A 448,784-nucleotide genomic window follows, 5' to 3' on the forward strand; every position below is an offset into this window, starting at 1 on the left:
GTAGCCCAGAGCACCTCGCCGTCCGTGCTCCGGTCCGTCGGCCGCAGGCCGAGGGACCGGGCGATGCCCTTGGACGCCTCGTGTCCGGGATGGATGTGCGCGGTCAGCCGGTCCGCCCCGCGGGCGCGCAGCCACGCGGCCATGGCGAGCGCGCCCTCCTGTCCGTAGCCCTCGCCCTGGTGGCCGACGCCGATCACCCAGGCGAGTTCGGCCTCCGTGTGGTCCCCGTCCGATGCCTGGAGGGTGGCCTGCACGGTGCCGACGAGCCGCCCGTCCGCGCGCCTGCGCAGCATCCAGTTCAGCCAGCCCTGCGAGCCGTCCGGGGAGTGCCCGGCCGACTGGCGCCGGTACCTGGCCTCCAGTTCGGCCAGGGTGGCGGGTGCGCCACCGGTCCAGGTGTGCAGTCGTACGTCGTCGAAGACGCGCACCGCCTCCGCCGCGTGCGCGACGCGCAGGGGTTCGAGGCGCAGGCGGGGCGTGTCGAGGGGGGTGGCGGTCGGCCGGATCACGAGTCTCCCGTTCAGGCCAGGCTGTCCTGCCACGCCTGGTGCAGGTCGGCGAAGCTGCCGGTGCCCGCGATGAGTTCGGCGGGTGAGCCGTCCTCGATGACGCGGCCGTCGGCCATCACCAGGACGCGGTCGGCGATCTCCACGGTGGACAGGCGGTGGGCGATGACCACGGCGGTACGGCCGCGCAGGACGGTGGACATGGCGCGCTGGACGGCCCGTTCGCCGGGGATGTCCAGGGAGCTGGTGGCCTCGTCCAGGATGAGGACGGCCGGGTCGGCGAGCAACGCGCGCGCGAAGGCGACGAGTTGGCGCTGGCCCGCGGAGATACGGCCGCCGCGCTTGCGCACGTCGGTGTCGTAGCCGTCGGGCAGCGCGCTGATGAACTCGTGGGCGCCGATCACCTTCGCGGCCCGCTCGATCTCCGCCCTGGAGGCGTCCGGGCGGCCGATCGCGATGTTGTCCGCGACGGTCCCGGAGAACAGGAACGCCTCCTGGGTCACCATCACCACCCCGCGCCGCAGCTCGGCCGTGGGCAGGTCGCGCAGGTCCACCCCGTCGAGCAGCACCCGGCCCCGCGTGGGGTCGTAGAAGCGGGCGAGCAGCTTGGCGAGCGTGGACTTGCCGGCGCCGGTGGAGCCGACCACCGCCACCGTCTGCCCGGCCGGCAGGGTCAGGTCGAAGCGGGGCAGCACCTCGCCGCCGGTGCGATAGGCGAACGCGACCCCCTCGAACCGCACCTCGCGGCCGGGGAACCCGCCGCGGGCGGGCGGGAGTTCGGCCGGGGTGGCCGGCTCCGGCACGGACGGCGTCCGGGCGAGCAGGCCCGCGATCTTCTCCAGGGAGGCGGCGGCCGACTGGTAGGAGTTCAGGAACATCCCGAGCCGGTCGATCGGGTCGTACAGGCGGCGCAGGTAGAGCACCGCCGCCGCCAGCACGCCCAGCTCCAGCGAGCCGGACGCCACCCGGTAGGCGCCCCAGAGCACGATGCCCGCGACCGCCGTGTTGGCGACCAGCCGGGAGCCCACCACATACCGGGCCATCTCCAGCATCGAGTCCCCGTTGGTCCGCTCGTGGGCGTGGTTCAGCTCGGCGAACGCGGCGTCGTTGGCCGCCTCCCGGCGGAAGGCGCGCACCGGGCGGATGCCGTTCATGGTCTCCACGAACTTCACCATCACCGCCGCGATCGCCGTCGACCGGGACCGGAACACCCGTCCCGCGCGCCGCTGGTAGAGCCGGATGAGGAAGTACAGCGGGACGAAGGACGCCACCGCGACCGCGCCGAGCCCGAGGTCCAGCCACAGCAGCATGGCCGAGATGTAGACGAAGGACAGGACGACCGTCACCAGTTCCTGGAGCCCGTCCTCCATCAGCTCCCGCAGCGACTCGACGTCGGTGGTGGAGCGGGAGATCAGCCGCCCGGAGGTGTACCGCTCGTGGAAGTCGATGCTGAGCGCCTGCGCGTGCCGGAAGATCCGCCCGCGCAGGTCGAGCAGGACGTCCTGGCTGACCCGCGCGGACTGCCGTACGAACGCGACCTGGAGGCCGCCGGAGAGCAGCGCGCACAGCAGATAGCCGGCGCCCACCGCGATCAGCGGAGCGTACCGGTGGTCCCGGAACGCCGGTACGGCGCGGTCGATGGCGTACGCCACCAGCAGCGGGCCCACCTGCACGGCGGCCTGCTGGAGCAGCACCAGGGCGGCGGCCAGGGCGGCGCGGGCCTTCATCGGTGCGAGCAGCGAGCGCAGCAGGGCGGCGGTGGCGCCGGGCGGGGAGGGCAGTACGTCCCGGTCGAAGGGGTTCTCGGGGCTGGTGGCGGTCAACGGGAATCCTCCTCGCCGGACATGAGGTGCGCGTATTCGGCGTTGCCGCGCAGCAGCTCCTGGTGCGTGCCCACGGCCGCGATCCGGCCGCCGGAGAGCAGCGCCACCCGGTCGGCGAGCAGCACGGTGGAGGGGCGGTGCGCGACGATCAGCGCGGTGGTGTCCGCGAGCACCCGGCGCAGCGCGGCCTCCACGGCGGCCTCGGTGTGCACGTCCAGCGCGGACAGCGGGTCGTCGAGGACCAGGAACCGAGGGCGGCCGACGACGGCCCGTGCCAGCGCGAGCCGTTGCCGCTGACCGCCGGAGAGGCTGAGGCCCTGCTCGCCGACGCGGGTGCCGGTGCCCTGGGGCAGCGCGTGCGCGAACTCGGCCTGCGCGATGGCGAGGGCGCGGTCGAGCTCGTCCCCGCCGGTGCCGTCCGTGGCGCCCATGAGGACGTTCTCGCCGACGGTGGCGGAGAAGAGGGTGGGTTCCTCGAAGGCCACGGCGACCTTCGCGCGCAGCTCCTCGCGGGGCATGGCGGTGATGTCGACGCCGTCGAGGGTGATACGGCCCGAGGTGACCTCGTGGAGACGGGGGACGAGGGCGGTGAGCGTGGTCTTGCCGCTGCCGGTGGCGCCGACGAGGGCCATGGACTCGCCGGGGCGGATGTGCAGGTCGATGTGGTGGAGGAGGGGCGGGGAGCCGGGGGGCGCGTCGGGGTAGCGGAACCGGACGCCCTCGAACCGGAGCCCGGCAGTCGCTTTGGCCGCGGGCAGTCGTGCCGCTGGGGCGGCACGGGTGGGCGCGGCGGCACCCGGCGAGCGCCGGTGAGCGTCCCCGCCCCCGGCCGGTTCTTCCTCCGGTGCCTCGTCCATCGCCTCGAAGTACCGTTCCGTGGCGGTGGCCGCCTCCTGGCTCATCGCCAGCAGGAACCCGATCGACTCCACGGGCCAGCGCAGCGCGAGGGCCGTACTGAGGAAGGCCACCAGCGTGCCCGCCGACAGGTTCCCGTCCGCGACCTGGACCGCGCCCAGCACCAGCGCCACCCCGATCGCCATTTCGGGCAGGGCGACGATGACACCCCAGATCACCGCCAGCAGCCGCGCCTTGCGCAGCTCGGTCCCCCGCAGTTCCGCACAGAGGGTGGCGAACGCCCGCGCCTGGCTGCGGTGCCGACCGAACCCCTTGATGACGCGGATGCCGAGCACGCTCTCCTCGACCAGCGTGGTCAGGTCCCCCACCTGGTCCTGGGCCCGCCGCGCCGCCCGCGCGTACCGCCCCTCGAAGACCACGCACGTCCACAGCACCGGCACCGCGGGCACCAGCACGACCAGCCCGAGCAGCCAGTCCTGGGCCAGCATGATGGCCACGCCGACCAGGATCGTGACGCCGTTGACCAGCAGGAACGTCAGCGGGAAGGCGAGGAACATGCGCAGCAGCATCAGATCGGTGGTGCCCCGCGACAGCAGCTGACCGGATGCCCACCGGTCGTGGAAGGCGACGGGCAGCCGCTGGAGATGCCGGTACAGATCGGCCCGCATCCGCGCCTCGACGTGCGACAGCGGCCGGGCCACGAGCCAGCGCCGGATGCCGAACAGCACCGCCTCGGCGATCCCGAGCAGCAGCAGGTACAGCGCGCCGAGCCAGACCCCCGCCGGGTCCCGGCCAGCGACGGGGCCGTCCACCATCCACTTGAGGACGAGCGGGATCACCAGGCCCGTGCAGGAGGCGACGATCGCGACGAGGGCCGCGGTGAGCAGCCGCGCCCGCACCGGCCGCACATACGGCCACAGCCGCAGCAGGCTGCGCACGGCGGATCTGTCCTGGGCGGTTTCACGTGTCGTGGGCATCGCGAACGAGCGTACGGAGCGGCACCCGGATCGCCCACCGAGTTTTGACTGGCCCCCGCTCCGCCGCTGGTCCTACGCCCCCGGGCGCCCGTCGGGTCGTAGTCCGGCATCAACCGATCGGCTGATGCGACATCGGGCGGGCCGGCCGATGTGCCGGGCCGTCGCCGGACGGGATTCTCGGTGCATGCCATCCGTCATCGAAGTCACCGATCTGCGCAAGTCGTACGGCGGCCGGACCGTCGTGGACGGCGTCTCCTTCGCCGTCGAGGAGGGCGAGATCTTCGGGATCCTCGGCCCGAACGGCGCCGGCAAGACCACCACCGTCGAGTGCGTCGAGGGCCTGCGGGTCCCCGACGGCGGCCGGGTCCGGGTCGCCGGGCTCGATCCCGTCGCCGATCACGCGCAGGTCGCCGGACTCCTCGGCGCCCAGCTGCAACAGAGCGAGATCCAGGCCAAGTTGACCGTGCGGGAGGCGCTGGAGCTGTACGCCGCCCTCTACCCGCGGCCCGCCGACTGGCGGCCGCTGGCCGAGCGGCTGGGGCTCACCGACAAGCTCGGCACCCGGTTCGGGAAGCTGTCCGGGGGGCAGCAGCAGCGGCTGTTCATCGCGCTGGCGCTGATCGGCGGCCCCCGGATCGTGGTCCTGGACGAGCTGACCACCGGTCTGGACCCGCGGGCCCGCCGGGACACCTGGCAGCTGATCGAGGACGTCCGCGCGAGCGGGGTCACCGTGCTGCTCGTCACCCATTTCATGGAGGAGGCGCAGCGGCTGTGCGACCGGGTGGCGGTGATCGACAAGGGGCGGGTGGCCGCCCTGGACACCCCGGCCGGACTGATCCACCGCTCGGCGGGCGCGACCGTCATCAGCTTCACCCCGTCCGCGCCGCTGGACGAGCGTGAGCTGGCCGCGCTGCCCTCGCTCGCCTCCATCGCGCACCACAACGGCCGGCTCACCCTGTCCGGCACCGACGCGACCGTCGACGCGGTCCTCACCCTGCTCGCCCGGCACCGCGTCACCGCCCATCAGCTCCGCGTCGTGGACGCCACCCTGGACGACGCGTTCCTCGATCTGACCAAGGAGGCCACGGCATGAACACCGCCGTCCTGCGGACCGAGTTCCGGCTCTTCCGGCGCGAACCGGCCGCCGTCTTCTGGATGTTCCTGTTCCCGACGCTGCTGCTGGCGATCCTCGGCTCGATCCCCGCGTTCCGGAAGGCCGACGCCTCGATGGGCGGGCTGCGGCCCATCGACGCCTATGTGCCGGTGGCCGTGCTGATCGCGCTGCTGCTGTGCGGGGCGCAGTCGCTGCCGCAGGTGCTCACCGGCTACCGGGAGCGGGGCATCCTGCGCCGGATGTCGGCCACCCCGGTGCGGCCGGCGGCACTGCTGACCGCGCAGATGACGGTGCAGGGCGGGGTGGCGCTGGCCTCGGCGCTGCTCGCGCTGCTGACCGGCCGGCTGGTGTTCGGCGTACGACTGCCCGCGCAGCCGGGCGGCTACCTGCTGGCGCTGCTGCTCACGGCGGCGGCCTCGCTCGCCCTCGGCTCCCTGCTGTCGGCGCTGTCGCGGACCACGAAGATCGCGGGGGCGGTCGGATCGGCGGTGTTCTTCCCGATGATGTTCTGCGCGGGGGTGTGGCTGCCGGTGCAGAGCATGCCCCACACGCTGGCCCGGATCGTGGGGTACACCCCCTTCGGGGCGGCGGCCGAGGCCCTGAACCAGGCGGCCGCGGGCCACTGGCCCGGCTGGGCGCACCTGGGCGTGCTCGCGCTGTGGGCGGTGCTGCTCACGGCGGGCGCGGCGCGCTGGTTCCGCTGGGAGTGAGTACGGCCGTGCCGGACACTGGGCGCATGACGTACGCGACCGGCTGGCAGCGCAGGGCCTCCTTCGACCGCTGGGGGCCCTATGTGATGCTCGCCGTGGGGCTGGTGACGTCGGCCGCCTCGGCCCGGGTGATCGGCATGTCGGGCGGCGAGGTGACGGCGGCCGGTGCCCTGGCGTCCGCCGCCGTGCTGCTCCAGCTGGCGTGGCGGCGGGTGACTTCGGACATACCGGGGCCGGACCGTGTCACCGCGTGCCTGTACTTCGTGCGCTGGGGGCTGGCGTTCGCGCTGACCTGGCTCAACCCGTTCTTCGGGATCTACGCGGCGGTCGGCTACTACAGCTCGGGCCTGCATCTGCCGCGCCGGCTGGCGCCGCTCGGGCTGTTCCTGACCGCGGTGACCATGGCGGGCAGCGAGGTCGGCGGGATGCCGCCGCACGGGCCGATGATGTGGCTGATCTTCGCCGCGGTCTTCTGCACCAACCTCGGCCTGGTCGGCCTGCTGTTCCGGTTCGCCGACCAGGAGCAGCGGCGCATCGAGACGCAGGCGGACACCATCGACGAGCTGGAGCGCACCAACGCGGCGTTGCAGCAGGCGCTGGACGAGAACGCGGCCCTGCACGCCCAGTTGCTGGTGCAGGCGCGGGAGGCGGGCGTCGCCGATGAGCGGCGCAGGCTCGCCGCGGAGATCCACGACACGATCGCGCAGGGCCTGACCGGGATCATCGCCCAGCTCCAGGTGGTGGCGGGCGCGCGGGACCTGGCGACCGCCCGCACCCATCTGGAGCGTGCCTCCTCGCTCGCCCGGCACAGCCTCGGCGAGGCCCGCCGCTCGGTGCACAACCTCGCCCCCGTCGAACTGGCCGCCGCCGGGCTGCCGGAGGCGCTGAAGAAGACCGTCGCCGACTGGGGCGAACGCACCGGGATGCGGGCCGAGTTCGCCGTCACCGGCACCGCCGAGATGCTGCACGAGGAGGTCTCGGCGACGCTGCTGCGGATCGCCCAGGAGGCGCTGTCCAACGCGGCCCGGCACGCCCGCGCGGGCCGCCTCGGCGTCACGCTGACGTTCCTCGGGGACGAGGTGATCCTGGACATCCGTGACGACGGCACCGGCTTCGACCCGGCCGCCGTCCCCGCCCGCACCCGCGCCGGGGGCTTCGGGCTTGCCGGGATGCGGGCGCGCGCCGAGCGGATCGCGGGCTCCCTCGCGGTGGAGTCGGAACCGGGGCAGGGCACCGCGGTGTCGGCTCGCGTACCGTTGGTCCGCGATGACCACTGAGCCCCCCATCACGCTGCTGATCGTCGACGACCACCCGGTCGTCCGGGACGGTCTGCGCGGCATGTTCGAGTCCCAGTCCGGCTTCCGGGTGCTCGGCGAGGCCGCGAGCGGTCCGGAGGGGGTCGCGCGGGCGGCCGAGCTGGACCCCGACGTGATCCTGATGGACCTGCGCATGCCGGGCGGCTCGGGCGTCGCCGCGATCCGTGAGCTGACCCGGCGCGGCGCCCGCGCCAAGGTGCTGGTGCTCACCACGTACGACACCGACTCCGACACGCTTCCCGCGATCGAGGCCGGTGCCACCGGGTACCTCCTCAAGGACGCCCCGCGCGACGAGCTGTTCACCGCCGTGCGCGCCGCCGCCGAGGGCCGTACCGTCCTCTCCCCGGCCGTCGCCTCCCGCCTCGTACGGGCCGTGCGCTCCCCCGCCCCCGGCAACGAGCCCCTCTCCGCGCGCGAACGCGAGGTCCTCGCCCTGGTCGCCAAGGGCACCTCCAATCGCGAGATCGCCCGCGAACTCTTCATCAGTGAGGCCACGGTCAAGACCCATCTCACCCACCTCTACGCCAAGTTGGGCGCCAAGGACCGCGCGGCCGCGGTGGCGGCGGCCTACGACCGGGGCATCCTCGGCTGACCCCTGCCGTCCCGGCCGGATGAGTGAATCGGCCAATGGAGCGGTGGGTTCGGGTGGTGGGAATCAGGCCACGTACGGCGTGCCCGCACGGGGCGGACGGAATACGGCGTTCCCGTAAACCGCATCTCAACGGCCCGAGAAATCAAGGTGGTTGGGGCGCGCCGCCCCCTTGAGCGCCACTTGTTCACACCACTGCAACATTTCCCGGCCGATCGCTTTTCAGCCAACATCACTTCAGGGTCCTGACATGTACGCGCCCTTGATGTCACTCTCTCTCCACGCCGCAAGCAGCACAGCAGCTTCACAGCGAAATACCCGGCCAGTAACCCCACGCTGACCGGCCTCCCCCACGAAGGAGCTTGCGTGAGCCCCCTCTCCGCGCGTCACAAGCGCACCACCCTGGCCGTCGCCACCGCCGTCGCCGCCGGAGCACTCGTCTCCGCCTCCCTGGCCACCAGCGCCTCGGCCGCCCAGACCCCGGCCGCCGCCAAGCCGCTGGCCGCCGCGCCCGCCGCGCTCTCCACCGCCGCCCACACCTCGCTGATCAAGCAGGCGCAGGCCGACGCGCCCGAGACGGCCCAGCGGATAGGCCTCGGCGCCAAGGAGAAGCTGGTCGTCAAGGACGTCGTCAAGGACGTCGACGGCACGGTCCACACCCGCTACGAGCGCACCTACGCGGGCCTGCCGGTCCTCGGCGGCGACCTGGTCGTGCACACCGCCAAGTCCGGCAAGACCGAGGGCGTCACCAAGGCGACCAAGGCCACCATCAAGGTCGCCTCGCTCACGCCGAAGCTCACCCCGGCCAAGGCCGAGAAGCAGGCCGTGTCCGCCGCCAAGGCCCTCGGCTCGGCCAAGTCCACCGCGGACGGCGCCCGCAAGGTGATCTGGGCCGGCTCCGGCACCCCCGTCCTCGCCTACGAGACGATCGTCGGCGGCCTCCAGGACGACGGCACCCCGAACCAGCTGCACGTCATCACCGACGCCGCCACCGGCAAGAAGCTGTTCGAGTACCAGGGCATCGAGAACGCGACCGGCACCGGCAAGACCCTGTACTCGGGCACCGTGAGCCTGAGCACCACCCAGTCCGGCTCGTCGTACCAGCTCACCGACGCCACCCGCGGCGGCCACAGCACCTACAACCTGGCGCACAAGACGTCCGGCAAGGGCACGCTGTTCACCGACGCGGACAACGTCTGGGGCACCGGCACGGCCTCCAGCTCCACGACGGACCAGACGGCCGCCGCGGACGCCGCCTACGGCGCGCAGGAGACCTGGGACTTCTACAAGAGCACGTTCGGGCGCAGCGGCATCAAGAACAACGGCGTCGGCGCGTACTCCCGCGTGCACTACGGCAGCCAGTACGTGAACGCGTTCTGGGACGACAGCTGCTTCTGCATGACCTACGGCGACGGCGAGGGCAACAACCACCCGCTCACCGCGCTGGACGTGGCCGGCCACGAGATGAGCCACGGTGTCACCTCCAACACCGCGGGCCTGAACTACAGCGGCGAGTCCGGCGGTCTGAACGAGGCCACCTCGGACATCTTCGGCACCGGTGTGGAGTTCTTCGCGAACAACGCGTCCGACAAGGGCGACTACCTCATCGGCGAGAAGATCGACATCAACGGCGACGGCACCCCGCTGCGCTACATGGACAAGCCCAGCAAGGACGGCGGCTCGGCGGACTACTGGTCCTCCTCCGTCGGCAACCTGGACGTCCACTACTCGTCCGGCGTCGCCAACCACTTCTTCTACCTGCTGTCCGAGGGCAGCGGCGCGAAGACGATCAACGGGGTGTCGTACAACTCCCCGACGTACAACGGCTCCACGGTCACCGGCATCGGCCGGGACAAGGCGCTGCAGATCTGGTACAAGGCGCTGACGACGTACTTCACGTCGACCACCAACTACAAGTCGGCCCGCGCGGGCACGCTGTCCGCGGCGTCCGCCCTGTACGGCTCCTCCAGCACCGAGTACAAGGCGGTGGCGGCGGCCTGGTCGGCGGTCAACGTCAACTGACCCCCGTACGGCGGTGACGAGGGCAGGGTTGTGAAGAGGGCGGCACCCGGAGCGGATCTCCTCCGGGTGCCGCCCTACTCTTGGGCCCCATGTCCTCGGCACCCTTCACGTACGCACCGGTCGGAGCGACCCACGACGACCTGACCTTCTGCCCGCCCGGCTTCCGCCCGCTGCTGGTGCGCGCCCGCCTCGGCGAGGGCGAAGAGGTCTTCAGGCGGGCCGCCGAGGCGGTCCTCACCTGGGAGATGCACCGCGCGCTCGGCGTGGGCATAGACGCCACCGCCGACCGCGCCGCCCCCGGCGTGGACGTCACGGTCACGCTGGCGGGCCTGGTCAGGGCGCCCTGCCGGATCATATGGACCGCCGAGGAACCCCGCCGCGCGGGCTGGGCCTACGGCACCCTGGAGAGCCACCCCGAATGCGGCGAGGAAGCCTTCCTGGTGGACCGCACCGGCGACGGCACGGTCTGGCTCACCGTCGCCGCCTTCAGCAAACCGGCCAAGTGGTACGCCAAGGCCGCCGGCCCGGCCACCCGCGGCTTCCAGCACGCGTACGCCCGCCGCTGCGGAGCGGTCCTGAGGAAACTGTGCGCCGGGGTGGAACCCGACTGACCCTCTCCCGTCCGTCCGCCCTGACCCGACCGGCACCGATGACCGCGACCGCACCCGTTTTCGCCCCGGCCCGGCGCCGCCGCGCGCCGCTGGTCCCGCTGGCGGCCGCGGCCTGAGCGGTGTTGCCGGGGGCGCACCGCGCCTTCGGTTGCGACACCTACCGCGGCTGCCGCTGTCCGGGCCCGTCGACCCGGATGTACCTCACCTGCCGCGCTCCGAACGGCGTGAACTGCCCTGCTGTCCGCGGTGGCCGGGCTGCTGCAGGCGTTCGTGCCGGCCACGACCACCTGCTGGCGGTACGCCCCGGACCCCGCCGGTGGGGACGACCGCTCCGGACTCGCGCGGCTGGTCGCGCCGTAGGGCGGCCGTCCCCCGCCGGGTCTCAGCGCAGCAGCACCCCCGCCCCCTCCCCCGTGTCCTCCGTCGGCAGGGCGACCACACCCAGTTCGGCCGGTGAGGCGAGGAGGCGGTGGGTGGGGAGGATGCGGACCGTGCAGCCGTAGGGGCCGGTGCGGTCGAGGGAGAGGTGGCCCTCGTAGAGGCGGCGGCCCTCCAGGTCGGGGGTGCCGGCCGGCTTGAGGGGGACGACGGTGGCGTCGGTGATGCGGTCCTGGGCGTCGACCCGTCCGGAGACCGCCTGCACCTCGACGTCGTCGGGGGTGAGCGCGCCGAGCCCGACGCGCACCCGCAGCCCGATCGTCGTACCCAGTTCCGCCGTGGCCGTCGTCTCGGTCGTCTCCACGTGGTCGACGCTCACCCCGTGCCAGGCGTCCCGCACCCGCGCCTTCCACCCGGCCAGTTCCCGCGCGGTGTCCGGGGTCAGCGCGCGGTGGGAGCGGGCGGCCGGGGCGTAGAGCCGTTCGACGTACTCGCGGACCATGCGGCCCGCCAGCACCTTGGGCCCGAGCAGGGTGAGGGTCTGGCGGACCATCTGGATCCAGCGGTCGGGCAGCCCGCCCCGGCCGCGCTCGTAGAAGCGCGGCGCGATCCGCTGCTCCAGCAGCTCGTACAGCGCGGCCGCCTCGATGTCGTCGCGCCGCTCGGCGTCCGTGCCGGTGCCGTCGGCGGTCGGGATGGCCCAGCCGAAGTCCGGCCGGAACCACTCGTCCCACCAGCCGTCCCGCACCGAGAGGTTGAGGCAGCCGTTCAGCGCCGCCTTCATCCCGGAGGTGCCGCACGCCTCCAGCGGGCGCAGCGGGTTGTTCAGCCACACGTCGCAGCCGGGGTAGAGCTTCTGTGCCATCGCCATGCCGTAGTCGGGCAGGAAGACGATCCGGTGCCGCACCCGGAGGTCGTCCGCGAACCGGACCAGCTCCTGCACCAGCCGCTTGCCGCTGTCGTCGGCCGGATGCGCCTTGCCCGCCACCACGATCTGCACCGGCCGCTCGGGGTGCAGCAGCAGCTCCCGCAGCCGGTCCGGGTCGCGCAGCATCAGCGTCAGCCGCTTGTACGACGGCACGCGCCGCGCGAACCCGATGGTGAGGACGTCCGGGTCGAGCACCCCGTCGATCCAGCCCAACTCGGCGCCGGCGGCCCCTCGTTGACGCCAGGACGCGCCGAGCCGCTCGCGCACCTCCAGCACCAGCTGTTCGCGCAGGGTGCGGCGCAGCTCCCAGATGTCCTGGTCCGGGATGTCCGCCACCGAGTCCCAGCGCTCGGAGCCGCCGACGGCGAGCGCGTCCTCCGCGCGCTGGGCGCCGATCTTCCGGGCGCCGAGCCGCAGCACCTCCGGGGCCACCCAGGTGGGGGCGTGCACCCCGTTGGTCACGGAGGTGATCGGCACCTCCTCGGCGTCGAATCCCGGCCACAGCCCGGCGAACATCTCCTGGCTGACCTGTCCGTGCAGCAGCGAGACCCCGTTGGCGCGCTGGGCCAGCCTGAGCCCCATCACGGCCATGTTGAACAGGTTCGGCTCGCCGCCCGGATAGGTCTCCATGCCGAGCCCGAGGACGCGGGACGTCTCGATGCGGGGCAGCTCGGCGTCCGGGCCGAAGTGCCGGGCGATCAGGTCGCGTTCGAAGCGGTCGATGCCGGCCGGGACCGGGGTGTGGGTGGTGAACACCGTGCCCCCGCGCACCGATTCGAGCGCGGCGTCGAAGTCCAGCCCCCGCGCGCACAGTTCGGCGATGCGCTCCAGGCCGAGGAAGCCCGCGTGCCCCTCGTTGGTGTGGAACACCTCCGGCTCGGGGTGTCCGGTGAGCCGGCAGTACGCGCGCACCGCCCGGACACCTCCTATGCCGAGCAGCATCTCCTGGAGCAGCCGGTGCTCGCTGCCGCCGCCGTAGAGCCGGTCGGTGACGGAGCGGGCGGCGGGGTCGTTCTCCTCCACGTCCGAGTCGAGCAGCAGCAGCGGCACCCGGCCGACCTGCGCCAGCCAGATCCGCGCGTTCAGGACCCGGCCGCCGGGCAGCGCGAGGCAGACCCGGACGGGCGTTCCGTCGGATTCCGCCAACTGGGTGAGGGGCAGCTCGTTGGGGTCGAGCACCGGGTAGTGCTCCTGCTGCCAGCCGTCGCGGGACAGGGTCTGCCGGAAATAGCCGTGCCGGTAGAGCAGCCCGACCCCGACGAGGGGCACGCCGAGATCGCTGGCCGCCTTCAGATGGTCGCCCGCGAGGATGCCGAGCCCCCCGGAGTACTGCGGCAGGGCGGCCGTGATGCCGAACTCCGGGGAGAAGTAAGCCACCGCGGAGGGCAGTCCCTCGGGCTGTGCCTGGTACCAGCGGTCACCGGTCAGATAGTCGTCCAGGTCATCGGCGACCGCGTTCAGGCGCCGCCGGAGCCGCCGGTCCCCGGCGAGTTCGGCGAGCCTCGCGGGCCGCACCCGGCCCAGTAGCCGCACCGGGTCGCGCCCGGCGGCGGCCCATGCCTCCGGGTCGACGGACTGGAACAGATCGCGCGTCTCCGCATGCCACGACCAGCGCAGATTGTGCGCCAGCTCGCTCAGCGGCCGGAGGGGTTCGGGGAGAACGGGACGGACGGTGAACCGACGGATCGCCTTCACATGCCACCTCGGCGGGCGCGTTACGGGGTGAGACGCACGGCGCCGTACGTCTCGTCGTCCCTTCGACGGTAGTGGTTACCGGGGCGTCGGTGGGGACGTACCGGCGGGGGTGTCGGGGCGTGGGGAGGCGGGCCGGGGGCACCCGTACAAGTGGGCCGGTCTGGTGGGTGGACATACGCGCGAGTAGTTAACAAAGTTCCGGATTGCCCACCCGAAAAGGATGGGAAGGCTCCACCGGTACCCACCCCACAGGCACCCACCAGCACCGCCCGCAGGACCCACCTCCCCTAGTCATGTCACGTTGACGCGGACAGGAGCGGTCATGCCCGCCACGCACCACTCGTCAGCCGCAGCGCACACACCGTCAGGCGCCACGCACACATCGCCGGACGCTACGCACACCCCGCCGGCCGCCGCGCGCGGCTCCTCGGCCGCCGCGCGCACCTCGTCGTCGTCCCCGCCGGGCGCCGCGCCACCCTCCGGCGGCGTGCCCGCGGCGGCCGGGAAGCCGGCGGCGAAGAAGGCGGCGGCCCGCAAACGCGCCAAGTCCCCCGCCCGGACGCCATCGAGGCTGGCCACCGCCGTCGGCCGGATCCCGGTCCTCGACGTGCGCCCGGTGGTCCAGCACGGGCGCCGGCCCGCCAAGGCGGTGACCGGGGAGTCGTTCGAGGTCTCGGCCACCGTGTTCCGCGAGGGGCACGACGCGGTGGCGGCCAATGTGGTGCTGCGCGACCCGCGGGGCCGGCGGGGACCCTGGACGCCGATGCGGGAACTGGCGCCGGGCACCGACCGCTGGGGCGCGACCGTCACGGCGGGCGCGCCCGGCCGCTGGACGTATACGGTCGAGGCCTGGGCCGATCCGATCACCACCTGGCGGCACCACGCCGGGATCAAGATCCCCGCCGGCCAGGACACGGAACTGGTGCTGGAGGAGGGCGCCCGGCTGTACGAGCGTGCCGCCGCCGGGGTCCCGAAGACGCACCGGCGCAAGCTGCTGGACGCGGCGGCCGTCCTGCGGGACGAGGAACGCCCGGCCGCCTGGCGGCTCGCCCAGGCGCTACGGCCCCCCGTGCGGGAGGTCCTGGAGCGTTACCCGCTGCGGGAGTTGGTGACCGCGTCCGACCCGATGCCGCTGCTGGTGGAGCGGGAGCGGGCGCTGTACGGCTCCTGGTACGAGTTCTTCCCGCGCAGCGAGGGCACGGCCGAGCGGCCGCACGGTACGTTCCGTACGGCGGTGCGGCGGTTGAGGCCGATCGCGGAGATGGGCTTCGACGTGGTCTACCTGCCGCCGGTTCATCCGATCGGCGGCACCTTCCGCAAGGGCCCCAACAACAGCCTCACCGCCGGACCGGACGACGTGGGGGTGCCCTGGGCGATCGGCTCCCCGGAGGGCGGCCACGACGCGATCCACCCCGACCTCGGCAGCATCGAGGACTTCGACCACTTCGTCGGCGAGGCGCGGAAGCTGGGCCTGGAGGTCGCGCTCGATTTCGCGCTTCAATGCTCCCCGGACCACCCCTGGGTGCAGAAGCACCCGGAGTGGTTCCACCACCGCCCGGACGGGACGATCGCCTACGCCGAGAACCCGCCGAAGAAGTACCAGGACATCTACCCGATCGCCTTCGACGCCGACATGGACGGTCTGATCGCGGAGACGGTCCGGGTGCTGCGGCACTGGATGGACCACGGGGTGCGGATCTTCCGCGTGGACAACCCGCACACCAAGCCGGTGGTCTTCTGGGAGCGGGTCATCGCCGAGATCAACCGCAAGGACCCGGACGTGATCTTCCTGGCGGAGGCCTTCACCCGCCCGGCGATGATGCACACCCTCGCGCAGATCGGCTTCCAGCAGTCCTACACCTACTTCACCTGGCGCAACACGAAGCAGGAACTGACCGAATATCTGACCGAGTTGACCGGTGAGGCGGCCGCCTACATGCGGCCCAACTTCTTCCCCAACACCCCGGACATCCTGCACGCCTACCTCCAACACGGCGGTCGTCCCGCCTTCGAGGTCCGGGCCGTGCTCGCCGCCACCCTCTCCCCCTCCTGGGGCATCTACAGCGGCTACGAGCTGTGCGAGAACACCCCGCTGCGGGAGGGCAGCGAGGAGTACCGCGACTCCGAGAAGTACCAACTCCAGCCGCGGGACTGGGAGTCGGCCGCACGTGAGGGGCGTACGATCGCACCGCTCATCACCCGCCTCAACGCGGTCAGAAGGCGCAACCCCGCCCTGCGGCAGCTGCGTGACCTGCACTTCCACCACGCCGACCAGGACGCGGTGATCGTCTACTCCAAGCGTGCGGGATCGAACACGGTTCTGGTCGTCGCCAACCTCGACCCGCACCACACCCAGGAGGCCACGGTCTCGTTGGACATGCCGCAACTCGGCCTGGACTGGCACGAGTCGGTGCCGGTACGCGACGAGCTGACCGGCGAGACCTACCACTGGGGCAGGGCCAACTACGTGCGCCTCGAACCGGGCCGGCGCCCCGCGCACGTCCTCACCGTCCTGCGACCGTCCAACCCGCAGATCGGAGGGTCACCCACCATATGATCGTCAATGAGCCCGTCCCGGACACCTTCGCGGACACTCCCGCCCGGGACCGGGACCCGGACTGGTTCAAGCGTGCCGTCTTCTACGAGGTCCTGGTCCGCTCCTTCCAGGACAGCAACGGCGACGGCGTCGGCGACCTCAAGGGCCTGACCGCCAAGCTCGACTACCTCCAGTGGCTCGGCGTGGACTGCCTGTGGCTGCCGCCGTTCTTCAAGTCGCCGCTGAGAGACGGCGGTTACGACGTCTCGGACTACACCGCCGTACTGCCGGAGTTCGGCGACCTCGCCGACTTCGTGGAGTTCGTGGACGCCGCCCACCAGCGCGGTATGCGTGTGATCATCGACTTCGTCATGAACCACACCAGCGACCAGCACCCGTGGTTCCAGGAGTCCAGGCGGGACCCGGACGGTCCGTACGGCGACTACTACGTCTGGGCCGACGACGACAAGCAGTACCAGGACGCCCGCATCATCTTCGTCGACACCGAGGCGTCCAACTGGACGTACGACCCGGTACGCAAGCAGTACTACTGGCACCGCTTCTTCTCGCACCAGCCGGACCTCAACTACGAGAACCCGGCGGTGCAGGAGGAGATGATCTCCGCGCTGAAGTTCTGGTTGGACCTCGGCATCGACGGGTTCCGGCTGGACGCGGTGCCGTACCTGTACCAGAGCGAGGGCACCAACTGCGAGAACCTGCCCGCGACCCACCAGTTCCTGAAGCGGGTCCGCAAGGAGATCGACACCCAGTACCCGGACACGGTGCTGCTGGCCGAGGCCAACCAGTGGCCGGAGGACGTGGTCGACTACTTCGGGGACTTCCCGAGCGGCGGCGACGAATGCCACATGGCGTTCCACTTCCCGGTCATGCCGCGCATCTTCATGGCCGTACGCCGCGAGTCCCGCCACCCCGTCTCCGAGATCCTCGCCAAGACGCCCGCGATCCCGTCCGGTTGCCAGTGGGGCATCTTCCTGCGCAACCACGACGAGCTGACCCTGGAGATGGTCACCGACGAGGAACGCGACTACATGTGGGCCGAGTACGCGAAAGACCCCCGCATGCGCGCCAACATCGGCATCCGCCGCCGCCTCGCGCCGCTCCTCGACAACGACCGCAACCAGATCGAGCTGTTCACCGCCCTGCTGCTCTCCCTGCCCGGCTCGCCGATCCTCTACTACGGCGACGAGATCGGCATGGGCGACAACATCTGGCTCGGCGACCGCGACGCCGTCCGCACCCCCATGCAGTGGACCCCCGACCGCAACGCCGGTTTCTCCTCCAGCGATCCGGGGCGCCTCTTCCTGCCCACGATCATGGACCCGGTCTACGGCTACCAGGTCACCAATGTCGAGGCGTCGATGTCCTCGCCGTCCTCGCTGCTGCACTGGACCCGGCGCATGATCGAGATCCGCAAGCAGAACCCCGCCTTCGGTCTCGGCTCGTACGACGAACTCCAGTCCTCCAACCCGGCGGTGCTCGCCTTCCTGCGCGAGTACGAGGACGACCTGGTGCTGTGCGTGCACAACTTCTCCCGCTTCGCCCAGCCCACCGAACTGGACCTGAGCCGGTTCCGCGGACGGCACCCGGTGGAACTCTTCGGCGGGGTGCGCTTCCCGGCGGTGGGCGACCTGCCGTATCTGCTGACCCTGGCGGGACACGGCTTCTACTGGTTCCGGCTGAGGCGCGATCCGGCGTAATACCGCCCGTCGGGGCGGCGGTGTGTTTTCGCCGCCCCGGTCCGGGCACCCATCAGTGACACCCCGACCAGATCCGGGGAAAGGACGTGACGCCCGTGACGGAAGCGGTCACCCCTTCGGCGAGCACCACCCTCGATTCACTGGCCCCCCTGCTGCGCGCCTGGCTGCCCCGGCAGCGCTGGTTCGCGGGCAAGGGCCAACCGGTCACCGGTTTCACCCCCGTGGCCGTGACCCAACTCCTGCCCGAAACCGAACGGTTGGGTCTGTACCACGTGCTCCTGCGCGTCCATCAGCCGCCGGATACCGCGCGCCCCGGCGACTGCTACCAGCTCCTCATAGGCACGCGCGAGGCGCTGCCGCCCCGGCTGGCGCCCGCGCTGATCGGCCATGTGGACCAGGGCCCGCTCGCCGGACGCACGGTGTACGACGCCCTGTACGACCGCCGGCCCGCCGAAGTGCTCCTGGAAGCCCTGCGCTCCGGCGCCCGCGTCGGCGGGCTGCGCTTCGAGCGGGACCCGCGCCGGGAGATCCGGCCTCATCTGGTGGCCCGGCCGCTGGCCGCCGAGCAGTCCAACTCCTCGGTGATCTACGGAGATACGTTCATCCTCAAGCTGTTCCGCCGGGTCGTCCCCGGCGTCAACCCCGATCTGGAGCTGCCGCTCGCGCTGGCCCGCGAGGGCTGCCCGCGGGTGCCCGCGCCGACCGCGTGGCTCCGTGCCGAGCTGGACGAACAGCCTTATGTGCTCGCGGTGTTGCAGCCCTTCGTGAGCGGTGCCGCCGACGGCTGGGAGCTGGCGCTGCGCGAGCTGGCCAAGGGCGAGGACTTCACCGCCGAGGCGCGGGCACTGGGCCGGGCCACCGCCGAGGTGCACACCGCGCTGGCCCGTGCCCTGCCGACGGTCACCCTCGGCCCGGCTCAACTCGGGCCGCTGGTCGAGGGGATGACCGAACGCCTCGCGGCGGCGGTGCAGGCCGTACCGGCGCTGCTGCCGTACGAGCCGGGGCTGCGGTCGGCGTACACCGCGCTCGGCGAGCTGGCCGCCGACGGCCGCACCTGGACCGCGCAGCGCATCCACGGCGACCTCCACCTCGGGCAGTGCCTGCGCGCACCGTCCGGCGACTGGTCGCTGATCGACTTCGAGGGGGAACCGGCCAGGCCCCCCGCCGAGCGGCGGATGCCGCAGCCGACGGCGCGGGACATCGCGGGGATGCTCCGCTCCTTCGACTACGCGGCCTGCACGGCGAGTTCGGCCCCACCACGGTGGGCGCACGACTGCCGGGCGGCCTACTGCTCCGGGTACGCCGAGGTGTCCGGCCGCGATCCGCGCACCGATCCGGTGCTGCTGCGCGCCTTCGAGACCGACAAGGCCGTCTACGAGGTGGTGTACGAGGCCCGCCACCGCCCCGACTGGCTGTCCGTGCCGCTGTCGGCGGTCCGCCGCCTCGCCGTGTCCGACCCTCACTGACCCGACTCTCGCCCCAGGGGAGACTCGCTCGTGACGTCGAAGAAGCACCTGTCCGATCCCGCCGTGGGAGCCGAGGACCGCGCACGGCTGCTGGCCGGGACCCACCACGACCCGCACTCCGTGCTGGGCGCCCACCCGGTGCCGGGCGGGGTCGCCTACCGCGCCCTGCGCCCGGGCGCCCGCTCGGTCACCGTCGTCTGCGGCACACCGCACACCGAACTGCGCGACGACGGCGACGGTTTCTTCTCGGGACTGCTCCCCCTGGACGCCGTACCGGAGGAGAGCCGGCTGCGGGTGGCGTACGGCGACACGGTCCACGAGACGGCGGACGCCTACCGTTTCCTGCCCACCCTGGGCGAACTGGACCTGCATCTGATCGGCGAGGGCCGGCACGAGGAGCTGTGGCGGGCGCTCGGCGCGCACGTCCTGACGCACCAGGGGGTGCGCGGGACCCGGTTCGCGGTGTGGGCGCCGAACGCGCGCGGGGTGCGGGTCGCGGGGAGTTTCAACTTCTGGAACGGCACCGGGTTCCCGATGCGGTCGCTGGGCTCCTCGGGGGTCTGGGAGCTGTTCGTGCCGGGGATCGGCGAGGGCGAGCTGTACAAGTTCGAGATCACCCGCCCGGACGGCTCGCACACCCTGCGCGCCGACCCGCTGGCCCGCCGCACCGAGGCGCCGCCCGCCACCTCGTCGATCGTGCACGCCTCGCACTACGAGTGGGGCGACGCGAAGTGGATGGCGCACCGGGGCGACACCCCGGTGCACGAGGCGCCGTTCTCGGTGTACGAGGTCCACCTCCCCTCCTGGCGCCCCGGCTCGACGTACCGCGAGCTGGCCGACCAACTCACCGCTTACGTCTCGGAGATGGGCTTCACGCATGTGGAGCTGATGCCGGTCGCGGAGCACCCCTTCGGCGGCTCCTGGGGCTACCAGGTGACCGGTTTCTACGCGCCGACGGCCCGGCTGGGCGCCCCGGACGACTTCAAGTACCTGGTGGACCGGCTGCACCAGGCCGGTATCGGGGTGCTGATGGACTGGGTACCGGCCCATTTCCCGCGCGACGCGTGGGCGCTGGCCGAGTTCGACGGGCGGCCGCTGTACGAGCACCCCGATCCGCTGCGGGCCGCGCATCCCGACTGGGGCACGCTGGAGTTCGACCTCGGCCGCCGCGAGGTGCGCAACTTCCTCGTGGCCAACGCCCTGTACTGGTGCGAGGAGTTCCATGTGGACGGGCTGCGGGTGGACGCGGTGGCCTCCATGCTCTACCTCGACTACTCGCGCGAGCCGGGCGGCTGGCGGCCGAACGAGCGCGGCGGCCGGGAGAACCTGGACGCGGTGGCCTTCCTCCAGGAGATGAACGCCACGGTCTACCGGCGCTGTCCCGGCGTGGTAACCATCGCCGAGGAGTCCACCGCCTGGGACGGGGTGACTCGGCCGACCCATGTGCAGGGTCCGAGCGGGTTCGGCGGGCTGGGCTTCGGCCTGAAGTGGAACATGGGCTGGATGCACGACTCGCTCCAGTACATGGCGCACGACCCCGTGCACCGCGCGTACCACCACGACGAGATGACCTTCTCCATGGTGTACGCGTACAGCGAGAACTACGTCCTGCCGATATCCCACGACGAGGTGGTGCACGGCAAGGGGTCCCTGGTGTCCAAGATGCCGGGCGACTGGTGGCGGCAGCGCGCCGACCTGCGCGCCTACCTGGCCTTCATGTGGGCCCACCCCGGCAAGCAACTCCTCTTCATGGGGCAAGAGTTCGCCCAAGGCGCGGAGTGGTCCGAGGCCGCCGGGCCCGACTGGTGGCTGCTCGACCCTTCGTACCCCGCCGCCCCCGACCACCGGGGCGTGCGCGATCTGGTCCGCGATCTGAACGCCCGCTACCGGGGCACCCCGGCCCTGTGGCAGCGCGACACCGATCCCTCGGGCTTCGAGTGGGTCGCCGGTGACGCGGCGGCCGACGACGTCCTCGCCTTCCTGCGCCTGGACGCCACCGGCTCCCCGCTCCTCGCCGTCTGCCACTTCTCCCCCGTCGTCCGCCCCGACTACCTCATCGGCGTCCCGGACTCCGTGCCCGCCTGGACGGAGATCCTGAACACGGACTCCCCCGCCTACGGCGGCAGCGGCGTCACCCACCCGGACCCCCTGAAACCGGAGCCCCGCCGCGCCCACGGCCACCCGGCCGCCCTCCGTCTGACCCTGCCGCCGCTGGCCACGGTGTGGCTGCGACCGGCCTAGGGATCGGCGCCGAGCGGCCGGGATCACGGGGGGGGATGCGCGGGCCCCGGAGAAGGGGGGTTTCTCCGGGGCCCGCGCGGCGCGTGCGCACTACGCCTGTTGCCGGGCCAGGGCCTCGGGCAGGTTCCCGGTGTGCAGGACGCCCAGGCGCTGGGTGGCGCGGGTCAGGGCGACGTAGAGGTCGCTGGTGCCGTACTCGGCCGGTTCGACCACCAGCACCGAGTCGAACTCCAGGCCCTTGGACTGTCGGGGGTCGAGCAGGACGACCGGCCGGGTGAGGTCGGGTTCGGCGCCGGCGGTGACGCCGTCCAGGCGGGCGGCGATCGGGCGGTGCAGCCGGCGCGGCGCGATGATCGCCAACCGCCCCTCGACCGGTGCGAGTTCGGCGGCGGCCTTGGCGACCGCGCCGGGCAGGTCGTCGTCCTCCCGCCGCACCCAGGGCCGTACCCCGGTGGAACGTACCGAGCTGGGCGGCCGGAAGTCCGGGTGCTCGGCGCGGACCACGGCCGCGGCGAGGTCCATGATCTCCGAGGGGGTGCGGTAGTTGACGCCGAGGCGCGTGTGCTCGTACCGGTCCTCGACATACGGCGCGAGGATCTCGGCCCAGGAGCCGACCCCGGCCGCCTCCGCGGTCTGCGCGGGGTCGCCGACCAGGGTCATGGAGCGGGTCGGGCAGCGCCGCATCAGCAGTCGCCAGGCCATCGGCGACAACTCCTGCGCCTCGTCCACGATGATGTGCCCGAACGCCCAGGTCCGGTCGGCCGCCGCCCGCTCCGCCGCGCTGCGGTGGTCCGCCTCCTCCTGCCGCTCGGCGAACCGCTCGGCGTCGATGATGTCGTGCGCGGACAGCACCTCGGAGGCGTCCGGGTCGCCGTCCTCCTTGTCCTCGAACTCGTAGGTCCGCGACGCGTACGACACGTCCAGCACGCCCTGCGCGTACGCGATCTGCGTCTCGCGTTCGCGATCGGCGCGCAGCCGGGCCGACCGGTCGTCCTCGCCGAGGAGTTCGGCGGCCTCGTCCAGGAGCGGCACATCGGCGACGGTCCAGGCGCGGGTCACCGGGCGGCGGATCGCGGCGGCGTCCGCGTCGCTCAGGTACCCCTCGGGTTCGGCCAGGAAGTCGGCGACCAGCCGCTGCGGGGTGATCCGGGGCCACAACTGGTCGATGGCGGACCAGACTTCGGGGTTCTCGGCCAGCTCGTCGCGGATCTGGGTGATGTCGGAGGCGTCGAGCAGACTGCTCCCGTCATAGGGGTCGGTGCCGACCCGCTCCGCGTACAGCTCGGTGAGCGTGTTCAGGATGTGGCCCTCGAAGTACTCGCGGGCCGCGTTGTGCGGCAGCTTCGCGGCGCGGGCGCGTTCGCGGGCGACGCCCACCAGGCCGTCGTCCAGCATCAGCACCTCGCGGTCGTGCTCGATCACGAGGACCGGGTCGGGCAGCGCCTGCCGGTCGCGGACCACCTCGGCGAGCACGTCCGCCATGCCGGCACGCCCCTTGACCGCGGCCGCCTCGGGGGTGTCGGTGGCCGTCGCCTTCACGCCGGGAAAGAGCTCGCCGACGGTGGCCAGCAGGACACCGGTCTCGCCGAGGGAGGGCAGCACCTCGCCGATGTAGCCGAGGAAGGCCGGGTTGGGGCCGACGATCAGCACGGCGCGGCGGGCCAGCAGCTCCCGGTGCTCGTACAGGAGGTACGCCGCCCGGTGCAGGGCCACCGCGGTCTTGCCGGTGCCGGGGCCGCCCTCCACGACCAGCACGCCCTGGTGCGGCGCCCGGATGATCCGGTCCTGGTCGGCCTGGATGGTGCGCACGATGTCGCCCATCCGGCCGGTGCGCGCCGAGTTCAGCGCGGCCAGCAGCACGGCGTCGCCGTTGTGGTCCTCGTGCCCGGTCCGGGTGGCGTCGCCGAGGTCCAGGATCTCGTCGTGCAGCCGGGTGACGGTACGGCCCTCGGTGGCGATGTGCCGGCGCCGCCGCAGCCCCATCGGGGTGTGCCCGGTGGCCAGGTAGAACGGCCGGGCGACAGCGGCGCGCCAGTCGATCAGCACCGGCGTGCGCTCGGCGTCGTCCGCGCGCAGCCCGATCCGGCCGATGTGGTGGGTCGTACCGCTCGCGAGATCGATCCGGCCGAAGCAGAGCGAGCCGTCGACGGCGTTCAGCGCGGCGAGCAGCCCCGACCGCTCCGCGACCAGGATGTCCCGCTCCAGCCGGGCCTGCATGGGCTTGTCACCCTGCCCGAGCGCGTCCCCGACCGCGGCCTCGGCGTCGCCGCGCAGCACGTCGACGCGCGCGTACAGTCCGTCGATGAATTCCTGCTCGCGGCGCAATTCATCGTCTGGAAATTCGGCGTTTGACAATTCCACTCCCGCCCGGATATACTGTGCCCACAAAGCTTTTCGTGACCGCATTGATATGAAGTCGCGAACCATTGAATATACCCGCATAAATCCCCTGGACGCAATTGTCCGGGGGATTTTTCGTGCGCGTGGCGACCATGGGGGCACCCTGGCGAGTCCCGCCGCGAGTCCCACTGGACGGCGCCCGACGAGGACGAGAACCAGCCGTCTCGGACCGCCCGACGCCCCCGGACCCGACGCCAACTGACACAGAAATCACACAGTCGATGCACAGAACCTCCATGGTCAGGCTACGTATCGGCCGTCGCCTCGGACGCGTGACCAGCACGGACGCATTCCGGCCAACGGGCCGCGGCCACCGGATCACGCTCCGTACTGAGCGATCCGTGCATGCGTAAGGTGTCGCCGCGCCTTACCGGATCTTGACCAATCCGTGGTTGCACGCACATCGCTCGATGACCGGGGGAACACCGTCGCTCGCGGGGAGCGGGACTCTGCTCGTACGCGGACCGGCTGCTTGCTGTTGTGCGGCGGATCTCCCGGCCCGACCGTTCGACAGTGAAGAGGGGGGACGCTCCTTTGCGCTCCAGATCTTGGTTCCGCCTGCCCGGATTGCGAAGACCGGCAAAGCTGACCGCGGGCGTGTCGTCCGTGGCCGCGCTGGCCGTCGTGGCCGGCATCGCCGTACAGCCGGGTCTGTCCCGGCTGACCGCCGAGCCGGCGGCCGATTCCTACCCCTGGTACCAGGACACCGCCGCCGAGCAGTTGCGGCAGGACCAGTGCCTGATGACCGACGTGCTGCGGCTCGGCGGCCCGTCGATGGCCGCGACCGCGCAGGACGGCCTCAATCAGAGCCCCGACAAGCTGCACGTTCTCGCCGACCGGAAGAACTGGGAGAAGACGCCGCTGGCCGTCGCGTACCAGAACGACCGGGAAGCGGCGGGCAAGCAGCTTGACGATCTCGGCGCGCTGCGGGCCGGCTGGCAGAAGCCCCTCGAGGGCCTGACCACCCCGGCCGGGTTCACCGACGCGGATTTCCACTGGCCGCCGAGCGGTGACCAGAGCTTCTACAACCAGACCGGTCTGAGCCAGTGGGTCGCGGACCGGTTCTGGCAGAGCGACGACGACTTCTACGAGGACGAGACCCCCAAGGCCGACGGCGCGACCCTCAAGGCCGTCGACGGCCTTGGCAACGACCTCTACGGCAAGGCCCCGGACACGTCCGGGATGACCCCGCAGGAGCGTGACCGGGCGTGGGCCGAGCATGACGCGTTCCAGTGGATGCACGGCGTTCCGGGCGCCAACGCGGGTGCCGACGACGCTCGGGTCTTCCTGTCCTTCGGCGGTTTCCCGCATACGGCTCCGCAGCCGGGGACGCCGGAGTACCGCATCGCGGTGGAGGACGTGAAGTCCCGCTTCGCGGCCTGCGGCTGGCGGGATCCGCTCGACCCGGACGGCGTGCTGGGCGATGTCACCTCCACCGCCGCGGCCGAGTGGCAGCAGGAGGTCTCCTCGCAGGCCGCCCAGCGCAACCGGATCCTGGACGCGAACAAGTCCGCGGTCGACGCCCTGTCCAAGGGCGCGAAGGCGCTGAGCGAGATGCTGGGGCACTCCTGGGTCGCGGACCATCTCACGCGCTGGCAGGACTACTGGTCGCCGGGCGGCATCGGATGGATCGGCGACGGCTCCCTGGTCATGCAGGTGGAGGCGGCCGACGGCAAGTGCCTGGACGTCCAGGGCGGCGGGACGGCCAACGGCACCCCGGTGCAGATCTACACCTGCAACGGCAGTGCCGCCCAGCAGTGGAAGTTCTGGGGCTCCTACGACGGCGGCTATGCCCTGTACAACACCAAGGCGCAGAAGTGCCTCGACGTGAAAAGCGCCGCCGACGCCAACGGTACGAAGATCCAGGTGTGGACGTGCAACGGCACCGCGGCCCAGCAGTGGCAGTTCGACGTCCGCGCCGCCGGGGAGCTGCGCAATGCCGCCACCGACAAGTGCCTGGACCTGCACACGTTCACCAACGGAAACGACAGCCAGCTGTACACATGCAACGGCACCGACGCGCAGAAGATCCGTGTGGTGGCACAGTCGCACGACGGCGCCGACAAGCTGTCGTACCCGGACAAGGCACAGTTCGCCAAGGCGACGGCCGGTGTCACCGCGGCCCGCAACGGTGCCGGTGCGAAACTGGCCGTGCTCAAGGGGCAGTTGGTCGCCGCAAGGCACGCCGACGGCATCTCGGATGCCGCCCTTCAGACCGCGTACGGCATCGCCGACGACGAGGGTGCGCCGCGCGGCCGGGGTCTGCTGGTGGGGCAGCAGAAGGCGCAGGTGACCCGAGGCGTGGTGGCCGCGTTGCAGGCGATGGAGAAGGCCGGTGAGACGGCCCAGGCCGCCACCCGTGCGGCGGCCGGGGACAGCGCGACCATCGCACAGCGCGCGCTGGCGCAGGCCGCGCAGGTCAAGGCGGAGTTCCGCAAGGAGGCCGCGAAGGCGGCCGAGGAGCAGGCCAAGGCGGCCGCGGACGCGGCGAAGGTGCATCGTGACAACGCCAAGGCGGACAAGGAGACCGCCGAGGCCAGGCTCGGTGACGCGCTGAAGGCCGAGGGAGACGCGAAAGCGGCCGCCGCGGACGCTCACGCCAAGCGGCTGGCCGCGGAGGCCGAGGAGAAGACGGCCAAGGCGGAGAAGGAGACGGCCGCCGCCAAGCGGGCCGACGCCGCCCAGTACAGACAGGCTGCCGAGGCGCAGGCGACCAAGGCCGGGGCAGCCAAGGACAAGGCGGACGCGGCCGAGAAGACCGCTCAGGACAAGCGCGACGACGCGGTCAAGGCCAGTGACCATGCCAGGGCCATGCGCGACGACGCCTGGGACGCGGAACAGAAGGCCGACGCGGCCCGCGCCAAGGCCGACGCCAAGGACGCCTACGCCGACTCCCTCGACTCGGGGGACGCGGCCGACGCGGCTCGCTCCGCCGCCGACGACGCGGACAAGGCCGCGACCGAGGCGGAGACGGCGGCGACGAAGGCCCGCGCGGACGCGGACGCGGCCACTCAGGCGGCGGCCGACGCCGACGCCGCGGCGACCCGTGCGGAGGCGGCCGCCAAGCGGGCCCGCTCCGACGCGGACGCCGCCCAAGCGGACAAGCTGAAGGCGGACGCGGCGGTCCGCACCGCCACCAGCGCGGTGGCCGACGCCATCGCGGCCTCCCAGGACGCCGCCGCCGAGGCGAAGACCGCCGTCAAACTCGCCGACGAGGCCGAACAGCACGCCAAGGACGCCAAGAACCAGGCCGACCAGGCGAACGCCGAGGCGGGCAAGGCACTGGCGGCCTCGGCGAAAGCCGCCGGGTTCGCACATGTCACCGCGCAGGCCGCCGTCGATGCCGGCAAGGCCGCAGGGCAAGTCGCCGCCCCGGCCAACGACGCGATCCAACTCGGTTCACCGTATGTCGACACCGACTCGGCGGCCGGCCTGGTGGTCTTGACCGGGCAGGCGTCCAAGTCCATCGCCGACCAGCAGCGGGCCGTCGCCGACGCACACGCCAGGAACGCCGCCGCCGAGGCGGACGCGGCCAAGAACCTTGCCGAGCAGGCCAAGGGCGACGCCAAGGAGGCCTACCAGCACGCGGCCGGCGCCGCCCAGTACGCGGCCGACGCCCGCACCTACGCCAAGGAGGTGCTCGGCTACGCGGCCGACGCCGCCACGGCCGCATCGGCCGCGACCGCGTCCCTGACCCGCACCATCGCCTACGACAAACAGGCCGCCGACGACGCCGCGGCCGCCGACAAGGCAGCCGGCAGCGCCGAGGGCTACGCCAAGGACGCCCGCGCCTCCGCCGACGCCGCCGAACTCGACGCCGCGGCCGCCCGTTCCGCCGCCGACCAGGCCGAACAGGACGCCAAGGACGCCCGTGCGGCCGCCGACCGCGCCGACACCGCCGCAACCGAGGCCGAACAGGCCGCCAAGGACGCCGACAAGTACGCCAGGGACGCCCAGGAGGCGGCCGACCGCACCGAACGGGAGCAGGCCAACAAGCAGGCGTCCAAGGGATCCGGTACCGGCATTCCCGGCGTGTTCGCCGTTCCGGACGAGTCCACCGTCGAGATCGTCAGCTCCCAGCAGATCGGGGAGTGTCCCCCGATGCCGCAAGCCGCCATGACGGGCTGCGACGCCGCGTACAACCTGGTCGTCACCTACGAGGCCGACTTCTACCTGTGCACCGACGACGCGGCACAGGCCACGGCCGACGGCTGCCCGAAGCCGGCATGGCAGTTCCTCCAGCGGTCGACACTGAAGAACGTCAAGATCGAGAACTGGCAGCACCACTTCTCCGGCAAGGACATCGTCCGCGCCGGATGGCAGAGCCTTTTCGGCGACGTGGCCGGGGCGGTCCTGTTCTCTTTCTTCGCCGACGACATGATGGACTGCCTCCACGGCAGCGCCGGCGGCTGCGCCTGGACCTACGCCACCTACTTCCCTCTGGGAGGCGCGCTCAGCGACATCACCAAGGCGGTCAAGGCACTCGACGCCGCCGCCAGGACCGGCATCGACTTCGACGACGCCTACAAGGCACTGCGCGGCCTGGATGGTCTGTCGCCGCTGGCAAAAGAAGGAATCGGCGCCAAGGTCCTCAGGCAACTGTACGAGACGTGCACGAAGCGGAGCAGAGCCGCGTTGGCGCTCTCCGCGAACAATGCGTGCGAAGGCATGATTCCGTACGCCAGTTCGGAACTGGCCGTGGTCGCGTACAAGTTTCGGGTGGCCAGCGGACTCAGGTACAAGTTCGGCCGGAACATCGCGGTTGCAAGGGTTCCGGGGTGGGCCGCGGCTACCGGCGCGAAGGACGACTTCGTCGTCTTCGCGAATATCCCCAAAGGACTCCACTCGGAGGAATTGATCATACAGAAGCTGGAGGAAAAGGGATTCAATAGGAACCAGATCTCCGAACTCTACAGCGAACGCAGCCCCTGCGAGAACAAGTGCTCTCCGCTCCTGCAAGGCATTCCGGTGACCTATTCGACCCCGGATGGACCCGGCGCGTACTATATGTTGGAGCACTTGCTCGACACGTTCGAGCGTGGAAAGTTCGCCCGCTCCAGTCAGCGGACCGAGTCTGAGTGACGCGGAAAGAGGGGGCGCTGGAAAGACTTTCCGGCGCTCCTCTTGCGCCTATGGACATACAACGCGATGACTGCCGGCGAGGAAGCCAGGAGATGCCCCGTTGAAGCACAGAGGTCCCGAGAACCGATCCGAGGCCGAGGCGTACGGCCATCCGTCCACCTCGGAGGAGGACATCGCCGCCGGGAATGAGCTCGCAGACCGAGTCTGCCGGGAACTGCACCGCGCCGGTATTCCCGCGTACGTCATGCGCCCGGAAGTGACAAGACAGCCCGGCGCACGGGTGGAAGTCGACGACAGCCAGGATGATCACGCTGGCGGCCTCTACATTCGCTGGAGTGCACCGAATCTGGCAGAGGCCGGGATAAAGGCGGTGACAGAACAACAGGACCCGGCGGCGCCAGAATGGAAACATCATGCCGAGGTCGTTCTCCTCATGCAGAGGGCATTGATCGGCATCCTGCGGTTGGCCGGCTTCTCCGCCGTTCCGGCCGAGGATGTCGACGACATCGCCAGGGGCGATGTCTACGTCCACGGCTGAGACGGCCGCAACGGAACCCGCACACGGCGTCGCCCTCCCTCCCACGAGCGGTGGGAGGGAGGGCGACACCGCACGGTGGCCTCAGACCAGCACCCCCGCCGACTCCTCCACCTCCAGCAGGGACGCGCTGCGGCGTTCCTCGTCGAATCTGCGGCGGCCGCCGCGCAGACCGAAGAGGCGTTTGGCGAAGGCGATGTAGAGGACGGCGAGGATGTTGAGGGCCAGGGTGGCGATCTTGAGGTAGCTGACCTTCTCGGTCAGCTCGTAGATCTCCAGCGGGAGGAACGCGGCCGTGGCGACGACCGTGAGGTACTCCGCCCAGCGCTTGGCGCGCCACAGGCCGACCGCCTCCACCAGCTCGATCAGCGCGTAGGCGAGGAGCAGTCCGGCGACGAGGAGCAGCGTGGAGTGCTTGTAGCCGAACGCCTTCTGGATGGAGCCGACCACGGGTGAGTGGTCGAGGTCGTAGTGGAAGTGCCGGAAGACCGGGCGCAGCACGGCCAGGTACTCGTTGAACAGCCGCCGCACCGCGTCCTGGCTGTTGCTGAACTTCCACACGGCCACCGCGACCAGCACTATGAACACCCCGCGCACGGCCCGCTCGACGGCGAGGAACCGCAGGATGAACAGGTCCCGCAGCACCTTGCCCCGCGGCACCAGCGGCGCGTTCCGCGCCGGTCCCGACCCGTGCGGCTCGCCGAGCACGAAGTCCCCGCAGCGCAGGCAGCGCCACGCGTCCCCGAGCCCGGTCCGCGCGTGCAGCCGTACCCGCAGCCGCGGATCGTCGGGCGCGTAGGTCACATGCCCCTTGCGCGCGCAGGTCCGCCGGTCCCAGTCGATCTTCATGTCCCCCGTGCCTCCATGACGGTACAGACGCCACGCACGAGCGTGCCGTTCCGGTGATCCGGAACGGCACGCTAATGGATGTCGGCCGGAAACCGTCAGCCGGCGGTGGTCCGCGCCAGTTCCTTCTCCGTTTCCTTCACCTCTTCGGTCGTCGCGCGGCGCGGCAGCAGGAACGCGACCAGGACCGTGCCGATGCCGAGGATGACCGCGCCGACCAGGCTGGTGTGGGCCACGGCGGAGGAGAAGGAGGAGCCCACCGCGTCGGCCATCTGGCGGGCGCCCGCGGCCAGTTCGGCGGCCTGCTGCTTGAGCGCGGCGGCCTGCTGGGGGCTGCCCGCGTGGGCGGCCTGGGCGGCGGCCTGGTGGGCCTTGTCGGCGATGCCCTGTGCGACGGCGTAGCCGGCGCCGACCGAGTCCTTGGCGGTGTCCAGGGCGCTCGGCGGGAGCTTGCTGCCGGCGGTCGCGTCGGTGAGGTGGTTGCCGTACGACGTGGCGAGCAGCGAGCCGAGGATGGCGATGCCGAGGGAGCCGCCGAGTTCCAGCGAGGTGTCGTTGACCGCGCCGCCGACGCCGAGTTCGGACTCGGGGAACGCGCCCATGATCGCGTCGGTGCAGGGCGAGAGGGCGAGGCCGATGGCGAGGCCGAGGATGATCAGCGGGGCCAGGAAGTCGCCGTACGTCGAGCCCGCGTCCACCTGGGTGAGCAGGGCCAGCGCCACCGTGCCGAGGACCATGCCCGCGCTGACGGTCCACTTCATGCCGAGGCGCGGTGTGAGCCAGCCGGTGAGGGCCGAGCCGACGAACACGGCGCCGGCCAGCGGCAGCATCCGTACGCCGGTCTCCAGGGCGTCGTAGCCGAGGACGAACTGGAGGTGCTGGGTGAGGAAGTAGAACGCGCCGAAGACGGCCAGGAAGAACAGGGCGACGGCCAGGTTGGAGCCGGCGAAGCGGCGGTGCGCGAAGCGGCGGACGTCCAGGATCGGGCGCGGGTGGCGCAGCTCCCACAGGACGAAGGCGATCAGGCCGACGCCCGCGATCACGGCGGCGGCGACGGCCTTGCCGCTCCAGCCGAAGTGCGGGCCCTGGATGATCATGTAGACCAGGGAGCCGGTCCAGATCACGGACAGCAGGCCGCCGACGTAGTCGATGCGGTCGTGGTGGCCGGCCTTGGACGGCGGGACCAGGACGAAGGCGGCGACGAGCGCGACGAGCGCGATCGGCACGTTGATCAGGAAGGTGGAGGACCAGCCGTGGTCGCGCAGCAGCGCGCCGGCGACCACCGGTCCGGCGGCGATGGCGAGGCCCGCCGTCGCCGTCCACAGCACGATCGCCTTGGCCCGCTCGGCCCGCGGGAAGGTCGCCGCGAGCAGCGACAGCGTGGCCGGCATGATCAGCGCCGCGCCGACGCCCATCACCGCGCGCGCCGCGATCACGGTCGCCGCGCTGTCCGCGAGATAGCCGAAGACCGCGCCGCCGCCGAAGACCAGCAGGCCGAGCACGAGCGCCCCGCGCCGGCTGTACTTGTCGCCGATCGCGCCGAGCAGCAGCATCAGGGCCGCGTAGGGCACGGTGTAGCCGTCGATCACCCACTGGAGGTCGGCGCTGGAGAGCCCGAGGTCCTTCGTCATGTCGGGCGCCGCGACCGTGAGGGCGGTGTTGGCCATCACGATGATCAGCAGGCTCAGGCAGAGCACCAGCAGTGCCCACCAGCGCCGGGCGTACGGGCGCTCCATCTTCTCGACCGGTTCGGTCATGACGAGTCGCATGGCAGGGGTTTGCCTTCCTCAGGTTCGCGAGGGTATTTGCACAGCACCGTGCAATTGCACAACAATGTGCAATGTACGCCGCTGCACAGCACTGTGCAAGTCGGGTGAGGAAGTGCAGAATGGCCTCCATGACCACGGGTAACCCCAGCCGCGCCGACGCCAACCGCCGCCGCATCCTCGACGTCGCCCTCGCCGAGCTGCTGCGTGACCCGGACGCCTCGATGGACCAGATCGCGCGCGCCGCCGGGGTCGTACGACGGACCGTGTACGGTCACTTCCCCAGCCGGGAGGCGCTGATCAGCACCCTCACCGACGAGGCGGTGCAGGCGCTCGCGGACGCGGACGCGACGGTGCGTACGGGGATCACGGACCCGGCGGAGGCTCTCGCCCGCTCGGTGCTCGGACTCTGGGCGACCGCCGACCGCTACCGGCTGCTGATCGCCCTCGCGCAGCGCACGGTCACCGTGCAGGGCATCCGCGAACGCCTCGCCCCGGTGCGCGCGGCCAAGATCCGGGTGCTCCAACAGGGCTTGGACGAGGGTGTGTTCAGCTCACCGCTGCCAGCGCCCGCGCTCGCCTATGTGCACGAGCAGTCCCTCTTCGCGGTCATGGAAGCGGTCAACGACGGGCTGCTGGCGGCACAAGAGGCGGGCCGCGCCGCCGCGGTCACCGTGCTGACCTCGGCGGGCGTACCCGCCTCGCTGGCCACCGCCCTGGTGGCCAAGGTGAGTTCGGACCTGTAGGGCGTGCGGGGCGATCGCGCGGCCCGGAAGCGGCACGGACACACGGCCCGGAAGCGGCGCGGACACGCGGTCCCGGACGGCCGGATGCCCGGACCCGGTTCAGGCGGGGCCGGGCATCCGGAGCAGGCGGCCGGGGGCTAGGCCCTGGCCAGCTTCTCCTCGCGGGGCTCGGGGGCCCCGGTCACGGTACCCGCTGTCGCGTCCATCACCGTCTCGTCGAACGGCAGCTCTCCCGAGAGCACCCGCGCCACCCGCGCCCGGTCGATCTCCTTGGTCCAGGTGCCCACCAGCACCGTGGCGATCGCGTTGCCCGCGAAGTTCGTCAGCGCGCGCGCCTCGCTCATGAACCGGTCGATGCCGACGATCAGGCCGACGCCGTCCACCAGCGCGGGCTTGTGCGACTGGAGGCCGCCGGCCAGGGTGGCGAGGCCCGCGCCGCTGACGCCGGCCGCGCCCTTCGACGCCAGCAGCAGGAACAGCAGCAGCGGGATCTGCTCGCCGACCGACATCGGCGTGCCCAGCGCGTCCGCGATGTAGAGCGACGCCATGGTCATGTAGATCATCGTGCCGTCGAGGTTGAAGGAGTAGCCGGTCGGCACGGTGATGCCGACGACCGGCTTGCTGACGCCGAGGTGCTCCATCTTCGCGATCAGGCGCGGCAGCGCGGACTCGGAGGAGGAGGTGGACAGGATCAGCAGGAACTCGCGGGCGAGGTAGCGGCACAGGGAGAAGACGTTCACCCCGGCGGCGATCCGCAGCATCGCGCCGAGCACCACGAAGACGAACAGCGCGCAGGTGACGTAGAAGCCGAGCATCAGCACGGCGAGACTCTTCAGCGCGTCCAGCCCGGCCGAGCCGGTGACGGCGGCGATCGCGCCGAACGCGCCGACCGGCGCGGCCCACATGACCATGGACAGGATGCGGAAGACGAGCCGCTGGAGGTGCTCGACGCCGCGCAGCACCGGCTGCCCGGCCGCCCCCATGGCCTGGAGGGCGAACCCGGTGAGCAGCGCGACCAGCAGCGTCTGGAGGACCTGGCCCTCGGTGAAGGCGGACACGAAGGTCCCCGGGATGATCGACAGGACGAAGTCCACGGGCGGCAGCGCGTCACTGCTGACCTGGGCGTGTCCGGTCTGCCTGAGGGCGTGGGTCAGATGGAGCCCGGCGCCGGGGTGCAGCACATTGCCGACCACGAGCCCGATGGCGAGGGCGACCAGCGACATCACGAGGAAGTAGCCGAGGGCGATGCCGCCGACGGCGCCCACCTTGGCCGCCTTGCGCACCGAGCCGATGCCGAGCACGATCGTGCAGAAGATGATCGGCGAGATCATCATCTTGATCAGGTTGACGAACCCGGTGCCCAGCGGCTGGAGCCGGACGGCGGCATCCGGCCACAGGAGTCCGACGGCGATGCCGAGCGCGACGGCCACGATGACGGCGATGTACAGGTAATGGGTCCGGTCCCGCCGGTCTCGGGGTGCGGCGGGTGCCGTCTCGGGAGTGGTGGCGGCCACGACTGCCCTCCTTGACGTCTTCGTCGACGTCGTCGTCGGTCCACGACCGGCGTGCGGCTCACGTCCGGGCGGTGCTGGGGAACGCGGCGACTATCTCCCGTCCTGTGAGGGCGGTCACGCTTGCGTTCATTTAGTTCACGCCAGAACCGGGGGCACACTGGCTGGCATGCGCCTTCCGTCCCTGACCCGGCCGCGCAGCCTGGCGGGCCAGCTGTTCGCCATGCAGGCGGTGCTGATAGCGGTGGTCGTGGCCGGATACGCGCTGTTCGCCTACGTCAGCGACCGGAGGCAGGCGCGGGACGCAGCCGCCCGGCAGACCACCGCGGTGGCCCGCTCGGTCGCCGACTCCCCCGCGGTCCGCGACGCGATCCGCTCCCCGGACCCGACCGCGCGCCTCGAGCCGTACGCCCTGGAGGTCACCCGGCACACCAACGTCGACTTCGTCACGATCATGAGCCCGGACGGCATCCGCTGGACCCACCCCGATCCCCGGCAGATCGGCAGACGCTTCCTCGGCACCACCGCCCCCGCCCGCCACGGCCGCACCTTCACCGAGACCTGCACCGGCACCCTCGGCCCCTCCGTGCGGGCGGTGACCCCGGTGACGGACGGCGGCCGGATCATCGGCCTGGTCAGCGCCGGCATCACCGTGGACCGGATCAGCGAGCGGCTCCAGGACCAGGTCACGGCGCTGCTCGGGGTGGCCGGCGGGGCGCTGCTGCTGGGCGCGGTGGGCACGTACGTCATCAACGCCCGGCTGCGCCGGCACACCCACAACATGAACGCCGCCGAGCTAAGCCGGATGCACGACTACCACCAGGCGGCGCTGCACGCGGTCCGCGAGGGCCTGCTGATGCTGGACGGGCAGTACCGGGTGGCGCTGATCAACGACGGCGGCCGGGAACTGCTCGGGATCGGCCCGTGCGACGAGGTGGTGGGCCGGTCGGTGGCCGGACTGGGCCTGCCGGCACCGCTGACGGGCGCGCTGCTCTCCTCGCGGCCCCGCGTGGACGAGGTGCACCCGACCGTCTCCCGCGTCCTGGTGGTCAACACCTCCCCGGTCTCCGGCGGGGAGCGCAGGGGTACCGTCGTCACCCTGCGCGACATCACGGAACTCCAGTCGCTGATGGGCGAGTTGGACACCGAGCGCGGCTTCAGCCAGGCGCTGCGCTCGCAGGCGCACGAGGCGGCGAACCGGCTGCACACCGTGGTCTCGCTGATCGAACTGGGCCGCTCCGAGGAGGCGGTGGAGTTCGCCACGGCCGAACTGGAGCTGGCGCAGGCGCTGACCGACCAGGTGGTGGCGGCGGTGGCCGAACCCGTCCTCGCCGCGCTGCTGCTGGGCAAGACCGCGCAGGCCAACGAGCGGGGCGTGGAGCTGGTGGTGTCGCCGGACAGCCGCCTGGACGACGGCCTGCTGGCCGGCGGTCCGCCCGCGCGGGACCTGGTGACCGTGCTCGGCAACCTGATCGACAACGCGGTGGACGCGGCGCAGGGCAGCACCCCGGCGCGGGTGACCGTGACGGCGTACGCCTCGGCGGCCGCACTGGTGCTGCGCGTCGCGGACACCGGCCCCGGCGTCCACCCCGGCCACGCCGGCCTGCTGTTCCAGCGCGGCTTCACCACCAAGCCGGCCGGGCCCGGCGGACGGGGGCTCGGGCTCGCGCTCGTACGGCAGGCGGTGACCCGGCACGAGGGCACGCTGACGGTCACGGACGCGGCGCCCGGCGGCGGCGCGGTGTTCGAGGTACGGCTGCCGCTGCGCCCGGCGCCGGTGCCGGCCGAGGGCGGTGCCGCGTGACGGAGGCCATCAGGGTGCTCGTGGTGGAGGACGACCCGGTCGCCGCCGACGCGCACGAGCTGTACGTGGGCCGGGTACCGGGCTTCGTCCCGGTCGCCAAGGCCCGCACCGGCGCCGAGGCGCGGCGCGTCCTGGACCGCACCGGGGTGGATCTGCTCCTGCTCGATCTGCATCTGCCCGATGTGCACGGGCTCCAGTTCGCCCGCTCGCTGCGCGCCTCGGGTCATCACGCGGATGTGATCGCGGTGACCTCGGCGCGGGATCTCGCGGTGGTGCGCGAGGGGGTCTCGCTGGGGGTGGTGCAGTACGTGCTCAAGCCGTTCACCTTCGCCACGCTGCGCGACCGGCTGGTGCGCTACGCCGAGTTCCGCGCCGCGGCGGGCGAGGCGAGCGGGCAGGACGAGGTGGACCGGGCGCTCGCGGCGCTCCGGGCGCCCGCGCCCGAGGCGCTGCCCAAGGGGCTCAGCGGGCCGACGCTCCAGCGGGTGACCGGCGCCCTGCGCGAGGCACCCGACGGACTCACCGCGGCCGGCGCCGCCGAGGCACTGGGCATCTCGCGGATCACCGGGCGCCGCTACCTGGAACACCTGGTGGCCACCGGCCGGGCCGCGCGCAGCCCGCTGTACGGCCAGGTGGGGCGGCCGGAACTGGTGTACCGCTGGGTGCCGGGGCCGCGGTGAGCCCGGCATGATCACCGACTCCCTTTCACCGCACGCGGCATTGACCTGAGGGGACCGGCGCTCTTACCTTCACGGACACCACCGAGGCCACCCCCACGTGTGCCCGCAGGAGGTCATGCCCGTGCGCCCCACCGCCGCCTACACCGCCCTCCTCACCACCGTCCTCGCCGCCACCGCCCTCACCGCGTGCGGTGCCGGGTCCGGCGAGGGCCCCAACACCCTGAAGGTGTCGTACAAGCAGTCGACCGACAACTCCGTCAAGGTGATGGACACCTACCTCGCCGGGATCAAGAAGCAGTTCGAGCGCGAACACCCCGGAAAGAAGGTCGAGTTCGTGCCGATCAAGGCGCCGGACTCGGAGTACTACACCAAGCTCCAGCAGATGCTGCGCTCCCCGCGCACCGCCCCCGACCTGGTCTACGAGGACACCTTCCTCATCAACTCCGACATCACCAGCGGGTACTTGAAGCCCCTCGACGGGTATCTGGACAAGTGGCCGGACTGGAAGCGGTTCCTCGGCACCGCGAAGGCCGCGGCCCGCGGGCAGGACGGCAAGACGTACGGCGTCCCGGACGGCACCGACACCCGCGGACTCTGGTTCGACAAGCGGGTGTTCCGCAAGGCCGGGCTGCCCACCGACTGGCAGCCGCGGACCTGGGACGACATCCTCGCCGCCGCCCGCGCCATCAAACGGAAGGTGCCCGGCGTCACCCCGCTCAACGTCTACACCGGCAAGGCCGCGGGCGAAGAGGCCACGATGCAGGGCTTCGAGGAGCTGCTGTACGGCACGAACGACGGCCGGAGCGACCCGCTGTACGACGCCGCCCGCAAGAAGTGGATCACGGGCAGCCAGGGCTTCAAGGACGCGCTCGCGTTCGTGCACACCGTGTTCCAGGAGAAGCTGGGCCCGGACGTGTCCGACGCGCTCGACCCCAACTACGCGACCACCGTGCGCGGTGAGCTGCTCCCCCAGGGCAGGCTCGGCATCGATCTCGACGGCTCCTGGCTGCCGCAGGACTGGCTGCCGGGCAGCGGGCACGCGTGGCCGGACTGGTCGAAGGAGCTCGGGCTCGCCGCCATGCCGACGCAGCACGGGCAGGCGCCGGGCAAGGTGAGCATGTCGGGCGGCTGGACGTGGTCGATCCCGGCGCGGGCGGCCCATCCGGACCTCGCCTTCGACTTCGTCAAGACGCTCCAGACCAAGGACAACGCGCGCAGGTGGTACATCGCCGACTCCGGTATCGCGGTGCGCGAGGACGTGGCGGCGGACCCCGCGTACGTGGGCGCGCAGCCCGGCATCAAGTTCTTCACCGACCTCGTGGCCACGACGCACTACCGGCCCGCGTTCCCCGTCTACCCGAAGGTGTCGACCGCGATCCAGGAGGCCATGGAGAGCGTGACCACCGGGGACCGGTCGGTGGCACAGGCGGCGGGTGACTACGACGCCGCGCTCAAGGACGTCACCGGCGGCCGGGTGGTGGGCGGGTGAGGCGACGGGGCGCGGCGCTCGCGCTCACCCGTGCCCTGCCCCTCACCCCCGCCGTCGTCCTGCTGCTGCTCTTTCTCGCCGGCCCCATCGCCTACTGCGTCCTCATCGCCTTCACCGACCTCCAGCTGACCGGCCAGGCGCACTCCTCCTTCGTGGGCCTCGCCAACTTCCGCCGCGCGTTCGGGGACCCAGAGTTCCTCAACGCGGTATGGCTGACGCTGGTGTTCACCGTGCTGTCCTCGATCGTCGGGCAGAACACCCTGGGCCTCGCGCTGGCCGCGCTGATGAAGCGGGCGTCGCGCCCGGTGCGAGCGGTGGCCGGCGCGGTGGTGGTCACGGCGTGGGTGCTGCCCGAGGTGGTCGCCGGATTCCTGCTGTACGCGTTCTTCCGGCGGGAGGGGACGCTGGACGCGATCCTCGGCTGGCTGCAACTGCCGCGCCAGAACTGGCTGTACACCCTGCCGGTCCTCGCGGTGTCGTTCGCCAACGTGTGGCGCGGCACGGCCTTCTCGATGCTGGTGTACTCGGCCGCGCTGGACGAGATCCCGGCCGAGATCAGCGAGGCGGCCGAGGTGGACGGGGCGGGCGGATGGCGCCGGCTGTGGCACATCACGCTGCCGATGATCCGCCGCTCCATCGGCACCAACCTGATGCTCAACACCCTCCAGACGCTCTCGGTGTTCGGGCTGATCTGGGTGATGACGCGGGGCGGGCCGGGCGACCGGAGCCAGACGCTGCCCCTGTTCATGTACGAACAGGCCTTCCAGAACAGCATGATCGGGTACGGCACCGCCGTGGCGCTGCTTCTGCTGCTGGTGGGGGCGCTGTTCTCGGCCGTGTACCTGCGGCTGCTGCGGACGGAGGTCTGATGTCCCGCGCCCGCCTCCGCACCGGCCCCCGCCCTCGCCTCCACCCGCGCTCCCGCCCCCGCGTCCACGCCCGTGCCGCGCGCCGCCTGCTCGCGGACGCCTGTCTGCTGCTGGTGGCCGCGGCGTTCGCGCTGCCGCTGGCATGGGTGGTGCTGGCCGCCGTGGACCCGGCCGCCGGTCTGCGCGTCCGGGTCCCGGGCGCGCTCACCCTCGGCAACTTCCGGGCGGTCCTCACCCCGGACATCACCTACACCCCACTGCTCAACAGCCTGATCCTGTGCGGCGGTGGCACCGCGCTCACCGTCGTCTGCGCCGCGCTCGCCGCGTACCCGCTCTCCCGGTTCCGCTCCCGGCTCAACCGGCCGTTCCTGCTGACGGTCCTCTTCGCCACCAGCCTGCCCATCACCGCGATCATGGTGCCGGTGTACGCGCTGTTCGTCCGGGTGAACCTGATCGACACCCTCCAGGGCACGATCCTGTTCTTCGCCGCGACCCAACTCCCGTTCGCCATCTGGCTGATGAAGAACTTCATGGACGGCGTGCCGAAGGAGCTGGAGGAGGCGGCCTGGACCGACGGAGCCTCGCCCCTCCAGTCGCTGCTGCGCATCGTGCTGCCGCTGATGGGGCCGGGCCTCGCCGTCGTGACGGTCTTCTCGTTCGTCATGATGTGGGGCAACTTCTTCGTCCCCTTCATGCTCCTGCTCACCCCCGACCAGATGCCGGCCTCGGTCAGCGTCAACGACTTCTTCGGCAACCGCGGCATGGTCGCCTACGGCCAGCTCGCCGCGTTCTCCGTCATCTACTCGACCCCGGTGATCCTGCTCTACGTCCTGGTCTCCCGCCGCCTGGGCAGCGGCTTCGCGCTGGGCGGCGCGGTCAAGGGCTGAGCGGGGTCCGGGGCCCTGTGCGTTCGGACAATCCGTGATCCTGTCGGAACGGACCGTATCCCCCGCGCCCCGCCGGGCCTACCTTGTGCGGGGTGCGCCCACCCTCCTCGCCCCCGCCCCCGTTCGACGCCCTCGCCGCCCGCCGGCTGCGCGGCGCGCTCGGCATGGGTCCCGAGCATGTCGCCCACACCCTGCGCTCCTCGTACGGGCTGCCCTACGTCACCCCCGGTCATGTGCTCGCCTGGGAGCGCGGCACCGCCGCCCCGGACCACACCGAGCTCGCCGCTCTGGCCGGGGCGTTGTGGTGCGACCCCGGCGAACTCCTCGGCCGCCCCGGCACCCTGCGCGAGCACCGCATCGCCCGCGGGGTCGCGCCGCAGGACGTGGCCCGCGCCGTCGGCATGGACCTTCCGGCGTATCTGCGGATGGAGGAGGACGGCAGCTGGCGCGGCACCGAGCGCCAGCTGGCGGAGCTGGTCCGGGTGCTGCGCCTCCAGCCGCCGGACGTGGTGGCCGTCACGGGTCGTACGGAGCGGCTCGCCGAGTTGCTGCGCGGGGCCGTGACCACCCGCTGGCAGGCCTATGTACGGCAGGTCGAGGAGCTGGTGGCCGTGGAGCGCCCCGACCTGGAGGAGGCGCTGCGCCGGCTGCACCGGGACTACCAGGGCCGGATGACCGCCACCCTCGGCTGGGGCGGCGGGGGTGCGGCCGGGGCCGCCGGGGAGGAGTTCCTGGAGCGGATCGTGGAGAACTTCTGGGCGGCCGCCCGGCGGGAACCGTAGGAATCCCGCCGGGCGGCGGCCCTCGGAGTCCGGCGGGCTAGAAGACCGACTCCGCCTCGTCCATCCGGTCCTTCGGGACCGTCTTCAGCTCGGTCACCGCCTCCGCGAGCGGCACCATCCGGATGTCGGTGCCGCGCAGGGCGGTCATCCGGCCGAACTCGCCGCGGTGGGCGGCCTCCACGGCGTGCCAGCCGAAGCGGGTGGCGAGCACGCGGTCGTAGGCGGTGGGCACGCCGCCGCGCTGGACGTGGCCGAGGATGACCGGCTTGGCCTCCTTGCCGAGGCGGCGCTCCAGCTCGTAGGCGAGGGCGGTGCCGATGCCCTGGAAGCGCTCGTGGCCGTACTGGTCGATCGCGCCCTTGCCGTAGTCCATGGTGCCCTCGGCGGGGTGCGCGCCCTCGGCGACGCAGATCACGGCGAACTTCTTGCCGCGCGCGAAGCGCTCCTCGACCATCTTGACCAGGTCAGCGGGGTCGAAGGGCCGCTCGGGCAGGCAGATGCCGTGGGCGCCGGCGGCCATGCCGGACTCCAGCGCGATCCAGCCCGCGTGCCGGCCCATGACCTCGACCACCATCACCCGCTGGTGGGACTCGGCGGTGGTCTTGAGGCGGTCCATCGCCTCGGTGGCGACGCCCACCGCGGTGTCGAAGCCGAAGGTGCGGTCCGTCGAGGAGATGTCGTTGTCGATCGTCTTGGGCACGCCGACGACCGGGAGGCCCGCGTCGGAGAGCATCCGGGCGGCCGTCAGGGTGCCCTCGCCGCCGATCGGGATCAGCGCGTCGATGCCGAACTCGCCGACCATGTCGGTGGCCCGCTCGCACGCCTCCCGCAGCCGGTCCCGCTCCAGCCGGGAGGAGCCGAGGATGGTGCCGCCGAGGGCGAGGATGCCGCCGACCGCGTCCAGGTCGAGGGCGCGGTAGTGGCGGTCGAGCAGGCCCCGGTAGCCGTCCTCGAATCCGATGACCTCGTCGTCGTACTGCGTCACCGCGCGGTGCACGACCGAACGGATCACGGCGTTCAGGCCGGGGCAGTCGCCGCCTGCGGTGAGAACTCCGATGCGCATCGTGCTGTGTCTCCTGCTCGCTGTCTCGTCCGTGCGTGAGCCTGCACCGATTCTTTCACGTCCGCCGGGGAGCCCTGGGATCCTGACGGGCGCCTTATCCCGAGTGAGGGGTACTGTCAAGAGGGTTCCGCTCACCCTGGTGGGCGATTTTTATGCCGACCCTTTGACGACGACCTTTCGACGGCGAGCGACATCAGAAACGGAGTGGATACGTGACGCGCAGCGTGTACCTGACCGGCATCGACCGCGGCGACGGCCGCCAGGTCGTGGAGCTGGGGGTCATGGAGCTCCTGACCCGGCAGGTCGACCGGGTGGGCGTCTTCCGCCCGCTCGTGCACGACGGCCCCGACCGGCTGTTCGAGCTGCTGCGGGCGCGCTACCGCCTCTCCCAGGACCCGGCGACCGTGATCGGCATGGACTACCGGGAGGCGTCCGCGATCCAGGCCGAGCGGGGCACCGACGAGCTGGTCTCCGCCCTCGTGGACCGCTTCCATCTGCTGGCCCGCGACTACGACGTCGTCCTCGTCCTCGGCACGGACTTCGCCGCCACCCAGCTCCCCGACGAGCTGGCCCTCAACGCCCGGCTGGCCAACGAGTTCGGCGCCGCCGTGCTGCCGGTCGTCGGCGGCCGCGGCCAGCACGCCGAGTCGGTGCGCGCGGAGGTCCGCAACGCCTACCGCGCCTACCACGGCCTGGGCTGCGACGTCCTCGCCATGATCGCCAACCGGGTCGCCCGCGAGGGCCGCGCCGAGATCGCCGAGCGCCTGGCCTCCCGGCTGCCGGTGCCCTGCTACGTGCTGCCCGACGAGCCCGCCCTGTCCGCGCCGACCATCGCGCAGATCGCCCAGGCCCTGGACGCGCGGGTGCTGCTCGGCGACGACTCCGGGCTCGCCCGCGACGCCCTCGGCTTCGTCTTCGGCGGCGCCATGCTGCCGAACCTGCTGACCGCCCTGACGCCGGGCTGCGTGGTGATCACTCCGGGCGACCGCGCGGACCTGGTGGTCGGCGCGCTGGCCGCGCACAGCGCCGGTACCCCGCCGATCGCCGGCATGCTGCTCACCCTGGACGAGGTGCCGAGCCAGGAGATCCTCACGCTGGCCGCCCGGCTCGCACCGGGCACCCCCGTCCTCTCGGTGCGCGGCAACAGCTTCCCCACCGCCGAGCGGCTGTTCTCGCTGGAGGGCCGGATGACGGCGGCCACCCCGCGCAAGGCGGAGACCGCGCTCGGCCTGTTCGAACGCCATGTGGACACCGCCGAGCTGGCGCGCCGCATCTCCGCGCCGAGCGGCGACCGCGTCACCCCGATGATGTTCGAGCACACGCTGCTGGAGCGGGCCCGCGCCGACCGGCGCCGGGTGGTGCTCCCGGAGGGCACCGAGGAGCGGGTGCTGCACGCGGCCGAGGTGCTGCTGCGCCGGGGCGTGTGCGACCTGACCCTGCTCGGGCCCGCCGACCAGATCCGCAAGAAGGCCGCCGACCTGGGCATCGACCTCGGCGGCACCCAGCTGATCGACCCAGCCACCTCCGAACTGCGCGACGGCTTCGCCGAGAAGTACGCGGCCCTGCGCGCCCACAAGGGCGTCACGGTGGAGCTGGCGTACGACGTGGTCACGGACGTGAACTACTTCGGCACCCTGATGGTCGAGGAGGGCCTCGCCGACGGCATGGTCTCCGGCTCGGTGCACTCCACGGCGGCCACCATCCGCCCGGCCTTCGAGATCATCAAGACCGAGGCTGCCGCGCGCAGCGCGTCGAATAGGGCGGTGGTGGGAGACGGGCGGGGCCGCCCGGAGGCGGCGATCGTCTCCTCGGTGTTCTTCATGTGCCTGGCCGACAAGGTGCTGGTCTACGGCGACTGCGCGGTCAACCCCGACCCGGACGCCGAGCAGCTCGCGGACATCGCCATCCAGTCGGCCGGTACGGCGGCCCGGTTCGGGGTGGAGCCGCGGATCGCGATGCTGTCGTACTCCACCGGCACCTCCGGCACCGGCGCCGACGTCGACAAGGTGCGCGCCGCCACCGAGCTGGTGCGCGCCCGCCGGCCGGACCTGAAGATCGAGGGGCCGATCCAGTACGACGCCGCCGTGGAGCCCACCGTCGCCGCGACCAAGCTGCCGGGCTCCGAGGTCGCCGGGCAGGCCACCGTGCTGATCTTCCCGGACCTCAACACCGGCAACAACACCTACAAGGCCGTGCAGCGCTCGGCCGGCGCGATCGCCGTCGGCCCGGTCCTCCAGGGGCTGAACAAGCCGGTCAACGACCTGTCCCGCGGCGCCCTGGTGCCGGACATCGTGACCACCGTCGCCATCACCGCCATCCAGGCCCAGACCTCCGCAGACCGAGCAGAAAGCGTGCCCGCACCGTGACCGCGACCCGTGTCCTCGTCCTCAACTCCGGTTCCTCCTCGCTGAAGTACCAGCTGCTCGACATGCGGGACGCGAGCCGGCTCGCCCTCGGTCTGGTGGAGCGGATCGGCGAGCAGACCTCCCGGCTCAAGCACACCTGCGCGAGCAGCGGCGAGACCCGCGAGCAGAACGGCCCGATCGCCGACCACGACGCCGCGCTCAAGGCGGTCGCCGGGGAGCTGGCCCGCGACGGCATCGGCCTCGACTCGCCGGACCTGCTGGCGATCGGGCACCGGGTGGTGCACGGCGGGATGTTCTTCACCGAGCCCACCGTCGTGGACGACGAAGTGATCACCGAGATCGAGCGGCTGATCCCGGTCGCCCCGCTGCACAACCCGGCCAACCTCACCGGCATCCGCACCGCCCACGCGCTGCGCCCCGACCTGCCGCAGGTCGCCGTGTTCGACACCGCCTTCCACACCACGATGCCGGAGTCGGCGGCGCGCTACGCCATCGACCCGAAGATCGCCGACCGCTACCGGGTGCGCCGCTACGGCTTCCACGGCACCTCGCACGCCTATGTGTCCCGCGAGACGGCCCGGCTGCTGGGCAAGGACCCGGCCGAGGCCAACGTGATCGTGCTGCACCTGGGCAACGGTGCCTCCGCCTCGGCGGTGGCCAGGGGCCGGTGCGTGGACACCTCCATGGGGCTCACGCCTTTGGAGGGGCTGGTGATGGGTACGCGATCCGGTGATCTGGATCCCGCCGTCATCTTCCATTTGGCGCGGGTTGGCGGAATGTCCATGGACGAGATCGACACTCTTCTCAACAAGAGGAGCGGCCTGTTCGGTCTGTGCGGGGACAACGACATGCGGGAGATCCGCCGCCGGATCGACGAGGGCGACGAGGAAGCCGCCCTCGCCTTCGACATTTACATTCACCGGCTCAAGAAGTACATCGGCGCCTATTTCGCCGTCCTCGGGAAGGTGGACGCGATCGCGTTCACCGCCGGGGTCGGGGAGAACGCGGCACCCGTGCGGGAGGCGGCGATCGCGGGCCTGGAGGGGCTGGGCGCGGCGGTCGACCCGGAGCTGAACCTCGTACGGAGCGGCGCGGCGCGGCTGATTTCGCCCGCGTCCGCACGGGTGGCCGTGGCCGTGGTGCCGACGGATGAAGAACTGGAGATCGCGACGCAGACCTACGCACTGGTCGGAAAGAGCAATTGAGAGCAGCTGAGCAGGCCGCCTCTCATTTGTATCTTCCGCCAGACGGAATATTCCGTAGCGAAACAAACCGATAGGATCGCCCCATGCGCCGTTCGAAAATCGTCTGTACTCTCGGCCCCGCGGTCGACTCCCACGAGATGCTCGTCGCCATGATCGAGGCGGGCATGAATGTGGCCCGCTTCAACTTCAGCCACGGCTCCCACGCCGAGCACCAGGCGCGGTACGACCGCGTCCGGGCCGCCGCCAAGGAGACCGGCCGGCCCATCGGCGTCCTCGCCGACCTCCAGGGCCCGAAGATCCGCCTGGAGACCTTCGCCGAGGGCCCGGTCGAGCTGGAGCGCGGTGACGAGTTCGTCATCACCACCGAGGACGTGGCCGGCGACCGGCACATCTGCGGGACGACGTACAAGGGGCTGCCGGGCGATGTCTCGCGCGGCGACCAGGTCCTGATCAACGACGGCAACGTCGAGCTGAAGGTCGTGGACGTGGACGGCCCGCGGGTCCGGACGATCGTGATCGAGGGCGGCGTCGTCTCCGACCACAAGGGCATCAACCTGCCCGGCGCGGCCGTCAACGTGCCCGCGCTGAGCGAGAAGGACGTCGAGGACCTGCGGTTCGCGCTGCGCATGGGCTGCGACATGGTCGCGCTGTCCTTCGTGCGCGACGCCAAGGACGTCCAGGACGTGCACCGCGTCATGGACGAGGAGGGCCGCCGGGTCCCGGTCATCGCCAAGGTGGAGAAGCCGCAGGCGGTGGAGAACATGCAGGACGTGGTCAACGCGTTCGACGCCGTGATGGTGGCGCGCGGCGACCTCGCGGTGGAGTACCCGCTCGAGAAGGTCCCGATGGTGCAGAAGCGCCTGATCGAGCTGTGCCGGCGCAACGCCAAGCCGGTGATCGTGGCGACCCAGATGATGGAGTCGATGATCACCAACTCCCGGCCGACCCGCGCCGAGGCCTCCGACGTGGCCAACGCGATCCTGGACGGCGCCGACGCGGTGATGCTGTCCGCCGAGTCCTCGGTGGGCGCCTACCCGGTCGAGACGGTCAAGACGATGTCGAAGATCGTCCAGGCCGCCGAGCAGGAGCTGCTCTCCAAGGGCCTCCAGCCGCTGGTGCCGGGCAAGAAGCCGCGCACGCAGGGCGGTTCGGTGGCCCGCGCGGCCTGCGAGATCGCCGACTTCCTGGGCGCCCGTGGCCTGGTCGCGTTCACCCAGTCCGGTGACACCGCGCGCCGCCTGTCGCGCTACCGCGCCGCCCAGCCGATCCTCGCCTTCACCACCGAGGAGGCCACCCGCAACCAGCTCACGCTGAGCTGGGGCGTGGAGCCGTACGTGGTGCCGTTCGTGGACACCACCGACGACATGGTCGAGCAGGTGGACCAGGAGCTGGCCAAGCTGGCCCGGTTCGAGAAGGGCGCCACCGTGGTCATCACCGCCGGCTCGCCCCCCGGCGTCCCCGGCACCACCAACATGATCCGGGTGCACCACCTGGGCACCGACAACTGACGCGTCCCGTACGGGACTTGAATGGCACTGAGGGCGCCCCCTGCGAACAGGGGGCGCCCTCAGCGGTGTTGCGGCTCCCGGACGGGTCGGGGGGGACCGGTCAGCCGGTCGTGTACACATGCATTCCGGGCACGTGCAGGCTGCCGCCGAACTGGGCGGCCTGGGTCACCTTCACGTTGGTGAAGTAGATCAGCGGAAGGTTCAGCGGGGGCGGGCTGTCGGGGCTGAACGTCATCGGGATCAGACCGAACAGGTTGCCCGAGATCGACTCGGTGTACATCACGGTCTTGCCGTCGCTGATGGTCGACGTCGAGCCCTTGGCCGCCTGGACGTGGTACGTCTTGCCGGACAGCGAGTCGTGCACGGTCTGGTGCAGGTCGCCGATGTCCGTGCCGTCGGAGATGACGTACTTCAGCACCCTCTTGGTGGTGCCGCTCGCCGTCCTCACCTCCACGATGCCCTGGTAGTCGGCGCCCTTGAGCAGCAGCGAGCTGGCCTGGAGGTACCAGGGGTCGTCCGCGACCGGCACCGCGTTGTCGACGCCGCCCTCGTCGGTGGTGGCCGCCGGGCAGTCCGTGGCGGAGGGGCCCGGGCTGGTGCTCGCGGAGGGGCTCGGGGACGGGGACGGGCCCCTGGTGGCCGAGTCCGCCGTGTCCTTGACCGTCTTGCCCGCGCTGTCGACCGCCTTGCTCGCGCCGTCGGCCGCCTTGGAGACCGTGCCGGTGGTGTTCTTCACCGTGTCCCCGACCGTCTTGGCGGCCTTGGAGGTCGTGTCCTTGACGGTGTCGGACACCTTCGTGCCGGACGACGACGCCGTGGAGCCGGACGCGGAGGGCGAGGGGCTCGCCGAGGGCGTGCTGCTCGCGGAGGGCGCGGGAGAGTCGTGCTTGCCGCCGGTGAGGATGTTCCCGATGGTGTCGCCGATGGTGCCGAGCAGCCCGCCGCCGCTGCTCTGGCTCGGGGACGTGCCCGTCGTCGTACCGGAACCGGAACCCGAACCCGACCCCGAGCCGGAGCCCGAGTCGGAGGAGCCGGAGGTCCCGGTCGGCTTGGGCGCGGTCTTGTCCGCGGAACCCGAGCCGGAACCCGAACCCGAGCCGGAACCCGAACCCGCGTCCCCGGACGACGAGGAGCCCGACGTGTCCTTGGATGTGTCCTTGCCCGTGTCCTTCGTCGCGTCGCCGCTCGGCGAGGACGACGGCGCCGGCGCGTCGGTGGACTTGTCGGCCGAGGGCGAGGGCGAGGTCGAGGGGTCCTTGCCGTCGCCCAGTGCCTTGACGCAGTCCTTGTACTCCTCCGCCGACATGCTCTTGGCCGCGGGCGAGGTGGCCGGGCCGCCGCCGTTGCCCGCCGCGAGGGCGAGCGTGGAGGTGAAGCCCATGCCCATGAGCACGGCCGTCGGCATCGCCACGGTGGCTATCGCCTTGCCGGCCGGCATGTGGAACCTGGTGAACAGCGGCTTCCTGGGAGCCGCGTGGCGGGGTCCGGTTCTCCCGCGGGACTCGTCCGCGACGCTCCCGCGGCTCACCTCGTCAGCCGGCACTGTGCCTCCCGTTCGCCCCGTTGGCCGGGCTCGTTCCTGACAGGTCGTTCGGCTCGTACGCCCCGCCGGTGCCCTGACCGGGCAGCGGCACGGTTCCGGGTGCGCCGCCCGCGTCCGGGGCGGCCGCACCGGCCTGCGCCTCCGGCCCCGCGGGCTCGCCCGGCGCCCACGCCACGGCCATCGCCCCGCCGATGAGGGAGAACAGGAAGCCGAGGACGAATCCACCGAAGTTGGACACAGGGAGAGACACCAGCGCCAGCAGGATGGCGGCGACTCCCGCGAAGGTCCGCACATGCTTCTGGAACCAGAGGCTGACCCCCAGCACGACGAGCAGCACACCGATGATCAGGGACCCCGCTCCCGCGGTGGTCGCCATCGCCAGCGTCAGGTGCCCCAGCTGGAGATGGGCGTACGGGAAGTACATGATCGGAAAGCCGCCGAGCAAGACGAACAGACCTGCCCAGAACGGCCGCGCGCCCCGCCAGGCGCGGAACTGCTGCCTCCGGATGGTGAACTGGCCGGGGTCGGCGGCAGGGGTCTCGGCGCTCATGGAAAACAGCTCCCTGGTGCGGCATTGCTGTGGTGATGACGTGTGCCGCGCGTGAAGACGCGGCGGATGTGGCGCGGGCGGGGGCGCCGTCGGCTCCCCCGCCCGTCAACGAGTGCCTAGTAGCACTCGTGCGTGCCCGCCTGCACGGACATGTGCAGACCACTGAGCTTGAAGGTGCCGGCCGTGGTCGCCCACGCCGTCTGCTTCACACCCGTCAGCGTGGCCGAGTCGGCCTGCTGCGCGAAGCCGAACGGGTTGGCCTGCTCCTTGCCGCCCTTCATGCCCGGACCCTTGGCGGCGTCCTTGGCCGCAACACCGATGTCGATGTTGTTGAAGGTGGCGTCGGCGTTCAGGTCGTCGACGTCGATGTACAGCTGGTCGGCCTCGACCGGCTTGTTCGCCCCCGCCTTCAGCACGAGGCTGACCGAGCCGAGCACCGGGATGTTCGGCGTGACGACCGACTGGCACATGTTCGTGATCTGGGCCGACTTGAAGGCCGAGACCGCGACCGGGTGGGTCGTCTGGTCACCACTGAGGGTGTAGCCGTTGTCGAGCGCGCCGTACTGCTCGAAGCCCTGGCCGACCAGTTTGTCCGCGGTCACCTTGAAGGACTGACCCGACACGCTGAACGAGGCGGCCAGCGCACCCTGAGCGAGGGCCACGCCTATACACGCCGTGGCGGCGACGCTGGGCACCATGACCACAGCGAACCGCTTCCATCTGGTCCCGCCACGCACCTGGGACTCCATATTTCCTCCTTCTCGGACGTACATCTCCTGGCCCGGACTCGCCCACGTACGGCGGCTCAGCCGGGGCAGGGATGGGAGAAGTGCTACGTCCTCGGGAAGGAGCGCCCGTACTCGCGGGCGCATAGCGCGCCCGAATCACCGGCGATCACCCCCGAGCGACAACCACTGGTCGCGCCTGACACACATCACGCACAACCTTGCTGGACAGGCTTCGCCGGCCGGCGAAGACCCCCCTGCCCGAGAGCCGGCGCCACTGCCGCCGGCTCTGCTCGGTGGGGACCCAGAGTCTCCCTCGCCCCGACCGGGTTGCCGGGGTGCGGGAATGGACCGAGCGTCGCCGATCGTGGTGCAAATTGGCCGCCCGCACAAGGGGGTTCGTTACTGGCTAGTAACGGGGGGATAACCGGGACACGACCAGGTGATCTCGGAGCGCGACACTCCGTCGCAACGGAGGGCAGAGCAAAGCCGTTGATCTCTGTACGAAACCAGACAGATCAACGGCCTTGATTTACTCGGAGTAACAGCCGCCCCGATTGCCAAGATTTGGCAAAGCGGAGCGGCCTCAACGCCTTGTCGGCGAACCTTTCACCTCGGCATCACAGGCCGTGGTGTTTAGCGACTGGTCAGAAAAGCGCCCGCGCGAGCGCCCTGCGCGCCCCGACCACCCGCGGGTCCTCGGAGCCCACGACCTCGAACAGCTCCAGGAGCCGGCGGCGTACCGCGTCCCGCTCGTCACCCGCCGTGCGCTGCACGGTCTCGATCAACCGCCCGAAGGCGTCCTCGACATGACCGCCCACCAGATCCAGGTCCGCGGCGGCGATCTGCGCGTCCGCGTCCTTGGGCTTCTCGGCCGCCTCCCGGCGCACCTTCTGCGGGTCCATGCCCTGCACCCGGCGCAGCAACTCGGCCTGCGCGAGACCGAGTTTGGCCTCCGGGTGGGCCGGGTCGTCGGCCAGTACATTCTGGTAGGCGCGGACCGCGCCGTCCAGATCGCCGGCGTCCAGGGCCGCGGCGGCCGCGTTCAGAAGCGACTCGTACGGGCCCGCCGGGGCCTCGGCGCCCGCGCCGGACGCACCGCCCGGCTGCGCGTCCGGGTCGACGGTCAGACCGGTCAGGCCGAACCGCTCCTCGGCGACCTGCACCAACTGGTCGAGGGTGCCGCGGATCTGCGCCTCGGCGGCCGCCCCCTGGAACAGGGGCAGGGCCTGCCCCGCGACGACGGCGAACACCGCCGGGATGCCCTGCACCCCGAACTGCTGCATCAACATCTGGTTGGCGTCGACGTCGATCTTGGCGAGGAGGAAGCGCCCGTTGTACTCGACGGCCAGCCGCTCAAGGACCGGGCTCAGCTGCTTGCAGGGCTGACACCACTCGGCCCAGAAGTCGATGACGACGGGCACCTCGGCGGAGCGCTGGAGCACCTCGCGCTCGAAGCCCGCCTCATCGACGTCGATGACGAGATCGGCCGGGGAGACGGCACCCGTGCCGCCCTGCCGGGCCGCTTCGGCGCGCGCCTGCTCGGCCTTGGCCTTGGCCTCCTGGGCCGCCTTCACCGCGGCGAGGTCGACCACGCCGCTCATGGACATGTTCCGTGGCTGCATGGGTCTATCCTCCCCCGATCCCGCGTCTGAAGAAAAAAGCGCCGATGTCCGGCGCCGGGTCCCCACCCGCGCCGTGCCGTACCGCCCGCGTACGTCCGTCGCGAGCTTTCGCTACGACCCGTAGCGTAATGGCAATGAGGGGTCACGCTCCACCATGATCCGGTGATCTGCCTCACGGCGCCACGGAATGGACCGGTACCGGCCGGTTATGGTCGGGGCATGCAGAGCCGCACCCCCGCCAGCCGCACCGGGCGCCCGCGGAGCGCCGCCGCGGACGCCGCGATCCTGGCCGCGACCCGGGAAGCGCTGGTGGAGCTGGGCTGGTCCAAGCTCACCCTCCAGGACGTGGCGATGCGCGCCGGGGTCGCGAAGACCACTCTCTACCGCCGCTGGGCCGGCAAGAACGAGCTGGTCGTGGACGCGGTCGCGGAACTCTTCGACGAGCTGCGGCTGCCCGACGCGGGCAGTCTGGCCGCCGACATCGAGGGCGTGGTCCTCCAGTTCGCGGCACTCCTGGACCGCCCCGAGTGCCGCAGCGGTCTGATGGCGGTGGTCGCCGAGTCGACCCGCGACGAACCGCTGCGCGAACGCATCCGCGCCTCGGTCGTGGAACGCCAGAAACGGCTGGTCGTCGAGGGCCGCTCGCGCGCCCAGGCCCGCGGCGAACTCCCCCCCGAATCCGACCCGGAGGAAACCGCCCGCACCATCGACCTCACCTTCGACATGGTCGCCGGCGCCGTCGTCCACCGCACCCTGATCAGCGGCAAACCAGCGGACGGCCCGTGGGTACGGAGCTTCATCAGAGCGCTGCTGCTGGGTTTGTCGGCGCCGGCGTGAGGACGGGGGCTCCGCCGTCCGCCCCGCCGCAGAGTCCGGCGGCGCCCGTGTGAACGTGCCGAAGGCCCGGCCGTCCTTCAGAAGCCCGCCGGTTCCGTGTACGCGCCCCATTCGTCTCGCAGGGCGCCGCAGATCTCGCCGAGGGTCGCCTCCGCGCGGACCGCGGCCAGCATCGGCTCGATCATGTTGGAGCCGTCGCGGGCGGCGGTGAGGAGCGCCGCGAGGGAGGTGCGTACGGCGCCCTCGTCGCGCGCGGCCCTGCGGTCCCCGAGCATCCGCACCTGGGCCCGTTCCACCTCGTGGCCGACACGCAGGATCTCCAGTTCGCCGGTGACGGAACCGGTGTGCGCGTTGACGCCCACGACCTTCTTCTCCCCTTTCTCCACGCCCTGTTGATAGCGGAAGGCGGACTCCGCGATCTCACCGGTGAACCAGCCGTCCTCGATCCCGCGCAGGATCCCGGAGGTCATCGGCCCGATGGGATGCCGCCCGTCCGGATGGGCCGCGAGCCCCCGCTCCCTGATCCGCTCGAAGATCTCCTCCGCGGCCGCCTCGATCCGGTCGGTCAGCTGCTCGACGTACCACGAGCCCCCCAGCGGATCCGCCACCGCCGCGACCCCGGTCTCCTCCATCAGCACCTGCTGCGTGCGCAGCGCGATCTCCGCGGCCCGCTCACTGGGCAGCGCCAGCGTCTCGTCCAGGGCGTTGGTGTGCAGCGAGTTGGTCCCGCCGAGCACCGCGGCCAGCGCCTCCACCGCGGTGCGCACCACGTTGTTGTACGGCTGCTGCGCGGTCAGCGAGACCCCGGCGGTCTGCGTGTGGAACCGCAGCCACTGCGCCTTCTCGCTCCGTGCGCCGTACACGTCCCGCAGCCACCGGGCCCAGATGCGCCGCGCGGCACGGAACTTGGCGATCTCCTCGAAGAAATCGACATGGGCGTCGAAGAAGAACGACAGTCCGGGCGCGAACACGTCGACGTCCAGGCCCCGGCTCAGCCCCAGCTCCACGTACCCGAAGCCGTCCGCGAGCGTGTACGCCAGCTCCTGCGCGGCCGTCGCCCCCGCCTCCCGGATGTGGTACCCGGAGACCGACAGCGGCTTGTAGGCGGGGATGCCGGCCGCGCAGTACTCCATGAGGTCGCCGATCAGACGCAGATGCGGCTCCGGCTGGAACAGCCACTCCTTCTGGGCGATGTACTCCTTGAAGATGTCCGTCTGGAGCGTGCCGTTGAGCACCGAGGGAGCCACACCCTGCCGTTCCGCGGCGACCAGGTACATGCAGAAGACGGGCACGGCGGGCCCGCTGATCGTCATGGACGTGGTGACCTCGCCGAGCGGGATATCCTTGAACAGGATCTCCATGTCGGCGGCCGAGTCGATCGCGACCCCGCAGTGCCCGACCTCGCCGAGCGAGCGGGGGTCGTCGGAGTCCCGCCCCATCAGCGTGGGCATGTCGAACGCCACGGACAGCCCGCCGCCGCCCGCCGCGAGGATCATCTTGTAGCGCTCGTTGGTCTGCTCGGCGTTGCCGAATCCGGCGAACTGCCGGATCGTCCAGGTGCGCCCGCGGTACCCGGTCGAGTAGAGCCCCCGCGTGAACGGGTACTCCCCCGGCCAGCCGATCCGCTCGAAGCCCTCGTACGTGTCTGTGGGCCGCGGCCCGTACACCGGCTCCACGGGGTCGCCGGAGAGCGTGGTGAAGTCGGCGTCACGCTTGTGCGCGGCGTCGTATCGGGCCTGCCAGCGCCGGCGGCCCTCCTCGATCGCGTGAGCGTCCATACCAGCGAATTTACTTGGACGCCCTAGTAACTGTCGATGGCAAAGCCGCCGTACGGGTGCCGTACGGCGGCTGCGGCCCGAGTTCCGCCGCGGGCCCTACGCCTCGGCGACGGCCGGCGTGCGCCCGGCGATCTTGCCGTCCAGCTCGCGGCTGATCTTCCGCTCCACGACGAATGCCGCGGTCGGGATGGTGCCGGCGAGCAGGACCCACAGCTGCTTCCCGACCGGCCACTTCGCCTTGGAGCCCAGGTCGAAGGCGAAGACCAGGTAGACGACGTACAGCCAGCCGTGGGCGATGGCGACGACACGGGTCACGTCGGCCGCGCCGCTGATGTCCAGCCCGTACTTCGCGATCATGCTCAGGCACAGCAGCACCAGCAGGACACCCGTGGTGTAGGCCATGACGCGGTAGCGGGTCAGCACGCTTTTCTTCATGGAGTCGAGCGTAACCACCCGTTCCGGGAGATCTTGGCGGGGGTCACCCCTCGTCGAAGTCCAGCGCCGCGATCCGCAGCGGGCGGAACATCGCGAAGATCTCCCGGCACTCCTCCGCGTCGTACACCCCGAGTCCGAAGTCCATGGCCATGAGGTCGCGGGAGGCCGCGTCGACCACCTCGCGGCCCTTGTCGGTGATCACGGCGAGGGTGCCGCGGCCGTCGTTGGGGTTGGGCCGCTTGGCGACGAGGCCGGACTTCACCAGCCGGTCCACGGTGTTCGTCACGGACGTGGGATGCACCATGAGCCGCTCGCCGATCTTGGACATCGGCAGCTCGCCGGCCTTGGAGAAGGTGAGCAGCACCAGCGCCTCGTAGCGGGCGAACGTCAGCCCGTACGGCTTGACCACCGCGTCCACCTCGGCGAGCAGGATCTGCTGGGCCCGCATGATCGAGGTGATCGCGGCCATGGACGGCACGTTTCCCCAGCGCTGCTGCCACAGCTCGTCGGCGCGGGCGATGGGGTCGAACGGGAGGCTGAGAGGCTTCGGCACGTCATCAGACCCTACCGGCCGGTCATATGCCGGTCAGCTCCGTCTCACCTTTCGGCCGCCCGCGTCCAAGGGCCCGCTCTTCCAGGCACCACCCCGTTCGGCCCCCTCCTCACCGCCCGGTCCGCCGCAGGCGGTGCCGTACGGCCCGCTGTGCCACCGGGCCCAGCTCCTCTAACGCCGCCACCAGTGCGGCCAGCTGGTCCAGCGCCCCCAGCGCGGCCTCCGCCCCCTCCGCGTCGACCCCCTCGTACAGCTCGATCCCCACGAACGACGCGGCCACCGCCCGGGCGAACCCCGCGGGGTCGACGAACTCGGCGACCGGGGTCCCGGCCAGCAACCGGGCGAGCACCTGTTCGATCTCGGCGATCCACAGCCGCAGCCCCGCAGCCGTCGCGGGCCCGAGCGCCGCGTGCGTGGGGGCGCCGGCGAGCAGCTGGCCGAGGAGGGCGACATGGCCGCCGTCCCGCTCGCGCTCATGGATCTCCCGGCCGAGGGCGAGCAGTTCAGACAGCGAGGTGACCGCGGCGAGCCGCGTCCGGTAGCGGCCGACCGCCTGCTCCGCGCCGTACCGGCAGGCCGCCGCGAGCAGCTCGTCCACCGTGCCGAAGTGGTAGAAGACCAGCGCCTGGTTGACGCCGGCCGCGGCGGCCACCGTACGGGCGGAGGTCTTGGCGATGCCCTGCTCGGTGAGGGTGCGCAGGGCGCCCTCCAGCAGCTTGGCCTTGGTCTCCCGTGCCTTCGCCGTCTCGGGGCTCACGCGGGCGCCTCCACGCGCTTCTGGAGGGCCCGCAGCAGCCGCGGTGCCCGGATCCGGGTGGCGGGCGCGCGCAGACAGCGGCGGGCGGCCGGGGTGCACGCGAGCGGCGCCTTGAACAGGGCGAGGCAGACCGCGCCGAGCAGCAGCACCGGGCACAGGTAGGCCATGGCGGCGGCGAACGGCCCGAACACGCGCAGCAGCCGCTCCATGCGCAGGCCGCCGAGGCACGCGGCGAGCAGCAGGGTGCGTACGGCGATCTCGGCGAGCCAGTTGCCCAGGGCGCGCTCGGGGGTGATGCCGCGTTCCAGCCAGAGCCGGAGCCGGTCGAAAGACCAGGCGGTGGCCCAGTCGAGCAGCGGGCGGACGAGCAGTCGGTCGGCGGCGGCGCCGAGGGCTTTGCCGCGGGGGCGGTAGTCGTAGCCGGTGAGGAAGCGCACGCCCTGCGCGTCGGGGACGTAGCGCCAGTAGCCGCTGCCCTCGGCGATCAGGCCGAGGGGGTGGGTGGAGGAGAAGCAGAGGGCGGAGGTGCGGGTGCCGTCGGGGCGTTCCTTCTCGCCGGCCGAGACGCCGGTGCCGGAGAGGGTGAGGAAGGGGGGCAGGCGCGCGGTGAAGCGGAAGGGGCGCGGCTCGCCGGGGGCGCTCGGGAGGTGGTGGAGCTCGGTGACGAGCAGGTACCAGCGCCGGTGCAGGACGGGGTCCTGGGTGTGCGCCCACAGTCGGTCGAGGTCGGCGCGTATGTGTGTCTCCGTATAGAGACCCATGGTGTTCCCCCACGTCAGGCCGCTGTTTGAGCGACCGCTCAAAGGATCTTCGAGGAGAAGGTACTTCCCTTTGAGCGGTCGCTCAAAACCGCGGCCCGCACGGCGGCGTCCGGCCGGCCCGATCAGGCGGTGTCCGGCCCGTCCGCCGGTGGTGGTGGCCGGCTAGTCGGCCAGGGTGGTGTCCATCTGGTCCGCCAGGTGGCGTTCGACCGTCTCCACCTTGGAGGTGAGGCCGTCGGTGACGCCGGGCCGGATGTCGGCCTTGAGGACGAGGGAGACGCGCGGGGCGCGCTCCTCCACGGCGGCGACGGCGCGCCGGACGACGTCCATGACCTCCTCCCAGCTCTCGCCCTCGACGGAGGTGAACATGGCGTCGGTGCGGTTCGGCAGGCCGGACTCGCGGACCACGCGGACGGCGTCGGCGACGTACTCCCCGACGTCCTCGCCGACCCCGAGGGGCGTCACGGAGAAGGCGACGATCATGCGTTCACGACCCCTTCCTTGCGGGCGCGGGCGGCGATCACGGCGTCCTCGGCCTCGCGGCGCAGCGCACGCTCGATGATGAAGCCGCCGAAGGGGATGACCGAGTAGGCGATGTAGAGACCGGCCTTGCCCTTGTTCCACTTGGCGCGGTTCCAGGCGTCCGCCCAGAAGAGGACGTAGAGGATGAACAGCACGCCGTGGACCGGGCCCATCACGGGGGCGACGTTCACGCCGGAGTCGACCGTGTACTTGATGATCGTGCAGGCCGCCAGCACGATCCAGGAGATGCCCTCCGGCACGGAGATCAGGCGCAGGCGGCGGATGGCGGAGGCTGTCTTGAGGTCCACGGGTCACCTTCGGTGGGAGTGTCGCTGAGGGGCGCTGGGGCGCGTCCGCTGTCGTGATCGGCTTTGTGAAGGCACGCACAAGCGTGCCGCCATTGTGGCAAACCGTGCCCCTAGGGGTCCGCTCAGGGTGTGGCTCCACCCGCGGGTGCTGTTCGGTCCACCCGCGGCGGCGCTACGTTCGCAGCGTGGCGATGTTCCGATTGCAAGGCAGCAAGGTGCTCGCCGTCGAGATGACCGGCGACGCCGTGAAGGCGAAGAACGGCTCGATGGTCGCGTACGACGGGCAGATGTCCTTCAAGAGACTCAGTGGGGGCGGGGACGGGCTGCGCGGGATGGTGACCCGCCGGCTCACCGGTGAGCAGATGGCGGTGATGGAGGTGAAGGGGCACGGCACCTGCTGGTTCGCCGACCGGGCGACCGAGATCAACCTGGTGCGGCTGCGGGGCGAGAAGCTGTACGTCGAGTCGGGCAACCTGCTGGTGACCGAGGCGGCGCTGCGTACGGGCACCACGTTCACCGGGCTGCGCGGCGCCTCCCAGGGCAACGGCCTGTTCACCACGACGGTGGAGGGACACGGCCAGGCGGCGATCATGTCCGACGGCCCGGCGGTGGTGCTCCGGGTCAGCCCCCAGTACCCGCTGACCGTCGATCCGGGGGCCTATGTCGCCCATCAGGGCAATGTGCGGCAGTCCTTCCAGTCCGGTGTGACGTTCCGCACCTTCCTCGGGGAGGGCGGCGGCGAGGCCTTCCAGATCCGCTTCGAGGGGGACGGCCTGGTGTACGTACAGCCGAGCGAGCGGAACACGATCGCGGGGGACCTGTGAGATGACCTTCCGTGAGATCAACTCGAAGATGGTCGAGGCGACGGTGCTCCCCGGCGGGCGGCTGTTCAGCCAGCGCGGGGCGATGCTCGCCTACAAGGGCGAGGTGTCCTTCACGCCCAACATCCAGGGCGGCCAGGGCGGGGTGATGTCCATGCTGGGGCGCCGGGTGACCGGGGAGGCGACCCCGCTGATGACGGTGGAGGGCAGCGGCACGGTGTTCTTCGGGCACGGCGGCCATCACGTCCACGTCATCCACCTCACCGGCGACACCCTGTACGTGGAGGCCGACCGCCTGCTCGCCTTCGAGGGCACCCTGCGCCAGGGCACCATGTTCATGGGCTCGCAGGGCGGGGTGATGGGCCTGGTGCGCGGCCAGGTCACCGGCCAGGGGCTGTTCACCACCACTCTCCAGGGCCAGGGCGCGGTCGCCGTGATGGCACACGGCGGCGTCTTCGAGCTGCCGATCACCCCCGACCGCCCGGTCCATGTGGACCCGCAGGCGTACGTCGCCCATCACGGCGACGTCCGCAACAGACTCTCCACCGCCCTCGGCTGGCGGGAGATGGTGGGCCGCGGCTCCGGCGAGGCGTTCCAGCTGGAGCTGAGCGGCAGCGGCTCGGTGTACGTCCAGGCCTCGGAGGAAAAGCTGTGAGCGCGTACTCGGGCACCTACGGCACCGCCGGTCCCGGCGGCCCGGTGGTGTACGACCCGATGACCCTGCCCGCCGACGACAACGTGAACAGCTACACGTTCTGCGTCGAGCTCAAGGACGGGGAGTGGTTCCTCCAGAAGGGGAAGATGATCGCCTACTACGGGACGATCGAGTTCAACGGCATCGGACACGGCCGGCTCGACCGTCTCGTGCGCACCTCGTTCCATTCGCCACTGCACGCGAGCGACTGGGTCGTGGCGCACGGCTCGGGCAAGATGCTCCTCGCCGACCGGGCCTTCGACGTCAACTCGTACGACCTGGACGACGGGAACTTGACCATTCGCGCGGGCAATCTGCTCGCTTTTCAGCCAACTCTCGCGCTCAAACAATCGATCGTGCCGGGTTTTCTGACCCTCATCGGAACCGGACGATTCGTGGCCGCGTCCAACGGACCGGTGGTGTTCATGGAGCCTCCCCTGCGGGTGGACCCCCAGGCGCTCGTCGGCTGGGCCGACTGCCCCTCCCCGTGCCATCACTACGACCATGGGTACCTGACCGGTGTACTGGGCGGACTCCGTGCGATGACGGGCCTGGGCGGGGTTTCCGGCGAGGAGCACCAGTTCGAGTTCGTCGGCGCGGGGACGGTGCTGCTCCAGTCGTCGGAGGCGCTGATGGCCGAGGTCGACACGGGGGTCGTCCCGTCCGATCCGGGGACGCCCGGCGACGGCGCACCGGGGCGGGCCGGACACGGTCCGCAACCACCCGGTGCACCGCGCCTTCCCGGACAGCTGGGAGACCTCCAGCGTCGCTTCGGGCTGTGAGCGGTAGTCTGCGGAGTGTGACGTCGAACGCGTGCGCACAGTCACACCACCCGAAGTAGTTCGTCATTCAACTTCTTAGGTAGACTTCATTCATGGAGACCGAGACGGCCACGCGCTGGCTGACCGATGCGGAGCAGTGCGCTTGGCGCACCCACCTGGAGGTCAACAGGCTGTTGACGTACCAGCTGGAAAAGGATCTTCAGCCGTTCGGCCTGACGATGAACGATTACGAGATCCTCGTGAACCTGTCCGAGTCGGAGGACGTACGGATGCGGATGAGCGACCTCGCCTCCGCGACGCTCCAGTCCAAGAGCCGGCTCTCGCACCAGATCACCCGGATGGAGAACGCGGACCTCGTGCGCCGCGAGAACTGCGAGTCGGACCGCCGGGGGCTGTACGCGGTGCTCACGGAGCACGGCATGGAGACGATGAAGAAGGTGGCGCCGCACCATGTGTCCTCGGTGCGGCGGCACTTCATCGACCTGCTCTCGCCGGAGGCCCTGGTGGAACTGGACAAGGCCCTGAAGCCGATCGCGGAACACCTGCGGGGACAGCGGGGACACCCCTAGGCAGGCGCCGGTTCCCCGCGCCTCAAGGGGCGCGGGGAACCGCGCGGTCAGCCGCGACGCGACCGCGCGAGGCCACCGGCCCCTGCCGCGGCGGCGGACGCCAGAGCCGTGCCGCCGGCCACCAGGAAGCAGACGGCCAGCGACATCCGGCCGATCAGCAGCCCCGTCGCCAGCGCTCCGGCCGAACTTCCCGCGTTCACCCCCATGTTGACCCACGCCCCGGCCTGAGTACGGGACTCGGCGGCCACCGACTCGTCGGCCGCGAGGTACGCCGTCGTCAGGGTCGGTGCGATGAGGGCCCCGGCGAGGGCCAGCGCGGCGGTGAGCACCCACAGGGCGGGGGCCAGACCGGCCACCGCGACGATCAGGCCCAGCCCCGCCGAGAAGCGGAGCAGCCGCGTGCGGGCCGGGATCAGCCACCGTACCGCCCCGTTCGCGAGGCCCCCCAGCACGCTGCCCGCCGACATCGCGCCCAGCACCCACGGCACGAGAGCGGTGTCGTACGCGTGCGCGGAGGCGTACGCCATGGTCAGCAGGTCCACCCCGCTGAGGGTCAGCCCGGCGCCGAGGGTGACGACGACGGGGGCGAGCAGACCGGGGGCGCCCCGGAGCCGGGCGGGACGGGCGGCGGGCCGGGGGTCCGGCAGCACCGGAGACGTGACGAAGAATCCGGTGCCGCCCACGATCAGCGCCGCGCTGAGCAGGATCCCGGCGGCCGGCGGGGCGAACCCGGTCAGGGGCCGACCAGGACGGGCCCGGAGACGTAGAGCAGTTCCTCGGCGACACCGTCGAGGCTGTAGGCGCGCTGCAACAGGAGCCGGTCGGGCGCGAGTTCGGCCCACAGCGAGCGCATCGTCGGCCCGAGCGGCGGCGTACACGCGCCGGCGAGCGCCGCGACCGTCGCGAGCAGGGCCACCGGCGCACCGGGACGCCAGGTCAGGGCGGCGAGCAGGGTCAGCAGGGCGCCGTACACGAGCGCCATGGCTGCGAGGGCCCGGCGAGGGCCGTGCCGGTCGATCAGGGCGCCGCGTACCGGCATCAGGAAGACCGACGCGGCGCCGAACAGGGACATCAGCGTCCCGGAGACGGCGTAGGAGCCGGTGGCGCGGGTGACGGACAGCATCACCGCGAGGGACACGGTGCCGTAGGAGAGGCGGGCGGTCAGGGCGGCCGTGAAGGCGCGGCGGGCGCCCGGCAGGCGCAGTACGGCAGCGTACGAAGGCCGCGCGGGAGCATGCGTGGACATGCGGAAGTTCCTCTGGTGGAGGCGGAAAAGGGCACGCGAGGGCATGCGGCGCCGGAATCGTCACGGCGTCGCGCGCGGGGCGTGCTCTATGCCAGCAGCAGGAACATGAAGCCCAACTTAGCCGCAGGATACGGACCTTGACCAGCTCCAGCCTTCCGGACCCGGCTTCGGCACCCCTCGCGGCGGTCCGGCAAGAGCGTTGACCGGCTCGGGCCTGCGCGACCAGGCTTCGGCACCAGTTCCGGTCTTCGGGGCTCGGCTTCGGCACCGACTCCGGCCGGTACCAGCCCCGGCCCCGAGTCCAGCACCAGCCCCCACACCATCCCCGGCACCGGCACCCGCACCCGCACCGGTCCCGTCCCGGGGGCTCAGCCCTCCGTGACTCCCGCCACCAGTTCGTCCGCCGCACGGTACGGGTCGAGTTCGCCCGCGACGATCCGCTCCGCGAGGGCGCCCAGGCGCCGGTCGCCGTGCAGGTCCCCGATGCGCTCGCGCAGCGCCGTGACCGCGATGGACTCCACCTCGCGGGCCGCGCGGGCGCGCCGGCGTTCGGTGAGCACCCCGTGCTCCTCCATCCAGGCGCGGTGCTTCTCCAGCGCCTCGACCACTTCGTCCACTCCCTCGGCGCGGGAGGCGACCGTCTTCACGATGGGCGGCCGCCAGTCGCCGGGTTTGCGGGCCTCGCCGAGGCCCAACATGTGGTTCAGCTCGCGGGCGGTGGCGTCGGCGCCGTCCCGGTCCGCCTTGTTGACGACGTAGACGTCGCCGATCTCCAGGATGCCCGCCTTGGCGGCCTGGATGCCGTCACCCATGCCCGGCGCCAGCAGCACCACGCTGGTGTCCGCCTGGGCGGCGATCTCCACCTCGGACTGGCCCACGCCCACCGTCTCGACCAGGACCACGTCGCAGCCGGCCGCGTCCAGGACGCGGATCGCCTGCGGGGCGGACCAGGCGAGGCCGCCGAGGTGGCCGCGGGTGGCCATGGAGCGGATGTAGACGCCGGGGTCGGAGGCGTGCTCCGACATGCGCACGCGGTCGCCCAGCAGGGCGCCGCCGGAGAAGGGCGAGGACGGGTCGACGGCCAGCACGCCGACCCGCCTGCCCTGCTTGCGGTAGGCCGCGACGAGCGCGGAGGTGGAGGTCGACTTGCCGACGCCCGGCGAGCCGGTCAGGCCCACCACATAGGCGTTGCCGGTCAGCGGGGCCAGCGCCGCCATGACCTCCCTGAGCTGCGGGGACGCCCCCTCCACCAGGGAGATCAGCCGGGCCACGGCCCGCGGCCTGCCGTCCCTGGCCTGGGCCACCAGAGAGGAGACGTCCTGCATCGCACAGCTCCGTTCACTTCACCGACCGACGGAAGGGCTCAGGCCTTCGGTACCCGCACGATCAGCGCGTCACCCTGGCCGCCGCCACCGCACAGCGCGGCCGCGCCGAGGCCACCGCCCCGGCGCTTGAGCTCCAGCGCCAAGTGGAGCACGAGGCGGGCGCCGGACATGCCGATCGGGTGGCCGAGCGCGATCGCGCCGCCGTTGACGTTCACCTTTTCCGTGGACACACCGAGGTCCTTCATTGACTGCACGGCGACGGCGGCGAAGGCCTCGTTGATCTCGATCAGGTCGAGGTCGGCGATCTCCTTGCCCTCCTTGCCGAGGGCGTGGCGGATGGCGTTGGACGGCTGGGAGTGCAGCGAGTTGTCCGGGCCCGCCACATTGCCGTGCGCGCCGATCTCGGCGAGCCACTGAAGGCCCAGCTCCTCCGCCTTGGCCTTGCTCATCACGACCACGGCGGCGGCGCCGTCGGAGATCTGCGAGGAGGTGCCGGCGGTGATGGTGCCGTCCTTGGCGAAGGACGGGCGCAGCTTGCCCAGGCTCTCCACGGTGGTGTCGGCGCGGATGCCCTCGTCCTTGCTGAACAGGATCGGGTCGCCCTTGCGCTGCGGGATCTCCACGGGGGTGATCTCCGCCTCGAACACGCCGTTCTTCTGCGCGGCGGCGGCCCGCTGGTGGGACAGGGCGCCGATCTCGTCCTGCTCGGCGCGGCCGATGCCGAGCCGGCCGTTGTGGTGCTCGGTGGACTCGCCCATGGCGATGTTCTCGAAGGAGTCGGTCAGGCCGTCGTACGCCATCGAGTCGAGCATCTCGACGGCGCCGTACTTGTAACCCTCGCGGGACTTGGGCAGCAGGTGCGGGGCGTTGGTCATGGACTCCATGCCACCCGCCACGACGATGTCGAACTCGCCGGCGCGGATCAGCTGGTCGGCCAGGGCGATCGCGTCGAGCCCGGACAGGCACACCTTGTTGACGGTGAGGGCCGGGACGCTCATCGGGATGCCGCCCTTGACGGCGGCCTGGCGGGCCGGGATCTGGCCGGCGCCGGCCTGGAGCACCTGGCCCATGATCACGTACTGCACCTGGTCGCCGCCGATGCCCGCGCGGTCCAGGGCGGCCTTGATCGCGAAGCCGCCCAGGTCGGCAGCGGAGAAGGACTTCAGGGAGCCCAGCAGCCGTCCCATGGGCGTACGGGCGCCCGCGACGATCACCGAGCTGTTCGTTCCAGAAGACATGAGGTGCGATCCCCTTCCAGCTCCGCAGAGCCGAGGAGTGAACGAGGGTTTACTCGAATGTACTGAGCGTCACTCAGTGCCGTCATCGTCCTGTCGGTGTGATCGCGCGCACGTTGCGTAACCACCGCCGTGGCGCTGCACTGAGACCATGCTGACGCGAATCGACCACATCGGGATCGCCTGCCACGACCTCGACGCCACCGTCGAGTTCTACCGTGCCACCTACGGCTTCGAGGTGTTCCACACCGAGGTCAACGAGGAACAGGGCGTGCGCGAGGCCATGCTCAAGATCAACGAGACCTCGGACGGCGGCGCCTCCTACCTCCAGCTCCTGGAGCCGACCCGCGAGGACTCCGCGGTCGGCAAGTGGCTGGCGAAGAACGGCGAGGGCGTGCATCACATCGCCTTCGGCACGGCGGACGTCGACGCCGACTCCGCGGACATCCGCGGCAAGGGCGTACGGGTGCTCTACGACGAGCCGCGACGCGGTTCCATGGGGTCCCGGATCACCTTCCTGCACCCCAAGGACTGCCATGGCGTCCTCACAGAACTGGTGACTTCGGCGCCTGTTGAGTCTCCCGAGCACTGACCGCCGTACATAAGGGCCGGTAGGGTTGGGAGCGGTCGTCCCGTTGAACCGGGGCGGCCGCATGCCGGGGTCCGGGTTTCGGGGGACGTGCGTCGGGGCAGCAGGCCGTGCTCCGCCGTTGATCTGACACCATTTCCCCGGGGGCCCCGTTCGGCGGTTGGACGTGGCTCGTTGGAGAAGCTGACCAGGGGACGGATGGGACCGCGCAGTGCGGGGCTACGAGAGCCAGGAGCGAGAGCCGGCGGCTGACGTCGACCACCTCTCTCGGTTCGAGGCCGATATGAAGCGGCTGAGGACCGAGCGGGAGAAGGCGATCCAGCACGCCGAGGACCTCGGCTACCAGGTCGAGGTGCTGCGCGCCAAGCTGCACGAGGCGCGCCGCACCCTGATGACCCGTCCCGCCTTCGACGGCGGCGACATCGGCTACCAGGCCGAACAGTTGCTCCGCAATGCCCAGATGCAGGCGGAGCAGCTGCGGCAGGACGCCGAGCGCGAGCTGAGCCAGGTGCGCGCGCAGACCCAGCGGATCCTCCAGGAGCACGCCGAGCAGGCCGCGCGGCTCCAGGCCGAGCTGCACCAGGAGGCGGTGACCCGGCGCCAGCAGCTCGACCAGGAGCTGGCCGAGCGCAGGGCGACCGTCGAGTCGCACGTCAACGAGAACGTGGCGTGGGCGGAGCAGCTGCGCGCCCGCACCGAGCAGCAGGCCCGCCGGCTGCTCGACGAGTCCCGCGCGGAGGCCGAGCAGGCGATGGCCGCGGCCCGCGCGGAGGCCGAACGGCTGACCCGCGAGGCCCGCGAGCGGCTGCGCGGCGAGGCCGAGGAGGCCCGCGCGGAGGCCGAGCAGATCCTGCGCCGGGCCCGCACCGACGCCGAGCGGCTGCTGAACGCGGCGTCCACGCAGGCGCAGGAGGCCACCGAGCACGCCGAGCGGCTGCGCACCACCACGGCCACCGAGTCGGACGCCGCCCGCCGGCAGGCGACCGAGCTGAGCCGGGCCGCCGAGAAGCAGATGGCCGAGGCGGAGGAGGCGCTGCGCAAGGCGCAGTCCGAGGCCGAGAAGCTGGTCGCGGCGGCCGAGGAGGCCGCCGCCAAGAAGCTGGCGGGCGCCGAGGCCGCCAACGAGACGCGCACCCGCACCGCCAAGGAGCAGGTCGCGCGGCTGGTCGAGGAGGCCACCAAGGAGGCCGAGGCCACCCGCTCGGAGGCCGAGCAGCTGGTGGCGGACGCCCGTGCCGAGGCGGAGAAGATCGTCGCCGAGGCCGCGGAGAAGGCCCGCGCGGCCACCGCGGAGGAGACCGCGACCCAGCTGTCCAAGGCGGCCAGGACCGCCGAGGAGGTCCTCAACAAGGCGTCGGAGGACGCTCAGAAGACCACGAAGGCCGCCGCCGAGAAGGCCGAGCGGATCCGCAAGGAGGCCGAGGCCGAGGCGGACCGGCTGCGCGCCGAGGCGCACGACATCGCCGAGCAGCTCAAGGGCGCGGCGAAGGACGACACCGAGGAGTACCGCGCCAAGACGGTCGAGCTCCAGGAGGAGGCCCGCCGGCTGCGCGGCGAGGCCGAGCAGCTGCGCGCCGACGCGGTGGCCGAGGGCGAGTCGATCCGCGCGGAGGCCCGCCGGGAGTCGGTCACCAAGATCGAGGAGGCGGCCAAGTCCGCCGAGGAGCTGCTGGCCAAGGCCAAGGCGGACGCCGACGAGCTGCGGCAGAAGGCGACCGCCGACAGCGAGAAGGTCCGCACCGAGGCCATCGAGCGGGCCACGGCGCTGCGCCGGCAGGCCGAGGAGACCCTGGAGCGCGCCCGCGAGGAGGCCGAGCGGCTGCGCACCGAGGCCGCCGAGCGGGCCGAGTCGGTCGAGGCGGAGGCCGAGCGGGCGGCCCGGGAGCTGCGCGAGGAGACCGACAAGGCGGTCGAGGCGCGGCGCGCGGAGGCCGCCGAGGAGCTGACCCGGCTCGGGACCGAGGCGCAGGAGCGGCTCACCGCGGCCGAGCAGGCACTCACGGACGCCCGCGAGGAGGCCGGGCGGATCCGCAAGGAGGCCGCCGAGGAGACCGAGCGGCTGCGCACCGAGGCCGCCGAACGGATCCGGACGCTCCAGGAGCAGGCCGAGACCGAGGCGGACCGGCTGCGCACCGAGGCGGCGGCCGACGCGTCCGCCTCCCGCGCCGAGGGCGAGTCCGTCGCCATACGGCTGCGCAGCGAGGCCGCGACCGAGGCGGAGCGGCTGAAGACGGAGGCGCAGGAGAGCGCCGACCGGGTGCGCGCGGAGGCGCAGTCCGCCGCCGAGCGGCTGGCGGCCGAGGCGTCCGAGACGCTGGCCGCCGCGCAGGAGGAGGCCGCCCGGCGCCGCCGCGAGGCCGAGGAACTGCTCGGCGCGGCCCGCGAGGAGGCCGACGAGGAGCGCCGGCGCGCCCGCGAGCAGAGCGAGGAGCTGCTGGCCTCGGCGCGCAGGCGGGTCGAGGACGCGCAGGCCGAGGCGGTCCGGCTGGTCGAGGAGGCCGAGCGGCGGGCCGGCGAGATGGTGTCCGCCGCCGAGCAGCACGCGCAGCAGGTGCGGGACTCCGTGGCCGGGCTGCACGAGCAGGCGCAGGAGGAGATCGCCGGGCTGCGCTCGGCCGCCGAGCACGCGGCGGAGCGTACGCGGGCGGAGGCCGAGGAGGAGGCCGCGCGACTGCGGGCCGACGCGCACGCCGAGCGGGAGCGGGCGGGCGAGGACGCCGGGCGGCTGCGGCAGGCGGCGCGCGAGGAGTCCGAGGCGGCCAGGGAGGTGGCCGAGCGCACCCTCGCGGAGGCGACGGCGGAGGCCGAGCGGCTGCGGGCGGACGCGGGCGAGTACGCGCAGCGGGTGCGGACCGAGGCGTCCGACGCGCTGGCGGAGGCGGACCAGGCGGCGGCGCGGACCCGTGCGGACGCCCGCGAGGACGCCAACCGCATCCGTTCGGACGCGGCGGCGCAGGCCGACAGGCTCATCACGGAGGCCCGCAAGGAGGCGGAGCTCCTCCAGACCGAGACGGTCGCGGAGGCGGAGCGGCTCCAGGCGGAGACCGCCGCCGAGGCCGAGCGGGTGCGCACGGAGTCGGAGGCCCGGGCCGAGCGGCTGCGCACGGAATCCCAGGCTCAGGCCGAGCGGGTGCGTTCGGAGTCCGTGGCCGAGGCCGAGCGGGTGCGGGCCGAGGCGCGGGCCGCCGCGGACCAGCTGGTCGGCGAGGCCACCACGGAGGCGGAGCGGCTGCGGGCCGAGGCCGCCGAGACGGTGGGTTCCGCGCAGGCGCACGCCGAGCAGACGCGGGCGGAGGCCGAGCGGCTCAAGGCGGACGCGGCGGCGGAGGCCGAACGGCTCCTCGGTTCGGCGCGCGAGGAGGCCGAGCGGACGCTGGACGAGGCCCGCAAGGAGGCCAACAAGCGGCGTTCGGAGGCGGCCGAGCAGGTCGACAAGCTCATCGGGGAGACCACGGCCGAGGCCGACAAGCTGCTCACCGAGGCGCAGCAGCAGGCGCTGAAGACCACGGCGGACGCCGAGGCGCAGGCCGACACCATGGTGGGCGCGGCCCGCAGCGAGGCCGAGCGGATCGTCGCCGAGTCGACCATCGAGGGCAACTCCCTGGTGGAGAAGGCCCGTACGGACGCGGACGAGCTGCTGGTGGGCGCGCGCCGGGACGCGACCGCGATCCGGGAGCGGGCGGAGGAGCTGCGCGAGCGGGTCACCGCCGAGATCGAGGAGCTGCACACGCGGGCCCGCCGGGAGGCCGCCGAGACGATGAAGTCCGCCGGCGACCGCTGCGACGCGCTCATCAAGGCCGCCGAGGAGCAGTTGGAGAAGGCCCAGGCGAAGGCGAAGGAGATCCTCTCGGACGCCGACTCCGAGGCGGGCAAGGTGCGCATCGCGGCCGTCAAGAAGGCGGAGGGCCTGCTGAAGGAGGCCGAGCAGAAGAAGGCGCGGCTGGTCAAGGAGGCCGAGGAGCTGAAGGCGGAGGCCATCCAGGAGGCGCGGCGTTCGGTCGAGGAGGGCAAGCGCGAGCTGGAGGTCCTGGTGCGCAGGCGCGAGGACATCAACGCCGAGATCTCCCGCGTCCAGGACGTGCTGGACGCGCTGGAGTCCTTCGAGGCGCCGGGTGCGGGCAAGGACGGTTCGGTCAAGGCCGATGCGACGATCGGCGCCCCCCGTTCGGGTGGCAAGTCGTCAGACGGCTAGCATCCAAGGGGTGTTTCGGTGTCGACTGAGGGCTTTGCCCTGCTCGTTGGCAAGCCCTCTGGCGGTCAGCCACTCAAAAGAGGTGTCATTCTCCAGATCAAACACGTATCCGCTCGATGACACACCGCTTCGGCGCCTAGGATTCCCCCTATCACCTCACCGGTCTCATTTGACAGGAACCCCATGAGCGACACTTCCCCCTACGGCTTCGAGCTTGTGCGGCGTGGGTACGACCGCGCTCAGGTGGACGAACGTATCTCCAACCTCGTCTCCCAACGTGACCAGGCCAACGCCCGTATCACCGCCCTGGAGAAGCGGATCGAGGAGCTGCACCTCGAGACGCAGAACGCCCAGACCCAGGTGAGCGACGCCGAGCCGTCGTACGCCGGTCTCGGCGCGCGGGTCGAGAAGATCCTGCGCCTGGCCGAGGAAGAGGCAAAGGAGCTGCGTGAGGAGGCCCGCCGCGCGGCCGAACAGCACCGCGAGCTGGCCGAGTCGGCCGCCCAGCAGGTGCGCAACGACGCCGAGTCCTACGCCACCGAGCGCAAGGCGAAGGCGGAGGACGAGGGCGCGCGGATCGTCGAGAAGGCCAAGGGCGAGGCCTCTCAGCTGCGGGCCGACGCGCAGAAGGACGCGCAGTCCAAGCGCGAGGAGGCGGACGCCCTCTTCGAGGAGACCCGCGCCAAGGCCGCGCAGGCCGCCGCCGACTTCGAGACGAACCTGGCCAAGCGCCGCGAGCAGTCCGAGCGCGACCTGGCCTCGCGTCAGCAGAAGGCGGAGAAGCGGCTGGCGGAGATCGAGCACCGCGCCGAGCAGCTGCGCCTGGAGGCGGAGAAGCTGCGCACCGACGCCGAGCGCCGCGCCCGCCAGACGGTGGAGACCGCGCAGCGCCAGGCCGAGGACATCGTGGCCGACGCCAACGCCAAGGCGGACCGCATCCGTTCGGAATCCGAGCGGGAGCTAGCGGCCCTCACCAACCGCCGCGACAGCATCAACGCCCAGCTGACGAACGTCCGCGAGATGCTGGCGACGCTGACCGGCGCGGCGGTGGCCGCCGCCGGCACGACCGGTGAGGACGAGCCTGTTTCCCGTGGAGTTCCGGCGCAGCAGACCCGGTAGTCGCCGGTCGCGGGGTGGCCGCGGGTCCGTTGTGGCCGGCCGCGCCCACGCGGCGGAGCCGCATACCGGAGAAGCCCCGCGCCCCTTACGCGGCACGCGTGTGAGCCCCCTGCCTCAAGTGGCAGGGGGCTTTGTCCCGTTCTAGCGTGGCTCCATGATCGAGCTGGACGGGCTGACCAAGCGGTACGGCGAGAAGGTGGCCGTCGACGGTCTGACCTGTGCCGTGCGGCCCGGCGTCGTCACCGGGTTCCTCGGACCCAATGGCGCCGGGAAGTCCACGACCATGCGGATGATCCTGGGGCTCGACCATCCCACCGCCGGTGATGTGCGGATCGACGGCAGGCGGTACGACCAGCTGACGGACCCGCTGACGTACATCGGCGCGCTGCTGGACGCCAAGGCGGTGCACGGCGGCCGCAGCGCCTACCACCATCTGCTGTGCCTCGCGCAGAGCAACGGCATCCCGCGCGCCCGGGTGGGCGAGGTGCTGGAGACGGTGGGCCTGGTGGCCGTCGCCCGGCAGAAGGCCAAGGGGTTCTCGTACGGCATGTCGCAGCGGCTGGGGATCGCCGCCGCGCTGCTCGGGGACCCGCGGATCCTGATGTTCGACGAGCCGGTGAACGGGCTCGACCCCGAGGGCATCCACTGGATCCGCAATCTGATGACATCGCTGGCCGCGCAGGGCCGGACGGTCTTCGTCTCCTCCCATCTGATGAGCGAGATGGCGCAGACCGCCGACCACCTCATCGTGATCGGGCAGGGCCGGCTGCTCGCGGACACCTCCATGGCGGAGTTCATCCGGCGGCACGCGCGCAGCTATGTGCGCATCCGCTCGCCCCAGCGCGAACGGCTCCTGGACGCGCTGCACGAGGCCGGGATCACCGTGGCCGGGGCGGCGGACGGAGCGCTGGAGGCGGAGGGCGACAAGGCCGAGCGGATCGGGGAGCTGGCCGCGGGCCACGGGATCGTGCTGCACGAGCTGAGCCCCCGGCAGGCGTCCCTGGAGGAGGCGTTCATGCGGCTGACGGCCGGGTCGGTGGAGTACCACGCGCAGTCGGAGACCGCCCCGCGGGGCTGGGGCGCCGGCCGGCAAGGGGGTACGGCATGACGAGCGCCGGCCCGGTGAGCGCCCGTGCCGCGCGGATCCTCCGGTCCGAGTGGACGAAGATCCGGTCGGTGTCGTCCACGGGCTGGACCCTCTCCGTCGCCGTCGTGGTCACCATCGGCATCGGCATGCTCATCTCCGCGCTGACCCGCAACGAGTACGACTCGATGCCGATCAGGGAGCGGCTGACCTTCGACGCGACCTTCACCAGCTTCGCCGGCATGACCCTCGGCCAGCTCGCCATGATCGTGTTCGGGGTGCTGGTGGTCACCAGCGAGTACAGCACCGGCATGATCCGGGTCTCGCTGGCCGCCGTACCGCGCCGCGGCGCCTTCCTGTCCGGCAAGATCGCGGTGGCGGGCGCGCTCGCCCTGCTCGTCGGGATGGTCACCAGCTTCGCCGCGTTCTTCCTCGGGCAGGCCATGCTCGGCCCCTACCGGGCGGAGCTCGGCGACCCCGGAGTGCTGCGCGCGGTGGTGGGCGGCGGCCTGTACCTCACCCTGATCGCCGTGTTCTCCATGGGCGTGGCCACCATGCTGCGCTCGCCACTGCTGTCGCTCGGCATCCTGATGCCGTTCTTCTTCCTGATCTCCAACATCCTGGCCGCCGTCGACACCACCAAGAAGGTCGCCCGGTACCTGCCCGACCAGGCCGGCAGCCGGATCATGCAGGCGGTGCCGGGCGCCGACGGCACCCCCTACGGGCCCTGGGGCGGGCTCGGGATCATGGCGCTGTGGGTGATCGCCGCCCTCGCGGGCGGGTACGCGCTGCTCAGGCGCCGGGACGCGCAGTAGAGGCCCCGTTCACGCAGCGTATTACTTCAGCTTTACTCTTCTTTGGGCGGAACCGTCAGCGCCCCGTTATCCTCCTAACCCTTACGGGGGCGGTTCCCCGCTGTCCTGAACCTTCCGATGGGTGCGGAGCATGATCGAGGCTGTAGGCCTGACGAAGCGGTACGGCGACAAGACCGCCGTGTACAACCTTTCCTTCCAGGTGCGACCGGGAGCCGTGACCGGCTTCCTCGGGCCCAACGGCTCGGGCAAGTCCACCACGATGCGGATGATCCTCGGCCTGGACAACCCCACGTCCGGCCAGGTGACCATCGGCGGTCACCCGTACCGCAGGCTGCCCAACGCGCCCCGCCAGGTCGGCGCGCTGCTCGACGCCAAGGCCGTGCACGGCGGCCGCTCCGCCCGCAACCACCTGCTGAGCCTCGCCCAGCTGTCGGGCATCCCGGCCCGCCGCGTGGACGAGGTGCTCGGCGTGGTCGGCCTCCAGGACGTCGCCAAGAAGCGCTCCAAGGGCTTCTCCCTCGGCATGGGCCAGCGCCTCGGCATCGCCGCCGCGCTGCTCGGCGACCCCCAGGTGCTGCTTTTCGACGAGCCGGTCAACGGCCTCGACCCCGAGGGCATCCTCTGGGTGCGCAACCTGATGAAGGCGCTGGCCGCGGAGGGCCGGACGGTCTTCGTCTCCTCCCATCTGATGAGCGAGATGGCGCTGACCGCCGACCACCTCATCGTGATCGGGCGCGGCCAGCTCCTCGCCGACATGAGCGTCAAGGACTTCATCTCCGCCAACTCCGCCGACTTCGCGCGGGTGCGCACCCCCGACACCGAGCCGCAGCTGCGCGAGAAGCTCGGCGCCGCGCTCACCGGCGCGGGTGGCCATGTGCTGCCGGAGCAGGACGGCGCGCTGCGCGTGATGGGGCTGCCGCTGCCCCGCATCAGCGACCTCGCGCACGAAGCGGGCGTACGGCTGTGGGAGCTGTCCCCGCACCAGGCCTCGCTCGAAGAGGCGTACATGCGGATGACGCAGGGCGCGGTGGACTACCGCTCCACCACCGACCAGAAGGCGGGGCTCCAGCAGCCGCTGCCGCCCGGCGCCGAGCCGCCCATGCCGGTGCCCGGCCAGGGCCAGCCCGGCTGGTACGCCCCGCCGCCGCCCCAGCAGGGCGGTCAGCCCTTCGGGATGCCGGCGGGCGGCCCCGGCGCGCCCGCGGGCCCGTACGGCGGCGCCCCGGCGGGTGCGTACGGCGCTCCGGCGGCCCCCGCGGGCCCGGCGCCCGCGGCCGCCAACCCGTACGCCCAGCCGGCCCCGCAGGCCCCGGCCGCGCAGAGCCCGGCCGCACAGGCGCAGGCACCCGCCGCGCCCCCGGCCGCCCCCACCGCCACTCCTGACGCCTCCTCCCCCGCCGCCGACCCGAACCAGCCCGAGGACGCCCGATGAGCACCCACCAGCCCCCGATGCCGCAGGCCCCCGCCGCGCCCGACCGGCAGGCGGCGCCCGGCGGGCCGTACCCCGGCTACACCTCGCCGATCCCCGTGGTGCCCACCCACCTCGGGCACGCGGTGGCCTCGGAGTGGACGAAGATCAAGTCGGTCCGCTCCACGATCTGGACGCTCAGCGTCTTCGTGTTCCTCGTGGTGGGCATCGGCCTGCTCGTCGGAGCGCTGGTGTCGGCCCACGCGAGCGAGTCCTCGCTGAGCGGCACCAACCCGCTCTCCTTCGGCTTCTTCGGACTGCTCGTCGGCAACATGTGCATCATCACGCTCGGCGTGCTGACCACGGCCTCGGAGTACGGCACCGGCATGATCCGTACGACGATGACGGCGTGCCCGAGCCGCGGCCGGGTGCTGGCCGCCAAGGCGATCGTGTTCTTCGCGGTGGCCTTCGTGGTGTCCCTGGTGTCGGTCACCTTCGTGGCGATGGTGCAGTCGTCCATGCTGACCGGCTCCGGCGCGAAGTCGCCCTCCGGCGCGGACTGGTTCAAGGCCACCGTCGGCGTGAGCCTGTACATCGCGCTGCTCGGCCTGCTCGCGCTGCTCGTCGGCTCGATGATCCGGCACTCGGCGGGCGGCATCACCATCATGATCGGCCTGGTGCTCGCCCCGCTGGTGCTGGCGCTGTTCATGGCCACCGAGTCGCTGCACTCGGTACGCGACTTCCTGTTCGAGTACAGCTTCCCGAGTCAGCTCAGCGTCTTCTACGACAACACGCTCAGCGGCTCCGGCCCCCGCGGCTGGGACCCGCTGTGGATCATGATGGGGCTGACCGCGGCGGCCGGCGCGGGCGCGTACGCGCTGCTGCGCAACCGGGACGTGTGAGCGCGGGCCCTCAGAACTTCGGCGCGTTACGAGACCGCCGCACCCGGCTGGTGCGGCGGTCTCGCGCGTTCCAGCAGGACTTGTGCCAGTGGCGGCGGTCGTCCACGCCCGCGTACTCCGGCCAGGCCACCACGTGCGGCACCGCGGAGGGGATCATCTGGTCGCAGCCGGGGCAGCGGTACGTCTTGCCCTCGGCGCTCGCGCCCGCGACATGGCGCACGCTCCACTCCTCGCCCTGCCAGTCCTCGGTGGACTGGAAGCCGCCGTACCGCCGGCTGGGGTCGTCCTCGGCGCTGCGGCCGGACGAGCCGGCGGCCTTCGGTCGGTTGCGGCGCGGGGACACGGGACACCTCTCGGGGCTCGGCGGCAGGAAAGGGCTGCGCCAAGCGTACGCGGCGCCGGGCGGGGTACGCGAAGGCCGCCAAGCGGCGCAAGTCCCTCTCCACAACAGCCGATTCTGAAGACAATCCGTCAATTACCTCGCCAGGCCGTGTCCTTGGCACGTGTCGGACGGTTATGCCGGTGGGGGAGCTCGGGTCGGAGCCGAGAAGGCGGGAAACGCGATGTACGTAGGAAGCTTTGTGCTGGGCGCCCAGTTCCCGGGCCAGGGCCAGGGGGAGGCCCTGTACCGGGCGGTCCGCTCGGCGGAGGTCGCCGAGGAGGCCGGGCTGGACTCGGTGTGGCTGGCGGAACACCACTTCGTGCCGTACGGCACGTGTCCGTCCGCCGTCACCCTGGCCGCGCTGCTGCTCGGCCGCACCCGCCGGATCCGGGTGGGCACCGCGGTCAGCGTACTGCCCACGGTCCACCCGGTCGCACTCGGCGAGCAGGCCGCGCTGCTGCACCTGACGAGCGGCGGGCGGTTCACCCTCGGGGTGGGCCGCGGCGGCCCCTGGGTTGACCTGGAGGTGTTCGGCAGCGGCCTGGACGCGTACGAAAACGGGTTCCCCGAGTCACTCGATCTGCTGCTGCGCTGGCTGCGCGAGCCCGCGGTGGGCGCCTCCGGGGAGCGGTTCGCGTTCCGCGAGGTGCCCGTCGTACCCCGCCCCTCGGAGGCCCTGACGGACACTCCGGGCCCGGAGGTCGTCGTCGCCTGCACCTCGCCCACGAGCGTGCGGCTGGCCGCGGAGCGCGGGCTGCCGATGCTGCTCGGGATGCACGCGGGCGACGAGGAGAAGGCCGAGATGGTCGCCCTGTGGCGGCGCACCGCCCGTGCGGCGGGCCGGGATCCCGAGGAGATCGCGGCGGCGGCGCATGTGGCGGCCGGGGTCTGCCAGCTCGCCGACCGCCGTCAGGACGCGGCCGAGACCCTGCTGAAGGCGATGCCGGGTTGGCTGAAACAGGGGCTCGACGCGCATGTGACGGTCGATGGGCGCAAGCGCGCCATGCGCGACCCGGTCGCCTACACCGAGCTGCTCTGCGGACTGCACCCGGTGGGCACCCCCCGGCTCGCCGGCGACCGGCTCGCGGCCACCGCCGAGCGCACGGGCATCTCCCGCTTCGCTCTGCTGGTCGAGGGCTCGGGCGATCTGGCGGCGACGGAGGACACCCTGCGGCGCCTGGGCGCCGAGGTGCTGCCGCAACTGCGCTGACACAAGCCGGCGCTTGCGCTGACACAGGTCGGCAAAGGCTGATGAAACGGTACGAATGGCAAGCCACCTGGGGGGCTTGCCGCCCAGCACCGAATACACCTCCCACGGGCGGAGCGGCAAGCAGGCGACGCACCGCCCCGGACGCACCGGGGCAGCGGGTCAGCAGTCCCGAAGCTCCGGCGACTGGTTCAGCAGCTGGGCCCGCACCGAGGTGAAGCGGGACAGCGTCTCGTCCACCGAGGCGTCCAGCGGGAACACCGCGACCCGGTGGCAGTTCTGGAAGGCCAGCCGCACGCCGAAGTGCCGTTGCAGCGCGCCGCGGATGGCGTCACTCGCGAGGGCACGCAGCAGCTGGCCACGCGCCTGCTCGTTGGGCGGGGGCGTCTGGTTGTCGGCGAAGGGTCCACCGTCCACCTTCAGCTGGGCCACCAGGGAGCTGATCATCTCCCACGCGTAGGGCAGGGAGGTCCGGACGCAGTCGACGAAGTCTGCTTCGTCGACCTCGCCTCGCTCGGCCGCGTCGAGTAGGGCCGGTGAGACGTCGAGCGACATGGGTTCTCCTCTCGCACCCCCGACGAGCAGGGGTTGCCGGACGGATAAAGGGAGTTCGGCGCCGAAAAACACGCTGAGTACATGGATCGCGACCTCCCGTCCCTACGGTAGGCAACGGTCGGTGACCACACCACCAGAATGCGTATATGGAACGGTCGGGTTGCACCCACAATCGGCCATGGATGAACAAGAGTTTCCAGGGACAAAGCAGTGACAACTGGGACGATCCACAGGGAGCGGCTCGGGCGAATCGCGTGTGGCGGCGGGTGTCGAGTAGCGTTGCCGACCATGCGTCTCGTCATTGCCCGGTGCTCGGTCGACTACGCCGGCCGGCTCACCGCCCACCTGCCCTCGGCGCCCCGCCTGATCCTGGTCAAGGCGGACGGCAGCGTCTCCATCCACGCCGATGACCGGGCCTACAAGCCCCTCAACTGGATGTCGCCGCCCTGCACGCTGAAGGAGGGCACGGGCGAGGACGAGGGTGTGTGGACCGTCGTCAACAAGGCGGGCGAGAAACTGATCATCACGATGGAGGAGATCCTCCACGACTCCTCGCACGAACTGGGTGTGGATCCGGGCCTCATCAAGGACGGCGTGGAAGCGCACCTCCAGGAGCTGCTCGCCGACCGCATCGAGACGCTCGGCGAGGGGTACACGCTCATCCGCCGCGAGTACATGACGGCGATCGGCCCGGTGGACATCCTGTGCCGGGACGGCGAGGGCCGGACGGTCGCGATCGAGATCAAGCGCCGCGGTGAGATCGACGGCGTGGAGCAGCTGACCCGCTACCTCGAACTCCTCAACCGCGATCCCCACCTCGCGCCGGTCCGCGGCATCTTCGCCGCCCAGGAGATCAAGCCCCAGGCCCGCGTGCTCGCCACCGACCGGGGCATCGACTGCCACATCATGGACTACGACGCCCTGCGCGGCATCGAGGACGACAAGCTGCGGCTGTTCTGAGAAACCGGGAGCCTCTCAGGGAGGCGCCGGTCCCGAGGGCGGCGACTCTCCCCCGCCGCGACGGCTCTCGTACGGCGGTGAACGGCGGTGCCGGGTCGGCACCGCCGTTTGTCACTGCTGCGCCCCCACCGCCGGGTCCGAGTCCGTCGGTGCGGGCGGCTCGGACGCCGACCTGGTGAACGGCGCCAGGTCGCTCGCGGAGCCCGAGGGCGGGCCCGTCGGGGTCGGCGGGGTGGTCGAGCCGGACGGGGAGGTCGAGGGCGCGCTCGGCGTCGGCTTGGTCGGGGTCGGGGACGGCGACTTGGTCCCGGTCCTGGTCGGCGCCGGGGACGTGCCCCCGCTGCCTCCGCTGCTCCCGGTGCCGCCGCCACCGGTGGCCGTGCCCGCGCCCGTCGGGCCCGGGTCCGTCGGGTCCGCCGTGGGGCTCGTCGACGGCCGCACGGGGGCGTTCGTCCGGGCGTACGTGCCCGCCGGCACCGGGGTCGAACGCTGCCCCGCGGCCGGGCCCGAGTCCGTGCCCGTAGCCTGCGCCGGGGCCGGGCCGGTGACCGGGTCGCCCGCGTCCTGGCTGGTGGAGGGGTTGTCGTCGGCCCGTCCCGCGGGGTTCTTGTCGTCGCCGTCATGAGAGGTCATCCCGAGCGTCACCACCGTGCCCAGGACCGCCGCGAGCAGCGCGCCGGAACCGGCCGCCACCAGGTTGCGGCGCGCCAGCCGACGGATGCCGATCCCCTTCGCCGGGGGTGCGGCGACGACCTGCGGTGTGACCAGGGTGTCCGGCACGGCCGGCACCGACAGCACGGACGGCAGCGCCGGCAGCGGCTCCGTCACGGGCTCCCCCACGACCCCCGGCAACGGTGCCGGTACTGCCACCGGCACTCCGGGCAGCTCCCCCGCCCGGTCCGCGACCAGCGCCAGCGCCCGGCGCCCCGCGACCGCGCCCCGCTTGTCGGCGAGCGCGCCGCGAAGCCCGATCGACGCCTCCAGCTCCGCGCGGGCCCGGTCCAGTCGTCCCCCGCACAGCGCGAGGACTCCCAACTCGTGGTGGAAATAGGCTTGTTCGGGCACCTCACCGGAGTGCAGCGCGGCCTGTGCCCCGAGCCGCAGGGCCCGTTCCCAGGCGCTCCACCGCAGCGCGGCGGCGAACGCGGGCGCGGCGGTGCGCGCGAGCCGTACCCCCCGCCCTTCGTCGTCCTCGGCCGGCGGCACCACGGCCGCCAGCGCCGCGAGGACCGCGTCGGCCTCCGCGCCGACCCGCTCGGGGGTGACCGAGGGGTGCCCGGCCCACCAGGCGTAGTGCTCGGCGGCGGTACGCGCCCGCTCCGGCGCGTCGTCGCCGTACCCCGCGGCCTCCAGCTTGGCGCGCACGCCCGCCGCGAGCCGGTAGCGCGAGCCCGCCGGGGAGACCAGTCCGCAGCTCGCCAACTCGCCGAGCGCCGCGTCGGCGTGGGTGTCGCCGACCAGCGCGGGCAGGTGCGCCTGGTGCGGGACCTCGCCCCCGAGGGCGACCGCGAAGCGCAGCGTGGCGCGGGCGGAGGCGCTGAGCCGGGAGGCGAGCAGCGGCGCGGGGGCGGCCGCCTCGCCGAGCGAGGGCAGCGGTCCGCCGTCCTCGCCGGAGAACTCCCGCACCGTGTGCACCACGGGCCGTACGTCCTCGAAGACGCCGTACTCGTCCACCGCCCCGGTCTCGGCCCGCAGTTGGTCCCGCTGCCGCAGCAACGCGCCCGCCTGGACGAAGCGCAGCGGCAGCCCCTCGGACTCGAACCACAGGTCGCCCGCCCAGTTGGCCTCCTCCTCGGTGAGCACCCGCCCGACCGTGCGCTCCAGGATGTCCACCCCGCCGGCCCGGTCGAGCCCGCCGAGGAAGACCTCCTCGACATCGGCGTCGGCGGACGGCGCGGGCACGTCCGGGGTGGCGGAGACCAGGAAGGCGCACTCGGGCGTCGCGTCCAGCAGCTCGTCCAGCTCGGCGCCGCCGAACCCGATGTCGTCCACCACCACGACCGCGCCGATCTCCGCGAGCGGTGCCCGCAGTTCGCGGCGCTCGGGGCGGTGTCCGGGGGCGTCGTAGACGGTGTGGAAGAGGTCGTACAGCAGGTCCTCGGCGGTGCGGTGGACGCCGCACAGGCGCACCACGCCGTCGGGCGCGAGGTCGGCGCAGTCGTCGGCGACCAGGTCGAGCAGGGCGGTGCGGCCGGACCCGCCGGAGCCCGTGAGCCGTACGGTACGGCCGCGCGCGAGCAGCCGCACCAGCCGCTCCCGCACCTCCTGACGCTCCAGCAGGGGCAGCGGATGCGGGGCGGCTCCCGGCGGCACCGGGGGCCGGGCCGCGCGCTCGGCACCGGCCCGCTCTGCGGCGCTCCGCTTGCGGGGGCTGCCCGGCCGGTCGGCCGGCGGGCAGGGCTCGATCTCGCTGCCGTCCACGGGGTTGACGGTCAGCAGCAGATCGCCGGAGACGAGGTGCGCGGTGCGGGCGGGCGCGGGTGTGCTCGGGCCGAAGTCGGCGGTGAGGGGATCGCGGTGCGGGCGCCGGGCGCCCGTGTGTCCGTACTCCTCAGGCCCAGGGCTGATCGGGTCCATGGGTTCAAGCCCCCCATAAGCGTCGTGTGCTCGTGTTACGGCCCTCCCGGCCTGCCGCACGCCGCTCACTCGCTCCGGTCCGGGCCCGCTCGGTCGAGGGATGCGAGTCAGGCGGGCGACCGAACACTAAACCTTTGCCCAGTATCCACGACAGGGCGGGGTGCCCGGCGGTCCGGGACGTCACGGTCCGGCGCGGATTGCCCGCCGGCCCGTGCCCGCGCCCGCGCCCTTCGGGGACTCAGACCCGCGGCAGCGAGTCCACCCCGATGCCGCCCTCGATCGCGAGGATGCGGTGCAGCCGGGTGGCCACCAACAGGCGCTGCATCTGCGGCGGTACGGCGCGCAGCACCAGGCGGCGGCCGCAGCGGCCGGCCCGCCGGTGGGCACCCATGATCACGCCGAGTCCGGTGGCGTCCCAGGAGTCCAGTTCGGACAGGTCGAGCACCAGATCGCCGGCGCCGTCGTCGACGGCCGAGTGCAGGGCCGTACGGGCGTCCGCCGCGCTGCGGACGTCGAGGCGCCCCCCGACGACCAGCTCGGCGTGGTCGCCCCTGATGTACATATGCGCTCCCCGTTGAGTGCGGTTGTGGCCAACTCCGTATCGATGGTGTGCACCGTCTGACTCGATGGTGTGCACCGTCTGACTGAATGCGTGGCGGTGCGGTTGCTGCTTGTAAGCGAACCGATACCGAATTCACCCCTGAGAGTGATGCTGCGGGGGTGAATTCGGTGCCGGGACGCGTCCGGGCGCCGCTCAGTACGTGTAGAAGCCCTGCCCGCTCTTGCGGCCGATGTCACCGGCGTCCACCATCCGGCGCATCAGCTCCGGCGGGGCGAACTTCTCGTCCTGGGACTCGGTGTAGATGTTCCCGGTGGCGTGCAGCAGGATGTCGACGCCGGTCAGGTCGGTGGTGGCGAGCGGGCCCATGGCGTGCCCGAAGCCCAGCTTGCAGGCGAGGTCGATGTCCTCGGCGGTCGCCACGCCCGACTCGTAGAGCTTGACGGCCTCCACGACGAGCGCGGAGATCAGGCGGGTGGTGACGAACCCGGCGACGTCGCGGTTGACCACGATGCAGGTCTTGCCGACGGACTCGGCGAACTCCCGCGCGGTGGCGAGCGCTTCGTCGCTCGTCTTGTAGCCGCGCACCAGCTCGACCAGCTTCATCATCGGCACCGGCGAGAAGAAGTGGACGCCCACGACCCGCTCGGGGCGCTCGGTGGCCGCCGCGATCTTGGTGATCGGGATGGCGGAGGTGTTGGACGCGAGCACGGTCTCCGGGCGCACGATCTTGTCGAGCGCGCGGAAGATCTCGTGCTTGACCTCCAGCTTCTCGAACACGGCCTCCACGACGATGTCCGCGTCCGCGGCGGCGTCCAGGTCGGTGGTGGGGGCGATACGGCCCAGCGCCGCCTCGGCGTCCGCCGCGTCCAGCTTGCCCTTGCTCACGAACTTGTCGTACGACGCCTTGATGCCGTCGGTACCGCGCGCCAGCGCCTCGTCGGTGACATCGCGCAGGACGACCTCCCAGCCCGCCTGCGCGGCGACCTGAGCGATACCGGACCCCATGAGACCGGCCCCGATGACGGCGAGCTTCCCTGCCACGTCCGACTCCCTCTTCCCGCTGTTATCCGCTATGGACATGTGCGTCTTCGGCGGACGATAGCGCTCCGAAGCGGCCGTGTGACCAGTAAGTAACGCGCGTCACGTCTCATTTGACGGACGTCACATCGGGACGCGTTTCCGTTCGAATCCGGCGGCGTCCCGGCCCCGTTCACCCCTTCGGGGACGGCCCTTCGCCCTGCCCGCGCACCGCGTAGGCGAGCACCCGCTCGCTCAGCAGGGCCTCGACGTCGTCCAGCAGCGCGAGGACCTCCCGTGAGACCTCCGCCGGCGCGCGGCGCTTGAGCATCTCGCGGCCGATGACCCTGACGACCGTGCCGTATACCCAGCTGATCTGACCGGCCATCAGCCGCGGCAGTTCGTCGTCCCCGGCCGCCCCGGTCTCCTCGCGCAGCGCCTGCTCCAGGTTGGCCTCCACCTCCTGGGCGAGCGCCCAGAGCCGGGAGCGCAGGGTCGGCGCCTCCTCGATCACGCGCATGAAGTCGGCGTAGCCCGCGAGCAGTCCGACGCGCGGGGACACCGCCTCGATCTCCTCGCGCAGTTCGCGCAGCACCGCCACCGCGGCCGACTCCCCCTCCCGGCGGCCGCGGACCCAGCGGGCGAGCCGGTCGACCATGCCCGCGGAACGGTCGAAGAAGAGGTCCTCCTTGGCCGGGAAGTAGTTGTAGACGGTGTTGACGGAGACGTTCGCCGCGTCGGCGATCTCCGCGACCGTCACCGCGTCGAAGCCGCGCTCGACGAACAGGCCCGTGGCGACATCGGAGATGTACTGCCGGGTCTGCCGCTTCTTCCGCTCCCTGAGTCCCTCAGCCATGCCCGCATCCTAACTTCGCTGGCCTTCCTGAAACTTTGGGGTCATTGCAAACTTTCAGAGACTCTGTTTTTCTAGGGGCATGACAGCAGTCATCAGCGCGGCGGACCTCGCCCGCACCTTCCAGACCAAAGCCGGCCCCGTCGAGGCCGTACGCGGCGTCGATCTCACCGTCCACGAGGGCGAGATCCTCGGCTTCCTCGGCCCCAACGGCGCCGGCAAGACGACCACCCTGCGCATGCTCACCACGCTTCTGAAGCCGACCGGCGGCACGGCCACCGTCGCCGGGCACGACCTGGCCACCGACCCGGCGGGGGTGCGCCGGGTCTCCGGATACGTGGCCCAGTCCGGCGGCGTCGACCCGCGGATCACGGTGCGGGAGGAGCTGGTCACCCAGGGGCGGTTCTACCGGCTGTCCAGGCCCGACGCCGTCGCCCGCGCCCGGGAACTCGCCCGCGAACTCGACCTCACCGACCTCCTCGACCGCAAAACGTCCGCCCTCTCCGGCGGTCAGCGGCGCCGCCTCGACATCGCGATGGCACTGACCCACCGCCCCAAGGTGCTGTTCCTGGACGAGCCCACCACCGGCCTCGACCCCGGCAGCCGCGCCGACCTGTGGGACCTGGTCCGCCGGCTGCGCGACGAGCACGGCACGACCGTCTTCCTCACCACCCACTACCTGGACGAGGCCGACGCCCTCGCCGACCGCCTGGTGATCGTGGACGGCGGCACGGTCGCCGCCGAGGGCACGCCGAGCGCGCTCAAGCTGCGGTACGGCGGCTCCCTGGACGCCACGCTCCAGGACACCTTCCTGGCCGTCACCGGCCGCGCCCCCGCCCCCGCCGACGACACCCCCGTCGCCGTCTAGCCCCCGTCCAGCCCCCAGAAAGCCACCGGCATGCTGCTGCACGACACGGCCCTCGTCTACGGCCGCTACCTCCGCCAGTCCCTGCGCTCGCGCTTCGCCCTCCTCTTCGGCGTCCTCACCCCGCTGCTCTACCTGCTGTTCTTCGGTCCCCTGCTCACCAAGCTCCCGCTCGGCCAGGCGGGCAGCTCCTGGCAGGTCCTGGTGCCGGGGCTGCTGCTCCAACTCGGCCTGTTCGGCGCGCTGTTCTCGGGGTTCACGATCATCATGGAGAGCGCGCAGGGGGTGGTGGACCGGATGCGGGTCACCCCCGTCAGCCGGCTCGCCCTGCTGCTCGGCCGGGTGCTGCGCGACGCCACGGTCTTCGTGTTCCAGGCGGTCCTGCTGGTGCTGGCCGCCGTGGCGATGGGCCTGCGCGCTCCCCTGGCGGGGGTCCTCATCGGCTTCGGGTTCGTCGCCCTGCTCACCCTCTCCCTGGCCTCGCTGTCGTACGCCATGGGCATGAAGGTCCGCACTCCGCAGGAGTTCGGCCCGCTGATCAACGCGGTGTCGATGCCCTCGATGCTGCTGTCCGGCCTGATGCTCCCGATGACCCTGGCACCGGGCTGGCTGGACGTGCTGTCCCACTTCGTGCCGTTCCGCTACCTGGTGGACGCGGTGCGCGACGCCTACGTCGGCCACTACGCCACCGCGCACATGCTCTACGGCGTCCTCGTAACCGTCGGCTTCGCCGCGCTGGCCGTGACGGCGGGCACACGGGTGTTCCGGACGGCCGGGGCGTAATTACGCTGGGCCCATGGTCAATCTGACGCGTATCTACACCCGCACCGGGGACAAGGGCACCACGCACCTCGGTGACATGAGCCGGGTGCCCAAGACGGACCTCCGGATCTCCGCGTACGCGGACTCCAACGAGGCCAACGCGGTCATCGGCACCGCGATCGCCCTGGGCGGCCTGGACGAGGAGGTCGTGCAGGTCCTCACCCGCGTACAGAACGACCTGTTCGACGTGGGCGCGGACCTGTCCACCCCGGTGGCGGAGAACCCGCAGTACCCGCCGCTGCGGGTCGAGCAGTTCTACATCGACCGCCTGGAGGCGGACTGCGACCGCTTCAACGAGCAGCTGGAGAAGCTGCGCTCCTTCATCCTCCCCGGCGGCACCCCGGGCGCGGCCCTGCTCCACCAGGCCTGCACGGTCGTCCGCCGCGCCGAACGCTCCACCTGGGCGGCCCTGGAGGTGCACGGCGACCTCATGAACCCCCTCACCGCCACCTACCTCAACCGCCTCTCCGACCTCCTCTTCATCCTGGCCCGCATCGCCAACAAGGCCACGGGCGACGTGCTGTGGGTACCGGGCGGCGAGCGCTAGCGCGCCTGCTCCCGCGCCGACCTCACCGTCAAGTCGCCGTTCGTCGTCGACAGGTCCAGGACGTAGCGGCCCGAAGGGTCGTCCTGGAAGGCCAGGTTCCGGTCGCCGTTGGTGTTGTGCGCCGATATCCGGTACCTGGCGGGCGGTGCCGTGACCGTGAGGTCGCCGCTGGAGGTGTGGGCCTTGATGTTCTGGGGGGTGGCGGTCTGGATCGTCACTCCGCCGTTCGAGGTCTGCGCGTCGATGCCGCCCTTGGCATTCTTCACCCTGACCTCGCCGTTCGAGGTGCGCAGCTTCACCGGGCCCGCTGTGTCGCGCACCGTGATCCCGCCGTTGCTGGTGTGCACGTCGACGGCGCCGACGCCGACCAGCGCGAGGCCGCCGTTGGAGGTGCTGCCCGTGACCGGGAGGGCGGCGGGGACCTTGACGTCGTAGTCGACGCCGCAGTGGTGGCCGCAGCCGGCGAGGGTGAGGACGCCGTCCGCGACGCGGAAGGACACACCGGTCGGCTTGTCGCCGCTGTAGGTGACCTTGCGGTGCACGGAGATCCCGGAGGTGTCCCGTGACGCCTCCACCTTCACCCCGCCGTCGCCGCTGTCGATCCGGATCGACGTGACCTTCTGGGACACCTCGGCGTCGTCCTGGAAGGTCTTCTGGTCGAGGACCGAGCACGCGGACAGTCCGCCGACGGACAGTGCGGCCAGGGCCACGGCAGCAAGGAAACGCGCGCGACGCATGAAGGGTCCCCCGTATACAGAGCATCGGATCGCTGATCGGTCACTGCGATCGTACGCACCCCGCCGCCTGCGCTTCGCTGGGGAAAACCCCCCAATCCACCGGGGGCACACCCCAGTTGGATTGGTCCAGACCTATTGACCCATGGTCCAGACCTTCCTACCCTCGGGGCACCGTGGACATGAAGGCTCAGTCATGTCCGCCCTCTGTCACCCCACTACCGAGGGAGGCGCTCGATGCGCTTCAGAGACAAAGTCGCGGCAGGACTCGCGACCCTGGCACTCCCCCTGGCCGGACTGGTCGGACTCGCGAGTCCCGCGCCGGCCGCGGACGGCGCCCAGGCGGCCGGCGTCACCGCGAGCTTCACCAAGTCCAGCGACTGGGGCACCGGCTTCGGCGGCCAGTGGACCATCAAGAACTCCGGCTCCGCGAGCATCAGTTCCTGGACCGTCGAATGGGACTTCCCCTCCGGCACGTCCGTCAGCTCCGCCTGGGACGCCGACGTCATCAACTCCGGCAACCACTGGACGGCGAAGAACAAGTCCTACAACGGCACCCTCGCCCCCGGCGCCTCCGTCAGCTTCGGCTTCAACGGCGCCGGCTCCGGCAACCCGAGCAACTGCACGCTCAACGGCGGCAGTTGCGACGGTACGACGGCCCCCGGCGACGCCGCCCCGAGCGCCCCCGGCACCCCGACCGCCTCCGCCGTCACCGACACCTCGGTGAAGCTCACCTGGAGCGCGGCCACCGACGACAAGGGCATCAAGAACTACGACGTGCTGCGCGACGGCAAGGTCGTCGCCACCGTGACCAGCACGTCGTACACCGACACCGGACTCACCGCCGGCAGCGACTACTCCTACTCCGTACAGGCCCGCGACACCGCCGGCCAGACCGGCCCCGCCAGTGCCGCGGTCGCCGTGCACACCACCGGCGGCGGCTCCACCACTCCCCCGCCCGCCGGCGGCAAGGTCAAGCTCGGCTACTTCACCGACTGGGGCATCTACGCCCGCAACTACAACGTGAAGAACCTGGTGACCTCCGGCTCCGCCGCCAAGATCACCCACATCAACTACGCCTTCGGCAACATCACCGGCGGCAAGTGCGCCATCGGCGACTCCTACGCCGACTACGACAAGGCGTTCACCGCCGACCAGTCCGTCAACGGCACGGCCGACACCTGGGACCAGCCGCTGCGCGGCAACTTCAACCAGCTGCGCGAGCTGAAGGCCAAGTACCCCAACCTCAAGATCATCTGGTCCTTCGGCGGCTGGACCTGGTCCGGTGGCTTCGCCGACGCGGCCAAGGACCCGGCCGGCTTCGCCCAGTCCTGCTACGACCTCGTCAACGACCCGCGCTGGGCCGATGTGTTCGACGGCATCGACATCGACTGGGAGTACCCCAACAACTGCGGTCTGACCTGTGACACCAGCGGGCCCGAGGCGTTCAAGAACGTACTGGCCGCGCTGCGCGCCAAGTTCGGCTCCAGCAAGCTGGTCACCGCCGCGGTCACCGCCGACGGCTCGGACGGCGGCAAGATCGACTCCGCCGACTACTCCGGCGCCGCCCAGTACGTCGACTGGTACAACGTGATGACGTACGACTTCTTCGGTGCCTGGGACGCGAAGGGCCCCACCGCCCCGCACTCCCCGCTCACCTCGTACAGCGGCATCCCGAAGGCCGGCTTCACCACCGCCGACGCGATCGCCAAGTACAAGGCGGCCGGCGTCCCCGCGTCCAAGCTGCTCATCGGCATCGGCTTCTACGGCCGCGGCTGGACCGGCGTCACCCAGGACGCGCCCGGCGGCACCGCCACGGGTCCGGCGGCCGGCACCTACGAGCAGGGCATCGAGGACTACAAGGTCCTCAAGTCGTCCTGCCCCGTCACCGGCACCATAGCGGGCACCGCGTACGCCCACTGCGGCAGCAACTGGTGGTCGTACGACACCCCGTCGACCATCGCCGGGAAGATGAGCTGGGCCAAGTCCCAGGGCCTGGGCGGCGCGTTCTTCTGGGAGTTCAGCGGCGACACCAGCGACGGCGAGCTGGTGAACGCGATCAGCAGCAACCTGTAGGACTCATCAACTGCACGAAGCCTCAAGCGACAGCGAGTGAACGCGGCTACGCCACGTTCACTCGCTGTCCGGGCGGGGCTGCCTCCAGCCACGCGAGGAAACCGGTCAGCGCGTCTTCGCTCATCGCCAGTTCGAGGCGCGTGCCCCGGTGGATACAGGCGAGGATCACCGCGTCGGACAGCAGCGCCAGTTCCTCCTCGCCCTCGGGCAGCCGGCGCCCGGCCACCTCGATCTGGGCGCGTTCCAGGACGCGGCGGGGGCGGACGGCGTAGGAGAAGACCCGGTACCACTCGATGCGGTCGCCGTTGTAGCGGGCGACGCCGTAGCTCCAGCCCTTGCCGCCGGTGTCCGGCTTCTCGGCCACGTCCCAGCGCAGGGAACAGTCGAAGGTCCCGCCCGAGCGCTGGATCAGCCGGCGGCGCAGCCCGAACAGAAACAGTCCCACCACCACGAGCGCGACCACGATCCCGCACACAGTCAGAGCGAGGACCATCGGCACCGACCTCCTCGTCTCCTAGGTAGGGGAACTGCTTCTGCTTCTACTACTGAGTAATGAAACGGAAAAAACACCTACATCTGCCTCAGCCGCGACCGGCACCGGATTGCTCCGGGCCGGCCGCGGCTGAGTGATGTCAACGTACCGCGCGGCTGGATCAGCGCGCGGTCGCCGCACGAAGTCGGACGTCCGCGCGGCGCTCGGCGGCGGCGTCGCCCTCCGCCTTCGCCCGCTCGAGTTCCCGCTCCGTGCGCTGGACATCGATCTCGTCCGACAACTCGGCGATCTCGGCCAGCAGGGACAGCTTGTTGTCCGCGAACGAGACGAAACCGCCGTGCACCGCGGCGACGACGGTTCCGCCATCACTCGTACGGATGGTCACCGGGCCCGACTCCAGCACACCGAGCAGCGGCTGGTGACCGGGCATGACGCCGATGTCGCCGGAGGTGGTGCGCGCGACGACCAGGGTGGCCTCGCCGGACCAGACCTGGCGGTCCGCGGCGACCAGCTCGACGTGCAGCTCAGCAGCCAAGAGTGGCTCCTCGGGTCACCACCCGGCAGGGGCGCCGGGTGTTGGGGTCAATTCTAGTGGGCGTTACTGAGGGGGCGGGACGCGCCCGCCCCCTCGTACGAGCGCGAGGCTCAGGAGACGCCCAGCTCCTTGGCGTTGGCCTTGAGGTCGTCGAGGCCACCGCACATGAAGAACGCCTGCTCCGGGAAGTGGTCGTACTCGCCGTCGCAGATCGCGTTGAACGCGGCGATCGACTCGTCCAGCGGCACGTCCGAACCGTCCACGCCGGTGAACTGCTTGGCGACGTGGGTGTTCTGGGACAGGAAGCGCTCCACGCGACGGGCACGGTGGACGACGAGCTTGTCCTCCTCGCCGAGCTCGTCGATACCGAGGATCGCGATGATGTCCTGAAGGTCCTTGTACTTCTGAAGGATGTTCTTCACGCGCATGGCCGCGTTGTAGTGGTCCGCGGCGATGTACCGCGGGTCCAGGATCCGGGACGTCGAGTCCAGCGGGTCCACGGCCGGGTAGATGCCCTTCTCCGAGATCGGACGGGAGAGAACCGTCGTCGCGTCGAGGTGGGCGAAGGTGGTGGCCGGGGCCGGGTCGGTCAGGTCGTCCGCGGGGACGTAGATCGCCTGCATCGAGGTGATCGAGTGACCGCGGGTCGACGTGATGCGCTCCTGGAGGAGACCCATCTCGTCGGCCAGGTTCGGCTGGTAACCCACCGCGGACGGCATACGGCCGAGCAGCGTGGAGACCTCGGAACCGGCCTGCGTGAAGCGGAAGATGTTGTCGATGAAGAACAGCACGTCCTGCTTCTGGACGTCACGGAAGTACTCGGCCATGGTGAGGCCGGCCAGCGCGACGCGCAGACGGGTGCCCGGCGGCTCGTCCATCTGACCGAAGACCAGGGCGGTCTTGTCGATGACGCCCGAGTCGGTCATCTCCTCGATGAGGTCGTTGCCCTCACGGGTGCGCTCGCCGACACCGGCGAACACGGAGACACCGTCGTGGTTGTTGGCGACACGGTAGATCATCTCCTGGATGAGCACCGTCTTGCCGACGCCGGCGCCGCCGAACAGACCGATCTTGCCGCCCTTGACGTACGGGGTCAGCAGGTCGATGACCTTGACGCCGGTCTCGAACATCTCGGTCTTCGACTCGAGCTCGTCGAAGTTGGGCGCCTTGCGGTGGATCGGCCAGCGCTCGCCCTCGTACTGCTCGTCGACGTTCAGCACCTCGCCGAGGGTGTTGAACACCTTGCCCTTGGTGAAGTCGCCGACGGGCACCGAGATCGGGGCACCGGTGTCGATGACCGGGGCCTGGCGGACCAGGCCGTCGGTCGGCTGCATGGAGATGGTGCGGACCAGACCGTCACCCAGGTGCTGGGCGACCTCCAGGGTCAGCGTCTTCTTCTCGCCGGCGTTGGCCGGGTCGGCCACCTCGACGTGCAGCGCCTGGTAGATGTCCGGCATCGCGTCGACGGGGAACTCCACGTCGACGACCGGGCCGATGACCCGGGCGACGCGGCCCGTAGCCGTCGCGGTCTCAACAGTGGTGGTCATTTATCGGTCACTCCCCGCGGTCGCGTCGGCCAGGGCGCTCGCGCCACCGACGATCTCGCTGATTTCCTGGGTGATTTCGGCCTGGCGGGCCGCGTTGGCAAGGCGGGACAGCGTGTTGATCAGCTCGCCCGCGTTGTCGGTGGCCGACTTCATCGCACGCCGCGTGGCGGCGTGCTTGGAAGCGGCCGACTGAAGCAGCGCGTTGTAGATACGGCTCTCCACGTAGCGCGGCAGCAGGGCGTCGAGGACGTCCTCCGCCGAGGGCTCGAAGTCGTAGAGCGGAAGGATCTCGCCCTCGGTCCTCGTCTCCTCGGCGACCTCTTCGAGGCGCAGCGGAAGCAGCCGTGCGTCGAGCGCGGTCTGCGTCATCATCGAGACGAACTCGGTGTAGACGATGTGGAGTTCATCCACGCCGCCCTCGGCCGTGTCCTTCTCGATGGCCTCGATCAGGGGTGCCGCGACCTTCTTGGCGTCCGCGTACGTCGGCTCGTCGGTGAAGCCCGTCCACGACTCCGCGACCTTGCGCTCGCGGAAGTTGTAGTGGGCGACACCGCGCCGGCCGACGATGTACGTGTCGACCTGCTTGCCCTCGCGCTCCAGGCGCTCGGTCAGCTGCTCCGCCGCCTTGATGGCGTTGGAGTTGAAGGCGCCGGCCAGACCGCGGTCGCTCGTGAGGAGCAGGACCGCGGCACGGGTCGGGTTCTCCGCCTCCGTGGTGAGCGGGTGTTTGGTGTTCGACCCCGTACCGACCGCCGTGACCGCGCGCGTCAGCTCGGTCGCGTACGGCGTGGACGCCGCCACCTTGCGCTGCGCCTTGACGACGCGCGAGGCGGCGATCATCTCCATCGCCTTGGTGATCTTCTTGGTCGCGCTGACGGATCGGATGCGACGCTTGTAGACCCGGAGCTGGGCTCCCATGAGTCAGGTCCCTTCCTTACGTCACTTGGCGGCAGCGGCAGGAGTGTCCTCGCCGAGCAGCTTGCCGTCCGAGGTCTCGAACTGCTTCTTGAACTCGGCGACGGCGTCGTCGATCGCCTGGATGGTGTCGTTCGACATCTTGGCGCCCTCCTTGATGGAGGTCATCAGGCCCTGGTGCTTGCGGTGCAGGAAGTCCAGCAGCTCCCGCTCGAAGCGGCGGACGTCCGCGACCGGGACGTCGTCCATACGGCCGTTGGTGCCGGCCCACACGGAGACGACCTGGTCCTCGGTGGCCATCGGCTGGTACTGGTCCTGCTTCAGCAGCTCGACCATGCGCTGGCCGCGCTCCAGCTGGGCCTTGGAGGCCGCGTCCAGGTCGGAACCGAAGGCGGCGAACGCCTCCAGCTCGCGGAACTGGGCGAGGTCCACACGCAGGCGGCCGGAGACCTGGCGCATCGCCTTGTGCTGGGCGGAGCCACCGACTCGGGAGACCGAGATACCGACGTTCAGCGCGGGACGCTGACCGGCGTTGAACAGGTCCGACTCCAGGAAGCACTGGCCGTCGGTGATGGAGATGACGTTGGTCGGGATGAACGCCGAGACGTCGTTGGCCTTGGTCTCGACGATCGGCAGACCGGTCATCGAACCGGCACCCATCTCGTCGGAGAGCTTGGCGCAGCGCTCCAGCAGACGCGAGTGCAGGTAGAAGACGTCACCGGGGTAGGCCTCACGGCCCGGCGGGCGGCGCAGCAGCAGGGACACGGCGCGGTAGGCGTCGGCCTGCTTCGAGAGGTCGTCGAAGATGATGAGGACGTGCTTGCCCTCGTACATCCACTGCTGACCGATGGCCGAACCGGTGTACGGCGCGAGGTACTTGAAGCCGGCCGGGTCGGACGCCGGGGCGGCGACGATGGTCGTGTACTCCAGGGCGCCGTTCTCCTCCAGCGAGCGGCGCACGCCCGCGATGGTGGAGCCCTTCTGGCCGATGGCGACGTAGATGCAGCGGACCTGCTTCTTCGGGTCGCCGGTGCGCCAGTTGTCGCGCTGGTTGATGATGGTGTCGACGGCCAGGGCGGTCTTGCCGGTCTGGCGGTCACCGATGATCAGCTGACGCTGACCACGGCCGATCGGGGTCATCGCGTCGACGGCCTTGTAGCCGGTCTCCATCGGCTCGTGCACCGACTTGCGCTGCATGACCGTGGGGGCCTGCAGCTCAAGCGCGCGGCGGCCGGACGTCTCGATCTCGCCGAGGCCGTCGATCGGGTTGCCGAGCGGGTCGACAACACGGCCGAGGTAGCCCTCGCCGACCGCGACGGAGAGCACCTCGCCGGTACGCGTGACCGGCTGGCCCTCCTCGACGCCGCTGAACTCGCCGAGGACGATGGCACCGATCTCGCGCTCCTCGAGGTTGAGGGCGAGGCCGAGGGTGCCGTCCTCGAACTTCAGCAGTTCGTTGGCCATGGCCGAGGGAAGACCCTCGATCTTCGCGATGCCGTCGCCGGCAAGGGTGACCGTACCGACCTCCTCGCGCGAGGCCGCGTCCGGCTTGTACGACTGGACGAAGTTCTCCAGCGCGTCCCGGATCTCCTCCGGCCGGATCGTGAGCTCCGCCATCTGGGTTCCCTGCTCTCCTTGTTGGGCCCGAAGTTTCACTTTGGGGGGATGGGGACTCCCCCCAACAGGAGGTGAATCCTCTGCACGGCCCAACCAGGGCCGTATGTACGTACTGCTATATCGGTATGTCGAGGTGCCGCGTCGCCGACGCGTCGCCGTCAGCCCGCCATGCGGCGGGCGGCCTCGTCCAGCCGGTCCGCGAGCGAACCGTTGATGACCTCGTCGCCGACCTGGACCCGCATTCCGCCGACGACGTCGGGGTCCACGTCCAAGTTGAGGTGGATCCGGCGGCCGTAGAGCTTGCCGAGGGCGGCGCCGAGGCGCTGCTTCTGGACGTCGCTCAGCGGTACCGCCGAGGTGACGACGGCGACCAGCCGGTCCCGGCGCTCCGCGGCCAGCTTGGACAGGGACTCCAGTCCCGCTTCCAGGCTACGACCACGCGGCGCGGCCACGAGGCGCACGACCAGGCGCTCGGTGACGGGCTTGGCCCGTCCGCCCAGCAGCCGGTTCAGCAGCTCGGTCTTGGCCCCGGCGGCCGCGGCGCGGTCGGTCAGGGCGGCACGCAGCTCGGTGCTGGAGGAGACGATCCGGCCGAACCGGAACAGCTCGTCCTCGACCTCGTCGAGGTTGCCACGCTTCTCCGCAGCGGTGAGGTCGGCGATGTCCGCCAGCTGCTCCAGTGCGTCCACCAGGTCGCGGGGCTGCGACCAGCGGGCGCGGGCCATCCCGGCCACCAGGTCGGCGGTCACGCCGCTGACCTGGGTGCCGAGCAGGCGCTGCACCAGCCCGGCCTTGGCCTCCGAGGACTGCGCCGGGTCGGTGAGAACCCGGCGCAGGCCGGCCTCGCGGTCGAGCAGCGCGGTGACGGCCGCCAGCTCGTCGGCGAGCGTGCTCGCGTCCACGGACGTGGAGTCCGTCAGCGCGTCGAGACGCTCCCGTGCGGCTGCCAGGGCCTCGCGGCTCGCTCCGTTCATCGCGCGGCCTCGGCCTTCTCCTCGAGCTCGTCGAGGAAGCGGTCGATCACGCGGCTCTGCCGGGCGTGGTCCTCGAGGGACTCGCCGACGAGCTTGCCGGCCAGGTCGGTGGCGAGCTTGCCGACGTCCTGGCGCAGCGCGGACGCGGCGGCCTTGCGGTCCGCCTCGATCTGGGCGTGACCGGCGGCGACGATCTCCTCGCGCTGCCGCTGGCCCTCGGCCCGCATCTCGGCGATGAGCGTGGCACCCTGCTCCTGCGCCTCCTGGCGCAGTCGCGCGGCCTCGTGCCGTGCCTCGGCCAGCTGGGCCTTGTACTGCTCAAGGACGCTCTGGGCCTCGGTCTGCGCGGCCTCGGCCTTTTCGATACCGCCCTCGATGGCCTCGCGACGCTCTTCCAGAACCTTGTTGATGTTCGGGAGGAGCTTCTTGGCGAGGAAGCCGAAGACGATGACGAAGGCGATCAGGCCGATGACGAGCTCCGGCCACGGCGGAACGAGAGGGTTCTCCTTCTCCGCCGCAAACTGAACCCATGAGTGGGTCATCTCAGTGCCTTTCGTCGAATGGGCTGTCGCTGTCGTTCGACTCAGGAGTAGACGAACGGCATGACGAGGCCGATGAGGGCCAGCGCCTCACAGAACGCGAAGCCGAGGATCTGGTTGGCGCGGATCAGGCCCGCAGCCTCGGGCTGACGCGCAAGGGCCTGCGTGCCGTTACCGAAGATGATGCCGACGCCGACGCCGGGGCCGATGGCCGCAAGGCCGTAACCGACGGAGCTGAGCGAACCAGTGACAGCGGCAAGGGTCTGGGACATGCCAGTTCTTCCTTTTCTTTACGGACCGGTGGGGGTTGGCCACCGGACGACCAGGGGTTTCGGGGCGGTGTGGCTCAGTGGTGCTCGGCGAGCGCGCCCTGGATGTAGGAGCAGGTCAGCAGGACGAACACGTACGCCTGGACAGCCTGGATGAACAGCTCGAAGGCGGTCATGACGATCGTCATCGCGAACGAGACACCGGAGTAGGCGATGCCGATGCCGTTCAGCATGTACCAGCTGGCGATCGTGAAGAGCACGAGCAGAGTGTGACCGGCGAACATGTTCGCGAACAGTCGGACGGCGTGCGTGAAGGGGCGGACCAGCAGGTTCGAGAAGAACTCGATCGTCATGGCCAGCGGCAGCACCGCGCCGAGCGACTTGTCGTAGCCCGTGAAGTTCTTGAAAGCGCCGACGAAACCGTGCCGCTTGAAAGTCAGAGAGACCCAGAGGATGTAGACGATCGCGGCCAGCACCATCGGGTACGCGATGATCGACGTGACCGGGAACTGGGCGACCGGGATGACCGACCAGAGGTTCATCATCCAGACGAAGAAGAAGAGAGAGACGACGAGCGGTACGTACTTCTCTCCTTCCTTCTTGCCGATGGTCTCGTAGACGACACCGCGGCGCACGAAGTCGTAGCCGGCCTCGGCGACCATCTGGAGCTTGCCCGGGACGACCTTGGCCTTGCCGAAGGCGGCCCAGAAAAAGCCCACGATGATGATCGAGCCGAGCAGGGCCAGCAGCATCGGCTTGTTGAAGTAGAGGCCGTTCGTGTTCCCCCAGAGAGGCTCGAAGAGGAACGAGTGCAGGCCCGGAGCGACGGTGTCGAAGCCGCACCCGCTGAACAGGTGGCAGCTCGAGTCGAAAGCGAGCGTCTGCGTCGGATCAGCACTCACCGCGGGCTCCTTCATCGTGGCGCATAGGTACGGCAACCTCGTTGTGTCGGCGCGGCGTGCGGCCGCGGGTCGGCACGGGACTGGTGTGACGGATGTGGGGGCGGCTGGGGGGCATCTCGCCTCGCGATCGAACAGGCGTCAGCTCGGATGCCCGCGCCCGCGATGCCGCAGTTGGCACCGGACGATAGCAGCAAGCGTGCTGCGCCTTTATCCCGGCCCTACCTCTCACGACGTACGCCCTGTCTTTTCGGGCTTGTCACCCGAGGACGAGGCGTCCGGTTCGACGTAGAGGGTCTTGGCCTTCATGTGCGCACGTGTCTGCGCGCCGATCCACGCGAGGGTGGCGACCACGAGCGTGATGGCGAAGGCACGCGGGTTGAAAAGCGTGGTGTTCTTGAACAGTGCGACGAAGATGACCAGCAGAAGCAGCTGAGCCGCGTAGAGCATCAGGCCCATCATCTGGAACAGCTGCGGGAAAGACTTGGCGGTGCGCTGGAGCACGTACAGACCGAGCCCCATGAACAGGATCACGACCAGCGTCGCGACGACGGCCCCGATCGCTCCCTTGCCGCCCGCGACCACACCACTGACGACGGCGGCGAGCGCGCCGACGACAGCCGTGGGTACGGCGGCCTGGGCCAGGATCCGGGCGTCAGAAGACGGCATGGCGGCAACTCCGCTTTCACAGGGGGCAGGTGTCGTCATGGACGAGCGTAGTCCCGGGCTGAGCGATCGAGATCTCACACCAATGGACCGTCGCACTACGGTCCTTCGGCTCTATCCGGGGTTCTCGTGAACAGTATCACAAACTATTTGATGAGGTCTTTACCTGGTCGGTGTGCTTGCTGTCACACATGAGAGTGACTCTGCACGTCTGATCAGAAACCCCGCCGCTTTGTCTGGTATTGGGGATCTTTGCTCCCCCACGAGTTGGCAATGCTCTAGTCAGATTCTTACCTTGACCGTCTCAGGAACGGTCAGGAATTCGCCCACGAGTGCCGATTGCGGTCGCCCCGTTGACGCCGGACACACCGGCGGGGACGGGGGCGCGGTCTTCGCCCTCCGGAACCTCCGAAGTGCCTTGTCCGGCAGCCTCGCTGGCGAGTTCCGCTTCCGCCGCCGCGGCCGCGCGCCGGCGCCGGTAGCGGGGCGGCACGAAGCGCTGGGCCCACACGGGCACCCGCGGCGTGAAGCGCGGCAGGAGCAGCAGGACGAGGCCGACGGCGCTCAGGAAGACGACGCCGAGCACGATCCACATGGACGCCGAGTTCACCGAGTAGGCGAGCGCGCCGAAGGCGATCAGCGCGGACCAGAAGTACATGATCAGCACCGCGCGGCTGTGCGAGTGGCCGATCTCCAGCAGCCGGTGGTGCAGATGCCCGCGGTCCGCGGCGAACGGCGACTGGCCGCGCCAGGTGCGGCGCACGATCGCCAGCACCAGGTCGGCGGCGGGGATCGCGATGATCGTCAGCGGCATCAGCAGCGGGATGTAGACCGGCACCATCTGGTGGACGGTGGCGCGCTCCGAACCGGAGAACAGGTTCATCACGTCCGGGTCCACCTGACCCGTGATCGAGATGGCGCCCGCGGCCAGCACCAGGCCGATCAGCATGGAGCCGGAGTCGCCCATGAAGATCCGCGCCGGGTGCATGTTGTGCGGCAGGAAGCCCAGGCACATGCCCATGAGGATCGACGCGAACAGGGTGGCGGGGGCCGCGGCCTCGATGCCGTACGACACCCAGACGCGGTACGCGTACAGGAAGAACGCCACCGTCGCGATGCACACCATGCCGGCCGCGAGACCGTCCAGGCCGTCCACGAAGTTGACCGCGTTGATGGTGATGACCACGAGCGCCACGGTCAGCAGCGTGCCCTGCCACTGGGTGAGCGCCACATTGCCGACGCCGGGGATGGGCAGCCACAGGATCGTCAGGCCCTGCATCACCATGACGCCGGCGGCGATCATCTGGCCGCCGAGCTTGATGAGGGCGTCGATCTCGAACTTGTCGTCCAGGACGCCGATCAGCCAGATCAGGGCGGCGCCGGAGAGCAGGGCCCGCGGCTCGTTGGACTTCTCGAACACCCAGTTGAGGCTGGACAGGTGGTCGGCGACCAGCAGGCCGGCGCACAGCCCGAAGAACATCGCGATCCCGCCGAGGCGCGGAGTGGGCTCCCGGTGCACGTCACGGGCCCGGATCTCCGGCATCGCCCCCGCCACGATCGCGAACTTCCGCACCGGCCCCGTCAGCAGGTACGTCACCGCGGCCGTGATGCAGAGCGTCAGCAGGTATTCACGCACGGGCTTCCCCACAGGTCTCGCTGGCCATCACAGCCTCACAGCCTAGCGGCGGGCGTATACGGATGAGGACTTACGGGTAGCCAGGATGGTTGCAGACCTTGCTGTGACCGTCGCTGTGGCGGGGCTGTGCCCTGGAAGGCGGCTACCCCCTTCATCCCGGATACGGCGGGAACGCCGCGGTCAGCTCGCGCACCTCCGCCCGCGCCCCGGCTGGTTCCGGGTGCCCGCGCACCACCGCGGCGAGCAGCTTCGCGATCCGCTCCATCTCCGGCTCGCCCATGCCCTGGGTGGTCACCGCGGCCGTCCCCAGGCGCAGGCCCCGCCCGTCGCCGCCGGGCAGCGCGCAGCAGTCCAGGACGATCCCGGCGGCGGCGAGCCGGCCGCGGGCGGTGCGGCCGTCCACGCCGAACGGCGCCACGTCGGCGGTGATCAGATGGGTGTCCGTGCCGCCGGTGGTGACGGCGAGCCCCTCCTCGGCGAGGTGGCCCGCCAGGGTGCGGGCGTTGGCGACCACCTGGTGCGCGTACGTGGCGAACGCCGCCGTCGCGGCCTCGCCGAACGCGACGGCCTTCGCGGCGACGGTGTGCATCTGCGCCCCGCCCTGGGTGAACGGGAACACCGCCCGGTCCACCCGCTCGGCGAGTTCCTCGCCGCACAGCACCATGCCGCCGCGGGGGCCGCGCAGCACCTTGTGCGTGGTCGCGCACACGATGTCGGCGTACGGCACCGGGTTCGGGGCGGCGCCGCCCGCGACGAGGCCGATGGGGTGGGCGGCGTCCGCGATCAGATAGGCGCCGACCTCGTCGGCGACCTCCCGGAAGAAGGCGTAGTCGATGTGCCGCGGGTAGGAGATCGAGCCGCACACGATCGCCTTGGGGCGGTGGTTGCGGGCCAGGTGGCGCACCTGGTCGTGGTCGATCAGCCCGGTCTCCGCATCGACGCCGTAGCCGACGAAGTCGAACCAGCGGCCGGAGAAGTTGGCCGGGGAGCCATGGGTGAGGTGACCGCCGTAGGGCAGCCCCAGGGCGAGGACGGTGTCGCCGGGGCGCAGCAGGGCGGCGTACGCCGCGAGGACGGCGGAGGAGCCGGAGTGCGCCTGCACGTTCGCGTGCCGGGCCCCGAACAGCGCGCACGCCCGCTCCACGGCCAGCCGCTCGGCCATGTCCACCAGCTCGCAGCCGCCGTGGTGGCGGGCGCCGGGGTAGCCCTCGGCGTACTTGTTCGCCAGCGGCGACCCGAGGGCGGCGAGCACGGCACGGGAGGTGAAGTTCTCCGCCGCGATCAGCTGGAGCGACGTCGACTGCCGCCGCAGCTCCCCCAGCAGGATCTCGGCCACCTCGGGGTCCTGCTCCCGCAGGACATCGGCCTCGTGCAGGGTGATGACCGACATGACGGACTCCGGGCGGTCGACGGTGACGTATCCCCAATGTAGGCCGGGGTCCGTCCGGGGGCGCGGTGTCGGCGAACTCGCCTGGTCCGCTACATCCGCGCCGGGACACCCGTCAGCGCCGTCACCACCGGGTCCAGCGCGTCCCGTATCTCGTCGCCGATGGAGCGGAAGAAGGGCAGGGGGGCGCCGTAGGGGTCGTAGACCTCGTCGGCCTCGGCCGTGGGGGCCAGGAGCCAGCCGCGCAGGGCGGCGGCGGCGCGGACCAGGGCGCGGGCGCGCATGACGAGGCCGTCCTCCAGGGGCGGCAGCGTCGCCGGGTCGATCGCGCGGACCAGGCGCGTGAACTCCTTGAGGGTGAAGGTGCGCAGGCCCGCCGAATGGCCCATGGAGATGACCTGGGCGCGGTGGTCGCGGGTCGCGGTCAGGACCAGGTCGGCCCGGATGACGTGCTCGTCCAGCAGCTCCCGGCCCATGAAGCCGGAGGCGTCCGCGCCGAAGTCGGCCAGCACGGTCTCCGCGTTGGCCTCCATCGGCGCGCCCTCGTGGCCCCAGGTGCCCGCGCTCTCCACGATCAGGCCGCCGCCGAGCACGCCGAGGCGCTCGGCGACGAAATGCCGGGTCAGCCGCTCGGTGATCGGCGAGCGGCACACGTTGCCGGTACTGACGTGGAGGATGCGGAAGGTGTCGCGCGGAAACCCGAAGGTCGTCGTCTCCTCCGCGAGGCGCTCCCCGATGCCTATGCCACGCCCCGCTTCAGGGGCCGTCAATTCGCCACCTCAAGGTCGGGTACGACCTTGCGCAGCTCGTCCGGCGAGATGGCGCCCTCGCGCAGCAGCACCGGCACGTCGCGGGAGACGTCCACGATGGACGAGGGCACGTTGCCCGGCGTCGGGCCGCCGTCGAGGTAGACGGAGACGGAGTCGCCGAGCATGTCCTGCGCGGCGTCGCAGGTCTCCGGCGACGGGTGTCCGGTGAGGTTGGCGGAGGAGACCGCCATCGGACCGACCTCGGTGAGCAGCTCGATGGCGACCGGGTGCAGCGGCATGCGCACGGCGACCGTGCCCCGCGTGTCGCCGAGGTCCCACTGGAGGGACGGCTGGTGCTTGGCGACCAGCGTCAGGGCACCCGGCCAGAACGCGTCGACCAGGTCCCAGGCCAGCTCGGAGAAGTTCGTGACCAGGCCGTGCAGGGTGTTCGGGGAGCCGATGAGCACGGGGGTGGGCATGTTGCGGCCCCGGCCCTTGGCGGCGAGCAGATCGGCGACGGCCTCGGCGGAGAACGCGTCGGCACCGATGCCGTAGACCGTGTCGGTCGGCAGCACCACCAGCTCGCCCCGGCGGACGGCGGACGCGGCTTCGCGCAGACCCGTCGCGCGGTCGGTCGCGTCGTTGGTGTCGTATCGCCGTGCCATTTAACGGGCCTCCTCGTACACGAACTGCGGGGTTGACGTCTCGCTGCTCACGGCAGCGCCTTGCGGGCGGTGGCGAACCGCGGCCGGTTGTTGAGGTCGGGGTGATCGGCCGCGTCGGCCCAGCCCCGCTCCTCGGTGAAGATCCACGGCACCTGTCCGCCCTGGGTGTCGGCGTGTTCGATGACGACGACCCCGCCGGGCCGCAGCAGCCGGTGCGCGGTGCGCTCGATGCCGCGGATCAGGTCGAGCCCGTCCTCCCCCGAGAACAACGCCAGCTCGGGGTCGTAGTCGCGGGCCTCGGGGGCGACGTACTCCCATTCGGTGAGCGGGATGTACGGCGGGTTGGAGATGACCAGGTCGACCTGGCCGTCCAGGTCCGGGAACGCGGCCAGGGCGTCACCCTGACGCAGGTCGACCCTGGACCCCTCCACGTTCTTGCGGGTCCAGCGCAGCGCGTCCTCCGACAGCTCCACGGCGTGCACCCGCGAGCGCGGCACCTCCTGGGCGAGGGCCAGCGCGATGGCGCCGGAGCCGGTGCACAGGTCGACGATGCAGGGCTCGACCACGTCCATGGCGCGCACCGCGTCTATGGCCCAGCCGACCACCGACTCGGTCTCCGGCCGGGGCACGAACACGCCCGGTCCGACCTGGAGTTCCAGGTAGCGGAAGTAGGCCCGCCCGGTGATGTGCTGGAGCGGCTCGCGCTGCTCGCGCCGGGCGATGACCTCCCAGTACCGGGCGTCGAAGTCCGCGTCCTTCACGGAGTGCAGTTCGCCGCGCTTGACGCCGTGCACGAACGCGGCGAGCTCCTCCGCGTCGGTGCGCGGCGAGGGCACGCCGGCGTCGGCCAGCCGCTGGGTGGCCTGGGCCACCTCCGATAGCAGCAGGTTCACGCAAGTCCTCCGGAAGTCAGCAAGTCCTCGTGGTTCCTTACGCGGCCGCGAGCTTCGCCGCCGAGTCGGCGTCGACGCAGGCCTGGATGACCGCGTCGAGTTCGCCGTCCAGGACCTGGTCCAGGTTGTACGCCTTGAAGCCGACGCGGTGGTCGGAGATGCGGTTCTCCGGGAAGTTGTACGTGCGGATCTTCTCGGAGCGGTCGACGGTGCGGACCTGGCTGCGGCGGGCGTCCGCAGCCTCCCGCTCGGCCTCCTCCTGGGCCGCGGCGAGCAGCCGGGAGCGCAGGATGCGCAGGGCCTGCTCCTTGTTCTGGAGCTGGCTCTTCTCGTTCTGGCAGGAGGCGACCACACCGGTGGGCAGGTGGGTGATGCGGACCGCGGAGTCCGTGGTGTTGACGGACTGGCCGCCGGGGCCCGAGGACCGGTAGACGTCGATCCGGAGGTCGTTCGGGTTGATCTCCACGTCCACCTCCTCGGCCTCGGGGGTGACGAGGACACCGGCGGCGGAGGTGTGGATACGGCCCTGGGACTCGGTGGCCGGCACGCGCTGCACGCGGTGCACGCCGCCCTCGTACTTCAGCCGCGCCCACACGCCCTGGCCGGGCTCGGCCTGGCCGCGGGTCTTCACCGCGACCTGGACGTCCTTGTAGCCGCCCAGCTCGGACTCGGTGGCGTCGATGATCTCGGTCTTCCAGCCGACGCGCTCCGCGTAGCGCAGGTACATGCGCAGCAGGTCGCCGGCGAACAGCGCCGACTCGTCGCCGCCCGCGCCCGCCTTGATCTCCAGGATGACGTCCTTGTCGTCGCTGGGGTCGCGCGGGACCAGCAGGAGGCGCAGCTTCTCGGTCAGCTCCTCGCGCTGCTGCTCCAGCTCCTTGACCTCGGCGGCGAAGTCGGGGTCGTCGGCGGCCAGCTCGCGCGCGGTCTCGATGTCGTCGCCGGCCTGCTTCCAGGAGCGGTACGTGCCGACGATCGGGGTCAGCTCGGCATAGCGCTTGTTCAGCTTGCGCGCGTTCGCCTGGTCGGCGTGGACCGACGGGTCGGCGAGCTTCTTCTCGAGGTCGGCGTGCTCGGCGACGAGCTCCTCGACTGCCTCGAACATCTTTCGGCTCCTGTACTGCGGTGAAGGGAAGGGGCGGGCGACCAAAAACGCCGGTCCCGGACGCACGCCCTCGCGGACGTACGGCCGTGGACCGGCGAATGGGGGCTCGCTACTTCTTGGAGCCGGCGGCAGCCTTGCCGAAGCGGGCCTCGAAGCGGGCCACACGGCCACCGGTGTCGAGGATCTTCTGCTTGCCCGTGTAGAACGGGTGGCACTCGGAGCAGACCTCGGCACGGATGGTGCCGGACTCGATGGTGCTCCGGGTGGTGAACGAGGCGCCACAGGTGCAGCTGACCTGCGTCTCGACGTACTCGGGGTGGATGTCGCGCTTCAAGGTTTCTCCTAGGTTCCGGGAGGGCTCCGGGTCGCCGCCGCGGGCTGCGGGGACGTGAACCGGGGCCGACGTACCAGTCTGCCAGGACTGGGGCCATCCCCCAAAACCGGGGGTGCGGCTGTTCTATTCCCGGGGCGGAAACGGGGGCGGCTCCGGGGCTCAGCGGGCGGGACCGGGGGCGACCGCAGGGGCTCCGCGGGCGGGACCGGGGGCGACCGCGGGGGGGCTCCGCGGGGGCCCGGGAGGCGGTTGCGGGGGCTCCGCAGGGCGGTTCCGGGGACGGCTGCGGGGGCCGCAGGCGGGACGGGGGGGGCGATCACGCGGGCTCCGCAGGGCGGTCCCGGAAGACGGCTGCGGGGACTCCCGGGAGGCGGTTTCGAGGGGTCCGCAGGCGGGACCGGGGGCGATCGCGGGCATCGCAAGGCGGTCCCGGGAAGACGGCTGCGGGGACTCCGCGGGACGGCCCCGGAAGACGGCTCCGGGGCTCCGCGAGCGGGACCGGGGGCGATCGCGGGGGCGGACCGGGAGCGACCGCGGGGGCTCCGCGGGACGGTTCCGGGAGACGACTGCGGGGGCCGCAGGCGGGATCGGGGGCGATCGCGCGGGTTCCGTAAGGCCGGTCCCGGAAGACGGCTGCGGGAGTCCCGGGAGGCGGGACCGGGGGCGATCGCGCGGGCTCCGCAGGGCGGTCCCGGAAGATGGCTGCGGGGCTCCCGGGAGGCTTGCGGGGGGGGGCTCCGCGGAGGGTCCCGGGAGGCGGTTGCCGGGGCTCCCGGGTGGCGGTTGCGGGGGCTCCGCAGCGGTCCTGGGAGGACCCCGCGGGCGGTTCCGAGAGACGGCTACGGGGGCTCCGCAGTCGTCTCCCGGAAGGCGGTTGCGGAGACTCCCGGGAGGCGGTTGCGAAGGCTCCGGGGGCGGTTGCGGGGGCTCCGCAGCGGTTCTGGGAGGACCCCGCGGGCGGTTCCGAGAGACGGCTACGGGGGCTCCGCAGTCGTCTCCCGGAAGGCGGCTGCGGGGGCTCCGCAGCGGTCCTGGGCGACCCCGCGGGCCGTCCAGGAAGGCGGTTGCGGGGACTCCCGGGAGGCGGGACCGGGGGCGATCGCGCGGGCTCCGCAGGGCGGTCCCGGAAGGCGGTTGCGGAGACTCCCGGGAGGCGGTTGCGAAGGCTCCGGGGGCGGTTGCGGGGGCTCCGCAGCGGTTCTGGGAGACCCCGCGGGCGGTTCCGGGAGACGGCTGCGGGGGCTCCACAGGCCGGTCCCGGAAGACGGCTGCGGGGGCTCCCGGGAGGCTTGCGGGGGGCTCCGCGGAGGGTCCCGGGAGGCGGTTGCCGGGGCTCCGCAGCGGGTCTGGGAGACACCGCGGGCGGTCCGGGAGGTCACGTGGGCGACCCCGGCCGGCCGTCAGCCGCTGATCACGCCGCCGGCCTCGCCCGTGGCCGTGCCCTGCGTGGCCGGCTTCGGGATCGGGCGGTCGTTCTTCAGCGCGTCCCACACCAGCTGGGCCTTGGACTTGACCAGCAGCACCCGGTTGGGGTTCGCCGGGTCGTACTCGACGGGCATGGTGACCATCGTCATGTGCCGGGAGTCGATGCCCTTGAGGCCGTCGGCGAAGTCGATGAGGGAGTTGACCGAGCCGAGGTCGGAGTCGGTGGTGACGGCCTTGGTGGCGGTGTCGGCGAGGTCGTACAGCTTCTTCGGGTCGCTGAACACGCCGACGCTCTTGACCTGGCCGAGCAGCGCCTTGACGAAGGCCTGCTGGAGCTGGATGCGGCCGAGGTCGGAGCCGTCACCGACGCCGTGCCGGGTGCGGACCAGGCCGAGGGCCTGCTGTCCGTCGAGGGTGTGCGTGCCGGCCTTCAGGTCGAGGTGGCTCTGCGGGTCGGCGATGGCCTTGGTGGTGGTGACCGGGACGCCGCCGAGGTCGTCGATGAGCTTCTGGAAGCCCGCGAAGTCGACCTCCAGGTAGTGGTCCATGCGGATGCCGGTGAGGGATTCCACGGTCTTCACGGCGCAGGCGGCACCGCCGGTGGAGTACGCCTCGTTGAACATCACGGCGCTCGCCGCCGGGTGCGTGGCGCCCTTGGTGTCGGTGCACGCGGGGCGGTCCACCAGAGTGTCGCGGGGGATGGAGACCACGCTGGCCTTCTTGTGGCCCTCGTAGACGTGCACGATCATCGCGGTGTCGGAGCGGGCGCTGCCGTCGTCCGTGCCGCCGCCGAGCTTCTTGTTGGAGCCGGAGCGGGTGTCCGAGCCGAGGACCAGGATGTTCTCGGAGCCGTTGTCGATCTTCGTGGGCCGGTCCTTGCCGAGGACCTGGTTGATGTCGACGCTGTGCAGGTTGCCGTTGAGCTTGAAGTACAGGTAACCGGCCCCGGCGCCGCCGAGCACCAGCACGCCCGCAGCCGTCCAGGCCGTCGCGAGCAGGGCCTTGCGGCCGGTGCTGCGGGGCTTGCGGCGCCGTCCCCGGCCGCTTCGGCCGGGCTCCTGGGCGCCGGGCTGGGGTATCGGTTCCGGCATGCTCTCGGCGGACACGGCACTCCTAGGTCTCGTCGATCGGTTACCCCCTGCGGTCAGGGTCAGGCGCGGTCATCACCGCTCCATCGTCCCTCCGTACGGGAGGACGGAGAAACTCGGGACAGCGTTGCACAACGCAGAGTGCCCACCGCGTGCGGCGATGGGCACTGTGTGTAGTCGCCAGGGTCCGGGGTACGGCGCTCACCTGGGGTTTTGGCACCGGTTGTCGTATGTTTCCGGCCGGGTACGGATCGTAACCCTTGTGGCAAAGGTCTCGCGCCGACGCCCTCCGGCATCCATACGGCGAAGAGGCCGCCCCCTGGAAGGGGACGGCCTCTTGTTCGGCGCCGGGGACGTCAGTCGCCGTTGCCGGGGGTCGGCGTCGTCTTCTGGATCTGCATCAGGAACTCGACGTTCGACTTGGTCTGCTTCATCTTGTCCAGCAGCAGCTCGATCGCCTGCTGCTGGTCCAGGGCGTGCAGCACCCGGCGCAGCTTCCAGACGATGCCCAGCTCCTCGGCGCCCAGCAGGATCTCCTCCTTGCGGGTGCCGGACGCGTCCACGTCCACCGCCGGGAAGATGCGCTTGTCGGCGAGCTTCCGGTCGAGCTTGAGCTCCATGTTGCCGGTGCCCTTGAACTCCTCGAAGATCACCTCGTCCATGCGGGAGCCGGTGTCCACGAGGGCCGTCGCCAGGATGGTGAGCGAGCCGCCGTCCTCGATGTTGCGCGCGGCACCGAAGAAGCGCTTCGGCGGGTACAGCGCGGTCGAGTCGACACCACCGGACAGGATGCGGCCGGAGGCAGGCGCCGCCAGGTTGTAGGCGCGGCCCAGGCGCGTGATGGAGTCCAGCAGCACGACCACGTCGTGACCCAGCTCCACGAGGCGCTTGGCGCGTTCGATGGCCAGCTCCGCGACCGTGGTGTGGTCCTCGGCCGGGCGGTCGAAGGTCGAGGAGATGACCTCGCCCTTGACCGACCGCTGCATGTCGGTGACCTCTTCCGGACGCTCGTCGACCAGGACGACCATCAGGTGGCACTCGGGGTTGTTGTGCGTGATCGCGTTGGCGATCGCCTGCATGATCATGGTCTTGCCGGTCTTCGGCGGGGCCACGATCAGACCGCGCTGGCCCTTGCCGATCGGCGACACGAGGTCGATGATCCGGGTCGTCAGCACACCGGGGTCCGTCTCCAGGCGGAGGCGGTCCTGCGGGTACAGCGGCGTCAGCTTGTTGAACTCCGGGCGGCCGCGGCCGTGTTCGGGCGCCATGCCGTTGACGGAGTCGAGGCGGACCAGCGCGTTGAACTTCTCGCGGCGCTCGCCCTCCTTCGGCTGGCGGACCGCACCGGTGAGGTGGTCGCCCTTGCGCAGGCCGTTCTTGCGGACCTGGGCGAGGGAGACGTACACGTCGTTCGGGCCCGGCAGGTAGCCGGAGGTCCGGATGAAGGCGTAGTTGTCGAGGATGTCCAGGATGCCCGCGACGGGGATCAGGACGTCGTCCTCGGCGACCTGCGGCTCGGCGATCTCGTCGCGGCCACGACGGCCCCGGCGGTCCCGGTAACGGCCGCGCCGGCCGCGCCGACCGCCGTCGAAGTCGTCGTCGTCCTGCTGCTGCCGGTCCTGGCGACCGCCCTGCTGGCCCTGCTGCTGACGCTGGCCGCCCTGCTGGTCGTCGCCCTTGTTGCGGCGGTCACCGCGCTCACCACGGTCACCACGCTCACCGCGGTCGCGGTCACGGCCGCGCTCACGGCGGTCGCGGCGGCCACGGCCCTCGCCGTCACCGGCGTCGTTCTTCGCGGACTCGCCCTGCTGCTGCGGCTGCTGGCCGTCGGTCTTGGCCTCGCCCTTCGCCTCGGCGGCGGCCGTCTCGGCGCCCGCGGCAGGGCTGCCGGCCTCGGCGGTGGCGCGACGGCGACGGCGCTCGGCCGGTGCCTCGTCCGCCCGCTCGGCCTCGCTGGCGCGGGCGGTGCCCCCGGCGACGGGCTGCCCCGGAATCTCGATCTGCTGCTGCGCCTTCTCGGCGGACGCCTCGGACTTGGCGGCCTTCTGCGCGCCGTCCGCGCTCTCGCCGGTGCGGGCCTTGGAGGTGGCCCGGCGCTTCGGCTTGGTCTCGGCGGCGGCCTCGGCCTTGGGGGCGCCGCCCTGGGCCTGCGCCTCCTTGATGACCTCGATCAGCTGGCTCTTGCGCATCCGCGCGGTGCCCCTGATCCCGAGGCCCGAGGCGACCTGCTGCAACTCGGCCAGCACCATGCCCTCAAGGCCGGTACCCCGGCGCCGCCGGGAGCCGGCACCGGTGGCAGGCGCGGAGGCGTCCGTGGCGGGCGCGGCAGCGGTCTCCTCGACACGTGCGCCCATCAGATCGGTGGTGTCGCTCACGAAGGGTCCTTCCCTGGAGCGGACGTCGGCCTTCTGGCTCGGCGACCGGTTGTGCTGTCCGGCTACGGTCCTGTCTTCGGTGAACCGTGCCGGGGCGGTGGTCCGCCAACGAACGCGGCGGAAGAGAAATGTGCGGTGATGGCGCTTCCGCGAGCCGTGGCACCCAGTGTCACGTGGCGTGGTCGCACCTGTTCCGGAGCATGCCCTGCGACCGGCTCAGTGCTCGCGTCCGTCGTACTGCCCAGGTACGGCGCACGGAACACGGAGTGGCGTGGGGGGCTCCCGGAAGAATGTCTGTCCCGGACGGGGACACGTGGCACCTCGCCATGGTGAGGTCGGGTGCAGACTTGAGATTAACACTACCGGATCCAACAAACATTCCCCCTCTCCAAATCCGGCAACCGTGTGTCAGGGCGCAAGCGGCAGCACGCTCGCTCCCCGGGTGTCGAGGTCCAGCCGGTTGGCGGCCCAGCCCTCACCCGCGAGGTGGGAGACCTTGTCGGCGGTGCCGGCGTCGGTCAGGGCCATGACGGTGGGTCCGGCGCCGGAGATGACCGCCGGGATGCCGTCCGCCCGCAGCCGCTCCACCAGCGCGGCGCTCTCCGGCATGGCCGGGGTGCGGTACTCCTGGTGGAGGCGGTCCTCGGTGGCGGGCAGCAGCAGTTCGGGGCGCCGGGTGAGTGCCTCCACCAGCAGGGCGGCACGGCCCGCGTTGGCGGCGGCGTCGACATGCGGCACGGTGCGCGGCAGCAGTCCGCGGGCGGTCTCGGTCAGGACCGGCTTTCCGGGCACGAAAACCACCGGAACGATGGAATCGTCGGGGTCCATCCTGATCGCGCGGGCCACGCCGGTCTCCATCCAGGACAGGGTGAATCCGCCGAGCAGACAGGCGGCCACATTGTCGGGATGGCCCTCGATCTCGGTGGCCAGCGCCAGCAGGGCCGCGTCGTCCAGCCGGGCCTCGCCGCCTATGGTCACGGCGCGGGCGGCCACGATGCCTGCGCAGATGGCGGCGGAGGAGGAGCCGAGCCCCCGGCCGTGCGGGATGCGGTTGGCGCAGACGATCTCCAGGCCGCGGGGCTGGCCGCCCAGCAGGTCGAAGGCGGTGCGCAGGGAGCGGACGAGGAGGTGGCGCTCGTCGCGCGGCAGGGTCTCGCTGCCCTCGCCCGCGATGTCGATGTGCAGCCCGGAGTCGGCCACCCGGACGACGACGTCGTCGTAGAGCCCCAGCGCGAGGCCCAGGGCGTCGAAGCCCGGACCGAGATTGGCGCTGGTGGCGGGGGTGCGCACCCGGACGGCGGCGGCACGGAAGGCTGGACCGGCCATCGCTCGAAGACTCTCCTTGAGCTGCGTGACTGTCTGAGACATTCGATACGTACGTGGAGACCCTCGCGCAGTCGGCGCGGCGTTGCCCCTATGCGCAGTGCATATGCAACGAGCGGGTTCGGTACAGCCTATCGAAGGAAGGTTCAGTAGCGACATAGGGCGCACAGGAGGCGCACGATGCGTGTCGTGGGCCCCCTGTGCCCCTGTCGGGGAAGACTCAGGCGAGGCCGAGGCGCTCGGCCGCGGTGGCGGCGTCGACCGGGACGGTGACCGGCTGCGGCGCGCCGGCGACGGCCCAGTCGGGGTCCTTCAGACCGTTGCCGGTGACGGTGCAGACGATGCGCTGGCCCGGATCGACCTTGCCCTGCTCGGCGGCCTTCAGCAGACCGGCGACCGAGGCGGCGGAGGCGGGCTCCACGAAGACGCCCTCCTGTGCGGCCAACAGCCGGTAGGCGCGCAGGATTTCACGGTCCGTCACCTCGTCGATGGCGCCGCCGGATTCGTCCCGTGCCGCGAGCGCGTACTGCCAGGAGGCCGGGTTGCCGATCCGGATGGCGGTGGCGATGGTCGACGGGTCCTTGACCACCTCGCCGCGCACGATGGGCGCGCTGCCGGCGGCCTGGAACCCCCACATGCGGGGCGTACGGGTGGCGGCCTTGTCGGCGGCGTACTCGCGGTAGCCCTTCCAGTACGCGGTGATGTTGCCCGCGTTGCCGACCGGCAGGACGTGGATGTCGGGCGCGTCGCCGAGCATGTCCACGATCTCGAAGGCGGCCGTCTTCTGGCCCTCGATCCGCACCGGGTTGACCGAATTGACCAGCGCCACCGGGTAGTTCTCGCTCAGCGCGCGGGCGAGGGTGAGGCAGTCGTCGAAGTTGCCGTCGACCTGGAGGATCTTCGCGCCGTGCACCAGGGCCTGGCCCATCTTGCCGAGCGCGATCTTGCCCTGCGGCACCAGCACGGCCGAGACCATGCCGGCGCGTACGGCGTACGCCGCGGCGGAGGCGGAGGTGTTGCCGGTGGACGCGCAGATGACGGCCTTGGCCCCCTCCTCCTTCGCCTTGGAGATGGCCATCGTCATGCCGCGGTCCTTGAAGGACCCGGTCGGGTTCGCACCCTCCACCTTGAGGTGGACCTCGCAGCCGGTGCGCTCGGAGAGCACCTGCGCGGGCACGAGGGGCGTGCCGCCCTCACGGAGCGTCACGACCGGCGTGGTGTCGGAAACCGGCAGCCGGTCCCGGTACTCCTCGATGATTCCGCGCCACTGGTGGGTCATTGCTGGTTACTCTCCTTCAACCCGCATGATGCTGGCGACACCCCGCACGGTGTCGAGCTTGCGCAGCGCCTCGACGGTACCGGTGAGGGCGGCGTCGAGGGCCCGGTGGGTGACGACGACGAGGGACGCCTCGCCGCCCTCCCGTCGCCCGCCACCACCCTGTTCGATGGCGGCTTCGCCGCCGCTGCTTACATTTCTGCCCGACTGCCGAACGGTGTCGATGGACACCCCGTGCTCGGCGAAGACCGTGGCGACCTGGGCGAGGACGCCCGGTTTGTCGGCCACGTCCAGGCTGATGTGATACCGCGTGACGACATCGCCCATCGGGGAGACCGGCAGCGCGGCGTACGCCGACTCGCCGGGCCCCGTGGTGCCGTTGAGCTTGTTGCGGCAGACGGCGACGAGGTCGCCGAGCACGGCGGAAGCGGTCGGGGACCCGCCGGCGCCGGGGCCGTAGAACATCAGCCGGCCGGCCGCCTCGCTCTCCACGAAGACGGCGTTGTACGCGCCGCGCACGGAGGCGAGGGGGTGGCTCAGCGGGATCATGGCGGGGTGCACACGCGCCGTGACAGACGCCCCGTCCGCCGCCCGCTCGCAGATGGCGAGCAGCTTGATGGTGCAGCCCATCTCCTTGGCCGAGCGGAAGTCGGCGGCGGTGACCTCGGTCATCCCCTCGCGGTGGACGTCGTCCAGGCGCACCCGCGTGTGGAAGGCGATGCCGGCGAGGATGGCGGCCTTGGCGGCGGCGTCGAAGCCCTCGACGTCGGCGGTCGGGTCGGCCTCGGCGTACCCGAGCGCGGTGGCCTCGTCCAGGGCCTCCTGGTAGCCGGCGCCGGTGGTGTCCATCTTGTCGAGGATGAAGTTGGTGGTGCCGTTGACGATGCCGAGCACCCGGTTGACCTTGTCGCCGGCCAGGGACTCGCGCAGCGGGCGGATCAGCGGGATGGCGCCGGCGACGGCGGCCTCGTAGTAGAGGTCCCGGCCGTGCTCCCCGGCGGCGGCGTGCAGGGCGGCGCCGTCCTGGGCGAGCAGCGCCTTGTTGGCCGAGACGACGGACGCGCCGTGCTCGAAGGCGGTGGTGATGAGCGACCGGGCGGGCTCGATCCCGCCGATCACCTCGACCACGACGTCGATGTCACCGCGTTTGACGAGCGCGGTGGCGTCCGTGGTGACCAGGGCCGGGTCGATGCCCTCGCGCACCTTGGCCGGACGGCGTACGGCGACCCCGGCGAGCTCCACCGGGGCGCCGATCCTCTGGGCGAGGTCGTCGGCGTGCGTCGTCATGATGCGCGCCACCTCTGAGCCGACAACCCCACAGCCCAGCAGCGCCACCTTCAGCGGACGCGTACGCATCATCCGACCTCGTTTCCTCTTACCGTCTACGGTTGGACCAGTCTCACTCACCGGACGGGAGTTTCTACCCTTCGTCCGGATCCTGAGACGTTTATTTCATTTTCGCGGGGCCGGCAGACCGCAGATCTTCCACCCCCCGCGGAGGGGATTCACCCGACGTCGAGACGCAGGAGATCCTCCTCCGTCTCCCGCCGGACGATCAGCCGGGCCTCGCCGTCCTTCACCGCGACGACGGGCGGCCTCGGCACATGGTTGTAGTTGCTGGCCATCGACCGGCAGTACGCCCCCGTGGCCGGTACGGCGATGAGGTCGCCCGGCGCCAGATCGGCGGGCAGGAACGCGTCCTTGACCACGATGTCCCCGCTCTCGCAGTGCTTGCCGACGACCCGGACGAGCATCGGTTCGGCATCGCTGGCCCGCGAGACGAGGGCGACGCTGTACGCGGCGTCGTACAGCGCGGTCCGGATGTTGTCGGACATGCCGCCGTCGACGGAGACGTAGGTGCGCAGCGCCTCCAGCGGCTTCACGGTGCCGACCTCGTAGAGAGTGAACGCGGTCGGGCCGACGATGGCGCGCCCCGGCTCGACCGAGATGCGGGGGGTGCGCAGCCGCGCCGCCTCGCACTCGCGGCTGACGATCTCGCCGAGCGCCTTGGCGATCTCGTGCGGCTCGCGCGGGTCGTCGTCGCTGGTGTAGGCGATGCCGAGGCCGCCGCCGAGGTCGATCTCGGGCAGCTCGACGCCGTGCTCGTCGCGGATGTCCTTGAGCAGTCCGACGACGCGGTGGGCGGCGACCTCGAACCCGGACATGTCGAAGATCTGCGAGCCGATGTGGGAGTGGATGCCGATCAGTTCGAGCCCGTCCAGGTGCAGCGCCCGCCGCACCGCCTCGGCGGCCTGCCCACCGGCGAGCGGGATGCCGAACTTCTGGTCCTCGTGGGCGGTGGCGATGAACTCGTGGGTGTGGGCCTCGACGCCGACGGTGATCCGGATCTGCGCCTTCTGCCGCTTGCCCAGGGACTGGGCGATGTGGGCGACCCGCACGATCTCCTGGAAGGAGTCGAGCACGATCCGCCCGACACCGGCCTCCACGGCGCGGGTGATCTCCCCGACGGACTTGTTGTTCCCGTGGAAGGCGATGCGCGCGGGGTCCATCCCCGCGGACAGCGCCGTGGCCAGCTCGCCGCCGGAGCAGACGTCGAGATTCAGCCCTTCTTCCGCAAGCCAGCGCACGACGGCCCGCGAGAGGAACGCCTTCCCGGCGTAGAACACGTCGGCGTCGGCCCCGAAGGCGGTGCGCCAGGCGCGCGCCCGCGCCCGGAAGTCGGCCTCGTCCATGACGTAGGCGGGCGTGCCGAACTCCTCGGCGAGTCGGGTCACGGGGACCCCGCCGACGGTGACGACCCCGTCCTCACCGCGGCCGACGGTCTGCGCCCAGACCTTGTGGTCGAGCAGGTTGAGGTCGGTGGGCGGCGCGGAGTAGTGCCCCTCGGGCAGGACATCGGCGTGACGGGGCCCGGCGGGATGGGCGGAACGGCTCATGACGGTGGCTCTCAGACTCTCTGTCTCTCTCCGGGGGACATCTGTGCCTCGGTCCCCTCAGAGATGTTCGGGTGCGTCGATGCCGAGCAGGGACAGGCCGCCGGCCAGCACCGTCCCGGCCGCTTCGGCAAGCGCGAGCCGGGCCCGGTGGGCGGCCGAGGGTTTCTCCTCGCCGATCGGCAGCACACAGCTCAGAAAGGGCAGCACGGCATCCGCGACGGTGACGAGATGCCGGGCCAACCGGTCCGGGGCGCGGTGGGTGGCGGCTGCGGTGAGGATGCGGGGGTAGTCGGACAGGGGGGCGTGGAGGGGGGCGGCGAGGGCCGGGGCGCCGACGTGGACATCCGCACCGGGAGTGACGGGGGACGGGGGGTGACCGGGGGCGGGCCGGGGGGTAGGGGCTGCCGAGGTGTGGGGGGTGCCGGCGTGGGGGGTGGTGAGGGGGTGCTGGGTTGCCGGGGGGGTCGGCTCGGGTAGGGGGCGCGGCTCGGCCGGGGAGCCCTGCTTGGGCTGCGGTGCCGGCTCGGTCAGGAGGCTCGGCTCGGTCTGCGGAGCCGGCCCGGTCAGTGAGCCGCGCTCGGTCTGCGCAGTCGGCCCGGTCAGGGGGCCGGGCTCGGCGGCGAAGCCCAGGTCGGCGGCGTTCCGGCCGAGGGCCCGGATGCGGGCGTGGGCGTAGCGCACCCGGAACAGCGGATTGCCCTCGCGCTGGACGAGATGGTCGGCGGTGATGCGGGGCCGGTCGTGCGGCGCGGGGTGGAGCAGTGCCCAGCGGGCGGCGTCGGGCCCGAGCGGCGCGGGGTCCTCGGGCGCGGGCACGGGCCGCAGATTGACGGGCTCACCATGCGCCGCGGTGGCCCGCCCGCCCTGCGTGGCGACGATCCGTACGACGGCGTCGGCGACGACCTCGGCCCGCACCTCGTACGGCACCCGCAACGCGAGGACCTGCCCGGCGAGGGCATCCCCATGCCCGTACCGTTCCCCCCGCGCGCGGATCTCGCGCACCAGCGCCTGGAGCGGATCGACCCGCCGGTCGAGCCGGAAGTTGAGGAAACCGGGCCCTGTGACGACGACGTCCTCGATGCCCTCTGCCGCGAGGAGCCGGGGCCGCAGGATCTCGGCGACCTTGAGCGGCGGCTTCCCCGCCGCGCGCGCGAGCTGGAGCGCGACGTTGGTCGCGTACTGGCCGCATCCGCCGGCCCCCGGCTCGGTCACGACCACCCGCTCGGGAACGGTGCCGCTCAGCTCCCCCTCGTCCACGGCACGACGCACCGCGTGCAGGACGGTGCGGGAGAGCTCGACGGGGGTCACGGGACAAGGGTAGGGGAGGAGGGGGGTGGGAGGGCGAGCCGGTTTCCCTGGTGAGACGGGGAGGGGTCGTAGGCAGGCGATGGTGGCGAGGGCTTGACGAGGGCTTGGTAGTGGCGCGCGCGTTTGTCGTGGCAGGTGGCCGAGGCCTTGTCGTGCTTGAGCCGGTTGAAGCAGCGCTCGATCACGTTGCGGCGTCGGCAGGCCACCCGGTCCGGCAGGCAGCGGCCCTCACCCCGCCGGATCCGCCCGCATCACCCGATGGAAACCCCGCCGGCCACCCCATCCGCGAGCCCGTCATCGTCATCGTCCTCATCCCCGTCTCCACCACCGCCCCCTCCCCCACGCCCGGCGCGGCCCTGGATCAGCTGCTTGACGAGGCGCACGAGTTCGGCGGGTTCGAAGGGCTTGGAGAGGAAGGCGTCAACCCCGACGTCGAGGCCGGTCTCGACCTCGTACTGGGTGCACGCGCTGATGATGGCGAGGGGCAAATGGTTCGTACGGGGATCGGCACGGAGCCGGGCGGCGGTGCGCAGCCCGTCCAGCCGCGGCATGACGACGTCGAGCGTCACGAGATCGGGCCGCACGTGGTGCACCACGTCCAGACACTCGGCACCATCGGCCGCGGTCACGACCTCAAGCCCTTCCAGCTCGAGATTGACCCTGATCAGCTGCCGGATGACCTTGTTGTCGTCGACAACAAGCACCCGGCCCGACGCGCCCGGCACAACTCGAGAGTAGGACCGCCCGGGCCACCGCGTCCGGGTTTTCCCCACTTCCACCCCCTACAGGGGACCGCTCCCCGCAAACGGGTTCCTGATCACCCCACCGGACCTGCTAGTGTTCTACCCGTCGCCGCGAGCACAACGCTCCGCAACCGACACGCCCCCGTAGCTCAGGGGATAGAGCAACGGCCTCCGGAGCCGTGTGCGCAGGTTCGAATCCTGCCGGGGGCACCTCGAAGAAGGTGCCGAAAGACCCCGCCACCAGCGAAAACGTTGGGTGCGGGGTCTTTGCTTTTATGCAGCCGTACACCGCCCGGAGCGGCCGTATGCCGGCGTCTGTGGACGAGGCGTGGACGGGATCTTGGAGCATCGTCGCAGGTAATGACCCTGTTCCGAGTCGAGCAGGCCTGCTCCTCGCTATCGTCGTTCTGGCCCTGAGGTCCACCGTGGCGAGACATCAAGCCGGCCGTCGCGAGCTGTCGCAGGTGCCCTCAGTCGCCGGCTCCAGACAGACGAACAGACGAGTTGGGGGGACTCATGGATCTATCCGCTGTGGCCGTTGGGCTGATCACCGCTGGAGGAACTCTGGGCGGGGCGACGTTCAACGAGTTCGCCAGCCAGAAGCGCGAAAAGCGTGCTGATCAACAACGCATGCAGGAACGCGACGACAGAGCACAGCAAGCAAGACGTGACCTCTATGCCCGTCTGAACGCCACCGCTCGCGCATATCGGGTCGCTGCCCGAGATGCAGTCCGAGCAACCGAGCGGGGTGAAGAGGTCGAGTCAGCGGTACTCGATGCTGCCAAAGAGGCTTGGGCGGAGGAATATTCTCAGGCGCAGATGGCACTGTCGAAGGACGTTCTGGAAGTGACTTCGGCCCTGAACAGGGCTCTCGGTGTCGGATACGCCGTTGTAAAGCAGTTGCCGGGCAGTCTCAGCCCAGATGCCGCTTACAGCCGGGCGAATGCTTGGTTCAGCGGTCCACTGTCCGACGGGGTGTACCTACTGCGGGTCACTTTGCGACATGACCTCGGCGTCGAGGTGCAGCCTGACTTCGAACGCTCTCGCATGCGAGCTCTCGCTGCCCTCGACAGTGGACGAAGAACCCTTGAGGGCCAACTCGATTCAGAGCAGACCCAGACCAGCCGGTCCGCATAACGCACAATGCCGAGGCCCCTGGGCATGACGCTCAGGGGCCTGGCAGATGATCAAGTCTTGTCACTCGTATTCGCGCAGCAGGTCTTCGATGCGGCGGTTGGCGTCGTCCTGCCATCCGTCGAGGCACTTCGCGTAACGCGCCAGCATGGGCAAGGCCAGCCCTTCGCGGCCAGCACAGTGATTCTCGCTGAAACGCTGCTGGTGGGACGAATGCGGCCCATGCCTCCGCGTCGTCACCGGGCATAAGTCACGCGACAACGAGTTCGGAGGTCCGGGTTCCAGTCCACTCCCTGGCCGAGGGGCCGGGAGGGCTCCTGGCTCTCGAAGCGGGCGAGACCCGCGGCAAGCATGCCCTCGATCCATGGCGCTAGGAACCGGTTGTCGCTCACCGCGGGAGCCTCGATCCGCGGGCGGCCGATGTCAGGCCGTCGTTGGTTCCAGGCTGGGGAGTGGGCGGCGGGAGGTTGGGCCGTCGAGGTGGATGGCCACCGTGGTGTAGAAGCGGTGGATCGCGTTGTCGACGCTGCGGATGAAGCCGGATTCGGCGTTGCCGCGGGTGCTGCCCATATTCTTGAAGAGGGAGAGGCGGAAGCCCTGGATCCGGGTGGGGTTGGTCTTGGGGAGCAGGTCGGCCGGCTCGGGGCGGAGGCGTTCGAGGGTGCCGCGGGGGCCGCCGGTCCCGCCTTCGACGAGAGTTTCGATGTGGAGGTCGGCCGGTGCCTCGGCCAGGCGCCGGATGAGCCGCTTGGCCCAGGCCAGCGGGTAGCCCTGCTCGGGTGCGGGGATCTCGATGGAGGTGCGGAGCTTGCCGGTGCGCAGGTCCGCGCTGATCGCCAGGACGCCGGGCGTTCCCTCGATGCGCAGCTCCGCCTGGAGCCTGCCGTCGAGACAGAGCCGGTCGGCGAGGCGGTCCCGGCGTGCCTTCGGGTCATTGCCGCGTCTGGCGCGCTGGACGGGCAGGACCTTCTGCCCCAGTTCGCCGCCGAGTCGCAGGCAGACCTGGCGGATGAGCCGCTCCCAGCTCTCCACCACCTCCAGTGCGCGCGGGTCTCCCTGGCAGAGGGTCTCGTCGTCGATGCCGTTGCGTACCGGCACCCACGCCGGGCCCATGTTCTGGAAGCCGTGGCAGCCGGAGTTCTCGTGCCGCAGGTAGTGCAGCAGTTCCTGGAGGAGCCAGGCGTGCGCGGCGTTGCCGACACCCTCGTGCCGGATCAACACCTGGGCCTGGTGGGCGACTTCCGCCCAGGACAGGTGCCAGAGGGCCACCTTGTGCTTGCGCCGTCCGTCGGTCTTCACCGCGACGAGGGGGCTGCCCTCCAGGGCGACATCATTGGACAGCGTGATCACGGCCTCGTAGCCGCGGCGCGCGGCGATGTCCATGTATGCCTGTACCTGTTCGGCCCTGAGCGCGTTGCCGTTGGTCTTTGTCTCGACCAGCGCCGTCCACAGCTTGCCTGCCCGCTCGACACGGATCACCCCGTCGGGGCGGCGGGGGCTGTCACCGTGCGGGAGGGTGACCTCGGCGAAGGTCTCCATGCGGCCGGCCGGCGCTCCGAACGCGGCGGTGAGTCTCCTGCCGAGCTCCGGTACCTGCGCCATCACCGACAGCAGCACCGAGGTGGCACGTGTCTCGCGGTCCCGGTCGCTCTTGAGCGCCGATACCGGGAAGAGTCTGGCCTCGTTCCACGACTCGTTCTCCGCCAGCGTCTTCCTGGGGGCCTTGGGCAGGGTGACCCTCTTCTTGGCGGTACGAGGCCGCCTGGCCGGCTTCTTGGGGCCGGTCTCCTCGTCGGGCTCGCGGGGAGCGGGGACGGCGTCCAGCATCGCCCGGCGTATCGGGGCGCCGTCCGGCGCCGGCGGTGGCGTGTCCGGCCGGTCGTCGGCACCGGCGGCCGTCCCCCGCACTTCCCGTGCCTCCTGCACGTCCCGCGCGCCCTGTGCGTCCAGTGTCTCCTGTGCGTCCTCGGCCGTCGCGTCGTCGTCTATGTCCACGCCGAAGTCCGTGGCGAGGCCGGCGAGTCCGGTGTCGTAGCCTTGCCCGACGGCGCGGAACTTCCACTCCTCCCCGCGCCGGTACAGCTCGCCGAAGATGATCGCGCTCACCGAGTCGGCGTCCTCGACGGTGAAGCGGAGGAGTTGCTCACCGCTCCCGTCCGCCAACGACAGCCGTACGTCCTCTAGTTCACCGAAGCGGGCGCCCTCGTAGCGGCTGGCGGCCACGACGATGCGGGTGATCTCGCGCGGGACCGCGGTCAGGTCGAAGCTGATCCGGTCCTCGTTCCCGTCCGCCGCAGGTGCCTTGCCCAGGAGTTGCACACTCCCGTCGGCGGCGACCGGGTTGTTGTAGAAGTAGAAGTCCGCGTCGCTGCGGACCTTGCCCTTCGCGTTCAGCAGCAGGACCGACACATCGGCGTCGCCTTCGCCGGTCGGGCTCGCCCAGCCAAGGCTGACGATCACCGAGTTGGCGTTCTCGCTCAGGGCGGGCAGCGACACGTTCGAGCCCATGACCATTTCGCGCACAAAGCCCCCAAACGATGCGGACCGGGCGCGGGAAAGCGCCTGCCCCGGCCGCCTGATGCGATGCGTGGCGCTCTGTGACCGGCCGCGCGCGGATGACTGTAGTACCCACAGAGTGCGAACGCAGGAGACGTGCGGAAATTGTGTCGTATCTGTGGAGGCGATCGCGTTCCCTCCCGGCTCGCTCACCAGCCTCCCTTCTCGTCTTCTTCTGAACCGCTTTCCACGGGCGCGGCATGCCTACGGGGTCGGTGGAAGGCCGTTCGAAAGGGGGTGGAGGTGGAATGGGACGCGGCTCGGGGGAGGCCCCGGCGGAGGGAACCCGTGGATGAGGAGAGAGCGATGACGAAGACCAGGGTCGTGGCCCGCGCGGTGCTCGGTCTGGTGGTCGGGGTGGCGGCGGTGCTGACGGTGACCGGAGCGGACCGGGCCGCCGCGTCCGCTCCCGGCGACACCCACTGGGGCACGACCCACGCCGCCCTCGCCTCCACGTCCGCACCCGGCGACACCCACTGGGGCACGACCCACACCACCCCCGCCGACACCCACTGGGGCACCACCCACACCACCCCCGCCGACGCGGCGCCCGGAGACACCCACTGGGGTGGCACCCCGGCCGCGCTCGCCGCTGGTCCCGGGGACACCCACTGGGGGGCCGCCGTCGCCTAGGGCGACTGGTGCGATCCGTCCCCGCTCGTACTTCCCAGGAGCAGCCGCCCATGCCCTCACTCGGTGAACTCAGCAGTCCGTACAGCGAGTTCGATGATCGCGTCGACGCGTTGCTGCGCGGCTCCGGGTACGCGGAGCCGGTGCGGTTACACCGGGGCAGGACCGTCTTCGAGCCCTGTGCGCGGCCTCGGGGGTGGGAGGAAGCGGAGTTCGGGGTCGGGGCGCACGAGGAGGCGCCCGTGGCGGGCGTGCCCGCGTTGCGGGCGGCGTTCGCCGAGCGGGTGAGCGGCCGGCGTGGCGGGGCCGTGCCGCCCGAGCAGGTGCTGGTCACCGGTGGGGCCACGCACGCCCTCTCACTCGCGTTACGCGCCGTACTGCAGGCGGGCGACGAGGTGTTGGTGCTGTCGCCGCAGTGGCCGCATGCCACCGGGCTGGTGCGGGCGGCGGGCGGGGTGGCTCGGGAGGTGCCGGTCTTCCTGGAGCTCGGGGGCGGGTTCGGGTTCGACTTCGCCGGGGCCGTCGAGGCGGCGGTGACCAGCCGGACGCGGGCCGTCTACTTCAATAGCCCCAACAATCCGACCGGTTACCGGATGGACCGGCGACGGCTCGCCGCGCTCGTGGAGCTGGCCGAGCGGCACGATCTGTGGTTGATCGCCGACAACACGTACGACGAGTACGACTTCACCAGGGAGGGGTTCGCCGACATCGCGGCGGTCGGCGCGGCGGCGGAGCGTACGTTCTCGGCGCACGGCTGCGGGACGACGTACGCGATGCCCGGCAACCGGGTGGGGTACCTGGTCTGCCCGCCGGGGCTCGCCGCGCCGGTGGCCGCCTGGGCGCCGTACACCGGCGGGCCCGTCCCCACCGCGGCGCAGTTCGCCGCGTACGAGGCGCTGCGCACGCCGCGCGAGGAGCTGAACCGACGCCGGGACCGTGCCGCGGCGGCCTGGTGGCTGGCCGATTCGACGCTGGAGGTGCCGCACACGGACGCGTCCGGCGGCCTGTACACGTTCCTCGACCTGCGGGCCTGGGGGGACGGGGAGCGGTTCGTACGGCGGTGTGCCGAGCTCGGCGTGGGCCTTGCGCCGGGGCGGAACTTCGGGGCGCGCTACGGCGGTTGGGCGCGCCTGTGCTTCACGGCCGCGCCGCCGCGGCGCGTGGCCGAGGCGATCGAACGCATCAACAAAATCTACGGGGAAGGCGCCGATGAGGACTGAGACGGTCACGCTCGAACGCCCGAGAGCGGCTTTGACGGGGGACGGTGGGGGGACGAGAACGGCGATCTGCGGTGTGCGGCCGCTCGTGCTCATGGGTCTCACACACCTGCTGACCACGCAGTCGCCCTGCGAGGTCGTCTTCACCTCGGCCGACGCCTTTCCCGAGCCCGGCGCCGCCATCGATGTGCTGCTGGTCGAGGACACCCTGGAGCGGGACGTGCCGGAGCGTGCCGTGTGGGGCGCGAGCGCGCCGGACGTCGTCGTGGTGCGGGCCGACGCGACCCCGGACCAGGTGCTGCGCCAGGTGTACGCGGCACTGGCGCGGCGCGCGCCCCTCGCCGCGGGCGACAGGGCGCCGGCCGGGCTGTCGCCGCGCGAGGAGCAGGTGCTCCGGTTCATCGCGTCGGGCATGACCCATGGCCAGGTGGCCCGGCGCATCGGCATCAGCCAGCACACCGTGGACACGTACGTGAAGCGGGTGCGATCCAAGTTCGGCATCGGCAACAAGGCGGAACTCACCCGCGTCGCGCTCGGTCTTCAGCCCCAGTGAGCGGCCGTCGTACCGTCAGCAGCCGTACCGTCAGTAGTAGTCGCGCATGATGGTGGTGGCCCACTCGGGCTGGGTGGTCTCGCCCTGGGGGCCGAACTCGCTCATGTAGGGCTTGATGTCGAGGACGGGGGTGCCGTCGACGGCGTCCAGGCCCTGGACGTGCAGGTCGAGGCCGTCGGCCTTGATCAGGCGGCAGCGGGAGACGCCGAGCCGGTTGGGGCGGTTCTTGCCGCGCTGGGCGAAGATGCCGACGCGGGGCCAGTCGGTGTTGCCGCGCGGGTGCCGGGAGCCGGTCTCGATCTTCTCGACGGGCACGCGGTCGAAGTGGTAGACGACCTCGAGGTGGGAGAAGGAGTCCAGGCCGGCCATCGCCTCGGGGCCGTACTGGCCGGCGTCCAGACGGATGATCGCGGTCTCCCGGCCCCAGTCGTCGTCGCGGACCTCAGCCCGGCCGCCGACCACCCGGCCCACCGGGACCGAAACCACCTCGGCGGGAGTGTTGTTCTCGGGCATGAGCAGCGCCTTTCGTTCAGAGCGTGCGACACGTCGGAGGGCCGACGCGTCAGGGGGTCGGTACATCCCTGCGTCGGTACGTCAGCGGTTCGGTACGTCAACAGGTCGGTACATCAATGGAGTTGCCTACCGTATCGACCGGCCGCGGCGCGCCGGCACCCGGTGTGTCCGCAGCGCGCCAGAACCGGTCCATCCGCTCGCCGATCCGGCCGAGCAGCGCCCGCAGTTCGGTGTGGTCGGCGGCGGAGCCGTAGAGCGTGCCGATCGCGCCGAGCGTGCCCCGGCGCCAGTCGGTGTGCCACTCGGCGGGCGGGCGGAGGTCGGCGAGGTCGACGCCGGGCAGGTCCCCGAGGCCGTCGAGGAGGGAGGGCGGGCCGGGCCGGAGCGGGCCGGTGGGCGGGAACAGCAGGTACTGGAAGGTCACCCGGTCCCCGTGCAGCCGGGCGGGGGCCGGTTCGGTGACGGGCAGGCCCAGGGCCAGGCGCAGGGCGGCGGCCACCATGTCGTAGCCGGTGCGCCGTTGCACGATCTCGGCGATGAGTCCGCCGAGCCGTCCGTTGACCTCGATGATCCTCGGCCCGTGCGGGGTCAGTTTGACCTCGGTGTGGGTGATGCCGTGGCGGATGCCGAGGGCCCGTACCGCCGCCTGTGCCAGTCCTTCGGCCTCGGCGGCGAGACCGGGCGCGAGGGGGGCGGGCAGGACGTGGCCGGTCTCCCGGAACGGCGGGACCATCGGCGGTTTTCCGCTGATCGCGGCGGTGCGCGGTTCACCGTCGACGACCAGGGACTCCACGGAGACGAAGTCGGCCCAGCCGGGGCCGGTCCGGGTGGGGTCGCCGGGCAGGAACTCCTCCAGGACGAACTCGCGTTGGCCGTCGGTGGCGAACTCGCCCAGTAGGGTGCGCAGTTGGTCCGCCGAGGTGATCAGGCAGGTGTCCACGCTGCCGGCGCCGTGCCGGGGTTTGAGGACCGCGGGTGTCCCCACGCGGGCGAGCGCGGCGGCGGCCTCGTCCGGATCGCGGACGAGGCCGCACGCGGTGTGCTGGACGCCGGCGTCCGAAAGCATCTGCCGCTGGCGGTACTTGTCGGTGAGGGCCGCCGCGGTGGCGCGGGAGTGGTGGCGCAGCCCGCAGTGTTCGGCGACCGCCGCGGTGGTGCGCAGCCGGTACTCGCTGAAGGTGACGACGCCCGCGGGGCGCAGGCCCTCGGCGAGCCGGCACACCTCCTCCTCGCCGAGCCCGGTGGTGTCGGCGATCTCGGCGTGCCCGTCGATCTGCGCAAGCTCGGCCTGGTACGCCGGGTTTCCGGGCTCGCACAGGAAGACCACCCGGCACAGTCCGCGGGCCGCCGACAGGACGCGCCACGCGGTGGCGGAGCCCTGGCCGTGGACGACCAGGACGGTGGGGAGCGCGGAGTGTGCCATGGGTGCCTCCGTCAGGCCCGGCGGGCGGTGATGTTGAGCCGTACGTAGTCGACGACGGGTTCGGGCAGGCGGGCGGCGACCGCGCGCACGAAGTCCTCGTGGTCGGACTCGGGGAGCTTGTCGAGGTGGGAGCCGAGGACCACGGTGGCCAGGTAGCTGCACAGCTGGTCGCCGGGCTCCAGTCGAGCCGGGTCGGGCAGCAGGTTGACGTCGATGTCGGTGAACCCGGCCGCCGCCAGCCGCTCGGTGGTCTCCTCGACGCCGCCGAAGTACCAGACCTGGTCCTTGCCCTCGGGCTCGTCCTCCGCGCTCTTGCCGAGCACCTCCCCCACGGCCGCGTTGATCAGGGCGACATTGCCCTGGCCTCCGCACTCGGCGACGAACTGGCCGCCCGGCCGCAGATGTCCGGCCAGGTTGGCGAACAGGGCGGCGTGGTCGGTGATCCAGTGGAAGGTGGCGACGCTGGTGATCGCGTCGACCTGGCCGGAGATCGGCAGCGGCTTGGTCAGGTCGGCCTGGACGATCTCCAGCCGGTCGAGCCGGCCGGCCAGCTTGGTGCGCAGCTGGTCGAGCATCCGGGCGGAGCCGTCGACGCCGATCACCCGGCCGTCGGGGACCAGGTCGAGCAGCGCGGCGGTGTCCCGGCCGGTGCCGCAGCCGGCGTCCAGGACGGTCTCGCCGCCCTTGAGGTCCAGCCTGCCGAGGGTGCGCTTGCCCCACTGCTGGTGCGGCAGGGGCAGCGAGTCGTACGTCTTGGCGTCCCATTCACGGGGCACGGTGGGGTTCCTTCGTGTCGGTGGTGCGGTCGTTCTCGGGGTGCGGTACGGGGACGGGGGTGCCGTCGAGGACCAGGCGGGCCCCGATCGGGTGCGGGTCCCGGACCAGCCGCAGGGCGTCGCCCCCGGCGAACCAGCGGCGTATCGCGTCCGGCGCGGACTCGTCGTCGCGGGTCGGGTCGGCGGGCAGCAGCTGGACGAGGATGTCGCGCAGGCCGACGGGGGCGTCCTGCGTGGAGTAGGGGCCGCGCAGGTCGATCCGGCCGGAGGCGTGCACGGAGGCGGCCGGCGCGCCGGGCGCGGCGGCGCGCGGGTCGGCGAAGCCGAGGGCCTCGGCGGCCAGCGCGGCCAGGAAGTACTCCTGGGCGCTGGGCGCGAGGTCGGCGCCGAACAGCTGCTTGGGCTGGTCGGATTCGGCGTGCACCCCGTCGACCTCGGCGAGGACGTGGGTGCCGATCTCCCACAGGACGCGGGCGGTGCGCCGCCGGACGGTGGTGCGGTCCGGGCCGTCGGCCGCGGCGGGCGGGCTGGCGAGGTGCACGTCCCGCGCGGTCTGCACCACCGCCTTGATGCCGTTGGGCTCCTCCAGGGTGCGGTGGGCGGTGCACCGGGCGCGGGCCGCGGCCACCGCCCGCCGGGCGTGGTCGGCCGGGACCTCGCCGTCGAGCCGTATCTCGTACGAGAGCCGGCCGGTGCCGTCCGCCGCGAACTCGGCGCAGGGCAGCACCTCCAGCAGCGCCGGGCCGCAGCCCCGGCCGGACAGCTCGGTGACGACGCTGTCCGCGACGGACGCGCCGAGCGCCACCAGCACCGAGCCGACCGGGTCGAGGCAGTCCGCGGCGCCGGGCCCGAACCGCTGGTCGATGCCGAAGGCGCGGGCCACCCGCGTGGAGCCGAGCCGCATCGGTTCGGTGCGCACCCGGCAGCGGCCGGCCGCCGCGGCCTGGGCCGCCACGCCGATGCTCAGCTGCGCCTCCCAGGAGTCCTCCGCTATCTGCTCGGCGAGGGACCGCCGGGCGCGCAGGTCGACGCCGTTCAGCATCGTTCGTCACCTCCGGTGCGCTGGGCGAGTGCGGTGTCCAGGGCCCGCCGCAGCCGGCCGGACAGGGCGTCGGCGTCGGTGACGCCCACCGAGAGGCGGACCAGTCGCCGGGTGATGCCCTGTTCCCGGCGGACCCGTTCGCTGAGGTGGGCGTGGCTGGTGCGGGCGGGCAGCCGGGCGGTGCTGCCGAGGGGGCTGTGGTCGCCCGTGCAGGCGGCCAGGATGCCGGTGAGGTCGTGGATGTCCGGGGCGACCTCGAAGGACAGCAGCCCGCCGAAGCCCCGGTGGGTCTCCAGCGCCCAGGGTGCCGCGTCGAACGACGGGCGGTGTACGGCCCGTACGGCCCGGTGGGCGCGCAGCATCCCGGCGACCCGCTCGGCGCCGTCGCGCTGGGCGGTCAGCCGCAGCGGGAGGGTGGCCAGGGAGCGTTCGAGGAGGTGGGCGGACCAGTCGGGTACCGCGCCGCCGAGCCGCGCGCACTGCTCCGCGATCCTCGGCAGGTACCGGTCCAGGCCGGTGACGAGGGCCGCGCCGACGTCGCCCCAGCCGTCGAGGAAGGGCACCGTGTCCTCGATGACGATCACGGCGCCGGTCTCCAGGGGCCGCAGTTCGGCGGGGGACAGCGCGGTGTTGTCCACGACCAGCAGCAGATCGTTCATCTGGGCGTGGATGGCGATCTCGTTGAGCGGGGCGGGCCGCATCAGCGGGTCGCTGAGGGACTGCGTGTAGACGACCTGGGTCTCGGGCCGTACGGCGGTCAGGACGGCGTCCGCGTCGGTGGGGTCGACGAAGGTCACCGTGCGGCCCAGGCCCGCGAGTTCGCGGGTGAGGACGCCGCGCAGCGGGTCGCAGGTCTGGTCGGAGGCGATGAGGTGCCCGCCGGGGTTGGTGAGCGCGAGCAGCGTGGCCGTGGTGGCCGCGACGACGCCGGGCACGAGCAGCGCGCTGTCGGCGCCGTGCAGGGCGGCGAAGGCGTCCTCGACCCGCCGGGCGGGGCTCGCGAAGGCCGGTTCGGCGGTGGCCGCGGGGGCGGTGGAGTGCATGGTCACCGCCGGCACACGGGCGCGTCGGACAGGCCGATGCGCTGGTGGAAGTAGTGGAAGATGATCTCCTCGTGCAGCGCCTCGCCGTCCAGGGTCGGCTTGAGGGCGGTGCCGTCGTTGACCTTCTCGACCAGTCCGCGCTCGATCAGCTCGGCGAAGGCGGAGGCGAACGGTTCCGTCTCCAGCAGGTCGGCGCCGAAGCGCTCCTGGTAGCGGGCGAGGTCGATCGGCTGGTTGGCCTTGAAGTTGAAGCCGAGCGCGGTGCCGATGGCCTTGTGGCCGCTGAGCCGGCGGCCGAAGTTGAGCGGCAGTCCCTCGTCGTTCTGCATGAACGACACGTACTTGCTGATGTCGGTGATGTTGTGCGTCTGGAGGAACTCCTCCTGGTCTCCGGTGAGCCAGCCGTAGGCACCGGGACCGTACGCGATCATGGTGTTGTAGTGCTCCCACTTGTTCTTCGAGGTCTGCGGGATGTTGCCGCCCTCGTAGGTGCCGGGCCGGCTCCACCAGCCGCAGGGGCTCGGGTAGTAGCCCTGCTCCAGCAGGACCTCGACGGCCTCCTGGCGCATCGCGTACGTCGAGTCCAGCTCCGGGAACCGGCCCTCGCGGATGAGCCGTTCACGCACCGCGGGGTTGTTCCAGACCGCGCGGTTGCCGATGCCCATCTCCTCGCGGTCGGCGTTGCGCAGCCGGTAGATGGTGATGGTGGGGACGCCGAGGCCGGTGAGGATCTCCATGTCCCGGCGCACCGACTCCGGGGTCTGGTACGGCAGGCCGAACATCATGTCGACGTTGAAGGGGCAGCCGGTCGCGAGCAGGTTCTCGATGGCCTCCAGCGACTGGGCCGTGGAGTGGCGGCGCTTGGTGAAGTCGTTCACCTCGTCCTGGAGCGACTGCACGCCGAGGATGAACCGGTTGAAGCCCAGCTCCCGCGCGGTCTCCAGGTGGTGCTGCTGGAAGTTCTCCGGGTTGCCCTCGATGTTGAACTCGATCCCGTCCGCGAGGTCGTAGTTCTCCCGGACGTGCTCGACCAGCGGCCGGATGTACTCGGGGCTGTTGAGCAGCAGGGCCGCGGTGCCGCCGCCGATGTAGAACGACTCGATGCGGGCGCGGGGTATCCAGTCGAAGCGGTCCAGGTAGCGGCGGGACTCCTCGATGAGGAGGTCGGACCACAGGCGCAGGGCGCCGTCCTCCTTGCCGCGGGGCACCAGGCGTTTGACGTAGTTGCAGAAGTGACAGATGTAGTTGCACAGCGGGAGGTGGAAGTACAGGTGGGCCGGGTGTCCCGCGCCCGCGAACCGGCCGTACTCGGTGGCGAGTTCGTCGGCGGAGAGGCGGTCGCCCTCGTTCGAGGTGACGTTGATGTTGTACTCGTCGCGGGGGATCTGGAGCTGCGGGTTGCGGTCCAGGAGGCGGCCGAGGTTGAGCTCCAGATCGACCGTGGTGCCGTCGGTGGTGGGGACGGACATGGGAACTCCTTGGCTGTGGACGGGCCCGGATGGCTTGTGGCGGCACCGGGGCGGTACGGGATGGCGCGAGGAGCGTGGGTTTCGTCGGGAGGCGTCGGACTCGTGGGGGCGTGGTTCAGCGGGCGTAGTACCGGGACATCGCCTCGTGCAGCCAGGCCGGTTCGCGGACCGTGTCCGCCGGCGGCGCGAAGATCCGCTGGTAGGGCTTGACGTCGAGGACCGGGGTGCCGTCCAGCGCGTCGAGCGCCCGGACGTGCAGGGTCAGCCCGTCGACCCGGACCAGCTCGCAGCGCGAGACGCCGAGCCGGTTGGGGCGTTCCTTGAGGCGCTGGGCGAGGATGCCGAGGCGGGGCAGATCGGTGCGGCCTCGGGGGTGGCAGTCGCCGGTGACGGCCGCCGACTCGGGGATCAGGTGGAAGTGGAAGACGATTTCGAGGTGCGAGAACTGCTCCAGGCCGGTCACGGCCTCGGGCCTCAGCCGCTCCGGGTCCAGTTCGATGACCGAGGTGACGCCGCCCCAGTGGTCGTGCTCGGGCACGCTGCGCGGCGAGCGGACGACGCCGATGGGCTGGAGGGCGTACGGGGGCGGGGTCCCGTCCGGGTCCTGCACGGGTGCTCCTTCGCGGGGCTGGGGGGTCAGGAGGCGACGGCGGACGCGGCGGCCAGGTCGAGCTGTTCGCGCAGCCGCCGGCCCAGGACCTCGACCTGGCCGGGCTCGACCATCGTGAAGTGGTCGCCCGGGACGTCGACGACGACGGCGCGCCCGGCGACCTCGCTCCAGCCCAGGTCCTCGGGGAGCGTCCCGCCCTCCATGGAGCGGTCGGTGACCCGGAAGACGGTGACGGTGCCGTCGTACGGCTTGATCTCGTAGGCCGCGAGGGCGTCCAGGTTGTACTGGTACATGTCGATCATGCGGCGCAGCCGGTCGGCGTCGAAGTCGGCGGGCATGGTGCCGGCCTCGACGGCCAGCTCGACCAGGGTCCGCGCCCGGCTGTCCGGGTCCAGACCGCGCAGCCAGTCGATGTCCAGCTCCAGCTTGAGCCCGCGCCACAGCAGGGCGCGCAGCGCGAAGTCCGGGTCGGCGCTGGGCTCGACGGTGATGCGGGTGTCGAGCAGGCCGACGAGCCCGACGCGTTCGCCCCGTTCCCTCAGACGCCGGGCGGTCTCGTAGGCGAGCAGTCCGCCCATCGAGTAGCCCATCAGGTTCCACTCGACGCCCTCGGGGTGGACGGTGCGCAGCTGCTCGATGAAGTGCTCGGAGATCGCCTCGATCGAGGTCAGGGGCTCCTCGCCGGGCAGCAGGCCGAGCGACTGCACGGCCCAGAAGGGCTGGTCGAGGCCCATGGCGCGGGCGATGGGCGGGTAGAGCAGGACGGTGCCGGACACCGGCGGCAGGGCGTACACCGGGCTGCCGCTCGCGCCCTGCTGGATGCGGACCAGCTGGCCCGGCCGGTCGGCGGTGCCCCGGCGGACGATCTCCGCGAGTTCGGCGACGGTGGCCGCGGCGAGCAGATCGGCGGCGGTCAGGTCGACCTGGAACAGCCGGCGCACCTCCACGGTCAGCTTGATGGCGAGCAGGGAGTGGCCGCCGAGCGAGAAGAAGTCGTCGTGGATGCCGACGTCGTCGCGGCCCAGCAACCGGCGCCATACGTCCGCCAGTTGGAGTTCCACTCCGTCGCGACCGGGGTCCGTGGTCGGGTTGGGGTGAGTCATCGTCTCCCTCGTCCGGTGTGTCGTGGGGATGTGCTGCGGGGGCCGCGGCGCCGGTCAGGTCGCGGGCACCGTCGCGGGGGCGGCTTCCGCCGCCGCGGCCCTGCGGCGCTCGGCCCAGCGCACCGCCGGTGCCATCGCGAGTCCGCCGAGCAGGAACACCGCGCCCAGGGTCAGCCAGCCGGGGGTGCCCCAGTCGATGAGCAGCAGGGTCAGCGAGACCGGGCCGAACATCTGCACCGCCGCGATGCCGGTGTTGAACAGCCCCTGGTACTGGCCCTGTTTGTCGGGCGGGGCGAGTTCGTAGCCGATCACCCAGGAGCCGGCCGACTGGACCATCTCGCCGTACACGTGGAGGGCGGCGGCCACCACCAGCGTCACGGTCGCGGCCCAGGGGCCGCGGCCCGAGGAGAGCGCGAACGCGGCGCAGCAGCCGAGCAGGGCCACTCCGGCGACGCGGAAGGCGCGGACGGCGGAGCGCAGTTCACCGATCTTCTTGGTCACGGGGACCTGGAGGCCGACGCAGGCGAGGGTGTTCAGGAGGAGGAGTACGGCGGTGAGCGCGTGCGGGGCGCCGGTGTGCAGGGCGATCCACAGCGGCAGGATCACCTCGAGGATCGGGATGTGCAGCTGCATCACCATGTTGAGCACGGCGAGCAGCGCGTACGGGGTGTCGCGCAGCACCGCGAGCCGCGGTTCGCCCGGCGGGCGCCGCGGGGCGGGCGGTACGGCGGGCAGCCGCAGGAACACCAGCCCGCAGACCACGAAGCTGAGCGCGTTGAGCAGGAAGGTGAGCCGGTACGCCGTCCCGGTGTCCCACAGCAGGGCCAGGCCGCCGAGCGCGGCGCCGGCCGAGACGCCCACATTGGTGACCACACGGATCTTGGCGCGGACCCGGACCAGGTTCTCGCCGTCCAGCACGGCCGGGATCAGGGCCTGGCGGGCCGCGTAGGCGCCGCGGTCGAACAGCGCGTACAGAAAGGCGAAGACGATGAACAGCGGGTACGCGTCGGTGAGCAGGTAGGCGGCGGTGGCGAGGCCCGCGAGGACGAGGAGCGCGGCCGCGGTGCCGCGCGGGCCCCTGCGGTCGGCGAGGTGTCCGAAGGGGACGCCCGCGAAGAGTCCGGCGATGCCCGCGATGCTCAGGCCCAGGCCGAGCTGGGCCGGGGTGAAGCCCGCGATCCGGGTGAAATAGAGGGCGGAACAGGTGACGAAGACGCCGTTTCCGAGGGAATTGGCGAGCGTGCCGAGCACCAGGGTGCGGGCAGGCCCTTCCTCGACGAACCGGGATTTCATGCGGCTTCGCCCTTCTCGGCGTTTTCCTTGCCGGGAATTCCCGGAAATGCGGTGCGGTAGAAGTCGCGCATCACGGAGGTGATCTCCGTCGTATTGCGATAGCAGTCGGCGTGCGACCCCCGCACGGTCTCGACCCGGAGCATGCCGCCGGCGCGGGCTGCGAGACGCTCGCGTTCGCCGGGCAGGATGTTGCGGCTGTCCGCGCCGGCCAGCACCAGCACCGGGACACCGAGCCGCTCCAGCAGGTCCGGCAGATGCCCGAAGTCGTAGGTCCAGCGCAGCAGGCTGCCCTCGGCCCACTCGTCGGCCTCGTGCAGCGCGGGGTGCGCGTCGAAGGACTGGTCGATCACCACCAGGCTGCGGACGCGGGAGGCTCCCCAGGTGACCGCGGAGACGGCCGCCACGAGACCGCCGTAGGAGTATCCGACCAGGTGCACCTCGTCGGGGAGGATGTCGGCGATGCGGTGCAGGTCGGCGGAGAAGTCCAGCACCGAGTAGCCCCAGACCGGCCGGTGGCTGTCGCCGTGGGCGCGCAGCGAGGGGTGGACGGCGACCGCGCCGGCCGGGCACAGGGCGTCGCCGAGGGGCCGCAACTGGCTCTTGTCGCCGCCGAATCCGTGCAGCAGGAGCATGCTGCCCGGAGCGCCGCCGGCGCCGGAGCGTCCGGGTACGGCGTCGTAGTCCAGCAGTCGGACACCGCTGCCGTGTCCCGCCAGGGCCGGTGTGGGAAGCACGCGGTCTTCCGGTCCGGCAACGCTCATCGAGATCAACCCCCTTGAGGAATGCCGAGGTCGCTGCCCGGCCCGCTCAGATTCCGGTTCCGCGGCGGGGGAAGTCAACTCCCTTCGCTGTCCCCGGATTCGGGTACGTGACACCGCATGTGAAGGGGGCGGAGTATCGGTGGCGGGTTGCCGGAATTCCGGCCGGCCCGGTCCTCGTACCGTTCGCGGAACCGGAGGGAATTCCATGGGAGTCGGCCTCATCCACCAGGCGGTCGCACACCGGGCCCGGACGCGGCCGGACGCCCTGGCCGTGGTGGACGGCTCCATCCGGCTCGACTACGCCACCCTCGACGCGACGGCGAACGCCTGGGCGGCGGCTCTCGCGGCGGCCGGCGCGGGACCGGGCACGCTGGTCCCCGTCCTGCTGCCGCGCTCGGCCCGGCTGTACGTCGCGCTGCTCGCGGTGCTCAAGTGCGGTGCCGGGTACGCCGCATTGGATCCGAGGTGGCCGCGGGAGCGGGTCGAGTCGGTGCTCGGGCAGCTCGGCGGGCCGGTACTGGTGACGGACGCCGGGGCGGCGTACGGCGAGTGGTCTGTGTGGCAGCCTCCCGCTCCGTCCGGCGAGTTCGATGCCGTCGCCGCGCGCGCTTTCCGTGCCTACGACGGGCCGTCCGACGCCCCGGCCACCGTCTTCTTCACCTCCGGCACCAGCGGCACGCCGAAGGGCGTGGTGTCCCCGCACGCGGCCACCACCCGGCTGTTCCCGGCGGACGGGCCCCTCGCCTTCGGCCCCGGCACCGTCATGATGCAGGCGGCCCCGTCGTCCTGGGACGCCTTCTCCCTGGAGCTGTGGGGGGCGCTCACCACCGGCGGCACCTGTGTCACCGCCGCGGAGGACTACCTCCTGCCGGACACCCTGCGCCGCCTGATCGACACCAGCGGGGTCGGCACCGCCTGGCTCACGTCCTCCCTGTTCAACCTGTTCACCGAGATCGACCCGGACTGCTTCCGGGGCCTGCGCGCCCTGTACATCGGCGGAGAGCGGCTGTCGGCCGCGCACGTGGGCCGGTTCCTCGCCGCGCACCCCGGCACCCGGCTGTTCAACGGCTACGGCCCTGTGGAGAGCTGCGTGTTCGCCACCGTGCACCCCATCACCGCGGCGGACTGCGCGGCAGAGCACGGCATCCCCATCGGCCGCCCGGTGCCCGGCACCCGGATGCATGTGCTGGACGAGACCGGGCGGGAGTGCCCGCCCGGCGTCGGCGGCGAGCTGTGCGTCGGCGGTGCGGGGCTGGCGCGGGGCTATCTCGGCGACCCGGAGCTGACCGCCGCGCGCTTCACCGAGCACCCGCCGACCGGCACCCGGCTGTACCGGACCGGCGACCACGGCCTGCGGGACGCCGACGGCGTCTTCCACTTCACCGGGCGCACCGACCGCCAGGTCAAGATCCGCGGCTACCGCATCGAGCCGGAGGAGATCGAGGCCCACGCGGCGGAGCTGCCCGGCATCACGCACTGCGTGGCCGTGCCCGTCCCCGGCCAACTCGGCAACTACGACCGGCTCGCGCTGTTCTACACCTCCGCCGCCGGGACCGACGAGGACCCGGTGCTGCTGCGCCGCTCCCTGTCCCAGCGGCTGCCCGCGCACGCCGTGCCGGACGTCGTACGGCGCGTGCGGCGGCTGCCGATGACGGCCAACGGCAAGATCGACCGGGCGGAGCTGCTCGCCACGCTGACCGACTGAGCGCCCGAGGGGGCCGGGGCCCCGCGCGACGGCCGTACTCCCGTGGACGCGCGGGCACCCCGCGCGTCCGCCGGTCCCCCGCGCCCCGAGAAGACTCCACGCCGAGAAAGGCACTGTCATGCCCGTCATCACCCTGATGTCGCCCGACGCGAGCCCCGGCCGTCCCGCCCTGGCGAGGATCGCCGAGGCGGTCACCGGGCTGCTGGGCATCGCCCCGCAGCACTGCTGGGTGATCTGGCAGCGGCTCGACGCCGACGCGGCGCACCGGCCCGAATGGGACCGCCCCGCCCCGCCCGCGCCGATGCCCGGTCAGCAGCCCCCGGCGGCCGCCCGCCCGTGTGCCCCGATCGGCTTCGTCACCTGCAAGGCGAGCTATCCGCGGGAGACCGTGGGCCGGCTGCTGCGGCTGCTGCGCGACGAGTTGAGCACCCTGCTCGGGGTGCCGGCGGACGAGGTCTACCTCGCGGTGCGCCGGGCCGTGCCGGGCGAGCTGCTGGTGCGGGGCGATGTCTGGGCCGGGGCGGAACCGGCGGCGACGCGGGCTCCGGCGCGGGCCGGGGCGGCTCCGGCGGCAAGCTCGCGCGACCATCACTGACCGGCCCGTCCTGAGGAGTCACCGTGTCCCGTCGTCTGTTCACCTCGGAGTCCGTGACCGAGGGCCATCCCGACAAGATCGCCGATCAGATCAGCGACTGCGTCCTGGACGCGCTGCTCAAGGAGGACCCGGCCGCACGGGTCGCCGTGGAAACGCTGGTCACCACCGGTCTGGTGCATATCGCGGGCGAGGTCACGACCACCGCGTACGCCCCGATCGCGGCCCTGGTGCGGGACCGCATCCTCCAGATCGGCTACGACAGCTCGCTCAAGGGCTTCGACGGCGCCTCCTGCGGGATCTCCGTGTCCATCGGCGCCCAGTCCCCGGACATCGCGCGGGGGGTGGACACGGCGTACGAGTCCCGTGCCGGGGGTGCCGCCGCCGGTGGAGAGGGCGACGAGCTGGACCGGCAGGGCGCGGGCGACCAGGGCCTGATGTTCGGTTACGCCTGCGACGAGACGCCGGAGCTGATGCCGCTGCCGATCACCCTGGCGCACCGGCTGTCCCGGCGGCTGTCCGAGGTCCGCAGGAACGGCACCCTGCCGTATCTGCGCCCGGACGGGAAGACGCAGGTCACCATCGAGTACGACGGCGACAGGCCGGTCCGCCTCGACACGGTCGTCGTCTCCGCGCAGCACGCCGCCGACACCGACCTGGACGCGACCCTCGTCCCGGACGTCCGCGCGCATGTGGTGGAGCCCGAGCTGGCCGGCCTCGGCATCGGCACCGAGGACTACCGTCTCCTGGTCAACCCCACCGGCCGGTTCGAGACCGGCGGCCCGATGGGGGACGCGGGCCTGACCGGGCGGAAGATCATCATCGACACGTACGGCGGCATGGCCCGGCACGGCGGCGGCGCGTTCTCGGGCAAGGACCCGTCCAAGGTGGACCGCAGTGCCGCGTACGCGATGCGCTGGGTCGCCAAGAACATCGTGGCGGCGGGGCTGGCCCGGCGCGCCGAGGTCCAGGTGGCGTACGCGATCGGCAAGGCGGAGCCGGTCGGACTCTTCGTGGAGACCTTCGGCACCGAGACGGTGCCGGTGGCGCGCATCCAGGACGCGGTGACCGAGGTCTTCGACCTGCGTCCGGCCGCGATCATCCGCGACCTCGACCTGCTGCGCCCGATCTACGCCCAGACGGCCGCGTACGGTCACTTCGGCCGCGAACTGCCGGACTTCACCTGGGAACGGGTGGACCGCGCGGAGCGGCTGCGGGCAGTGGCGGGGGCGGCCGGCGGGGAGCCGGGCGCGGCGGCGGGCTGAGCCGAAGAGGCGGGGGCGCCGGAAGGTGGCCTAGGGGATCGTGGCGCCGGGGGCGGCGGTGCTCGGGCCGCCGGCCTCGATCATCAGGTCCTCGGTCCGTTCCAGCCAGGTACGCGAGCCGAGCCGGGCGAACAGGTCGCGCGCCGCCTCCAGTTGGGCCGCGGCCAGCTGGTGGTCGCCACGGGCCAGGGCGATCTCGGCGAGCGCGTAGCACGATCTGGCCTCGACGACCCGCTCCCCCACCTGCCGCGACAGGGCGAGCGCGCGGGTCAGGGTGTCGGTGGCGCTGTCGTACCGCTTCTCCCGGCGGCGCAGCGCCCCGAGGCCGTACAGCGCGTACGCCTCGCCGATCCGGTCCCCGCTGTCCCGGACGATCCGCAGGACCTCCTGAAGCGCCTCCCGGGCCTGGCGCGGCTGGTCGAGCGCGAGGTGCAGCTCGGCGAACCGCTGGAGCACCTGTGCCTGGACGCGCAGGCAGTTCTCCGCACGGGAGATGGTGAGGGCCTGCTCCAGCAGGGTGCGGGCGCGCTCGGTGTTCCCCGAGGCCAGCCACCATCCGGCCAGACTGCGCAGGATGTGGGCCTCGCCGATCCGGTCGCCCACCAGCCTGGTGATCGCCAGCGCCTCGTCGTACTTCTCCCGCATGGCGGCGTCGTCCCCGCGCACGCTGTCCAGGTAGGCGGCGTTGCGCAGCACCAGGGCGCGCCCGTGGTCGTGCCCCGCCGCCTCGAACAGCTCCCGCGCCCTGCCGAAGCTCTCGTCGGCCTGCTCCATGCGGGTCTGGAACATGTGCAGGGTGCCCAGGGAGTACGCCATCGCCGCCTGGCCGATGCGGTTGCCGGCGCGGGCGGACGCCTCGTACGCCAGGCGCGTGGTCTCCCGCCAGTCGTCGAAGTACCCCTTGGCCTCGAACAGGGTGACGGAGGTGAGGGCGAGGTCCCAGCACAGCTCGTCCATTCCGGCGGCGGCGGCCTGCCGTACGGCCGTCACCAGCGCCCGGCGTTCCCCGCTGAGCCGTTCCACGGGCCGCCCGGCGGGCTCCGCGTCCGTGCCCTCGGGCAGCCTCCAGCGCGGGGCGCGGCCGTGGATGATCGTGTAGTCCCCGCCGTACTCCTCCCGGTGGGCCTCCTCGACCAGGGAGAGCCAGCCGCCCAGCACGCGCGCCAGGGCGGCGTCCTGTTCCGCCGGTGGTCCGCTCGCGAGGAGTTCCTCGCGGGCGTAGGCGCGGATGAGGTCGTGGAAGCGGTAGCGCGGCCGGAGCGAGTCCGGGTAGCGCACGGTGTCCATGACCTGTGCCTCGACCAGGGCGTCGAGGGTGTCCTCCGCGGCGCCGAGGCCGGTGTCCAGCAGGGCGGCGGCGACCCAGGCCGGCGAGTCGGGCGCCTCGACGAGGGAGAACAGCCGGAACAGGCGCTGGGCGGCGGGGGTCAGCGCCCGGTACGTCAGGCTGATGGTGGAGCGCAGCTCCAGGCCGCGGTGGCTCAGCTCGTCCAGGCGGCGGCGCTCGTCCCGCAGCCGCTGGACCAGCCATTCGATCCGCCAGTGCGGGTGGGAGGCGAGCCGGGCGCCGGCGATGCGCAGCGCCAGCGGCAGCGCGTCGCACAGGTTGACCAGTTCGACGGCCGTGTCGAGTTCCGCCTGGACGCGTTCGCGACCGACGATGCCGGCCAGCAGTTCCAGGGCGTTGGCCATGTCGAAGGCGGCGAGGTCGATGCCGCGGACGCCGTCCGTGCCGGCCAGCCGGGCCCGGCTCGTGGTGATCACCGCGCAGGTGGGGCTGCCGGGCAGCAGCGGTGTCACCTGCTGCGCGCCGGTCACTCCGTCCAGGACCACGAGCACCCGGCTGTCCGCCAGCCGGCTGCGGTACATCTCGGCGCGTTCCTGGGCGTCGTCGGGGATGGCCTTGGCCGGTACACCGAGGGCCCGCAGGAAGCGGGCCAGCAGCGCGGTGACCGGTGCGTCGCCGGAGACGGTGTGCAGGTCGGCGTACAGGTGGCCGTCGGGGAAGTGCTTGCTCACCTCGTGCGCGGCGCGTACGGCGAGGGCCGACTTGCCCACGCCGCCGGGGCCGGAGATGTCCACGATCGGCACGGCGTAGCCCGCGGTCTCGCTCCGGGAGGGGGCCAGGAGCAGTTCCCTGATCTCGTCGAGTTGGGCGCGGCGTCCGGTGAAGTCACCTATGGTGGCCGGGAGTTGGCGCGGTATGAGGCGGAAGCCGCTCTCCGGTCCGCCCGGCGCGTCCGGGACGTCCGGTCCATCCGGGACGTCCGGTCCATCCGGGGCGTCCGGTCCATCCGGGGCGTCCGGGGCGTCCGGCGCGGCGAAGGGGCGTGCGGGGGCGGTCCGGCCCGGCGGTGGTGCGGGAAGGTCGAGCGCCGGGGACTGTCTCAGGATCGCCTGTTCCAGGTCGCGCAGTTCCTGCCCAGGCTCGATGCCCATCTCCTCGACGAGGGCCTTGCGCGCCCGCTGGAACGTCTCCAGCGCCTCCGCCTGCCTCCCCGAGCGGTACAGCGCCAGCATGAGGAGCTCGTAGAGACGCTCGCGCAGCGGGAACCGGCCGATCAGCACCGTCAGTTCCGCACAGACCTCACCGTGCCTGGCGAGCAGGAGTTCGAGGCGCAGACACTCCTCGATCGCGGCCAGCCGCCGGTCGTCGTAATGCCGGGCGACATGCCGTACGGAGTCGCTGGGGATGCCGTCCAGGGCGGGGCCCCGCCATAGGCCCAGGGCCGTGCGCAGGGCGGCGGCCGCCTCCGGGATCCGGTCGGCACGGGCGTGCTCGCGCGCGGTGGTGACCAGCCGGTCGAACTCCAGGCTGTCCACCCGGTCCGGGTCCAGTTCGAGCGCGTAGCCGGGGGCTCGGGTCTTGATCGCGTCGGGCCGGCCGGCCAGGGCGAACTGCTTGCGGAGCGTCGAGATGGCCACCTGGATCTGGCCGCGCGCGGTGACGGGGGGTGCGTCGCCCCATACGGCGTCGATGAGCTGTTCCGTGGACATGGTGCGGTTGACGTGCAGGCCCAGCATCGCCAGGACCACCCGCTGGCGCGGCCCGCCGACGTCGAGCGGACGACCTTCGTGGACCAGCTCGACCGGCCCCAGCAGCCGAAGGATCATGTCGTCCACCCTTGCCTTCCCCCCACACGTAGCATCGCGGTCAACGATCAGCACCGTAGCCCTGGTCGCAGCTGACATCCGGTGATTGCCATGAGTTTCCTGATGCATGGCACAGGAATGGCGGACACCCCATGGGCACGGCCCGGCGGCCGCGTTCTCGGCGCCGGGTGGCGGCGTGACCAGGGGTGGGGCCAACTCGGCGCGGCCCGGAGCCGGTTCGCCGCTCAGGCGTTGCCGGGCAGCGGTCCGGGCCGCACGGGGCGGGCCCGCGGCGTCAGGCGGGATGGCGCCGGGCGACGGCGCCCGGCGGGAACGACGGGTCCGGGGGCGACGGCTTCGGAAGCGACGGTCTCCGGGGTGCCGGGTCCGGACAGTGCGCCCGGTCGTCTTCCGCACTGCTACGTTTCATGTCCGCCCCCGCTCAGCCCGCACGGCCGATGCCGCGCACCTGCGCATCTCTCCGGCGCGCGCCGCCGACACGTACGGTCGGGCAGCGCGGACCGGCCGAAATCTAATCCATCTTGCCCGCAGGGCACTCCATATGCAAAGGGCGATGAGCAAGGTCACGCGCGTGCGCGCGCGGCCCGGCCGGGACGGGTGCGGCAGGCCCCGCCGTGGCCGGTTCTCGGTGCTGCCGGCGGCGAGCGGCAGGGCTCGCACGTGCCCGACCGGCGTCCGGCCGCTCCTCGGACGGGGGCGGCGGCGCGCTCAGCCAGGGCCGGTGGCGTGAGTGTTCGGCACAGGGCGTTCGCCGGACGGGACGGGTGGGGCGGGTGTGGACCGGGGAGGCGGGGTGCGGCCCGGCAGGCGCGTTCGGGAACCCGTGGCCGGTGAGTCACGGCCGGGAACCGCCCCGGAGGGCCGGCGGCAGCGTCGTACGGCGTGGCCCGCCGGCCCCCCGTTCAGTGCCTCCTGCGTCCCCGGCCGCCCGCTCCTGTGCCGCACGAGGCGCGGATGGCCAGGGAGGGTTGCAGGGTCAGGTGGTGGACGGGCAGGGGGCGGTCGGAGCGGAGGCGGGAGGCGAGGAGTTCGATGCCCTTGCGGCCCAGGGCGCGTTTCGGTGGGGCGACGGCGGTCAGGGGGACGCTGGCCAGGGCGGCGACCTCGTCGTCGTAGGAGATGATCGCGAGGTCCTGGGGCACGCGGATGCCGCGCTGGGCGGCCAGTTGGAGCAGGACGATGGCCTCGGCGTCGCCGTGGGCGAGGACGGCGGTGGCGCCGTGGGCGCACAGGTCGTCGAGGACCTCGTCGACGCGCTGCTCGGTGTGCGGGGAGGTCTCGCGCTGCGGGACCAGGTGGACGGGGGTGTCCTGGTCGAGGCCCAGGGCGCGCAGGGCGTGGGTGTAGCCGAGGCGGACGGCGGGGGCCGTGGGGCCCAGGTCCTTGACCATGAGGGCGATCCGGCGGTGCCCGAGGCGGGCCAGGTGCTCCACCGCGAGGCGGGCGCCGGCCTGGTGGTCGGTGACCACGTGGTCCAGGCGGTCGACCAGTGTGGTGGAGCGCAGTTCGCGTTCCACCAGGACCACCGGGAGCTTCAGCTCGCGCAGGCGCTCCTCGAAGCGGGTGTGGCGGGAGTTCTCCAGGGTCGGCGGGGCCAGCAGGAGGCCGTCGACGCCGTCGTCCAGGTGGCGGCGGACGGCCACCAGGTCCTGCTCGGGCTGGTAGTCGGAGAAGGCGAGGGTGAGTTCGGCGTTCAGCTCCGACGCCGCCTCGCGGGCTCCCTCCAGAACCTCCCGGAAGTAGGGGCCGTTGGGCAGCAGCAGGCCCAACCGCAGCGCACTGGAGGTGGGTTCGGGCCCATGGCCGAGGGTCGTGGCTCTGCGGTCCAGGGCGACGCCACCGTGGAACCGCCGTACCAGGCCCTCGCGTTCCAGGGCCTCGACATCGCGTCGCACCGTGACGTCGGAGACCCCCAGCAGGCCCACGAGGTCGATGATCCGTGCCGAGCCGTGTTCCCGCAGATGGGCGAGGAGCAGGTCGTGCCGGTCCGGAGAGAGCATCACGCGTCACATTTCCCTTGGCGCTGGCATGGAAGAGGTTCCGAACTGTTGGGAACGGAAGAAACCTAGCGCGCCTGGCGGACGTTGGGCAGCCCCCGGCGGCCCGTGGAGGGTGCGCAGGCGGCCGGGCGGCGGGTGATCGAAAGGAGGGATAAGGGGCGGACGGGGAGGGAGCGGGGTATCGGAATGCTCCGGACGGTTCCGGATAGTTCCAGGTACGTACGACCTCATTGACGGGTTACGGACCCGACCGGATGCTGAAGCCGCACCGGACGGCCGGGGTCTTAGCGGCGTCCCGTCGTGTCCGGCGGCGTCCTCGATGTCCCACCTCTCCCCCGGAAGGAGGCCCCTGTGTCCCTGGTCGGCCAGCGGCCCGGCAGTACACCGGCCGAGCGACAGCACGTACCTCCCGAAACGCCCACCGCACCGGTCGCCCGGCACGCGGTGCCGTGGTGGCGGCGGGTGCGGCGGGACCGGGTGCCGCTGCTCATGATGGTGCCGGGCGTGCTGTACTTCCTGGTCTTCCAGTACGGCGCCCTCGCCATGAACGTGATCGCCTTCCAGCACTACATCCCGTTCCTCGGGATGAGCCACAGCCCGTGGGCCGGGTTCTCCAACTTCCGGGCGCTGTTCGGCGATCCGGGGTTCTGGCGGGCCGTGGGACACACGGTGAGCCTCGCCCTGCTCCAGCTGGTGTTCTTCATCCCGGTGCCGCTCGCGGTGGCGCTGCTGCTGCACAGCGTGCTCAACGGGCCGGTACGCAAGTTCGTGCAGTCGGTGGTGTTCCTGCCGCACTTCGTCTCCTGGGTCGTGGCCATCGCCCTGATCCAGCAGATGGTGGGCCCCACCGGCATGCTGACCAACCTGCTGTCCGGCGGCGGCAGCCATCTGGTGAACCTGTTCACCGAGCCGGCGCTGTTCCAGCCGATGATGATCGCCGAGCTGGTCTGGAAGGACTGCGGCTGGGGCACGGTGATCTTCACCGCCGCCCTCTTCCAGGTGGACGAGCAGCTCTACGAGTCGGCGGCCATGGACGGCGCCGGTCCCTGGCGCCGCTTCTGGCACGTCACCCTGCCCGGAATCCGGCCGGTCGTGGTGCTCGTGCTGATCATGCGGCTCGGTTCCGTCTTCAGCGTCGGCTTCGACCAGGTGCTGCTCCAGCGCGACGCGTTCGGGCAGCGGGTCTCCGAAGTGATCGACACGTACGTCTACTACCACGCCACCGTCAACGGCGACTGGTCCGTCGCCGCGGCCGCGGGACTGTTCAAGGGCGTCGTCGCCCTGGTCCTGGTGGTCGCCGCGAACAAGGTCGCCCACCGGCTCGGCGAGCAAGGGGTCTACCGATGAGCGCGGTCACCGGGGCGGGGGCGGCCAGCCGCACGAAGGACAGCCGCACGAAGGCCGGCCGCCCGGTCTGGCAGGAGCGGCCGACGGCCCTCACCACGGCCGGCAAGGTGCTGGCACTGGTGCTGATCACGGCGGCCGTGGTGGTGCCCTTCTGGGTGGTGCTGGCCACCAGCCTCAGCTCCAGCCGCCAGGTCACCGCGGACGGCGGCTACACGCTGTGGCCGCGGGAGTTCTCGCTGCACGCCTTCCACCAGATCCTCACCGGCTCCACCGCGGGCCGCGCCCTGGTGGTGTCGCTGCTGCTGGTCGTGGTCGGTACGGCGGTGTCGCTGGCCGCGACCGTCCTGCTGGCCTACGCCCTGGCCCGGCCCGGCGTGATCGGGGGCGGCTGGGTGCTGAGGATGACGCTGATCGCCTTCCTCTTCCCGCCCGGCATCATCCCCGCCTACCTGGTCGTCTCCAACCTCGGTCTGATCGACGACTACTCCTCGCTGGTGCTGCCCGTCGTCATCGACGTCTTCAATCTGGTGGTGCTGCGCGGCTTCTTCCAGGGGCTGCCCGGCGAACTCTTCGAGGCGGCCCGCCTGGACGGCGCCGGCGAGTTCACCATCCTGTGTCGGATCGTGCTGCCGCTGTCCAAGTCGGTGATCGCGGTGGTCGGGTTCTTCTACGGCGTCACCTACTGGAACGACTTCTTCCGGGCCCTGTTCTACCTCAACGACCCCGGCCGCTGGCCGCTCAGCACCCTGCTGCGGCTCCTGGTCACCCAGGGGGTCACCGCGGACGCGAACGGCACCACCGCGAGCGCCCTCCAGGACACCTCCCAGACCACGCTGATGGCCACCATCGTCCTCGCGGTCGTTCCCGTCCTGCTGGTCTACCCCTTCGTCCAGCGGTTCTTCACCAAGGGCGTGCTCACCGGCGCGGTCAAGTCCTGACCCCCGCTCCTGTTCCGCTCCTTTATCCGCATGCACACACGCGTCCGCTTGGAGCCCTCATGTCCCTGAACATGTCCCGCCGCTCGGTGCTCAGAGCCGCCGGTGCCGGTGCCGCCGTCCTCGCCGCCGGTCCCGCGCTCGCCGCCTGCGACGGCGGTGGCGGCCCGGTGTCCGTCTCCAACGAGGGCACCAAGCAGGCCGCCTGGCCCGCGTACGTGCCGGCCGAGGTCCACTACGACCTGCCCGCACTGCCCGCCGACGGAGCCCCGGCGGTCCTCACCTACCCGTCGCTACCGCTGCCTTCGTCGGTGAAGGGCAAGCCGGGCGACGGTTCGACGGTCTCCTGCATGGCGCTGAGCTACGGCGCCGCCGTCAAGCTCGACTCCTCCAACCGGATGGTCAAGGCCATCGGCGACGCGATGGGCGTCACCCTCAGGCCGCGGTTCGTGGTCGACACCGGCACCAGCTACACCACCGCGCTGGCCACCATGATGGCGGGCGGCGATCAGCCGGACATCCTGATGATCCCGGCCACCGGCGCGCCGCACATCAGCGAGTTCATCCGCTCGAAGTGCGCCGACCTCAGCGCGTACCTGTCCGGCGACGCGATCAAGGAGTACCCGAACCTGGCCGCCCTGCCCACCCGCGGCTGGCAGCTGATGGGCCGCATCGGCGGCGGGATATACGGCGTCCCGACCTACCGCTACAACGCCCCGCAGGTCGCCCTCTTCGCCGACCGCGACACGCTGGAGAAGGCGGGGATCTGGGGCAAGGGCGTCGGTGTCCAGGAGTTCACCGACGGCATGGCCAAGCTGAGCGTCAACGGCCGTTACGGCATCGGCAGTTCGAGCGCGGCCGCGTTCGGCTGGACCTTCCACGCCGGTGCGGCCGGCGCCCCCAACTGGTGGGGCGAGTCCGGTGGGACCTTCCGCTTCACCGCCGACACCGAGGAGTTCGAGCAGGCGGTGGAGAACATGCACCGCTTCTACTCCCGCCGTATCTACAACCCCGACGCGCTGACGCTGGGCGCCGGTGACGCCCAGCCCAAGTTCCTCAACGGCACCTGGCTCACCTGGCCCAACGGCACCGGCGCCGCCGCCCAGATCTTCTCCCAGGCGCGGGGCTTCACTCCGGACTTCGCGTATCCCTACGGCGACAAGCCCAACATCCCCGGCGGTGACTCGGTGTTCGGGTTCACGGTCGTCAAGAAGTCCTCCCCGGACCGGATCAGGATGCTGCTGCGCGTCCTGGACTTCTTCGCCGCGCCGTTCGGCACCAGGGAGTTCGAGCTGACCCGGTACGGCGTCGAGGGCGTGCACTTCACCCGCGACAAGGCCGGCGCCCCGGCCGTCGCGACCAAGCTCGGCCAGACGGAGAACAGCACCAACCTGCCGTTCCAGTACTTCAACATGGCGCCGCAGCCACTGTTCTTCCCCGGCCTCGCCGACCTCACCAAGCGGCTCTACACCTCGCAGAAGACGCTGCTGCCGATCTGCGCGCCGGACGCGTCGGCCGCCTACCGGTTCTCCTCGGCCACCTTCAGCGCCAAGTGGGCCGGAGTCTCGCCCGCGCTTAACTCCGCGGTGGAGGACGCCGTTTCCGGCAAGACGACGGTGTCCGACTGGAAGGGCACCGTCGCCCGGATCAAGCAGCAGAACGGCATCGACCAGATGGCCGAGGAATTCGCCAAGGCCAAGGCGGCGGCGGGGTGAGCCCCGCCGCTCTCCGGTGAGTCCGGCCGCCCCGCCGGGCCCGGCCGCCGCCCGCCGACGTACCGCATCTCCCGCGTGGGGCGCCGTCTGCCACCGGTGCCCCACGCCCATGACCCGAGGAGTCCTGTGTCCGACCTGCCCCCCGCGGCCCGCCGCCCGCGGGTCCTGCCGCCCACGACCCGCCGGCCACGGGTCCTGCTCGCCATGCAGCGCGATCTGCTGCCCCTGCTGCTCGACCCGGCGCGGATGGCCCGGCTCACCGGACTCGCCGACCTGGACCCGGCGCTGGTCGCCGACGACTTCACCGCCGACGGCATCGCCGCCGAACTCGCCCGCGCGGACGTGCTGTTCACCTTCTGGGGCTGCCCTCCGCTCGGGCCCGAGGTGCTCGCCGGGGCGCCCCGGCTGCGGGCGGTGGTGCATGCCGCGGGCTCGGTGAAGGACTTCGTCACCGACGCCTGCTGGGAGCGGGGCATCGCCCTGTCCTCCGCCGCCGACGCCAACGCGCTGCCGGTGGCGGAGTACGCGCTGGCGATGATCCTGCTCGCCAACAAGCGGGCGCTGCGGACCCGCGACCACTACCGGGCCGTGCGCGCCCGGTTGTCCTGGCAGCACGAGTACCGCGACGCCGGCAACTACCGGCGGGCCGTCGGCATCGTCGGCGCCTCGCGCACCGGGCGCCGCCTCATCGCGCTGCTCGCCCCCTACGACATGGAACTCCTGGTGTACGACCCGTACTTGAGCGCGGCGGAAGCGCGGGCGCTCGGCGTGCGGCCGGCCGGCCTTGACGAGCTGTGCGCCCGCTGCGACGTGGTCTCGCTGCACGCGCCCGCGCTGCCCGAGACCCGGCACCTGATCGACGAGCGACGGCTGAAGCTGATGCCGGACGGCGCCACGCTGGTCAACACCGCCCGTGGGGCGCTGGTGGACACGGACGCGCTGGTCCGCGAGCTGACCAGCGGCCGGCTGAACGCCGTACTGGATGTGACCGAGCCGGAGGTCCTGCCGCCCGACTCCCCGCTGTACGACCTGGACAACGTGGTGCTCACCCCGCACATCGCCGGTTCGCTCGGCGGTGAGCTGCACCGGATGGCGGACTCGGCGCTGGACGAGCTGGAACGCCTCGCGCACGGACGGCCGTTCGCCCATCCGGTCGTCCGCGAACAGTTCGAGCGCTCGGCCTGAGCCCCCGGCGGGGAGGGAAGAACTGACCCGGCCACCACCACGGCCACCTGACCGACCGCGAACACGGCAGTCGGCCCGCGGCCACCGAACCGACCGCGGCCGCACGGCCCGACCGTGCCCACCGGCCCGACCGCAGCCACCGGACCTTCCCGGACGAGGAGCCATGACCCGCAACCGCCCGCACCCGTTCTCCGGCAATCCCTCCTCCAGCCGCGCCGACTGGCAGCGCGCGCTGCTCGCCCTGTGCGCCCCGCTCGCCGATGCCTACCCCGACGACGCGGCGCTGGCCGCCCCCGGCACCGCGTACGCACCCCGCGTCGCCCGGCTGGAGGCGACGGTACGACCGCTGTGGGGGCTGGCCCCGTTCGCGGCGGGCGGCGGGCGGTACGACGGCTGGGAGCGCGTCCGGCGGGCCGTCGCCGCCGGAACCGATCCGGCGCACCCGGAGTACTGGGGCGAACCCGCTGCGATGGACCAGCGCCTGGTCGAGGCGGCCGGGCTCGGGTGCGCGCTGGCCCTGGCACCCGGCGAACTGTGGGAGCCGTTCTCCGGGGCGGAACGGACGCGGCTCGCCGCCTGGCTGCGCGCGGCGGCGGGGGCCGAGCGCGTCCCCGACAACAACTGGCATCTGTTCCCGGTGATGGCGGAGCTGGGCCTGACGGCGGTCGGGGAGGCATCTGAACCGGGTCTGGTCGAGCGGGCGTTGGCGCGGGTGGAGAGCTTCCACCGGGGCGGCGGCTGGTATTCGGACGGACCGGACGCAAAACCTTGTGACTACTACGGTCCTTGGGCCCTGCACCTGTACACGCTGCTGTACACGGCCCTCGCCCCGGACGCCGACCCGGCGGTCGTGGCGCGGGTACGGGAGCGGGCCGCGCTGTTCGCCGGGGAGTTCCGGCACTGGTTCGCGGCCGACGGCGCGGCGCTGCCCTTCGGCCGCAGTCTGACGTACCGGTTCGCGCAGTGCGCGTTCTGGGGCGCGCTCGCCCACGCGGGCGTGCAGGCGCTGCCCTGGGGGGTGCTGCGCGGGCTGTGGGCGCGGAATCTGCGCTGGTGGGCCCGGCAGCCGGTGTTCGCCGCCGACGGCACGCTGTCGGTCGGCTACGCCTACCCGAACCTGTTCATGAGCGAGCAGTACAACGCGGCGGGCTCCCCCTACTGGGCGTTCAAGGCGTTCCTGCCGCTCGCCCTGCCCGCCGGGCACCCGTTCTGGACCGCCGAGGAGGAGCCGCTGCCCGCCGCGGACGCGGTGCACGCCCAGCCGGGGGCGGGTCTGCTGCTCCAGCACGGCGGCGGGCACAGCACGGCGCTGGCCGCCTGCGACGCCGACACCTGGGTGCGCAACGCGCCCGCCAAATACGGCAAGTTCGCCTATTCCACGGCCTTCGGCTGTGCCGTCGCCACCGGCCCGCTCGGCGCGGAGGCCGCCGCCCCGGACAGCGCCCTGCTGCTCAGCGAGGACGGCCTGTACTGGCGCTCCCGGATCGCCTGCGCGTCCCGCTCCGTGACCGCCGACGGGGTGCGCGCCCGCTGGCACCCCTGGCCCGATGTCACCGTCGACACCTGGCTGCTGCCCGCCGGACCCGGCCGGCACGTCCGCGTCCACCGCCTGGTCACCCCCCGTCCGCTGCACACGGTCGAGGGCGGCTTCGCGCTCCCCCGCGAGGGGGCCGTCACCGGGGCCGGGGGCCGGGAGGCGCGGGCGGTGTGCGGCGACCTCGCGAGCGCCGTACGGGACCTCACCGGGGCACGCGCCGGTGAGGTCATGTTCCCCGACCCCAGCAGCCATCTCCTGTGGCCCCGGACGACACTGCCCGTGCTGAGGTGCCAACTCCCGCCGGGTGAGCACTGGTTGGCCGCCGATGTCCACGCCACCGCCGACGGCGGCACTCCCCTGACGGAGCCGCTCGACTGGCGCGCCCTGCCCGGTCTCCCCCGCGCCCTGCCCGCGCTGGAGGAGCAGCCGCCCGGCGACGAGGGAGGCGCGGACGCCCCGCCCCGCGCCCGCTGAACCGGGCCGCTCAGGCCGAGCGTTTGCGCGCGGACGTCTTCTTCGCCGCCGTCTTCTTCGCGGCCGTCTTCTTCGCCGTCGCCTTCTTGGCGGGTTCCGCCGGCTTCGACGCCGTCTTCGACGTGGACTTCCTCGACGGGGTCTTCTTCGCGGTGGTCTTCTTCGCCGTGGAGGTGGACTTCTTGCCGTCCGTCTCCTTCGGGGTGGAGCGGCGGTCCGGCAGGGATCTGACCTCGGCCTCGCCCGCGGGTTCACGGGACTCGCGGGCGGCGCGGACGCTGTTCTCCAGGGCGGCCATGAGGTCGAGGACCTTGCCGCCGGGCGCCGGCTCCGGGGCCTGCGGGGGTGCCTCGCCCGCGGCCTTCGCGGCGATGACCTCCTCCAGCGCCTCCCGGTACTCGTCGTGCAGGTCCGCCATCTCGACCTCGCCGAGGGTGTCCATCAGGGCGTCAGCGAGATCGAGTTCCTTGTCGCGGATGGTGACGTCCACGTCCGGGGCGACGCCCTCGGGGGCCCGTACCTCGTCCGGCCAGAGCAGGGCGTGCATGGCGATCGCGTCGTCGACGACCCGGAGCATCCCGAGCCGTTCCCGCCCGCGCAGCGCGAACTTGGCGATGGCGACCTTGTTGCTGCGCTTCAGGGCCTCGCGCAAGAGGGTGTACGGCTTGGCGGCCGGGGCCCCGCTCGCGGCGAGGTAGTACGCCGCGCCCATCTGGAGCGGGTCGATCCGGTCGGCCGGCACGAAGGCGACGATCTCGATGGTGCGGGCCGTCGGGATCGGCAGGTGGGACAGGTCCTCGTCGGTGATCGGGACGATGGTGCCGTCCGCGTCCTCGTACGCCTTGCCGATCTCGGACTGGCTGACCTCGCGGTCCTCCACCTCGCACACCTTGCGGTAGCGGATGCGGCCGTTGTCCTCGGTGTGGATCTGGCGGAAGGAGATCGCGTGGCTCTCGGTCGCGTTGACCAGCTTGATCGGGATGCTGACCAGCCCGAAGGAGATGGCGCCGTTCCAAATCGATCGCACGTGCCGCACCCGCCCTTTCCCGTTTCTCCCGTTTCATCTGGGATTGTCATCTTATGACGCCTATCACAGAGGTGGAGGGGCGGCGGGTCCCGCTGACCAACCTGGAGAAGGTGCTGTATCCGGCGACCGGCTTCACCAAGGCGGAGCTGGTGCACTACTACGCGACCACCGCCGACGCCCTGCTCCCGCATCTGCGCGACCGCGCGGTGTCCTTCCTGCGCTACCCGGACGGCCCCGAGGGTCAGGTGTTCTTCACCAAGAACGTGCCGCCGGGTACCCCCGAGTGGGTCACGACCGCCGAGGTGCCCAGGTCCTCGGCGGAGGGCCCGGCCCGGATGGTCGTCGTACAGGACCTGCCGAGCCTGGTGTGGGCGGCGAACCTGGTCACCGAGTTCCACACCCACCAGTGGAAGGTGCCCTCGCCGGGGGAGGCCGACCGGCTGGTGTTCGACCTCGACCCCGGTGCCCCGGCGACGGTCGTGCAGTGCTGCGAGGTCGCCCTGTGGCTGCGCGAGCGGCTCGCGGCGGACGGGATCGAGGCGTACCCGAAGACCGCCGGGTCCAAGGGGCTGCACCTGCTGGCCGCGGTGTCCGGCGCCTCCTCGGAGCGGACCAGCGAGTACGCCAAGGCGCTCGCGGTCGAGGCGGAGCGGGCGCTGCCCCGGCTCGTGGTGCACCGGATGACCAAGAGCCTGCGGCCCGGCAAGGTGTTCGTGGACTGGAGCCAGAACGCGGCCCGCAAGACCACCGCCACCCCCTACACCCTGCGCGCCCGCCGTGCCCCCCTGGTCTCCGCGCCCGTGACCTGGGACGAGGTCGCCGGGTGCCGCTCACCGGAGCGGCTGGAGTTCCGCGCCGAGGACATCGCACCGCGTCTGCGCGACCACGGCGACCTGCTGGCACCCCTGCTGGACGGACGGCGGGCCGCACCCCTGCCCGAGCGGAGCTAGACCTGCTCCCAGGTGCGCCGGTCCCGTGCCATCGCGTGCAGTGCCTCCACGTCCGCCGGTTTCAGCACGCCGCCCAGCCGGGCCAGTCCCGGCAGGTCCGCGGCGGACAGGATCCGCACCTCCCGCGGCACGGCGGTCAGGGTCACCCCGGAAGGGTCGGTCAGGGCGAGGACCGGGCGGACCTCGGCGGTCAGGGCGAAGGCGGCCCGGTCGGCCCGGTCCCGCAGCCGGCGCAGCAGGGGCTCGGCGGCGCGCCGCCCCACGGCGACCATCGGGTCGGCGATCCGCACCCGCGCCCTGCGGGCGTACAGGGCGTGGACGGCGAACAGCCCGCCGGGGCCGATCAGCAGATGGTGGACCCGGTCGCCGCCGGGCAGCGGCAGCGAGTGCAGCGCGTGCCAGCCGCCGCCCTCCAGGCCGTCGAGGGCCGCGCCCACGGTCTGCTCGGCCAGCAGGGCGCGCCGGCGCGGGTCGGGGCGCAGCCAGTGCCCGGTGCCCGGATCGCGGTCGAGGGCGATCAGCAGCGCCTCGCCGGGCCGGTTGGGCGCGAGGTCGTCGTCCGGGTGCAGGGTCAGCCGGGCCAGTTCGGCGGGCGTGGGGACCGGGGGCGGGCCCACGGCGACCGGGCCGGTGAGGAAGGGTCCCAGGGCTTCGAGCACCCGTTCCCGTTCGTCCTCGGCGAGCAGGTCGACCCGGCCGGCGTCGCGGTCGTACCAGGCGATCCGGCTGCCGTCCGGGCGGCAGACGTACAACCGGTCCCGGCCGTGCCGGCGGGCCGGGACCACGCGCAGTGCGCTCATGCGCATCACCCCTCGACCATGGGAACAGGCCGGGTGCTTACCGGGCAAGAGCGGCTACCGTGGAGGGCGGTCCTGCGCAGGGGAGTTGGGGAGGCGCCGGTGCGAACCCGCGGGATGCAGCCCGACGTGCCCGCTCCACGGAGCCCGTGGAGCGAGATCGTGCCCGGCCTGTGGATGGGCGGGCACCAGTACCGGGGGCGTACGGGGCGGCTGGAGACGGTCGTCGTACGGGACGAGTTCGACGTGGTGCAGTCGCTGCTGCGGCTGCCGGGCCACGGCCCGGACGCGGGCGTCGAGCACCATGTGTGGCCGATCCCGGACGGGCCGCTGGACGGGACGCAGCTCGCCGGGGTGATCCGGCTGGCGCGGGCGGCGAACGAGGCGCTGGACGCCGGCCGCCGGGTGCTGGTGCGCTGCTACCACGGCTACAACCGCTCGGGTCTGGTGGTGGCGCACGCGCTGATCCAGCGGGGCGAGGCGGCGGACGAGGCCGTCCGGCTGATCCGGGCCCGCCGCTCGGCGTGGGCGCTGCACAACGAGCTGTTCGTGGCGTATCTGCGCGCGGGGCTGCCTACCGTACGACTCCTCGAAGAACTGGCCGAGTAGCCTCTCTCCCAGCTTCCGGCAGCCGGGGGCGCAGAACGGACGAAAAGGGGCTTCCTTGGAATCTATGTGCATACTGGCCTACTGACCTGCAAAACCATCGTCTCTGGAGCACCGTGCCCCTCCGTCGCCCCCTGCGCACCGCCTTCGCCGCGGTCGCCGTCGCCCTGCTGTCGGTGACGGCGGCGGCCTGCGGGGACGCCGGACAGCTGCGCAGCGCCGGGCCGACCCAGACCGCGGACAGCCCCGCCAAGCTCTGGCCCGACCTGCGCCCGGCGTCCAGCCCGGCCTACCCGTACGACGTGGCCACCCGCGAGGTCGTCAAGGGCCTGACCGTGCCCGGCGGCGACATACGCCGGGTCGATCCGGTGGACATCGTGGAGGCGGAGCTGAAGGCGCACCCGGCCGACTACGGGTCCAAGGGGGCGTTCCACGGGACCGTGGACCGGGTGAAGGAGTGCCGCGCGGGCGGCGACCGGGCGCTGTGCCCGCTGCTCAAGCCGTACTACCGGGACCTCACCGGGGACGGCCGGCCCGATCTCACGCTCGGCTTCCGGCTCTACCCGACCAACCAGACGGCGGTCCGGGTCTACACCGTCGAGGGCCGCCATCTGGTGCAGGTGCTGGCCGACAACGACGCGATCCTCGGGGTGGAGCTGGCCGGGCGGGCGCTGATCGAGCGCAACCCGGCCGACATCTCCGGCTACGAGTACCGCACCACCTGGGAGTGGGACCCCGGCCAGCGGGCGATGGTGTTCTCCCGCGACGAGTACCTGCACACCGGCACGGGCCGCCGCGCCCACAAGGCCACCCCGTCCGCCGCCCCGTCCCCCTCGGGCACGCCATGAGGCTGCTGCTGGCCCGCTGGGCCGGGCCCCTCGCCGTGAAGGCGGCCGTGTTCATCACCGTGATGTGCTGCGCGCTGGCCGCGCTGCTCGGCGTGCTGGTGCACGTCTCGGTGACCGACCAGACCGTCGGCCAGGCCCGCGACCTCGCCCTGTCCCGGCTCGCGGACGCCACCCGCGCCTACGAGGCCGGGGACACGCTGCTGCCGAACGCCGGGGTGGACCCCGAGGGGCTGCCCGGCTCGCTGCGGGCGCTGGCGGTCTCCGGGCGGCGCGGCACCATCGTGTCCACGCACCGGGGGCGGCCGACGATGTGGGCGGCGGGCCCCGTCCAGGGGCACCGGGCGCTCGCCGTGGAGATCGACTACTCGCAGCAGTCCCGCACCATCGCCGGGCTGGACAGCTCGATCCTGTGGTCCTCGGTGCTCGCCATCGGCGCGACCGTGCTGGTCGGCGTGTTCGCCGTGTCGCGGGTGACCCGGCGGCTGCACGGCACCGCGCGGGTGGCCCGCCGGATCAGCGCGGGCGACCTGGACGCGCGGGTCGACGACCCCCGTACGAAGGACCCCACCCGGCCCCAGGACGAGGTGGCCGCGGTGGCCGCCGCGCTGGACACGATGGCCGCCACGCTCCAGAGCAAGCTGCTCAGCGAGCAGCGGTTCACCGCGGACGTGGCGCACGAGCTGCGCACCCCGCTCACCGGGCTGCACGCGGCGGCGGAACTGCTGCCGCCGGGGCGGCCGACGGAGCTGGTGCGGGACCGGGTGGCGGCGCTGCGCACGCTCACCGAGGACCTGCTGGAGATCTCCCGCCTGGACACCGGGCGGGAGCGGCTGGAGGCCGACGCGGAGGAGCTGGGGGCGCTCGCCGAGCGGGTGGTGCGGGCCTCGGGGACGGACACCGAGGTGCGGGTGGTGCGGGACGCGCTGGTGGAGACCGACCGGCGGCGCCTGGAGCGGGTGCTGGGGAACCTGGTGGCCAACGCGCACAAGCACGGGGCGCCGCCGGTGGTCCTCACGGTCAACGGGCCCGTGGTGACGGTGCGGGACCACGGGGGCGGCTACCCCGACTACCTGGTCGCGCACGGGCCGCAGCGGTTCCGCACCGAGGGCGGGGCGAAGGGGCACGGACTCGGGCTGACGATCGCGGCGGGGCAGGCGGAGGTGCTGGGCGCACGGCTGTCGTTCCGGAACGCGGCGGAGGGGGGAGCGGTGGCGACGCTCGTCCTGCCGGTGGCTTCGCAGGCGCGGTAGAGCGCGTTGCAGTGAGGCGGAATTGCCTGTTTTAGGTAAGTTCGCGGCATGACCGACGCCGGAACTGCCGCGGCGACGGCTCCGGCCGCCGTGAGCGGCGCCCGGCTGCCCCCGCGACGCGGCATCGAGTTCGCGCTGATCGTGCTGGCCGTCACGCTGTCGGTGTACGGGTACTGCGCGGTGGGCCTGGCGCGGTCCGGGCGGGTGCCGCCGGGGGCGCTGGCGTACGGGGCCGGGCTCGGGGTGCTCGCGCTGCTCGCGCATCTCGCCGTACGGCTGCGGGCGCCGTACGCCGATCCGCTGCCGCTGCCCATCGGGGTGCTGCTCAACGGGCTCGGCCTGGTGCTGATCTACCGGCTCGACCTGGAGACGCCGGGCGACGGCGCCGCCCCGGCCCAGCTGGTGTGGTCCGCGCTCGGAGTGGCCCTGTTCATCGTCGTCGTCCTGCTGCTGCGCGACCACCGGCTGCTCCAGCGCTACTCCTATGTGTGCGTGGTCGCGGCCCTCGTCCTGCTGCTGGCGCCGATCCTCTTCCCCGCGGTCAACGGCGCCCGGATCTGGATCCGGGTCGCCGGATTCTCCATCCAGCCCGGCGAGTTCGCGAAGGTGCTGCTGGCGGTGTTCTTCGCCGCGTACCTCGCCGCCAACCGCAACGCGCTGGCGTACACCGGCCGCCGGCTGTGGCGGATGCAGTTCCCGACTGGGCGGGTGCTCGGGCCGATCGTGACGATCTGGCTGCTCAGCGTCGGGGTGCTGGTCCTGGAGCGGGACCTCGGCACCTCGCTGCTGTTCTTCGGGCTGTTCGTGGTCCTGCTGTACGTCGCCACCGGGCGCACCGGCTGGATCGCGGTGGGGCTGGTGCTCGCCGTGCTGGGCGCGGTGGCCGTCGGCCGGGTGGAGCCGCACGTGGGCGGCCGGATCGCGGACTGGCTGCACCCGTTCGCCACCATCGAGGCCGGGCGGGGCCCCAACCAGCTCTCCCAGTCGCTGTTCGCGTTCGCCGCGGGCGGGCTGCTGGGCACCGGGCTGGGGCTCGGGCACTCGGTGCTCATCGGTTTCGCCGCCAAGTCGGACTTCATCCTGGCCACGGCCGGCGAGGAGCTGGGCCTCGCCGGTCTCGCGGCGATCATCCTGCTGTACGCGCTGCTGGTGGAGCGCGGCTACCGGGCGGGGCTCGCGCTGCGCGAGCCGTTCGGGCGGCTGCTCGCGGTGGGGCTCGCCTCGATCCTGGCGCTCCAGGTGTTCGTGATCGCGGGCGGAGTGACCGGGCTGATCCCGCTGACCGGCATGGCGATGCCGTTCCTCGCCCAGGGCGGCTCCTCGGTGGTGACCAACTGGACGATCGTGGCCCTGCTGATCCGGGTCAGCGACTCGGCGCGCAGCCAGTACGACGGCAGGGAGGCGCCGTGAGCGAGTTCTCCGGGGTGGGCGAGGGCGGCCGGCCGATGGCCCGGTACATCCGGCACGCCTGCGCGTTCTGCACGCTGCTGCTCGCCGCCCTGCTGGTGAACGCGGCCCGCGTGCAGCTGGTCCAGGCGGGCGTCTACACCGGCAACCCGGCCAACCGCCGTGCGGCCATCGCCCGTTACCAGCAGCCGCGCGGCGACATCCTGGTCGGCGGCAAGCCGGTCACCGGCTCCGTGGACACCCATGAGCAGCTGCGCTACGAACGCACCTACCAGGACGGCCCGTTGTACGCCCCGGTGACCGGGTTCGCCTCCCAGTCGTACGGCACCACCTTCCTGGAGAACGCCGAGGACGGGGTGCTCTCCGGCACCGATCCGCTGCTCGCGCCGCTGCCGCTGTGGAACGACCTGACGCGGGGCCGCGATCCGGGCGGGAACGTCGTGACGACCCTCAACCGGGCGGCCCAGGAGGCGGCGTACCGGGGGCTCGGCGGGCGCAAGGGCGCGGTGGCCGCGATCGAGCCCTCCACCGGCCGCGTCCTGGCGCTGGTGACGAGCCCGTCGTACGACCCGGCCCAGCTCTCCGGCAACGCCGAGTCGGTGGCCTCCGCGTGGGCGCGGCTCAACGGCGACCCGGACAAGCCGATGCTCAACCGGGCGGTCTCACAGACCTATCCGCCGGGTTCCACGTTCAAGGTGGTCACCGCGGCGGCGGCGCTGGACGCGGGGGTGGTCACCGACCCGGACGCGCGCACCCACTCCCCCGACCCCTACCGGCTGCCCGGCACCCGCACCCAGCTGACCAACGAGGCCGACGGCTGCGCGGACACCTCGCTGCGGGACGCCTTCGAATGGTCCTGCAACACGGTCTTCGCCAAGCTGGGCGTGGACGTCGGGGTACGGAACATGACGGCCACGGCGCGGGCGTTCGGGTTCGACGACGACGGGCTGCGCATCCCCTTCCGGGTCGCGCGCAGCACCTTCGACTCCCTCGTGGACAAGGCCCAGTTGGCACTCTCCTCGATCGGCCAGTACAACACCCGCGCCACCCCGCTGCAGATGGCGATGGTCGCCGCGGCCGTCGCCGACGACGGGCGGCTGCACACGCCGTACCTGGTGGAGCGCACCACGCGGCAGGACGGCGAGACGGTCACGGGCAGCGGGACGCATCCGGTGCGGCAGGTCATGCGCCCGTACACGGCCGAGCAGTTGAAGGAGCTGATGACCGGGGTGGTGCGGGAGGGCACCGGCACCCGCGCGGCCATTCCCGGTGCCGTCGTCGGCGGCAAGACCGGCACCGCGCAGCACGGGGTGGGCAACACCGGCCTGCCGTACGCCTGGTTCGTCTCCTGGGCGCGGGACCAGGACGCGGTGGAGCCGGCGGTGGCGGTCGCGGTGGTGGTGGAGGACGCCTCGGCGGACCGGGGCGAGATCAGCGGCGGAGGCGACGCGGCGCCGATCGCGCGGGACGTGATGCGGGCGGTGCTCGGCCGGTGAGACGGGGCTGCCGCGAGCGGCCCGGATCTCCTTAGGGTGGCGCCCATGACGGATATCGCACCCGCGTACGAACTGGCCCAGGTCAACATCGCCCGCCTCAGACACCCGCTGGAATCCGCCGAGTTGAAGGACTTCGTGGACGGGCTCGACCCGGTGAACGCGGTCGCCGACGCATCGGACGGCTTCGTGTGGCGGCTCCAGAGCGACTCCGGCAACGCGACCGACGTCCCGGTGCTGGGGGACGCGTGGATGATCGTCAACCTGTCGGTGTGGCGGGACCCGGAGGCGCTCACCGCCTTCATGTACCGGGGGCTGCACCGGGAGTTGCTGGCCCGGCGCAGGGAGTTCTTCGAGCGGCTGGACGAGGCGGTGACCGCGCTGTGGTGGGTGCCGGCCGGCCACCGCCCGGCGGTCGCCGAGGCGGAGGACCGGCTGCTGCACCTGAGGGCGCACGGCCCGACGCCGTACGCCTTCACACTGCGGGCGCCGTTCGCGCCCGGTCCCAAGGCGGCGGTCAGCCGATCGGCTTGACCGCCTCGGAGCGGACCTGGAGCGTCTGCCTGGCGAGTGCCGCCAGATCGACCTGGGAGGGGTCCTTCGCCATGTCGGTCATGTCCACGATGGCGATCGTGGCCGCCGTGTTGCCATCGGCCCAGGCGCAGGAGGGCATGGTGATCTTCGTGCCGGCGTGGTCCTGGACCACCACCTCGCAGCTGATGGTGATGCCCAGGTCGAAGTCCTTGGCGGGCACGGCGAGCGTGGAGCCGGCGGTCTGGGTGACGCCCTTCATCATGTTCCGGCGGATCTGGTCCGTCTCCTTGAGCCGGCCGTACATGCCCGACACCACCAGGTTGCCCTTGACCGGGTCACCGCCCAGGGCGTACGTGCCCACCACGGCGTGCACGTCCTTGGCGCTCCAGGAGGAGTTCGCCTCGCTCTCGATCCCCTGGCCGTCCTCCGCGGAGAGGTCCTTGGAGAACTCGTACTTCCCGTCCAGCAGCGTCCGCGGCAGCGTGAGCCTGTTCTTGGCGTCGGGGAAGGTGGTGGCCGCCTTGTAGCCGATCGCGCCGAGGGCGACCACACCGCCCACGATCAGCACGACGGCACCGCCGACGATCCCGAGGATCAGACCGAGCCTGCTCTTCTTCGGGGGCGGCGGCACGACGGGCGGCATACCGCCCCAGCCCTGGTACGGCGGCTGCTGCGGGACCCCCGGCTGGGGCCCGTGCTGGGGGTACGGCGAGCCGCCGTACGGGCCGGGGTTCTGCGGCTGGGGCTGCCCGTACGGGGACTGCTGCCCGTACGGGGGCTGCTGGCCGTACGGGGAACCGGACTGGTTCGGGTACGGCGGCTGCTGCGGCGGAGGCATGGACACGCCAGCACGCTACTGCACCGGAGTGAACGGCCGGGCACCGAGCCGACGCGGGACGTACAGGCCATGGACGGACCTGTCCCGCGGACCCACACGTAAGACACGTAGTCAACAAGTCGCGCGCAGGGGATTGACGGCCTTGCTGACAGGCAGTCTCATAAGTTACGGACCACATACCACCGGGTAACGAGGTGAGGGAGCCATGACGACCCTGACGGATGCGGACGCGCTGGACGGCCTGCGCGACGCGCTCGGCCTGCTCAAGGACCGGGAGCAGGTGGCCGAACGGCTGCTGGTCTCCTCCGCCAAACACTCCTTCGACCCCGACAAGGAGCTGGACTGGGACGCGCCCTTCGAGGAGGGCAAGTGGTTCTGGCCGCCCGAGCTGGTCTCGCTGTACGGCACGCCGATGTGGCAGCGGATGAGCGAGGAGCAGCGCATCCTGCTCTCCCAGCACGAGGCGGCGGCGCTGGCCTCGCTCGGCATCTGGTTCGAACTGATCCTGATGCAGCTGCTGGTGCGGCACATCTACGACAAGGCCGCCACGAGCGCGCATGTGCGCTACGCCCTCACCGAGATCGAGGACGAGTGCCGCCACTCGAAGATGTTCGCCCGCCTGATCGAGCGCGGCGACACGCCCTGGTACCCGGTCAGCAGGACCCACCTGAACCTGGGCCGCCTCTTCAAGACCATCTCCACCACTCCGGGTTCCTTCACGGCGACCCTGCTGGGCGAGGAGGTCCTGGACTGGATGCAGCGCCTGACCTTCCCGGACGAGCGGGTGCAGCCGCTCGTCCGGGGCGTGACGCGGATCCATGTGGTGGAGGAGGCGCGCCATGTGCGGTACGCCCGTGAGGAGTTGCGCCGTCAGATGGTGACCGCGCCGCGCTGGTCCCAGGAGTTCACCCGGCTCACCTCCGGGGAGTTCGCCCGCGTCTTCTCCATCGCCTTCGTCAACCCCGAGGTGTACACCAATGTCGGGCTCGACAAGCGCGAGGCGATGGCCCAGGTCAAGGCCAGCGGCCACCGCCGCGAGGTCATGCAGACCGGCGCGAAGCGGCTGACCGACTTCCTGGACGACATCGGCGTGCTCCGGGGCGCCGGGCGGCGGCTGTGGCGGTCGTCCGGACTGCTGGCGTAGCCGGGCGCGCGAAGTCCCCGCCGGCGGAACTCGGTCCGCCCGGCGGGGACTTCGGCCTACCGGTGCCCCCTACGCGTGGGCGCTGATCACCCCGCCATTGCTGAGCACGATGTACACGCCGTTGGCGTCGAGGCCGGCGTCGTGCCGGTCCTTCGTCTCGATGGTGGCGGCCACACCGTCGTGGCCGATGATCTGCGCGCGGTAGCGCAGCTCGCCGAGCCGGGTGACCTTGGCGGTCCAGCCGCCCGCGAGCCTGAAGGTTCCCGGACCCTGGTGGCCGCCGCCCATCCAGGCGTGCACCTCACCGCCCAGCGTGAGCACGATGAACATGTCGTTGGCGTCGAGCCCCGCGTCGTGCCCGTTCGTCTCCAGGGTGGCGAGGACCGAGCCGCCGTTGACGATCTCGGCGCGGTAGCGCTGCTCACCGAGCCGGTAGATCCTGGCCGTGCTGCCGTCCGGCAGTTTCTGGGTGCGCTCGGGGGACGGCTTCTTCGCCGTCGCGGCCGCCACGGTGGTGCGGTGCGCGCCATGGAAGGTGGCGGCGTGGGCGGAAACGGCGGTCAGTGAGAGCACCGCGGCCGCGGCGACGGCCACCAGGCCGGTGGTGCGAGCGGTACGGCGAACACTGCGAGCGGTCATGATCGGACTCCCCCTTGGTCGTCTGCTGTTCCCTACGCACCATCAGATGACCATCTCCCAGGCGGAGTTCACCCGGTTCTGTCCGCACTTGGTAACAACGCGCACGCACGCCCTACGGCTCCCCGCCCGCCCCGGTGAGGGTGACGAGCGCGGCGACACCGGCGACATCGAGGGCCCCGCCGAACGGGACTCCGTCGGACAGTGCTCCGTCGAGCAGCGCCGCGTCGAAGCGCCCGAGGGCCGTGCCCTCCCCGTCGAGGACGGCGGAGCCCGCCAGGACGACGGCGAGCAGCACGGCCCCGGCCGGCGGGGCGGGCAGCGCCACCCGCCCCCGGACGATCTCCACCCGCGCGCCGGCCCGCCCGCGCCGGGTCATCACGTTGAAGTCGACGAGCGGCCCGCCGAGCAGCCGGCAGCCGGTGTCCGCGTCGCCGGGGAAGGCGAAGGGGACGTACGGCTCGGCCACGGTGTGCGGGGTCCCGTCGACGGTCAGCACCATGCCGGGGCCGTCGACCAGGGTGATGACCCGGTCGACCCCCTCGAAGCGGGAGAACGGGCCGCCCTGGGCCACCTCGGCGAGGCTGACCCGCCACGCGAAGTCAGCCATCCCCGCCCCGGCGGGGGCCGCGGCGATCTCACGGGTCAGGCCGCCCCCGTTCTTCCACGCCACCGCCGCCCGCTCCCCGGCCCACAGCACGCGCACCGTCATCCCGCACTCCCTCTCGTCCGATCTCCCCCGTGTGTATCCGCGGACCGCCCCCGCTGTCGAGCGCGGTAGGCCGGCCGGCACCCCCCGCTCCGCCGGGCGCGCAAGTTACGCTGCGTGGCATGACCCCCCAGACCGCCACCACCCCCGCCTACCGCCGGCTCAGCGTCGAGGAGCGGCGGCGGCAGCTGCTCGACGCCGCGCTGTCGCTGTTCGCGCACCGGGCGCCCGAGGACGTGTCGCTGGACGACGTGGCGGAGGCGGCCGGGGTGTCACGGCCGTTGGTGTACCGGTACTTCCCGGGCGGCAAGCAGCAGCTGTACGAGGCCGCGCTGGGGTCGGCCGCGGACGAGCTGCGGCAGTGCTTCGACGAGCCCCGCACCGGCTCCCCGCTGGCCCGGCTGACCCGCGCCCTCACCCGCTACCTGGCCTTCGTGGACGAGCACGACACCGGCTTCGCCGCCCTGCTGCGCGGCGGCAGCGTGGCGGAGACCTCGCGCACCACGGCCATCGTGGACGGGGTGCGGCGGGCCGCCGCCGAGCACATTCTCAGCCACCTCGGCGCCACCGACCCCGGCCCCAGGCTGCGCATGACCATCCGCATGTGGATCACGGCCGTCGAGGCGGCCTCACTGATCTGGCTGGACGAGGACAAGCAGCCGCCCACCGAGGAACTGCGCGACTGGCTGGTGGACCAGTTCGTCGCCGCCCTCTCGGTCACCGCGGCCCGCGACGAGCAGACCGCCGCCCTCGTGGGCACCCTCGCGGGGGATGGCCGAGACTGAGACCGTGAAGACCCAGGACATCCCGTTCGAGGACGGCCCCATGGACGGACGCGTGCTGCCCGTCCTGCTCGGGCCGACCGGACACCCCCCGAAGACGTACCGCATCCCCGTCCCCGCCCCGGACGACGGCCCGCCCACGGTGTACGTCTACCGGCGCGCGCCCCGCGGCCACAGCAAGCGGCTGGGCCTGGTCCAGGGATGGAAGTACGTGTACGACCCCGACGACACCTCCGGCGGCCGCCTGCGCTGGCCCTGGTCCAGGCCGCACGCGAAGCCGCACACCGAACCGCACGCCGGGGCGGACGACAAGCCGGGTGACACGCGCGGGTGACACGGTTGCGCCGAACCGCGCACACGCGGCGCGCGCCAAGCGGGGATACGTCTGATTATCGCGTTCGGATAGGGCACGGCAATGCGCCCACCCCTTCCGCACCCGAGGTGATGACGTGTCAGGAAAGCTTGTGCGCCTGGCCTGTACGGCCACGGTGGCGGCCCAGGCCGTCCTCGCGCCCGTGCCCGCCACCGCCGCGCCCGACTCGCCGCAGCGCTCCGTCTCGCAGCTGCTGACGGACCTCCAGACGCTGTACCGGCAGACCGAGCAGGCCACCGAGACCTACGACGCCACCGCCGACCGGCTGGGCCGGCAGAAGTCCGAAGTGGCCCGCCTCGACAAGGACCTCCAGCGCGCCCGGCAGGCCCTGGAGGCCGGCCGCGCCGACGCCGGGCGGCTGGCCCGCCAGCAGTACCAGGGCGCCTCCGGCGGGCTCGGCCCCTACGTGAGTCTGCTGTTCGCCCCGGACCCGCAGCGCATGCTGGACGAGAGCCATGTGCTCGGCGAGCTCGCCCGCCAACGCGCCCACGCGGTCGACCGGTTGACCGGCGCCGAGCGGCACTCGGACGCCGTCGCCCGCACCGCCCGCAAGGCCCTCGACACCCAACGGGCTCTCGCCGGGCAGCAGAAGAAGGAGCGCGACGCCGTCCAGGCGAAACTCGCCGACGTGGAGCGCCTTCTGGCCACCCTCGACCCCGATCAGCTGGCCGCCGTCGACCGCCTCGAACAGCAGGGCGTCACCGCGGCCCAGCGGGCCCTCGCCGGCTCCCTCTCCGACGACCGCTCGCCCTCCCGCGCCGGCGAACGCGCCCTCCACTTCGCCCTGAAGCAGGTCGGCAAGCCCTACGTCTGGGGCGCCCAGGGCCCCTCCTCGTACGACTGCTCCGGCCTGACCTCCCAGGCGTGGCGCCACGCGGGCACCCCGATCCCGCGCACCAGCCAGGAACAGTGGCGGCACCTGCGCCACATCCCCCTGCGTCAACTGCGCCCCGGCGACCTGGTGATCTACTTCCCGGAGGCCACCCACGTGGCGATCTACGCGGGCGACGGCAAGGTCGTCCAGGCCCCGAGACCGGGCACACGGATCAAGATCTCCCCGGTGGCGTCGAACCCGGTCCTCGGAGCCGTACGCCCGGATTAGCGGCCGTGGGGGCGCGGGGCGGTATCCGGCGTGCGGCTCCGCCGCGCGGACGCGACCAGCCACCACGAACCGGCAGCCTGCCCACGCACCCGCGCCCCCACGACGACCAGGCGACTACGCCCCGGCCACCGAGCCGAGGTACGCCTCCGCCTTCTCCGGCTCGAAGAAGAACTCCTCGAAGTCGGCAGGGTTGTCGAACCCGTTGGCGAACCGGTCCGCCACCGGCTGAAGCTGCCCCGCCGCGCCGATGAGGTTCAGGACATGCTCCGGCGGCGGCGCCAGCATCGCGTTCGTCCACTTGGTGACGTGGCGCGCCGTCTGCCAGTACCGCTCGAACGTGCCCCGCATCCACTCCTCGTCGAACGGCTGCTCCCCGCGCTCCAGGATCGACGCGAGGTACGAAGCCGCGCACTTGGACGCCGAGTTGGAGCCCTGCCCGGTGATCGGGTCGTTGGCGACGACCACGTCCGCGACGCCCAGCACCAGGCCGCCCGAGGGCAGCCGGCCGATCGGGTTGCGCACGGTCGGCGCGTACCGCCCGGCCAACGTGCCACCGGCGTCCGTGAGTTCGACCTTCGTCGCCCGCGCGTACTCCCAGGGCGTGAACCTCTCCATGAGTTCCAGGGTCAGGGAGAGGTGCTCGGCCGGGTCCTTGACGCCGTTGAAGACGTCGAGCGGGCCGCCCGGTATGCCCTCCCAGAACAGGATGTCGGCGCGCCCGGAGACGGTGTACGTCGGCATGACGAACAGCTCGCCGACGCCCGGCACCAGGTTGCAGCGCACCGCGTCGAACTCCGGGTGCTCGGGGCGCGGGCCGAGCCCGTGGACGTACGCCACCGCGAGCGCGCGCTGCGGCTCGCTGTACGGGGAGCGCGCGGCGTCACGGGCGAACATGGACACCAGCTCACCCTTGCCGGCCGCGACCAGCACCAGGTCGTAGGTGCGGGAGAAGTAGTCGAGGTCGCCGACCGCCGCGCCGTGGATGACCAGCTGGCCGCCGCGCTGGGCGAAGGTCTCCATCCAGCCGGCCATCTTCACGCGCTGGTCGACGGACTGGGCGTAGCCGTCGAGCCTGCCCACCCAGTCGATGGCGCGCTGGGTGGGGCCGGGGTCGTGCGAGCCGGGGGCCGCGACCGAGACGCCGAGGCCCTGGATCTTCGGGGCCTGGGACTCCCAGAAGTTCAGCTGGAGGTCGCGCTCGTGCTGGAGCGCGGTGTGGAACATGCACTGCGTCGACATCACACGGCCGGACCGGATCTCGTCCGCGGTCCGGTTCGACATCAGGGTGACCTCGTAGCCGTGCGACTGAAGGCCGAGGGCGATCTGGAGGCCGGACTGGCCGGCTCCGACGACGAGTATCTTCCGCATGCGGGTGGTGGCTCCTTACAGGACTACTCGGGGGTTTCGTCCAGCGCGTGGCCGACCAGGGCCAGGAGGGTCTCGATGGCCGAAATCCGCCGGCGCGCATCCATGATCATGACAGGGATGTGCGCGGGTATCGTCAGCGCCTCCCGTACGTCCTCGGCGTCGAACCGCTCGCTGCCGTCGAAGTGGTTGACCGCGACGACGTACGGCAGTCCGCAGCTCTCGAAGTAGTCCAGGGCGGGGAAGCAGTCCTTGAGCCGGCGGGTGTCGGCCAGCACCACGGCGCCGATCGCGCCGCGCACCAGGTCGTCCCACATGAACCAGAACCGCTGCTGGCCCGGCGTGCCGAACAGGTAGAGCACCAGGTCGTCGTCGAGCGTGATGCGGCCGAAGTCCATGGCCACGGTGGTGGTGACCTTGTCCGGAGTGTCGGACAGGTCGTCGGTGCCCTCGCTCGCCTGGGTCATCAGCGCCTCGGTCTGCAGGGGCGTGATCTCCGAGACGGCCGTGACCAGCGTGGTCTTGCCGACGCCGAAGCCGCCCGCCACCACGATCTTCGTCGCGACGGGGGCCCGCGTCCGGTCCGTCTGCCAGGCCTTCAGGTCCTCGTCGGGCTCGGCGAACCCGGCCACGAGGGGGGCGGCGCCTCCCATGGAGGCGGTGGCGTCAGAGACGGCGAAGTCCACTCAGCACCCTTTCCAGCAGAGCGCGGTCCGGGCGGCCGGTGCCGTGACCGGTTCCGGTGCCGTACACACGGATCTTTCCCTGGTCCGCGAGGTCGCTCAGGAGGACGCGGACCACGCCGAGCGGCATCTTCAGCAGCGCGGCGATCTCGGCCACCGTGCGCATACGGCGGCACAGTTCGACGATGGCCCGCATCTCCGGCATGACACCGGCGAGCGATCCCTTGGTCAGTTCCCTGCGCTCCTCGGGCGCCTCGATGGCCGCGGTGCTGGCCACGAACGTCTCCACGAGGAGGACATGCCCGAAGCGGGTGCGGCCGCCGGTGAGCGAGTAGGGGCGCACGCGGGCGGGTTTGCGCTCGCCGCCGCGCACGGGGAGCTTCTTGGGCGCTGCGCTCATCGGGCGCTCCCGGCCGACTCCAGGGACTTGCGCAGCTCGCTGCGGAGTTCCGGGGTGAGGACGTGGCCGGCGCGGCCGACGAACAGCGCCATGTGATAGGCGACCACGCTCATGTCGCATTCGGCGGAGCCGTGCACGCCGAGCAGTGAGCCGTCGCTGATGGACATCACGAACAGGCTGCCCTCCTCCATGGCGACCATGGTGTGCTTGACCCCGCCGAACGCCATCAGCTTGGCGGCGCCGACGGTGAGGCTGCCGATGCCGGAGACGATGGTGGCGAGGTCGGCGGACGAACCGCGGGGGCCCTTGCCGGGACGGGCCTGGCGGGACTGCTCCGTGTGGCCCGGATCGGACGACAGCAGCAGCAGACCGTCCGAGGAGACCACGGCGACGGACTGGATGCCGGGGACCTCCTCGACCAGGTTGGTCAGCAGCCAGTGCAGATTGCGGGCCTCAGTGCTCAGCCCGAAGGTACTGGGAGCGGTCAACTGCTTGCCTCCTCGACAGGGCCCCCCGTGGCTTCTTCGGAATGGTCTGCGATCTCTGCCTCTACGTCGCGGTAGCCGGCCTGTGCTCCTCGGCGGAAGCCACCGAGCCTGCGGCGCAGGGCCTCGGCATCGACGCTGGTACTGCGCTGGCGGGGCGGGGGTGCGGGTGCGGTGATCCTGGGCGTGCGCTTGGGCAGCCCCTTGCTGGTCACCCGCTCCTCGGCCCCGTCGTCCTCGGCGGCGCCCCCGTCTGCGGGCCGCGCGTGGCTGGTGTGGTCGTTGTGGCCGGTGTGGTCGGCACCGGCGGGAGCCGCGGCTTGGGCGGCGGAAGCCGCGGGCTCGGTGACGGCGGGAGCCGCGGGCGCGTCCGCCGTCTGGTCCGCCGTCCGGTCCGGTGCCTCGTCCGTGACCGGGAGCAGCAGCTCCATCGTCGTCTCGGCGAAGCTCTCCAGCGGGGCCTTGGGACGGGCCTCCGCCTCCTGCGGGCCTGCCCCCGCCTGCTCGTGCGTCGGCTCCTCGGCCGCGTCCGGCCCCGCGTCGTCGGCTTCCGGCTCCGCGTCACCGGACGGGTCCAGGGCCGCCTCCCGCTCGGGCGCCCGCTCCGGCTCCGGCTTCTGGTCCTGGTGCTGGGCCGGCTGCGCCCCGGCGTCCCTGACCGCCTTCTCGGCCAGCGCCACCAGCGGGTCCTGCTGCCCGGTGCCGTCCTTCGGGCGGGCCGGCAGGAGGTTGGAGTTGGCCTCGGCGGCGGCGCCCGGCAGGGTGAAGGTGCCGGTGGTGGAGGTGGCCGGCTGCGGGGGTACGGCGGTGGCGGGGGCCTCGGACAGCAGCGTGGCCGGGAGCACCACGACCGCGGCGACCCCGCCCTGCTTCTGCTCGCGCAGCTGCACCCGCACCCCGTGCCGGTGGGCGAGGCGGGCCACGACGTACAGGCCGAGCCCGAGGCCGTCGTCGCTCTCCTGGTCGTACGCCGCCTCGGGGTCGAAGTCGGCGAGGCGCGCGTTGAGGCGGGTGAGGCGGTCCTCCGCCATGCCGATGCCCTCGTCGTGCACGGAGAGCATGACCTCGCCGGACTCCAGGAGCCAGCCGGAGACCTCGACCGGCACGTCCGGCGGGGAGAACGTGGTGGCGTTCTCCATCAGTTCGGCCAGCAGGTGCGAGAGGTCGTCCGCGGCGAAGCCCGCGAGGTGCGCGTGCGGCGGCAGCGAGGCGATGCGCACCCGCTCGTACCGCTCGATCTCGCTGACCGCGGCGCGCACCACGTCGACCAGCGGCACCGGCCCGTGGTGCTGCTGCACATGCTCGGTGCCGGCGAGGACCAGCAGGTTCTCGCTGTGCCGGCGCATCACCGTGGCGAAGTGGTCCAGCTTGAAGAGGGTGGCGAGGCGCTCCGGGTCCTGCTCGCGGTCCTCCAGCCCCTCGATGACGGCGAGCTGCCGCTCGACCAGTCCGAGGGTGCGCAGCGCCAGGTTGACGAAGGTGCCGCCGATGCTGGCGCGTACCCGGCCCAGTTCGGCCGTCGCCCCGGCGAGTTCGGCGCGCAGCTCCTCGCGGGCGTCGGCCATCTTCTGCCGCTGCCCGACCAGGTGCTTGCGGTCGGTCTCCAGGGTGGTGACCCGCTCCTGGAGGGCGACGGCGTGTGCGTGCAGGGCGTTGACCGAGCGGACGACCTGGGCGAACTCGTCGTTGCGGCCGGTGAAGGCGATGGGCTCGCGGGCGCAGACGTCGCCGGGCTCGGCGAGCCGGGCGGTGCCGCGGCGCAGCACCGACAGCGGCCGGGTGAGGGTGCGGGCCATGGCGGTGGCGACGCCGACCGCGACCAGCAGCAGCACGCCGAGGACGGCGACGCGGATCTCCAGCGCGGTGACGTCGTCGTCGCGCAGCTTCTCCAGGTCCTGGGTGCGGTGCTCGTACAGGGCCGACTCCGCGCCGCGCATCAGGTCGATGCGCCCGGACAGGGCCGCGTCCAGCTTGGCGGCGCTGGGGACCGATGCGCCCTCGGGGAAGGTGGGCTGGGCGGTGAGGGTGTCCAGGTACTTCTCGGCCGAGTTGACCTCGCCGCCGGTGACCGTGGAGTCATACGCGTCGACGGCCGCCTTGGGCGCGGTGTCGCGGAAGTCGGCGAGGGCCGCGTCGGAGCGCAGCCGGGCCTGCTGGGCGGCGGCGACGAGCGCGTCGCGCTGCTTGCGGCCGGCCGCGGTGGGCACGGAGGTGGTGGTGGACAGGCCGGTGACCGGGTTGTACACCGTCTGCGTGGTCGCCGGGACGTTGAGGGCGGCGAGCAGCAGGCCTCGCGCGGCGGCGGACTGCTGGACGGCGGTGTCCAGTTCGGCGAGCGCGTGGGCGCCGGAGCCGGCCCGCGGGGGCATCCGGTCGGCGAGCTGCTCGGCGAGCCGGTGCAGCTCGGTGATCGTCGCCGTGTACGCCTGGTGGGCCTCCAGGGCCGTGCTCTTGCCGGTGAGGGCGGCGCGCCGGACGGTCGCGATGTGGTCGAGGTCGCCGCGCAGACCGGCCGGGATGCCGCTGTCGGCGCGCAGGTCCTGCACTTGGCGGTCGACGCGGGTACTGCGGTCCTCTGAGGGCGCCTTGGACTCGGGGCGGCCGGCCGCGACGTAGGCGGTGACCTCGTCGCGCTCGTCGGCCAGGGAGCCCTCGAGGGCGAGGGCGTCCTGCGTGCGGGTGGCCAGCGTCACCAGGTCCTGGGAGTCGCTCACGTCCGAGGACGCGGTGAGCAGCGAGGGCGCTCCGGCGCCGGCCACCGCGGCGGCCACGACCGCGACGGCGACGATCAGCCGGGTGCGCACATGCGTGGGCCGACCGGTGCCCACGGGGGTCTCGGGGGCGGCCTTCTCGGGGGCCGTCTGCCTGCCTGTGCGCCGAGGCCGCTTCATCTGCACCGGTGCTCGCATTCCTGAACTCGTCTACCCAAGGGCCCGGGTGGCGCCCCGTCAGCTCGGTGCCAAGTGGTGCGTGCACCCGGTTCGTACGGTTCCCGACCCTCCCAGCGCCGGTGGGCAGTGGCCGCGCATCACCTGACCCGCCACCCGAAGGAGTGAACATCGGAGGGGAGTTGGCGGGCAAGTTCCTCTGGCGTGTGCGGGGCTGCCCTGCGGCGGGCCGGTTGGACGCACGCGACAGGGTTTGGCAATATTCGCCACCGCGCTTTTTCGGAGTAGACCATTTCCGCCCAAACCAGGCGGCTGGCCTGCGCGAGCATGTCAATCCGACGGCGATTGCCAGCCTTTGGGGGACGTGGTGAAGGGGTCGTGCAGACTGGCCGGATGCGAACTGATCTCGTTTCGGAACCCGGCGACGCGAACCGACCCAACGAGGACTTCGCCGATGTCGGACTGGCCGCCTCCGGACAGGGTGGTTGCGCGATCTTGCTGGACGGGGTGACACCGCCGGCCGGGGAGAGCGGCTGTCTGCATTCCGTCCCCTGGTTCACCGCCCGGCTCGGCGGCGCGCTGACCGAACTGACCCTTTCCGGCCGAGATCTGACGCCGGCCTGCATCCTTTCCCGGGCGATCGAGCGCACCGCGCAGACACATGCGGACACCTGTGACCTTTCTCACCCGCGCACGCCGCAGGCAACCGTGGTTATGGTGCGGTGGTCCGCCGAGACGGTCGAGTACCTGGTGCTCTCGGACTCGGCGCTGCTGCTGCGCTCCCCCTCGGGCGGCGTCACCCCGGTCCTGGACGACCGGCTCGCCCGGCTGCCCCGCTCGGCGCTGGCCACCGAAGCGCTGGTGGACGCGCGCCTGCGCAACAAGGAGGGCGGCTTCTTCACGGCCGCCGCGGACCCGGCCGTCGCCGCCCGCGCGGTGACCGGCACCGTGCCCCGGTCCGAGGTCGCCGCGCTGGCCGCCCTCTCCGACGGCGCGACCCGCTGGACGGAGACGTTCCGCCAGGGCGACTGGACGGATCTGTTCGGCCTCCTCGCCCGCGAGGGCGCCCGCTCGCTGGTCGACCGGGTACGGCGGCTGGAGACGGCGGACCGGGAGGAGCGGGCGTTCCTGGGGCGTGGCAAGACGCACGACGACGCGACGGTGGTGTACGTCGAGCTGTGACCCCCTCGGCCGCGGCTACTTCTCCATGACCCCGTTCAGCTGGTGCAGCAGCCGGGCCAGCTCGGCCACCTCCCGGCGGTCCCAGTGGGCGAGCTGGCTGACGTACCGGGCGCGGCGGGCCTCGCGGACCGTGTCGACCCGGCGGCGGCCCTCCTCGGTGAGGGTGACGAGCCAGGCGCGGCCGTCGGCGGGGTCGGGCTCGCGGGTGATCAGGCCCAGCTCCTCCAGGGCACGGAGCTGGCGGGACATGGTGGCCTTGCCGACGCCGAAGTAGCCGGCGAGTTCGGTGGCGCGCCGGCCGCCGTGCTCGTTCAGCCGGATCAGCAGTCCGTAGGCGGAGGACTCCAGGTCGGGGTGGACCTCCCGTGCCATCTCGCCCTGGTTGGCCCGGGCGCGTCGCAGCAGTACGGTCAACTCGCGTTCGAGCGCCAGGAATTCCTGGTCTGCACCACTGGGCGTCACCTGCTCGGCGACGCGTGCTTCTGCGCCGTTTGCGTCCTCGTGCACGTCACACCCCTGATCGGTTTCGCGGTCCTGAAAGTTTCTGCCAAACGCCGTCATAGCCGCAGCTCCGTAAGTATTTCGCAGGCGTAGACCAACGGCGGCGGCCGGACCCCCTTCCCACGCCGCTTTCTACGTGCGTAGCTTTTTTCGTCAGAGGCATTGAATGACATGCCCACGACAGTGCGCCACTTCCGCGTCACTGCCCTGTTCCCCCCACACTCACCCCACGCTCCCCACCCTCCCCGGAGGCACGTCATGCCCGCGCCCAGACCCCGCCCGCTCCGCCCCCGCCCGCTCGCCGTCCTGGTCACGGCCCTGCTCGCGGCGGCGGCCTGCGCCCTGCCCCTCGGCTCCGCACAGGCCGCCTCCACGCCCACCCGCGGCACCGCCTACATGGGCGAGACCGTCGCCGCCCACGACGGCACGCACTCCACACCCACCAGTGGTGACGCCACCCAGACCGAGGGCGTGGACGTCTCCAACTACCAGGGCAACGTGGCCTGGTCGACCCTCTACGGCAGCGGTGTCCGCTGGGCGTACACGAAGGCGACGGAGGGCACGTACTACACGAACCCCTCCTTCACCCAGCAGTACAACGGCTCGTACAACGTGGGCATGATCCGCGGCTCGTACCACTTCGCGACCCCGGACACCACCAGCGGCGCCACCCAGGCGAGCTACTTCGTGGCGCACGGCGGCGGCTGGTCCAAGGACGGCAAGACCCTGCCGGGCGTGCTCGATATCGAGTGGAACCCGTACGGCGCCGACTGCTACGGCAAGACGGCCGGCCAGATGGTCAGCTGGATCGCGGACTTCCTCGGCACCTACAAGTCCCTCACCGGCCGGGACGCCGTGATCTACACCGCCACCAGCTGGTGGACCGAGTGCACCGGCAACTACGCCGGCTTCGCGGGCAGCAACCCGCTGTGGATCGCCCGCTACGCCTCCACCGTGGGCACGCTCCCGGCCGGCTGGTCGTACTACACCATGTGGCAGTACACCTCCTCCGGCGCGACCGTCGGCGACCACGACTACTTCAACGGCGCGCTCGACCGCGTCCAGGCGCTCGCCAACGGCTGACGGCCCGGCACGCGCCGGCGGAGGCCGGCGGCCGGTGCCCCGCCACGCCCGGCCCGGCGGGCCGGGCGTGCGCACGGCGAGGGCCCGAGCCTCCCTCACGGGACCCGGGCCCTGCCTCTCCCCCGGCGTCCGTCACGCCGCCAGGGGAACCTCCGGCGCCGGCGCCTCGGCCGCGGGCGCCAGCGCCAGCTCCAGGACCTGGCGCACATCGGTCACGGTGTGGACGTCGAGCTTGTCCAGCACCTCGGCCGGGACGTCGTCCAGGTCGGGCTCGTTGCGCTTGGGGATGATCACGGTGGTCACCCCGGCGCGCTGCGCGGCGAGCAGCTTCTGCTTCACGCCGCCGATGGGCAGCACCCGGCCGGTCAGCGAGACCTCGCCGGTCATCGCCACCTCCGGGCGCACCTGGCGGCCGGAGAGCAGCGAGGCCAGCGCGGTGGTCAGCGTGATGCCCGCGCTCGGGCCGTCCTTGGGGACCGCGCCCGCCGGGAAGTGGATGTGCACCCCCCGGTCCTTCAAGTCGGTCACCGGAAGCTCCAGTTCGGCACCGTGGCTGCGCAGGAAGCTCAGCGCGATCCGCGCCGACTCCTTCATCACGTCGCCCAGCTGTCCGGTGAGGGTCAGCCCCGCGGCGCCGGTCTCCGGGTCGGCGAGGGACGCCTCCACGAAGAGGACGTCGCCGCCCGCGCCGGTGACCGCGAGCCCGGTCGCCACACCGGGCACGGCGGTACGGCGCTCGGCCGGGTCCTGCGCCGACTCGGGCACGTGGTGCGGCCGTCCGATCAAATCGCGCAGATCGCCGTCCGCGACGGTGCACGGCAGCTCCCGCTCGCCCAGTTCGTGCTGGGCCGCGACCTTGCGCAGCAGCCGGGCGATCGAGCGCTCAAGATTGCGCACGCCCGCCTCGCGCGTGTACTCGCCCGCGAGCTTGCGCAGCGCGCTCTCCGCCAGCGTGACCTCGTCCCCGTCGAGCCCGGCCCGCTCCAGCTGACGCGGGAGCAGGTGGTCCCGTGCGATGACGACCTTCTCGTCCTCGGTGTAGCCGTCCAGGCGGACGATCTCCATCCGGTCGGCGAGCGCCTCCGGGATCGCCTCCAGGACGTTGGCGGTGGCCAGGAAGACCACGTCGGACAGGTCGAGTTCGACCTCCAGGTAGTGGTCGCGGAAGGTGTGGTTCTGCGCCGGGTCGAGCACCTCCAGGAGGGCGGCGGCCGGGTCGCCCCGGAAGTCCGAGCCCACCTTGTCGATCTCGTCCAGGAGCACGACCGGGTTCATGGACCCGGCCTCCTTGATGGCCCGCACGATCCGGCCGGGCAGCGCGCCGACGTACGTACGGCGGTGACCGCGGATCTCGGCCTCGTCGCGGACGCCGCCGAGCGCGACGCGGACGAACGTGCGGCCCATGGCGTGCGCGACGGACTCGCCCAGGCTGGTCTTGCCGACGCCGGGCGGGCCGACGAGCGCGAGCACCGCGCCCCCGCGCCGCCCGCCGATCACGCCGAGGCCGCGCTCGACGCGCCGCTTGCGCACGGCCAGGTACTCGGTGATGCGCTCCTTGACGTCCTCCAGGCCCGCGTGTTCCGCGTCCAGGACCGCCCTGGCGCCCCGGATGTCGTAGGCGTCGTCCGTCCGCTCGTGCCACGGCATCTCCAGGACGGTGTCCAGCCAGGTGCGGATCCAGCTGCCCTCGGGGGACTGGTCGGAGGACCGCTCCAGCTTGTCGACCTCCTTGAGCGCGGCCTCGCGGACCTTCTCGGGCAGGTCGGCGGCCTCCACGCGGGAGCGGTAGTCGTCGGACTCCTCGCCCTCCGTGTCGCCGTTCAGCTCGCGCAGCTCCTTGCGGACGGCCTCCAGCTGACGGCGCAGCAGGAACTCGCGCTGCTGCTTGTCGACGCCCTCCTGGACGTCCTTGGCGATGGACTCGGCCACGTCCTGCTCGGCGAGGTGGTCGCGCAACTGCTGGGTGGCGAGCCTGAGCCGGGCCACCGGGTCAGCGGTCTCCAGGAGTTCGACCTTCTGCTCGGTGGTCAGGAAGGGCGAGTAGCCGGAGTTGTCGGCGAGCGCGGAGACGCCGTCGATGGCCTGGACGCGGTCCACGACCTGCCAGGCGCCGCGCTTGCGCAGCCAGCTGGTGGCCAGCGCCTTGTATTCCTTGACGAGTTCGGCGACCTGGCCGGGCAGCGGCTCGGGCACGGTCTCGTCCACCTCGGCGCCCTCGACCCACAGGGCGGCGCCGGGCCCGGTGGTGCCGGCGCCGATGCGGACGCGGCTGCGGCCGCGGATCAGCGCGCCGGGGTCGCCGTCGGCCAGCCGGCCCACCTGCTCGACCGTGCCCAGCACACCGGTCCTGGCGTACGTGCCGTCGACCCGCGGCACCAGCAGCACCCTGGGCTTGCCGGGTTCGGAGCGCGCGGCGGCCTGTGCGGCCTCCACCGCGGCGCGGACCTCGGCGTCGCTCAGGTCCAGCGGGACCACCATGCCGGGCAGCACGACCTCGTCGTCGAGCGGAAGCACGGGCAGGACGAGCGTGAACGCCGGTGACTCAGCAGCCATGATCTCCCCTTCGGCAGTCAACTTGAGCTATGCCGACTCAATGTTTGCTGCGCGGGGAATGTTCCCGGTCCGGCGTTCGCTGTCAGCGATCAGCTCGTCCGTGCAGGCGGGAGGGGCTTTCGGCGGCCCACCGGCGCAGCAGCGGCCAGGTGGAGACGCCGATCGCCAGCGCGATCAGGTGGCCCCAGTTCGTCATGGGGTCCGCGTAGGCCATCAGGTCGTTCAGCAGGAGTGCCGCGGTGCCGGCGAGCAGGGGCCAGCGCAGCCAGGGTCGCAGCAGCCCGGCCAGGGCGCCCGTGCTCGCGGCCACCCCGAAGCTGATGCCGTAGTCCAGGCGGTGCAGGGAGGTCCCCGGGAGATGCCCGGCCAGCACCGCGAGGCCCACCGGGACCTCCGTCGCCAGGGTGGCGAGGACATGACCGGCGAGGAAGACACAGGCGGTGCGCGCACCCCCTATCCGGCGCTCCAGCGCGGTGAGCACCAGGACGAACGCGACCGCGTACGGCGACAGGAGCCCGCCCGCGATCCACAGCGCGCTGGTCAGCAGCACCACCGCCGGAGAGCACACCAGGTGGGCCACGTCCGTGCTGGAGCCCTGGTAGAGGGCGTACACCAGGGAGGGGGGCGCCATGGTCGCGATCAGGGAGGTGACGAGCAGCAGGGCCGCGTAGCCGAGGGTGAACGGCGTCCCGGCGGGCGTCGGCAGCGGCAGCGGCAGCCAGGGGCGCCCGCGTGGCACCGCGAGGCGGCGGGCGGGCGGGGGCGCGGGCAGCACGGACCGCTGGCGGGGCACGCCGTCCAGCAGGTCGGCGCCCACGGTCTTCGGCGCGATCCGTTCCACGGTGGCGCTCCTTCCGTCCCGCCCCACCCTCCGTGCTGCGGGAAGCCGCTGTCCATCACCGCAGCCGCAGGAGAGCGATTTCACGGCAACCTCATACGTTCCGGACGCGTTCCAGGGGCGCCCGCGTCCGCGCCCGGCCTCACCCGCCCGCCCCCGCGTCCGATCCCCGCGCCCCCGGCCGGCATCCGTAATTGCCGTGAAAGCAAAGCCCTGTTCAAGCAGGATGGACCCATGGTTGCCCCAGACGACTCCCCCGTGGTGCTGGACCGGCGCGAGGGGCCGCACGGCGAGGTGGTGCTGCGCAGGCACGGCGCGCTGCTCCAGATCATCGCCAACGGCTGCTTCCTCATGGACACTTCGGACGGCCGCTCGGAGCGGCTGCTGGTCGACGCGGCGCGCGACGCCCTCGACGGCCGCCCGGCACCGGCCGTGCTGATCGGCGGGCTGGGCGTCGGATTCTCACTCGCACACGCGTCCGAGGACCCCCGCTGGGGACGGATCACGGTCGTGGAGCGGGAGGCCGCCGTCATCGACTGGCACCGCACCGGCCCCCTGTCCGCGCTGACCGCCGCGGCGCTCGCCGACCCGCGCACCGAGGTCGTCCGGGACGACCTCGTCCATTACGTCAATGAGACATCGGACACGTTCGACGCCCTGTGCCTCGACATCGACAACGGCCCCGGCTGGACGGTCACCGAGGACAACGCGGGTCTGTACTCACCGGACGGACTCGCCGCCTGCGCAAGGGCGTTGAGACCCGGCGGGGTGCTTGCCGTCTGGTCGGCGAAACCGTCTCCGGAATTTGAAGGAACCTTGCGGAATGCCGGGTTCCGACGGGTGCGTACCGAAGAGGTGCCCGTTGCCCGCGGAGTTCCGGACGCCGTGCACCTCGGCGTCCGCCCTGGATAGCGACGGCACGGCCGATCCCCGTAGGGTGCTGCCCTGACGCGGATCTTTCGCGTCGATCGCAGACATGGGATCACCCCACGGGTTCCGGAAAGCAACAAGCAGGGGCGGGCGATGGAGCAGACACACACCTCCCAGAGCGGCGCGGCGGCGACCACCACCACTCCGGGCGCCCAGCGCCGGGTACTGGTCGTGGAGGACGACCAGACGATCGTCGACGCCATCGCGGCCCGGCTCCGCGCCGAGGGTTTCCTCGTGCAGACCGCGGCCGACGGGCCGGCGGCCGTGGACACCGCCGAGGCATGGCAGCCCGACCTGCTGATCCTCGACATCATGCTGCCCGGCTTCGACGGCCTGGAGGTCTGCCGGCGCGTACAGGCCCAGCGCCCGGTGCCGGTGCTGATGCTCACCGCGCGGGACGACGAGACGGACATGCTGGTCGGCCTCGGCGTCGGCGCCGACGACTACATGACCAAGCCGTTCTCCATGCGCGAACTGGCGGCGCGGGTGCATGTGCTGCTGCGCCGGGTGGAGCGGGCGGCCATCGCCGCCTCCACCCCCCGCTCCGGCATCCTGCGCCTCGGCGAGCTGGAGATCGACCACGCGCAGCGCCGGGTGCGGGTGAAGTCGGAGGACGTCCACCTGACGCCGACCGAGTTCGACCTGCTGGTCTGCCTGGCCAACACCCCGCGCGCGGTGCTCTCCCGCGAGCAGCTGCTGGCCGAGGTGTGGGACTGGGCGGACGCCTCCGGCACCCGCACCGTGGACAGCCACATCAAGGCGCTGCGCCGCAAGATCGGCGCCGAGCGCATCCGCACCGTGCACGGTGTGGGCTACGCGCTGGAGACGCCGACCCCGTGAGCGCGAGCGGGCGCCAGGCCGCACGGAGAAGGGCCCGCACCGAGGACCCCTGGGGCGGCGTACGCCCGTTCTCCATCAAGACCAAGCTGACCGCGCTGGTGATCATCGCGGTGCTGATCACCACCGGGCTGTCGATCGTCGCGGTGCACACCAAGACGGAGCTGCGCTTCATCACGGTGTTCTCGATGATCGCCACCCTGCTGATCACCCAGTTCGTGGCGCACTCGCTCACCATGCCGCTGGACGAGATGAACACGGTCGCCCGTGCCATCTCGCAGGGCGACTACACCCGCCGGGTGCGCGAGGCCCGGCGGGACGAACTGGGCGACCTGGCGCAGACGATCAATGTCATGGCCGACGAGCTGGAGGCCCAGGACCGCCAGCGCAAGGAGCTGGTCGCGAACGTCTCCCATGAGCTGCGCACCCCGATCGCGGGGCTGCGCGCCGTGCTGGAGAACATCGTCGACGGGGTCACCGAGGCCGATCCGGAGACCATGCGGACGGCCCTGAAGCAGACCGAGCGGCTCGGCCGCCTGGTGGAGACGCTGCTGGACCTGTCCCGGCTGGACAACGGCGTCGTACCGCTGAAGATGCGGCGCTTCGAGGTGTGGCCGTACCTGTCGGGCGTGCTGAAGGAGGCCAACATGGTCGCCTCGGCGCGCGCCGGCATGGCCACCGGGTCCGGCAGTCACACCCGGACCGACGTCCATCTGCACCTGGACGTCTCCCCGCCGGAGCTGACCGCGCACGCGGACCCCGAGCGCATCCACCAGGTCGTCGCCAACCTGATCGACAACGCGGTCAAGCACAGCCCGCCGCACGGCCGGGTGACGGTGAAGGCGCGGCGCGGTCCCCAGCCGCACTCGCTGGAGCTGGAGGTCCTGGACGAGGGCCCCGGCATCCCGCGCTCGGAGTGGCACCGCGTCTTCGAGCGGTTCAACCGGGGTGTCGTGACCCGGCCGCACGGCCCCGGCAGCGACGGCGGCACGGGCCTCGGGCTCGCGATCGCCCGCTGGGCGGTGGATCTGCACGGCGGCCGGATCGGTGTGGCCGAATCCGAGCGGGGCTGCCGGATCATCGTCACTCTTCCGGGAGAGAGCTCCCCTTCAAGTTGACGTAAAGTGCGGGCGGAGGCACAAGATCCACGGTCGTCCGCGCCGTCTTCGCGCAGCTGGACACGTGTGCGTCGCCACAGGCCCGCGCCGCCCGCAGAAGCCGGGGGCGCAGGGCCGGACCAGTGCACCCTCGTTCTCCGGAACCACGCTTGTTTCCCGCCATTTCAAGCCCTGAAACAAGATTTTCGATGTGACTTACACGACGATGAACCGGCCCGACCTGACCTTCCCCGTCTCCAAGGCGTAGCCTTTATTCCCGCTGTCCATCACCTTGTGAAGCGGAAGAGGGCGGTTGCCGCCGTGTCGCCACAGTCCCCCAGTAACTCGAGCATCTCCACCGACGACCAAGCCGCCGGGAAGAACCCCGCGGCCGCGTTCGGCGCGAACGAGTGGCTCGTCGACGAGATCTATCAGCAGTACCTCCAGGACCCGAATTCGGTAGACCGTGCCTGGTGGGACTTCTTCGCCGATTACAAGCCGGGCGCGCCTGCCACGCCCGCGCCGGCGGGTACTGCGGCCGCGGGGGTCGCAGCGACCCCCGCCCCGGCGCCCGAGGCCGCTCCGGCGCCCGCGGCCCCGGCGGCCCCGAAGCCCGCCGCCGCCCCGGCGCCCGCGCCCGCGGCTCCCGCGGCGAAGACGGCCCCCTCCCCGGCCAAGCCGGCGCAACCCGCACAGGCGCCCGCTCAGCCGAAGCCGAAGGCCGCTCCCGCCGCCGAGGCCCCCGCGGGGCCCGAGCAGATCACCCTGCGCGGTCCGGCCGCCGCGGTCGCCAAGAACATGGACGCCTCGCTGGAGGTGCCGACCGCCACCTCGGTCCGCGCCGTCCCGGTGAAGCTGCTGTTCGACAACCGCATCGTCATCAACAACCACCTCAAGCGCGCCCGCGGCGGGAAGATCTCCTTCACGCACCTCATCGGGTACGCGATGGTGCAGGCCATCAAGGCCATGCCGGCGATGAACCACTCGTTCGTCGTCAAGGACGGCAAGCCGACCCTGGTCAAGCCGGAGCACGTCAACCTCGGTCTCGCCATCGACCTGGTCAAGCCCAACGGCGACCGCCAGCTCGTCGTCGCGGCGATCAAGAAGGCCGAGACGCTGAACTTCTTCGAGTTCTGGCAGGCCTACGAGGACATCGTCCGGCGCGCCCGCGAGGGCAAGCTGACCATGGACGACTTCACCGGGGTCACGGTCTCCCTGACCAACCCCGGCGGCCTGGGCACCGTGCACTCCGTGCCGCGGCTGATGCCCGGCCAGTCCGTGATCATGGGCGTCGGCTCCATGGACTACCCGGCCGAGTTCCAGGGCACCAGCCAGGACACCCTGAACAAGCTCGGTATCTCCAAGGTCATGACCCTCACGTCGACCTACGACCACCGGGTCATCCAGGGCGCCGCCTCCGGCGAGTTCCTGCGCCAGGTCGCCAACCTGCTGCTCGGCGAGAACAACTTCTACGACGACATCTTCGAGGCGCTGCGCATCCCCTACGAGCCGGTCCGCTGGCTCAAGGACATCGACGCGTCCCACGACGACGACGTCACCAAGGCCGCGCGCGTCTTCGAGCTGATCCACTCCTACCGGGTCCGCGGCCACGTCATGGCCGACACCGACCCGCTGGAGTACCGCCAGCGCAAGCACCCCGACCTGGACATCGTCGAGCACGGCCTCACCCTGTGGGACCTGGAGCGCGAGTTCGCCGTCGGTGGTTTCGCCGGCAAGTCGATGATGAAGCTGCGCGACATCCTCGGGGTGCTCCGCGACTCGTACTGCCGCACCACCGGCATCGAGTTCATGCACATCCAGGACCCGAAGCAGCGCAAGTGGATCCAGGACCGCGTCGAGCGCGGCCACGCCAAGCCGGAGCGTGAGGAGCAGCTGCGCATCCTGCGCCGCCTGAACGCGGCCGAAGCGTTCGAGACCTTCCTCCAGACCAAGTACGTCGGCCAGAAGCGCTTCTCCCTGGAGGGCGGCGAGTCCGTCATCCCGCTGCTGGACGCGGTCATCGACTCCGCCGCCGAGTCCCGCCTGGACGAGGTCGTCATCGGCATGGCCCACCGCGGCCGCCTGAACGTGCTCGCCAACATCGTCGGCAAGTCGTACGCGCAGATCTTCCGCGAGTTCGAGGGCAACCTGGACCCGAAGTCGATGCACGGCTCCGGCGACGTGAAGTACCACCTGGGCGCCAACGGCACCTTCACCGGCCTGGACGGCGAGCAGATCAAGGTCTCGCTGGTCGCCAACCCCTCCCACCTGGAGGCGGTCGACCCGGTCCTGGAGGGCGTCGCCCGCGCCAAGCAGGACATCATCAACAAGGGCGGCACGGACTTCACCGTCCTGCCGGTGGCGATCCACGGCGACGCGGCCTTCGCGGGCCAGGGCGTGGTGGCCGAGACCCTGAACATGTCGCAGCTGCGCGGCTACCGCACCGGCGGCACCGTGCACATCGTCATCAACAACCAGGTCGGCTTCACCGCGGCCCCCGAGTCCTCGCGTTCCTCCATGTACGCGACGGACGTGGCCCGCATGATCGAGGCCCCGATCTTCCACGTGAACGGCGACGACCCCGAGGCCGTCGTCCGTGTCGCGCGCCTTGCGTTCGAGTTCCGCCAGGCGTTCAACAAGGACGTGGTGATCGACCTCATCTGCTACCGCCGCCGCGGTCACAACGAGTCGGACAACCCGGCCTTCACCCAGCCGCTGATGTACGACCTGATCGACAAGAAGCGCTCGGTGCGCAAGCTCTACACCGAGTCCCTGATCGGTCGCGGCGACATCACCCTGGAAGAGGCCGAGCAGGCGCTCCAGGACTACCAGGGCCAGCTGGAGAAGGTCTTCACCGAGGTCCGCGAGGCCACCGCGCAGCCGACCGCCGGTTCCCCCCAGGAGGCCCAGGACGGCTTCCCGGCCACGGTCCCGACCGCGATCTCCGCCGAGGTCGTCAAGCGGATCGCCGAGTCCCAGGTCAACATCCCCGAGCACATCACCGTGCACCCGCGGCTGCTGCCGCAGCTCCAGCGCCGTGCGGCGATGGTCGAGGACGGCACCATCGACTGGGGCATGGGCGAGACCCTGGCCATCGGCTCCCTGCTGCTCGACGGCACCCCGGTCCGCCTCGCGGGCCAGGACTCCCAGCGCGGCACCTTCGGCCAGCGGCACGCGGTGCTGATCGACCGGGAGACCGGCGAGGAGTACACCCCGCTCCAGTACCTCGCCGAGGACCAGGCGCGGCTGAACGTCTACAACTCGCTGCTGTCCGAGTACGCGGCCATGGGCTTCGAGTACGGCTACTCGCTGGCGCGTCCCGACGCGCTGGTGATGTGGGAGGCCCAGTTCGGCGACTTCGTCAACGGCGCCCAGACGGTCGTGGACGAGTTCGTCTCCTCGGCCGAGCAGAAGTGGGGCCAGACCTCCGGCGTCGTCCTGCTGCTGCCGCACGGCTACGAGGGCCAGGGCCCGGACCACTCGTCCGCGCGCCCGGAGCGGTTCCTCCAGCTGTGCGCCCAGAACAACATGACGGTGGCCATGCCCACCTCGCCGTCGAACTACTTCCACCTCCTGCGCTGGCAGGTGCACAACCCGGCCCACAAGCCGCTGGTCGTCTTCACCCCGAAGTCGATGCTGCGCCTGAAGGCCGCCGCCTCCAAGGCGGAGGAGTTCACGACCGGCGGCTTCCGCCCGGTCATCGGCGACGCCACGGCCGACGCGGCCGCGGTCCGCAAGGTCGTCTTCTGCGCGGGCAAGGTCTACTACGACCTGGAGGCCGAGCGGAAGAAGCGCGGCGCCACGGACACGGCGATCATCCGCATCGAGCGCCTGTACCCGCTGCCGGGTGCCGAGCTCCAGGCGGAGGTCAACAAGTACCCGAACGCCGAGAAGTACCTGTGGGTCCAGGAGGAGCCGGCGAACCAGGGTGCCTGGCCGTTCATCGCGCTCAACCTGATCGACCACCTCGACCTGGCGGTCGGCGCGGACATCCCGGCCGGCGAGCGGCTGCGGCGCATCTCGCGCCCGCACTCCTCGTCCCCGGCGGTGGGCTCCGCCAAGCGCCACCAGGCCGAGCAGGAGCAGCTCGTGCGTGAGGTGTTCGAGGCGTAAGCCTCCGGCACGGCAACGCCGAAGGGCCCGGTTCCATCACGGAACCGGGCCCTTCGGCGTTTTTCCCGCCTACTTCGGCGTCTTTCCCGCCTACTTCGGCGATTTCCCGTCTACTCGTCGTCCTCGTCGTCGAGGCGGGCGAGCCAGGTGGCCAGGCGTTCCACGGGCACCTCGAAGTCGGGGTTGAGGTCCACGAAGGTGCGCAGCTGCTCGGCGAGCCACTCGAAGGTGACCTCCTCCTCGCCGCGCCGCTTCTCCAGCTCCTCGATGCCGCGGTCGGTGAAGTACATGGGGTTGCGTCTCCTGGTGTGCGTATGCGCCGTGTGCGTGGGTGCCCCGGGCCGATGGGGCAGGCGGCGGCGTCCTCACCAGCCTAAGCAATGCGCGGGGCGGCGTTCCCGAAAGAGTGTCTTGAGCTTCGCGACGCCGCGATATATCGTGTTTCTCGACAGACGCGATATGACGCGTCGCGATACCGTACGGCCGAGGAGGTCCCCATGTCCGAGTGGTCCGTCGCCGAGCCACGGAAGCTGACGTTCGACGCACCGGTGAGCACCCTCCAGGTGCGCATCGCCGGCGGCACGGTGAACGTGGTGGCGGCCGAGGAAGGCCCGGCCCGCCTGGAGGTCTCCGACCTCGAGGGGCCACCGCTGACGGTGATACACGAGAACGGCACCCTGACGGTGGGCTACGAGGACCTGACCTGGCAGGGCTTCACCAAGCTCCTGGACCGCAAGAGCTGGCGCCGCAGCGCGGTCGTCTCGCTCGCGGTCCCGGCGGACGCCAGGGTGGAGGTGGGCACGGTCGGCGCCGGCGCGGTGGTCTCCGGCATCCGGGGCCCCGCGGTGATCCGGGGCGTCACCGGCGACACCACCCTGGTCGGCCTGTCCGGACCGGTCCAGGCGAACACCGTGTCGGGGAACCTGGAGGCGCAGGCGGTCACCGGCGAGCTGCGCTTCACCTCGGTCTCCGGCGACCTGACCGTGGTCGAGGGCTCGGGTCCCGCCGTGCGGGCCGACTCGGTCAGCGGCTCGATGATCGTGGACCTGGACCCGGAGGGGCCGACGGACGTCCACCTCACCAGCGTCTCGGGCGAGATCGCCATCCGGCTGCCGCACCCGGCGGACGCGGAGGTGGAGGCGAACACGGCGAGCGGCCGGATCTCCAACGCCTTCGACCAGTTGCGGGTGCACGGCCAGTGGGGCGCCCACAAGATCACCGGCCGGCTGGGCGCGGGCACGGGGCGGCTCCGGGCCACCACGGTCTCCGGCGCGATCGCCCTGCTCCGCCGCCCCGACCGGGCCCCCGGGGACCCGGCCGACGGCGCCGGCGCCGGCCCGGCCGACGGCCCGACCGACAAGAAGGTGCTCTGACATGCCCCCGGTCTTCGCTCACGGACGTCTGCGCCTGTACCTGCTCAAGCTGCTGGACGAAGCGCCGCGCCATGGCTACGAGGTGATCCGCCTCCTGGAGGAGCGCTTCCAGGGGCTGTACGCCCCCTCGGCGGGCACCGTCTACCCCCGCCTGGCCAAGCTGGAGGCCGAGGGCCTGGTCACCCACACCACCGAGGGCGGCCGCAAGGTGTACGCCATCACCGACGCGGGCCGCGCCGAACTGGCCGACCGCAGCGGTGAGTTGGCCGATCTGGAACTGGAGATCCGCGAGTCGGTGGCGGAACTGGCGGCCGAGATCAAGGCCGATGTGCGCGGCGCGGCCGGCGATCTGCGCCGCGAGATGCGCGCCGCCGCCTCCGAGGCCCGCGAGGGGGGCGACGCCGGGGACGCCGGGGACGGCCCGGAGTCCAAGGACGCCTGGCGCGCCGCCAAGGAGGAGATGCGCCGGGTCAGGCAGGAGTGGAAGGAGCAGGCCCGCCGCGCCAAGGACGAGAGCCGCCGGGCCCGTGAGGAGGCCCAGCGCGCCCGCCACCAGGCCCAGGAGGCCCAGGCCCGCGCCCGCGCCCAGGCGCAGGAGGAGATGCAGCGCATCGCCCGCCGCGTCCAGGACCACTTCGCGCGCGGCAATTGGCCGGCGGGCGTCCGCGAGGGCCTGACCGAACTGGCGCGGGAGCTGGGCGATCTGGGCAAGGACTGGACCACCCCCCGCCCGGCTCCGACCCCGACCTACACCACGGCGGACTTCCCCGCCGAGTACGTCCCCTCGTGGACGCACGAACCCCCCACCGACAACCCCGCCCGCGACCTCGACCGCCTCCTGGACCGGTTCCGTGACGACATCCGCGATCTGTCCCGCGACCACGGCGTGACCCCGGACCAGCTCCGGGCGGCCCGTGAGCATTTGTCACGCGCGGCGGCGGAGATCACCTCGGTGCTGCGCCCGCGGAAGGGAGAGGAGACGACGGGTTAGGAAAAGGCGGGCCCGGCACCGGTCCGGACCCGCCGCCACTTCGCCGGCGGACTCAGGACGTGGTCAGCACGATCTTCCCGAACTGCCCGCCGGACTCCATCCGTTCGAAGCCCTCGCGGGCGCGGTCCATGGGGAGCACCTCGTCGATGACGGGCCGTACCCCGGTCGTGGCGCAGAAGGAGAGCAGGTCCTCCAGCTCCTCCTTGGTGCCCATCGTGGAGCCGACCACCTTCAGTTCGAGGAAGAAGATCCGGGTCAGCTCGGCGTGCGAGGGCCGGTCGCCGCTGGTCGCGCCGGAGATCACGATCGTGCCGCCGGGGCGCAGCGACTTCACCGAGTGGGACCAGGTCGCGGCGCCCACGGTCTCGATGACCGCGTCCACCCGCTGCGGCAGCCGCGCCCCGCTCTCCACGGCCTCCACCGCGCCCAGCTCCAGGGCCCGCTTCCGCTTCGCCTCGTCCCGGCTGGTGGCGAACATCTTCAGCCCCGCGGCCTTGCCGAGCACGATCGCGGCCGTGGCGACCCCGCCGCCCGCGCCCTGCACCAGGACCGAGTCTCCGGGTCGTACCCCCGCGTTGGTGAACAGCATCCGGTACGCCGTCAACCACGCGGTGGGCAGACAGGCGGCCTCGGCGAAGGACAGCTCCTTCGGCTTGGGCAGCACATTGAAGGTCGGTACGGCGACCTGTTCGGCGAATGTGCCCTGGTAGCGCTCGGTCAGGATGGAGCGCGGCTCCCCGGGGCCGACGCCGTGGCCGGTCTGGCCGATGACGGAGTGCAGGACGACCTCGTTGCCCTCCGCGTCGACCCCGGCGGCATCGCAGCCGAGGATCATCGGCAGCCGGTCCTCCGGGAGGCCGACGCCCCGCAGGGACCAGAGGTCATGGTGGTTGAGGGAGGCGGCGCGCACATCGATGGTGCTCCAGCCGGGACGGGCCTCGGGAGCCGGACGCTCCCCCAACTCAAGGCCGGAGAGCGGCTGGTCGCGGTCGATTCGGGCGGCGTAGACGGCGAACATGGTGCCGACGATAGGTGCGCCGGGCGGCCGGCGGAACCGGGCCGCGCTGTGACACATGCCCTCTTGCACGACGGCACCCCGTCGGCGCAGCTTGCCGCGAGGCCGTTCCAGGGCCGCCTCGCGACACGGAATCCGGGGACGGGCGGGAAGGAGACGGCCCCGCCGACACAGGCGGGGCCGTCTTCAGCCGGTGTCAGCGGCGGGCGACGCCCTCCGCGCGGGCCGCCGCGGCCACCGCCGCCGTGACCGCCGGAGCGACCCGCTCGTCGAACGGCGACGGAATCACGTAGTCCGCCGCGAGATCGTCCCCGACCACCGCGGCCAGCGCCTCCGCCGCCGCGATCTTCATGCCCTCGGTGATCCGGGTGGCCCGCACCTGGAGCGCGCCGGCGAAGATGCCGGGGAAGGCCAGCACGTTGTTGATCTGGTTCGGGAAGTCCGAGCGCCCGGTGGCCACGACCGCCGCGTACTTGTGCGCGACCTCGGGGTGCACCTCGGGGTTCGGGTTGGCCATCGCGAACACGAAGGCACCCTCGGCCATCCGGGCCACGGCCGCCTCCGCGACCGTACCTCCGGAGACGCCGATGAAGACGTCCGCGCCCGTGAGCGCGTCCTCCAGCGTGCCGCTGAGCCCGGCCTTGTTGGTGAAGCCGGCCAGCTCGCGCTTGACCGGGGTGAGGTCCTCGCGGTCCGCCGAGACGACGCCCTTGCGGTCCGCCACCGCCACATCACCGATGCCGGCCTCGACCAGCATCTTGGCGATGGCCACACCGGCCGCGCCGGCGCCCGAGATCACGGCGCGCAGCTGCCCGATCTCCCGGCCGCTGAGCCGCGCCGCGTTGCGCAGCGCCGCGAGCGTGACCACGGCGGTGCCGTGCTGGTCGTCGTGGAAGACCGGGATGTCCAGGCGCTCCTGGAGGCGGCGCTCGATCTCGAAGCACCGGGGCGCCGAGATGTCCTCCAGGTTGACTCCGCCGAAGGAGGGAGCGAGCCGGACGACGGTCTCCACGATCTCGTCCACGTCGGTGCAGTCGAGCGCGATCGGCACCGCGTCGACACCGCCGAACTGCTTGAACAGGATCGCCTTGCCCTCCATCACCGGGAGGGAGGCCTGGGGACCGATGTCCCCGAGTCCGAGCACCGCCGTGCCGTCGGTGACGACGGCGACGACGGAGGACTTCCATGTGTAGTCGTTGACCAGCTCCGGCTGCTCCGCGATCGCGGTGCACACGCGCGCGACGCCGGGCGTGTACGCGAGGGAAAGGTCGTCCTTGTCGCGGACCGGCACGGTGGCTTGCACAGCCATCTTGCCGCCGCGGTGCAGAGCGAACACCGGATCGAAGGAATCGAGGGGCTCGGCCCCGCCGTCCTGGTCCGTACCGATGTCGCTGCGAGGATTGACGATCTCCGCTGCCACTTGTTCTACCCCTTAGGTATGCATGATTTGAGGGTCGACCACTCCTGGTGAGGGGTGGGCGGGCACCGCGCAGGGCCCGATTGCGGATACGCACGGGTCATGCGCGACGGGCGCGCCGCACACGCGCCCTGGGCCCCGGATGAGGGGTGTAAAGAACCTTCTTACCGGACGGACGGCGCCCACGACGAGTCCAATAGGTGCAAGGTCACATCTCGGAACCAGATAGCCACACGGAGATGACACACCGCTGACGGCCGCGCTGACGGCGGCACGGGGGGGGCGGGGGGGCGGGGGCGTCCGGCCGTCCGCATGCCGGGATGGGCCGGAGGTTTTCCGGCGGCGGGACGGGATTCGCGCAGGTGGTCCGGTGCGATATGGCTCCAAGGACCGGGGATGTACCGACCTGATGGGATTCGGGGGTCACCCGTTATCCGATTTTGACATATCGGCGCCCCTGGATGGCGTAGTCCGAATGGCAAGATGCCGTAAACCCGCGAGGTCGCGCCACCCAATGGTGTGTGTTCTCGTCTACCCAGCGGCTAACTCTTCGCATACGCCGGAGGAATCCACGATGACCGCACGTTCTCCCCGTCGTCCGATCGCCACCCGCCCCCGGCTGGCCGCGGTCGGTGCGCTCGCGGTCGCAGGCGCCCTGCTGGTCACCGGCTGCGGTGACCAGACGAAGGGCAAGGGCAACGACTCCGGCGCCGCCTCCTCCGCCCCGCTCGCGAGCAAGCTCCCGCAGTCCGTCCGCGGCAAGGGCAAGATCCTGGTCGGCTCGGACATCGCGTACGCCCCGGTGGAGTTCAAGGACTCCAGCGGCAAGGCCGTCGGTCTGGACCCCGACCTCGCGGCCGCGCTGGGCAAGCAGCTCGGCGTGAAGTTCGAGTTCCAGAACGGTACCTTCGACGCCCTGCTCACCGGTCTGCGCTCGGGCCGCTACGACATAGCGATGTCGGCCATGACCGACAACAAGGACCGCCAGCAGGGCGTCGACCCGGACACCGGCAAGAAGGTCGGCGAGGGCGTCGACTTCGTCGACTACCTGACCGCCGGCGTCTCGATCTACACGCGCAAGGGGGAGACCGAGGGCATCACCGGCTGGTCCGACCTGTGCGGCAAGAAGATCGCCGTCGAGCGCGGCACCGTCTCGGAGGACCTGGCCAAGACCGAGGCCAAGAAGTGTCCGGCCGGCAAGAAACTCTCCATCGAGCCCTTCGACGACGACCAGCAGTCCCAGACCCGGCTGCGCTCGGGCGGCGTGGACGCGGCCTCCTCCGACTTCCCGGTGGCGGCGTACGCGGTGAAGACCTCGGGCGGCGGCAAGGACTTCCAGCTCGTCGGCGACCAGGTCTCGGCGGCGCCGTACGGCATCGCCGTCTCCAAGGAGGCCACCCAGCTGCGGGACGCGCTCAAGGCCGCGATGGACGCGATCATCAAGAACGGCGAGTACCGGAAGATCCTCGAGAAGTGGGGCGCCCAGGACGGCGCCGTCAAGGAATCCGTGATCAACGGCGGCAAGTGACCCGCGGCGTACCCAGCGGCCACCGAGAGGCAGCACATCCGTGACTGACATAGAGAAGGCGGCCGGGGAGCAGGGCACTCCCCCGGCCGGCCCGGAAGCCATCAGAGCCATCCCGGTGCGGCACTACGGACGCTATGTGTCCGCCGTCGTCGCCATCGCGATCCTCGTCGCGATCGTCCACGCCTTCAGCCAGGGCAAGATCAACTGGCATGCGGTGCCGGAGTACTTCTTCGACCACCGGATCATGACCGGGGTCAGCAAGACGCTCCTGCTGACGGTCCTGTCGATGCTGATCGGCATCGTCGGCGGCATCGTCCTGGCCGTCATGCGGCTCTCGAAGAACCCGGTGACCTCGTCCATCGCGTGGTTCTACATCTGGTTCTTCCGCGGCACCCCGGTCCTGGTCCAGCTGTTCCTGTGGTTCAACCTGGGCCTGGTCTTCGAGTACATCAACCTGATGCCGCTCTACAAGGACTACTGGTCGAACTTCATGACGCCGCTGCTGACGGCGCTGCTCGGCCTGGGCCTGAACGAGGCGGCGTACATGGCCGAGATCTGCCGGGCGGGCCTGCTCGCGGTGGACGAGGGCCAGACCGAGGCGGCCCAGGCGCTGGGCATGAGCCACGGCAAGACCCTGCGCCGGGTGGTCATCCCGCAGGCGATGCGGGTGATCGTGCCGCCGACCGGCAACGAGGTCATCAACATGCTGAAGACGACCTCGCTGGTGGCGGCCGTCCAGTACCCCGAGCTGTTCCGCTACGCCCAGGACATCGGCCAGAACTCCGGCGCCCCGGTGGAGATGTACTTCCTGGCCGCGGCCTGGTATCTGATCATGACCTCGGTGCTCAGCGTGGGCCAGTACTACCTCGAGCGGTACTACGCGCGCGGCTCCAGCCGCAGCCTCCCGCCCACCCCGTGGCAGAAGGTCAGAGCGCATCTGACGACCTTCTCCAGCAGGAAGGTCATGGCATGAGCGACGACCGGCTGAGCGAGCGGCAGAGCCCCACCGCGATGGTCAGGGCGGAGGGCGTCCACAAGTCGTTCGGGCATGTGGAGGTGCTCAAGGGCATCGACCTGGAGGTGCGCCCCGGCGAGGTGTTCTGCCTCATCGGCCCCTCGGGCTCGGGGAAGTCCACCTTCCTGCGGTGCATCAACCACCTGGAGAAGATCAACGCCGGGCGGCTCTACGTCGACGGCGAGCTGGTCGGCTACCGCCAGAAGGGCGGCAAGCTGTACGAGCTGAAGGACAGCGAAGTCGCCAGGAAGCGCCGGGACATCGGCATGGTCTTCCAGCGCTTCAACCTGTTCCCGCACATGACGGCGCTGGAGAACGTCATGGAGGCGCCGGTCCAGGTCAAGGGCGCGCCCAAGAGCGAGGCGCGGGAGCGTGCCGCGGGGCTCCTGGAGCGGGTGGGCCTGGCCGACAAGGCGGGCAACTACCCCTCGCAGCTCTCCGGCGGCCAGCAGCAGCGGGTGGCGATCGCGCGGGCGCTGGCGATGGACCCCAAGCTGATGCTGTTCGACGAGCCGACCTCGGCCCTGGACCCGGAGCTGGTCGGCGACGTCCTGGACGTCATGCGCGACCTCGCCGAGTCCGGCATGACGATGGTCGTCGTCACCCATGAGATGGGTTTCGCCCGCGAGGTCGGCGACAGCCTGGTGTTCATGGACGGCGGTGTCGTGGTCGAATCCGGCCATCCGCGGGACGTGCTGACGAATCCGCGGCACGAGCGGACGCAGTCGTTCCTGTCGAAGGTGCTGTAGCCGGCCGGGGCGCGAACGGCCGCGGCGCGGCCGGAGCGGAAGGAACGGTTCACGGCCCGCGCGGAAGCGGCGGCAACGCGGACCGAACGGGAGGAGCGTTGCCCGCACCGCTCCTCCCCCGTCCGTCCGCCCGCCCCTTCGACGCCTACTTGAGGGCGAGAACCAGGCCGTCCGACGGCGAGCACCACACCGGCCGGGCCTCCGCGAAGCCCTTCTCCCGCAGGGTGCGCGCGTGCCAGGCGGCGGAGGGCGTGTCGCCGTCGGCGTGCTCGCCGTAGATCTCGAAGCGGCGGGCGGTCGGCTCGGCGAGCACCGGGTCCTCGGCCGCGAGCTGCCACCACTCGGCCCAGTCGAGGGCGCCGTCCCGCTTGGCCTGTTCCATTCGGGCGTGCCGCTGGGCGCGCTCGGCCGCGTTGATCCGGGGCGTGCTGTCGTCGATCATGTGGTCCGCGTTCATGAACACACCGCCGGCGCGCACGAGTTCCGCGATCCGGCCATAGAGGTCCGCGAGGGGTTCGCTGTGCAGCCAGTGCAGGGCCGTCGCGGTCAGTACGGCGTCGTACGACTCGTACGGCAGCCGCGTCGTCCAGTCGGGGTCCTTGAGGTCGGCGGTCACGAAGGAGACCCGGTCGTCGCCCTCGAAGGTGCCGCGCGCGATGGCGAGCAGGGCCGGGTCGAGGTCGACGCCGGTGCTGGTGGCCTCGGGGAACCGGGCCAGCAGCCGGGCGGTGATGCTGCCGGTGCCGCAGGCGAGGTCGAGCACGCGCGGTGCCGTGCCGACGAGGGCCTCGACCATGTCGAGCATGATCCGGAAGCGGTCCTCGCGGTCCGGCATGTACCACTCCTGCTGCCGGTCCCAGCTGCTCTGCCAGGCCGCCCAGTCGGTTCCGGTACCCGTGGTCATGGAACCCGCCTTTCCCCTCGGATGCGTAATACCCTGGATGCACGATCGACTGTTACCCGACCGCTGGTACGACGATAGAGCGCCTCCGTAAGGACTACAAGTGGAACTGGCCTATTACTCGGATTACGCCGTACGACTCGTCAACACCGAGGAACCGAGCCGGGGCAAGGACTGCCTGACCTCGGTCGAGGCCATCCGTGACCTCTTCGGCGTCAACGCGTCCGCTGCCCGCCGCGCCACCGACGCCGACGTCACCCGCTTCCGCTCGGTCCGGGCCCGGCTGCGCTCGGTCTTCGAGGCGGCCGACGGCGGCGACGAGACGCTGGCCGTGGACCTGCTGAACTCGCTGCTGCTGGAGTTCCCGGTCAGCCCCCAGATCTCCGGCCACGACCACCGGGACGAGGACGACCGCCCGCTGTGGCACATGCACCTGGCCGACCACCCCTCCAACGCCACCGCGGGCTACGCGGCGATCGCGGCGATGGGCCTGGCCTTCCACCTCACCGAGTACGGCGTGGACCGGCTCGGCCTGTGCCAGGCGGCGCCCTGCCGCAACGCGTACCTGGACACCTCGACCAACCGGTCCCGCCGCTACTGCTCCGACCGCTGCGCCACCCGCGCCAACGTGGCCGCCTACCGGGCCCGCAAGCGCCTGGAGGCCGACCGGTCGCCGAGCAGCGGCCGTACGGCCGAGACGGCCCAGCCCAGCACGGCCAGCGGCGAACGCTGACCGGCCCGGAACGGCCGCAGCCGCACCCAGGCCCGCCCCAGCACCAGCTCCTCGGGCACGACCCCGTAGTCGGTGCTGTCCCCACCCGCGTACGGGTTGTCCCCGAGCACCCACCAACCGCCCTCGCGCCGCTCCACGGCCCGCTTGACCACCAGCAGGTCCTGCTGGAACGGATGCCGCAGTACGACGATGTCACCGGGCCTGACGGTGCCCCCGTAGCGCACCAGCAGCTGATCGCCGTGCTGGAGCGTGGGCACCATGGACGGCCCTGTCACCTCGGCCAGCCCGAACGGCGCGGGCGACCTCCCCCGCTCGCTCTCCTGCGACAGCTCCGGCATTCCCGGCACCTCCCCGGTCCGTTCCTCCACCAGTCTCAGTCTGACCCTGGACTTTTGTCCTAAGCCCTAGGGGGCACTCAGGAAAACAGGTCGCCCAGGGAGTAATGTCGCACCTGAGAAGACGATCACGAGGAAGGAATGCTCCATGCTTTCCCGCCTGTTTGCCCCCAAGGTCAAGGTCAGCGCCCACTGCGACCTGCCCTGCGGCGTGTACGACCCGGCCCAGGCCCGCATCGAGGCGGAGTCGGTCAAGGCCGTCCAGGAGAAGATGGCCGGCAACGACGACCCCCACTTCCAGGCCCGCGCCACCGTCATCAAGGAACAGCGCGCGGAGCTCGCGAAGCACCACGTCTCCGTCCTCTGGAGCGACTACTTCAAGGCCCCGCACTTCGAGAAGTACCCCGAGCTGCACCAGCTGGTCAACGACACCCTGAAGGCCCTCTCGGCCGCCAAGGCGTCCACCGACCCGGCGACGGGCCAGAAGGCGCTCGACTACATCGCCCAGATCGACAAGATCTTCTGGGAGACCAAGAAGGCCTGACCCACCCGGTCACGCTGCTTGACCTGCGATTTCCCTTATCGCCCGGTCTACTTCCCCGCACCCGGCCCACAGGGCGCCGTAACTTGGCGCTCGTGGGGGCCGGGTGCGGTCTTTTCTGCGGGACGAGGGAAGGGCGTCCGCACGGTGGAGCCGGCGCCGCGTCCACCGGTCCACCGGCTCGCGAAATCGATTGGCCGTCCGAGTCGCTTCCGACATGATCGGCTCATGGACACCTATCTGGACACCGAGCGCCTGGTGCTGCGCCGATTCACCGACGGGGACGCCGATCTGCTGATAGAGCTGGACGGTGACCCGGCGGTGATGCGGTACCTGAGCGGTGGTGAGCCGACCGCGCCGGAGGTCGTCCGGGAGCGTCATCTGCCGAACATCCTCGCCGGCTACGACAAGTGGGGCGGCGACTTGGGGCTGTTCGCCGCGCACGAGAAGGACGGCGGCGCGTTCATCGGCTGGTTCATCCTGCGTCCCGAGGCGGAGGGCCCGCTCGACGAGGTCGAACTCGGCTACCGGCTGCGGCAGGCGGCCTGGGGCAAGGGGTACGCCACCGAGGGCTCACGGGCCCTGCTGCGCAAGGCGTTCACGGAACTAGGGGTGCGCATGGTCTGGGCCGACACGATGTCCGTGAACCGGGGTTCGCGCAATGTCATGGAGAAGGTCGGGATGACGCTCGCGGAGAGCATCCCAACCCCTCCTGACATGGCGAAAGTCGAGGGCGCCGAGTTCGGGGGCGTGCGGTACGAGATCACCAAGGAGCAGTGGGAGAGGCGGTAGCCCGCCCCCGCACCGCACGACACCGAGCCACCGCCTCCCCTGGTGACCGCGCGGACGCCCCGAGGAGAGCCCCGTCCAAGAATTCATCAAGCAACTTGGCAAAGTTGCTTGATGAATTCTACGGTGAGGGCGTGACCTCCGGCTCCGCCACCACTCCCCCACCGCCCCCCTCCGACACCGCCCAGCGCCTCAACCAGGCGATGAAGCGCCTGCGGGCACGGCTGCGCGCGGAGTCGGGGCAGCACGCGACCGGTCTGACCGCCACCCAGCTCGCCGTCCTGGCCGAGGTGGTGCGCGAGGGCCCGGTGACGGCGGCGCGGCTCGCCGCGCTGGAGCACGTCACGCCCCAGGCCATCGCCCAGAGCCTCGCGGTGCTGAAGGCCGCCGGACTGGTGCACGGCGCGTCCGATCCGCTCGACGGCCGCCGCAAGCTGATCAGCGCCGACCCCTCGGCCGGCGAACTGATCGAACGGCTGCTCGCGGGGCGCGCCTCCTTCCTGGCCCGCGCCATCGCACAGGTCGTACCCCCGGAGGAGCTGGACGACCTGGAGAAGGCCGTCGAGCTGCTGGAGCGTCTCGCCGGGGCCGAGATCCACCCGCACACCCCATGAGATCCGCGAGGAGAACCACCGTATGACCACCCCCGCCACCCTGACCTCGATCGCCCCCGAGCGCACCGCCCTGCTGGCGATGGACCTCCAGGGCGGGATCCTCTCCCACGCCCCCGACGCGGACGCGCTGATCGAGCTGATCAAGGGCGCCATCGCCGAGGTCCGCGCCGCCGGAGGCACCATCGGCTACGTCCGGGTCGCCTTCACCGAGGAGGACTGGGCCGCGATCCCGGAGCGGAACAAGCCCTTCGGCCCGCTCGCCGCGGCCAGGCTCAACCACCACGAGGACCCCGCGACGCAGGTCGACGAGCGGATCGCGCCCGAGGACGGCGACATCGTGGTGCGCAAGGTCCGCATCGGCGCGGCCTCCACGACCGACCTGTACGAGCAGCTGGACGCGCGCGGCATCGACACGCTGATCCTCTCCGGGATCAGCACCAGCGGAGTCGTCCTGTCCACGCTGACCGACGCCGCCGACCGCGACTACCGGGTCATCGTGCTGTCCGACGGGGTCGCCGACCGTGACCCGGAGGTCCACCGGGTGCTGCTGGAGAAGGTGTTCCCGATGCGGGCGCACGTCATCGACACCGCGCGGCTGCGCGAGTTGCTGGGTGCGGCCTGACGCGTTCCGGCAAGCGAGCGAGGGGGCCCCTTCCAGCCGGGCCGTGTCGGCACGACCATGCCTGCGGTGCGGGACCGGTGGGCCGCGCGCCAGGCGCGGTCAGTGGAACTGCGGCACGATCAGGTAGATCCCGTACCCCACCACCACCGCGCAGACCAGGAAGCACAGCCCCGCCTGGGCGCGGGCCGCGGTGGCGGCGCCCGCGCGGCGGTCGGCGGCGCGGGACAGGCCCAGCACGCCGAGGGTGAAGACGACGACCACGGTGACGGTGACGCCGAGGCTGACCGCGGCGACGCGGGCGAGGGCGGACCAGTCGATGTGCATGGCGGACTCCCGGAGTTCAGACGGCGGAGCCGATGTCGGTGGGCGTCTGGGCGCGGAGGGTGACCTCGTGGTGGTCGTTGACGTTGTCGGCGTGCACCGGGTTGCGGCGGGAGACGGCGACGCCGCCCACGGCGAGGGCCAGCACCACCAGGGCGACGACGACCGTGCCGACGTTGCCGCCGTGCTTGACCACGCTGGCCGCGAGGCCGCCGACCAGCGCGGCGAACGGCAGGGTGATCAGCCAGGCCAGCGCCATCCGCCCGGCCACGCCCCAGCGGACCTCCGCGAGCCGGCGGCCGAGTCCCGCGCCGAGGATGCTGCCGGAGGCGACCTGGGTGGTGGACAGGGCGAAGCCGAGGTGGGCGGAGGTGAGGATCACGGCGGTGGAGGCCGTCTCGGCGGCGAAGCCCTGCGGTGACTGGATGTCCGTCAGGCCCTTGCCCATGGTGCGGATGATCCGCCAGCCGCCCAGATAGGTGCCGAGGCCGATCGCGAGTCCCGCGGAGCCTATGACCCAGACCGGCGGCCCGGCGTCATGGCCGAGCGCGCCCGCGGAGATCAGGGTCAGCGTGATCACGCCCATGGTCTTCTGCGCGTCGTTGGTGCCGTGCGCGAGGGAGACCAGGGACGCGGAGGCGATCTGGCCGAGCCGGAAGCCCTTGGTCACCTGCTCTTGGCGGGCGCGGGCGGAGAGCAGATAGGCGAGGTAGGTGGCGGCGCAGGCGGCGACGCCGGCCACCAGAGGGGAGACGACGGCGGGCAGCAGCACCTTGTCGAGCACCTGCTCGAAGTGCACGCCCTTGGACCCCGCGCCGACCCAGACCGCGCCGATCAGCCCGCCGAACAGGGCGTGCGAGGAACTGGAGGGCAGCCCGGCGAGCCAGGTCGCCAGATTCCACAGGATCGCCCCGACCAGCCCGGCGAAGATCATCGCGGGGGTGACCAGGGCGTCGTCCACGATGCCCCCGGAGATCGTCCGGGCCACCTCGGTGGACAGGAACGCGCCCGCGATATTGAGAACACCGCTGATCAGGACCGCGATTCTGGGCCGGAGCGCGCCCGTGGCGATGGAGGTGGCCATCGCGTTCGCGGTGTCATGGAACCCGTTCGTGAAGTCGAACGCCAGCGCCGTCACGATGACGACCGCCACGAGGAACGTGAAGTGGTCCATGACTCCAGCCAACCAAGACCCGGCCAATCCCACGCGAACTGGGAGCGAATGCCCTCCGATACCGAGGCGGAGACGGGGTGGGGACGGCGGGGCCGACCGGTCCCGGCCCGGTGTCGGTGGGCTGTGCCAAGCTGGTGGGCGTGAGTCTGGAGGATCTGCGGCGGTTGCGGCGCGTGCGCGACCGGATGGACCGGGAGTACGCGGAGCCGCTCGACATGAGCGAGCTGGCGCGCGGCGCCCTGATGTCCCCCGGCCATTTCCAGCGCAGCTTCCGCAAGGCGTTCGGGGAGACGCCCTACAGCTATCTCATGACCCGCCGTATCGAGCGGGCCAAGGCGCTGCTGCGCCGGGGTGACCTCACCGTGACCGAGGTGTGCCTGGCCGTGGGGTGCACGTCGCTCGGGTCCTTCAGTTCCCGTTTCACCGAGCTGGTCGGCCAGACCCCGAGCACCTACCGGGCGGCCTCGCACGAACCGGCCGCGGTGATCCCCTCCTGCGTGGCCCGCGCCTTCACCCGGCCACGCCGCCGCCCGTACTGATCTCGCCCGTAGTTCCCCCGAGCCGCGCGCGCCGTCGTCCCGACCGGCTTAGCGTGAACGCATGAACGTACGACTCGCGCAGTGCTTCATCGCCGTGGACGACCACGACAAGGCCCTCGCCTTCTACCGCGACATCCTCGGCCTGGAGGTCCGCAACGACGTGGGCTTCGAGGGGATGCGATGGGTGACCGTCGGCTCGCCGCACCAGCCGGACGTGGAGATCGTGCTGGAGCCGCCGGGCGCCAACCCGGACGCCTCCCCGGCCGACCGGCAGGCGCTCGCCGAACTGCTCGCCAAGGGCATGCTGCGCGGGGTCATCCTGGCCACCGACGACTGCGACGCGCTGTGGGAGCGGCTGCGCGAGGCCGGCGCCGATGTGCTCCAGGAGCCGACCGACCAGCCGTGGGGCGTGCGCGACTGCGCCTTCCGCGACCCGGCGGGCAATCTGCTGCGCTGCTTCCAGCGCCCGGCCGCCTGAACGCGCCTGAGGCGGGCGGCACTTCAGCCCCAGGGCTCCACCTCCACCACGGCGCTCACCGGCAACGGGCCGTACAGGTGCGGGAAGTCCTCGCCGCCCGGCTCCCCCGGCTCGTACCTCAGCGGCGCGTCCAGGAGCGCCGGGTCCACCACCAGGAGCACCAGTTCGTCCGGGCCGTCGTAATCGCCGTACAAGAAGGCCGCTACGGGCGGGAGTTGCTCGCGCGAGGAGAAGTGGATGAAGCCCACCTCGTCGAGGGTGCGGCCACGGGTCGACACCTCGTAGGTGCCGCGCTCGCGGGCCGCCTCCCACAGGGAGCGCTCGGTGAGATGGACGATGCGGGACGGTTTCGGCATGCCCCCACGGTAGACGCCGGGGCCAGGCGACCGGTGGGGAGGCAGGCGGTCGTACGACCGGAGCCCCCGGAGCGCCGTGCGGGGTCAGGAGCCGCACGGGCCCGGAGGCTCCGGGTCCCCGGGGCCGCCGGACGGGCCGGCGGCACGGACCGCGACGCTCAGCTGCTGCGCCGGGTCACGAACTCGGCGAGGGCGAGCAGCCCGCCCGCCGCCTCCGGGTCCGGGATCGCGCGGGCCAGCTCCTGCATCGCGCGGGCCATCCGGTCGGCCGCCTCCGCCTGCGCCCAGTCCCGGCCGCCGGCCCGCTCCACGGCCAGCGCGGTCCGCGCTATGCCCTCGCTGTCCCCGGTGCTGTACGGCTTTCCGTACAGCGCGGCGAGTTCGGCCGCCGCCGGGGTACCGGAGACCAGCGCCGCCACCACCGGCAGGGACTTCTTGCGGGCCGCGAGATCGGCACCGGCCGGCTTGCCGGTCCGCAGCGGCTCACCCCATATGCCGATGACGTCGTCGATCAGCTGGAAGGCGAGCCCCGCCTGACGCCCGAAACCGTCCAGCGCGGCCACCGCCTCGGGCCCCGCGCCCGCGTACAGCGCGCCGAGGGCGCAGGCGCAGCCCAGCAGCGCCCCCGTCTTCGCCTCGGCCATGGCGAGCACCTCGTCCAGCGTCACCTCGGCCGGCGCGCGGTGCTCCAGGTCGGTGTCGGCGTGCTGGCCGGCGCACAGCTCCAGCACGCAGTCCGCGAGCCGGGCGGCGGCTTGAGCGGCGGCCGGGTGCGGGTCCTCGGCCAGCAGGCGCAGCGCGAGCGCCTGGAGCGCGTCCCCGGCGAGGATCGCGTCCGCGTCCCCGAACACGGTCCAGGCGGTGGGCCGGTGCCTGCGGGTGGGGTCCCGGTCCATCACGTCGTCGTGCAGCAGTGTGAAGTTGTGGACCAGCTCCACCGCCGCCGCGGCCGGTACGGCGGCCGCGCGGGCCGCCGGGCCGCCGAGCGCGTCGGCGGCGGCGAGCACCAGGGCCGGGCGGATCGCCTTGCCCGCGTGGCCCGCGGCCGGGCTGCCGTCCACGTGCTCCCAGCCGAAGTGGTAGCGCGCGATCCGGCGCATGGAACCGGGCAGCGACTCCACGGCGGCGCGCATCGCCGGGTCGACCAGCGCCCGGCTCCGCTCCAGCAGCGCCGGCGCCTCCTGCCCGTCGTGCGGACCGGGGCCCGTGTCCCCGGTCCCCCGCCGCCCCTGTGGTGCGCCGGGGTACGGCACACCACAGGAACGCTCATCGATCTCCGTCATGGACTCGGCCATGTCTCCCCCTCGCCAGGTCCGCGGGCACCGGCGGATCCTGCCCGGCCGGACGCGTACCCCGAGGGTGTACCCGCCCATACGGCCGGGGACACGGCCGCGACGTGCGGAAACGTCACCTCCACCGGCCGATTTCGACGTTCTCCAGCACACCGAGCGCGTCGGGCACCAGGACGGCGGCCGAATAGTAGGCCGTGACCAGGTACTTGATGATCGCCTGCTCGTTGATCCCCATGAAGCGGACGGACAGGCTCGGTTCGATCTCGTCCGGGATGCCGGACTGCCGCAGGCCGATGACGCCCTGCTCCTCCTCGCCGGTACGCATCGCGATGATCGAGGTGGTCCGCGCCTCGCTGATCGGGATCTTGCCGCACGGGAAGATGGGCACCCCGCGCCAGGTGGGGATGCGGTTGCCGCCCATGTCGATGGTCTCCGGCACCAGCCCCCGCTTGTTCAGCTCGCGGCCGAACGCGGCGATCGCGCGCGGGTGGGCGAGGAACAGCTTGGTCCCGCGGCGGCGGCTGAGCAGCTCGTCCATGTCGTCCGGGCTCGGCACGCCGTCGTGCGGCTGGATCCGCTGGTCGTACTCGCAGTTGCTGAGGAGACCGAACTCCGGGTTGTTGATCAGCTCGTGCTCCTGGCGCTCCTTCAGCGCCTCGACCGTGAGCCGCAGCTGCTGCTCGGTCTGGTTCATCGGCTGGTTGTACAGGTCGGCCACGCGGGAGTGGACGCGCAGTACGGTCTGGGCGATGCTCAGTTCGTACTCGCGGGGCCGGGGCTCGTAGTCGACGAAGGTGTGCGGGATGTCGGGCTCGCCGGAGTGGCCGGCCGCCAGGTCGACCGCCTTCTCGCCGTACTTGTTGGTGCGCTGCTCCGGGATCGAGCGGAGCTGGGCCAGGTGCGCGCGCAGGGATTCGGAGCGCTCGGCGATCTGCTCGAAGTCCTGGCGGCTGAGGATGAGCACGGTGCTGGCGGTGTCCGCGCGGACCGTGTACTCCCAGATGGCGTCCGGGTCGACCAGCGCCTGGTCGCCGAAGTAGGAGCCGTCGGCGAGGACGCCGAGGACCGAGTCGTCGCCGTAGGGGCCGGTGCCGATCTTCTCGACGCGGCCGTGGGCGAGCAGATGCACCCCGTCGTTGCGGTTGCCGAAGTCGGCGATCACCTCGCCGGGGGCGAAGTCGCGCTGGCGGCAGCGCCGGGCCAGCTCGGCCAGGACCTCTTCGTCCTCGTACGACCGCAGGGCCGGGAGCTCGCCGAGCTCGGCCGGGATGACCTCGACCTGACCCCCGGTCTTCACGAAGGTGATGCGGCCGTCGCCGACGGCGTACGTCAGGCGGCGGTTCACCCGGTACGTGCCGCCCTGGACGTCCACCCAGGGGAGCGTGCGCAGCAGCCAGCGGGAGCTGATCTCCTGCATCTGCGGAACGGACTTGGTGGTGGTGGCCAGGTTCCGCGCTGCCGCGGTCCCGAGGGACTGCTGCGGCTTGCCCTGATCCGTGCGGACCTCATCGCCTACCGACATGTGGAAATGCCCTCCCATGTAATGCACCGGCCGCAGCGGGCCGGTCTCGCATCGAGCGTCCCATCACGCACGGTCGCCCCGCCATTACCCGAAAGAGGGGGAATGGATCATCGGACTAGTGGGCAGAAAGGAGGACTTCGGAAATCGGGCCGTGCCCGGACGCGCGTGCCCGGCGTCGGCGACAATGGCACGGTGACCGGCAGCGATCCCCTCGTCCCCCGCCTTCCCTCGCCGCTCCAGGAGCTGCGGGACGAGCGGTTCGAGCGGCGCGGGGTCCGGCTGCTGCTCAAGCGGGACGACCTGATCCACCCGGAGCTGATCGGCAACAAGTGGCGCAAGCTGGTGCCGAACCTCGCCGCGGCGGGCGGGCGGCCGCTGGTCACTTTCGGCGGGGCCTACTCCAATCACCTGCGGGCCACCGCGGCGGCCGGACGGCTGCTCGGGGTGGCCACCACCGGGGTGGTGCGCGGTCAGGAGCTGGCCGGCCGGCCGCTCAACCCCTCCCTCGCCCGGTGCGCGGCCGAAGGGATGCGGCTGCACTTCGCCGAACGGTCGGTCTACCGGCGCAAGGCCGAGCCGGAGACGCTGGCGGCGATCCTGCGCGCGGCCGGCGCCGAGGGCGCGTACGTCGTGCCGGAGGGCGGCAGCAACGCGGCGGCGGTGCGCGGCTGCGCGGCGCTCGGCGCGGAACTGCGCGGGCACGCCGATGTCGTCGCGGTCGCCTGCGGCACCGGCGGGACGCTCGCGGGGCTCGCGGCCGGGCTGGCGGAGGGGCAGCGGGCGCTCGGTGTGCCGGTCCTCAGGGGCGGCTTCCTGGCCGCCGACACCGAGGTGTTGCAGGAACGTGCCTTCGGTGGCCGTACCGGCGACTGGTCCCTGGACGACCGCTTCCACTTCGGTGGATACGCGCGCACCACCCCCGAACTCGACGCCTTCGCCGAGGACTTCGAGCGGCGGCACGGTCTGCCCGTGGAACGCCTCTATGTCGCCAAGCTGCTCTACGGACTCGTCACCCTCGCCGGGGAGGGTGCCTTCCCGCGCGGCACGACGCTCGCCGCCGTCGTCACCGGCCGGCCGTTCCCCGAGCCCTAGATGTATTGACCCGTGAGGTTGGGGACGCGGCTGGCGGGTGGTTGGCCCTTCAGCGCGGTGTGTCCGCGGTGGTGATTGTAGGTGTGCAGCCAGGCGGGGAACGCGTCGCGTCGTTCGGTCTCCGTGCGGTAGGGACGGGCGTAGGCCCACTCGTCGAGCAGGGTGCGGTTGAAGCGTTCGACCTTGCCGTTGGTCTGGGGCCGGTAGGGCCGGGTGCGCTTGTGGGCGATCCCGGCCGCTGCCAGCGCATCTCGCCAGTTGCGTGAGCGGTAGCAGGAGCCGTTGTCGGTCAGCACCCGCTCGACCGTGATCCCGTACTCGGTGAAGAAGGCGTGGGCCCGTTGCCAGAAGCCGGTGGCGGTCTCCTTCTTCTCGTCGGTGAGGATCTCGCTGTAGGCCAGGCGGGAGTGGTCGTCGACGGCAGTGTGCAGGTAGCTGTAGCCGGCGCCGGATCGGGTCTTGCGGCCTGCGGCCCGGCCGAGGACCTTGTGCCCGCCGCCGTCAGGGATGTTGCCGAGCTTCTTGATGTCGACATGCACCAGCTCGCCGGGCCTGTCGCGTTCATAGCGGCGTATGACACGGCCGGTGGCCCGGTCCAGGTTGGCGAGGCGGGCCAGGCCGTAACGGGTCAGCACGCGGTGCACGGTCGAGGGCACCAGCCGCAGCAGGTGTGCGATGCGGGCCGGCCCCCAGCGGCGCAGAAGCCGGACCTTGATGATCCGGCGCTCGGTGCGGGCCGGGGTCCGGCGCGGGCTGGCGTGCGGGCGGGAAGACCGGTCGCACATCCCGGCCTCGCCGAACTGCCGGTAGCGGTCGGCCCAGCGCTGGGCCGTGGTCGGCGAGACCTGGAAGCGTTCGGCGGCTGCTCTGAGGGGCCAGTTGTCCTCGACCACGCAGCGGGCCAGACGAAGACGTCCGGTCTCGGTCAGGGGTGCATTACGGTGGGGCACGAGGGCCTTTCTGTTGCTGGTGCAGATGTCGCAATCCACACCAGGCCAGAAGGCCCTCACCCATTTCAAGATCGCTCAGCCGTGAGCCCCGTCACCGTCCACAACCTCCCGAGACAGAACACCTAGAGGCGCATCACGCCGTCTCCCGGTACGCCGCCGCCTCCTCCAGGTCCAGGTGCCGCAGCAGGGCGCGCAGCATCTCGTCGTCGATGTGGCGGCGGTCACGCAGCCGTACGAAGACCTCGCGTTCGGCGCTGATCATCGCGCGGGACAGCCTGCGGTAGGTGTCGTCCACGGACTCGCCCGTGACCGGGTTCACCTGGCCGAGGCGCTCCCAGACGGCGTTGCGGCGGCGCTCCAGGACGTCGCGGAGGCGGTCGGCGAGCGGCGGCGGCAGCGCGTTGCGCTCGTCGGCGAGGAGTTCATCCAGGCGGCGTTCGGCGGCCAGGGACGCCTGCGCCTGCGCGTTGGCCTCGGCCAGGGTCTCGGCTTGCCGGTCGCGGCCGGGGAACTTCATCAGGCGGATCAGCGGGGCGAGGGTGAGGCCCTGTACGACCAGGGTGCCGATGACCGTGGTGAAGGTCAGGAAGAGGATCAGGTTGCGCTGCGGGAAGGGCGCGCCGCCGCGCACCGTCTCCGGGATGGAGAAGGCGATGGCCAGGGAGACCACGCCCCGCATCGCCGCCCAGGAGACCACGACCGGCGCCCGCCAGGTGGGGTTCTCCTCGCGCTCCCGGACCCGCCCGGACAGCACGCGCGGCAGGAAGGTCGCCGGGAACGTCCAGACGGACCGGGCCGCCACGACGACCAGGAAGACGGCGAGGGCGTACCAGGCCGCGTCGGCCCCGTGGTAGGCGGCGAGTCCCTTGAGGATGGGCGGCAGCTGGAGGCCGATCAGTGCGAACACGGCCGACTCCAGCACGAAGGCGACCATCTTCCACACCGCCTCCTCCTGGAGCCTCGTCGCGAAGTCGACCTCCCAGGCGCGGTGTCCGAGGTAGACGGCGACCACGACGACCGCGAGCACTCCGGAGGCGTGCAGCTGCTCGGCGACCCCGTAGGCGACGAACGGGATCAGCAGCGAGAGGGTGTTCTGGAGCAGCGCCTCGGTCAGATGCGTGCGCAGCCAGTGGATCGGCACCATGAGCACCAGGCCGACGACCACGCCGCCGACCGCCGCGCGCAGGAACTCCTCGATGCCGCCCGCCCAGGTGGAGCCCGCGCCGACGGCGGCGGCGACGGCCACCTTGTAGGCGGTGATCGCGGTGGCGTCGTTCAGCAGCGACTCGCCCTGGAGGATCGTGGTGATCCGGGACGGCAGCCCGACCCTGCGGGCGATCGCGGCGGCCGCGACCGCGTCCGTCGGCGCCACGACCGCGCCGAGCACCAGCGCGGCGGGCAGCGGCAGTCCGGGCACGACGAGATAGGCGGCCCAGCCGACGACGAAGGTCGCGAACAGCACGTACCCGACGGACAGCAGCCCCACCGGGCGCTTCTGGGCCCGCAGGTCCAGGTAGGAGCTCTCGGTGCCCTCCTTGTAGAGCAGCGGCGGCAGCACCAGGGGCAGGACGACCTCGGGTTCGAGGGTGTAGTCGGGGACGCCGGGGACGTACGACACCGCCAGGCCCACCGCGACCAGCAGCAGCGGCGCGGGCACCGGGGTGCGCCGGGCGGTCCCGGCGACCGCGGCACTGCCCGCGACCAGCAACAGCAGGGGCATCACGTCCATGCTTCTCGCCCACCCTCGTTTTCCGCGCGGTCACCCGCACGCCCGTCGTAATCTGGCAATCATGAAACAGTGCACGCACGCCGACGCGCTGCCGCAGCCGGAACCCGAGCCGCGCTCCGCGACCTGCCCGGAGTGCCTGGCGAGCGGGACGCACCCGGTGCAGCTGCGGCTCTGCCTGACCTGTGGCCATGTCGGCTGCTGCGATTCCTCACCGGGCCGGCACGCCACCGGGCACCACGAGCAGACCGGGCACCCGGTGATGCGGACGTTCGAGCCGGGCGAGGACTGGCGGTGGTGCTTCGTGGACCACGTCCTGGTCTGAACGGCACTCGATCCGGTCTGAACGGCACTCGATCCGAGCGGCGCCCGTCCGAGCGCGGTTCCCGTGCGATTCCCGGCCGAATCGGGACGGAATCGGGGCCTGACCCCGTACGAGTGGCCTCCGATCGTTGATCATCTTCCCGATCGGGGGCTGTGTCGTGTGACACTGCATGCGGCGGCGCGCGCACGACGGTTCGGGCGTCTGACGTCTGGGTACGTCAACCCGGCGCGGGCTCTCCCGATTTGGGGCCGCACACCCCCTAGACACGGAGCGTATCCACAGCTTTACTGTGAGTGACGCCAGGGGGTCGGGGTCCCGGGGACGGAAACATTCGGCGCGCGATAGCGTCACCGCTTGAACCACTACGCGTTAGCCCCGGGGGGCGACCCTCGGCCCCTGTAAAGCTTGTACCACCATGGAGGTGAGGGTGTCCCAGATCGCAGGCGAACCCGCGGCGAACCAGGATTTCGTGGAGGTCCGGCTGCCGGCCGCGGGTGCCTACCTGTCGGTGCTGCGGACGGCCACGGCCGGTCTGGCGGCCCGCTTGGACTTCACCCTGGACGAGATCGAGGATCTGCGCATCGCCGTGGACGAGGCCTGCGCGATCCTGCTCCAGCAGGCCGTGCCGGGCTCGGTGCTCAGCTGTGTCTTCCGGCTCGTCGACGACTCGCTGGAGGTCACCGTGTCGGCTCCGACCACGGACGGCCATGCCCCCTCGCGGGACACCTTCGCCTGGACCGTGCTGTCGGCCCTCGCGGGGAAGGTCTCGTCCGCCGTCGACGAGGACAAGACGGTGTCCATCAGCCTCTACAAACAGCGCGGCGCGGGTCCCGGGCCGGCGTGAGGGAGAACGGGGACGGTCCGGTGCGGGACGAAGATCGCGGCACGCGTGAGCTGCCGACCGGGGACGGGGGTGCCCCCTGGTCGAGTGCGGCCGAGACGTCCGGGGAGGGCCCCCGCGACGGCCGGCGCATGGCGGACGGCATCGACGGCATCCCCGAGCAGGCCAGGCCACACCCGGAGGACCACTCCGCGGAGCCCGGCGGTGCGGGCGCGGACCCCGGCTCCTCGCCCGCGGCGCGCGGCGGGACCACTCCCGCCGGCCGCGCGGGGGCGAGGCCTCGGGGAAGGGCTACGGGCGGGACGATGAGCGAGCACGAGCGATATGCCGACGACGACGCGCTGAGCGCACAGGCCGCACCGCACGACCCGCACGACCGCAGCGGGGCCCGTGCGCTGTTCGTCGAGCTGCGCGGGCTCGACACGGGCAGCGCGCAGTACGCGGAGCTGCGCAATCAGCTGGTCCGCATGCATCTGCCGCTCGTGGAGCACCTGGCGCGCCGGTTCCGCAACCGCGGCGAGCCGCTGGACGACCTCACCCAGGTCGCCACCATCGGCCTGATCAAGTCCGTGGACCGGTTCGACCCCGAGCGGGGCGTGGAGTTCTCCACGTACGCCACGCCGACCGTGGTCGGCGAGATCAAGCGGCACTTCCGGGACAAGGGCTGGGCGGTCCGCGTGCCGCGCCGGCTCCAGGAGCTGCGGCTCTCGCTGACCACGGCGACGGCGGAGCTGTCCCAGCTGCACGGCCGCTCGCCGACGGTGCACGAACTGGCCGAGAAGCTCGCCATCTCCGAGGAGGAGGTCCTGGAGGGCCTGGAGTCGGCGAACGCGTACTCCACGCTGTCCCTGGACGTCCCCGACACCGACGACGAGTCCCCCGCGGTCGCCGACACGCTCGGCGCGGAGGACGAGGCGCTGGAGGGGGTGGAGTACCGGGAGTCGCTCAAGCCGCTGCTGGAGGATCTGCCGCCGCGGGAGAAGCGGATCCTGCTGCTGCGGTTCTTCGGGAACATGACGCAGTCGCAGATCGCGCAGGAGGTCGGGATCTCGCAGATGCACGTCTCCCGGCTGCTGGCCCGGACGCTGGCGCAGCTGCGGGAGAAGCTGCTGGTGGAGGAGTAGAGCGCCTGCCCTACTCGGCGCGGCCCGGACCCTTGATGCCGAGGGCCTGGGTCGTCTCCCGGTTGACCAGGAGCACGAGCGCCGCGACGGACACGACGGCGAGGACGATGCCGACGGGGACGGCGGCGCCGCCGGACTTCAGCATGGTGAGCCCCACCGGGAGGGCCATCAGCTGGGTGATCACGGCGGGACCCCGGCTCCAGCCGCGGCGCAGCAGGAGGCCGCGGGTGGCGAGGAGCGGGAGCAGGGCGAGTACGGCGAGGGTGATACCCAGCGTCACGGCCTGCTGCCGGTCGTCGGGGGCGCCGGTGATGCCGAGCACGAGGACCCACAGGCCGCCGGCGAACAGGGCGATGCCTTCGAGGGCGGCCAGGGTGGCGGCGTACGTCAGCCTCCGGGGCCGAGTTCCTTCGGTGCCGGTCGTTTCCTGCGCGGGCTTCTGCTCACTGCTCACCCCAGCAGGGTAGCCGCCGGCGGGGGCGGGCCGGGGGTGGGCTCGGTCACCGGCGCGTGCGGGTCGCTTGCCCACGCCGGCGGGGTGCCGCCGCGCCCCCGAAGGGGCGCGGGGAACCGCGCGATCAGCCCGCCACTCACCCGCACCACGAAGCGGACCGCCCCGCCCCTGACCAGCACAGCCGTGCCGAGCCTCGCCCTCTCCCCTCTTACCCGATCCCTACCTCGGTCTGGGGCCGGTACCGCCGGGTAGGTACGCTGACGTGCATGCGTGCTCTCCTCGTGGTCAATCCGGCGGCAACCACCACCAGCGCACGCAGGCGTGACGTGCTGATCCACGCGCTGGCCAGCGAGGTGAAGCTGGAGGCGGTCACCACCGAGTACCGCGGGCACGCGCGCGACCTCGGCCGGCAGGCGGCGGAGAGCGACGACATCGACATGGTCGTGGCGCTCGGCGGCGACGGCACCGTCAACGAGGTGGTCAACGGACTGCTGCACGCCGGCCCCGAACTGGCCCGGCTGCCCGGCCTCGCCGTCGTACCCGGCGGTTCCACCAACGTCTTCGCCCGCGCCCTGGGCCTGCCCAACGACCCCGTCGAGGCCACCGGCGCCCTGCTGGACGCGCTGCGCGAGGGCCGGGAGCGCGCGGTGGGCCTCGGCCTCGCCACCGGCACGCCGGGCAGCGAGGACGAAGGGGTCCCGGCCCGCTGGTTCACCTTCAACGCCGGTCTCGGTTTCGACGCGGGCGTCGTCGGCCGGGTCGAGCAGCAGCGCGACCGGGGCAAGAGGTCGACGCACGCCCTCTATGTACGGCAGGTGATCCGGCAGTTCCTCGCCGAGGCCAATCGCCGGCACGGCCTGATCACGCTGGAGCAGCCCGGCGAGGACCCGATCGAGGATCTCGTTGTCGCCATAGTCTCGAACACGTCCCCTTGGACGTATCTCGGCAATCGCCCCATGTACACATCACCTAAGGCCTCGTTCGATACGGGCATCGACGTGCTCGGGCTCAGCCGTCTGTCGACGGCCGCGGTTGCCCGGTATGGCACCCAGTTGCTCACTTCGTCCCCCGAGCGCGGACCCCATGGCAGGCATGCCTTCCCGCTCCATGATCTGGACCGCTTCACCTTGCATTCGAAGGCTCCCCTGCCGCTCCAGATGGACGGTGACCACCTGGGGCTGCGCACAAGCGTGACGTTCACAGGCGTACGCCGCGCACTGCGTGTGATTGTGTGAGTGGAAGAGGCCAAAGTCCTTTCACTCGAACGTTTAGGCCAGGATCCACCCCATGGAAGTACGGCTGTGACCCAGTCGACACCGAGGAATCAAAAAAAACTTTCCGGAAGGGGTTGTATCCGCCGCTGAGGTTTGCGAGTCTCTACGTGGCGATCGGGACGGCCCCCAACACCGGCCTCCACTGATCACCGGAACCCCTCTTCATACCAAGGACCCCGCCGGGGGAGACTCGGCGTTCGGCCCTTCACTTGTCGAGGGATTCGTGAAAGCGTTCACATTCACAAGCAACTTGCACGTAATACCAAGGAGAGGTAGCAGCCATGGACTGGCGTCACAACGCCGTTTGCCGCGAGGAAGACCCCGAGCTGTTCTTCCCCATCGGCAACACCGGTCCCGCGCTGCTGCAGATCGAGGAAGCCAAGGCCGTCTGCCGTCGCTGCCCGGTGATCGAGCAGTGTTTGCAGTGGGCGCTCGAGTCCGGTCAGGACTCCGGCGTCTGGGGTGGCCTCAGCGAGGACGAGCGTCGCGCGATGAAGCGCCGTGCCGCCCGCAACCGGGCTCGTCAGGCCTCCGCCTGATACACCCACCCCAGCTGACAGCCTGAGCTTGGCGGCGCGTGCATCGCGCACGCATCTCCCGCCCCCGAGCAGCAGCGCGCAGTATCCCCCGATGCCGCCAGCGAACAGCAGCGCAGCAACGAGCACGAGCCTCGGACCGAAGACGGTCCGAGGCTTTCTGCTGTCCGGGCCCCGGCACACTCCCCGGCGCCATTGGTCGATACCAACGGCGGCGCCGCAGGGGGCCGTTGACTACTTCTCCGCGCGCACCGGGATGTCCAGGATCACCCGCGTGCCCCGCTGTGGCGCCGGGACCATGTCGAACGTGCCGCCCAACTCGCCCTCCACCAGGGTCCGTACGATCTGGAGCCCCAGGTTGCCCGAGCGGTGCGGATCGAACCCCTCGGGCAGACCGACCCCGTCGTCCTGGACGGTGACCAGGAGGCGGGACTCCTTCGTCGTGCCGCCGCGCACCGCCGTGACCTCCACCGTGCCGGTCTCGCCCTCGCGGAAGCCGTGCTCCAGGGCGTTCTGGAGCACCTCGGTGAGGACCATCGACAGCGGCGTGGCCACCTCGGCGTCGAGTATCCCGAACCGCCCGCTGCGCCGGCCGGTCACCTTGCCCGGCGAGATCTCGGCGACCATCGACAGCACCCGGTCGGCGATGTCGTCGAACTCCACCCGCTCGTCCAGGTTCTGGGAGAGCGTCTCGTGCACGATGGCGATGGAGCCGACCCGGCGCACCGCCTCCTCCAGGGCCGCCCGCCCGCGTTCGGAGTCGATCCGCCGGGCCTGGAGGCGCAACAGGGCGGCCACGGTCTGGAGGTTGTTCTTCACCCGGTGGTGGATCTCCCGGATGGTGGCGTCCTTGGTGATCAACTCACGCTCGCGGCGCCGCAGCTCGGTGACGTCCCGGCACAGCACCAGCGCCCCGATCCGGGTGCCCTTGGGCTTGAGCGGGATGGACCGGAACTGGATCACCCCGTCGGGTGACTCGATCTCGAACTCGCGCGGCGCCCAGCCGCTGGCCACCTTCGCCAGCGCCTCGTCCACCGGGCCGCGGGTGGGGGCGAGTTCGGCGGTGGTCTGGCCGAGGTGGTGCCCGACCAGGTCGGCGGCGAGACCGAGGCGGTGGTAGGCGGACAGCGCGTTCGGGGAGGCGTACTGCACGATGCCGTCAACGTCCAGCCGGATCAGTCCGTCGCCGACGCGCGGCGAGGCGTCCATGTCAACCTGCTGGCCGGGGAAGGGGAAGGACCCGGCCGCGATCATCTGGGCGAGGTCGGAGGCGCTCTGAAGGTAGGTCAGCTCAAGGCGGCTCGGGGTGCGCACGGTGAGCAGGTTGGTGTTGCGGGCGATCACCCCGAGGACCCGGCCCTCGCGCCGTACGGGGATGGACTCGACCCGTACGGGGACCTCTTCGCGCCACTCCGGGTCGCCCTCGCGCACGATCCGGCCCTCGTCCAGCGCCACGTCCAGCATGGGCCGCCGACCGCGCGGGACGAGGTGGCCGACCATGTCGTCCTGGTAGGAGGTGGGGCCGGTGTTGGGGCGCATCTGGGCCACCGAGACGTACCGGGTGCCGTCCCGCGTGGGGACCCACAGGACCAGGTCTGCGAAGGAGAGGTCGGAGAGCAGCTGCCACTCCGAGACCAGCAGGTGGAGCCACTCGAGATCGGAGTCGTCGAGCGCGGTGTGCTGGCGGACCAGTTCGTTCATGGAGGGCACGGTTGCGAGCGTACCCGCGGGCCCGGCATGGCCGGAAAACACCCGCGGGCCGCGGCGCCTGGAAGGGACCCTCAACCCTCCCGGCACCGCAGCCCGGAGCATCATCGGCCGTGGGGTGTGCGGTCCCGGTCGGCCGAAGGCCGAGGAGCCGGGGCAGTCAGGGCAGAGAGCGCCGGTTCCTCGATCCGCCTTCCTGTGCGGGGAAGGCGGGGCTTGTTCGCTTCGTGCTGTCCGCTCGCGTACCGCGTCGTACGCCCCGCCCGGACAGTCGCTTCGATTGTGGACTAGACCACGGGGCATGTCCATGCCCTTGCGGGCGGGCGCGGCCCATGGCACTCGATGCCACGCAGCCTAGCCCGCCGGGGTCGACCATGGGGACAGAAGGCGTCGGAAATTCCGCGACCCCGCGCACCGGGCCATCGGCGCGGGGGCCCGCTCTGCTAGATTGGTCTAAACCACATAGACGCACGAGCCCTCTCCAGAACGGCAGGTCCAGCGTGGAAGTTGTCATCGTTCCGGACGCCGCGGCGGGTGGCGAGCTGATCGCCGAGGCCATGGCACAGCTGCTGCGCCGCAAGCCCGACGCCGTGCTCGGCGTCGCCACCGGCTCCACCCCGCTGCCCGTCTACCAGGCGCTCGCGGCCAAGGTGCGCTCCGGCGCCGTGGACACCGCGCGGGCCCGGATAGCCCAGCTCGACGAATACGTGGGGCTGCCCGCCGAGCACCCCGAGTCCTACCGCTCGGTGCTGCGCCGCGAGGTGCTGGAGCCGCTCGGCATCGCCATGGACTCCTTCCTCGGCCCCGACGGCACGGCCGAGGACGTCCAGGCGGCGTGCGAGGCGTACGACCGCGCGCTCGCCGCGGCCGGCGGGGTGGACCTCCAGCTGCTCGGGATCGGCACCGACGGGCACATCGGGTTCAACGAGCCCTGCTCCTCGCTCGCCTCCCGCACCCGGATCAAGACCCTGACCGAGCAGACCCGCGTGGACAACGCGCGCTTCTTCGACGGCGAGATCGAGCAGGTCCCGCACCACGTCATCACCCAGGGCATCGGCACCATCCTGGAGGCGCGGCACCTGGTGCTGCTCGCGACCGGCGAGGGCAAGGCGGACGCGGTGGCGGCGACCGTGGAGGGGCCGGTGGCGGCCGTGTGCCCGGCCTCGGCGCTCCAGCTGCACCCGCACGCCACCGTCGTCGTGGACGAGGCGGCCGCCGCCAAGCTGAAGCTGGCGGACTACTTCCGGCACACGTACGCGAACAAGCCGCGCTGGCAGGGGATCTAGGAGGCCGGGCCCTGTCCCCCGCCGGGCTCTCTGTTGGACTAGACCAGCTCGGGCCCCGGCGGTATACAGAGGGGATCACGGAGCGCGCGGGTGGAGTCCTGACGCGGCAAGCCGTGCCACGATGTGAGCCGTGGCCGATGGGGATGTCGGTCGCTTTCGGCATCCGGAGCCGGGAAGGCAGAGCATGAGCACCGACGTCAGCAGTGCGGAGAACGAGGCCGGCACGACCGTCCGTACCGCGCGCGTGCCGAAGTACTACCGCCTGAAGAAGCACCTGCTCGACATGACGCAGACGCAGGCTCCGGGCACCCCGGTCCCGCCGGAGCGCACGCTCGCCGCGGAGTTCGACACCTCCCGCACCACCGTCCGCCAGGCGCTCCAGGAGCTGGTGGTCGAGGGCCGCCTGGAGCGCATCCAGGGCAAGGGCACCTTCGTCGCCAAGCCCAAGGTCTCCCAGGCGCTCCAGCTCACCTCCTACACCGAGGACATGCGCGCCCAGGGCCTGGAGCCGACCTCGCAGTTGCTGGACGTCGGCTACATCACCGCCGACGACCGGCTCGCCGAACTGCTCGACATCTCCGCCGGCGGGCGCGTGCTGCGCATCGAGCGGCTGCGCATGGCCAACGGCGAGCCCATGGCCATAGAGACCACCCACCTGTCCGCCAAGCGCTTCCCCGCGCTGCGCCGTTCGCTGGTGAAGTACACGTCCCTCTACACCGCGCTCGCCGAGGTGTACGACGTCCACCTCGCCGAGGCCGAGGAGACCATCGAGACCTCGCTGGCCACCCCGCGCGAGGCCGGTCTGCTCGGCACCGACGTCGGGCTGCCGATGCTGATGCTCTCCCGGCACTCGCTGGACCGCGAGGGCCTTCCGGTGGAGTGGGTGCGCTCGGTGTACCGGGGCGACCGGTACAAGTTCGTCGCCCGGCTCAAGCGCCCGGTGGACTAGGACCCGGAGGGGCCTTCGCCGAATCGATATACCGACCTGCGGACAGGGTCTTCCTCTGCCGCGACACCGTCACCTAGATTGCCTGCTCATTACACAGGTGATCTACGAGGGGACGGAGCCGCAGCATGTCTGAAACGCCCGAAGTGAGACCACCGGTGGTGACACCGCTGCGCGTGGTCATCGGCATCTGTCTGGTCGCGCCGTTCGTGGCGATGCTGTGGGTCGGCTCGTACGCGAAGACGGACCCGGCGTTCATCGGGATCCCGTTCTTCTACTGGTACCAGATGGCCTGGGTGCTGATCTCCACCGCCCTCACCATGCTCGCGTACAAGCTCTGGCAGCACGACCAGCGCACCCGCCGTGCCGCGCAGGGGGGTGCCGCGAAGTGAAGACCGGAGTCAACGGCGTCGCGCTCGGCGTCTTCATCTTCTTCTTCCTGGCCGTCACGGTCCTGGGCTTCCTCGCCGCGCGCTGGCGCCGCGCCGAGAACGAGCACACGCTGGACGAATGGGGCCTGGGCGGACGGTCGTTCGGCACCTGGATCACCTGGTTCCTGCTCGGCGGCGACCTGTACACGGCGTACACCTTCGTGGCCGTACCGGCGGCGATCTACGCGGCGGGCGCGTCCGGCTTCTTCGCGGTGCCGTACACGATCCTGGTGTATCCGCTGATCTTCACCTTCCTGCCGCGGCTGTGGTCGGTCTCGCACCGCCACGGGTACGTCACCACCTCCGACTTCGTGCGCGGCCGGTTCGGCTCGAAGGGGCTGTCGCTCGCGGTGGCGGTGACCGGCATCCTGGCGACGATGCCGTACATCGCGCTCCAGCTCGTCGGCATCCAGGCGGTGCTGGACGTGATGGGCGTCGGCGGCGGCGACAACACCAACGCGTTCGTGAAGGACCTGCCGCTGCTGATCGCGTTCGCGGTGCTCGCGGCGTACACGTACTCCTCGGGGCTGCGGGCGCCCGCGCTGATCGCGTTCGTCAAGGACGCGCTGATCTACATCGTGATCGGTGTGGCGATCATCTACATCCCGATCAAACTGGGCGGGTTCGACGACGTGTTCGCCAAGGCGGCCCACGCGTTCAGCCAGGTCAACCCGGCCACCGGCAAGCCGCGCGGGGCGCTCGCGCCGCCGCCCGCCGGGCAGTGGACGTACGCCACGCTGGCGCTCGGTTCCGCGCTCGCGCTGTTCATGTACCCGCACTCGATCACCGCGACGCTCTCCTCCAAGAGCCGCAACGTGATCCGCCGCAACACCACGATCCTGCCGCTGTACTCCCTGATGCTCGGCCTGCTGGCGCTGCTGGGCTTCATGGCGATCGCGGCCGGGGTGAAGGTCAGCAACGGTCAGCTGGCGATCCCGCAGCTGTTCGAGGACATGTTCCCGGACTGGTTCGCCGGCGTGGCGTTCGCGGCGATCGGCATCGGCGCGCTGGTGCCGGCGGCGATCATGTCGATCGCGGCGGCGAACCTGTTCACCCGCAACATCTACAAGGACTTCATCAAGCCGGACGCCACGCCGAAGCAGGAGGCGCAGGTCTCCAAGTTCGTGTCGCTGCTGGTGAAGGTCGGCGCGCTGGTCTTCGTGCTCGGCATGGACAAGACGGTCGCCATCAACTTCCAGCTGCTCGGCGGCATCTGGATCCTCCAGACCTTCCCGGCCCTGGTCGGCGGCCTGTTCACGCGCTGGTTCCACCGCTGGGCGCTGCTCGCGGGGTGGGCGGTCGGCATGGTCTACGGCACCCTCGCCGCGTACGGTGTCGCCTCGCCGACCCAGAAGCACTTCGGCGGCTCCGCCGACGACATTCCGGGCATCGGCCAGATCGGCTACATCGGCATGACGGCGTTCGTGCTCAACGTCCTCGTCACGGTCGTGCTGACCGTCGTCCTGAAGGCCGTGAAGGCCCCCGAGGGCGTCGACGAGACCCGTCCCGAGGACTACACGGCGGACGCGGGCGATCCGGGCGTCCAGGTGGAGCTGCCGCCGGCCACGGCGGGAAGCGCCCACTAGAGCCCACGAGAGTCCGCGCCCGAAAAGCGCGCACCGTGGCGGGTCGCCGGAAAGCACGTGCTCCGGCGGCCCGTCGTCGTACACACTCCTCGCCATGACCCTTCGCATCCGACCCGTTCTCCCGTCCGAGTACGACGCGCTCGGCGAGATCACCGCGCAGGCCTATCTCCAGGACGGCCTCCTGGACTTCGGTGAGAGCGACCCGTACCTCGACCAGCTCAGGGACGTGGCCAAGAGGGCGTCGGCGGCCGAGGTGCTGGTGGCCACCGACGACGAGGTCCTTCTCGGCGGTGTCACCTTCGTCCCCGCCCCCGGCCCCATGGCCGACATCGCCCGCCCCGGCGAGGCCGAGATCCGCATGCTGGCGGTGGACAAGGCGGCCCGCGGCCGGGGGGCCGGCGAGGCGCTGGTGCGGGCCTGTGCCGAGCGGGCGCGCGCCGTGGCAGGCTGCCGCGCGATCGTGCTCTCCACGCAACGGGCCATGTGCGGCGCCCACCGCATCTACGAACGGCTGGGCTTCATACGCACGCCCGAGCGGGACTGGCAGCCCCTCCCGGAGCTGGCGGACCTCACTCTGCTCACCTACCAGTTGACGCTCTGAGATCGGCGACGACACAACATCTGGGGGTGGCACGACGACCCGGCACTAGATGTATGCTCATGGTCGCTGTCGTCGCAGGGGAATCCGGTGCGAATCCGGAACTGTCCCGCAACGGTGTACTTGTGCGCATCCGCGCACAGGAGTCAGTCCGAGGACCTGCCGGCAGCGCACCCGGCCCACCGGTCCGGGTGCTCTGAGACGTCCGGGCCTCGTGGAGTGGGCCGGTGGACGCGACGCCGTGTGCGCTCGTGGCTGCCCCCTGCCCTCCGCCAGGCCCCGTGCCGAGCGAGGGAGAGCCCCACGTGACCATCGCGCCAGCCGAACCGGCTTCAGCCCAGGGCCTGGAGAACGACGGTCCCGGTGCCGCACTGCTGCGGACCCTGACCGAGCTGACCGGGGACCTCCCCGACGCCGATCCCGGCCGGGTCGCGGCCGCCGCGCTGCGCGGCCGCTCGGCCCACGCCGACGAGGCGGAGCTGCGCGAACTCGCGACCGAGGCCGCGGCCGGCCTGATCTCCGAGGACCCCGCGTACTCGCGGCTCGCCGCCCGGCTGCTGACCCTCTCCATCCGCGCCGAGGCCGCCTCGCAGGGCGTGACGTCGTTCACCGAGTCGGTTGCCGTCGGGCACCGCGAGGGGCTCATCGCCGACCGGACCGCCGAGTTCGTGTGCCTGCACGCCGCCCGGCTGGACCAGCTCGTCGACCGGGCCGCCGACGACCGCTTCGGCTACTTCGGCCTGCGCACCCTGCACAGCCGCTACCTGCTGCGCCACCCGATCACCCGCCAGGTGATCGAGACCCCCCAGCACTTCATGCTCCGCGTCGCCGCCGGCCTCGCCGAGGACGACTCGGCGCGCTCCGTGGACGAAGTGGCCGCGCTCTACCGGCTGATGAGCCGGCTCGACTACCTGCCCTCCTCCCCCACGCTGTTCAACTCCGGCACCCGGCACCCCCAGATGTCGTCCTGCTACCTGCTCGACTCCCCGCTGGACGAGCTGGACTCCATCTACGACCGCTACCACCAGGTCGCCCGGCTCTCCAAGCACGCGGGCGGCATCGGTCTGTCGTACTCCCGCATCCGCGCCCGCGGTTCGCTGATCCGCGGCACCAACGGGCACTCCAACGGCATCGTGCCGTTCCTGAAGACCCTGGACGCCTCGGTGGCCGCGGTGAACCAGGGCGGCCGGCGCAAGGGCGCGGCGGCGGTGTACCTGGAGACCTGGCACTCCGACATCGAGGAGTTCCTGGAGCTGCGGGACAACACCGGTGAGGACGCCCGCCGTACGCACAACCTGAACCTGGCGCACTGGGTGCCGGACGAGTTCATGCGCCGGGTCAACGCCGACGAGCAGTGGTCGCTGTTCTCCCCGGCGGACGTGCCCGAGCTGGTGGACCTGTACGGCGCGGAGTTCGACGCCGCCTACCGCGCGGCGGAGCGCAAGGGCCTGGCGAGCAAGACCATGCCGGCCCGTGAGCTGTACGGCCGCATGATGCGCACCCTCGCGCAGACCGGCCAGGGCTGGATGACGTTCAAGGACGCCGCCAACCGCACCGCCAACCAGACCGCCGAGCCGGGCCAGGTCATCCACTCCTCCAACCTCTGCACGGAGATCCTGGAGGTCACCAACGACGGCGAGACGGCGGTCTGCAACCTGGGCTCCGTCAACCTCGGCGCGTTCGTGGCCGACGGGGACATCGACTGGGAGCGGCTCGACGAGACCGTCCGCACGGCCGTCACCTTCCTCGATCGCGTGGTGGACATCAACTTCTACCCGACCGAGCAGGCGGGCCGCTCCAACGCCAAATGGCGCCCGGTGGGCCTCGGCGCGATGGGCCTCCAGGACGTCTTCTTCAAGCTGCGGCTGCCCTTCGACTCACCCGAGGCGAAGGCGCTGTCCACCCGGATCGCCGAGCGGATCATGCTCGCCGCGTACGAGGCGTCCGCCGACCTCGCCGAGCGCAGCGGCCCGCTGCCGGCCTGGGAGCAGACCCGTACCGCGCGCGGTGTGCTGCACCCCGACCACTACGGCGTCCAGGAGACCTGGCCCGAGCGCTGGGCGGCGCTGCGGACCCGGATCGCGCGGGTGGGCCTGCGCAACTCGCTGCTGCTGGCGATCGCGCCGACGGCCACCATCGCCTCCATCGCGGGCGTCTACGAGTGCATCGAGCCGCAGGTGTCCAACCTGTTCAAGCGCGAGACGCTGTCCGGTGAGTTCCTCCAGGTCAACTCGTACCTGGTGCAGGACCTGAAGGAGCTGGGCGTCTGGGACGCGCGCACCCGCGAGGCGCTGCGCGAGTCCAACGGCTCGGTGCAGGGCTTCGCGTGGATCCCCGAGGAGGTGCGGGCGCTGTACCGCACGGCGTGGGAGATCCCGCAGCGCGGTCTGATCGACATGGCGGCGGCGCGCACCCCGTTCCTCGACCAGGCGCAGTCCCTGAACCTGTTCATGGAGACGCCGACGATCGGCAAGCTCTCCTCGATGTACGCGTACGCCTGGAAGTCCGGGCTGAAGACGACGTACTACCTGCGCTCGCGCCCGGCGACCCGGATCGCCCGCGCCGCCCGGGCGCAGCAGGCCATCCCCGTCCAGCAGGCCGCCGACCCCGACGCCGTGGCCTGCTCCCTGGAAAACCCCGAGTCCTGCGAGGCCTGCCAGTAATTCCCGCCCGCCACCCGACCACCACCCCTGGAGGACGGCGCTTCGCGCCGAAAGCAATGACCCGAAACCAAAATCTCCTCGACCCGGGCTTCGAGCTGACCCTGCGTCCCATGCGCTACCCGGACTTCTACGAGCGCTACCGGGACGCCATCAAGAACACCTGGACCGTGGAGGAGGTCGACCTCCACTCGGACGTCGCCGACCTCGCGAAGCTCAGCCCGGCCGAGCAGCACCTGATCGGCCGCCTGGTCGCGTTCTTCGCGACGGGTGACTCGATCGTCGCCAACAACCTGGTGCTGACGCTGTACAAGCACATCAACTCCCCCGAGGCGCGGCTGTACCTGAGCCGTCAGCTGTTCGAGGAGGCGGTGCACGTCCAGTTCTATCTGACGCTGCTGGACACCTATCTGCCCGATCCGGAGGACCGCGCGGCGGCGTTCGCGGCGGTCGAGAACATCCCCTCGATCCGCGAGAAGGCCGAGTTCTGCTTCAAGTGGATCGACTCGGTGGACACGATCGACCGGCTGGAGACGCAGTCGGACCGCCGGCGCTTCCTGCTGAACCTGATCTGCTTCGCCGCGTGCATCGAGGGCCTGTTCTTCTACGGCGCCTTCGCGTACGTCTACTGGTTCCGCAGCCGGGGTCTGCTGCACGGCCTGGCCACCGGCACCAACTGGGTGTTCCGCGACGAGACGATGCACATGTCCTTCGCCTTCGACGTGGTCGACACCGTGCGCAAGGAGGAGCCGGAGCTGTTCGACGAGCAGCTCCAGCAGGAGGTCACCGACATGCTGCGGGAGGCCGTCGAGGCCGAGCTGCAGTTCGCGCGCGACCTGTGCGGTGACGGCCTTCCGGGCATGAACACGGACTCCATGCGGCAGTACCTGGAGTGCGTGGCCGACCAGCGCCTGACCCGGCTGGGCTTCGCGCCGGTCTACGGCTCGGAGAACCCCTTCTCCTTCATGGAGCTCCAGGGGGTTCAGGAGCTGACCAACTTCTTCGAGCGCCGCCCGTCGGCGTACCAGGTGGCGGTGGAGGGCACCGTCGACCTGGACGAGGACTTCTGAGCCTCCTCGTCTCCGCGGGCCTCCTGGGCCTTCCTGATCTGCCGGTCGATGCGCCGCTCGCGCACGATGCCGAGCACCGAGGGAAGGACCAGGAGGACGAGGATCCCGAGGGTCGCGGTCATACCGATCAGGCCTTGGATCTGGTTTCCGGTCATGCCACTACTGTCCTGCCGGACACTGCTGACCGGGAGTGGCAGGACTGCCGAGCACCCTCGAATTACTGCCAGCTCTGCGGCACACTGGGGGCATGCTCAAGAACGTGGCCGCCGTGCTGCTGAACGGAGTGCACCCCTTCGAGCTGGGCGTCGTCTGCGAGGTGTTCGGTATCGACCGCAGCGACGAGGGACTGCCGGTGTACGACTTCGCCGTGGTCTCGGCCGAGGGGCCCGACCTCGGCACCCACTGCGGGTTCACCGTGTCCACACCGCACGGCCTGGAACGGCTGGAAGAGGCCGATCTGATCGCCGTACCGGCCGGTGAGAGCTATGTGGACCGGGAGTACCCGCCGGAGCTGCTGGCGGCGCTGCGGCGGGCCGTCGGGCGGGGCAGCCGGGTGCTCAGCGTCTGCTCCGGGGTGTTCGTGCTGGCCGCCGCGGGGCTGCTGGACGGGCGCCGGTGCGCGGTGCACTGGCACCATGCCGAGCAGCTGGCCCGGCGCTATCCCCGGCTCGCCGTCGAGCCGGACGTCCTCTATGTGGACGAGGACCCGGTGATCACCTCCGCCGGCACCGCGGCCGGCATCGACGCCTGTCTGCATCTGGTGCGCAAGGAGCAGGGGCCCGAGGTCGCCAACAAGATCGCCCGCCGGATGGTGGTGCCCCCGCACCGGGACGGCGGCCAGGCCCAGTTCATCGAGCGGCCGCTGCCCAAGGCACCCTGCGACACCGTCGGCGAGGTGCTGGTGTGGATGGAGGAGCACCTCGACCTGGAGGTGACCGTCGAACAGCTCGCCGCCCGCGCCCATATGGCACCGCGCACCTTCGCCCGCCGCTTCCAGCAGGAGACGGGGACCACGCCGTACCGCTGGATCCTGCGCCAACGGGTGCTGCGCGCCCAGGAGTTGCTGGAGGGCACGGACGAGACGGTGGACGCGATCGCCGCCCGCACCGGGTTCGGTACGGCGGCCGCGCTGCGCCACCAGTTCGTGCGGGCGCTCGGCACCACGCCGAACGCCTACCGGCGCGCGTTCCGGGGCCCGCAGGCCGCCTGAACACACGCCGGTAGCGGCAGCACTCCCGGCGTCTCACCAGGGCAGCGGGCGCAGCCGCAGGTTGTCCGGGCGCAGCGTGATGCCCACCCGGACCCTGTCGTCGTTGCCGTCGGCGGGTTCGAAGCGGTACTTCGCCGTGATCGCCGCGGTGATCAGGCTCAGCTGGGCCATGGAGAAGTGGTCGCTGGGGCACTTGCGGTTGCCGACGCTGAAGGGGCTCATGGCGTACTTCGGCACCTCCTTGGCCCGCTCCGGAAGCCAGCGATCCGGGTCGAAGTCGAGGTGGCGGTCGTAGGAGCGGGCGTCACGCTGAATGGCGTACGGGCTGTAGATGATGTCCGCCCCGGCCGGAATGCGATATTCCCCGAGCACGGTGTCGGCGGTCGCCCGGCGGGTCAGAATCCATACGGCGGGGCGCAGCCGGATGGCCTCCAGGATCACATTGTTGGTGTGCCTGAGGGAGCGGACGTGCTCGAATCCGACGGGCTGGCCGCCGGTCACGGATTCGACCTCGGCGCGCACCTTCTCGGCGTGCTCCGGGTGCTGTGCGAGCGCCTGGAGCAACCACATGATCGTGGACGCGATCGTTTCGGCGCCGGGGGTGATTATCGCGACGACCTGGTCGTGGATCTCCTGTTCCCCGATGGCCTCACCATTGTCGTCCTTCGCCTCCAGCAATGCCGTCAGCAAATCGTCCGGCTTTTGACCAGATGCCCTCCGCTCGGCGACGATCTCGTCCACGAGCAGATGCAAATCGGCCAGTGCGCGGTTGAATTCGCGGTTGGCCGGAAACGGCAGCTTGTACAGGGGGCCCAGCGGCACCACCATCCTGCGGTACATACCGCGGAAGACGGTGGCGAGGTCGGTGCTCAGCCGCTCGGCGCGCTCGTCCATGAAGTCGCCGCGCAGCAGGCAGCGGGCGGCCATCCGCACGGCGACCCGGAAGGACTCCGAGGTGCAGTCGATGGGCTCGCCGGGGCGCCAGCGCTCGGTCAGCGCGTGCGCCTCCTCCTCCATGACCGGGCCGTAGTTGGGTATGGCGTCCATCCGGAACGCGGGCTGGATGGTGCGGCGCTGACGGCGGTGGCGGGGGCCGTTGGCGGTGGCCACGCCCTCCTTGCCGAGCAGGCCCTCCAGCGACTCCCACACCGGGCCGTCGATCTTGAAGTCGGGGCTGAGGGCGAGCGCGCCCGTCAGTTCCGGGGTGGTGACGGCGTACACGGTCTTCGGGCCGAGCCTCAGGCGCACCATGTCGCCGTGGGAGCGCAGCGAGGACATGAAGTCCAGCGGGTCGCGCACCAGTTGGAGGCCGTGCCCGAAGACCGGGACGGCGCCGCCGGCCAGGGGTGGTTCCCGCAGCTCCGGTCGGACTGCGGAGGTCTCGGGCTGCACGGACTCTACGGTCATTTCTCACCTGCCGCTTCGTTGGTGACGTACGGGGGTGTGGAGCGGTCGGCCCAGCTGTCCACCATGTACCGGCCGGACTCGTGGTGGAACCAGTAGACCGCGCTGAACCAGTTGCGCATATTGCCGACGCAGGTGCGTACGGCGGCGCTCAGTTCCTTTCCGTGGACCGTGCCGTCGGCAAGTGCATCCGCGAACCGGAGTGCCCCGCGTTCGGCTTCCAGGAATTCACCGACGCATGTCTCGACGCGCCGCCTGAGGTCGTCCACCGCCTCTTCGAGAGTCAGTCCCTCATGGGTGATGAGACTGATTCCGAGATTGTGGACCTCGTCGCCCGCGATTTCCTTCGGGAGGGAGCACAGATCGTTGTACCAGGCGGCGAATTCCTGACTGAGAAATGCCGCCCGGCGATAGGAGGGGTGCTTTCTTATGACGTCGGGGAGTTCGCATCCGGCACTGGGTTCGAGGAGGTCCGTCCAGATCCAGTGCGCGAAGGTCAGCCGGCGCAGGGCGAGATACTCCTCGACGCCGGGCACATACCCCTGGGTGCGATTGCGGTATTCACGGTCGTACGCCTCGATGACCGTGTGGAAATGCCGGGCGAAGCGCTGGTTCCAGGTGCCCGGCAGGAAGCCGTAGAGCCGCAGCACGCTGTCGGCGAACCCCGCGACCAGCGGGTCCGGGTGGCGCAGATGGTGCCGGGGCGCGTCGAGTGCCGTGTGCAGCCGGTGGCGCAGCCGCCGCCAGTCGCCCGCGCGCCCGTGCACGATGTCGCGGTCGTGCCGGTCGTCCCAGACGAAGAACCAGGCGCTGTAGTCCGCTATGGCCTGGAGCACCTCGTCGGGGGCGTCCGTGTAGTAGCCCGCCATCAGGTCGGTGTAGCGCAGATCGTCCGCGAACTCGCGCACCTTGTCTTCGGGCATCAGCCGCTTTTCCAGCAGCCACAGCCGGGTCTTCTCCTGGAGCCGCGGCCAATACGAGTGCAGTCGCCGGGGAAAGCCGGACTCGATCACCGGGAGTGCCAGTGAGGGTGGTACCACGACCGCCGTCGTCGTCTCTGTGGTGCTGTGTGGGAAAGCTTGCACAGAACAAACCCCTCTCAGCCGCCGGATACGCACCCGCTCGGTGGGGCCGGTGCGCCTCGTTACCTGTCCCGCACTTCCCATTCAGCACTACAACTGACCGCCGTGGGAACGGATTTGCGCCACTCACTACCCCATGATGCCGAGATTCCCCCCTCCTGTGACTGATTAATGATCACCGGCATCGCAGAAGCGGCCGTTTGTACGACGCACTGGCGAGCGAAGAAGAAGCCGGAGAAGGGCAAGAAGAAGGGCGCCGGGCCGGGAGCGGTCCCGACCCGGCGCCCAACGGCCCACCTGAGCCTAGTCGTTGGCGACCACGGGGTAGCGCGGCTCGTTCTCGGCCATCTGCCGCAGCGCGTCCTTGCGGTCGCGCTTGGAGAGCCGGTCGATGTAGAGGTAGCCGTAGAGGTGGTCCGTCTCGTGCTGCAAACACCGTGCGAAGTATCCGGTGCCGCGGACCTTGATCGGGTTGCCCTGCTCGTCCTGACCGGTCACCTCGGCGACGTCGGGACGCGGCAGCTCGGCGTAGGCGCCGGGCACCGACAGGCAGCCCTCGTTGCTGTCGTCGAGCCGGCGCCGCTCGGCGGGCAGCTCGACCAGCTTCGGGTTGCACACCACGCCCACGTGCCGGACGCCCTCGTCGTCCTGGCAGTCGTAGACGAAGACCTTCAGGTCGACGCCGATCTGGTTGGCGGCCAGGCCCACGCCCTCTGCGGTGCGCTGGCTGGCGAACATGTCGGCGACCAGCTGCCGCAGCTCCTCGCCGAACTCGGTGACGTCCTTGCACTCCTTGTGCAGCACCGGGTTGCCGACGACGGTGATCGGCCGCGAGGTGCCGCTCTCCCGCCAGGCCTTCTCGCGCCCCTCGCAGTCCTCCGTGTCCACGACATAGCCCTCGTCGTCGACGGGGAGCACGCCCGCGTGCTGCTGATCGGTGTCCTGCTGCGCCATGACCGACGTACGCCTTCCTGCAAGCCTGGAAAATTCTGCGTGTACAGCCTAAAGGCGGCCGGTCACCCGCTGCTCAGCAAACCTCTTCCAAGTCCCGCCAGTCCCGCGAATCCGGGCTGTCGGCGACCCATCCGTCCAGCAGCCCCCGGACCAGCGAAGGCGGCGCGGCCACCCCGCACTCCCGCTCCGGCACCCACAGCTGGCCGTCCGTGCGGTGGCCCAGGGGGCCGGGGTGGCCGGGTTCGCTGTGGTCGTGGGGGTCCAGGTGCTCCCCGTCGCCCTCGTCGGACGGCATCCGGGACTCGCTGCACATCCGGCACAGCAGCCGCACCGACGACGACCAGTCCTCCGCGGCGAACCCGGCGTCCGCGGCCAGCTGCTCCAGCGCGTCCCGGTCCGCCTCGGTGGCCGCCTCCAGGAGGACCACCCAGGTCGGCACGGGCGAGGGCGCCCACAGCTCGATCTCGTCGAAGACGGGGTAGCTGTGCCCCGCGGAGGTGGTGCGCTCCCCGTGCGGGACGCCGTCGTGCAGGACGACCTCGCCCCAGCGCCGCCCCGAGGAGGGCAGCGGGATGGACAGCACCTCGATCCGCGCGGGGTCCAGCCTGCGGCCCCACACCACCTCGGCCTCGCCCTCCGGGGAGAGCCGTACGGCCGCGCTGCCCAGCTCCATGCCGAGCGGTTCCCCGGCGGCAGTCGCACCGCCGGGCACCTTCAGGCCGTACGCCTGCCAGGCGCGGCGGGCCAGCGGCCAGTCCTGGAGGGCGGTCGCGGCGATGCCCACGTTCCACCAGTCGGGGGCGCCGCTCTCGCGGTCGAGCAGGGCGACGGCGCGCAGCCCGGCGGCGCGGGCCTGCTCCCAGTCGTGCCGGAACTTGTGCAGCAGCGCGAGGTTGAACCAGGACTCGGACAGCCAGGGTTCCAGGTCGGCGGCGCGGGTCAGCAGTTCACCCGCGTCCTCGTACCGGCCGTCGCCGATGAGCGTGAACGCGCGGTCGGTGGCCTGCCGCCAGGAGGCGGAGGGCCGGTGCCGTCCCTTGCCGAAGATCCTCACGATTCCCGCCTGCCAGTTCCAGTTCCGCACAGTGGGCTGGCTTGTGCCCCCAGGCGCCCTCTCCCTCGCATCCAACCACGTGCGGTGGGAACGGCGCTCATTACCCATGGGTTACCCGGATGCGGGCGGGATCAGACAGTGCCGTACCTCTCGCCGGTACCGGGGGCTGATCCGGGGGCGCGACGGGAAGGCGCGGGGCGCGGGCGGCGCGCGGGCTCAGTTGTCCTGGGCCGTGGCGGTGATGTCGTGGTCGGGCGCGGGCTGTCCGGAGCGGATGAGTTCGAGCCGCCCCATGACCTTGGCGCGCAGGTCGGCGGGCACGTCGTCATGGCCGCAGCACCGCTTGACCAGCTTCTTCACGGCCTCTTCCAGGCCGTACTTCTCCAGGCACGGCGAGCACTCCTCGAAGTGGTGCCGGAACTTGTCGCGGTCGACGTCCGGCATCTCGCTGTCGAGGAACTCGTACAGATGGTCCAGGACCTCACCGCAGTCCGTCTCGTGCGGATCTCCGCAGCTCATGAGCCCGAGCCTTTCGCTTCGTCCGACTCTCCGGCGCCCGCCGGGACCAACCCGCGCTCACGGGCGTAGTCCTCCAGCATGCCGCGCAGTTGCCGGCGGCCCCGGTGCAGCCGGGACATCACCGTTCCGATGGGTGTCCCCATGATGTCCGCGATCTCCTTGTAGGCAAACCCCTCCACATCCGCGAGATACACGGCGATGCGGAACTCCTCGGGGATCGCCTGGAGCGCTTCCTTCACGTCCGAGTCGGGCAGATGGTCGAGCGCCTGCGACTCGGCGGAGCGCAGCCCCGTCGACATGTGCGACTCGGCACGGGCGAGCTGCCAGTCCTCGATCTCCTCCGCGGCGGAGCGCTGGGGCTCACGCTGCTTCTTGCGGTAGGAGTTGATGAAGGTGTTGGTGAGGATCCGGTACAGCCACGCCTTGAGGTTGGTGCCCTCGCGGAACTGGTGGAAGGAGGCGTATGCCTTGGCGTACGTCTCCTGCACGAGGTCCTCGGCGTCGGCCGGATTGCGCGTCATGCGCAGGGCGGCCGAGTACATCTGGTCGAGGAACTCGAGTGCGTCCCGCTCGAAGCGCGCACTGCGCTCCGCGGACGACTCGGCGGACGCCTCCGCGCTGGTGCCCCGGCCCTCGGGCTGCTCCGCCTGGCCGTTGTCGGTCCCCGCGTCGGTCCCTGTGACCGGACCCACCTCCTCAAGATTCCGGGCGGGACCGGGAGTGGTCCCACTCGATTCGGAGGATAGAACACGACCCGTGCCCGCCGCCCCTCGAATTGTGGCGGCCTTGGGCGCGTGGAACACCGTCCAGGCCAGCTCAGAGCTGTTCTGGCGGGCCGGGCAAACGGTCGGACCCATGCGGCGGACTTCCCTTCCCACGACGTCGGTGCCGAGGCCTCAGCACTTCTGTGCGACACAACAGCGCCCCACCGCGCGGCATTCCCGCGGGTCACGCCAGTGACGCGGTCCACTCCACGACAGCGTCGGTGATGATCTCCAGGGCCCGTTCCTGGCCGGTTGCCGCGCGCTTGGGCACGGCGAAGCCGTGATCGGCGTCCGGCACCTCGACCAGCCGGTAGCCGCCTTCGGGGAACTCGGCCGGCTTGCCGAAGGGGTCGTTGCCGCCCTGGACGACGAGGGTGGGCACGCCCGTGCCCAGCAGTTCCCCGGCGCGGGACTTCTCCGGCTTGCCCGGCGGGTGCAGCGGGAAGCTGAGGGCCAGGACGGCGCGGGCGCCCAGTTCGGCGGCGGTGCGGCAGGCGACGCGGGCGCCGGCGCTGCGGCCGCCGGCGATCACCGGCAGCTCCATGCCGGCCAGCGCGGGCCACAGCCCCCGCCAGCCGGTGTCCAGCGTCTTCGGGGCGGGCGCCACCTTGCGGCCGGCGACCCGCCAGGGCTGCTCGACGAGGGCCACGCTCACCCCGTGTCCGGGCAGGGCCCCGGCGAGCGCCGTCAGGTCGCGCGCCTCGATGCCGCCGCCCGCGCCGTGGCTCAGCGCGAGGACGGCCCGCGGGTCGGCGGCCCGGTGCCAGGTGATGCGGGCGGTTCCGGCGTCGGTCTCGACAATCTCGATCACGCTAGAAGAGTGTGCCCTCTTCGGGGGCTTCCAGCTCCTTCAGCAGCTCCGGTCCGTTGTTGCGGACGTTGCTGACGGCGGTGGCGACCGGGTAGGCGCGCATCAGTCCGGGCGGGGGCGGGGCGAGCAGGGCGCGCAGTTCGTCCGGGTCGGTGCGGGAGGGGTCGAGCCAGGCGTCCCAGCGGTCCGGGGTGAGCATCAGCGGCATCCGCGGGTGGATGTCGGCGAGCGAGCGCGGCCCCTCGGCGGGGGCGACGGCCAGCGGGGTCCGCTCGGCCTCCATGGTGATCACCGAGCAGGTGACCCACCAGGCCTGGGGGTGGTCGTCGGGCAGGGTGCGGTCGCGCCAGAACTCGTACAGGCCGGCCATCGCGAACACGGAGCCGTCGGCGGGCAGCACGAAGTACGGCTGCTTGCGGGGCCGCTTCTTCCTGCCCTCGACCTCCAGGTCGCGCTCCTGCCTGCCGGTCACCCACTCGTAGTAGCCGTCGGCGGGCAGGATGCAGCGGCGGGCGGCGAAGGCGCGGCGGTAGGACGGCTTCTCGTGCACGGTCTCCGCGCGTGCGTTGATCATCCGGGCGCCGCCCTCGGGGGTCTTCGACCAGGACGGCACCAGTCCCCACTTGAGCGTCCGCAGCTGGCGAACCGGACGCGGCGAGTCCGCGTCTTTCAAGGGACGGTCGAGCACGGCGTGGACCTCTTTGGTGGGGGCCACGTTGTAGTCCGGCTCCAGGGTCTCCTCGGGCTCCCACTTCTCGATCCCGAACGTCCGGGCGAGGTCCTCGGGCCTACGACTGGCTGCATACCGTCCGCACATACGTGCCACACTGCCAGACTCCGCCCGCCACCAGGGAGCCACTCGGACACATGAACAGCCTCGCCGCCCTCGCGCCGTCCGGCCTCTGGGACCGGCTCACCGGTATCCAGCCCGACCCTGACCTGTGGGTGGTGCTCGCCACTCTGGCCGCCGCGCTGGTGGTGGTCGTACCGCATCCGCTGTGGCGGGTGTCGCGCAACGCGGTCACCATCGCGCACGAGGGCGGCCACGGGCTGATCGCCCTGCTCACCGGTCGGCAGCTCACCGGCATCCGGCTGCACTCCGACACCAGCGGGCTGACGGTGAGCCGGGGCAAGCCGTACGGGCTCGGCATGATCCTCACCGCCGCCGCGGGCTACACCGCCCCCTCGCTGCTCGGCCTCGGCGGCGCCGCCCTGCTCGCCGCGGGCCGCATCACGCTGCTGCTGTGGGCGGCGACCGCCCTGCTGGCGGTGATGCTGGTGATGATCCGCAACGCGTACGGCGTGCTCACCGTGGTGCTCGCGGGTGGGGCGTTCCTGCTGGTGTCGTGGCTCACGGGACCGCAGGTGCAGGCGGCGTTCGCGTACGCGGTGGTGTGGTTCCTGCTGCTCGGGGGCGTACGACCGCCGTTCGAGCTGCAGAGCAAGCGGCGACGGGGCGAGGCCGGCGACTCGGACGCGGACCAGCTGTCCCGGCTGACGCATGTCCCGGCGGCCCTGTGGCTGTTCCTGTTCCACGCCGTGTCGCTGTGCTCGCTGATCGGCGGCGGGCGGTGGCTGCTGGAGGTCTGAGGGCCGTTCGTCCCGGACGGCGGGCCCGTTGCCGGAAGGTTCGGCTGCCGCCCTCCTTATAAAGTGGGCCCCATGGCCCCGAACACCGCCTCCTCCGCCCTCTGGCCCGCTCCGCACGCGAGCAAGGCCGTCGACGCCACCGTCCATGTGCCGGGGTCCAAGTCGGTCACCAACCGCGCCCTGGTGCTGGCCGCCCTCGCCTCCGAGCCCGGCTGGCTGCGCCGCCCGCTGCGCTCCCGCGACACGCTGCTGATGGCCGGTGCGCTGCGCGCGATGGGCGTGGAGATCGAGGAGGGGGTCGGCCCCGACGGCACCGGCGAGGCCTGGCGGGTGCTGCCGACCGGCCTGCGCGGCCCGGCCACGGTGGACGTCGGCAACGCGGGCACCGTGATGCGCTTCCTGCCGCCGGTGGCCGCGCTGGCCGACGGCCCGATCCGGTTCGACGGCGACCCGCGGTCGTACGAGCGTCCGCTGCACGGTGTGATCGACGCGCTGCGGCAGCTCGGCGCGCGGATCGACGACGACGGCCGGGGCGCGCTGCCGCTGACCGTGCACGGCGGCGGGGCGCTGGACGGCGGTCCGGTGTCGGTCGACGCGTCGTCCTCCTCGCAGTTCGTCTCCGCGCTGCTGCTCTCGGGCCCCCGCTTCAACCAGGGCGTCGAGGTCCGGCACACCGGTGCGAGCCTGCCCTCGCTGCCGCACATCCGGATGACGGTGGAGATGCTGCGCGCGGTCGGCGCCCAGGTGGACACCCCGGAGTCGGGCGGCGAGCCGAACGTGTGGCGGGTGACCCCGGGCGCGCTGCTCGGCCGGGACCTGACGATCGAGCCGGACCTGTCCAACGCGCAGCCGTTCCTGGCGGCGGCCCTGGTGACCGGCGGCAAGGTGCTGATCCCGGACTGGCCGGAGCGCACCACCCAGCCGGGTGACCGGCTGCGGGAGATCTTCACCGAGATGGGCGGCACCTGCGAACTCACCGAGTCCGGGCTGGTGTTCACCGGTTCCGGCGCCCTGCACGGCATCGACGTGGACCTGGGCGACGTCGGCGAGCTGACCCCCGGCATCGCGGCCGTCGCCGCGCTCGCCGACTCCCCCTCGACGCTGCGCGGTGTGGCTCATCTGCGGCTGCACGAGACGGACCGGCTGGCCGCGCTCACCAAGGAGATCAACGAGCTCGGCGGCGACGTCACGGAGACGGCCGACGGTCTGCACATCCGCCCGCGCACCCTGCACGGCGGCACCTTCCACACCTACGAGGACCACCGCATGGCCACCGCCGGCGCGATCATCGGCCTGGCGGTCGAGGGCGTACGCATCGAGAACATCGGGACGACGGCCAAGACCCTGCCGGACTTCCCCGAGCTGTGGACCGGGATGCTCGGGCAGTAGGGAAAGCCATGCGCCGCTACGGCAAGCACACCGACGAGGACGACATCCGCTCCCGCCCCAACCGCAAGGGCAACCGGCCGCGGACGAACATCCGGCCCAAGCACGAGGACGCGGCCGAGGGGCTGGTCCTGACCGTGGACCGGGGGCGGCTGACCTGCCTGGTCGAGGACCGGGTGGTGATGGCGATGAAGGCGCGGGAGCTGGGCCGCAAGGCGGCGGTGGTCGGGGACCGGGTGATGCTGGTCGGCGATCTGTCCGGAAAGAAGGACACGCTCGCGCGGATCGTCCGGATCCAGGAGCGGACGTCGGTGCTGCGGCGCACGGCGGACGACGACGATCCGTACGAGCGGGTGGTGGTCGCCAACGCCGATCAGCTGGCGATCGTCACCGCCCTCGCCGACCCCGAGCCGCGTCCCCGGCTGATCGACCGCTGCCTGGTCGCGGCGTTCGACGGCGGGCTCGAACCCCTGCTGGTGATGACCAAGTCGGACCTGGCCCCGCCGGACGAACTCCTGGAGCTGTACGGCCACCTGGACATCCCGTACGTGGTCACCAGCCGCGCGGAGCTGGAGAACGGAGACGCGGCGGAGCGGGTGCGCGAGCTGCTTAACGGGCGGATCACCGCGTTCGTGGGGCACTCCGGCGTCGGCAAGACGACGCTGGTGAACGCGCTGGTGCCGCGGGAGCGGCGGCGTACGACGGGACATGTCAACGCGGTGACCGGGCGCGGCCGGCACACCACCACCTCGGCGCTGGCGCTGCCGCTGGCGGGCGATGACGGCTGGGTGATCGACACTCCGGGCGTCCGGTCCTTCGGCCTGGCGCACGTGGATCCGTCCCGTGTCATCCACGCCTTCCCCGACCTGGAGCCCGGTACGGCGGACTGCCCGCGCGCGTGCAGCCACGACGAGCCGGACTGCGCGCTGGACGCGTGGGTGGAGGCGGGGCACGCGGATCCGGCGCGGCTGTACTCGCTGCGCCGGCTGCTGGCGACGCGGGAGCGGACGGAGGGCGACTGAGGAAGACGGCCTTCGCGTTGTTTGCCCGGACGGCGGTGCGGCAAGTGCATAATCGCACCGGACCGGAGATCCGGATCAACGAGAGGACAGCGCATGGCGTGGCTGCTGGTCATCGTGGCCGGAGTGCTGGAGACCGGCTTCGCCGTGTGCCTCAAGCTCTCCCACGGCTTCACCCGCCTGTGGCCGACCATCGCCTTCGCCTCCTTCGCCCTCGGCAGCTTCGGCCTGCTGACCCTCTCGCTGCGCAAGCTCGACGTGGGCCCCGCGTACGCCGTGTGGACGGGCATCGGCGCGACCGGCACGGCGATCTACGGCATGATCTTCCTGGGGGATGTGGTGTCCACCCTGAAGATCGTGTCGATCAGCTTCGTGATCGTGGGGATCGTCGGGTTGCAGCTGTCGGGTTCGGCGCGGTAGCGCTGCCGCTGGACTCGGCGGTGGGTTGCCGGGTGCGTCGTCCGTTCTCGGGTGCGGGTGCGGTGTGGTTGGTCGCGCAGTTCCCCGCGCCCCTTCGGGGGCGCGTTACAGCACCGCTCGTTCTTTCGGGAAGTGGCAGGCGGCGCCGTCGCCGGTGAATTCCGGTGCCTCGTGGGCGCAGCGCTTCTGCTCGTCCGGCGGCAGTTCGGCGTACAGCGGGCAGCGGGGGCGGAAGCGGCAGCCGTCGTACCGCCGGGTCGGGCTCGGGGGGTCGCCGAGGAGGAGGATGCGGGCCCGCCGGCGTTCGCGTTCGCGGACCGGGTCCGGGACGGGGACGGCCGACAGCAGGGCCTGGGTGTAGGGGTGGCGGGGGCGGGCGAAGACCTCGGAGATCGGTCCTGACTCGACCGTGCGGCCCAGGTACACCACGCTCACCCGGTCGGCGATGGCGCGGACGACCGCGAGGCGTGGGAGACGAAGAGGTAGGCGAGGCCCAGCTCCCGCTTGAGTTCCCGCAGCAGGTCGAGGATCTCCGCCTGGACGGAGACGTCGAGCGCGGAGGCGGGTTCGTCCAGGACCAGGAGTTCCGGCGAGACGGACAGCGCGCGGGCGATGGCGATCCGCTGGCGCTGACCGCCGGAGAACTCGTGCGGGAAGCGGTCGGCGTGGGCCGGTTCGAGACCGACCCGGCCCAGCAGTTCGGGCACCCGCCGGGAGATCACCGCCCGCTCCGCGCCCTGCGTGCGCAGCGGCTCGGCGATGATGTCGCCGACCGGCATCCGCGGGTCCAGGGAGGCCATCGGGTCCTGGAAGACGATCTGGACGCGCCGCCGCAGCGCCCTGGTCTCCGCCTTGGTGAGCGTGCCCAGCCGCTGCCCGAACAGCTCCACCGAACCGCCTTGCGGCGCCGCGAGTTCGAGCAGTTCGAACAGCGTGGTCGACTTGCCGGACCCGGACTCGCCGACCAGCGCCAGCGTCTCGCCGCGCCGGATGTCGAGGCCCACCCCGTCGACCGCGTACACCGTGCCGGTACGGCGCCGGAGGGCCGTGCCGGTGCGCACGGGGAAGGTGCGGGTCAGGCCGCGCACCTTCAACACCGGCTCTGTGTTGATCGGTTGAGGGTCGAGGGGGGCGTCGATGCGCGGGACCGCCGCGAGCAGTTGCCGGGTGTACGGCTCCCGCGAGGTCTCGAACACCTCCCGCACCCCGCCCTGTTCGACCACCCGGCCGGCCCGCATGACCGCCACCCGGTCCGCCATCCCGGCGATCACGCCGAGGTCGTGGCTGACGAGGAGCAGCGCCGCCCCGGTCGCCTCGCGCGCGGTGCGCAGCACATCGAGGATCTGCGCCTGGATGGTGACGTCGAGCGCGGTGGTGGGCTCGTCGGCGAGGATCACGTCCGGGTCGTTCGCCATCGCCATGGCGATCATGGCCCGCTGGCGCATGCCGCCGGAGAACTCGTGCGGGAACGCCCGTGCGCGCAGGGCGGGTTCGGGGATGCCGACGAGGCCGAGCAGCTCGACGGCCCGCTCCCGCGCCCGCTCGCGCGACACGTCCCGGTGGGCCCGTACCGCCTCCGCGATCTGGTCGCCGATCCGGTACACCGGCGTGAACGCGGACAGCGGGTCCTGGAAGACCATCGCGACACGGCCGCCCCGCACGCGGGCCAACTCCCGTTCGCTCGCGCCGAGCAGCTCGGTGCCGTCGAGCCGTACCGAACCCCGTGCCTTCGCGTTGCCGGGCAGCAGCCCCAGCACGGCGAGCGCGGTCGCGGACTTCCCGGAGCCCGACTCGCCGACCAGGCCGAGGACTTCGCCGCGCTCCAGGGTGAGGCTCACGTCCCGTACGGCCGGTACGCCGTCGAACGCGACCTTCAGGCCCCGCACTTCCAGCAGCGCACTCACCGCCGGCCTCCCTTCGACGTCGGGTCGAGGGCGTCCCGCAGCCCGTCGCCGACCAGATTGACCGCGAGCACGAACACGACGAGCAGCCCGGCGGCGAAGAAGAACATCCACGGATAGGTGATCGCCGCACCGGTGCCGTCGGCGATCAGCGTGCCCAGCGACACATCGGGCGGCTGCACCCCGAAGCCGAAGTAGGACAGCGCGGTCTCGCTCATCACCGCGCCGCCGACCTGGATGGTCGCGTCGATGATGAGGAAGGAGGCGACATTGGGCAGCACATGCCGCCAGATGACGCGGAAGGGGCCGACGCCCATGTACCGGGCGGCGCGCACGAAGGGCTGCTCCTTCAGGGAGCGGGTCATGGACCGTACGACCCGCGCGGTGATCATCCAGGCGAAGACCGCGAGCAGTCCGACGAACGCCACCCAGCCGCCGAACCGCAGCCGGGGCGAGACGATCGCGATGATCAGGAAGGACGGGAAGACCAGCAGCAGATCGACCAGGAACATCAGCACCCGGTCGGTCCAGCCGCCGAAGTAGCCCGCGCAGGCCCCCACGAGCGAGGCGAGACCGGTGGCGAGCACCGCCACCAGCAGGCCGATGATCAGGGACTTCTGGAGCCCGTGGACGGTCTGCGCGAAGACGTCCTGGCCGATGCGGTTGGTGCCCCACCAGTGCGCGGGACCGGGCGCGGCCCGCAGCGCGCCATAGTCGATGTGATCGTACGACCACGGGGTCAGGTAGGGCCCGGCGAAAGCGAGCACAAAGAGCAGCAGCAGGACGACGGCCCCGGCGAGCGCGGACCGGTCGCGCAGGAAGCGGCGCAGGACGAGCGCGGCCCGCCCGCTCGGCGCGGCGGCGACCGGCGCGGGGGCGCCGGGGACCTCGGGGGTCTCGGGGATCTCGGTGAGCGCCGTCATGACGCCTGCCGGACGCGCGGGTCGAGCGCCGCGTGCAGCAGATCGGCGAGGAAGCCGGAGAGCAGCACGATGACGGCGGCGAAGACGTTGACGGCGACGACCGAGTTCACGTCGTCCTTGCCGATGGAGTCGATGAACCACTCCCCCATGCCGTGCCAGCCGAAGATCGTCTCGGTGAAGGTGGCGCCGGTGAACAGGGCGAGGAAGCCGTAGGAGAAGTACGTGGACATGGGGATGAGCGCGGTGCGCAGCCCGTGCCGCAGCAGCACGGCTCGCCGGTTGAGCCCCTTGGCGCGGGCGGTGCGCAGATAGTCGGAGCCGAGCACGTCGAGCATGGTGCTGCGCTGGTAGCGGCTGTAGCCCGCGATGGCGAACAGGGCGACGGAAACGGTGGGCAGCAGCAGATGGACCGACCGGTCCTTCAGGACGGTCCAGAAGCCGCCGTCCAGCCCCGCGCTTTTCTCGCCGGTGAACTGGATGAGATCGGTGCCCGTGCTCCGGTTGAACCAGAGCGCGCCGGTCTTCAGCAGGACGGCGAGCAGGAACACCGGCGTGGACAGCAGCGCGAAGGAGACGACGGTGACCGCGCGGTCGCTGAGCCGGTACTGCCGCACGGCCGTCCACGCGCCGACGAGGACGCCGGTCACCGTGCCGACGACGGTGCCCGCGACCAGCAGCCGCAGGCTGACGCCGATCCGCCGCCCGAACTCGGCGTTGACCGGGGTGCCGTCGATGGTCTCGCCGAGGTCGCCGTGCAGGAAGGCGCGGTCGGCCCAGTGCAGGAAGCGCTGCCGCAGCGGCTGGTGGTCGTCGAGGCCGAGCGCGGCCAGGTGGTGGTCCACGGCGGCCGGGGACAGCGGTGGCTGCCGGCCCGCGTAGTAGGCGCGCGGATCGAGCGCCAGGGAGGCCAGCAGGTACGACAGGCACACGGCGGCCAGCAGCAGGACGGCGTGGTAACCGAGACGTTTGGCCAGGTAGAGGGGCACGCCTCCCATGGTCCAGTCCTCTTGTTGCCGCATCATGAAGAGAACATGTCAGTAACCTCGGAGGCCTCCCCTGCCCCACCCGCGGCGTTCTACGTTCGGCGCGTCCCCTGTCGACCTCACGAAGGAAACCGACATGCGCCCCACATCCGCCGCAGCCTGGATCGCCGCCACCGCGGCCACCGCGCTCCTGGTGACCGGCTGCGGCTCCACCGGCCAGGACGGCACGCCGAAGAAGGCGGCGCCCGGGGTCGACGGCCAGGACATCGGCGCGCGCCCGCTCGCCGACCTGCGCCAGGGCGGCACGCTGCGGTTGGCGATCGACCAGTGGATCACGCAGTACAACGTCAACGACGTCGACGGTCAGCAGGGCGACGCCCAGGAGATCATCAAGACCGTGATGCCCGACCTGTTCGACTCCGACGCCCAGGGCACCCCGCACGCCAACCCGGACTTCCTGGTCTCCGCGAAGGTGGTCTCCACCAGCCCGCAGGTGATCGAGTACGACCTCAACCCCAAGGCCAAGTGGTCCGACGGCAAGCCGCTGAGCTGGCACGACTTCCGCGCCCAGTGGCAGGCGCTGAACGGCTCCGACCCGGCCTACGAGGCCGCGGACCCCAGCGGCTACGACCAGATCGCGGACGTCGGGCAGGGCTCCGGGCCGCACGCGGTGAAGGTGACCTTCAAGGCGCCGTACGCCGACTGGCAGCGGCTGTTCGACCCGCTGTACCCGGCGCGGTACTACGACAGCCCCGCCAAGTTCCTCAAGAGCTGGGCGGAGAAGGTGCCGGTCTCCGGGAACGCCTTCAAGATCGGCGGCACCGACAAGACCGCGCAGACGATCACCCTCGTGCCGGATCCCAGGTGGTGGGGCCGCAAGCCCAAGCTGGACTCGATCGTCTACCGCGTCCTGGACACCTCTGCGCGCCCCGACGCCTATCTCGACAAGGAGATCGACTACACCAGCGCGCTGCTGCCCGAGGACTACCAGCGGCTGGCCAAGGCGCCGGACACGGACATCCGGCGGGGCGCGCGCTGGGACGAGGTGCACATCACGCTCAACGGCGGCCGGGGCGCGCTGAAGGACCTGCGGGTACGGCAGGCGGTGCAGCACGCCGTGGACCGCCAGGGCATCGACGAGGCGTTCGCCAAGGACCTCTCCTTCCAGCTCAAGCCGCTCGACAACCACTTCTTCATGCCCAACCAGAAGGGCTACAAGGACACTTCGGGCGGATACGCGGACTACGACGTGGCCGCGGCGAAGAAGCTGCTGGCCGCGGCGGGCTGGAAGGACGCCGGCGCGGGCAAGCCACGCACCAAGGGCGGCAGGCAGCTCACCCTCGACTACGTCCTCAGCGCCGGCAGCACCTCCGCCCAGACCGACCAGGCTCAGCTGGTGCAGCAGCAGCTGGCGCAGGTCGGGATCAAGGTCGAGCTGAAGAAGGTCCCGGCCAACGACTACTTCAACCAGTTCGTCAACCGCGGCAACTTCGACCTCACCAGCTTCCGGAACGTCGACGCCGTCTACCCGTCCATGCTCACCCCGGTGTTCGTCCAGCCCAGGGGGCGCAACCTCTTCCAGAACTTCGGCTCCGTGGGCTCACCGAAGATCGACGCTCTGCTGAAGAAGGCCGGCGAAACCACCGATCACGCGAAGGCCTCGGATCTGTACAACCAGGCCGACACCGAGATCTGGCGCCTCGCCCACTCCATCGAGCTGTACCAGCGCCCGGAGATCCTGGCCGTGCGCTCGGGGCTGGCGAACTTCGGGGCGGAGGGGCTCGCCGACGTCGACTACACGAAGGTGGGCTGGGTGAAGAAGTGACGGCGTAGCTCAGGGCGCCGGGCGGCCGGCGAGGGCCCGGACCAGTCCGGCGACCCCGCCCTCCCCCGGCGGCACCGCGACGCAGGACAGGGCGAGGCGGACCGCCAGTTCGCAGGCGCGGGCGAGTTCGGCGGTGGCGGCGGGGCCGGCGCCGGGTCCGGACAGCGCGGTGACGGCGCGCTCGCGGACCATCCGTACCAGGTCGGGGGGCGAGGGGAGCGGCTGCTCCGGGCGGCGCTGCGCCGGTACCGGTGAGGGGCCGCGCGGCGGCGCGGGGAGCCGTTCGCTCCAGCAGCCGGTGAGCAACGCCCGTACCAGCGCGTCCCGCTGGGCCGCGGCCGCCGTCCACTCGGCGGCGGCGGTGAGCCGCTCCCAGGTGCCGCCGCCGCCCGTGAGGGCGCGCTCGACACCGGCGAGGTAGCCGTCGGCGGCCCGCCGCACCAGCGCCCGCGCGAGGCCGTCCTTGCCGCCGAACTCGTTGTACAGGGTCTGCCGAGACACACCCGCCGCGGCGGCCACCTCCACCATGCGCACGGCCGGCCACGGCCGGCGCGCCAGGGCCGCGGCGGCGGCGTCCAGCAAGGATTCCCGGGCAGCAGCCATCGTGGCCTCCCTGGGGAAGACGGCGTTCCGCCCAGATTTGACGGACTTTCGGATGATGTCAAGGGGCCGCTCACCGGGGCACGGAGGGTCAGGGAGGGGGTGCGGGGGGTGCCTCTATGTCTTTCGTCAAGGCACCCTTGTCGGGTTTGGGGTGGTCCGGGGTTGCTGGGTTATGCGGCGAGCTCGATGTCCGTGCGCGTCCGGGATTCGTAGAAGGTGCCGTCGCGGAGCATGGCGAACAGGACGCTGATGCGTTGGCGGGCGAGTCGGAGGAGGGCCTGGGTGTGGGTTTTGCCGCGGGCTCGCTGGCGGTCGTAGTAGGTGCGGGAGGCCGGATCGGCGTTCATGCAGGCGAAGGCGGACAGAAACATCGCGCGTTTGAGCTGCCGGTTGCCGCCTCGGGGTGCGTGTTCGCCGTGGATCGAGGTGCCGGACGACTTCGTGGTCGGGGCGAGTCCGGCGTAGGAGGCGAGGTGGGCGGCGGTGGGGAAGCCGGTGCCGTCGCCGACGGTGACCAGCAGGACGGCGGCGGTCCTGACGCCGACGCCGGGCATCGACGTCAGGACCGGGGAAAGAGGGTGGGCCTCCAGCAGCGTGTTGATCTGCGCTTCCATCGCCCGGCGCTGGGTGTGGACGGCGGCCAGGGATGCGGCCAGGGAGGGGATGACGATGTCGAGGGTGCCGGTGCCGGGGACGGTGACGGTCTGCTCGTCGAGTGCGTCGAAGACATCGTCGATCAGCCGCTGGGCCATGCGGGGAGCTTTCGGGCGGATCAGCTCGACGAGTCTGCGGCGGCCGGCCTTGCGCAGGGCGGCCGGAGAACCGTAACGCTCCAGCAGCCAGGTGACGGCCTGGTGGTCCAGACGCGGTCCCAGGACACGTTCCAGGCTGGGGTGGAACTGGGTGAGCAGGCCGCGTATCCGGTTGGACGTGCGGGTGGACTCGGCGGCGAGGTCTTGGTCGAAGCCCACCAGGACCGTGAGTTCGGCGGTGATCTCGTCGGTCAGTTCCAGCGAGCGCAGGGTGTGCGGCATGGTGCGGGCCGCGTCCGCGATCACCGCGGCGTCCTTCGCATCGGTCTTGGCCTCGCCCGGGTAGAGATCGGCGATCCGGCGCATGGCCAGTCCGGGCAGGTAGGCCACTTGGCAGCCCGCGTCGCGGGCGACGGTCAGCGGAAGGGCGCCGATCGAGGCGGGCTGATCGACGACCACCAGGACGGTGCCGAACTTGTCGCGCAGCTTGTCGAAGACGGCCCGCAGCCTGGGTTCGCTGTTGGGCAGCGGTTTGTCGAAGACCTTCTTCCCGGCCGGGGTGCGTCCGTGGCCGTGATGGGCGCTCTTGCCGACGTCCAGGCCCAGGAACACGCCAACGTCTTCGATCTCGAACATCGTGCCCCTTCCCAAGGGGTGTTGACGGTGCCGGCCTCGGCTCGGGTGTCGTGCTCGCGCATCCACGTTATGCAGACCTGCCGCCCGCGAACTGCCCGGCGTTGCGCCGGACCGGACGGTGGCCGGACCTCTGATCAGCGTCTCCGACGGACACCTCCCGGGCCCGGTGACACCACCCCCCAGGTCATGCCTTCGACAGGGGGACACAGTCATACCGGGCCCGGAGGCCAGCGGCCCTCTTGCAGGACCGCGAAAAAGATAACGGGGACCGGGGGGCGGTTGGCCGCGTGCGGATGTGCGGTGGCCGCCGTGCGTGTGTGCGGTTGGCCGCCCTGCCGGTGCCCGGTCGCCCGCGTGCGGGCAGGCGGGGGTCACGTGCGGGTGCCCGGTCGCCCGCTCTGCGGGTGCCCGGTTGGCGGCGGGCGAGTGTGCGGCGGTCGCGCGCGTGTGCACCGTTGCCCGCGCGCTTGCGCGGTGGCCGGCCGCGCTCCCGCGTAGCACCGCGGTCGGCGGGCCCGACACACGCACGCCCCCGGTGGCTGCCGTACCCGGCCAGCCGATAGCGTGACGTCCATGCCGGACTACCTCGACGACCTCCGTCTCGCCCACGTCCTCGCCGACGCGGCCGACGCGGCCACCATGGACCGTTTCAAGGCCCTGGACCTGAAGGTGGAGACGAAGCCGGACATGACGCCGGTGAGCGAGGCGGACAAGGCGGCCGAGGAACTCATCCGCGGCCAGCTCCAGCGCGCCCGCCCCAGAGACTCGGTCCTCGGCGAGGAGTACGGCGTCGAGGGCACCGGCCCCCGCCGCTGGGTGATCGACCCGATCGACGGCACCAAGAACTACGTGCGCGGCGTCCCGGTGTGGGCCACGCTGATCGCGCTGATGGAGGCGGGCGAGGGGGGCCACCACCCCGTCGTGGGCCTGGTCTCCGCCCCCGCCCTCGGCCGCCGCTGGTGGGCCGCCAAGGGCCACGGCGCCTTCACCGGCCGCAATCTGACCTCCGCGAGCCGGCTCCACGTCTCCGGCGTCAGCACCCTCGCGGACGCCTCCTTCGCCTACTCGTCGCTGTCCGGCTGGGAGGAGCAGGACCGCCTCGACGGCTTCCTGGACCTCTCCCGCCAGGTGTGGCGCACCCGCGCGTACGGCGACTTCTGGCCGTACATGATGGTCGCCGAGGGCTCCGTGGACATCTGCGCGGAGCCGGAGCTGTCGCTGTGGGACATGGCCGCCCCCGCCATCGTCGTCACCGAGGCGGGCGGCACCTTCACCGGTCTCGACGGCCGCCCCGGACCGCACAGCGGCAACGCGGCGGCGTCCAACGGACTGCTGCACGACGAGTTGCTGGGGTATCTCAACCGGCGCCAGTGAGACGCACGGGGCGCTTGCGCACGCCCCCGGCGGGCCACGCGCGCCCTCTTGTTGCCCTGGTCTTGACCTGAGACGCTGAAGCCACCCCCACTTGTGAATTTGTGAATCCGGGAACAAGGCCCCCGGACCCCCAGGAGGTGGCCCCGCCCATGCTGGTCCGCGACGCCATGAGCACCGTGATCCTCACCCTCGGCCCCGCCCACACCCTCCGTGAGGCGGCCACCCTGATGTCCGCCCGGCGCATCGGCGCCGCCGTCGTCTTCGATCCGGACGCGGGCGGCATCGGCATCCTCACCGAGCGCGACATCCTCAACTCCGTCGGCCTCGGCCAGAACCCGGACGTCGAGCGCGCCCACGCCCACACCACCACCGACGTCGTCTTCGCGGCGCCGACGTGGACGCTGGAGGAGGCCGCCGGTGCCATGGCGCACGGCGGCTTCCGGCATCTGATCGTCCTCGACCGGGGCGAGGTCGCGGGGATCGTCTCGGTCCGGGACATCATCCGCTGCTGGTCCCCGGCCCGCGCGCCGGCCCCGCTGGCCAGAGCGGGGTCCTGACCGGTCCGGGCGCCACATGCGGGGACCCCGGACACGGCGAACGGGCCGGACCCCGAGCACCAGGGGATCCGGCCCGCCCGGCGGACGAATGCCGCCGTCTGGGTCGCGCTCAGTCGCGCAGCGCCCGCACCGCCGCCTCCAGCCGCTTGCCGAAATCGGCGTCCGCGGCCGCGAAGTTGCCGATCGCGCGCTCCGCGATGTCCTCGCGCGAGACCTGGGAGATCGACCCGGCGAGGTTGGCGATCAGCCGCTCCTTCTCCGGCTCCGTCATCAGCCGGTACAGGTTCCCGGCCTGCACGAAGTCATCGTCCTCGGCGTGCCGCGGGGTCGGGTGGTCGCCGGTGCCGGCGGTGAAGCCGTCGAACGGCTGCCACAGCGCCCGGCCGGTCTGCGCGGGCCCCCCGAAGCTGTTGGGCTCGTAGTTCTTGGCGCCGCCGTGCCGCCCGTCGTAGAGGTGGCCGTCGCGGGAGTTCGTGCGGGCCTCGGTGGCGTGCGGGCGGTTGACCGGCAGGTGGTCGGCGTTGATGCCGACGCGGTAGCGGTGCGCGTCGCCGTACGCGAACAGCCGGCCCTGGAGCATCTTGTCCGGCGAGGGGCCGATGCCCGGCACGAAGTGCGAGGGGCTGAAGATCGACTGCTCGACCTCGGCGAAGACGTTGCGCGGGTTGCGGTTGAGCTCCAGCTTGCCGATCTCGACGACCGGGTAGTCCGCGTGCGGCCACACCTTGGTCAGGTCGAACGGGTTGAAACGGTACGCCGCCGCGTCCGCCGCCGGCATGATCTGCACGCCCACGGTCCAGCTCGGGAACTCGCCCCGCTCGATCGCCTGGCGCAGATCGCGCTGGTGGGAGTCCGGGTCGGTGCCCGCGAGCACCGCGGCCTCACCGGCGGTGAGGTTCTTGATGCCCTGGTCGGTCTTGAAGTGGTACTTGACCCAGAAGACCTCGCCCGCCTCGTTGTTCCACTGGAAGGTGTGCGAGCCGAAGCCGTCCATGTGCCGGTACGACGCCGGGATGCCGCGGTCCCCGAACAGCCAGGTCACCTGGTGGGTCGCCTCCGGGGACAGCCCCCAGAAGTCCCACACGTTGTCGGCCTCCTGGCTGCCCGTGTACGGGTCGCGCTTCTGGGTGTGGATGAAGTCGGGGAACTTGATCGCGTCCCGGATGAAGAAGACCGGGGTGTTGTTGCCGACGAGGTCGTAGTTGCCCTCCTCGGTGTAGAACTTCACCGCGAAACCGCGCGGGTCGCGGACCGCGTCCGCCGCGCCCAGGTTCCCGGCCACCGTCGAGAAGCGCAGGAAGACCTCGGTCTCCTTGCCGACCTCGGAGAGGAAGGCGGCCCTGGTGTACGGCGTGACGTCCGCGGTCACCGTGAAGGTGCCGTAGGCGCCGGCGCCGCGGGCGTGCACGACCCGCTCCGGGATGCGCTCCCGGTTGAAGTGGGCCAGCTTCTCCAGCAGGAGCTGGTCCTGGACCAGCACCGGGCCGCCGACGCCCGCCGTCTCGCTGTTCTGGTTGTCCGCGACCGGAGCCCCGGCCTCGGTAGTGAGCGGTCCCTGCGTCACGTGCGCCTCCTGCGTCTACGCCGGCCAATCCTGTCCCTTGGCCAAAGCCGTTCCCGATCCTACATTGGACTAAGTCCAAGTCAAGCTGGGTTCCAAACTCACACCTATTCCCGTCCTGGTCCCCTCTGCTGTTAGGCTGGTAGCCATGAGCGACCTTCTGGAACGGCTGCGTGGACGCGGATGGCGGATGACCGCGCAGCGACGCGTGGTGGCCGAGGTCCTCGACGGCGAGCACGTGCACATGACGGCCGACGAGGTCCACGCGCGGGCTGTCGCGAAGCTGCCGGAGATCTCCCGCGCGACCGTCTACAACACCCTGGGCGAGCTGGTCACGCTCGGTGAGGTGCTGGAGGTCTCCACCGACAAGCGCGCCAAGCGGTACGACCCGAACGCACACCGGCCGCACCACCACCTGGTCTGCGCCCGCTGCGGCGCGATCCGCGACGTCCACCCCACGGGCAACCCGCTGGCCGACCTCCCCGACACCGAGCGCTTCGGCTTCACGGTGTCGGACGTCGAGGTGACGTACCGGGGGCTGTGCCCGGAGTGCGCGGGCGCGTGACGGCTCGGCGGTTCACGCGGTGACGGAGGGGGCGCGAGCCCCCTCCTTTTTTCGCCCCCTGTGGGCTCCTTTTTTCGTGTCTCGCGGAGGTCACGCGCATACGGCCGAGGGCCGGAACCCATTTCTGGATTCCGGCCCTCGGCCTTCAGTAGCGGGGACAGGATTTGAACCTGCGACCTCTGGGTTATGAGCCCAGCGAGCTACCGAGCTGCTCCACCCCGCGTCGGTGAACACGACACTACGCGAGGGAAGCCGACGGAAGCAAATCCATTCGAGGCCGAGTGACCAGGGCCACTCACGCGGACAGCTCCTCGCGCAGCGCGTCCCGCAGCCGGCCCGCCCGCTCGGTGACCTCCGCGGGCCCCAGCTCCGCCGCACGCGTCGCCCAGCGCTGCCCCTCGTCGAGATCCCCGCGGCGGGCGCAGACGAGGGCGAGGCGCAGGGCCGCACGGCCGTGGCCGTCGTCGGCCGCGCGCGTCCACCACACCACCGCCTCCGGCTCGCTTCCCTCTCGGGCCAGCAGCAGCCCCAGGTTGAACGCCCCGTTGCGCGAGCCCGCCTCCGCCGCCGCCCGGTACCAGCGCGCCGCCTCGACCACGTCCCCGCGCGCTGAGGCGAGCATGCCGACCCGCACCTGCGCCCGGCGGTGCCCCTGCTCGGCCGCCCGCTCGTACCACTCCTCGCACTCGGCCTTCTGCTGGACGCTCTCCCCCAGCTCGTGCGCGGGGCGCGGGGGGCGGCGGGCATCCAGCAGCGCGGCCAGCCGGTAGGCCGCCTCCGCGCTGCCGCCCCCCGCCGCGCACCGCAGATGCCGCTCGGCCGTCCGCTCGTCGCCCTCGCGCAGCCGCGCCATGCCGACCTGGAGCGCGGCCTCGGTGTGCCCCGCCGAGGCCGCCCGCTCGTACCAGCGCAGCGCCATGGCCTCCTCGCCGCGCCCGGCGTACAGGATGCCGAGGTTGAACGCCGCGTCCACGCTCCCCGCCTCGGCCGCCTTGGAGAACCACGGCTCCGCGCCGGAGGTGTCGCCGACCTGGAGCAGCAGGATGGCCAGCGCGTTCGCGGCCTCCCGGTGCCCGGCGTACGCGGCACGCCGGTACCACTGCTCGGCCTGGGCCGTGCGGCCCTGCTCGGCGCAGAGCAGCCCGAGGTTGTACGCGCCGTTGTCGTCCCCCGCGTCCAGCGCCGCCCGGTACCAGCGCTCGGCGGTCTGGGTCTCGCCCCGCTCGGCGTGCAGCGCGCCGAGCGCGTTGGCCGCGTTGCCGTCGCCCTCCTGTGCGGCGCGCAGCCACCACACGGCCGCGCTCTCGGTGTCCCCGGCGTCCCGCAGCAGGAAGCCGAGGGCGCAGGCGGCCCGCGGTTCGCCGTCCTTGGCGGAGGTCAGGTACCAGCGCCCGGCCTCCTTCAGCTCCCCGCGCTGCTCCAGGATCGCCCCGAGGTGCAGGGCGGCCCGCCGGTGCCCGCGCGCGGCGGCCTGCCGGTACCACTGCTCGGCCTCCGCGACAGCGTTGTCACCCCCGCCCTCGCCCCGGTCGCCGGCCTCCCGGTCGAGCGCACGCGCGATCCGGTACGCCGCCTCCCGGTGCCCGCGCTCGGCGGCGAGCCGCATCCAGTGCCCGGCCGCCGCGTCCCCGCGGTGCTCCAGCAGGTCGGCGAGCGCGTAGGCGCCGAGGACATGGCCCTGCTCGGCGGACTGGCGCAGCCAGTACTCGGCGGCCGGTTCGTCCCCGCGTTCGCGGTGGTAGCGGCCGAGTGCGTGCGCGGCGGCCGCGGAACCGGCGACGGCGGCGATCCGCCACCACCCGGCGGCCTCCTCGGCATACCCCCGCTGGTGCAGCAGGACGCCCAGGTTGTTGGCGGCGGCCCGGTCACCGGCCGCGGTGGCGGCCCGCAGATGGGTCTCGGCACCGTCGAGGTCGCCGCGGCGCAGCAGCATGGCGCCGAGGACGCTGGACGCCTCCGCGTCACCGCTGCGCGCGGCGAGCGCGAGGCGCACCTCGTCGGCGGCTTCGGTCATGTCGCCCACCTCGTCGCGGGCCGGCCCCTCACCGGAAGTCTGTACAAATCGCCCTGACTCGAACAGAGTTGCCTTGTCCCCCATAACGTCCATCGTCGCACCACCCGCAACCTGGGTACACCCGGTATACCCCACCCCGTGAGGTCACTTCAGCGTTTTGTCGACATGCCCACAGGGCGACAAGTCAAACACACAGCGCCCCGCTCCTCACGGCGGCGCGGCGCGAACTCCTTCCCCAACTTGTGTTCGCGCGCCGCGAGTTCACACACCACGAAGGCCCGGATCCGTAAAGGATCCGGGCCTTCGATATCAGTAGCGGGGACAGGATTTGAACCTGCGACCTCTGGGTTATGAGCCCAGCGAGCTACCGAGCTGCTCCACCCCGCGCCGTTGTGAGCCAACCGTATCACGGCGCGGGGCGGTCGTGATCAGCCCTTCTTCTTCGGCTGCTCCTGCTGCTTCTGCTGCTGCTTCTGTGCGTCCTGGGCCCGTTGCAGCGCCGCCTTGAGGTCCTTCTGCGCCTTCGCGTACGCGTCCCAGTCGGGGCCGCCGGACTGCTTCAGGGCCCGCTGCCCGGCGTCGAAGGCCTTCTGGGCATCGACCAGGTCCTGCCGGACGTCCGGATCGCTCGCCGTGGGCGGGGTGGCGGGCGGGGCCTTGGAGCCGTCGTCCGGTGAACCGGCCGCGGCGGAGCTGGTGCCGAACACCTTGTCCAGCGCCTCGCCGAGCGTGTTCTCGAACGCCGGCGGCCGGTCCCCGTAGGTGACCAGCACCTTGCGCTGCAACGGGAGTTTCAGTCCGCCGCCTCGTACATAGACCGGCTCCACGTAGAGCAGCCCGCCGTCCAGCGGCACGGTCAGCAGATTGCCGTACTCCACCTCGGAGTCGCCGCCCTTGAGGAGCTTGATCGCTGCGGCGACGTCCTGTTCGGAGTTGAACTGGCTCTGGACCTGTTTGGGCCCGTCGACCGTCGTACTGGTCGGCAGCTTCAAGATCCTGATCTTGCCGTAGTCCTTGCTGTCCGCCTCGGAATCGACCGACATGAAGGCGCTGAGGTTGTCCCGGCCGCTCGGGGTGAACGTGGTGGACAGCGAGAACGCCTGCTCGCTCTGGCCGGGCATCTTCATGCTCAGGTAGTACGGAGGCACCGCGTCGCCCGACTTGTTGGTCGGGTCGTTCGGCACCTGCCACACCTCGCTGCCGGTGAGGAAGGTCTGCGGGTCCGTCACGTGGTAGCGGGTGAGCAGCTCGCGCTGGACCTTGAACAGGTCCTGGGGGTAACGCAGATGGGACAGCAGCTGCGGGGAGATCGCGCTCTTGGGCAGCACCGTGCCGGGAAACGCCTTCATCCAGGTCTTCAGCACCGGGTCCGCGGTGTCCCACTGGTACAGCTTGACCTCGCCGGTGTAGGCGTCGACGGTCGCCTTCACCGAGTTGCGGATGTAGTTGACCTGGTTCTGCGGGGCCACCACGCTGCGGTTGTCGCTGCCGGCGGTCAGCGAGTCGGCCGTGGTGTCGCCGAGGGTCGTACGGGAGGAGTACGGGTAGCCGTTCGACGTCGTGTAGCCGTCGACGATCCACTGTATGCGGCCCTTGACGACGGCCGGGTAGGCGTCGCCGTCGATGGTCAGCCAGGGGGCGACCGCCTCGACGCGCTCCTTGGGCGTGCGGTTGTACAGGATCCGCGAGCCCTTGCCGATCGCACCCGAGTACAGGATCTGCGGCTCGTTGAACGCCATCGCGTACGCCGCCCGGTTGAGCGGGTTGTCGAGGTTCACACCGCTCTTGCCGGTGTAACTGGTCGTCACCTCACCGTTGTTGTCGGTGGGGCGGTCGATCTCCTTCTGGGGGCCGCCGACGATGGAGTACGTGGTGGTCTTCTCGCCGTAGTAGACCCGCTGCTCGTAGGTGCCCAGGTCGCCCTTGGACGGCAGGTCGGACTCGGTGAAGACGGGCTGGCCGTCGGCCGCCTCGGTGCCCTTGGCGGCGACCACGCCGTAGCCGTGCGTGTAACGGAAGTGGTCGTTGATCCAGTTGTGCTTGATGCCCCTGCCGTCGAGGTTCAGCTCGCGCACGCCTATGACGGTGTCCTGGAGCTTGCCGTCCTTGGTGAGGTACCGGTCGACGTCGAGGTTGGCCGGGAACCCGTAGTAGTCCTTCATCTGCTGCGCCTGCTGGAACGTCGGCGAGACGATGTTCGGGTCCATGATCCGGATGCTCGCCGCGTCGTCCACGTCCGCGCGCAGCTTGGCCTTGTCCGTGGTGGTGGACTTGCCGTCGTACGGGGTGACCTCGCTGTCGTCGATGCCGTACGCCGCGCGGGTCGCCGTGAGGTTCTTCTGGACGTACGGGGCTTCCTTGGCCTGCTCGTTGGGCTCGACCTGGAACTTCTGCACGATCGCCGGGTAGAGCCCGCCGATCAGGATCGCCGACAGGACCATCAGGCCGAAGCCGATGACGGGCAACTGCCAGGTGCGCCGCCACAGGGTGGCGAAGAACAGCAGGGCGCAGATGACGGCGATGCAGAACAGGATCGTCTTGGCCGGCAGATAGGCGTTGGCGTCGACATAGCGCAGACCGGTCCAGTCGCCGGTGTCCTTGAAGGCGCTGGACTTCACCGCCAGGCCGTACCGGTCGAGCCAGTAGGCGACCGCCTTGAGGGCGACGAACAGGCCGAGCAGCACCGAGAGGTGCCCGGTCGCGGCGGCGGTGGCGCGCGCGCCGGGGCTGGTCAGGCGCAGCCCGCCGTACAGGTAGTGCGTGAAGGCGGCGGCGATCAGGCACAGGATGACGGCGGCGAAGCCGAAGGCCAGCAGGAACCGGAACCAGGGCAGATCGAAGGCGTAGAAGGCGATGTCGAGGTGGAACTGGGGGTCCTTCTTGTGGAAGGGGACTCCGTTCACCCACATCAGCCAGGTGCGCCACTGGCCGGCCGCCGAGGCGCCCGCGATCAGCCCGACCAGGGCGCAGACACCGACCAGCAGCCAGGTCTTGTACGGCGCGAGGCCCATCCGGTAGCGGTCCAGGCTCTGCTGCTCCATGGACATGGCACTCAGCGGGGGCCGCAGCCGGTGGGCCAGCCAGATGTTGACGCCGACCACGGACGCGGCCAGCAGACCGAAGACGAAGAACAGCCCGATCTTGGTCCACAGGGTGGTGGTGAACACGGACGAGTAGTGCACCGACCGGTACCAGAGCCAGTTCGTCCAGAAGCCGGCGAACATGCTGAAAGTCATACCGAGGACGGCGAGCACGCCCAGCGTCAGGAGCAGGACCCTCACCCGCCGGGACGGTCGGCTCGCCCCCGTCCGTGGCCCCGCAGGGCCTTGGCCGCGGTCCGGCATCTGGAAAGCCAAGGTGCGCCCCTCGAAATTCGCTCTCGATCCCTCGGGCCCCCGTGCTCCGCGGGCCCCGGTGGCCCCCCGTGATCGCGGGCCGACACATATGCAACTTACTCAGGCCCTGCTCGGTTCCCGATTCCGGTGGGGAACGAGGCAGGATTGTGACCATGTCCAACACTCCCATGGCAGCGAGCCCGCTCACCCGGGCCGTACTCGAGATCGACGAGTACGCCTCCGGCCTCGGCTGGGACCAGCCCGCTCGCCTCTTCGCCCTCGTAGACACCGCTCGGCTGCGCAGCCAGGAGCCCGCGCTCGCGGCCCAGCTGGGTCTGGAGGGCGAGTCCGAGACCGCCGGTCTCACCCCGATCGAGCAGGACGAGATCCCGTCCGGCAAGCCGCTCGACGAGTTCCTCGCCACCATCGCCTGGCCCGACGCGGTGGCCGGCTGCGCGCTCACGGTGGAGCGGCTGATGCTGCCGCCGTCCGCCGAGGCGCAGGTCCCGAAGAACCTCAGCGAGGCCAAGCTGGCCAAGTGGGTGGCGGACCACCCCGAGCGCCAGGAGGTGCGGATGACGGTGGCGGTGCTGCGCGGCGGCGCCCGCGAGTCGGCGCTGCGGCTGCGCGAGAAGGACTCCCCGACCGAGGTCCTCACCGGCCCCGACCTGGTGCCGGGCCTCGCGGACGCCCTGACGGCGACGTTCGCCGACTGATCTCCCGCCGACCGATCTTCTTGTACGACAGCAGGGGTGCCGCCGGCTTTCGCCGCTGGGGGCGCCCCTGCTCCTTGTCACGGCACCGGGGGCCGCCCTCAGCCCGAGCGGCGGCCCCCGGTCATGTCACGTCGCTCCGGCCGGCCTCAGCCCTTGGCCGTACACTTCGGCAGGGCAGCGGTGTTCCCGTCGCGGATGTCCTTGAGCGCGGCCAGCGCGTCCTTGATCGTCTTCACCTTGACCAGGGTGAGGCCGCCCGGCTTGTCCGCGGCGGCCTCGGCGCAGTTGTCGGCGGGCGTCAGGAAGTACTGGGCGCCCTTGTTCCGCGCGCCGACGGTCTTCATGTCGACCCCGCCGATCGGCCCGACGGTGCCGTTGTCGTCGATGGTGCCGGTGCCGGCCACGAACTTGCCGCCGGTCAGGTCGCCCGGCGTGAGCTTGTCGTAGATGCCGAGCGCGAACATCAGACCGGCGCTGGGACCGCCGACATCGGCGAGCTTGATGTCGATCGTGAACGGAAACGTGTGATCGGTCCCGGCCGAGATGCCGACGATGGCCCGCTTGGGCCCGCTGTCGTCGGAGGCGGCGGTGGTGATCGCGACGTCCTGGGTCTTCACGGCCGTCTTGTGGGCCTTCTCGGCGGCGGCCTGCTCCTTGGCGGGGACGACGGTGAAGACCACCTTCTGGCCCGCCTTGTGCTTCGTGACGAAGCCGGCGACGTCGGAGGGCTGCCTGACCGCGTGGCCGTCGACCGCCTTGATCACGTCACCGGCGTGCAGCCTGCCCTCGGCCGGGGAGCCCTTGACCACGGTGGAGACGATCACCCAGGACTTCACCGGGACGTTCAGCTGCTTCAGGGCGGCGACCTTGGCGCTCTCCTGGGACTGGCTGAACTCCTCGGCGTTCTGCTGAGAGGACTGTTCCTCCGTCGTCCCCTTCGGGTAGAGCGTGTCGTGCGGCACGACCTTGCTGTCGCGCGACAGCCAGCCGTAGACGGCCTCCACCAGGTTCATCCGGAAGTCCACGCTGGTCACGCGCACGGTGGTCATGTTCAGGTGACCGTCCGTCGGGTACGTCTTGCGGCCGGAGATCTGGAGCACCGGCTCGCCCTGATGGTCCCCGAGCGTGTTCACGGTCGGGCCGGGGGACATCTCCGCGTACGGCACGGGGATGAGCACTCCGGCGCACAGGAGCGCGATCAGCATCAGGGTGGAGGCGAGCATCGTCGCGGTGCGGCGTGGCATGCCCCGACAGTACGTGACGCGTCTGTCGGCGCACTGTCAGGGCACCCCTGTCAGACGCCGCCCGCGCCCGTGGTGGACCGCTCCATCGCCTCGCGGAACCGGGCGTATCCGTCCAGCTCGGGCCCGTCGCTACGGGCCCTGCGCGTCCTGTTGGCCCAACTGCCCCACAGCCCGCCGCCGACCGCACCCATGAGCGGAATCAGCAGCCAGACAAGCGCGCCCATGCCGACCTCCCAACACTGTGAGCGTCCGCAACTGACTGATCAGCAGATTAACCATCCGCACCCACAACGCTCACGTGCGGGGGTCGGTTACGCAACCGGAGACAGTGATGGGCCGGGAGTGACCGGTTCGGCGCAGCGCTCCGCCCCGTTTCGACAGGGCTCGCCCGTTTTTCGGCGCGTCCGGTTCACTTCAGCGCGCCCCCGTCCGTGTCAGCAGGCGCCGACCCACTCCTCCGTGCCGTCCGAGAACTTCTGGTGCTTCCAGATGGGCACCTCGTGCTTGATGTCGTCGATCAGCTTCCGGCACGCCTCGAAGGCCTCCGCGCGGTGCGGGCACGCCACGGCGACGACCACCGCGATGTCCCCCACGCCCAGCTCCCCGACCCGGTGCACGGCGGCCAGGGCCCGCACCGGATGGTCCGCGACGACCTTCTCGGCGATCCGCCGCATCTCGGCCTCGGCACTGGGATGGCAGGAGTAGCCGAGCGCGTCCACGTCGGCGCCCCCGTCGTGGTTGCGCACCGTCCCGACGAACAGCGCGATCCCGCCAGCCGCGGCGTCACCGACCGCCCGGAACACCTCGTCCACCGAGAGCGCGCTCTCCCGGACGCCGATCAGCTTGACGGGATCCTGCGCGGCCCGCTCGCCGGGGTGCTCGCTCATCTCAGCCATGCCCCCATCGTGCCGCACGGCCGGGACGGCGAGGAATACGAGGTTCACCCGGCGCGAGCGCGGTCGTATTGGATGCTCGTACGGACGGGACCGGCCGCGAGGGCCGTACGGCCGCGGCCGGCCTGACGCCCGTACGGGCGCCGCCTACCGCCGGCGCGCCTTGCGGGCCCGCCGTACCACCGCGGCCGCGCCCAGCAGGGCGACCGTCGCGCCGGCCGCGCCCGCCGCCGTGGCGTCCTTGCGGCCGAGCCGCCGGCCGGCCACCGTATGCCGCCCGGAGACCTCCTCCAGCAGCTCCGCGAGGACCTCCTCGTTGGTCCACTTCGGCCGCCATCCCGCGTCGTGCAGCCGGCTCCCGCTGACCACCCACGGGTACATCGTGTAGGCCAGGTCGCCCGCCGGTGACGGGGTGAGCCCGATCCGGTGCAGCCGGGCCGCCGCGCCGAGCGCGACCGCCGAGGGCAGCTCCATGCGCCGGATGCCGCTGAGCTCCTCGACCTCCTCCTGCTCCAGCCACCCGTCGCAGCCGACCGCCAGCTCCCCCTCGACCTTCTCCAGGACGGCGTACTCCAGGGCCCCACACAGATCCTCGACATGGCAGAACTGCCACGCGGGCCGCGACCCGGCCACCACAAGGAGTCGCGGCGACTCGAAGTACCTGGTCAGCGCGGTGTCCGTGCCGCCGACGAGCACGGCGGGGCGTACGACGGTGACGTTCAGACCGGGGTGTGCGCGGGGCGCGCGCCGGGCGAGGCGCTCGATCTCCAGCAGGTCGCCGACACCGGTCGCCTCGGCCGTCGCCCGCAGCTCGGCGTCCTCCGACAGCGGCAGCTCGTTGTCCGGCAGCGCGCCGTAGACCATCGCGGAGGTGCACAGCACCACCCGGTGCACGCCGGCCGCCGCCGCGGCGGTCAGCACGGTCTGCGTCCCCCGGACGTTGTAAGCGGTCCGCGCGGCCGCGTCGCTGCCGAGATCCAGGTCGAGCGCGAGGTGGACGACCACGTCGGCGCCGCGCAGTTTGTCGGCGATGGCCGGATCGCGGACGTCCAGGATGTGCCACTGCGCCTCTTCGCACTCCCCGCGCCGCTCGTCGATCGCGACGACCCGCCGGATCTCCTCCGACGCGGCGAGCCGCGCCGTGAGCAGGGCTCCGACGCCGGTCGCGGCGCCGGTGACCGCCACGACGGGCCCGCGCACGGCGGGTCTGCGCCCGGCGGACGCCTCTGAGTGGTTTCGCGCTGCGCGAACCTGCGGATCTGGGGAACTCACCCGGCATCTCCAGCGGTTGTCTTCTGTACGGGCGCGGTGACGCGCGCGTACGAGGTGCATCCATCCTGCCGCAGGGCTCCCGCGGGCGGAGCATCGAGGCCCGATCGGGTCCGGGTGTCTACGCTGGGTGGTGTTGTCGGGCAGCCGCGCCGCCGGAGAAGACCGGTGGCCTTACCAGCCGAGGAATCCCGTGAGTGACACCCCATTCGGTTTCGGCCTTCCGCCGGAGGAGCCGGAGGACGGCGACGAGGGCAAGAAGAAGGACCAGCAGAGCGGTGGTGAGCAGGGACCGGCCAACCCGTTCGGTTTCGGCGGCATGCCCGGAGCCGGTGGCTTTGGCGGCCCCGGCGCCGACAATCCGCTCGCTGCCATGTTCGGTTCGCTGAACCCCACCGACCTCGGTGCCGCGTTCCAGCAGCTGGGCCAGATGCTCTCCTACGAGGGCGGCCCGGTGAACTGGGACATGGCCAAGCAGATCGCCCGCCAGACGGTCGCCCAGGGCACCGCGGACGGCACCAAGGACGCCAGCGTCGGCCCGTCCGAGCGCAAGGCCGTGGAGGAGGCCGTACGCCTGGCCGATCTGTGGCTGGACGACGCCACCTCCCTGCCGTCGGGCTCCGCCTCGGCCGTCGCCTGGTCGCGCGCGGAGTGGGTCGAGGCGACCTTGCCCGCCTGGCGCGAGCTGGTCGACCCGGTCGCCGAGCGGGTCGGCGCGGCCATGGGCGATGTGCTGCCCGAGGAGATGCAGGCCATGGCGGGCCCGCTGATCGGCATGATGCGCTCGATGGGCGGCGCCATGTTCGGCACGCAGATCGGGCAGGCCGTCGGTGTGCTCGCCGGCGAGGTCGTCGGCTCCACGGACATCGGCCTGCCGCTCGGCCCGGCCCGCAAGGCCGCGCTGCTGCCGGCCAACGTGGAGGCGTTCGGCAAGGACCTGGGCGTGCCGCTGGAGGAGGTCCGGCTCTACCTGGCCCTGCGCGAGGCGGCCCATCAGCGGCTGTTCGCGCATGTGCCGTGGCTGCGCTCGCACCTGTTCGGCGCGGTCGACGGCTATGCGCGCGGCATCAAGGTCGACACCGCCAAGCTGGAGGACGTGGTCGGCCAGTTCGACCCGCAGAACCCGGAGCAGCTTCAGGACGCGCTCCAGCAAGGCATGTTCCAGCCCGAGGACACGCCCGAGCAGAAGGCCGCCCTGGCGCGCCTGGAGACCGCTCTGGCGCTCGTGGAGGGCTGGGTGGACGCGGTGGTCCACGCCGCCGCCAAGCCCCGTCTGTCGTCCGCCGACGCGCTGCGCGAGACCCTGCGCCGCCGCCGCGCCACCGGTGGCCCGGCCGAGCAGACGTTCGCCACGCTGATCGGCCTGGAGCTGCGCCCCCGCCGGCTGCGCGACGCCTCCCGCCTGTGGGCCTCGCTCACCGACGCGCGCGGCGTCGACGGCCGGGACGCCCTGTGGCACCACCCGGACATGCTGCCGACCGCGACCGACCTGGACGACCCGGACGGCTTCGTGCACCGCGAGCAGCTGGACTTCTCCGAGCTGGACAAGATGCTCGGCGAGGCCGCCGGCAAGCCGGACCTGCGCAAGGACGCCGAGAACGACGACAAGGGCGACAAGGGCGACAAGGCCGGGGGCGACGACACCGAGTGAGCCTGTACGACGACGCGGTCCTCGTCCTCAAGGGGTACGAGGGCCAGGACGAGCTGCGCCAGTCCTACCTGGACCACCTGGCGGCCCACCCCGACGGCATGTGGAAGGCCTGTCACGCGGGCCATGTCACGGCGAGCGCCCTGGTGATCGATCCCGAGCGCGGCCGGGTGCTGCTCACCCTCCACCGCAAGCTGCGGATGTGGCTCCAGATGGGCGGCCACTGCGAGCCGGGCGACGCGACCGTGGCGGCGGCCGCGCTGCGCGAGGCGACCGAGGAGTCGGGCATGGCGGGGCTCACGCTGCTGCCCGGCGGCCCGGTGCGCCTGGACCGGCATCCGATCCCGTCGCCGTGCCACTGGCACTACGACGTCCAGTACGCGGCGCTGGCCCCCGCCGGCGCCGTCGCAGCCATCAGCGACGAGTCCCTGGACCTGCGCTGGTTCGGCTACGACGAGGTCGCGAGCGTGGCCGACGAGTCGGTCGTACGGCTCCTGGCCGCGACCCGCGCGAGGCTGTGAGCCGGTAAGGGGCGACCGCCATGGCGATCGCCCCTTACTTCCGCCCTACGGATCGGCGTTCTGCTGCTGCCTACGGGTGTGCGTCCCCCGGCGGTCAGCTCCAGACGTTGCCCTGGTTGGCGCCGCGCGCCCCGTGCTGGCCCATGCCGAACTGGGCGGCGAGGCCCTGGCCGATCACCGCGTGCTGCGGCGGCATCAGCTCGCTGGGCTGGACCAGCGCGAACCCGGAGCCCATGAAGCTCAGCTCCCAGCCCTCACCGGTGTCACCGCGCCTGCGCCACACCCCGGAGGAGTGCGTCTGGGCCTGCATCTGCACGCGCAGCCCGGTCGACCAGGCCACGATCGCGTCGGCGTCGCAGTTGACGTACCGGTCCGGGGTGACCTGCATCAGCAGCGGCGACCCCGAGGTCATCAGGGCGACCCGGCCGCGCCCGGTGATGTTGAGCTGGTACTTCCCGGAGCCGGAGATGCCGTAGAGGCTGTCGACGGCGATGACCTCGTGGTGCAGCGAGGAGTCCATGGCGAGGACGTAGGAGCTGTCGACGGTCAGCCCGTCCTGCTCCACGTCCATGATGTGCACGTGCTGGGCGAGGTTGGCCAGATAGACCGTGCCCTGGCCGTGGCAGCGCATCAGGTCCAGGCCCTCGCCGGTGTGGGCACGCGCGCGCCGCTGGTTGCCGCTGCGGTACTCGGCGTCGAACTCGACCAGTCCCTGGTAGGCGACCATGGTGCCCTTGCGGGCCAGGAGGTCGTCGTGGCCCTCCAGGACGACGCGCAGCAGCTGCGCGTTCTGGAGGCTCCAGCGCTCCTGCGTCTGATTGTCGTTGTACGCGAAAATCGGGCTCTGCATGGCGTGTTGACTCCCCCTCAGCCCCGGACCCGCAGGCGGTCGGTGCTGTCCTCGCTGGGCTGGACGACGACGATCCCCTGTCCGGAGAAGGCCATCTGGTAGGCCTCGCCGCTGCCCCGGCCGATCAGCGACTGCGCCTTGAAGCTGCGCTTGCCCTTGACCTTGAGGTTCGGCGACCAGGCGACGAGCGCGTCCGGGTCCACGTACGTCTCGTCCTCGCCGCCGCCGCAGTCCACGACGATCGGCGTGCCGCGGGAGGTCAGGGCGACCCAGCCCTGCCCGGAGATCCGCGTGTTCCACAGGCCCTGCCCGGCGAACTTCGCGAGCCCCTTGACCCGCTCCACGCCCCAGCTCAGGTGGGCGTCGAAGGCGAGCAGGTTGGTGGCGTTGACGGAGATGCCGTCGCCGTCGAGGTTGATCACGACGACGTTCGCGCCGTAGTCGGCGAGATAGAGCAGCCCGTCCCCGGAGCACTTCATCAGCGGGGCGCCCTCGCCGGTGATCCAGTCGCGGGCGATCTGGCGGACGGCCGGCGGGTTGGGCTCGTACTGCACGAAGCCCTCGTAGGCGACCATCGAGCCCACGCGCGCGAAGAGGTCGTTGCCGGTCTGCATGGCGACCTTGAGCATGTAGTCGCCGTGGTTCGCCATACGGGCGGTGACGGGTGCGGGAGCGAAGCCCGCGAGCGGCTGGTTCATGACGGGCTCCCTCAGACCTCGTACGGCTGGACGACGATGAAGTTGCCGGGCGCGCCCCGGAACTGGAGGTTGACGCTCTCGCCGGTGTCGCCGGGGTAGGCGTTGCGGCGCATGCGGACCTGGCTGGAGACGATCACCTGGGCGGCCGCCGACCAGGCCACCACCGCGTTGCAGTCGGCGAAGGTGGTCGGGGTGACCGGCAGCACCACGGGTGTGCCGTGCGTCTTGACGACGATGGTGCCGGTGCCCTGGAACTGCATCGTGAACAGCGCGCCGCCGGGAATGCCGTGGCCCTCGATGCGGCGGACCTCGTACTGGAGGGTCTCGTCGAAGGCGAGCACGTTCTCGGCGGACACGCAGATCGCGTCGCCCTGGAGCTCGATCGGGTGCAGGTTGGTGGCGTTCTCGGCGAGGAACACCTGGCCCTGGCCGGTGCAGCGCATCAGCTGCATCTCCTGGCCGGTGGTGTTGCCGACGATGCGTCCGGCGAAACCGGCGCCCTTGTAGCCGAAATCGACCTTGCCCTGGTAGAGCACCATGCTGCCCTGCTTGGCCAGCACCGGCTGTCCGCCGATGCCGAGGTCGACGCGCATGAGCTTCTTGTTCTGCTGCGTCCAGCGCTGCCCGGTGGGCGTCTCCTTGAACTTCTGGAGCGCGACGCCCACACCGGCACCGCCCTGCGGGGCGCCCTGGGGCACGCTGTAGGAGGCGGCCTGCTGGCCGGGGATCTGCCCGTAGCCCGGCGGCATCGGCGCGCCGGGCTGTCCGCCGTAGCCGGGCGCCATCGGGGCGGCGGGCTGGCCGCCGTAGGAGGGCTGCGGGGGCTGGCCGTACGACGGCTGCTGCGGCGGCTGCCCGTACGGCGCGGGGGCCGGGGCGGGCGGCGGGACGGGGGGTGGGACGGTGCCCGTCGGCCCGGCGGGCGGGGTCAGGGGTGCGATCACCGTCGGTGCGCCGTGCACGTCCGGCGCGGTCGGGGCCGGGGGCGGGGTCTGGCCGGGGGGTGTGAACCCTTGCGGGGGCGTGTTGCCGACCGGCGGGGCGTAGCCCTGGGCGGCGGGCTGGGGGGCCGCGGGGGCGGGGCCCGGCGGGGCGGCGAACGCGGGCGGGGTGGCGGCCTCGGTGGGCGGGGCGAACGCGGGCGGGGCGAAGCCGGGGGCACCGGACTGCGGCTCCGGCGCGGCGGGCGCCTCCTCCTCCAGCACCTCGCCGCCGAAGTTCTTCAGCAGCGCCTCCAGGCCGCCGTCGAAGCCCTGTCCGACCGCGGCGAACCGCCATCCGTCCTTGAAGTAGATGTCGCCGAGCATGACGGCCCGCTCGGTGGAGAACTCCGCACCGGTGAAGGAGTACCGGGCGACCTCCTCGCCGCCCGCGACGATCCGCAGGTAACCGGGGCCGACCTGCGACATCTGCCCGGCGCCGTCGAGCGTCGCCGTGAAGGACAGCTTGCGGACGCGCTCCGGGACGCGGTCGAGCGTGACCCGGAACGACTCCGTGTCGCCCGCCTGGGCCCCGAGCAGCTGGATGGACTCCTCCGGCGATTTCGGCTGGTTGAAGAAGACGAAGTAGCGGTCGTCCGAGAGCCGTTCCTCGGCGTCCAGGCCGAAGCAGCTGATGTCGAAGGTCAGTCCGGGGCCGGCGATCTGCACGCCTACGTACAGATCGGTGCCCGCCGTGAGGTCACTGATCCTGGCCTTGTGGCCGCGTTGGAATTCCCTGGCCATGCGCTACGACCGTCCCCCATCCCGAAATATGAGTGCGTCGCGCCAGGCTAACGGCTGTGTCCGGTCTTCACTCCGGCCGGTCCCCGTCGGTACAGACCCGGTACACAACCGATTCCGGCCACACATACGCGGGCCGGGGGGTCACTCGCCCTGCGCGTCGGGCACATGCGGCAGCCGTGCGGCGGCGACCACGCCCTCCAGATAGCCGCGGGCCCGCTCGGTGCGCGGATACGCCTCCAGCAGCCGCCAGAAGTCGGGACCGTGGCCGGGGACCAGGAGGTGCGCCAGTTCGTGGCAGAGCACGTAGTCGATGACGTACTCGGGCATGCCCTGGAGCCGGTGGGAGAGGCGGATGCTCCCCTCGGCCGGGGTGCACGAGCCCCAGCGGGTGTTCTGGTTGGTGACCCAGCGCACGGAGGCCGGGCGGGCGCTGCCGTCGAAGAACTGCGCCGAGAGCCGCTCGGCGCGCTCGGCCAGCTCGGCGTCACCGAGCACCCGCCGGCTCTCCTGGGCGGCGAGTTTGTCGAGCATGACGGTCACCCAGCGCTGCTCCTCCGCCTTCGACATCCGGGCGGGGATCAGTACGACCGTACGATCGCCCTCGCGGTACGCGGAGACCGTGCGGCGGCGTCGGGCACTCCTGCGGACCTCGATCGCGCTCGTCGCGCTGCGCTCTGTCTTTCCGGCGCGGTGCTGCAAGGGGTCGGCGGACACGCCCCGACGTTACCCGCTGAGCAGGGGCAAAGTCCCGGCTCCCGGATGGTTCGCCGTGCCTGCCGGCTCATATGAAGATCACCGTCGCCTGTGGATAACTTTCCACGCCTCGCGGGCCGAGCGGGCATGCTGGCAGGCGTCGGCGGAACACGACCGATCCGCTGCTGTCCTGACAGTCATGCCGATACAGGGAAATGGGGGCCTGTCATGCATCCGGTGGTGAAACCCGCGCTGCGCCGCGGCTGGCGCGATCTCGGCACAGTGCAGTTCGGGATGACGCCCGCGCACGCGCTGACACTGGGCCCGATGGACACCGCCACCAGCCGCTTCCTGGACCTGCTCAACGGCACCCGCGGGCTGCCGCTGCTGCGCGCCGAGGGCCGCCGGCTGAAGCTCCCCGAGGGCCGGGTCGACACGCTGGTGGACCGGCTGGCCCGCGCGGGCCTGGTGGACGACGCGCGCGGCGGTGGACCGGCCGCGGAAGCGCTGCGCGGGAAGACGGAGGTGCTGCGGCGGCTGCGCCCCGACCTCGCCTCGCTCTCCCTGACCTCGCCGGAGCCGGGCGGCGCGCTGGCCCGGCTGGCCGCCCGCCGCGCGCTGCGGGTCCGGGTGCTCGGCGCGGGTCGGGTGGGGGCCGTGGTGGCGGCGGTGCTGTCGGGAGCGGGCGTCGGCGAGGTGGAGGTGCGCGACGAGGGGCGGGTGCGGCCGTGGGACGTGGCGCCGGGCGGACTGCCGACCGAGTCGGTCGGTGACCTGCGGGCCGCGGCGGCAGCGGCGGCCGTCCGCCGGGCCGCCCCGGACCGCCCTCCCCGCCACGCCCACTCCCCCGGCTCCGGCGCCGGGGAACCCGGCCTCTCCCTGGTGATCCTCGCGCCACGGGACGAGGTGGCCGTGCACGCCCCGGACCCGCGCGCCGCGCAGCCGCTGCTCGCCTCGGGCACCCCCCATCTGTACGCGGGTGTGGTGGAGGGCACAGGAGTCGTCGGCCCGCTGGTGCTGCCCGGCGAGACGGCCTGTGCCGGCTGTCTACACGAGTCGCGCACGGACCGGGACCCGGCCTGGCCCCGGCTGCTTGCCCAGTGGCGCTCCGGCGCCGGAAACCGCCCGGTCGGGGCCTGTGACCTTGCCCTTTCCACGGCGGTCGCCGGACTGGCCGCGGCCCACGCCCTGGCCTTCCTGGACGGCGCGTCGCCCTCCGTCGCGGGCGCCCGCTGGGAGGCGTCCCTACCCGGTCTGAACTGGCATTCCCGCCCCCTCCCGCCGCACCCGGCCTGCCGCTGCGGCTCGGCGGAAAGGGAGGGTGACAAAGCAGACGGGGCACACTCCGCAATCCGCGGGCCCGCACGCGCGACAATGGCGGTGCAACGGCCGTCGACGGAGCGGGCACGCGAAGCGGGCGCGGCGCGGCCGACAGGGACTTGGAGGGCGCATGTCTGATCTTCCCCGCAAGGCGGTCACCCGGACCGCCAAGCTCGCCGCGCTCCCGCTGGGCTTCGCCGGCCGGGCGACCTGGGGGCTGGGCAAGCGGATCGTGGGCGAATCCGCGGAGATCGTCGGCCGGGAGCTGCAACAGCGCACGGCGGAGCAGCTTTTCAAGGTGCTGGGCGAGCTGAAAGGCGGGGCCATGAAGTTCGGGCAGGCCCTGTCCGTCTTCGAGTCCGCGCTGCCCGAGGAGGTCGCCGGACCCTATCGGGTGGCCCTGACCAAGCTCCAGGAGGCGGCCCCGCCGATGCCGACCCGTACGGTGCACGCGGTGCTCACCGAGCGGCTCGGACCGGACTGGCGGGAGCTGTTCGAGGAGTTCGAGGACAAGCCGGCGGCCGCGGCCTCGATCGGCCAGGTGCACCGGGCGGTGTGGCACGACGGCCGCGAGGTGGCGGTCAAGGTGCAGTATCCGGGCGCTGGCGAGGCCCTGCTGTCCGACCTCGTCCAACTGGGCCGCTTCGCCCGGCTGTTGGGGCCGCTCATTCCGGGCGTGGACATAAAGCCGCTGATCGCGGAGTTGCGGGACCGGGTCTCCGAGGAGCTGGACTACGCCCTGGAGGCCGCCGCGCAGACGGCGCACGCGCGGGAGTTCGCGGGCGATCCGGACGTGGTGGTCCCGGCGGTGGTGCACCAGTGCGAGCAGGTGCTGGTGACGGAGTGGATAGACGGCATCCCGCTGTCGGAGATCATCGCCGACGGCACGCCGGAGCAGCGGGACCGGGCCGGTCAGCTGCTCGCCCGCTTCCTGTTCTCGGGCCCGGCCCGCACCGGGCTGCTGCACGCCGATCCGCATCCGGGCAACTTCCGGCTGCTGCCGGGCGGCCCGGACGGCGAGGACGACTGGCGGCTCGGGGTCCTGGACTTCGGCACGGTCGACCGGCTTCCCGGAGGGCTGCCGACGCCGATCGGGATCTCTTTGCGGCTGACGCTGGACGGCGACGCGGAGACGGTCTACGAGCTGCTGTGCGAGGAGGGATTCGTCAAGGAATCCATAGAGCTCGATCCCGACGCGGTCCTCGACTATCTGCTGCCGATCATCGAACCGGCCCGCGTGGACGCGTTCACCTTCACCCGCTCCTGGATGCGCAGCCAGGCCGCCCGTATCGCCGATCCGCGTTCCCCCGCCTACCAGCTCGGCAAGCAGCTCAACCTGCCCCCCGCCTACCTCCTCATCCACCGCGTCACCCTCAGCACCATCGGCGTCCTGTGCCAGCTGGGCGCCACGGTCCGCCTCCGCGAGGAGCTGGAGTCCTGGCTGCCGGGCTTCTTCCTGACTGAGGATGCGGAAGATCTGGAGGAGACGGAGGAGGAACACCTGGAAGTCGACGTCGCCGAGGAGTCCGCGGCGGAGGCGTGACCCCGGTGGTGGATCACCACCAGTGGGAGTCCAGGCGGCCCTCGATGGCGCGGAGGTTGTCGCGGGAGCAGGCGGCGCAGAAATAGCGGGGGACGCCGTCTTCCACCGAGCAGGTCCAGGTGACGGGGTGGGGGGCGGGGGCGGGGGCACCGCAGCGGGCGCACACGAGGGGGGCCGGGCGCTCCGTGCGGTCGCCCTGATCGCTTCCTGGAGGAAGACTCGTCATCCGGTGACGATAACTCCGTCACCGTCGGGCGGCACGCAGAACGCACCGCGGGGGCCGGTCCGTTCGGCCGGACCGGCCCCCGTGTGATCTCACCGCATCGGTCGAGTCCTCCCCGGCACGGGGAGGCACCTTTGTTCTCGTATGCGGTCTCTGCGGTCGCTACTGCATGACGGCCATGGCGAGTGCGCGGCGGGCGCGCAGGGAGGCGCGTTCGGCACGGCGCTGCATGCGCTGGGCGACGGCCAAGCGGTTGGCCTGGCGTTGCCGCTGGGCCTCATGGAGGCGCTCGTGCATATGCGCACGGGCCAGGGCTTCTTGCATGAGTTGCATCTCTCGGGTCCTGTTCTGGCGGGCTTCGGTCGCGCCGGAGGCGGAGTCTGGGGTCACGGAGCCTGCGGGCTCGCTGGTGGACGGCTTCATCGGGGCCTGCTTCTTGGGGTCGTGCGTGAGGGGGCGGTCGATCGTTCCGGTGATGTTCATGCTGTGACCGGGTTCTTCCGCGGGCGGCCGCGCGGCCGCTTCCGGGCGACGACGACACCCTGGACGAACAGCTCGCCACCCCAGACGCCCCAGGGCTCACGCCGCTCCTTCGCCCCGGCGAGGCAGGCCTCCATCAGGGGGCAGGTGCGGCAGAGGGACTTGGCGTACTCCACGTCCGCGGGCGACTCGGCGAAGAAGACCTCCGGGTCGTAGGAGCGGCACGGGACGGGTACGCCGAGGTTCTCGATGGCGTCGTCGAGCGCGGTGAGCGCGGTGAGCGGGAACAAGGTGGAGTCCTCCGTGAGGCCGGGCGGGGGGATCGTTTGCGAAGGCGGTACGGACGGGGCGTGCGCTTCGAGTTGCACGGGTGGTCTTCCTCGTCTGGTCGTCCGGCCGGTTGACCGGGTGTCGGCTGGTACCGGGTTCTTTTCTTGTCCCGAGGCCCCTTCGCGCCGTCCTTCCCGTTCGGGAAAAACTGAAGGGCCGCGGATCCCGGATGGGGTTCCGCGGCCCTGAAGGCGCCGGCCTGATCGAGTCAGGCTGGATAACTCCAGGGTTTTGGCCCACGGAAGGCCCACATCTGGTGGTGCTGCGTCGTCTGCTTCCGGAATCCGGCACCAGTCGCCGTAAAGGCATAGGCAGTCGCCTGCGCCTCTACTGCTCCCAGTGCCTTGGTCGGTCGCTCATTGCGCTCGTCACGGACGGGAAGGCCCGCGACGAGCAGGGAGGACGCCGGGCGCGCGGCACGGATGCCGGACAGACCGGTGCCCCGGTCAAGGGCGCCGAGCAGGCACAGGGAGACGGCCGAGCGATCGGTCAGTTTGGCCGTGCGGATGTCGCTGACGTTGATGCTGATCACTGGACTCGCCTCCTCTCGGCGTCTCAGGGACCGGTGAACCGGTCCGTTTCGTATATGCAAGTACATCACGGAGAGCGGGCCTTGGAGAAGGCCGCTGCTTCCGTGCCTAGAACCTATGGGGATTCCCGGCGCATGCGCAAACTATTTTTGCGACGAGTTCGCATCAGTCCGCCTCGATCTCGCCATCGAGCTCCTGACCTGCGCAGATGGCCAGAACTTCGGCTCCGTAGCTGCGCAGCTTGCGGCTGAGGACGCCGGGGATGCGGGAGAGTTCGGCGGCGCTGTCCGGGCGGGACTCGGCGATGGCCATCAGGGTGCGGTCGGTGAAGACGCAGAAGTCCGGCTGCCCGCTGTTGGCGGCCTGGATCGCGCGCCATGCGCGCAACCGCTCGTACAGCCCCTCGTCCATGTCGGAGGGGCAGTCCTCGCAGCGCATCAGCTTCATCTCGCCGGCGTCGGTGAGGGTGCGGCCGCAGACCCGGCAGCGGGCCGGGCTGCGCTGGGCGCGCCGGGGCACCGCGGTGGTGTCCGCGCCCCGGATGCCGCGCTCGACGCCTCCGGTGGACCCGGCGCTGCGGCCGACGGTGGGGGTGGTGCCGGGGCGCAGTCCGTCGAGGAAACGGCTGGCCCTGCGGCTGTGGCGGCCGCCGGGTGAGCGGGTGAGGGACCAGGAGAGGTGCAGGCGCTCGCGGGCGCGGGTGACGCCGACGTACAGGAGGCGGCGCTCCTCCTCGATCTGTTCGTCGGTCCTGGCGTAGCTGATGGGCAGCATGCCCTCGGCGACGCCCACCAGGAAGACGACGTCCCATTCCAGGCCCTTGGCCGCGTGCAGGGAGGCGAGGGTGACGCCCTGGACGGTGGGGGCGTGCTGGGCGCCCGCCCGCTCGTCCAGTTCGGCGACGAAGTCGGCGAGGGTGGCGCCGGGGCGGGCGGCGGCGAGGTCCTGGGCGAGGCTGACCAGGGCGGCGAGGGATTCCCAGCGCTCTCGGACGGCGCCGGAGCCCGCCGGGGGCTCGGGGGTCCAGCCACCCTCGCCGGACAGCACGGCGCGCACCTGGGAGGGCAGGTCCACGACGTCGTCCAGGAGGGAGTCGTTGTCCCCGAAGCGGGCGGCGCCGCGCAGGGCGACGCCGGCCTTGCGCACCTCGGGCCGGTCGAAGAAGCGCTCGGCGCCGCGCAGCTGGTAGGGGACGCCCGCGTCGGCGAGTGCCTGCTCGTAGGTCTCGGACTGGGAGTTGGTGCGGAACAGGACGGCGATCTCGGCGGCGGGGACGCCGGCTTCGATCAGCTCGCGGATGCGGCGGGCGGCGCCCTCGGCCTCGGCGGGCTCGTCGGTGTACTCGGTGTAGACGGGTTCGGGGCCGGAGGGGCGCTGGGAGACGAGTTCCAGCCGGTGGTCGGCGGCGCGGCCGTGGGCCTGGGCGAGCAGGCCGTTGGCGAGGCGGACGACCTGGGGGGTGGAGCGGTAGTCGCGGACGAGCTTGACGACGGTGGCTCCGGGGTGGCGGGCACGGAAGTCGAGCAGATGGTCGGGCGTTGCTCCGGTGAACGAGTAGATGGTCTGGCTGGCGTCGCCGACCACGCACAGGTCGTCGCGGTCGCCGAGCCAGAGCTCCAGCAGGCGCTGCTGGAGGGGGCTGACGTCCTGGTACTCGTCGACCACGAAGTGCTGGTACTGGGCGCGCACCTGTTCGGCGATGTCCTGGCGGTCCTGGAGGACGGCGACGGTGAGCAGCAGGACGTCCTCGAAGTCGATCACCGCGCGCTCACGTTTGAGGTCCTCGTACGCCGCGTACAGGTGGGCGATCTCGGTGGGGTCGCGGGGGGCGTCGCGGCCGGCCTTCGCGGCCGCGTACGGATAGTCGGCGGGGATGGTCTGGGTGACCTTGCACCATTCGATCTCGGAGGTGACATCGCGCAGCTCGCCGCGGTCGAGCCGGGTGCCGAGGCGGGCGGCCGCGTCGCCGACGAGCTGCACCTTGCGGTCGACCAGCCGGGGCAAGCTGCCACCGACGGCTTTCGGCCAGAAGTACTGGAGCTGGCGCAGGGCCGCGGAGTGGAAGGTGCGGGCCTGGACGCCCTGGGCGCCGAGCTGGCGCAGCCGGCCGCGCATCTCGCCCGCGGCGCGGTTGGTGAAGGTGACGGCGAGCACGCTGGCGGGCTGGAGGATGCCGGAGCGCACCCCGTAGGCGATGCGGTGGGTGATCGCGCGGGTCTTGCCGGTGCCCGCGCCGGCCAGCACGCACACCGGGCCGCGCAGGGTGGTGGCCACTTCGCGCTGCTCGGGGTCGAGCCCTTCGAGCACCGCGTCGGCCGAGTCCGGGACGTCCGGTACCTGCGGGAGGAGGGTGGAGTGCGTTGCTGCTGTCACACAGCCATGCTGCCAGGTCGCGCGGGACGGCCGCGGCGGTTGTCCACAGGCGGGACCTCATAGTCGTACTAGTACGTCCGGCGTCACAGCCTCATGCCTCCGGTGTCGCAGCGGGCGGGTCCGGGCCGGGCGCCCGCCTCCGCCGGGAACGCCCAGGTAGAGGGCACGCTCCCCGGCATACCCCCGGCGGGAATGGTGGAGCGTTCCCCCGCGTTCCCCCTCCGGACGACCTTTACCGAGTTGCCTGAGGAGCGCGAGAGACATGCAGGGCACTGTGACGATGTACAGCACGACGTGGTGCGGGTACTGCCGTCGGCTCAAGAGCCAGATGGACCGCGAGGGCATCGCCTACACCGAGATCAACATCGAGCAGGACCCCGAGTCGGCGGCCTTCGTGGAGAAGGCGAATGGCGGAAACCAGACGGTCCCGACCGTGCTTTTCGCGGACGGCAGCACGCTGACGAACCCCTCGCTGGCCCAGGTGAAGCAGAAGCTCGCGGCGTAACGCGCCCGAGCGGGTGAACGGCGGTTCCCGGGCCCGGAGCGGCTCAGGAGCCGCCGTTTCCCGTGCCGGGAGCGGTGCCGGGGGCCGTCGCCGGCTTGTCCCACACCAGCACGTACCGCCACAGCAGCCGGCGCCGGAAGCGGCAGCCCGGCAGCAGGCGGCGGGCGAGCGCGCGGACCTCGCCCCAGTGCAGCTCGGTGTCCCGCACCGGCATGCCCGCCGGGCCGCGCCTGCCGCCGCGCAGCCGGGCGTACAGCCGACTCGCCGGGAGCCCGCAGCCGCTGATCACCCAGTCCAGGAGCGTGTGATTACGGGCCAGGCCGACGACGACCAGGCGGCCACCGGGCGCGAGCAGCCGGGTCAGACCGGTGATCGCCGCCGCGAACGGGGCGTGGTGGACGACGGCCACCGCGGTGACGAAGTCGTGGACACCGAGCGAGGGGCCGTCGAGATAGTCAGCCTGTATGAAGGTCACGTTCCGGGGCGGCCCGGCCTCGCGAGCCTGGCGGAGCATCTCCGGTGAGCGGTCCACGGCCGTGACCCGCTCGGCACGGGCCGCGAGCTTGCGGGCCAGGAGGCCATCGCCGCAGCCGACGTCCAGGGCCGTGCGGCAGCCGGGCGGTACGGCGGCCAGCACGGCCCGGTGGTAGTGGACGTTGTGGTTCCCGTACGGTCCCGGCCCACCCGGAGCCCCTCAGACGAAGCTGCGCGTCGGCAGCGGCTTGCCGTACCACATCTCGATCAGGCGGGCAGCGATGGAGATGCCGAAGGGCGGCAGGACCGTGCCGGACTCGAAGGCCTCGTGCAGTTCCTGGCGGGAGAACCAGCGGGCCTCGGAGATCTCGTCGCCGTCGACGTTGATCTCGGTGGTGGTGGCGCGCGCCATGAAGCCGAGCATCAGGCTGGACGGGAAGGGCCAGGGCTGGCTCGCCACGTACTCGACGCCGCCGACGGTGACGCCCACCTCCTCGGCGACCTCGCGGCGCACCGCGTGCTCGATGGACTCGCCGGGCTCCACGAAGCCGGCCAGCGTGGAGAAGCGGCCCTCCGGCCAGTGCACCTGGCGGCCGAGCAGGATCCGGTCCTCCGCGTCGGTCACGGCCATGATCACGGCGGGGTCGGTGCGCGGGTAGTGCTCGGCGCCGCAGGCCTGGCAGCGGCGGATGTGCCCGGCCGCGGCGATCACGGTCCGCTCGCCGCAGCGGGAGCAGAAGCGGTGGGTGCGCTGCCAGTTCTCCAGGCCGACCGCGTGCACCATGAGCGCGGTGTCGCGCGGGGACAGCAGCAGGCCCGCCTCGCGCAGGCCTGCCGGGCGCGCGGACTGGTCGATGCGGCCGGGCAGCGCGTCCTTCTGGAGCGCGAAGTAGGCGACGCCGTCCTCGTCGATGCCGAGGAAGTAGCGGTGCGCCTCGGTGAGCGGGGCCTCGAAGGAGGGGGTCATGACGAGTTCGGTGCGGCCGTCGGCCGTCTCGTCGACGAGCACCTGGCCGCCGGAGACCACGAAGCAGCGGGTCGAGGGGTGGCTCCACGCCGCCGCGAGCCAGGCCTCGTCCAGCCGGTGGTGAGCGGCGCGGTCGATGCCGCCGGTGGCGGTCAGCGAGATGGGTCGGTCGGCTGTGTCGTCGGTCCAGGTGGTCACGGGTGCTTCCAACTCCCCCAGTACGGCGGTTCTCGGTTCGGCGGGCGGTTCGGGCGGACGTGGCACGGCGTACGACGGGACTGTGTGGCGTACGACGGGACGCACCGGGTCGGGCGCGGGCGGGGCGGTGTCTCCAGTGTGCCTCCCGCCGGCGGCGCCCTTCCCCACGGCGGCGCTGGTCAGGGCGTGGGCCGCCAGTTCTCGGCCAGGTCGGCCCACAGGTAGGCGCTGGTCTCGACGCCCTTGAGGAGGAGGTCCAGCTCCACCTTCTCGTTGGGCGCGTGCCAGCCGTCGGAGGGGACGGAGATCCCCAGGAAGAGTACGGGGGCGCCGAGGACCTCCTGGAGGTCGGCGGCGGGTCCGGAGCCGCCCTCGCGGGTGAAGCGGACCGGGCCCTCGAAGGCGCGGCCCATGGCGCGGGCGACGGACTCCAGGGCCGGGTGGTCGAGCGGGGTGAGGCAGGGGCGGGTGGCCGACCCGAACTCGATCTCGCAGCGGATGCCGGCGGGCACCTGCTCGGCGGCCCAGGCGCGGACGGCCTTCTCGACGTGGTCGGGGTCCTGGCCCGCGACCAGCCGGAAGGACAGCTTCACCAGGGCGGCGGACGGGATGATCGTCTTGCTGCCGGGGCCCTGGTAACCGCCGCCGATGCCGTTGACCTCGGCGGTCGGGCGGGCCCAGATGCGCTCAAGGGTGGTGTGCCCGGCCTCGCCCGCGGTCGCGCGGGACTTGGCGGTACGCAGCCAGCGCTCCTCGTCGAAGGGCAGCTCGGCGAAGAGTTCGCGCTCCCGGTCGGTCAGCTCCACGACACCGTCGTAGAAGCCGGGGACGGCCACCCGCCCCCGCTCGTCGTGCAGGGCGGCGACCAGGCGAGCGACGGCGGTGGCCGGGTTGGGCACGGCGCCGCCGAAGGAACCGGAGTGGATGTCCTGGTCGGGGCCGTACAGCCGGATCTCGCACTCGGCGAGGCCGCGCATGCCGGTGCACACGGTCGGGGTGTCCTCGGCCCACATGCCGGTGTCGGAGACGATCACGGCATCCGCCGCCAGGCGCCCGGCCCGCTCCTCCACCAGGGCCCGGAAGTGCGGGGAGCCGGACTCCTCCTCGCCCTCGATCAGCAGCTTCAGGTTGACCGCGGGGGCGGTGCGGCCGGTGGCGGCGAGGTGGGCGCGGACGCCGAGGGTGTGGAAGAAGACCTGGCCCTTGTCGTCGGCGGCGCCGCGCGCGTAGAGGCGGTCGCCACGGACGACGGGCTCGAAGGGCTCGCTGTCCCAGCCGTCCTCGCGGGCGGCGGGCTGCACGTCATGGTGGCCGTAGACCAGCACGGTCGGCGCGGCCGGGTCGCCGGAGGGCCACTCGGCGAAGACGGCCGGGGCGCCCGCGGTGGGCCAGACCTCGACGGTCGGGAAGCCGGTCTCCGTGAGCTTCCCGGCCAGCCAGTCGGCGCTGCGCCGCACGTCGGGCGCGTGGTCGGGCTGGGCCGACACGGAGGGGATGCGCAGCCATGCGGCGAGGTCGTCGAGGAAGGCGGCGCGGTGCTGCTCGATGTACGTGCGGACGGCGCTGTCCGGGGTCTGGCTCATGCTCACGAGCCTATCGGCCCGCGCCCCGGTCTCCGGCGGGCGGTTCGTCACACTCGGGGGGCGCGCTGGATCACGTCGCCCTCGCCGCCGGCTGCCGTGGAGCCGCCGGTGAGCACCCGCTCCAGCGCGGCCCGGTCCGGCAGGTCCGGAGGGCGTACGGCCTCCCCGGTGCGCACGTACAGGAACGTGGCGGTGACCGCGTCGAGCGGGACGCCCTGCTGTTCGGCCCAGGCCAGCCGGTACACGGCGAGCTGGAGCGGGTCGGCGGTGTGCTCCCGGCCGGTCTTCCAGTCCACGATCTCGTACGTAGCCGCCGCGCCCTCGCCCTCCCGGTAGACGGCGTCGATCCGGCCGCGGACGACCCGCCCGGCGAGGACGAGCTGGACCGGCTCCTCGACCCGGTACGGCGTGCGCCGGGCGTACTCGGTGCGCTCGAAGGCCTCCTTGAGCGCTTCCAGGTCCTGTTCATCGGCGATCTCGGCGTCGGTGCCGGGCAGCTCGTCGGGTTCCAGCAGGGGCAGCGCCAGCTCCTCGTAGCGCGATTCCACCCAGGCGTGGAAGCGGGTGCCCCGGCGCGCGGCGGGCTGCGGGGGGCGCGGCATGGGGCGCGCGAGCTCCTGCGCGAGCCCGTCCGGGTCCTCGGCCAGCCGCAGCAACTGGGTGGCGGTCAGCGTCGCGGGCAGGGGCACGTCGGTGACGGCACGGCGGGCGAGCAGCAGCTCACCGGCGAGCGCGTCCAGGTCCCGGTCCCAGGAGGCGATCAGCCGGGACTCCTCCGGGGTGAGGGCCGGGCGGGGGTCCGGATCGGCGGGAGCGGCGGCCTGGTGCGGGATGGCGGGGGCGGGGGCGGCGTACGGGTCGCCGGCGGGGGGCGCGTGGTGCGGCTCGGCGTCGTACGGGTCTTCGTACGGCGGCACGTCGTAGGGCGGGACCTCGTCGTACGGCGGTTCTTCGTACGGCTCGTCGTACGGCGGCTCCTCCGGTGGGGGCGGCCAGTCCGGGTCCTCGGCGGCGGCCGGGTCGGCGGGGGCGGGGGTCTGGAGGGCGTCGAGGTGGGCGAGGACCGTCTCGGCGGCGGCGCGGCGACGGGCGAAGGCGCCGGCGTCCAGGGGCAGCGGCCAGGCCAGGTCGGCGCCGGCCTGGTGGAGGGCCGGGTTCTCCTCGTCGTCGGCGGGCTCCCCGGCCCAGACCTCGATCTCGCCGTACCCGGCGGCGCAGTGCGCGTACAGGGCCTGGAGGAAGTCGGAGGGACCGCGCTTCTTCTTCTGGCTGGGGCCCCACCAGTGGCCGGAGCCGAGCAGGAGGGAGCGGGGGCGGGTGAAGGTGACGTAGCCGAGGCGGAGTTCCTCGGTGTGCTGGTGCTCCTTCATGGCCTCGTGGAACGCCTTCATGCCGCGCGCGTCCCAGTCGTCCACGTCGGGCAGGGTGGCGGCGTCGCCGCGCAGGGCGTGCGGCAGCACCTTGGGCTGCGCGGTCCACTTGTCGCGGCCTCGGGCACTGGGGAAGGTGCCGGTGACCAGTCCCGGCACCGCCACGACGTCCCATTCCAGACCCTTGGACTTGTGCGCGGTGAGCACCTTGACGGTGTTCTCGCCGCCGGGCAGGGCGTTGTCCAGGCCCTTCTCGTACTGGGCGGCGGTGCGCAGGAAGCCCAGGAAGGCGAGCAGGGTGGCCTCGCCGTCGCCCGCGGCGAAGGCGGCGGCTACGTCGAGGAAGTTGGCGAGCGTCTCGCGGCGGCGGGCGGCCAGCGCGCCGGGGGACGCCGACAGCTCCACCTCCAGGCCGGTGACGGCGAGGACCCGGTGCAGGACGTCCATCAGCGGGTCGGACAACGCGCGGCGCAGATCGCGCAGTTCGCCGGCGAGGCGGGCGAAGCGCACGCGGGCGTCCGGGGAGAACGGCAGCCCGTCCTCGTCACCGCCGTGGGCGTCCAGGAAGGTGTCCAGGGCGTCGGCGAGCGATATCACCTCGGCCGGGTCGGTGCCCTCCACCGCGGCGGCGAGCCGGCGGTCCGGGTCGTCGGTGTCACCGGCGCCCGCGTGGGCGACGAGCAGGCGGGCGCGGCGGCCGAGCAGGGCGAGGTCGCGGGGGCCGATGCGCCAGCGGGGGCCGGTCAGCAGCCGCACCAGGCTCGCGTTGGCGCCGGGGTCCTGGAGGACCTCGCAGACGGCGACCAGGTCGGCGACCTCGGGCAGGTGCAGCAGCCCGGACAGGCCGACCACCTCGACGGGGACCTCGCGGGCGACGAGGGCGCCCTGGATCGCGGCGAAGTCGGCGGCCGTACGGCACAGTACGGCGATCTCACCGGGTGCGGTGCCGGTGCGCACGAGGTGGGCGACGGAGTCGGCGAGCCAGTCCAGTTCCTCGGCGTGGGTGGGCAGCAGGGCGCAGCGGACCAGGCCGTCGCGCTCGGCGCCGGGGGCCGGGCGCAGGGCCTCGACGCCCGTGTGCAGGGCGCGCAGCGGGGCGGCGAGTCCGTTGGCGAGGTCGAGGAGGCGGCCGCCGCTGCGGCGGTTCTCGCTGAGCGCCTGGCGGGTGGCGGGGCGGCCGTCGGCATGGCGGAAGTGGTCGGGGAAGTCGTCCAGGTTGGCGACGGAGGCGCCGCGCCAGCCGTAGATGGCCTGGCAGGGGTCGCCGACGGCGGTCACCGGGTGGCCGGTGCCGGCGCCGAACAGGCCCGCGAGCAGGACGCGTTGGGCGACGGAGGTGTCCTGGTACTCGTCCAGGAGGACCACCCGGAACTCCTCGCGCAGCTGGCGGCCCACCTCGGGCAGCGCCGCGAGGCGGGCGGACAGGGCGATTTGGTCGCCGAAGTCGAGCAGGTCGCGTTCGCGTTTGGCGGCGCGGTAGCGCTGGACCAGTTCGGCGAGTTCGCGGCGGGCGGTCGCGGTCTCGGGGACCTTGCGCAGGTCGGCGTTGCCGAGCTTGGCGCCGTCGAGAGTGCTCAGCAGCTCCGCGTCCCAGGAGCGCAGTGTCCCCGGCTCCACCAGGTGTTCGGAGAGTTCGGAGTCGAGGGCGAGCAGGTCGCTGACGAGGTCGGCGAAGGAGCGGGTGAGGGCCGGGTAGGGGCCGGGGGCCTCGCGCAGCACGCGGGCGGCGAGCTGGTAGCGGGTGGCGTCGGCGAGGAGGCGGGAGGCGGGCTCCAGGCCGATGCGCAGGCCGTGGTCGGTGAGGAGGCGGCCGGCGAAGGAGTGGTACGTGGAGATGACCGGCTCGCCCGGCGGGTTGTCCGGGTCGATCGCATCGGGGTCGGTGACGCCCGCCTTGACCAGGGCCTTGCGGACGCGTTCGGCCAGCTCGCCCGCGGCCTTGTTGGTGAAGGTCAGCCCGAGGACCTGCTCGGGGGCGACCTGTCCGGTGCCGACCAGCCAGACCACGCGGGCCGCCATCACGGTCGTCTTGCCCGACCCCGCACCGGCCACGATCACCTGCGGGGCGGGCGGCGCGGTGACGCAGGCCGTCTGCTCCGGGGTGAAGGGGATGCCGAGGAGCTCCTTGAGCTGCTCGGGATCGGTGAGGGGGGCGGGCATGTCCAAAAAGGTAGCGGGAGGCACTGACAATCCCGTGCGCGCCGATCCCCGGGGCAGGTGTCGGCGCAGGTCAGGGGCGTGGGGTGGGGTGCGCGGGGTGCCGTACGTCACTCCACCACGTGCCGCCCCTCGGGGCGCGCGCTGCACGAGGCACGGAAGGCGCAGTGGGCGCAGTGCTGGCCGGCGCTCGGGCCGAACCGCTCGTCCAGGACCTTTCCGGCGGCGGTGGCCAGCAGTTCGCCGACCCACTCCCCCGAGAGCGGCTCCTGGGTCTGCACCCTGGGCAGGATCTCGCCGCCGTCCCGCTTGGCGGCGCCCTGCCTCAGGTGCACCAGTTCGGCGCCGCCGGGCTCGGGGCGCGCGCCGTCGAAGGCGGCGTCCACGGCGCCCTCGCGGACGGCGAGCTGGTAGACGGCGAGCTGGGGGTGGCGCTCCACCTCGCGCGCGGTGGGCGCCTGCTTGCCGGTCTTGAAGTCGACCACGTAGGCGCGGCCCTCGGCGTCCGTCTCCACCCGGTCCATCTGGCCGCGGATGCGCACCTGGTAGTCGCCGGCCTCCAGGGTGACGTCGAAGTCCTGCTCGCTGGCGACGGAGGTACGGGTGGCGCGGTTCATCACGTGCCAGTTGAGAAAGCGTTCGAGTGCCGCGCGGGCGTTGTCCTTCTCCTGGTGTGACTTCCAGGGCGCGTCGAAGGCGAGCGCGTTCCACACCGAGTCCAGGCGCTCCATGAGGACGTCCAGGTCGGCCGGGGTACGCCCGGAGGCGACCTCGTCGGCGAGGACGTGCACGACATTGCCGAAGCCCTGGGCGGTGGTGGCGGGCGCGTCGGCCTTCACCTCGCGGCCCAGGAACCACTGGAGGGCGCAGGTGTTGGCGAGCTGGTCGAGGGCGCTGCCGGACAGCACGACGGGCTGGTCGCGGTGGCGCAGCGGCACCTTGCTCGCGGTCGGCTCGAACATCCCCCACCAGCGGGAGGGGTGCGCGGCCGGCACGAGGGGACGGTCGTCCTCGTCGGTGAGCGCAGCGAGCCGGGCCAGGCGGCGGGCGGCGGCCTCGCGCAGGGCGGGGGAGGCGTCCGGGTCGACGGTGGTGGCGCGCAACTCGGCGACCAGCGCGGCGACGGCGAGCGGGCGGCGGGGCCGGCCGGTGACGTCCCGCGGCTCGACGCCCAGCTCGGTCAGGAAACGGGAGGGCTGGTCGCCGTCCTCGGCGGGCGCCTTCACGGCGGTGACGACCAGGCGGTCGCGCGCGCGGGTGGCGGCGGCGTAGAACAGCCTGCGCTCCTCGGCGAGCAGCGCGCCCGGAGTCAGCGGTTCGGCGAGTCCGTCGCGGCCGATGCGGTCGGCCTCCAGGAGCGAGCCCCGGCGCCTGAGGTCCGGCCACAGGCCCTCCTGGACACCGGCGACGACGACCAGGCGCCACTCCAGGCCCTTGGCGCGGTGCGCGGTCATCAGGCGGACGGCGTCGGGCCGTACCGCGCGGCGGGTCAGCGTGTCGGCGGCGATGTCCTCGGCCTCGATCTCGGCCAGGAAGTTCAGGGCGCCGCGACCGCCGGTGCGCTCCTCGGCGCGCGCGGCGGTGGCGAACAGCGCGCATACGGCGTCCAGGTCCCGGTCGGCGTTGCGGCCGGCCGCGCCGCCACGGCGGGCGGCGCGCTCCAGGCGGCCGGGCCAGGGGGTGCCGTTCCACAGGTCCCACAGCGCCTCCTCGGCGGTGCCACCGTTCGCGAGGCGCTCGCGGGCCGTGCGCAGGAGTGCGCCGAGACGCTGGGCGCCGCGGGCGTACGCCGGGTCGTGCACCGCCAGCCGCTCCGGCTCGGCGAGCGCCCGTGTGAGCAGGTCGTCCGAGGACGGCGGCACCATGTTCCCGCCGGCCCGCTCCTCCTCCCGCAACGCCCGGCCCAGCCGGCGCAGGTCGGCGGCGTCCATCCCGGCGAGCGGCGAGGCGAGCAGGGTGAGCGCGGTCTCGGTGTCGAGCCAGGGGGGCTGCTGTTCCGCGGCGCCCGGGGAATCCGGCGCTCCCGGCACGGGCTCACCCGCGCCCCGGTCCCGGCCGTCGGCGCCCCGGTCCGCCGCCACCTGCCGACCGTCCGCGCCCCGCTCCCGTGCCTCCGCCGTCGCCACCGCGCGCAGGGCCGTCAGCAGGGGGGCGACCGCCGGTTCGTGGCGCAGGGGGAGGTCGTCGCCGTCGATGTCCAGGGGGACGCCCGCGGCGGTCAGCGCGCGGCGCAGGGTCGGCAGGGAGCGGGCGCCGGCGCGGACCAGGACGGCCATCTCGCGCCAGGGCAGGCCGTCCTCCAGGTGGGCGCGGCGGAGGATGTCCGCGATGTTGTCCAGCTCGGTGCCCGGCGTCGGGTACGTGTAGACCTCGACCCGGCCGCCGTCCCGAGCCGCGGCCGGCTCCCGGTGGGCGCGCACCTTGTCGGCGGGCAGCCGGGGCAGCGGCATGCGCTGGGTGATCAGCCGGGTCGCGGCCAGCAGGTTCGCGCCGGAGCGGCGGTTGGTGCGCAGCACGTGCACGGGCGCCGGTGTGCCGTCGGCGCGCGGGAAGGACCGCGGGAAGTCGAGGATGCCGTTCACGTCGGCGCCCCGGAAGGTGTAGATCGACTGGTCCGGGTCGCCGAGCGCGACCAGGGTGCGGCCGCCGCCGGCCAGGGCGTGCAGGAGTCGTACCTGGGCGGGGTCGGTGTCCTGGTACTCGTCCACGTACACGGCGTCGTACCGCCCGGCCAGGTCCGCGGCGACCTCCGGGTGGCGGGCGAGCAGGACCGCGCGGTGCACCAGCTCGGCGTAGTCGATCACGCCCTGGAGGTCGAGCACGTCCAGGTACTCGGCGAGGAACGCCGCGGCCGCGCGCCAGTCGGGGCGGCCGATGCGGCGGGCGAACGCGTCCAGGGCGCCCGGCGCGAGCCCCAGCTCGCGGCTGCGGGCGAGGACGGCGCGGACCTCGTCGGCGAAGCCGCGCGTGGTCAGGCAGGCGCGCAGCTCGTCCGGCCAGCGCACATGGGTCAGCCCCAGCCGCTCCAGCTCGGGCTGCCCGGCCAGCAGCTCGCGGACGGTGACGTCCTGCTCGGGCCCGGAGAGCAGCCGCAGCGGCTCCACGAACAGCCCGCTGTCCTGGTGGGCGCGGACCAGGGCGTAGCTGTACGAGTGGAACGTGGTCGCGCGGGGGGCGCGGGCCGCGCCGATGCGCAGGGCCATCCGGTCGCGCAGGTCGACGGCGGCCCGGCGGCTGAACGTGAGCACCAGGAGGCGATCCGGGTCGGCGCCGCGGGCGATCCGCGCGGCCACCGACTCGACCAGGGTCGTCGTCTTGCCGGTGCCCGGTCCCGCGAGCACGAGCAGGGGACCCGAGCGGTGGTCAACCACGGCGCGCTGGGCGGCGTCCAGAACAGGAGGAGCCGTGCGGGCCGCCGGGGTGCGGACCAGGCGGTAAGCGCCACGGCTCCCCCGCCGCGCCTCGGGGTGCGGCGGGTGTCCGGTGGAGGAAGAGGAGCTCACGTGGTTGGCCGGTCCTGGTGGTCGTACTGCTGGTGGTGCGGGCGGGCGGGCGGTCACGCGCGCGGGGCGGTGTGCTCCGGGTGAGGTGGGCACGGGCCGCCGGCGCGATACCGCCGACTCTCGAACGTACGGCATGCCACGGATGTCCCGGCCATCACCCGTACGGGCCACAGGTTGCCGCCGACCGCCCCCTATGGCGGAAGCTGTCAGGTGTGACCCGTGTCCGCACCGCCGTCCCACCGGGCCCGCCGCATGTCGAGCCGCGGCAGGTGGCCCCCGGCACTCCTGCCCGCCTCGCGCAGCGGTGTGCCCTCGGCGCGGTAGTGCGCGAGCGCGCGCAGTTCGTGACCCGGCAGCAGCACCCCGTCGGACCGTACGACGCGCCACCACGGCACCGCGCCGCCGTACAGGGACATCACCCGGCCGACCTGGCGCGGGCCGCCCTCCTCCAGCCACTCGGCGACATCGCCGTACGTCATGACCCGTCCCGGCGGGATCAGCTCGGCGGCCTCCAGGACCCGCTCGGCGTACTCGGGCAGGTCGTCCGGGGGCGTCTCGCGGGGTCCCGCGCCGGGGCTCTGCTCGCTCATTCGCCCCATCCTGCCGCACCCCGCCGACATCGCGGAGCGCGGTGCGGTGAACGCCCCTCTCGCCCCCGGACGGCACTTCCGGCAGACTGTGCGACCGCGCATCCGCACCCTGGCGCGCCCGTGTGCCGGTGGGGCATGCCACCATCGTGCGGGCGGTGACCGGTGATACGAGACCAAGAAGAGATCATGAATCAGCAGGGAGTGCACCCCGAGGGCGGGTCGGGCACCCCTGGCGCCGGCGCACGTCCGGACACCGGCCGTAAGGGCGAGGGCGGCCAGGACGCCCACCGGGATCCGCACCCCGCGGAGACGGAACGCACCGAGGCGGAACGCACCGAGGGGGCGCACATCCCGCAGAACCCGCCGACCGACCGGAGCGGCTCCACAGGCGACGCGGACGACGGCGATCCGCACGCGGAACCCCACGCCGACCACCAGGACCCCGTGGAGGGCGACGAGCCGCTGCTCCCCGCGCGGGTGCACCGGCCCTCGGATCTGATGCGGCTCCTGGTCGGGCTGCTCGCCATCGCGGTGCTGCTCGCCATCGCCGCGTTCGCGCACGGCACCACCTCGGGTCTCGAACAGGACATCAACAAGGGCACCGGACAGGCCCCCGATCTGCTGATCAGATTCGCGGGGCTGGCCTCCAGCCTCGCGATTCTGCTGGTGCCGGTCGCCTTCGCGATCGAACGGCTGGTCAAACGCGACGGGCTGCGCATCGCCGACGGCGTGCTGGCCGCCGTCCTGGCGCACGGGGTGACGCTCGCCACCGACCTGTGGGTCGCGCGGGCCGCGCCTGGCTCGATCCAGGACGCCCTGACCCAGCCCTCACCGGTCGACGTGCACGCCCTGACCGACCCGGTGCACGGCTATCTGGCGCCCGTCATCGCCTACATGACGGCCGTCGGCATGTCCCGCCGGCCCCGCTGGCGCTCGGTGCTGTGGATCGTGCTGCTGCTCGACGCCTTCTCCATGCTGGTCACCGGCTACACGACCGCCTTCTCCATCGTCCTGACGGTGCTGATCGGCTGGTCGGTGGCGTACGGCACGCTGTACGCGGTCGGCTCCCCCAACGTCCGCCCCACCGGCCAGACCCTGATGGCCGGGCTGCGCCACGTCGGCTTCCGTCCGGTCGGCGCGGCCCGCGAGGAGGTCGTGGAGAGCGAGAACGGCGACCGGGGCCGGCGCTACTTCGTCACCCTGGAGGACGGCCCGCCGCTGGACGTCACCGTCGTGGACCGGGAGCAGCAGGCCCAGGGCTTCTTCTACCGGGCCTGGCGCAATCTCACCCTGCGCGGCTTCGCCACCCGCTCCAGCCTCCAGTCGCTGCGCCAGGCGCTGGAGCAGGAGGCGCTGCTGGCCTACGCGGCGATCGCGGCGGGCGCCAACGCGCCGAAGCTGATCGCCACCTCGGAGCTGGGCCCGGACGCGGTGATGCTGGTCTACGAGCACACCGGCGGACGCACCCTGGACGCGCTGGCGGACGAGGAGATCACCGACGAGCTGCTGCGCGGCACCTGGTCGCAGGTGCGCGCGCTCCAGTCGCGGCGCATCGCGCACCGCAGGCTGGCCGGGGACGCGATCCTGGTGAGCGACTCCGGCGAGGTGATCCTCACCGAGCTGCGCGGCGGCGAGATCGCGGCCGGCGACCTGCTGCTGCGGATGGACGTGGCCCAGCTGCTGACCACGCTGGGCCTGCGGGTCGGCGCCGAACGCGCGGTGGCCTCGGCGGTCGAGGTGCTCGGGCCGGACACGGTGGCCGACTGTCTGCCGATGCTCCAGCCGATCGCGCTCACCCGCTCCACCCGCAACACCCTGCGCCGACTGGGCCGCGAGCGTGCCGAGCGGGAGCGGGAGGCGGTCCTGGAGGCGTCCCGGCAGGCCAAGCTGGCCCGGCTGCGGGAGGCCGCGGCGGCGAACGGGACGACGCTCACCGAGGACGCGGACACCGACGAGCAGCTCGACAGGCTCCACAGACTCGACAAGTCCGACAAGAAGGTCGTACGAGCGGAGCAGCGGGCCGAGCGGCGGGCGATCGACGAGGCCATAGAGGAGGCCCGCGAGGAGGACCTGCTCACCCAGATCCGGCACCAGGTGCTGCGCATCCGGCCGCAGGCCCCGGTGCAGCCGGCCCGCCTGGAACGGGTGCGCCCGCGCACGCTGATCAGCTTCATCGCCGGCGCGATCGGCGCGTACTTCCTGCTGACACAGCTCACCCACATCCAGTTCGGCACCCTGTTCGCGCAGGCCCAGTGGGGCTGGGTGATCGCGGCGGCGCTGTTCTCGGCGGTCAGCTATGTGGCGGCGGCGATGGCGCTGCTGGGGTTCGTGCCGGAGCGGGTGCCGTTCCCGCGGACGGTGGCGGCGCAGGTCGCCGGGTCCTTCGTGAAGATCGTGGCACCGGCCGCGGTCGGCGGGGTGGCGCTGAACACGCGCTTCCTCCAGCGCGCGGGCGTGCGTCCGGGGCTCGCGGTGGCGAGCGTCGGCGCCTCGCAGCTGTTCGGGCTCGGCTGCCACATCCTGATGCTGCTGTCCTTCGGTTATCTGACCGGCACCGAGAAGACGCCGACGCTGTCGCCGTCCCGGACCGTCATCGCGGGTCTGCTGACCGTCGCGGTGCTGGTGCTGGTGGTGACCTCGGTGCCGTTCCTGCGGAAGTTCGTGGTCACCCGCGTCAGGTCGCTGTTCGCCGGGGTCGTGCCGCGCATGCTCGATGTGCTCCAGCGGCCGCAGAAGCTGGTCACCGGCATCGGCGGCATGCTGCTGCTGACCGCCTGCTTCGTCATGTGCCTCGACGCTTCCGTGCGGGCCTTCGGCGACGGCACCACCTCGCTGAGCATCGCCAGCGTCGCGGTCGTCTTCCTCGCCGGCAACGCGCTCGGCTCGGCGGCGCCCACCCCCGGCGGTGTGGGCGCGGTCGAGGCCAGCCTCACCCTCGGCCTGATCGCCTTCGGGCTGCCCAAGGAGGTCGCGGCCCCCGCCGTCCTGCTGTTCCGGCTGATGACGCTGTGGCTGCCGGTGCTGCCGGGGTGGCTGGCCTTCAACCACCTGACCCGTAAGGGAGCCCTGTAGATCACCGGGTTCCCCGCAGGCGAGCCCCGTAGGCCGTCGCGGGGGCGTGCGCGGGAGCGTCGTACCTCGTACGGCCCGCGCCCCGCGCGGCCCGGCGTGCGCGCCCGCAGGATGGGGACATGGCCTCTCCCTCCCGGCTGCGAGCCGCCGCTCCCCCCTGGCCGCGTACCACCGCCCTGACGACGGCCGCCGTGCTGCTGGCCGCCCTGCTGGCGGGCTGTGGTGACGACGACGTCCGCACCGGCGCCGGCGCGTCCCTGACGTCCCTCACGACGCAGACGCTGGACTGGACGGCCTGCCCGGCTCCGAGCGAGGCGGAGGGCGGTGGGGGCGCGCCCTCGCCGCTGCAGAACGGCACCAGCTGGGAGTGCGCCACCATGCGGGCACCCCTGGACTGGAGCAGGCCGCAGGGGTCCACCATCGGCATCGCCCTGATCCGGGCCAGGGCCAGCGGACCCGCGAGCGAGCGGATCGGCTCGCTGATCTTCAACTTCGGCGGGCCCGGCGGCAGTGGCGTCACCGCGCTGCCCGCGTTCGCCCAGGACTACGCGACCCTGCGCACCCGCTACGACCTGGTCAGCTTCGATCCGCGCGGGGTGGGCCGCAGCGCGCCGGTGAAGTGCAAGACGGACGCCCAGCTCGACACGTTCTTCCAGCAGGACGCGACCCCGGACAACGCGACCGAGCGCAGCCAACTCGTCCAGCGCACCCGGAACTTCAACGCGGGCTGCGAGCGCGACTCCGGGCAGGTACTGCCGCATGTGCGCACCACCGACGCGGCCCGGGACATCGACCTGATGCGGCGGGTGCTCGGCGACCGAAAGCTGCACTACTTCGGCATCTCGTACGGCACCCAACTCGGCGGCGTCTACGCCCACTTGTTCCCCACGCACCTCGGGCGGGCGGTGTTCGACGGGGTGGTGGACCCCACCCAGGACCCCGAGCAGAGCGCGCTCGGCCAGGCGAAGGGCTTCCAGCTCGCGCTCGGCAACTTCGCCGAGGACTGCGTCTCCAAGCCGGACGGCTGTCCGATCGGCGACACCCGGCAGGACGTCGAGAACCGCATCGCGAAACTCCTGGCCGACCTGGACAAGAAGCCCATTCCGGGCATCGCCCCGCGTCTGCTCACCCAGACCGCGGCGACCAACGGCATCGCGCAGTCCCTGTACTCCAAGGACTTCTGGGAGTACCTCACCGAGGGCCTGGAGCAGGCCTACGACGGTGACGGCAAGGTGCTGATGGTGCTGTCCGACGCGATGAACGGCCGGGATGAGAACGGCCACTACAGCAACATCACTTCGGCCAACGTGGCGATCAACTGCGCGGACGAGAAGCCCCGTTACACCGTCGCCGACGTCCAGCGCGTGCTCCCCGGGTTCCGCGCCGCCTCGCCGCTGTTCGGGGACTTCCTGGCCTGGGGCATGATCGGCTGCACCGACTGGGCCGTGCCCGGCGCCGCCGACCACCCCGACGTCAGCGCCCCCGGCGCGGCGCCGATCCTGGTCGTCGGCAACACGGGCGACCCCGCCACCCCCTACGAGGGCGCGCGGCGGATGGCGGAGGCCCTCGGCAAGGGCGTCGGCGTCCAGCTGACGTTCAAGGGCCAGGGGCACGGGGCGTACGACAGCAAGGACCCGTGCGTGCAGAGCAAGGTGAACGCGTACCTGCTCGACGGGACGATCCCGAAGGCGGGCGCGGTCTGCGCCTGAACCGCGCGCGAGCCGGCCCCGGCGGGGAAACCCCTCCGGGGCCGGCCGCCGTATGCGTCCCCGCCGGGTCAGACCGTGCCGAGCGCGCCGCGCAGCACGGCGACGGCCTGGGCGATGGCGGCGTCGGCGGCGCGGGTCCCGCGCAGCGCGTCGAGCATCACGAAGTCGTGGATGACGCCCTGGTAGCGCACGGCGGTCACCGGCACCCCGGCGGCCCGCAGCCGGGCGGCGTACGCCTCCCGGCCCGCAGCCGGGCGGCGTACGCCTCGCCCTCGTCCCGCAGCACATCGGCCTCGCCGGTGATGACCAGCGCCGGGGGCAGCCCGGCGAGCTGCTCGGTGGTGGCGCGCAGCGGCGACGCGGTGATCTCGGCGCGCTGCTTCTCGTCGGTCGTGTACTGGTCCCAGAACCACTGCATGGCATCGCGGCGCAGGAAGTAGCCCTCGGCGAACTGGTGGTACGACGGGGTGTCGAAGGACGCGTCGGTGACCGGGTAGAACAGCACCCGCTGGACCAGCGGGACGTCGCCGCGCTCCTTGGCCATCAGGGTGAGCGCCGCCGACATGTCGCCGCCGACGGAGTCGCCCGCGACCGCGATCCGGGCGGCGTCCAGGCCGCGCGCGGCGCCCTCGCGGACGACCCATTGGGCGACGGCGTAGTTCTGCTCGATGGCGACCGGGTAGCGGGCCTCCGGCGAGAGGTCATACTCGGGGAAGACGACGGCCGCGCGGGCGCCGACGGCCAGTTCGCGGACCAGGCGGTCGTGGGTGTGGGCGTTGCCGAACACCCAGCCGGCGCCGTGGATGTAGACGATCACCGGGAGGGTGTCGGTGACCCCGGCCGGGCGGACGATGCGGGCGCGGACGGAGCCGGTGGGCCCGCCCTGCACGTTCACCCACTCCTCGTCGACGGGCGGCTTCCCCCTCCCACCGGACTGCACCTCGTCGACGGCCTTGCGGCCCTCGACTGGGCCGAGGTCGAAGAGGTACGGCGGGTTCGCGGTGGCCTCGGCGAAGGCGGTAGTCACGGACGTCTCGAAATCGGCCGGGCGGCGGTACGACAAGGAAGGTAGCGCTCTATTTAATTGAGCACAACTAAGTTGTTGTCAATTAAATAGCGGCAGGGTGGACCGGGGGCGGCAAAAAGCCCGCGGCCCTGAACTCGGTTCAGGGCCGCGGGCTTTGGAGCGGAGGCCGGTCAGTAGACCGGCTTGTGCGGTTCGATCTGGTTGACCCAGCCGATGACGCCGCCGCCGACATGGACGGCGTCGGAGAAGCCCGCGGACTTCAGGACCGCGAGGACTTCCGCACTGCGGACACCCGTCTTGCAGTGCAAGACGATCTTCTTGTCCTGGGGCAGCGACTCCAGGGCGGTGCCCATGAGGAACTCGTTCTTCGGGATCAGCCGGGCGCCCGGAATGGAGACGATCTCGTACTCGTTCGGCTCGCGGACGTCGATGATCTCGATGTTCTCGCCGTCGTCGATCCACTCCTTGAGCTGCTTGGGAGTGATCGTCGAACCGGCCGCCGCCTCCTGCGCCTCCTCGGAGACGACGCCGCAGAAGGCCTCGTAGTCGATGAGCTCGGTGACGGTCGGGTTCTCGCCGCAGACCGCGCAGTTCGGGTCCTTGCGGACCTTGACCTGGCGGTACTGCATCTCCAGGGCGTCGTAGATCATCAGCCGGCCGACCAGCGGCTCGCCGATGCCCGCGAGCAGCTTGATGGCCTCGTTGACCTGGATGGAGCCGATCGACGCGCACAGCACGCCGAGCACGCCGCCCTCGGCGCAGGAGGGGACCATGCCCGGCGGCGGGGGCTCCGGGTACAGGCAGCGGTAGCAGGGGCCGTGCTCGGACCAGAAGACCGAGGCCTGGCCGTCGAAGCGGTAGATCGAACCCCAGACGTACGGCTTGTTCAGCAGCACACAGGCGTCGTTGACCAGGTAGCGGGTGGCGAAGTTGTCCGTGCCGTCCACGATCAGGTCGTACTGACGGAAGATGTCCATCACGTTCTCGGCTTCGAGCCGCTCCTCGTGAAGGACCACGTTGACGTAAGGGTTGATGCCCTTGACGGTGTCACGTGCCGACTCCGCCTTGGAGCGGCCGATGTCGGACTGGCTGTGGATGATCTGGCGCTGGAGGTTCGACTCGTCGACCTCGTCGAACTCCACGATGCCGAGCGTGCCGACGCCCGCCGCGGCCAGGTACATCAGCGCGGGCGAGCCGAGGCCGCCGGCGCCCACGCACAGCACCTTGGCGTTCTTCAGCCGCTTCTGCCCGTCCATGCCCACATCGGGGATGATCAGGTGGCGGGAGTACCTGCGGACCTCGTCTACGGTGAGCTCGGCAGCCGGCTCGACCAGGGGTGGCAGCGACACGGGGACTCCGTTGGTCGGTCAATCACTACGTTTGTTCTCCCCGTAACACTGCCACGCCCTTCTTCATTCCGAGACACCTGTTCCGAGGCGCGAGACGATCTCGTCCCAGTAGCCGGGCATCGCCTCCCAGGGCTCTCCGGAGGTCCGGCCTCGGGTGCGGTCCGTGAAGTAGATGGTGGCCGCGCCCTGCCAGCGCGCGATGCGCAGCGCCTCCTCCAGGTGCCCGCGCGGCACGCCGTGCACGAAGTGGCAGAACCGCTCGGGCGGATGGTCGGCCGTCCACTCCGCGACCTGCGACCAGCGGTAGTCGGACCAGGAGCCCGAGAAGGTCACCAGCTGGTCGGCGTAGTCGGCGTAGCCCGGATGCGGGTGGCTGCCGTGGCCGAGGACGAGGTGGGCGGTGCCGGTGACCTCCCGCAGGTCCGCGAGCACTCCGCGCACCCCGTCGAGTTCGGCGCGGCCGAGGGGGCAGCGGTCGAGGAGGAAGCCGTCGACCCGGTACCAGTCGAGGTAGCGGTGAGCATCGCGGACCAGGTCGGCACGGGCGCGGACGCCCCGCGCGAGGTCGAGCCGGCCGAGGACGCGGACGCCTGCCTGGTGCAGCGGGTCCACCGCCTGGAGGCAGTTCGGGTCGGGCCGCGCGCCGGGGCCGCCGGCCACATCCAGCACCACCCAGTCCAGCGGGGTGCCGGGACGGGCGAGCGCGGTCCACTGGGCGGGGGCGACGAGGGGGTGGGCGAAACCGGGAACGCCGAGCGCGGTGCGTACGGCGGTGCCGGTGGCGCCGGCCGGGCCCCCGGCGGTACCGCTCGCGCCGGCGGCGCCCCCGGTCAGATGCGGCATGCCGCCTCCATCCAGATGTCGGCCAGGGACTCCTCCAGGTTGATGCGCGGACGCCAGCCGAGACGGTCGCGCGCGGTGCGCACATCGGCCTGCTGCCAGCCGCCGCAGCCGTCCGGGTAAGGGAAGGCCGCGGGGGCCGTGTGCTCCGCCTCGGCCCTGGGGTGGCCGAGGGCGCCGCGGGGCGCGCCGGGCGGGGCGTCGAGTTCGTGCAGCGCGCCGCCGTATCCGGCCACGCGGGCGAGCACTCCGGCGGCGTCCCGCAGGCGTACGGCACGGCCCGAGCCGATGTTGATCACGCCCTGCGCGGCGGAGAGCGAGGCGGCGTGCACGGCGCGGGCGACGTCGCGTACGTCCACGAAATCGCGCTGCACACCGAGTCCGGCGAGCTTCAGCTCCCCGTCGCCGGACTGCATCGCGCGGCGCATCGCCTCGGCGAGCCGGCCGAGCGGGGAGCCGGCCGGGGTGCCGGGGCCGCAGGGCGAGAAGACGCGCAGCACCACGGCGTCCAGGCCGGAGCCGAGGACGAGTTCGGTGGCGGCGAGCTTGCTGACGCCGTACGGGCCGCCGGGCCGCGGTACCGCGTCCTCGGCCGTGGACGAGCCGGGCTGGCTGGGCCCGTACTCCGCCCCGCACCCGATCTGCACGAGCCGGGCGCCGCAGCCGCTGCGCCGCAGCGCCTCGCACACGGTGGCCACGGCGACGGTGTTGTGCCGGGTCAGCTCGCGGGCGCCGCCACGGGTGGCGCCGGCGCAGTTGATGACGACGCCGGGGTGCACCGCCCCCAGGAACCGGGTGAGCGCGCCGGGGCTGCCGGTGGCGAGGTCGAACCGGACGTCCGCGTCGTCGCCCCGCCCGAGCGCGGTGAGCTGGACGGCGGGATCGGCGAGCAGCCGCTCGGCCACGAACCGGCCGAGGTAGCCATTGGCTCCGATCAGCAGGACCCTCATCGGGCGGCTCCCTGGGTGAGGGGTTCGGTGGACATCTGGAGGTCTCCTTCAAGGGGTGGTGCTGGTGGTTCGGTACGGCGCGGAAGGGCGCTTACTCGGGTGCTCCGGTGGGTGCGTGGGCCGAGGCGCGGGTGAGGGTGCGGCCGGCGTGCAGCAGCAGGGTCAGCGCCGCGATGCCGCAGGTGAGCGCCGGTACGGCGGGCTCGCCGAGGGTGTCCGTGAGGGTGCGGACCGGAGTCGCGAGGAAGCCCAGGTGGGGCAGTCGCCCGGCGAGGGGCAGCGCGAGGGCCGCCGCCTGTGTGACCGCGGCGGCGCCGAGGACGAGGGCGGGGGCGCGCCGGTGCCGGTGCGTGATGAGCAGGCGGGCGAGCAGGAGCAGGGCGCCGAGGGTGAGCGCCTGCGGGCAGGCCGCGGGTTCGCCGAGGACCTTGCCGCACGCCAGGAGCAGCGCGGCGAGCGCGCCGAGGTACAGGGCGAACGTGCCGAGCAACAGGGGGCGCACGGCGGCCGTGAAGTCTCCGAGCCCCCGGCTGCCGGCGAGCCTGCGCCGGGCGCCCGCGGTGAGGAGGTGCGCGCACCAGGCCGCCGGCGCGGGGGAGAGGGTGAGGGCGAGCGCGGGCGCGGTGGCGGTGGGCCAGGCGCCGCCGGGTGCGCCGTCGGGGAGCGCGTCGGGGCCGCCGGTGAGCACGTTGTGCAGCAGGCCGTCGCCGAACAGGGCGTAGCCGAGCAGCCAGAGGGTGCATGCGGCGAGGCGTGGGCCATGGGCTCCGCGGCGCGCGGCGAGGGGCCCGGTGCGCAGGGCGACGCGGGTCGCGAGGGCTACGGCGACGATGCCGGCGACGGCCACGAGCAGCCGCGGCTGCCCCTGCGTGAGCCGCGTCCCGGCCACGGTGCCCGCCGCGGCGAGCCCTGGCAGCAGGCTCGCCAGGGCCCACTTCGCGCCGGCTCGGGGCACGGGCAGCGACGGCTCCGGCTGGGGTCCCACGGCGCGCGGCACCCGCGCGTACAGCTCCTCCGCGAGCGAGAAGACATCCCGGTGCCGGAACCGCGCCGCCGTCCGGTCGGTGATCCCCTCCGCCTCCAGCCCGGCCGCGATCTCCAGCGCGTCGACGGCCCGCTCGCACAGGTCACGGTGCCGGTGCAGCAACGCCTTGACGGGGTCGCCGGAGGGGCGGCGGGGGGCGGGTGTGGGGGGCTTGGCCGCGGAGGTACGGGGCTCGCCGGCACGGTGCTTGGAAAGGGACACCCCGGAACCGGAGGGCACACGCACCGACCCCGAGCCCACCGAGACGTCCGGCCAGCCCGCGGAGACCTCACCCGAACGCGATCCCTCAGCAGAGGAGACCCCACCCGAACGGAGTGGTTCCGCAGGGGAATCGACGGGGGACGCCCCAGCGCCGGGCGCGGAGGACAGGTGCTCCGAGACATCCGAGGCATCCGGCCAGCCTCCGGAAGCCCCGCCCCCGTGCGGCAGCCTCTCGGGAATGTCGACGCGATCCGTCGCGGTCGTCGTCTCCGGCCACTCCCCCGCCCCAGAACCCGCCCCGGTCGAGGTCCACTTCCCCTGCCCCGAACCCGCACCGGTCAAGGCGCGCTCCCCCACCGCCGAAGCCACCCCTGCCGAGGTCTCCCCCCGCCCCGAATGCGTCCCGGCCGAAGTCCGCTCCCCGTCTCCCGGCCCCGTCCCAGCCGACCTCCGCCGGCCCGTCTCCGTCGAGGGTCCCACGCCCGCTCCCCACGGCGCCCCGCCGCTCGGCATTCTCGGTGTGTCGCTCATCGGGCGGGCTCCGTCGTGGGGAGGGCCCAGGTGGGGGTGGCGGGCCAGTGGGCGGGGACGTGGGATTCGGCGGGAGCGGCGAAGGGCAGCGGCGCGCCGGACGCGTCGAGGAGGTCGCGGCGGACCGGGCAGTGCGAGACGATCTCCAGGTAAATGCCGTGGAAGGCCGCGACGTTCTGCTCGACGGTGAACAGCTCCAGCGCTCGGGCCCGCGCCGCCGCACCGAGGCGCGCACGGCGCTCGGGGTCGCGCAGCAGCGCCACGCACGCATCGGCGAGCGCCCGCGGATTGCGCGGGGGCACGACCAGTCCCGTACCGCCGATGACCTCCACCACCGCGCCGACGTCCGTCGAAACGGTCGCCCGGCCGCAGAACATGGCCTCGATGAGCCCGGTCGGAAACCCCTCCACCACGCTGGAGAGCACGACGACGGCGCCGGCGGCGTACACCTCGGGCAGCGTGGGCGCGTCCGGGCCGCCGAGCTCCTCGAAGGACACCGGGTTGCAGCCGACCGCGTGCGCCCCCTCCGCCTCGTCCGGAAAGAGCTGGGCCGCGAGCGCCCGGCAGTGCCCGAGGTACGCCGGCCCCTCGGGTCCGTCCGGCGAACCGACGACGCGCAGCCGGGCGCCGGGCGCGCGCCTGCGCACCTCGGCGAAGGCGTGCAGCAGCGAGGCCAGGTCCTTGGCGGGTGCCACGCGCCCGACCCAGACCAGGGTGTCCGGGTCCGCGCGGTCCGGTGACTCGCCGGCCTCGGCGAAGCCGTCGGCCGCCATGCCGGGGTAGACGGTGCGGATCCTGGCCCGGTCCGCGCCGCACCGCTCCTGCCAGCGGCGGGCGTGCGCGTTGCCCGGGGTGAGGATCTCGGCGCGGCGGTAGACCTCGGTGGCGAGCCGCCCGTGGAAGGCGGCGAGCAGGGCGCGCACGGCGGGCGTGGCGCCGGGCCCGCGCTCCAGGTAGTGCGCCCGCAGCTGGACGCCGTACTCGGTGACCAGCAGCGGCACCCCGTGGAAGTGCCGGGCGAGCAGTCCGGGCAGGGCGGTGGGGCCGCCGGAGGTGGCGTGGCAGAGGTCGGCCGCGCCGAGCGCGTCGTCGCCGTACCAGTCGAGGGAGAGGGGGCGCAGGGCGCGTTCGAGGTGAGCGGTGACGGTGAGCAGGTCGGCCACGCGCGCCTCGCGCGCCGTGCGCGGCGCACCGGGCGCGCGGCAGGCGCGCTCCAGGGTGCGCACGCCGAGGTCGGAGCGGAGCGCCGCGCCGAGTCCGCCCTCCGCGCGGGCGAGTTCGGCGAGCCCGTACAGGGCGTTGGCGAAACGGTCCGCCACCGCACCGGCGGCGCTGTGGTCCACGGCCGTAACCCCTTGGCCGGCGTCCGCCGCCGTGCACACCGCGGCGGTCAGTTCGGCGTAGTGCTCGGTGAAGCGCCGGCGTGCGCGCCGCCCGTATCCGACCGGGCCACCGTCGCCGTCCGCCGTCCACAGCGGTGCCGTACGGACGCGGGTCACCTGGGGCGGGAGCGGGAGCAGGCCCTGTTCCTCCTGGCGCCTGCTGCGGCTGAGCGCGTAGAGGTCGAACTCGTGCTGCCCGAGCCCGCGCACCAGCCGGTCGCACCAGAGGCCGGCGTCGCCGCCCACGAAGGGATAGCCGCCCTCGGTCAGCAGTCCCGTGCGCACGCGCGCACCCCCGATCTTCCTCCTGGTCGGCCGCCGTTGGTCCCGGCGGCTCACAGCGGGACGAACGTAAGCGGACAAGAGGGCGGCGCGACGGACGGTTGTCCGTCGCGCCACCAAAAGGGGTGAACGCGCGTGACTTTCCCGTGCGAACCGCGTTTTGTCGCGCTAGGCGTTCACGCGGGTACGAAACGTCACGCTGGGCGCGTTGTCACACGGCCGCCGGTGCGTGGCGCGCCGCGCGGCGCTCGGCGGGGCCGTACTCGACCAGCCGGCCCCGGCGCATCACCGCGAGCCGGTCGCCGACCTGGCGGACGACGGCGAGGTCGTGCGCGATGAAGACCAGCGCGAGGCCGAGCCCCCGCTGCAACTCGCCGAGGAGGGCGACCACTTGGCTCTGGGTGGTGACGTCGAGCGCGGTGGTGGGCTCGTCGGCGATCAGCAGACGGGGTGCGCAGGCCCGCGCCATGGCGATGAGCGCGCGCTGGCGCATTCCGCCTCTGAACTCGTGCGGGCGCGAGCGGGCGCGCCGGGCGGCGTCCGGGATGCCCACGCGGTCCAGACCTCGACGGCACGCGCGCGGGCGGCGCGGCCCGAGGCGCGGGTGTGCGCCCGGTACACCTCGGCGATCTGGTCGCCGATGGCGTAGCAGGGGTCGAGCGAGGGCAGCGGGTCCTGGAAGACGATGGCGGCCCTGGCGCCGCGCAGCCGCCGCAGGCCCAGCAGGGCGCCCGCGACCGTGGACTTGCCGGAGCCGGACTCGCCGACCAGGGCCGGCGCGCCGCCCTCGGTCAGGCGTACAGCACGTCCGGCCCGGCGGCTCACGTCAATGTGACATAAGCGCGGGTCGTCAACTCTTGGGATACGGCCAGGCGTTGGGCAGGCAGTGGATCCCGTCGTGGTCGAGGAACTTGGTCTGCTGCTGCATGACCGGCGCGAGTTCCCCGTCCTTCTGGCAGGTGACGTGGTTGTGACCGAGCCGGTGGCCGACCTCATGGTTGATCAGCATTTGCCGGTACATATGGATCTTGTCGCCGTATGTCTTGCTTCCTTGAGCCCATCGGTACGCATTGATCATCACGCGCTGGGTGGCGGCCGAGTCGCAGGAGACGTTGTCCTCGGTGGTGTCCAGGCCGGACTTGGCGCACCAGGTGGCGGTGGTGCCGGGGCTGGCCAGGGTGATCACGAAGTCGGGTTTGCCGGAGGAGATCCGCTCGAAGGTACGGGTGCCGCCGTGTCCCCAGCTCCGGTCGTCGTTCAGCGTCTTCTGCACGGCCTCGGCGAACAGCGCGCCGTCCAGGCCGAGCCCCTGCTCGATGTCGACCCGGTAGCGGTACTTCCGGCCGGTGCCGGGCGCCTTGTCGAAGCCGGGGACGGTGTCGAACGACCCGGACGCCTTGAGGGTCGCGCTCAGCGGATACGTACGGTCCATCTTCTGCTCGTACGTCAACGGCGCCACGCTCGGCTTCGCGGAGGACCCGGCGTGCGCGCCGGCGCCCTGGTCCGGCGCGGAGTGCCCGGCCGCCGCGCCTCCGCCGCGCCCCTCGGTCACCTGCCCGGCGACGACCACCGCGAGCACGGTGGTGACGGCGGCCGCGGCGATCCCGGTGAAGGCCCGCCCCTTGTTCCCGCGCTGCGCGGGCGGGACCGCCTTGTCCGCACCGGTGCCGGAGGCGGCACCGGGTGTCTCAGCCGCCGGCTCCGGTTCCCCGGCCGGCCGCTCCTTCGTACGGACGCCACCCGGCCGGCCACCGCCGCCGTCGAAGGCGTCCAGGTAGTCCTGCCGCGGCCCGCGCCCGCCGGGGCCGACGGGACCGGCAGGGCCGACGGCACCGGGAGGGCTGGCAGGGCCGGCGGGTGACGCCTGCCGCTGCCGGGGCAGTACGGCCCCGTGCGCACCGGACCCGGCCCGCGCCGGGAACTCCCCCCAGCCGCCGCCGGGTTCCCGCTGCTCGGGATGCCCACCGCGCGCGGCACCCGCGCCGGGGCCACGCGGGGCGCCGTGCGCGGTAGCGCCGGCGGAGAGCCCCGGAACACCACGGGCGGGCGTGCCTTCGGGCAGGCGCGGGACACCACGGGCGGGGGTTCCGGCCGGTGTCCCCCCGGACGCGCGCGGCGCGCCCCGCCCCGCCGCCTGCTCCGCAGACCCCGGCCCACCGCGGCCCGGCACTCCCGGCGCGCCGCGGCCCGGCGCGTCCCGCTCGCTCCTCGCCGCTGTCTCCGCTGTCTCCGGACCCGTGTCCTGCGCGGCCGGTTTGACCGGCCCCCGGCGGCTGTGGCGTCCCACGGTGTCCTTCAGCTCCCCGCTTCCGTACCCTCGGCGGCCGTCCGGCCGCCCGTGTCCGTGCCCTCGTCGTCCGTACCGCCGTCGCCCGCGCCGCCCGCCTCCGTGCCGCCGTCCCCCTCGGCCTGCGCCAGCAGCTCACGGAAGGCCCGCGCCACCACGCCCGGATACTCCATCATCGCCACGTGCCCGGCGTCCGGCAGGGTCAGCAGCCGGGAGTCGCGGAAGGAGCGGGCGGCCTTGCGCGCCATGCGGTAGCCGACGAGCTGGTCCCGGCCGCCGTAGACGAGCAGGGTCGGCGCGAGCACGCGCTCGGCCTGCCGCCACAGCCCGTGCTGCCCGCCGAGCGTGTACGCGTTGACGATGCCGCGCGCCGAGCGGGCCATCGCGTCCCAGAAGTACGGCAGTTGCAACCGCCGCTCCAGCTCCTCGACGGCCTGCCGGAACGCCTCCGGCGTCACCTGGCCGGGGTCGCCGTAACAGAGCCCCATGACGCCGCGCACCCGCTGCTCGGCCGTCCAGTCCTTGCTCATCCGGGTGAAGAGGGCGGCGATGCCGGGCACGCCGAGCAGCCCGGTCGGCACCGCGGTGCGCTGGATCCGCAGCTCCGGCAGCGCGGGCGAGATCAGCGTGAGGGTGCGCACCAGGTCGGGGCGTACGGCGGCCACCCGTGTGGTCACCGCGCCGCCGAGCGAGTTGCCGAAGAGGTGGACGGGGCCGTGTCCGGCGGCGTCCAGGTAGCGGATGACGGCCCGCGCGTGCCCGGTGACGGAGTAGTCGCCGTCGTCCGGGGGCGGGGAGTCGCCGAAGCCCGGCAGGTCGAGCGCCTCGCCGGCCACGACGCCGTCCAGCTCGGCCATCAGGTCCGACCAGTTCTGCGAGGAGCCGCCGAGCCCGTGGACGTACAGGGCGCGCGGCAGGCCCGCGCGCGCGGACGGCCGGTAGCGCACCGTCAGGGTGACCCCCGGCAGGCCCACCGTCCGCAGCCGCTCCCCCTCGCCGACCCGGACGGGCGCCACCCGAGGGAGCACACTGGCGGCCGGCGCGGAGGGCGACTCGGTGGAAGACATGCGGGCAATGTTACGAGGTGATCACACCGGCTTTCGTGTGTTCGCCGTCACAGAATGAGCCGTTCCGTCGCGGACAACCGGGGGCGGACGGGCGCACACGGCATGGCGTCCGGATCGGCCGTCTCCTAGGCTCGTACACAGGGCACCCGCGTGTGGCCCCTGCCGTGCCCCCGGGGACGTTCGTAGGAAGGGAGCCCATCATGGCCCAGGACCCGACCGAGCCCGACACCATCGAGGAGCTGGACGAGGACACGGCCCCCGAGCTGGGTGTCGAGGAGCCGGAAGTGGACGCCGTCGAGCAGCAGGCCGATGTCCGGCCCGAGCGCGACGACCCGCTGCCGGCGGAGAAGCAGGACCGGGCGAACGAGGCCGACCTGGCGGAACAGGCGCGCGTGGTCGCGCTCGACGAGGACGACTACCGCTGATCGCCCGCGCGACTCGGCTTTCGCCGCCGTCCGGTACGTGAAATTCTGCGTTCGCACCGCGCACACCACGGTTACCGAAAAGTACGATGGCCACGCGGTCGACACCGCATGTGGACGACATTGGGAGGCGGCGTGACAGCCATCGAGCAAACAGAGGCAGCACGCCCACGCGGCACCCGGCTGCCGCGCCGAGCCCGACGGAACCAGTTGCTGGGCGCGGCCCAGGAGGTCTTCGTCGCACAGGGCTACCACGCCGCGGCGATGGACGACATCGCCGAGCGGGCCGGCGTGAGCAAGCCGGTGCTCTACCAGCACTTCCCGGGCAAGCTCGACCTCTACCTCGCGCTGCTGGACCAGCACTGCGAGGCGCTGATCCAGTCGGTGCGCGGCGCGCTGGCGTCGACGACCGACAACAAGCAGCGCGTGCGGGCGACCATGGACGCCTACTTCGCCTATGTGGAGGACGACGGCGGCGCCTTCCGGCTGGTCTTCGAGTCCGACCTGACGAACGAGCCGGCCGTGCGTGAGCGCGTCGACAAGGTGACCACCGAGTGCGCCGAGGCGATCTGCGACGTCATCGCGGAGGACACCGGCCTGTCCCGCGCGGAGTCCATGCTGCTCGCCTCGGGCCTCGGCGGGCTCGCCCAAGTGGTGGCCCGTTCCTGGCTGCACAGCGACCGCAGCGTGCCGCGCGACCACGCGGTGCAGCTGCTGGCCTCGCTCGCCTGGCGCGGCATCGCGGGCTTCCCGCTGCACGGCAACGAGCACCACTGAGCCGGGTCACGGCGTTCATTCCCGGACGGTGTTCGCTGTTGGCGTTCCCGGCCGGCGGCGTGCGCGTCCCCTCACCGGGCTAATGTGTGCTGGTACGGCGCGGAAGATCGCGCACATCACTGACCGTCGGAGGGACAAAGCCGTGGAGGTCAAGATCGGCGTGCAGCACGCGCCCCGCGAGATCGTTCTGGAGAGCGGTCAGAGCGTCGAGGAGATCGAGCGTCTGGTGTCCGACGCCCTGGCCGGGAAGACGCAGCTGCTGTCCCTCGAGGACGAGAAGGGCCGCAAGGTCATGGTGCCGACGGACCGGCTGGCGTACGTGGAGCTCGGCGCGCCGACCGTGCGCAAGGTGGGCTTCGGCGCGCTGTAGCCCGGTTGTGTCAAGGGCCCGGCGGCATTCGGCCGCCGGGCCCTTGTGCTGAGCGGATTCGCGCACAGAAACGACACAACTCCGCCATAGCGGAGGATTGCAGTCCGCAGGTCAGGGGTAAGACGGGCTACGACCGTTCAAGGCAGACCGGCCGTGGGAGGGACCCCCGTCATGATCCTGGAAGCACTCGGCACCGCCGTGCTCGGTCTCCTGCTCGCCTGGGCGGCGACCGCCCGCCTCGCCCACCGCCTCCCGAACCGCCCCCTGGTCTACTCGACCGGCACCGCGGGCGCCCTGCTGGGCGACTTCGTCACCCACAGCGCCCTGGGCCCGGGCTTCACCCTGATCCCCGTCCTGGGCGCGGCGATCATCTCGGCGGCCTCCCTGTCCCTGCTCCTGCGCCCGTCAAGGGCCCGCCGCTCCCTGACGGCGTAAGCGGATGCGCCCCGAGGGGGCGCGGGGCCCTGTTCGATATGTGCGGCTCCGCCGTGTGGGCGCGACGAGCCACGACGCACCGGCAGCCGCGCAACTGCCCCTGACCGCGCCCCACGGAGCGCCCCCTTCTCAGGCTGCGAGGCCCAGCGCAGCCATCCGCTTCGTGTGCGCCTCCGTGATCCGTGTGAACATCCGCCCCACCTCGGCCAGATCGAAGCCGTCGGCCACCCCGCCCACGAGCATCGTGGACAGCGCGTCCCGGTCCGCCACCACCCGCTGCGACTGCGACAGCGCCTCGCCCATCAGCCGCCGGGCCCACAGCGCGAGCCGCCCGCCGACCCGCGGGTCGGCGTCGATCGCGGCCCGCACCTTCTCCACCGCGAACTCCGCGTGCCCGGTGTCGTCGAGCACCGCGAGCACCAGCTCCCGCGTGTCGGTGTCGAGCCGCGCCGCCACCTCCCGGTAGAAGTCGCTCGCGATCGAGTCGCCGACGTACGCCTTGACCAGGCCCTCCAGCCAGTCCGAAGGCGCCGTCTGCCGGTGGAAGCCGTCCAGCGCGGCGACGAACGGGTCCATCGCAGCCGTCGGGTCCTCGCCGATCTCCGTCAGCCGGTCCCGCAGCCGCTCGAAGTGGTGGAACTCCGCCGAGGCCATCTTCGCCAGCTCGGACTTGTCACCGAGAGTGGGCGCCAGCTTCGCGTCCTCCGCGAGCCGCTCGAACGCCGCGAGCTCTCCATAGGCGAGCGCCCCGAGCAGATCCACGACGGCGGCGCGGTAGTGCGGCTCGGCGGCGGCCTGCGCCCAGTCCTGCGCGGCGACACCGGTCGGTACGGGGGCGGCGGACGCGTTCTCAGGCTTGTCAGAGCTAGTCATGAGGCGCACAATAGCCCGCTTGGCGCCCCCCTCAAGCCCCCGGCCGACCACTGTGACCGCGACTACGTGACCGAATCGGCCATCGCGTGTGCGCGAATCCGAGGTATGGTGGTAATGCGCCTGGGAGTGCGTCGACGGTGTTCGACGTGTTCCGACAGGGCGCACGCATGAGGATGCCCGGTCGGTGGCCCGATCGGCTCCGACCCGACAGACCTCCGTGGCCGTACGGCTCAGTACGTACGACGACCGGAGGGACACCCTCAGCGGTACGAGCGCTAGAGCGTCGGCAGAGGTCCCGTGTCTTACGGCTTGCCTTGACAGGTTCGCCCGTACGGCAGCCGACGTCCCCGGCACGGTCAGTCATGACCCCCGCGCTCGCCTCGCACCGCGCCACACAGAAGAGGCAGCACCCTGACTACGACGTTTCGAGACCTTGGGATTCTCCCCGAGACCGCCGAGGCCCTGGAGGCCGTCGGCATCGTCAATCCCTTCCCCATCCAGGAGATGACGCTCCCCGTCGCCCTTTCCGGCACGGACGTCATCGGCCAGGCCAAGACCGGCACCGGCAAGACGCTGGGCTTCGGCCTCCCCCTCCTCGAGCGCGTGACCGTCCCCGCCGATGTCGAGGCCGGACGCGCCACCCCCGACGACCTCACCGACGCCCCGCAGGCGCTGGTCGTCGTCCCCACCCGCGAGCTGTGCACGCAGGTCACCAACGACCTCCAGACGGCCGGCAAGGTCCGTAACGTGCGGGTGCTGGCGATCTACGGCGGCCGGGCCTACGAGCCCCAGGTCGAGGCCCTGCAGAGGGGCGTCGACGTCGTCGTCGGCACTCCGGGCCGGCTGCTCGACCTCGCGGGCCAGAAGAAGCTCGACCTGAAGCACGTCAAGAGCCTGGTCCTCGACGAGGCCGACGAGATGCTCGACCTGGGCTTCCTGCCCGACGTCGAGAAGATCATCGCCATGCTCCCGGTCAAGCGCCAGACCATGCTGTTCTCGGCGACCATGCCGGGCGCGGTCATCGGCCTCGCCCGCCGCTACATGTCCCGGCCCACGCACATCCGCGCCACCGCGCCGGACGACGAGGGCGCGACGGTCGCGAACATCAAGCAGTTCGTCTACCGCGGCCACTCCATGGACAAGCCGGAGATGATCGCGCGCATCCTTCAGGCCGAGGGTCGCGGGCTCGCGATGATCTTCTGCCGCACCAAGCGTACGGCCGCCGACATCGCCGAGCAGCTCCAGCGCCGCGGGTTCGCCTCCGGCGCGGTCCACGGCGACCTCGGCCAGGGCGCCCGCGAGCAGGCGCTGCGCGCGTTCCGCAACGGCAAGGTCGACGTCCTGGTCTGCACCGACGTGGCCGCGCGCGGCATCGACGTCGAGGGCGTCACGCACGTCATCAACTACCAGTCCCCCGAGGACGAGAAGACGTACCTGCACCGCGTCGGCCGCACCGGCCGCGCGGGCGCCAAGGGTACGGCGATCACGTTCGTGGACTGGGACGACATCCCGCGCTGGCAGCTGATCAACAAGGCGCTGGACCTGGGCTTCAACGACCCGGTGGAGACGTACTCCACCTCCCCGCACCTGTTCTCCGACCTCGGCATCCCCGAGGGCACCAAGGGCATCCTGCCGCGTTCGGAGCGGACCCGTGCCGGGCTGGACGCGGAGGAGGTCGAGGACCTGGGCGAGACCGGCGGACGCGGCGCCCGCGGCCGTGACCGTGACCGTGGCCGCGGTGGTCGAGGCGACCGCAATGACCGCCATGAGCGGGCCGAGGCCCCCGCCGCCGAGCGCGAGCGTCCGGCGCGCACCCCGCGCCGTCGCCGTCGTACCCGTGGCGGCGCCCCGCTGGACGCGGCCGCGCAGGCACCGGCGACGCAGGCACCGGCCGCCGAGTCCGCGTCCGTCTCCGTGGAGGAGTCGGCGACGCGCACCCCGCGCCGCCGTCGCCGCACCCGTGCCGGCGCCCAGGCTCCGGCCGCGGTGACGCCGGCCGCCGAGGCGCCGCAGGAGGCGCCCGTGGCCGCCCCGGCGGAGGTCGCGGAGGCCGTGGAGAAGCCGCGTCGCCGCCGTACCCGCAAGACCGCGGAGCCCGTGGCGACGGAGACCGCCGTTGTGGAGGCCGCCGTCGTGGAGGCCCCGGCGCCGGCCCCGGCCGTCGTCGCGGAGCCCGAGGCGGAGGCCAAGCCGCGCCGCCGCACCCGCAAGGCGGCCGAGCCGGTCGCCGAGGCCGCGACGGACACCGCCGAGGTCGCGGAGGCCAAGCCGCGCCGCACGCGGAAGACCGCCGCAGCCGTCGAGGCGACCGAGGACACCGAGGCCACCCCGCGCCGCCGCACCCGCAAGGCCACCGAGCCGGTCGCCGAGGCAGAGACCACCGAGTCCGAGCCCAAGGCGCGCCGTACGCGCAAGGCGGCCACCACGGAGACGGACGCGGCCGAGCCCGAGGCCAAGCCGCGCCGCACCCGCAAGACCGCCGCCGCCAAGCCGGAGACCGACGCCCCCGAGGCCGAGGCCAAACCCCGCCGCACCCGCAAGACCGCGGCCAAGGCCGAGACCGCAACGGACACCACCGAGGCCGCGGAGGCCAAGCCGCGCCGCACGCGGAAGACCGCCACCGCCGCCGAGGCAGCAGCCACCGAGTCCGAGCCCAAGGCGCGCCGCACCCGCAAGACGGTCGCCACGGAGACGGACGCGGCCGAGCCCGAGGCCAAGCCGCGCCGCACCCGCAAGACCGCCGCGGCCAAGCCGGAGACCGACGCCCCCGAGGCCGAGGCCAAACCCCGCCGCACCCGCAAGACCGCGGCGGAGCCGGAGGCCGCGACGGACACCGCCGAGGCCGCGGAGGCCAAGCCGCGCCGCACGCGGAAGACCGCCGCCGCCGTGGAAACGGCCGACGGGGCCGAGGCCGCCGCTCCGAAGGCGCGGCGGACCCGTAAGGCCGTCGCCGAGACGGCCACCGCGGAGATCCCGGCGCAGGCCACCGGCGAGCCGGAGGCCAAGCCGCGCCGCCGTACCCGCAAGGCGACGGCCGCCGCGGAGGCCCCGGAAGCCTGATCCGGCGCCGCCCGCGCGGCGGCACCGCAGCCCTGACGGCCCGGTTCACCTCGGTGGACCGGGCCGTCGGCGTTCTCCCGTCACTCTCCGGCTAACCTCTCCCCCATGAGCAGGCCCGATACCTTCGTCCCGCCCCCCGGCGCCCGCGCGTACCCGCTGCGTACCGCGCGCGGGGAGTTCGCCGTCGTCGACGCCCCGGTGGCCGAGGGGGTCGAGGCGAAGGGGGTCGCCCTGCTGCTGCCCGGGTTCACCGGCAGCAAGGAGGACTTCAACCCGCTGCACGTGCCGCTGGCCGAGCGCGGGTACCGGACCGTGGCCGTCGACGGGCGCGGGCAGTTCGAGTCGGACGGCCCCGAGGGCGACGAAACGGCTTATGCGCAGGGCGAGTTGGCGGCGGACGTGCTGGCGCAGGCCGCGGCGATCGGCGAGCCGGTGCATCTGCTGGGCCACTCCTTCGGCGGACAGGTCGCCCGCGTCGCCGTCCTGCTGGACCCGTCACCCTTCCGGTCGCTGACCCTGATGGCATCGGGGCCGGCGCGGATCTCGGCGTCCCAGCAGGAGCGGGTACGGCTGCTGCGGGACGCGCTCGCCGTGATGACCATGGCGCAGGTGTGGGACGCGATGCGGCAGATGGAGGCGCCCGAGCAGACCGGAACGCCCGAGCCGGGCGACACCCCGGACGTCCAGGAGGACATGCGCCGCCGCTGGATGGGCACCAAGCCCGCCCAACTCCGCGCCGCCGGGCGCCAGTTGTGCGCGGAGCCGGACCGGGTGGCGGAGCTGGCCGCCGTCGCCCTGCCGTTCCACGTCGTGTCGGGCGCCTACGACGACACCTGGCCGGTGCCCCTGCTGGACGACATGGCGAAACGGCTCGGCGCGCACCGCACGATCATCGGGGGCACCGAACACTCCCCCAACACCGAACGCCCACTGGAGACCGCCCGCGCCCTCGCCGACTTCTGGGACGGGACGGAGCGGATGGGGGAAGCCGGTTAGTACTGCGCCTGCAAGTGGTCCCAGAACCCGTCCCTGAGGGAGCGGCGCAGGTCGGCCTGGCCGCGTAGGGAGTACTGGAGCAGGCCCTCGGCCTCGACCAGCAGGTCCTGGTCGACGGAGCCGGGCAGATAGGGGTGGCCGGGCAGCAGTTCGACCAGGGCGTCGCGGCCTCGGGAGGCCAGCCACTTCGCCGCGATTTGGGCGCCGACGAAGCGGACGTCCTCACGGGTGGGCCGGGTCCCGGTGCCGGCCTCATAGGCGGCGGCCGTGCGCCGGGAGACGTACGGCTTGAAGAACTCCAGGTCCAGGGTGCGCTGGCTGTCGACCTCCCACAGCAGCGGCTCGGCCTGGTTGCGGCCCTCGGGCGCCTCGATGCCCCACAGATGCACGCGGGCGCCGTAGCCCTGGGCGGCCTCGACCGCGGAGACCAGGTCCTCGTCGCCGCCGAGCAGGGCCGCGTCGCTGATGGCGCGGTGCCGGGCCAGCGACTCCAGATCCGTGCGGATCAGTGAATCGACGCCCTTCTGCTGGTTGTTGGCGTTGAGGTTGCCGAGGCGGACCTTGACGTCGGGGAGTTCGGCGATGGTCTGCTGCTCGGCGGTGTGGATGCGGCGCCGGGCGCCGTCGTACCAGTAGACGCGCAGCAGCCGGCTGTCGGCGAAGACGGTGCGGGCACGGTCGATCAGCGCGTCGATCAGGCCCTCGGCGTCCACGTCGAAGGCCCGGCGGTCCTCCGTCCCGGCGATCAGGCGGCCGGCCGCCGCGTACAGGTACCCGGCGTCCACGAAGATCGCGTGGGTCGAGGGTGTCTTCGCCACCTCGGCGAGCATGCGTTCCAGCAGCTCGTTCGTACGGTCGATGCGGGTGGCGAGATGCGCCAGGTCGTCGTTCATCGCCGCCCATTCTCCTCGTCGTCACAGTGTGAACACAACCGGTCCCGCGCAGTCCCAGGCGTTCTCACACGGTCACCGACCGCTACTTACCGGTCGGTAGTTAGGCGTTCGAAAAATTTCTTTAGCGTAGGGAATGTTTGTAACACGCGGCGTGTTCACTCAGTACGACGCCGGATACACAACCGGCGCGCCAAGTAGTTCTCCGCAGGAGGATGACCAGACGAAGGGAGAAGCCTGTGCGCTTCGAAATCATGCGACTCGACGAGGTCGACGGGACCACCGTGGACAGCACCGTCGTGGACGCCGCCTCCGTCAACCGGATCGTTCAGCAGGCAGCGGCAGTGGGGCAGCGCCTGTGGATCCGCCCGGCCGAGACCCCGGCCTCGTAACGGGGTTCCCGCTCAAGCCTTCCGGGGGAACCGAGCCGTGTACGACGGCCCGGTCCCCCCGGATCACCTGAGCGTCAGCTTCCGTGGATCACCTGGGTGATCCCGTTGATGATCTGCTGTACCGCGATCGCGGAGAGCATCATGCCCGCGAGCCGCGTCACCAGGACCACGCCGCCGTCCTTGATGATCCGGATGATCAGCAGCGAGTAGCGCATCACCAGCCACAGCACCACATGGATCGCGAGGATCGCGGCCCACACCGATATCTGGGTGCTCACGCTGCCGGCCTTCTGCACGGCCAGGATGACGGACACGATCGCACCGGGCCCCGCGAGCAGCGGCATGCCGAGCGGCACGAGGGCCACGTTGACGTCCTTGGTGGCCTTCGGCTCGTCGTTCTTGCCGGTGAGCAGGTCGAGCGCGATCAGCAGGAGCAGCAGGCCGCCCGCGATCATCAGCGCGGGCACGGACACGTGCAGGTAGTCGAGGATCTGGTGCCCGAGGACGCCGAAGACGGCGATGACCCCGAACGCGACGCAGACGGCCTGGAACGCCATCCGCTTCTGCACCTTCGCCGGCCGGCCCGCGGTCAGGGCGAGGAAGATCGGGGTGATCCCAGGGGGATCCATGATGACAAAAAGGGTCAGGAACAGAGAGCCGAAGACGGCGATGTCGAACATGCGGAAGTACTGGCCTTGCTGAAAGAAGACGAACTGAGGGTGTGAGCGCGCGTCGGCCGCGAAGAGGCGGCCTCAGACTCCGCCGGCTCCGGGAACCGGGAACGCGCCGGTCGCCCGGCGGGTGATCTCCCCGTACACCTCGGGGTCGGTGGTGTAGTCGCCGAGCGCGACGGTCTTGCGGCTGCCGTGGTAGTCCGAGGAGCCCGTGACCAGCAGGCCGAGGTCCTTGGCCAGGCCGCGCAGCCGGTCCTTGGCCGCGTCGTCGTGGTCCATGTGGTCGACCTCGATGCCGTCCAGGCCGGCCGCGGCCATCTCGGCGATCGCGGACTCGGGGACCGTCCGGCCCCGCTTGGCGGCGGCCGGGTGCGCGAACACGCAGACCCCGCCGGCGGCCTTGACCAGCCGGATCGCCTCGAAGGGGTCGGTCTCGTGCTTCGGCATGTAGGCGCGGCCGCCGTCGGCGAGCCACTCCTCGGTGAACGCGTCGCTCACCGTCTCCACCACGCCCAGCTCGACCAGCGCGGAGGCGACATGCGGACGCCCCACGGAGCCGCCGACGGCGATCCGCTCGACCTGCTCCCAGGTGACCGGCACACCCAGCGCGTTCAGCTTGGCGACCATGCCCTTGGCCCGCGGCACCCGGTCGTCCCGGACCAGCTCGCGCTCGGCGAGCAGGGCGGGCTCCTCGGGATCGAAGAGGTAGGCCAGCAGGTGCATCGAGATGCCGTCGATACGGCAGGACAGCTCGGCGCCGGGGACCAGGGTGAGTCCGGCGGGCAGCGCGGCGATTGCCTCGGCGTGGCCGCGGGTGGTGTCGTGGTCGGTCAGCGCGACGACGTCCAGACCGGCCGCGGCGGCGTGGCGCACCAGCTCGGCGGGGGTGTCCGTGCCGTCGGACGCCGTGGAGTGACAGTGCAGATCGATGCGCACGGTGACTCCAGACGGGCCGCGGGACAGGAAGAGGACACCTCAGGATAACCGCCCCGGACACCCGTTCTGTCACGACCGCGGCGGGGGTACGCCCCCTACAGCGATGCGCGGCCGCCCACGTGGACGGGCACGTCCCGGCACGACGCCTCCTATGGCCCCTGGGGGCGCAGCAGCCGCGGTGACAGCGCCCCGCAGGGCGCCAGGTCCAGCTCGGCGCCCGCGTCGCGCAGATCGGTCAGGACCAGCTCGTCGTACAGGAGCAGGCCCGCCTGTTCGGGCCACACCACGGCCCACAGCCACATGCCGAGCGCCTCGCCGGCGAAGACGGCGCGGTCGTCGGGGGTGCGGTAGACGTGCCAGAGCGGGGTGGGGCGGCCGGCGGCGAGGACCTTGGTCTGGGGCGGCTTCTCGACGTTCATGTACGGCCCCGGATCCGGACCGTCGATGCCCGCGTACCGCGCGCCGAGGCCGACGCCCATCTCCTCGGCCACCAGGATCAGCTCGCCGGGGCCGCCGAGCGGGCCGGGTCCGGAGCAGGCGACGGCGCTCGCGCGGCCGCCGCTGCGGTCGTCGCCCGCGTACGCCACCCCGGTGAAGAGCCAGCCCACCGGCAGCGGCCACGGCATCCACAGCGGGACATGCGTGCGCCGCGTCACCGCAGCGAGGGCCTCGACGCTGGGCGGGATCACGGGCTGAAGCGGAAACACCGCACCGTGCACATCGCACTGCCACGTGTCGGCGAAGAGGCCGGGAGCCCTGACCCGGCCACCACACCGCGGGCAACTGGGTTCGCCCCTCATAGGGCTCCACGGTCCTACCCCGGCCCGTCCACGTCAAGGACGATCACCCGTCCGGGCGTCCCGACCAGGGCAAAGTAGATGCGCCTTGCATTAATTAGCACAGCTAACTTAGTATGTGTATAAGCCAACTATCTACGCGCTATCCAGCAGAACGGGAGAAGCACATGGATCCCCTGGACGCGGGAGCCGGCAGCATCCTGCGGCAGCCCAAGGCGGTCTGGGCCACGGCCGGCGCCTCCGTCGTCGCCTTCATGGGCATCGGCCTGGTCGACCCGATCCTGCCGTCGATCGCGCAGGGCCTCGACGCCACACCCAGTCAGGTGTCCCTGCTTTTCACCTCGTACTTCCTGATCACCGCGGTCGCGATGCTGCTGACCGGCTTCGTCTCCAGCCGTATCGGCGGCAAGAAGACGCTGCTGCTCGGCCTCGCCTTCGTGGTCGTCTTCGCCGGTCTCGCCGGCACCTCGGACACGGTCGGCCAGCTGGTCGGCTTCCGGGCGGGCTGGGGCCTCGGCAACGCGCTGTTCGTCTCCACCGCGCTCGCGGTCATCGTCGGCGCCGCGGCCGGCGGCAGCGCGGCCGCGATCCTGCTCTACGAGTCCGCGCTCGGCCTCGGCATGGCCTGCGGCCCGCTGCTCGGCGCGGTCCTCGGCAACATCAGCTGGCGCTACCCCTTCTTCGGCACCGCCACGCTGATGGCGATCGGCTTCCTGTGCATCACGGTGTTCCTGAAGGAGCAGCCGAAGCCGGCCCGCAAGACCTCGATCCTGGACCCGCTCAAGGCGCTCGGCCACGGCGGCCTGGCCTCGGCGGCGGTCTCGGCGTTCTTCTACAACTACACGTTCTTCACCGTGCTGGCCTTCACGCCGTTCGTGCTGGACATGACCCCGTACCGCTCCGGTGCGGTGTTCTTCGCCTGGGGCGTGCTGCTCGCGGTCTTCTCGGTGGTCGTCGCCCCGCGCATGCAGGAGCGGTTCGGCTCGCTGAAGGTGCTCGGCGGCTCGCTGGTGCTGCTCGCGGCCGACGTCCTGGTGCTCGGCTACGGCGGCCACACCGCCGCGATCGTCTGCACCATCCTGTCCGGCGCCTTCATCGGCGTGAACAACACCGTCTACACCGAGCTGGCGCTCGGCGTCTCGGACGCGCCGCGCCCGGTGGCGAGCGCGGGCTACAACTTCGTCCGCTGGTTCGCGGCGGCGGCCGCGCCCTACTTCGCGCCGAAGATCGAGGAGTGGACCGACATCCACATCCCGTTCGTGGTGGCGGCGGTCACCGCGCTGCTGGGCGCGGTGGTGGTCGTCGTACGGCGCCGCGCCCTCGCCCACGAGGCGGAGGAGCTGGCTCCCCGGCACGCCACCGAGGACGGCGTCACGGTCTTCGCCAACTGACGCGTGGCGCGGTGAGCTTGCTCACTCGAGCGGTACGGACCTGCGGACGGGATCCCGCAGGTCCGTACCGTGTGCCAGCCACCGTTCCTGGAGGGCCTGGGCGCCCTGCACGCGCTTGAAGGCGGCCTCGTTCGGAGTCATCGGGAGCAGCGGCAGGAACCGTACGGGCTCCAGCGGCTCGTCCAGCTCCAGGTCCTCGACCAGACCGCCGCCCTCGCCCACCAGGACCGAGGTGAAGGGGGCGCCGGGCCACAGCGGATCGCCCACGTCCAGGGCGGCGCCGGGCGTCACGATCAGCCCCTCGACCTGCGGGGAGGCGGCGAGCACGGCGAGCGGGCGGAGCACCTTGTCGGTGTCGGCGAGGCCCGCGCGCACGGACAGGACCAGTTCGGCGCGGGGCCCCCTGAGGGGGTCGGCGACCAGCGCGGTGGGATCGCTCATGGGGTGCGCGGACATGCCGAGGGTCGCGTAGCGGACGACGTCCCCCTCGGTGAAGCGGAGCACCTCGATGCGGTCCGTGCCGAGGAAGGTGACGGCCGCGCGCGCGTCCGGGGCGCCCAGCGCGGTGGTCAACCGTGCCTCGACCAGAGGAAGAACATCAACCATGCGGTGAGCATAGAACTCGTCACCGACGGGCAAAGCGGCACCTTGACAGCGAGGGCGGCTGGTACTCTGAGCCGGTGGTTCGGGGCGGTGCGCCAAGCGTGCTGTCAAGCCCCGGAACCCTGGGAACTCCCTTACGAGGGACCGGCCGGAGGAGGTGGGGCTGTCATGGATCGAAGTCGACCTGGTAGTACCACTCGCTCTTCCGCCCGTTGAATGTAGTCACTGGCTGTCGTAGCCACTGACCGGTTTCCGTTCTGGCCGGCTACCGCCTTCCCGTGCGCGTCACTGTTCGGAAGAGCACTTCGTCTCGCTTTGCCTGATCTGCATCAGTTCTGCATCAGCAGCGAAATCGCCACCGCGACGGTGCGGTGCTCCCCGCTTTGTGGACGAGCCAAACGTCCTTCCCCCGCCCCGGCCGGGGAAATTTCTGGAGGACGTCCTCATTCCGGGTAGTTCCACCCGTCTTCGGCGGTCTTTCGTTGCCTGTCGCGAAGGAGCCTGCCCATGTCGATGATCCGCGACCTGCGCGCCGTGGTCCGTCCGCCCCGCGTCTCGCTGCGCAAGGCCACGAGCACGCCGTCCGCGCCGTACGACACCACGCGCGACCCCGCCACCCCCTCCGCCGTGGTCGACTGCGCCGTCTACCGCGACGGGCGGCGCCTCATGAGCGCCAAGCCGCTGACCCCGCAGGAGGCGATGCGTCTGGTGCGGCGCGACGGCGGCTTCGTCTGGATCGGGCTGCACGAGCCGACGGAGGCCGAATTCGCCGGTATCGCGGGCGAGTTCGGGCTGCACCCGCTGGCCGTCGAGGACGCGGTGCAGGCACACCAGCGGCCGAAGCTGGAGCGGTACGACGACTCGCTGTTCACCGTCTTCAAGACCATCCACTACGTCGAGCACGACCAGCTGACCGCGAACAGCGAGGTGGTGGAGACCGGCGAGGTGATGTGCTTCACCGGCCGGGACTTCTTCATCACCGTGCGGCACGGCGGCCAGGGCTCGCTGCGGGCGCTGCGGCACCGGCTCCAGGACGACCCGGAGCTGCTGGCCAAGGGCCCCTCGGCGGTGCTGCACGCGATCGCGGACCATGTGGTGGACGGGTACATCGCGGTGACGGACGCGGTGCAGGACGACATCGACGAGGTGGAGACCGAGGTCTTCTCCCCCGGCCGGGGCGGGGTCTCGCGCGGTGTGGACTCCGCGCGGATCTACCAACTCAAGCGGGAGGTCATGGAGTTCAAGCGGGCGGTGGCGCCGCTGCTGCGGCCCATGCAGCTGCTCAGCGAGCGGCCGATGCGGCTGATCGACCCGGACATCCAGAAGTACTTCCGGGACGTCGCCGACCATGTCGCCCGCGTGCACGAGCAGGTCGTCGGCTTCGACGAGCTGCTCAACTCCATCCTCCAGGCCAACCTGGCACAGGCGTCCGTGGCGCAGAACGAGGACATGCGGAAGATCACCGCGTGGGCCGCGATCATCGCGGTGCCGACGATGGTGACCGGTGTGTACGGGATGAACTTCGAGTACATGCCGGAACTGCACTGGAAGTACGGCTACCCCATGGTGCTGTCCTTCACGGTCGCCGTGTGTGTCGGCATCCACCGGGTGCTGAAGCGCAACGGGTGGCTGTGAGCGGCGTGGATAGGGTGGACGCATGACTGGCGAGCTGCTCGAGAGGGCTCTCATCGAGGAGGCCGCGAAGAAGTCCGGCCTGCTGTGGGTGCGCGGCGCGGACGCGTCCGCCGCGCGTGCCGTGTGGCATGTGTGGCACGAGGGCGCGGTGTGCCTGGTCGGCGACGGGCCCGGCGAGCAGCCGCTCACCGGGCTGGCCGACGGGGGCACCGCCGAGGTGACCGTGCGCAGCAAGGACAAGGGGGGCCGGCTGGTCTCCTTCACGGCCGCGGTGAGCGAGCCGGCGGCCGGTACGCCGGAGTGGGAGGCGGCGGTCGCCGAGCTGAAGGGCAAGCGGCTGAACGCCCCCGACGCCGACCGGATGACGGAGCGCTGGGCGCGCGAGTGCCGGGTGCTGCGGCTGGCGCCGACGGGTGCGGTGGCCGCGTTGCCCGACGGGGACCTGGCGCAGAGACCGGTCCCGACCCCGGCGACCACCCGCCGCCCGGTCCCGGCCGCCCTCCCCAAGCTCCTCGCCAGACGCCGCAAGGGCCGGTGACACCCAGAGCGCCGGCATGAGCCGGTACCGGGGTGACCCGGTACCGGTACCAGCGTGCGTTCCGGTGCCCGTGGTCAGGTGTCCGCCCCGCTACGACGTCGGCAGTTGCCGGCCGTAGTCCACCGTCTCGGAGTCCGCGGGCTCGGTGACGGTGAAGTTCCCGCCCCAGTCGGAGAAGCGGAGCGTGCCCGCGTTGCCCGCACGGGTGAGGGCCAGCGGGTAGGGGGTGCCCTTGAGGGAGACGTCGAGGGTGCCGCCCGAACCGTGGTCGCCGGTGATCCGGACCGTCGGGGTACCCGCCTCGGTGTGCCGGCCGTCGGTCGCCAGTGAGCCGTGCAGTGTCAGCAGACCCGAGAGGAGGACGTCCTTGTCCGTGAAGCCGCTGAACTTCTTGTACGCGGGGTCCTGCTGCGGGACCTTCACGTACTTGCCGTCGAGCTTGGCCGCCGCCCCGCCGTCGCTCCCGTCGCCCTTGCCGTCCGCCTGCGACCAGAAGGCCGCGTCGGCCTTCAGGTACAGCTGGGTGCCGACCCGCAGCAGCTTGAACGTATCGGCGCCCGAGGTCACCGAGCCGGTGCCGCCGTCGTCCTTGAGCCGCATGTCGAGCCTGTATGTGACGCCGCTGGTCACCACGGTCCCGGAGAGCCGGACCGCCGAGGCCGCCCGCGCCGCCGACCGCGTCCGCGCCTGGATCCGGTCGGCGGACAGCTTGCCGACCCCGTTCGTGCCCGCGTCCGGATCGCCGCCGCATCCGGTCAACACCGCCGCGCCCGTCACGGCCAGCGCGCACAGCGCGGTCACCGGGCGGCTACGGCCGGGGGGAATCGCAGTCACGGGTGAGCTCGCCTTTCCGACGGTTCCTGTAGCGGCGTACCGCAGCGTACCGGTGCCACGGGCGCCCGGCGGAGCCAGTCCGTCCGGACCCCCCACCAGGGCGTATCCGGTCGGTACGGGCTAGCCTGAAGCGCAACCGTGCGGGCAAATCCGAGCAATTCACCGACAAAAGCTATCCCTGTCGTACACCACTTCGCCCAGTCCCCCGATGTAAACCTCGTCGCACACATCGTCCGCACGTTCCCTGACAAGGAAGCAGAACCATGGCAGCCGGAGCCCCCCGGATCTTCGTCTCGCACCTCGCCGGGGTCCCCGTCTTCGATCCCAACGGCGACCAGGTGGGCCGCGTACGCGACCTCGTCGTGATGCTGCGCGTGGGCAGGAGACCCCCGCGCGTGCTCGGCCTCGTCGTCGAACTGTCCACCCGGCGCCGCATCTTCCTGCCCATGACCCGGATCAGCGGCATCGAGTCCGGGCAGGTCATCAGCACCGGCGTCATGAACGTCCGCCGCTTCGAGCAGCGGCCCACCGAGCGCCTGGTCTTCGGCGAGCTGCTGGACCGGCGGGTCACCCTGGTGGAGACCGGCGAGGAGGCCACCGTCCTCGACATGTCCGTGCAGCAGCTGCCCGCGCGCCGGGACTGGGAGATCGACCGCGTCTTCGTGCGCAAGGGCAGGAAGGGCAGCGCGTTCCGCCGGGTCAAGGGCGAGACGCTGACCGTGGACTGGTCCGCCGTGTCCGGGTTCTCCCTGGAGGAGAACGGGCAGGGCGCCGAGAACCTGCTCGCCACCTTCGAGCAGCTGCGCCCCGCCGACCTCGCCAATGTGCTGCACCACCTCTCCCCCAAGCGGCGCGCCGAGGTCGCCGCCGCCCTGGACGACGACCGGCTCGCCGACGTCCTGGAGGAGCTGCCGGAGGACGACCAGATCGAGATCCTCGGCAAGCTCCAGGAGGAGCGCGCGGCCGACGTCCTGGAGGCCATGGACCCGGACGACGCGGCCGACCTGCTCTCCGAGCTGCCGGAGGAGGACAAGGAGCGGCTGCTGAGCCTGATGCAGCCCGGCGACGCGGCCGACATGCGGCGTCTGATGTCGTACGAGGAGCACACCGCCGGCGGTCTGATGACCACCGAGCCGATCGTGCTGCGCCCGGACGCCACCGTCGCCGACGCGCTCGCCCGCGTCCGCAACCCCGACCTCTCCCCCGCGCTCGCCGCCCAGGTCTACGTCTGCCGACCGCCGGACGAGACGCCGACCGGCAAGTACCTGGGCACCGCCCACTTCCAGCGGCTGCTGCGCGACCCCCCGTACACCCTGGTCAGTTCACTCCTGGACGACGATCTCCAGCCGCTGTCCCCGGACGCCTCGCTGCCGGTGATCGCCGGGTTCTTCGCCACCTACGACATGGTGGCCGCGCCCGTGGTGGACGAGGCCGGATCGCTGCTGGGCGCGGTGACCGTCGACGACGTACTGGACCACATGCTGCCCGAGGACTGGCGCGAGACCGAGTTCCACCTGGCGGAGAGCCCCGCGGACGGCAAGGAGGCCGGCGATGCCCGCTGAGCGCGAGGGCGTGCGCGAGCGCACGCCCGCCGGTGCCACGGCCGCCGGCCGCCCGCGCACGCCCCGGCTCGACCAGCCGAGGCCGCCCCGGCGCCGCTTCCTCCCCGAGTGGGACCCGGAGGCCTTCGGCCGGCTGTCGGAGCGGATCGCCCGGTTCCTCGGCACCGGACGCTTCATCGTCTGGATGACGATCGTCATCATCGTCTGGGTGGTGTGGAACGTGAGCGTGCCCCGCCATCTGCGGTTCGACGAGTACCCGTTCATCTTCCTGACCCTGGCCCTGTCCCTCCAGGCGTCCTACGCCGCCCCGCTGATCCTGCTCGCGCAGAACCGGCAGGACGACCGCGACCGGGTCAACCTGGAGCAGGACCGCAAGCAGAACGAGCGGTCCATCGCGGACACCGAGTACCTGACGCGGGAGATCGCCGCGCTGCGCATGGGCCTCGGTGAGGTCGCCACCCGCGACTGGATCCGGGCCGAGTTGCAGGACATGCTCAAGGAGATGGAGGAACGGATGGGTCACGGCGGCCCGGTCGTATTCCCGGCGGAACGGACGGAACGCCCGCCGGGACGTGACGCAGACGACCGCTGAGGGGCTACCCGGAGGGCCCTCGGCGCGCCGTACCATCGTCCTTATGGCTACGGAAGACGCGGTGCGCGAGGCACTGGCGACGGTGAACGACCCCGAGATCAACCGCCCCATCACCGAGCTGGGGATGGTCAAATCGGTGGAGATCGGGGAGGACGGCGCGGTCGCGGTCACCGTGTACCTGACGGTCTCCGGCTGTCCCATGCGCGACACCATCACCCAGCGGGTCACCGAGGCGGTCTCGCGTGTCGAGGGCGTCACCCGCGTGGACGTCACGCTCGACGTGATGAGCGACGAGCAGCGCAGGGAGCTGGCAGCGGCCCTGCGGGACGGTCAGGCCGAGCGCGAGGTGCCGTTCGCCAAGCCGGGCAACCTCACCCGTGTCTACGCGGTCGCCTCCGGCAAGGGCGGCGTCGGCAAGTCCTCGGTCACGGTGAACCTCGCGGCGGCGATGGCGGCCGACGGCCTCAAGGTGGGCGTGGTGGACGCCGACATCTACGGCCACTCGGTGCCGCGCATGCTGGGCGCGCAGGGCCGTCCCACTCAGGTCGAGAACATGATCATGCCGCCGTCGGCGAACGGCGTGAAGGTCATCTCGATCGGCATGTTCACGCCGGGCAACGCGCCGGTCGTCTGGCGCGGCCCGATGCTGCACCGCGCGCTCCAGCAGTTCCTGGCCGACGTGTACTGGGGCGACCTGGACGTCCTGCTGCTCGACCTGCCGCCCGGCACCGGCGACATCGCGATCTCCGTGGCCCAGCTGGTCCCGAACGCCGAGATCCTGGTCGTCACGACCCCGCAGCAGGCGGCCGCCGAGGTGGCCGAGCGCGCGGGTTCCATCGCGGTGCAGACCCACCAGAAGATCGTCGGCGTGGTCGAGAACATGTCCGGGCTGCCCTGCCCGCACTGCGGCGAGATGGTCGACGTCTTCGGCACGGGCGGCGGCCAGATGGTCGCCGACGGCCTCACCCGTACGACGGGTACGAGCGTCCCGGTCCTCGGCTCCATCCCCATCGACGTCCGGCTGCGCGAGGGCGGCGACGAGGGCAAGCCGGTCGTGCTGACCGACCCCGACTCCCCGGCGGGCGCCGCCCTGCGCTCCCTCGCGGGCAAACTGGGCGGCCGCCAGCGGGGCCTGTCGGGCATGTCGCTGGGCCTGACCCCGAAGAACAAGTTCTGAGCTTCGCGCACGGGAAAACGGCACGGGAATACGGCACAGGATTACGGAACAGGAAAGGGGCGCCGGAAATGACCGGCGCCCCTTCGTCATACGTACGCGGAACTCATACGTACGCGGAAATGTCCTGCACCACCGCGAATCCCAGCCCGTACGCGCTCATCCCCCGTCCGTACGCCCCGAGATGCACCCCCGCCTCCGTGGTCCCGGCGAGCACCCAGCCGAACTCCGACTCCCGGTAATGGAAGGACGCGGCCACCCCGTCCACCGGCAGCGAGAGCCTGGACCACTCCGGCCCGTCGAGATCGTCGGCCAGTTCCCACGCCGCCTCGGTCTGCTGCGCCAGCCAGTCGTCCCGCAGCGCGTGATCCATCTGCCCCGGCCAGGTGAAGGACAGCAGCCCGACGCCCGCGAGCCACGCCGCCGACGACACCGATGTCGCTTCCAGCATCCCCGAGCCGTCGGCCACCCGCCGGGACGGATGCGCCGCGACGGTCACCACGGCCGTGAACTTCTCCCTGGGCTCGGCGGAAACGCCGTCATGCAGCACGGACGGCGTGTCGCCGTGCCCGATCGATCCGTGCTCCACGGCCCCGTCGGAGGCCATGCCGACCTGCATCAGCCAGCGCGGCCCCGTGAACGCCTCGTCGAGCCCGTACCAGGGGAAGGGCGCCCGCAGGTAACCGTCGACCGTGCCGCGGTCGGCGGCGAGACCCTGTCCGCCCTCCGTGGCCGGCGCCGTCGCGCCCACCCGACTCGTCGTCTCCATCTGCCCGGACGCCTCCTCGCGCTCGTCGGACCGAAGCGACGGCCCGCCCCCCTTCGGGCGTACTCGTCCGGTCCGCACAACAACTCGGCAGCATATCCACACCGCTGAGAGCCGCCGGGCAGGCACCGGATCATCGGGTCCCTCGAACGGCCTGTTCACGCCGTTCGAGGCAGGCGCACGCTATGACGCGCGTCACGTACCCGTGTCGGAGCGACTTATGGGGCCGGTGTGGCTCAGGTGGCGTCGGAGTCGAACGGCGGCCGGTCGTCCTTCCCGGACTCCTCCTCCGGCTTCTTGGTCATGTCGATCTTCCCGCCGGTGGACGGCGTGGACGGCGAGGAGCCGGAGGAGGCGGCCGGGGAACCGGTGTCACGGCCGTTCACCGCGTCGGTGAGCTCGGCCATCTCCTTCTTCAGGTCGAAGCCGTTGCGGATCTCCTGCAGACCCAGATCGTCGCCGCTGAGCTGCTTGCGCAGGAACGTCTTCGGGTTCAGGTCCTCGAAGTCGAAGTCCTTGAACTCGGGCCCCAGCTCGCTACGGATGTCCTGCTTCGCGCTCTCCGAGAACTCGCGGATCTTCCGGATCGTCCGGGTGACATCCTGGATGACCTTGGGGAGCTTGTCCGGACCGAACACGAGCACCGCGATGACGATGATCGTCAGTAGCTCCATTGGCCCTATGTCATTGAACACCTGACGCTCCTTGCGATGTCCTCGGTCGCTCAACGGTACCCGGCGTTCTGGTCCGACCGGTACCGTCCCTAGGTGAGACTTGTGTCAGTTCTGCTCCGCGGCGCCCAGGACGAGTGAGACGTCCCGCCGGGCCCCGCCGCGCTCGACCGTCAGGCGCAGCCGGTCGCCGGGCTGGTGGGCGCGGATCCTGACGATCAGCTCCGCCGCGGTGTGCACCCGCTCGCCGTCCACCCCGGTGATCACATCGCCCGGCTTGAGCCCGGCCCGCGCGGCCGGACCGCCCCGGACGACGGCGGGACCGCCGTTCGGGGCCCGGCTGTCGACGCGGGCGCCGTCGCCGGTGTAGCCCATGTCGAGGTCGACGCCGATGACGGGGTGGGTGGCACGGCCGTCGTCGATCAGTTCCTCGGCGACGCGCTTGGCCTGGTTGACCGGTATGGCGAAGCCCAGGCCGATGGAGCCGGCCTGGCCGCTCCCGGTCTCGGAGCCGTTGTCGGCGGAGCGGATGGCGGAGTTGATGCCGATGACATGGGCTCGGGAGTCGAGCAGCGGCCCGCCGGAGTTGCCGGGATTGATCGGCGCGTCGGTCTGCAGGGCGTCCACGTACGACACATCGCTGCCGTCGCTCTCCTCGCCGCCCGCGGTGATGGGCCGCTCCTTGGCGCTGATGATGCCCGCGGTGACGGTGTTGGCCAGGTCGAAGGGGGCGCCGATGGCGACGACGGGGTCGCCGACCCGGACGTCGTCGGAGTTGCCGAGGGCCAGCGGGGTGAGCCCGTGCACGCCGCTGACCTGCACCACGGCGAGGTCGTAGCCGCTGTCCCGGCCGACGACGGTGGCCTTGACGGAGGTCCCGTCGCTGAAGGTCGCGGATATGTGGCCGCCGGACGCGGCGGGCGCGACGACGTGGTTGTTGGTGAGGATGTGCCCGCGGTCGTCCAGTACGAAGCCGGTACCGGTGTCCTCCTCGTCGGTGCCGGCGACATGCAGGGTGACGACGCTGGGCAGGGCGCGGGCGGCGATCCCGGCCACGCTGTCCGGCGCCCGCCCGGCGGGCACGCTCCCCGCCTGCGGCAGCCGTACGTCACCGCCGAGTCCCTCGCGCTCGACATAGCCGCCGGCGAGCCCGCCGACCGCGGCCGCGACCAGGGCGACGACGAGCGTCCATCCGGCCATGCCCCGCCGCCGACCGGTCCCTCCCCCACGCACTGACACGGCACCGGGCTGCTGGAGCGGTCCCGCGGCCCAGGAGTCGTAGCGCCGCCAGGGGTCTGCCGGGGGCTGATGCGCGGAAGGGGGCGCGGGTGCGGGCGCCGGGGGCGCGGGCGGGGGCACCGAGGGCGCGAGCACGGGGGGTACGACGGGTGCGGGGGCGGAGGTGGGCGCGGGGCCGGAGGTGGGCGCGGCTACGGACGCGGGTGCGGCGGGCGCGGGTATCGGCGCGGCTGCGGGCGCGGGTATCGGTGCAGGGGCCGCGGGGGTGGCGGGTGCGGGTATCGGCTCGGCTGCGGGCGCGGGTATCGGTGCGGGGGCCGCGGGGGTGGCGGGTGCGGGTATCGGCGCGGCTGCGGGCGCGGGTATCGGTGCGGGGGCCGCGGGGGTGGCGGGCGCGGGTATCGGCGGGCGGGCCGCGAGCGCGGTGGGCTCCGGGACGACGCCCACGGGCCCGGCACCCGGCTGTGCCGCGGCAGCCCCCTGTACCGGTGTCGCCAACGGGTGCTGGACCGGCGGGGCAGGGGCCCAGGGGCCCGGTTCGCCGTAGGGCGGGGTGCTGTAGGGATCCGGTTCGTGCAGGGGCGTGGGACGCTCCGGCCTGGCCAGTTCGAAGTCGCCGTCCGGCAGCGGCTCGGCCCCCGCCGCCGACTCCGGCTCCGCCCCCGGCGGAACGCGGTTCCCCTCGTTCATGCTCTCCCCAAGCTGACCGGGGCCCCGCGCTCGGGCGGCGGCCCCGGAACATCGACTACGTGCCCGGATTCAACCAGGTCGCGGGCCGTGGCGCAGAGCGGGCCGGCGCGCCCGGCTCAGGGCGTCGGGCCGGGCGTGACCGGAGCAGCCAGCGGTGACGCCAGCGGGGCCGCGGACGCGGCGGAACGCAGGGGGTCGCGCGGGGCCGGCTGCGGACCGGTGCCGGTCACCATGCCGGGAATCATGGGCGCCGTGGACCACTTGCTCAGCGGCAGGTCCATGGCCTTGTCCAGCGGGCGTATCAGCGGGGTGACGGCGTTGATGCCCGCCATTAGCGGGCCCACCGCCCGGCCGCCGGTGCCCTGGATCTGCCCGGCGGCGGTGTCCGGCGCGCCCGGCACCAGCGGCGCGGCCACGGCGGACGGCGGCGGTGTCGTACGCCCGAGCGGCGCCCCGCCGCCCTGAGCCGCCTGCGGGCCCTGACGGCGGCGCTGGGCGTCGGCGGACGTCGTCGCGCCCGCGCCGCCGGTGCCCGTGGTGCGGGCCGGAATCACATTGCTGCCGGTGCCGCGGGCGTCCGCGGCCGGGTAGCCGGGGATGGCGGTGGTCACCCCGCCGAGGGCGACCGCGGCCAGCGACACCGCTCCGGCGGCGGCGAAGGCGAAGCGCAGTCCGCGGGACGCGGAACGGCCGTCGTCCGCGCGGCCGACGGGATGGATGCGGAAGCCGTCCTCGCCGAGGGGGCCGCCCGGTGCGCCGAATCCGTTCTCCCCGCCGAGACGGGGCTCCCGGTGGAAGCCGCTCCGCTCGGGGCCGGGGGCCTGTGCGCGCGCCGGCACATAGCCGAAGGAGAAGCCCCGGCGCATGCCGAAGGCGTCCCCGTCGCCAGGTGTCCGGGGCTCGGGACCGGGCCCGAGCAGCCCGCCGGGCTCGCCGTCGCCGCCGGGCAGGCCCTGGAGGCGGGCCAGCAGGCTCGCGGAGGGCGGGGGCGGGGCCGCGGTCGCGAATACGCTTTTCAGCGCGCGCTGGGCGTCCGCCTCCGCCTTGCAGCGGGCACAGGTGGCCAGGTGGGCGAGGACGCGTTCGCGCGTGTCATGGCCGAGCTCTCCGTCCACCAGGGCGGAGAGCCGGTCTCCCAGATGCTGCTCGGCGAGGTGTGCCTCGGCCGGTTTCTGCCGTGATCCGCTCACGCCGTCGCGCCCCCTCCCCCCAGTGCGGGGACCCGTGCCATGAACGAGCGCCGCTCGGCCGCGCGGGCCTCCGGGGAGCGGTGCGCAAGGGCCTTGCGGAGCTGGGAGCGGCCGCGATGGATACGGGAGCGGACGGTGCCGAGCTTCACGCCGAGGGTCGCGGCGATCTCCTCGTACGACAGCCCCTCGATGTCGCACAGGACGACTGCGGCGCGGAACTCGGGCGCGAGGGTGTCCAGGGCCTGCTGGACGTCGGCGTCGAAGTGCGCGTCGTTGAACAGCTGTTGCGGGGTGGGTTCGCGGCTGGCCAGGCGCTCGGCCGCGTCCTCGCCGAGGGCGTCGAAGCGGATGCGCTGCTTGCGCCGGACCATGTCCAGGAACAGGTTCGTGGTGATGCGGTGCAGCCAGCCCTCGAAGGTGCCCGGCGAGTACGTCGACAGGGAGCGGAAGACGCGCACGAAGACTTCCTGGGTGAGGTCCTCGGCGTCGTGCTGGTTGCCGGTGAGGCGGTAGGCCAGGCGGTAGACGCGGGCGCTGTGGGTGCTGACGATCTCGTCCCAGGTGGGCGGGGTCCACGCCTGCCCGTCCGCGTCACTGGTGAAGGTCGCGGTCTGGGTGTCGCGCACGGCGGAGCCGGTGGCGTGGCTGTCAGCAGCGGTGTCGGTCACGGATTTCGGCCTGCCCGCCGATCCGAGGAAGCGCCGTAGCACTCCGCCCCGGTCCCCGGGCGTGGCCGCACCTCCCCTGTCGGCTCTGGTGGTGTCCAGTGGAGCCCCTACCATAGCCACCTCGCCCGTTAGCTCCGGATAAGCGTTTTTACGAGAATTTGGTACTCGCTGACGCGGCTCGTGCCACTGCGTCAGCACTTGTGCGGTGCCCTGCTCCACCTCTCGCCCCCCGAAGCGTCCCCACCCCTGTCTCTTCCCTTCAAACGCCCGGTCCCATCTGCGGGTTCCCGACGCCAACGGATACAGTCACGCCGAGGCATCCATGGGGACGACAGGAGAGGGTCATTACCGGCAACCGGCAGACGAGCTCGGCTTTCGCCGACGCCTTTGCCGCCGAGGACGAAGCACTGCTGTGGGCCCGCGACCGCGCCCTCGACGCAGGACTGCGCTCGGTGTCGCCCGGCACGGGTTCCGCGCTGCGCCTGCTCGCCGCCTCCGTGGACGCGAAGGCGGTCGCGGAGATCGGCACGGGCTGCGGGGTGTCCGGAATCCATCTGCTGCACGGCATGCGCCCGGATGGGGTGCTGACCACGGTCGATCCGGAGCCGGAGCACCAGCAGTTCGCCCGGCAGGCGTTCCGCGCCTGCGGCTTCGCCAGCAACCGGGCCCGCTTCATCCCCGGCCGCGCCCTGGAGGTGCTGCCCCGGCTCGCGGACGCGGGCTACGACCTCGTGTTCTGCGACGGGGACCGGCACGAGTACCCGGAGTACCTCGCCGAGTCGCTGCGACTGCTGCGCGCCGGCGGCCTGGTGGTCTTCGAGGGGGTCTTCGCGAGCGGCCGTACGGTCGGCTCGGGGCCGCAGCCCTCGGAGGTGCTGCGGCTGCGCGAGCTGCTGCGCACGGTGCGCGAGAGCCAGGAGCTGGTCTCCTCGCTGCTGCCGGTCGGCGACGGGTTGCTGTGCGCCGTCAAGCGGTGACGGCACGGCGGGGACCCCGGCGCGGCGGGCGCACCGGTCCCGGCGGGCGGGTGGGGCCCGGCGGGCGTGCCGGGCCGGGGAACGCGGCTGCCCCGGCACCGCGTACGATGCCGGGGCAGCCGTGAGGACTGACTCGTGCGCGCGTCAGACGACGACCTTCTTGAGCGCGTCGCCGAGCGCCTCGGCCTCGTCAGGGGTCAGCTCGACGACGAGTCGACCGCCGCCTTCGAGCGGAACGCGCATGACGATGCCCCGCCCCTCCTTGGTCACCTCGAGCGGACCATCGCCCGTCCGCGGCTTCATGGCCGCCATGCTCGTTCCCCTTCCTGAAACCAGCTCATCGTCTGCCGAAATGGCACCCGGCGGGCACCCGCGGGACCGAACCGGACACGCGACACCGGCATCGAACACATTGCTTCCAAGCCATTATCCCGCATCTCAGGACCCGATGACCAACATCGGTAGGCATCGCTTGGGCAACGCGCGCGAGCAAAACCACTCAATTCGGGGATGTGGCTGCGATACTGCGCCACCGCACGGACGCCCTCCGGCCATCCGGGGCCCGGTTTTCTTTGACGCAGCTCACACCCGCCGTCGGGCCCTTGGCCGGTGATCTCCGCCATGCTGTGATCGGACAGGGACGTACCGAGCGGTACGCCACCACCGCGAACCGGAGGGGATGCGCCATGGCCGACACCGTGCTCTACGAGGTGAGCGACGGGCTCGCGACGATCACGCTGAACCGCCCCGAGGCGATGAACGCGCTGAACGTGGCGGCCAAGGTCGCGCTGCGGGACGCGGCCGAGGAAGCGGCCGGGGACCCGGCCGTACGGGCGATCCTGCTGACCGCCGCCGGGGAGCGGGCGTTCTGTGTGGGCCAGGACCTCAAGGAGCACATCGGGCTGCTGGCGCAGGACCGGGAGACCGGGTCCGGGCAGACGATGAGCACGGTCGGCGAGCACTACAACCCGATCGTGCGGGCGCTGGCGGGGGCGGCGAAGCCGGTGGTCGCCGCGGTGAACGGGGTCGCGGCGGGGGCCGGGTTCGGGTTCGCGCTCGCGGCGGACTACCGGGTGGTCGCCGACACCGCGTCCTTCAACACGTCGTTCGTGGGCGTCGCCCTGACCGGGGACTCCGGGATCTCCTGGACCCTGCCGCGGGTGGTCGGGCCGAGCCGCGCGCAGGATCTGCTGCTGTTCCCGCGCAGCATCGGCGCGCAGGACGCGCTGGAGCTGGGGATCGCCAACCGGGTGGTGCCCGTGGCCGAGCTGCGGGCCGAGGCGGAGAAGGTGGCGCGGAAGCTGGCGTCGGGGCCGACGGTCGCCTATGCGGCGATCAAGGAGGCGGTGGCGTTCGGGCTGACGCACACGCTGGCGGAGACGCTGGAGAAGGAGGACGAGCTCCAGACCCGCGCCGGGCAGTCCGAGGATCACGCGATCGCGGTGCAGGCGTTCGTCAACAAGGAGAAGCCGAAGTATTCGGGGCGGTGACGCACCGTGGGCCGGCGCCCCGCGCCCCTTCGGGGCGTCAACGAGCGACGCACGTCTCCAAGTGATCGTTGACCAGACCGCATGCCTGCATCAGGGCGTACGCCGTCGTCGGGCCGACGAATTTCAGGCCCCGCTTCTTCAACTCCTTGGACAGAGCCGTGGATTGCGGGGTGACCGCCGGGACGTCGGCCAGGGTCTTCGGGGCCGGGCGCCCGCCTGGGTCGGGGGCGTGGGACCAGATCAGCTCGTCCAGCTCGCCGGGGGCCCAGCCGGCGAGGACGCGGGCGTTGGCGAGGGTCGCGTCGATCTTGGCGCGGTTGCGGATGATGCCCGGATCGGCCAGCAGGCGCTCGCGGTCCCCGTCGGTGAAGGCGGCGACCTTCTCGATGGAGAAGCCCGCGAAGGCGGCGCGGAAGCCCGGCCGGCGGCGCAGGATGGTGATCCAGGACAGGCCCGACTGGAACGCCTCCAGGCTGAGCCGCTCGAAGAGGGCGTCGTCGCCGTGGACCGGGCGGCCCCACTCCTCGTCGTGGTACGACACGTAGTCGTCGGTGGACAGGGCCCAGGGGCAGCGCGGCGCGCCGTCCGGGCCCGCGATGGCGGCGGTCACTGCTGGTCCTCCGGGTGCCGGGACGTGTCCGGGGTGGGGCGCTCGGCGGCGGCGCGCGCCCCGGCCAGCGCGGACTCCAGGCCCGCGATCCGGGCGTCGCGCTCGGCGAGTTCGGCGCCGAGGCGGCCGAGGGCGTCGTCCACGTCGGACATGCGGTAGCCGCGCACGGCGAGCGGGAAGCGCAGGCTCTCGACGTCCTCGCGGCCCACCGGCCGGTCGTCGGGCAGCGGGTCATGGAGCCGCTCGGGCGCGGCGTCGGGCAGCGGGCCGCTCTCGCCGCCGCCCACCACGGCGAGGGTCACCGCGGCGACCACGACGGCCAGTGCGATGACCAGGAAGAGGAACATCACCATCGTCTCGGGGCCCCCTGCTCGGGTGCCGGCGCTGTCGCCGGACGCGGAATCTGTCAGCTCCGATCGTGCCATGCGCCTCCGACAGTTAGGGTCACTGGCGGTCGCAGTGCCGGACGCGCGAGGAAGAGGTCACAGCGGATGCTCAGGCTGGGCAGGCGGGAATTCGGACCGCACGATCGGGTGATCATGGCGATCGTGAACCGGACCCCCGACTCCTTCTACGACCGGGGGGCGACGTTCCGCGACGAGCCGGCCCTGGCGCGGGTCGAGCAGGCGGTGGCCGAGGGCGCCGCGATCATCGACATCGGCGGGGTGAAGGCGGGCCCCGGCGAGGAGGTCTCCGCCGAGGAGGAGGCGCGGCGCACGGTCGGCTTCGTGGCGGAGGTACGGCGCCGGTTCCCGGACGTGGTGATCAGCGTGGACACCTGGCGGGCGGAGGTCGGCGAGGCGGTGTGCGCGGCGGGCGCCGATCTGCTGAACGACGCGTGGGGCGGCGCGGACCCCGCTCTCGCCGAGGTCGCGGCGCGCCACCGGGTGGGCCTGGTGTGCACGCACGCGGGCGGCGCCGAGCCGCGCACCCGCCCGCACCGGGTGGAGTACGACGACGTCATGGCGGACGTCCTGGAGGTGACCGTGGGCCTCGCACAGCGCGCGGTGGCGCTCGGGGTGCCGCGCGAGTCGGTGCTGATCGATCCCGGTCACGACTTCGGCAAGAACACCCGGCACAGTCTGGAGGCGACGCGGCGGCTGGACGAGATGGTCGCCGCGGGCTGGCCGGTGCTGGTGTCGCTGTCCAACAAGGACTTCGTCGGGGAGACGCTGGACCGGCCGGTCAAGGAGCGGCTGATCGGCACGCTGGCGACGACGGCGGTGTCCTCCTGGCTCGGGGCGATGGTGTACCGCGTCCACGAGGTCGCCGAGACCCGCCAGGTCCTCGACATGGTGTCGTCCATCGCGGGCCACCGCCCCCCTGCGGTGGCCCGGCGCGGTCTCGCCTGACGGGCAGCTAGCGCGCGGCCTCCTTGGAGACCAGGGCCACCGCCTCTTCCACGTCGTCGGTGACGTGGAAGAGGAGCAGGTCCTTCTCCAGGGCCTTGCCGCTGGCCACCAGGGTGTTCTTGAGCCAGTCGACCAGACCGCCCCAGTAGGCGCTGCCGAAGAGGACGATCGGGAAGCGGGTGACCTTCTGGGTCTGCACCAGGGTCAGCGCCTCGAACAGCTCGTCCAGGGTGCCGAGGCCGCCGGGCAGCACCACGAACCCCTGGGCGTACTTCACGAACATCATCTTGCGGACGAAGAAGTAGCGGAAGTTCAGCCCGATGTCGACGTAGGGGTTCAGCCCCTGCTCGAAGGGCAGCTCGATACCGAGCCCGACCGAGACGCCGCCCGCCTCGCACGCGCCCTTGTTCGCGGCCTCCATCGCGCCGGGGCCGCCACCGGTGATCACCGCCCAGCCGGCCTCGACCAGACCGCGGCCGAGCCGCACCCCCGCCTCGTACTCCGGCGAGTCCGCGGGCGTGCGGGCCGAGCCGAACACGCTGATCGCGGGCGGGAGTTCGGCCAGCGTGCCGAAGCCCTCGATGAACTCCGACTGGATGCGCAGCACCCGCCAGGGATCGGTGTGGACCCAGTCGGAGGGGCCGCCCGCGTCCAGCAGCCGCTGGTCGGTGGTGCTCGGCGTCACCTGGCCCCGCCGCCGCAGGACCGGCCCGAGCCGCTGCTCGTCCGGCGGCTGCTTCTTCCCCTCGGGGTTCCCGGTAGGCATGTGCGCGCTCCCTCCGCTTGCCGGTGGTTCGTTCTCAGCCTAGATCTACGCGGGTTACGCAGGGGGGACATACGCATGTCCGCCAGGCGTGCGCCGCGCGCGGGCTCAGGCGGTGAGCCAGCCGCGCAGCCGCTCCTCGGCCTTGAGGATCTTGGCCGTCTCCACCCGCTCGTCCCGCTTGTGCGCCAGGTGCGGGTTGCCGGGGCCGTAGTTGACCGCGGGGATGCCGAGCGCGGCGAAGCGGGAGACGTCCGTCCAGCCGTACTTGGGGCGCGGGGTGCCGCCGACCGCCTCCATGAAGGCGGCCGCGGCCGGGTGGGAGAGGCCGGGCAGCGCGCCGCCGCTGTGGTCCTCGACCACGAACTCGGCCACCCCGCAGTCCGCGAACACCTCGCGGACGTGCGCGATCGCCTCCTCCTCGGTGCGGTCGGGGGCGTAGCGGAAGTTGACGGCGACCACGCACGCGTCGGGGATGACGTTGCCCGCGACCCCGCCCTCGATGCGCACGGCGTTCAGGCCCTCGCGGTACTCCAGGCCGTCGATCACCGGGTAGCGGGGCTCGTAGGCCGCGAGGCGGGCCAGGATCGGCGCGGCCGCGTGGATGGCGTTGGCGCCCATCCAGGAGCGCGCCGAGTGCGCCCGCTCGCCCTCGGTGCGCAGCAGCATCCGCAGGGTGCCCTGGCAGCCGCCCTCGACCTCGCCGTCGGAGGGCTCCAGGAGCACCGCGAAGTCGCCGGCCAGCCACTCCGGGTGGGCCTCGGCGACATGGCGCAGGCCGTTGAGGTGGGCGGCGACCTCCTCGTTGTCGTAGAACACGAAGGTCAGGTCGCGGTTGGGGGCGGGCACGGTGGCGGCGATGCGCAGCTGGACCGCCACGCCCGACTTCATGTCGCAGGTGCCGCAGCCCCACAGCACGCCGTCCTCGTCCAGGCGCGAGGGCACGTTGTCCGCGATCGGCACGGTGTCGATGTGCCCGGCCAGCACGACCCGCTCGGCGCGGCCCAGGTTCGTGCGGGCGATCACGTTGTTGCCGTAGCGGTCCACCGTCAGGTGCGGCAGGGCGCGCAGCGCGGTCTCGATCGCGTCGGCGAGCGGCTTCTCGGTGCCGCTCTCGGAGGCGAAGTCCACGAGCCGCGCGGTGAGCGTGGCGGCGTCCAGCGTGAGGTCAAGCGAGGTGTCGGCCATGGCCTCGACCCTAGCGCGCCACCCCGGCCCGCCCCCGCCCCGCGCACGCCGGCGGACCGCTGGTGAGCGGTGGTGATCCCTCCGCTACCTTGTACGCGTGTCACAGCCGTCCCCCACCCGTCCCAAGCGCCGCGGCCGTCTTCTCCGGTTCGCCGCGGCCCTGTTGGTCCTGTGCGGTGTCGCCGCCTACCTCGTGGTGCAGTACGTCACCGGAGGCGGCGGGGCACACGGCTGCAAGGTGGTCTCGGCCACCGGCGCCAGAGCGTCGTACGAGTTCACACCCGAGCAGGCGGCGAACGCGGCGACGATCGCCGCCGTCGGCACCGGCCGGAACATGCCCGAGCGGGCCGTGACCATCGCGCTGGCCACCGCGCTCCAGGAGTCCGGGCTGCGCAACATCGAGCACGGCGACCGCGATTCGCTCGGCCTGTTCCAGCAGCGGCCCTCGCAGGGCTGGGGCACCGAGCGGCAGATCATGGACCCGACGTACGCGGCCGGGATCTTCTACGCCCATCTCGCCAAGGTGCCCGACTACACCGAGCTGCCGCTCACCGTGGCCGCGCAGAAGGTGCAGCGCAGCGGCTACCCCGAGGCGTACGCCAAGCACGAGCCGGACGCGGAGCTGCTGTCGGCGGCGCTGACCGGGCGGGCGGCGGCCACGCTGACCTGTGACGGGCGGTTCGACACGACGGCCACCGCGGTCGGTCCTGACGCGGTACGGGCCGCGCTGGTACGGGACTTCGGGCGGGACGCGCTCCAGGAGACCGGTGCGGAGGTGGGCGGGGCGCCGGTGCCCTCGCCGTCCCCCTCGCCGAGCGTGACGGCGACGGCGAGCGGGCGGACGGTGACCGTGCCGGTGCCGCTCGGCACGCGGACGGACGCGAGCGGGCGCGACGAGCGGGAGCGGGGGTGGCAGCTCGCGCACTGGGCGGTCGCCAACTCCTCGGCGCTGCACATCCAGCGGGTGACGTACGCGGGGCGGGTGTGGACCGCCGGGAGCGACGGCGGGGCGTGGCAGCAGGTGCGCTCGCCGGGGGCCGCGGGGGCGGAGAAGTCCGTGGGCGTTGTCCGGATCGTGACCGGACAGTAGTACGGGTCACCCTGCTTGCGGGTGGCTTCGGCGTTTCACACGCGGCCAAACGGGCGAGCTTTGGAATTCGGGCGAGATCCCTTGTGGCCCAAGGGGCGGAAGGATTCTGCTGGGCGTTCTCGCAGACGCCCTTTGCCCGTTTTTATCCCCACCTGATAATGCGATGCGTTATCGGTTCTTTACCGGGGACGTCCGCAACCTTCGGGGGCTTCGAGCGGTAGTCATGGCGTCCGAGCCCGGTGCCGGGTCCGGATGACACAGATCGTTCTTCTCCCGTCGAATGGAGCATCATGTCCCTCCCCCTGACCCGCCGGATCGCCCGTGCCGCGCTGCTCGTCGCAGCGGGAGCGGCCGCCGGGGTCGGTGCGGCCGGCTCCGCCGGTGCGGCCACGAACCTGCCGGCCGCGAACCTGAGCGGCCTGACCGCGCTGGACGCGGCGCACGTCGGCGACACCGTCGACGGTGCCGCGGAGCACGTCACCTCGCTGGCGGGCAACGCGGGCGGCAACGCCGTGAAGTCGGCCGTGCCGGCCGCGGGCAAGACGGCCGGCGGCGCCGTGAAGAAGGCCGCCCCGGCGGCCCAGCAGGCCGCGGGCGGCGTCGCCGGCGCCGCGGGCAACGCCCTGGGCGACGCGGCCGCCGGCGCCACGCAGGGCGGTCTGCCGACCGCCAACCTCCCGATGCAGGGTCTGCCCCTCACCTGAGCCGGCACCGCCCGGTGAACGGGGTCCAGGGGACGTCCCCTGGACCCCGTTCGGCGTTTCGCGTCCGCGGTGGCGGGTCCTACCGCAGGCGGGCGACCGCCGCCGCGATCCGTTCGTCCGTCGCCGTCAGGGCCACCCGCACGAAGTTCTCGCCGGCGGGGCCGTAGAAGTCGCCGGGGGCGACCAGGATGCCCAGGTCGGCGAGGTGGGCGACGGTGGTCCAGCAGGGTTCGTCGCGGGTGGCCCACAGGTAGAGGCTGGCCTCGCTGTGCTCGATGCGGAAGCCGTGGGACAGCAGGGCCGAGCGCAGCGCCTCGCGGCGGGCGGCGTAGCGGGCGCGCTGTTCCCGTACGTGCGCGTCGTCGCCCAGCGCGGCCACCACCGCGGCCTGGGTCGGCGCCGAGGTCATCATGCCGCCGTGCTTGCGGATCTCCAGGAGGGGGGCGAGGACGGCCGGGTCGCCCGCGATGAAGGCGGCGCGGTAGCCGGCCAGGTTGGAGCGCTTGGAGAGGGAGTGGACGGCCACGATGCCGTCGTACGAGCCGCCGTTGACGTCCGGGTGCAGCACCGAGACCGGGTCGGCCTCCCAGCCCAGCTCCAGGTAGCACTCGTCGGAGACGACCAGGACGCCGTGGGCGCGGGCCCAGGCGACGATCTCCGTCAACTCCCGCTTGCCCAGCACCTTGCCCGTCGGGTTGGACGGGGAGTTCAGCCAGAGCAGCTTCAGGCCGGCCGGGTCGAGGTCGCGCGGGTCGTCGTACGTCTCGTACTCCGCGCGGGCGAGCCGCGCGCCGACCTCGTACGTGGGGTAGGCGAGGCGCGGGTAGGCCACCTTGTCGCCGGGGCCGAGGCCCAGCTGGGTAGGCAGCCAGGCCACCAGTTCCTTGGAGCCGACGACCGGCAGCACGTGCCGGTGGGTCACCTCGCGTGCGCCCAGGCGCCGCTCCAGCCATCCGAGGATCGCGTCCCGCAGCTCGGGCGTGCCCCAGACGGTCGGATAGCCCGGCGAGTCGGCCGCGTCGATCAGGGCCTTCTGGACCAGCTCGGGGACCGGGTCGACCGGGGTGCCGACGGAGAGGTCGACGATGCCGTCCGGATGGGCCGCGGCCGTCTTCTTGTACGGCTCCAGCTTGTCCCAGGGGAACGTGGGAAGCCGGTCGGAGACTGCGGACACGATCAGTGGCTCACTTTCGTCTGGTGCGGCAAACGCCTCGGTCCCGTGCGGCGGTGATCTGGGCGATCGGGGCCGTACGGGACCGAGGCGGCGCGGTGCGGGCCGCTTGGGAGCTAAACGGTCACTCGCCCTGCGGCGGCAGCGCGGCGATGAAGGGGTGGTCGCGCTCGATCAGCCCCAGCTTGCTGGCACCGCCGGGCGAGCCCAGCTCGTCGAAGAACTCGACGTTCGCCTTGTAGTAGTCCTTCCACTCCTCGGGAGTGTCGTCCTCGTAGAAGATCGCCTCGACCGGGCAGACCGGCTCACAGGCACCACAGTCGACGCATTCGTCCGGGTGGATGTACAAGGACCGCTGGCCCTCGTAGATGCAGTCGACCGGGCACTCCTCGATGCACGCCTTGTCCTTGACGTCGACACAAGGCTGCGCGATGACGTAGGTCACGCTGTCGTTCCTCCTCGATAGGGCGCTGGCGGGCCTCCTCAGGCTCCGCCGCCTGGCGCGCGGGAGCGCGGCGTCGTCGATGCCCGCCCCTAGTATCTCCGTTCCGGAGCATGATCCGAACAGGAGGGGTGAACTGACCGGTGGAAATCTCGGCACAAGGGCGCCTGGAAGTCCGAATCACCCCAGCTGACGTGGGGAAACGCGTCTCCGTGCGGCGCTTGAGCGAAGCCGGAGCGGCGCGGGAGAAGTTCACCGACACGGTGGGCGTTCTCACATCCTGGGATCATGGCGTGCTCATGATCACACAGCGGAGCGGTACAAGCGTGCGGTTTCCGGAAACCACGCTCGTGGCGGGCAAGGTCGTCCCGGCCGCCCCGGCACGCCGCAGGGGCCCGGCGGCAAGCTACGCGGAGCTGGCGCGGGCCGTCTCGCGCGGCTGGCGCCCGGTGGAGAGCGAGCGGCTCGGTGAATGGGAGCTGCGGGCCGCGGTCGAGAGGGAGCCGCGCGAAGCGCGTCCGGCCGGGGTGGCGGTCGGGCGACGGGAGGGCTATACGCGGCGTGCCAACAGCGTGCTGCCGCTGGGCGATCCCGGACTTCCGCTCGACGCGGCCCTGGACGCCGTACGACGCTGGTACGACGAGCGCGGGCTGCCGGCCTACGTGCAGACCGCGACGGGCGCCGAGGGAACGCAGGAGCTGCTCTGCGCGGAGCTGGAGCGGCGCGGCTGGGAGCGGGAGGTGAGTGCCGAGGTGTGGATCGGCGCGCTGGCCCCGCTCGCGGACCGGCCCGAGGGCGCCGAGGTGGTCCTCGGCCGGGAGGCGGACGAGGCGTGGCTCGCGCGGTACCGGCGCAAGGGGGTGAGCGAGGTGGCGCTGCGGGTGCTCACCGGGGGCCCCTCGGTGTGGTTCGCCTCCGTGCCGGGCGAGCCGGGCGGGGTCCCGGCGGCGATCGGGCGGTGTGTCGTGGACGGCCGCTGGGCCGGGTTCGCCGCCGTCGAGGTGGACCCCGCCAGACGGCGGCAGGGCCTGGCCACCGAGGTGATGGCCGCGCTCGCCCGCCGGGCGCTGACCGAGGGCGCCTCGGCCGGCTGGCTCCAGGTGGAGAGCGACAACGAGCCCGCGAAGGCCCTGTACGCCGCGCTGGGCTTCTCCCGGCACCACGCCTACCACCACTACCGGCAGCCGCGGGAACAGCCCGCTCACGGCCCGTCGTAGACCCTCCTCGGAAGGGCGTAAACCGCCATGCATCACCCGTATCTGCCGCCCCCGTACCCGCCGCCGCCCGAGCGGTCCGCCGAGGTGCGGGCGCACTTCGCCGAGCAGGCGCGCTCCGAGCGGCCGGACCTGGCGGCGCTGTGCCTGCTGATCGCCGCGGAGACGGACGGCTCGCTGGACGAGGCCGGGATCGACACCGCGCAGGCGGAGCTGGACCGGCTCGCCGGCGAGCTGCCGTACCGGCCCGGCGGCCCGCGCGCCTGGGCCGAGGCTGTACGGCGGCTGCTCGGCGGGCGCTACGAGTTCCACGGCACGCCCGGCGACTACCAGCGCCTTGAGTCCTCGCTGCTGCACGAGGTGCTGCGGCGCCGGCGCGGGCTGCCGATCCTGCTGTCGGTGGTGTGGCTGGAGGTGGCCCGGCGGGCCGGGGCCCCGGTGTACGGGGTCGCGCTGCCGGGGCACTTCGTGGTCGGGTTCGGGGCGGCCGGGGAGCGGGTGCTGGCCGACCCGTTCGAGGGCGGCCGGGTGCTGACCGGGCCGGACGCCGAGCTGCTCGTGGTCGGGGCGACCGGCGCGCCGCCGGACCCCGCGATGATGGAGCCCGCGCCCCCGCTGGAGGTCGTCCAGCGCATCCTGAACAACATCCGCGCGTGGGCCGCGGCCCGCCCCGAGCACTCGGACGTGGCGCTGCGCGCGGTGGAGCTGTCGCTGCTGATCCCCGCCCACCCGGCTCGGCTGCGCTACGAGCGCGGGCAACTGCTGGTGCAGCGCGGGCAGTTCACGGCCGGGGCGGACGAACTGGACGCGTACGCCGAGCTGATCGAGGTCGTCGACGAACCGGCCGCCGAGCGGGTACGGCGGCAGGCCCGCACCGCCCGCGCCAAGCTCAACTGACCGGCCGTACCCGCGGCTTCTACAGCCAGCCCTTCTCCCGCGCGGTGCGCACCGCCTCCGCGCGGTTGCGGACGGCGAGCTTCTGGATGGCCGTGGAGAGGTAGTTGCGGACCGTGCCCTGGGACAGGTGCAGGGCCTTGGCCAGCTCGGCGTTGGTGGAGCCGTCGGCCGCGGCGCGCAGCACCTCGCGCTCGCGTTCGGTGAGCGGGTTCGCGCCCCCGGCGAGCGCGGCGGCGGCCAGCGTGGGGTCGATGACCCGCTCCCCGGCGAGCACCTTGCGGATGGCGGCGGCGAGTTGGGCCGCGGGCGCGTCCTTGACGAGGAAGGCGTCGGCGCCGGCCTCCATGGCGCTGCGCAGATAGCCGGGCCGCCCGAAGGTGGTCAGCACGACCAGCTTGACGGCCGGGAGGTCCCGGTGGACCCGCGCCGCGGCCTCGATGCCGGTGCAGCCCGGCATCTCGATGTCCAGCAGCGCCACGTCCACGTCGTGCGCCCGGACCGCGTCGAGCACCTCGTCCCCGCGCGCCACCTGGGCGACGACCTCGATGTCGTCCTCCAGGCCGAGCAGCGCGGCCAGCGCCTCGCGGACCATGGACTGGTCCTCGGCCAGCAGGACCCTGATGGTGCTCGTCATGCCCCGGATCCTACGTCCCCCGCGGGGGCCACGGGCACGCGGGCGACCAGCCGGAACCCGTGCTTGACCCGGGCCGCCTCCAGCGTCCCGCCGGCCTTTTGCAGGCGTTCGGTCAGCCCGGTCAGACCGTTGCCGAAGCCGCCGGTCCCGACGCCCGACCCGTTGTCCTCGACCGCGAGTTCGAGCATCGGCCCGGCCAGCGTCTGGTGGTGCGTGAGGCGTACGGCGCACCGGTCGGCGCCGCTGTGCCGCACCACGTTGGTGACCGCCTCGCGCAGCGCCCAGGCGAGCGCCGACTCGGCCTCCTCGGGCACCCCGGAGAGGTCGGGCTCGGGCGGCAGCTCGGCGGCGACGCCCGCGGCCGTGAGCGCCACCTGGGTACCGGCCAGCTCCACGGCGAGCCGGGGGCGCCGGTAGCCGGTGACGGCCTCCCGGACGTCCACCAGGGCCTGGCGGCTGACCTGTTCGATGTCGCCGATCTGCTGGGCCGCCTTGTCGGGGTGGTCGGGCAGCATCCGACCGGCCAGCTCGCTCTTGAGCGTGATCAGGGAGAGCGAGTGGCCCAGCAGGTCGTGCAGGTCGCGGGCGAGCCGCAGCCGCTCCTCGTTGGCGGCGAGCTGGGCGACGGTGGCCCGCGCCTTGCGCAACTCGACGGTGGTGCGCACCAGTTGGCCCACGCCGACCATGGCGAACCCGATGAGCACGACCATCAGCATGTCGTCGTCCACCGTGTAGACGCCCCAGTGCAGCCCGACCAGGTACATCAGCACGGCGGAGCCCGGAATCGCCCAGTTCGCCAGGCGCAGCGGCAGGGTCGCCCCACAGGCCACCGAGAGGTAGACGAACAGCGTGCTCCACTGGGTGCCGAGGCCGTAGGTCAGGGCGGGCGCGAGGACGAGGAGGGTGCCGAGCAGCAGGGCCACGGTCCGGGGCGCGAAGGGCGCCCCGAGCTGCCGGAAGACCAGGGTGAGGTACACGCCCACGAAGACGGTGAGGCCGGCCGCCCCCGCCACGGCGCCGGCCGTGGTGTGCCGGCCGCCGGTCAGGTCCCGGATCGGGGAGCCGAGGAAGACCAGCCACACGGCGATCCACAGCGCCTTCACCACCAGCTCGCGCCGGCCCTGCACGCCCTGTCCGATCCGGACCCGTGTCTCCGGCCGTGCCCCGGCCGCCTTGGGGTCTTCCGTCATGGTGCTCACGCCTTCAGCGTGTCCTTCCGGTACAGCCAGGCCGCGCCGCCCGCGAAGAGGACGAAGTACGCGACGAGGACGGCGATGTCCGTGGTGTGCGGGGCCTGGCTCTGCTCGATGGCCCGGCCCAGCGCGGCGTAGGCGTGGGTGGGCAGCCACTTGGCGATGTCCTGGAGGAACTGCGGGAAGGTGGTCGAGGGCATCCACAGGCCGCCGAGGATCGACAGACCGAAGTACACGATCATCGTGATGGGGCGGACCGCGTCCCCGGTGGCGAGGTAGCCGAGGGCCACGCCGAGCGCGGCGAAGACCAGGCTGCCGGCCCAGATGACCCCGGTGAGCGCGAGCCACTGCCAGGCGTCCAGCCGTACGTCCTTGATCACGGCGGCGGCCAGGAAGACCACCACGATGGACGGCAGGCTCACCACGGCGGCGCTGGCGGTCTTGGCGAGGACGTAGCCGCGTCCGGGCAGCGGGGTCAGCCGCAACTGCCGTACCCAGCCGCTCTCGCGCTCCTTGGCGATGCGCTCGCTGTTGCCCATCAGCACGGCGGTCAGGGCGCCGAAGGAGGCCATGGACACCATCATGTACGTGGCCAGGGTCAGCCCCGTGCCGTCGATCCTGGTGTTGTCGGCGTTGCCCGCGATGATCAGGAAGAGGACCGCCGGGTAGAGCACCGAGAAGAACAGGAACTTCTTGTTGCGCAGGGCGCGGGTCAGTTCCAGCTTGATGAGACTGTTCATGACTGCTTGGCCTCCTCGGCCTCCGTGATGGCGACGAACGCCTGCTCCAGGCCGAGGCCGGCGACCTCGAGGTTGCGGGGGTAGACGCCGAGGCCGTACAGGGCGTGCACGGTGGCGTCGGCGTCGGCGGACTGGATGCGCACGGTCTGGCCGGACACGTCGACGGCGGTCAGGAACGGCAGGGCGCGCAGGGCGGCCTCGTCGATGGCGCCCGCCAGGTCGAAGGAGATCCGCCGGGCGCCCGCGCGGGCCTTGATCTCGGCGGCGGTGCCGTCGGCGAGCAGGCGGCCGCGGTGCAGCACCAGGACCCGGTCGGCGATGGCGTCCGCCTCTTCGAGGTAGTGCGTGGCGAACAGGACCGTGCGGCCCTGGTCGGCCTGCTCGCGCATGGTGGACCAGAAGGCGTGGCGGGCGGAGACGTCCATGCCGGTGGTCGGCTCGTCCAGGATGATCAGATCGCTGTCGCCCGCGGTGGCGAGCGCGAAGCGGACCCGCTGGGCCTGGCCGCCGGAAAGCTTGTTGACCTTGCGGTCGGCGATCTGCGCGATGCCGGCGCGGGCCATCACATCGGCGGGCTTGTACGGCCGCGGGTGCAGGGAGCAGGACAGCTTGACCAGTTCGGCGACGGTGACGTCGTCCATCAGTCCGCCGCTCTGGAGCATGGCCCCGACCCGCCCGGCCACGATCGCCTCGCGGGGGCTGGTGCCGAACAGGGACACCGTGCCGGCGTCGGGTTGCTTGAGGCCGAGGAGCAGGTCGAGGGTGGTGGACTTGCCCGCGCCGTTCGGGCCGAGCAGGGCGACGGTCTCTCCGGGATGCAGCCGCAGCGTGAGCCCGTCGACGGCCCGTACCGTCCCGTACGTCTTGGTCACCTGGTCGAACCCGACCACCTCGGTGGCGGAGGCGGTCGGTACCGCTGTCGTTGTCATGTCGTCCATGGTGCCGGTGCGGGGCGGGCGTCCGGCAGTGTCAGGGGTCCCGGTTGCCGGATGACAGATGTCATGGGGTGGGAGTGACAACCCGCAAGGGGCGCCCGGCGGCACGCCGGACGCCCCTCACGAGCCGGGTCGCGCCCCTAGTCGGGGTTGGTGCTGATCACCGCGACCCGGTTGGTCTTGCTCATCAGTGCCTGGCGCAGCGCTCCGTAGACGTCCTGCGGTGTGACCGGCGTCTTCTGGCCGTTGCCGCGGGTGATGAGGACGCCGTCGAAGGCCCCCCCGTACAGCTGCTTCAGGGCGGCCAGATCGGGCTTGTCGACCAGTTTGCCGTTGACTGCGGTGACGCGGAGGAACTTCCACAGCGAGTTCTGCGGGCTCATCGGGACCGCGTGCGCGGCGTCCGTCATCACGGTCACCTTGGCCGACATCGCCGGCTGCGCGAACTCCTTCATCTCGCGGTCGACCTCGGCGTTGGAGACCGCGGGCTGCCGGTTGGTGGTGGGCACGGTGACCGTCGTGGGCTCACCTGTCTCCACCGCGGTGCGGTACGCCTGTTCGATCGCCTGCGTGGAGCGGGCCGCGTCGATGGCGGTGCCCGCCTTCCCGTAGACGGGCACCGCCTTGCCGGCCTCGAACTTGATGCCGCCCTCGACCACCGCGCCCGAGCCGGAGCCGCCGCCCACCTGCCGCAGCGCGGCCTGGAGCTTCTCCTCGTCCACCGGCATGACCGGCTCGACCACGCGCTGCTGCCCGAACAGCGTGCCGACCACGGAGACCGGGTTGTAGTCGCTCTTGGCGGCCGCGCTCGCGGTGGCCTGGAAGTCGAACTGGAGACCGGCGTTGGCCGGGGCGAGCATGACCGTGCGGCCGCCCACGGAGAGCTTCAGCGGCTTGGCGACGCGGGAGCCGAACACGTCGTCCAGTTTCTTGACGGCGTCGTCGCGGGTGCCGCCGCCGACGTCGACGCCGAGCACGGTGGTGCCCTTGGGCACGTCGGTGTGGTTCATGAGCAGCCCGGCGCCGTAGACCCCGCCCGCGATCACGACCACGGCGGCGGCGAGCAGCACCAGTTTGCTGCGGCCCTTCTTCTTCGGCTTGGCCGACGCCTTGGGTGCCGCCGCGGTCGCGGCCGGCTCGGGCTTGGGCGCCGCCGGGGCGGCCGGGCCGCCGGCGCCGAACGGGGCACCGTTGCCACCCGGAACGACCGGGATGCCGCTGGTGACGGTGTGTCCGGAGACGTTGTCCGGGGCCCGGTAGCCGGGCGTGCCCGGTTCGGGGGCCGGCTTCTGCGGGGTGAGGATAGCCGTGTCGTCGCTGAGCCCGCCGCCGGGGCCGAGCCCACCGCCCGGCACCCCGGCCGGTCCGTCGGCGTCGGCGAGGTCCGTGCGGGCGCCGCCCCCGGCACCCTGCTGCCCGTAGGGGCCCTCGGCCTGGTGCCCGTAGGGGCTCTCGGCGGCCGGCCGCAGCGGGCTGTCCCCGGTGACCGGGCCACCGGTCGGCCCGGCGGGCCCCTGCGGGCCGCCCCGGCCGCCCTGGCCCCCCCGTCCGCCCATGCCGTTCGCGCCGCCCGCGCCCGCACCGTTGCCGAAGGGGTCCTGGCCGCCGCCCGCGCCGCCGTTCTCCGAGAAGTACGGCAGATCGTCGCGGCGCGGTTCGCCGCCGCCCGCCTCCGGGGAGCGGGAGCCACCGGCCAGCGGGCCCGCGGCCAGCGCCTCGGTGACGTCGAAGGAGCCGGTGCCGCCGCCGTGTCCGGGGGCCACCGGGCCGCCGGTGGCGCCGGGCAGACCCGAGCCGTTCGTCTTGTTGGAGCCGCGGCCGGGCACGCTCATGGAGCCGACCACACCACCGGGGCGTGCACCGGTGCCACCGGCCGGGCTCCCGGTTCCCCGCGCACCCGGCGCGCCGGCGGAACCGCCGGGGTTCTTGGCCCCGTTGGCACCCGCGCCGCCCTTGGCGGGCGTGCCCGGCTTGCGGGGCGCGAACCAGTCGCTGGTCTTCTCCTCGGCCGGGGCCGACGGCTCGGCGGGGGCCTCGGGGGCGGGCGCCGACGCGGCCGGGGCGCTGCTCGCCTCGGCGGCGGGCCCGTCGTCCCGAGCGGCGTCGGCGGACTCGCCGTCGCCGACGGGCTTGCGCACGACGACCGGCGGGATGGGCCGGGAACCGGGGATGTTGATCCGGATCCGGGTCGTCAGCGTGGTCTCGGTCTTGCGTTCCTCGGACTGCGCGCCCGAACGGCCCGCGTCCGCACCGTCGCCGGAAGCCATGGGGGTTCCGTACGGCGGGGTGCCGGACGGGTACGCGGCTCCGCCGCGCCCGTTGGGCCCGGAGGACGGAGTGTCAGTTTCACGACTCAAGGCAGGTTCTCCCAGTTGGCTCCGCCGCCCGACACTGACCTCACTGCTTCGGCGGTCCCCCCGGCTCGAACGGGGTCGAGAGCACGGGGGAGGCTCGGCGGCGCGCACCACCATACTGGCCGCCTCTGGCGTATATCCCCTGACCGCTGAGGAAACCCACACCCGACTCGCACGCGGGCCGCACGCGGGGCGCACCGGAAAGCGGTACGTCACTTCCCAAGTCGGGCGGAGCCGGGGCGCGGTTGCCTCGTGGCGCCGAGGGTGGCGCAGATCACAGCGAGGGCCATGCCGCCGAAGAGGAAGAGATAGGAGCCGCCGCCCGCGCCGAAGAGGAAGTCGCCCTCGGGACGGGAGGAGGTGAGCAGGATGGCGGTGACGATCCAGCCCGCCGCCGGGGCCATCGCGCCGCCCCGGCTCCGGGTGGCGTACGCACCGCCGAGGAAGGCCCCGACGGCGCCCGCGAGGGCGAGCAGCAGCCCGCCGGGGAACCAGGCCGCCTGCACCAGGGTTCCGGCGAGCGCGACGACCGCGCCCAGCAGGAAGAGGCCGACGCAGGCCAGGGCCCGGCCCGGCGACGGCGGGCGCAGCGGCTGGGCGAGCATCGGGCTCGGAGTGCCGGTGCCGCGCTGGGTGCCGCTCACAGCGCCTCCCCGGCGGCGATCCCGGCGAACAGGTCGCTCTCGCCGGGAGCGGCGGTGCCGCGCACCAACTCGTAGTATTCGGTGGTGAACAGCGGCTGCGCCAGCTCGTTCGAGAGCGCGAACGAGGACCCGGCCACTTCGATCTGGGTGGCGTGGGCGCGCATCGCGGCGGCCTTCGCGGCGGCGTGGGCGGTGCCGTCCACCGCGGTGGTGACGCGCGCGTCGTCCACCACGCCGGGCACGTCCTCCAGGGCCGCGATCTTCTCGAAGGGCAGGGCCGGGAGTTCGTCCTGGAGCCGGGCGAAGGCGTCCTCGGCGACGGAGCGCGGGGTGCGGTTCCAGTAGACCTTGTCGATCGTGTGCCCGCGTCCGGCGGCGAGGTCGGCGGCGCGCATGGCGACGCGGTGGGCCTGGATGTGGTCCGGGTGGCCGTACCCGCCGTTGTCGTCGTAGGTGACGAGGACCTGGGGGCGGACCTCCAGGATCACCTGGACCAGGTGTTCCGCGGCCTCGTCCACGTCGGCCTGCCAGAAGCAGCCGGGGTCCTCGTTGTCGGCGGTGCCCATCATCCCGGAGTCGCCGTAGCGGCCCGCGCCGCCGAGCAGCCGGGCGTCGGTGACCCCCAGCTCGCGCAGGGCGGCGGCCAGCTCGCCGCGCCGGTGCGCGCCGAGCGCGGCACCGGTCAGATGCCGCAGGCCGGGCGGGATGCACTCCCCGCGCTCCCCCAGGGTGCAGGTGACCAGCGTCACCTGCACGCCCTCGGCCGCGTACCTGGCCATGGTGGCGCCGTTGTTGATCGACTCGTCGTCCGGGTGCGCGTGCACCAGGAGAAGACGCCGGGCTGGCAGTTCCGTCATGGGGACCAGCCTACGAGGCGGCCGGCCCTCCTTCGGTCACCTCCTGGTCTTTGCTGTCGAGAACGTGAGCGATGGCCAGTGCGATGCGCTCGATCCAGTCGATGGCGTCCGTCACGTCCGCCTCGTCCATGGGGCACCGCTGTTTCAGGTCGCCGTCGATCAGGTCGGCGTCATGCGCGATTTTGTTACGTCGCCGGGTGATCTCCAGATAGCGGCTGCGGAGCTTCTTCTCGTTGAATGTGGTGCGCCCCTGGAAGAATTCCTTGTTGACGCATCCCGCCGCCTCATACCAGACTTTCTTTTCCGTTACGAGTTTGAGTACTTCGGAAATCTTTCCGGGATGCTGGAGCGCCTGTCCCGACAGCTTTTCCCTCAGGTGCTCGACCACGGCTTCGGACAGGGCCACATCGCCACGCCGCACAGCCTCGACCGTGTGCAAAGGCAGCTCGTAGACCCGGAGCTGGTACGGCATCTCAGGACTGCCCTTGGCCGCCAGCTCGGCGACCCGGCGCAGGACCTCCTCGTGCAGCCAGTGATCGATGGCCGCGACCGCCTGAACCCAGGCCGCCCGGTAGAAGTCGTCGATGTCGATCGTCGGAGACCTGAAGGGCGTGAGCATGGCACCCGCTTTGACCATGCGCCGGGCGTAGGACAGGTTCGTCATGAACGCCTCGAACTGCCGTGTCTGCGGTCTGGAAATGGCCATGTGCTACCCCGGGAGAAATCTTCGCGACGATCTTGACGATCTTTACGAGAACGATTCCCCTGACGTAGGGGGGTCAGTCAAGCCAGGGCCTGCCACCTCGGATCAAGGTGGCCGAAACCGGCTCATCCGTATCCGGAAAGACGCTCTTCGGCTTCAGGACCGGGGCTCCGGCTCGGCGCCCTCGTCCTTGTAGCGCGGCAGGCCGTCCGTCGAGATGGTCCAGTCGGCGATGGTGACGTCCTCGCCGTAGACGAAGTCCTTGCGGGTGGCGTAACGGGGACCGCCGGGGGTCGGGTGGATGTCCGCGAAGACGGCACCGGTGCCGGTGCGCGGGTCGAAGATCGCGTAGGCTGGGATGCCGATCAGGGGATAGTCGCGCATCTTGGTGACCCAGTCGTTGTCCGGGTTGGACCGGGAGACGATCTCGATGGCGGCGATGAGCGTACGAGGGTCGAAGGACCCCTCTCCTTCCATGTCCGCCTCGGCGATCACCATGATGTCAGGGCGGCGCATGATGCCTTCCGGCTCCACCTCCACATCGGGTTCGCCCGTGTGGGCCACGATCTCCTCGGGCATGACCTTCTCCAGGCGTTTCCGGAGACGCAGCGCGGTGAGCTCGTGCGGCCGGACAGGCGACATCATGTCGAGGACGATCCCTTCCTTGGTGATCTCGAACTTGCCGGGGAGGGTGCCGTCCGTGGACTCCACGAAGTCACGCATGGCCCGGTAGAGGTGGGAGGCGCCCTGCTGCGCGTTGTCCGGGGCGATGGTCATGGCGCTCGCTCCTCGTCTGTGCCCGGGGGCAAGGATCGTCACGTTCATGTTAGGCGGCCTCCGGGAGATCGGTTCGGCAGTCGCGGCAGCGGCCGGGAGCGGGCGCGCGGAAGGGGCGGTCGCAACCGTCGCAGGTCTGGAAAGGGTGCCGTACGGGCTGTGGGGCGGCCGGTGACCGGAACGGCGGTGGGGGTGGCAGCTGGGCGGCGAGGCGGTGGGCCAGAAGGGCGGCGGGGCGTCGTAGCCCCTCAGGTGGCAGATCGGCGGTCAGTGCCCGGCGCACGGCCGCGGGGCTGACGTCGCGCTCCAGCCAGGCGGCGACGCCGGGGGCCAGATGTGCCGTGTCCTTCTCCGAGAGAAGCAGGCCCGGGTCGTGGCGGCGCAGATCGACGAGAAGGTCGGCGGCGGCCTGGAGGGCAGCGGGGGCGGTGCAGGCCGGCTGGGGCACGGCGGGGAGGGGCTTGGGGGCGGTGCGGGGAGGGCGCTGTGCCGGTGCCGCCGCCGGTCGTGCCGGCCGCCGGGTGGGGCAGCCGGGCCTGTCGGGGTGCTGGCGCTGGGCTGTCGGCTGGTTGCAGGAGATCGTCCGCGTGACGATACGGCCGCCGGGGACGCGGGCGCGTTCGCGGCGCAGGTAGCCGTGGGTCTCCAGCTCGCGCAGGGCGGCGGCGATCCGGGTGGCGCCCTCAGGGAAACGAGCGGTGAGGGTCTTGATGTCGACGCGGGCGCCCCTCGGCAGCGACTGGATGTGGCAGGCCAGACCGATCGCGAGGAGGGAGAGGTCGGGGTGCTGGACCAGGTGGTTGCCGATCACCGTGAAGCGGGTGGTGTGGCGGGTGTTGTCGTGGGTGAGCCCGCCGGAGCCGGAGCGTGCGGCAGCTTGAGGGCCCCGGTTCGGGTGCTTGTTGCCGCCAATGCCGGACTGGGCGCGCAGGGGCACGCTAGGGTTCTGGGTATCCATCGGGAAGTTGCCTCTTCCTCGGTGGTCAGGCCCTCGCACTGGGATTGCCGTCCCGGCGAGGGCCGTCGCATGTCTGCGGTGGTGTTGCGCTGAGCGTACGGGTAGCTGGGGCTGTGAAATCCAGCTGACGCAGGCATATTCACCCGGCCGAGTGAGCGAGTGGCTCGGGCGGGAGGGGTGGGGTTTGGTGGGTTCCTTTCCCCGTCCGTTCTTGGCTTTCAGCCGCCGGTGTCACCGGAACCCGTGGGGGCGGGTTCCGGTGTCTGAAGGCACAGTTCGGCCCAGATGGTCTTGCGCGGGAAAGGGCCCTCGGCGACATCCCAGCGGTCGGCGAGCGCGTCGACGATCAGCAGGCCGCGACCGGACTCGGCGTGCGCGTCCGGCACTTGGAGCTCGGGCAGACGGTCACCGCGCGTGTCGGCGACTTCGATGCGCAGAGTGTGGCCGACAACGTAGAGGGTGAGGCGGAAGCTGCGGCCGGGCAGGCGGCCATGGGTGGCGGCGTTGGCGGCCAGTTCCGCCACGATGTGCGTCGCGGACTCCGACGGAATTCCCCAGCTTCGGAGCTGGTCGGCCGCGAGTAGCCGGGCCAGGCGGGCTCCGCGTGGGGTGGAGGACAGCAGGACGGTCAAGTAGCGGATGGCGCTGTCGAGTTCGGTGTTCCGGGCGTTGGGGTCGGCGAATTTCTGATTCACGTCACTCAGAGTGGCCGACTACGCCTACCGTGATGAGTGATTGCGCCGTTGCGTACGGTGACTGTCCGGCGGTTGTCCGGAACGTCGGCACGTGTCAGGAGGGGTGATGACGGACGAACTCAAGGGCGAGTCGGACGAGCCGGGTTGGGGAGGTGGATCCGGATGACGAGTGGGGCGTCGCGGTCATCGCCATGGTGGGACGACAGTTGAAGCTGCGCCGGGAGGCGGCGGGGATGAGGGCCGGCGAGTTCGGCAAGGCCATCGGCTACGGCGAGGACCTGGTCTACAAGGTCGAGGGCGGAAAGCGGATTCCCCAGCCCGGGTACCTGGACAACGCCGACAGGGTGTTGAGGGCGGGTGGGCTGATCTCGGCGATGAAGGAGGATGTGGCCAAAGTCCGGTACCCCAAGAAGGTACCGGATCTGGCGGCGTCGGAGGCGAAGGCGGTCGAGCTGCTCTCGTATGGCAGCCACGCCCTGCATCGTCTGTTGCAGACCGAGGAGTTCGCGCGGGCGCTGCTGATGACACGGCGGCCCGTGCCTTCGCCGGACCAGCTGGAGCAAGCGGTAGCCGCTCATGGCCAGAAAGGCGATCTTCGAGCGTTCACCTGCCCCGGAACTCAGCTTCGTCCTGGAAGAGATGACGCTCCAGCGCCCAATCGGCGGCAAAATGGCGCACCGCAGCCAGCTTGAGCACCTGTTGGATGTGGCGCGGCTGCCGACTGTCGGGATTCAAGTGATGCCGGTGGACCGCTGGGACCATCCTGGCTCGGGAGGGCGAATCCAGGTACTGAAGTTCGAGGACGGCACGGCGGTCGGGCGCATGGACGACGAGTTCAACGGCCGTCCCGTCTCCGACCCGAAGCACCTACGGGTCCTTGAACTCAGCTATGGGATCATCCGAGGCGAGGCTCTGACTGCAAGCGAGTCGCTGGCCTTCATCGAGCGATTGCTGGGAGAGACATGATCCGCAAGGCCCCTGCCGGAGCAGCTTCCGAGCTCAGGTGGTTCAAGAGCAGCTACAGCGACACCAGCAACCCAAATGATTGCGTCGAGGTCGCCATAGCGCCCCGCACCATCCACGTCCGCGACTCCAAGAACGTCGAGGGCCCCCGGCTCACGCTGGCGCCGGGGGCCTGGGCTCGCTTCGTGTCGTACGCCTCCGAAGACTGACCCGACCGGCCGATCACTCGACCTCGACCTCCGGTACGTCCACCTCGCCGCCCAGGGAGCGGGCGATGGCCGTGAACTCGTTCAGGGCGGACTGGAGGTCGCGGACGATCTCCTCGGCGATCACCTCGGGCGGCAGACCGCTGTCGGCGTCGCCGAGGGCCGGGTCCTTCATCCACGTGATGTCGAGGTTGACCTTGTCGCGCGCGATCAGTTCCTCGTAGCTGAACTTCTTGAACGGCCCGTTCTCGTCCTCGGACTCGATGCGCGACGACCGCGGCTTGCCGGGCCGGTAGGCGGCTACGAAGTCGTCCAAGTGCGCGCGGGTGAGCGGGCGTTGCTTCAGCGTGAAGTGCTGGCCGGTACGGAAGTCGTAGACCCACGTCTCGGTGGTGTGCGGCTTGCCGTCGGCGCGCGGGGACTTCTTGTCGAAGAAGAGGACGTTGGCCTTGACGCCGCCCGTGTAGAAGATGCCGGTGGGCAGTCGCAGGATGGTGTGCAGGTCGAACTCGTCCAGGAGCTTGCGGCGGACCTTCTCACCGGCCCCGCCCTCGAAGAGGACGTTGTCGGGCAGGACGACGGCGGCACGTCCGCCAACTGCCGTGAGCGACATGATGTGTTGCAGGAAGTTGAGCTGCTTGTTGGTCGTGGTCGCGGTGAAGTCGTCACGGTCGTACTGGATGTCCTCCTTCTCCACCTCGCCGTCCTGACCGATCACGGTGATCGCGGACTTTCGGCCGAAGGGAGGGTTGGCGAGGACGAGGGTGGCGTGCTTGCCGCTGGGCTTGTCGGCGAGGGCGTCGCCGACGGTGATGAGGCTCGGGCCGTCGCTCTTGCCGATGCCGTGGAGGAGCATGTTCATGGCGGCGAGGCGGGCGGTGCCGGTGACGAGTTCGTTGCCCCAGATCTTGCGGCCGCTGTCGTAGGCCATGCGCTCGTCCAGCGACATGGTCTTCATGTGGTGCTCGCGGATGTAGGCGTGGGCGGCGATGAGGAAGCCGCCGGTACCGCAGGCCGGGTCGGTGATGGTGTCGTCGTGGTCGGGCTGCGTGAAGTCGACCATGGCGTCGATGAGCGCGCGGGGGGTGAAGTACTGGCCGGCGCCGGTCTTGGTGTCCGAGGCGCCCTTGGCGAGCATGGCCAGCGAGACGCCCCGCTGTTCGCCGGCCGGGATCAGTGGGCGGGCGTCCACCAGAGGCGAGTCGGTGACGCCCACCGCGTCCATGAGGACGAAACGGTCCTTCGTCAGGTCGGAAGCCGCCTCCGGAGTCACCTTCTTCAGGTCGTCCGGGTCGATGGAGCGGGCCCCCCGGCCCTTCATCTGCTCGAAGAGCACCGGACTCTTCACCGACCTCAGGAAGATCACGCACTCCAGCGGCTTCACGTCCGTGCCCGTGGCGATCATGTCGACGGTCACCGCGACCGCAGGCGAGGCGAGTTCCGCAGGTCGTTGATGAGGGAGTCGGGGTCGTCACCGTTGGCCCGCGACCGGTAGGTGATCTTCTTCGCGAACTCGTCGCCGCGTCCGAAGACCTCCTTGACCTGCTTGAGCACCTCCTCGGCGTGGTCGTCGCCCGCCGCGAAGACCAGGGTCTTGGGAAGGTCGGCCCGGCCCGGGAACCAGCGCTGCCAGTTGTTCTTGTACGTCGTCAGCACGGCGCGGATCTCGTCCTCGGTGATCACCGAGCGACCCAGCTGTGAGGTGGTGTAGGCGAAGTCCTCGTCCAGTTCCTCGTACCGCTGGGCACGCGTCTGCCGGTCCCGGATCCGGACGGTCGTACCCTTCTCGATCTTCGCGCCGCCGTTCTCACGCAGGTCCGTGTTGAGGCGCACGATGTCGAAGTCGACGTTGACGCCGTCGGCGACAGCCTGTTCGAAGGTGTACTTCGAGACCTCGTTGTGGTCGAAGAAGCCCCTGGTCTGCCGGGTGGGCGTGGCGGTGAGGCCCACCAGGTGGGCGTCGAAGTACTCCAGGACCCCGCGCCACAGACCGTAGATCGAGCGATGGCACTCGTCCACGATGATCACGTCGAACGACTCGATCGGGACGTCCGGGTTGTACTCGACAGTGATCGGCTCGTCCGCCACGTACGTCTCGTTCAACGGGGCGCCCGCTGATTCGTCCGTCTCCGGCTCGTCCGTCGTCTCCGGCTCGTCCGTCAGCGGCTCGCCCTTGAGAAGCGCGTACATCCGCTGGATGGTGGAGACCACGACCGAGGAGGTCTCCTGGAGCCCGCCGCGGCCCAGCATGTCGACGTTGTAGAGGTCGGTCAGCTTCCGGTTCTCGTCCGGCGTGCGGTACTTGTCGAACTCCGCGCGGGCCTGGCGGCCGAGGTTGTTGCGGTCGACGAGGAAGAGGACCCGGCGGGCGCCCGCGTGGCGGAGCAGCCGGTAGGTCTCCGTGACGGCCGTGAAGGTCTTGCCTGCGCCCGTGGCCATCTGGATCAGGGCGCGTGGCTTGTCGGCGGCCAGGGAGTCCTCCAGGCCGGTGATCGCCTCCACCTGGGCCATGCGCAGGCCGTGGGTCTCCAGCAGCGGCATACTCGTGCGCAGGGCCGCCCTGAAGGTGGGGGCGTCCGGATGCTCTTCGGCGTACCGCATCCACGCCGCGAGAGTCTCCGGGCGGTGGAAGCCGAAGACCTCCCGGGAGCGGGCCTCCGGGTCGATCCGGTTGAGGAAGTACGTCTCCGTGCCGGTCGTGGCGTAGCGGAACGCGAAGGACTCCTCGCGGCGCCACACGGCCATCGCGTGTTCCTTGAGCACGCCCGCCGCGTACCGCTCGTTCTGTCCCAGCGCTCCGGCCAGCGGCGTGCCTTCGCGCTTGGCCTCGATGACGCCGACGATCTTGCCGTCGACGTAGAGGACGTAGTCGGCGCGGCCGGTGGCAACGGTGAACTCCTCGATGGCGCCGCCCCTGCCCGCCAGCGGGTTGGCGTCCGCCTTCTTCTGCACCGCCCAGCCCGCCTCGGCGAGCATCGCGTCGATCTTCGCCCGCGCCTGGACCTCGTTGAGAGGCGCCGGGCGCTGGGCGCGCTCCACGATCGCGTCGCGCGCGGCGGAGGCGATCCTGCGGGGCTGGAGGCGCTCGCGGTCGTACTGCTGCCGGTGCGCCGCCCGCAGTTCCTCGACCTGAGCGGCGTGCATCACCTTGGCCTGCTCCGCGCTGGCCATGAGTTCCTCGGCCCTGGCACGGGCGCGGCGCTCGGCCTCCAGACGGTCACTGGTCTCCGAGAGCTTCACCTGCGACTCGGCGAGAGTACGACGATGCTCGTTCAGGGCCTCCCGCAACTCCGCGAGCTCTTCGGGAGAGACCGACGGGGTCTCGGCAGGCAGTGTGGGAGGCACGAAGGCCGTCACCGTGCGCGTGCCGCCCAGGGCCCGGTCGAACAGGTCGCCGAGCTGCCAGCACAGCTTCAGGGCCTCCAGGGCCTTCGTCGTGTCAAAGAGGTGGTTGTGCGCGGCGTCGTTCCGGCCTCGGCGCAGCTTGTCGAAAGCCGCACGGCTCCAGCCCACGAGCACGCCGGCGCGCGTGCGTTCAAGCGGTCGACCTGGCGGGTGCCTTCGACCCGGGTGCCCGTACGGGTGACGAACTCCTCGGCCAGGACCTCACCGAACTGACCGGCGCTGACGTAGGCCGCGTTCGGGTTGGTCAGAACGGTGAGTTCGGCCTGCGAGCCGCAGATCGCCAGGAGAGGCTGGTACCCATACAGCCGCCCGAAGTTGGTTGACGCCTTCGCCAGTTCCCTCAGTCTCCGGTCCACGCCCTGCTCGTCCACCCGCTGCCCCCAGCCTCACTCGTCCCAGGACGGTCAAGCTTACGAAGTCAGGCAGCGGGCCGAAGCAGAACAGGTCAGAACTTGATGCTGCCGATCATGCTCGCCACGTTGGTGGTCAGCTGGCTGATCGTGGGCGCGATGGTCGAGGAGGCGAGGTAGAAGCCGAGCAGCATGCAGACGACCGCGTGGCCGCCCTTCAGTCCCGACTTCTTCATCAGCAGGAAGACGATGATCGCCAGCAGCACCACCGCCGAAATCGAGAGTGCCACGGCGGCTCACCTCCAAAGATCCCAGGGACACGGCTGTTCGGAAAGATCGGTAGAGCAAGTCCATGCGGACACCGGCAGGTTCATACCCACACAGCGGTAGTGATCATAACTATCCGTACTCGCGCATCTCTCGGCGCACGGCCGCACAAGGGGGCGCATGGCCAATATGGTCGGGGTATGACGACCGAGTCCGACTCCTTCCCCCGCAGACACGCGAGGACCCAGCGGTTCACCCTCGGCGCGCCGCGCGGGTTCACCGTGGCGCCCGACGGCACGCGTGTCGCGTTCCTGCGTTCGAGCTCCGGCGCCGACCGGGCCAACTCCCTCTGGGTGCTGGACCTCCCGGACGGCACCGAGCGCCTCGCCGCCGATCCGGGCGCCCTGCTGGGCGGCGCCTTGGAGCAGCTCTCGCCCGAGGAACGGGCCCGCCGGGAGCGCAGCAGGGAGGGCGGGGCCGGCATCGTCGGCTACGCCACCGACGCCGCCGTGGAGCTGGCTTCTTTCGCCTTGTCAGGGCGGCTTTTCACGGCCGACCTGACGACCGGCGAGAGCCGTGAACTCCCCGTTCCGGGACCGGTGATCGACCCGCGTCCGGCGCCCGACGGCCGGCACATCGCCTACGTCGCGCGGGGTGCCCTGCGGGTGGTGGGCGCCGACGGCGAGGGCGACCGCGCGCTCGCCGAGCCGGAGACGGAACAGGTGACCTACGGGCTCGCGGAGTTCATCGCGGCCGAGGAGATGGGCCGCAACCGGGGCTTCTGGTGGGCGCCGGACGGCGACCGGCTGCTGGTGGCCCGTGCGGACGACACGCCGGTGGCCCGGTGGTGGATCTCCGATCCGGCCCACCCCGAGCGCGAGCCCAACAGCATCGCGTACCCCGCGGCGGGCACCCCTAACGCGGACGTACGGCTGTTCGTGCTGGGCCTCGGCGGGGAGCGCACGGAGGTGCTCTGGGACCGCGCCCGCTACCCCTACCTCGCCCGAGTGCACTGGTCACAGGCGGGTGCGCCGCTGGTCCTCGTGCAGTCGCGGGACCAGCGGAGCCTGCTGTACCTGGCGGTGGACCCGGACACCGGGACGACCCGGATGGTGCACGCCGACGAGGACCCAATTTGGCTGGAACTTTTCGCCGGGGTGCCGTGCTGGAGCCCCTCCGGACAGCTGGTCCGGATCGCCGACGAGGGCGGCGCCCGAGTGCTCGCCGTGGGCGAACGTCCGCTGACCAGCGGCCTGTTGCACATCCGTGCGGTTCTGGACGTGGGTGCGGACGACACGCTCGTCACCGCCTCCGCCGGAGCCGACGCGGAGGATCCCGAGACCGGCGAGATCCATGTGTACCGGGTGAACGAGCTGGGCGTGGAACGCGTGTCGCAGGAACCCGGCGTGCACTCGGCCGTGCGCGCCGGGGGCGTGACCGTGCTGGTGTCCGCGACGCTTGACAGGCCGGGCACGCGTGTCCAGGTGCTGGCTGACGGAAAGCCGACGGCGACTGTCCGCTCGTACGCCGAAGACCCCGGTTTGTCCCCCAGGGTCACCCTCACCGAGGGGGGCGCACGCCGAATTCCGTGCGCCGTGCTTATGCCACGGGACTACCACGGTGACACTCCCCTGCCGGTGCTGCTCGACCCCTACGGTGGCCCGCACGGTCAGCGGGTGGTCGCCGCGCACAACGCCTACCTCACCTCCCAGTGGTTCGCCGACCAGGGCTTCGCCGTGGTGGTCGCCGACGGCCGGGGCACTCCGGGGCGCTCGCCCGCCTGGGAGAAGGAGATCAAGGACGACATCGCCCAGATCGTGCTCCAGGACCAGGTGGACGCGCTGCGGTCGCTCGCCGAGCGGTTCCCGCTGGACCTGGGCCGGGTGGCCATCAGGGGCTGGTCCTTCGGCGGTTACCTGTCCGCGCTGGCGGTGCTGCGCCGCCCGGACGTCTTCCACGCGGCGGTGGTCGGCGCGCCCGTGACCGACCTGCGGCTCTACGACACCCACTACCAGGAGCGCTACCTGGGCGACCCGGCCGAGCAGCCGGAGGTCTACCGCCGCAACTCGCTGATCGACGACGCCGGTCTGGTGGACGCGGCAGGGCAGCACCGCCCGATGATGGTCATCCACGGCCTGGCGGACGACAACGTGGTGGTCGCGCACTCGCTGCGGCTGTCCTCCGCGCTGCTGGCCGCGGGCCGCCCGCACGAGGTGCTGCCGCTGTCCGGGGTGACCCACATGACCCCGCAGGAGACGGTCGCGGAGAACCTGCTCAACCTCCAGTTGGACTTCCTGCGGCGGGCCCTGGGCTGAGGCGGACCGCGGCCGTCAACGGCGTTAACATCCGGGCAACTTGACGGAAGCGGTTCCGATATACGGACACGCCAGGCTGTACGGCGTACGGCCGTGCGGGTGCCGTGAGCGGGCCGGGGTGCGCCATGTCACCCCGGCCCGTCGCCGTTCGCCTCCGTGGCCTCCGGCGGCACCACCCGCTTCTCCTCGGCGAAGTGGCACGCCGAGTCGTGGGCGGCCGGACCCTCCCGGAAGACGGCCGGCACCGCGAGGGCCGGCACCTCCAGGGCGCACCGCTCCCGCGCCTTCCAGCACCGGGTGCGGAAGCGGCACCCGGAGGGGATGTCCGCGGGCGAGGGGACGTCCCCGCCGAGGATGACGCGCTCGCGGCGCTCCCGCGCCTCGGGGTCCGGGACCGGCACCGCGGACAGCAGCGCCTGGGTGTAGGGGTGCGTCGGATGCTCGTAGATCTCCGTGTCCCGCCCCGTCTCCACGATCCGGCCGAGGTACATGACCCCGACCCGGTCCGAGATGTGCCGCACGATCGACAGGTCGTGCGCGATGAACACGTACGACAGCTCGAACTCCGCCTGGAGCCGGTCCAGCAGGTTGATCACCTGTGCCTGCACCGACACGTCGAGCGCGGACACCGGCTCGTCGGCCACGATGACCTCAGGGCGCAGCGCGAGCCCCCGCGCGATCCCGATGCGCTGGCGCTGGCCGCCGGAGAACTGGTGCGGGTAGCGGTTGACGAAGTCCGGGTCGAGCCCCACCACGTCCAGCAGTTCCCGGACCCGGCGGCGCCGGTCCCCCTTGGGGGCCGCCTCGGGGTGGATCTCGTACGGCTCCCCCACGATGTCCCCCACGGTCATCCGGGGGTTGAGGGAGGTGTAGGGGTCCTGGAAGACCATCTGGATGTTGCGGCGCACCGCCTTCAGGGCGCGCCCGGACAGCCGCGTGATGTCCTCGCCCTTGAACCGGATGGACCCGGCGGTGGGCCGCTCCAGGTTGCACAGCAGCTTGGCGACCGTCGACTTGCCGCAGCCCGACTCGCCGACGATGCCCAGGGTCTCGCCCCGGCCGAGGGTGAAGTCGACGCCGTCGACCGCCCGGACCGCGCCGATCCGCTTCTTGAACAGGACGCCGCGGGTCAGCGGGTAGTGCTTGACGAGCCCGCTGACCTCCAGGACCGGTTCACCGCTCGTCGCCATCCAGGCACTCCCTCCAGAAGTGGCAGGCGCTGCCGCGGGCTTCGGACACCTCGTACAGCGGGGGCACCTCGCTGCGGCAGACCTCCCGTGCCATCGGACAGCGCGGGTGGAAGGAGCAGCCCGGCGGCACGTGCGCCAGGTTCGGCGGCAGGCCCTTGATGGCGTACAGCTCCCGCCCCTTGAGGTCCAGGCGCGGGATGGAGTCGAGCAGGCCGCGGGTGTAGGGGTGGGCGGGCGCCTTGTAGATGTCGTGCACCGGCGCCGACTCCACGATCCGCCCGGCGTACATCACGGCGATCCGGTCGGCCACGTCCGCCACCACCCCGAGGTCGTGGGTGATGAGGACGAGCCCCATGCGGTACTCGCGCTGCAACTCGGCGAGCAGGTCCATCACCTGGGCCTGCACGGTGACGTCCAGGGCGGTGGTCGGCTCGTCCGCGATGACCAGGGCCGGTTCCAGGGCCAGCGCCATGGCGATCATGATCCGCTGGCGCATCCCGCCGGAGAACTGGTGCGGATAGTCCCGCACCCGCTGGGCGGCGGCCGGGATGCGCACCCGGTCCATCAGCTCGACGGCCTTCGCCCGCGCGGCCTTCCGCGACATCCCCCGGTGCACCGTGAACAGCTCGGCGAGCTGATCGCCCACGGAGAGCACCGGGTTGAGGGCCGACAGCGCGTCCTGGAAGATCATCGCCATCCGGGCGCCGCGCAGCTTTCGCCGTTCCTCCTCCTTCATCCGCAGCAGGTCCCGGCCCCGGAAGAGGATCTCGCCGCCGGTGATCCGCCCCGGCGGCATGTCGAGGATGCCCATCACGGCCTGCGCGGTCACCGACTTGCCCGATCCGGACTCGCCGAGCACGGCCAGCGTCTCGCCCTCGTCCACGGCGTACGACACCCCGTTGACGGCGTGGGCGACCCCGTCCCGTGTCCTGAACTCCACGTGCAGATCGCAGACTTCGAGCAGCATGGCGCCGTCACCTCAGCTTGGGGTCGAGGGCGTCGCGCACCGCGTCGCCGAGCATGATGAAGGCCAGGACGGTCACGGCGAGGGCGCCGGAGGGCCACAGCAGGGCGTGCGGCGCGTTGCGGATGTAGGGGGAGGCGGCGGAGATGTCGATGCCCCAGGAGACGCTGGGCGGCTTGAGGCCCACCCCCAGGTAGGACAGGGTCGCCTCCAGGGAGATGTAGGTGCCGAGCGCGATGGTCGCCACCACGATCACCGGGGCGACGGCGTTCGGCGCGATGTGCCGCAGCAGGATGCGCGAGTCGGAGGCGCCGAGGGCACGGGCCGCCTGCACGTAGTCGTGCTGGCGGGCGGTGATGACCGAGCCGCGCGCGATGCGGGAGATCTGCGGCCAGCCGAGCAGCACCATGAAGCCGATCACCGGCCAGACCGTGTTGCTGGTGACCACGGACAGCAGCACGAGGCCGCCGAGGACGACGGGGATGGCGAAGAAGATGTCGGTGGTGCGGGACAGCAGCGCGTCCCACCATCCGCCGAAATAGCCCGCCAGACCGCCCAGGACGGACCCGAGGACCGCGACCCCCAGGGTGGCCAGGACGCCGACCGTGACGGACGTACGGGCCCCGTAGACGGTGCGTGTGTAGACGTTGCAGCCCTGCCCGTCGTACCCGAAGGGCGCGCCGGGCCCCGGACCGTCCTGGGACTTGGCCAGGTCGCAGCTGAGCGGGCTGCCGGAGGCGATCGCCGAGGGCCACAGGGAGACGAACACCAGGAAGAGGATGACCAGGGCGGAGAGCAGGAAGACGGGGTTGCGGCGCAGATCCCGCCAGGCGTCCGACCACAGCGAGCGCGGCCGGCCCGCGGGTCCGCCGCCGTCCGGCGCGCCGGGGCCGGGGCCCGGCTCCAGGGTGGCGGCCTCGCTCGCGCCGAGGTCCATGGCACCGCCCATGCCGGTCCCGGCGATGGCCCCTTCGGGCTCGTACGGCTGTTCAGGCATAGCGGATCCTCGGGTCGAGTACGGCGTACAGGAGGTCGACGAGGAGGTTGGCGAGCAGGAAGACCAGCACGAGGACGGTCACGAAGCCGACGACCGTCTGGGTGTTCTGGCGCAGGATGCCCTGGTAGAGCTGGTAGCCGACGCCGTGGATGTTGAAGATCCGCTCGGTGACGATGGCGCCGCCCATCAGCGCCCCGATGTCGGTGCCGATGAAGGTGACCACGGGGATCAGCGAGTTGCGCAGCAGGTGCCGGGTGACGACGCGGCGCCGGGGCAGGCCCTTGGCGGTCGCGGTGCGCACGTAGTCGGCGCGCTTGTTCTCGGCGATGGTGGTGCGGGTGAGCCGGGTGACGTAGGCGAGGGAGACGGAGGCGAGGACGAGTCCCGGCACGATCAGCTCGCCGAACGCGGCGGCCGGCGAGACGGACGGTTTGATCCAGCCCCAGGCGACGCCGAGCAGCAGTTGCAGCAGCAGGCCGGTGACGAAGGTGGGGACGGAGATGACGACCAGGGTGGCCAGTAGGACGCCGGTGTCGACGGGGTGGCCGCGCCGCAGCCCGGTGACGACGCCGAGCGCGATGCCGATGACGATCTCGAAGGCGATGGCCACGATCGTGAGCCGGATGGTGACCGGGAACGCCGCCGCCATCAGCTCGGTGACGGGCTGCCCGTTGAACGCCGTACCGAAGTTTCCGGTGAAGACGTTCCCCATATAGGTGACGTACTGGCGCCACAGCGGCTGGTCGAGGCCGAACTCCCGCTTCAGCTGGGCGGCGGTCGCCGGGTCGCAGGCGCGCTCGCCGCACAGGCCGGCGATCGGATCGCCCATCACGTTCACCATGAGGAAGATCAGCAGGGTGGCCCCGATGAAGACGGGGATCATCTGGAGCAGTCGCCTCGCGACGTAGCGGCCCACGCGGCTCAGCCGACCTTGATCTCGTTGTAGACCGGGACGCTGAACGGATTGAGCGTCACATGGGAGAGCCGGGCGGTGTAGCCGGCGCTGCCGTTCTGGTACCAGAGCGGGATGGCCGCCATGTTGTCGCGGACGACCTTCTCGGCCTGCTGGAACAGCCGCACGGAGGCCGCCCGGTCGGTCTCCGCGTTGGCCCGGTCCACGAGCCGGTCGAACTGCTTGTTCGACCACTTGCCGTCGTTGGAGGAGGCGTCCGTGTAGTACAGCGGCTGGAGGAAGTTCTGGATCAAGGGGTAGTCCATCTGCCAGCCGGCCCGGAAGGGGCCGCTCATCCGGTGCTGCGCGATCTGGTTGCGGAAGTCGGCGAAGGTGCCGACCGGGTTGCCAACGCAGGCCTTGTCGTCGCCGAGGGCGTTGTTGATGGAGTTGCACACGGCGTCCACCCACTGCTTGTGCGAGCCGGTGTCCGCGTTGTAGGTGATCTTCAGCCGGCCGCCGGGGATGCCGCCGCCCTCCCGGACCAGCCTGCGGGCGCCCGCCGGGTCGTAGTCGCAGGCGTGTCCGCACAGCCCGGCCTGGAAGCCGCCCGCCGTGCCGAGCACCGGGGAGGTCCAGTCGGTGGCCGGGGTGCGGGTGCGGCGGAAGATGGTCTCGGTGATCTGCTCGCGGTCGATCGCCATGGACAGCCCGGTGCGGACCTTGCGCGCCCCCTCGGTGTTCCACTTCGGGTCGTAATAGGGGAACGCCAGGGTCTGGAGGATGCCGGCCGGGGTGTTGATGTAGCGGCCGGCCAGGTCGGTACGGACGTTCTTGAGCTGGGTGGCGGGCACGTCGTCGACGAGGTCGAGGTTCCCGGCCAGCACATCGGTGTACGCGGTGTTGCTGTCGGTGTAGACGAGCAGCGTCACGCCCTCGTTGCGCGCCGGGTCGGGGCCCGGATAGCCGTTCCACTTCTTCAGGGTCATCGCGGAGCCCTTGGTGTACGAGGCGATCTGGTACGGCCCGTTGCCGATCGGCTTGCGCAGCCAGCCGGCGTGGTCGGTGAAGAAGGCGCGCGGCAGGGGCGCGTAGGCGGCGTACCCGAGGGTGTCGGGGAAGCCGGCGAACTTCTGGTTCAGGCGGACGGTGAAGGTCCGCGGTCCGGTGACCCGGAGCCCGGAGAGGGCGCTGGCGCGCTGCCGGCCGCTGTCGGGGTGGACCTTGTCGTAGCCGTCGATGTAGCCGAAGAAGTAGGCGTTCTTCTGGTTGTTCCGCAGGCTCGCCCCGTAGTTCCAGGCGTCCACGAAGGACCGGGCGGTGACCGGTTCCCCGTTGCTGAAGCGCCAGCCGTCCTTGACGGTGACGGTGAAGGTGCGCGAGTCCGGGGTGCTGATGCGCTCGGCGAGCATGTTCACGGCCCGGCCGGTGCGGGGGTCGTACTTCTTCAGGCCCCGGAAGACCATGTCCAGCACCTTGCCGCCCTGGACCTCGTTGGTGTTGGCCGGCTCCAGCGGGTTCTGCGGGTCGCCCCAGGAGGAGGTGAGCACTCCGGCTCCGCCGTAGCCGCCACCACCACATCCAGCCATCGTCAGCGCGGCGGCAATAGCACAGGCGACCCGTCCGACACGCATCGGTCCCCGCATGGGCGCCTCCTCGTGGCGATCAACGAATTCACTACCCGGTCAATATCGGCTCATACGACACATACCGCATACGCATTACCGGATTGAGGGACCTTTAGAGGGACACGTCAGCCGAATGCAGGCACCCCGGCCCGGACACCTGTCGATCTTGTGCGGCGCACGCAACGGATCTCCGCGTAACGTTGCCGAAACGTTGGATTCGAACCGGCCGATGTACGTATTTCGACACTCGACCGTCCGCATAACGAACTTCTTGCCCGATTAGTCCAGTTGGTCCGATGTGAAGCACGGATTGATTACAGCGCGCTACCCGCGTAGCTACAGTTCGACCAAGTGGAAGTAAAGAAGGTAAAGACAAGCCCAAGTCGGTCGAGAATTTATTGACCTTGAATGAATTGCGTTGAAAAAGTCCGGCGTAGCCCGTAGGGGAGCGCCCTGCGGAGTCATCAGACCCTCCCTTGGGCCAGGAGCACCATGACCCCCCCTACTCCATCCGCGGCCGCCCCACTTGAGGTGACCGACGAGACCGCCGCGAAGTCGACCACTTCGACCGGTCCGAAGGGCAGTGAGAGCCGTTCCCCGGGCCGGCTCGCCTGGAAGCGCTTCAGGCGCGACAAGACGGGCGTCATATCCGCCTACATCGTGATCTTCTTCTTCGTGATCGGGATCGCGGCACCCCTCATCGCGAAGCTGTACGGGAAGAACCCGTACACCACGTACACCACTCAGCACCCCGAGCTGCTCAACGCGTTCTCGTACCCCGCCGGCCCCAACGGCGGCATGAGCTCCAACTTCTGGTTCGGCATCGAGCCGCAGCTCGGCCGGGACGTCTTCACGTTCCTGCTGTACGCCATCCGCAACTCGCTGGGGATCGCCACCGCCGCCACCCTGCTCACCACTCTCCTGGGCGTCGTGATCGGCGTCACGGCGGGCTACCTGGGCGGCAAGACGGACTACCTCGTCGGCCGGGTCATCGACATCCTGCTGTCGTTCCCGTCCACGCTCTTCTTCATCGCCTTCATGCCTGTCGTCTTCGGCTTCTTCGTCGCGCCCGACGACAACATCCCGACCTGGCTGCGCGCCACCGCGCTGATCCTGGTCCTGTCCGCCTTCGGCTGGGCGTCCATCGCCCGACTGCTGCGCGGCCAGGTTCTCGGGCTGCGCGAGCGTGAGTTCGTCGAGGCGGCGAAGGTCACGGGAGCGTCTCCGATGCGCATCGTCTTCAAGGAGCTGCTGCCCAACCTCTGGACGCCGATCATCATCCAGTCCACTCTGCTGCTCCCGGCGTACGTGACCGCCGAGGCAGGTCTCGCCTTCCTCGGTGTCGGCATGATCGACCCGACGCCCGACTGGGGTGTGATGATCGGCCGTGGCGCCCAGTTCTACACCGAAGACATCACCTTCATGCTCTTCCCCGGCATCTCCATGGTGATCTTCGTCCTCGCGTTCAACCTGCTGGGCGACTCCGTACGTGACGCGCTGGACCCCAAGTCCAAGCGGTAGCAAGCAAGTTCCACCCGGCCCGGTTCGATGACGTCCGGCTGGTTCCGACCGTCCGAATTGACCTTCCACAGGCAGGCTCAGCATGTCTTTTTCTCGTAGAAACTTCCTGATCGCCACGGGTGTGGCCGCCGCCTCCACGACTGTGCTGAGCGCGTGCAGCAGCAGTGACAACGGCTCGAACGACAACAGCGTCCCGTCGGTGAGCAAGGCCAAGGCCATCAACATCCCGGTCGGCACCAAGGCCGACTCGACGGGTCCGGCTCCCGAGGTTGCGGGCGCGGTCAAGGGCGGGACGATCTACTCGCTCGACCAGTTCGACATGGACCACATGGACCCGGCTCAGATCTACGTCCAGACCGAGCAGGCCATCACCCGCCCGATCCTGCGTGGTCTGACCGGCTACAAGGTGGACGACAAGGGCGGCGCCACGCTCGTCGGAGACGTCGCCACGGACGCCGGCACCATGAAGAACGGCGGCAAGACCTGGTCGTTCACCATCAAGGACGGGATCAAGTGGGAGGACGGCTCCGCCCTCTCCATGGACGACGTCCGCCACACCTTCGAGCGCCTCTTCGCGTCCTTCGTGACCGAGGGTCCGCGCTACGTCCAGCAGTGGCTGGTCGGCGGCGACAAGTACAAGGGCCCCTACGACGGCAAGCACCTCGACTCGCTCGAAATCTCCGGCAACACGGTCACCTTCAACCTGACCGAGCCGCGTACGGACTTCAACTACACGCTCGCCATGGCGGGCTACAGCCTGGTCAGCAAGAAGCAGGACACCAAGGAGAAGTACGACAAGCGGCCGTTCGCCCTTGGCCCGTACAAGATCAGCAACCGCCAGATCGGCAAGTCCCTCACCTACGTGCGTAACGACCACTGGGACCCGAAGACGGACCCGATCCGCAACGCCTACCCGGACAAGTTCGTCTTCCAGTTCGGCTTCCAGCCGGTCGCTTCCACCGACCGCTTCATAGCGGACCGCGGCAACGACCAGTACGCCATGTCGATCTTCAACGAGGTCGCCGCCGAGCGCATCGCGCAGGTTCTCACCAACGCCAAGCTGAAGCAGCGCGTCCTCACCCAGGTCGACACGGTCACCTACTACTGGCCGATCAACACGACCCGGATCAAGGACGTCAAGGTCCGCCAGGCCATCAACTACGCCTGGCCGCTGCAGCAGCTGCAGACCATCCGCGGTGGCGCTGCTTCCACCGAGATGGCGACCACCATCCTCAGCCCGGTCACGCCCGGCTACGAGAAGTTCGACCTGTACGGCAAGCTCCAGAAGCCGGGCGGGGACCCTGCCAAGGCCAAGGCGCTGCTGAAGGAAGCCGGCAAGGTGGGCCAGAAGCTGGTCATCGCCTACCAGCAGTCGGACAACGCGGTGAAGCAGGCCGTGGCGATCAAGAACGCCCTTGAGGCCGCGGGCTTCCAGGTCGTCAACCAGCAGCTGGACAAGACGACCTTCTACACGCAGATCGGCAAGATCGACAACGGCTACGACCTGTTCGCGGCCGGCTGGAGCCCGGACTGGCCGGGCGGTTACTCCGTGTTCTACCCCTGCTGGGACGGCAAGAACATCGGCGACGGCCGCAGCAACTACGCCCAGCTCAACGACTCGGGCGTCAACAAGGCGATCGACGCCGCGGCGAAGATGACAGACGTCAAGCAGGCCAACAAGGCCTGGGGTGCGATCGACCGCCAGATCATGGAGCTCGCGCCGGTCGTCCCGGACTACCACTCCATCCGTAACTGGATGCACGGTTCCAAGGTCGGCAACGTGATCTACGACGCCGGTAACACCTGCGTCGCGCTCTGCAAGCTGTACGCGAAGAAGTAGACGCGCTAGACCCCACAGGGGCGGCCAGGACCTGGCCGCCCCTCCGGCCAACCCCTCACCCCCGGCGACGGCGCCCCGTCCGGAAAGTCACGCCCCATGCTCCGCTTCCTTGTTCGCCGAATCTTCGGCGCGCTGGTCATCCTGCTGGTCATCAGCGCCGTCACCTTCTGGCTCTTCTACGCCATTCCGCGTGACCCCGCCATGATGTCGTGCGGCAAGAACTGCACGCCCGACATGCTCAAGCAGGTCCGGCACAACCTGGGCATCGACCATCCGGTCCCGGTCCAGTACTGGTACTGGCTGAAGGGCATCTTCGTCGGCCGCAGTTACGGCGACTTCGGTGACTGCTCCGCCCCGTGCCTCGGCTACTCGTTCGCCAACCGTGAGCCGGTCCTCGGCACGATCATGGACCGTCTGCCGACGACCCTCTCGCTCGCCTTCGGTTCCGCAGTGGTGTTCCTCGTCTTCGGTATCGGCGCCGGCATGATCGCCGCCGTCAAGCAGGGCAAGTGGCAGGACAAGGTCGCCAGCTCGGCATCCCTGGTCGCCTCTTCGATGCAGATCTACTTCGTGGGTTACATCGCGATGTACTTCCTCGTCGCCAAGCTCGGCATCCTCGACAACCCGTCGTACACCCCGCTCACCGACGACCCGGCCGCGTGGGCCTCCGGCCTGCTGCTGCCGTGGCTGGTGCTGGCGCTGATCTGGACCGCCAACTACACGCGTATGACCCGCTCCCAGATGGTCGAAACGCTCAGCGAGGACTACGTGCGCACGGCCCGTGCGAAGGGCCTGTCCCGCCGCAGCGTCTTCTTCCGGTTCGCCTGGCGAGGCGCCATGGGGCCGATCGTCACCATCTTCGGCATCGACCTCGCCACGCTCATCGGCGGCGCGATCATCACCGAGACGGTCTTCAGCCTCCAGGGTGTGGGCCAGCTCGCGCTGAAGTCGGTGGAACAGAGCGACCTGCCCATGGTGCTCGGTGTCACCCTGCTGTCCGCCGGCGCGATCGTCATCTTCAACATCATCGTGGACGCCGTCTACGCCTCCATCGACCCGCGGATCCGGCTCGCCTGACCTCCGCCCCATTCCCGACCCCCCGCATCACCCTCAGGAGCGTCCCCGTGACGAGCACCGATCAGCAGCCGTTCCTCTCGATCAAGGACCTAAAGGTCCACTTCTCGACCGAGGACGGCGTCGTCAAGGCCGTCGACGGTCTCAGCTTCGACCTGGCCAAGGGTCAGACGCTCGGCATCGTGGGCGAGTCGGGCTCCGGCAAGTCGGTCACCAACCTGACCATCCTCGGCCTGCACGACCCGGCCCGTACGTCGATCGAGGGCGAGATCCTCCTCGACGGCCAGGATCTGCTCACCGCCACCGAGCGGCAGATGGAGCAGTTGCGCGGCAACAAGATGTCCATGATCTTCCAGGACGCCCTGGCCTCGCTGTCGCCGTACCACAAGGTCGGCACGCAGATCGCCGAGACCTACCGCAAGCACACCGGCTGCGGCAAGGCCGAGGCCCGTAAGCGCGCCATCGAGATGCTGCGCAGGGTCGGGATCCCGCAGCCGGACATGCGGGTGGACGACTACCCGCACCAGTTCTCCGGTGGTATGCGCCAGCGCGCGATGATCGCCATGGCGTTGGTCTGCGACCCCGAGCTGCTGATCGCCGACGAGCCGACCACCGCCCTCGACGTGACCGTGCAGGCCCAGATCATGGACCTGCTCAAGGATCTCCAGCAGGAGTTCGGCACCGCGATCATCTTCATCACCCACGACCTGGGCGTGATCGCCGACATCGCCGACGACGTGCTGGTGATGTACGGCGGCCGGTGCGTGGAGCGCGGCACCAAGGAGGAGGTCCTGCGGGACCCGCAGCACCCCTACACGCTGGGCCTGCTGAACTCGATGCCGAGCCTGAACGGCCCGGTCGACGTGCCGCTGACGCCGATCCCGGGTGCGCCGCCGTCGCTGCTCAACCCGCCCTCCGGCTGCCGCTTCCACCCGCGCTGCACCTTCACGGACAAGGTCTCGGGCGGCAAGTGCTCGAGCGAGCGCCCGCTGCTGGAGATCGTGGACGGCCGCGGTTCGGCCTGCCACCTCACCGCCGAGCAGAAGCAGAAACTCTTCGCCGACTTCGCCGCGACCCGGCACAACTGACGGACGCAGACGGGACTTCACGATCATGAGCAACACGAACCCCCTCCTGGACGTCTCCGGGCTGACGAAGCACTTCCCCATCAAGGGCGGCTTCCCGATCCGGCGGACCGTCGGTGCGGTGCAGGCCGTGGACGGGCTGGACTTCCAGGTCTCCGCGGGCGAGAGCCTGGGCCTGGTCGGCGAGTCGGGCTGCGGCAAGTCCACCACGGGCCGGCTGATCACCCGGCTCATGGAGCCGACCGCCGGCACGATCAAGTACCAGGGCCAGGACATCACGCACGCGGGGCGCAAGACGCTGGCGCCGATCCGCTCCGAGATCCAGATGATCTTCCAGGACCCGTACGCCTCGCTGAACCCGCGGCAGACGGTCGGCAAGATCATCATGGGCCCGATGGAGATCAACGACATCAACCCGGCGGGCGGCCGGGAGAAGCGGGTGCGCGAGCTGCTGGAGATCGTCGGCCTCAACCCCGAGCACTACAACCGCTTCCCGCACGAGTTCTCCGGCGGTCAGCGCCAGCGCATCGGCGTGGCACGGGCACTGGCCCTGGAGCCCAAGCTGATCGTGGCCGACGAGCCGGTCTCCGCACTGGACGTCTCCATCCAGGCCCAAGTGGTCAACCTGCTCCAGAAGGTCCAGCAGGAGCTGGGCATCGCGTTCGTCTTCATCGCCCACGACCTCGCGATCGTGCGGCACTTCTCGCAGCGCGTCGCGGTGATGTACCTCGGCAAGATCGTGGAGATCGCCGACCGCGAGGACCTCTACGGCAACCCGCGTCACCCCTACACCCGCGCGCTGCTGTCCGCGGTGCCCGAGGCTACGGTGGACGAGGAGCCGCGCGAGCGCATCCGCCTGGTCGGTGACGTGCCCTCGCCCATCAATCCGCCGTCCGGCTGCCGCTTCCGCACCCGCTGCTGGAAGGCGACGGAGAAGTGCGCCTCGGAGGCCCCGCCGCTGGTCCAGGTCGAGGGCAACAAGCCGGGCCACCTGACGGCGTGCCACTACCCCGAGACGGCGGAGACGGTCCCGGCCCCCCGTCTCTCCAAGGACCCCGAGGCGGCGGCCTGACACACCCCTTTCGTCGACCGTCCCGCCACGGAACGGACTGTGCGGCCCATTGACCCGAGCCCATGTACGTCCGATTCCAGGGGAGCGAAGGCCCGTGCGCATCCGCACGGGCCTTCTGCGTGTCCGGGGGAGGGCGGGATTCCCGCCGCCGTCCGGCCCCGCCGCGCCGGCGGGGCCGGACGGCGGACGCGCCCTCGGGCGTTACGGCTGGTCCTCCCCCTCGGCCGGTCCCGTCTCCTCCAGTGCCGCCAGGGCCGGGTCCAGGACGATGTCCTCCTCGCGGCCCTCGATCGTCGGCTCCTCCGGGAAGTGGCAGGCCGTCAGGTGGCCCTCGTGGTTGCCGGAGATCCGGACCAGGGGCGGCTCCTGCGCGGCGCACTTGTCCTGGGCCTTCCAGCAGCGCGTGCGGAAGCGGCAGCCCGAGGGCGGGGAGATGGGCGAGGGCACGTCGCCGGCCAGGCGGATGCGCTCCCGGCCGCCCGTGTCCTCGTCCGCGAGGTTGACCTCGGGGACCGCGGACAGCAGGGCGTGCGTGTAGGGGTGACGGGGGCGGGTGTAGATGGAGTCCCGGTCGCCCACCTCGATGATCTTGCCGAGGTACATCACCGCGACCCGCTGCGAGAAGTGCCGTACCACCGCGAGGTCATGGGCGATGAAGAGGAACGCGATGCCCAGGTCGTTCTGCACCTGCTGGAGCAGGTTGACCACCTGGGCCTGGATGGAGACGTCCAGCGCGGAGACCGGCTCGTCGGCCACGATCAGCTTGGGCTCCAGGGCCAGTGCCCGTGCCACGCCGATGCGCTGGCGCTGACCGCCGGAGAACTCGTGCGGGAAGCGGTTGTAGTGCTCGGGGTTGAGGCCGACGATCTCCAGCAGCTCGCGCACCCGCTTCTCCCGGCCGCCCGCCGGGTTGATGTCGTTGATCTCCATCGGGCCCATGATGATCTTGCCGACCGTCTGCCGCGGGTTCAGCGACGAGTACGGGTCCTGGAAGATCATCTGTATCTCGGAGCGGATCGGCGCCAGTTGCTTGCGCGAGGCGTGGCTGATGTCCCGGCCGCGGTAGGTGACGGTGCCGGCGGTCGGCTCCATGAGCCGGGTGATCAGCCGGCCCGTGGTGGACTTGCCGCAGCCCGACTCGCCGACGAGCCCGAAGCTCTCACCGGTGCGCACGCTCAGGTCGATGCCGTCCACGGCCTGCACCTGCCCGACGGTACGGCGGATCGGGAAGCCGCCCTTGACCGGGAAGTGCTTGGTCAGGCCCCTGACTTCGAGCAGCGGTTCCCCGTCCGGGGCGGGGCCCTGCGGGCGCTGGGCCGGGAGGACCAGGTCCTCTGTCATGACAGTGTCCTCCTAGCCCAGGCGGGGCTTGATCTCCTCGATGAAGATGGTGCGCTTCTGGTCCGCGGTCAGATGGCAGGCGGACGCCCGGTCGGTGGCGAGCGGCGGGCGTTCGGTCGTACAGCGGTCCGCTCCCGCCACCCGGTCCCGGAAGGCGCAGCGCGGGTGGAAACGGCAGCCGGACGGCGGGTTCAGCAGGGAGGGCGGGGCGCCCGGTATCGGGGACAGCCGCGCGCCGGTGTCGGAGTCCAGGCGCGGCATGGAGTTCAGCAGCCCCCAGGTGTACGGGTGCTGGGGCGAGCGCAGCACCTGTCCGGTGGTGCCCCGCTCGACCGCGCTGCCCGCGTACATCACCATGATGTCGTCGGCCATGTCGGCGATCACCCCCAAGTCGTGGGTGATGAAGATGATGCCCGATCCGAACTCCTGTTGCAGGTCCTTCAACAGGTCGAGAATCTGGGCCTGTACGGTCACGTCGAGCGCGGTGGTCGGTTCGTCCGCGATGAGCAGGTCGGGATCGCAGACCAGGGCCATGGCGATCATGGCGCGCTGGCGCATGCCGCCGGAGAACTGGTGCGGGTAGTCCTTGGCCCGCTGCCGCGGGTGGGGGATGCCGACCTTGCCGAGCATCTCGACCGCGCGTTCCCACGCCTGCTTCCTGGAGGCGCCGTTGTGCTTCATGTACGGCTCGGCGATCTGCCGGCCGACGGTGTAGTACGGGGAGAGGGCGGTGAGCGGGTCCTGGAAGATCATGGCGACTTTGTTGCCGCGCAGCTTCTCCAGCTCCGGCTCGCGGGCGGTGGTCAGCTCCTGCCCGTCCAGCAGGATCTCGCCCTCGACGGTGGTGAACATCGGGTTGTGCAGGCCGAGGATGGTCAGGTTCGTCACCGACTTGCCCGAGCCGGACTCGCCCACGATGCCGAGCGTCCGGCCGCGTTCCAGGTCGAAGGAGAGCCGGTCCACGGCCCGTACGACGCCGTCCTCCGTCTTGAAGCTGACGTGCAGGTCCCGCACGGACAGGAGAGGGGTGCTCATGGATGTCTCTCCTCTAGGCCAGCCGCACGCGCGGGTCGATGAAGGCATAGGCGGCGTCGACGACGATGTTGAAGACCAGGATCATGGTGGCGGCGAACAGCATCACTCCGAGCAGCAGCGGCAGATCGCTGAAGAACACGGACTGCACGGCGAGTTGGCCGAGCCCCGGCAGTCCGAAGGTGTACTCGGTGATGATGGCGCCGCCGAGCAGGGAGCCGAGGTCGATGCCGAAGATGGTGACGATCGGGATCAGCGAGCCGCGCCAGGCGTAGCGGAAGAAGACGTATCTGCGGGACATGCCCTTGGCGCGGGCGGTGCGCACATGTTCCTCCTGGAGCTGCTCGATCATCGCGGAGCGCGCCATACGGGTGTACTGCGCGGCGAAGATCGTGGACAGCACCACCCAGGGGATGATCAGCCCGGTGAACCAGCTCAGCGGGTCGCCGGTGAAGTCGTTGTAGGCGGGTTTGTCGAACCAGTGGGTCTGGTAGACGAGGATCGCCAGGGCGAGCGGGCCGAGGAAGTAGATCTGGAGCGCGCTGATGACCATGGCGCCCGCGGTGGCCGTCTTGTCGATCAGGGTGCCGCGCCGCCAGGCGGCGAGCAGACCGGTGCCGAGGCCGACGACCAGGAAGCAGACGGCCGCGCCCAGGGTGAGCGAGACGGTGGTGGGCAGCCGGTCCATCAGGGTGGACCAGACCGGGTCGTTGGTGTGGTACGAGTATCCGAAACACGGTGCCGGGCAGGGCCCTTGGGCGAACTGGTTGCTGCCCATGACGAGGTTGTGCAGGAAGATCCAGTACTGCTCGGTGAGCGGCTTGTCGAGGCCGAGCACATGGTGGATGTTCGCGATGCTGTCCGGGTTGCAGGTCTTGCCGCACATCAGCAGCGCCGGGTCTCGGGGCACCCCGAAGAACAGCACGAACGTGACGATGCTCAGCAGAAACAGGATGACGACGGCACCGATGATCCGGCGGACGAGGAAGCGCAGCATGACAGGGCAGCTCTCAGACGTCGGCGGTCCGGGCGCTGCCCGGCGCGCCTGGCGGTGAGGCGCGCCGGGGAGCGGCGGGAGACGGTTACTTGATGAAGAGGCGACGCGGGTCGACGCCGCCGATCACGTCGTCGTAGACGAGGCCGCCGACCTTGGAGCCGGCGATCTGGGTCTGCTTGTAGTACGCGGTCGGAACCTCGTTGACCACCTTGGTGAGCAGGTACTTGTCGAGCTTCTCCCACTCGGCCGCGGACTTGACCGGATCGGTGATGGTGTTGATGCGGTCGATCTCGCTGTTCACGTGCGGGTCGTCGACCTGCGAGTAGTTCGCGGCGCCGTCGGCGATCTGCCGGCCGTCGTACAGCGGCGGGATGACCGTCGAGGCGGACGGCCAGTCGGCGCCCCAGGCCGTGTGGAAGATGTCGTAGGGGTTGTTCAGCTTGGAGACCTGGTCGTAGAAGGTCTCGGCCGGGATCTCCTGCCGCTGGACGTTGAAGCCGGCCTTCTTCAGGCCGGCCGCCATGGCGGTGGAGTACTGCTGGCCCTCGGGGGTGTTGATGTAGCCGAAGGTCAGCTTCATGTTGAGCTTGCCGGCCGCCTTGAGCAGGGCGCGGGCCTTGTCGGGGTCGCCCGCCGGCTTCTTCTTCTTGCCGTAGGGGTCGAAGGAGGGGTCGTAGCCGCTGACGGTCGGGCTGATGAGGCCGCCCGCGATCTCCATGGCGTCGGTGCCGCCGTAGGCGCGGACGAACGGGGTGACCGGCAGGGCGTAGGCGATCGCCTGGCGGACCCGGATGTCCTTCATCTCGGGCTTGCTCATGTTGATGTTCATCTGGCCCACGTACGGCTGGTAGCCGGAGACCACCCGCGACGTGAGCTTCGGGTTCCGCAGCACCTCGGACAGGTTGCCCGCGTCGACCTGGTTGTTCCAGCTGATGCCCGTCCGGTCGGGGCCGCTGTCGGCGAGCAGCGCCTTGGTGGACGCCTCGAACTGCTGGTTGAAGGTGATGTTGAACCGGTCCACGTACTGGTGGCGGATCGGGTCCGTCTTCGGGTCCCAGTTCGGGTTCTTGACCAGCACCATCGACTTGCCGGACAGGAACGACTGGATCTTGTACGGGCCGCTGGTGACGGGGTTCTTGTCGTACTTCTCCTTGGTGTCGCCCTTGGCGGAGACGACGGAGTAACCGGCCATGGCCAGCGCGTACGGCAGGTCCGGGTGCGGCTTCTGGAAGTGGAAGACGATGGTTTTGGCGTCGGGCGTGGACAGCACGCTGTCCGGCAGGTGCTTGCCCTTGTAGGGGCCGTCGGGCAGCAGCTTGCGGTAGGTGGTGCCGCTGGTGTTCGCGAGCCACTGCTGGATGTAGGTCGGGCCCTGGTTGATGAACGGCGCGAAGAGTCGCTCGAAGGTCTGGCGGACGTCCTTGGAGGTGATCGGTGTGCCGTCGGCGAACTTGATGCCGTCCTTGAGCGTGTACTTCCAGGTCCTGCCGCCGTCGGTGGTGGTGCCGGAGTCGGTGGCGAGGTCGCCGACCACCTCGTGCTTCTTGCCGTCGTTGCTGGTCGCCTTGTAGCCGGTGAGGCCGCGGTGGATCAGCTGCGCGACCGTCATCTCGTCGTTGACGTAGATCTGCGCGGGGTCCAGGTGCGCGTAGCTGTCGCGCTGGAGGACCTCCATGCTGCCGCCGTTCCTGGCGCCGGGCACCGGGGCCGCGGGCCCGGTGGAGTCGGCCGTGCCGCCGAACTTGATGGAGGCCTGCTGGCGCTGGGCGTTCTGTTCGTCCTGCTTCTTGTTGTCGCCGGCGTCGCTGCCGCCCTTGCTGCAACCGGTGAGCACGAGAGCTCCGGCCGCGAGCACGGAGAGCGCGCCGTATGCGTGGCGTCCGCCCCTACTCGTCACGAGAATTCCCACCCATCTGTATGTCACCGGTGCGTTTCATCCGTCACCGGCATGAAAAGGACTCTGGTGTGGTGCGAGGAGTGCTGAAGTGCCGTGCTGTGCCAAGGAGTCGCCGGACGGGCCCGTCTCCCGCCGGCCGCCGCGGTGCGCGGGTCAGCGCGCGGTCTTGGGGTCGAACGCGTCGCGGACCGAGTCGCCGAGCAGGTTGAACGCGACCACGAAGATGATCATCGAGATGCCCGGGAAGAACATGTAGGTGATGTCGTTCTGCATCACCAGTTCCGTGGACGCCTTGGCGAACATCTGCCCCCAGTCCGGCGTGGGTTCGACGATGCCCACGCCCAGGTAGGACAGACCCGCCTCGGCGGTCACGAAGTTGGGCAGCAGATACGTCGACTGCACCAGCAGCGGGGTGACGATGTTCGGCAGGATCTCCTTGCGGATGATCCGCCACGGCGAGGCCCCGCTGACCTTGGCCGCCTCGATGAACTCCCGCTCGCGCAGGGCGAGTGCGGTGCCGCGCAGGATGCGGCCGAGGCCCATCCAGCCCAGGAACCACTGGACGATGATCAGCGCGACCACCCGGACGTAGGTCGGCGTCTCGTCGCGGGGGCTGACGAACAGGGAGACCACGACCGGCATGCTCGCGATGAAGAACAGCTGCGCGGGGAAGGCGAGCAGGAAGTCGATGACCCGGCCGAGGAGGTAGTCGGTCTTGCCGCCGACGTAGCCGGCCACCACCCCGAGCAGGATGCCGGTGACGACGACCGCGAGGGTGACGGCGACCGAGATCATCAGCGAGGTGCGGATGCCGTAGATGAGCTTGGTGAAGACGTCGTAGCCGTTGCCGGGTTCGAGCCCGAACCAGAACTGGCCGCTGATGCCGCCGTTGGGATGCACCGGCACACCGGCGCTGTCGAAGAGATCCGGGCGATCGTCCGCGTAGACCGTGTACGGGTTCTTGCCGTACACCTTGGATATCAGCGGGGCGAGCAGGCCGATCAGGAAGAAGAAGCCCACCACGTAGGCCGAGATCACGCCGGTGCGGTCACGCTTGAAGCGCGTCCACATCAGCCGGCCGGGGGACCGGCCCGTCGGCACGGCGGGCTCGCCCGCCGTCTCCGGCCCTGGATCGCCGGAGACGACTGCGGTTCCGCCGCCGCCCATGTCGATAGGACTTGTCACGGTTCATCCGTTTCACGGGTATGAGTGTGCAGGGTGTCCGGGTACTCCGAGGACGCGCGAACCGGCAGACGGACGCGCGTAGTTCCAGGGCCTGATCACACGACGGGAAGCGAAGAACCGATCCGCCTGTTGCTTATGACACCGCGCATGGGTGTTCCTCCTCACGACTGCACGCGTACACCTACAGGAGAGGGTTCCGGCCTTGCCCCCGACACCCCTGACGGGGGCTCAGGCACCCCTTGGTGCTCGTGAGTCGACGCGACTGTCCCCACAGCGCGTGACCCATTGACCCGAGCGCTACGCGGCTAACTATCTGCCATGGGCGGAAGCACCGACCACTGCCCGTAGATCTCGATTCAGTCACAGCTGCCGCCCAGACCTTTCAATATCTGGACAAAGCGTCTGGCCGAAGAAGGCGCGAAACGGACGTGTTACATGGGTATCGGGCAGCGATCTCCGCATGTCGGACATACGCGACTGGAAAACGGGTTGCAAAAAACCCGGAGCCCCCCACGAAGGGGGGATCCGGGTTCAAGCCGCCCTGGATCAGCCGTGCTTGGCGCGGCTCGCGGCGCGCGCGCGCTCGCGCTGGTCGAGGTTCACCTTGCGGATGCGAACGGCCTCCGGGGTCACCTCGACGCACTCGTCGTCACGGCAGAACTCCAGCGACTGCTCCAGCGACAGCTTGCGCGGCGGCACGATGGACTCCGCCACGTCGGCCGTCGAGGACCGCATGTTGGTGAGCTTCTTCTCCTTGGTGATGTTGACGTCCATGTCGTCGGCGCGCGAGTTCTCGCCGACGATCATGCCCTCGTACACCTCGGTGCCCGGCTCCACGAACAGCACGCCGCGCTCCTGGAGGTTCGTCATCGCGAACGCGGTGACGGCACCGGCGCGGTCGGCGACCAGCGAGCCGTTGTTACGGGTCGTCAGGGTGCCGAACCAGGGCTCGTGGCCCTCGTGGATGGAGTGGCCGATGCCGGTGCCGCGGGTCTGGGTCAGGAACTCGGTACGGAAGCCGATCAGACCGCGCGAGGGCACCACGAACTCCATGCGCACCCAGCCGGAGCCGTGGTTCGACATGTTGTCCATGCGGCCCTTGCGGACGCCCATGAGCTGGGTGACGGCGCCCATGTGCTCCTCGGGCACGTCGATGGTCATGCGCTCGACCGGCTCGTAGACCTTGCCGTCGACCTCCTTGGTGACGACCTGGGGCTTGCCGACGGTCAGCTCGTAGCCCTCGCGGCGCATCTGCTCGACCAGGATGGCGAGCGCCAGCTCACCGCGGCCCTGCACCTCCCAGGCGTCGGGACGCTCGGTGTCCAGGACGCGCAGCGAGACGTTGCCGATCAGCTCGCGGTCCAGGCGGTCCTTGACCTGGCGGGCGGTGACCTTGCGGTCCTTGACAGCCGCCTTCGCGTCGGCGCCCTTGCCGGTGCCGCCGCGGCCGACCAGCGGGGAGGTGTTGGTGCCGATGACCATGGAGATGGCCGGCTCGTCCACCGTGATCAGCGGCAGCGCGACCGGGTTCTCCGGGTCGGCCAGGGTCTCGCCGATCATGATGTCCGGGATGCCGGCGACGGCGCAGATGTCACCGGGGCCGGCCACCTCGGCGGGCTTGCGGGTGAGCGCCTCGGTCATCATCAGCTCGGAGATGCGCACGTTGCTGATGGTGCCGTCGCGCTTGATCCAGGCCACGGTCTGGCCCTTGCGCAGCTCGCCCTGCTCGACGCGGAGCAGCGCGATACGGCCGAGGAAGTTGTCGGCGTCGAGGTTGGTGACGTGGGCCTGGAGCGGCGCGTCCTCCTCGTACGTCGGGGCCGGGATGTGCTCCAGGATCGTGGAGAAGAACGGCTCCAGGCTGTCGCTGTCGGCGGGGACGGTGCCGTCCTCCGGCTTGGTCAGCGAGGCGACGCCGTCACGGCCGCAGGCGTAGACGATCGGGAACTCGATCTGCTCCTCGTCTGCGTCCAGGTCGAGGAAGAGGTCGTACGTCTCGTTGACGACCTCGTCGATGCGGGCGTCCGGGCGGTCCGTCTTGTTGATGCACAGGATGACGGGCAGCCGCTGCTGGAGCGCCTTGCGCAGCACGAAGCGGGTCTGCGGGAGGGGGCCCTCGGAGGCGTCCACCAGCAGCACCACGCCGTCCACCATCGACAGACCGCGCTCGACCTCGCCGCCGAAGTCGGCGTGGCCGGGGGTGTCGATGATGTTGATGGTGATGACCTCCCCGCCGTCCTTGGGGTGGTACTTCACCGCCGTGTTCTTGGCGAGGATCGTGATGCCCTTCTCACGCTCCAGGTCGTTCGAGTCCATGACCCGGTCGTCGACCTGGTCGAGCTGGTGGGCGGCGAACGCGCCGGCCTGCTTCAGCATGCCGTCGACGATGGTGGTCTTGCCGTGGTCGACGTGGGCGACGATGGCGACGTTGCGGATGTCGTGGCGCGTGGCCATAGTGCGGCGTACTCCCGAAGTGGTGAGAAGGCCCTGCTGCGTACGTCCGTGACGCGGGCCTGCCGGGCTTGACACGCCACGGCCTCACCCCATGGTACGTGGCCCCGGCCGGGTCGGCCTCCGCAGGGGCTCCGGGACCCCTCAGCCGCGCGACGGGCTCGGTGAGATCCTGGCCCCCTTCTTGAGGAATCCCATGTCCTCGTACACCGGTGTCTGGAAGCCGAACGCCCCCGCGTTGACCAGGTCCTTGCGCGCCCCCACCAGCTGCGGGCGCTGGTAGAGCGGGATCGAGCCTGCGGTGGCCCAGATGCGGCTGTCGGCCTGCCTGATCAGGGACTTCGCCTCGTCCTCGTCCAGCGTCGTGGCCGCCTGCTCGAAAAGCTGGTCGACCTGGTCGGTGCCGACGCGGGTGTAGTTCTGCTCGACGTTCACCGAGCCGTCGGCGCCCGGCAGCGGCTTGGCGTAGATCGGCCGGGCGTCCGTCGCGGGGAAGGCGGAGGACGGCCAGGAATACAGCGCGAGATCGAAGTCGCCGGCGGCGATGTGGTCCTTGAAGTAGCTCTCGTCGGACACCTTGGTGATCGTGGTGACGATGCCGAGCCGGTCCAGCATCGCGGAGATCCGGTTGGCCACGGTGTTCAGCGTGTCCGAGCCGGGCCCGGAGGGCAGCACGAAGCGCAGCGTGAGCGCCTTGCCGTTCTTGGCCAGCGGCCCGGTCCGCGCCCCGGCGGCCGGCGCCGCCGTGCCCTTGGGGGCGTACGCGCCCGCCGCTCCCCCGTGCCGGCCCTCCTGAACGAGGTGCTTGCCGCCGGCGTCGCCCTTGTTGTCCTCGCCGACGATGTACTCGCCGTCGTGGCCGCCGTCCGACTTCTCCTCCTGGCCGCTCTCGGGCCCGGCCGCCTTCTGCCCCTTCTTCTCCTCCTTGACCGGGCCGCCGGGCACCCAGCCGGCGTCCGCGAGCAGCGCCTGCGCCGCCTTGGTGTCCTGCGCGCCGAGCGCCCCGCTGTCGTCGGCGTAGGCGGGCTGCCCGGACAGCGCGAGATGGCTGCCGACGGGTACGGCGGGCAGCCCCAGCGGGGTCAGCACCAGGCGGGCGATCTCCTTGCGGTCCAGGGCGCGCGCGATGGCCCGGCGGACCCGCTCGTCGGTGAGCGGTCCGGAGGCGCCGTTGAGGGCGAGCTGGGTGTAGGCGGGCTCCAGGGACTTGCGCACGCCGTAGGCCCTGAGGGCCTGCTGCTGGTCGAGGTACTCGGAGATGGCGCGGGCCAGCCCGGTGCGGCCCGCCCTGACGTCGGCGGAGTCCAGCCCGTGGGCGCGCGCCCAGGAGCGCAGCGTCGCGAGCGACGTCTTCCCGCCACCCCTGAGCGGGGAGGAGCCGCCCTTGCCGCTCGCGGCGAGCCCGATCCGCTGGGCGTCGGCCGGGTCGAGGTCGGCGAGGTCCGCGGTGCCGTCGGCGAGCGCGCCGACCCGCTTGTCGCGGGGCACGGTGTGCAGCACGATCCGGTTCAGCTTGGCGGGCCTGCCCCACCAGTGGGGGTTGCGGGTCAGCACGATGTCCTGGGCGATGGTGTCGACCTTGTCCACCTTGAAGGGGCCCGCGCTGATGGCCAGCTTGCGGCGGGCGCCGTCGTTGAAGGCGTCCGGGGTGCCCATGACGTCCTTCGGGTACAGCGGCGAGAACAGCGACTTCCAGTCGGCGTAGGGGCGGGAGAAGGTGACCCGGACCTGGAGGTCGTTGGCGCCGCGCTCGATCTTCTCGATGCGGTCGTACCCGGCGTTGCGCGCGGTCCAGTAGGCGCTGTCCTTCCCGGACAGGGCGCGCCACTGGGCGACGAAGTCGGCGGCGCCGATCTCCCGGCCGTCGCTCCACACGGCCTGCTGGTTCAGCTTGTACAGCACCACCTGGCGCGGCTCGGTCTCGATGACCTTGGCGGACTCCAGGTAGGCGGGGTTGGCGACCGGCCGGCCGGTGGCGTCCATCCGGAACATGGAGGGCAGCGTGGCCTGGGCGACGCGGGTGGTGCCGGTGTCGGCGTCGGCCTGGTAGGTGTTCAGCGTCTCCGGGAGGTCGTCCACGGCCCAGCGCAGGGTGCCGCCGTCGGCCACCTGGCTGCGGGCGACCAGATCGATGTCCTGCGCGGCGAGCGGCTTGGCCACGTCCTCGTCCGAGCCGCAGGCCGCGAGCAGCGGAACCGCGAGCGCACCCGCGGTGAGGAAGGCGGCCGAGCGCAGGGCCGCGCGCAGGCCGACGCCGTGGTGGGACATCTCTGCTACCTCCGGGAAGCCGCGAGCGTTATGATCACGTTTGGCGGTATTTGGAGCTGATCAGATCGATGCGGCTACTGAAGAGGAAACGCTCCGCCGACCACGAGCGACACGGCGGCGGCGGACGGCAAGCCCACCCGTGCGGCGCAAACACACCGGGACGAGCGCCGGGCGCCGGTCCGATCCGTGCAGACGCCTTCACAGCGCCCGGCGTGACGCGCGACACTCTCAGGCGCATGAGCAAGGCCGCCCGGTACCGCAGCACCGCGGAAGTGAGGGCCCATCATGTCCGTGCACGACGACCTGACCACGGTCCAGCGCAGCCTCGACGACCTGCGGCGGTCGCTGGACCGGCTGGAGCGGCAGCTCGGCGGGGGCCCGGAGATCCGCCGGGCCCGGCTGGACGCCGCTCATCTGCGCGAGAGCGTGGCGCTGCTGCGCGAGGCGGCCGCCGCCCAGGGGTCCGCCGCCCGGCCCGACCTCGTCACCATCTCCGACACGCCGTACGACATCAGCCTGTGGACGGACTCGGACGACGAGGGCCTGGGCGCCCGTGACCGGCACGCCCCCTGATCCGCCCCTGTTCCCCGAGCCGAGCGGAGTGCTGTCTTGGCCACTGGCACGGAACACCGACACGAGGACCGGCACGAGGGCGGGGTGCGCGCCCCCGGACGCGCCGCGATCGCCGCCGCCCACTTACGGACCGACCGCTGGTGGCTGGCGCCCGCCGGCACCGCGGCCGGCCTGCTGGCCTTCGTCGCCTACTCGACCTGGCGGGCCTTCGCCGACGCGGACTACTACGCGTCGCCGTACGTCTCGCCGTTCTACTCCCCCTGCCTGGCGCACGACTGCCGGTCCATGCCCGGCGGTCCGAACGCGGACCTCTTCGGCGGCTGGTGGGGCCTCTCGCCCGCCGTCATCATCCTGGTCTTCCCGCTGGGCTTCCGGCTGACCTGCTACTACTACCGCAAGGCCTACTACCGCGGCTTCTGGGCCGCCCCGCCCGCCTGCGCGGTGGCCGAGCCGCACCGGAGGTACACCGGCGAGACCCGCTTCCCGCTGGTCCTCCAGAACCTCCACCGCTACTTCTTCTACGCGGCCCTGCTCGTCGCCGGGGTGCTGACCTACGACACCGCCCTGGCCTTCCGCGACGCGCACCACCGGTGGGGCCACATGGGCCTCGGCACCCTGGTCTTCCTGGTCAACATCGCGCTGATCTGGTCGTACACCCTCTCCTGCCACTCCTGCCGGCACATCGTCGGCGGCCGGCTCAAGCACTTCTCCCGGCATCCGGTGCGCTACCGGGCCTGGGGGCTCGTGAGCCGGCTCAACGCCCGGCACGCGCAACTGGCGTGGGCCTCGCTGCTCGGGGTGGCGGTCGCCGACCTCTACGTGTACCTGCTCGCGTCCGGTGTCTTCGACGATCCGAGGTTCTTCTGATGCCCGCGGTGGACCGCCAGGAGTGGGACGTCGTCGTGGTCGGGGCCGGGGGCGCCGGGCTGCGGGCCGCGATCGAGGCGCGCGAGCGGGGCGCCCGTACGGCGGTGATCTGCAAGTCCCTGTTCGGCAAGGCGCACACGGTCATGGCCGAGGGCGGCATCGCGGCGGCGCTGGCCAACGCCAACGGGCACGACACCTGGCAGACGCACTTCCGCGACACCCTGCGCGGCGGCAAGTTCCTCAACCAGTGGCGGATGGCCGAGCTGCACGCGCGGGAGGCCCCGCAGCGGGTGTGGGAACTGGAGAGCTGGGGCGCGCTGTTCGACCGCACGGAGGACGGCCGGATCTCCCAGCGCAACTTCGGCGGCCACGAGTACCCGCGCCTCGCCCACGTCGGCGACCGCACCGGCCTGGAGCTGATCCGCACCCTCCAGCAGCGGATCGTCGCGCTGCAGCAGGAGGACCACGCGCGCACCGGGGACTACGAGTCGGGCCTGCGGGTCTACCAGGAGTGCACGGTCACGCGGGTGCTGAAGGACGGCTCGCGCGTCTCGGGGGTCTTCGCGTACGACCGTGACACCGGCCGCTTCTTCGTCCTCCGGGCGCCCGCGGTGGTCCTCGCGACCGGCGGCATCGGCAAGTCCTTCAAGGTGACGTCGAACTCCTGGGAGTACACCGGCGACGGGCACGCGCTGGCACTGCTCGCCGGGGCGCCGCTGGTGAACATGGAGTTCGTGCAGTTCCATCCGACGGGCATGGTCTGGCCGCCGTCGGTCAAGGGCATCCTCGTCACGGAGTCGGTGCGCGGCGACGGCGGGGTGCTGCGCAACGCGGCGGGCAGGCGGTTCATGTTCGACTACGTGCCGGACGTGTTCAGGGAGAAGTACGCCGAGTCGGAGCGGGAGGCCGACGGCTGGTACGACGACCCCGAGCACCACCGCCGCCCGCCCGAGCTGCTCCCCCGCGACGAGGTCGCCCGCGCCATCAACGCCGAGGTGAAGGCGGGCCGCGGCTCCCCGCACGGCGGTGTCTTCCTGGACGTCTCCACACGGATGCCGGCGGAGGTGATCCGGCGCCGGCTGCCCTCGATGTACCACCAGTTCAAGGAGCTGGCGGATGTCGACATCACGGCCGGGCCGATGGAGGTCGGGCCGACCTGCCACTACGTGATGGGCGGTGTCGCCGTGGACTCCGACTCGGCGGCGGCCTGCGGGGTGCCGGGGCTGTACGCGGCCGGGGAGGTGGCGGGCGGCATGCACGGCTCCAACCGGCTCGGCGGCAACTCGCTGTCCGACCTGCTGGTGTTCGGGCGGCGCGCGGGGTGGCACGCGGCCGAGTACGCGCGGTCGCTCGCGCGGGAGCGTCCCCGTGTAAACGACGAGCAGGTGGGCGCGGCCTCGGCGGAGGCGCTGCGCCCGTTCTCCCTCGGGACCGGGGGCGGGGCCGGTGGGGCGGATGGGGGCGGCGGAGCGGACGGGGGCGGCGGAGCAGCCGGGGCCGGCCCGGAGAACCCGTACACCCTGCACCAGGAACTCCAGCAGACCATGAACGACCTGGTCGGCATCATCCGCCGGGCGGACGAGATGGAGCAGGCCCTGAGCAGGCTCGCGGAGTTGCGCGAGCGCGCGGGCCGGGCCGGTGTCGAGGGCCACCGGCAGTTCAATCCCGGCTGGCACCTCGCCCTGGATCTGCGGAACATGCTGCTGGTCGGCGAGTGCGTGGCACGGGCGGCGCGGGAGCGTACCGAGTCGCGCGGCGGCCATACGCGGGAGGACTGCCCGGCGATGGAGCGCACGTGGCGCAACGTCAACCTGCTCTGCACGCTCACCGATTCGTCTGACGGCCGGATCCGGCTGATCCGCGAGACCACTCCTCCAATCCGCCCGGATCTGCTCGCGCTGTTCGAGAAGGAGGAGCTGGCCAAGTACCTCACCGACGAGGAGCTGGAAGGGGGGCTGTCCGCGTGAGCGGCTACGAGGCGCGCTTCAGGGTGTGGCGGGGCGACGAACGGGGCGGCGGGCTGCGGGACTTCACGGTCGAGGTGAACGAGGGCGAGGTGGTCCTCGACATCGTCCACCGGCTCCAGGCGACCCAGGCACCGGACCTGGCGGTGCGCTGGAACTGCAAGGCGGGCAAGTGCGGTTCGTGCTCGGCGGAGATCAACGGGCGCCCCCGGCTGCTGTGCATGACCCGGATGTCGGTCCTCGACCGCGCACGGCCGGTCACGATCACCCCGCTGCGCGCCTTCCCGGTGATCCGCGACCTGGTCACGGACGTGAGCTTCAACTACGAGAAGGCGCGGGAGATCCCGGCCTTCGTACCGCCCGCGGAATCGGCACCCGGCGAGTACCGGATGCTCCAGCAGGACGTGGACCGCTCGCAGGAGTTCCGCAAGTGCATCGAGTGCTTCCTGTGCCAGGACACCTGCCATGTGGTGCGCGACCACGAGGAGAACAAGCGGGCGTTCGCGGGCCCGCGCTTCCTGATGCGGATCGCGGAACTCGACATGCACCCGCTGGACGCGGCCGGGCCCGCCGGGCTGGACCGCCGGCGCACCGCCCGCGAACACGGCCTCGGCCACTGCAACATCACCAAGTGCTGCACCGAGGTCTGCCCGGAGGGCATCCGGATCACGGACAACGCGCTGATCCCGCTGAAGGAACGGGTGGCGGACCGCGCGTACGACCCGGTGGTGTGGCTGGGCTCGAAGATCAGGAGGTGGACGTCGGCGCCGTAGGAGCGGCGGCCTGGCCCGCCCGGCGGGCCGCCTGCCCGGAGAGTACGCCCGCGACCACCAGCCGGGATGGCCGGTGGTCGCGCCCCAGAAGGAGTGGAAGCGCGGGAAAGGGTCGATCTGGTGGGGGTCACCGGAGTGCAGGGGTTCCAGGTCGAAGCGGGCGCCCTGGAAGCCGGCGGCGAGGATCCGCCGCGTGGAGGCGAGGATCGCGGTCCGGGTCGCCGGGCGGTCCAGGCGCATGCCGTGGGCCTTTCGGTCGCGAGCACGTCCCCGAGCCGGGCCCGCACTTGGACAGATCCGGCGGGAGCGCCTTCTGCCCCGCCGCATCGGTATCGCCGGGTGTCAGCCGGTGCCTCGCTCCCCGCCCGGCCCCCTCCGGTGTCACGGGAGACGCTGGTACAGCGTGACCCGCCGGCCCCGGACCTGTATGTCCGCCACGACCGTGAAGCGGGCCGCCAGCACGGCGGCTTTGGTCCGGTCCCGCTCCGCGGAGACCGGCCGGGACACGCGGGACGCATCGGTGACGAGGAGTATGCGCCGGTGAGCCAGCATCGCGGCGCGTATCCGTCGCGGACCGGCCTCCTCGCCCTTGAGCGTCCCGGACTCCACGGGGCTCTCGGCGAGCGCGAGATCCCGCAGCCCGGCGAAGTCACGGGGGGAGACCAGCGCGGTGTCGCGCCGGGCCGCCGGGATGAAGAGGACCCCGTCGCCGGGTTTCTTCAACTGCCGTACCTCACCGGCCACCGACAGCACGTCGTCGACCCGGCTACCGGGGGACCGCTTGGCCAGGGACTGCGGCATCAGCGCCGCCACCGCCACCACGAGCGCCAGCGGGACGAGCCACCGTGACTTACGGGGGGACCGGACCGCGGCCGCACGCACAGCCCTGGCCAGCGCAGCACCGATCAGCAGGGCCAGGCCCAGCATCGTGAAGAGCACGTAGCGGTCCACGAACATCGGTTTGACGACGGAGATCGCGACGAGGGCGAGTTGGGGCACCGCCAGCAGCGGCAGCCCGACGGCCGTCACCGACAGCCGGCCCGCATCCGGTCCGTCCAGCAGTGCGCAGAGTCCGCCGATCGCCAGCAGGACCGCCGGGCCGATCAGCATGTGCCACGTGAGCGGGGGTATCCAGGAGACCTGGTCGGACTGGCTCCGGCTGAAGAGGATCAACGGCGAGGCGGCGGTGGCTGCCGCCGCCGCGGCCACCGCCCAGCGCCCGAGGGTCCTGCGTCCGGCCCCGGCCCACACGAGGGTCGCCAGGTGCGCGGGCAGGATCAGCAGGGACAGCCAGTTCAGCAGCGCGCACAGCAGGACCGTGCCCGAGTACGCCAGCCAGCGGCCCGTTGCGCGGCGCTCGCCGAACGCGGTCACCAGCAGCAGCGTCGAGACGCCGGCTGCGGCCGCCACCAGAGCGTACGGACGCCCCTCCTGGAGGTAGAACTGCACGGCCGGCAGCAGCCCGAGGGCCAGCCCTCCCCCGAGGCCGGCCCACGCCCCCGCCAGGCGTTGCCCGATGGCCGCCACGCACATGGCGGCCACCGCCATGGCCAGGACCGAGGGGAGCCGCAGGGTGGTGGTGCTTGCTCCGAAGCAGGTGAACAGCCCGTGCATCAGCAGGTAGTACAGCCCGTGCACGGCGTCGACCCGTCCCAGCATGTGCCAGATGTCGGGGACGGACCGCAGGGCCACCTGCCAGGTGGCGGCCTCGTCCCGCCAGACGCTGTGCTGCCGGGACAGGCCCCACAGCCCCAGTGCGACGGTCCACGGCAACGGGACCAGCCAGAGGGGTATGCGGAGGCGGGCGACGGTGACATGACTGTTCATCTAGGCGGCCAGGGCCTCGTCATGGAGGGTGAGCACGGAGTCGCACCGGTCGCGGACGCGGTCGTCGTGGGTGGCTATGACCACCGCGCAGCCGGCCTCGCTCATCTCCCGGAGGATGTCGACGACCACCGTGGCGTTGGCGTGGTCGAGGGCACCGGTCGGCTCGTCGGCGAGGATGAGGCCCGGCTGTTTGACGAGGAGCCGGGCGAGCGCCACCCGCTGCTGTTCGCCGCCGCTGAGGCGGTGGACCTTCTCGGTCTCCCGCCCGGCCAGGCCGACGCGGCCGAGGGCCTCGGCGACAGCGGCGTCGCTCCGGTCGCGCAGGGACCGCCGTGGTGCGGCCGCGACCTTCAGGTTCGCCGCCACATCGGCGTTCTCGATCAGTGCGTAGTTCTGGAAGAGGTATCCCAGGACGTCACGGCGGAACAGCCGGCTCTCCCGCGGACCGAACCCGGTGATGTCCTTCCCCTCGTACAGGATCCGCCCCGAACTCGGCCTGTCGAGCAAGCCGATGCAGTTGAGGAGGGTGGACTTCCCCGAACCGCTGGGGCCTGCAAGGGCGACCATCTCGCCACGGCCGACGGAGCGGGTGACGTCGGACCACAGGGTCCGGGTGCCGAAGGTCTTCGACAGCTTGACGATCTCGATCACGGGAGTGCTCCTGCTGGGCGGAGGGAAGGGGCTCGGTGCGGTACTCACGCGCCGGCCACCCCCTCCTTGACGATGCGCCGGTGAAACGCCCGGAGAGCGAGGAGAACGGCGCAGAATTCGACGGCGACCAGTGCGGCGATGGTGGCGAGGTCCAGTGCTGTGACATGGACAGGGGGGTAGGGGGCGGGCATGCCCTGGGAGGTGATGTCCTTCAGCTCCTGGTTCTGCTGCCAGGCCCGGATGGGCACCCACCAGGCCAGGAAGACCGCGAGGAGGCCCTCGACGGCCAGAATGCCGCGGTGGACGGAGGTGAAGCGCCAGCCGTTGATGTGCTGCGCGAATATCGCGTCCGCGTTCTTGCGCGCGTGGATGACGCAGACACCGAGTCCGGTGACGAGGAGGACGCCCACCGCCGCGACGAGGTCGAAGAGTTGCAGCCGGAACGCGTTGCGGGCGTCGCGCAGCAGCGCGGCGGCTTTCTGCCCCACCGGGTTCACGGCCGCCACGTAGGTCTGCAGTTCGCCGTCGTGAGCCGCCATCGCACGCAGGGCGTCCCCGGGGTCGGGGAAGACGATCCCGTCCTGCGTCGCGAACGTGGTGTACGCGTCGTCGGTGAGGATCCTCGAGCCGTCGGGCACCACGACGAGGACCGGGTCGCGCACCAGCGACCGGTCGTCGTCCGGGCTGTACGCCATGTTCGGGCTGAGGTTGCCCGAGTTGTAGGCGAAGATCCGCTGTCCGCTCCTGGCCCGCAGCGTCTCGACCTCGACCCGCCGGCGCAGTGCCGGATCCAGCCGGCCGAACACGTCGGGGACCGTGGCCCTGATGTCCGCTGTGTACGACGCCAGGGACTGCGGAACGATCAGCCGCACCGCCCGGTCCTCCGGGGCCTTCCCGTCGTGCGGCACCGGGGTGTACCGCCGTCCGTCCGGGTCGAGGACCGGCTGTTCGGCGAGGAAGGTCTCGTTGACGATGAGCATCTCCCCCTCGGGGAGGTGCGAGTCGGCGGAGACGCTCCGCAGATCGCGCCGGCCGGCGACGATGATCTCGCCCGCCGCGTCGGACCTGCGCAGCCATCGGCCGACGTGCGTCACCACGGCGTCCGTGTCACCGCCCCAGCTGCCGTTGAGGCGGATGGTGACGGCGTCGCCGGCCTTGGCGTACACGTCCTGGTTGTGCTGGCGGGCCAGCACGTGTTGTCCCGCCAGGGTGACGTCCATGGCGAACCCCAGGGCGAGCAGCACCGCGGGGACGCGCACCAGGTACGTGGCGAGGAAGGCCGTCCTGGCGGGCAACTCGCCTTTGAGGGCGCGCAGTACGTCGACGTTGAACGTCAGGGCGAGCACGGCGGCATGGGTGGCCAGCACGAGCAGGACCAGCAGGCCGGCGAGGCACGCGGCCACGGCGGCGAAGAGGCCCAGCCAGGCGAAGCCGTTGTAGAGACCCAGGAAGGCCAGCACCCCCGCCGTGACGGCACCGGCCGCGACCGGCCAGAATCCCGCCAGCTGTCCGAGGTCGCGCAGGAGGACGCCGGTGAACGACCTGCCGTGCAGGCGCAGTACCCCGTAGGTCCGCGCGCTGAGCAGCACACTCGCGCCCGTCATCGTCACGGCGGCGAGCGCGACCACGCCGAAGGACCAGAAGAGGTCGCCGTCCATGAAGGAGGCGGCCAGGTCGCCGGACGCGAGCGGGTGCTGCACGCTCGCGGTCAGGCCGAGACGGGCGAGTTCGGCCGTCAGCGTGTCCGCGGCGCCGGGCGCGCCGAAGACGTAGTAGAAGCCGCGGGGGTCCCGCTGCCCGATCTCGGCCAGTGGGTGCACCTCGGTGTCGGCGTAGTTGCTGAAGCCGGGGTATCCGCCGGTCAGCCACGAGGCGGCTTCGGACTTCGGGTCGCCGCTGGTCAGGTACAGGTGCCGCAGCCGGTCGGGGCTCTTCAGGTCGGGCAGTTCACGCGCCACCGTGACCCGGTGCTCCTCGGCGAACCGAGCGACGGCACGTGTGACCTGCGCACCGTTCACCGAGTCGGCGGACTTGGACACCCAGACCTGTGCCGAACTGCCCAGCACCAGCTGCTCGTCCAGCCCCCGCACGAACAGGAAGGCGAGCATCGCTGAAAAGACCAGCACGGCGACATGGACGAATCTGATACCTCGGTGGAGCATCGACTACCTAGGTCCGGGCACTCGGCGAGCGCGCGTGTCGGGGGGAGGGGAACCCCGGCGCCTCCGGCTACAGGGGCGGATCCCTCTGCAGCCGGAGAGGCGCCGGTCAGCGACTCAGGGCTGTGTCAGCCGCGGGCACGTGGCCTCAGCAGGCGGGGTCGTAGTAGGCGTGGCTGATGGTGTTCGCCTTCTCGGCCGACGCCTTGGACCACACGTTCTCCTTGGTGCAGCCGCTCTTGGCCCAGTACTTGCCCTCCACCGAGGAGGCGTGCCAGTTCTTCTTGTGGAAGTAGTTGGAGTACACGTAGTTGGCGCCGACGTCGTGACTCCATCTGCCGCCGCCGGCGTCCTCCGACACGGCCAGCGCGGGAGCGGCGGCGGCAGCGAGCAGGGCACCGGCCGCGACGACGGCCTTGAGCCCGTTCTTCATCGTCATGATCGACTCACTTTCACTTCGTGATCCTGATGGACTGCCGACCTCGGGGCGTACCGCAGACATGCTCGATCCGCTTCCCGGCTTTCCGGATTTCCGCGGACGGGGAAATGTCGCTGTCGGTCGACGTGTGGCCGAGCCGGGCCGATGCGAAAAGGGCGGACCGTCCTGTCGGACACGGGACGGACATGCCGGCTCGCCGATTCCCACCCTGGTACGCGAGGGGATTCTGGAAAATTCTGGCTCGGATGAAACGACTGAGCGACGTAAATGCAGCTCAGGGCCGCCTCAGGCGGCGATCCACGGAACGCGGCAGGCGTGCGGCTCTGGACCCTCGGGGCACAAGGCCCTGATCACTGCCTTACGGATCGCCCGCCAGGTGCGCAGGGAACACACCACGCGTACGGACAGTTCCACGGGCACGCGCTCCCCGCTGCTCTGGCCGGGGTGTTCGACGGCCCACTGCTCGGCCAGGAAGCCGTAGACATCGGCGGTCGTCAATTCGCTGCCGAAAACGGTGTGGGCGACGTTTTCCTCGACGAGCCGGGCGCCGCGGGCCGCCACGGCGTCCCTGACCAGGTTCCTGGCCCAGGTCAGCCCGCACTCGTCCGCGTACAGCCCGAAAACAAGGGTGCGCGTTCTCATGCCCGTCAGCCCCTCGTGATCTCCTTCTTCGTGCAGTGCTTCGCACGATAGCCTTCGCGCATCTGGTCGTTGGCGTTCTTGATGGCCGCCTTCCACGCGTCCGGCTGGGTCTTCGCCCGGCCATGCCCCTGCACGAATCCGTGGGCACTGTTGTCGGAGATGCGCATCTTGGTGCACTGCACGTGTGCGGTCCATCCGCTCGCGGCCTCGGCGGGAGCGGCGACCCCCAGGGAGAACACGGCCGCGACAGCGGTGGTGATGAGCGGGGGGACGGCAAGCAGCCTGCGCATAGAGGGATCCTCCACGGTATCGATGGTCGTTCACCACAGAGGGCAGCCTGTCGAATACCGCGGTGCGCACTCTTCCGCCGTCGACGGAATCACCGGACGACACCCCGACCCAACAGATCGAAGCGGACGCCGAGTGCGAGACCACTACCCCCTGAGCGCCATCCGTTTCGCCGGTGGTCAGCCGGCCGGACGGGCATACCGAGAACCTACAACGAAAGGTCAATCATTGGCCAACAATTCCCCATGGAGTGATCGCCGTCACCTCCCGCGCGCGCAGCTGACGCTCCCTCATAATCTGTTTTCGTGACGGTGTCGCAGTTCGCGGAGGACTCGACGGACCGGCAGGCCGTGGCGATGGCGGTGCGCGCGATCGACCGGTCGTACGCGACCGGGGCCGGCCGGCCACCGCGGTTGACGTGCTCGCCCGCCGGGGGCGGGCTCCGCGTCCATCCCGTCCCCCTGTCCGCCTGGTCCCCCACCCGTATCAGCCCCGCTCGCGGTGCGGTCCACTCCCCCATACGCTCCGAAATGTGACGTCCTCCCTGTTCCGGGGCCGCCCCCGGTGTGCCAAGGCGCACATACGGGTGCGGGTGACGCATGCCGTGCTGGGTGCCCTGCTGGGGGCCGGGTGGCTGATGCTGCCGTTGCTGACGGTCGCCACGAGCCCGCCCGTTCCCGCCACCGCCGGAACGCCTGCCGACGCGGCGGCACCGGCGCGGGGCGGCACGTCCACGGCGGATTACGTGCTCCCCCTCATCGCCGTGGCCGCGGCTGCGGTACTGGCGGCCTACGGCTACCTGCGCCGCGTCCGCCGCGCCCGGACCCGTACGACGCCGGGGACGCCGGCGGCCCGTCCGGCACCGCCCACCCTCGCCGACGCCGAGCGCCAGGCCCGGATCGCGCTGGTACTGGCCGACGACTGCGTACGGACCAGCCGGGAGGAACTCGGCTTCGTGCAGGAGAGGTTCGGGGCGGGGGAGGGCGGCGGGACGGGAGTGCGGGAGGCGCCGGCGGGAGCCGGGGCGGAGGCCGGGCCCGGAGTGAAGGCCGTGGCAGAAGGCTGCGGCGGCGAGGTGCCCCCGGAGGCGCGGGTGCCCGCCGTGGCGGATGGGCGGGCTCGGTTCGGGGCTGAGGTGGAGGCCGTGAGCGGGCGTTTCCGGCGAGTACGGGCGGAGGCGGCCGATGGTCTGGGGCGGGGGATATCCGGGGGCGGAGCGGAAAGCGGGATCGCGGCCTGCGTACGTGCCCTGCGTGCGGCGGAGGCCGAGCTGGTGGCGGCGTTCGCGATGTGGCGGAGGTATGAGCAGGGGCTGCCCGCGGAGGCGGGGGCACGGCGGCAGGCGTTGGCCGGGGTGACCGGGCGGTGCGCGGAGGCCGGGCGGCGGCTGGACGCCGAGGCCGCGGCCCTGGATCAGTTGCGGGGGCTGGAGGGACCGGGGGCCGGCGCGGCGCTGGACGTGGCGGAGGGCAGGTTCCGGGGGCTGGCGGCGCGGGCGGTGGCCGCCCACGCCACCCTGGCGGCGCTGCGGGAGCGGTACGCGTCCTCGGCCACCGACCCGGTCGCCGGATCGGTCGAACAGGCCGAAGACCGCCTGCTGTTCGCCACCGCCCGCCTCAACGAGGCCCGCCGGTGCGTCGAAGCCGCCGACGGGGACCACGCTGCCCGGAATCTGCGCGCCGCCGAGGGTGCCGTGGCCCAGGCCGAGACCCTGGTGAGCGGCGTGGAGCGGCTCGCCGCCCGGCTGCGGGAGGCCGCGGCGCTGGTACCGGGGGCCCTGACCGGCGCGGAGGCGGAGCTGGCGGCGGCCCGGCGGGGACGTTCCCGCACCGCCCTGGCGACCGGCGAGCTGAACGCCCGGCTGGCCCACGCGGACGGCGTACTGGCCGCCGTACGGGAGGAGTTGACCGGCGCCCTCCCGTACGACCCGCTGGACGCGCTGCGCCGGATCACCCGCGCCGCCGACCGACTCGACGCGGGCCGCTCCGGCGTCCTCGACACGGCGGCGCTCCTTGTCGCGCACGCCTCGCTGGACGCGGCCGACGACTTCGTCACGGTGCACCGCGGCGCCGTGGGCGCTCCGGCCCGCGCCCTCCTGTCGGAGGCGGCCCGCACCCTGACCATGGGCACCAGCACCGCCTTCGCGGCCGACACCGCCGCCCGCGAGGCCCGTGACCTCGCCGAACGCGATGTCCGCGCGCATGGCACCCCCTACGCCGACTCCGGCACGACCGGCCTGCCCGGCGCCGTCCTCGGCGGCATCCTCCTCGCCGAGGACCCCGACGGGGGCCCACCGGCCGCGTTCGGGGGCCCGGCGACACGGGGGCGGCGCCATAGCGGGACGCGGGCGTAGCGCGATACGCCGGAGCTGCCTCGGCGCCCAGGCGCGGTATCCGGGCGGAAGGGGCCGTCAGAACAGGCTCAGCAGTGCCTCCGCCGGGTCCGTGAGGGGGGCGTCCGCGCCCGGCAGCGGCAGTTCGAACCACACCGTCTTCCCGCGGGGCGTGCGCCGGGAGCCCCATGCCGCGCTGAGCAACTGCACCAGTTGCAGCCCCCGCCCGCCCTCGTCGGTGTCGCGGGCCCGCCGGCGCCGGGGCTGGACGAGCCCGCCGTCCCACACCTCGCACACCAGCGTGCGGTCCAGCAGCAGCCGTAGCCTGATCTCCCCCTCGCCGTACCGCAGCGCGTTGGTGACCAGCTCGCTGACCAGCAGCTCCGTCGTGTCGACCAGCGCCTCCAGACCCCAGCCGAGGAGTTGCGCGCGGGCGTGCTCCCGCGCCCGGCCGACACTGCGCGGCTCCCGCGGCAGCGTCCAGTCGCCGACGGAGCCGGCCGGCAGCCCCTGTACGCGGGCCATCAGCAGCGCGATGTCGTCCTCGCCGTGGTGCGTGTCGAGGGTGTTGAGCACGTGGTCACACACGTCCTCCAGTGGCCGCGCCGGATCGGTGAGCGCGCCGACGAACGCGTGCAGCCCCTCGTCCAGCGGATGGTCACGGGACTCCACCAGACCGTCCGTGTACAGCGCGAGCAGCGCGCCCTCGGGGAGTTCGACCTCCACCTCCTCGAAGGGCTCGCCGCCCACCCCGAGCGGCATTCCGGGCGGCACGTCCAGCATCAGCGCGGGCTCGCCGGGTTCGACCAGCACCGGCGGCAGATGGCCGGCGTTGGCGAACGTACATCGCCGGGTCACCGAGTCGTAGACGGCGTACACGCAGGTCGCGAGGTACACCTCCGACAGATCGGCGTCCCTGGGCTGCCGCGCCGTACGCGTCGCCTGCTGCACACCTCCCGGCGTGCCCAGCCCGCGCGCGATCTCGTCCAACGCGGAAAGCACCTCGGCCGGTTCGAGGTCGAGCAGCGCCAGTGTCCGTACGGCCGTGCGCAGTTCGCCCATCGCGACCGCCGCCCGCAGCCCGCGGCCCATCACGTCGCCCACCACCAACGCGGTGCGGTGGCCCGGCAGTTCGATGACGTCGAACCAGTCGCCGCCGACCTCGGTCGCCGCGTTGCCGGGCAGATAGCGGCAGGCGATGTCCAGCCCGGACGCCTCGGGGTCGCCGGGCGGCAGCAGCGAGCGCTGGAGGATCAGCGCCCGCTCGTGCTCCCGGCGGTACAGCCGCGCGTTGTCGATGCAGACCGCGGCGCGCGCCGCCAGTTCCACCGCGAGGTCCCGGTCCCGGTCGCCGAACGGCTCGCTGCCCTTGGTCCGCGAGAACCGCACGAGCCCCACCACCGTGTCGTGCGCGACCATCGGCACGGCGAGCGTGGACTGCACGAGGCTGCCCTCCTCCGCCGGCACCGCCCGCGGCCGCGCGGTGCGCAGGGCGTCCGCGCAGGGGGAGGTGAAGGGGAAGTGGTGTACGGCGCCGACCTTGACGGTCTCGCTAGCGCGTCCGGCGGGCGCGTCCGCGACCGCGCTGGCGATGGCGACCCGGCGCAGCTCCGCGCTGCCGTCCGCCATGCCGGGCGGGGTCTCGTCGCCGGTCAGCAACCCCTGGTAGAGGTCGACGGTGGCCAGGTCGCAGAAGCCGGGGACGACCACGTCGAGGAGTTCGCGGGCCGTGGTCTCCAGGTCCAGGGAGTTGCCGATCCGCGCTCCCGCCTCGTTGAGCAGCGCCAGGTTGCGCCGGGCGGCGGCGGCCTCGCGGGCGGCGGCACGGCGGGAGGTGACATCGGTGGCGAGCCAGGCGACACCGATGGGCCGGCCGCTGCCGCTGTGCACGCGATAGAGGTTGACGGACCAGTGCCGGCGCTCCTCGGAGCCCGGCACGTGCCCGGTGACGTGCATGTCGGTGACCGGGTCGCCGCTCTCCAGGACCCGCCGCAGCGTCGCCGAGACCCGCTCGGCCTCGGCGCGCGGCAGATAGTCGAACACGCCCTTGCCCCGGTGGTCGTCCGGGGTGCCGCCGAAGACGTTGGCGAACCGCTGGTTGACGCGGCGCACCCGCAGGTCGAAGTCGAGCAGCAGGAAACCGAAGGGGGATTGTCCGAATATCGCCTGGGAGGCGGCGAGATCGGTCTCGATCCTGCGCAACGTACGGACGTCGACGACGATGCAGACGGCCGCCTTCTCGCCCTCCGCGGTGCGGGTCGGCATCACGTAGACCTCGGCCAGGCCGTCCGCGCCGCGCCCGCCCTCCGGCGGGTCCGGCATCCGGAAGGGCACGACACCGGTCCACTCGCGCCCGTCGAGGATCTCCGCCATCTTGCGATGGCCGTGCTCGCGCAGGTCGGGGTCGATGAACGCCTCGATGGGGTCCATGCCGACGGCGCGCGCGGCCGGAATGCCGAAAAGCTGCTCGGCCCGCAGGCTCCACTGGTCCACCAGGCCGTCGGGGCCGATGGAGAAGGAGGCCACCTTTATGTAGTCGTACATGGAGCCGGGCGGACTGCTCTGCCACAGGGCGCCACCGGTCGCCGCCGCACCCGCGGCGGTCTGCTCCCTCGCGCCGTCCGACGGGTCCTCGGACTCCGTGGCCTTCGCTGGTATCTCGCTCACGCGAACCGTCCCCTCCAGCTCACCGCACCCGGCACCGGTCACCGGGGGCGGCTGCCCGCAGTATCCAGCACTACGGCGCCGCGCGACACGGTGTTCACGATCACAGCTCGGTCCAGACGTTTTTCGGACCGCTCCGTGACCACACTTCCACTCTTCTAACCAGGGAACACGGCCTCGAACCCCCTACTCCGGGGCCGTCCGCGAGCCGGGGTCACACGGTGGACCGGGCGGCGGTCGATGTACACCCCCCTCCGCCCCCACGGGCGCCCCTGCCTCACCCCGGACACCCCCGCGCCACCCCGGTGCGCCCCCGGTGGTGTCATTGCGGCACGGCGAGTTCGAACCAGACGGTCTTTCCGCTCGTGCCGGGCCGGGTGCCCCAGCGGCGCGAGGACCCGGCGAGCAACTGGAGTCCGCGCCCGCTCTCGTCCTCGGGCCGGGCGACGCGCTCGCGTGGCGGGTCGGGGAGCGGGTCGGAGACCTCGACCAGCAGGGAGTCGTCGGCGCCGACCGGCCGTACGAGCCGTACGCCGATCGGTCCGGTGGCGTGCCGCAGCGAGTTGGTGACCAGCTCGCTCACCAGCAGCGCGGCGAGGTCGGCGACGCAGTCGAGGTCCCAGCCGTGCAACTGGCCGCGGACCGCGGTCCGGGCGCTGCGCACGGCGCCCGGTTCCGCGGGAAAGGTCCACTCGGCACAGTCGCCATCGGTGTCGATCACGCCGATCACTTCCCAGGCCGCGAGCTGTCCGGTTTCGTGGGGTTAATGGGCACATACCCGATAAGCGATGGCCGGTACCGTCCGGACCGCCGAAGTGTGGTCGAACGGCGTACTCGGTCCGGACGACCGCCGGAGAGCGCGGGGCGGGAGTCCGTCTCAGTGGGGCTCCGCCGGAAAGCGCGGGGCGGGGTCCGCCTCAGTGCGCCTCCGCCGTCATCCGCTGCTCGACCTCCCGCACCGCCGGTACGTCCTGTTCCAGCCACGGCACGCCCCACAGCCGGGCCGGGGTCAGCCAACGCAGCTCGTCATGGTCCTGGAGGGGCCGGGGCGCGGGAGAGCCGGGGCACAGCCGGGCGGTCCACACCCACAGGACGTACGGCTCGCGCAGGGGCCATTCGCCGGGCACGCGCGCCACGGTCTCGGCGTCCACGCCGAGTTCCTCGCGCAGTTCGCGCACCAGGGCGTCCTCGGGCCGCTCCCCCGGCTCGACCTTGCCGCCGGGCAGCTCCCAGCGTCCGGCCAGATCGGCGGGCGCGCTGCGGCGCGCGGCGAGCAGGCGGCCGCCGTCGAGCAGGGCGGCGCCGACCACCACGGTCCGTTCCGTCATGGGCGTCATGGAGCGGAGCCTACGTGAGGCTCCGCGGGGCACGGCGGCGCCGGTCAGTCGCGGCCGCCCGCCCCGTTCTCCCCGTTCTGCCCGAGCCGCTCGACCATGTAGAGCTGCCTGTGCCCGCGGTCCTGGAAGCTGTCGGCGATCTTCTGCGCCTCGGCGTGGGTCGCGTACCGGCCGACGCGGTAGCGATTGCCGTTGTCGTCCTGCCGTATGACGATCCAGGGCAGGGAAGCCGTGCCCTCACTCATGGTCCGCTCCGCCCCCATCGCGCCCTTCACCCTTTCCGGCACCACGGGACCCCCATCCCGTCCCGGACCCTTTCCGGGCCCCGCCTAAGGAAACCGCACTACGCATATGCCCGAGCGTACGCCCAACCTTTACGCAGCGAATACGCCTTTTCACAAAGAGGTACGCAAGCCGTCAGACCGGCGGGGGCGCGCAAGCACGGACGCGCCCCCAGGGAGAGCTCCGGCCGACTCCGCCGGGAAACGGCGCCCACCTGCGAAGACGACCGGACCACGGCACCCGCCGCAGGGCAGGTGAGCACCCATCACCGGCGCGAATCGCCGCCAGGCGAGTCGGGGGTGTGCGCTACCTCACTCCGCGACGCGCGAAACGGCGTACGACACGGCATACGACGCGCGGCACGGCCGTCACCGCACCGGCAGGTGGTACGCGACCCGGTACCGGTCCGCCGGGATCACCACGTCCGCGGTCTCCACCGGGCGCCCGGAAGCGTAGTACGTGCGCTGGACGACCAGGACGACATGGCCGGGGACGCCGCCGAGGAGGTGCAGTTCCTCGGCGAGACCGGGGCGCGCGCCGACCTCCTCGGTGACGTTGTCCACGATCACGTCGATGGCCCGCATGCGCTCGACCACGCCCATGCCGCCGAGCGGCCCCTCCTCGGGCAGCATCACCGGGGTGCGGCCGGTGACCGCGAGGGGTTCCCAGGAGGTGGAGAGCATCATCGGCTCACCGGCCTCGCGGAACAGGTACTTGGTGCGCATGACCCGCTCGCCGGTCTCGATCCCGAGCCGCTCGGCGATCGCGGCGCCGGCCTCGGTCTGCCGGCTGCTGGACTCCCAGGTGCCGCGCACCGCGGCGTCGGCCTGCTCCTGCCGGAAGGGGGTGGCGCCGCCGGCCGAGCGGTAGCCGGAGCGGGCGACCCGGCGCGGCACGGGCTGCTCGCGCACATACGTCCCCGAGCCGGAGCGGCCCTCGACCAGCCCCTCGGCCATCAGGACCTTGCGGGCCTCCAGGGCGACGGTGTCCGAGACGCCGTACTCCTCGCGGATGCGGGCCTGGGAGGGGAGCCGGGTGTGGGGCGGCAGTGAACCGTCGACGATCTTCTTGCGGAGATCACCCGCGACACGCAGGTACGCCGGCTGCTCACCGAATGTCACTGGCCGCTCCCATCAGATTGCACAGACAGCAACAGCGTGGCAACCGTCGGTTGAGCCGTGCAAGCAAAGGCCAGAGAATCACTCGAAGTGATGAACGCGGGCGGGCAGCCCCTCACCCCAGCACCTTCTCCCCCGCCCGCGCCCCCTTTCACACCTGCCGAGCGCCTCGGACAACTCCGGCCGCCCGAACGGCAGTCCGGGAACACCGGTACCGTGCCTCGTACGACTTGTCGCAGGTAAGCGGGACACAGGGGGCGGAATTGAAGCTGGAGAACGGGGTCGACGGCACCGTCGTACGCACGGTGAACGGACTCACCGCGCGGTGGGGCGCCACCGCGCGGGGCGGCACGGCGTTCTCCGCCGCCGGGGTCTGGCCCCTGCTGGCCCTCCTCGCGGACGGCGCCGCGGGCCCCGCCCGGCAGGAACTGGCCGGGGCGCTCGGCGTGCCCGCGGAGCAAGCGGGCGCCCTCGCACGGGAGTTGCTCGCGGCCCTGGGCTCGGTGTCGGGCTTGGACACGGCGCTCGGCCTGTGGACGCAGGCGGACCTGCTGCTGCGCGAGGAGTGGCTGGCAGCGCTGCCGCCGGGCACGCACGGCGTGTTCGGGGAGGACCTCGTCACCGCGCAGGAACGGCTGGACCGCTGGGCGGCCGAGCGCACCGGCGGCCTGGTCGAGCGGATGCCGGTGACGCTGAACCGGCAGACGCGGATGGTGCTGGCGGGCGCGCTCGCCCTGCACACCACCTGGCGCCAGCCCTTCACCGAGCAGCCGCTCACCCCGGCGGCGGGCCCCTGGCAGGGCCGTACCCTGCGCGGGCTGCACCGGCGCAGCGTGCGCCCGGACCGGGTCGGCGTGGCGGGCACCCAGGACGGCTTCGTCACCGCGCTGACGGTCCCCGGCGACAGCGGCATCGACGTCCATCTGGTGCTCGGCGAGGAGCGCATGACGCCGGGCCAGGTCATCGCCGCGGGCGTGGCCGTGGTGGAGCGCGCCCTCGCGCTCACGCCGGGCGGTGCCCTGCCGTACGGCGAGGTCGGGCCCGGACTGCGGGTGGAGCGGGAGCAGGCCCACACGCCGGAGCCGACCTCGCTGGACGTGCGGACGGTGGCGTACGAGGTGCGCGCGGACCACGATCTGCTGGCCCAGCCGGAGCTGTTCGGGCTGCGCTCCGCGACCGACGCGCGCTTCGGCCACTTCCCCGGCGTGAGCGCCCACCCGCTGACCGTCTCGGAGGCCCGGCAGTCGGCCGTGACCCGCTTCGGCGCGCTCGGCTTCCGCGCGGCGGCGGTGACGGCCGTCGCGGAGATGTACGGCAGCGCCCCGCCCCGGTACCGCTACGAGACCACCGTCGTACGCGTCGCCTTCGACCGCCCCTTCGCCTTCCTCGCCGTCGACCGCGACTCCCGCCTGGTCCTCCTGTCCGGCTGGGTCACCGACCCCGCCCCGTACCCGGCACCGGGTTACGCGGGCACCCCCGGCGTGCGGCACCCGTGAGGCGGGACGGCTTCCGACGGTCTCTCTGACATTTTCGGCCCGACCCGCTGAAGGTGCACTGCCGTGGAAGAACCGCGACCTCTCCGGTATGGAACGCCGGGCGAAGCGGGTGGCCGCCGGTGGCGAGGCGCCGCCGTATGCCGACCGGGGCCCCGTCGACGGCCCCCGGTTCAGCGTCGAGACGGAGACGGCCAACGGGATGCACAACGTGGCCCGGATCGTCCCACCCCCCTCGGGCGAGGGCGAGCGGGCCGTCATGTGCTCACTGGTGCGCTCCCTGCTCGACCTGGCCGGCCATGAGGCGGGAGCGGCCCGTACCCAGGTCGTACTGACCCCCGGGCTCTCCGCTTCCGGGGCTTGGCGACGCACGGGGGAAGCTCAGCGGCGCCGTCGGTCCGGCGCGACCCCCATGCGCGCGAACAGTTCCTCCGCCGCGGCCCGGTGCCGGGCGGCGGCCCCGGCGTCGTCCTCGGCGTCCGCGAGCCCCGCCAGCGCGTACGCCTCCTCGATGCGATAGCTCACCGCGGCGGCCACCTCGCGTGCACCGGCGTGCAGTTCGCGGGCGACTCGTCGTTCCCCCTGCCGCCCGCGCAACCGGCCCACGATGTTCTCCACCTTGGCCCGGCGCAGCGGCGAGGCGCTGGACGCCACCAGTTCGAGGGCCTGCTCGGCCAGGTCGGGGGTGCGCACGGGCCGGCCCAGATGCTGGTCGACGTCGGCCGACAGGGCCAGGGTCAGGGCCACGTTCCCCGGATCGGCGCCGTCGGCGACGAGGGCGCGGGCCCGGTCCAGGCTTCGGGCGGCCCCGGCGTAGTCCCCGAGGCCGGCCTGGGCGAAGGCCAGGTCGGTGAAGGCGCTGAACTGGTTCTCGAACCGGCCGAGCCCGGCCTGGAGTTCGATCGCGCGCAGCGCGGCGTCCTTGGCCTCCTCGTGGCGCCCCCACTGCTCGTACAGCGTGCTGAGCATGGTGAGGCTGTCGGCCTCGGCGCGGGGGCTGCCCAGTTCCCGCTCGTAAGCGGTGGCCCGCTCCAGGTGCGTGAGCGCCTCGGGGAAGTTGCCGAGCAGGCTGTTGAACTGGCCGAGGGTGCCCTCGCTGTGCGCCTCGGTGTGCCGGTCGCCGAGCTGTGCGGCCACGTCCCGGCCCTCCCGCGCGGCCTCCAGTCCCTCCTCGAACCGGCCGAGCCGCCAGCACGCGACGCCCAGGTTGGACAGGCTCATGCCCAGCAGGGCGAGATCGCCGAGGCGTTTCGCGGCCCCGACCGAGGCCCGGCCCAGTTCCCCGAACTCCTCCATCTGGCCCCGCGCGTTGAGCTGGAAGACGAGGTTGCGGCTCAGGCAGACGACGTACCGGTCCAGGCTCCGCCGTTCGGCCAGGGCGACCGCGGCGAGCAGGGTGTCCTGTTCCCGGTCGAACCAGGTCCTGGCCCGCTCGGCGTCACCGAGCGGGGGCATCTCGGCCGTGGACTTCTCGATGCCGGTGGGGCGGTGGCGGCGGCCGGGGTAGAGCACGTCGCAGGCCAGCTCGGTCGCGGTGAGGTAGTAGCAGAGCAGGCGTTCCACGGCGTCGGCCGCCTCGTCGCCGCCCTGGTCGGCGGCCTCGAAGAGGCTCTGGGCGAAGCTGCGCACCAGATCGTGGAAGGAGTACAGCCCGATCTCCGGCTGCTGCACCAGATGCACGTCCAGCAGTCGTTCCAGCAGGTCCTCGGCGTCCCGGATGTCGCGGTCGAGCAGCGCGGCCGCGGCGTGCACGTTGATGTCGCCGCCCGGATGCAGGGAGAGGATCCGGAAGGCGACGCGGCTCTCCTTGTCCAGGGCCTGGTACGACAGCCGCAGGGTGGCCGAGACGCTGCGGGCGCCGGAGCTCAGCTCGTCGAGCCTGCGGGTCTCGTCCTGCAACCGCTCGACCAGGTAACGCAGGGTCCAGCGGGGCCGGTTGCGCAGCCGGGCGGTGGCGATGCGCAGGGCGAGCGGGAGGTGGCCGCAGAGCCGGGCCAGGTCGAGGGCGGCGTCGGGCTCGGCGGCGACGCGTCCGGCGCCGAGGGTCTCGGCGACCAGGGCGGCGCTCTCGCGCGGGGACATCACGCCGAGGGAGATCCACTGCGCGCCGTCGAGGTCCACGAGGCGGCCGCGGCTGGTGACCAGCAGCAGGCAGCCGGGGGCGGTGGGCAGCAGCGGTTCGATGCCGGAGGCCTCGGCCGCGTTGTCCAGCAGGATCAGCACCCGCTTGCCGCCGAGCGTGGACCGCCACAGGGCGGTGCGGCCCGCGGTGTCGTCGGGTATGCGGTCGCCGGGCACGCCGAGCGCCCGCAGCAGGCTGTCGAGCGCGGCGCCGGCGGTCACCGGCTGGTCGCCGGGGGTGTAACCGCGCAGGTCGATGTGGAGCTGGCCGTCGGGGTAGTCGGCGGCCAGCTGGTAGGCGGCGCGCACCGCGAGGGAGGTCTTGCCGCTGCCGCCCATGCCGTCCAGGGCCACGATCCTCGGCCCCTGCTCGCTCCCCGGCTGGGCGTGGCGCAGCAGTTCGGCCAGCTCGGTCTCGCGGCCGGTGAAGTCGGAGAGGTCGTACGGCAGGGTGCAGGGAGCCTCGGCGGCGAGCGGTAAGGGGGCGGGCGCGGCGCCGGCCAGCTCGGGGCTCTCGCGCAGGATCCCCTCGTACAGCTTGGTCAGGTGCGGGTCGGGGTCGACGCCGAGTTGCTCGACGAGCAGTTCACGGACCTTGCCGTACTCCTCCAGGGCCTCGGCCTGCCGGCCGGAGCGGCACAGGGCGAGCATCAGATGGCCGCGCAGGGTCTCGCGCAGCGGGTGCTCGGCGACCAGTTCCCGCAGATCCGGGACGAGTTCACCGGCCTCGCCGAGGGCGAGCCGCAGGGCGATCTGCTCCTCCCACACGGCCAGCCGGCGTTCCTCTATGGTGGTGGCGGCCGCCTCCACGACGGGTCCGCCGACCCCGGACAGCACCGGGCCCCGCCACAGTGCCAGGGCGCTGCGCAGTACCTGGACCGCCTCGGCGAGCCGCTCCTCGGCCACGGCGGACTTCGCCGTGCGCACCAGGGTGCCGAACTCGGACAGGTCGCACTGGGTCGCGTCGATCACGGCCCGGTAGCCGGGCCCCACCGTGAGCAGCGTCTCGGCGCCGCCCGGTATCCGTCTTCGCAGGTCGGCGACTGCCTTGCGGACCTGGTGGGACGCCGTCGCCGGCGGCTCCTCGTCCCAGGCTGCCTCGACCAGCCGGGACACCGGGAGCACCTTCCCCGGTTCCAGCAGCATGGTGGCCAGAACACGTTCCTGGATGACGCCGCCGAGTTTCAGCCGGACGCCGTCGGCCCACGCCTCCATCGGGCCGAGGATATTGAACCGAAGCCGTTCCCCTGACGCCGCCGTCACCGACAGCCCCCCTAAATCGCCGCTCCCCCAGAGCCGTCCGCTTCGCGCCGCACAGCAGCGTAACCCATACGGAACGCAGTGGGATCGTGGCGGGAACCGTACGGGAAGCGGGTCGATCAGTCTCTTCCTCGTTGGCAGGCACCTCGTCGGCTCGGGTCGCCTACCTGGCATTCGGCCACGTTTTCCGAGGATGAAGGAGACACCGATGAATTCCGAGTCCGCGTCCGGTCTCGATGTGCTGCTGCCGAACGCACGGCGGCGTGCCGGGCTCACCCGGGACCGGCTCGCCGGTCCCGCCGCGGAGGAGTTGCCCCGCGAGCCCGTACGGAAGGTGGCCGGCGCATGAGCCAGGACGTCTGCCCCGCCGAGGCCGCGGCCCCCGCCCCGCCCCGGCCGCCGCTGTCCCGCAACCGCGACTTCCGCCTGCTGTGGTTCGGCGAGACCACCAACCGGGTCGGCATCAACATCACCACCGTGGCGATGCCCCTGGTCGCCGTGGTCACCCTGAACGCCAGCACGCTCAGCGTGAGTGTGCTGGCCGCCGCGCCCTGGCTGCCCTGGCTGCTGATCGGCCTGCCGGCCGGCGCCTGGGTGGACCGGATGCGCCGGCGCCCGCTGATGCTGGTGTGCAACCTCGCCTCGGCGCTGCTGTTCGCGAGCGTGCCGGTGGCCGCCTGGCTCGGCGCGCTCACCATGACGCATCTGCTGGTGGTGGCGCTGCTCAACGGCCTGGCGGCGGTGTTCTTCGGGATCTCGTACAAGGTGTACGTGCCCTCCATCGTCGACCGCGACCAACTCCAGGAAGCCAACGCCAAGCTGACGGGCAGCGAATCGGTCGCCCAGATGGCCGGTCTCGGCGGCGGCGGTCTGCTCGCCCAGGGCTTCGGGGCGGTCTACGGCCTGCTGGTCAACGCCGGCACCTTCCTCTTCTCGGCGCTGTGCCTGCTCGGCATCCGCGGCCGGGAGGCCCCGCGCGACCCCGTACGCGAGCGCACCCCGCTGCGCCGGGAGATCCGCGAGGGGCTCCAGCACACCGTCCGCGACCCCTATCTGCGGGTGCTGACCGCCTACGGCACCGTCACCAACCTGCTGTTGTCGGCGTACCAGGCGATCCTGCCCGTGTTCATGATCCGTCTGCTCGGCGTGCCGGAGGGCGCGACCGGCTGGCTGCTGGCCTCCGCCAGCGTCGGCGGCGTCCTCGGCGCGGCCGGTGCCAAGCGGGTGACCGCCCGCTGGGGCACCGCACGCGGGCTGCTGGCGGCCACCGCCACCACGGCCCCCTTCGCCCTGCTGACCCCGATGGCGCACAAGGGACCGATGCTGGCCGCGCTCGTGGCCGGCAGCGCCCTCCTCGCCCTCGGTGTGGTGCTCGCCAATGTGATCCAGGGCGCGTTCCGCCAGCGGTACTGCCCGCCCCGGCTGCTCGGCCGCGTCACGGCCTGCATCTCGGTGGCGAACTTCGGTGCCATTCCGCTCGGTTCCCTGCTCGGCGGCGTGCTCGGCACGGCGCTCGGGCTGCGGCCGACGCTGTGGCTGCTGACCGCCGGACTCGCTGTCACCCCCCTGTTGCTCCTGATCGGGCCCCTGCGCGGCAGGCACGACCTGCCCTCCGCGCCCGGTGGTTCATGACTCCCGGTCGGCTCCTTCGAGTACGAACAGGAGAAACCCCGTGGAAGGTACACGGAACAGGGCCTCGTCAAGGTGCTGTTGATGACGCTGGCGCGGGTGCCGCCGATGGCCTTGGCACCCGGCCGCTGCCACCCGGGCCGCAACGGCACCTCGGCCGGCCCTGCCGGCCCGGCCGCCCGCTTCGCCCAGAACCGCCGGCCCCGCGCGGACCGGTCCGGCCCGGCGCTGCCCGCCCACGCCTCTTCCCGGGGACGGCGCCCGCCGGTCCGCCGGACCCGGCCGTCCGGCGCGGGACCCCGTTCGCCGGCTCGTCCGGCACCCCGTCCGAGTTCGGCGTGGCCAGGAAGACCTCCAGGGATGCCGCGTCCATCAGCCGGAGGGCGCAGGTGAGGGGCCAGAGGATCCCTGTGCGCACCGGCGAAGCCGACAGCGGGTGCCGCAGGGCCCCTTCCTCGCGTCATGTTCCCATCGAGCGCTTCTCCAGCCAACGGCGGGCGCCGACTTCGGCAGCGGATTCGCGAACCGTCAAAAGGGCGAGGGACTCGCCGATGGCGTAGGCGACCAGTGCGGGCAGGATCGGCGCTGCGAGCAGGACGAGACCGCAGGCGGCGAAGGTCACTCCCACGTTGCGACGAGCCCGGTCGCGTCCGGCCTGACGGGTCTGCGCGGGTGTGGGCGGCTCGCCGGTGCGGCGGTTGTTCTCACATGATGACGCCGGGGCAAAGATCTACGAGGCTCGCACCAAAGTAACTACGGGCTGTGCCACCCCCAGGAGTCGAACCGGCGGCCAGCCAGAATCCGGCCACGGGCACGCGAACGGGGCCGACCCGAATTCGGGCCGACCCCGCGCTAACCGGCGTTTCGCTCATTCGCCGGGTCCACGGCAATGCGTGGCCTATACGTTGAAGCGGAACTCCACCACATCCCCGTCCTGCATCACATAATCCTTGCCCTCCATCCGCGCCTTCCCCTTGGCGCGGGCCTCCGCCACCGAGCCGGCGGAGAGCAGGTCGGTGAAGGAGATGACCTCGGCCTTGATGAAGCCCTTCTGGAAGTCGGTGTGGATGACTCCGGCGGCCTCGGGGGCGGTGGCGCCCTTCTTGATGGTCCAGGCGCGGGATTCCTTGGGGCCGGCCGTGAGGTAGGTCTGGAGGCCGAGGGTGTCGAAACCGACGCGGGCCAGGGTCGCGAGGCCGGGCTCCTCCTGGCCGACGGACTGGAGGAGTTCGAGGGCCTCTTCCTCGTCCAGCTCGGCGAGGTCGGCCTCCAGCTTGGCGTTCAGGAAGATCGCCTCCGCGGGGGCGACCAGCGCGCGCTGCTCGTTCTTGAAGTCCTCGTCCGTCAGCTCGTCCTCGTCCACGTTGAAGACGTAGAGGAACGGCTTGGCGGTCAGCAGGTGCAGGTCGTGCAGCAGCTCGGCCCGCTCGGAGCCCTGGAGGATGCCGTGCGCGAAGAGCGTGTCGCCCTTCTCCAGGATCTCCTTGGCCTCCTCGACCGCCTTCACCTTCGGCGCGACGTCCTTCTTGATCCGGGACTCCTTCTGGAGCCGCGGCAGGACCTTCTCGATGGTCTGGAGGTCGGCGAGGATCAGCTCGGTGTTGATCGTCTCGATGTCGTCCTTGGGCGAGACCTTGCCGTCGACATGGACGACGTTCTCGTCCTTGAACGCGCGGATCACCTGGCAGATCGCGTCCGACTCACGGATGTTCGCGAGGAACTTGTTGCCCAGGCCCTCGCCCTCGGACGCGCCGCGCACGATGCCGGCGATGTCCACGAAGTCGACCGTGGCCGGAAGGATGCGCTCCGAACCGAAGATCGACGCCAGCTGCGCCAGCCGGCCGTCGGGCACGCCGACCACGCCGACGTTGGGCTCGATCGTGGCGAACGGGTAGTTGGCCGCCAGCACGTCGTTCTTGGTCAGGGCGTTGAACAGGGTCGACTTGCCGACATTGGGCAGGCCGACGATTCCGATCGTGAGCGACACGTTGCGACTTCCCGTGGATGAGAGGGCCAGGAGCTGGGGCTGCCAGGCCCTCGGAGGACACTGGCCGATCCACCAGTCTACGGCGTTCCGCGTGCCCTCTTCCCTGGGAGCACCGCCCGCCCGGCCAAGGTCCGCCCATCGGCGTGTCTGGGAGCCGATCAGGCACATAAGCAGACCTAAGTTGGTCCAATGGAGCAGCACAGGACGCGACCCCCGAACGACGGACGGCGACGCGGCAACCCGGCCCGCGCCCATCTGCCGCCCCAGGCCCGGCGCCGCCCGCCCGGCCCGGAGGCGGGGCGCGGCGCGGGGCAGGGCCGGACGGTGCCGCAGGGCCCGAGACTGCCGGGCCCCCGGCTCACCGGGCTCGGCGGCGGGCTGTTCTGCGTCGCCGCGATGTTCCTCCTGGGCTGCCTCGACCAGTTGCTCCTCGACGGCTCGCTGCCGGTGTACGGCCTGCTGTTCCTGCCCGTGTGCGCGCTGACCGCGCTCTGGGTGCGCCCCGGCGACGTGCTGACCGCGCCCGTCGCCGTGCCCATCGCCTTCGCGTCCGGGCTGTTCGTGGTCGCCGACGGGCGCGAGGGGATGCTCGGCCGCCTGATGGGCCTGGCGACCGGCCTCGCCACCCAGGCGGGCTGGCTGTACGGGGGGACGCTGGCCGCCGGGGTGATCGTGCTCGTCCGCCGGGTGCGGTGGGTACGGCGGCGCAGGCAGCGCTAAGCGCAGGCGGCAGTAAGCGCGGGTGGCGGTAAGCGCGGGTGGCGGTAAGCGCGGGTGGCAGTAGCGAGCGGCGCGCCCCGCGGTGTGACGGCCCACCGCGCGTCCCACCCGTGCCGCGGACGCCCACCGCACGTCCCGTCCGCCACGGCCGCCGGCGCATCCGCGCCCCACATTTACCGGGTGCCGCCCGGCCGCCCGCCTCTCACACCCGCCGCCCCACGACCGCCGCCCCCACGACCACCGGCACCCGCCCGCCCCTCGCATCCGCCGCCCCTACAGCTGCTGGGCCGCCCGCATCGCCGCCCCCACGATCCCGGCGCTGTTCTGGAGCTGCGCGGGCACGATCTCGGCCTTGATGCCCTTGATGTGGTGCAGGAACTTGTCGGCCTTGCGGCTGACCCCGCCGCCGATGATGAACAGCTCGGGCGAGAACAGCATCTCCACGTGCGCCAGGTACTTCTGGACCCGGCGCGCCCACTGCTCCCAGCTCAGGTCGTGGTCCTCCTTGGCCTTGCTGGACGCCTTGCGCTCGGCGTCGTGACCGCCCAGCTCCAGGTGGCCCAGCTCGGTGTTGGGGACCAGGACGCCGTCCGCGAAGACGGCGCTGCCGATGCCGGTGCCGAAGGTGAGCAGGATGACCGTGCCCCCGCGGCCCCGGCCGGCGCCGAACTGCATCTCGGCGACGCCCGCCGCGTCCGCGTCGTTGACCACCGTCACCGGCAGGCCGCCCAGTCGGCCGCCGAACAGGGCGCGCGCGTCGGTGTCGATCCAGCTCTTGTCGACATTGGCCGCCGTACGGACCGTCGCGCCGCCGGTGACCACGCCGGGGAAGGTCAGGCCCACGGGCCCGGTCCAGCCGAAGTGGTCGATCACCTGCTTCACCCCGTCGGCCACGCCGTCGGGCGTCGCCGGGTGCGGGGTGAGCACCTTGCAGCGCTCCTGGGCGAGGTCGCCCCTGTCGAGGTCCACAGGGGCGCCCTTGATCCCGGATCCGCCGATGTCCACGCCGAAGATCTGCATGGCCCCACGTTACGACGGGCCACTGACCGTCACGCCCAGATGGCGTCGGTCACTCCTGGGAAGTGCCCGATCCGCCGCGCTCGGCCACCAGGTTCGCCGCCTCTTCGCGCAGATCGCGGCGGAGCTCCTTGGGCAGCGAGAAGGTGATGGACTCCTCGGCGGTCTTGACGATCTCCACGTCCGCGTAGCCGCGCGCGGCGAGCCACTCCAGGACCTGCTCGACCAGCACGTCCGGGACGGAGGCGCCGGAGGTGACGCCGACGGTCTCCACGCCCTCCAGCCACGCCTCGTCGATCTCGTCGGCGAAGTCCACCAGGTACGCCTCGCGGGCACCGGCCAGCTTGGCGACCTCGACCAGGCGCTTGGAGTTGGAGGAGTTGCGCGAGCCGACGACGATGACCAGGTCGGAGTCGGCACCCATCTCCTTCACGGCCAGCTGGCGGTTCTGCGTGGCGTAGCAGATGTCGTCGCTGGGCGGCGAGACCAGGCCCGGGAACTTGGTCTTCAGGGCGTCGACGGTCTCCATGGTCTCGTCCACGGAGAGCGTGGTCTGCGACAGCCAGACGACCCGCTCGGGGTCGCGGACCTCGACGTTGGCGACGTCCTCGGGGCCGTCGACCAGCTGGATGTGGTCGGGGGCCTCGCCAGAGGTGCCGATGACCTCTTCGTGGCCCTCGTGTCCGATCAGGAGGATGTCGTAGTCCTCCTTCGCGTACCGGACGGCTTCCTTGTGGACCTTGGTGACCAGGGGGCAGGTGGCGTCGATGGTGGCGAGGCGGCCCCGCGCGGCCTCCTCGTGGACGACCGGGGCGACGCCGTGGGCCGAGAACATGACGATGTTGCCCTCGGGCACCTCGTCCGTGCGCTCGACGAAGACGGCGCCCTTCTTCTCCAGGGTCTGCACGACGTACTTGTTGTGGACGATCTCGTGCCGGACGTAGATCGGGGCGCCGTACTGTTCCAGGGCCTTCTCGACGGCGATCACGGCGCGGTCCACACCGGCGCAGTAGCCTCGGGGGGCGGCGAGCAGGACACGGCGGCGAGGCGAAGCGGTCATGGGTCCATCGTAGGGGTCGTACGACCGCGCCGGGATCAGCCGGCCGCGCCCGGCCGGACGGCGCTGTCGGTGCCGCCCATTACGCTCGGCGCATGGCTTTGAAGACGACCCCTGAGGCACCCCTGCCGGTCGGTGAGGTCTCCCGGTTGATCGGGGGCTGGATCGACCGGCTGGGCCCGGTGTGGGTCGAGGGGCAGATCACCCAGCTGTCGCGGCGGCCGGGTGCCGGCGTCGTGTTCCTGACGCTGCGCGACCCGTCGTACGACATCTCGGTCAGCGTGACCTGTTACCGGCAGGTGTTCGACGCCGTGGCCGACGTGGTCGGCGAGGGCGCCCGCGTCCTGGTGCTGGCGAAACCCGAGTGGTACGCGCCGAGGGGGCAGCTCTCCCTGCGCGCCGCCGAGATAAGGCCGGTCGGGGTGGGCGAGCTGCTGGCCCGCCTGGAGCGGCTGAAGTCGTCGCTGGCGGCGGAGGGGCTGTTCGCGGCGGAGCGCAAGAAGCCGCTGCCGTTCCTGCCGCAGCTGATCGGCCTGGTCTGCGGCCGTGCCTCCGCGGCGGAGCGGGACGTGCTGGAGAACGCCCGGCACCGCTGGCCCGCCGTCCGCTTCGAGGTGCGCAATGTGCCCGTGCAGGGGGTGTACGCCGTTCCGGGGGTCGTGCAGGCGGTCAAGGAGCTGGACGCGATCGAGGACGTGGACGTCATCATCGTGGCCCGCGGCGGCGGCAGCGTGGAGGATCTGCTGCCGTTCTCCGACGAGGAGCTGGTGCGGACGGTGGCGCAGTGCCGTACCCCGGTCGTCTCCGCGATCGGGCACGAACCGGACAGCCCGCTGCTCGACCTGGTCGCCGATCTGCGCGCCTCCACCCCGACCGACGCGGCCAAGAAGGTCGTACCGGACGTGGGCGAGGAGCTGGAGCGGGTGCGGATGCTGCGGGACCGCGCCCGGCGCTGTGCGCGGGCGCTCGTCGAGCGCGAGGAACGGGGCCTGGCGCACGCGCTGGCGCGGCCCGCGATGGAGGATCCGCACCGGATGCTGGACGAGCGCGCGGACCACGTGGCCGCGCTGCTCGGGCGGAGCCGGCGCACCCTCGGCCATCTGCTGGACCGCGCGGACTCGGAGCTGACGCACACCCGCGCGCGCGTGGTGGCCCTCTCCCCCGCGGCCACGCTGCAACGCGGCTATGCGGTGCTCCAGCGCGCCGACGGGCATGTGGTGCGCGATCCGGGCGAGGTCAGTGAGGGCGAGGCGCTGCGAGCGCGCGTCGCCGACGGCGAATTCACGGTGAAGGTGGACGGATGACCGGCAAGACGGAGACCGGCGGGACCGAGGCGACGCTCTCGTACGAGCAGGCGCGGGACGAACTGATCGAGGTGGTGCGGCGGCTGGAGGCGGGCGGCACCTCGCTGGAGGATTCCCTGGCGCTGTGGGAGCGCGGGGAGGAGCTGGCCAAGGTGTGCCGGCGCTGGCTGGAGGGGGCGCGCGCCCGCCTGGACGCGGCGCTCGCGGAGGAGGAGGGAGAGGGCGAGGAGACCGAGTAGGGCTCGCTCCGGGAGGCCGCTGGGCTGTGGGGCGGATCACCTCGCCCCCGGTTTTGTTGAAAGTTAAACCTCGACTGGCGTAGGGTCGTGCCGTCCGCAGCGGTCCGGCAGCGGACCGTACGCATCACCGAGGAAGTCACGATGTCTCTCGTTCTTGACCCCGCCGCCCAGGACCTGCTGTTCCGTGAGGCCCACACCGCGAACGCCTTCACCGACGAGCCGGTGACCGAGGAGCAGGTCCGGGCGATCTACGACCTGGTCAAGTACGGCCCCACCGCCTTCAACCAGACCCCGCTGCGCATCACCCTGGTCCGCTCCCCCGAGGCCCGCGAGCGCCTGGTGCGGCACATGGCCGAGGGCAACCGGCCCAAGACCGCCGCCGCCCCGCTGGTCGCGATCCTCTCCGCGGACAACGAGTTCCACGAGGAGCTGCCGGCCCTGTTCCCGGCCTTCCCGGCCGCCAAGGACGCCTTCTTCGCCGAGCGCCCGGTCCGTGAGCGCTCCGCCGAGCTGAACTCCGCGCTCCAGGCCGCCTACTTCATCGTCGGCGTGCGCGCGGCCGGCCTCGCCGCGGGCCCGATGACCGGGTTCGACGCCGAGGGCGTGCGCAAGGAGTTCCTGGACGACGACCACACCCCGCTGATGGTCGTCAACATCGGCAAGCCGGGCCCGGACGCGTCGTACCCGCGCTCCCCGCGGCTCGCGTACGAGGATGTCGTCACGACCGTCTGAGCCGCCCCCGAAGCAGCGTGAAGAGGCCCCTTGAATTCGCCCAACACCGGGGGCCTCTTCGTGTCGCTCACCGCGTCATGACGCGGAGGTCTTCTCCATCCGCAGCGCCGACGCCATCTTCGTCAGCTCCGGGAAGGAGGCGGTGCCGGCGACCACGGTGGTCGAGCCGGGCGTGTCCTCCAGCACGAGGCCGTGGTAGCGGCCGCCGGTGTAGCGGGTCCAGGTACGGCCGTCGATCCGCTCGGTGCTCTTGGTGGCCTTCGCGCCCTGGGTGGCCTGGTCGATGAAGTCGGCCCGCTTCTGCGCCGACTGCTCGATCTGGACATACTGGGCGTCAGGGGTCTGGAAGCCCAGATGCCAGTAGTCGCCGTTCGCGCCGTCGTAGCTCACGGAGGTGGCCTTCCAGGCGTCGGGCAGGCCCTCGGGCCCCGCCACCGGGTAGCTCGCCGCCCGGCGGGCGGTGATCAGCTCGACCCGGTAGTCGACCCGCTTGAGGTCGGGAGCGTGATTGTCGTGCGGGATGGCGACGAAGTAGACGACCGCCGCCGCGATGCCGATCAGGGCCAGGGAGAGAATCATGTCCCGAGCCGTCTTCTGCTTGCCTTTCGTGCCTGCCACGCCTCTATCGTCGCAGGTGCCTCAGGCGCTCATCCGTGGGGTCCCCTGCTCATTTTGTCTGCCTAACGATAGAGTCATGGCCAAGACCCTCATCCGGCCGTCGCCGTATCAGAAAGGTGCGCCCCGATGACCGAAAATCATCACCTGCCCTCCGAACTCGATGTTCCCGCCGAGGCTCCCGACCGCAACCTCGCCCTGGAACTCGTCCGGGTGACCGAAGCCGCGGCGATGGCCGCCGGCCGCTGGGTCGGGCGCGGTGACAAGAACGGCGCCGACGGCGCCGCGGTGCGCGCCATGCGGTCCCTCGTCTCCACCGTCTCGATGAACGGCGTCGTCGTCATCGGCGAGGGCGAGAAGGACGAGGCGCCGATGCTGTTCAACGGCGAGCACGTCGGCGACGGCACCGGCCCCGAGGTCGACATCGCCGTCGACCCGATCGACGGCACCACGCTGACCGCCAAGGGCATGCCCAACGCGATCGCCGTGCTGGCCGCCGCCGAGCGCGGCGCCATGTTCGACCCGTCCGCCGTGTTCTACATGGACAAGCTGGTCACCGGTCCCGAAGCCGCGGACTTCGTGGACATCGACGCGCCCGTCGCCGTGAACATCCGGCGGATCGCCAAGGCGAAGAAGGCCACCCCGGAGGACGTCACCGTCGTCATCCTGGACCGGCCCCGGCACGAAGGACTGATCAAGGAGGTGCGGGAGGCCGGCGCGCGCATCAAGCTGATCTCCGACGGCGACGTCGCCGGCTCCGTCTACGCGCTGCGCGAGGGCACGGGCGTCGACCTGCTGCTCGGCATCGGCGGCACGCCCGAGGGCATCATCTCGGCCTGCGCCGTGAAGTGTCTGGGCGGCACGATCCAGGGCAAGCTGTGGCCCAAGGACGACGAGGAGCGGCAGCGCGCGATCGACGCCGGGCACGACCTCGACCGGGTGCTCACCACGGACGACCTGGTGTCCGGGGAGAACGTGTTCTTCGTGGCCACCGGCATCACCGACGGCGAGTTGCTGCGCGGGGTGCGCTACCGGTCGCAGACCGCGCTCACCGAGTCGATCGTGATGCGCTCGAAGTCGGGCACGGTGCGCCGGATCGACTCCGAGCACCGCCTCAGCAAGCTGCGGGCCTACAGCGCGATCGATTTCGAGCGGGCCAAGTAGACCGGGTGGGCGCCGCGCCCCCTGTGCGGAGGGGGCGCGGCGCTTCCGCATGAGCGTGAGCGCCCCCTGTCCTCAGGGGGCGCTCACGCTCGTCCGTCCTAGCCGGCTATGCGGTCCGGGGCCGTCACGCGGGCCGTCTTGTTCAGGTCGAGTTCGCGGCGGCGGCGCCTCGCGAGGACCACGCGGCGCTCGGCCGCCGTCAGGCCGCCCCAGACGCCGTAGGGCTCCGGCTGGAGCAGGGCGTGTTCTCGGCACTCGACCATGACCGGGCAGCGGGCGCAGACGCGCTTGGCCGCCTCCTCGCGGGACAGCCGGGCGGCGGTCGGCTCCTTGGACGGGGCGAAGAACAGTCCCGCCTCGTCGCGCCGGCACACGGCCTCGGTGTGCCAGGGTGCCTCCTGGTCCCGGTCCCGTGCTGGCACCCGCTGGGCCGGTACGGCAGCTACCTGCAAGGACGAATGCGGCGGTCGCAGCACGGGTCTACTCCTGACGACGGCTTCGCGAGCGAGAGACGATGCAGCAAGGCCTACCCGCTGTACGCGCGCCTATGCACTGCGTCCCCAACGGCGGGTGATCGCCGGGGAGTTCGCGACCGTCAACGGTCCAGATGCCGGCGCAGCTTCCGCTCCACCTTGTCCTGGACCCGCTCCAGGATGTCCGAGACGAGCTTGCCGCGCTTGGGCCGGGCCTCCACATTGCCGAGGACGGCCCAGCCGTCGACGTAGACGACCGGCGCGTCGGTGTCCGTGGAGTCCAGAGTGGCCACCTCGAAGTTGCCGAGGACGCCGCCGCCGGTGCCGCGCAGCGACACGTTCTCCGGGACGCGGATCTGGACGTCGCCGAAGACCGAGACGGCCTTGATGACGACCTGCTGGTACTCGAAGATCGCCTCGCTGAGGTCGATCTCGACGCTGCCGAAGACCGAGTACGCGTGCAGCCGGCGCCCGGCGCGCCAGCGGCCCCGGCGGGCCGCGCTGCTGAAGACGGCCACCACGTTCGCGTCGGACTCGGCGGGTATCTCGTCCGTGGGGCGCGGCGGGGCGGGGGTCCAAGCGGGGCCGGAGGGGCGCTGGTGGGCGGCGGGCAGGTCCTGGATGAAGACCTCCAGTTCGCCGACCGTCTTCGCGTTCAGCACGCCGTCCACGCGCTCGGCGTGTTCGTCGGCGGTGAGCCGGCCCTCGGCGAGGGCCTCGCGGAGGATGTCGGCGACCCGGTCGCGGTCGGCGTCCGAGGCGCGCAGGGCGGGGACGCTCGGGGTGGCGTCCTGGGTTCGGGCGGGCTTCTGAAGGTCCACGGCAGCAGCGTACCGAAACGCGATAGATCGCGACTAGGGGTGTGGACGGCGCGGCTGAGCCCTACCTCACAAGCTGCCTGTCGGTGGCAGGTTCTACGCTGGACGGGCCCGCCAGCGTCGGCGGGCCCGTCCGTCAGAGTGAGGAATGGGCTGAGATGCCTGAGTTCGCGTACACCGACCTGCTCCCCCAGGGAGAGGACACCACCCCCTACCGACTGGTGACGTCCGAGGGCGTCTCCACCGTCGAGGGCCCGGACGGACGGACGTTCCTCAAGGTGGAGCCCGAGGCGCTGCGGAAGCTGGCCGCGGAGGCCATCCACGACATCCAGCACTACCTGCGCCCGGCCCACCTCGCCCAGCTGCGCCGCATCATCGACGACCCCGAGGCGTCCGCGAACGACAAGTTCGTCGCCCTCGACCTGCTGAAGAACGCGAACATCGCGGCGGCGGGCGTTTTGCCGATGTGCCAGGACACCGGCACCGCGATCGTCATGGGCAAGCGCGGCCAGAACGTGCTCACCGAGGGCGCGGACGAGAAGCACCTCTCGCACGGCATCTACGACGCCTACACCAAGCTGAACCTGCGCTACTCGCAGATGGCTCCGCTCACCATGTGGGAGGAGAAGAACACCGGCTCCAACCTGCCCGCGCAGATCGAGCTGTACGCGACGGACGGCGGCGCCTACAAGTTCCTGTTCATGGCCAAGGGCGGCGGCTCGGCCAACAAGTCCTTCCTGTACCAGGAGACCAAGGCGGTCCTGAACGAGGCCTCCATGATGAAGTTCCTGGAGGAGAAGATCCGTTCGCTCGGTACGGCCGCGTGCCCGCCGTACCACCTGGCGATCGTCGTCGGCGGCACCAGCGCCGAGTACGCCCTGAAGACCGCGAAGTACGCCTCCGCGCACTACCTGGACAACGCGCCCACCGAGGGTTCGCCGCTCGGCCACGGCTTCCGGGACAAGGAGCTGGAGGAGAAGGTCTTCGAGCTGACCCAGAAGATCGGCATCGGCGCGCAGTTCGGCGGCAAGTACTTCTGCCACGACGTGCGCGTGGTCCGGCTGCCCCGGCACGGCGCCTCCTGCCCGGTCGCCATCGCCGTGTCCTGCTCGGCCGACCGCCAGGCCGTCGCGAAGATCACCGCCGAGGGCGTCTTCCTGGAGCAGCTGGAGCGGGACCCGGCCCGGTTCCTGCCGGAGACGACGGACGAGCACCTGGAGTCCGGGGGCGACGTCGTGAAGATCGACCTCAACCAGCCGATGGACACGATCCTCGCCGAGCTGACCAAGTACCCGGTCAAGACCCGGCTGTCGCTGACCGGCCCGCTGGTCGTGGCCCGCGACATCGCGCACGCCAAGATCAAGGAGCGCCTGGACGCCGGCGAGGAGATGCCGCAGTACCTGAAGGACCACCCGGTGTACTACGCCGGCCCGGCCAAGACCCCCGAGGGTTACGCGTCCGGCTCCTTCGGCCCGACCACGGCCGGCCGGATGGACTCCTACGTGGCGCAGTTCCAGGCGGCCGGCGGCTCCAAGGTGATGCTCGCCAAGGGCAACCGCAGCAAGCAGGTCACCGACGCGTGCGCGGCCCACGGCGGCTTCTACCTCGGCTCCATCGGCGGCCCCGCGGCCCGTCTCGCCCAGGACTGCATCAAGAAGGTCGAGGTCCTGGAGTACGAGGAGCTGGGCATGGAGGCCGTCTGGAAGATCGAGGTCGAGGACTTCCCGGCGTTCATCGTCGTGGACGACAAGGGCAACGACTTCTTCCAGGACCCGGCTCCCCAGCCGACGTTCACCTCCATCCCGGTGCGCGGCCCCGGCCTCGCCTGACCCGTACGGGGGTTGGGCCGCGGCCGATGGCCCAACCTCCGGAACAACACCGGGCCCCGGTCCGCTGTACCCGGTATGAGCGAATACCGCATCGAGCACGACTCCATGGGCGAGGTCCGGGTACCGGCGGACGCCAAGTGGCGGGCGCAGACGCAGCGCGCCGTGGAGAACTTCCCCGTCTCCGGGCAGCGGATCGAGCGGGCGCACATCGAGGCGCTGGCGCGGATCAAGGCGGCCGCGGCGAAGGTGAACGCGGAACTCGGGGTGCTGGACCCGGACGTCGCGCGGGCGATCCGGGAGGCGGCGGCGGAGGTCGCCCGCGGCGACTGGGACGAGCACTTCCCGGTCGACGTCTTCCAGACCGGCTCGGGCACCTCGTCCAACATGAACACCAACGAGGTCATCGCGACCCTGGCGAGCGAGCGGCTCGGGTGCCCGGTGCATCCGAACGACCACGTCAACGCCTCGCAGTCGTCCAACGACGTCTTCCCCTCCTCGATCCACATCGCCGCCACCGCCGCCGTCACCCATGACCTGATCCCGGCCCTCGACCACCTCGCCGCCGCGCTGGAGCGCAAGAGCGCGGACTTCGCGGACGTGGTGAAGTCGGGCCGCACGCACCTGATGGACGCCACCCCCGTGACGCTCGGCCAGGAGTTCGGCGGGTACGCGGCGCAGGTCCGGCACGGTGTCGAGCGGCTGCGCGCCTCGCTGCCCCGCCTCGCCGAGCTGCCGCTGGGCGGTACCGCGGTGGGCACCGGCATCAACACGCCGCCCGGATTCTCCGCCGCCGTCATCGAGGAGGTCGCCCGTGCCACCGGGCTGCCGCTGACCGAGGCCCGCGACCACTTCGAGGCGCAGGGCGCCCGGGACGGCATCGTGGAGACCAGCGGACAGCTGCGGACCATCGCGGTCGGGCTGACGAAGATCGCCAACGATCTGCGCTGGATGGCGTCCGGCCCGCGCACCGGGCTCGCCGAGATCCGGCTGCCCGACCTCCAGCCGGGCTCCTCGATCATGCCGGGCAAGGTCAACCCGGTGGTGCCGGAGGCCGTGCTGATGGTCGCCGCCCAGGTCGTCGGCAACGACGCCACCATCGCCACCGCGGGCGCCGCCGGCAACTTCGAGCTGAACGTGATGCTCCCGGTCATCGCCAAGAACGTCCTGGAATCGATCCGGCTGCTCGCCAACGTCACCCGGCTGCTGGCCGACCGCACGATCGACGGCATCACCGCCGACCGCGAACGCGCCCGCGAGTACGCCGAGTCCTCGCCCTCCGTCGTCACCCCGCTGAACAAGTACATCGGCTATGAGGAGGCCGCGAAGGTCGCCAAGAAGGCGCTCGCCGAACGCAGGACGATCCGTCAGGTGGTGCTGGAGGAGGGGTACGTGGAGCGCGGCGAGCTGACCGAGGAGCAGTTGGACGAGGCGCTGGACGTGCTGCGGATGACCCGTCCGTAACCCTCGGCCGAACCTTTTCGGCCACCGCGCACGCGCACGGGGGAACCGTGACCCGCGCCGCAGCGCCCGCCCCGCCCGGCACCTAATATCTGCCCATGACGGACGACCGAACGATGCGGCAAACGGCGGCGGGACCTGCGGCGTACTGGGCGCCCGGTACCCAGATCCTGTGGCGGTACCGGGAGAACGGCGGCGCGCGGTTCCACATCGTGCGGCCCGTCACCGTCGTACGCGACGACGCCGACCTGCTCGCCGTATGGCTGGCCCCCGGCACCGAGTGCGTGAAGCCGGCCCTGGCCGACGGCACGCCGGTGCACCGCGAGCCGCTGGAGTCCCGCTACACCAAGCCGCGCACGGTACGGCGGGACCGCTGGCTCGGCACCGGCGTGCTGAAGCTGGCCCAGCCCGGCGTGCCCTGGTCGGTGTGGCTGTTCTGGGAGCCGGGCTGGCGGTTCAAGAACTGGTACGTCAACCTGGAGGAACCGCTGGTCCGCTGGGCGGGCGGGGTCGACTCCGAGGACCACTTCCTGGACATCGACGTGCGCCCGGACCGCAGTTGGCGGTGGCGCGACGAGGACGAGTTCGCACAGGCCCAGCGGGACGGCCTGATGTCCGCCGAGACCGCCGAGCGGGTCCGCGCGGCCGGGCAGGCGGCCGTCGCGGCGATCGCGGACTGGGGCCCGCCGTTCTCGGAAGGCTGGCCGCGGTGGCGCCCCGACGAGTCCTGGGCGGTACCGTCACTCCCCGAGGACTGGGACCGTACGCCCGCGCACGTGTCCTCATGAGACTCTTGATGCGCCCCCGGGCAAGAAACGTAGGATCGTCCTCCGCAAGGGCGCTTCGGAGCGACAACTTCCGGGGCTTGCGCCGGGCTTGACCGATCGTCACCGAGGGGCGGCAGGGACGTGAACGAGGGGTATCAGGGGAGCACCGCCGGGCGCGCAGGCCACGCCGGTGGCACGGGAACTTCCTTTGGACACGCGGAAAATCCGTTCCCCGGACACGCATTGCGGGTATCGGGACTTCTGCGGGACCGACCGCGCGCCCGGCGCGCGGCCCCGGACGGATGGATGCGACACGCGTGACGGAGCAGCCCACCTCCTTCGAGCGCCCCGAGGCGGGCGCCGACCCCGCGGACGGCCGCGGGGCCCTGACACATGCCCCGGAACCGGTCGGCACCCCCGTCTTACCCGTGCAGGCGCGGGCGGACGGGACGCCCGCCGATCCGGGCACGGCGGCCGTGTACGGCCAGCCCATGGACGGCAAGGGGAAGGAGCCCCCAGTCAACGGCCCGGAGCACTCCCAGCCCACCACCGCGGACGCCGGCGCGGCCCATCGCCCGCGCCCCACGGAGGCCATTCCGCCGCAGCCGGGCGCCGACCAGGAGCGGACGCCGGGCGGTGCGGAGCGCCGTACCGGCCGGGGTCTGCCGCCGGGGCGGCCGATGCCCATGCGGCGTGACGGCGACCGGCTCAGGTTCGTCGGCGCGGCCACCCGGCGGATCGCCCGCGGCCTCGACCTGGACGAGATCGTGATGGGTCTGTGCCGGGCCACGGTGCCGACGTTCTCGGACGCGATCCTCGTCTATCTGCGCGACCCGCTGCCGGTCGGCGACGAACGGCCCACCGGCCCCGTCGTGCTCCGGCTGCGCCGCACCGACCGCATACCGGAGGAGCGGGACACCGACGGCGTCCTGCTGCCCGGCGCCTTCGAGCCGGAGCCCGAGCCGGTCGCGCTCGCGGAGCTGTCCTCGCTCACCACCGAGCTGTGCGAGGTGCGCCCCGGCGGCGCCCTGAACGAGGTGCTGCGCGGGGTGCGCCCGGTGTTCGCGGACGCGCCGGCCGCCCGCGCCGCGCTGCCCGAACTGCTCGGCGACGGCGCGGAAGCGCTCGTACCGTCCGGGCAGCACGCCATCCTCGCGCCGCTGCGCGGCCGGCGCCGGGTGATCGGCGCGGCCCTGTTCCTGCGCCGCCCCGAGCGCCCCGCCTTCGAGACGGACGACCTGCTGGTGGCCGCGCAACTGGCCACGCACAGCGCGCTCGGCATCGACAAGGCGGTGCTGTACGGCCGCGAGGCGTACATCGCCGACGAGTTGCAGCGCACCATGCTGCCCGAGACCCTGCCCCGCCCGACCGGTGTGCGGCTCGCCTCGCGGTATCTGCCGGCCGCGGAGACCGCGCGGGTGGGCGGCGACTGGTACGACGCGATCCCACTGCCCGGCAGCCGGGTCGCGCTGGTCGTCGGCGACGTCATGGGCCACTCCATGACCTCGGCCGCGATCATGGGCCAGCTGCGCACCACCGCGCAGACCCTGGCCGGGCTCGATCTGCCGCCGCAGGAGGTGCTGCACCACCTGGACGAGCAGGCCCAGCGGCTGGGCACCGACCGCATGGCGACCTGTCTGTACGCGGTCTACGACCCGGTCACGCACCGCATCACCATCGCCAACGCCGGTCATCCGCCGCCCGTGCTGCTGCACCTGGGCGGCCGGGCCGAGGTGCTGCGGGTGCCGCCGGGCGCGCCGATCGGCGTCGGCGGGGTGGACTTCGAGGCGGTCGAGCTGGACGCGCCGGCCGGGGCCACGCTGCTGCTGTACACCGACGGGCTGGTGGAGTCCCGGCTGCGGGACGTGTGGACGGGCATAGAGCAGCTGCGCGAACGGCTCGCCGCCACCGCGCAGCTGACCGGACCGGACCATCCGCCGCCGCTGGAAGCCCTGTGCGACGAGGTGCTCGACATGCTCGGGCCCGGCGACCGGGACGACGACATCGCGCTGCTCGCGGCCCGCTTCGACGGGATCGCGCCGAGCGATGTGGCGTACTGGACGCTGGAGCCGGAGGACTCGGCGCCCGGCCAGGCCCGCCGGCTGGCCCGGCGCGCGCTCGCCCGCTGGGACATGGAGGACCTCACCGACTCGGTGGAGCTGCTGGTCAGCGAGGTCGTGACGAACGCCGTACGGTACGCGTCCCGGCCGGTGACGCTGCGGCTGCTGCGCACGCATGTGCTGCGGTGCGAGGTCGGTGACGACGTGCCCCAGTTGCCGCGGCTGCGGCAGGCGCGGGCGACGGACGAGGGGGGCCGCGGCCTGTACCTCGTCAACAGGCTGGCCCGGCGCTGGGGCGCGACGCGGCTGAGCACCGGCAAGGTGGTGTGGTTCGAGCTGCATCGCGGCTGACCTGGACGACGGAAGAGGGCGCCCGGTGAGTACCGGGCGCCCTCCCTCATGTCCGGCTACGGCCGTTGCTGCTGCGGTTGCTGCCGCTGTCCCCCGAGCTGTTCGAGCGGGTCGTCCGGGGAGGGGTCGCCCGTCGGCGGCGCGGTGGTCGGCGAGCCGGTCGGGGACTGGGTCGGCGACTGGGTCGGGCTCTGCGTCGGCGACTGGGTGGGCGACTGGGTCGGGGAGGTGGACGTCGACGGCGTGCCCGACGGCGTCTGCGAGGGCGACTGGCTCGGGCTCCGGGTGGCGCTGGTCGACGGCGGCGGCGTCTCGACGGCGGCGCCCTGGGAGGTGTCCAGATCGAACTTGCTGACGCCGTCCATCGCGTTGAAGGTGTAGGCGGCCCAGATCTGCGCCGGGTAGGTGCCGCCGTTGACCCGGCCGGTGCCCGGGAGCAGGCCCGTGGCGCCCGTCAGGGGAACCTGCGCATGGGTCTTGGCGCTCTCGCCGAACAGGCCGACCGAGGTGACCAGCCCTGGCGTGTAGCCGGTGAACCAGGCCGACTTGTTGTTGTCGGACGTACCCGTCTTGCCGGCGACCTGCTGCCCGCGGCGCGCCGGGTTGGCCGCCACCGACAGCCTGGCCGTACCGTCGTCGACCACGCCGGTGAGCACGGAGGTGACCGTGTCGGCGGCCGTCCTGCTGATCACCTGGCCGCCGATCGGGTTCGGCAGCGTGACGTCGCGGTCCTTGTGCTCGACCGACTTGATGATCGCCGGGGTGACCTTCTTGCCGTGGTTGTCGAGGGTCGCGTAGATGCCGGCCATCTCCAGCGGGCTCGCGCCCATGGAGCCCAGGGTCTGCGCCGGAACGGCCTGCATGCCCTTGGTGTCCATGCCGAGGTCCTTGGCCGTGCTCATCACCTTGTCCATGCCCACGTCGACGCCCATCTGCGCGAAGACGGAGTTGACGGAGTCGTCCATGGCCTTCTGGACGGTGATGTTCCCGTAGTCGGCGTCGTCCTCGTTGGGCGGGCCGAAGCCGACCTTGACGCCGTGGTCCACGACCTGGCGGCCGCTGGTGCCGTCGTACACCGTGTCGGCGTTGATCGGCTTGCCGTCCTGGGTGACGGAGTGCTGCTGGAGCGCGGCGGCGAGGATGACCGGCTTGAAGGTGGAGGCGGGCTGGTAGTCGCTGCGGGTGGCGTTGTTCCGGAAGTGCTTGAAGTAGTCCACGCCGCCGTACATGGCGAGGACCTTGCCCGTCTTCGGGTCGACGGAGACGGCACCGGGCTGGACGTCGGCGTCGACGGGGCGCTTCTTCGGGTCGAGCTTGCTGGCCAGCTGCTCCTTCACGGCCTGTTCCAGCTGGTGCTGCTTGCCCTTGTCGATGTTGAGCGTGATGGTCCAGCCGCCCTTGCGCACCAGCGCCTCGGCGTCCCCGAGCGTGGCGGCGCTGCCCTGGGCGACCAGCCGCTGCTCCAGCGCCGCGTTGGCCGCGTCCACCAGGTAGCCGGTCTGGCCCTTCATGCCGGGCGTCGCCTTGGGCGCCTTCGGCTTCTCGAAGTGCATGGCCCGGCGCTTGCCGGCGTCCAGCCAGTGCTGCTTGACCATGTTGTCCAGGACGTAGTTCCAGCGCGCCACGGCCAGCCGCTTGCCGGTGGGGCTCGCCAGCGTCCAGTCGTACTCGTTGGGCGCCTGGAGCAGCGCGGCGAGGTAGGCACCTTCCTGGACCGTGAGTTTCTCCGCGTCCTTGTGGTAGTACGCCTGTGCCGCGGCCTGGATGCCGTAGGCGCCGCGGCCGTAGTAGCTGGTGTTGATGTAGCCCGCGAGGATGTACTCCTTGGACTTCTGGCGGTCCAGCTTCAGCGAGATGACCAGTTCCTTCAGCTTGCGCGAGACGGTCTGGTTCTGGTCCAGGTAGTAGTTCTTGACGTACTGCTGGGTGATGGTCGAACCGCCCTGCGTACCGCGCCCCATGACGGTGTTGAGGATGCCGCGGGCGGTGCCCCTCAGGTCGACACCGGAGTCGTGGTAGAAGCTCTTGTTCTCGGCCGCGACGAAGGTGTGCTGCACGTCCAGCGGAACCTTGTCGAGGTCGACGCTCTCGCGGTTGAGCTGGCCGGTGCGGGCGAGCATCGTGCCGTCGCTGTACTTGTAGATGTTGCTCTGGAGCTGGGCGTCGGCGTTGCCCGCCGGAATGTCCACCAGCATGTACGCGGCGGCGAAGCCGCCTATGCACAGCAGGCACAGTCCGAAGAACGTGCCGAGGATCTTCTTCCAGGTGAACATCCGGCGCAGGAGGCTCTTGCGCGGCTTCCCGCCGGGCGCCAGGCCCGCCGCCCCGCTGCCGGTCGCGGGTATCGAGCGGCGGCGCTGGGGCGCCGCGCGGTGGCCGCCGCGCTGGCGCGCTCGTCTCTCTTCCGCTCGTCCCATGGGTCCTTCGCTCCGCTTCCGTCTCGTTGGTCAGCTCCGAAAGCTAACACCCGCCTATATGACAAAGGGCTACCGATCCGCTCTTTTACGGACGTGAGAATCAGCACCCGCTCCAAGGGAACCGACGGTTGCGGAGCGCCCGAGGTTGCCCGGCGCTCCGAAGTCGTCGAGCTGCACCCTGGGTTTATACACATCGCGTATACACGGTGTGTAGAGTGCGGTGCATGTCCATCGGTCACACCCTCCTAGGGCTCCTGGAGTCCGGCCCGCGCCACGGTTACGACCTCAAGCGGGCCTTCGACGAGAAGTTCGGTCAGGACCGGCCCCTGCACTACGGCCAGGTCTACTCGACGATGTCCCGGTTGCTGAAGCACGGCCTCGTGGAGGTCGACGGCATCGAGACCGGCGGCGGACCCGAGCGCAAGCGGTACGCCATCACCGAGGCCGGCGTCACCGACGTACAGCGCTGGCTCGCCACTCCGGAGAAGCCGGAGGAGTACCTCCAGTCGACGCTGTACACCAAGGTCGTCCTCGCCCTGCTCACCCACCGCGACGCCGCCGGCATCCTCGACGTCCAGCGCGCCGAGCACCTGCGCAGCATGCGCATCCTGACCGACCGCAAGCGCAAGGGCGACCTCGCCGACCAGCTGATCTGCGATCACGCCCTGTTCCACCTGGAAGCCGATCTGCGCTGGCTCGAACTGACCGCCGCCCGTCTGGACAAGCTGCGCGCGGAGGTCGCCGCATGACGCATCCCCCCGGTTCCCTGCTCACCGCCCACGACCTGCGCAAGGCGTACGGCCCGACGGTCGCGCTGGACGGCGCGGAGTTCTCCATCCACCCCGGCGAGGTCGTCGCCGTCATGGGCCCCTCCGGCTCTGGCAAGTCGACGCTGCTGCACTGCCTGGCCGGCATCGTGCCGCCCGACTCCGGGTCGATCATGTACGACGGCCGGGAGCTGTCCGGCATGAACGACGCCGAGCGCAGCGCGCTGCGCCGCAGCGAGTTCGGGTTCGTCTTCCAGTTCGGCCAGCTGGTGCCGGAGCTGACCTGCGTGGAGAACGTGGCCCTGCCGCTGCGCCTCAACGGCACTCCGCGCAAGAAGGCCGAGCGGGCCGCGCTGACCTGGCTGGAGCGGCTGGAGGTGGACGACCTGTGCGGCAAGCGGCCCGGCGAGGTCTCCGGCGGCCAGGGGCAGCGCGTCGCGGTGGCGCGGGCACTGGTCACCGCGCCGCGGGTGGTGTTCGCGGACGAGCCGACCGGCGCGCTGGACTCCCTCAACGGCGAGCGCGTGATGGAGCTGCTCACCGACGCGGCCCGCTCCACCAACGCGGCCGTCGTGCTGGTCACGCACGAGGCACGGGTCGCCGCCTACTCCGACCGGGAGATCGTCGTACGCGACGGCAAGTCCCGCGACATGGAGCGGGCCGTATGAGCGCACGCCAGTGGGGCAGGGACCTCGGCCTGGGCTTCCGGTTCGCCTTCACCGGGGGGCGCGAGGGCTGGATGCGGGTGCTGCTGACGGCGGTCGGGGTCGGCCTCGGCGTGGCGCTGCTGCTGCTCACCACCGCGATCCCGAACGCGCTCGCGGTACGGCACGCCCGGGACAACGCGCGCGCGGACCACACCTACGGCCCGAGCCGGCCGAAGGCCGCGAACACCCTGGTGATCTCCGACACCGACACCGAGTTCCACGGCCGCGACGTACGCGGCCGGCTGGTGGAACCGGAAGGCCCCGACGCGCCGGTCCCGCCGGGCCTGACCCGGTATCCGGCGACCGGTGACATGGTCGTCTCCCCCGCCCTGAAGGAGCTGCTCGGCTCCCGCGAGGGCCAGGTGCTGCGGGCGCGGCTGCCGTACCGGATCACCGGCACGATCGCCGAGGACGGACTGGTGGGCTCGCGTGAACTCGCCTACTACGCCGGGGCGCAGCACCTGGCCGCGAAGATCGACGGCTCCCGGACCGCCCGGATCGCCGGCTACGGGACGCCGGACGCGCCCCCGCCGAGCCGGATGGACCCGGTGCTGATCCTGCTGGTGCTGGTGGTCTTCGTGGTGCTGCTGATGCCGGTCGCGGTGTTCATCGCCACCGCCGTACGGTTCGGCGGCGAGCGGCGCGACCGCAGACTGGCCGCGCTGCGCCTGGTGGGCTCCGACAGCCGGATGACCCGGCGGATCGCGGCGGGCGAGGCGCTGGCCGGATCGCTGGTCGGACTGGTCTTCGGCACCGCCTTCTTCCTGCTGGGCCGGCAGTTCGCGGGCTCGGTGGAGGTCGTGGGCATCAGCGTGTTCCCCGACTATCTCGACCCCTCGCCCGCGCTGGCCGCGCTGGTCGCCCTCGCCGTCCCGGCGGCGGCGGTGCTGGTCACGCTGGTCGCGCTGCGCGGGGTGGTCATCGAGCCGCTGGGCGTGGTGCGGACGGCCAAGCCCGCGCGCCGCCGGCTGTGGTGGCGGCTGCTGCTGCCGCTGGGCGGCCTCGCGCTGCTCGCCCCGATGATCGGCCAGGGCCGCTCGGCCGGCCAGTTCAACGAGTACCTGGTGACCGGCGGCGTCCTGCTGCTGCTCGTCGGCGTCACCACGCTGCTGCCGTGGGCCGTGGAAGCGGTGGCGGCCCGGCTGCACCGCGGCTCGGTGTCCTGGCAACTGGCGGTGCGGCGGCTCCAGTTGAGCAGCGGCACGGCGGCCCGCATGGTGAACGGCATCGCCGTCGCGGTGGCCGGCGCGATCGCGCTCCAGATGCTGTTCGCGAGCGTCCAGGGCGACTACACCAGGGCGACCGGCCAGGACGTCAGCCGGGCGCAGATGCAGATCAACCTGTCGCAGGGCACCCCGTTCCGTACGGCCGCGGACCGGTTCACCACCACCGAGGGGGTGCGCAAGGCGGTCTCGCTCGGCAGCACCACGCTGGGCGAGAAGGACTGGAAGACAGGGCCCGGCGACACCGCCCTGCTGGTCTCCGGCACCTGTGCCTCGCTGCGCGAGACGGCCCGGCTGCCGTCCTGCCACGACGGAGACGCCTTCCTGGCGACCGGCGGTGACGACGACGCCGCCGTCACCAAGCTCGCCCGGCCGGGCCGGGTGCTCCATCTCGACACGGAGCACGGCGCGGGCCGGGGCCCGGACGTGCGCTGGAGCGTGCCGGCGCACCTGAAGCCGGCCCAGGCGATCGCCAGCCCCAACGGCAGCAAGAGCAGCGCCATTCTGCTGACCCCGGCGGCCGTACCCGACCGGGTGGACCGGCTGCTGGACGGCACGGTGTACGTCATGTTCGACAAGAACGTGCCGGACGTGTCCGAGTACACCCGCAACACGGCGGCGAAGGTCGATCCGTTCGCCGATGTGATGGTGTGGTCGGCCACCGAGGAGTCCAAGAAGTTCACCTCGATCCGCACCGGGCTGTACGCCGGCGCGCTGTGCGTGCTGGCGCTGATCGGGGCGAGCCTGCTGGTGACCCAGCTGGAACAGCTGCGCGAGCGGCGGACGTTGCTGTCGTCGCTGATGGCCTTCGGCACCCGGCGGCGCACCCTGAGTCTGTCGGTGCTGTGGCAGACCGCGCTCCCGGTCGCGCTCGGCCTGCTGCTGGCCGCGGTCGTCGGGCTGACGCTGGGCTCGGTGCTGCTGAAGATGGTGGGCTCGCCGCTGGCCGTGGACTGGCCGAGCGTGCTGTCGATGACCGGCGCGGGCGCGGCGGTGGTCCTCGTGGTCACCGCGCTGAGCCTGCCCCCGCTGCTGCGGCTGATGCGCCCGGAGGGACTGCGGACCGAGTAACCCCCTTACGGCACAGGGCCCTTCCCGCACTCCGGGAGGGGCCCCTCGGGTATCTCCTTCACCCCCCGTCGACCACCCGCACCGGCAGCCCCCGCATCGCCTCCCGCAGCGCCGCCGCCAGCTCCTCGTACTCGGCACCGCGTGCCGCGCCCGCGCGCATCGCGAGAGCGACCCGGCGGCTCGGGGCCGGATCGGCGAAGTAGCCGGTGAGCAACTGGCTGCTGCGGGTCGTCTCCAGCTTGAGCGCGGTGCGCGGCAGCAAGGTGCAGCCGAGGCCTCCCGCGACCAGCTGGACCAGCGTGGACAGGCCGGCCGCCGTGGTCGTCACCGGTGCATCCGCGCGGCCCGCCTCCCGGCAGATGTCCAACGCCTGGTCGCGCAGGCAGTGCCCCTCGTCCAGCAGCAGCAGGTTCAGCTCCTTCAGCGCTTCGCGCGGGATGCCCTCGCGGCCGCCGAGCCAGTGGTCGAGCGGAGTGACCAGCACGAAGTCCTCGTCGAACAGCGGGAGTTCGGCGACGCCGGGGACGCCGAGCGGGACGGCGAGCAGCAGCAGGTCCAGGCGGCCGGTGGCCAGGCCGTCGACCAGGCTGGAGGTCTGCTCCTCGTGCACCTGGAGGTCGAGGTCCGGATAGCGCTCGTGAACGAGCCGCAGCACGGTCGGCAGCAGATACGGCGCCACGGTGGGGATCACCCCGAGGCGCAGCGCCCCGGTGAACGGGGCACGGACCGCCTCCGCCTCCTCCAGCAGCTCGCCGACCGCGTCCAGCACCGCCTTGGCCCGCACCGCGAGCCGCTCCCCCGCGGGCGAGAGCAGTACCTTGCGCGTCGTACGCTCGAGGAGGGTCACGCCGAGGGTCTCCTCCAGCGCCGAGACCGCGCCGGACAGGGCGGGCTGGCTCATTCCGATGGCCGCCGCCGCGTCCCTGAAGTGCAGGTGCTCGGCCACGGCGGCGAAGGCGCGCAGCTGCGCGAGGCTCGGTTGTCTCCGCTTGCCGTTACTGATGGTCACTGATAGATACCTCCGATCAACACGACCGAGTGTAGCTATTTCCCTAATCAATGCACCCTGTGCCAACATCGACTGAGTCCAACCCATGGGAACCACCCTCAAAAGGGGCGGTTCCTCGCTGCAAGGAGAGTCTGTGCTCACTGTCGGTGACAAGTTCCCCGAGTTCGACCTGACCGCCTGCGTCTCGCTGGAGAAGGGCAAGGAGTTCGAGCAGATCAACCACAAGTCCCACGAGGGCAAGTGGCTGGTCGTGTTCGCCTGGCCGAAGGACTTCACCTTCGTCTGCCCGACCGAGATCGCCGCGTTCGGCAAGCTGAACGACGAGTTCGCCGACCGCGACGCCCAGATCCTCGGCTTCTCCGGTGACTCCGAGTTCGTGCACCACGCCTGGCGCAAGGACCACCCGGACCTGACCGACCTGCCCTTCCCGATGATGGCCGACTCCAAGCACGAGCTCATGCGTGACCTGGGCATCGAGGGCGAGGACGGCTTCGCGCAGCGCGCCGTGTTCATCGTGGACCCGAACCACGAGATCCAGTTCACGATGGTGACCGCCGGTTCCGTGGGCCGTAACCCCAAGGAGGTCCTGCGGGTCCTGGACGCCCTGCAGACCGACGAGCTGTGCCCGTGCAACTGGAGCAAGGGCGACGAGACCCTCGACCCGGTCGCGCTGCTGGCTGGTGAGTGACCCATGTCGCTCGACTCGCTGAAGTCCCGGATCCCGGACTACGCCAAGGACCTCAAGCTCAACCTGGGCTCGGTCATCGGCAACTCCGACCTGCCCGCCCAGCAGCTGTGGGGCACGGTGCTCGCGACCGCGATCGCCTCCCGCTCCCCGATCGTGCTGCGTGAGCTGGAGCCGGAGGCGAAGGCGAACCTCTCGCCGGAGGCGTACACCGCGGCCAAGTCCGCGGCCGCCATCATGGCGATGAACAACGTCTTCTACCGCACCCGGCACCTGCTGTCCGACCACGAGTACGGCACCCTGCGCGCCGGACTGCGGATGAACGTCATCGGCAATCCGGGCGTGGAGAAGGTCGACTTCGAGCTGTGGTCGTTCGCGGTCTCCGCGATCAACGGCTGCGGCATGTGCCTGGACTCGCACGAGCAGGTGCTGCGCAAGGCCGGTGTGGAGCGCGACACCATCCAGGAGGCGTTCAAGATCGCTTCCGTGGTGCAGGCGGTCGGCGCCACCCTGGAGGCCGAGGCCGTGCTGGCCGAGTAAGGCCGGCCCCACGTCATCCGAGGACCCCGCTCACCCCTGGTGGGCGGGGTCTTCCGCGTCCGCCGCCGCGCTCTCCTCCGGGACCGGGGAGGCGGCGGGCGGCTGGTGCAGCTCCTCGGAGTACTGCCGCAGATAGCCCACCACGGTGTTCGTCACCGCCACCAGCGGTACGGCGACCACCGCGCCGCCGATGCCGGCCACCATGCCGCCGGCCGCCACGGTCAGCACCACCGCGAGGGGGTGCACCCGCACCGCTCGGCCCAGGATGAAGGGCTGGAGCACATGCCCCTCGATCTGCTGGACGGCGAGCACCACGACCAGGGTCATCACGGCGGTGAACACACCCTGGGTGACCAGGGCCACGATCACCGCGAGCGCGCCGGAGGCGACCGCGCCGACCAGCGGGATGAAGGAGAACAGGAAGATGAAGACGGCCAGCGGGACCGCCATCGGCACATCGAGGAAGTAGATCCCGATGCCGATGAAGATCGCGTCGATCAGGGCGACCAGCACCGTGCCGCGGACGTACGCGGTCAGGGTGCGCCAGGCGCGCGGACCGGCACCGGCCACGCCCTCCCGCGCGGCGGAGGGCACCAGCTTCAGGAACCACTGCCAGATGCGCTTGCCGTCGTAGAGCAGGAAGAGCGTCGAGAAGAACACCAGCAGGATGCTGGTCAGCGCCTCCACGATGACCTGAACGCCCTCCAGGCCCGCGGACGTTATCTGGTCCGCGTTGGCGCCGATGGCCTCGCGCAGGTTCTTGGCGATCTGGTTGATCTGCTTGTCGGTGACGTGGAAGGGGCTGCGCAGCAGCCAGTTGCGCAGATCGTCGATGCCGGACTGGATCTGGTTGGAGAGCGTGTCGATGTTCTCCATGACCTGCCAGGTCACGAACCAGCCCATCAGGCCGATCACCACGAAGCCGCTGATCGCGGTGAGCGCGGTGGCCAGGCCGCGCGGCACCCCTCGCCGGGTGAGCCGGGCGACCGTCGGCTGGAGCAGCGCGGTGATCAGCAGCGCGATGACGAAGGCGAACACCACCAGCTGGATGGCGCTGATGACCCGCATCAGCACCCAGACGGTGCCCGCGAGCACGAGCAGCCGCCAGCCGGCCTCGGCCGCGACCCGAACCCCCCAGGGCACGACCTGGGCGGGATCGGGGCGCGGCACGGGCGGGACCGGGGCGGGGGGACGGCGGGCGTGCGGCACCGCGTCGGAGCCGGACGCGGCACCGGCGTCCGCCCTGGACTGCTCCGGGCGGACCGGTTCACGCGCGGACCCGGCGGTCTCCTCGTCCACCTCCGCCCGCCGGGCGTCCAGCCGTTCGCTCAGCTCGGTGAGACCCGCGCCCAGCCTGCCGAGCCACCCTGGCACTCGCGACATGTTCCGTCCTCTTCCCCCGCGTGGAGTCGTGCGGTTACGACCGTACATGCGAAAGCCCCTTCCCCGAGGACGGGAAGGGGCTGCGCGGGGTTGAGTGTGGCGGGCCGCACTCAGTAGTTGCCGTTGGCCTGCCAGTAGGTCCAGGCGTCACAGGGGCTGCCGTAACGCTGGTTCATGTAGTTCAGGCCCCACTTGATCTGAGTGGCCGGGTTGGTCTGCCAGTCGGCACCCGCGGAGGCCATCTTGCCGCCGGGCAGCGCCTGGACGAGGCCGTAGGCACCCGAGGAGGCGTTGACCGCGCGGTAGTTCCAGCTGGACTCGTGGTCCACGATGTTGCTGAAGCACTGGAACTGGCCGGCCGGCACGATCTGGCGTGCCATCGCCTGGATCTGGGCGACCGTGTACGAGCTCTGCACGGGGAAGTCGGCGTTGGCGTCACCACGGCTGGCGGCGGACTTGGTCTCCGCCCGCTGCTTGGCCTCCTTGGCCGCCTTCTCGGCGGCCGCCTTCTTCGCGATCGCGGTCTCGGCGGCGGCCTTGCGGGCTGCTGCCTCGGCGTCCTTCTTGGCGCTCGCGTCCGCGGCGATGGCCTGGGAATCGGCCTGCTGCGTCAGGGTCGCGGACTGGACCTGGGCCTGCTGACCCGTCGGTATGTCCGCGAGGAGCGTGGTGTCGGCTGCTGCCGTCGGCTCGACGTCGTTGTTCTGCGCGACGCTGCCCGAGGCAACTCCGACGACGCTTCCGACGGCGGTGACCGCGGTGGCCGAGGCCACTGCGAATCCCCGGACCGAAATCCGGCTCACACGGTTTCCTTCCAGCATCGCCCGCTTCGGTGACCCTGGCGGACGCAATCGTGCCCCTGTGCACTGGCCTCCCAACTGCGGGGTCACGGGAGGCGCGGGCCCGGTGGGCAACTCCCCCTGCGGGGAGCGCCGCGTGGTGCGCGGGCGGCATACGACGAACGCTATGGAGTTGATACTTCCTGTTGTTCCACACCGCTGGGGGTGCAGGTGTGTCGTATGCGGGGCCTGACAGGACTGAGACTCTGCCGTAACCGGACGCCGGGAGGCAATTCCGAGTTGAGTGTGAAAGCTCACATCCCGTTTGGCCCAAGGGATTTCCGGAATCCCCACACACGAAGGCGCCGCCCGGCTAGGCTCTGGTGCCTTTGCCGGACGGCGCCAACTGGACTGGATCGGCTCAGATATGCCCGTCCTCGAGCATTTCGGTCACAAGGGCGGCGATCTGGGACCTCTCGGACCGGTTCAGGGTGACATGCGCGAACAGCGGATGCCCCTTCAGCTTCTCCACCACGGCGACCACACCGTCGTACCGTCCGACACGCAGATTGTCCCGCTGCGCCACGTCATGGGTGAGGACGACCCGCGAGTTGGCGCCGATCCGGGACAGCACCGTCAGCAGCACATTGCGCTCCAGCGACTGCGCCTCGTCCACGATGACGAACGCGTCGTGCAGCGAGCGGCCGCGGATGTGGGTGAGCGGCAGGACCTCCAGCATGCCGCGCGCGGTGACCTCCTCGATGACCTCCCGGCTGGTGACCGCCGACAGCGTGTCGAACACGGCCTGCGCCCAGGGGCTCATCTTCTCCGCCTCGGTGCCCGGCAGATAGCCCAACTCCTGCCCGCCGACCGCGTACAGCGGCCGGAACACCATGACCTTCTGGTGCTGGCGGCGCTCCAGGACCGCCTCCAGGCCCGCGCACAGCGCCAGCGCCGACTTGCCGGTGCCGGCCCGGCCGCCCATCGAGACGATCCCGACCTCCGGGTCGAGCAGCAGATCGAGGGCGATGCGCTGCTCGGCGCTGCGGCCCTTGATGCCGAACGCCTCCCGGTCGCCGCGCACCAGCCGGACGTTGCCCTCCGCGGTGATCCGGCCGAGCGCCTTGCCGCGCTCCGACTGGATGGTGAGACCGGTGTGCACGGGCAGTTCGGACGCCTCCGGTACATAGATGTGTCCGGCCTCGAAGAGGACGTCCACCTGCTCGCCGGGGAGCGTCAGTTCGGTCATCCCGGTCCAGCCGGAGTTCTCCGTGATGGCCAGCTCCGCCCGGTACTCCTCGGCGAGGAGCCCGACGGAGGAGGCCTTGATGCGCAGCGGCAGGTCCTTCGACACGACGGTGACGTCGAACCCCTCGGCCTGAAGATTGCGGGCCACCGCGAGGATGCGGGAGTCGTTGTCCCCCAGGCGGTAGCCGGTGGGCAGCACGCTGGGGTCCGAGTGGTTGAGCTCGACACGCATGGTCCCGCCCAGGTCCCCGGTCGGGATGGGGGAGTCGAGGCGGCCGTACCGCACCCGGTAGTCGTCCAGCAGGCGCAGGGCCTGGCGGGCGAAGTAGCCGAGTTCGGGATGGTGCCGCTTCGCCTCCAGCTCCGTGACCACCACGATGGGGAGCACCACCTCGTGCTCCTCGAAGCGGGTCAGGGCGTTCGGGTCGGCCAGCAGGACGCTGGTGTCGAGAACATAGGTGCGCCGGTCGGGCTGGTGGCGCTTTGTGCTGGTCACCACGGAAGGACGTACCCCCTCGGATGAGGTCGGGGAGCGACGAAGCGGAAGCCGGGCCGGGAGGGCGGGGCGGACCGGGCCGGCCGGCGGCCGGTGCGCACGGCGGGCCGGGGGCCGGACCTCCGCGGCGCTGTCGCACGGTCGTGCTGGTGCAAAGGACCTCCCGGGCGGACGGCCCCTGCCGTCCGCTGAGATCCGACGCCCGTGGTTCGGGCGTCGACCTGCTTGCCTTATGCCCTCGAACGAGCGCCGCCATGCAAAAGCGGCCACCGCCGCGGCGGTGAACTCCTGGTGACGACGGCTCGAACGGGGATGTGCGAAGGCCCCGCCGGTGATCCCACCGACGGGGCCCGCGGCCGTGCCTCAGCCGCCGAACCGCCGGTGACGTGCGGCGTAGTCGCGCAGCGCGCGCAGGAAGTCGACCTTGCGGAAGGCGGGCCAGTAGACGTCGCAGAAGTAGTACTCGGAGTGGGCGGTCTGCCACAGCATGAATCCGGACAGCCGCTGCTCCCCGCTGGTGCGGATGACGAGGTCCGGGTCGGGCTGGTCGCTGGTGTAGAGGTGACGGCCGATCATGTCGATGTCGACGGACTCGGCGAGGTCCGCCATGGCGACGCCGTTGTCGCGGGCCTCGTAGAGCATGGAGCGGACGGCGTCGGCGATCTCCTGCCGGCCGCCGTAGCCGATGGCCACGTTGACCACTATGCCCTCGGTGTGGGCGGTGGTCTCCTCGGCGTCCTTGAGGGTGGCCTGCATGCCGGCGGGCAGCAGGTCCATGGCGCCCACGTGGTGCACCCGCCAGCGGCCGTCGGCGGCGAGGGTGCGCACGACGTCCTCGATGATGCCGAGCAGGGGGCCGAGCTCCTCCTGCGGGCGGTCGAAGTTGTCCGTGGACAGCAGCCACAGGGTGACGACCTCGACATCGGTCTCGGAGCACCAGCCGAGGAACTCCTCGATCTTCTCCGCGCCGGCCCGGTGGCCGTGGACCGTGGTGGAGCCCGACGCCTTCGCCCAGCGGCGGTTGCCGTCCATGATGACGCCGATGTGCTTGGGCACCTGGTCGTGGTCGAGGTGACCCTCCACCCGGCGTGCGTAGAGCCTGACCAGCAGGCCGCGCAGATTGTCGCGCAGGTTCACGTGGCCCTCCGGGGGGTTGGCGCGGGGTACGGTGCCGGGCCCGTCGAGCCTACCGCTGCCCGGCCCCTGGTACGGCCCTGGTACGGACCGGGGTGCGAGGGGGGCGGGGCGGGATCGGGACTCCGGCCCTCGCTGTAGGGACGCACGCGGGGCGGCGGTCGGTTCCCGGCCGGGACCTGTCGCGCGGCAATCGCGTGGCCAAGAAAAAACGGGCCGGTCCGTGGGGGGGAGACGGACCGGCCCGAGGGGGGGTTTCCACCATAACCCTTCGTGAGGGCGGATGGGGGCATCCGCGCCCTACAACTACTCTCCGAAGTCGTCCGGGAACGCCCCGGTGGATGCGGAACGATGGATTCAGGGGGTCATTCCCGCCGATTCGCCACAGGATCCCAGGCAAACCAGGCCGGAAGCGTGAAGACCAAAGGATTTCGGAGACGTGCCGCCATCCGGGGCCGCGTCGGCGTGTTGCTCCCGGATCCCCCCGACGGACTACCCGCCCGGCGAACGGCGATTTGACGGATTCCGCGTGCCCCCCGCGGCCGGTCTCCCCGCCGCACGGCACCGCGCAGCCCCCTCCACTGCGCGGTACCGCCCGCGCTGCTTTGCTGGCGCGAATTGCGTTGGTCTGAACTTACGTGACGGGTGGGGCTGGTGTGAACAGAGTCCGGTAACGATGTGGACACTGCGGCCCCCGAGGGGTCTACCAGGGCTTGCGGGCGTCGAAGAGGTGCCGCGAGCTGTGGGCGACGAACGGCCCCTCCCGCTCGATCCGCTCGTGCAGCGCCCGGAGTTGGGGTTCGTACGCCTCGACGGTGAATCCGGGCACCATCCAGACGACCTTGCGCAGGAAGTGGACAACGGCGGCGATGTCGTGGAACTCCATCCGCAGCCGCTCCGCCCGCAGCGCGGTGATCTCCAGGCCCGCCGCCTCGGCCGCGGCCCGCTCGCGCAGCGGATCCCGCGCGCGGCGCACTTCCTCCGGCTGCGGCCCGAGGAAGTACTCGACCAGCTCGAAGACGCTGGCGGGCCCGACGTGCTGGGCGAAGTACGTGCCGCCCGGCCGCAGCACCCGCGCGATCTCCGCCCAGTGCGGCACCACCGGGTGCCGGCTGAGCACCAGGTCGAAGGCGCCGTCGGCGAACGGCAGCGGCGCGTCGTCCGGGGCGGTGACGACCACCACGCCGTGCGGGCGCAGCAGGGCGGTGGCCCTGGCCGCGTTCGGCGCCCAGCCCTCGGTGGCGGCGATCAGCGCGGGGCGGGCGGGAGCGGCGGTGCCGAGGGCGAAGGCCAGCACCTCCCCGCCCCCGGTCTGGAGGTCCAGCGCGGCCCCGGCACCGGCCAGCCGCTCCCCCGCCGAGCGCGCGTACCCCCACGAGGGCCGCGCCTCGGTGGCCCGCCCCTCGAACCAGGAGAAGTCCCAGCCCTCGGTGGGTACGGCGGCACCCTCGGCCACGAGTTCGGCGAAGGACCGGCGCGCTGACGTCATGCCCCCATGATGACGTCCCCCGCCGCCCCGTTCCTCTCCTTTTCCCACGGCCGGTTCGCCACCGCTAGCCCGCGGCCGGTTCGCTACCGCCGGACCAGTGGCATGACCCGCTCCGCCGCGAACCGTACGAACCCCTCCGGGTCGGGCTCGTCGGACGTCGGCTGGAGTACGACGGTGTCGGCACCGGCCTCGGCCAGCCGCCGTACGGCCGCGGCAACGGCGGCCGCGTCCCCGGCGACGCCCGCACCGGGCTGCGCGCGCTCGGCGGCGAGACCGGCCCGGACCCGTTCGGCGGCGCCGGTGCCGGTGGCGGCGAGGAGATAGACGACCACCCGGTGCGGCCGCGCGTGCCCGGCCTCCGCTTGCCCCTCCTCGATGAGCCGGCGGGCCTCGCGTACGCCGTCCGGGGAGGTGGCGCAGGTGAGCAGCGTGCCGTCGGCCTTGGCGCCGGACAGCCGGAGGGTACGGGGGCCGGTGGCGCCGGCGTACACGGGCACGGGATGTGGCGGCGGCCAGTCGAGGGCGACGCCGTCGAGGGTGACGTATCTCCCCCGCACGGTGAGCTTCTCGCCGCGCAACAGGGCGCGCAGGGCGTCGAGGTGTTCGCCGAGGAGGGTGAGCGGCGAGGCGGCGCGGGCGCCCACCTGCCCCATCCAGTCCTGCACCCCGTGCCCGACGACGACGCTCGCGCGGCCGGGGAACATCCGGTGCAGGGCGGCGGTCTCCATGGCGGTCACGGCGACGTTCCGCAGCGGCACCGGCAGCAGTCCGATCCCCACCCGCAGCCGCTCGGTCCACGCCAGCGCCGCGGCGGCCGCCGAGACCCCGCCCTCCAGGAAGCAGTCCTCCCACACCCACAGCTCGTCGAGGCCCGTCTCCTCCGCGAGCCGGGCGTACCCGCGCAGCCGCTCGGGCGGGAGCTGGGGCCGGAACACAACGCCGAGTGAAGTCATGAGGGCCTTCCTAGCGGGGGATGCAGAAGGGCACAAACGCTTTACAGCACAGGCCCGTTGACAGTGGAGGGTGGACCATGGCGCGACGACGGTGGCGGGACGGCCGGGGAGTGCTGCGGATCCCCGGCGAGCCCCGGACGGTGGAGGTCCCCCTGGAGATCGCGGCCTCCTACCGGGCTCGCACCAGGGGCCTGCTCGGCCGGACCTGCTTCGACGGCGCGCTGCTGCTGTCCCCGGCCGGCAGCATCCACACCTTCGGCATGCGCATCCCCATCGACGTCGCCTACCTGGACCGCCATCTGACGGTCCGCGCCGTCCGGACCATGCGACCGGGCCGCCTGGGCCTGCCCCGCCTGCGGTCCCGTCATGTGCTGGAGGCGGAGGCGGGAGCGATGGCAGGGTGGGGACTGCGGGCGGGGGTGCGGGTGGAGATGGCCGCCGCCGAGTGAGCCGTCAGTCCGTGGTGCGGGGGAAGGAGACCTCCACCCGGCGGTTCTTGCGGCGGCCCTCTTCCGTGGAGTTGTCGGCGATGGGGTACTGCTCGCCGTAGCCGCGGACCTCGAAGGTGATGTCGGGGCTGTCGAGGTCCTGGTCGAGGACGGCCTGGACGGCGTTGGCGCGCTGCCGGGACAGCAGGATGCCGTGGCTGGAGGAGCCGAGGTCGTCGGTGAAGCCGAAGACGCGGACCTGGGTGGCGTGCTGCTTCCTGATCTCGTCGGCGATCGCGGCGATGCGCGCCTTGGCCTCGGCGCCGAGCTTCGCGCTGTCCTTGCCGAAGAGGACCTCCGCCTGGAGGGCGAAGGTGACGTCCGCGTTGGTGTCCTCACGGCGCTCGTCCCCGCTCTGGTCCTCGACGACCGACTTGATGTCCAGCACCTTGGGCTGGGCGAGGGTGGCCCCTTCGGGCAGCTTGAGGTCCGGGTCCTTCGGGTCGATCTTCACGGGCGCGGCGGCGGACGGCGCGGTGTCGGGGGACCCGGTGGGGTCGGTGCCGTCGGCGTGCGCGGCGGTGAGCGTCGCGGCCAGCAGCAACACGGCGGAGCCGAGGGTGAGCGCGAGACGGGGTCGGGTGGTCACGGTCACGGGGGCCTCAGCCGGAGATGGGGAGGGTGGCGGAGGAGAGAGTGGGCAGTTGGAGGGTCACCTCGGTGGTGTCCGCCGGCGGGGAGGGGAACTGCATGAACACCGGCAGGGCCTCGCCCGCGCGGAGCGTGTTGAGTCCGGTCGTGGTGAGCGGGCGTCCCTCCGTGTCCCGCAGCACGTAATACCGCTTCTTGCCCTTGGAGTCGACGAGGGTGGCTCCGCCCAGGGACGGCCCGTTCTTGGTGATCTCGGTTTCGTTGCCGCTGAGCGCGGACGGCACGAGAAGATCCTTGGCCCCGTCGTTCTTCAGGGTGCCGTTCACCGTGAGGAAGCCGCCGGAGTCCCGTTGCGCGGAGGTGATCTGGAGGAGCAGGCCGTTTTCCCCCTTGAGTTCGGCCAGCGGCTGGTCCGACCGGCCTTCCTGGGTATCCGGTTGCGAGCCTTCGGACCTGGCGGCGGACGCCGGGCTGTGCGGCTTCTTCGCGTCATCACCGCCGCTGCCGCCACAGCCGGCCGCGCCCACGGCCAGACCGGCCGCGAGCGCCCATGCGGCCATCCCTCTGCGGGCCCGCGCAGTGAACCAGATGCTCATCGCTCCGCTTCCTTCGTCATCGATCATCCGCATGTCAGCCGTCCAGGTGGACGTCAAAGAGGTCTTCGGGCCCGGGAAGCCCCGACGGGTCGTCCGGTTTCAGGTCCCACACCTTGTCCCTGCACGTCAGCCGGGGCAACGCGGGACCGTCGGCTCCGTCACCGGGAAGCTTGAACGTGCACAGCGGTTCGATCACGGCCACGGCGTGCGCGTTCGCCTTCACGTCCTCGGTTCCGGGTACGACCGAACGGCCGACGGACTTGTTGGTCCGCACGTCGGCCTGGTACTTCAACGGCGCCGGCGGGAAGCAGCCGCTCAGCGTGGCGTCGTTCTGCGCGGCCAGTAGACCGGCCCGCCCGCACGGGTCGGTGAACGGCACATCGCCGTCGAAGATGTCCTGCCACTTCGCCGGGTCGAGCAGGTCCGTGATCCACCGGGCCGTGAGCTGATCACGCTCGTCCTGGGCCGCGGCGAGCGCCGCCGCGTCGGCCGCCGTCTGGGCACCGCTCCGGTTCACCGCGGCCTGCCCGACCGCCAGGTAGGCGAGCGCAAGAAAGAGCAGGCCCGCCACCACCGTGAGATAGATGGGGAAGGCCTGCCCGGCATCGCGGCGGAGAGAGATCAGCCGCCGGTGACTTCGGAGATCTTGTTCCTGATCGCGTCGAAGATCGTCTGCCCGATGCTCGTCCCGGTGATCGCCAGTACGATCGCCACCACCACCGCGATGATGCCGAGGTACTCCACCGCCGTCTGCCCCCGGTCGTCGCGCGCGGCGCGGGTCATCAGATACGTCACGGTGGTGTTGAACCATTTGCTCACGGTTGTCCCCTCCAGCTGCGCGTCCGATCGGGGCACCGTACGGCGCGGCGCCCGCCGGGGCCGAGGGTCCCAGGGCCCAACCTCGGGCCCATTTCGCGGCGTTGGCGCGGCTCCGGTCCGGCATCACGCCACCCCCAGCCATTTCGCGGTGGCCTGCGACCTGGTGGCGGTCTGGAGCTTGGCGAAGATGCGGTTGATGTGGTTCTTGACCGTCTTCTCGCTGATGAAGCAGGTGGCGGCGATCTGCTGGTTCGTCATGCCGGACGCGATGAGGTCCATGATCTCCGCCTCCCTGACACTCAGCCGAAACCGCGAGCGGATCGACTGTCCCATAGAGGGTTGCAATTGTGAAGGAGGAGGGAAGGTATTTTGGCCGCCGTTGGGGGCGAGTTGAGATTCCGTGTGTGCAGGTGCACTCCCCCGCAACTCGGCCAGTAACGCCCGCGCCGCTCCCGGCGTCACATGCGGCCGCCCCTCGTGGACGTCGCGTACGGCCCGTACCAGCTGCTCGGTCGTGAACTCGCCGTGCACCAGGTAGCCCCCCGCCCCCAGCCGCAGCGCCTCCCGCACCGTCCCGGCCTCGTGGCTGTAGGTGAGCATCATGACGGGCGCGAGGCGCACCAGGTGGGGCAGGGCCGAGATGCCGTCGAGGCCGGGCATGCGGACGTCGAGGAGGACGACGTCCGGGCGGTGCCGGAGCGCGGCCTCGTACGCCTCGCGGCCGTCCGCCGCCTGTGCCACCACCGTGGTGTCCGCGCGGTCCGTGAGCAGCGCGGTCAGGCCGGCGCGCACCACCGGGTTGTCGTCGGCCACCAGCAGCCGTAGCCGGGCCGGCGGGGGAAGGGCCGGTATACCGGGGTCGTTCGTGTGCGGGCGCATGGGTGTGCGTGCCTCCTTTCAGGGTTCCGGAGTCGGCAGGGGGAGTTCCACCCGCACCTCGGTGCCGCGGGGGTGGGTGCCGCGGCCGATGCGGATGCGGGCGCCCGCCTGTGCGGCCCGTTCGACCATGCCGAGCAGTCCGAAGTGACCGCGGGCGCGCAGCTGTTCGAGGGTGGTGCCGGGCGGCAGACCGCGGCCGTCGTCGTGGATCGTCAGGCGCAGCAGGGTGCCGTCGACGCGGACCCGTACGTCCACACGGGTAGCCTCGGCGTGCCGGTGGGCGTTCTCCAGCGCCTCCGTGGCGACGGCGAGGAGGGCGCGGGCCGGGGCGGCGGGCAGCGGGGGGAGGGTGGCCGGGGGGTCCGGGCAGGCGCAGGTGACGTCGAGGGTCGTACGATCGGCGAACTCCCGTACGACATCGGCCAGTTCGCACCAGAACGGCCTGGCCCGCGCGGGCTGTTCGCGGCGCAGGTCGGTGAGCAGCTCGCGGGATTCCGCCGCCGCTCTGCGGGCCGAGCGGGAGACCAGTTCGGCCTGTTCGCGGATGCGGGCGGGGTCGGGATCGGTGGCGGAGGCGGTGGCCGCGAGGCCGTCGGCGGCGAGGGCGACGCCGTACAGGGTCTTGGCGACGGAGTCGTGCATCTCCCGTGCCAGCCGGGCGCGTTCGGCGCTCACGGCTTCCGCCGCCGCGAGCCGGGCGCGGACCGCCGTCAGCGCCTCGGTGGCGGTGCCGAAGCGGAGCATCAGGCCGCGCAGGGTCGAGCCGAGGGCCCCGGCGACGACGCACAGGCCGGGCAGCAGCAGGGCCTCGGCGACGGGGGCGGGCCGGCCGGCCTTCAGGGTGAGGTGGACGACGAAGAGGATCAGCGCCTGGAGCGAGGCGAAGCAGGCCGCGCCGCGCCAGCTGTAGAGCAGCCCGGCGAGCAGCGGGGTGCAGACGCCGGCGTAGGCGAGCGTGGTGTCCGGCCCGGCCGAGACCAGCAGCAGCGAGCCGAGGAGGGTGTCGGCGGCGAGGATCGCGGGGTGGCGCAGCAGCAGCGGCCCGAACCGCTCCCAGTCCCGGAACAGGACGTACGACACCATGACCGTGACGACGACGGCCGCCCCGACGAGCCGTACGCCGAGCCCCGGCGCGGCGTGCAGCAGGGCTGCGGGCGCCGCTACGACGATCATCGCCAGCCGGAACCCGAACACCTGCCGGCACATGGCCTGAAGCGCCCGAATCTGAAGCTGCTCGGAGGGAGGCCCGGAAGGCGGCGGCTCGGCGGGCGACCGGGTGGTGGGGTCGGCGACGGAGTCGGGGGGCGGCCCGGAGGTGGGCTCAGCGGCGGAGTCGGGGGGCGGCCCGGAGGTCGAGTCAGCTGCGGAGCCGACGGGCGGAACAGCGGCGGGCGGCACAGCGGCGGGCGGCACGACGGCGGAGCCGGTCGGCGGCACGGCGGCGGGCGGCACATCAGCTGGCGGCACGGCGGCAGAGTCGGGGGGCGGCACAGCGGCGGAGCCGACGGGCGGCACATCAGCTGGCGGCACGGCGGGAGAGCCGGTCGGCGGCACGGCGGCCGGGGCGGCCGCCCCCACCGGCGGCACCTCCAGCCCGCTCCCCATCCCCACCGGCGCCACCCCGAACCCGCTCCCCGCCGCCACCGGCGGCACCCCCCGCCCGCTCCCCACCCCCTCCGGCGCCACCCCCCTCGCCCCCTCCCGCACCTCCCTCACTTCCCCGTGAGCGAGCCGAAGTCCACGCCGGAGCCGAGGACCAGGCCGGCGCCGAGGAGGAGCATCGTCGCCGGGACCATGAAGGTGGTGATCATCAGCGTGGCCTTGGGCACCGCGCGGGCGGCCTTGCGGCGGGCGTTCTGGGCGTCGGTGCGGCGCATGTCCCTGGCCAGCGAGACGAGCGTGTCGACGATCGGCGCGCCCAGTTCCTCGCCCTGCTGGAGCGCGGTGACGAACATGGCGACCTGCTCGGAGTCGTTGCGCCGGCGCAGTTCCGCGAAGGCCTCGCGGCGGCTCACGCCGAGGTCCATCTGGCGCAGGGTGATGCGGAGTTCGTCGGCCCAGGGACCCTCGTAGCGGGAGGCCACCCGGTCCAGGGCCTGCCGGAAGCCGAGCCCGGCGCTGACCACGACCGCCAGCACGTCCAGGAAGTCGGGCAGGGTCCGCTCGATGACGTCCCGGCGGACCCGGATCGCCGACCAGATCCCGACCTCCGTCCAGAACGCGCCGAACAGCAGGAGCAGCACCGCCACGAACCACTGGCCGCGCAGCAGGAACACCAGGAAACCGGTCCCGCCGAGCGCGCCGTACACCGCGCGGCGGGCGGCGTAGCGGTCGATGGTCAGGCCGCCGGGGTTGCCCGCCAGGTCGATGCGGCGCCGGATCCGGGTGACCAGGCGGGGCCCCATCAGCCGCAGCACCAGCGGCGCGTACCGCATGCCCATGCGGTCGATGACGGAGCCCACCGCGCCGGTGCGGGTGGCGCCGACCTCCAGGGCGACGGCGAGGTCGGCGGGCAGCTCGGCGTCGGCGCGGTACATGCGCACACCGGTGAAGATCCCCCACACGGCGACGCCCGTCAGCAGGGCGAGCAGCAAGGCCATGGATCCTCCTCCCTCACACGTCGATGCGGCTGAGCCGCCGGATGAGGACGAACCCGACGGCGTACAGCGCGAACGCGACGAGCACACAGCCCTGGCCCACCGGGGAGCCGGTCATCCGGGCCAGGGCGCCGTCCCGGACGCCGTTCATCAGGAACAACGCGCCGACCCCGAGAACGGGCACGGCGTACGACGTCATGGTCACCTGGGAGAGCTGGGTGCGGACCTCGCGCCGGGTCTCCTTGCGCTCCTCCAGCGTCTCGGTGAGGTTGCGCAGCGCGGAGACGACCTGGCCACCGGCCCGGTTGGCCAGCACCAGCGTCGTCACCAGCACGACCAGTTCGCGCGACGGGAGGCGTTCGGCGAGTTCGCCGAGGGCGTCGTCCAGGGAGTGGCCGACCGCCAACTGGTCGGCCACCTTGACCAGTTCCTCCCCGGCCGGCGCCTCCAGCTCCTCCGCCGCCATGCCGATCGCGGTGCGCAGGGCGAGTCCCGCCTGGGTGGCGTTGGCCAGGATGCGGGCGAGTTCGGGGAGCTGGCCGATGAACCGCTCGATGCGCCTGCGCCGCTGCCAGTTGAGGAACTGCACCGCCGCCCAGACGCCCAGCAGCCCGGCGATCGGCCCGAAGAAGGGCGCGAGCGCGGCCTGGCCGAGGAGCCAGAGCGCGGCGACCGTGCCGAGTATGGCGGCACAGAACTCGCCCGGCGTGATGTCCAGCCCGGTGGTGGCGAGGCGCCGTTCGAGCCGGCGGCCGGGGCGGGTACGGCGCACCCGCCGGTCGAGGTCGCGGAAGTACCGCCTGCGTCCGGTGGCCGGGGCCGGCGGCCCGGTGTGCGAGAGGCGGTCCACCAGCTCGGCCCGCCGGGCCCGGCCACGGGCGTAGCTGTGCACGCCGATCACCGCGAGCACGCAGGTCAGCAGCGCCGCTGCGAGGGTGAGCTGGACGAGGGTGTGGAGTTCCATGCGGGGGCCTACCTGGCTTCTCGGGTGGCGAGCTGGTCGGCGGTGCGGGCGACGCCGAAGGCGCCGGGGACGGGCTGGCTCGCCATGTGCAGGCGGTCGGCGGTGCGGCGGGGCAGCGGGAAGTAGGCGAAGGCGCCGGGCACCCGGCCGTCCGCCGTCATCGGCTCCGCCTCGAAGCGGGCAGCGGTGGCCAGCCGGTACGGCTCCCCGCCATGGCTGTCCAGCAGCGCGATCTCGGTGATCCGGCGGGCGCCGTCGGCGAACCGGGTGAGCTGGACGATGACGTCGACCGCGCTGTTGATCTGGTCGTGCAGCGCGACGAACGGCACCTCCACGTCGGACATGGAGGCCAGCGTCTGGAGCCGGGTGAGGGCGTCCTCGGCGCTGTTGGCGTGCACGGTGGCCAGCGAGCCGTCGTGGCCGGTGGACATCGCCTGGAGCATGTCGAGGGACTCGCCGCCGCGGACCTCGCCGACCACGATCCGGTCGGGCCGCATCCGCAGCGAGTTGCGCACCAGGTCGCGGATGGTGATCTGACCCTTGCCCTCGACGTTCGGCGGCCGGGACTCCAGCCGGACCACATGGCTCTGCTGGAGCTGGAGTTCGGCGGAGTCCTCGATGGTGATGATCCGCTCGTGCGGCGGGATGAGCTCGGACAGGGCGTTGAGCAGGGTGGTCTTGCCGGTGCCGGTGGCGCCCGAGACGATGATGTTGAACTTCGCCCGCACCAGCCCCGCCAGCAGGTACACCATCGGCTCGGCCAGCGAGCCGAGCCCGATCAGCTCCTGGAGGGTGAAGGAGCGCGGGAAGCGGCGGATGGTGAGGACGGGTCCGGTCAGCGACAGCGGCGGGATGATGACGTTGACACGCTCGCCGGACGGCAGCCGCGCGTCCACCATCGGATTCGACTCGTCCACCCGGCGGTTGACGGTCGACACGATCCGCTCGATGGTCTGCATCAGCTGCTCGGCGGAGGCGAACCGCAGCGGCAACTGCTCGACGCGGCCGCCGCGTTCGACGAAGATCGCGTCCGCGCCGTTCACCATGATCTCGGTGATCGAGGCGTCCTCCAGGAGGGGTTCGAGGATGCCGAGGCCCAGCGCCTCGTCGACCACCCGCCGGATCAGCTGGGCGCGCTCCACCGTGGAGAGCACCGGGCCCTCGCGGCTGATGATGTGCCCGAGCACCCGCTCGAGGCGGCTGCGGCGCTCCGCGGCGGCCAGCGCGCCCATCTCCGCGAGGTCGATCTCCTCCAGCAGTTTGGCCCGGTAGGCGGCGACCAGATGCCCGTCCCCGCCCCGGCTGCCGTGGTCCTCCGGAGTGCTGATGCGTGCCCGCAGGCTCATGGTCCCGGCTCCTCAGTGGTCGAGCGGCATGGTCGCGGTCTTGGTGGCGTCCCCGAAGCTCCACACGATCTCCGGGATGCGGACGGTGGCGGTCACGGTCACGGAGCCGCCCCCGCCGCCCGCCGCGCAGCTCACGTCGAGCCCCCCGCTGACCGCCGCCGCGCACGCCTGCTGCGCGTCCTGCCGCAGCGACGCGGCCCGCGCCCCGGCTCGGGCCGCCGTACCGGCCTGCTCGGCGGCGTAGGCGACGGCGCCGAGCTGGATGCCGGCGAGGGCGACGAGCAGCAACACGGGGAGGAACCCCAGGTATTCGATGGCGACTTGACCGCGGTCACGACGGCCGCGGCGGCCGCGGCGGTCACGGCGCCCGCTCGGGTACGGCATCTCAGTCCTTCGCCTCCTCCACCGCGCCGGCGTGGCCGTGCACCCGCGCCGGGAAGGCGAACAGGCCCGGAAAGAGCACCGGGACCTTGAGGGAGACGTCGGCCGTGACATAGCCGGACCCGCCGCAGCTCACCGTCGCGTCCCCCCGCCACGCCGCCGGCAGGTCCCCGCGCCCCGCCGCCGAACAGGCGGCCTGGCGCGCACCGCCCGGCGGCGCCGCCGTACCGGCCCGTACCGCCTCGTCCGCGGCGTTCCCGGCGAGCGTGAAGGTGTACCCGACGAGTACGGCCTGCCAGACCAGCACCAGGGTGAGCAGGATCAGCGGGGTCATGCCGAGGAACTCGATGCTCACCTGGCCCTGATCCGCGCCCCTTTTCGCCGCCGGTTCACTCCTCACCGGTTCGCTCGCCGCCGGTTCACTCCTCACCGGTTCACTCCTTCCGCCGCCGAAAGCCCCCACCGAGCGCCCCGGCGCGCGCACCACCCCGCGCCCCGCCCCGGTGCGCCCCCTCGGCCGCCCGCGCGAGCCCCAGCTCCCCCGCGAGCGCCCACAGCGCCTGCTTCACCGTGCTGCGGGCGTCCAGCTCATGCACCCGCCCCGCGTCCACCACCGCCTGAAGCTCCTTGAAGTTGGCGGGTACGGCGGTGCGCGCGAGCGCCGTACCGGTGATCCGCTGCACCAGCGCGGGCTGGATCTCGGTGTGCCGGCTCTGCCGGTTGACGACGACCGTGGTCTCCTCCGCCTTGCGGATCTGGAGCCGGTCCCACATCCGCACGGTCCGCTTGGCGGCGCGTACGGCGATCACGTCCGGGGTGGTGACCAGCAGCGCCGTGTCGGCCGTCTCGACCGCCGCCGCGCCCGCCCCGCCGAGCTGCGCGCCGCAGTCGATGACGACGACCTCGTAGCGCGAGCGCAGGGCGCGCACGATCCCGCGGGCCGCGCGCTCGGTGACCTCCTCGCCGCGCTCCCCCTCGCCAGGTGCGAGCAGCAGCGCGAGCCCGGTGTCATGGCGGAAGAGGGCGTCGGCGAGGACCCGCGGCGAGATGTCGCTGATGGCGGCGAGGTCGGCGACCGAGCGCCGGAACTGGACGTCCAGGTAGGAGGCGACGTCCCCGGTCTGGAGGTCGAGGTCGACCAGCGCGGTGGGCCGCCCAGACGCCTGTGCGGCGAGCGCGAGCTGTACGGCCGTGAGCGTGGCGCCGACACCTCCCTTGGCGCCGCTGACCGTGACGACCGTACCGCCGGGGCCGCCCGGTGCCTCGCCGCCGCCCTGGCCGAGATGGCGCCGTACCTCCGTCGACCACTGGGCGACCGTTTGCACCCGGCCGGCCAGTTCGTCGTACGACAGCGGGAGCGCGACCAGTCCGCGGGCGCCGGAGTCCATCGCGGCGGCGAACAGGCCGGGGCTCGCGTCGTGGCTGACGAGGATGACGCCGACGGCCGGGAAGCGCAGGGCGATCTCCCGGATCAGCTCCAACGCCGGTACGGGACCGATGCGTTCATGGACGACGAGCACCTCGGGGAGTTCGTCCACGGACTCGGCGGCGAGCTGGGCGAGGGCGTCCACCAGCCGGGTGGAGTCGGTGACCGGCGGCTGCGGTTCGGCGTCGGGCAGCTGACTGAGCAGGGTGACGAGGGAGCGGACGGCGTCCGGGTCGGCGCCCGCCGGGAGGATCCTGGTCGGCATGCGGGCCGCCTCTCACTTGTCCGTCGCGAGTTCGTAGGTGCGGTCCTTGTCCGGGACGCCGGCCTCGCCGCCGGGGCCGACCAGCGCGAGCCGGACGCGCTGGGCGAAGGACTCGGCGTAGGTGATGCGCTGGGCGTCGAGGGTGGACAGCGCGAAGGTGATCGGGACGGCCTCACCGGGCTGCTGCTGGCCGCTGTTCTTGGCGGCGTCCGGGTCGAGGGCGGTGATCCGGCCGACGTCGAGGACGCGTGCGTCGGTCACGATGATCTTCGACTGGTCGGGGTCGCCCTCCTTCTTGCCCGCGAAGGTGGCGTAGACGTTGACCCGCGAACCGGGCGTGATCTGCCCCGCCACGCCCGTCGCCGCGTCGATCATGATGGCGACCTCCTGCTGTCCTGGCTGGAGGGCGGGCTGGTCCACGATCATGTCGCTCTGCAGCAGGGACCCGGCGCGCAGCGTGGTGACGGCGATCTTCCCCTGGAGCTGCCGCAGATCGGTGACCGCGGTCCCGGACAGCCACCGCTTGGGCATCCTGACCTTCTCGAACTGGCCTGCGTCCAGGGCGGTGTACGGCTTGACGTCGGAGCGGACCCGGTAGGCGGTGACCTCAGGGCCGACCTTGGAGTCGACGTCGTGGACGACGGAGAGCACGCCGGCGAACGCGAGCAGAGCGCACAGGACCGACAGGAGCAGGAGGATCACGCCGCGGCGCTGACGGGAGTTCATGAACCGTGCAACCTCATTGGGGGGAGTCGGTCGTTCGGGATATGGACGTGCGGGTCGTGGTCCGGCGGCCGTCCTCGGTTCAGGCGGGCGTGCGGGGCTCCAGGGCCCGCGGGGCGGGCGGTTCGTGGACGGGCGGGACTGCGGAGCAGAAGACGCAGCGGTCGCCGATGACGTCGAGCCCGCACCAGTGGCAGCTCGACTGCCTTACAGAGGCGACGAGTTGGTACAGCACGGACAGATCGTCGAGGTGGGCGCAGAACTCGACCACGCGGCCGGTCCCCCACCACGCGCGGGACTCGGCGGGCAGCGCGGTCTCCCGCACCCCCTGTACCTGCCACGCGGCCCCGAGTCCGGCGGCCCACTCGCCGGGCAGCTGCCCCTTCGCGAGGAGCATCCAGGTGGGGAACTCGGGCCCCTTGAGGGTGGCTTCGGGCGCGACCTTGACGAGCTGCGGCTCGGGATGGGCGAGTACGGCGAACTGGCTGCCCGGCACCCAGGACCTGGCGTGCGCCTTCAGTCCGACCGGCACCCGGTCGAGCCGGGCGACGGAGCCGAGGACCGCGCCGGCGTGGATGTAGTGGGCGAGCAGCCGACCGGCGCAGGCGAGCACGCCGGGACCGAGATCACAGGTGGCGAGCTGCCGTAACTGGCGCCCCAGCACGGCGACTCCGAGCGGCGGCAGCTCCGGTCGCAGCAGCGCGACCCGGTCGCTCTCCAGCAGCGAGCGCAGGGTGTACAGGCGCCGTACGACCGGCTCCGGGGTGGCCGCCGAGCACAGGACGACGACATGGCCGTAGTTTTCGATGACCTCGCTCAGTTCGGTGAGCGCGTGGTCGAGGGGGTGCCGGTCGAGCCCGGCCAGCACGACGGCGGGCATGGTGCGTTCGTCCTGTGGCGGCAGCGCCAGGTCGGCACTGGTCACGGCAATGGCAGTTGGCACGCCCCGCTCCCCGGTGACTTCACTGCGTGACTACCTGAGCACTGTATCCACGCGTGCGGGGCGGGAGAACAGCGTTGGTGAAGCACATGTGGAACTCGCCGGGGGCAAGTCCCCGCAAACCGGGGCATGTTGCGAAACCGGCCGACCACCGCGTCGGTCTGGACCTCTTGACAGCAGGATTGGTCTGGACCAACTTGTCTGTGCACCGGTGGCCACCGGCTCCGCCCCCACTCCGACTCCCCTCCCCGGAGGTCCCCGTGGACCGCGCACCAGGCACCCCCAGACCACCCCGCCGCCGGCTGGCGGCATGGTCCGCCGCCGTCACCCTCGCTCTCGCCGCCGCCGGCCTCGCCGCGACCGCGGCCCCGGCGTCCGCGGCGGACGTCAACAACGTCGTCAACGCCGGCTTCGAGTCCGGCCTGTCGAACTGGACCTGCTCGGCGGGCAGCGGCACGACCGTCTCCTCCCCGGTCCACTCCGGCACCAGCGCCCTGAAGGCGACCCCCGCCGGCCAGGACGACGCCCAGTGCACCCAGACGGTCGCCGTCAAGCCCAACTCCTCGTACACCCTGAGCGCCTGGGTCCAGGGCGGCTACACCTACCTGGGCGTGACGGGCACGGGCACCACGGACGTCTCCACCTGGACGCCGGACACGAGCGCCTGGAAGCAGCTGTCGACGTCGTTCACCACGGGCGCGTCCACCACCTCGGTCACCCTCTACACGCACGGGTGGTACGGCCAGGCCGCCTACTACGCCGACGACGTCTCCCTCTACGGCCCCGACGGCGGCGGCACCGGCACCCCGTCCCCCACCGTCCCGGCCGCCCCCACCGGCCTCGCGGTCTCCGCCACCACCTCGTCCTCCGCCACCCTGACCTGGTCCACCTCCTCGGGCGCGACCGGCTACACCGTGTACGAGAACGGCGCGAAGGTCTCCTCCACCACCGGCACCTCGACCACCGTCACGGGCCTGTCCCCCGCCACCTCGTACTCCTTCCAGGTGACGGCGACGAACGCGGCGGGCGAGTCGCAGAAGTCGGCGGCGGTGACGGCGACCACCGCCTCGACCGGCGGCGGCGGAAACACCGGCGGCTCCCTCCCGAAGCACGCGGTGACGGGCTACTGGCAGAACTTCAACAACGGCGCCAAGGTGCAGAAGATCTCCGACGTGCCCGCCGCCTACGACATCATCGCGGTGGCCTTCGCAGACGCGTCCACGACGCCGGGCGCGGTCACCTTCACCCTGGACTCGGCCGACCTCGGCGGCTACACGGTCGACCAGTTCAAGGCGGACATCAAGGCCAAGCAGGCGGCCGGCAAGAAGGTCGTCATCTCGATCGGCGGCCAGAACGGCACGATCTCGGTCAGCGACTCCGCCTCCGCCACGAACTTCGCGAACTCCGTCTACTCCCTGATGCAGACGTACGGCTTCGACGGCGTCGACATCGACCTGGAGAACGGCCTCAACTCGACGTACATGACCCAGGCCCTGCGCGCGCTGTCCGCGAAGGCGGGCCCCTCTCTGATCATCACGATGGCCCCGCAGACGATCGACATGCAGTCGACGTCCGCTTCCTACTTCCAGACGGCCCTGAACGTGAAGGACATCCTCACGGTCGTCAACACCCAGTACTACAACAGCGGTTCCATGCTGGGCTGCGACGGAAAGGTCTACAGCCAGGGCACGGTCGACTTCCTCACCGCCCTCGCCTGCATCCAGCTCCAGGGCGGCCTCGCCCCCTCCCAGATCGGCCTGGGCCTCCCCGCCTCCACCAGCGCGGCCGGCAGCGGCTACGTCTCCCCCTCGGTGGTGGACAACGCCCTCGACTGCCTCACCGCCGGCACCAACTGCGGCACCTTCAAACCCGCCAAGACCTACCCCGACCTGCGCGGCGCCATGACCTGGTCCACCAACTGGGACGCCTCCTCGGGCAACACCTGGTCCACCACGGTGGGCTCCCACGTCCACGCACTGCCGTGATCTGACACCCGCCACCTGGCGCCCGGCCTCCCCCGCGGAGTCCGGGCGCCCCGCGCATTCCGGCCACCCCCGCCCGATTCGCGTTGCGACCGGCAATGGGCCAATGTGATGCTCTGGGCAGGATCGGCCAGGGGGCGGGATGAATTCGACGGAAGAGACGCGCAGGTCACGGCTCTCCGATTACGCGGAGATGACGGGAGCCGCCGAGCGGGAGCACAAGGAGACACCGCCGGACGAAGGCGCCTCTTCGCCGCTGACCGGAAACTCCCTTGGCCCTTCCTCCGATGACGAGTTGGAGCGCGGCCTGCGTGAATTCGCCGTCCGGCTGGGCGAATTCCGCCGGACCGCGGTCCTCGTACCCGTGGACGAGCACGGCGTGCCCCTGACGGGCGACTACGGCGGCGTCCGCTGGATCTACGCCTTCTCCAGCGAAGCCGCCCTGGCCCGGTACGCGCTGGCCCGCGGCGAGGGCGACCGGGAATGGCCGTACCAGAAGTGGCTGGGCGCACGGCTGCTGGACGCCGCGGTGCCCGCCGTCGGGGTGCCGTGCGGGGTCGCGCTGGACGTGGGCGGCGCGGGCGCGCTGTTCCCGCCGGTGGCGGGGATCGTGCCGGACCGCGCGGCGGTGGACGTGGCGTCAGAACTGGGAGCAGCCAGGTGAGCGGCGACGGCAAGGACTTGAAGACCGAGGGCCTGGCGCTGATCACCAAGGGCCTGAACGACGCTCTTGGCGAGTTGAAGGAGCTGGGTCTCGTCTATGTGGCGGACACCGGCCGGGGCTTCGACAAAATCGCCCTGACCGGGACGCAGTTGGGCCACGACGGACTGACCGGCGCGTTCAAGTCGTTCTGCGAGCGCTGGGAGTGGGGCGTGCGCGCGCTGATCGACGAGGGCAGCGGCTTCGCGGTGAAGACGGGCCTGGCGGCGGGCACGTACTACGACACCGAGAACTACGTGGACGGCACGTTCAAGGACGTCGCCAACGCGGTGATCGGCAACCCCGATGCCGCCGAGTCGGACGTGGAGAAGATGAGCTGGGGAGACATCCTCAAGTCCAGCCCGTACGGCGGAAATGTGGACTACAGCGAGAAGTCCTTCGACGAGGCGTGGGCGAACAGCAAGCAGGGCTGGTACGACGACACACGCGACTTCATGGAGTCACCGACCGCGAAGGCCGTAGGCATGAAGCCGAGCGGGATGTCGGACGCGGAGTACCACAAGCTGCTCGCCGGTGCCTTCGGTCCCTCCCCCGAGGACCGCGCCGCAGCCGCCCAGCGGCAGGGCGGTGCGGGCTGATGGGACTGGGCGAACTCGGCAAGATCACCAACACCGTCCTCGGCGCCGGCGAGGAGACGTGGGAGGCGGGCAAGAAGAAGGTCGGCGAGGGCGTCGACTGGGCCGCGCACAAGGTGGGCGGCGAACTGGAGCACGTCGGCCTGCACAAGTGGGCGGACAAGGTCGAGGACGCGGGCGACGAACTCGCCTCCTACCTCGGCGCCACGCCCGGCGAGAAGCAGCTCGGCGAGACGGACGACCCGCAGCAGCTCCTCCACGGCGACCCCGAGCGCATCCGCGTCAGCGCCGGACACCTCAGCGATTTCCACGCCGCCTTCGACAAGGTCGCTCAGGGGATGCGCAAGGTCGACTCCTCCGGCTGGGAAGGCGAGGGCGGGGACACCTTCCGCGAGAAGTTCGGCATGCACCCGGCGAAGTGGGCCAACGCGGCAGAGGCGTGCCTCGGCGCGGCGAAGGCCCTGGACTCGTACGCGGACACCGTCAAGTGGGCCCAGAGTCAGGCCAAGGAGGCCGTCGAGCTCTACAAGAAGGGCACGAAGGCGTCCAAGGACGCGGTCGAGGCGTACAACAAGAGGGCCGACGCCTACAACGCCAAGGTCAAGGCACACCAGGATCCGGGTCCCAAACCGGGACCCTTCCACGACCCGGGCAAGGCCGACGTTGACGCGGCCGTGCACAAGCTCACCGCCGCCCGCAAACAGCGCGACACCGTGGCCACGGAGGCCCAGGGGAAGATCAAGACGGCCCTCGCCCACGCCCCGGCCGAGCCTCCCCCGCTGACCCGGCTGCGCCACAACCTCGAAGACGGCTACATGCAGGTCGACAGCGAGGCGGTCCACTTCATGGGCGGCGTCGTCAAGGGCACGGCGGGCCTGTACACCTTCGTCCGCGCCGCCAACCCCATCGACCTCTACAACATCACGCACCCGGCCAACTACCTCCAGCACGTCAGCATGACCCTCAGCGGTCTGGTCGGCACCGGTCTGCATCCCGACACCGCGCTGAAGGGCATGTGGTCCGACTTCAGGAAGGACCCGTCCGAGTTCGGCGGCCGCCTGCTGCCCCAGCTCCTCGCCGGCGACGGCGCCGGCCTGGAGGTGGGCCTGTCGCGCGACGTGCTGGCCGCGGGGATGCGTTCGGCTGCCGAGAACACGCTGAAGGACGGCGCGCGGACCGGCGTGGAGGACGCGGGAAGGGCGACCGCACGGGACACGGTGCGCGAAGACCCGCACCAGCCCTCCCGCGAGCAGGAGTCGGTGTCGAGTAAGGGCACCGACCCCATCGACCTCGCCACCGGCAGGATGTACCTCCCGCAGACCGACGTCACCCTCCCCGGCGCCCTCCCCCTGCTCCTCAAACGGCGGGCGGAGTCCGGCTACCACCTGGGCCGCTGGTTCGGCCCCTCGTGGTCGTCCACACTGGACCAGCGCCTGGAGATCGACGCGGAGGGCGTCGTGTTCGTCACGGAGGACGGCCTCCTCCTGTCGTACCCCCACCCCGCACCGGGCCTGCCGACCCTGCCCAGCCACGGCCCCCGCCGGCCGCTCGACCGCGTGGACGGCGGCTACACCATCACCGACCCGGAGACGCGCCGCACCTGGCACTTCGCCGACCGGACCGCGGGTCTGGCGGTCCTGGAGCAGGTGGACGACCGCAACGGCAACTGGATCACCTTCGAGTACGACGCCGAAGGCACCCCGCTGGCCGTGGTCACGAGCGCAGGACAGGGCGTCCGCATCACCACCGACTCGGGCCGCGTCACGTCGTACCGCCTGGCGGCGACGGGTGAGGAACTCAAGCGCTTCGCCTACACCGACGGGAACCTCACCGAGGTCGTCAACTCCTCGGGCCTGCCCCTGCGTTTCGGCTACGACGACCGCGGCCGGATCACGTCCTGGACGGACACGAACGACCGCTCCTACACGTACGAGTACGACCACCGGGACCGCTGCGTGGCGGAGGGCGGCGCCGCCGGCCACATGACGCTGCGCCTGACCTACGGCGACCGTGACCCGAGCACGGGCCTGCGCACGACGACGGCGACGACCGCCGCGGGCCACACCCGCCGCTACCTGGTCAACGACGTGTGGCAGGTGGTCGCCGAGAACGACCCCCTGGGCGCGACCACGAGCCACGTCCGGGACCGCTACAACCGCCTGCTGTCCACGACGGACCCGCTGGGCCACACCACGTCGTTCCGCTACGACGAGTCGGGCAACCTCACCTCGGTCGTCCGCCCGGACGGCCGGGAGGCGCGGGCGGAGTACGACGACCTGGGCCTTCCGGTGAAACTGGTGAACCCGGACGGTACGACCGTCCGGCAGAGCTTCGACACCCGCGGCAACCGCACCTCGGTGACCGACCCCGCGGGCCGGACGACCCGCTTCACCTACGACGAGTCCGGCCACCTGACCTCGGTGACCGACCCCCTGGGCCATACGACGACGCTCGTGTGCGACCGCGCGGGCCTCCCCCTGACCGTGACCGACCCCCTGGGCGCGGTCACCCGCTACGTCCGGGACCCGTTCGGCCGCCCGGTCACGATCACGGACCCGACCGGCGCCACGACCCACCTGGAGTGGACGACCGAGGGCCACCTGACACGCCGTACAGCCCCCGACGGCACGACGGAGACGTGGACGTACGACGGCGAGGGCAACTGCACGACCCACACCGACGCGCTGGGCGGCGTCACCCGCTTCGAGTACACCCACTTCGACCTGCTGTCGGCCCGCACGGGCCCCGACGGGGTGCGCTACGAGTTCACCCACGACGCGGAACTGCGCCTGACCAAGGTCACCAACCCCCAGGGCCTGACCTGGGACTACACCTACGACGCGGCCGGCCGCCTGCTCGCGGAGACGGACTTCGACAACCGCACCCTGACCTACGCGTACGACCCGGCGGGCCGCCTGACCTCCCGCCGCAACGCCCTCGGCGAGGTCGTGTCCTTCGAACGCAACGAACTCGGCCAGACGCTCCGCAAGAACGCGGCCGGCCAGGTGACGACGTACGCGTACGACCTGACCGACCAACTGGCCCAGGCCACCGGCCCCGACGGCACCACACTCACCCTGCTCCGCGACCGCCACGGCCGCCTGCGCTCGGAGACGGTCGACGGCCGCACACTGACCTACACCTACGACGAGCTGGGCCGCCGCACGGGCCGCACCACGCCGACCGGTGCCGTCACCACCTGGTCCTACGACGCAGCCGGCCGCCGCACCGGGATGGTGGCGTCGGGCCGCCCGATCGACTTCACCTACGACGAGGCGGGCCGCGAACTGACCCGCCACATCGCCGGGACGGTCACCCTCGCCCACACCTTCGACCCACTGGGCCGCCTGACCGCCCAATCGGTGACGGGCGCGGACGACGCCCTGCTCCAGCACCGCTCCTACACCTACCGCGCCGACGGCAACCTGACCGGCATCGACGACCACCTCTCGGGCCCCCGTCGCTTCGACCTGGACGCGACCGGCAGGGTCACGGCAGTCCACGCGGCCGGCTGGACCGAACGCTACGCATACGACGAGGCCGGCAACCAGACCGACGCGACCTGGCCCTCCGGCCACCCGGGCACGGAAGCGACCGGCCCCCGCACCTACGACGGCACCCGCATCCTGCGCGCCGGCAACGTCCGCTACGAACACGACGCCCTGGGCCGCATCACCCTCCGCCAGAAAACCCGCCTGTCGAGGAAGCCGGACACCTGGCGCTACTCATGGGACCCCGAAGACCGCCTGACCTCGGTCACCACCCCCGACGGCACCCACTGGCGCTACACCTACGACCCCCTGGGCCGCCGCACGGCCAAACTCCGCCTGGCTGCGGACGGGGAGACGGTCCTGGAGCAGGTGACCTTCACCTGGGACGGCACGACTCTCTGCGAACAGACGACAACCTCCCCGTCCCTCCCCCACCCGGTGACCCTCACCTGGGACCACCAGGGCCTGCGCCCCCTCTCCCAAACCGAACGCATTACGTCGGCCAACACTCCCCAGGAGGAAATCGACTCCCGCTTCTTCGCCATCGTCACCGACCTGATCGGCACCCCGAACGAACTGATCGACGAACAAGGCAACCTCGCCTGGCGCACCCGAAGCACCCTCTGGGGAACAACGGCGTGGGCAACAGACAGCACGACATACACACCCCTACGCTTCCCAGGCCAGTACTACGACCCCGAAACAGGCCTCCACTACAACTACTTCCGCCACTACGACCCCGAGACTGCCCGTTACCTCACCTCGGATCCCCTGGGACTTGCCCCGGCGCCCAATCCCGTTGTCTACGTCGGTAACCCTCACGCGTGGAGCGACCCTCTCGGCCTCTCCCCTTGCAAAGCAGCCAACTCGGGCGAGCGAGAAGCCCGCGGGGTAGCCCAGGGAGGCGTCGAGCGGACACTAGACAACTCGCTCGACAAAGACACATATCTACAGGACGTAGCCAAAAAATACGGAATCAACCTACGGGGTTCCGGTCAACAAATCTCCGTCATTTATGATCCCGATCTGAATCCTGGCACTCTAGGTGTTACACGCGGCGCCGAGGGCGGAAGGGTCATCAGGGTAGGCCCCGACGGGATAATTGACGACACCACCGCAGCCAATACCATCGCCCACGAGTTGGCTCACGCTCGTTACTGGCTCAAGCATGGAACGTTCGACGGGGAAGTGCACGGCCACGGTGGTTCCATGGCAGACGGCACGCCCTACGGGTCAGGCAATGCCCTACAAGACTGGATTGAAGGGAATCGATGAACGAAAAGTCTCCATGGCGCGAAACAGACGCTGCAATGCACTCGCTCTGGCGCAGCACTTTCAACCAGGACTGGAAGGGAAGCGACCTTTCCGCAAAATGCCCGGTGTGCAATCAAGAAACACTGCATCGCTGGTACCTTCAAGAAGACAGCGACAGTCGAGTTCTTCGCGGAGTAGAGTTCTCAGGACGGGGCCGTCTCTGGGAATGGTGCAGCACCTGTCACACATTCGAATACTATCCAGATGGATTCGTGCCGGCCTGGTGGACTCCGCCATACGAGGTGGGAAATGAAGACCTCGCTTACGATCCGCAAGCGATCGAAGCGCGTCGCCAAGAGACCCAAAAGTAAACGATATCGAGATTACTCATCATGAGATTTCTCCCCTACGCAGCTCGGGCGAAAAGAGAAAGGTGGCGCGACTGATGTCGACGCCTCCCGTATGGGTCCCTCCCTCAGAGATCGAACAGGCTCTGCTCGAGGCCAAAACGTGCGGAAACTGGGTAGCATACTTCAGTACGCTCGCGAAGCACGGGCTGTTCTTCGAGATACAAAAGGAAAAGGAGGATGCCAAGCCCGGCGCAACGCACCCAGTGTTCGGGTTCGATCCGCGAGTCGCTGGCGGTCGTGTCTGGGCTGTGTACACCCAGGGAATGCTTCCCGCACCGGAACCACACCGGGTGTTCGACTGGCGCCGTATTGACTGGTTTGCCAGGGTTTGGCAACCAACCGATCCGGCGGTGATTGCCGTCAATCCCGGCAGCCCGTGCGAGGCTTTCCTCCCGTCAGCTCCACCACACTCAGCCGCCTGGGCGCAATTCGAGGACGGATCTCCCGGCCCCAAACACTCCATGAGCCTGCGCACCCTTCGTTTCGGAGGCCCGCTGGCCGGCAGCGTCGCTCACGGCCTCGCGTGCGGCGCTCTCCTGTGCGTGAGCAACGGCTCCTTCTGGAACGCCATGGCTTGGCATGGCCAGGGCTACCCAGGCGAACGGAGGCGACTCCGAGAATGGTGGGACATCACCAATCGGGAAAATTGGATGGCGGCTTTGAACGGCCTCCTGGCCACTGAATCGCACAGCCCAGTCTGGGATTTCGCCCTCCGCCTGCGTCGCAGCATCGCCATGGACTTCGGCGGCCATGTGGACATCGGGTATTGGCGACAGGCCGTCGCCAAAGTCATCCGGGCAAACTCCGAAGGTTCCACGATGCTCACCGAGGAAGGCGTCACCAAGAGCCAGCCCCGCCCCGAATCCGAAATCGAGGCACAGATCGAGGGCGTACAGCGGCTCATCGGGCGTATCACCCGCTATGAGGCACGGATGCGCGCCGACGGCATACTAGATGATGGTCACTACGTCACTTCGGTCGACGCCTGGGACCTCGGGCGAGCCTCGAAGATGGCCCGGTGGGGGCTCGGAGCCCGGTTCGGGTCACTGAGAGAGGCCGAGACGGCTGTGGTCCAGGCTGGACGAGCCGCTGCTCTGTCGTACAAGTCTTGGCGAAGCTTCTCCGCCGGCTACATCCTCGGACGCAGCCTCCACTTCGACGAAGAGGAATTCGGCGACTGGTACCAGGACATGGCCGAAGCCCATCGCATCCTGATGACGACCCCGGACAGCCCCTGGCTCACGATTCCCTTCCGGTGAATCGCCTCAACTCCTAGCAGCCAGTCCGCACCACACGGACTTGCCGCGGTCGCCCATCTGACCGGATTTGGCCCCGGAATGCAGAAAACCCCCGCACCAATGGTGCGGGGGTTCCCCGGAATGATTGTTCGGCGGCGTCCTACTCTCCCACAGGGTCCCCCCTGCAGTACCATCGGCGCTGAAAGGCTTAGCTTCCGGGTTCGGAATGTAACCGGGCGTTTCCCTAACGCTATAACCACCGAAACACTATGAAACTATCAACAACCGGCACTTTGGTTGTTCGTGGTTTCAGAACCAACACAGTGGACGCGAGCAACTGAGGACAAGCCCTCGGCCTATTAGTACCGGTCACCTCCACCAGTCACCTGGCTTCCAGATCCGGCCTATCAACCCAGTCGTCTACTGGGAGCCTTACCCCATCAAGTGGGTGGGAGTCCTCATCTCGAAACAGGCTTCCCGCTTAGATGCTTTCAGCGGTTATCCCTCCCGAACGTAGCCAACCAGCCATGCCCTTGGCAGAACAACTGGCACACCAGAGGTTCGTCCGTCCCGGTCCTCTCGTACTAGGGACAGCCCTTCTCAAGACTCCTACGCGCACAGCGGATAGGGACCGAACTGTCTCACGACGTTCTAAACCCAGCTCGCGTACCGCTTTAATGGGCGAACAGCCCAACCCTTGGGACCGACTCCAGCCCCAGGATGCGACGAGCCGACATCGAGGTGCCAAACCATCCCGTCGATATGGACTCTTGGGGAAGATCAGCCTGTTATCCCCGGGGTACCTTTTATCCGTTGAGCGACGGCGCTTCCACAAGCCACCGCCGGATCACTAGTCCCGACTTTCGTCCCTGCTCGACCCGTCGGTCTCACAGTCAAGCTCCCTTGTGCACTTACACTCAACACCTGATTACCAACCAGGCTGAGGGAACCTTTGGGCGCCTCCGTTACCCTTTAGGAGGCAACCGCCCCAGTTAAACTACCCATCAGACACTGTCCCTGATCCGGATCACGGACCCAGGTTAGACATCCAGCACGACCAGACTGGTATTTCAACGACGACTCCACCCACACTGGCGTATGAGCTTCACAGTCTCCCAGCTATCCTACACAAGCCGAACCGAACACCAATATCAAACTGTAGTAAAGGTCCCGGGGTCTTTCCGTCCTGCTGCGCGAAACGAGCATCTTTACTCGTAGTGCAATTTCACCGGGCCTATGGTTGAGACAGTCGAGAAGTCGTTACGCCATTCGTGCAGGTCGGAACTTACCCGACAAGGAATTTCGCTACCTTAGGATGGTTATAGTTACCACCGCCGTTTACTGGCGCTTAAGTTCTCAGCTTCGCCCCACCGAAATGGAGCTAACCGGTCCCCTTAACGTTCCAGCACCGGGCAGGCGTCAGTCCGTATACATCGCCTTACGGCTTCGCACGGACCTGTGTTTTTAGTAAACAGTCGCTTCTCGCTGGTCTCTGCGGCCACCCCCAGCTCAGACCGTAAAGATCGTCACCAGGTGTGGCCCCCCTTCTCCCGAAGTTACGGGGGCATTTTGCCGAGTTCCTTAACCATAGTTCACCCGAACGCCTCGGTATTCTCTACCTGACCACCTGAGTCGGTTTAGGGTACGGGCCGCCATGAAACTCGCTAGAGGCTTTTCTCGACAGCATAGGATCATCCACTTCACCACAATCGGCTCGGCATCAGGTCTCACCCTTGATGAGTGGCGGATTTACCTACCACTCGGGCTATACCCTTACCCCGGGACAACCACCGCCCGGGATGGACTACCTTCCTGCGTCACCCCATCACTCACCTACTAACCGCTTGGTCCGGCGGCTCCACCACTCCCCTCAACTCCGAAGAGATCAGGGCGGCTTCACGGCCTTAGCATCACGATGCTCGATGTTTGA

391 protein-coding genes, 3 tRNA genes, 2 rRNA genes, 6 pseudogenes and 1 riboswitch (3 of these 403 running past the window's edge) are annotated in these 448,784 nt (G+C 71.6%); of the genes and pseudogenes, 170 read left to right on the top strand and 232 right to left on the bottom strand.

Features of this window, described 5'->3' with window-relative positions:
- Nucleotides 1-4: the 3' end of a hypothetical protein gene (locus ACE4Q9_RS10305; protein WP_397983936.1), read on the top strand. Its footprint begins 1,232 nt before the window's first position; only the last 4 of its 1,236 coding nucleotides appear in the window; its start codon lies beyond the left edge, outside the window; its stop codon occupies nucleotides 2-4.
- Here the strand turns inward: ACE4Q9_RS10305 and ACE4Q9_RS10310 are convergent.
- The 3 genes in view from ACE4Q9_RS10310 to ACE4Q9_RS10320 are tightly spaced (at most 11 nt apart) and all read right to left on the bottom strand, a layout consistent with a single transcriptional unit that may run on beyond the window.
- On the bottom strand, nucleotides 1-509 hold the 5' portion of the coding sequence (locus tag ACE4Q9_RS10310) for a GNAT family N-acetyltransferase (RefSeq protein WP_397983937.1). The gene continues 64 nt to the left of window position 1, outside the view; only the first 509 of its 573 coding nucleotides appear in the window; its start codon is at nucleotides 507-509; its stop codon lies off the left edge, out of view. The two genes, ACE4Q9_RS10305 and ACE4Q9_RS10310, sit on opposite strands and share 68 nt — an antisense overlap.
- An 11-nt stretch (nucleotides 510-520) precedes the next feature.
- Nucleotides 521-2,329: an ABC transporter ATP-binding protein gene (locus ACE4Q9_RS10315; protein WP_397983938.1), complete on the bottom strand. Its 1,809-nt coding sequence runs from the start codon at nucleotides 2,327-2,329 to the stop codon at nucleotides 521-523.
- Nucleotides 2,326-4,161 (bottom strand): ABC transporter ATP-binding protein, encoded by a 1,836-nt coding sequence (locus tag ACE4Q9_RS10320; protein WP_397983939.1) that lies wholly within the window; start codon nucleotides 4,159-4,161, stop codon nucleotides 2,326-2,328. Before ACE4Q9_RS10320 ends, ACE4Q9_RS10315 begins: the two co-directional genes overlap by 4 nt.
- Nucleotides 4,162-4,345: 184 nt before the next feature.
- Between ACE4Q9_RS10320 and ACE4Q9_RS10325 the strand changes: the two genes are divergently transcribed.
- The 6 genes from ACE4Q9_RS10325 to ACE4Q9_RS10350 all read left to right on the top strand — a co-directional run bounded on the left by ACE4Q9_RS10325 (nucleotide 4,346) and on the right by ACE4Q9_RS10350 (nucleotide 10,523).
- Nucleotides 4,346-5,254 carry an ABC transporter ATP-binding protein gene (locus ACE4Q9_RS10325; RefSeq protein WP_397983940.1) on the top strand — a complete coding sequence of 303 codons (909 nt, stop codon included), beginning with the start codon at nucleotides 4,346-4,348 and terminating at the stop codon, nucleotides 5,252-5,254.
- A complete protein-coding gene (locus tag ACE4Q9_RS10330) occupies nucleotides 5,251-5,985 on the top strand; it encodes an ABC transporter permease (protein WP_397983941.1) in 735 nt (244 codons plus the stop codon). The genes ACE4Q9_RS10325 and ACE4Q9_RS10330 overlap by 4 nt, the downstream gene beginning before the upstream one ends.
- 26 nt (nucleotides 5,986-6,011) lie before the next feature.
- Nucleotides 6,012-7,262 (top strand): sensor histidine kinase, encoded by a 1,251-nt coding sequence (locus tag ACE4Q9_RS10335; protein WP_397983942.1) that lies wholly within the window; start codon nucleotides 6,012-6,014, stop codon nucleotides 7,260-7,262.
- Complete coding sequence (locus ACE4Q9_RS10340) at nucleotides 7,252-7,893, top strand: response regulator (protein WP_397983943.1); 642 nt, start codon at nucleotides 7,252-7,254, stop codon at nucleotides 7,891-7,893. Before ACE4Q9_RS10335 ends, ACE4Q9_RS10340 begins: the two co-directional genes overlap by 11 nt.
- A gap of 363 nt (nucleotides 7,894-8,256) precedes the next feature.
- Nucleotides 8,257-9,912, top strand: coding sequence for a M4 family metallopeptidase (locus tag ACE4Q9_RS10345; RefSeq protein WP_397983944.1), 1,656 nt, complete (start codon nucleotides 8,257-8,259; stop codon nucleotides 9,910-9,912).
- 89 nt (nucleotides 9,913-10,001) lie between these two features.
- On the top strand, nucleotides 10,002-10,523 hold the full coding sequence (locus ACE4Q9_RS10350) for a DUF1990 domain-containing protein (RefSeq protein WP_397983945.1): 522 nt from the start codon (nucleotides 10,002-10,004) through the stop codon (nucleotides 10,521-10,523).
- 382 nt (nucleotides 10,524-10,905) lie between these two features.
- Here the strand turns inward: ACE4Q9_RS10350 and glgP are convergent, their stop codons facing one another.
- Nucleotides 10,906-13,524, bottom strand: coding sequence for an alpha-glucan family phosphorylase (gene glgP, locus ACE4Q9_RS10355; protein WP_397983946.1), 2,619 nt, complete (start codon nucleotides 13,522-13,524; stop codon nucleotides 10,906-10,908).
- A 322-nt stretch (nucleotides 13,525-13,846) separates the two neighbouring features.
- Between glgP and ACE4Q9_RS10360 the strand changes: the two genes are divergently transcribed.
- The 4 genes from ACE4Q9_RS10360 (at nucleotide 13,847) to glgB (ending at nucleotide 21,485) form a co-directional block, all read left to right on the top strand.
- Complete coding sequence (locus ACE4Q9_RS10360; protein WP_397983947.1) at nucleotides 13,847-16,081, top strand: alpha-1,4-glucan--maltose-1-phosphate maltosyltransferase; 2,235 nt, start codon at nucleotides 13,847-13,849, stop codon at nucleotides 16,079-16,081.
- Entirely contained in the window at nucleotides 16,078-17,778 is a 1,701-nt protein-coding gene (treS, locus tag ACE4Q9_RS10365; RefSeq protein WP_397983948.1) for a maltose alpha-D-glucosyltransferase, read from the top strand. The genes ACE4Q9_RS10360 and treS overlap by 4 nt, the downstream gene beginning before the upstream one ends.
- Before the next feature lie 95 nt (nucleotides 17,779-17,873).
- Nucleotides 17,874-19,244 (top strand): maltokinase, encoded by a 1,371-nt coding sequence (locus ACE4Q9_RS10370; protein WP_397983949.1) that lies wholly within the window; start codon nucleotides 17,874-17,876, stop codon nucleotides 19,242-19,244.
- Between the two features lie 30 nt (nucleotides 19,245-19,274).
- On the top strand, nucleotides 19,275-21,485 hold the full coding sequence (gene glgB, locus ACE4Q9_RS10375) for a 1,4-alpha-glucan branching enzyme (RefSeq protein WP_397983950.1): 2,211 nt from the start codon (nucleotides 19,275-19,277) through the stop codon (nucleotides 21,483-21,485).
- A 90-nt stretch (nucleotides 21,486-21,575) separates the two neighbouring features.
- Here the strand turns inward: glgB and ACE4Q9_RS10380 are convergent, their stop codons facing one another.
- Entirely contained in the window at nucleotides 21,576-23,891 is a 2,316-nt protein-coding gene (locus ACE4Q9_RS10380) for a HelD family protein (RefSeq protein ID WP_397987169.1), read from the bottom strand.
- Between the two features lie 735 nt (nucleotides 23,892-24,626).
- Here ACE4Q9_RS10380 and ACE4Q9_RS10385 point away from each other — a divergent pair.
- A complete protein-coding gene (locus ACE4Q9_RS10385) occupies nucleotides 24,627-28,967 on the top strand; it encodes an RICIN domain-containing protein (RefSeq protein ID WP_397987170.1) in 4,341 nt (1,446 codons plus the stop codon).
- Between the two features lie 100 nt (nucleotides 28,968-29,067).
- Entirely contained in the window at nucleotides 29,068-29,505 is a 438-nt protein-coding gene (locus ACE4Q9_RS10390) for a hypothetical protein (protein ID WP_397983951.1), read from the top strand.
- A gap of 81 nt (nucleotides 29,506-29,586) precedes the next feature.
- Here the strand turns inward: ACE4Q9_RS10390 and ACE4Q9_RS10395 are convergent, their stop codons facing one another.
- Both ACE4Q9_RS10395 and ACE4Q9_RS10400 read right to left on the bottom strand, forming a co-directional pair.
- Nucleotides 29,587-30,351 carry a DUF2127 domain-containing protein gene (locus ACE4Q9_RS10395; protein ID WP_397983952.1) on the bottom strand — a complete coding sequence of 255 codons (765 nt, stop codon included), beginning with the start codon at nucleotides 30,349-30,351 and terminating at the stop codon, nucleotides 29,587-29,589.
- A 95-nt stretch (nucleotides 30,352-30,446) separates the two neighbouring features.
- Entirely contained in the window at nucleotides 30,447-32,117 is a 1,671-nt protein-coding gene (locus tag ACE4Q9_RS10400; RefSeq protein WP_397983953.1) for an MFS transporter, read from the bottom strand.
- A gap of 119 nt (nucleotides 32,118-32,236) precedes the next feature.
- On the opposite strand from ACE4Q9_RS10400, the gene ACE4Q9_RS10405 reads away from it, so the two are divergent.
- On the top strand, nucleotides 32,237-32,860 hold the full coding sequence (locus ACE4Q9_RS10405; RefSeq protein ID WP_397983954.1) for a TetR/AcrR family transcriptional regulator: 624 nt from the start codon (nucleotides 32,237-32,239) through the stop codon (nucleotides 32,858-32,860).
- Between the two features lie 137 nt (nucleotides 32,861-32,997).
- On the opposite strand, the gene ACE4Q9_RS10410 is transcribed toward ACE4Q9_RS10405, so the two are convergent.
- A complete protein-coding gene (locus tag ACE4Q9_RS10410) occupies nucleotides 32,998-34,374 on the bottom strand; it encodes a cation:dicarboxylate symporter family transporter (protein WP_397983955.1) in 1,377 nt (458 codons plus the stop codon).
- 166 nt (nucleotides 34,375-34,540) lie between these two features.
- On the opposite strand from ACE4Q9_RS10410, the gene ACE4Q9_RS10415 reads away from it, so the two are divergent.
- The 6 genes from ACE4Q9_RS10415 to ACE4Q9_RS10440 all read left to right on the top strand — a co-directional run bounded on the left by ACE4Q9_RS10415 (nucleotide 34,541) and on the right by ACE4Q9_RS10440 (nucleotide 40,882).
- On the top strand, nucleotides 34,541-36,175 hold the full coding sequence (locus tag ACE4Q9_RS10415; protein WP_397983956.1) for an ATP-binding protein: 1,635 nt from the start codon (nucleotides 34,541-34,543) through the stop codon (nucleotides 36,173-36,175).
- Complete coding sequence (locus tag ACE4Q9_RS10420; RefSeq protein ID WP_397983957.1) at nucleotides 36,172-36,855, top strand: response regulator; 684 nt, start codon at nucleotides 36,172-36,174, stop codon at nucleotides 36,853-36,855. Before ACE4Q9_RS10415 ends, ACE4Q9_RS10420 begins: the two co-directional genes overlap by 4 nt.
- Nucleotides 36,856-36,970: 115 nt before the next feature.
- Nucleotides 36,971-38,344, top strand: a complete 1,374-nt coding sequence (locus ACE4Q9_RS10425) for an extracellular solute-binding protein (RefSeq protein ID WP_397983958.1) — start codon at nucleotides 36,971-36,973, stop codon at nucleotides 38,342-38,344.
- Nucleotides 38,341-39,213 carry a carbohydrate ABC transporter permease gene (locus tag ACE4Q9_RS10430; RefSeq protein WP_397983959.1) on the top strand — a complete coding sequence of 291 codons (873 nt, stop codon included), beginning with the start codon at nucleotides 38,341-38,343 and terminating at the stop codon, nucleotides 39,211-39,213. The genes ACE4Q9_RS10425 and ACE4Q9_RS10430 overlap by 4 nt, the downstream gene beginning before the upstream one ends.
- Nucleotides 39,213-40,100: a carbohydrate ABC transporter permease gene (locus tag ACE4Q9_RS10435; protein ID WP_397983960.1), complete on the top strand. Its 888-nt coding sequence runs from the start codon at nucleotides 39,213-39,215 to the stop codon at nucleotides 40,098-40,100. The genes ACE4Q9_RS10430 and ACE4Q9_RS10435 overlap by 1 nt, the downstream gene beginning before the upstream one ends.
- Nucleotides 40,101-40,183: 83 nt before the next feature.
- Nucleotides 40,184-40,882 (top strand): helix-turn-helix domain-containing protein, encoded by a 699-nt coding sequence (locus tag ACE4Q9_RS10440; RefSeq protein WP_397983961.1) that lies wholly within the window; start codon nucleotides 40,184-40,186, stop codon nucleotides 40,880-40,882.
- A gap of 37 nt (nucleotides 40,883-40,919) precedes the next feature.
- Here ACE4Q9_RS10440 and ACE4Q9_RS10445 read toward each other — a convergent pair whose 3' ends face one another.
- A complete protein-coding gene (locus tag ACE4Q9_RS10445; protein ID WP_397983962.1) occupies nucleotides 40,920-41,945 on the bottom strand; it encodes an ATP-dependent 6-phosphofructokinase in 1,026 nt (341 codons plus the stop codon).
- Between the two features lie 212 nt (nucleotides 41,946-42,157).
- On the opposite strand from ACE4Q9_RS10445, the gene pta reads away from it, so the two are divergent.
- From pta to pyk, 3 genes are all read left to right on the top strand, one after another.
- The gene (gene pta, locus ACE4Q9_RS10450; protein ID WP_397983963.1) at nucleotides 42,158-44,311 is read left to right on the top strand and encodes a phosphate acetyltransferase; all 2,154 of its coding nucleotides are present in this window, start codon (nucleotides 42,158-42,160) and stop codon (nucleotides 44,309-44,311) included.
- On the top strand, nucleotides 44,308-45,516 hold the full coding sequence (locus tag ACE4Q9_RS10455; RefSeq protein ID WP_397983964.1) for an acetate kinase: 1,209 nt from the start codon (nucleotides 44,308-44,310) through the stop codon (nucleotides 45,514-45,516). Before pta ends, ACE4Q9_RS10455 begins: the two co-directional genes overlap by 4 nt.
- An 83-nt stretch (nucleotides 45,517-45,599) precedes the next feature.
- Nucleotides 45,600-47,024, top strand: coding sequence for a pyruvate kinase (gene pyk / locus ACE4Q9_RS10460; protein WP_397983965.1), 1,425 nt, complete (start codon nucleotides 45,600-45,602; stop codon nucleotides 47,022-47,024).
- Nucleotides 47,025-47,124: 100 nt separating this feature from the next.
- On the opposite strand, the gene ACE4Q9_RS10465 is transcribed toward pyk, so the two are convergent.
- The 4 genes from ACE4Q9_RS10465 to ACE4Q9_RS10480 form a co-directional block, all read right to left on the bottom strand.
- Entirely contained in the window at nucleotides 47,125-48,567 is a 1,443-nt protein-coding gene (locus tag ACE4Q9_RS10465) for a hypothetical protein (protein ID WP_397983966.1), read from the bottom strand.
- Nucleotides 48,557-49,117 carry a DUF6114 domain-containing protein gene (locus ACE4Q9_RS10470; protein WP_397983967.1) on the bottom strand — a complete coding sequence of 187 codons (561 nt, stop codon included), beginning with the start codon at nucleotides 49,115-49,117 and terminating at the stop codon, nucleotides 48,557-48,559. The genes ACE4Q9_RS10465 and ACE4Q9_RS10470 overlap by 11 nt, the downstream gene beginning before the upstream one ends.
- A 116-nt stretch (nucleotides 49,118-49,233) precedes the next feature.
- Entirely contained in the window at nucleotides 49,234-49,866 is a 633-nt protein-coding gene (locus ACE4Q9_RS10475) for a DUF6230 family protein (RefSeq protein WP_397983968.1), read from the bottom strand.
- Between the two features lie 623 nt (nucleotides 49,867-50,489).
- Nucleotides 50,490-51,467: a tetratricopeptide repeat protein gene (locus tag ACE4Q9_RS10480; RefSeq protein WP_397983969.1), complete on the bottom strand. Its 978-nt coding sequence runs from the start codon at nucleotides 51,465-51,467 to the stop codon at nucleotides 50,490-50,492.
- Between the two features lie 219 nt (nucleotides 51,468-51,686).
- On the opposite strand from ACE4Q9_RS10480, the gene ACE4Q9_RS10485 reads away from it, so the two are divergent.
- On the top strand, nucleotides 51,687-52,304 hold the full coding sequence (locus ACE4Q9_RS10485; RefSeq protein WP_397983970.1) for a TetR/AcrR family transcriptional regulator: 618 nt from the start codon (nucleotides 51,687-51,689) through the stop codon (nucleotides 52,302-52,304).
- Nucleotides 52,305-52,381: 77 nt separating this feature from the next.
- Here ACE4Q9_RS10485 and ACE4Q9_RS10490 read toward each other — a convergent pair whose 3' ends face one another.
- The 7 genes from ACE4Q9_RS10490 to ACE4Q9_RS10520 form a co-directional block, all read right to left on the bottom strand.
- Nucleotides 52,382-54,082 carry a methylmalonyl-CoA mutase gene (locus ACE4Q9_RS10490; RefSeq protein ID WP_397983971.1) on the bottom strand — a complete coding sequence of 567 codons (1,701 nt, stop codon included), beginning with the start codon at nucleotides 54,080-54,082 and terminating at the stop codon, nucleotides 52,382-52,384.
- A gap of 96 nt (nucleotides 54,083-54,178) precedes the next feature.
- Nucleotides 54,179-54,517 (bottom strand): DUF3817 domain-containing protein, encoded by a 339-nt coding sequence (locus tag ACE4Q9_RS10495; protein WP_397983972.1) that lies wholly within the window; start codon nucleotides 54,515-54,517, stop codon nucleotides 54,179-54,181.
- A 43-nt stretch (nucleotides 54,518-54,560) separates the two neighbouring features.
- Nucleotides 54,561-55,070 carry a MarR family winged helix-turn-helix transcriptional regulator gene (locus ACE4Q9_RS10500; protein ID WP_397983973.1) on the bottom strand — a complete coding sequence of 170 codons (510 nt, stop codon included), beginning with the start codon at nucleotides 55,068-55,070 and terminating at the stop codon, nucleotides 54,561-54,563.
- Nucleotides 55,071-55,179: 109 nt separating this feature from the next.
- Nucleotides 55,180-55,827 carry a TetR/AcrR family transcriptional regulator gene (locus tag ACE4Q9_RS10505; RefSeq protein WP_397983974.1) on the bottom strand — a complete coding sequence of 216 codons (648 nt, stop codon included), beginning with the start codon at nucleotides 55,825-55,827 and terminating at the stop codon, nucleotides 55,180-55,182.
- Nucleotides 55,824-56,588: a hypothetical protein gene (locus ACE4Q9_RS10510; protein ID WP_397983975.1), complete on the bottom strand. Its 765-nt coding sequence runs from the start codon at nucleotides 56,586-56,588 to the stop codon at nucleotides 55,824-55,826. Before ACE4Q9_RS10510 ends, ACE4Q9_RS10505 begins: the two co-directional genes overlap by 4 nt.
- A gap of 162 nt (nucleotides 56,589-56,750) precedes the next feature.
- On the bottom strand, nucleotides 56,751-57,071 hold the full coding sequence (locus tag ACE4Q9_RS10515) for an MTH1187 family thiamine-binding protein (protein WP_397983976.1): 321 nt from the start codon (nucleotides 57,069-57,071) through the stop codon (nucleotides 56,751-56,753).
- Nucleotides 57,068-57,418 (bottom strand): DUF3817 domain-containing protein, encoded by a 351-nt coding sequence (locus ACE4Q9_RS10520; RefSeq protein WP_397983977.1) that lies wholly within the window; start codon nucleotides 57,416-57,418, stop codon nucleotides 57,068-57,070. The genes ACE4Q9_RS10515 and ACE4Q9_RS10520 overlap by 4 nt, the downstream gene beginning before the upstream one ends.
- 191 nt (nucleotides 57,419-57,609) lie before the next feature.
- On the opposite strand from ACE4Q9_RS10520, the gene ACE4Q9_RS10525 reads away from it, so the two are divergent.
- From ACE4Q9_RS10525 to ACE4Q9_RS10540, 4 genes are all read left to right on the top strand, one after another.
- The gene (locus ACE4Q9_RS10525; RefSeq protein WP_397987171.1) at nucleotides 57,610-58,242 is read left to right on the top strand and encodes an AIM24 family protein; all 633 of its coding nucleotides are present in this window, start codon (nucleotides 57,610-57,612) and stop codon (nucleotides 58,240-58,242) included.
- A 1-nt stretch (nucleotide 58,243) separates the two neighbouring features.
- Nucleotides 58,244-58,894: an AIM24 family protein gene (locus tag ACE4Q9_RS10530; protein ID WP_397983978.1), complete on the top strand. Its 651-nt coding sequence runs from the start codon at nucleotides 58,244-58,246 to the stop codon at nucleotides 58,892-58,894.
- 59 nt (nucleotides 58,895-58,953) lie between these two features.
- Nucleotides 58,954-59,715 carry an AIM24 family protein gene (locus ACE4Q9_RS10535; RefSeq protein WP_397987172.1) on the top strand — a complete coding sequence of 254 codons (762 nt, stop codon included), beginning with the start codon at nucleotides 58,954-58,956 and terminating at the stop codon, nucleotides 59,713-59,715.
- Nucleotides 59,716-59,807: 92 nt separating this feature from the next.
- Entirely contained in the window at nucleotides 59,808-60,284 is a 477-nt protein-coding gene (locus tag ACE4Q9_RS10540; protein ID WP_397983979.1) for a MarR family winged helix-turn-helix transcriptional regulator, read from the top strand.
- 47 nt (nucleotides 60,285-60,331) lie between these two features.
- Here the strand turns inward: ACE4Q9_RS10540 and ACE4Q9_RS10545 are convergent.
- The 3 genes and pseudogenes from ACE4Q9_RS10545 to ACE4Q9_RS10555 all read right to left on the bottom strand — a co-directional run bounded on the left by ACE4Q9_RS10545 (nucleotide 60,332) and on the right by ACE4Q9_RS10555 (nucleotide 64,093).
- Nucleotides 60,332-61,530, bottom strand: a pseudogene (locus ACE4Q9_RS10545) (MFS transporter).
- A gap of 368 nt (nucleotides 61,531-61,898) precedes the next feature.
- Entirely contained in the window at nucleotides 61,899-62,855 is a 957-nt protein-coding gene (gene meaB / locus ACE4Q9_RS10550) for a methylmalonyl Co-A mutase-associated GTPase MeaB (RefSeq protein ID WP_397983980.1), read from the bottom strand.
- 38 nt (nucleotides 62,856-62,893) lie between these two features.
- Nucleotides 62,894-64,093 carry an acetyl-CoA C-acetyltransferase gene (locus ACE4Q9_RS10555; protein WP_397983981.1) on the bottom strand — a complete coding sequence of 400 codons (1,200 nt, stop codon included), beginning with the start codon at nucleotides 64,091-64,093 and terminating at the stop codon, nucleotides 62,894-62,896.
- A 148-nt stretch (nucleotides 64,094-64,241) separates the two neighbouring features.
- Between ACE4Q9_RS10555 and mce the strand changes: the two genes are divergently transcribed.
- The 7 genes from mce to ACE4Q9_RS10590 all read left to right on the top strand — a co-directional run bounded on the left by mce (nucleotide 64,242) and on the right by ACE4Q9_RS10590 (nucleotide 74,199).
- A complete protein-coding gene (gene mce, locus ACE4Q9_RS10560) occupies nucleotides 64,242-64,682 on the top strand; it encodes a methylmalonyl-CoA epimerase (protein ID WP_397983982.1) in 441 nt (146 codons plus the stop codon).
- A 208-nt stretch (nucleotides 64,683-64,890) separates the two neighbouring features.
- On the top strand, nucleotides 64,891-68,871 hold the full coding sequence (scy, locus tag ACE4Q9_RS10565) for a polarized growth protein Scy (RefSeq protein WP_397983983.1): 3,981 nt from the start codon (nucleotides 64,891-64,893) through the stop codon (nucleotides 68,869-68,871).
- 183 nt (nucleotides 68,872-69,054) lie between these two features.
- Nucleotides 69,055-69,990, top strand: coding sequence for a cellulose-binding protein (locus ACE4Q9_RS10570; RefSeq protein WP_397983984.1), 936 nt, complete (start codon nucleotides 69,055-69,057; stop codon nucleotides 69,988-69,990).
- Between the two features lie 154 nt (nucleotides 69,991-70,144).
- Nucleotides 70,145-71,098 carry an ATP-binding cassette domain-containing protein gene (locus ACE4Q9_RS10575; protein WP_397983985.1) on the top strand — a complete coding sequence of 318 codons (954 nt, stop codon included), beginning with the start codon at nucleotides 70,145-70,147 and terminating at the stop codon, nucleotides 71,096-71,098.
- A complete protein-coding gene (locus tag ACE4Q9_RS10580) occupies nucleotides 71,095-71,889 on the top strand; it encodes an ABC transporter permease (protein WP_397983986.1) in 795 nt (264 codons plus the stop codon). The genes ACE4Q9_RS10575 and ACE4Q9_RS10580 overlap by 4 nt, the downstream gene beginning before the upstream one ends.
- Nucleotides 71,890-72,019: 130 nt before the next feature.
- Complete coding sequence (locus ACE4Q9_RS10585) at nucleotides 72,020-73,321, top strand: ABC transporter ATP-binding protein (protein ID WP_397983987.1); 1,302 nt, start codon at nucleotides 72,020-72,022, stop codon at nucleotides 73,319-73,321.
- Complete coding sequence (locus ACE4Q9_RS10590) at nucleotides 73,318-74,199, top strand: ABC transporter permease (protein ID WP_397983988.1); 882 nt, start codon at nucleotides 73,318-73,320, stop codon at nucleotides 74,197-74,199. The genes ACE4Q9_RS10585 and ACE4Q9_RS10590 overlap by 4 nt, the downstream gene beginning before the upstream one ends.
- A gap of 10 nt (nucleotides 74,200-74,209) precedes the next feature.
- On the opposite strand, the gene ACE4Q9_RS10595 is transcribed toward ACE4Q9_RS10590, so the two are convergent.
- Nucleotides 74,210-74,542 (bottom strand): ATP/GTP-binding protein, encoded by a 333-nt coding sequence (locus ACE4Q9_RS10595; protein ID WP_397983989.1) that lies wholly within the window; start codon nucleotides 74,540-74,542, stop codon nucleotides 74,210-74,212.
- Nucleotides 74,543-74,762: 220 nt separating this feature from the next.
- Between ACE4Q9_RS10595 and ACE4Q9_RS10600 the strand changes: the two genes are divergently transcribed.
- The gene (locus ACE4Q9_RS10600) at nucleotides 74,763-75,791 is read left to right on the top strand and encodes an LLM class flavin-dependent oxidoreductase (RefSeq protein ID WP_397983990.1); all 1,029 of its coding nucleotides are present in this window, start codon (nucleotides 74,763-74,765) and stop codon (nucleotides 75,789-75,791) included.
- A gap of 159 nt (nucleotides 75,792-75,950) precedes the next feature.
- On the opposite strand, the gene ACE4Q9_RS10605 is transcribed toward ACE4Q9_RS10600, so the two are convergent.
- Nucleotides 75,951-76,343 carry an SCO5389 family protein gene (locus ACE4Q9_RS10605; protein WP_397983991.1) on the bottom strand — a complete coding sequence of 131 codons (393 nt, stop codon included), beginning with the start codon at nucleotides 76,341-76,343 and terminating at the stop codon, nucleotides 75,951-75,953.
- Nucleotides 76,344-76,631: 288 nt separating this feature from the next.
- Between ACE4Q9_RS10605 and nucS the strand changes: the two genes are divergently transcribed.
- Entirely contained in the window at nucleotides 76,632-77,303 is a 672-nt protein-coding gene (gene nucS, locus ACE4Q9_RS10610) for an endonuclease NucS (protein ID WP_397983992.1), read from the top strand.
- 111 nt (nucleotides 77,304-77,414) lie between these two features.
- Here the strand turns inward: nucS and ACE4Q9_RS10615 are convergent, their stop codons facing one another.
- The 4 genes from ACE4Q9_RS10615 to ACE4Q9_RS10630 all read right to left on the bottom strand — a co-directional run bounded on the left by ACE4Q9_RS10615 (nucleotide 77,415) and on the right by ACE4Q9_RS10630 (nucleotide 82,315).
- On the bottom strand, nucleotides 77,415-79,880 hold the full coding sequence (locus ACE4Q9_RS10615; protein ID WP_397983993.1) for an ATP-binding protein: 2,466 nt from the start codon (nucleotides 79,878-79,880) through the stop codon (nucleotides 77,415-77,417).
- Between the two features lie 238 nt (nucleotides 79,881-80,118).
- A complete protein-coding gene (locus tag ACE4Q9_RS10620; protein ID WP_397983994.1) occupies nucleotides 80,119-80,442 on the bottom strand; it encodes an STAS domain-containing protein in 324 nt (107 codons plus the stop codon).
- Nucleotides 80,443-80,634: 192 nt separating this feature from the next.
- Complete coding sequence (locus tag ACE4Q9_RS10625) at nucleotides 80,635-81,483, bottom strand: 3-hydroxyacyl-CoA dehydrogenase family protein (RefSeq protein WP_397983995.1); 849 nt, start codon at nucleotides 81,481-81,483, stop codon at nucleotides 80,635-80,637.
- A gap of 169 nt (nucleotides 81,484-81,652) precedes the next feature.
- On the bottom strand, nucleotides 81,653-82,315 hold the full coding sequence (locus ACE4Q9_RS10630) for a TetR/AcrR family transcriptional regulator (protein WP_397983996.1): 663 nt from the start codon (nucleotides 82,313-82,315) through the stop codon (nucleotides 81,653-81,655).
- A 79-nt stretch (nucleotides 82,316-82,394) separates the two neighbouring features.
- Between ACE4Q9_RS10630 and ACE4Q9_RS10635 the strand changes: the two genes are divergently transcribed.
- From ACE4Q9_RS10635 to ACE4Q9_RS10645, 3 genes are read left to right on the top strand one after another with little or no spacing between them, the layout of a single operon-like run.
- Nucleotides 82,395-83,180, top strand: coding sequence for an ABC transporter ATP-binding protein (locus tag ACE4Q9_RS10635; RefSeq protein WP_397983997.1), 786 nt, complete (start codon nucleotides 82,395-82,397; stop codon nucleotides 83,178-83,180).
- Between the two features lie 30 nt (nucleotides 83,181-83,210).
- The gene (locus ACE4Q9_RS10640; protein ID WP_397983998.1) at nucleotides 83,211-83,960 is read left to right on the top strand and encodes an ABC transporter permease; all 750 of its coding nucleotides are present in this window, start codon (nucleotides 83,211-83,213) and stop codon (nucleotides 83,958-83,960) included.
- 13 nt (nucleotides 83,961-83,973) lie between these two features.
- Nucleotides 83,974-84,546 carry a cob(I)yrinic acid a,c-diamide adenosyltransferase gene (locus ACE4Q9_RS10645; protein WP_397983999.1) on the top strand — a complete coding sequence of 191 codons (573 nt, stop codon included), beginning with the start codon at nucleotides 83,974-83,976 and terminating at the stop codon, nucleotides 84,544-84,546.
- On the opposite strand, the gene ACE4Q9_RS10650 is transcribed toward ACE4Q9_RS10645, so the two are convergent.
- Entirely contained in the window at nucleotides 84,543-85,256 is a 714-nt protein-coding gene (locus ACE4Q9_RS10650) for a DUF4097 family beta strand repeat-containing protein (protein ID WP_397984000.1), read from the bottom strand. The two genes, ACE4Q9_RS10645 and ACE4Q9_RS10650, sit on opposite strands and share 4 nt — an antisense overlap.
- 261 nt (nucleotides 85,257-85,517) lie before the next feature.
- Here ACE4Q9_RS10650 and ACE4Q9_RS10655 point away from each other — a divergent pair, with 261 nt between their 5' ends.
- A complete protein-coding gene (locus tag ACE4Q9_RS10655; RefSeq protein ID WP_397984001.1) occupies nucleotides 85,518-87,356 on the top strand; it encodes a glycosyl hydrolase family 18 protein in 1,839 nt (612 codons plus the stop codon).
- 46 nt (nucleotides 87,357-87,402) lie between these two features.
- Here the strand turns inward: ACE4Q9_RS10655 and ACE4Q9_RS10660 are convergent, their stop codons facing one another.
- The 26 genes and pseudogenes from ACE4Q9_RS10660 to ACE4Q9_RS10785 all read right to left on the bottom strand — a co-directional run bounded on the left by ACE4Q9_RS10660 (nucleotide 87,403) and on the right by ACE4Q9_RS10785 (nucleotide 115,044).
- Nucleotides 87,403-87,849, bottom strand: a complete 447-nt coding sequence (locus ACE4Q9_RS10660; RefSeq protein ID WP_397984002.1) for a DUF2550 domain-containing protein — start codon at nucleotides 87,847-87,849, stop codon at nucleotides 87,403-87,405.
- Between the two features lie 160 nt (nucleotides 87,850-88,009).
- Nucleotides 88,010-88,384, bottom strand: coding sequence for a F0F1 ATP synthase subunit epsilon (locus ACE4Q9_RS10665; protein ID WP_037656493.1), 375 nt, complete (start codon nucleotides 88,382-88,384; stop codon nucleotides 88,010-88,012).
- A gap of 110 nt (nucleotides 88,385-88,494) precedes the next feature.
- A complete protein-coding gene (atpD, locus tag ACE4Q9_RS10670; RefSeq protein WP_397984003.1) occupies nucleotides 88,495-89,931 on the bottom strand; it encodes a F0F1 ATP synthase subunit beta in 1,437 nt (478 codons plus the stop codon).
- On the bottom strand, nucleotides 89,932-90,849 hold the full coding sequence (locus tag ACE4Q9_RS10675; RefSeq protein ID WP_397984004.1) for a F0F1 ATP synthase subunit gamma: 918 nt from the start codon (nucleotides 90,847-90,849) through the stop codon (nucleotides 89,932-89,934). It lies immediately after the preceding gene.
- Nucleotides 90,850-90,870: 21 nt separating this feature from the next.
- Nucleotides 90,871-92,463 (bottom strand): F0F1 ATP synthase subunit alpha, encoded by a 1,593-nt coding sequence (gene atpA / locus ACE4Q9_RS10680; RefSeq protein WP_397984005.1) that lies wholly within the window; start codon nucleotides 92,461-92,463, stop codon nucleotides 90,871-90,873.
- Nucleotides 92,464-92,621: 158 nt separating this feature from the next.
- Complete coding sequence (locus ACE4Q9_RS10685) at nucleotides 92,622-93,437, bottom strand: F0F1 ATP synthase subunit delta (protein ID WP_397984006.1); 816 nt, start codon at nucleotides 93,435-93,437, stop codon at nucleotides 92,622-92,624.
- A complete protein-coding gene (locus tag ACE4Q9_RS10690) occupies nucleotides 93,434-93,979 on the bottom strand; it encodes a F0F1 ATP synthase subunit B (RefSeq protein WP_397984007.1) in 546 nt (181 codons plus the stop codon). The genes ACE4Q9_RS10685 and ACE4Q9_RS10690 overlap by 4 nt, the downstream gene beginning before the upstream one ends.
- Before the next feature lie 41 nt (nucleotides 93,980-94,020).
- Nucleotides 94,021-94,248, bottom strand: coding sequence for an ATP synthase F0 subunit C (atpE, locus tag ACE4Q9_RS10695; RefSeq protein WP_030386954.1), 228 nt, complete (start codon nucleotides 94,246-94,248; stop codon nucleotides 94,021-94,023).
- Nucleotides 94,249-94,322: 74 nt separating this feature from the next.
- The gene (gene atpB / locus ACE4Q9_RS10700; RefSeq protein ID WP_397984008.1) at nucleotides 94,323-95,162 is read right to left on the bottom strand and encodes a F0F1 ATP synthase subunit A; all 840 of its coding nucleotides are present in this window, start codon (nucleotides 95,160-95,162) and stop codon (nucleotides 94,323-94,325) included.
- A gap of 210 nt (nucleotides 95,163-95,372) precedes the next feature.
- Nucleotides 95,373-95,813: a hypothetical protein gene (locus ACE4Q9_RS10705; protein ID WP_397984009.1), complete on the bottom strand. Its 441-nt coding sequence runs from the start codon at nucleotides 95,811-95,813 to the stop codon at nucleotides 95,373-95,375.
- Between the two features lie 301 nt (nucleotides 95,814-96,114).
- A complete protein-coding gene (locus tag ACE4Q9_RS10710) occupies nucleotides 96,115-97,446 on the bottom strand; it encodes an MraY family glycosyltransferase (RefSeq protein WP_397984010.1) in 1,332 nt (443 codons plus the stop codon).
- Nucleotides 97,447-97,597: 151 nt separating this feature from the next.
- Entirely contained in the window at nucleotides 97,598-98,836 is a 1,239-nt protein-coding gene (gene glyA / locus ACE4Q9_RS10715) for a serine hydroxymethyltransferase (RefSeq protein WP_397984011.1), read from the bottom strand.
- Between the two features lie 89 nt (nucleotides 98,837-98,925).
- The gene (locus ACE4Q9_RS10720; protein WP_397984012.1) at nucleotides 98,926-99,603 is read right to left on the bottom strand and encodes a protein-tyrosine-phosphatase; all 678 of its coding nucleotides are present in this window, start codon (nucleotides 99,601-99,603) and stop codon (nucleotides 98,926-98,928) included.
- Nucleotides 99,600-100,247 (bottom strand): L-threonylcarbamoyladenylate synthase, encoded by a 648-nt coding sequence (locus tag ACE4Q9_RS10725; protein WP_397984013.1) that lies wholly within the window; start codon nucleotides 100,245-100,247, stop codon nucleotides 99,600-99,602. The genes ACE4Q9_RS10720 and ACE4Q9_RS10725 overlap by 4 nt, the downstream gene beginning before the upstream one ends.
- 47 nt (nucleotides 100,248-100,294) lie before the next feature.
- The gene (gene prmC, locus ACE4Q9_RS10730; RefSeq protein WP_397984014.1) at nucleotides 100,295-101,140 is read right to left on the bottom strand and encodes a peptide chain release factor N(5)-glutamine methyltransferase; all 846 of its coding nucleotides are present in this window, start codon (nucleotides 101,138-101,140) and stop codon (nucleotides 100,295-100,297) included.
- Between the two features lie 37 nt (nucleotides 101,141-101,177).
- The gene (gene prfA / locus ACE4Q9_RS10735) at nucleotides 101,178-102,245 is read right to left on the bottom strand and encodes a peptide chain release factor 1 (protein ID WP_397984015.1); all 1,068 of its coding nucleotides are present in this window, start codon (nucleotides 102,243-102,245) and stop codon (nucleotides 101,178-101,180) included.
- 109 nt (nucleotides 102,246-102,354) lie between these two features.
- Nucleotides 102,355-102,579, bottom strand: a complete 225-nt coding sequence (gene rpmE / locus ACE4Q9_RS10740; RefSeq protein WP_019326867.1) for a 50S ribosomal protein L31 — start codon at nucleotides 102,577-102,579, stop codon at nucleotides 102,355-102,357.
- 1,400 nt (nucleotides 102,580-103,979) lie between these two features.
- Entirely contained in the window at nucleotides 103,980-105,110 is a 1,131-nt protein-coding gene (locus ACE4Q9_RS10745) for an LCP family protein (RefSeq protein ID WP_397984016.1), read from the bottom strand.
- Nucleotides 105,111-105,448: 338 nt separating this feature from the next.
- Nucleotides 105,449-107,467 (bottom strand): transcription termination factor Rho, encoded by a 2,019-nt coding sequence (gene rho, locus ACE4Q9_RS10750; protein ID WP_397984017.1) that lies wholly within the window; start codon nucleotides 107,465-107,467, stop codon nucleotides 105,449-105,451.
- A 408-nt stretch (nucleotides 107,468-107,875) separates the two neighbouring features.
- Nucleotides 107,876-108,793, bottom strand: coding sequence for a homoserine kinase (thrB, locus tag ACE4Q9_RS10755; RefSeq protein WP_397984018.1), 918 nt, complete (start codon nucleotides 108,791-108,793; stop codon nucleotides 107,876-107,878).
- Between the two features lie 217 nt (nucleotides 108,794-109,010).
- Nucleotides 109,011-110,069 carry a threonine synthase gene (thrC, locus tag ACE4Q9_RS10760; protein WP_397984019.1) on the bottom strand — a complete coding sequence of 353 codons (1,059 nt, stop codon included), beginning with the start codon at nucleotides 110,067-110,069 and terminating at the stop codon, nucleotides 109,011-109,013.
- Between the two features lie 6 nt (nucleotides 110,070-110,075).
- The gene (locus ACE4Q9_RS10765; protein ID WP_397984020.1) at nucleotides 110,076-111,425 is read right to left on the bottom strand and encodes a homoserine dehydrogenase; all 1,350 of its coding nucleotides are present in this window, start codon (nucleotides 111,423-111,425) and stop codon (nucleotides 110,076-110,078) included.
- Nucleotides 111,426-111,571: 146 nt separating this feature from the next.
- Entirely contained in the window at nucleotides 111,572-112,963 is a 1,392-nt protein-coding gene (gene lysA, locus ACE4Q9_RS10770; RefSeq protein ID WP_397984021.1) for a diaminopimelate decarboxylase, read from the bottom strand.
- A gap of 57 nt (nucleotides 112,964-113,020) precedes the next feature.
- A complete protein-coding gene (nrtL, locus tag ACE4Q9_RS10775) occupies nucleotides 113,021-114,271 on the bottom strand; it encodes an ArgS-related anticodon-binding protein NrtL (RefSeq protein ID WP_397984022.1) in 1,251 nt (416 codons plus the stop codon).
- Between the two features lie 95 nt (nucleotides 114,272-114,366).
- Nucleotides 114,367-114,519, bottom strand: a pseudogene (locus tag ACE4Q9_RS10780) (IS5/IS1182 family transposase); the annotation flags it as partial.
- A gap of 3 nt (nucleotides 114,520-114,522) precedes the next feature.
- Nucleotides 114,523-115,044, bottom strand: coding sequence for a response regulator (locus tag ACE4Q9_RS10785; protein ID WP_397987173.1), 522 nt, complete (start codon nucleotides 115,042-115,044; stop codon nucleotides 114,523-114,525).
- Nucleotides 115,045-115,152: 108 nt separating this feature from the next.
- On the opposite strand from ACE4Q9_RS10785, the gene ACE4Q9_RS10790 reads away from it, so the two are divergent.
- Nucleotides 115,153-115,224: transfer RNA gene (locus ACE4Q9_RS10790), tRNA-Arg, on the top strand.
- 321 nt (nucleotides 115,225-115,545) lie between these two features.
- Nucleotides 115,546-116,151: a hypothetical protein gene (locus ACE4Q9_RS10795; protein WP_397984023.1), complete on the top strand. Its 606-nt coding sequence runs from the start codon at nucleotides 115,546-115,548 to the stop codon at nucleotides 116,149-116,151.
- 60 nt (nucleotides 116,152-116,211) lie between these two features.
- On the opposite strand, the gene ACE4Q9_RS10800 is transcribed toward ACE4Q9_RS10795, so the two are convergent.
- Nucleotides 116,212-116,388, bottom strand: coding sequence for a hypothetical protein (locus ACE4Q9_RS10800; protein ID WP_397984024.1), 177 nt, complete (start codon nucleotides 116,386-116,388; stop codon nucleotides 116,212-116,214).
- A gap of 183 nt (nucleotides 116,389-116,571) precedes the next feature.
- A complete protein-coding gene (locus ACE4Q9_RS10805) occupies nucleotides 116,572-118,662 on the bottom strand; it encodes a TerD family protein (RefSeq protein WP_397987174.1) in 2,091 nt (696 codons plus the stop codon).
- Nucleotides 118,663-119,010: 348 nt separating this feature from the next.
- On the opposite strand from ACE4Q9_RS10805, the gene ACE4Q9_RS10810 reads away from it, so the two are divergent.
- From ACE4Q9_RS10810 to ACE4Q9_RS10820, 3 genes are all read left to right on the top strand, one after another.
- Nucleotides 119,011-119,337 carry a hypothetical protein gene (locus ACE4Q9_RS10810; protein ID WP_397984025.1) on the top strand — a complete coding sequence of 109 codons (327 nt, stop codon included), beginning with the start codon at nucleotides 119,011-119,013 and terminating at the stop codon, nucleotides 119,335-119,337.
- 50 nt (nucleotides 119,338-119,387) lie between these two features.
- The gene (locus ACE4Q9_RS10815) at nucleotides 119,388-120,554 is read left to right on the top strand and encodes a pyridoxal phosphate-dependent aminotransferase (RefSeq protein ID WP_397984026.1); all 1,167 of its coding nucleotides are present in this window, start codon (nucleotides 119,388-119,390) and stop codon (nucleotides 120,552-120,554) included.
- A gap of 91 nt (nucleotides 120,555-120,645) precedes the next feature.
- Entirely contained in the window at nucleotides 120,646-121,104 is a 459-nt protein-coding gene (locus ACE4Q9_RS10820) for a LuxR family transcriptional regulator (protein ID WP_397984027.1), read from the top strand.
- Between the two features lie 30 nt (nucleotides 121,105-121,134).
- Here ACE4Q9_RS10820 and ACE4Q9_RS10825 read toward each other — a convergent pair whose 3' ends face one another.
- The 10 genes from ACE4Q9_RS10825 to ACE4Q9_RS10870 all read right to left on the bottom strand — a co-directional run bounded on the left by ACE4Q9_RS10825 (nucleotide 121,135) and on the right by ACE4Q9_RS10870 (nucleotide 131,110).
- Complete coding sequence (locus ACE4Q9_RS10825) at nucleotides 121,135-121,617, bottom strand: SAM-dependent methyltransferase (protein WP_397984028.1); 483 nt, start codon at nucleotides 121,615-121,617, stop codon at nucleotides 121,135-121,137.
- Nucleotides 121,618-121,714: 97 nt separating this feature from the next.
- Entirely contained in the window at nucleotides 121,715-123,040 is a 1,326-nt protein-coding gene (locus ACE4Q9_RS10830) for an acetyl-CoA carboxylase biotin carboxylase subunit family protein (RefSeq protein WP_397984029.1), read from the bottom strand.
- An 11-nt stretch (nucleotides 123,041-123,051) separates the two neighbouring features.
- Entirely contained in the window at nucleotides 123,052-123,816 is a 765-nt protein-coding gene (locus tag ACE4Q9_RS10835) for a class I SAM-dependent methyltransferase (protein WP_397984030.1), read from the bottom strand.
- Entirely contained in the window at nucleotides 123,806-124,858 is a 1,053-nt protein-coding gene (locus ACE4Q9_RS10840) for a hypothetical protein (RefSeq protein WP_397984031.1), read from the bottom strand. The genes ACE4Q9_RS10835 and ACE4Q9_RS10840 overlap by 11 nt, the downstream gene beginning before the upstream one ends.
- A complete protein-coding gene (locus ACE4Q9_RS10845) occupies nucleotides 124,852-125,901 on the bottom strand; it encodes a PLP-dependent transferase (RefSeq protein ID WP_397984032.1) in 1,050 nt (349 codons plus the stop codon). The genes ACE4Q9_RS10840 and ACE4Q9_RS10845 overlap by 7 nt, the downstream gene beginning before the upstream one ends.
- A 2-nt stretch (nucleotides 125,902-125,903) precedes the next feature.
- Entirely contained in the window at nucleotides 125,904-127,370 is a 1,467-nt protein-coding gene (locus tag ACE4Q9_RS10850) for a radical SAM protein (protein WP_397984033.1), read from the bottom strand.
- A gap of 115 nt (nucleotides 127,371-127,485) precedes the next feature.
- Entirely contained in the window at nucleotides 127,486-127,980 is a 495-nt protein-coding gene (locus ACE4Q9_RS10855) for an SAM-dependent methyltransferase (protein ID WP_397984034.1), read from the bottom strand.
- A 26-nt stretch (nucleotides 127,981-128,006) separates the two neighbouring features.
- Nucleotides 128,007-129,083, bottom strand: a complete 1,077-nt coding sequence (locus ACE4Q9_RS10860) for a thioesterase domain-containing protein (protein ID WP_397984035.1) — start codon at nucleotides 129,081-129,083, stop codon at nucleotides 128,007-128,009.
- Nucleotides 129,084-129,137: 54 nt separating this feature from the next.
- Complete coding sequence (locus ACE4Q9_RS10865) at nucleotides 129,138-130,376, bottom strand: MFS transporter (protein ID WP_397984036.1); 1,239 nt, start codon at nucleotides 130,374-130,376, stop codon at nucleotides 129,138-129,140.
- On the bottom strand, nucleotides 130,373-131,110 hold the full coding sequence (locus ACE4Q9_RS10870; RefSeq protein WP_397984037.1) for an alpha/beta fold hydrolase: 738 nt from the start codon (nucleotides 131,108-131,110) through the stop codon (nucleotides 130,373-130,375). The genes ACE4Q9_RS10865 and ACE4Q9_RS10870 overlap by 4 nt, the downstream gene beginning before the upstream one ends.
- A 232-nt stretch (nucleotides 131,111-131,342) precedes the next feature.
- On the opposite strand from ACE4Q9_RS10870, the gene ACE4Q9_RS10875 reads away from it, so the two are divergent.
- The 3 genes from ACE4Q9_RS10875 to metK all read left to right on the top strand — a co-directional run bounded on the left by ACE4Q9_RS10875 (nucleotide 131,343) and on the right by metK (nucleotide 134,699).
- Nucleotides 131,343-132,842: an amino acid adenylation domain-containing protein gene (locus ACE4Q9_RS10875; RefSeq protein WP_397984038.1), complete on the top strand. Its 1,500-nt coding sequence runs from the start codon at nucleotides 131,343-131,345 to the stop codon at nucleotides 132,840-132,842.
- 118 nt (nucleotides 132,843-132,960) lie between these two features.
- Nucleotides 132,961-133,437: a hypothetical protein gene (locus tag ACE4Q9_RS10880; protein ID WP_397984039.1), complete on the top strand. Its 477-nt coding sequence runs from the start codon at nucleotides 132,961-132,963 to the stop codon at nucleotides 133,435-133,437.
- 23 nt (nucleotides 133,438-133,460) lie between these two features.
- On the top strand, nucleotides 133,461-134,699 hold the full coding sequence (metK, locus tag ACE4Q9_RS10885; RefSeq protein WP_397984040.1) for a methionine adenosyltransferase: 1,239 nt from the start codon (nucleotides 133,461-133,463) through the stop codon (nucleotides 134,697-134,699).
- A gap of 30 nt (nucleotides 134,700-134,729) precedes the next feature.
- On the opposite strand, the gene ACE4Q9_RS10890 is transcribed toward metK, so the two are convergent.
- Both ACE4Q9_RS10890 and ACE4Q9_RS10895 read right to left on the bottom strand, forming a co-directional pair.
- Nucleotides 134,730-137,813: an AfsR/SARP family transcriptional regulator gene (locus ACE4Q9_RS10890; RefSeq protein WP_397984041.1), complete on the bottom strand. Its 3,084-nt coding sequence runs from the start codon at nucleotides 137,811-137,813 to the stop codon at nucleotides 134,730-134,732.
- Nucleotides 137,814-138,715: 902 nt separating this feature from the next.
- Nucleotides 138,716-139,813, bottom strand: a complete 1,098-nt coding sequence (locus ACE4Q9_RS10895; protein WP_397987175.1) for a substrate-binding domain-containing protein — start codon at nucleotides 139,811-139,813, stop codon at nucleotides 138,716-138,718.
- Nucleotides 139,814-140,305: 492 nt separating this feature from the next.
- On the opposite strand from ACE4Q9_RS10895, the gene ACE4Q9_RS10900 reads away from it, so the two are divergent.
- The 5 genes from ACE4Q9_RS10900 to ACE4Q9_RS10920 all read left to right on the top strand — a co-directional run bounded on the left by ACE4Q9_RS10900 (nucleotide 140,306) and on the right by ACE4Q9_RS10920 (nucleotide 147,006).
- Nucleotides 140,306-141,160 (top strand): ABC transporter permease, encoded by an 855-nt coding sequence (locus ACE4Q9_RS10900; protein WP_397987176.1) that lies wholly within the window; start codon nucleotides 140,306-140,308, stop codon nucleotides 141,158-141,160.
- Complete coding sequence (locus ACE4Q9_RS10905) at nucleotides 141,157-142,098, top strand: carbohydrate ABC transporter permease (protein ID WP_397984042.1); 942 nt, start codon at nucleotides 141,157-141,159, stop codon at nucleotides 142,096-142,098. The genes ACE4Q9_RS10900 and ACE4Q9_RS10905 overlap by 4 nt, the downstream gene beginning before the upstream one ends.
- A 59-nt stretch (nucleotides 142,099-142,157) precedes the next feature.
- Nucleotides 142,158-143,810, top strand: coding sequence for a hypothetical protein (locus ACE4Q9_RS10910; RefSeq protein WP_397984043.1), 1,653 nt, complete (start codon nucleotides 142,158-142,160; stop codon nucleotides 143,808-143,810).
- Between the two features lie 204 nt (nucleotides 143,811-144,014).
- Nucleotides 144,015-144,995 carry a hydroxyacid dehydrogenase gene (locus ACE4Q9_RS10915; protein WP_397987177.1) on the top strand — a complete coding sequence of 327 codons (981 nt, stop codon included), beginning with the start codon at nucleotides 144,015-144,017 and terminating at the stop codon, nucleotides 144,993-144,995.
- A gap of 163 nt (nucleotides 144,996-145,158) precedes the next feature.
- On the top strand, nucleotides 145,159-147,006 hold the full coding sequence (locus ACE4Q9_RS10920) for a DUF2264 domain-containing protein (protein WP_397984044.1): 1,848 nt from the start codon (nucleotides 145,159-145,161) through the stop codon (nucleotides 147,004-147,006).
- Between the two features lie 10 nt (nucleotides 147,007-147,016).
- Here ACE4Q9_RS10920 and ACE4Q9_RS10925 read toward each other — a convergent pair whose 3' ends face one another.
- Nucleotides 147,017-148,033: a Ku protein gene (locus ACE4Q9_RS10925; protein ID WP_397984045.1), complete on the bottom strand. Its 1,017-nt coding sequence runs from the start codon at nucleotides 148,031-148,033 to the stop codon at nucleotides 147,017-147,019.
- A 53-nt stretch (nucleotides 148,034-148,086) separates the two neighbouring features.
- On the opposite strand from ACE4Q9_RS10925, the gene ligD reads away from it, so the two are divergent.
- Nucleotides 148,087-148,983, top strand: a complete 897-nt coding sequence (gene ligD, locus ACE4Q9_RS10930) for a non-homologous end-joining DNA ligase (RefSeq protein WP_397984046.1) — start codon at nucleotides 148,087-148,089, stop codon at nucleotides 148,981-148,983.
- Here the strand turns inward: ligD and ACE4Q9_RS10935 are convergent.
- Nucleotides 148,980-149,783, bottom strand: a complete 804-nt coding sequence (locus ACE4Q9_RS10935) for a nuclease-related domain-containing protein (protein WP_397984047.1) — start codon at nucleotides 149,781-149,783, stop codon at nucleotides 148,980-148,982. The two genes, ligD and ACE4Q9_RS10935, sit on opposite strands and share 4 nt — an antisense overlap.
- Before the next feature lie 99 nt (nucleotides 149,784-149,882).
- Between ACE4Q9_RS10935 and ACE4Q9_RS10940 the strand changes: the two genes are divergently transcribed.
- From ACE4Q9_RS10940 to ACE4Q9_RS10965, 6 genes are all read left to right on the top strand, one after another.
- A complete protein-coding gene (locus tag ACE4Q9_RS10940) occupies nucleotides 149,883-150,389 on the top strand; it encodes a protein phosphatase (RefSeq protein ID WP_397984048.1) in 507 nt (168 codons plus the stop codon).
- A 113-nt stretch (nucleotides 150,390-150,502) separates the two neighbouring features.
- Nucleotides 150,503-151,234, top strand: coding sequence for a hypothetical protein (locus tag ACE4Q9_RS10945; protein ID WP_397984049.1), 732 nt, complete (start codon nucleotides 150,503-150,505; stop codon nucleotides 151,232-151,234).
- Nucleotides 151,231-152,484 (top strand): ATP-binding protein, encoded by a 1,254-nt coding sequence (locus ACE4Q9_RS10950; RefSeq protein WP_397984050.1) that lies wholly within the window; start codon nucleotides 151,231-151,233, stop codon nucleotides 152,482-152,484. The genes ACE4Q9_RS10945 and ACE4Q9_RS10950 overlap by 4 nt, the downstream gene beginning before the upstream one ends.
- A 48-nt stretch (nucleotides 152,485-152,532) precedes the next feature.
- A complete protein-coding gene (locus ACE4Q9_RS10955) occupies nucleotides 152,533-153,894 on the top strand; it encodes an FtsW/RodA/SpoVE family cell cycle protein (RefSeq protein WP_397984051.1) in 1,362 nt (453 codons plus the stop codon).
- Between the two features lie 35 nt (nucleotides 153,895-153,929).
- Nucleotides 153,930-155,387, top strand: coding sequence for a penicillin-binding transpeptidase domain-containing protein (locus ACE4Q9_RS10960; protein ID WP_397987178.1), 1,458 nt, complete (start codon nucleotides 153,930-153,932; stop codon nucleotides 155,385-155,387).
- A gap of 45 nt (nucleotides 155,388-155,432) precedes the next feature.
- On the top strand, nucleotides 155,433-155,918 hold the full coding sequence (locus ACE4Q9_RS10965; RefSeq protein ID WP_397984052.1) for a DUF3291 domain-containing protein: 486 nt from the start codon (nucleotides 155,433-155,435) through the stop codon (nucleotides 155,916-155,918).
- Here ACE4Q9_RS10965 and ACE4Q9_RS10970 read toward each other — a convergent pair.
- The gene (locus tag ACE4Q9_RS10970; protein ID WP_397987179.1) at nucleotides 155,902-156,756 is read right to left on the bottom strand and encodes a hypothetical protein; all 855 of its coding nucleotides are present in this window, start codon (nucleotides 156,754-156,756) and stop codon (nucleotides 155,902-155,904) included. The genes ACE4Q9_RS10965 and ACE4Q9_RS10970 overlap by 17 nt on opposite strands.
- 205 nt (nucleotides 156,757-156,961) lie before the next feature.
- Here ACE4Q9_RS10970 and ACE4Q9_RS10975 point away from each other — a divergent pair, with 205 nt between their 5' ends.
- The gene (locus ACE4Q9_RS10975) at nucleotides 156,962-157,900 is read left to right on the top strand and encodes a diiron oxygenase (RefSeq protein WP_397984053.1); all 939 of its coding nucleotides are present in this window, start codon (nucleotides 156,962-156,964) and stop codon (nucleotides 157,898-157,900) included.
- Between the two features lie 69 nt (nucleotides 157,901-157,969).
- Here the strand turns inward: ACE4Q9_RS10975 and ACE4Q9_RS10980 are convergent, their stop codons facing one another.
- Together ACE4Q9_RS10980 and ACE4Q9_RS10985 are read right to left on the bottom strand one after the other, a co-directional pair.
- Nucleotides 157,970-158,539 carry a hypothetical protein gene (locus ACE4Q9_RS10980; RefSeq protein ID WP_397984054.1) on the bottom strand — a complete coding sequence of 190 codons (570 nt, stop codon included), beginning with the start codon at nucleotides 158,537-158,539 and terminating at the stop codon, nucleotides 157,970-157,972.
- Nucleotides 158,540-158,651: 112 nt separating this feature from the next.
- The gene (locus tag ACE4Q9_RS10985; RefSeq protein ID WP_397984055.1) at nucleotides 158,652-159,248 is read right to left on the bottom strand and encodes a HutD family protein; all 597 of its coding nucleotides are present in this window, start codon (nucleotides 159,246-159,248) and stop codon (nucleotides 158,652-158,654) included.
- Between the two features lie 119 nt (nucleotides 159,249-159,367).
- On the opposite strand from ACE4Q9_RS10985, the gene ACE4Q9_RS10990 reads away from it, so the two are divergent.
- The 3 genes from ACE4Q9_RS10990 (at nucleotide 159,368) to ACE4Q9_RS11000 (ending at nucleotide 161,502) form a co-directional block, all read left to right on the top strand.
- Nucleotides 159,368-160,030 (top strand): TetR/AcrR family transcriptional regulator, encoded by a 663-nt coding sequence (locus tag ACE4Q9_RS10990; RefSeq protein ID WP_397984056.1) that lies wholly within the window; start codon nucleotides 159,368-159,370, stop codon nucleotides 160,028-160,030.
- The gene (locus ACE4Q9_RS10995; protein ID WP_397984057.1) at nucleotides 160,017-160,361 is read left to right on the top strand and encodes a hypothetical protein; all 345 of its coding nucleotides are present in this window, start codon (nucleotides 160,017-160,019) and stop codon (nucleotides 160,359-160,361) included. Before ACE4Q9_RS10990 ends, ACE4Q9_RS10995 begins: the two co-directional genes overlap by 14 nt.
- A 115-nt stretch (nucleotides 160,362-160,476) precedes the next feature.
- Nucleotides 160,477-161,502: an NlpC/P60 family protein gene (locus ACE4Q9_RS11000; RefSeq protein ID WP_397984058.1), complete on the top strand. Its 1,026-nt coding sequence runs from the start codon at nucleotides 160,477-160,479 to the stop codon at nucleotides 161,500-161,502.
- A 114-nt stretch (nucleotides 161,503-161,616) separates the two neighbouring features.
- On the opposite strand, the gene ACE4Q9_RS11005 is transcribed toward ACE4Q9_RS11000, so the two are convergent.
- The 5 genes from ACE4Q9_RS11005 to ACE4Q9_RS11025 are packed head-to-tail and all read right to left on the bottom strand — an operon-like array spanning nucleotide 161,617 to nucleotide 167,332.
- On the bottom strand, nucleotides 161,617-162,870 hold the full coding sequence (locus tag ACE4Q9_RS11005; protein ID WP_397984059.1) for a styrene monooxygenase/indole monooxygenase family protein: 1,254 nt from the start codon (nucleotides 162,868-162,870) through the stop codon (nucleotides 161,617-161,619).
- Nucleotides 162,871-162,893: 23 nt separating this feature from the next.
- A complete protein-coding gene (locus ACE4Q9_RS11010) occupies nucleotides 162,894-163,553 on the bottom strand; it encodes a GTP-binding protein (RefSeq protein ID WP_397984060.1) in 660 nt (219 codons plus the stop codon).
- Nucleotides 163,534-163,950, bottom strand: coding sequence for a DUF742 domain-containing protein (locus tag ACE4Q9_RS11015; RefSeq protein ID WP_397984061.1), 417 nt, complete (start codon nucleotides 163,948-163,950; stop codon nucleotides 163,534-163,536). The genes ACE4Q9_RS11010 and ACE4Q9_RS11015 overlap by 20 nt, the downstream gene beginning before the upstream one ends.
- Nucleotides 163,947-164,438 carry a roadblock/LC7 domain-containing protein gene (locus tag ACE4Q9_RS11020; RefSeq protein ID WP_397984062.1) on the bottom strand — a complete coding sequence of 164 codons (492 nt, stop codon included), beginning with the start codon at nucleotides 164,436-164,438 and terminating at the stop codon, nucleotides 163,947-163,949. Before ACE4Q9_RS11020 ends, ACE4Q9_RS11015 begins: the two co-directional genes overlap by 4 nt.
- Entirely contained in the window at nucleotides 164,435-167,332 is a 2,898-nt protein-coding gene (locus ACE4Q9_RS11025) for a nitrate- and nitrite sensing domain-containing protein (RefSeq protein WP_397984063.1), read from the bottom strand. The genes ACE4Q9_RS11020 and ACE4Q9_RS11025 overlap by 4 nt, the downstream gene beginning before the upstream one ends.
- Nucleotides 167,333-167,716: 384 nt before the next feature.
- Here ACE4Q9_RS11025 and ACE4Q9_RS11030 point away from each other — a divergent pair, with 384 nt between their 5' ends.
- Nucleotides 167,717-168,505 carry a hypothetical protein gene (locus ACE4Q9_RS11030; protein ID WP_397984064.1) on the top strand — a complete coding sequence of 263 codons (789 nt, stop codon included), beginning with the start codon at nucleotides 167,717-167,719 and terminating at the stop codon, nucleotides 168,503-168,505.
- Between the two features lie 15 nt (nucleotides 168,506-168,520).
- Here ACE4Q9_RS11030 and ACE4Q9_RS11035 read toward each other — a convergent pair whose 3' ends face one another.
- On the bottom strand, nucleotides 168,521-169,012 hold the full coding sequence (locus ACE4Q9_RS11035; RefSeq protein ID WP_397984065.1) for a MarR family winged helix-turn-helix transcriptional regulator: 492 nt from the start codon (nucleotides 169,010-169,012) through the stop codon (nucleotides 168,521-168,523).
- A gap of 252 nt (nucleotides 169,013-169,264) precedes the next feature.
- Here ACE4Q9_RS11035 and ACE4Q9_RS11040 point away from each other — a divergent pair, with 252 nt between their 5' ends.
- The gene (locus tag ACE4Q9_RS11040) at nucleotides 169,265-170,089 is read left to right on the top strand and encodes a lysozyme (RefSeq protein ID WP_397984066.1); all 825 of its coding nucleotides are present in this window, start codon (nucleotides 169,265-169,267) and stop codon (nucleotides 170,087-170,089) included.
- Between the two features lie 132 nt (nucleotides 170,090-170,221).
- Here the strand turns inward: ACE4Q9_RS11040 and lon are convergent, their stop codons facing one another.
- Both lon and ACE4Q9_RS11050 read right to left on the bottom strand, forming a co-directional pair.
- On the bottom strand, nucleotides 170,222-172,642 hold the full coding sequence (gene lon / locus ACE4Q9_RS11045) for an endopeptidase La (RefSeq protein WP_397984067.1): 2,421 nt from the start codon (nucleotides 172,640-172,642) through the stop codon (nucleotides 170,222-170,224).
- An 82-nt stretch (nucleotides 172,643-172,724) separates the two neighbouring features.
- Nucleotides 172,725-173,483 carry a rhomboid-like protein gene (locus ACE4Q9_RS11050; protein ID WP_397984068.1) on the bottom strand — a complete coding sequence of 253 codons (759 nt, stop codon included), beginning with the start codon at nucleotides 173,481-173,483 and terminating at the stop codon, nucleotides 172,725-172,727.
- 231 nt (nucleotides 173,484-173,714) lie between these two features.
- Between ACE4Q9_RS11050 and ACE4Q9_RS11055 the strand changes: the two genes are divergently transcribed.
- The 4 genes from ACE4Q9_RS11055 to ACE4Q9_RS11070 all read left to right on the top strand — a co-directional run bounded on the left by ACE4Q9_RS11055 (nucleotide 173,715) and on the right by ACE4Q9_RS11070 (nucleotide 180,457).
- On the top strand, nucleotides 173,715-174,392 hold the full coding sequence (locus tag ACE4Q9_RS11055; protein WP_397984069.1) for a spermidine synthase: 678 nt from the start codon (nucleotides 173,715-173,717) through the stop codon (nucleotides 174,390-174,392).
- 111 nt (nucleotides 174,393-174,503) lie between these two features.
- On the top strand, nucleotides 174,504-175,250 hold the full coding sequence (locus ACE4Q9_RS11060; RefSeq protein WP_397984070.1) for a response regulator transcription factor: 747 nt from the start codon (nucleotides 174,504-174,506) through the stop codon (nucleotides 175,248-175,250).
- Nucleotides 175,247-176,365, top strand: coding sequence for an ATP-binding protein (locus ACE4Q9_RS11065; protein WP_397984071.1), 1,119 nt, complete (start codon nucleotides 175,247-175,249; stop codon nucleotides 176,363-176,365). Before ACE4Q9_RS11060 ends, ACE4Q9_RS11065 begins: the two co-directional genes overlap by 4 nt.
- A 300-nt stretch (nucleotides 176,366-176,665) precedes the next feature.
- A complete protein-coding gene (locus ACE4Q9_RS11070) occupies nucleotides 176,666-180,457 on the top strand; it encodes a multifunctional oxoglutarate decarboxylase/oxoglutarate dehydrogenase thiamine pyrophosphate-binding subunit/dihydrolipoyllysine-residue succinyltransferase subunit (protein WP_397984072.1) in 3,792 nt (1,263 codons plus the stop codon).
- A 110-nt stretch (nucleotides 180,458-180,567) separates the two neighbouring features.
- Here the strand turns inward: ACE4Q9_RS11070 and ACE4Q9_RS11075 are convergent, their stop codons facing one another.
- Complete coding sequence (locus ACE4Q9_RS11075) at nucleotides 180,568-180,747, bottom strand: DUF6104 family protein (RefSeq protein ID WP_003992906.1); 180 nt, start codon at nucleotides 180,745-180,747, stop codon at nucleotides 180,568-180,570.
- 207 nt (nucleotides 180,748-180,954) lie between these two features.
- On the opposite strand from ACE4Q9_RS11075, the gene ACE4Q9_RS11080 reads away from it, so the two are divergent.
- Together ACE4Q9_RS11080 and ACE4Q9_RS11085 are read left to right on the top strand one after the other, a co-directional pair.
- Nucleotides 180,955-181,830 (top strand): DUF4097 family beta strand repeat-containing protein, encoded by an 876-nt coding sequence (locus tag ACE4Q9_RS11080; protein WP_397984073.1) that lies wholly within the window; start codon nucleotides 180,955-180,957, stop codon nucleotides 181,828-181,830.
- 1 nt (nucleotide 181,831) lies between these two features.
- The gene (locus tag ACE4Q9_RS11085; protein ID WP_397984074.1) at nucleotides 181,832-182,821 is read left to right on the top strand and encodes a helix-turn-helix transcriptional regulator; all 990 of its coding nucleotides are present in this window, start codon (nucleotides 181,832-181,834) and stop codon (nucleotides 182,819-182,821) included.
- Between the two features lie 52 nt (nucleotides 182,822-182,873).
- Here ACE4Q9_RS11085 and ACE4Q9_RS11090 read toward each other — a convergent pair whose 3' ends face one another.
- Together ACE4Q9_RS11090 and ACE4Q9_RS11095 are read right to left on the bottom strand one after the other, a co-directional pair.
- Nucleotides 182,874-183,839, bottom strand: a complete 966-nt coding sequence (locus ACE4Q9_RS11090; protein ID WP_397984075.1) for a zinc-binding dehydrogenase — start codon at nucleotides 183,837-183,839, stop codon at nucleotides 182,874-182,876.
- A gap of 193 nt (nucleotides 183,840-184,032) precedes the next feature.
- Entirely contained in the window at nucleotides 184,033-185,256 is a 1,224-nt protein-coding gene (locus ACE4Q9_RS11095) for an NADP-dependent malic enzyme (RefSeq protein ID WP_397984076.1), read from the bottom strand.
- Between the two features lie 571 nt (nucleotides 185,257-185,827).
- Here ACE4Q9_RS11095 and ACE4Q9_RS11100 point away from each other — a divergent pair.
- The 3 genes from ACE4Q9_RS11100 to ACE4Q9_RS11110 are packed head-to-tail and all read left to right on the top strand — an operon-like array spanning nucleotide 185,828 to nucleotide 188,545.
- A complete protein-coding gene (locus ACE4Q9_RS11100) occupies nucleotides 185,828-186,781 on the top strand; it encodes an ABC transporter substrate-binding protein (protein ID WP_397984077.1) in 954 nt (317 codons plus the stop codon).
- A gap of 40 nt (nucleotides 186,782-186,821) precedes the next feature.
- Nucleotides 186,822-187,754: an amino acid ABC transporter permease gene (locus ACE4Q9_RS11105; protein WP_397984078.1), complete on the top strand. Its 933-nt coding sequence runs from the start codon at nucleotides 186,822-186,824 to the stop codon at nucleotides 187,752-187,754.
- A 38-nt stretch (nucleotides 187,755-187,792) separates the two neighbouring features.
- Entirely contained in the window at nucleotides 187,793-188,545 is a 753-nt protein-coding gene (locus ACE4Q9_RS11110; RefSeq protein ID WP_397987180.1) for an amino acid ABC transporter ATP-binding protein, read from the top strand.
- 145 nt (nucleotides 188,546-188,690) lie between these two features.
- Here the strand turns inward: ACE4Q9_RS11110 and ACE4Q9_RS11115 are convergent, their stop codons facing one another.
- On the bottom strand, nucleotides 188,691-189,449 hold the full coding sequence (locus ACE4Q9_RS11115) for a methyltransferase domain-containing protein (RefSeq protein ID WP_397984079.1): 759 nt from the start codon (nucleotides 189,447-189,449) through the stop codon (nucleotides 188,691-188,693).
- Between the two features lie 100 nt (nucleotides 189,450-189,549).
- Here ACE4Q9_RS11115 and ACE4Q9_RS11120 point away from each other — a divergent pair, with 100 nt between their 5' ends.
- On the top strand, nucleotides 189,550-190,179 hold the full coding sequence (locus ACE4Q9_RS11120; RefSeq protein ID WP_397984080.1) for a CGNR zinc finger domain-containing protein: 630 nt from the start codon (nucleotides 189,550-189,552) through the stop codon (nucleotides 190,177-190,179).
- On the opposite strand, the gene sodX is transcribed toward ACE4Q9_RS11120, so the two are convergent.
- Entirely contained in the window at nucleotides 190,083-190,517 is a 435-nt protein-coding gene (gene sodX, locus ACE4Q9_RS11125; RefSeq protein ID WP_397987181.1) for a nickel-type superoxide dismutase maturation protease, read from the bottom strand. The two genes, ACE4Q9_RS11120 and sodX, sit on opposite strands and share 97 nt — an antisense overlap.
- Before the next feature lie 145 nt (nucleotides 190,518-190,662).
- On the opposite strand from sodX, the gene sodN reads away from it, so the two are divergent.
- The 4 genes from sodN (at nucleotide 190,663) to ACE4Q9_RS11145 (ending at nucleotide 193,080) form a co-directional block, all read left to right on the top strand.
- On the top strand, nucleotides 190,663-191,058 hold the full coding sequence (sodN, locus tag ACE4Q9_RS11130; RefSeq protein WP_014674929.1) for a superoxide dismutase, Ni: 396 nt from the start codon (nucleotides 190,663-190,665) through the stop codon (nucleotides 191,056-191,058).
- Between the two features lie 225 nt (nucleotides 191,059-191,283).
- Complete coding sequence (locus ACE4Q9_RS11135) at nucleotides 191,284-191,847, top strand: GNAT family N-acetyltransferase (protein WP_397984081.1); 564 nt, start codon at nucleotides 191,284-191,286, stop codon at nucleotides 191,845-191,847.
- A gap of 200 nt (nucleotides 191,848-192,047) precedes the next feature.
- Nucleotides 192,048-192,458, top strand: a complete 411-nt coding sequence (locus tag ACE4Q9_RS11140; RefSeq protein WP_397987182.1) for a MarR family winged helix-turn-helix transcriptional regulator — start codon at nucleotides 192,048-192,050, stop codon at nucleotides 192,456-192,458.
- Between the two features lie 22 nt (nucleotides 192,459-192,480).
- Entirely contained in the window at nucleotides 192,481-193,080 is a 600-nt protein-coding gene (locus tag ACE4Q9_RS11145; RefSeq protein ID WP_397984082.1) for a cysteine hydrolase family protein, read from the top strand.
- A 99-nt stretch (nucleotides 193,081-193,179) separates the two neighbouring features.
- On the opposite strand, the gene ACE4Q9_RS11150 is transcribed toward ACE4Q9_RS11145, so the two are convergent.
- Nucleotides 193,180-193,404 (bottom strand): hypothetical protein, encoded by a 225-nt coding sequence (locus ACE4Q9_RS11150; protein WP_397984083.1) that lies wholly within the window; start codon nucleotides 193,402-193,404, stop codon nucleotides 193,180-193,182.
- A gap of 16 nt (nucleotides 193,405-193,420) precedes the next feature.
- Nucleotides 193,421-194,575, bottom strand: coding sequence for an anion permease (locus ACE4Q9_RS11155; RefSeq protein WP_397984084.1), 1,155 nt, complete (start codon nucleotides 194,573-194,575; stop codon nucleotides 193,421-193,423).
- Between the two features lie 140 nt (nucleotides 194,576-194,715).
- Between ACE4Q9_RS11155 and ACE4Q9_RS11160 the strand changes: the two genes are divergently transcribed.
- On the top strand, nucleotides 194,716-195,114 hold the full coding sequence (locus tag ACE4Q9_RS11160) for a helix-turn-helix transcriptional regulator (protein WP_397984085.1): 399 nt from the start codon (nucleotides 194,716-194,718) through the stop codon (nucleotides 195,112-195,114).
- A gap of 61 nt (nucleotides 195,115-195,175) precedes the next feature.
- Entirely contained in the window at nucleotides 195,176-195,592 is a 417-nt protein-coding gene (locus ACE4Q9_RS11165) for a VOC family protein (protein WP_397984086.1), read from the top strand.
- A gap of 23 nt (nucleotides 195,593-195,615) precedes the next feature.
- Here ACE4Q9_RS11165 and ACE4Q9_RS11170 read toward each other — a convergent pair whose 3' ends face one another.
- From ACE4Q9_RS11170 to ACE4Q9_RS11180, 3 genes are all read right to left on the bottom strand, one after another.
- The gene (locus ACE4Q9_RS11170; protein ID WP_397984087.1) at nucleotides 195,616-195,948 is read right to left on the bottom strand and encodes a DUF952 domain-containing protein; all 333 of its coding nucleotides are present in this window, start codon (nucleotides 195,946-195,948) and stop codon (nucleotides 195,616-195,618) included.
- A 158-nt stretch (nucleotides 195,949-196,106) separates the two neighbouring features.
- Nucleotides 196,107-197,243 carry a family 2 encapsulin nanocompartment cargo protein polyprenyl transferase gene (locus tag ACE4Q9_RS11175; protein WP_397984088.1) on the bottom strand — a complete coding sequence of 379 codons (1,137 nt, stop codon included), beginning with the start codon at nucleotides 197,241-197,243 and terminating at the stop codon, nucleotides 196,107-196,109.
- A 112-nt stretch (nucleotides 197,244-197,355) separates the two neighbouring features.
- Nucleotides 197,356-198,762 (bottom strand): family 2B encapsulin nanocompartment shell protein, encoded by a 1,407-nt coding sequence (locus tag ACE4Q9_RS11180; RefSeq protein ID WP_397984089.1) that lies wholly within the window; start codon nucleotides 198,760-198,762, stop codon nucleotides 197,356-197,358.
- A gap of 192 nt (nucleotides 198,763-198,954) precedes the next feature.
- On the opposite strand from ACE4Q9_RS11180, the gene ACE4Q9_RS11185 reads away from it, so the two are divergent.
- Nucleotides 198,955-199,854: a 1-aminocyclopropane-1-carboxylate deaminase/D-cysteine desulfhydrase gene (locus ACE4Q9_RS11185; RefSeq protein ID WP_397984090.1), complete on the top strand. Its 900-nt coding sequence runs from the start codon at nucleotides 198,955-198,957 to the stop codon at nucleotides 199,852-199,854.
- Here the strand turns inward: ACE4Q9_RS11185 and ACE4Q9_RS11190 are convergent.
- Together ACE4Q9_RS11190 and ACE4Q9_RS11195 are read right to left on the bottom strand one after the other, a co-directional pair.
- On the bottom strand, nucleotides 199,851-200,804 hold the full coding sequence (locus tag ACE4Q9_RS11190; RefSeq protein ID WP_397984091.1) for an IS481 family transposase: 954 nt from the start codon (nucleotides 200,802-200,804) through the stop codon (nucleotides 199,851-199,853). The genes ACE4Q9_RS11185 and ACE4Q9_RS11190 overlap by 4 nt on opposite strands.
- A gap of 133 nt (nucleotides 200,805-200,937) precedes the next feature.
- Nucleotides 200,938-202,533: a Na+/H+ antiporter gene (locus ACE4Q9_RS11195; RefSeq protein WP_397984092.1), complete on the bottom strand. Its 1,596-nt coding sequence runs from the start codon at nucleotides 202,531-202,533 to the stop codon at nucleotides 200,938-200,940.
- Nucleotides 202,534-202,594: 61 nt separating this feature from the next.
- On the opposite strand from ACE4Q9_RS11195, the gene ACE4Q9_RS11200 reads away from it, so the two are divergent.
- The 3 genes from ACE4Q9_RS11200 to ACE4Q9_RS11210 all read left to right on the top strand — a co-directional run bounded on the left by ACE4Q9_RS11200 (nucleotide 202,595) and on the right by ACE4Q9_RS11210 (nucleotide 204,820).
- Nucleotides 202,595-202,855: a UBP-type zinc finger domain-containing protein gene (locus ACE4Q9_RS11200; protein ID WP_397984093.1), complete on the top strand. Its 261-nt coding sequence runs from the start codon at nucleotides 202,595-202,597 to the stop codon at nucleotides 202,853-202,855.
- A 427-nt stretch (nucleotides 202,856-203,282) separates the two neighbouring features.
- A complete protein-coding gene (locus ACE4Q9_RS11205; protein WP_009190566.1) occupies nucleotides 203,283-203,699 on the top strand; it encodes an anti-sigma regulatory factor in 417 nt (138 codons plus the stop codon).
- Between the two features lie 20 nt (nucleotides 203,700-203,719).
- Nucleotides 203,720-204,820, top strand: a complete 1,101-nt coding sequence (locus ACE4Q9_RS11210; RefSeq protein WP_397984094.1) for an RNA polymerase sigma factor SigF — start codon at nucleotides 203,720-203,722, stop codon at nucleotides 204,818-204,820.
- Between the two features lie 10 nt (nucleotides 204,821-204,830).
- Here ACE4Q9_RS11210 and ACE4Q9_RS11215 read toward each other — a convergent pair whose 3' ends face one another.
- Entirely contained in the window at nucleotides 204,831-205,274 is a 444-nt protein-coding gene (locus ACE4Q9_RS11215) for a hypothetical protein (RefSeq protein WP_397984095.1), read from the bottom strand.
- Nucleotides 205,275-205,540: 266 nt separating this feature from the next.
- On the opposite strand from ACE4Q9_RS11215, the gene ACE4Q9_RS11220 reads away from it, so the two are divergent.
- Complete coding sequence (locus ACE4Q9_RS11220) at nucleotides 205,541-206,509, top strand: diacylglycerol/lipid kinase family protein (RefSeq protein WP_397984096.1); 969 nt, start codon at nucleotides 205,541-205,543, stop codon at nucleotides 206,507-206,509.
- A 320-nt stretch (nucleotides 206,510-206,829) separates the two neighbouring features.
- Nucleotides 206,830-207,087, top strand: a complete 258-nt coding sequence (locus tag ACE4Q9_RS11225; protein ID WP_003992873.1) for a WhiB family transcriptional regulator — start codon at nucleotides 206,830-206,832, stop codon at nucleotides 207,085-207,087.
- Nucleotides 207,088-207,318: 231 nt separating this feature from the next.
- On the opposite strand, the gene ACE4Q9_RS11230 is transcribed toward ACE4Q9_RS11225, so the two are convergent.
- Nucleotides 207,319-208,794, bottom strand: a complete 1,476-nt coding sequence (locus ACE4Q9_RS11230) for a sensor histidine kinase (protein WP_397984097.1) — start codon at nucleotides 208,792-208,794, stop codon at nucleotides 207,319-207,321.
- A 497-nt stretch (nucleotides 208,795-209,291) separates the two neighbouring features.
- On the opposite strand from ACE4Q9_RS11230, the gene nagB reads away from it, so the two are divergent.
- From nagB to ACE4Q9_RS11265, 7 genes are all read left to right on the top strand, one after another.
- Entirely contained in the window at nucleotides 209,292-210,077 is a 786-nt protein-coding gene (gene nagB / locus ACE4Q9_RS11235) for a glucosamine-6-phosphate deaminase (RefSeq protein WP_397984098.1), read from the top strand.
- A gap of 184 nt (nucleotides 210,078-210,261) precedes the next feature.
- Entirely contained in the window at nucleotides 210,262-211,026 is a 765-nt protein-coding gene (locus ACE4Q9_RS11240) for a GntR family transcriptional regulator (RefSeq protein WP_397984099.1), read from the top strand.
- 125 nt (nucleotides 211,027-211,151) lie between these two features.
- Nucleotides 211,152-211,415, top strand: a complete 264-nt coding sequence (locus ACE4Q9_RS11245) for a DUF3311 domain-containing protein (RefSeq protein WP_397984100.1) — start codon at nucleotides 211,152-211,154, stop codon at nucleotides 211,413-211,415.
- A complete protein-coding gene (mctP, locus tag ACE4Q9_RS11250; RefSeq protein WP_397984101.1) occupies nucleotides 211,412-213,040 on the top strand; it encodes a monocarboxylate uptake permease MctP in 1,629 nt (542 codons plus the stop codon). The genes ACE4Q9_RS11245 and mctP overlap by 4 nt, the downstream gene beginning before the upstream one ends.
- A gap of 94 nt (nucleotides 213,041-213,134) precedes the next feature.
- Nucleotides 213,135-213,641, top strand: a complete 507-nt coding sequence (locus ACE4Q9_RS11255; protein WP_397984102.1) for a GNAT family N-acetyltransferase — start codon at nucleotides 213,135-213,137, stop codon at nucleotides 213,639-213,641.
- 43 nt (nucleotides 213,642-213,684) lie between these two features.
- Nucleotides 213,685-213,820, top strand: a riboswitch (cobalamin riboswitch).
- Nucleotides 213,821-213,943: 123 nt separating this feature from the next.
- A complete protein-coding gene (locus tag ACE4Q9_RS11260; RefSeq protein WP_397984103.1) occupies nucleotides 213,944-216,301 on the top strand; it encodes a ribonucleoside-diphosphate reductase subunit alpha in 2,358 nt (785 codons plus the stop codon).
- Between the two features lie 56 nt (nucleotides 216,302-216,357).
- The gene (locus ACE4Q9_RS11265; RefSeq protein WP_397984104.1) at nucleotides 216,358-217,368 is read left to right on the top strand and encodes a ribonucleotide-diphosphate reductase subunit beta; all 1,011 of its coding nucleotides are present in this window, start codon (nucleotides 216,358-216,360) and stop codon (nucleotides 217,366-217,368) included.
- Here the strand turns inward: ACE4Q9_RS11265 and ACE4Q9_RS11270 are convergent.
- A complete protein-coding gene (locus ACE4Q9_RS11270) occupies nucleotides 217,281-217,523 on the bottom strand; it encodes a hypothetical protein (RefSeq protein ID WP_397984105.1) in 243 nt (80 codons plus the stop codon). The genes ACE4Q9_RS11265 and ACE4Q9_RS11270 overlap by 88 nt on opposite strands.
- A 92-nt stretch (nucleotides 217,524-217,615) precedes the next feature.
- On the opposite strand from ACE4Q9_RS11270, the gene ACE4Q9_RS11275 reads away from it, so the two are divergent.
- Complete coding sequence (locus ACE4Q9_RS11275) at nucleotides 217,616-218,578, top strand: GlxA family transcriptional regulator (RefSeq protein ID WP_397984106.1); 963 nt, start codon at nucleotides 217,616-217,618, stop codon at nucleotides 218,576-218,578.
- A 33-nt stretch (nucleotides 218,579-218,611) separates the two neighbouring features.
- Here the strand turns inward: ACE4Q9_RS11275 and ACE4Q9_RS11280 are convergent, their stop codons facing one another.
- The 8 genes from ACE4Q9_RS11280 to ACE4Q9_RS11315 form a co-directional block, all read right to left on the bottom strand.
- A complete protein-coding gene (locus tag ACE4Q9_RS11280) occupies nucleotides 218,612-219,985 on the bottom strand; it encodes a cytochrome P450 (RefSeq protein ID WP_397984107.1) in 1,374 nt (457 codons plus the stop codon).
- Nucleotides 219,982-221,067, bottom strand: coding sequence for an epi-isozizaene synthase (cyc1, locus tag ACE4Q9_RS11285; protein ID WP_397984108.1), 1,086 nt, complete (start codon nucleotides 221,065-221,067; stop codon nucleotides 219,982-219,984). The genes ACE4Q9_RS11280 and cyc1 overlap by 4 nt, the downstream gene beginning before the upstream one ends.
- 300 nt (nucleotides 221,068-221,367) lie before the next feature.
- Nucleotides 221,368-222,018 carry a peptide deformylase gene (def, locus tag ACE4Q9_RS11290; protein WP_397984109.1) on the bottom strand — a complete coding sequence of 217 codons (651 nt, stop codon included), beginning with the start codon at nucleotides 222,016-222,018 and terminating at the stop codon, nucleotides 221,368-221,370.
- Between the two features lie 73 nt (nucleotides 222,019-222,091).
- Nucleotides 222,092-223,072, bottom strand: coding sequence for a tetratricopeptide repeat protein (locus tag ACE4Q9_RS11295; protein WP_397984110.1), 981 nt, complete (start codon nucleotides 223,070-223,072; stop codon nucleotides 222,092-222,094).
- A gap of 216 nt (nucleotides 223,073-223,288) precedes the next feature.
- A complete protein-coding gene (rsrA, locus tag ACE4Q9_RS11300) occupies nucleotides 223,289-223,591 on the bottom strand; it encodes a mycothiol system anti-sigma-R factor (protein WP_397984111.1) in 303 nt (100 codons plus the stop codon).
- The gene (sigR, locus tag ACE4Q9_RS11305) at nucleotides 223,588-224,283 is read right to left on the bottom strand and encodes an RNA polymerase sigma factor SigR (RefSeq protein ID WP_397984112.1); all 696 of its coding nucleotides are present in this window, start codon (nucleotides 224,281-224,283) and stop codon (nucleotides 223,588-223,590) included. The genes rsrA and sigR overlap by 4 nt, the downstream gene beginning before the upstream one ends.
- A gap of 256 nt (nucleotides 224,284-224,539) precedes the next feature.
- A complete protein-coding gene (locus tag ACE4Q9_RS11310; RefSeq protein WP_397984113.1) occupies nucleotides 224,540-225,166 on the bottom strand; it encodes an alpha/beta family hydrolase in 627 nt (208 codons plus the stop codon).
- Between the two features lies 1 nt (nucleotide 225,167).
- Nucleotides 225,168-225,983 carry an SOS response-associated peptidase gene (locus tag ACE4Q9_RS11315; RefSeq protein ID WP_397984114.1) on the bottom strand — a complete coding sequence of 272 codons (816 nt, stop codon included), beginning with the start codon at nucleotides 225,981-225,983 and terminating at the stop codon, nucleotides 225,168-225,170.
- Between the two features lie 50 nt (nucleotides 225,984-226,033).
- Here ACE4Q9_RS11315 and ACE4Q9_RS11320 point away from each other — a divergent pair, with 50 nt between their 5' ends.
- The 4 genes from ACE4Q9_RS11320 to ACE4Q9_RS11335 all read left to right on the top strand — a co-directional run bounded on the left by ACE4Q9_RS11320 (nucleotide 226,034) and on the right by ACE4Q9_RS11335 (nucleotide 229,581).
- Complete coding sequence (locus ACE4Q9_RS11320) at nucleotides 226,034-226,756, top strand: M50 family metallopeptidase (protein ID WP_397984115.1); 723 nt, start codon at nucleotides 226,034-226,036, stop codon at nucleotides 226,754-226,756.
- Nucleotides 226,757-226,828: 72 nt separating this feature from the next.
- On the top strand, nucleotides 226,829-228,145 hold the full coding sequence (gene aroA / locus ACE4Q9_RS11325; RefSeq protein ID WP_397984116.1) for a 3-phosphoshikimate 1-carboxyvinyltransferase: 1,317 nt from the start codon (nucleotides 226,829-226,831) through the stop codon (nucleotides 228,143-228,145).
- A gap of 8 nt (nucleotides 228,146-228,153) precedes the next feature.
- Complete coding sequence (gene rsgA, locus ACE4Q9_RS11330; RefSeq protein ID WP_397984117.1) at nucleotides 228,154-229,164, top strand: ribosome small subunit-dependent GTPase A; 1,011 nt, start codon at nucleotides 228,154-228,156, stop codon at nucleotides 229,162-229,164.
- A gap of 93 nt (nucleotides 229,165-229,257) precedes the next feature.
- Nucleotides 229,258-229,581 (top strand): DMT family transporter, encoded by a 324-nt coding sequence (locus ACE4Q9_RS11335; RefSeq protein WP_397984118.1) that lies wholly within the window; start codon nucleotides 229,258-229,260, stop codon nucleotides 229,579-229,581.
- A 105-nt stretch (nucleotides 229,582-229,686) separates the two neighbouring features.
- Here the strand turns inward: ACE4Q9_RS11335 and ACE4Q9_RS11340 are convergent.
- From ACE4Q9_RS11340 to ACE4Q9_RS11350, 3 genes and pseudogenes are all read right to left on the bottom strand, one after another.
- A pseudogene (locus tag ACE4Q9_RS11340) lies at nucleotides 229,687-231,485 on the bottom strand (dipeptide ABC transporter ATP-binding protein).
- A complete protein-coding gene (locus ACE4Q9_RS11345) occupies nucleotides 231,482-232,405 on the bottom strand; it encodes an ABC transporter permease (protein ID WP_397984119.1) in 924 nt (307 codons plus the stop codon). Before ACE4Q9_RS11345 ends, ACE4Q9_RS11340 begins: the two are co-directional and overlap by 4 nt.
- Entirely contained in the window at nucleotides 232,402-233,427 is a 1,026-nt protein-coding gene (locus ACE4Q9_RS11350) for an ABC transporter permease (RefSeq protein ID WP_397984120.1), read from the bottom strand. Before ACE4Q9_RS11350 ends, ACE4Q9_RS11345 begins: the two co-directional genes overlap by 4 nt.
- Nucleotides 233,428-233,524: 97 nt before the next feature.
- Here ACE4Q9_RS11350 and ACE4Q9_RS11355 point away from each other — a divergent pair, with 97 nt between their 5' ends.
- Entirely contained in the window at nucleotides 233,525-235,213 is a 1,689-nt protein-coding gene (locus ACE4Q9_RS11355; RefSeq protein ID WP_397984121.1) for an ABC transporter family substrate-binding protein, read from the top strand.
- Nucleotides 235,214-235,222: 9 nt separating this feature from the next.
- On the opposite strand, the gene ACE4Q9_RS11360 is transcribed toward ACE4Q9_RS11355, so the two are convergent.
- Nucleotides 235,223-235,816 carry a TetR/AcrR family transcriptional regulator gene (locus tag ACE4Q9_RS11360; RefSeq protein ID WP_397984122.1) on the bottom strand — a complete coding sequence of 198 codons (594 nt, stop codon included), beginning with the start codon at nucleotides 235,814-235,816 and terminating at the stop codon, nucleotides 235,223-235,225.
- A gap of 170 nt (nucleotides 235,817-235,986) precedes the next feature.
- Nucleotides 235,987-237,204 (bottom strand): IS110 family transposase, encoded by a 1,218-nt coding sequence (locus ACE4Q9_RS11365; protein ID WP_145486262.1) that lies wholly within the window; start codon nucleotides 237,202-237,204, stop codon nucleotides 235,987-235,989.
- 573 nt (nucleotides 237,205-237,777) lie between these two features.
- On the opposite strand from ACE4Q9_RS11365, the gene hisN reads away from it, so the two are divergent.
- Both hisN and ACE4Q9_RS11375 read left to right on the top strand, forming a co-directional pair.
- A complete protein-coding gene (gene hisN / locus ACE4Q9_RS11370; RefSeq protein WP_397984123.1) occupies nucleotides 237,778-238,578 on the top strand; it encodes a histidinol-phosphatase in 801 nt (266 codons plus the stop codon).
- 149 nt (nucleotides 238,579-238,727) lie between these two features.
- Entirely contained in the window at nucleotides 238,728-239,135 is a 408-nt protein-coding gene (locus tag ACE4Q9_RS11375) for a cyclic nucleotide-binding/CBS domain-containing protein (RefSeq protein WP_397984124.1), read from the top strand.
- Nucleotides 239,136-239,244: 109 nt separating this feature from the next.
- Here the strand turns inward: ACE4Q9_RS11375 and ACE4Q9_RS11380 are convergent, their stop codons facing one another.
- Nucleotides 239,245-240,699, bottom strand: coding sequence for a catalase (locus ACE4Q9_RS11380; RefSeq protein WP_397984125.1), 1,455 nt, complete (start codon nucleotides 240,697-240,699; stop codon nucleotides 239,245-239,247).
- Nucleotides 240,700-240,844: 145 nt separating this feature from the next.
- Between ACE4Q9_RS11380 and ACE4Q9_RS11385 the strand changes: the two genes are divergently transcribed.
- Complete coding sequence (locus tag ACE4Q9_RS11385) at nucleotides 240,845-241,261, top strand: Fur family transcriptional regulator (RefSeq protein ID WP_085566460.1); 417 nt, start codon at nucleotides 240,845-240,847, stop codon at nucleotides 241,259-241,261.
- A 149-nt stretch (nucleotides 241,262-241,410) separates the two neighbouring features.
- Here the strand turns inward: ACE4Q9_RS11385 and ACE4Q9_RS11390 are convergent.
- From ACE4Q9_RS11390 to ACE4Q9_RS11405, 4 genes are all read right to left on the bottom strand, one after another.
- A tRNA-Met gene (locus tag ACE4Q9_RS11390) sits at nucleotides 241,411-241,484 on the bottom strand.
- A 72-nt stretch (nucleotides 241,485-241,556) separates the two neighbouring features.
- Nucleotides 241,557-243,368 (bottom strand): tetratricopeptide repeat protein, encoded by a 1,812-nt coding sequence (locus ACE4Q9_RS11395; protein ID WP_397984126.1) that lies wholly within the window; start codon nucleotides 243,366-243,368, stop codon nucleotides 241,557-241,559.
- Between the two features lie 220 nt (nucleotides 243,369-243,588).
- Nucleotides 243,589-243,662, bottom strand: a tRNA-Met gene (locus ACE4Q9_RS11400).
- A 41-nt stretch (nucleotides 243,663-243,703) separates the two neighbouring features.
- On the bottom strand, nucleotides 243,704-246,619 hold the full coding sequence (locus ACE4Q9_RS11405; RefSeq protein ID WP_397987183.1) for a UPF0182 family protein: 2,916 nt from the start codon (nucleotides 246,617-246,619) through the stop codon (nucleotides 243,704-243,706).
- A gap of 164 nt (nucleotides 246,620-246,783) precedes the next feature.
- Between ACE4Q9_RS11405 and ACE4Q9_RS11410 the strand changes: the two genes are divergently transcribed.
- A complete protein-coding gene (locus ACE4Q9_RS11410) occupies nucleotides 246,784-247,326 on the top strand; it encodes a PPA1309 family protein (RefSeq protein WP_397984127.1) in 543 nt (180 codons plus the stop codon).
- 146 nt (nucleotides 247,327-247,472) lie between these two features.
- Here the strand turns inward: ACE4Q9_RS11410 and ACE4Q9_RS11415 are convergent, their stop codons facing one another.
- The 4 genes from ACE4Q9_RS11415 to ACE4Q9_RS11430 form a co-directional block, all read right to left on the bottom strand.
- The gene (locus ACE4Q9_RS11415; RefSeq protein WP_397984128.1) at nucleotides 247,473-248,570 is read right to left on the bottom strand and encodes a PDZ domain-containing protein; all 1,098 of its coding nucleotides are present in this window, start codon (nucleotides 248,568-248,570) and stop codon (nucleotides 247,473-247,475) included.
- A gap of 50 nt (nucleotides 248,571-248,620) precedes the next feature.
- On the bottom strand, nucleotides 248,621-248,794 hold the full coding sequence (locus tag ACE4Q9_RS11420; protein WP_397984129.1) for a hypothetical protein: 174 nt from the start codon (nucleotides 248,792-248,794) through the stop codon (nucleotides 248,621-248,623).
- A 210-nt stretch (nucleotides 248,795-249,004) separates the two neighbouring features.
- The gene (locus ACE4Q9_RS11425; protein ID WP_397984130.1) at nucleotides 249,005-249,466 is read right to left on the bottom strand and encodes a molybdenum cofactor biosynthesis protein MoaE; all 462 of its coding nucleotides are present in this window, start codon (nucleotides 249,464-249,466) and stop codon (nucleotides 249,005-249,007) included.
- Between the two features lie 144 nt (nucleotides 249,467-249,610).
- Nucleotides 249,611-250,735 (bottom strand): SDR family oxidoreductase, encoded by a 1,125-nt coding sequence (locus tag ACE4Q9_RS11430; protein ID WP_397984131.1) that lies wholly within the window; start codon nucleotides 250,733-250,735, stop codon nucleotides 249,611-249,613.
- 190 nt (nucleotides 250,736-250,925) lie between these two features.
- Here ACE4Q9_RS11430 and ACE4Q9_RS11435 point away from each other — a divergent pair, with 190 nt between their 5' ends.
- Both ACE4Q9_RS11435 and ACE4Q9_RS11440 read left to right on the top strand, forming a co-directional pair.
- Nucleotides 250,926-252,383 (top strand): zinc-dependent metalloprotease, encoded by a 1,458-nt coding sequence (locus tag ACE4Q9_RS11435; protein WP_397984132.1) that lies wholly within the window; start codon nucleotides 250,926-250,928, stop codon nucleotides 252,381-252,383.
- The gene (locus ACE4Q9_RS11440) at nucleotides 252,380-252,901 is read left to right on the top strand and encodes an NUDIX hydrolase (protein WP_397984133.1); all 522 of its coding nucleotides are present in this window, start codon (nucleotides 252,380-252,382) and stop codon (nucleotides 252,899-252,901) included. Before ACE4Q9_RS11435 ends, ACE4Q9_RS11440 begins: the two co-directional genes overlap by 4 nt.
- A gap of 94 nt (nucleotides 252,902-252,995) precedes the next feature.
- Here ACE4Q9_RS11440 and ACE4Q9_RS11445 read toward each other — a convergent pair whose 3' ends face one another.
- The 4 genes from ACE4Q9_RS11445 to ACE4Q9_RS11460 form a co-directional block, all read right to left on the bottom strand.
- Entirely contained in the window at nucleotides 252,996-253,751 is a 756-nt protein-coding gene (locus tag ACE4Q9_RS11445; protein ID WP_397984134.1) for an AIM24 family protein, read from the bottom strand.
- 17 nt (nucleotides 253,752-253,768) lie between these two features.
- Nucleotides 253,769-254,449: an AIM24 family protein gene (locus tag ACE4Q9_RS11450; RefSeq protein WP_397984135.1), complete on the bottom strand. Its 681-nt coding sequence runs from the start codon at nucleotides 254,447-254,449 to the stop codon at nucleotides 253,769-253,771.
- 11 nt (nucleotides 254,450-254,460) lie between these two features.
- Entirely contained in the window at nucleotides 254,461-256,173 is a 1,713-nt protein-coding gene (locus tag ACE4Q9_RS11455; protein ID WP_397984136.1) for a TerD family protein, read from the bottom strand.
- Nucleotides 256,174-256,314: 141 nt separating this feature from the next.
- Nucleotides 256,315-256,887 carry a M48 family metallopeptidase gene (locus tag ACE4Q9_RS11460; RefSeq protein WP_397984137.1) on the bottom strand — a complete coding sequence of 191 codons (573 nt, stop codon included), beginning with the start codon at nucleotides 256,885-256,887 and terminating at the stop codon, nucleotides 256,315-256,317.
- A gap of 207 nt (nucleotides 256,888-257,094) precedes the next feature.
- On the opposite strand from ACE4Q9_RS11460, the gene ACE4Q9_RS11465 reads away from it, so the two are divergent.
- Together ACE4Q9_RS11465 and ACE4Q9_RS11470 are read left to right on the top strand one after the other, a co-directional pair.
- On the top strand, nucleotides 257,095-258,324 hold the full coding sequence (locus tag ACE4Q9_RS11465; protein WP_397984138.1) for a TOMM precursor leader peptide-binding protein: 1,230 nt from the start codon (nucleotides 257,095-257,097) through the stop codon (nucleotides 258,322-258,324).
- Nucleotides 258,317-259,729: an ABC1 kinase family protein gene (locus tag ACE4Q9_RS11470; RefSeq protein WP_397984139.1), complete on the top strand. Its 1,413-nt coding sequence runs from the start codon at nucleotides 258,317-258,319 to the stop codon at nucleotides 259,727-259,729. The genes ACE4Q9_RS11465 and ACE4Q9_RS11470 overlap by 8 nt, the downstream gene beginning before the upstream one ends.
- A 13-nt stretch (nucleotides 259,730-259,742) precedes the next feature.
- Here the strand turns inward: ACE4Q9_RS11470 and ACE4Q9_RS11475 are convergent, their stop codons facing one another.
- The 5 genes from ACE4Q9_RS11475 to ACE4Q9_RS11495 form a co-directional block, all read right to left on the bottom strand.
- On the bottom strand, nucleotides 259,743-259,955 hold the full coding sequence (locus tag ACE4Q9_RS11475) for a hypothetical protein (protein ID WP_397984140.1): 213 nt from the start codon (nucleotides 259,953-259,955) through the stop codon (nucleotides 259,743-259,745).
- A 159-nt stretch (nucleotides 259,956-260,114) separates the two neighbouring features.
- Nucleotides 260,115-260,435 carry a hypothetical protein gene (locus ACE4Q9_RS11480; RefSeq protein ID WP_397984141.1) on the bottom strand — a complete coding sequence of 107 codons (321 nt, stop codon included), beginning with the start codon at nucleotides 260,433-260,435 and terminating at the stop codon, nucleotides 260,115-260,117.
- Nucleotides 260,432-260,800 (bottom strand): WhiB family transcriptional regulator, encoded by a 369-nt coding sequence (locus tag ACE4Q9_RS11485; RefSeq protein ID WP_397984142.1) that lies wholly within the window; start codon nucleotides 260,798-260,800, stop codon nucleotides 260,432-260,434. The genes ACE4Q9_RS11480 and ACE4Q9_RS11485 overlap by 4 nt, the downstream gene beginning before the upstream one ends.
- Nucleotides 260,801-260,970: 170 nt before the next feature.
- Nucleotides 260,971-261,294, bottom strand: a complete 324-nt coding sequence (locus tag ACE4Q9_RS11490) for a hypothetical protein (protein WP_397984143.1) — start codon at nucleotides 261,292-261,294, stop codon at nucleotides 260,971-260,973.
- 163 nt (nucleotides 261,295-261,457) lie between these two features.
- Nucleotides 261,458-263,665, bottom strand: coding sequence for an ATP-dependent DNA helicase UvrD2 (locus ACE4Q9_RS11495; protein WP_397984144.1), 2,208 nt, complete (start codon nucleotides 263,663-263,665; stop codon nucleotides 261,458-261,460).
- Between the two features lie 262 nt (nucleotides 263,666-263,927).
- On the opposite strand from ACE4Q9_RS11495, the gene ACE4Q9_RS11500 reads away from it, so the two are divergent.
- A complete protein-coding gene (locus ACE4Q9_RS11500) occupies nucleotides 263,928-264,170 on the top strand; it encodes a mycoredoxin (protein ID WP_030338954.1) in 243 nt (80 codons plus the stop codon).
- Nucleotides 264,171-264,213: 43 nt separating this feature from the next.
- Here the strand turns inward: ACE4Q9_RS11500 and ACE4Q9_RS11505 are convergent, their stop codons facing one another.
- The 6 genes from ACE4Q9_RS11505 to ACE4Q9_RS11530 all read right to left on the bottom strand — a co-directional run bounded on the left by ACE4Q9_RS11505 (nucleotide 264,214) and on the right by ACE4Q9_RS11530 (nucleotide 275,012).
- The gene (locus ACE4Q9_RS11505) at nucleotides 264,214-264,807 is read right to left on the bottom strand and encodes a class I SAM-dependent methyltransferase (protein WP_397984145.1); all 594 of its coding nucleotides are present in this window, start codon (nucleotides 264,805-264,807) and stop codon (nucleotides 264,214-264,216) included.
- Between the two features lie 57 nt (nucleotides 264,808-264,864).
- Entirely contained in the window at nucleotides 264,865-265,809 is a 945-nt protein-coding gene (nudC, locus tag ACE4Q9_RS11510; protein ID WP_397984146.1) for an NAD(+) diphosphatase, read from the bottom strand.
- Between the two features lie 179 nt (nucleotides 265,810-265,988).
- Complete coding sequence (locus ACE4Q9_RS11515; protein WP_397984147.1) at nucleotides 265,989-267,392, bottom strand: dipeptidase; 1,404 nt, start codon at nucleotides 267,390-267,392, stop codon at nucleotides 265,989-265,991.
- A gap of 47 nt (nucleotides 267,393-267,439) precedes the next feature.
- Nucleotides 267,440-270,922, bottom strand: coding sequence for a UvrD-helicase domain-containing protein (locus ACE4Q9_RS11520; RefSeq protein WP_397984148.1), 3,483 nt, complete (start codon nucleotides 270,920-270,922; stop codon nucleotides 267,440-267,442).
- A 107-nt stretch (nucleotides 270,923-271,029) separates the two neighbouring features.
- On the bottom strand, nucleotides 271,030-274,422 hold the full coding sequence (locus ACE4Q9_RS11525; protein WP_397984149.1) for an ATP-dependent helicase: 3,393 nt from the start codon (nucleotides 274,420-274,422) through the stop codon (nucleotides 271,030-271,032).
- Between the two features lie 206 nt (nucleotides 274,423-274,628).
- Entirely contained in the window at nucleotides 274,629-275,012 is a 384-nt protein-coding gene (locus tag ACE4Q9_RS11530) for an MGMT family protein (protein WP_397984150.1), read from the bottom strand.
- Between the two features lie 186 nt (nucleotides 275,013-275,198).
- On the opposite strand from ACE4Q9_RS11530, the gene ACE4Q9_RS11535 reads away from it, so the two are divergent.
- Both ACE4Q9_RS11535 and ACE4Q9_RS11540 read left to right on the top strand, forming a co-directional pair.
- Nucleotides 275,199-278,084 (top strand): YbhN family protein, encoded by a 2,886-nt coding sequence (locus ACE4Q9_RS11535; RefSeq protein WP_397984151.1) that lies wholly within the window; start codon nucleotides 275,199-275,201, stop codon nucleotides 278,082-278,084.
- A gap of 119 nt (nucleotides 278,085-278,203) precedes the next feature.
- A complete protein-coding gene (locus ACE4Q9_RS11540) occupies nucleotides 278,204-279,793 on the top strand; it encodes an alpha/beta hydrolase (protein ID WP_397984152.1) in 1,590 nt (529 codons plus the stop codon).
- Between the two features lie 68 nt (nucleotides 279,794-279,861).
- Here ACE4Q9_RS11540 and ACE4Q9_RS11545 read toward each other — a convergent pair.
- From ACE4Q9_RS11545 to ACE4Q9_RS11585, 9 genes and pseudogenes are all read right to left on the bottom strand, one after another.
- Nucleotides 279,862-280,856: pseudogene (locus ACE4Q9_RS11545) on the bottom strand (alpha/beta hydrolase).
- A gap of 134 nt (nucleotides 280,857-280,990) precedes the next feature.
- Entirely contained in the window at nucleotides 280,991-282,169 is a 1,179-nt protein-coding gene (gene moeZ / locus ACE4Q9_RS11550; protein WP_397984153.1) for an adenylyltransferase/sulfurtransferase MoeZ, read from the bottom strand.
- 63 nt (nucleotides 282,170-282,232) lie between these two features.
- Nucleotides 282,233-283,012, bottom strand: a complete 780-nt coding sequence (locus ACE4Q9_RS11555; protein WP_397984154.1) for a spherulation-specific family 4 protein — start codon at nucleotides 283,010-283,012, stop codon at nucleotides 282,233-282,235.
- Entirely contained in the window at nucleotides 283,000-283,959 is a 960-nt protein-coding gene (locus tag ACE4Q9_RS11560; protein ID WP_397984155.1) for an NAD-dependent epimerase/dehydratase family protein, read from the bottom strand. Before ACE4Q9_RS11560 ends, ACE4Q9_RS11555 begins: the two co-directional genes overlap by 13 nt.
- Nucleotides 283,960-284,050: 91 nt before the next feature.
- A complete protein-coding gene (locus tag ACE4Q9_RS11565; RefSeq protein WP_397984156.1) occupies nucleotides 284,051-285,205 on the bottom strand; it encodes a hypothetical protein in 1,155 nt (384 codons plus the stop codon).
- 527 nt (nucleotides 285,206-285,732) lie between these two features.
- Nucleotides 285,733-287,403: a DUF3492 domain-containing protein gene (locus tag ACE4Q9_RS11570; RefSeq protein ID WP_397984157.1), complete on the bottom strand. Its 1,671-nt coding sequence runs from the start codon at nucleotides 287,401-287,403 to the stop codon at nucleotides 285,733-285,735.
- Nucleotides 287,404-287,653: 250 nt separating this feature from the next.
- A pseudogene (locus tag ACE4Q9_RS11575) lies at nucleotides 287,654-288,231 on the bottom strand (ATP-binding cassette domain-containing protein); the annotation flags it as partial.
- 19 nt (nucleotides 288,232-288,250) lie between these two features.
- Nucleotides 288,251-289,687 carry a DUF3152 domain-containing protein gene (locus ACE4Q9_RS11580; protein WP_397984158.1) on the bottom strand — a complete coding sequence of 479 codons (1,437 nt, stop codon included), beginning with the start codon at nucleotides 289,685-289,687 and terminating at the stop codon, nucleotides 288,251-288,253.
- An 8-nt stretch (nucleotides 289,688-289,695) separates the two neighbouring features.
- Nucleotides 289,696-290,754, bottom strand: coding sequence for an alpha/beta fold hydrolase (locus ACE4Q9_RS11585; protein WP_397984159.1), 1,059 nt, complete (start codon nucleotides 290,752-290,754; stop codon nucleotides 289,696-289,698).
- 200 nt (nucleotides 290,755-290,954) lie between these two features.
- Here ACE4Q9_RS11585 and ACE4Q9_RS11590 point away from each other — a divergent pair, with 200 nt between their 5' ends.
- From ACE4Q9_RS11590 to ACE4Q9_RS11605, 4 genes are all read left to right on the top strand, one after another.
- On the top strand, nucleotides 290,955-291,179 hold the full coding sequence (locus ACE4Q9_RS11590) for a hypothetical protein (RefSeq protein ID WP_397984160.1): 225 nt from the start codon (nucleotides 290,955-290,957) through the stop codon (nucleotides 291,177-291,179).
- Nucleotides 291,180-291,311: 132 nt separating this feature from the next.
- Nucleotides 291,312-291,953, top strand: a complete 642-nt coding sequence (locus ACE4Q9_RS11595; RefSeq protein ID WP_397984161.1) for a TetR/AcrR family transcriptional regulator — start codon at nucleotides 291,312-291,314, stop codon at nucleotides 291,951-291,953.
- Between the two features lie 142 nt (nucleotides 291,954-292,095).
- Complete coding sequence (locus tag ACE4Q9_RS11600; protein WP_397984162.1) at nucleotides 292,096-292,323, top strand: DUF3107 domain-containing protein; 228 nt, start codon at nucleotides 292,096-292,098, stop codon at nucleotides 292,321-292,323.
- A gap of 171 nt (nucleotides 292,324-292,494) precedes the next feature.
- Complete coding sequence (locus ACE4Q9_RS11605; protein WP_397984163.1) at nucleotides 292,495-292,758, top strand: hypothetical protein; 264 nt, start codon at nucleotides 292,495-292,497, stop codon at nucleotides 292,756-292,758.
- 129 nt (nucleotides 292,759-292,887) lie between these two features.
- Here the strand turns inward: ACE4Q9_RS11605 and ACE4Q9_RS11610 are convergent, their stop codons facing one another.
- Nucleotides 292,888-293,631 (bottom strand): ferritin-like fold-containing protein, encoded by a 744-nt coding sequence (locus tag ACE4Q9_RS11610; protein ID WP_397984164.1) that lies wholly within the window; start codon nucleotides 293,629-293,631, stop codon nucleotides 292,888-292,890.
- A gap of 504 nt (nucleotides 293,632-294,135) precedes the next feature.
- Between ACE4Q9_RS11610 and ACE4Q9_RS11615 the strand changes: the two genes are divergently transcribed.
- Nucleotides 294,136-296,691, top strand: a complete 2,556-nt coding sequence (locus ACE4Q9_RS11615) for a DEAD/DEAH box helicase (RefSeq protein ID WP_397984165.1) — start codon at nucleotides 294,136-294,138, stop codon at nucleotides 296,689-296,691.
- A gap of 105 nt (nucleotides 296,692-296,796) precedes the next feature.
- Nucleotides 296,797-297,687: an alpha/beta fold hydrolase gene (locus ACE4Q9_RS11620; protein ID WP_397984166.1), complete on the top strand. Its 891-nt coding sequence runs from the start codon at nucleotides 296,797-296,799 to the stop codon at nucleotides 297,685-297,687.
- Here ACE4Q9_RS11620 and ACE4Q9_RS11625 read toward each other — a convergent pair.
- Complete coding sequence (locus ACE4Q9_RS11625) at nucleotides 297,684-298,580, bottom strand: NYN domain-containing protein (RefSeq protein WP_397984167.1); 897 nt, start codon at nucleotides 298,578-298,580, stop codon at nucleotides 297,684-297,686. The two genes, ACE4Q9_RS11620 and ACE4Q9_RS11625, sit on opposite strands and share 4 nt — an antisense overlap.
- A 236-nt stretch (nucleotides 298,581-298,816) precedes the next feature.
- Here ACE4Q9_RS11625 and ACE4Q9_RS11630 point away from each other — a divergent pair, with 236 nt between their 5' ends.
- Entirely contained in the window at nucleotides 298,817-298,969 is a 153-nt protein-coding gene (locus tag ACE4Q9_RS11630; RefSeq protein ID WP_086805833.1) for a hypothetical protein, read from the top strand.
- Between the two features lie 74 nt (nucleotides 298,970-299,043).
- Here the strand turns inward: ACE4Q9_RS11630 and ACE4Q9_RS11635 are convergent, their stop codons facing one another.
- The 3 genes from ACE4Q9_RS11635 to ACE4Q9_RS11645 form a co-directional block, all read right to left on the bottom strand.
- Nucleotides 299,044-299,649, bottom strand: coding sequence for a MarC family protein (locus tag ACE4Q9_RS11635; protein ID WP_397984168.1), 606 nt, complete (start codon nucleotides 299,647-299,649; stop codon nucleotides 299,044-299,046).
- Between the two features lie 72 nt (nucleotides 299,650-299,721).
- Complete coding sequence (locus tag ACE4Q9_RS11640) at nucleotides 299,722-300,579, bottom strand: PHP domain-containing protein (RefSeq protein ID WP_397984169.1); 858 nt, start codon at nucleotides 300,577-300,579, stop codon at nucleotides 299,722-299,724.
- A gap of 149 nt (nucleotides 300,580-300,728) precedes the next feature.
- A complete protein-coding gene (locus tag ACE4Q9_RS11645) occupies nucleotides 300,729-301,379 on the bottom strand; it encodes a DUF6758 family protein (RefSeq protein ID WP_397984170.1) in 651 nt (216 codons plus the stop codon).
- Between the two features lie 164 nt (nucleotides 301,380-301,543).
- Here ACE4Q9_RS11645 and ACE4Q9_RS11650 point away from each other — a divergent pair, with 164 nt between their 5' ends.
- Nucleotides 301,544-302,767, top strand: coding sequence for an MFS transporter (locus tag ACE4Q9_RS11650; protein WP_397984171.1), 1,224 nt, complete (start codon nucleotides 301,544-301,546; stop codon nucleotides 302,765-302,767).
- A gap of 21 nt (nucleotides 302,768-302,788) precedes the next feature.
- On the opposite strand, the gene ACE4Q9_RS11655 is transcribed toward ACE4Q9_RS11650, so the two are convergent.
- Nucleotides 302,789-303,373 carry a suppressor of fused domain protein gene (locus tag ACE4Q9_RS11655; protein WP_397984172.1) on the bottom strand — a complete coding sequence of 195 codons (585 nt, stop codon included), beginning with the start codon at nucleotides 303,371-303,373 and terminating at the stop codon, nucleotides 302,789-302,791.
- 504 nt (nucleotides 303,374-303,877) lie between these two features.
- Here ACE4Q9_RS11655 and ACE4Q9_RS11660 point away from each other — a divergent pair.
- Nucleotides 303,878-305,005 (top strand): magnesium and cobalt transport protein CorA, encoded by a 1,128-nt coding sequence (locus ACE4Q9_RS11660; protein WP_397984173.1) that lies wholly within the window; start codon nucleotides 303,878-303,880, stop codon nucleotides 305,003-305,005.
- 22 nt (nucleotides 305,006-305,027) lie between these two features.
- Nucleotides 305,028-305,543 (top strand): hypothetical protein, encoded by a 516-nt coding sequence (locus ACE4Q9_RS11665; RefSeq protein ID WP_397984174.1) that lies wholly within the window; start codon nucleotides 305,028-305,030, stop codon nucleotides 305,541-305,543.
- A gap of 90 nt (nucleotides 305,544-305,633) precedes the next feature.
- Here the strand turns inward: ACE4Q9_RS11665 and ACE4Q9_RS11670 are convergent, their stop codons facing one another.
- Nucleotides 305,634-306,377 carry a hypothetical protein gene (locus ACE4Q9_RS11670; protein WP_397984175.1) on the bottom strand — a complete coding sequence of 248 codons (744 nt, stop codon included), beginning with the start codon at nucleotides 306,375-306,377 and terminating at the stop codon, nucleotides 305,634-305,636.
- A 263-nt stretch (nucleotides 306,378-306,640) separates the two neighbouring features.
- Here ACE4Q9_RS11670 and ACE4Q9_RS11675 point away from each other — a divergent pair, with 263 nt between their 5' ends.
- Genes ACE4Q9_RS11675 through ACE4Q9_RS11685 form a run of 3 tightly spaced genes read left to right on the top strand, consistent with a single transcriptional unit; the run spans nucleotide 306,641 to nucleotide 309,708 of the window.
- Nucleotides 306,641-307,939, top strand: a complete 1,299-nt coding sequence (locus ACE4Q9_RS11675) for a magnesium transporter MgtE N-terminal domain-containing protein (RefSeq protein ID WP_397984176.1) — start codon at nucleotides 306,641-306,643, stop codon at nucleotides 307,937-307,939.
- On the top strand, nucleotides 307,929-308,531 hold the full coding sequence (locus ACE4Q9_RS11680) for a DUF1003 domain-containing protein (protein WP_397984177.1): 603 nt from the start codon (nucleotides 307,929-307,931) through the stop codon (nucleotides 308,529-308,531). The genes ACE4Q9_RS11675 and ACE4Q9_RS11680 overlap by 11 nt, the downstream gene beginning before the upstream one ends.
- A 43-nt stretch (nucleotides 308,532-308,574) precedes the next feature.
- A complete protein-coding gene (locus ACE4Q9_RS11685; RefSeq protein WP_397984178.1) occupies nucleotides 308,575-309,708 on the top strand; it encodes an Mrp/NBP35 family ATP-binding protein in 1,134 nt (377 codons plus the stop codon).
- A 103-nt stretch (nucleotides 309,709-309,811) separates the two neighbouring features.
- Here the strand turns inward: ACE4Q9_RS11685 and ACE4Q9_RS11690 are convergent, their stop codons facing one another.
- The 5 genes from ACE4Q9_RS11690 to sigE form a co-directional block, all read right to left on the bottom strand.
- Nucleotides 309,812-310,474 carry a hypothetical protein gene (locus ACE4Q9_RS11690; RefSeq protein WP_397984179.1) on the bottom strand — a complete coding sequence of 221 codons (663 nt, stop codon included), beginning with the start codon at nucleotides 310,472-310,474 and terminating at the stop codon, nucleotides 309,812-309,814.
- A 233-nt stretch (nucleotides 310,475-310,707) separates the two neighbouring features.
- Nucleotides 310,708-311,166, bottom strand: a complete 459-nt coding sequence (locus ACE4Q9_RS11695) for a sec-independent translocase (RefSeq protein WP_397984180.1) — start codon at nucleotides 311,164-311,166, stop codon at nucleotides 310,708-310,710.
- Between the two features lie 84 nt (nucleotides 311,167-311,250).
- A complete protein-coding gene (locus tag ACE4Q9_RS11700; protein WP_397984181.1) occupies nucleotides 311,251-313,071 on the bottom strand; it encodes a S1C family serine protease in 1,821 nt (606 codons plus the stop codon).
- Nucleotides 313,072-313,187: 116 nt separating this feature from the next.
- Nucleotides 313,188-314,261 (bottom strand): zf-HC2 domain-containing protein, encoded by a 1,074-nt coding sequence (locus tag ACE4Q9_RS11705; RefSeq protein WP_397984182.1) that lies wholly within the window; start codon nucleotides 314,259-314,261, stop codon nucleotides 313,188-313,190.
- On the bottom strand, nucleotides 314,258-314,971 hold the full coding sequence (gene sigE, locus ACE4Q9_RS11710) for an RNA polymerase sigma factor SigE (RefSeq protein ID WP_397984183.1): 714 nt from the start codon (nucleotides 314,969-314,971) through the stop codon (nucleotides 314,258-314,260). The genes ACE4Q9_RS11705 and sigE overlap by 4 nt, the downstream gene beginning before the upstream one ends.
- A 233-nt stretch (nucleotides 314,972-315,204) precedes the next feature.
- Here sigE and ACE4Q9_RS11715 point away from each other — a divergent pair, with 233 nt between their 5' ends.
- On the top strand, nucleotides 315,205-315,906 hold the full coding sequence (locus tag ACE4Q9_RS11715) for an O-methyltransferase (protein ID WP_397987184.1): 702 nt from the start codon (nucleotides 315,205-315,207) through the stop codon (nucleotides 315,904-315,906).
- A 144-nt stretch (nucleotides 315,907-316,050) separates the two neighbouring features.
- Here the strand turns inward: ACE4Q9_RS11715 and ACE4Q9_RS11720 are convergent, their stop codons facing one another.
- Nucleotides 316,051-316,218: a DUF3117 domain-containing protein gene (locus ACE4Q9_RS11720; RefSeq protein WP_018544333.1), complete on the bottom strand. Its 168-nt coding sequence runs from the start codon at nucleotides 316,216-316,218 to the stop codon at nucleotides 316,051-316,053.
- Between the two features lie 374 nt (nucleotides 316,219-316,592).
- On the opposite strand from ACE4Q9_RS11720, the gene ACE4Q9_RS11725 reads away from it, so the two are divergent.
- Nucleotides 316,593-317,396 (top strand): enoyl-CoA hydratase/isomerase family protein, encoded by an 804-nt coding sequence (locus tag ACE4Q9_RS11725; protein ID WP_397984184.1) that lies wholly within the window; start codon nucleotides 316,593-316,595, stop codon nucleotides 317,394-317,396.
- A 37-nt stretch (nucleotides 317,397-317,433) separates the two neighbouring features.
- Here ACE4Q9_RS11725 and ACE4Q9_RS11730 read toward each other — a convergent pair whose 3' ends face one another.
- Together ACE4Q9_RS11730 and ACE4Q9_RS11735 are read right to left on the bottom strand one after the other, a co-directional pair.
- Nucleotides 317,434-318,006, bottom strand: a complete 573-nt coding sequence (locus tag ACE4Q9_RS11730; protein WP_397984185.1) for a DNA-3-methyladenine glycosylase I — start codon at nucleotides 318,004-318,006, stop codon at nucleotides 317,434-317,436.
- Nucleotides 318,003-318,359, bottom strand: a complete 357-nt coding sequence (locus tag ACE4Q9_RS11735) for a DivIVA domain-containing protein (protein WP_397987185.1) — start codon at nucleotides 318,357-318,359, stop codon at nucleotides 318,003-318,005. The genes ACE4Q9_RS11730 and ACE4Q9_RS11735 overlap by 4 nt, the downstream gene beginning before the upstream one ends.
- A gap of 138 nt (nucleotides 318,360-318,497) precedes the next feature.
- Between ACE4Q9_RS11735 and folP the strand changes: the two genes are divergently transcribed.
- Entirely contained in the window at nucleotides 318,498-319,358 is an 861-nt protein-coding gene (gene folP / locus ACE4Q9_RS11740) for a dihydropteroate synthase (protein WP_397984186.1), read from the top strand.
- Between the two features lie 7 nt (nucleotides 319,359-319,365).
- Here the strand turns inward: folP and ACE4Q9_RS11745 are convergent, their stop codons facing one another.
- Together ACE4Q9_RS11745 and dapE are read right to left on the bottom strand one after the other, a co-directional pair.
- Entirely contained in the window at nucleotides 319,366-320,124 is a 759-nt protein-coding gene (locus ACE4Q9_RS11745; protein WP_397984187.1) for a TIGR00730 family Rossman fold protein, read from the bottom strand.
- 105 nt (nucleotides 320,125-320,229) lie between these two features.
- Complete coding sequence (gene dapE / locus ACE4Q9_RS11750) at nucleotides 320,230-321,309, bottom strand: succinyl-diaminopimelate desuccinylase (protein ID WP_397984188.1); 1,080 nt, start codon at nucleotides 321,307-321,309, stop codon at nucleotides 320,230-320,232.
- A gap of 97 nt (nucleotides 321,310-321,406) precedes the next feature.
- Between dapE and ACE4Q9_RS11755 the strand changes: the two genes are divergently transcribed.
- Both ACE4Q9_RS11755 and ACE4Q9_RS11760 read left to right on the top strand, forming a co-directional pair.
- Nucleotides 321,407-322,399 (top strand): heavy metal transporter, encoded by a 993-nt coding sequence (locus ACE4Q9_RS11755; protein ID WP_397984189.1) that lies wholly within the window; start codon nucleotides 321,407-321,409, stop codon nucleotides 322,397-322,399.
- 290 nt (nucleotides 322,400-322,689) lie between these two features.
- Entirely contained in the window at nucleotides 322,690-323,103 is a 414-nt protein-coding gene (locus ACE4Q9_RS11760; RefSeq protein ID WP_397984190.1) for an ATP-binding protein, read from the top strand.
- A gap of 79 nt (nucleotides 323,104-323,182) precedes the next feature.
- On the opposite strand, the gene ACE4Q9_RS11765 is transcribed toward ACE4Q9_RS11760, so the two are convergent.
- Complete coding sequence (locus ACE4Q9_RS11765; protein WP_397984191.1) at nucleotides 323,183-324,277, bottom strand: bifunctional succinyldiaminopimelate transaminase/glutamate-prephenate aminotransferase; 1,095 nt, start codon at nucleotides 324,275-324,277, stop codon at nucleotides 323,183-323,185.
- Nucleotides 324,278-324,398: 121 nt separating this feature from the next.
- Nucleotides 324,399-324,719, bottom strand: coding sequence for a ferredoxin (fdxA, locus tag ACE4Q9_RS11770; protein ID WP_018561461.1), 321 nt, complete (start codon nucleotides 324,717-324,719; stop codon nucleotides 324,399-324,401).
- A gap of 140 nt (nucleotides 324,720-324,859) precedes the next feature.
- On the opposite strand from fdxA, the gene ACE4Q9_RS11775 reads away from it, so the two are divergent.
- The gene (locus ACE4Q9_RS11775; protein WP_397984192.1) at nucleotides 324,860-325,933 is read left to right on the top strand and encodes a GNAT family N-acetyltransferase; all 1,074 of its coding nucleotides are present in this window, start codon (nucleotides 324,860-324,862) and stop codon (nucleotides 325,931-325,933) included.
- Between the two features lie 27 nt (nucleotides 325,934-325,960).
- A complete protein-coding gene (locus ACE4Q9_RS11780) occupies nucleotides 325,961-326,827 on the top strand; it encodes a tetratricopeptide repeat protein (protein WP_397984193.1) in 867 nt (288 codons plus the stop codon).
- A 19-nt stretch (nucleotides 326,828-326,846) separates the two neighbouring features.
- Here ACE4Q9_RS11780 and ACE4Q9_RS11785 read toward each other — a convergent pair whose 3' ends face one another.
- The 11 genes from ACE4Q9_RS11785 to ACE4Q9_RS11835 form a co-directional block, all read right to left on the bottom strand.
- Nucleotides 326,847-327,461 carry a response regulator gene (locus ACE4Q9_RS11785; protein ID WP_397984194.1) on the bottom strand — a complete coding sequence of 205 codons (615 nt, stop codon included), beginning with the start codon at nucleotides 327,459-327,461 and terminating at the stop codon, nucleotides 326,847-326,849.
- Nucleotides 327,458-328,651, bottom strand: a complete 1,194-nt coding sequence (locus ACE4Q9_RS11790) for a sensor histidine kinase (RefSeq protein ID WP_397987186.1) — start codon at nucleotides 328,649-328,651, stop codon at nucleotides 327,458-327,460. The genes ACE4Q9_RS11785 and ACE4Q9_RS11790 overlap by 4 nt, the downstream gene beginning before the upstream one ends.
- Nucleotides 328,652-328,656: 5 nt before the next feature.
- Complete coding sequence (locus ACE4Q9_RS11795; protein WP_397984195.1) at nucleotides 328,657-329,394, bottom strand: ABC transporter permease; 738 nt, start codon at nucleotides 329,392-329,394, stop codon at nucleotides 328,657-328,659.
- Nucleotides 329,391-330,323, bottom strand: a complete 933-nt coding sequence (locus tag ACE4Q9_RS11800) for an ABC transporter ATP-binding protein (protein WP_397984196.1) — start codon at nucleotides 330,321-330,323, stop codon at nucleotides 329,391-329,393. Before ACE4Q9_RS11800 ends, ACE4Q9_RS11795 begins: the two co-directional genes overlap by 4 nt.
- 146 nt (nucleotides 330,324-330,469) lie before the next feature.
- Nucleotides 330,470-332,686 (bottom strand): hypothetical protein, encoded by a 2,217-nt coding sequence (locus tag ACE4Q9_RS11805; RefSeq protein ID WP_397984197.1) that lies wholly within the window; start codon nucleotides 332,684-332,686, stop codon nucleotides 330,470-330,472.
- Between the two features lie 209 nt (nucleotides 332,687-332,895).
- Nucleotides 332,896-333,288, bottom strand: coding sequence for a DUF6113 family protein (locus ACE4Q9_RS11810; protein ID WP_397987187.1), 393 nt, complete (start codon nucleotides 333,286-333,288; stop codon nucleotides 332,896-332,898).
- Between the two features lie 35 nt (nucleotides 333,289-333,323).
- Nucleotides 333,324-334,184, bottom strand: coding sequence for an N-acetyl-1-D-myo-inositol-2-amino-2-deoxy-alpha-D-glucopyranoside deacetylase (gene mshB / locus ACE4Q9_RS11815; RefSeq protein WP_397984198.1), 861 nt, complete (start codon nucleotides 334,182-334,184; stop codon nucleotides 333,324-333,326).
- 10 nt (nucleotides 334,185-334,194) lie between these two features.
- Nucleotides 334,195-334,890 (bottom strand): hypothetical protein, encoded by a 696-nt coding sequence (locus ACE4Q9_RS11820; protein ID WP_397984199.1) that lies wholly within the window; start codon nucleotides 334,888-334,890, stop codon nucleotides 334,195-334,197.
- A gap of 153 nt (nucleotides 334,891-335,043) precedes the next feature.
- Complete coding sequence (locus ACE4Q9_RS11825) at nucleotides 335,044-335,664, bottom strand: Uma2 family endonuclease (protein ID WP_351876218.1); 621 nt, start codon at nucleotides 335,662-335,664, stop codon at nucleotides 335,044-335,046.
- Between the two features lie 49 nt (nucleotides 335,665-335,713).
- On the bottom strand, nucleotides 335,714-336,622 hold the full coding sequence (locus ACE4Q9_RS11830; RefSeq protein WP_397984200.1) for a helix-turn-helix domain-containing protein: 909 nt from the start codon (nucleotides 336,620-336,622) through the stop codon (nucleotides 335,714-335,716).
- 218 nt (nucleotides 336,623-336,840) lie between these two features.
- Nucleotides 336,841-337,317: an ATP-binding protein gene (locus ACE4Q9_RS11835; RefSeq protein ID WP_397984201.1), complete on the bottom strand. Its 477-nt coding sequence runs from the start codon at nucleotides 337,315-337,317 to the stop codon at nucleotides 336,841-336,843.
- Nucleotides 337,318-337,423: 106 nt separating this feature from the next.
- Between ACE4Q9_RS11835 and ACE4Q9_RS11840 the strand changes: the two are divergent.
- Both ACE4Q9_RS11840 and ACE4Q9_RS11845 read left to right on the top strand, forming a co-directional pair.
- Nucleotides 337,424-338,283: pseudogene (locus ACE4Q9_RS11840) on the top strand (helix-turn-helix domain-containing protein).
- On the top strand, nucleotides 338,280-338,489 hold the full coding sequence (locus ACE4Q9_RS11845) for a DUF397 domain-containing protein (protein WP_397984202.1): 210 nt from the start codon (nucleotides 338,280-338,282) through the stop codon (nucleotides 338,487-338,489). The pseudogene ACE4Q9_RS11840 and the gene ACE4Q9_RS11845 overlap by 4 nt, the downstream one beginning before the upstream one ends.
- Nucleotides 338,490-338,502: 13 nt before the next feature.
- On the opposite strand, the gene ACE4Q9_RS11850 is transcribed toward ACE4Q9_RS11845, so the two are convergent.
- From ACE4Q9_RS11850 to ACE4Q9_RS11860, 3 genes are all read right to left on the bottom strand, one after another.
- Nucleotides 338,503-339,903 (bottom strand): N-6 DNA methylase, encoded by a 1,401-nt coding sequence (locus ACE4Q9_RS11850; protein WP_397984203.1) that lies wholly within the window; start codon nucleotides 339,901-339,903, stop codon nucleotides 338,503-338,505.
- Complete coding sequence (locus ACE4Q9_RS11855; protein WP_397984204.1) at nucleotides 339,900-342,005, bottom strand: DEAD/DEAH box helicase family protein; 2,106 nt, start codon at nucleotides 342,003-342,005, stop codon at nucleotides 339,900-339,902. The genes ACE4Q9_RS11850 and ACE4Q9_RS11855 overlap by 4 nt, the downstream gene beginning before the upstream one ends.
- A gap of 331 nt (nucleotides 342,006-342,336) precedes the next feature.
- Nucleotides 342,337-342,531, bottom strand: coding sequence for a hypothetical protein (locus tag ACE4Q9_RS11860; protein WP_037659963.1), 195 nt, complete (start codon nucleotides 342,529-342,531; stop codon nucleotides 342,337-342,339).
- A 177-nt stretch (nucleotides 342,532-342,708) separates the two neighbouring features.
- Between ACE4Q9_RS11860 and ACE4Q9_RS11865 the strand changes: the two genes are divergently transcribed.
- Nucleotides 342,709-344,823: a prolyl oligopeptidase family serine peptidase gene (locus ACE4Q9_RS11865; RefSeq protein WP_397984205.1), complete on the top strand. Its 2,115-nt coding sequence runs from the start codon at nucleotides 342,709-342,711 to the stop codon at nucleotides 344,821-344,823.
- 128 nt (nucleotides 344,824-344,951) lie between these two features.
- On the opposite strand, the gene ACE4Q9_RS11870 is transcribed toward ACE4Q9_RS11865, so the two are convergent.
- Genes ACE4Q9_RS11870 through ACE4Q9_RS11890 form a run of 5 tightly spaced genes read right to left on the bottom strand, consistent with a single transcriptional unit; the run spans nucleotide 344,952 to nucleotide 350,512 of the window.
- The gene (locus tag ACE4Q9_RS11870; protein WP_397984206.1) at nucleotides 344,952-346,013 is read right to left on the bottom strand and encodes an ABC transporter ATP-binding protein; all 1,062 of its coding nucleotides are present in this window, start codon (nucleotides 346,011-346,013) and stop codon (nucleotides 344,952-344,954) included.
- Nucleotides 345,997-346,980, bottom strand: a complete 984-nt coding sequence (locus ACE4Q9_RS11875) for an ABC transporter ATP-binding protein (protein WP_397984207.1) — start codon at nucleotides 346,978-346,980, stop codon at nucleotides 345,997-345,999. The genes ACE4Q9_RS11870 and ACE4Q9_RS11875 overlap by 17 nt, the downstream gene beginning before the upstream one ends.
- Before the next feature lie 7 nt (nucleotides 346,981-346,987).
- The gene (locus ACE4Q9_RS11880; protein WP_397984208.1) at nucleotides 346,988-347,974 is read right to left on the bottom strand and encodes an ABC transporter permease; all 987 of its coding nucleotides are present in this window, start codon (nucleotides 347,972-347,974) and stop codon (nucleotides 346,988-346,990) included.
- Complete coding sequence (locus tag ACE4Q9_RS11885) at nucleotides 347,967-348,890, bottom strand: ABC transporter permease (protein ID WP_397984209.1); 924 nt, start codon at nucleotides 348,888-348,890, stop codon at nucleotides 347,967-347,969. The genes ACE4Q9_RS11880 and ACE4Q9_RS11885 overlap by 8 nt, the downstream gene beginning before the upstream one ends.
- A gap of 5 nt (nucleotides 348,891-348,895) precedes the next feature.
- On the bottom strand, nucleotides 348,896-350,512 hold the full coding sequence (locus tag ACE4Q9_RS11890; protein WP_397984210.1) for an ABC transporter substrate-binding protein: 1,617 nt from the start codon (nucleotides 350,510-350,512) through the stop codon (nucleotides 348,896-348,898).
- Between the two features lie 474 nt (nucleotides 350,513-350,986).
- On the opposite strand from ACE4Q9_RS11890, the gene ACE4Q9_RS11895 reads away from it, so the two are divergent.
- The 5 genes from ACE4Q9_RS11895 (at nucleotide 350,987) to ACE4Q9_RS11915 (ending at nucleotide 357,086) form a co-directional block, all read left to right on the top strand.
- Nucleotides 350,987-352,015 carry an ABC transporter permease gene (locus ACE4Q9_RS11895; protein ID WP_397984211.1) on the top strand — a complete coding sequence of 343 codons (1,029 nt, stop codon included), beginning with the start codon at nucleotides 350,987-350,989 and terminating at the stop codon, nucleotides 352,013-352,015.
- Nucleotides 352,016-352,097: 82 nt separating this feature from the next.
- Complete coding sequence (locus ACE4Q9_RS11900; protein ID WP_397984212.1) at nucleotides 352,098-353,855, top strand: ABC transporter substrate-binding protein; 1,758 nt, start codon at nucleotides 352,098-352,100, stop codon at nucleotides 353,853-353,855.
- Nucleotides 353,856-353,951: 96 nt separating this feature from the next.
- The gene (locus tag ACE4Q9_RS11905) at nucleotides 353,952-354,932 is read left to right on the top strand and encodes an ABC transporter permease (protein WP_397984213.1); all 981 of its coding nucleotides are present in this window, start codon (nucleotides 353,952-353,954) and stop codon (nucleotides 354,930-354,932) included.
- A gap of 47 nt (nucleotides 354,933-354,979) precedes the next feature.
- Complete coding sequence (locus tag ACE4Q9_RS11910; protein WP_397984214.1) at nucleotides 354,980-356,017, top strand: ABC transporter ATP-binding protein; 1,038 nt, start codon at nucleotides 354,980-354,982, stop codon at nucleotides 356,015-356,017.
- A 25-nt stretch (nucleotides 356,018-356,042) separates the two neighbouring features.
- Complete coding sequence (locus ACE4Q9_RS11915) at nucleotides 356,043-357,086, top strand: ABC transporter ATP-binding protein (protein ID WP_397984215.1); 1,044 nt, start codon at nucleotides 356,043-356,045, stop codon at nucleotides 357,084-357,086.
- Nucleotides 357,087-357,287: 201 nt separating this feature from the next.
- On the opposite strand, the gene ACE4Q9_RS11920 is transcribed toward ACE4Q9_RS11915, so the two are convergent.
- The 7 genes from ACE4Q9_RS11920 to ACE4Q9_RS11950 form a co-directional block, all read right to left on the bottom strand.
- The gene (locus ACE4Q9_RS11920) at nucleotides 357,288-358,427 is read right to left on the bottom strand and encodes an ABC transporter ATP-binding protein (protein ID WP_397984216.1); all 1,140 of its coding nucleotides are present in this window, start codon (nucleotides 358,425-358,427) and stop codon (nucleotides 357,288-357,290) included.
- 12 nt (nucleotides 358,428-358,439) lie between these two features.
- Nucleotides 358,440-359,462, bottom strand: coding sequence for an ABC transporter ATP-binding protein (locus ACE4Q9_RS11925; protein WP_397984217.1), 1,023 nt, complete (start codon nucleotides 359,460-359,462; stop codon nucleotides 358,440-358,442).
- Nucleotides 359,463-359,475: 13 nt separating this feature from the next.
- Nucleotides 359,476-360,456: an ABC transporter permease gene (locus tag ACE4Q9_RS11930; RefSeq protein WP_397984218.1), complete on the bottom strand. Its 981-nt coding sequence runs from the start codon at nucleotides 360,454-360,456 to the stop codon at nucleotides 359,476-359,478.
- Nucleotides 360,457-360,541: 85 nt separating this feature from the next.
- On the bottom strand, nucleotides 360,542-362,353 hold the full coding sequence (locus tag ACE4Q9_RS11935) for an ABC transporter substrate-binding protein (RefSeq protein WP_397984219.1): 1,812 nt from the start codon (nucleotides 362,351-362,353) through the stop codon (nucleotides 360,542-360,544).
- Nucleotides 362,354-362,506: 153 nt separating this feature from the next.
- Nucleotides 362,507-363,538, bottom strand: a complete 1,032-nt coding sequence (locus tag ACE4Q9_RS11940; protein WP_397984220.1) for an ABC transporter permease — start codon at nucleotides 363,536-363,538, stop codon at nucleotides 362,507-362,509.
- A 546-nt stretch (nucleotides 363,539-364,084) separates the two neighbouring features.
- On the bottom strand, nucleotides 364,085-365,992 hold the full coding sequence (gene typA, locus ACE4Q9_RS11945) for a translational GTPase TypA (protein WP_397984221.1): 1,908 nt from the start codon (nucleotides 365,990-365,992) through the stop codon (nucleotides 364,085-364,087).
- A 141-nt stretch (nucleotides 365,993-366,133) separates the two neighbouring features.
- Nucleotides 366,134-368,257, bottom strand: a complete 2,124-nt coding sequence (locus tag ACE4Q9_RS11950; protein ID WP_397984222.1) for an ABC transporter family substrate-binding protein — start codon at nucleotides 368,255-368,257, stop codon at nucleotides 366,134-366,136.
- 285 nt (nucleotides 368,258-368,542) lie between these two features.
- On the opposite strand from ACE4Q9_RS11950, the gene ACE4Q9_RS11955 reads away from it, so the two are divergent.
- The 4 genes from ACE4Q9_RS11955 to ACE4Q9_RS11970 are packed head-to-tail and all read left to right on the top strand — an operon-like array spanning nucleotide 368,543 to nucleotide 372,434.
- Nucleotides 368,543-368,830, top strand: coding sequence for a hypothetical protein (locus ACE4Q9_RS11955; protein WP_397984223.1), 288 nt, complete (start codon nucleotides 368,543-368,545; stop codon nucleotides 368,828-368,830).
- 36 nt (nucleotides 368,831-368,866) lie between these two features.
- Nucleotides 368,867-369,697: a hypothetical protein gene (locus tag ACE4Q9_RS11960; RefSeq protein ID WP_397984224.1), complete on the top strand. Its 831-nt coding sequence runs from the start codon at nucleotides 368,867-368,869 to the stop codon at nucleotides 369,695-369,697.
- Nucleotides 369,697-371,664 carry a fumarate reductase/succinate dehydrogenase flavoprotein subunit gene (locus ACE4Q9_RS11965; protein WP_397984225.1) on the top strand — a complete coding sequence of 656 codons (1,968 nt, stop codon included), beginning with the start codon at nucleotides 369,697-369,699 and terminating at the stop codon, nucleotides 371,662-371,664. Before ACE4Q9_RS11960 ends, ACE4Q9_RS11965 begins: the two co-directional genes overlap by 1 nt.
- Nucleotides 371,661-372,434 carry a succinate dehydrogenase/fumarate reductase iron-sulfur subunit gene (locus ACE4Q9_RS11970; protein WP_397984226.1) on the top strand — a complete coding sequence of 258 codons (774 nt, stop codon included), beginning with the start codon at nucleotides 371,661-371,663 and terminating at the stop codon, nucleotides 372,432-372,434. The genes ACE4Q9_RS11965 and ACE4Q9_RS11970 overlap by 4 nt, the downstream gene beginning before the upstream one ends.
- Before the next feature lie 381 nt (nucleotides 372,435-372,815).
- Here the strand turns inward: ACE4Q9_RS11970 and ACE4Q9_RS11975 are convergent, their stop codons facing one another.
- The 6 genes from ACE4Q9_RS11975 to ACE4Q9_RS12000 all read right to left on the bottom strand — a co-directional run bounded on the left by ACE4Q9_RS11975 (nucleotide 372,816) and on the right by ACE4Q9_RS12000 (nucleotide 378,442).
- Nucleotides 372,816-374,261, bottom strand: a complete 1,446-nt coding sequence (locus ACE4Q9_RS11975; RefSeq protein ID WP_397984227.1) for a hypothetical protein — start codon at nucleotides 374,259-374,261, stop codon at nucleotides 372,816-372,818.
- The gene (locus tag ACE4Q9_RS11980; protein ID WP_397984228.1) at nucleotides 374,262-374,912 is read right to left on the bottom strand and encodes an ABC transporter ATP-binding protein; all 651 of its coding nucleotides are present in this window, start codon (nucleotides 374,910-374,912) and stop codon (nucleotides 374,262-374,264) included.
- A 44-nt stretch (nucleotides 374,913-374,956) separates the two neighbouring features.
- Nucleotides 374,957-377,038 (bottom strand): hypothetical protein, encoded by a 2,082-nt coding sequence (locus ACE4Q9_RS11985; RefSeq protein ID WP_397984229.1) that lies wholly within the window; start codon nucleotides 377,036-377,038, stop codon nucleotides 374,957-374,959.
- Between the two features lie 181 nt (nucleotides 377,039-377,219).
- Entirely contained in the window at nucleotides 377,220-377,510 is a 291-nt protein-coding gene (locus tag ACE4Q9_RS11990) for a lactococcin 972 family bacteriocin (protein ID WP_397984230.1), read from the bottom strand.
- A gap of 285 nt (nucleotides 377,511-377,795) precedes the next feature.
- On the bottom strand, nucleotides 377,796-378,152 hold the full coding sequence (locus ACE4Q9_RS11995) for a hypothetical protein (protein WP_397984231.1): 357 nt from the start codon (nucleotides 378,150-378,152) through the stop codon (nucleotides 377,796-377,798).
- 5 nt (nucleotides 378,153-378,157) lie between these two features.
- Nucleotides 378,158-378,442 carry a hypothetical protein gene (locus ACE4Q9_RS12000; protein ID WP_397984232.1) on the bottom strand — a complete coding sequence of 95 codons (285 nt, stop codon included), beginning with the start codon at nucleotides 378,440-378,442 and terminating at the stop codon, nucleotides 378,158-378,160.
- Nucleotides 378,443-378,972: 530 nt separating this feature from the next.
- Between ACE4Q9_RS12000 and ACE4Q9_RS12005 the strand changes: the two genes are divergently transcribed.
- Nucleotides 378,973-380,793 (top strand): hypothetical protein, encoded by a 1,821-nt coding sequence (locus ACE4Q9_RS12005; RefSeq protein WP_397984233.1) that lies wholly within the window; start codon nucleotides 378,973-378,975, stop codon nucleotides 380,791-380,793.
- 57 nt (nucleotides 380,794-380,850) lie between these two features.
- Here ACE4Q9_RS12005 and ACE4Q9_RS12010 read toward each other — a convergent pair whose 3' ends face one another.
- From ACE4Q9_RS12010 to ACE4Q9_RS12030, 5 genes are all read right to left on the bottom strand, one after another.
- Nucleotides 380,851-383,439: a SpoIIE family protein phosphatase gene (locus ACE4Q9_RS12010; protein ID WP_397984234.1), complete on the bottom strand. Its 2,589-nt coding sequence runs from the start codon at nucleotides 383,437-383,439 to the stop codon at nucleotides 380,851-380,853.
- Between the two features lie 319 nt (nucleotides 383,440-383,758).
- A complete protein-coding gene (locus tag ACE4Q9_RS12015; RefSeq protein ID WP_397984235.1) occupies nucleotides 383,759-384,166 on the bottom strand; it encodes an ATP-binding protein in 408 nt (135 codons plus the stop codon).
- Between the two features lie 187 nt (nucleotides 384,167-384,353).
- A complete protein-coding gene (locus ACE4Q9_RS12020; RefSeq protein WP_397987188.1) occupies nucleotides 384,354-384,764 on the bottom strand; it encodes a (deoxy)nucleoside triphosphate pyrophosphohydrolase in 411 nt (136 codons plus the stop codon).
- 53 nt (nucleotides 384,765-384,817) lie between these two features.
- Entirely contained in the window at nucleotides 384,818-385,018 is a 201-nt protein-coding gene (locus tag ACE4Q9_RS12025) for an SPOR domain-containing protein (RefSeq protein WP_397984236.1), read from the bottom strand.
- A 405-nt stretch (nucleotides 385,019-385,423) separates the two neighbouring features.
- Entirely contained in the window at nucleotides 385,424-386,176 is a 753-nt protein-coding gene (locus tag ACE4Q9_RS12030; protein WP_397984237.1) for a GntR family transcriptional regulator, read from the bottom strand.
- Nucleotides 386,177-386,436: 260 nt separating this feature from the next.
- Between ACE4Q9_RS12030 and ACE4Q9_RS12035 the strand changes: the two genes are divergently transcribed.
- Complete coding sequence (locus ACE4Q9_RS12035; RefSeq protein ID WP_397984238.1) at nucleotides 386,437-387,669, top strand: serpin family protein; 1,233 nt, start codon at nucleotides 386,437-386,439, stop codon at nucleotides 387,667-387,669.
- 378 nt (nucleotides 387,670-388,047) lie between these two features.
- Here ACE4Q9_RS12035 and ACE4Q9_RS12040 read toward each other — a convergent pair whose 3' ends face one another.
- Nucleotides 388,048-391,002 carry a BTAD domain-containing putative transcriptional regulator gene (locus tag ACE4Q9_RS12040; protein ID WP_397984239.1) on the bottom strand — a complete coding sequence of 985 codons (2,955 nt, stop codon included), beginning with the start codon at nucleotides 391,000-391,002 and terminating at the stop codon, nucleotides 388,048-388,050.
- A gap of 253 nt (nucleotides 391,003-391,255) precedes the next feature.
- On the opposite strand from ACE4Q9_RS12040, the gene ACE4Q9_RS12045 reads away from it, so the two are divergent.
- Together ACE4Q9_RS12045 and ACE4Q9_RS12050 are read left to right on the top strand one after the other, a co-directional pair.
- Nucleotides 391,256-391,396 carry a hypothetical protein gene (locus ACE4Q9_RS12045; RefSeq protein WP_397984240.1) on the top strand — a complete coding sequence of 47 codons (141 nt, stop codon included), beginning with the start codon at nucleotides 391,256-391,258 and terminating at the stop codon, nucleotides 391,394-391,396.
- Nucleotides 391,393-392,679, top strand: coding sequence for an MFS transporter (locus ACE4Q9_RS12050; RefSeq protein ID WP_397984241.1), 1,287 nt, complete (start codon nucleotides 391,393-391,395; stop codon nucleotides 392,677-392,679). The genes ACE4Q9_RS12045 and ACE4Q9_RS12050 overlap by 4 nt, the downstream gene beginning before the upstream one ends.
- A 457-nt stretch (nucleotides 392,680-393,136) precedes the next feature.
- Here ACE4Q9_RS12050 and ACE4Q9_RS12055 read toward each other — a convergent pair whose 3' ends face one another.
- Both ACE4Q9_RS12055 and ychF read right to left on the bottom strand, forming a co-directional pair.
- Nucleotides 393,137-393,298, bottom strand: coding sequence for a hypothetical protein (locus ACE4Q9_RS12055; protein ID WP_397984242.1), 162 nt, complete (start codon nucleotides 393,296-393,298; stop codon nucleotides 393,137-393,139).
- 276 nt (nucleotides 393,299-393,574) lie between these two features.
- The gene (gene ychF / locus ACE4Q9_RS12060) at nucleotides 393,575-394,663 is read right to left on the bottom strand and encodes a redox-regulated ATPase YchF (protein WP_397984243.1); all 1,089 of its coding nucleotides are present in this window, start codon (nucleotides 394,661-394,663) and stop codon (nucleotides 393,575-393,577) included.
- 189 nt (nucleotides 394,664-394,852) lie between these two features.
- Here ychF and ACE4Q9_RS12065 point away from each other — a divergent pair, with 189 nt between their 5' ends.
- Complete coding sequence (locus tag ACE4Q9_RS12065; protein WP_397984244.1) at nucleotides 394,853-395,383, top strand: DUF6542 domain-containing protein; 531 nt, start codon at nucleotides 394,853-394,855, stop codon at nucleotides 395,381-395,383.
- A 273-nt stretch (nucleotides 395,384-395,656) separates the two neighbouring features.
- Here the strand turns inward: ACE4Q9_RS12065 and ppgK are convergent, their stop codons facing one another.
- Together ppgK and ACE4Q9_RS12075 are read right to left on the bottom strand one after the other, a co-directional pair.
- Complete coding sequence (ppgK, locus tag ACE4Q9_RS12070; protein ID WP_397984245.1) at nucleotides 395,657-396,403, bottom strand: polyphosphate--glucose phosphotransferase; 747 nt, start codon at nucleotides 396,401-396,403, stop codon at nucleotides 395,657-395,659.
- A 49-nt stretch (nucleotides 396,404-396,452) separates the two neighbouring features.
- A complete protein-coding gene (locus ACE4Q9_RS12075) occupies nucleotides 396,453-397,460 on the bottom strand; it encodes a 4-hydroxy-3-methylbut-2-enyl diphosphate reductase (RefSeq protein WP_397984246.1) in 1,008 nt (335 codons plus the stop codon).
- A gap of 92 nt (nucleotides 397,461-397,552) precedes the next feature.
- Between ACE4Q9_RS12075 and xseA the strand changes: the two genes are divergently transcribed.
- The 3 genes from xseA to ACE4Q9_RS12090 all read left to right on the top strand — a co-directional run bounded on the left by xseA (nucleotide 397,553) and on the right by ACE4Q9_RS12090 (nucleotide 399,732).
- Complete coding sequence (xseA, locus tag ACE4Q9_RS12080; RefSeq protein ID WP_397984247.1) at nucleotides 397,553-398,761, top strand: exodeoxyribonuclease VII large subunit; 1,209 nt, start codon at nucleotides 397,553-397,555, stop codon at nucleotides 398,759-398,761.
- On the top strand, nucleotides 398,758-399,000 hold the full coding sequence (locus ACE4Q9_RS12085; protein WP_397984248.1) for an exodeoxyribonuclease VII small subunit: 243 nt from the start codon (nucleotides 398,758-398,760) through the stop codon (nucleotides 398,998-399,000). The genes xseA and ACE4Q9_RS12085 overlap by 4 nt, the downstream gene beginning before the upstream one ends.
- A 141-nt stretch (nucleotides 399,001-399,141) precedes the next feature.
- Nucleotides 399,142-399,732: a malonic semialdehyde reductase gene (locus ACE4Q9_RS12090; RefSeq protein ID WP_397984249.1), complete on the top strand. Its 591-nt coding sequence runs from the start codon at nucleotides 399,142-399,144 to the stop codon at nucleotides 399,730-399,732.
- A gap of 75 nt (nucleotides 399,733-399,807) precedes the next feature.
- On the opposite strand, the gene ACE4Q9_RS12095 is transcribed toward ACE4Q9_RS12090, so the two are convergent.
- Nucleotides 399,808-400,350, bottom strand: coding sequence for a DUF4245 domain-containing protein (locus tag ACE4Q9_RS12095; protein ID WP_397984250.1), 543 nt, complete (start codon nucleotides 400,348-400,350; stop codon nucleotides 399,808-399,810).
- Between the two features lie 126 nt (nucleotides 400,351-400,476).
- On the opposite strand from ACE4Q9_RS12095, the gene glpX reads away from it, so the two are divergent.
- Nucleotides 400,477-401,511: a class II fructose-bisphosphatase gene (gene glpX / locus ACE4Q9_RS12100; RefSeq protein ID WP_093676115.1), complete on the top strand. Its 1,035-nt coding sequence runs from the start codon at nucleotides 400,477-400,479 to the stop codon at nucleotides 401,509-401,511.
- A 98-nt stretch (nucleotides 401,512-401,609) separates the two neighbouring features.
- On the opposite strand, the gene ACE4Q9_RS12105 is transcribed toward glpX, so the two are convergent.
- Together ACE4Q9_RS12105 and ACE4Q9_RS12110 are read right to left on the bottom strand one after the other, a co-directional pair.
- A complete protein-coding gene (locus tag ACE4Q9_RS12105) occupies nucleotides 401,610-401,987 on the bottom strand; it encodes a WhiB family transcriptional regulator (RefSeq protein ID WP_397984251.1) in 378 nt (125 codons plus the stop codon).
- A gap of 119 nt (nucleotides 401,988-402,106) precedes the next feature.
- On the bottom strand, nucleotides 402,107-402,805 hold the full coding sequence (locus ACE4Q9_RS12110) for a DUF1707 domain-containing protein (protein ID WP_397984252.1): 699 nt from the start codon (nucleotides 402,803-402,805) through the stop codon (nucleotides 402,107-402,109).
- 155 nt (nucleotides 402,806-402,960) lie between these two features.
- Here ACE4Q9_RS12110 and ACE4Q9_RS12115 point away from each other — a divergent pair, with 155 nt between their 5' ends.
- From ACE4Q9_RS12115 to ACE4Q9_RS12130, 4 genes are all read left to right on the top strand, one after another.
- On the top strand, nucleotides 402,961-404,631 hold the full coding sequence (locus tag ACE4Q9_RS12115) for a fumarate hydratase (RefSeq protein ID WP_397984253.1): 1,671 nt from the start codon (nucleotides 402,961-402,963) through the stop codon (nucleotides 404,629-404,631).
- Nucleotides 404,632-404,706: 75 nt separating this feature from the next.
- The gene (locus ACE4Q9_RS12120; RefSeq protein WP_397984254.1) at nucleotides 404,707-406,092 is read left to right on the top strand and encodes a class II fumarate hydratase; all 1,386 of its coding nucleotides are present in this window, start codon (nucleotides 404,707-404,709) and stop codon (nucleotides 406,090-406,092) included.
- Between the two features lie 95 nt (nucleotides 406,093-406,187).
- Complete coding sequence (locus ACE4Q9_RS12125; RefSeq protein ID WP_397984255.1) at nucleotides 406,188-406,877, top strand: DUF402 domain-containing protein; 690 nt, start codon at nucleotides 406,188-406,190, stop codon at nucleotides 406,875-406,877.
- A 296-nt stretch (nucleotides 406,878-407,173) separates the two neighbouring features.
- Nucleotides 407,174-409,267, top strand: a complete 2,094-nt coding sequence (locus ACE4Q9_RS12130) for a SpoIIE family protein phosphatase (RefSeq protein ID WP_397984256.1) — start codon at nucleotides 407,174-407,176, stop codon at nucleotides 409,265-409,267.
- Nucleotides 409,268-409,323: 56 nt separating this feature from the next.
- Here ACE4Q9_RS12130 and ACE4Q9_RS12135 read toward each other — a convergent pair whose 3' ends face one another.
- Nucleotides 409,324-411,684, bottom strand: coding sequence for a transglycosylase domain-containing protein (locus tag ACE4Q9_RS12135; RefSeq protein WP_397984257.1), 2,361 nt, complete (start codon nucleotides 411,682-411,684; stop codon nucleotides 409,324-409,326).
- 224 nt (nucleotides 411,685-411,908) lie between these two features.
- On the opposite strand from ACE4Q9_RS12135, the gene ACE4Q9_RS12140 reads away from it, so the two are divergent.
- From ACE4Q9_RS12140 to ACE4Q9_RS12150, 3 genes are read left to right on the top strand one after another with little or no spacing between them, the layout of a single operon-like run.
- Complete coding sequence (locus ACE4Q9_RS12140) at nucleotides 411,909-412,433, top strand: PadR family transcriptional regulator (RefSeq protein WP_397984258.1); 525 nt, start codon at nucleotides 411,909-411,911, stop codon at nucleotides 412,431-412,433.
- Nucleotides 412,430-413,119, top strand: a complete 690-nt coding sequence (locus ACE4Q9_RS12145; protein WP_397984259.1) for an ABC transporter ATP-binding protein — start codon at nucleotides 412,430-412,432, stop codon at nucleotides 413,117-413,119. Before ACE4Q9_RS12140 ends, ACE4Q9_RS12145 begins: the two co-directional genes overlap by 4 nt.
- Nucleotides 413,116-415,452: an ABC transporter permease gene (locus ACE4Q9_RS12150; RefSeq protein ID WP_397984260.1), complete on the top strand. Its 2,337-nt coding sequence runs from the start codon at nucleotides 413,116-413,118 to the stop codon at nucleotides 415,450-415,452. The genes ACE4Q9_RS12145 and ACE4Q9_RS12150 overlap by 4 nt, the downstream gene beginning before the upstream one ends.
- A 58-nt stretch (nucleotides 415,453-415,510) precedes the next feature.
- Here ACE4Q9_RS12150 and ACE4Q9_RS12155 read toward each other — a convergent pair whose 3' ends face one another.
- Nucleotides 415,511-416,461: a LysR substrate-binding domain-containing protein gene (locus ACE4Q9_RS12155; protein ID WP_397984261.1), complete on the bottom strand. Its 951-nt coding sequence runs from the start codon at nucleotides 416,459-416,461 to the stop codon at nucleotides 415,511-415,513.
- A gap of 133 nt (nucleotides 416,462-416,594) precedes the next feature.
- On the opposite strand from ACE4Q9_RS12155, the gene ACE4Q9_RS12160 reads away from it, so the two are divergent.
- Together ACE4Q9_RS12160 and ACE4Q9_RS12165 are read left to right on the top strand one after the other, a co-directional pair.
- Nucleotides 416,595-417,149, top strand: a complete 555-nt coding sequence (locus tag ACE4Q9_RS12160; protein ID WP_366668151.1) for a peroxiredoxin — start codon at nucleotides 416,595-416,597, stop codon at nucleotides 417,147-417,149.
- Nucleotides 417,150-417,152: 3 nt separating this feature from the next.
- The gene (locus ACE4Q9_RS12165) at nucleotides 417,153-417,686 is read left to right on the top strand and encodes an alkyl hydroperoxide reductase (RefSeq protein WP_397984262.1); all 534 of its coding nucleotides are present in this window, start codon (nucleotides 417,153-417,155) and stop codon (nucleotides 417,684-417,686) included.
- A 30-nt stretch (nucleotides 417,687-417,716) separates the two neighbouring features.
- Here the strand turns inward: ACE4Q9_RS12165 and ACE4Q9_RS12170 are convergent, their stop codons facing one another.
- The 6 genes from ACE4Q9_RS12170 to ACE4Q9_RS12195 all read right to left on the bottom strand — a co-directional run bounded on the left by ACE4Q9_RS12170 (nucleotide 417,717) and on the right by ACE4Q9_RS12195 (nucleotide 425,168).
- Complete coding sequence (locus ACE4Q9_RS12170; protein ID WP_397984263.1) at nucleotides 417,717-419,069, bottom strand: AI-2E family transporter; 1,353 nt, start codon at nucleotides 419,067-419,069, stop codon at nucleotides 417,717-417,719.
- A gap of 110 nt (nucleotides 419,070-419,179) precedes the next feature.
- Nucleotides 419,180-419,872, bottom strand: coding sequence for a transglycosylase SLT domain-containing protein (locus ACE4Q9_RS12175; RefSeq protein WP_397984264.1), 693 nt, complete (start codon nucleotides 419,870-419,872; stop codon nucleotides 419,180-419,182).
- Between the two features lie 397 nt (nucleotides 419,873-420,269).
- The gene (locus ACE4Q9_RS12180; RefSeq protein WP_397984265.1) at nucleotides 420,270-421,595 is read right to left on the bottom strand and encodes a PhoH family protein; all 1,326 of its coding nucleotides are present in this window, start codon (nucleotides 421,593-421,595) and stop codon (nucleotides 420,270-420,272) included.
- A gap of 360 nt (nucleotides 421,596-421,955) precedes the next feature.
- Nucleotides 421,956-422,729, bottom strand: a complete 774-nt coding sequence (locus tag ACE4Q9_RS12185; RefSeq protein ID WP_397984266.1) for an isoprenyl transferase — start codon at nucleotides 422,727-422,729, stop codon at nucleotides 421,956-421,958.
- A 700-nt stretch (nucleotides 422,730-423,429) separates the two neighbouring features.
- Complete coding sequence (locus ACE4Q9_RS12190; RefSeq protein WP_397984267.1) at nucleotides 423,430-424,215, bottom strand: class I SAM-dependent methyltransferase; 786 nt, start codon at nucleotides 424,213-424,215, stop codon at nucleotides 423,430-423,432.
- Between the two features lie 83 nt (nucleotides 424,216-424,298).
- Entirely contained in the window at nucleotides 424,299-425,168 is an 870-nt protein-coding gene (locus ACE4Q9_RS12195; protein ID WP_397984268.1) for an LLM class flavin-dependent oxidoreductase, read from the bottom strand.
- Between the two features lie 77 nt (nucleotides 425,169-425,245).
- Here ACE4Q9_RS12195 and ACE4Q9_RS12200 point away from each other — a divergent pair, with 77 nt between their 5' ends.
- Entirely contained in the window at nucleotides 425,246-425,617 is a 372-nt protein-coding gene (locus ACE4Q9_RS12200) for a DUF192 domain-containing protein (RefSeq protein ID WP_397984269.1), read from the top strand.
- Nucleotides 425,618-425,621: 4 nt separating this feature from the next.
- Here the strand turns inward: ACE4Q9_RS12200 and ACE4Q9_RS12205 are convergent, their stop codons facing one another.
- The 6 genes from ACE4Q9_RS12205 to ACE4Q9_RS12230 form a co-directional block, all read right to left on the bottom strand.
- Complete coding sequence (locus ACE4Q9_RS12205; protein WP_397984270.1) at nucleotides 425,622-426,245, bottom strand: OmpA family protein; 624 nt, start codon at nucleotides 426,243-426,245, stop codon at nucleotides 425,622-425,624.
- A gap of 13 nt (nucleotides 426,246-426,258) precedes the next feature.
- Entirely contained in the window at nucleotides 426,259-426,843 is a 585-nt protein-coding gene (locus ACE4Q9_RS12210) for a hypothetical protein (protein WP_397984271.1), read from the bottom strand.
- Between the two features lie 34 nt (nucleotides 426,844-426,877).
- Complete coding sequence (locus ACE4Q9_RS12215; protein ID WP_397987189.1) at nucleotides 426,878-427,468, bottom strand: pilus assembly protein TadG-related protein; 591 nt, start codon at nucleotides 427,466-427,468, stop codon at nucleotides 426,878-426,880.
- Nucleotides 427,465-427,662, bottom strand: coding sequence for a Flp family type IVb pilin (locus tag ACE4Q9_RS12220; protein ID WP_397984272.1), 198 nt, complete (start codon nucleotides 427,660-427,662; stop codon nucleotides 427,465-427,467). Before ACE4Q9_RS12220 ends, ACE4Q9_RS12215 begins: the two co-directional genes overlap by 4 nt.
- Before the next feature lie 123 nt (nucleotides 427,663-427,785).
- A complete protein-coding gene (locus ACE4Q9_RS12225; protein ID WP_397984273.1) occupies nucleotides 427,786-428,541 on the bottom strand; it encodes a response regulator in 756 nt (251 codons plus the stop codon).
- A gap of 18 nt (nucleotides 428,542-428,559) precedes the next feature.
- Nucleotides 428,560-429,954 (bottom strand): sensor histidine kinase, encoded by a 1,395-nt coding sequence (locus tag ACE4Q9_RS12230; protein WP_397987190.1) that lies wholly within the window; start codon nucleotides 429,952-429,954, stop codon nucleotides 428,560-428,562.
- On the opposite strand from ACE4Q9_RS12230, the gene ACE4Q9_RS12235 reads away from it, so the two are divergent.
- Nucleotides 429,857-430,267 carry a hypothetical protein gene (locus ACE4Q9_RS12235; protein ID WP_397987353.1) on the top strand — a complete coding sequence of 137 codons (411 nt, stop codon included), beginning with the start codon at nucleotides 429,857-429,859 and terminating at the stop codon, nucleotides 430,265-430,267. The two genes, ACE4Q9_RS12230 and ACE4Q9_RS12235, sit on opposite strands and share 98 nt — an antisense overlap.
- On the opposite strand, the gene ACE4Q9_RS12240 is transcribed toward ACE4Q9_RS12235, so the two are convergent.
- The 8 genes from ACE4Q9_RS12240 to ACE4Q9_RS12275 form a co-directional block, all read right to left on the bottom strand.
- Nucleotides 430,254-431,141: a DUF5936 domain-containing protein gene (locus ACE4Q9_RS12240; RefSeq protein WP_397984274.1), complete on the bottom strand. Its 888-nt coding sequence runs from the start codon at nucleotides 431,139-431,141 to the stop codon at nucleotides 430,254-430,256. The two genes, ACE4Q9_RS12235 and ACE4Q9_RS12240, sit on opposite strands and share 14 nt — an antisense overlap.
- A gap of 13 nt (nucleotides 431,142-431,154) precedes the next feature.
- Nucleotides 431,155-432,102 carry a type II secretion system F family protein gene (locus ACE4Q9_RS12245; RefSeq protein WP_397984275.1) on the bottom strand — a complete coding sequence of 316 codons (948 nt, stop codon included), beginning with the start codon at nucleotides 432,100-432,102 and terminating at the stop codon, nucleotides 431,155-431,157.
- Between the two features lie 8 nt (nucleotides 432,103-432,110).
- Complete coding sequence (locus tag ACE4Q9_RS12250) at nucleotides 432,111-433,448, bottom strand: CpaF family protein (RefSeq protein WP_397984276.1); 1,338 nt, start codon at nucleotides 433,446-433,448, stop codon at nucleotides 432,111-432,113.
- 12 nt (nucleotides 433,449-433,460) lie between these two features.
- Nucleotides 433,461-433,832 (bottom strand): TadE/TadG family type IV pilus assembly protein, encoded by a 372-nt coding sequence (locus tag ACE4Q9_RS12255; RefSeq protein ID WP_397984277.1) that lies wholly within the window; start codon nucleotides 433,830-433,832, stop codon nucleotides 433,461-433,463.
- A gap of 1 nt (nucleotide 433,833) precedes the next feature.
- On the bottom strand, nucleotides 433,834-434,163 hold the full coding sequence (locus tag ACE4Q9_RS12260; protein WP_397987191.1) for a pilus assembly protein: 330 nt from the start codon (nucleotides 434,161-434,163) through the stop codon (nucleotides 433,834-433,836).
- A gap of 100 nt (nucleotides 434,164-434,263) precedes the next feature.
- A complete protein-coding gene (locus ACE4Q9_RS12265; protein ID WP_397984278.1) occupies nucleotides 434,264-435,520 on the bottom strand; it encodes a CpaE family protein in 1,257 nt (418 codons plus the stop codon).
- A gap of 12 nt (nucleotides 435,521-435,532) precedes the next feature.
- Nucleotides 435,533-436,246, bottom strand: coding sequence for a Flp pilus assembly protein CpaB (gene cpaB / locus ACE4Q9_RS12270; RefSeq protein WP_397984279.1), 714 nt, complete (start codon nucleotides 436,244-436,246; stop codon nucleotides 435,533-435,535).
- A gap of 79 nt (nucleotides 436,247-436,325) precedes the next feature.
- Nucleotides 436,326-437,186 (bottom strand): hypothetical protein, encoded by an 861-nt coding sequence (locus ACE4Q9_RS12275; RefSeq protein WP_397984280.1) that lies wholly within the window; start codon nucleotides 437,184-437,186, stop codon nucleotides 436,326-436,328.
- A 257-nt stretch (nucleotides 437,187-437,443) separates the two neighbouring features.
- On the opposite strand from ACE4Q9_RS12275, the gene ACE4Q9_RS12280 reads away from it, so the two are divergent.
- The 5 genes from ACE4Q9_RS12280 to ACE4Q9_RS12300 all read left to right on the top strand — a co-directional run bounded on the left by ACE4Q9_RS12280 (nucleotide 437,444) and on the right by ACE4Q9_RS12300 (nucleotide 446,875).
- Nucleotides 437,444-439,168 (top strand): chitinase, encoded by a 1,725-nt coding sequence (locus tag ACE4Q9_RS12280; RefSeq protein WP_397984281.1) that lies wholly within the window; start codon nucleotides 437,444-437,446, stop codon nucleotides 439,166-439,168.
- 139 nt (nucleotides 439,169-439,307) lie between these two features.
- Nucleotides 439,308-439,829 (top strand): hypothetical protein, encoded by a 522-nt coding sequence (locus tag ACE4Q9_RS12285; RefSeq protein ID WP_397984282.1) that lies wholly within the window; start codon nucleotides 439,308-439,310, stop codon nucleotides 439,827-439,829.
- Nucleotides 439,826-440,464, top strand: a complete 639-nt coding sequence (locus ACE4Q9_RS12290; RefSeq protein WP_397984283.1) for a hypothetical protein — start codon at nucleotides 439,826-439,828, stop codon at nucleotides 440,462-440,464. Before ACE4Q9_RS12285 ends, ACE4Q9_RS12290 begins: the two co-directional genes overlap by 4 nt.
- Nucleotides 440,464-445,227, top strand: a complete 4,764-nt coding sequence (locus tag ACE4Q9_RS12295; protein ID WP_397984284.1) for a putative T7SS-secreted protein — start codon at nucleotides 440,464-440,466, stop codon at nucleotides 445,225-445,227. Before ACE4Q9_RS12290 ends, ACE4Q9_RS12295 begins: the two co-directional genes overlap by 1 nt.
- Before the next feature lie 424 nt (nucleotides 445,228-445,651).
- Nucleotides 445,652-446,875: a DUF1266 domain-containing protein gene (locus ACE4Q9_RS12300; protein ID WP_397984285.1), complete on the top strand. Its 1,224-nt coding sequence runs from the start codon at nucleotides 445,652-445,654 to the stop codon at nucleotides 446,873-446,875.
- A 126-nt stretch (nucleotides 446,876-447,001) separates the two neighbouring features.
- Here ACE4Q9_RS12300 and rrf read toward each other — a convergent pair.
- A 5S ribosomal RNA gene (gene rrf / locus ACE4Q9_RS12305) occupies nucleotides 447,002-447,118 on the bottom strand.
- Between the two features lie 75 nt (nucleotides 447,119-447,193).
- Nucleotides 447,194-448,784 (bottom strand): 23S ribosomal RNA (locus ACE4Q9_RS12310); it runs 1,529 nt beyond the window's last position.

The sequence above is a fragment of the Streptomyces sp. AM6-12 genome (assembly GCF_044327085.1).
Lineage (GTDB): Bacteria > Actinomycetota > Actinomycetes > Streptomycetales > Streptomycetaceae > Streptomyces.

Excerpts from the sequence above, each read along its gene's own strand:
- ACE4Q9_RS11165 (WP_397984086.1), top strand. The coding sequence starts at position 195,176 with ATGAACGTACGACTCGCGCAGTGCTTCATCGCCGTGGACGACCACGAC.
- ACE4Q9_RS10965 (WP_397984052.1), top strand. The coding sequence starts at position 155,433 with ATGACGGATATCGCACCCGCGTACGAACTGGCCCAGGTCAACATCGCC.
- ACE4Q9_RS10815 (WP_397984026.1), top strand. The coding sequence starts at position 119,388 with ATGCCCTCACTCGGTGAACTCAGCAGTCCGTACAGCGAGTTCGATGAT.
- ACE4Q9_RS11335 (WP_397984118.1), top strand. The coding sequence starts at position 229,258 with ATGGCGTGGCTGCTGGTCATCGTGGCCGGAGTGCTGGAGACCGGCTTC.
- atpB (WP_397984008.1), bottom strand. The coding sequence starts at position 95,162 with ATGAAGGAGCCCGCGGTGAGTGCTGATCCGACGCAGACGCTCGCTTTC.
- ACE4Q9_RS12170 (WP_397984263.1), bottom strand. The coding sequence starts at position 419,069 with ATGTCGCGAGTGCCAGGGTGGCTCGGCAGGCTGGGCGCGGGTCTCACC.
- ACE4Q9_RS11480 (WP_397984141.1), bottom strand. The coding sequence starts at position 260,435 with ATGAACATCACCGGAACGATCGACCGCCCCCTCACGCACGACCCCAAG.
- ACE4Q9_RS12025 (WP_397984236.1), bottom strand. The coding sequence starts at position 385,018 with ATGAGTGAGGGCACGGCTTCCCTGCCCTGGATCGTCATACGGCAGGAC.
- sodX (WP_397987181.1), bottom strand. The coding sequence starts at position 190,517 with ATGCCGGAGCTGTCGCAGGAGAGCGAGCGGGGGAGGTCGCCCGCGCCG.
- ACE4Q9_RS10825 (WP_397984028.1), bottom strand. The coding sequence starts at position 121,617 with ATGCCCGAGAACAACACTCCCGCCGAGGTGGTTTCGGTCCCGGTGGGC.
- ACE4Q9_RS11995 (WP_397984231.1), bottom strand. The coding sequence starts at position 378,152 with ATGAGAACGCGCACCCTTGTTTTCGGGCTGTACGCGGACGAGTGCGGG.
- ACE4Q9_RS12245 (WP_397984275.1), bottom strand. The coding sequence starts at position 432,102 with ATGGAACTCCACACCCTCGTCCAGCTCACCCTCGCAGCGGCGCTGCTG.
- ACE4Q9_RS10570 (WP_397983984.1), top strand. The coding sequence starts at position 69,055 with ATGAGCGACACTTCCCCCTACGGCTTCGAGCTTGTGCGGCGTGGGTAC.
- ACE4Q9_RS11455 (WP_397984136.1), bottom strand. The coding sequence starts at position 256,173 with ATGGCCAGGGAATTCCAACGCGGCCACAAGGCCAGGATCAGTGACCTC.
- ACE4Q9_RS12260 (WP_397987191.1), bottom strand. The coding sequence starts at position 434,163 with ATGACCCCGCTGATCCTGCTCACCCTGGTGCTGGTCTGGCAGGCCGTA.
- ACE4Q9_RS10605 (WP_397983991.1), bottom strand. The coding sequence starts at position 76,343 with ATGTCGCTCGACGTCTCACCGGCCCTACTCGACGCGGCCGAGCGAGGC.
- ACE4Q9_RS10495 (WP_397983972.1), bottom strand. The coding sequence starts at position 54,517 with ATGAAGAAAAGCGTGCTGACCCGCTACCGCGTCATGGCCTACACCACG.
- ACE4Q9_RS12075 (WP_397984246.1), bottom strand. The coding sequence starts at position 397,460 with ATGACCGCTTCGCCTCGCCGCCGTGTCCTGCTCGCCGCCCCCCGAGGC.
- ACE4Q9_RS11930 (WP_397984218.1), bottom strand. The coding sequence starts at position 360,456 with ATGCTGCGCTTCCTCGTCCGCCGGATCATCGGTGCCGTCGTCATCCTG.
- ACE4Q9_RS10340 (WP_397983943.1), top strand. The coding sequence starts at position 7,252 with ATGACCACTGAGCCCCCCATCACGCTGCTGATCGTCGACGACCACCCG.
- ACE4Q9_RS12050 (WP_397984241.1), top strand. The coding sequence starts at position 391,393 with ATGAGCCAGGACGTCTGCCCCGCCGAGGCCGCGGCCCCCGCCCCGCCC.
- ACE4Q9_RS11955 (WP_397984223.1), top strand. The coding sequence starts at position 368,543 with ATGTCCGTGCACGACGACCTGACCACGGTCCAGCGCAGCCTCGACGAC.
- ACE4Q9_RS11515 (WP_397984147.1), bottom strand. The coding sequence starts at position 267,392 with ATGAGCCAGACCCCGGACAGCGCCGTCCGCACGTACATCGAGCAGCAC.
- ACE4Q9_RS12085 (WP_397984248.1), top strand. The coding sequence starts at position 398,758 with ATGACCGGCAAGACGGAGACCGGCGGGACCGAGGCGACGCTCTCGTAC.
- ACE4Q9_RS11990 (WP_397984230.1), bottom strand. The coding sequence starts at position 377,510 with ATGACGATGAAGAACGGGCTCAAGGCCGTCGTCGCGGCCGGTGCCCTG.
- ACE4Q9_RS11060 (WP_397984070.1), top strand. The coding sequence starts at position 174,504 with ATGGAGCAGACACACACCTCCCAGAGCGGCGCGGCGGCGACCACCACC.
- ACE4Q9_RS11090 (WP_397984075.1), bottom strand. The coding sequence starts at position 183,839 with ATGTTCGCCGTCTACGCCGCCCGAATCGACCGCGACCAGCCGCTCTCC.
- atpE (WP_030386954.1), bottom strand. The coding sequence starts at position 94,248 with ATGTCCCAGACCCTTGCCGCTGTCACTGGTTCGCTCAGCTCCGTCGGT.
- ACE4Q9_RS12125 (WP_397984255.1), top strand. The coding sequence starts at position 406,188 with ATGACGGACGACCGAACGATGCGGCAAACGGCGGCGGGACCTGCGGCG.
- ACE4Q9_RS11825 (WP_351876218.1), bottom strand. The coding sequence starts at position 335,664 with ATGACCATCGCCCCGGACAACGCGCAGCAGGGCGCCTCCCACCTCTAC.
- ACE4Q9_RS11965 (WP_397984225.1), top strand. The coding sequence starts at position 369,697 with ATGCCCGCGGTGGACCGCCAGGAGTGGGACGTCGTCGTGGTCGGGGCC.
- ACE4Q9_RS11605 (WP_397984163.1), top strand. The coding sequence starts at position 292,495 with ATGATCCTGGAAGCACTCGGCACCGCCGTGCTCGGTCTCCTGCTCGCC.
- ACE4Q9_RS11200 (WP_397984093.1), top strand. The coding sequence starts at position 202,595 with ATGAAACAGTGCACGCACGCCGACGCGCTGCCGCAGCCGGAACCCGAG.
- ACE4Q9_RS10690 (WP_397984007.1), bottom strand. The coding sequence starts at position 93,979 with ATGACCCACTCATGGGTTCAGTTTGCGGCGGAGAAGGAGAACCCTCTC.
- ACE4Q9_RS11195 (WP_397984092.1), bottom strand. The coding sequence starts at position 202,533 with ATGGACGTGATGCCCCTGCTGTTGCTGGTCGCGGGCAGTGCCGCGGTC.
- ACE4Q9_RS10350 (WP_397983945.1), top strand. The coding sequence starts at position 10,002 with ATGTCCTCGGCACCCTTCACGTACGCACCGGTCGGAGCGACCCACGAC.
- ACE4Q9_RS11150 (WP_397984083.1), bottom strand. The coding sequence starts at position 193,404 with ATGCACATCGACTGGTCCGCCCTCGCCCGCGTCGCCGCGGTCAGCCTC.
- ACE4Q9_RS10380 (WP_397987169.1), bottom strand. The coding sequence starts at position 23,891 with ATGCGGTCACGAAAAGCTTTGTGGGCACAGTATATCCGGGCGGGAGTG.
- ACE4Q9_RS10385 (WP_397987170.1), top strand. The coding sequence starts at position 24,627 with ATGACCGACGTGCTGCGGCTCGGCGGCCCGTCGATGGCCGCGACCGCG.
- ACE4Q9_RS11925 (WP_397984217.1), bottom strand. The coding sequence starts at position 359,462 with ATGAGCACCCCTCTCCTGTCCGTGCGGGACCTGCACGTCAGCTTCAAG.
- ACE4Q9_RS10475 (WP_397983968.1), bottom strand. The coding sequence starts at position 49,866 with ATGGAGTCCCAGGTGCGTGGCGGGACCAGATGGAAGCGGTTCGCTGTG.
- ACE4Q9_RS10935 (WP_397984047.1), bottom strand. The coding sequence starts at position 149,783 with ATGAGCGCACTGCGCGTGGTCCCGGCCCGCCGGCACGGCCGGGACCGG.
- rsgA (WP_397984117.1), top strand. The coding sequence starts at position 228,154 with ATGCGCCGCTACGGCAAGCACACCGACGAGGACGACATCCGCTCCCGC.
- ACE4Q9_RS12000 (WP_397984232.1), bottom strand. The coding sequence starts at position 378,442 with ATGCGCAGGCTGCTTGCCGTCCCCCCGCTCATCACCACCGCTGTCGCG.
- ACE4Q9_RS10765 (WP_397984020.1), bottom strand. The coding sequence starts at position 111,425 with ATGATGCGTACGCGTCCGCTGAAGGTGGCGCTGCTGGGCTGTGGGGTT.
- ACE4Q9_RS10615 (WP_397983993.1), bottom strand. The coding sequence starts at position 79,880 with ATGGACCCGATCAGCCCTGGGCCTGAGGAGTACGGACACACGGGCGCC.
- ACE4Q9_RS11475 (WP_397984140.1), bottom strand. The coding sequence starts at position 259,955 with ATGACGAGTCTTCCTCCAGGAAGCGATCAGGGCGACCGCACGGAGCGC.
- ACE4Q9_RS11415 (WP_397984128.1), bottom strand. The coding sequence starts at position 248,570 with ATGCCACGCCGCACCGCGACGATGCTCGCCTCCACCCTGATGCTGATC.
- ACE4Q9_RS12090 (WP_397984249.1), top strand. The coding sequence starts at position 399,142 with ATGTCTCTCGTTCTTGACCCCGCCGCCCAGGACCTGCTGTTCCGTGAG.
- ACE4Q9_RS11365 (WP_145486262.1), bottom strand. The coding sequence starts at position 237,204 with ATGTTCGAGATCGAAGACGTTGGCGTGTTCCTGGGCCTGGACGTCGGC.
- ACE4Q9_RS10865 (WP_397984036.1), bottom strand. The coding sequence starts at position 130,376 with ATGAAATCCCGGTTCGTCGAGGAAGGGCCTGCCCGCACCCTGGTGCTC.
- ACE4Q9_RS10480 (WP_397983969.1), bottom strand. The coding sequence starts at position 51,467 with ATGCAGCCACGGAACATGTCCATGAGCGGCGTGGTCGACCTCGCCGCG.
- ACE4Q9_RS12045 (WP_397984240.1), top strand. The coding sequence starts at position 391,256 with ATGAATTCCGAGTCCGCGTCCGGTCTCGATGTGCTGCTGCCGAACGCA.
- treS (WP_397983948.1), top strand. The coding sequence starts at position 16,078 with ATGATCGTCAATGAGCCCGTCCCGGACACCTTCGCGGACACTCCCGCC.
- ACE4Q9_RS11720 (WP_018544333.1), bottom strand. The coding sequence starts at position 316,218 with ATGGCGGCCATGAAGCCGCGGACGGGCGATGGTCCGCTCGAGGTGACC.
- ACE4Q9_RS11425 (WP_397984130.1), bottom strand. The coding sequence starts at position 249,466 with ATGGCTGAGATGAGCGAGCACCCCGGCGAGCGGGCCGCGCAGGATCCC.
- ACE4Q9_RS11315 (WP_397984114.1), bottom strand. The coding sequence starts at position 225,983 with ATGTGCGGACGGTATGCAGCCAGTCGTAGGCCCGAGGACCTCGCCCGG.
- nucS (WP_397983992.1), top strand. The coding sequence starts at position 76,632 with ATGCGTCTCGTCATTGCCCGGTGCTCGGTCGACTACGCCGGCCGGCTC.
- ACE4Q9_RS10435 (WP_397983960.1), top strand. The coding sequence starts at position 39,213 with ATGTCCCGCGCCCGCCTCCGCACCGGCCCCCGCCCTCGCCTCCACCCG.
- ACE4Q9_RS12135 (WP_397984257.1), bottom strand. The coding sequence starts at position 411,684 with ATGGGACGAGCGGAAGAGAGACGAGCGCGCCAGCGCGGCGGCCACCGC.
- ACE4Q9_RS10995 (WP_397984057.1), top strand. The coding sequence starts at position 160,017 with ATGGCCGAGACTGAGACCGTGAAGACCCAGGACATCCCGTTCGAGGAC.
- ACE4Q9_RS11555 (WP_397984154.1), bottom strand. The coding sequence starts at position 283,012 with ATGCCGCATCTGACCGGGGGCGCCGCCGGCGCGAGCGGTACCGCCGGG.
- ACE4Q9_RS11375 (WP_397984124.1), top strand. The coding sequence starts at position 238,728 with ATGCTGGTCCGCGACGCCATGAGCACCGTGATCCTCACCCTCGGCCCC.
- ACE4Q9_RS11470 (WP_397984139.1), top strand. The coding sequence starts at position 258,317 with ATGTCTGATCTTCCCCGCAAGGCGGTCACCCGGACCGCCAAGCTCGCC.
- ACE4Q9_RS10620 (WP_397983994.1), bottom strand. The coding sequence starts at position 80,442 with ATGTACATCAGGGGCGACCACGCCGAGCTGGTCGTCGGGGGGCGCCTC.
- ACE4Q9_RS11275 (WP_397984106.1), top strand. The coding sequence starts at position 217,616 with ATGCTCAAGAACGTGGCCGCCGTGCTGCTGAACGGAGTGCACCCCTTC.
- ACE4Q9_RS11665 (WP_397984174.1), top strand. The coding sequence starts at position 305,028 with ATGACTGGCGAGCTGCTCGAGAGGGCTCTCATCGAGGAGGCCGCGAAG.
- ACE4Q9_RS10530 (WP_397983978.1), top strand. The coding sequence starts at position 58,244 with ATGACCTTCCGTGAGATCAACTCGAAGATGGTCGAGGCGACGGTGCTC.
- ACE4Q9_RS10415 (WP_397983956.1), top strand. The coding sequence starts at position 34,541 with ATGCGCCTTCCGTCCCTGACCCGGCCGCGCAGCCTGGCGGGCCAGCTG.
- ACE4Q9_RS10400 (WP_397983953.1), bottom strand. The coding sequence starts at position 32,117 with ATGCGACTCGTCATGACCGAACCGGTCGAGAAGATGGAGCGCCCGTAC.
- ACE4Q9_RS10850 (WP_397984033.1), bottom strand. The coding sequence starts at position 127,370 with ATGTCCGTCCCCACCACCGACGGCACCACGGTCGATCTGGAGCTCAAC.
- ACE4Q9_RS11005 (WP_397984059.1), bottom strand. The coding sequence starts at position 162,870 with ATGCGGAAGATACTCGTCGTCGGAGCCGGCCAGTCCGGCCTCCAGATC.
- ACE4Q9_RS12295 (WP_397984284.1), top strand. The coding sequence starts at position 440,464 with ATGGGACTGGGCGAACTCGGCAAGATCACCAACACCGTCCTCGGCGCC.
- ACE4Q9_RS11420 (WP_397984129.1), bottom strand. The coding sequence starts at position 248,794 with ATGGGCGCGCTTGTCTGGCTGCTGATTCCGCTCATGGGTGCGGTCGGC.
- ACE4Q9_RS11560 (WP_397984155.1), bottom strand. The coding sequence starts at position 283,959 with ATGAGGGTCCTGCTGATCGGAGCCAATGGCTACCTCGGCCGGTTCGTG.
- ACE4Q9_RS11115 (WP_397984079.1), bottom strand. The coding sequence starts at position 189,449 with ATGACCACGGGTACCGGAACCGACTGGGCGGCCTGGCAGAGCAGCTGG.
- ACE4Q9_RS11080 (WP_397984073.1), top strand. The coding sequence starts at position 180,955 with ATGTCCGAGTGGTCCGTCGCCGAGCCACGGAAGCTGACGTTCGACGCA.
- def (WP_397984109.1), bottom strand. The coding sequence starts at position 222,018 with ATGGCGCAGCAGGACACCGATCAGCAGCACGCGGGCGTGCTCCCCGTC.
- ACE4Q9_RS10660 (WP_397984002.1), bottom strand. The coding sequence starts at position 87,849 with ATGGTCCTCGCTCTGACTGTGTGCGGGATCGTGGTCGCGCTCGTGGTG.
- ACE4Q9_RS11015 (WP_397984061.1), bottom strand. The coding sequence starts at position 163,950 with ATGAGCGCAGCGCCCAAGAAGCTCCCCGTGCGCGGCGGCGAGCGCAAA.
- ACE4Q9_RS12140 (WP_397984258.1), top strand. The coding sequence starts at position 411,909 with ATGTCCATCGGTCACACCCTCCTAGGGCTCCTGGAGTCCGGCCCGCGC.
- ACE4Q9_RS10585 (WP_397983987.1), top strand. The coding sequence starts at position 72,020 with ATGATCGAGGCTGTAGGCCTGACGAAGCGGTACGGCGACAAGACCGCC.
- ACE4Q9_RS10830 (WP_397984029.1), bottom strand. The coding sequence starts at position 123,040 with ATGGCACACTCCGCGCTCCCCACCGTCCTGGTCGTCCACGGCCAGGGC.
- cpaB (WP_397984279.1), bottom strand. The coding sequence starts at position 436,246 with ATGAACTCCCGTCAGCGCCGCGGCGTGATCCTCCTGCTCCTGTCGGTC.
- ACE4Q9_RS11220 (WP_397984096.1), top strand. The coding sequence starts at position 205,541 with ATGCGTGCTCTCCTCGTGGTCAATCCGGCGGCAACCACCACCAGCGCA.
- ACE4Q9_RS11975 (WP_397984227.1), bottom strand. The coding sequence starts at position 374,261 with ATGAACAGTCATGTCACCGTCGCCCGCCTCCGCATACCCCTCTGGCTG.
- ACE4Q9_RS12255 (WP_397984277.1), bottom strand. The coding sequence starts at position 433,832 with ATGCCGTACCCGAGCGGGCGCCGTGACCGCCGCGGCCGCCGCGGCCGT.
- ACE4Q9_RS11735 (WP_397987185.1), bottom strand. The coding sequence starts at position 318,359 with ATGGTGATGTTCCTCTTCCTGGTCATCGCACTGGCCGTCGTGGTCGCC.
- ACE4Q9_RS12285 (WP_397984282.1), top strand. The coding sequence starts at position 439,308 with ATGAATTCGACGGAAGAGACGCGCAGGTCACGGCTCTCCGATTACGCG.
- ACE4Q9_RS10810 (WP_397984025.1), top strand. The coding sequence starts at position 119,011 with ATGACGAAGACCAGGGTCGTGGCCCGCGCGGTGCTCGGTCTGGTGGTC.
- ACE4Q9_RS10725 (WP_397984013.1), bottom strand. The coding sequence starts at position 100,247 with ATGGCACGGCGATACGACACCAACGACGCGACCGACCGCGCGACGGGT.
- ACE4Q9_RS11920 (WP_397984216.1), bottom strand. The coding sequence starts at position 358,427 with ATGACAGAGGACCTGGTCCTCCCGGCCCAGCGCCCGCAGGGCCCCGCC.
- ACE4Q9_RS10685 (WP_397984006.1), bottom strand. The coding sequence starts at position 93,437 with ATGAACGGAGCGAGCCGCGAGGCCCTGGCAGCCGCACGGGAGCGTCTC.
- ACE4Q9_RS10580 (WP_397983986.1), top strand. The coding sequence starts at position 71,095 with ATGACGAGCGCCGGCCCGGTGAGCGCCCGTGCCGCGCGGATCCTCCGG.
- ACE4Q9_RS12195 (WP_397984268.1), bottom strand. The coding sequence starts at position 425,168 with ATGACTTCACTCGGCGTTGTGTTCCGGCCCCAGCTCCCGCCCGAGCGG.
- ACE4Q9_RS10405 (WP_397983954.1), top strand. The coding sequence starts at position 32,237 with ATGGCCTCCATGACCACGGGTAACCCCAGCCGCGCCGACGCCAACCGC.
- ACE4Q9_RS11175 (WP_397984088.1), bottom strand. The coding sequence starts at position 197,243 with ATGGCCGAGTCCATGACGGAGATCGATGAGCGTTCCTGTGGTGTGCCG.
- ACE4Q9_RS11280 (WP_397984107.1), bottom strand. The coding sequence starts at position 219,985 with ATGACCGTAGAGTCCGTGCAGCCCGAGACCTCCGCAGTCCGACCGGAG.
- lysA (WP_397984021.1), bottom strand. The coding sequence starts at position 112,963 with ATGAGCCGTTCCGCCCATCCCGCCGGGCCCCGTCACGCCGATGTCCTG.
- ACE4Q9_RS10960 (WP_397987178.1), top strand. The coding sequence starts at position 153,930 with ATGGCCCGGTACATCCGGCACGCCTGCGCGTTCTGCACGCTGCTGCTC.
- ACE4Q9_RS11100 (WP_397984077.1), top strand. The coding sequence starts at position 185,828 with ATGACCGCACGTTCTCCCCGTCGTCCGATCGCCACCCGCCCCCGGCTG.
- glyA (WP_397984011.1), bottom strand. The coding sequence starts at position 98,836 with ATGTCGGTCATCACCCTGCACGAGGCCGATGTCCTGCGGGAGCAGGAC.
- ACE4Q9_RS10910 (WP_397984043.1), top strand. The coding sequence starts at position 142,158 with ATGTCCCTGAACATGTCCCGCCGCTCGGTGCTCAGAGCCGCCGGTGCC.
- ACE4Q9_RS11870 (WP_397984206.1), bottom strand. The coding sequence starts at position 346,013 with ATGGCGACGAGCGGTGAACCGGTCCTGGAGGTCAGCGGGCTCGTCAAG.
- pyk (WP_397983965.1), top strand. The coding sequence starts at position 45,600 with ATGCGCCGTTCGAAAATCGTCTGTACTCTCGGCCCCGCGGTCGACTCC.
- ACE4Q9_RS11385 (WP_085566460.1), top strand. The coding sequence starts at position 240,845 with ATGAGCGACCTTCTGGAACGGCTGCGTGGACGCGGATGGCGGATGACC.
- ACE4Q9_RS11795 (WP_397984195.1), bottom strand. The coding sequence starts at position 329,394 with ATGAACAGTCTCATCAAGCTGGAACTGACCCGCGCCCTGCGCAACAAG.
- ACE4Q9_RS11075 (WP_003992906.1), bottom strand. The coding sequence starts at position 180,747 with ATGTACTTCACCGACCGCGGCATCGAGGAGCTGGAGAAGCGGCGCGGC.
- ACE4Q9_RS10890 (WP_397984041.1), bottom strand. The coding sequence starts at position 137,813 with ATGATCCTTCGGCTGCTGGGGCCGGTCGAGCTGGTCCACGAAGGTCGT.
- ACE4Q9_RS11635 (WP_397984168.1), bottom strand. The coding sequence starts at position 299,649 with ATGTTCGACATCGCCGTCTTCGGCTCTCTGTTCCTGACCCTTTTTGTC.
- rsrA (WP_397984111.1), bottom strand. The coding sequence starts at position 223,591 with ATGAGCTGCGGAGATCCGCACGAGACGGACTGCGGTGAGGTCCTGGAC.
- ACE4Q9_RS10395 (WP_397983952.1), bottom strand. The coding sequence starts at position 30,351 with ATGAAGATCGACTGGGACCGGCGGACCTGCGCGCGCAAGGGGCATGTG.
- ACE4Q9_RS10330 (WP_397983941.1), top strand. The coding sequence starts at position 5,251 with ATGAACACCGCCGTCCTGCGGACCGAGTTCCGGCTCTTCCGGCGCGAA.
- ACE4Q9_RS12145 (WP_397984259.1), top strand. The coding sequence starts at position 412,430 with ATGACGCATCCCCCCGGTTCCCTGCTCACCGCCCACGACCTGCGCAAG.
- ACE4Q9_RS11410 (WP_397984127.1), top strand. The coding sequence starts at position 246,784 with ATGTCCAACACTCCCATGGCAGCGAGCCCGCTCACCCGGGCCGTACTC.
- ACE4Q9_RS12300 (WP_397984285.1), top strand. The coding sequence starts at position 445,652 with ATGTCGACGCCTCCCGTATGGGTCCCTCCCTCAGAGATCGAACAGGCT.
- ACE4Q9_RS11865 (WP_397984205.1), top strand. The coding sequence starts at position 342,709 with ATGACGACCGAGTCCGACTCCTTCCCCCGCAGACACGCGAGGACCCAG.
- ACE4Q9_RS10515 (WP_397983976.1), bottom strand. The coding sequence starts at position 57,071 with ATGATCGTCGCCTTCTCCGTGACGCCCCTCGGGGTCGGCGAGGACGTC.
- ACE4Q9_RS10445 (WP_397983962.1), bottom strand. The coding sequence starts at position 41,945 with ATGCGCATCGGAGTTCTCACCGCAGGCGGCGACTGCCCCGGCCTGAAC.
- ACE4Q9_RS11040 (WP_397984066.1), top strand. The coding sequence starts at position 169,265 with ATGCCCGCGCCCAGACCCCGCCCGCTCCGCCCCCGCCCGCTCGCCGTC.
- atpA (WP_397984005.1), bottom strand. The coding sequence starts at position 92,463 with ATGGCGGAGCTCACGATCCGGCCGGAGGAGATCCGGGACGCGCTGGAG.
- aroA (WP_397984116.1), top strand. The coding sequence starts at position 226,829 with ATGGCCCCGAACACCGCCTCCTCCGCCCTCTGGCCCGCTCCGCACGCG.
- ACE4Q9_RS11140 (WP_397987182.1), top strand. The coding sequence starts at position 192,048 with ATGAAGCGCCTGCGGGCACGGCTGCGCGCGGAGTCGGGGCAGCACGCG.
- ligD (WP_397984046.1), top strand. The coding sequence starts at position 148,087 with ATGACGCCTATCACAGAGGTGGAGGGGCGGCGGGTCCCGCTGACCAAC.
- ACE4Q9_RS10540 (WP_397983979.1), top strand. The coding sequence starts at position 59,808 with ATGGAGACCGAGACGGCCACGCGCTGGCTGACCGATGCGGAGCAGTGC.
- ACE4Q9_RS11180 (WP_397984089.1), bottom strand. The coding sequence starts at position 198,762 with ATGTCGGTAGGCGATGAGGTCCGCACGGATCAGGGCAAGCCGCAGCAG.
- ACE4Q9_RS11255 (WP_397984102.1), top strand. The coding sequence starts at position 213,135 with ATGACCCTTCGCATCCGACCCGTTCTCCCGTCCGAGTACGACGCGCTC.
- ACE4Q9_RS11085 (WP_397984074.1), top strand. The coding sequence starts at position 181,832 with ATGCCCCCGGTCTTCGCTCACGGACGTCTGCGCCTGTACCTGCTCAAG.
- ACE4Q9_RS11725 (WP_397984184.1), top strand. The coding sequence starts at position 316,593 with ATGGCCGACACCGTGCTCTACGAGGTGAGCGACGGGCTCGCGACGATC.
- ACE4Q9_RS10360 (WP_397983947.1), top strand. The coding sequence starts at position 13,847 with ATGCCCGCCACGCACCACTCGTCAGCCGCAGCGCACACACCGTCAGGC.
- ACE4Q9_RS11745 (WP_397984187.1), bottom strand. The coding sequence starts at position 320,124 with ATGCCTACCGGGAACCCCGAGGGGAAGAAGCAGCCGCCGGACGAGCAG.
- xseA (WP_397984247.1), top strand. The coding sequence starts at position 397,553 with ATGGCTTTGAAGACGACCCCTGAGGCACCCCTGCCGGTCGGTGAGGTC.
- ACE4Q9_RS12115 (WP_397984253.1), top strand. The coding sequence starts at position 402,961 with ATGCCTGAGTTCGCGTACACCGACCTGCTCCCCCAGGGAGAGGACACC.
- ACE4Q9_RS10820 (WP_397984027.1), top strand. The coding sequence starts at position 120,646 with ATGGGTCTCACACACCTGCTGACCACGCAGTCGCCCTGCGAGGTCGTC.
- sodN (WP_014674929.1), top strand. The coding sequence starts at position 190,663 with ATGCTTTCCCGCCTGTTTGCCCCCAAGGTCAAGGTCAGCGCCCACTGC.
- ACE4Q9_RS10510 (WP_397983975.1), bottom strand. The coding sequence starts at position 56,588 with ATGGGTCTCTATACGGAGACACACATACGCGCCGACCTCGACCGACTG.
- ACE4Q9_RS12240 (WP_397984274.1), bottom strand. The coding sequence starts at position 431,141 with ATGGCCTTGCTGCTCGCCCTGCTGACGGGCGTCGCCGTGTGGGGGATC.
- dapE (WP_397984188.1), bottom strand. The coding sequence starts at position 321,309 with ATGGCCGACACCTCGCTTGACCTCACGCTGGACGCCGCCACGCTCACC.
- ACE4Q9_RS10990 (WP_397984056.1), top strand. The coding sequence starts at position 159,368 with ATGACCCCCCAGACCGCCACCACCCCCGCCTACCGCCGGCTCAGCGTC.
- atpD (WP_397984003.1), bottom strand. The coding sequence starts at position 89,931 with ATGACCACCACTGTTGAGACCGCGACGGCTACGGGCCGCGTCGCCCGG.
- ACE4Q9_RS10950 (WP_397984050.1), top strand. The coding sequence starts at position 151,231 with ATGAGGCTGCTGCTGGCCCGCTGGGCCGGGCCCCTCGCCGTGAAGGCG.
- ACE4Q9_RS10805 (WP_397987174.1), bottom strand. The coding sequence starts at position 118,662 with ATGGTCATGGGCTCGAACGTGTCGCTGCCCGCCCTGAGCGAGAACGCC.
- ACE4Q9_RS11145 (WP_397984082.1), top strand. The coding sequence starts at position 192,481 with ATGACCACCCCCGCCACCCTGACCTCGATCGCCCCCGAGCGCACCGCC.
- ACE4Q9_RS10640 (WP_397983998.1), top strand. The coding sequence starts at position 83,211 with ATGCTGCTGCACGACACGGCCCTCGTCTACGGCCGCTACCTCCGCCAG.
- ACE4Q9_RS10900 (WP_397987176.1), top strand. The coding sequence starts at position 140,306 with ATGGTGCCGGGCGTGCTGTACTTCCTGGTCTTCCAGTACGGCGCCCTC.
- ACE4Q9_RS11845 (WP_397984202.1), top strand. The coding sequence starts at position 338,280 with ATGATCCGCAAGGCCCCTGCCGGAGCAGCTTCCGAGCTCAGGTGGTTC.
- ACE4Q9_RS11030 (WP_397984064.1), top strand. The coding sequence starts at position 167,717 with ATGCGAACTGATCTCGTTTCGGAACCCGGCGACGCGAACCGACCCAAC.
- ACE4Q9_RS12200 (WP_397984269.1), top strand. The coding sequence starts at position 425,246 with ATGGCGCGACGACGGTGGCGGGACGGCCGGGGAGTGCTGCGGATCCCC.
- ACE4Q9_RS11135 (WP_397984081.1), top strand. The coding sequence starts at position 191,284 with ATGGACACCTATCTGGACACCGAGCGCCTGGTGCTGCGCCGATTCACC.
- lon (WP_397984067.1), bottom strand. The coding sequence starts at position 172,642 with ATGGCTGCTGAGTCACCGGCGTTCACGCTCGTCCTGCCCGTGCTTCCG.
- ACE4Q9_RS11155 (WP_397984084.1), bottom strand. The coding sequence starts at position 194,575 with ATGGACCACTTCACGTTCCTCGTGGCGGTCGTCATCGTGACGGCGCTG.
- ACE4Q9_RS10425 (WP_397983958.1), top strand. The coding sequence starts at position 36,971 with ATGCCCGTGCGCCCCACCGCCGCCTACACCGCCCTCCTCACCACCGTC.
- mshB (WP_397984198.1), bottom strand. The coding sequence starts at position 334,184 with ATGACGGAACTGCCAGCCCGGCGTCTTCTCCTGGTGCACGCGCACCCG.
- ACE4Q9_RS12250 (WP_397984276.1), bottom strand. The coding sequence starts at position 433,448 with ATGAGCCTGCGGGCACGCATCAGCACTCCGGAGGACCACGGCAGCCGG.
- ACE4Q9_RS10525 (WP_397987171.1), top strand. The coding sequence starts at position 57,610 with ATGTTCCGATTGCAAGGCAGCAAGGTGCTCGCCGTCGAGATGACCGGC.
- ACE4Q9_RS11350 (WP_397984120.1), bottom strand. The coding sequence starts at position 233,427 with ATGATGCGGCAACAAGAGGACTGGACCATGGGAGGCGTGCCCCTCTAC.
- ACE4Q9_RS11445 (WP_397984134.1), bottom strand. The coding sequence starts at position 253,751 with ATGCAGAGCCCGATTTTCGCGTACAACGACAATCAGACGCAGGAGCGC.
- ACE4Q9_RS10875 (WP_397984038.1), top strand. The coding sequence starts at position 131,343 with ATGGGAGTCGGCCTCATCCACCAGGCGGTCGCACACCGGGCCCGGACG.
- ACE4Q9_RS10490 (WP_397983971.1), bottom strand. The coding sequence starts at position 54,082 with ATGGACGCTCACGCGATCGAGGAGGGCCGCCGGCGCTGGCAGGCCCGA.
- ACE4Q9_RS12190 (WP_397984267.1), bottom strand. The coding sequence starts at position 424,215 with ATGACGTCAGCGCGCCGGTCCTTCGCCGAACTCGTGGCCGAGGGTGCC.
- glpX (WP_093676115.1), top strand. The coding sequence starts at position 400,477 with ATGACCGAAAATCATCACCTGCCCTCCGAACTCGATGTTCCCGCCGAG.
- ACE4Q9_RS11810 (WP_397987187.1), bottom strand. The coding sequence starts at position 333,288 with ATGCTCGCCCAGCCGCTGCGCCCGCCGTCGCCGGGCCGGGCCCTGGCC.
- ACE4Q9_RS11915 (WP_397984215.1), top strand. The coding sequence starts at position 356,043 with ATGAGCAACACGAACCCCCTCCTGGACGTCTCCGGGCTGACGAAGCAC.
- ACE4Q9_RS11610 (WP_397984164.1), bottom strand. The coding sequence starts at position 293,631 with ATGACTAGCTCTGACAAGCCTGAGAACGCGTCCGCCGCCCCCGTACCG.
- ACE4Q9_RS11450 (WP_397984135.1), bottom strand. The coding sequence starts at position 254,449 with ATGAACCAGCCGCTCGCGGGCTTCGCTCCCGCACCCGTCACCGCCCGT.
- ACE4Q9_RS11700 (WP_397984181.1), bottom strand. The coding sequence starts at position 313,071 with ATGAACGAGGGGAACCGCGTTCCGCCGGGGGCGGAGCCGGAGTCGGCG.
- ACE4Q9_RS11655 (WP_397984172.1), bottom strand. The coding sequence starts at position 303,373 with ATGGTTGATGTTCTTCCTCTGGTCGAGGCACGGTTGACCACCGCGCTG.
- ACE4Q9_RS11690 (WP_397984179.1), bottom strand. The coding sequence starts at position 310,474 with ATGGAGACGACGAGTCGGGTGGGCGCGACGGCGCCGGCCACGGAGGGC.
- ACE4Q9_RS10630 (WP_397983996.1), bottom strand. The coding sequence starts at position 82,315 with ATGGCTGAGGGACTCAGGGAGCGGAAGAAGCGGCAGACCCGGCAGTAC.
- ACE4Q9_RS10845 (WP_397984032.1), bottom strand. The coding sequence starts at position 125,901 with ATGCACTCCACCGCCCCCGCGGCCACCGCCGAACCGGCCTTCGCGAGC.
- ACE4Q9_RS12265 (WP_397984278.1), bottom strand. The coding sequence starts at position 435,520 with ATGCCGACCAGGATCCTCCCGGCGGGCGCCGACCCGGACGCCGTCCGC.
- ACE4Q9_RS12120 (WP_397984254.1), top strand. The coding sequence starts at position 404,707 with ATGAGCGAATACCGCATCGAGCACGACTCCATGGGCGAGGTCCGGGTA.
- ACE4Q9_RS11880 (WP_397984208.1), bottom strand. The coding sequence starts at position 347,974 with ATGCCTGAACAGCCGTACGAGCCCGAAGGGGCCATCGCCGGGACCGGC.
- ACE4Q9_RS11520 (WP_397984148.1), bottom strand. The coding sequence starts at position 270,922 with ATGCCCGCCCCCCTCACCGATCCCGAGCAGCTCAAGGAGCTCCTCGGC.
- ACE4Q9_RS10655 (WP_397984001.1), top strand. The coding sequence starts at position 85,518 with ATGCGCTTCAGAGACAAAGTCGCGGCAGGACTCGCGACCCTGGCACTC.
- hisN (WP_397984123.1), top strand. The coding sequence starts at position 237,778 with ATGCCGGACTACCTCGACGACCTCCGTCTCGCCCACGTCCTCGCCGAC.
- ACE4Q9_RS11675 (WP_397984176.1), top strand. The coding sequence starts at position 306,641 with ATGGCAGCCGGAGCCCCCCGGATCTTCGTCTCGCACCTCGCCGGGGTC.
- ACE4Q9_RS12225 (WP_397984273.1), bottom strand. The coding sequence starts at position 428,541 with ATGCGCCCGCACACGAACGACCCCGGTATACCGGCCCTTCCCCCGCCG.
- thrC (WP_397984019.1), bottom strand. The coding sequence starts at position 110,069 with ATGACCCACCAGTGGCGCGGAATCATCGAGGAGTACCGGGACCGGCTG.
- ACE4Q9_RS12040 (WP_397984239.1), bottom strand. The coding sequence starts at position 391,002 with ATGGAGGCGTGGGCCGACGGCGTCCGGCTGAAACTCGGCGGCGTCATC.
- ACE4Q9_RS10975 (WP_397984053.1), top strand. The coding sequence starts at position 156,962 with ATGACGACCCTGACGGATGCGGACGCGCTGGACGGCCTGCGCGACGCG.
- ACE4Q9_RS11320 (WP_397984115.1), top strand. The coding sequence starts at position 226,034 with ATGAACAGCCTCGCCGCCCTCGCGCCGTCCGGCCTCTGGGACCGGCTC.
- ACE4Q9_RS11530 (WP_397984150.1), bottom strand. The coding sequence starts at position 275,012 with ATGAGCGAGCAGAGCCCCGGCGCGGGACCCCGCGAGACGCCCCCGGAC.
- folP (WP_397984186.1), top strand. The coding sequence starts at position 318,498 with ATGCTCAGGCTGGGCAGGCGGGAATTCGGACCGCACGATCGGGTGATC.
- ACE4Q9_RS10860 (WP_397984035.1), bottom strand. The coding sequence starts at position 129,083 with ATGACTCACCCCAACCCGACCACGGACCCCGGTCGCGACGGAGTGGAA.
- ACE4Q9_RS10705 (WP_397984009.1), bottom strand. The coding sequence starts at position 95,813 with ATGCCGTCTTCTGACGCCCGGATCCTGGCCCAGGCCGCCGTACCCACG.
- ACE4Q9_RS11890 (WP_397984210.1), bottom strand. The coding sequence starts at position 350,512 with ATGCGGGGACCGATGCGTGTCGGACGGGTCGCCTGTGCTATTGCCGCC.
- ACE4Q9_RS11875 (WP_397984207.1), bottom strand. The coding sequence starts at position 346,980 with ATGCTGCTCGAAGTCTGCGATCTGCACGTGGAGTTCAGGACACGGGAC.
- ACE4Q9_RS10980 (WP_397984054.1), bottom strand. The coding sequence starts at position 158,539 with ATGACCGCTCGCAGTGTTCGCCGTACCGCTCGCACCACCGGCCTGGTG.
- ACE4Q9_RS11265 (WP_397984104.1), top strand. The coding sequence starts at position 216,358 with ATGACCCGAAACCAAAATCTCCTCGACCCGGGCTTCGAGCTGACCCTG.
- ACE4Q9_RS10485 (WP_397983970.1), top strand. The coding sequence starts at position 51,687 with ATGCAGAGCCGCACCCCCGCCAGCCGCACCGGGCGCCCGCGGAGCGCC.
- ACE4Q9_RS10915 (WP_397987177.1), top strand. The coding sequence starts at position 144,015 with ATGCAGCGCGATCTGCTGCCCCTGCTGCTCGACCCGGCGCGGATGGCC.
- ACE4Q9_RS12165 (WP_397984262.1), top strand. The coding sequence starts at position 417,153 with ATGTCGCTCGACTCGCTGAAGTCCCGGATCCCGGACTACGCCAAGGAC.
- ACE4Q9_RS11685 (WP_397984178.1), top strand. The coding sequence starts at position 308,575 with ATGGCTACGGAAGACGCGGTGCGCGAGGCACTGGCGACGGTGAACGAC.
- ppgK (WP_397984245.1), bottom strand. The coding sequence starts at position 396,403 with ATGCAGATCTTCGGCGTGGACATCGGCGGATCCGGGATCAAGGGCGCC.
- ACE4Q9_RS11590 (WP_397984160.1), top strand. The coding sequence starts at position 290,955 with ATGGCCCAGGACCCGACCGAGCCCGACACCATCGAGGAGCTGGACGAG.
- ACE4Q9_RS11800 (WP_397984196.1), bottom strand. The coding sequence starts at position 330,323 with ATGACAACGACAGCGGTACCGACCGCCTCCGCCACCGAGGTGGTCGGG.
- ACE4Q9_RS10645 (WP_397983999.1), top strand. The coding sequence starts at position 83,974 with ATGGTCAATCTGACGCGTATCTACACCCGCACCGGGGACAAGGGCACC.
- ACE4Q9_RS10470 (WP_397983967.1), bottom strand. The coding sequence starts at position 49,117 with ATGAGCGCCGAGACCCCTGCCGCCGACCCCGGCCAGTTCACCATCCGG.
- ACE4Q9_RS10880 (WP_397984039.1), top strand. The coding sequence starts at position 132,961 with ATGCCCGTCATCACCCTGATGTCGCCCGACGCGAGCCCCGGCCGTCCC.
- ACE4Q9_RS11660 (WP_397984173.1), top strand. The coding sequence starts at position 303,878 with ATGTCGATGATCCGCGACCTGCGCGCCGTGGTCCGTCCGCCCCGCGTC.
- ACE4Q9_RS11680 (WP_397984177.1), top strand. The coding sequence starts at position 307,929 with ATGCCCGCTGAGCGCGAGGGCGTGCGCGAGCGCACGCCCGCCGGTGCC.
- prfA (WP_397984015.1), bottom strand. The coding sequence starts at position 102,245 with ATGTTCGAGGCAGTCGAGGAGCTCGTCGCCGAGCACGCCGACCTCGAG.
- ACE4Q9_RS10590 (WP_397983988.1), top strand. The coding sequence starts at position 73,318 with ATGAGCACCCACCAGCCCCCGATGCCGCAGGCCCCCGCCGCGCCCGAC.
- meaB (WP_397983980.1), bottom strand. The coding sequence starts at position 62,855 with ATGCAGGACGTCTCCTCTCTGGTGGCCCAGGCCAGGGACGGCAGGCCG.
- ACE4Q9_RS11905 (WP_397984213.1), top strand. The coding sequence starts at position 353,952 with ATGCTCCGCTTCCTTGTTCGCCGAATCTTCGGCGCGCTGGTCATCCTG.
- ACE4Q9_RS11225 (WP_003992873.1), top strand. The coding sequence starts at position 206,830 with ATGGACTGGCGTCACAACGCCGTTTGCCGCGAGGAAGACCCCGAGCTG.
- ACE4Q9_RS11950 (WP_397984222.1), bottom strand. The coding sequence starts at position 368,257 with ATGTCCCACCACGGCGTCGGCCTGCGCGCGGCCCTGCGCTCGGCCGCC.
- typA (WP_397984221.1), bottom strand. The coding sequence starts at position 365,992 with ATGGCCACGCGCCACGACATCCGCAACGTCGCCATCGTCGCCCACGTC.
- ACE4Q9_RS12150 (WP_397984260.1), top strand. The coding sequence starts at position 413,116 with ATGAGCGCACGCCAGTGGGGCAGGGACCTCGGCCTGGGCTTCCGGTTC.
- ACE4Q9_RS11615 (WP_397984165.1), top strand. The coding sequence starts at position 294,136 with ATGACGCTCCCCGTCGCCCTTTCCGGCACGGACGTCATCGGCCAGGCC.
- ACE4Q9_RS11170 (WP_397984087.1), bottom strand. The coding sequence starts at position 195,948 with ATGCCGAAACCGTCCCGCATCGTCCATCTCACCGAGCGCTCCCTGTGG.
- ACE4Q9_RS10985 (WP_397984055.1), bottom strand. The coding sequence starts at position 159,248 with ATGACGGTGCGCGTGCTGTGGGCCGGGGAGCGGGCGGCGGTGGCGTGG.
- ACE4Q9_RS10675 (WP_397984004.1), bottom strand. The coding sequence starts at position 90,849 with ATGGGAGCCCAGCTCCGGGTCTACAAGCGTCGCATCCGATCCGTCAGC.
- ACE4Q9_RS10535 (WP_397987172.1), top strand. The coding sequence starts at position 58,954 with ATGACCCTGCCCGCCGACGACAACGTGAACAGCTACACGTTCTGCGTC.
- ACE4Q9_RS12020 (WP_397987188.1), bottom strand. The coding sequence starts at position 384,764 with ATGACGGAACGGACCGTGGTGGTCGGCGCCGCCCTGCTCGACGGCGGC.
- ACE4Q9_RS11465 (WP_397984138.1), top strand. The coding sequence starts at position 257,095 with ATGCATCCGGTGGTGAAACCCGCGCTGCGCCGCGGCTGGCGCGATCTC.
- ACE4Q9_RS10905 (WP_397984042.1), top strand. The coding sequence starts at position 141,157 with ATGAGCGCGGTCACCGGGGCGGGGGCGGCCAGCCGCACGAAGGACAGC.
- ACE4Q9_RS10325 (WP_397983940.1), top strand. The coding sequence starts at position 4,346 with ATGCCATCCGTCATCGAAGTCACCGATCTGCGCAAGTCGTACGGCGGC.
- ACE4Q9_RS10635 (WP_397983997.1), top strand. The coding sequence starts at position 82,395 with ATGACAGCAGTCATCAGCGCGGCGGACCTCGCCCGCACCTTCCAGACC.
- ACE4Q9_RS11360 (WP_397984122.1), bottom strand. The coding sequence starts at position 235,816 with ATGGCTGCTGCCCGGGAATCCTTGCTGGACGCCGCCGCCGCGGCCCTG.
- ACE4Q9_RS10335 (WP_397983942.1), top strand. The coding sequence starts at position 6,012 with ATGACGTACGCGACCGGCTGGCAGCGCAGGGCCTCCTTCGACCGCTGG.
- ACE4Q9_RS11650 (WP_397984171.1), top strand. The coding sequence starts at position 301,544 with ATGGATCCCCTGGACGCGGGAGCCGGCAGCATCCTGCGGCAGCCCAAG.
- ACE4Q9_RS11645 (WP_397984170.1), bottom strand. The coding sequence starts at position 301,379 with ATGAGGGGCGAACCCAGTTGCCCGCGGTGTGGTGGCCGGGTCAGGGCT.
- ACE4Q9_RS11900 (WP_397984212.1), top strand. The coding sequence starts at position 352,098 with ATGTCTTTTTCTCGTAGAAACTTCCTGATCGCCACGGGTGTGGCCGCC.
- ACE4Q9_RS11585 (WP_397984159.1), bottom strand. The coding sequence starts at position 290,754 with ATGTCTTCCACCGAGTCGCCCTCCGCGCCGGCCGCCAGTGTGCTCCCT.
- ACE4Q9_RS11790 (WP_397987186.1), bottom strand. The coding sequence starts at position 328,651 with ATGACGGAAGACCCCAAGGCGGCCGGGGCACGGCCGGAGACACGGGTC.
- ACE4Q9_RS11540 (WP_397984152.1), top strand. The coding sequence starts at position 278,204 with ATGGCCTCTCCCTCCCGGCTGCGAGCCGCCGCTCCCCCCTGGCCGCGT.
- ACE4Q9_RS11345 (WP_397984119.1), bottom strand. The coding sequence starts at position 232,405 with ATGACGGCGCTCACCGAGATCCCCGAGACCCCCGAGGTCCCCGGCGCC.
- ACE4Q9_RS11780 (WP_397984193.1), top strand. The coding sequence starts at position 325,961 with ATGCATCACCCGTATCTGCCGCCCCCGTACCCGCCGCCGCCCGAGCGG.
- ACE4Q9_RS10955 (WP_397984051.1), top strand. The coding sequence starts at position 152,533 with ATGACCGACGCCGGAACTGCCGCGGCGACGGCTCCGGCCGCCGTGAGC.
- ACE4Q9_RS10895 (WP_397987175.1), bottom strand. The coding sequence starts at position 139,813 with ATGCTCTCTCCGGACCGGCACGACCTGCTCCTCGCCCATCTGCGGGAA.
- ACE4Q9_RS11405 (WP_397987183.1), bottom strand. The coding sequence starts at position 246,619 with ATGCCGGACCGCGGCCAAGGCCCTGCGGGGCCACGGACGGGGGCGAGC.
- ACE4Q9_RS11785 (WP_397984194.1), bottom strand. The coding sequence starts at position 327,461 with ATGACGAGCACCATCAGGGTCCTGCTGGCCGAGGACCAGTCCATGGTC.
- ACE4Q9_RS11245 (WP_397984100.1), top strand. The coding sequence starts at position 211,152 with ATGTCTGAAACGCCCGAAGTGAGACCACCGGTGGTGACACCGCTGCGC.
- ACE4Q9_RS11895 (WP_397984211.1), top strand. The coding sequence starts at position 350,987 with ATGACCCCCCCTACTCCATCCGCGGCCGCCCCACTTGAGGTGACCGAC.
- ACE4Q9_RS11055 (WP_397984069.1), top strand. The coding sequence starts at position 173,715 with ATGGTTGCCCCAGACGACTCCCCCGTGGTGCTGGACCGGCGCGAGGGG.
- ACE4Q9_RS11240 (WP_397984099.1), top strand. The coding sequence starts at position 210,262 with ATGAGCACCGACGTCAGCAGTGCGGAGAACGAGGCCGGCACGACCGTC.
- ACE4Q9_RS10575 (WP_397983985.1), top strand. The coding sequence starts at position 70,145 with ATGATCGAGCTGGACGGGCTGACCAAGCGGTACGGCGAGAAGGTGGCC.
- ACE4Q9_RS10920 (WP_397984044.1), top strand. The coding sequence starts at position 145,159 with ATGACCCGCAACCGCCCGCACCCGTTCTCCGGCAATCCCTCCTCCAGC.
- thrB (WP_397984018.1), bottom strand. The coding sequence starts at position 108,793 with ATGGCCGGTCCAGCCTTCCGTGCCGCCGCCGTCCGGGTGCGCACCCCC.
- ACE4Q9_RS12210 (WP_397984271.1), bottom strand. The coding sequence starts at position 426,843 with ATGAGCATCTGGTTCACTGCGCGGGCCCGCAGAGGGATGGCCGCATGG.
- ACE4Q9_RS11110 (WP_397987180.1), top strand. The coding sequence starts at position 187,793 with ATGGTCAGGGCGGAGGGCGTCCACAAGTCGTTCGGGCATGTGGAGGTG.
- ACE4Q9_RS11500 (WP_030338954.1), top strand. The coding sequence starts at position 263,928 with ATGCAGGGCACTGTGACGATGTACAGCACGACGTGGTGCGGGTACTGC.
- ACE4Q9_RS10320 (WP_397983939.1), bottom strand. The coding sequence starts at position 4,161 with ATGCCCACGACACGTGAAACCGCCCAGGACAGATCCGCCGTGCGCAGC.
- ACE4Q9_RS11395 (WP_397984126.1), bottom strand. The coding sequence starts at position 243,368 with ATGGACGTTATGGGGGACAAGGCAACTCTGTTCGAGTCAGGGCGATTT.
- ACE4Q9_RS12065 (WP_397984244.1), top strand. The coding sequence starts at position 394,853 with ATGGAGCAGCACAGGACGCGACCCCCGAACGACGGACGGCGACGCGGC.
- ACE4Q9_RS10555 (WP_397983981.1), bottom strand. The coding sequence starts at position 64,093 with ATGTCTTCTGGAACGAACAGCTCGGTGATCGTCGCGGGCGCCCGTACG.
- ACE4Q9_RS11270 (WP_397984105.1), bottom strand. The coding sequence starts at position 217,523 with ATGACCGGAAACCAGATCCAAGGCCTGATCGGTATGACCGCGACCCTC.
- ACE4Q9_RS11820 (WP_397984199.1), bottom strand. The coding sequence starts at position 334,890 with ATGGCCATTTCCAGACCGCAGACACGGCAGTTCGAGGCGTTCATGACG.
- ACE4Q9_RS11760 (WP_397984190.1), top strand. The coding sequence starts at position 322,690 with ATGTCCCTCCCCCTGACCCGCCGGATCGCCCGTGCCGCGCTGCTCGTC.
- ACE4Q9_RS10840 (WP_397984031.1), bottom strand. The coding sequence starts at position 124,858 with ATGCTGAACGGCGTCGACCTGCGCGCCCGGCGGTCCCTCGCCGAGCAG.
- ACE4Q9_RS10600 (WP_397983990.1), top strand. The coding sequence starts at position 74,763 with ATGTACGTAGGAAGCTTTGTGCTGGGCGCCCAGTTCCCGGGCCAGGGC.
- ACE4Q9_RS11620 (WP_397984166.1), top strand. The coding sequence starts at position 296,797 with ATGAGCAGGCCCGATACCTTCGTCCCGCCCCCCGGCGCCCGCGCGTAC.
- ACE4Q9_RS11830 (WP_397984200.1), bottom strand. The coding sequence starts at position 336,622 with ATGGATACCCAGAACCCTAGCGTGCCCCTGCGCGCCCAGTCCGGCATT.
- ACE4Q9_RS10970 (WP_397987179.1), bottom strand. The coding sequence starts at position 156,756 with ATGCCTCCGCCGCAGCAGCCGCCGTACCCGAACCAGTCCGGTTCCCCG.
- mce (WP_397983982.1), top strand. The coding sequence starts at position 64,242 with ATGCTGACGCGAATCGACCACATCGGGATCGCCTGCCACGACCTCGAC.
- ACE4Q9_RS11535 (WP_397984151.1), top strand. The coding sequence starts at position 275,199 with ATGAATCAGCAGGGAGTGCACCCCGAGGGCGGGTCGGGCACCCCTGGC.
- ACE4Q9_RS11355 (WP_397984121.1), top strand. The coding sequence starts at position 233,525 with ATGCGCCCCACATCCGCCGCAGCCTGGATCGCCGCCACCGCGGCCACC.
- ACE4Q9_RS11625 (WP_397984167.1), bottom strand. The coding sequence starts at position 298,580 with ATGAACGACGACCTGGCGCATCTCGCCACCCGCATCGACCGTACGAAC.